This window comes from Cronobacter sp. HA18006 (assembly GCF_011605445.1).
Lineage (GTDB): Bacteria > Pseudomonadota > Gammaproteobacteria > Enterobacterales > Enterobacteriaceae > Cronobacter > Cronobacter sakazakii.
Genome location: NZ_JAANQB010000011.1, coordinates 801,813 through 1,257,113 on the forward strand (window position 1 = coordinate 801,813; position 455,301 = coordinate 1,257,113).

Annotated in this window: 437 protein-coding genes, 5 tRNA genes, 2 other RNA genes, 10 pseudogenes, 1 riboswitch and 1 other annotated feature (1 of these 456 cut by a window edge); of the genes and pseudogenes, 187 read left to right on the forward strand and 267 right to left on the reverse strand. The window is 57.1% G+C overall.

The genetic code is table 11. The features are described from left to right. Positions 1-262: 262 nt before the first annotated feature. From G9X48_RS05490 to G9X48_RS05500, 3 genes are all read right to left on the reverse strand, one after another. Positions 263-1,366 carry a cobalamin-independent methionine synthase II family protein gene (locus G9X48_RS05490; RefSeq protein WP_097565622.1) on the reverse strand — a complete coding sequence of 368 codons (1,104 nt, stop codon included), beginning with the start codon at positions 1,364-1,366 and terminating at the stop codon, positions 263-265. Positions 1,367-1,575: 209 nt separating this feature from the next. Continuing rightward, positions 1,576-2,349, reverse strand: a complete 774-nt coding sequence (locus G9X48_RS05495) for an OBAP family protein (RefSeq protein WP_004386225.1) — start codon at positions 2,347-2,349, stop codon at positions 1,576-1,578. A 113-nt stretch (positions 2,350-2,462) separates the two neighbouring features. After that, the gene (locus G9X48_RS05500; protein ID WP_004386224.1) at positions 2,463-2,633 is read right to left on the reverse strand and encodes a general stress protein; all 171 of its coding nucleotides are present in this window, start codon (positions 2,631-2,633) and stop codon (positions 2,463-2,465) included. Positions 2,634-2,946: 313 nt separating this feature from the next. Between G9X48_RS05500 and G9X48_RS05505 the strand changes: the two genes are divergently transcribed. The 5 genes from G9X48_RS05505 to G9X48_RS21590 all read left to right on the forward strand — a co-directional run bounded on the left by G9X48_RS05505 (position 2,947) and on the right by G9X48_RS21590 (position 5,385). Next, positions 2,947-3,111 (forward strand): hypothetical protein, encoded by a 165-nt coding sequence (locus tag G9X48_RS05505; RefSeq protein WP_165770541.1) that lies wholly within the window; start codon positions 2,947-2,949, stop codon positions 3,109-3,111. An 80-nt stretch (positions 3,112-3,191) separates the two neighbouring features. Continuing rightward, positions 3,192-4,103, forward strand: coding sequence for a bestrophin family ion channel (locus G9X48_RS05510; RefSeq protein WP_076726976.1), 912 nt, complete (start codon positions 3,192-3,194; stop codon positions 4,101-4,103). Between the two features lie 163 nt (positions 4,104-4,266). Beyond that, complete coding sequence (locus G9X48_RS05515; RefSeq protein ID WP_097640627.1) at positions 4,267-5,070, forward strand: MerR family transcriptional regulator; 804 nt, start codon at positions 4,267-4,269, stop codon at positions 5,068-5,070. A gap of 95 nt (positions 5,071-5,165) precedes the next feature. After that, positions 5,166-5,261 (forward strand): protein MgtS, encoded by a 96-nt coding sequence (gene mgtS / locus G9X48_RS05520; protein ID WP_004387782.1) that lies wholly within the window; start codon positions 5,166-5,168, stop codon positions 5,259-5,261. Next, positions 5,254-5,385: a hypothetical protein gene (locus tag G9X48_RS21590; protein ID WP_256130317.1), complete on the forward strand. Its 132-nt coding sequence runs from the start codon at positions 5,254-5,256 to the stop codon at positions 5,383-5,385. Before mgtS ends, G9X48_RS21590 begins: the two co-directional genes overlap by 8 nt. An 8-nt stretch (positions 5,386-5,393) precedes the next feature. Here the strand turns inward: G9X48_RS21590 and dcp are convergent, their stop codons facing one another. Further along, entirely contained in the window at positions 5,394-7,439 is a 2,046-nt protein-coding gene (gene dcp / locus G9X48_RS05525; RefSeq protein WP_097640628.1) for a peptidyl-dipeptidase Dcp, read from the reverse strand. Between the two features lie 159 nt (positions 7,440-7,598). Between dcp and ydfG the strand changes: the two genes are divergently transcribed. From ydfG to ydfZ, 4 genes are all read left to right on the forward strand, one after another. Further along, positions 7,599-8,345: a bifunctional NADP-dependent 3-hydroxy acid dehydrogenase/3-hydroxypropionate dehydrogenase YdfG gene (gene ydfG, locus G9X48_RS05530; RefSeq protein ID WP_004387781.1), complete on the forward strand. Its 747-nt coding sequence runs from the start codon at positions 7,599-7,601 to the stop codon at positions 8,343-8,345. Between the two features lie 88 nt (positions 8,346-8,433). Further along, positions 8,434-9,120: a GntR family transcriptional regulator gene (locus G9X48_RS05535; protein ID WP_097640629.1), complete on the forward strand. Its 687-nt coding sequence runs from the start codon at positions 8,434-8,436 to the stop codon at positions 9,118-9,120. A 39-nt stretch (positions 9,121-9,159) separates the two neighbouring features. Then, positions 9,160-10,053, forward strand: coding sequence for a hypothetical protein (locus tag G9X48_RS05540; protein WP_097640630.1), 894 nt, complete (start codon positions 9,160-9,162; stop codon positions 10,051-10,053). Positions 10,054-10,177: 124 nt separating this feature from the next. Next, on the forward strand, positions 10,178-10,381 hold the full coding sequence (gene ydfZ, locus G9X48_RS05545) for a putative selenium delivery protein YdfZ (protein WP_007867949.1): 204 nt from the start codon (positions 10,178-10,180) through the stop codon (positions 10,379-10,381). A 205-nt stretch (positions 10,382-10,586) separates the two neighbouring features. Here the strand turns inward: ydfZ and G9X48_RS05550 are convergent, their stop codons facing one another. From G9X48_RS05550 to G9X48_RS05565, 4 genes are all read right to left on the reverse strand, one after another. Then, positions 10,587-12,053: a fructuronate reductase gene (locus G9X48_RS05550; RefSeq protein WP_097640631.1), complete on the reverse strand. Its 1,467-nt coding sequence runs from the start codon at positions 12,051-12,053 to the stop codon at positions 10,587-10,589. 165 nt (positions 12,054-12,218) lie between these two features. Continuing rightward, positions 12,219-13,496, reverse strand: coding sequence for an MFS transporter (locus G9X48_RS05555; protein ID WP_032973132.1), 1,278 nt, complete (start codon positions 13,494-13,496; stop codon positions 12,219-12,221). A gap of 57 nt (positions 13,497-13,553) precedes the next feature. Beyond that, positions 13,554-14,768: a D-mannonate dehydratase ManD gene (gene manD / locus G9X48_RS05560; protein WP_004387246.1), complete on the reverse strand. Its 1,215-nt coding sequence runs from the start codon at positions 14,766-14,768 to the stop codon at positions 13,554-13,556. A gap of 155 nt (positions 14,769-14,923) precedes the next feature. After that, the gene (locus tag G9X48_RS05565) at positions 14,924-15,250 is read right to left on the reverse strand and encodes a YnfA family protein (protein ID WP_004387245.1); all 327 of its coding nucleotides are present in this window, start codon (positions 15,248-15,250) and stop codon (positions 14,924-14,926) included. Between the two features lie 115 nt (positions 15,251-15,365). Between G9X48_RS05565 and G9X48_RS05570 the strand changes: the two genes are divergently transcribed. Then, positions 15,366-15,695 (forward strand): DUF1283 family protein, encoded by a 330-nt coding sequence (locus G9X48_RS05570; protein WP_004387244.1) that lies wholly within the window; start codon positions 15,366-15,368, stop codon positions 15,693-15,695. Between the two features lie 66 nt (positions 15,696-15,761). Next, entirely contained in the window at positions 15,762-16,322 is a 561-nt protein-coding gene (gene speG, locus G9X48_RS05575) for a spermidine N1-acetyltransferase (protein ID WP_004387243.1), read from the forward strand. Positions 16,323-16,374: 52 nt separating this feature from the next. On the opposite strand, the gene G9X48_RS05580 is transcribed toward speG, so the two are convergent. Continuing rightward, positions 16,375-17,082 (reverse strand): YnfC family lipoprotein, encoded by a 708-nt coding sequence (locus G9X48_RS05580; protein ID WP_097640649.1) that lies wholly within the window; start codon positions 17,080-17,082, stop codon positions 16,375-16,377. Positions 17,083-17,198: 116 nt separating this feature from the next. Here G9X48_RS05580 and G9X48_RS05585 point away from each other — a divergent pair, with 116 nt between their 5' ends. From G9X48_RS05585 to dmsD, 5 genes are all read left to right on the forward strand, one after another. Next, entirely contained in the window at positions 17,199-17,495 is a 297-nt protein-coding gene (locus G9X48_RS05585; RefSeq protein ID WP_007867972.1) for a DUF1161 domain-containing protein, read from the forward strand. A 280-nt stretch (positions 17,496-17,775) separates the two neighbouring features. After that, positions 17,776-20,211: a dimethylsulfoxide reductase subunit A gene (gene dmsA, locus G9X48_RS05590; protein WP_097640632.1), complete on the forward strand. Its 2,436-nt coding sequence runs from the start codon at positions 17,776-17,778 to the stop codon at positions 20,209-20,211. Positions 20,212-20,220: 9 nt separating this feature from the next. Beyond that, positions 20,221-20,838, forward strand: coding sequence for a DMSO/selenate family reductase complex B subunit (locus tag G9X48_RS05595; protein WP_097640633.1), 618 nt, complete (start codon positions 20,221-20,223; stop codon positions 20,836-20,838). 1 nt (position 20,839) lies between these two features. Continuing rightward, positions 20,840-21,688: a DmsC/YnfH family molybdoenzyme membrane anchor subunit gene (locus tag G9X48_RS05600; protein ID WP_097640634.1), complete on the forward strand. Its 849-nt coding sequence runs from the start codon at positions 20,840-20,842 to the stop codon at positions 21,686-21,688. Positions 21,689-21,733: 45 nt separating this feature from the next. Continuing rightward, positions 21,734-22,342 (forward strand): Tat proofreading chaperone DmsD, encoded by a 609-nt coding sequence (gene dmsD, locus G9X48_RS05605; RefSeq protein ID WP_097640635.1) that lies wholly within the window; start codon positions 21,734-21,736, stop codon positions 22,340-22,342. Here dmsD and G9X48_RS05610 read toward each other — a convergent pair. Next, positions 22,339-22,674 (reverse strand): GlpM family protein, encoded by a 336-nt coding sequence (locus tag G9X48_RS05610; protein ID WP_004387237.1) that lies wholly within the window; start codon positions 22,672-22,674, stop codon positions 22,339-22,341. The two genes, dmsD and G9X48_RS05610, sit on opposite strands and share 4 nt — an antisense overlap. Before the next feature lie 328 nt (positions 22,675-23,002). Between G9X48_RS05610 and osmY the strand changes: the two genes are divergently transcribed. Genes osmY through osmV form a run of 4 tightly spaced genes read left to right on the forward strand, consistent with a single transcriptional unit; the run spans position 23,003 to position 26,440 of the window. After that, complete coding sequence (gene osmY, locus G9X48_RS05615) at positions 23,003-23,716, forward strand: osmoprotectant ABC transporter permease OsmY (protein ID WP_054624777.1); 714 nt, start codon at positions 23,003-23,005, stop codon at positions 23,714-23,716. Positions 23,717-23,732: 16 nt separating this feature from the next. Further along, complete coding sequence (gene osmX / locus G9X48_RS05620; RefSeq protein WP_007697231.1) at positions 23,733-24,638, forward strand: osmoprotectant ABC transporter substrate-binding protein OsmX; 906 nt, start codon at positions 23,733-23,735, stop codon at positions 24,636-24,638. Positions 24,639-24,647: 9 nt separating this feature from the next. Next, complete coding sequence (gene osmW / locus G9X48_RS05625; RefSeq protein ID WP_004387234.1) at positions 24,648-25,295, forward strand: osmoprotectant ABC transporter permease OsmW; 648 nt, start codon at positions 24,648-24,650, stop codon at positions 25,293-25,295. Then, positions 25,295-26,440, forward strand: a complete 1,146-nt coding sequence (gene osmV / locus G9X48_RS05630) for an osmoprotectant ABC transporter ATP-binding protein OsmV (RefSeq protein ID WP_004387233.1) — start codon at positions 25,295-25,297, stop codon at positions 26,438-26,440. The genes osmW and osmV overlap by 1 nt, the downstream gene beginning before the upstream one ends. Positions 26,441-26,570: 130 nt before the next feature. On the opposite strand, the gene bioD is transcribed toward osmV, so the two are convergent. The 3 genes from bioD to G9X48_RS05645 form a co-directional block, all read right to left on the reverse strand. Further along, a complete protein-coding gene (bioD, locus tag G9X48_RS05635) occupies positions 26,571-27,263 on the reverse strand; it encodes a dethiobiotin synthase (protein ID WP_029039123.1) in 693 nt (230 codons plus the stop codon). 115 nt (positions 27,264-27,378) lie between these two features. Then, entirely contained in the window at positions 27,379-28,596 is a 1,218-nt protein-coding gene (gene mlc / locus G9X48_RS05640) for a sugar metabolism global transcriptional regulator Mlc (RefSeq protein ID WP_007867994.1), read from the reverse strand. Positions 28,597-28,690: 94 nt separating this feature from the next. Next, entirely contained in the window at positions 28,691-29,623 is a 933-nt protein-coding gene (locus tag G9X48_RS05645) for a LysR family transcriptional regulator (RefSeq protein ID WP_014728823.1), read from the reverse strand. A 119-nt stretch (positions 29,624-29,742) separates the two neighbouring features. Here G9X48_RS05645 and G9X48_RS05650 point away from each other — a divergent pair, with 119 nt between their 5' ends. The 3 genes from G9X48_RS05650 (at position 29,743) to G9X48_RS05660 (ending at position 33,764) form a co-directional block, all read left to right on the forward strand. Then, positions 29,743-30,993, forward strand: a complete 1,251-nt coding sequence (locus G9X48_RS05650; protein WP_097640636.1) for an MFS transporter — start codon at positions 29,743-29,745, stop codon at positions 30,991-30,993. 73 nt (positions 30,994-31,066) lie between these two features. Next, on the forward strand, positions 31,067-32,551 hold the full coding sequence (locus G9X48_RS05655; RefSeq protein ID WP_097640637.1) for a carboxypeptidase M32: 1,485 nt from the start codon (positions 31,067-31,069) through the stop codon (positions 32,549-32,551). Between the two features lie 391 nt (positions 32,552-32,942). Continuing rightward, positions 32,943-33,764, forward strand: coding sequence for a serine protease (locus G9X48_RS05660; RefSeq protein ID WP_012124695.1), 822 nt, complete (start codon positions 32,943-32,945; stop codon positions 33,762-33,764). 40 nt (positions 33,765-33,804) lie between these two features. Here G9X48_RS05660 and mdtI read toward each other — a convergent pair whose 3' ends face one another. Next, on the reverse strand, positions 33,805-34,134 hold the full coding sequence (gene mdtI / locus G9X48_RS05665; protein WP_007775321.1) for a multidrug/spermidine efflux SMR transporter subunit MdtI: 330 nt from the start codon (positions 34,132-34,134) through the stop codon (positions 33,805-33,807). Continuing rightward, the gene (gene mdtJ / locus G9X48_RS05670) at positions 34,121-34,480 is read right to left on the reverse strand and encodes a multidrug/spermidine efflux SMR transporter subunit MdtJ (protein ID WP_007868015.1); all 360 of its coding nucleotides are present in this window, start codon (positions 34,478-34,480) and stop codon (positions 34,121-34,123) included. Before mdtJ ends, mdtI begins: the two co-directional genes overlap by 14 nt. A 507-nt stretch (positions 34,481-34,987) precedes the next feature. Between mdtJ and G9X48_RS05675 the strand changes: the two genes are divergently transcribed. After that, positions 34,988-35,395: an ASCH domain-containing protein gene (locus G9X48_RS05675; RefSeq protein ID WP_032989487.1), complete on the forward strand. Its 408-nt coding sequence runs from the start codon at positions 34,988-34,990 to the stop codon at positions 35,393-35,395. A gap of 113 nt (positions 35,396-35,508) precedes the next feature. Here G9X48_RS05675 and umuC read toward each other — a convergent pair whose 3' ends face one another. The 4 genes from umuC to G9X48_RS05695 all read right to left on the reverse strand — a co-directional run bounded on the left by umuC (position 35,509) and on the right by G9X48_RS05695 (position 40,130). Beyond that, entirely contained in the window at positions 35,509-36,777 is a 1,269-nt protein-coding gene (gene umuC / locus G9X48_RS05680; RefSeq protein WP_097640638.1) for a translesion error-prone DNA polymerase V subunit UmuC, read from the reverse strand. 1 nt (position 36,778) lies between these two features. Further along, positions 36,779-37,198, reverse strand: a complete 420-nt coding sequence (gene umuD, locus G9X48_RS05685) for a translesion error-prone DNA polymerase V autoproteolytic subunit (protein WP_007775328.1) — start codon at positions 37,196-37,198, stop codon at positions 36,779-36,781. A gap of 201 nt (positions 37,199-37,399) precedes the next feature. Continuing rightward, positions 37,400-39,364, reverse strand: coding sequence for a U32 family peptidase (locus tag G9X48_RS05690; protein ID WP_007849955.1), 1,965 nt, complete (start codon positions 39,362-39,364; stop codon positions 37,400-37,402). A gap of 235 nt (positions 39,365-39,599) precedes the next feature. Continuing rightward, positions 39,600-40,130, reverse strand: a complete 531-nt coding sequence (locus G9X48_RS05695) for an XRE family transcriptional regulator (protein ID WP_004388315.1) — start codon at positions 40,128-40,130, stop codon at positions 39,600-39,602. 93 nt (positions 40,131-40,223) lie between these two features. On the opposite strand from G9X48_RS05695, the gene G9X48_RS05700 reads away from it, so the two are divergent. Then, entirely contained in the window at positions 40,224-41,387 is a 1,164-nt protein-coding gene (locus G9X48_RS05700) for a benzoate/H(+) symporter BenE family transporter (protein WP_105536236.1), read from the forward strand. A 31-nt stretch (positions 41,388-41,418) separates the two neighbouring features. Here the strand turns inward: G9X48_RS05700 and G9X48_RS05705 are convergent. From G9X48_RS05705 to G9X48_RS05750, 10 genes and pseudogenes are all read right to left on the reverse strand, one after another. Further along, positions 41,419-41,898: pseudogene (locus tag G9X48_RS05705) on the reverse strand (DUF3313 domain-containing protein); the annotation flags it as partial. A 106-nt stretch (positions 41,899-42,004) separates the two neighbouring features. Continuing rightward, complete coding sequence (locus tag G9X48_RS05710) at positions 42,005-42,457, reverse strand: lysis protein (RefSeq protein ID WP_032975847.1); 453 nt, start codon at positions 42,455-42,457, stop codon at positions 42,005-42,007. A 2-nt stretch (positions 42,458-42,459) separates the two neighbouring features. Further along, complete coding sequence (locus G9X48_RS05715) at positions 42,460-43,083, reverse strand: glycoside hydrolase family 19 protein (RefSeq protein ID WP_080865850.1); 624 nt, start codon at positions 43,081-43,083, stop codon at positions 42,460-42,462. Beyond that, positions 43,073-43,366, reverse strand: coding sequence for a phage holin family protein (locus tag G9X48_RS05720; protein WP_007896068.1), 294 nt, complete (start codon positions 43,364-43,366; stop codon positions 43,073-43,075). Before G9X48_RS05720 ends, G9X48_RS05715 begins: the two co-directional genes overlap by 11 nt. After that, positions 43,353-43,757 (reverse strand): putative holin, encoded by a 405-nt coding sequence (locus tag G9X48_RS05725; RefSeq protein WP_080865851.1) that lies wholly within the window; start codon positions 43,755-43,757, stop codon positions 43,353-43,355. The genes G9X48_RS05720 and G9X48_RS05725 overlap by 14 nt, the downstream gene beginning before the upstream one ends. 153 nt (positions 43,758-43,910) lie before the next feature. Continuing rightward, positions 43,911-45,029: an acyltransferase gene (locus G9X48_RS05730; protein ID WP_105590372.1), complete on the reverse strand. Its 1,119-nt coding sequence runs from the start codon at positions 45,027-45,029 to the stop codon at positions 43,911-43,913. A 70-nt stretch (positions 45,030-45,099) separates the two neighbouring features. Continuing rightward, positions 45,100-47,193, reverse strand: a complete 2,094-nt coding sequence (locus G9X48_RS05735) for a phage tail protein (RefSeq protein WP_105590371.1) — start codon at positions 47,191-47,193, stop codon at positions 45,100-45,102. Positions 47,194-47,255: 62 nt separating this feature from the next. After that, positions 47,256-47,495 (reverse strand): annotated as a pseudogene (locus G9X48_RS05740) (major capsid protein); the annotation flags it as partial. A 63-nt stretch (positions 47,496-47,558) separates the two neighbouring features. Then, positions 47,559-47,762: a hypothetical protein gene (locus G9X48_RS05745; RefSeq protein WP_007901938.1), complete on the reverse strand. Its 204-nt coding sequence runs from the start codon at positions 47,760-47,762 to the stop codon at positions 47,559-47,561. Between the two features lie 148 nt (positions 47,763-47,910). After that, positions 47,911-48,141 carry a hypothetical protein gene (locus G9X48_RS05750; protein ID WP_007761568.1) on the reverse strand — a complete coding sequence of 77 codons (231 nt, stop codon included), beginning with the start codon at positions 48,139-48,141 and terminating at the stop codon, positions 47,911-47,913. 154 nt (positions 48,142-48,295) lie between these two features. Here G9X48_RS05750 and G9X48_RS05755 point away from each other — a divergent pair, with 154 nt between their 5' ends. The 10 genes from G9X48_RS05755 to G9X48_RS05800 all read left to right on the forward strand — a co-directional run bounded on the left by G9X48_RS05755 (position 48,296) and on the right by G9X48_RS05800 (position 53,375). Then, a complete protein-coding gene (locus tag G9X48_RS05755) occupies positions 48,296-48,886 on the forward strand; it encodes a helix-turn-helix transcriptional regulator (RefSeq protein WP_007901935.1) in 591 nt (196 codons plus the stop codon). A gap of 366 nt (positions 48,887-49,252) precedes the next feature. Next, entirely contained in the window at positions 49,253-49,441 is a 189-nt protein-coding gene (locus G9X48_RS05760) for a hypothetical protein (protein ID WP_032982559.1), read from the forward strand. A 20-nt stretch (positions 49,442-49,461) separates the two neighbouring features. Then, complete coding sequence (locus G9X48_RS05765; RefSeq protein WP_124753063.1) at positions 49,462-49,740, forward strand: hypothetical protein; 279 nt, start codon at positions 49,462-49,464, stop codon at positions 49,738-49,740. Further along, positions 49,737-50,558: a PD-(D/E)XK nuclease-like domain-containing protein gene (locus tag G9X48_RS05770; protein ID WP_080865605.1), complete on the forward strand. Its 822-nt coding sequence runs from the start codon at positions 49,737-49,739 to the stop codon at positions 50,556-50,558. Before G9X48_RS05765 ends, G9X48_RS05770 begins: the two co-directional genes overlap by 4 nt. After that, a complete protein-coding gene (locus G9X48_RS05775; protein ID WP_007901914.1) occupies positions 50,555-51,439 on the forward strand; it encodes a RecT family recombinase in 885 nt (294 codons plus the stop codon). The genes G9X48_RS05770 and G9X48_RS05775 overlap by 4 nt, the downstream gene beginning before the upstream one ends. A gap of 52 nt (positions 51,440-51,491) precedes the next feature. Next, a complete protein-coding gene (locus tag G9X48_RS05780) occupies positions 51,492-51,740 on the forward strand; it encodes an AlpA family phage regulatory protein (protein ID WP_007761581.1) in 249 nt (82 codons plus the stop codon). A 112-nt stretch (positions 51,741-51,852) separates the two neighbouring features. After that, positions 51,853-52,158 (forward strand): PerC family transcriptional regulator, encoded by a 306-nt coding sequence (locus tag G9X48_RS05785; protein WP_007901913.1) that lies wholly within the window; start codon positions 51,853-51,855, stop codon positions 52,156-52,158. Then, positions 52,155-52,319 carry a DUF1317 family protein gene (locus tag G9X48_RS05790; protein ID WP_007901910.1) on the forward strand — a complete coding sequence of 55 codons (165 nt, stop codon included), beginning with the start codon at positions 52,155-52,157 and terminating at the stop codon, positions 52,317-52,319. The genes G9X48_RS05785 and G9X48_RS05790 overlap by 4 nt, the downstream gene beginning before the upstream one ends. Then, the gene (locus G9X48_RS05795) at positions 52,316-52,912 is read left to right on the forward strand and encodes an MT-A70 family methyltransferase (RefSeq protein WP_080865604.1); all 597 of its coding nucleotides are present in this window, start codon (positions 52,316-52,318) and stop codon (positions 52,910-52,912) included. The genes G9X48_RS05790 and G9X48_RS05795 overlap by 4 nt, the downstream gene beginning before the upstream one ends. A 262-nt stretch (positions 52,913-53,174) precedes the next feature. After that, complete coding sequence (locus G9X48_RS05800) at positions 53,175-53,375, forward strand: hypothetical protein (protein ID WP_234010229.1); 201 nt, start codon at positions 53,175-53,177, stop codon at positions 53,373-53,375. 19 nt (positions 53,376-53,394) lie between these two features. Here G9X48_RS05800 and G9X48_RS05805 read toward each other — a convergent pair whose 3' ends face one another. The 3 genes and pseudogenes from G9X48_RS05805 to tehB form a co-directional block, all read right to left on the reverse strand. Further along, positions 53,395-54,645: a tyrosine-type recombinase/integrase gene (locus G9X48_RS05805; RefSeq protein ID WP_080865603.1), complete on the reverse strand. Its 1,251-nt coding sequence runs from the start codon at positions 54,643-54,645 to the stop codon at positions 53,395-53,397. 192 nt (positions 54,646-54,837) lie between these two features. Beyond that, positions 54,838-55,044 (reverse strand): annotated as a pseudogene (locus G9X48_RS05810) (DUF3313 family protein); the annotation flags it as partial. Positions 55,045-55,260: 216 nt separating this feature from the next. Continuing rightward, positions 55,261-55,854, reverse strand: coding sequence for a tellurite resistance methyltransferase TehB (gene tehB, locus G9X48_RS05815; protein WP_097640641.1), 594 nt, complete (start codon positions 55,852-55,854; stop codon positions 55,261-55,263). A gap of 147 nt (positions 55,855-56,001) precedes the next feature. Between tehB and ydcK the strand changes: the two genes are divergently transcribed. Further along, positions 56,002-56,982, forward strand: coding sequence for a YdcK family protein (gene ydcK / locus G9X48_RS05820; protein WP_097640642.1), 981 nt, complete (start codon positions 56,002-56,004; stop codon positions 56,980-56,982). On the opposite strand, the gene rimL is transcribed toward ydcK, so the two are convergent. From rimL to G9X48_RS05840, 4 genes are all read right to left on the reverse strand, one after another. Then, positions 56,979-57,539 (reverse strand): 50S ribosomal protein L7/L12-serine acetyltransferase, encoded by a 561-nt coding sequence (gene rimL / locus G9X48_RS05825; RefSeq protein WP_097640643.1) that lies wholly within the window; start codon positions 57,537-57,539, stop codon positions 56,979-56,981. The genes ydcK and rimL overlap by 4 nt on opposite strands. Before the next feature lie 153 nt (positions 57,540-57,692). Then, complete coding sequence (locus G9X48_RS05830) at positions 57,693-59,348, reverse strand: glucan biosynthesis protein (RefSeq protein ID WP_038880363.1); 1,656 nt, start codon at positions 59,346-59,348, stop codon at positions 57,693-57,695. A 562-nt stretch (positions 59,349-59,910) separates the two neighbouring features. Next, entirely contained in the window at positions 59,911-61,422 is a 1,512-nt protein-coding gene (locus G9X48_RS05835; RefSeq protein WP_097640644.1) for a carboxylesterase/lipase family protein, read from the reverse strand. A 44-nt stretch (positions 61,423-61,466) separates the two neighbouring features. Next, complete coding sequence (locus tag G9X48_RS05840) at positions 61,467-62,810, reverse strand: VOC family protein (protein ID WP_097640645.1); 1,344 nt, start codon at positions 62,808-62,810, stop codon at positions 61,467-61,469. Positions 62,811-62,825: 15 nt separating this feature from the next. On the opposite strand from G9X48_RS05840, the gene G9X48_RS05845 reads away from it, so the two are divergent. The 3 genes from G9X48_RS05845 to G9X48_RS05855 all read left to right on the forward strand — a co-directional run bounded on the left by G9X48_RS05845 (position 62,826) and on the right by G9X48_RS05855 (position 65,274). Beyond that, positions 62,826-63,155 (forward strand): hypothetical protein, encoded by a 330-nt coding sequence (locus G9X48_RS05845; protein ID WP_074459829.1) that lies wholly within the window; start codon positions 62,826-62,828, stop codon positions 63,153-63,155. Between the two features lie 8 nt (positions 63,156-63,163). Beyond that, positions 63,164-64,093: a LysR substrate-binding domain-containing protein gene (locus tag G9X48_RS05850; RefSeq protein WP_014728810.1), complete on the forward strand. Its 930-nt coding sequence runs from the start codon at positions 63,164-63,166 to the stop codon at positions 64,091-64,093. Between the two features lie 113 nt (positions 64,094-64,206). Beyond that, positions 64,207-65,274 carry an alkene reductase gene (locus tag G9X48_RS05855; protein ID WP_012124679.1) on the forward strand — a complete coding sequence of 356 codons (1,068 nt, stop codon included), beginning with the start codon at positions 64,207-64,209 and terminating at the stop codon, positions 65,272-65,274. Positions 65,275-65,396: 122 nt separating this feature from the next. Here the strand turns inward: G9X48_RS05855 and G9X48_RS05860 are convergent, their stop codons facing one another. The 4 genes from G9X48_RS05860 to G9X48_RS05875 all read right to left on the reverse strand — a co-directional run bounded on the left by G9X48_RS05860 (position 65,397) and on the right by G9X48_RS05875 (position 69,390). After that, the gene (locus G9X48_RS05860; RefSeq protein WP_004385277.1) at positions 65,397-65,897 is read right to left on the reverse strand and encodes a ferritin-like domain-containing protein; all 501 of its coding nucleotides are present in this window, start codon (positions 65,895-65,897) and stop codon (positions 65,397-65,399) included. 195 nt (positions 65,898-66,092) lie between these two features. Continuing rightward, entirely contained in the window at positions 66,093-67,790 is a 1,698-nt protein-coding gene (locus tag G9X48_RS05865; protein WP_080320724.1) for a methyl-accepting chemotaxis protein, read from the reverse strand. A gap of 174 nt (positions 67,791-67,964) precedes the next feature. Continuing rightward, the gene (locus G9X48_RS05870; RefSeq protein ID WP_007901873.1) at positions 67,965-69,083 is read right to left on the reverse strand and encodes an S-(hydroxymethyl)glutathione dehydrogenase/class III alcohol dehydrogenase; all 1,119 of its coding nucleotides are present in this window, start codon (positions 69,081-69,083) and stop codon (positions 67,965-67,967) included. Between the two features lie 31 nt (positions 69,084-69,114). Next, positions 69,115-69,390: a metal/formaldehyde-sensitive transcriptional repressor gene (locus G9X48_RS05875; protein ID WP_032989469.1), complete on the reverse strand. Its 276-nt coding sequence runs from the start codon at positions 69,388-69,390 to the stop codon at positions 69,115-69,117. A 380-nt stretch (positions 69,391-69,770) separates the two neighbouring features. Between G9X48_RS05875 and G9X48_RS05880 the strand changes: the two genes are divergently transcribed. Next, a complete protein-coding gene (locus G9X48_RS05880) occupies positions 69,771-70,253 on the forward strand; it encodes a DUF2778 domain-containing protein (RefSeq protein WP_097640646.1) in 483 nt (160 codons plus the stop codon). 356 nt (positions 70,254-70,609) lie between these two features. Here G9X48_RS05880 and G9X48_RS05885 read toward each other — a convergent pair whose 3' ends face one another. Beyond that, positions 70,610-70,834, reverse strand: coding sequence for a DUF2188 domain-containing protein (locus G9X48_RS05885; RefSeq protein WP_029039387.1), 225 nt, complete (start codon positions 70,832-70,834; stop codon positions 70,610-70,612). 351 nt (positions 70,835-71,185) lie between these two features. Between G9X48_RS05885 and G9X48_RS05890 the strand changes: the two genes are divergently transcribed. Next, positions 71,186-71,545, forward strand: coding sequence for a hypothetical protein (locus G9X48_RS05890; RefSeq protein WP_097570611.1), 360 nt, complete (start codon positions 71,186-71,188; stop codon positions 71,543-71,545). A 21-nt stretch (positions 71,546-71,566) separates the two neighbouring features. On the opposite strand, the gene G9X48_RS05895 is transcribed toward G9X48_RS05890, so the two are convergent. Together G9X48_RS05895 and cybB are read right to left on the reverse strand one after the other, a co-directional pair. Beyond that, the gene (locus G9X48_RS05895; RefSeq protein ID WP_097640647.1) at positions 71,567-72,892 is read right to left on the reverse strand and encodes an MFS transporter; all 1,326 of its coding nucleotides are present in this window, start codon (positions 72,890-72,892) and stop codon (positions 71,567-71,569) included. 163 nt (positions 72,893-73,055) lie between these two features. Continuing rightward, entirely contained in the window at positions 73,056-73,586 is a 531-nt protein-coding gene (gene cybB / locus G9X48_RS05900; RefSeq protein WP_097570636.1) for a cytochrome b561, read from the reverse strand. A gap of 100 nt (positions 73,587-73,686) precedes the next feature. On the opposite strand from cybB, the gene G9X48_RS05905 reads away from it, so the two are divergent. After that, positions 73,687-74,607: an alpha/beta hydrolase gene (locus G9X48_RS05905; protein ID WP_054624794.1), complete on the forward strand. Its 921-nt coding sequence runs from the start codon at positions 73,687-73,689 to the stop codon at positions 74,605-74,607. 34 nt (positions 74,608-74,641) lie between these two features. On the opposite strand, the gene aldA is transcribed toward G9X48_RS05905, so the two are convergent. The 4 genes from aldA to G9X48_RS05925 form a co-directional block, all read right to left on the reverse strand. Next, a complete protein-coding gene (aldA, locus tag G9X48_RS05910) occupies positions 74,642-76,081 on the reverse strand; it encodes an aldehyde dehydrogenase (protein WP_097570613.1) in 1,440 nt (479 codons plus the stop codon). 203 nt (positions 76,082-76,284) lie between these two features. After that, positions 76,285-77,088 carry a YdcF family protein gene (locus G9X48_RS05915; RefSeq protein WP_076729149.1) on the reverse strand — a complete coding sequence of 268 codons (804 nt, stop codon included), beginning with the start codon at positions 77,086-77,088 and terminating at the stop codon, positions 76,285-76,287. 136 nt (positions 77,089-77,224) lie between these two features. Next, positions 77,225-77,632 carry a FosA family fosfomycin resistance glutathione transferase gene (fos, locus tag G9X48_RS05920; protein WP_097641880.1) on the reverse strand — a complete coding sequence of 136 codons (408 nt, stop codon included), beginning with the start codon at positions 77,630-77,632 and terminating at the stop codon, positions 77,225-77,227. Continuing rightward, on the reverse strand, positions 77,616-78,104 hold the full coding sequence (locus tag G9X48_RS05925; RefSeq protein WP_012124669.1) for a GNAT family N-acetyltransferase: 489 nt from the start codon (positions 78,102-78,104) through the stop codon (positions 77,616-77,618). Before G9X48_RS05925 ends, fos begins: the two co-directional genes overlap by 17 nt. Positions 78,105-78,292: 188 nt before the next feature. On the opposite strand from G9X48_RS05925, the gene G9X48_RS05930 reads away from it, so the two are divergent. From G9X48_RS05930 to G9X48_RS05950, 5 genes are read left to right on the forward strand one after another with little or no spacing between them, the layout of a single operon-like run. Further along, positions 78,293-78,724 carry a MarR family transcriptional regulator gene (locus G9X48_RS05930; protein WP_004388354.1) on the forward strand — a complete coding sequence of 144 codons (432 nt, stop codon included), beginning with the start codon at positions 78,293-78,295 and terminating at the stop codon, positions 78,722-78,724. Beyond that, positions 78,724-80,379, forward strand: a complete 1,656-nt coding sequence (locus G9X48_RS05935) for an MFS transporter (RefSeq protein WP_038880344.1) — start codon at positions 78,724-78,726, stop codon at positions 80,377-80,379. The genes G9X48_RS05930 and G9X48_RS05935 overlap by 1 nt, the downstream gene beginning before the upstream one ends. A 37-nt stretch (positions 80,380-80,416) precedes the next feature. Then, positions 80,417-81,499: an HlyD family secretion protein gene (locus G9X48_RS05940; protein ID WP_012124667.1), complete on the forward strand. Its 1,083-nt coding sequence runs from the start codon at positions 80,417-80,419 to the stop codon at positions 81,497-81,499. Beyond that, on the forward strand, positions 81,499-82,923 hold the full coding sequence (locus G9X48_RS05945) for an efflux transporter outer membrane subunit (protein ID WP_097641879.1): 1,425 nt from the start codon (positions 81,499-81,501) through the stop codon (positions 82,921-82,923). The genes G9X48_RS05940 and G9X48_RS05945 overlap by 1 nt, the downstream gene beginning before the upstream one ends. A gap of 39 nt (positions 82,924-82,962) precedes the next feature. Then, positions 82,963-83,619: an O-methyltransferase gene (locus tag G9X48_RS05950; protein WP_097641878.1), complete on the forward strand. Its 657-nt coding sequence runs from the start codon at positions 82,963-82,965 to the stop codon at positions 83,617-83,619. A gap of 102 nt (positions 83,620-83,721) precedes the next feature. Here G9X48_RS05950 and hrpA read toward each other — a convergent pair whose 3' ends face one another. Continuing rightward, complete coding sequence (gene hrpA, locus G9X48_RS05955) at positions 83,722-87,627, reverse strand: ATP-dependent RNA helicase HrpA (RefSeq protein ID WP_097647671.1); 3,906 nt, start codon at positions 87,625-87,627, stop codon at positions 83,722-83,724. A 204-nt stretch (positions 87,628-87,831) separates the two neighbouring features. On the opposite strand from hrpA, the gene azoR reads away from it, so the two are divergent. Next, the gene (azoR, locus tag G9X48_RS05960; RefSeq protein WP_004386715.1) at positions 87,832-88,437 is read left to right on the forward strand and encodes an FMN-dependent NADH-azoreductase; all 606 of its coding nucleotides are present in this window, start codon (positions 87,832-87,834) and stop codon (positions 88,435-88,437) included. 60 nt (positions 88,438-88,497) lie between these two features. On the opposite strand, the gene G9X48_RS05965 is transcribed toward azoR, so the two are convergent. The 4 genes from G9X48_RS05965 to G9X48_RS05980 form a co-directional block, all read right to left on the reverse strand. Further along, entirely contained in the window at positions 88,498-88,824 is a 327-nt protein-coding gene (locus G9X48_RS05965) for a hypothetical protein (protein WP_097641290.1), read from the reverse strand. A 78-nt stretch (positions 88,825-88,902) separates the two neighbouring features. Then, entirely contained in the window at positions 88,903-89,223 is a 321-nt protein-coding gene (locus tag G9X48_RS05970; protein ID WP_097641291.1) for a YdbL family protein, read from the reverse strand. A gap of 11 nt (positions 89,224-89,234) precedes the next feature. Continuing rightward, complete coding sequence (locus G9X48_RS05975; RefSeq protein WP_004388543.1) at positions 89,235-89,426, reverse strand: YnbE family lipoprotein; 192 nt, start codon at positions 89,424-89,426, stop codon at positions 89,235-89,237. Further along, positions 89,423-92,065, reverse strand: a complete 2,643-nt coding sequence (locus G9X48_RS05980) for a YdbH family protein (protein WP_097641292.1) — start codon at positions 92,063-92,065, stop codon at positions 89,423-89,425. The genes G9X48_RS05975 and G9X48_RS05980 overlap by 4 nt, the downstream gene beginning before the upstream one ends. Before the next feature lie 211 nt (positions 92,066-92,276). Between G9X48_RS05980 and G9X48_RS05985 the strand changes: the two genes are divergently transcribed. Further along, positions 92,277-93,266: a 2-hydroxyacid dehydrogenase gene (locus G9X48_RS05985; protein WP_004388292.1), complete on the forward strand. Its 990-nt coding sequence runs from the start codon at positions 92,277-92,279 to the stop codon at positions 93,264-93,266. Positions 93,267-93,320: 54 nt separating this feature from the next. Next, the gene (gene hslJ / locus G9X48_RS05990; RefSeq protein WP_007896943.1) at positions 93,321-93,743 is read left to right on the forward strand and encodes a heat shock protein HslJ; all 423 of its coding nucleotides are present in this window, start codon (positions 93,321-93,323) and stop codon (positions 93,741-93,743) included. On the opposite strand, the gene G9X48_RS05995 is transcribed toward hslJ, so the two are convergent. Then, a complete protein-coding gene (locus tag G9X48_RS05995) occupies positions 93,744-94,010 on the reverse strand; it encodes a DUF333 domain-containing protein (RefSeq protein ID WP_015386690.1) in 267 nt (88 codons plus the stop codon). Between the two features lie 278 nt (positions 94,011-94,288). Between G9X48_RS05995 and nifJ the strand changes: the two genes are divergently transcribed. Beyond that, the gene (gene nifJ / locus G9X48_RS06000; RefSeq protein ID WP_097641293.1) at positions 94,289-97,810 is read left to right on the forward strand and encodes a pyruvate:ferredoxin (flavodoxin) oxidoreductase; all 3,522 of its coding nucleotides are present in this window, start codon (positions 94,289-94,291) and stop codon (positions 97,808-97,810) included. Position 97,811: 1 nt separating this feature from the next. Here nifJ and G9X48_RS06005 read toward each other — a convergent pair whose 3' ends face one another. The 3 genes from G9X48_RS06005 to G9X48_RS06015 all read right to left on the reverse strand — a co-directional run bounded on the left by G9X48_RS06005 (position 97,812) and on the right by G9X48_RS06015 (position 101,608). After that, on the reverse strand, positions 97,812-98,855 hold the full coding sequence (locus G9X48_RS06005; protein WP_007868097.1) for a hypothetical protein: 1,044 nt from the start codon (positions 98,853-98,855) through the stop codon (positions 97,812-97,814). 168 nt (positions 98,856-99,023) lie between these two features. Beyond that, complete coding sequence (gene adhP / locus G9X48_RS06010; protein WP_007868098.1) at positions 99,024-100,055, reverse strand: alcohol dehydrogenase AdhP; 1,032 nt, start codon at positions 100,053-100,055, stop codon at positions 99,024-99,026. Between the two features lie 32 nt (positions 100,056-100,087). Continuing rightward, entirely contained in the window at positions 100,088-101,608 is a 1,521-nt protein-coding gene (locus G9X48_RS06015) for an aldehyde dehydrogenase family protein (RefSeq protein ID WP_007850080.1), read from the reverse strand. A 270-nt stretch (positions 101,609-101,878) separates the two neighbouring features. On the opposite strand from G9X48_RS06015, the gene G9X48_RS06020 reads away from it, so the two are divergent. Continuing rightward, positions 101,879-103,684 carry a sigma-54-dependent Fis family transcriptional regulator gene (locus tag G9X48_RS06020; RefSeq protein ID WP_105629558.1) on the forward strand — a complete coding sequence of 602 codons (1,806 nt, stop codon included), beginning with the start codon at positions 101,879-101,881 and terminating at the stop codon, positions 103,682-103,684. Here G9X48_RS06020 and G9X48_RS06025 read toward each other — a convergent pair. From G9X48_RS06025 to G9X48_RS06035, 3 genes are all read right to left on the reverse strand, one after another. Next, the gene (locus G9X48_RS06025; protein WP_004387326.1) at positions 103,665-104,735 is read right to left on the reverse strand and encodes a class I mannose-6-phosphate isomerase; all 1,071 of its coding nucleotides are present in this window, start codon (positions 104,733-104,735) and stop codon (positions 103,665-103,667) included. The two genes, G9X48_RS06020 and G9X48_RS06025, sit on opposite strands and share 20 nt — an antisense overlap. A gap of 17 nt (positions 104,736-104,752) precedes the next feature. Then, positions 104,753-105,610, reverse strand: a complete 858-nt coding sequence (locus tag G9X48_RS06030) for an SDR family oxidoreductase (RefSeq protein ID WP_097641295.1) — start codon at positions 105,608-105,610, stop codon at positions 104,753-104,755. Positions 105,611-106,013: 403 nt separating this feature from the next. Then, positions 106,014-107,126 (reverse strand): endonuclease/exonuclease/phosphatase family protein, encoded by a 1,113-nt coding sequence (locus tag G9X48_RS06035; RefSeq protein ID WP_097641296.1) that lies wholly within the window; start codon positions 107,124-107,126, stop codon positions 106,014-106,016. Positions 107,127-107,411: 285 nt separating this feature from the next. Here G9X48_RS06035 and ttcA point away from each other — a divergent pair, with 285 nt between their 5' ends. After that, positions 107,412-108,344: a tRNA 2-thiocytidine(32) synthetase TtcA gene (ttcA, locus tag G9X48_RS06040; protein ID WP_007868124.1), complete on the forward strand. Its 933-nt coding sequence runs from the start codon at positions 107,412-107,414 to the stop codon at positions 108,342-108,344. Positions 108,345-108,383: 39 nt separating this feature from the next. Here ttcA and G9X48_RS06045 read toward each other — a convergent pair whose 3' ends face one another. From G9X48_RS06045 to G9X48_RS06060, 4 genes are all read right to left on the reverse strand, one after another. After that, positions 108,384-108,533 (reverse strand): hypothetical protein, encoded by a 150-nt coding sequence (locus G9X48_RS06045; RefSeq protein WP_004387322.1) that lies wholly within the window; start codon positions 108,531-108,533, stop codon positions 108,384-108,386. Between the two features lie 321 nt (positions 108,534-108,854). Next, complete coding sequence (gene zntB, locus G9X48_RS06050; RefSeq protein WP_004387321.1) at positions 108,855-109,838, reverse strand: zinc transporter ZntB; 984 nt, start codon at positions 109,836-109,838, stop codon at positions 108,855-108,857. 39 nt (positions 109,839-109,877) lie between these two features. Beyond that, positions 109,878-110,081 carry a hypothetical protein gene (locus tag G9X48_RS06055; protein WP_004387320.1) on the reverse strand — a complete coding sequence of 68 codons (204 nt, stop codon included), beginning with the start codon at positions 110,079-110,081 and terminating at the stop codon, positions 109,878-109,880. A gap of 78 nt (positions 110,082-110,159) precedes the next feature. Continuing rightward, positions 110,160-110,333 carry a GhoT/OrtT family toxin gene (locus G9X48_RS06060; RefSeq protein WP_004387319.1) on the reverse strand — a complete coding sequence of 58 codons (174 nt, stop codon included), beginning with the start codon at positions 110,331-110,333 and terminating at the stop codon, positions 110,160-110,162. Between the two features lie 201 nt (positions 110,334-110,534). Between G9X48_RS06060 and G9X48_RS06065 the strand changes: the two genes are divergently transcribed. From G9X48_RS06065 to G9X48_RS21415, 5 genes and pseudogenes are all read left to right on the forward strand, one after another. Continuing rightward, positions 110,535-110,858 carry a hypothetical protein gene (locus tag G9X48_RS06065; protein WP_004387318.1) on the forward strand — a complete coding sequence of 108 codons (324 nt, stop codon included), beginning with the start codon at positions 110,535-110,537 and terminating at the stop codon, positions 110,856-110,858. A gap of 73 nt (positions 110,859-110,931) precedes the next feature. Next, positions 110,932-111,123, forward strand: a complete 192-nt coding sequence (locus G9X48_RS06070; RefSeq protein WP_004387317.1) for a hypothetical protein — start codon at positions 110,932-110,934, stop codon at positions 111,121-111,123. A 201-nt stretch (positions 111,124-111,324) separates the two neighbouring features. Further along, positions 111,325-113,076, forward strand: a complete 1,752-nt coding sequence (locus tag G9X48_RS06075) for an EAL domain-containing protein (protein ID WP_004387316.1) — start codon at positions 111,325-111,327, stop codon at positions 113,074-113,076. Between the two features lie 721 nt (positions 113,077-113,797). After that, positions 113,798-113,959, forward strand: a pseudogene (locus G9X48_RS06080) (general stress protein); the annotation flags it as partial. A 26-nt stretch (positions 113,960-113,985) separates the two neighbouring features. After that, positions 113,986-114,037 (forward strand): annotated as a pseudogene (locus tag G9X48_RS21415) (stress-induced protein); the annotation flags it as partial. 146 nt (positions 114,038-114,183) lie between these two features. On the opposite strand, the gene G9X48_RS06085 reads toward G9X48_RS21415, so the two are convergent. After that, positions 114,184-114,438 (reverse strand): hypothetical protein, encoded by a 255-nt coding sequence (locus G9X48_RS06085; protein ID WP_004387314.1) that lies wholly within the window; start codon positions 114,436-114,438, stop codon positions 114,184-114,186. Between the two features lie 240 nt (positions 114,439-114,678). Between G9X48_RS06085 and G9X48_RS06090 the strand changes: the two genes are divergently transcribed. The 3 genes and pseudogenes from G9X48_RS06090 to G9X48_RS06095 all read left to right on the forward strand — a co-directional run bounded on the left by G9X48_RS06090 (position 114,679) and on the right by G9X48_RS06095 (position 116,640). Further along, positions 114,679-115,260: a hypothetical protein gene (locus tag G9X48_RS06090; protein WP_080818413.1), complete on the forward strand. Its 582-nt coding sequence runs from the start codon at positions 114,679-114,681 to the stop codon at positions 115,258-115,260. Positions 115,261-115,746: 486 nt separating this feature from the next. Then, positions 115,747-116,082, forward strand: a pseudogene (gene iraM, locus G9X48_RS21635) (anti-adapter protein IraM). Between the two features lie 117 nt (positions 116,083-116,199). Continuing rightward, a complete protein-coding gene (locus G9X48_RS06095; RefSeq protein ID WP_032989438.1) occupies positions 116,200-116,640 on the forward strand; it encodes a lysozyme inhibitor LprI family protein in 441 nt (146 codons plus the stop codon). Positions 116,641-116,700: 60 nt separating this feature from the next. Here G9X48_RS06095 and G9X48_RS06100 read toward each other — a convergent pair whose 3' ends face one another. Beyond that, on the reverse strand, positions 116,701-118,317 hold the full coding sequence (locus tag G9X48_RS06100; protein WP_012124640.1) for an ABC transporter substrate-binding protein: 1,617 nt from the start codon (positions 118,315-118,317) through the stop codon (positions 116,701-116,703). Positions 118,318-118,561: 244 nt separating this feature from the next. Between G9X48_RS06100 and mpaA the strand changes: the two genes are divergently transcribed. Further along, positions 118,562-119,284 (forward strand): murein tripeptide amidase MpaA, encoded by a 723-nt coding sequence (gene mpaA / locus G9X48_RS06105; RefSeq protein ID WP_015386685.1) that lies wholly within the window; start codon positions 118,562-118,564, stop codon positions 119,282-119,284. On the opposite strand, the gene ycjG is transcribed toward mpaA, so the two are convergent. Further along, positions 119,266-120,264, reverse strand: coding sequence for an L-Ala-D/L-Glu epimerase (ycjG, locus tag G9X48_RS06110; protein WP_085045975.1), 999 nt, complete (start codon positions 120,262-120,264; stop codon positions 119,266-119,268). The two genes, mpaA and ycjG, sit on opposite strands and share 19 nt — an antisense overlap. A gap of 136 nt (positions 120,265-120,400) precedes the next feature. On the opposite strand from ycjG, the gene tpx reads away from it, so the two are divergent. Further along, positions 120,401-120,907 carry a thiol peroxidase gene (gene tpx / locus G9X48_RS06115; protein WP_004387306.1) on the forward strand — a complete coding sequence of 169 codons (507 nt, stop codon included), beginning with the start codon at positions 120,401-120,403 and terminating at the stop codon, positions 120,905-120,907. Between the two features lie 51 nt (positions 120,908-120,958). On the opposite strand, the gene tyrR is transcribed toward tpx, so the two are convergent. From tyrR to G9X48_RS06130, 3 genes are all read right to left on the reverse strand, one after another. Further along, positions 120,959-122,521 (reverse strand): transcriptional regulator TyrR, encoded by a 1,563-nt coding sequence (gene tyrR, locus G9X48_RS06120; RefSeq protein ID WP_007868158.1) that lies wholly within the window; start codon positions 122,519-122,521, stop codon positions 120,959-120,961. 148 nt (positions 122,522-122,669) lie between these two features. Further along, entirely contained in the window at positions 122,670-123,713 is a 1,044-nt protein-coding gene (locus G9X48_RS06125) for a YcjF family protein (protein ID WP_007868161.1), read from the reverse strand. Then, positions 123,710-125,107, reverse strand: coding sequence for a YcjX family protein (locus G9X48_RS06130; protein WP_097647718.1), 1,398 nt, complete (start codon positions 125,105-125,107; stop codon positions 123,710-123,712). The genes G9X48_RS06125 and G9X48_RS06130 overlap by 4 nt, the downstream gene beginning before the upstream one ends. 165 nt (positions 125,108-125,272) lie before the next feature. Here G9X48_RS06130 and G9X48_RS06135 point away from each other — a divergent pair, with 165 nt between their 5' ends. After that, a complete protein-coding gene (locus G9X48_RS06135) occupies positions 125,273-126,265 on the forward strand; it encodes a LacI family DNA-binding transcriptional regulator (RefSeq protein ID WP_088274962.1) in 993 nt (330 codons plus the stop codon). A gap of 49 nt (positions 126,266-126,314) precedes the next feature. On the opposite strand, the gene G9X48_RS06140 is transcribed toward G9X48_RS06135, so the two are convergent. The 5 genes and pseudogenes from G9X48_RS06140 to G9X48_RS06160 form a co-directional block, all read right to left on the reverse strand. Then, a complete protein-coding gene (locus G9X48_RS06140) occupies positions 126,315-127,397 on the reverse strand; it encodes an ABC transporter ATP-binding protein (protein WP_097641299.1) in 1,083 nt (360 codons plus the stop codon). 15 nt (positions 127,398-127,412) lie between these two features. Then, the gene (gene pgmB, locus G9X48_RS06145) at positions 127,413-128,090 is read right to left on the reverse strand and encodes a beta-phosphoglucomutase (protein WP_097641300.1); all 678 of its coding nucleotides are present in this window, start codon (positions 128,088-128,090) and stop codon (positions 127,413-127,415) included. Beyond that, a complete protein-coding gene (locus tag G9X48_RS06150; RefSeq protein WP_097641301.1) occupies positions 128,087-130,330 on the reverse strand; it encodes a glycoside hydrolase family 65 protein in 2,244 nt (747 codons plus the stop codon). Before G9X48_RS06150 ends, pgmB begins: the two co-directional genes overlap by 4 nt. After that, positions 130,327-131,379, reverse strand: coding sequence for a Gfo/Idh/MocA family oxidoreductase (locus G9X48_RS06155; RefSeq protein ID WP_097641302.1), 1,053 nt, complete (start codon positions 131,377-131,379; stop codon positions 130,327-130,329). The genes G9X48_RS06150 and G9X48_RS06155 overlap by 4 nt, the downstream gene beginning before the upstream one ends. A 15-nt stretch (positions 131,380-131,394) precedes the next feature. Next, positions 131,395-131,568: pseudogene (locus tag G9X48_RS06160) on the reverse strand (TIM barrel protein); the annotation flags it as partial. Between the two features lie 349 nt (positions 131,569-131,917). Between G9X48_RS06160 and G9X48_RS06165 the strand changes: the two are divergent. Beyond that, the gene (locus G9X48_RS06165) at positions 131,918-132,244 is read left to right on the forward strand and encodes a four-helix bundle copper-binding protein (protein ID WP_015386679.1); all 327 of its coding nucleotides are present in this window, start codon (positions 131,918-131,920) and stop codon (positions 132,242-132,244) included. Between the two features lie 1,182 nt (positions 132,245-133,426). Here the strand turns inward: G9X48_RS06165 and G9X48_RS06170 are convergent. The 11 genes and pseudogenes from G9X48_RS06170 to pspA all read right to left on the reverse strand — a co-directional run bounded on the left by G9X48_RS06170 (position 133,427) and on the right by pspA (position 143,331). Then, entirely contained in the window at positions 133,427-134,563 is a 1,137-nt protein-coding gene (locus G9X48_RS06170; RefSeq protein ID WP_105596985.1) for a reverse transcriptase family protein, read from the reverse strand. Positions 134,564-134,767: 204 nt separating this feature from the next. Next, on the reverse strand, positions 134,768-135,964 hold the full coding sequence (locus G9X48_RS06175; RefSeq protein ID WP_105596986.1) for a hypothetical protein: 1,197 nt from the start codon (positions 135,962-135,964) through the stop codon (positions 134,768-134,770). A 617-nt stretch (positions 135,965-136,581) separates the two neighbouring features. Continuing rightward, the gene (locus tag G9X48_RS06180) at positions 136,582-137,319 is read right to left on the reverse strand and encodes a pyocin knob domain-containing protein (protein ID WP_243760749.1); all 738 of its coding nucleotides are present in this window, start codon (positions 137,317-137,319) and stop codon (positions 136,582-136,584) included. Beyond that, a pseudogene (locus G9X48_RS21420) lies at positions 137,296-137,640 on the reverse strand (sugar ABC transporter permease); the annotation flags it as partial. The pseudogene G9X48_RS21420 and the gene G9X48_RS06180, both read right to left, overlap by 24 nt. Further along, positions 137,627-138,508 (reverse strand): sugar ABC transporter permease, encoded by an 882-nt coding sequence (locus G9X48_RS06185; protein ID WP_007866710.1) that lies wholly within the window; start codon positions 138,506-138,508, stop codon positions 137,627-137,629. The pseudogene G9X48_RS21420 and the gene G9X48_RS06185, both read right to left, overlap by 14 nt. A gap of 23 nt (positions 138,509-138,531) precedes the next feature. Further along, positions 138,532-139,824 (reverse strand): ABC transporter substrate-binding protein, encoded by a 1,293-nt coding sequence (locus tag G9X48_RS06190; protein ID WP_097641305.1) that lies wholly within the window; start codon positions 139,822-139,824, stop codon positions 138,532-138,534. An 11-nt stretch (positions 139,825-139,835) separates the two neighbouring features. Further along, a complete protein-coding gene (locus G9X48_RS06195; protein ID WP_097641306.1) occupies positions 139,836-141,551 on the reverse strand; it encodes an alpha-amylase family glycosyl hydrolase in 1,716 nt (571 codons plus the stop codon). Between the two features lie 174 nt (positions 141,552-141,725). Continuing rightward, positions 141,726-141,968, reverse strand: coding sequence for a phage shock protein PspD (gene pspD / locus G9X48_RS06200; protein ID WP_004385366.1), 243 nt, complete (start codon positions 141,966-141,968; stop codon positions 141,726-141,728). Between the two features lie 45 nt (positions 141,969-142,013). Continuing rightward, entirely contained in the window at positions 142,014-142,370 is a 357-nt protein-coding gene (pspC, locus tag G9X48_RS06205; protein ID WP_004385365.1) for an envelope stress response membrane protein PspC, read from the reverse strand. Continuing rightward, positions 142,370-142,594: an envelope stress response membrane protein PspB gene (gene pspB / locus G9X48_RS06210; protein WP_004385364.1), complete on the reverse strand. Its 225-nt coding sequence runs from the start codon at positions 142,592-142,594 to the stop codon at positions 142,370-142,372. The genes pspC and pspB overlap by 1 nt, the downstream gene beginning before the upstream one ends. Before the next feature lie 65 nt (positions 142,595-142,659). After that, positions 142,660-143,331 (reverse strand): phage shock protein PspA, encoded by a 672-nt coding sequence (gene pspA / locus G9X48_RS06215; RefSeq protein WP_007782094.1) that lies wholly within the window; start codon positions 143,329-143,331, stop codon positions 142,660-142,662. A gap of 152 nt (positions 143,332-143,483) precedes the next feature. On the opposite strand from pspA, the gene pspF reads away from it, so the two are divergent. The 10 genes from pspF (at position 143,484) to pdeR (ending at position 156,428) form a co-directional block, all read left to right on the forward strand. After that, positions 143,484-144,485 (forward strand): phage shock protein operon transcriptional activator, encoded by a 1,002-nt coding sequence (gene pspF / locus G9X48_RS06220; RefSeq protein ID WP_161575516.1) that lies wholly within the window; start codon positions 143,484-143,486, stop codon positions 144,483-144,485. Positions 144,486-144,582: 97 nt separating this feature from the next. Next, positions 144,583-146,223, forward strand: coding sequence for an ABC transporter substrate-binding protein SapA (gene sapA, locus G9X48_RS06225; protein ID WP_007901564.1), 1,641 nt, complete (start codon positions 144,583-144,585; stop codon positions 146,221-146,223). Further along, positions 146,220-147,185, forward strand: coding sequence for a putrescine export ABC transporter permease SapB (sapB, locus tag G9X48_RS06230; RefSeq protein ID WP_004385361.1), 966 nt, complete (start codon positions 146,220-146,222; stop codon positions 147,183-147,185). The genes sapA and sapB overlap by 4 nt, the downstream gene beginning before the upstream one ends. Further along, positions 147,172-148,062, forward strand: a complete 891-nt coding sequence (gene sapC / locus G9X48_RS06235; protein ID WP_007868183.1) for a putrescine export ABC transporter permease SapC — start codon at positions 147,172-147,174, stop codon at positions 148,060-148,062. The genes sapB and sapC overlap by 14 nt, the downstream gene beginning before the upstream one ends. Further along, on the forward strand, positions 148,062-149,054 hold the full coding sequence (gene sapD / locus G9X48_RS06240) for a putrescine export ABC transporter ATP-binding protein SapD (protein ID WP_004385360.1): 993 nt from the start codon (positions 148,062-148,064) through the stop codon (positions 149,052-149,054). The genes sapC and sapD overlap by 1 nt, the downstream gene beginning before the upstream one ends. A 1-nt stretch (position 149,055) precedes the next feature. Then, positions 149,056-149,862: a putrescine export ABC transporter ATP-binding protein SapF gene (sapF, locus tag G9X48_RS06245; RefSeq protein WP_004385359.1), complete on the forward strand. Its 807-nt coding sequence runs from the start codon at positions 149,056-149,058 to the stop codon at positions 149,860-149,862. A gap of 120 nt (positions 149,863-149,982) precedes the next feature. Next, positions 149,983-150,771: an enoyl-ACP reductase FabI gene (gene fabI, locus G9X48_RS06250; RefSeq protein WP_004385358.1), complete on the forward strand. Its 789-nt coding sequence runs from the start codon at positions 149,983-149,985 to the stop codon at positions 150,769-150,771. Positions 150,772-150,960: 189 nt separating this feature from the next. After that, entirely contained in the window at positions 150,961-152,115 is a 1,155-nt protein-coding gene (locus G9X48_RS06255) for a carboxymuconolactone decarboxylase family protein (protein ID WP_085045882.1), read from the forward strand. An 87-nt stretch (positions 152,116-152,202) separates the two neighbouring features. Further along, complete coding sequence (locus tag G9X48_RS06260) at positions 152,203-154,137, forward strand: exoribonuclease II (RefSeq protein ID WP_029039446.1); 1,935 nt, start codon at positions 152,203-152,205, stop codon at positions 154,135-154,137. A 296-nt stretch (positions 154,138-154,433) separates the two neighbouring features. Further along, positions 154,434-156,428: a cyclic di-GMP phosphodiesterase gene (gene pdeR, locus G9X48_RS06265; protein WP_097641307.1), complete on the forward strand. Its 1,995-nt coding sequence runs from the start codon at positions 154,434-154,436 to the stop codon at positions 156,426-156,428. A 21-nt stretch (positions 156,429-156,449) separates the two neighbouring features. On the opposite strand, the gene G9X48_RS06270 is transcribed toward pdeR, so the two are convergent. After that, positions 156,450-157,319, reverse strand: coding sequence for a crotonase/enoyl-CoA hydratase family protein (locus tag G9X48_RS06270; RefSeq protein WP_004386707.1), 870 nt, complete (start codon positions 157,317-157,319; stop codon positions 156,450-156,452). Positions 157,320-157,530: 211 nt separating this feature from the next. Between G9X48_RS06270 and G9X48_RS06275 the strand changes: the two genes are divergently transcribed. After that, entirely contained in the window at positions 157,531-157,713 is a 183-nt protein-coding gene (locus G9X48_RS06275) for a hypothetical protein (protein WP_004386706.1), read from the forward strand. Between the two features lie 13 nt (positions 157,714-157,726). Here the strand turns inward: G9X48_RS06275 and fsa are convergent, their stop codons facing one another. Then, positions 157,727-158,389, reverse strand: coding sequence for a fructose-6-phosphate aldolase (gene fsa / locus G9X48_RS06280; protein WP_007901598.1), 663 nt, complete (start codon positions 158,387-158,389; stop codon positions 157,727-157,729). Positions 158,390-158,525: 136 nt separating this feature from the next. On the opposite strand from fsa, the gene G9X48_RS06285 reads away from it, so the two are divergent. The 4 genes from G9X48_RS06285 (at position 158,526) to osmB (ending at position 163,137) form a co-directional block, all read left to right on the forward strand. Further along, entirely contained in the window at positions 158,526-159,425 is a 900-nt protein-coding gene (locus G9X48_RS06285) for a glycyl-radical enzyme activating protein (protein WP_085046008.1), read from the forward strand. Between the two features lie 5 nt (positions 159,426-159,430). After that, on the forward strand, positions 159,431-161,863 hold the full coding sequence (locus tag G9X48_RS06290; RefSeq protein WP_105629570.1) for a formate C-acetyltransferase/glycerol dehydratase family glycyl radical enzyme: 2,433 nt from the start codon (positions 159,431-159,433) through the stop codon (positions 161,861-161,863). A 45-nt stretch (positions 161,864-161,908) separates the two neighbouring features. Beyond that, positions 161,909-162,664: a DNA-binding transcriptional regulator YciT gene (locus tag G9X48_RS06295; RefSeq protein WP_097641310.1), complete on the forward strand. Its 756-nt coding sequence runs from the start codon at positions 161,909-161,911 to the stop codon at positions 162,662-162,664. A 257-nt stretch (positions 162,665-162,921) separates the two neighbouring features. Continuing rightward, positions 162,922-163,137 carry an osmotically-inducible lipoprotein OsmB gene (osmB, locus tag G9X48_RS06300; RefSeq protein WP_004386703.1) on the forward strand — a complete coding sequence of 72 codons (216 nt, stop codon included), beginning with the start codon at positions 162,922-162,924 and terminating at the stop codon, positions 163,135-163,137. 121 nt (positions 163,138-163,258) lie between these two features. On the opposite strand, the gene yciH is transcribed toward osmB, so the two are convergent. From yciH to pgpB, 5 genes are all read right to left on the reverse strand, one after another. After that, positions 163,259-163,585 carry a stress response translation initiation inhibitor YciH gene (gene yciH, locus G9X48_RS06305; RefSeq protein ID WP_032989413.1) on the reverse strand — a complete coding sequence of 109 codons (327 nt, stop codon included), beginning with the start codon at positions 163,583-163,585 and terminating at the stop codon, positions 163,259-163,261. Next, entirely contained in the window at positions 163,585-164,319 is a 735-nt protein-coding gene (pyrF, locus tag G9X48_RS06310) for an orotidine-5'-phosphate decarboxylase (RefSeq protein ID WP_104675753.1), read from the reverse strand. The genes yciH and pyrF overlap by 1 nt, the downstream gene beginning before the upstream one ends. 225 nt (positions 164,320-164,544) lie before the next feature. Continuing rightward, positions 164,545-165,714: a lipopolysaccharide assembly protein LapB gene (lapB, locus tag G9X48_RS06315; protein ID WP_004387675.1), complete on the reverse strand. Its 1,170-nt coding sequence runs from the start codon at positions 165,712-165,714 to the stop codon at positions 164,545-164,547. 6 nt (positions 165,715-165,720) lie between these two features. Next, positions 165,721-166,029, reverse strand: a complete 309-nt coding sequence (locus G9X48_RS06320; RefSeq protein WP_004387674.1) for a LapA family protein — start codon at positions 166,027-166,029, stop codon at positions 165,721-165,723. Positions 166,030-166,176: 147 nt separating this feature from the next. Further along, positions 166,177-166,941 (reverse strand): phosphatidylglycerophosphatase B, encoded by a 765-nt coding sequence (pgpB, locus tag G9X48_RS06325; RefSeq protein ID WP_004387673.1) that lies wholly within the window; start codon positions 166,939-166,941, stop codon positions 166,177-166,179. Positions 166,942-167,139: 198 nt separating this feature from the next. Between pgpB and ribA the strand changes: the two genes are divergently transcribed. Next, entirely contained in the window at positions 167,140-167,733 is a 594-nt protein-coding gene (gene ribA / locus G9X48_RS06330; protein ID WP_023898609.1) for a GTP cyclohydrolase II, read from the forward strand. A 63-nt stretch (positions 167,734-167,796) separates the two neighbouring features. On the opposite strand, the gene acnA is transcribed toward ribA, so the two are convergent. The 5 genes from acnA to topA form a co-directional block, all read right to left on the reverse strand. Next, on the reverse strand, positions 167,797-170,472 hold the full coding sequence (acnA, locus tag G9X48_RS06335) for an aconitate hydratase AcnA (RefSeq protein WP_087599705.1): 2,676 nt from the start codon (positions 170,470-170,472) through the stop codon (positions 167,797-167,799). Positions 170,473-170,639: 167 nt separating this feature from the next. Next, entirely contained in the window at positions 170,640-170,738 is a 99-nt protein-coding gene (gene ymiC / locus G9X48_RS21425; protein WP_225318182.1) for a small membrane protein YmiC, read from the reverse strand. 329 nt (positions 170,739-171,067) lie between these two features. Further along, entirely contained in the window at positions 171,068-171,196 is a 129-nt protein-coding gene (locus G9X48_RS06340; RefSeq protein WP_007775505.1) for a YmiA family putative membrane protein, read from the reverse strand. A 356-nt stretch (positions 171,197-171,552) separates the two neighbouring features. Further along, the gene (gene cysB / locus G9X48_RS06345) at positions 171,553-172,527 is read right to left on the reverse strand and encodes an HTH-type transcriptional regulator CysB (protein WP_004387670.1); all 975 of its coding nucleotides are present in this window, start codon (positions 172,525-172,527) and stop codon (positions 171,553-171,555) included. A 186-nt stretch (positions 172,528-172,713) separates the two neighbouring features. After that, complete coding sequence (gene topA / locus G9X48_RS06350) at positions 172,714-175,311, reverse strand: type I DNA topoisomerase (protein ID WP_097641288.1); 2,598 nt, start codon at positions 175,309-175,311, stop codon at positions 172,714-172,716. A gap of 400 nt (positions 175,312-175,711) precedes the next feature. On the opposite strand from topA, the gene G9X48_RS06355 reads away from it, so the two are divergent. Next, positions 175,712-175,963: a YciN family protein gene (locus G9X48_RS06355; protein WP_007868251.1), complete on the forward strand. Its 252-nt coding sequence runs from the start codon at positions 175,712-175,714 to the stop codon at positions 175,961-175,963. A gap of 75 nt (positions 175,964-176,038) precedes the next feature. Here G9X48_RS06355 and sohB read toward each other — a convergent pair whose 3' ends face one another. After that, positions 176,039-177,088, reverse strand: a complete 1,050-nt coding sequence (sohB, locus tag G9X48_RS06360) for a protease SohB (RefSeq protein ID WP_085662394.1) — start codon at positions 177,086-177,088, stop codon at positions 176,039-176,041. A gap of 258 nt (positions 177,089-177,346) precedes the next feature. Here sohB and G9X48_RS06365 point away from each other — a divergent pair, with 258 nt between their 5' ends. Further along, positions 177,347-178,108: a YciK family oxidoreductase gene (locus G9X48_RS06365; RefSeq protein WP_097641287.1), complete on the forward strand. Its 762-nt coding sequence runs from the start codon at positions 177,347-177,349 to the stop codon at positions 178,106-178,108. Next, the gene (gene cobO / locus G9X48_RS06370; protein WP_097565679.1) at positions 178,105-178,695 is read left to right on the forward strand and encodes a cob(I)yrinic acid a,c-diamide adenosyltransferase; all 591 of its coding nucleotides are present in this window, start codon (positions 178,105-178,107) and stop codon (positions 178,693-178,695) included. The genes G9X48_RS06365 and cobO overlap by 4 nt, the downstream gene beginning before the upstream one ends. A 285-nt stretch (positions 178,696-178,980) precedes the next feature. On the opposite strand, the pseudogene rluB reads toward cobO, so the two are convergent. The 3 genes and pseudogenes from rluB to G9X48_RS06385 form a co-directional block, all read right to left on the reverse strand. After that, positions 178,981-179,835: pseudogene (gene rluB / locus G9X48_RS06375) on the reverse strand (23S rRNA pseudouridine(2605) synthase RluB); the annotation flags it as partial. Between the two features lie 126 nt (positions 179,836-179,961). Next, positions 179,962-180,582 carry an L-threonylcarbamoyladenylate synthase gene (locus G9X48_RS06380; protein ID WP_007775522.1) on the reverse strand — a complete coding sequence of 207 codons (621 nt, stop codon included), beginning with the start codon at positions 180,580-180,582 and terminating at the stop codon, positions 179,962-179,964. Further along, a complete protein-coding gene (locus G9X48_RS06385; protein ID WP_097641285.1) occupies positions 180,579-181,457 on the reverse strand; it encodes a PHP domain-containing protein in 879 nt (292 codons plus the stop codon). Before G9X48_RS06385 ends, G9X48_RS06380 begins: the two co-directional genes overlap by 4 nt. Before the next feature lie 160 nt (positions 181,458-181,617). Next, positions 181,618-181,710: a sequence feature (Trp leader region), on the forward strand. Positions 181,711-181,734: 24 nt separating this feature from the next. Between G9X48_RS06385 and G9X48_RS06395 the strand changes: the two genes are divergently transcribed. From G9X48_RS06395 to G9X48_RS06420, 6 genes are all read left to right on the forward strand, one after another. After that, positions 181,735-183,297, forward strand: coding sequence for an anthranilate synthase component 1 (locus G9X48_RS06395; RefSeq protein WP_166499917.1), 1,563 nt, complete (start codon positions 181,735-181,737; stop codon positions 183,295-183,297). Further along, the gene (gene trpD / locus G9X48_RS06400; RefSeq protein ID WP_097641283.1) at positions 183,297-184,892 is read left to right on the forward strand and encodes a bifunctional anthranilate synthase glutamate amidotransferase component TrpG/anthranilate phosphoribosyltransferase TrpD; all 1,596 of its coding nucleotides are present in this window, start codon (positions 183,297-183,299) and stop codon (positions 184,890-184,892) included. The genes G9X48_RS06395 and trpD overlap by 1 nt, the downstream gene beginning before the upstream one ends. Positions 184,893-184,895: 3 nt before the next feature. After that, positions 184,896-186,254, forward strand: coding sequence for a bifunctional indole-3-glycerol-phosphate synthase TrpC/phosphoribosylanthranilate isomerase TrpF (gene trpCF, locus G9X48_RS06405; protein WP_097570716.1), 1,359 nt, complete (start codon positions 184,896-184,898; stop codon positions 186,252-186,254). A gap of 12 nt (positions 186,255-186,266) precedes the next feature. After that, positions 186,267-187,460: a tryptophan synthase subunit beta gene (gene trpB / locus G9X48_RS06410; RefSeq protein WP_097641281.1), complete on the forward strand. Its 1,194-nt coding sequence runs from the start codon at positions 186,267-186,269 to the stop codon at positions 187,458-187,460. Then, positions 187,460-188,269, forward strand: a complete 810-nt coding sequence (gene trpA, locus G9X48_RS06415; RefSeq protein WP_004385016.1) for a tryptophan synthase subunit alpha — start codon at positions 187,460-187,462, stop codon at positions 188,267-188,269. The genes trpB and trpA overlap by 1 nt, the downstream gene beginning before the upstream one ends. 292 nt (positions 188,270-188,561) lie before the next feature. Then, the gene (locus G9X48_RS06420; protein ID WP_007698390.1) at positions 188,562-188,789 is read left to right on the forward strand and encodes a hypothetical protein; all 228 of its coding nucleotides are present in this window, start codon (positions 188,562-188,564) and stop codon (positions 188,787-188,789) included. A 130-nt stretch (positions 188,790-188,919) separates the two neighbouring features. On the opposite strand, the gene ompW is transcribed toward G9X48_RS06420, so the two are convergent. Beyond that, positions 188,920-189,552, reverse strand: coding sequence for an outer membrane protein OmpW (gene ompW, locus G9X48_RS06425; RefSeq protein ID WP_032989400.1), 633 nt, complete (start codon positions 189,550-189,552; stop codon positions 188,920-188,922). 282 nt (positions 189,553-189,834) lie between these two features. Between ompW and G9X48_RS06430 the strand changes: the two are divergent. The 5 genes and pseudogenes from G9X48_RS06430 to yciA all read left to right on the forward strand — a co-directional run. Beyond that, positions 189,835-190,161, forward strand: a pseudogene (locus G9X48_RS06430) (YkgJ family cysteine cluster protein); the annotation flags it as partial. 105 nt (positions 190,162-190,266) lie between these two features. Further along, positions 190,267-191,010 (forward strand): YciC family protein, encoded by a 744-nt coding sequence (locus tag G9X48_RS06435; protein WP_007868279.1) that lies wholly within the window; start codon positions 190,267-190,269, stop codon positions 191,008-191,010. A gap of 51 nt (positions 191,011-191,061) precedes the next feature. Then, on the forward strand, positions 191,062-191,598 hold the full coding sequence (locus G9X48_RS06440; protein ID WP_007775538.1) for a septation protein A: 537 nt from the start codon (positions 191,062-191,064) through the stop codon (positions 191,596-191,598). 229 nt (positions 191,599-191,827) lie between these two features. Next, positions 191,828-194,017 carry a TonB-dependent siderophore receptor gene (locus G9X48_RS06445; protein WP_097641280.1) on the forward strand — a complete coding sequence of 730 codons (2,190 nt, stop codon included), beginning with the start codon at positions 191,828-191,830 and terminating at the stop codon, positions 194,015-194,017. A 161-nt stretch (positions 194,018-194,178) separates the two neighbouring features. After that, positions 194,179-194,580: an acyl-CoA thioester hydrolase YciA gene (gene yciA / locus G9X48_RS06450; RefSeq protein WP_007850564.1), complete on the forward strand. Its 402-nt coding sequence runs from the start codon at positions 194,179-194,181 to the stop codon at positions 194,578-194,580. Between the two features lie 50 nt (positions 194,581-194,630). Here yciA and tonB read toward each other — a convergent pair whose 3' ends face one another. Next, positions 194,631-195,362 (reverse strand): TonB system transport protein TonB, encoded by a 732-nt coding sequence (gene tonB, locus G9X48_RS06455; protein ID WP_015386619.1) that lies wholly within the window; start codon positions 195,360-195,362, stop codon positions 194,631-194,633. Between the two features lie 223 nt (positions 195,363-195,585). On the opposite strand from tonB, the gene G9X48_RS06460 reads away from it, so the two are divergent. Then, entirely contained in the window at positions 195,586-195,882 is a 297-nt protein-coding gene (locus G9X48_RS06460) for a YciI family protein (protein ID WP_007868299.1), read from the forward strand. Between the two features lie 83 nt (positions 195,883-195,965). Here the strand turns inward: G9X48_RS06460 and G9X48_RS06465 are convergent, their stop codons facing one another. Together G9X48_RS06465 and G9X48_RS06470 are read right to left on the reverse strand one after the other, a co-directional pair. After that, positions 195,966-196,235 (reverse strand): hypothetical protein, encoded by a 270-nt coding sequence (locus tag G9X48_RS06465; RefSeq protein WP_097641279.1) that lies wholly within the window; start codon positions 196,233-196,235, stop codon positions 195,966-195,968. 499 nt (positions 196,236-196,734) lie between these two features. Beyond that, positions 196,735-196,908, reverse strand: a complete 174-nt coding sequence (locus G9X48_RS06470) for a YciY family protein (RefSeq protein ID WP_100207185.1) — start codon at positions 196,906-196,908, stop codon at positions 196,735-196,737. A gap of 144 nt (positions 196,909-197,052) precedes the next feature. Between G9X48_RS06470 and cls the strand changes: the two genes are divergently transcribed. After that, complete coding sequence (gene cls / locus G9X48_RS06475; RefSeq protein ID WP_007850578.1) at positions 197,053-198,513, forward strand: cardiolipin synthase; 1,461 nt, start codon at positions 197,053-197,055, stop codon at positions 198,511-198,513. Positions 198,514-198,547: 34 nt separating this feature from the next. Next, complete coding sequence (locus G9X48_RS06480; protein ID WP_004385008.1) at positions 198,548-198,877, forward strand: HI1450 family dsDNA-mimic protein; 330 nt, start codon at positions 198,548-198,550, stop codon at positions 198,875-198,877. Positions 198,878-198,906: 29 nt separating this feature from the next. Here the strand turns inward: G9X48_RS06480 and G9X48_RS06485 are convergent, their stop codons facing one another. The 7 genes from G9X48_RS06485 to G9X48_RS06515 all read right to left on the reverse strand — a co-directional run bounded on the left by G9X48_RS06485 (position 198,907) and on the right by G9X48_RS06515 (position 206,809). Next, entirely contained in the window at positions 198,907-199,743 is an 837-nt protein-coding gene (locus G9X48_RS06485) for an ion transporter (RefSeq protein WP_097641278.1), read from the reverse strand. Positions 199,744-199,789: 46 nt separating this feature from the next. Next, positions 199,790-200,794, reverse strand: coding sequence for a murein tripeptide/oligopeptide ABC transporter ATP binding protein OppF (oppF, locus tag G9X48_RS06490; protein WP_004385006.1), 1,005 nt, complete (start codon positions 200,792-200,794; stop codon positions 199,790-199,792). Continuing rightward, positions 200,791-201,804 (reverse strand): ABC transporter ATP-binding protein, encoded by a 1,014-nt coding sequence (locus G9X48_RS06495; RefSeq protein WP_007890028.1) that lies wholly within the window; start codon positions 201,802-201,804, stop codon positions 200,791-200,793. The genes oppF and G9X48_RS06495 overlap by 4 nt, the downstream gene beginning before the upstream one ends. An 11-nt stretch (positions 201,805-201,815) precedes the next feature. Next, positions 201,816-202,724, reverse strand: coding sequence for an oligopeptide ABC transporter permease OppC (oppC, locus tag G9X48_RS06500; protein WP_004385004.1), 909 nt, complete (start codon positions 202,722-202,724; stop codon positions 201,816-201,818). Positions 202,725-202,738: 14 nt separating this feature from the next. Continuing rightward, positions 202,739-203,659 (reverse strand): oligopeptide ABC transporter permease OppB, encoded by a 921-nt coding sequence (gene oppB, locus G9X48_RS06505; protein WP_004385003.1) that lies wholly within the window; start codon positions 203,657-203,659, stop codon positions 202,739-202,741. Between the two features lie 83 nt (positions 203,660-203,742). Further along, positions 203,743-205,371: an oligopeptide ABC transporter substrate-binding protein OppA gene (gene oppA / locus G9X48_RS06510; RefSeq protein ID WP_007850594.1), complete on the reverse strand. Its 1,629-nt coding sequence runs from the start codon at positions 205,369-205,371 to the stop codon at positions 203,743-203,745. A 790-nt stretch (positions 205,372-206,161) separates the two neighbouring features. Beyond that, positions 206,162-206,809 (reverse strand): YchE family NAAT transporter, encoded by a 648-nt coding sequence (locus tag G9X48_RS06515; protein ID WP_167553568.1) that lies wholly within the window; start codon positions 206,807-206,809, stop codon positions 206,162-206,164. A gap of 469 nt (positions 206,810-207,278) precedes the next feature. Here G9X48_RS06515 and adhE point away from each other — a divergent pair, with 469 nt between their 5' ends. Continuing rightward, positions 207,279-209,957 (forward strand): bifunctional acetaldehyde-CoA/alcohol dehydrogenase, encoded by a 2,679-nt coding sequence (gene adhE / locus G9X48_RS06520; protein WP_097641277.1) that lies wholly within the window; start codon positions 207,279-207,281, stop codon positions 209,955-209,957. Positions 209,958-210,316: 359 nt separating this feature from the next. Here adhE and tdk read toward each other — a convergent pair whose 3' ends face one another. Further along, positions 210,317-210,922 (reverse strand): thymidine kinase, encoded by a 606-nt coding sequence (gene tdk / locus G9X48_RS06525; RefSeq protein ID WP_012124558.1) that lies wholly within the window; start codon positions 210,920-210,922, stop codon positions 210,317-210,319. A 541-nt stretch (positions 210,923-211,463) separates the two neighbouring features. Here tdk and hns point away from each other — a divergent pair. Next, positions 211,464-211,877, forward strand: a complete 414-nt coding sequence (gene hns / locus G9X48_RS06530; RefSeq protein WP_007679581.1) for a histone-like nucleoid-structuring protein H-NS — start codon at positions 211,464-211,466, stop codon at positions 211,875-211,877. Positions 211,878-211,991: 114 nt separating this feature from the next. Here the strand turns inward: hns and G9X48_RS06535 are convergent, their stop codons facing one another. The 4 genes from G9X48_RS06535 to rssB form a co-directional block, all read right to left on the reverse strand. After that, a complete protein-coding gene (locus G9X48_RS06535) occupies positions 211,992-213,005 on the reverse strand; it encodes an NAD-dependent epimerase (RefSeq protein ID WP_004384997.1) in 1,014 nt (337 codons plus the stop codon). Positions 213,006-213,019: 14 nt separating this feature from the next. Beyond that, on the reverse strand, positions 213,020-214,360 hold the full coding sequence (locus G9X48_RS06540) for a UDP-glucose/GDP-mannose dehydrogenase family protein (RefSeq protein WP_004384996.1): 1,341 nt from the start codon (positions 214,358-214,360) through the stop codon (positions 213,020-213,022). A 21-nt stretch (positions 214,361-214,381) separates the two neighbouring features. Next, positions 214,382-215,290: a UTP--glucose-1-phosphate uridylyltransferase GalU gene (gene galU, locus G9X48_RS06545; RefSeq protein WP_007850600.1), complete on the reverse strand. Its 909-nt coding sequence runs from the start codon at positions 215,288-215,290 to the stop codon at positions 214,382-214,384. Positions 215,291-215,491: 201 nt separating this feature from the next. Beyond that, positions 215,492-216,505 (reverse strand): two-component system response regulator RssB, encoded by a 1,014-nt coding sequence (gene rssB / locus G9X48_RS06550; RefSeq protein WP_004384995.1) that lies wholly within the window; start codon positions 216,503-216,505, stop codon positions 215,492-215,494. 353 nt (positions 216,506-216,858) lie between these two features. On the opposite strand from rssB, the gene G9X48_RS06555 reads away from it, so the two are divergent. From G9X48_RS06555 to G9X48_RS06580, 6 genes are all read left to right on the forward strand, one after another. Next, positions 216,859-217,317, forward strand: coding sequence for a YchJ family protein (locus tag G9X48_RS06555; RefSeq protein ID WP_105629571.1), 459 nt, complete (start codon positions 216,859-216,861; stop codon positions 217,315-217,317). A gap of 50 nt (positions 217,318-217,367) precedes the next feature. After that, a complete protein-coding gene (gene purU, locus G9X48_RS06560; protein ID WP_004384993.1) occupies positions 217,368-218,210 on the forward strand; it encodes a formyltetrahydrofolate deformylase in 843 nt (280 codons plus the stop codon). A 168-nt stretch (positions 218,211-218,378) separates the two neighbouring features. After that, a non-coding RNA gene (locus tag G9X48_RS06565) (RtT sRNA) lies at positions 218,379-218,519 on the forward strand. Between the two features lie 28 nt (positions 218,520-218,547). Continuing rightward, a tRNA-Tyr gene (locus G9X48_RS06570) sits at positions 218,548-218,632 on the forward strand. A 44-nt stretch (positions 218,633-218,676) separates the two neighbouring features. Beyond that, a non-coding RNA gene (locus G9X48_RS06575) (RtT sRNA) lies at positions 218,677-218,807 on the forward strand. A gap of 36 nt (positions 218,808-218,843) precedes the next feature. After that, positions 218,844-218,928: transfer RNA gene (locus G9X48_RS06580), tRNA-Tyr, on the forward strand. 308 nt (positions 218,929-219,236) lie between these two features. Here the strand turns inward: G9X48_RS06580 and G9X48_RS06585 are convergent. Further along, positions 219,237-220,007 (reverse strand): SDR family oxidoreductase, encoded by a 771-nt coding sequence (locus tag G9X48_RS06585; protein ID WP_166499918.1) that lies wholly within the window; start codon positions 220,005-220,007, stop codon positions 219,237-219,239. A gap of 94 nt (positions 220,008-220,101) precedes the next feature. Here G9X48_RS06585 and G9X48_RS06590 point away from each other — a divergent pair, with 94 nt between their 5' ends. Next, the gene (locus G9X48_RS06590; RefSeq protein WP_097641274.1) at positions 220,102-221,043 is read left to right on the forward strand and encodes an AraC family transcriptional regulator; all 942 of its coding nucleotides are present in this window, start codon (positions 220,102-220,104) and stop codon (positions 221,041-221,043) included. Positions 221,044-221,185: 142 nt separating this feature from the next. Here the strand turns inward: G9X48_RS06590 and narI are convergent, their stop codons facing one another. The 5 genes from narI to G9X48_RS06615 form a co-directional block, all read right to left on the reverse strand. After that, positions 221,186-221,863, reverse strand: coding sequence for a respiratory nitrate reductase subunit gamma (gene narI, locus G9X48_RS06595; RefSeq protein ID WP_004386024.1), 678 nt, complete (start codon positions 221,861-221,863; stop codon positions 221,186-221,188). Further along, positions 221,863-222,573, reverse strand: coding sequence for a nitrate reductase molybdenum cofactor assembly chaperone (narJ, locus tag G9X48_RS06600; RefSeq protein ID WP_097641273.1), 711 nt, complete (start codon positions 222,571-222,573; stop codon positions 221,863-221,865). Before narJ ends, narI begins: the two co-directional genes overlap by 1 nt. After that, the gene (gene narH / locus G9X48_RS06605; RefSeq protein ID WP_007890044.1) at positions 222,570-224,105 is read right to left on the reverse strand and encodes a nitrate reductase subunit beta; all 1,536 of its coding nucleotides are present in this window, start codon (positions 224,103-224,105) and stop codon (positions 222,570-222,572) included. The genes narJ and narH overlap by 4 nt, the downstream gene beginning before the upstream one ends. Next, positions 224,102-227,848 carry a nitrate reductase subunit alpha gene (locus G9X48_RS06610; protein ID WP_097641272.1) on the reverse strand — a complete coding sequence of 1,249 codons (3,747 nt, stop codon included), beginning with the start codon at positions 227,846-227,848 and terminating at the stop codon, positions 224,102-224,104. The genes narH and G9X48_RS06610 overlap by 4 nt, the downstream gene beginning before the upstream one ends. A gap of 417 nt (positions 227,849-228,265) precedes the next feature. Further along, complete coding sequence (locus tag G9X48_RS06615; protein WP_087601209.1) at positions 228,266-229,657, reverse strand: NarK family nitrate/nitrite MFS transporter; 1,392 nt, start codon at positions 229,655-229,657, stop codon at positions 228,266-228,268. Positions 229,658-229,969: 312 nt separating this feature from the next. Here G9X48_RS06615 and narX point away from each other — a divergent pair, with 312 nt between their 5' ends. After that, positions 229,970-231,778 (forward strand): nitrate/nitrite two-component system sensor histidine kinase NarX, encoded by a 1,809-nt coding sequence (narX, locus tag G9X48_RS06620; RefSeq protein WP_004386019.1) that lies wholly within the window; start codon positions 229,970-229,972, stop codon positions 231,776-231,778. Next, positions 231,771-232,421, forward strand: coding sequence for a two-component system response regulator NarL (gene narL, locus G9X48_RS06625; protein WP_097641271.1), 651 nt, complete (start codon positions 231,771-231,773; stop codon positions 232,419-232,421). Before narX ends, narL begins: the two co-directional genes overlap by 8 nt. Here the strand turns inward: narL and G9X48_RS06630 are convergent. Next, entirely contained in the window at positions 232,418-233,833 is a 1,416-nt protein-coding gene (locus G9X48_RS06630; RefSeq protein WP_097641270.1) for a YchO/YchP family invasin, read from the reverse strand. The two genes, narL and G9X48_RS06630, sit on opposite strands and share 4 nt — an antisense overlap. Before the next feature lie 178 nt (positions 233,834-234,011). On the opposite strand from G9X48_RS06630, the gene G9X48_RS06635 reads away from it, so the two are divergent. Continuing rightward, positions 234,012-234,563, forward strand: a complete 552-nt coding sequence (locus G9X48_RS06635; RefSeq protein ID WP_097565691.1) for a YbhB/YbcL family Raf kinase inhibitor-like protein — start codon at positions 234,012-234,014, stop codon at positions 234,561-234,563. On the opposite strand, the gene G9X48_RS06640 is transcribed toward G9X48_RS06635, so the two are convergent. From G9X48_RS06640 to G9X48_RS06660, 5 genes are read right to left on the reverse strand one after another with little or no spacing between them, the layout of a single operon-like run. After that, the gene (locus G9X48_RS06640; RefSeq protein ID WP_097641269.1) at positions 234,459-237,161 is read right to left on the reverse strand and encodes a nitrate reductase; all 2,703 of its coding nucleotides are present in this window, start codon (positions 237,159-237,161) and stop codon (positions 234,459-234,461) included. The two genes, G9X48_RS06635 and G9X48_RS06640, sit on opposite strands and share 105 nt — an antisense overlap. Further along, a complete protein-coding gene (nirB, locus tag G9X48_RS06645) occupies positions 237,158-241,225 on the reverse strand; it encodes a nitrite reductase large subunit NirB (protein WP_097647685.1) in 4,068 nt (1,355 codons plus the stop codon). The genes G9X48_RS06640 and nirB overlap by 4 nt, the downstream gene beginning before the upstream one ends. Before the next feature lie 9 nt (positions 241,226-241,234). After that, complete coding sequence (locus G9X48_RS06650) at positions 241,235-242,023, reverse strand: ABC transporter ATP-binding protein (protein WP_004387007.1); 789 nt, start codon at positions 242,021-242,023, stop codon at positions 241,235-241,237. 9 nt (positions 242,024-242,032) lie between these two features. Continuing rightward, a complete protein-coding gene (gene ntrB / locus G9X48_RS06655) occupies positions 242,033-242,914 on the reverse strand; it encodes a nitrate ABC transporter permease (protein WP_097641832.1) in 882 nt (293 codons plus the stop codon). 9 nt (positions 242,915-242,923) lie between these two features. Further along, positions 242,924-244,174, reverse strand: a complete 1,251-nt coding sequence (locus G9X48_RS06660) for a CmpA/NrtA family ABC transporter substrate-binding protein (protein WP_097641833.1) — start codon at positions 244,172-244,174, stop codon at positions 242,924-242,926. Between G9X48_RS06660 and G9X48_RS21595 the strand changes: the two genes are divergently transcribed. Then, entirely contained in the window at positions 244,173-244,295 is a 123-nt protein-coding gene (locus tag G9X48_RS21595) for a hypothetical protein (RefSeq protein ID WP_007868408.1), read from the forward strand. The two genes, G9X48_RS06660 and G9X48_RS21595, sit on opposite strands and share 2 nt — an antisense overlap. 613 nt (positions 244,296-244,908) lie before the next feature. On the opposite strand, the gene G9X48_RS06665 is transcribed toward G9X48_RS21595, so the two are convergent. After that, the gene (locus G9X48_RS06665; protein WP_097641834.1) at positions 244,909-246,111 is read right to left on the reverse strand and encodes a nitrate regulatory protein; all 1,203 of its coding nucleotides are present in this window, start codon (positions 246,109-246,111) and stop codon (positions 244,909-244,911) included. Between the two features lie 71 nt (positions 246,112-246,182). On the opposite strand from G9X48_RS06665, the gene G9X48_RS06670 reads away from it, so the two are divergent. The 3 genes from G9X48_RS06670 to G9X48_RS06680 all read left to right on the forward strand — a co-directional run bounded on the left by G9X48_RS06670 (position 246,183) and on the right by G9X48_RS06680 (position 248,926). Then, positions 246,183-246,536 (forward strand): DsrE/DsrF/TusD sulfur relay family protein, encoded by a 354-nt coding sequence (locus G9X48_RS06670; RefSeq protein WP_007794149.1) that lies wholly within the window; start codon positions 246,183-246,185, stop codon positions 246,534-246,536. Positions 246,537-246,683: 147 nt separating this feature from the next. Then, positions 246,684-248,471: a methyl-accepting chemotaxis protein gene (locus tag G9X48_RS06675; protein ID WP_063264454.1), complete on the forward strand. Its 1,788-nt coding sequence runs from the start codon at positions 246,684-246,686 to the stop codon at positions 248,469-248,471. A 209-nt stretch (positions 248,472-248,680) separates the two neighbouring features. Further along, the gene (locus tag G9X48_RS06680; protein ID WP_004388056.1) at positions 248,681-248,926 is read left to right on the forward strand and encodes a DUF1883 domain-containing protein; all 246 of its coding nucleotides are present in this window, start codon (positions 248,681-248,683) and stop codon (positions 248,924-248,926) included. A gap of 30 nt (positions 248,927-248,956) precedes the next feature. Here G9X48_RS06680 and G9X48_RS06685 read toward each other — a convergent pair whose 3' ends face one another. Continuing rightward, positions 248,957-249,655: a gamma-glutamylcyclotransferase gene (locus tag G9X48_RS06685; protein WP_054624936.1), complete on the reverse strand. Its 699-nt coding sequence runs from the start codon at positions 249,653-249,655 to the stop codon at positions 248,957-248,959. A gap of 217 nt (positions 249,656-249,872) precedes the next feature. Continuing rightward, positions 249,873-250,103, reverse strand: a complete 231-nt coding sequence (gene chaB, locus G9X48_RS06690; protein ID WP_004388054.1) for a putative cation transport regulator ChaB — start codon at positions 250,101-250,103, stop codon at positions 249,873-249,875. A 274-nt stretch (positions 250,104-250,377) separates the two neighbouring features. On the opposite strand from chaB, the gene chaA reads away from it, so the two are divergent. Beyond that, on the forward strand, positions 250,378-251,481 hold the full coding sequence (chaA, locus tag G9X48_RS06695; RefSeq protein ID WP_004388053.1) for a sodium-potassium/proton antiporter ChaA: 1,104 nt from the start codon (positions 250,378-250,380) through the stop codon (positions 251,479-251,481). A gap of 264 nt (positions 251,482-251,745) precedes the next feature. On the opposite strand, the gene kdsA is transcribed toward chaA, so the two are convergent. The 6 genes from kdsA to hemA are packed head-to-tail and all read right to left on the reverse strand — an operon-like array spanning position 251,746 to position 257,082. Continuing rightward, entirely contained in the window at positions 251,746-252,600 is an 855-nt protein-coding gene (gene kdsA, locus G9X48_RS06700) for a 3-deoxy-8-phosphooctulonate synthase (RefSeq protein ID WP_004388052.1), read from the reverse strand. A 40-nt stretch (positions 252,601-252,640) separates the two neighbouring features. Continuing rightward, positions 252,641-253,450, reverse strand: coding sequence for an invasion regulator SirB1 (gene sirB1, locus G9X48_RS06705; protein ID WP_004388051.1), 810 nt, complete (start codon positions 253,448-253,450; stop codon positions 252,641-252,643). Then, positions 253,447-253,842: an invasion regulator SirB2 gene (gene sirB2, locus G9X48_RS06710; protein ID WP_004388050.1), complete on the reverse strand. Its 396-nt coding sequence runs from the start codon at positions 253,840-253,842 to the stop codon at positions 253,447-253,449. The genes sirB1 and sirB2 overlap by 4 nt, the downstream gene beginning before the upstream one ends. 6 nt (positions 253,843-253,848) lie before the next feature. Then, positions 253,849-254,706, reverse strand: coding sequence for a peptide chain release factor N(5)-glutamine methyltransferase (gene prmC, locus G9X48_RS06715; RefSeq protein WP_063264456.1), 858 nt, complete (start codon positions 254,704-254,706; stop codon positions 253,849-253,851). Then, positions 254,706-255,788, reverse strand: a complete 1,083-nt coding sequence (gene prfA, locus G9X48_RS06720) for a peptide chain release factor 1 (RefSeq protein WP_007868426.1) — start codon at positions 255,786-255,788, stop codon at positions 254,706-254,708. Before prfA ends, prmC begins: the two co-directional genes overlap by 1 nt. 37 nt (positions 255,789-255,825) lie before the next feature. After that, positions 255,826-257,082: a glutamyl-tRNA reductase gene (hemA, locus tag G9X48_RS06725; protein WP_004386063.1), complete on the reverse strand. Its 1,257-nt coding sequence runs from the start codon at positions 257,080-257,082 to the stop codon at positions 255,826-255,828. Positions 257,083-257,281: 199 nt separating this feature from the next. On the opposite strand from hemA, the gene lolB reads away from it, so the two are divergent. From lolB to dauA, 4 genes are all read left to right on the forward strand, one after another. After that, on the forward strand, positions 257,282-257,905 hold the full coding sequence (gene lolB, locus G9X48_RS06730; protein WP_097641344.1) for a lipoprotein insertase outer membrane protein LolB: 624 nt from the start codon (positions 257,282-257,284) through the stop codon (positions 257,903-257,905). Further along, entirely contained in the window at positions 257,905-258,771 is an 867-nt protein-coding gene (gene ispE, locus G9X48_RS06735) for a 4-(cytidine 5'-diphospho)-2-C-methyl-D-erythritol kinase (protein WP_012124533.1), read from the forward strand. Before lolB ends, ispE begins: the two co-directional genes overlap by 1 nt. Positions 258,772-258,898: 127 nt before the next feature. Continuing rightward, the gene (prs, locus tag G9X48_RS06740; RefSeq protein WP_004386060.1) at positions 258,899-259,846 is read left to right on the forward strand and encodes a ribose-phosphate diphosphokinase; all 948 of its coding nucleotides are present in this window, start codon (positions 258,899-258,901) and stop codon (positions 259,844-259,846) included. A gap of 121 nt (positions 259,847-259,967) precedes the next feature. Next, entirely contained in the window at positions 259,968-261,647 is a 1,680-nt protein-coding gene (dauA, locus tag G9X48_RS06745) for a C4-dicarboxylic acid transporter DauA (RefSeq protein WP_004386059.1), read from the forward strand. 1 nt (position 261,648) lies between these two features. On the opposite strand, the gene G9X48_RS06750 is transcribed toward dauA, so the two are convergent. Continuing rightward, positions 261,649-262,695: a MerR family transcriptional regulator gene (locus G9X48_RS06750; RefSeq protein WP_097641343.1), complete on the reverse strand. Its 1,047-nt coding sequence runs from the start codon at positions 262,693-262,695 to the stop codon at positions 261,649-261,651. A 131-nt stretch (positions 262,696-262,826) separates the two neighbouring features. Continuing rightward, positions 262,827-263,102 (reverse strand): stress-induced protein YchH, encoded by a 276-nt coding sequence (gene ychH, locus G9X48_RS06755; protein WP_007850694.1) that lies wholly within the window; start codon positions 263,100-263,102, stop codon positions 262,827-262,829. Positions 263,103-263,369: 267 nt separating this feature from the next. On the opposite strand from ychH, the gene pth reads away from it, so the two are divergent. The 3 genes from pth to G9X48_RS06770 all read left to right on the forward strand — a co-directional run bounded on the left by pth (position 263,370) and on the right by G9X48_RS06770 (position 266,074). Then, the gene (pth, locus tag G9X48_RS06760) at positions 263,370-263,954 is read left to right on the forward strand and encodes an aminoacyl-tRNA hydrolase (RefSeq protein ID WP_004387867.1); all 585 of its coding nucleotides are present in this window, start codon (positions 263,370-263,372) and stop codon (positions 263,952-263,954) included. Positions 263,955-264,093: 139 nt separating this feature from the next. Then, positions 264,094-265,185, forward strand: a complete 1,092-nt coding sequence (gene ychF, locus G9X48_RS06765; RefSeq protein WP_004387866.1) for a redox-regulated ATPase YchF — start codon at positions 264,094-264,096, stop codon at positions 265,183-265,185. Positions 265,186-265,405: 220 nt separating this feature from the next. Next, entirely contained in the window at positions 265,406-266,074 is a 669-nt protein-coding gene (locus G9X48_RS06770; RefSeq protein WP_097641348.1) for a YecA family protein, read from the forward strand. A 98-nt stretch (positions 266,075-266,172) separates the two neighbouring features. Here the strand turns inward: G9X48_RS06770 and G9X48_RS06775 are convergent, their stop codons facing one another. Together G9X48_RS06775 and G9X48_RS06780 are read right to left on the reverse strand one after the other, a co-directional pair. Then, positions 266,173-266,958, reverse strand: a complete 786-nt coding sequence (locus G9X48_RS06775; RefSeq protein WP_097641342.1) for a DUF3750 domain-containing protein — start codon at positions 266,956-266,958, stop codon at positions 266,173-266,175. 160 nt (positions 266,959-267,118) lie between these two features. Further along, a complete protein-coding gene (locus G9X48_RS06780; RefSeq protein ID WP_080320646.1) occupies positions 267,119-267,706 on the reverse strand; it encodes a TetR/AcrR family transcriptional regulator in 588 nt (195 codons plus the stop codon). 113 nt (positions 267,707-267,819) lie between these two features. On the opposite strand from G9X48_RS06780, the gene G9X48_RS06785 reads away from it, so the two are divergent. Then, positions 267,820-268,416 (forward strand): NAD(P)H-dependent oxidoreductase, encoded by a 597-nt coding sequence (locus G9X48_RS06785; RefSeq protein ID WP_097641341.1) that lies wholly within the window; start codon positions 267,820-267,822, stop codon positions 268,414-268,416. Positions 268,417-268,572: 156 nt separating this feature from the next. Here G9X48_RS06785 and G9X48_RS06790 read toward each other — a convergent pair whose 3' ends face one another. Both G9X48_RS06790 and G9X48_RS06795 read right to left on the reverse strand, forming a co-directional pair. Continuing rightward, positions 268,573-269,280 carry a phage antirepressor KilAC domain-containing protein gene (locus G9X48_RS06790; protein WP_004387862.1) on the reverse strand — a complete coding sequence of 236 codons (708 nt, stop codon included), beginning with the start codon at positions 269,278-269,280 and terminating at the stop codon, positions 268,573-268,575. 257 nt (positions 269,281-269,537) lie between these two features. Further along, the gene (locus tag G9X48_RS06795; RefSeq protein WP_105629572.1) at positions 269,538-270,017 is read right to left on the reverse strand and encodes a carboxymuconolactone decarboxylase family protein; all 480 of its coding nucleotides are present in this window, start codon (positions 270,015-270,017) and stop codon (positions 269,538-269,540) included. A gap of 124 nt (positions 270,018-270,141) precedes the next feature. Here G9X48_RS06795 and G9X48_RS06800 point away from each other — a divergent pair, with 124 nt between their 5' ends. The 3 genes from G9X48_RS06800 to G9X48_RS06810 all read left to right on the forward strand — a co-directional run bounded on the left by G9X48_RS06800 (position 270,142) and on the right by G9X48_RS06810 (position 275,964). Further along, a complete protein-coding gene (locus G9X48_RS06800) occupies positions 270,142-271,533 on the forward strand; it encodes a PLP-dependent aminotransferase family protein (RefSeq protein WP_097641340.1) in 1,392 nt (463 codons plus the stop codon). Between the two features lie 137 nt (positions 271,534-271,670). Then, entirely contained in the window at positions 271,671-273,599 is a 1,929-nt protein-coding gene (gene treA, locus G9X48_RS06805) for an alpha,alpha-trehalase (protein ID WP_097641339.1), read from the forward strand. Between the two features lie 187 nt (positions 273,600-273,786). Then, a complete protein-coding gene (locus G9X48_RS06810; RefSeq protein WP_105536265.1) occupies positions 273,787-275,964 on the forward strand; it encodes a TonB-dependent siderophore receptor in 2,178 nt (725 codons plus the stop codon). A gap of 71 nt (positions 275,965-276,035) precedes the next feature. On the opposite strand, the gene G9X48_RS06815 is transcribed toward G9X48_RS06810, so the two are convergent. Then, a complete protein-coding gene (locus G9X48_RS06815; protein ID WP_004386309.1) occupies positions 276,036-276,290 on the reverse strand; it encodes a GlsB/YeaQ/YmgE family stress response membrane protein in 255 nt (84 codons plus the stop codon). A gap of 217 nt (positions 276,291-276,507) precedes the next feature. Between G9X48_RS06815 and G9X48_RS06820 the strand changes: the two genes are divergently transcribed. Beyond that, the gene (locus G9X48_RS06820; RefSeq protein WP_004386308.1) at positions 276,508-277,239 is read left to right on the forward strand and encodes a flagellar brake protein; all 732 of its coding nucleotides are present in this window, start codon (positions 276,508-276,510) and stop codon (positions 277,237-277,239) included. Here G9X48_RS06820 and emtA read toward each other — a convergent pair whose 3' ends face one another. After that, positions 277,240-277,851, reverse strand: coding sequence for a membrane-bound lytic murein transglycosylase EmtA (gene emtA / locus G9X48_RS06825; protein ID WP_097641337.1), 612 nt, complete (start codon positions 277,849-277,851; stop codon positions 277,240-277,242). Positions 277,852-277,980: 129 nt separating this feature from the next. On the opposite strand from emtA, the gene ldcA reads away from it, so the two are divergent. Then, entirely contained in the window at positions 277,981-278,928 is a 948-nt protein-coding gene (ldcA, locus tag G9X48_RS06830) for a muramoyltetrapeptide carboxypeptidase (RefSeq protein ID WP_097641336.1), read from the forward strand. Between the two features lie 307 nt (positions 278,929-279,235). Here the strand turns inward: ldcA and G9X48_RS06835 are convergent, their stop codons facing one another. After that, entirely contained in the window at positions 279,236-279,529 is a 294-nt protein-coding gene (locus tag G9X48_RS06835; protein WP_007794217.1) for a DUF1330 domain-containing protein, read from the reverse strand. 548 nt (positions 279,530-280,077) lie between these two features. On the opposite strand from G9X48_RS06835, the gene G9X48_RS06840 reads away from it, so the two are divergent. Continuing rightward, on the forward strand, positions 280,078-281,808 hold the full coding sequence (locus G9X48_RS06840; protein ID WP_004384991.1) for a potassium/proton antiporter: 1,731 nt from the start codon (positions 280,078-280,080) through the stop codon (positions 281,806-281,808). 72 nt (positions 281,809-281,880) lie between these two features. Here the strand turns inward: G9X48_RS06840 and dadX are convergent, their stop codons facing one another. Both dadX and G9X48_RS06850 read right to left on the reverse strand, forming a co-directional pair. Next, entirely contained in the window at positions 281,881-282,951 is a 1,071-nt protein-coding gene (dadX, locus tag G9X48_RS06845; RefSeq protein ID WP_097641335.1) for a catabolic alanine racemase DadX, read from the reverse strand. 12 nt (positions 282,952-282,963) lie between these two features. Next, on the reverse strand, positions 282,964-284,262 hold the full coding sequence (locus G9X48_RS06850; RefSeq protein ID WP_032992900.1) for a D-amino acid dehydrogenase: 1,299 nt from the start codon (positions 284,260-284,262) through the stop codon (positions 282,964-282,966). Positions 284,263-284,585: 323 nt separating this feature from the next. Between G9X48_RS06850 and G9X48_RS06855 the strand changes: the two genes are divergently transcribed. Beyond that, positions 284,586-286,121 carry a SpoVR family protein gene (locus G9X48_RS06855; protein ID WP_004384988.1) on the forward strand — a complete coding sequence of 512 codons (1,536 nt, stop codon included), beginning with the start codon at positions 284,586-284,588 and terminating at the stop codon, positions 286,119-286,121. 60 nt (positions 286,122-286,181) lie between these two features. Here the strand turns inward: G9X48_RS06855 and fadR are convergent, their stop codons facing one another. After that, the gene (gene fadR, locus G9X48_RS06860) at positions 286,182-286,901 is read right to left on the reverse strand and encodes a fatty acid metabolism transcriptional regulator FadR (RefSeq protein ID WP_012124511.1); all 720 of its coding nucleotides are present in this window, start codon (positions 286,899-286,901) and stop codon (positions 286,182-286,184) included. A gap of 211 nt (positions 286,902-287,112) precedes the next feature. On the opposite strand from fadR, the gene nhaB reads away from it, so the two are divergent. From nhaB to yncL, 5 genes are all read left to right on the forward strand, one after another. Beyond that, the gene (nhaB, locus tag G9X48_RS06865; RefSeq protein WP_012124510.1) at positions 287,113-288,675 is read left to right on the forward strand and encodes a sodium/proton antiporter NhaB; all 1,563 of its coding nucleotides are present in this window, start codon (positions 287,113-287,115) and stop codon (positions 288,673-288,675) included. A 136-nt stretch (positions 288,676-288,811) separates the two neighbouring features. After that, a complete protein-coding gene (gene dsbB / locus G9X48_RS06870) occupies positions 288,812-289,345 on the forward strand; it encodes a disulfide bond formation protein DsbB (RefSeq protein ID WP_063264468.1) in 534 nt (177 codons plus the stop codon). 151 nt (positions 289,346-289,496) lie between these two features. Next, positions 289,497-289,586, forward strand: a complete 90-nt coding sequence (locus G9X48_RS21430) for a hypothetical protein (RefSeq protein WP_085959387.1) — start codon at positions 289,497-289,499, stop codon at positions 289,584-289,586. Positions 289,587-289,810: 224 nt separating this feature from the next. Next, entirely contained in the window at positions 289,811-290,041 is a 231-nt protein-coding gene (locus tag G9X48_RS06875; RefSeq protein WP_097641347.1) for a hypothetical protein, read from the forward strand. 164 nt (positions 290,042-290,205) lie between these two features. Then, positions 290,206-290,298: a stress response membrane protein YncL gene (yncL, locus tag G9X48_RS06880; protein WP_071601485.1), complete on the forward strand. Its 93-nt coding sequence runs from the start codon at positions 290,206-290,208 to the stop codon at positions 290,296-290,298. Between the two features lie 186 nt (positions 290,299-290,484). Here the strand turns inward: yncL and G9X48_RS06885 are convergent, their stop codons facing one another. The 3 genes from G9X48_RS06885 to G9X48_RS06895 form a co-directional block, all read right to left on the reverse strand. Beyond that, entirely contained in the window at positions 290,485-290,931 is a 447-nt protein-coding gene (locus G9X48_RS06885; RefSeq protein WP_007868487.1) for a YcgN family cysteine cluster protein, read from the reverse strand. An 88-nt stretch (positions 290,932-291,019) separates the two neighbouring features. After that, positions 291,020-291,679 carry a fumarylacetoacetate hydrolase family protein gene (locus G9X48_RS06890; protein ID WP_007888075.1) on the reverse strand — a complete coding sequence of 220 codons (660 nt, stop codon included), beginning with the start codon at positions 291,677-291,679 and terminating at the stop codon, positions 291,020-291,022. Positions 291,680-291,795: 116 nt separating this feature from the next. Further along, positions 291,796-292,071 carry a YcgL domain-containing protein gene (locus tag G9X48_RS06895; RefSeq protein WP_004384981.1) on the reverse strand — a complete coding sequence of 92 codons (276 nt, stop codon included), beginning with the start codon at positions 292,069-292,071 and terminating at the stop codon, positions 291,796-291,798. 125 nt (positions 292,072-292,196) lie between these two features. On the opposite strand from G9X48_RS06895, the gene minC reads away from it, so the two are divergent. Genes minC through minE form a run of 3 tightly spaced genes read left to right on the forward strand, consistent with a single transcriptional unit; the run spans position 292,197 to position 293,996 of the window. After that, entirely contained in the window at positions 292,197-292,889 is a 693-nt protein-coding gene (gene minC / locus G9X48_RS06900) for a septum site-determining protein MinC (RefSeq protein ID WP_004384980.1), read from the forward strand. A gap of 24 nt (positions 292,890-292,913) precedes the next feature. Then, a complete protein-coding gene (gene minD / locus G9X48_RS06905) occupies positions 292,914-293,726 on the forward strand; it encodes a septum site-determining protein MinD (protein ID WP_004384979.1) in 813 nt (270 codons plus the stop codon). Positions 293,727-293,729: 3 nt separating this feature from the next. Continuing rightward, positions 293,730-293,996: a cell division topological specificity factor MinE gene (gene minE, locus G9X48_RS06910; protein WP_004384978.1), complete on the forward strand. Its 267-nt coding sequence runs from the start codon at positions 293,730-293,732 to the stop codon at positions 293,994-293,996. Positions 293,997-294,099: 103 nt separating this feature from the next. On the opposite strand, the gene rnd is transcribed toward minE, so the two are convergent. The 5 genes from rnd to G9X48_RS06935 form a co-directional block, all read right to left on the reverse strand. Continuing rightward, on the reverse strand, positions 294,100-295,221 hold the full coding sequence (gene rnd / locus G9X48_RS06915) for a ribonuclease D (protein ID WP_166499919.1): 1,122 nt from the start codon (positions 295,219-295,221) through the stop codon (positions 294,100-294,102). A gap of 70 nt (positions 295,222-295,291) precedes the next feature. After that, positions 295,292-296,977, reverse strand: coding sequence for a long-chain-fatty-acid--CoA ligase FadD (fadD, locus tag G9X48_RS06920; RefSeq protein WP_014728668.1), 1,686 nt, complete (start codon positions 296,975-296,977; stop codon positions 295,292-295,294). 205 nt (positions 296,978-297,182) lie between these two features. Beyond that, positions 297,183-297,767 carry a Slp family lipoprotein gene (locus tag G9X48_RS06925; RefSeq protein ID WP_007888065.1) on the reverse strand — a complete coding sequence of 195 codons (585 nt, stop codon included), beginning with the start codon at positions 297,765-297,767 and terminating at the stop codon, positions 297,183-297,185. A gap of 40 nt (positions 297,768-297,807) precedes the next feature. After that, positions 297,808-298,503, reverse strand: coding sequence for a tRNA (adenosine(37)-N6)-threonylcarbamoyltransferase complex dimerization subunit type 1 TsaB (gene tsaB / locus G9X48_RS06930; protein ID WP_097641334.1), 696 nt, complete (start codon positions 298,501-298,503; stop codon positions 297,808-297,810). 69 nt (positions 298,504-298,572) lie between these two features. Next, a complete protein-coding gene (locus G9X48_RS06935; protein ID WP_069681968.1) occupies positions 298,573-300,483 on the reverse strand; it encodes an ATP-dependent DNA helicase in 1,911 nt (636 codons plus the stop codon). Between the two features lie 130 nt (positions 300,484-300,613). Here G9X48_RS06935 and G9X48_RS06940 point away from each other — a divergent pair, with 130 nt between their 5' ends. Continuing rightward, entirely contained in the window at positions 300,614-300,958 is a 345-nt protein-coding gene (locus tag G9X48_RS06940; RefSeq protein ID WP_004384975.1) for a RidA family protein, read from the forward strand. Between the two features lie 9 nt (positions 300,959-300,967). Here G9X48_RS06940 and G9X48_RS06945 read toward each other — a convergent pair whose 3' ends face one another. From G9X48_RS06945 to G9X48_RS06985, 9 genes are all read right to left on the reverse strand, one after another. After that, positions 300,968-302,077, reverse strand: coding sequence for an acyl-CoA desaturase (locus tag G9X48_RS06945; protein WP_097641333.1), 1,110 nt, complete (start codon positions 302,075-302,077; stop codon positions 300,968-300,970). Beyond that, the gene (locus tag G9X48_RS06950; protein WP_097641332.1) at positions 302,067-303,158 is read right to left on the reverse strand and encodes an acyl-CoA desaturase; all 1,092 of its coding nucleotides are present in this window, start codon (positions 303,156-303,158) and stop codon (positions 302,067-302,069) included. Before G9X48_RS06950 ends, G9X48_RS06945 begins: the two co-directional genes overlap by 11 nt. Beyond that, a complete protein-coding gene (locus G9X48_RS06955) occupies positions 303,151-304,272 on the reverse strand; it encodes a sterol desaturase family protein (protein WP_097641331.1) in 1,122 nt (373 codons plus the stop codon). Before G9X48_RS06955 ends, G9X48_RS06950 begins: the two co-directional genes overlap by 8 nt. Then, a complete protein-coding gene (locus tag G9X48_RS06960) occupies positions 304,265-304,882 on the reverse strand; it encodes a phosphatase PAP2 family protein (RefSeq protein ID WP_097641330.1) in 618 nt (205 codons plus the stop codon). The genes G9X48_RS06955 and G9X48_RS06960 overlap by 8 nt, the downstream gene beginning before the upstream one ends. After that, positions 304,879-306,165 (reverse strand): F390 synthetase-related protein, encoded by a 1,287-nt coding sequence (locus tag G9X48_RS06965; RefSeq protein WP_097641329.1) that lies wholly within the window; start codon positions 306,163-306,165, stop codon positions 304,879-304,881. The genes G9X48_RS06960 and G9X48_RS06965 overlap by 4 nt, the downstream gene beginning before the upstream one ends. After that, positions 306,162-306,968: an MBL fold metallo-hydrolase gene (locus G9X48_RS06970; RefSeq protein ID WP_097641328.1), complete on the reverse strand. Its 807-nt coding sequence runs from the start codon at positions 306,966-306,968 to the stop codon at positions 306,162-306,164. Before G9X48_RS06970 ends, G9X48_RS06965 begins: the two co-directional genes overlap by 4 nt. Continuing rightward, positions 306,969-307,970, reverse strand: coding sequence for an NAD(P)-dependent oxidoreductase (locus G9X48_RS06975; RefSeq protein ID WP_097641327.1), 1,002 nt, complete (start codon positions 307,968-307,970; stop codon positions 306,969-306,971). Then, the gene (locus tag G9X48_RS06980) at positions 307,967-308,974 is read right to left on the reverse strand and encodes a 3-oxoacyl-[acyl-carrier-protein] synthase III C-terminal domain-containing protein (RefSeq protein WP_097641326.1); all 1,008 of its coding nucleotides are present in this window, start codon (positions 308,972-308,974) and stop codon (positions 307,967-307,969) included. The genes G9X48_RS06975 and G9X48_RS06980 overlap by 4 nt, the downstream gene beginning before the upstream one ends. Positions 308,975-309,117: 143 nt before the next feature. Then, on the reverse strand, positions 309,118-309,300 hold the full coding sequence (locus tag G9X48_RS06985; protein ID WP_012124497.1) for a YoaH family protein: 183 nt from the start codon (positions 309,298-309,300) through the stop codon (positions 309,118-309,120). A gap of 90 nt (positions 309,301-309,390) precedes the next feature. Between G9X48_RS06985 and pabB the strand changes: the two genes are divergently transcribed. From pabB to G9X48_RS07005, 4 genes are all read left to right on the forward strand, one after another. Further along, positions 309,391-310,755, forward strand: a complete 1,365-nt coding sequence (gene pabB / locus G9X48_RS06990; RefSeq protein ID WP_097566143.1) for an aminodeoxychorismate synthase component 1 — start codon at positions 309,391-309,393, stop codon at positions 310,753-310,755. A 2-nt stretch (positions 310,756-310,757) separates the two neighbouring features. Further along, the gene (locus G9X48_RS06995) at positions 310,758-311,336 is read left to right on the forward strand and encodes a CoA pyrophosphatase (protein ID WP_004387271.1); all 579 of its coding nucleotides are present in this window, start codon (positions 310,758-310,760) and stop codon (positions 311,334-311,336) included. Positions 311,337-311,507: 171 nt separating this feature from the next. Beyond that, a complete protein-coding gene (sdaA, locus tag G9X48_RS07000) occupies positions 311,508-312,872 on the forward strand; it encodes an L-serine ammonia-lyase (RefSeq protein ID WP_004387270.1) in 1,365 nt (454 codons plus the stop codon). A 131-nt stretch (positions 312,873-313,003) separates the two neighbouring features. Beyond that, a complete protein-coding gene (locus tag G9X48_RS07005; RefSeq protein WP_097641325.1) occupies positions 313,004-314,602 on the forward strand; it encodes an EAL domain-containing protein in 1,599 nt (532 codons plus the stop codon). A 3-nt stretch (positions 314,603-314,605) separates the two neighbouring features. On the opposite strand, the gene yoaE is transcribed toward G9X48_RS07005, so the two are convergent. After that, entirely contained in the window at positions 314,606-316,165 is a 1,560-nt protein-coding gene (yoaE, locus tag G9X48_RS07010) for a CNNM family cation transport protein YoaE (RefSeq protein ID WP_097641324.1), read from the reverse strand. A 462-nt stretch (positions 316,166-316,627) separates the two neighbouring features. Here yoaE and manX point away from each other — a divergent pair, with 462 nt between their 5' ends. The 5 genes from manX to mntP all read left to right on the forward strand — a co-directional run bounded on the left by manX (position 316,628) and on the right by mntP (position 320,777). Then, positions 316,628-317,590 carry a PTS mannose transporter subunit IIAB gene (manX, locus tag G9X48_RS07015; RefSeq protein WP_097641323.1) on the forward strand — a complete coding sequence of 321 codons (963 nt, stop codon included), beginning with the start codon at positions 316,628-316,630 and terminating at the stop codon, positions 317,588-317,590. Between the two features lie 64 nt (positions 317,591-317,654). Further along, entirely contained in the window at positions 317,655-318,455 is an 801-nt protein-coding gene (locus G9X48_RS07020; RefSeq protein ID WP_004386694.1) for a PTS mannose/fructose/sorbose transporter subunit IIC, read from the forward strand. A 12-nt stretch (positions 318,456-318,467) separates the two neighbouring features. Beyond that, complete coding sequence (locus G9X48_RS07025; protein ID WP_097641322.1) at positions 318,468-319,319, forward strand: PTS mannose transporter subunit IID; 852 nt, start codon at positions 318,468-318,470, stop codon at positions 319,317-319,319. A gap of 60 nt (positions 319,320-319,379) precedes the next feature. Continuing rightward, complete coding sequence (locus G9X48_RS07030) at positions 319,380-319,838, forward strand: DUF986 family protein (protein WP_007888034.1); 459 nt, start codon at positions 319,380-319,382, stop codon at positions 319,836-319,838. A gap of 197 nt (positions 319,839-320,035) precedes the next feature. Further along, a riboswitch (yybP-ykoY riboswitch) is annotated at positions 320,036-320,208 on the forward strand. Positions 320,209-320,213: 5 nt separating this feature from the next. Continuing rightward, on the forward strand, positions 320,214-320,777 hold the full coding sequence (gene mntP / locus G9X48_RS07035) for a manganese efflux pump MntP (protein WP_007868564.1): 564 nt from the start codon (positions 320,214-320,216) through the stop codon (positions 320,775-320,777). Here mntP and rlmA read toward each other — a convergent pair. The 6 genes from rlmA to mgrB all read right to left on the reverse strand — a co-directional run bounded on the left by rlmA (position 320,774) and on the right by mgrB (position 324,157). After that, positions 320,774-321,589 carry a 23S rRNA (guanine(745)-N(1))-methyltransferase gene (rlmA, locus tag G9X48_RS07040; protein WP_097641321.1) on the reverse strand — a complete coding sequence of 272 codons (816 nt, stop codon included), beginning with the start codon at positions 321,587-321,589 and terminating at the stop codon, positions 320,774-320,776. The two genes, mntP and rlmA, sit on opposite strands and share 4 nt — an antisense overlap. A gap of 153 nt (positions 321,590-321,742) precedes the next feature. Beyond that, the gene (gene cspE, locus G9X48_RS07045; protein WP_004386688.1) at positions 321,743-321,952 is read right to left on the reverse strand and encodes a transcription antiterminator/RNA stability regulator CspE; all 210 of its coding nucleotides are present in this window, start codon (positions 321,950-321,952) and stop codon (positions 321,743-321,745) included. 13 nt (positions 321,953-321,965) lie between these two features. Then, entirely contained in the window at positions 321,966-322,109 is a 144-nt protein-coding gene (locus tag G9X48_RS07050) for a DUF2627 domain-containing protein (RefSeq protein WP_007698789.1), read from the reverse strand. 520 nt (positions 322,110-322,629) lie between these two features. Next, positions 322,630-323,637: an MBL fold metallo-hydrolase gene (locus G9X48_RS07055; RefSeq protein WP_097641345.1), complete on the reverse strand. Its 1,008-nt coding sequence runs from the start codon at positions 323,635-323,637 to the stop codon at positions 322,630-322,632. A gap of 19 nt (positions 323,638-323,656) precedes the next feature. Further along, positions 323,657-323,944 (reverse strand): YebO family protein, encoded by a 288-nt coding sequence (locus G9X48_RS07060; protein WP_004386686.1) that lies wholly within the window; start codon positions 323,942-323,944, stop codon positions 323,657-323,659. Positions 323,945-324,013: 69 nt separating this feature from the next. Continuing rightward, positions 324,014-324,157: a PhoP/PhoQ regulator MgrB gene (gene mgrB / locus G9X48_RS07065; RefSeq protein ID WP_004386685.1), complete on the reverse strand. Its 144-nt coding sequence runs from the start codon at positions 324,155-324,157 to the stop codon at positions 324,014-324,016. 158 nt (positions 324,158-324,315) lie between these two features. On the opposite strand from mgrB, the gene G9X48_RS07070 reads away from it, so the two are divergent. Further along, positions 324,316-324,555: a YobH family protein gene (locus G9X48_RS07070; RefSeq protein ID WP_004386684.1), complete on the forward strand. Its 240-nt coding sequence runs from the start codon at positions 324,316-324,318 to the stop codon at positions 324,553-324,555. A gap of 55 nt (positions 324,556-324,610) precedes the next feature. Here G9X48_RS07070 and kdgR read toward each other — a convergent pair whose 3' ends face one another. The 5 genes from kdgR to G9X48_RS07095 all read right to left on the reverse strand — a co-directional run bounded on the left by kdgR (position 324,611) and on the right by G9X48_RS07095 (position 330,086). Next, complete coding sequence (gene kdgR / locus G9X48_RS07075; RefSeq protein WP_014728651.1) at positions 324,611-325,402, reverse strand: DNA-binding transcriptional regulator KdgR; 792 nt, start codon at positions 325,400-325,402, stop codon at positions 324,611-324,613. Positions 325,403-325,654: 252 nt separating this feature from the next. Next, positions 325,655-326,536, reverse strand: a complete 882-nt coding sequence (gene htpX, locus G9X48_RS07080) for a protease HtpX (protein ID WP_004386682.1) — start codon at positions 326,534-326,536, stop codon at positions 325,655-325,657. Between the two features lie 194 nt (positions 326,537-326,730). Further along, entirely contained in the window at positions 326,731-328,779 is a 2,049-nt protein-coding gene (gene prc, locus G9X48_RS07085; RefSeq protein ID WP_007868584.1) for a carboxy terminal-processing peptidase, read from the reverse strand. 19 nt (positions 328,780-328,798) lie between these two features. After that, entirely contained in the window at positions 328,799-329,491 is a 693-nt protein-coding gene (gene proQ, locus G9X48_RS07090) for an RNA chaperone ProQ (protein ID WP_007868587.1), read from the reverse strand. Positions 329,492-329,591: 100 nt separating this feature from the next. Further along, a complete protein-coding gene (locus tag G9X48_RS07095) occupies positions 329,592-330,086 on the reverse strand; it encodes a GAF domain-containing protein (protein WP_004386680.1) in 495 nt (164 codons plus the stop codon). A 128-nt stretch (positions 330,087-330,214) separates the two neighbouring features. Here G9X48_RS07095 and yebS point away from each other — a divergent pair, with 128 nt between their 5' ends. From yebS to G9X48_RS07120, 5 genes are all read left to right on the forward strand, one after another. Beyond that, positions 330,215-331,498, forward strand: a complete 1,284-nt coding sequence (gene yebS / locus G9X48_RS07100; protein WP_004386679.1) for a membrane integrity lipid transport subunit YebS — start codon at positions 330,215-330,217, stop codon at positions 331,496-331,498. Further along, positions 331,467-334,100, forward strand: a complete 2,634-nt coding sequence (locus G9X48_RS07105; protein ID WP_007868599.1) for a PqiB family protein — start codon at positions 331,467-331,469, stop codon at positions 334,098-334,100. The genes yebS and G9X48_RS07105 overlap by 32 nt, the downstream gene beginning before the upstream one ends. A 78-nt stretch (positions 334,101-334,178) precedes the next feature. Then, entirely contained in the window at positions 334,179-335,621 is a 1,443-nt protein-coding gene (gene rsmF / locus G9X48_RS07110) for a 16S rRNA (cytosine(1407)-C(5))-methyltransferase RsmF (protein ID WP_097641404.1), read from the forward strand. 112 nt (positions 335,622-335,733) lie between these two features. Further along, on the forward strand, positions 335,734-335,973 hold the full coding sequence (locus G9X48_RS07115; RefSeq protein ID WP_004386676.1) for a YebV family protein: 240 nt from the start codon (positions 335,734-335,736) through the stop codon (positions 335,971-335,973). 124 nt (positions 335,974-336,097) lie between these two features. Then, positions 336,098-336,289, forward strand: a complete 192-nt coding sequence (locus tag G9X48_RS07120; protein ID WP_004386675.1) for a YebW family protein — start codon at positions 336,098-336,100, stop codon at positions 336,287-336,289. On the opposite strand, the gene G9X48_RS07125 is transcribed toward G9X48_RS07120, so the two are convergent. From G9X48_RS07125 to yobA, 7 genes are all read right to left on the reverse strand, one after another. Then, entirely contained in the window at positions 336,290-336,934 is a 645-nt protein-coding gene (locus tag G9X48_RS07125; RefSeq protein ID WP_097641403.1) for a metallophosphoesterase, read from the reverse strand. Positions 336,935-337,292: 358 nt separating this feature from the next. Further along, positions 337,293-337,385 (reverse strand): hypothetical protein, encoded by a 93-nt coding sequence (locus tag G9X48_RS21435; protein ID WP_012124476.1) that lies wholly within the window; start codon positions 337,383-337,385, stop codon positions 337,293-337,295. A 345-nt stretch (positions 337,386-337,730) separates the two neighbouring features. Beyond that, a complete protein-coding gene (locus tag G9X48_RS07130; RefSeq protein ID WP_097641402.1) occupies positions 337,731-338,066 on the reverse strand; it encodes a hypothetical protein in 336 nt (111 codons plus the stop codon). Beyond that, the gene (locus tag G9X48_RS07135; RefSeq protein WP_158686279.1) at positions 338,020-338,580 is read right to left on the reverse strand and encodes a peptidoglycan-binding domain-containing protein; all 561 of its coding nucleotides are present in this window, start codon (positions 338,578-338,580) and stop codon (positions 338,020-338,022) included. The genes G9X48_RS07130 and G9X48_RS07135 overlap by 47 nt, the downstream gene beginning before the upstream one ends. A gap of 469 nt (positions 338,581-339,049) precedes the next feature. Beyond that, on the reverse strand, positions 339,050-339,388 hold the full coding sequence (locus G9X48_RS07140) for a YebY family protein (protein ID WP_004386669.1): 339 nt from the start codon (positions 339,386-339,388) through the stop codon (positions 339,050-339,052). Positions 339,389-339,402: 14 nt separating this feature from the next. Further along, a complete protein-coding gene (copD, locus tag G9X48_RS07145) occupies positions 339,403-340,272 on the reverse strand; it encodes a copper homeostasis membrane protein CopD (RefSeq protein ID WP_097641401.1) in 870 nt (289 codons plus the stop codon). A gap of 4 nt (positions 340,273-340,276) precedes the next feature. Further along, the gene (gene yobA / locus G9X48_RS07150) at positions 340,277-340,651 is read right to left on the reverse strand and encodes a CopC domain-containing protein YobA (RefSeq protein ID WP_007900668.1); all 375 of its coding nucleotides are present in this window, start codon (positions 340,649-340,651) and stop codon (positions 340,277-340,279) included. 146 nt (positions 340,652-340,797) lie between these two features. Between yobA and G9X48_RS07155 the strand changes: the two genes are divergently transcribed. Together G9X48_RS07155 and exoX are read left to right on the forward strand one after the other, a co-directional pair. Beyond that, positions 340,798-341,028: a DNA polymerase III subunit theta gene (locus G9X48_RS07155; protein ID WP_007698883.1), complete on the forward strand. Its 231-nt coding sequence runs from the start codon at positions 340,798-340,800 to the stop codon at positions 341,026-341,028. A gap of 71 nt (positions 341,029-341,099) precedes the next feature. Next, entirely contained in the window at positions 341,100-341,762 is a 663-nt protein-coding gene (gene exoX, locus G9X48_RS07160) for an exodeoxyribonuclease X (RefSeq protein WP_007775901.1), read from the forward strand. Here the strand turns inward: exoX and ptrB are convergent. The 4 genes from ptrB to G9X48_RS07180 all read right to left on the reverse strand — a co-directional run bounded on the left by ptrB (position 341,759) and on the right by G9X48_RS07180 (position 345,722). Then, positions 341,759-343,822 (reverse strand): oligopeptidase B, encoded by a 2,064-nt coding sequence (ptrB, locus tag G9X48_RS07165; RefSeq protein WP_097641400.1) that lies wholly within the window; start codon positions 343,820-343,822, stop codon positions 341,759-341,761. The two genes, exoX and ptrB, sit on opposite strands and share 4 nt — an antisense overlap. An 89-nt stretch (positions 343,823-343,911) precedes the next feature. Next, positions 343,912-344,592, reverse strand: coding sequence for a tellurite resistance TerB family protein (locus G9X48_RS07170; RefSeq protein ID WP_012124466.1), 681 nt, complete (start codon positions 344,590-344,592; stop codon positions 343,912-343,914). Between the two features lie 114 nt (positions 344,593-344,706). Then, the gene (yebF, locus tag G9X48_RS07175) at positions 344,707-345,054 is read right to left on the reverse strand and encodes a protein YebF (RefSeq protein ID WP_032989329.1); all 348 of its coding nucleotides are present in this window, start codon (positions 345,052-345,054) and stop codon (positions 344,707-344,709) included. Between the two features lie 317 nt (positions 345,055-345,371). Continuing rightward, positions 345,372-345,722 (reverse strand): YebG family protein, encoded by a 351-nt coding sequence (locus G9X48_RS07180; protein WP_004386660.1) that lies wholly within the window; start codon positions 345,720-345,722, stop codon positions 345,372-345,374. A 132-nt stretch (positions 345,723-345,854) separates the two neighbouring features. On the opposite strand from G9X48_RS07180, the gene purT reads away from it, so the two are divergent. Then, positions 345,855-347,033 carry a formate-dependent phosphoribosylglycinamide formyltransferase gene (gene purT / locus G9X48_RS07185; protein ID WP_097641399.1) on the forward strand — a complete coding sequence of 393 codons (1,179 nt, stop codon included), beginning with the start codon at positions 345,855-345,857 and terminating at the stop codon, positions 347,031-347,033. A 53-nt stretch (positions 347,034-347,086) separates the two neighbouring features. Here the strand turns inward: purT and G9X48_RS07190 are convergent, their stop codons facing one another. The 3 genes from G9X48_RS07190 to zwf all read right to left on the reverse strand — a co-directional run bounded on the left by G9X48_RS07190 (position 347,087) and on the right by zwf (position 351,305). Further along, entirely contained in the window at positions 347,087-347,725 is a 639-nt protein-coding gene (locus G9X48_RS07190; RefSeq protein WP_007775914.1) for a bifunctional 4-hydroxy-2-oxoglutarate aldolase/2-dehydro-3-deoxy-phosphogluconate aldolase, read from the reverse strand. Between the two features lie 58 nt (positions 347,726-347,783). Next, a complete protein-coding gene (gene edd / locus G9X48_RS07195) occupies positions 347,784-349,595 on the reverse strand; it encodes a phosphogluconate dehydratase (protein WP_097641398.1) in 1,812 nt (603 codons plus the stop codon). A 234-nt stretch (positions 349,596-349,829) separates the two neighbouring features. Next, on the reverse strand, positions 349,830-351,305 hold the full coding sequence (gene zwf / locus G9X48_RS07200) for a glucose-6-phosphate dehydrogenase (protein WP_004384833.1): 1,476 nt from the start codon (positions 351,303-351,305) through the stop codon (positions 349,830-349,832). Positions 351,306-351,658: 353 nt separating this feature from the next. On the opposite strand from zwf, the gene G9X48_RS07205 reads away from it, so the two are divergent. Together G9X48_RS07205 and pyk are read left to right on the forward strand one after the other, a co-directional pair. Next, on the forward strand, positions 351,659-352,525 hold the full coding sequence (locus G9X48_RS07205) for a MurR/RpiR family transcriptional regulator (RefSeq protein ID WP_097641397.1): 867 nt from the start codon (positions 351,659-351,661) through the stop codon (positions 352,523-352,525). Between the two features lie 129 nt (positions 352,526-352,654). Beyond that, positions 352,655-354,097 (forward strand): pyruvate kinase, encoded by a 1,443-nt coding sequence (pyk, locus tag G9X48_RS07210; RefSeq protein ID WP_007868646.1) that lies wholly within the window; start codon positions 352,655-352,657, stop codon positions 354,095-354,097. 66 nt (positions 354,098-354,163) lie between these two features. Here the strand turns inward: pyk and lpxM are convergent, their stop codons facing one another. From lpxM to znuA, 3 genes are all read right to left on the reverse strand, one after another. Continuing rightward, entirely contained in the window at positions 354,164-355,132 is a 969-nt protein-coding gene (lpxM, locus tag G9X48_RS07215; protein WP_097641396.1) for a lauroyl-Kdo(2)-lipid IV(A) myristoyltransferase, read from the reverse strand. A 125-nt stretch (positions 355,133-355,257) separates the two neighbouring features. Next, complete coding sequence (gene mepM / locus G9X48_RS07220; protein WP_007850827.1) at positions 355,258-356,589, reverse strand: murein DD-endopeptidase MepM; 1,332 nt, start codon at positions 356,587-356,589, stop codon at positions 355,258-355,260. Between the two features lie 15 nt (positions 356,590-356,604). Continuing rightward, complete coding sequence (gene znuA, locus G9X48_RS07225; RefSeq protein ID WP_133115866.1) at positions 356,605-357,549, reverse strand: zinc ABC transporter substrate-binding protein ZnuA; 945 nt, start codon at positions 357,547-357,549, stop codon at positions 356,605-356,607. Positions 357,550-357,627: 78 nt separating this feature from the next. Between znuA and znuC the strand changes: the two genes are divergently transcribed. Together znuC and znuB are read left to right on the forward strand one after the other, a co-directional pair. After that, positions 357,628-358,383 carry a zinc ABC transporter ATP-binding protein ZnuC gene (gene znuC / locus G9X48_RS07230; protein WP_004384827.1) on the forward strand — a complete coding sequence of 252 codons (756 nt, stop codon included), beginning with the start codon at positions 357,628-357,630 and terminating at the stop codon, positions 358,381-358,383. Further along, positions 358,380-359,165 (forward strand): zinc ABC transporter permease subunit ZnuB, encoded by a 786-nt coding sequence (gene znuB / locus G9X48_RS07235; protein WP_007868656.1) that lies wholly within the window; start codon positions 358,380-358,382, stop codon positions 359,163-359,165. Before znuC ends, znuB begins: the two co-directional genes overlap by 4 nt. Before the next feature lie 84 nt (positions 359,166-359,249). Here the strand turns inward: znuB and ruvB are convergent, their stop codons facing one another. The 6 genes from ruvB to aspS form a co-directional block, all read right to left on the reverse strand. After that, entirely contained in the window at positions 359,250-360,260 is a 1,011-nt protein-coding gene (ruvB, locus tag G9X48_RS07240; protein WP_004384825.1) for a Holliday junction branch migration DNA helicase RuvB, read from the reverse strand. A gap of 8 nt (positions 360,261-360,268) precedes the next feature. Continuing rightward, on the reverse strand, positions 360,269-360,880 hold the full coding sequence (ruvA, locus tag G9X48_RS07245) for a Holliday junction branch migration protein RuvA (RefSeq protein ID WP_004384824.1): 612 nt from the start codon (positions 360,878-360,880) through the stop codon (positions 360,269-360,271). A 145-nt stretch (positions 360,881-361,025) separates the two neighbouring features. Next, positions 361,026-361,547 (reverse strand): crossover junction endodeoxyribonuclease RuvC, encoded by a 522-nt coding sequence (gene ruvC / locus G9X48_RS07250; RefSeq protein WP_007900724.1) that lies wholly within the window; start codon positions 361,545-361,547, stop codon positions 361,026-361,028. Between the two features lie 88 nt (positions 361,548-361,635). Further along, on the reverse strand, positions 361,636-362,376 hold the full coding sequence (locus G9X48_RS07255) for a YebC/PmpR family DNA-binding transcriptional regulator (protein ID WP_004384823.1): 741 nt from the start codon (positions 362,374-362,376) through the stop codon (positions 361,636-361,638). 27 nt (positions 362,377-362,403) lie between these two features. Further along, entirely contained in the window at positions 362,404-362,856 is a 453-nt protein-coding gene (nudB, locus tag G9X48_RS07260) for a dihydroneopterin triphosphate diphosphatase (RefSeq protein ID WP_124753091.1), read from the reverse strand. Further along, on the reverse strand, positions 362,849-364,627 hold the full coding sequence (gene aspS, locus G9X48_RS07265) for an aspartate--tRNA ligase (protein ID WP_097641393.1): 1,779 nt from the start codon (positions 364,625-364,627) through the stop codon (positions 362,849-362,851). Before aspS ends, nudB begins: the two co-directional genes overlap by 8 nt. Positions 364,628-364,893: 266 nt before the next feature. Here aspS and G9X48_RS07270 point away from each other — a divergent pair, with 266 nt between their 5' ends. The 5 genes from G9X48_RS07270 (at position 364,894) to cmoB (ending at position 368,490) form a co-directional block, all read left to right on the forward strand. After that, on the forward strand, positions 364,894-365,460 hold the full coding sequence (locus tag G9X48_RS07270) for a hydrolase (protein ID WP_004386303.1): 567 nt from the start codon (positions 364,894-364,896) through the stop codon (positions 365,458-365,460). Continuing rightward, a complete protein-coding gene (locus G9X48_RS07275) occupies positions 365,457-366,275 on the forward strand; it encodes a DUF72 domain-containing protein (protein WP_007868670.1) in 819 nt (272 codons plus the stop codon). Before G9X48_RS07270 ends, G9X48_RS07275 begins: the two co-directional genes overlap by 4 nt. A 67-nt stretch (positions 366,276-366,342) precedes the next feature. Then, the gene (locus G9X48_RS07280) at positions 366,343-366,738 is read left to right on the forward strand and encodes an MAPEG family protein (RefSeq protein ID WP_004386301.1); all 396 of its coding nucleotides are present in this window, start codon (positions 366,343-366,345) and stop codon (positions 366,736-366,738) included. A 40-nt stretch (positions 366,739-366,778) separates the two neighbouring features. Next, positions 366,779-367,522, forward strand: a complete 744-nt coding sequence (gene cmoA / locus G9X48_RS07285; protein ID WP_069681991.1) for a carboxy-S-adenosyl-L-methionine synthase CmoA — start codon at positions 366,779-366,781, stop codon at positions 367,520-367,522. Next, positions 367,519-368,490 (forward strand): tRNA 5-methoxyuridine(34)/uridine 5-oxyacetic acid(34) synthase CmoB, encoded by a 972-nt coding sequence (cmoB, locus tag G9X48_RS07290; RefSeq protein ID WP_054625163.1) that lies wholly within the window; start codon positions 367,519-367,521, stop codon positions 368,488-368,490. Before cmoA ends, cmoB begins: the two co-directional genes overlap by 4 nt. A 36-nt stretch (positions 368,491-368,526) precedes the next feature. Here cmoB and lysM read toward each other — a convergent pair whose 3' ends face one another. The 4 genes from lysM to cutC form a co-directional block, all read right to left on the reverse strand. Beyond that, positions 368,527-368,973 carry a peptidoglycan-binding protein LysM gene (gene lysM / locus G9X48_RS07295; protein ID WP_004386298.1) on the reverse strand — a complete coding sequence of 149 codons (447 nt, stop codon included), beginning with the start codon at positions 368,971-368,973 and terminating at the stop codon, positions 368,527-368,529. Between the two features lie 139 nt (positions 368,974-369,112). Beyond that, the gene (locus G9X48_RS07300; protein WP_097641392.1) at positions 369,113-370,762 is read right to left on the reverse strand and encodes a hypothetical protein; all 1,650 of its coding nucleotides are present in this window, start codon (positions 370,760-370,762) and stop codon (positions 369,113-369,115) included. After that, complete coding sequence (locus G9X48_RS07305) at positions 370,762-372,462, reverse strand: molecular chaperone HscC (protein ID WP_038880177.1); 1,701 nt, start codon at positions 372,460-372,462, stop codon at positions 370,762-370,764. Before G9X48_RS07305 ends, G9X48_RS07300 begins: the two co-directional genes overlap by 1 nt. A gap of 199 nt (positions 372,463-372,661) precedes the next feature. After that, entirely contained in the window at positions 372,662-373,402 is a 741-nt protein-coding gene (gene cutC, locus G9X48_RS07310; RefSeq protein ID WP_054625160.1) for a copper homeostasis protein CutC, read from the reverse strand. Positions 373,403-373,487: 85 nt separating this feature from the next. Here cutC and G9X48_RS07315 point away from each other — a divergent pair, with 85 nt between their 5' ends. Beyond that, entirely contained in the window at positions 373,488-374,639 is a 1,152-nt protein-coding gene (locus tag G9X48_RS07315; RefSeq protein ID WP_097641391.1) for a PatB family C-S lyase, read from the forward strand. Here G9X48_RS07315 and G9X48_RS07320 read toward each other — a convergent pair. From G9X48_RS07320 to G9X48_RS07330, 3 genes are all read right to left on the reverse strand, one after another. Continuing rightward, on the reverse strand, positions 374,629-375,795 hold the full coding sequence (locus G9X48_RS07320) for a zinc-dependent alcohol dehydrogenase (RefSeq protein ID WP_063264508.1): 1,167 nt from the start codon (positions 375,793-375,795) through the stop codon (positions 374,629-374,631). The two genes, G9X48_RS07315 and G9X48_RS07320, sit on opposite strands and share 11 nt — an antisense overlap. Before the next feature lie 3 nt (positions 375,796-375,798). Beyond that, positions 375,799-376,341, reverse strand: coding sequence for an SRPBCC family protein (locus G9X48_RS07325; RefSeq protein ID WP_004387404.1), 543 nt, complete (start codon positions 376,339-376,341; stop codon positions 375,799-375,801). Positions 376,342-376,488: 147 nt separating this feature from the next. Then, complete coding sequence (locus G9X48_RS07330; protein WP_097641390.1) at positions 376,489-377,052, reverse strand: VOC family protein; 564 nt, start codon at positions 377,050-377,052, stop codon at positions 376,489-376,491. Positions 377,053-377,237: 185 nt separating this feature from the next. Between G9X48_RS07330 and argS the strand changes: the two genes are divergently transcribed. Next, positions 377,238-378,971 carry an arginine--tRNA ligase gene (gene argS / locus G9X48_RS07335; protein WP_097641389.1) on the forward strand — a complete coding sequence of 578 codons (1,734 nt, stop codon included), beginning with the start codon at positions 377,238-377,240 and terminating at the stop codon, positions 378,969-378,971. A 66-nt stretch (positions 378,972-379,037) separates the two neighbouring features. Here argS and G9X48_RS07340 read toward each other — a convergent pair whose 3' ends face one another. The 20 genes from G9X48_RS07340 to flhD form a co-directional block, all read right to left on the reverse strand. Further along, positions 379,038-379,664 carry a helix-turn-helix domain-containing protein gene (locus G9X48_RS07340; RefSeq protein WP_007900760.1) on the reverse strand — a complete coding sequence of 209 codons (627 nt, stop codon included), beginning with the start codon at positions 379,662-379,664 and terminating at the stop codon, positions 379,038-379,040. 602 nt (positions 379,665-380,266) lie between these two features. Beyond that, positions 380,267-381,406, reverse strand: coding sequence for a glycoside hydrolase family 88 protein (locus G9X48_RS07345; protein ID WP_097641388.1), 1,140 nt, complete (start codon positions 381,404-381,406; stop codon positions 380,267-380,269). After that, positions 381,406-382,992, reverse strand: a complete 1,587-nt coding sequence (locus G9X48_RS07350) for an MFS transporter (protein WP_097641387.1) — start codon at positions 382,990-382,992, stop codon at positions 381,406-381,408. The genes G9X48_RS07345 and G9X48_RS07350 overlap by 1 nt, the downstream gene beginning before the upstream one ends. A 274-nt stretch (positions 382,993-383,266) precedes the next feature. After that, entirely contained in the window at positions 383,267-383,668 is a 402-nt protein-coding gene (locus G9X48_RS07355) for a flagellar protein FlhE (RefSeq protein ID WP_097641386.1), read from the reverse strand. Next, on the reverse strand, positions 383,668-385,746 hold the full coding sequence (gene flhA, locus G9X48_RS07360) for a flagellar biosynthesis protein FlhA (protein ID WP_004387398.1): 2,079 nt from the start codon (positions 385,744-385,746) through the stop codon (positions 383,668-383,670). Before flhA ends, G9X48_RS07355 begins: the two co-directional genes overlap by 1 nt. Further along, positions 385,739-386,887, reverse strand: coding sequence for a flagellar biosynthesis protein FlhB (flhB, locus tag G9X48_RS07365; protein WP_015386598.1), 1,149 nt, complete (start codon positions 386,885-386,887; stop codon positions 385,739-385,741). The genes flhA and flhB overlap by 8 nt, the downstream gene beginning before the upstream one ends. A 132-nt stretch (positions 386,888-387,019) precedes the next feature. Then, positions 387,020-387,661: a protein phosphatase CheZ gene (gene cheZ, locus G9X48_RS07370; RefSeq protein ID WP_004388327.1), complete on the reverse strand. Its 642-nt coding sequence runs from the start codon at positions 387,659-387,661 to the stop codon at positions 387,020-387,022. A 10-nt stretch (positions 387,662-387,671) separates the two neighbouring features. After that, positions 387,672-388,061, reverse strand: a complete 390-nt coding sequence (cheY, locus tag G9X48_RS07375) for a chemotaxis response regulator CheY (protein ID WP_004388326.1) — start codon at positions 388,059-388,061, stop codon at positions 387,672-387,674. A 17-nt stretch (positions 388,062-388,078) separates the two neighbouring features. Beyond that, positions 388,079-389,128: a chemotaxis response regulator protein-glutamate methylesterase gene (locus G9X48_RS07380; RefSeq protein WP_004388325.1), complete on the reverse strand. Its 1,050-nt coding sequence runs from the start codon at positions 389,126-389,128 to the stop codon at positions 388,079-388,081. After that, positions 389,125-389,991: a protein-glutamate O-methyltransferase CheR gene (cheR, locus tag G9X48_RS07385; RefSeq protein WP_004388324.1), complete on the reverse strand. Its 867-nt coding sequence runs from the start codon at positions 389,989-389,991 to the stop codon at positions 389,125-389,127. The genes G9X48_RS07380 and cheR overlap by 4 nt, the downstream gene beginning before the upstream one ends. A 280-nt stretch (positions 389,992-390,271) precedes the next feature. Next, positions 390,272-391,942, reverse strand: a complete 1,671-nt coding sequence (tar, locus tag G9X48_RS07390; RefSeq protein ID WP_097641384.1) for a methyl-accepting chemotaxis protein II — start codon at positions 391,940-391,942, stop codon at positions 390,272-390,274. A 96-nt stretch (positions 391,943-392,038) separates the two neighbouring features. After that, positions 392,039-392,992 carry a spore coat U domain-containing protein gene (locus G9X48_RS07395; RefSeq protein WP_004387881.1) on the reverse strand — a complete coding sequence of 318 codons (954 nt, stop codon included), beginning with the start codon at positions 392,990-392,992 and terminating at the stop codon, positions 392,039-392,041. Beyond that, positions 392,989-395,379: a fimbria/pilus outer membrane usher protein gene (locus G9X48_RS07400; RefSeq protein WP_063264512.1), complete on the reverse strand. Its 2,391-nt coding sequence runs from the start codon at positions 395,377-395,379 to the stop codon at positions 392,989-392,991. The genes G9X48_RS07395 and G9X48_RS07400 overlap by 4 nt, the downstream gene beginning before the upstream one ends. Continuing rightward, entirely contained in the window at positions 395,358-396,116 is a 759-nt protein-coding gene (locus G9X48_RS07405; protein WP_007850878.1) for a molecular chaperone, read from the reverse strand. The genes G9X48_RS07400 and G9X48_RS07405 overlap by 22 nt, the downstream gene beginning before the upstream one ends. Before the next feature lie 124 nt (positions 396,117-396,240). After that, positions 396,241-396,744, reverse strand: a complete 504-nt coding sequence (gene cheW / locus G9X48_RS07410; RefSeq protein WP_004384891.1) for a chemotaxis protein CheW — start codon at positions 396,742-396,744, stop codon at positions 396,241-396,243. Positions 396,745-396,772: 28 nt separating this feature from the next. Further along, on the reverse strand, positions 396,773-398,779 hold the full coding sequence (gene cheA, locus G9X48_RS07415) for a chemotaxis protein CheA (protein WP_032988423.1): 2,007 nt from the start codon (positions 398,777-398,779) through the stop codon (positions 396,773-396,775). Between the two features lie 10 nt (positions 398,780-398,789). After that, positions 398,790-399,722 (reverse strand): flagellar motor protein MotB, encoded by a 933-nt coding sequence (gene motB, locus G9X48_RS07420; protein ID WP_007776016.1) that lies wholly within the window; start codon positions 399,720-399,722, stop codon positions 398,790-398,792. Continuing rightward, positions 399,719-400,606, reverse strand: a complete 888-nt coding sequence (gene motA / locus G9X48_RS07425; protein ID WP_004384888.1) for a flagellar motor stator protein MotA — start codon at positions 400,604-400,606, stop codon at positions 399,719-399,721. The genes motB and motA overlap by 4 nt, the downstream gene beginning before the upstream one ends. Before the next feature lie 131 nt (positions 400,607-400,737). Further along, on the reverse strand, positions 400,738-401,319 hold the full coding sequence (gene flhC / locus G9X48_RS07430; RefSeq protein WP_004384887.1) for a flagellar transcriptional regulator FlhC: 582 nt from the start codon (positions 401,317-401,319) through the stop codon (positions 400,738-400,740). Between the two features lie 3 nt (positions 401,320-401,322). Then, positions 401,323-401,673, reverse strand: coding sequence for a flagellar transcriptional regulator FlhD (flhD, locus tag G9X48_RS07435; protein ID WP_004384886.1), 351 nt, complete (start codon positions 401,671-401,673; stop codon positions 401,323-401,325). 812 nt (positions 401,674-402,485) lie between these two features. Between flhD and uspC the strand changes: the two genes are divergently transcribed. Next, complete coding sequence (gene uspC / locus G9X48_RS07440; RefSeq protein WP_007868796.1) at positions 402,486-402,908, forward strand: universal stress protein UspC; 423 nt, start codon at positions 402,486-402,488, stop codon at positions 402,906-402,908. Positions 402,909-402,951: 43 nt separating this feature from the next. On the opposite strand, the gene otsA is transcribed toward uspC, so the two are convergent. The 6 genes from otsA to G9X48_RS07470 all read right to left on the reverse strand — a co-directional run bounded on the left by otsA (position 402,952) and on the right by G9X48_RS07470 (position 409,684). Next, entirely contained in the window at positions 402,952-404,376 is a 1,425-nt protein-coding gene (otsA, locus tag G9X48_RS07445) for an alpha,alpha-trehalose-phosphate synthase (protein ID WP_097641383.1), read from the reverse strand. Next, positions 404,351-405,151, reverse strand: a complete 801-nt coding sequence (gene otsB / locus G9X48_RS07450; protein ID WP_063264514.1) for a trehalose-phosphatase — start codon at positions 405,149-405,151, stop codon at positions 404,351-404,353. Before otsB ends, otsA begins: the two co-directional genes overlap by 26 nt. Positions 405,152-405,327: 176 nt before the next feature. Continuing rightward, positions 405,328-406,311 (reverse strand): arabinose ABC transporter permease AraH, encoded by a 984-nt coding sequence (araH, locus tag G9X48_RS07455; RefSeq protein WP_029039203.1) that lies wholly within the window; start codon positions 406,309-406,311, stop codon positions 405,328-405,330. 10 nt (positions 406,312-406,321) lie between these two features. Beyond that, positions 406,322-407,836: an L-arabinose ABC transporter ATP-binding protein AraG gene (gene araG / locus G9X48_RS07460; RefSeq protein ID WP_004384881.1), complete on the reverse strand. Its 1,515-nt coding sequence runs from the start codon at positions 407,834-407,836 to the stop codon at positions 406,322-406,324. A gap of 63 nt (positions 407,837-407,899) precedes the next feature. Next, the gene (araF, locus tag G9X48_RS07465; protein WP_004384880.1) at positions 407,900-408,889 is read right to left on the reverse strand and encodes an arabinose ABC transporter substrate-binding protein AraF; all 990 of its coding nucleotides are present in this window, start codon (positions 408,887-408,889) and stop codon (positions 407,900-407,902) included. Between the two features lie 288 nt (positions 408,890-409,177). After that, positions 409,178-409,684: a cupin gene (locus G9X48_RS07470; protein WP_097641382.1), complete on the reverse strand. Its 507-nt coding sequence runs from the start codon at positions 409,682-409,684 to the stop codon at positions 409,178-409,180. 466 nt (positions 409,685-410,150) lie between these two features. On the opposite strand from G9X48_RS07470, the gene G9X48_RS07475 reads away from it, so the two are divergent. The 4 genes from G9X48_RS07475 to G9X48_RS07490 all read left to right on the forward strand — a co-directional run bounded on the left by G9X48_RS07475 (position 410,151) and on the right by G9X48_RS07490 (position 413,776). After that, complete coding sequence (locus G9X48_RS07475) at positions 410,151-410,651, forward strand: non-heme ferritin-like protein (RefSeq protein WP_007868804.1); 501 nt, start codon at positions 410,151-410,153, stop codon at positions 410,649-410,651. A 200-nt stretch (positions 410,652-410,851) separates the two neighbouring features. After that, positions 410,852-412,195, forward strand: coding sequence for an anaerobic C4-dicarboxylate transporter (locus tag G9X48_RS07480; RefSeq protein ID WP_076736376.1), 1,344 nt, complete (start codon positions 410,852-410,854; stop codon positions 412,193-412,195). 98 nt (positions 412,196-412,293) lie between these two features. Continuing rightward, the gene (locus tag G9X48_RS07485; RefSeq protein WP_032988418.1) at positions 412,294-413,136 is read left to right on the forward strand and encodes an AraC family transcriptional regulator; all 843 of its coding nucleotides are present in this window, start codon (positions 412,294-412,296) and stop codon (positions 413,134-413,136) included. A gap of 37 nt (positions 413,137-413,173) precedes the next feature. Continuing rightward, positions 413,174-413,776: a LysE family translocator gene (locus tag G9X48_RS07490; RefSeq protein WP_004387992.1), complete on the forward strand. Its 603-nt coding sequence runs from the start codon at positions 413,174-413,176 to the stop codon at positions 413,774-413,776. Between the two features lie 25 nt (positions 413,777-413,801). On the opposite strand, the gene G9X48_RS07495 is transcribed toward G9X48_RS07490, so the two are convergent. Together G9X48_RS07495 and azuC are read right to left on the reverse strand one after the other, a co-directional pair. Then, complete coding sequence (locus tag G9X48_RS07495; protein ID WP_004387991.1) at positions 413,802-414,050, reverse strand: DUF2766 family protein; 249 nt, start codon at positions 414,048-414,050, stop codon at positions 413,802-413,804. 186 nt (positions 414,051-414,236) lie between these two features. Further along, a complete protein-coding gene (gene azuC / locus G9X48_RS07500) occupies positions 414,237-414,320 on the reverse strand; it encodes a stress response protein AzuC (protein WP_015386592.1) in 84 nt (27 codons plus the stop codon). Positions 414,321-414,527: 207 nt separating this feature from the next. Between azuC and G9X48_RS07505 the strand changes: the two genes are divergently transcribed. Beyond that, the gene (locus tag G9X48_RS07505) at positions 414,528-415,949 is read left to right on the forward strand and encodes an MFS transporter (RefSeq protein ID WP_097648001.1); all 1,422 of its coding nucleotides are present in this window, start codon (positions 414,528-414,530) and stop codon (positions 415,947-415,949) included. 39 nt (positions 415,950-415,988) lie between these two features. Here the strand turns inward: G9X48_RS07505 and G9X48_RS07510 are convergent, their stop codons facing one another. Then, positions 415,989-416,627 (reverse strand): RpiB/LacA/LacB family sugar-phosphate isomerase, encoded by a 639-nt coding sequence (locus G9X48_RS07510; RefSeq protein WP_004387990.1) that lies wholly within the window; start codon positions 416,625-416,627, stop codon positions 415,989-415,991. Positions 416,628-416,764: 137 nt separating this feature from the next. Further along, positions 416,765-418,021: a methyl-accepting chemotaxis protein gene (locus tag G9X48_RS07515; RefSeq protein WP_105607925.1), complete on the reverse strand. Its 1,257-nt coding sequence runs from the start codon at positions 418,019-418,021 to the stop codon at positions 416,765-416,767. A 279-nt stretch (positions 418,022-418,300) separates the two neighbouring features. Between G9X48_RS07515 and yecR the strand changes: the two genes are divergently transcribed. The 3 genes from yecR (at position 418,301) to tyrP (ending at position 420,854) form a co-directional block, all read left to right on the forward strand. Then, positions 418,301-418,648, forward strand: a complete 348-nt coding sequence (gene yecR / locus G9X48_RS07520; protein WP_007868822.1) for a YecR family lipoprotein — start codon at positions 418,301-418,303, stop codon at positions 418,646-418,648. A 262-nt stretch (positions 418,649-418,910) separates the two neighbouring features. Continuing rightward, entirely contained in the window at positions 418,911-419,408 is a 498-nt protein-coding gene (gene ftnA, locus G9X48_RS07525) for a non-heme ferritin (RefSeq protein ID WP_007868824.1), read from the forward strand. 237 nt (positions 419,409-419,645) lie between these two features. Beyond that, positions 419,646-420,854: a tyrosine transporter TyrP gene (gene tyrP / locus G9X48_RS07530; RefSeq protein WP_004387986.1), complete on the forward strand. Its 1,209-nt coding sequence runs from the start codon at positions 419,646-419,648 to the stop codon at positions 420,852-420,854. Positions 420,855-420,882: 28 nt separating this feature from the next. Here tyrP and G9X48_RS07535 read toward each other — a convergent pair whose 3' ends face one another. From G9X48_RS07535 to uvrY, 7 genes are all read right to left on the reverse strand, one after another. Then, entirely contained in the window at positions 420,883-421,302 is a 420-nt protein-coding gene (locus G9X48_RS07535; RefSeq protein WP_007868826.1) for a GNAT family N-acetyltransferase, read from the reverse strand. 553 nt (positions 421,303-421,855) lie between these two features. Next, positions 421,856-421,942: transfer RNA gene (locus tag G9X48_RS07540), tRNA-Leu, on the reverse strand. A 12-nt stretch (positions 421,943-421,954) separates the two neighbouring features. Beyond that, positions 421,955-422,028 (reverse strand) — tRNA-Cys (locus G9X48_RS07545). A 53-nt stretch (positions 422,029-422,081) separates the two neighbouring features. After that, positions 422,082-422,157 (reverse strand) — tRNA-Gly (locus G9X48_RS07550). A gap of 166 nt (positions 422,158-422,323) precedes the next feature. After that, positions 422,324-422,872, reverse strand: coding sequence for a CDP-diacylglycerol--glycerol-3-phosphate 3-phosphatidyltransferase (gene pgsA, locus G9X48_RS07555; RefSeq protein ID WP_004387984.1), 549 nt, complete (start codon positions 422,870-422,872; stop codon positions 422,324-422,326). A 56-nt stretch (positions 422,873-422,928) separates the two neighbouring features. Beyond that, complete coding sequence (uvrC, locus tag G9X48_RS07560) at positions 422,929-424,761, reverse strand: excinuclease ABC subunit UvrC (RefSeq protein WP_038880152.1); 1,833 nt, start codon at positions 424,759-424,761, stop codon at positions 422,929-422,931. Beyond that, complete coding sequence (uvrY, locus tag G9X48_RS07565) at positions 424,758-425,414, reverse strand: UvrY/SirA/GacA family response regulator transcription factor (protein WP_007868852.1); 657 nt, start codon at positions 425,412-425,414, stop codon at positions 424,758-424,760. Before uvrY ends, uvrC begins: the two co-directional genes overlap by 4 nt. 483 nt (positions 425,415-425,897) lie before the next feature. On the opposite strand from uvrY, the gene G9X48_RS07570 reads away from it, so the two are divergent. Further along, a complete protein-coding gene (locus G9X48_RS07570) occupies positions 425,898-426,122 on the forward strand; it encodes a DUF2594 family protein (RefSeq protein ID WP_004387981.1) in 225 nt (74 codons plus the stop codon). Between the two features lie 73 nt (positions 426,123-426,195). Here the strand turns inward: G9X48_RS07570 and sdiA are convergent, their stop codons facing one another. From sdiA to G9X48_RS07650, 16 genes are all read right to left on the reverse strand, one after another. After that, positions 426,196-426,921: a transcriptional regulator SdiA gene (sdiA, locus tag G9X48_RS07575; RefSeq protein WP_038880149.1), complete on the reverse strand. Its 726-nt coding sequence runs from the start codon at positions 426,919-426,921 to the stop codon at positions 426,196-426,198. 252 nt (positions 426,922-427,173) lie between these two features. Then, positions 427,174-427,926, reverse strand: a complete 753-nt coding sequence (gene tcyN, locus G9X48_RS07580) for an L-cystine ABC transporter ATP-binding protein TcyN (RefSeq protein WP_007868858.1) — start codon at positions 427,924-427,926, stop codon at positions 427,174-427,176. Further along, positions 427,923-428,591: a cystine ABC transporter permease gene (gene tcyL, locus G9X48_RS07585; RefSeq protein WP_007868867.1), complete on the reverse strand. Its 669-nt coding sequence runs from the start codon at positions 428,589-428,591 to the stop codon at positions 427,923-427,925. Before tcyL ends, tcyN begins: the two co-directional genes overlap by 4 nt. Before the next feature lie 23 nt (positions 428,592-428,614). After that, positions 428,615-429,607 (reverse strand): D-cysteine desulfhydrase, encoded by a 993-nt coding sequence (dcyD, locus tag G9X48_RS07590; protein ID WP_012124421.1) that lies wholly within the window; start codon positions 429,605-429,607, stop codon positions 428,615-428,617. 94 nt (positions 429,608-429,701) lie between these two features. Then, positions 429,702-430,502 carry a cystine ABC transporter substrate-binding protein gene (gene tcyJ, locus G9X48_RS07595; protein ID WP_007868869.1) on the reverse strand — a complete coding sequence of 267 codons (801 nt, stop codon included), beginning with the start codon at positions 430,500-430,502 and terminating at the stop codon, positions 429,702-429,704. A gap of 85 nt (positions 430,503-430,587) precedes the next feature. Beyond that, the gene (gene fliZ / locus G9X48_RS07600) at positions 430,588-431,136 is read right to left on the reverse strand and encodes a flagella biosynthesis regulatory protein FliZ (protein WP_004387974.1); all 549 of its coding nucleotides are present in this window, start codon (positions 431,134-431,136) and stop codon (positions 430,588-430,590) included. 60 nt (positions 431,137-431,196) lie between these two features. Next, on the reverse strand, positions 431,197-431,916 hold the full coding sequence (locus tag G9X48_RS07605; protein ID WP_004387973.1) for an RNA polymerase sigma factor FliA: 720 nt from the start codon (positions 431,914-431,916) through the stop codon (positions 431,197-431,199). Positions 431,917-432,074: 158 nt separating this feature from the next. Beyond that, a complete protein-coding gene (locus G9X48_RS07610; protein WP_007868871.1) occupies positions 432,075-432,812 on the reverse strand; it encodes a class I SAM-dependent methyltransferase in 738 nt (245 codons plus the stop codon). A 1-nt stretch (position 432,813) separates the two neighbouring features. Further along, the gene (locus G9X48_RS07615; protein WP_044593397.1) at positions 432,814-433,260 is read right to left on the reverse strand and encodes a GNAT family N-acetyltransferase; all 447 of its coding nucleotides are present in this window, start codon (positions 433,258-433,260) and stop codon (positions 432,814-432,816) included. Next, positions 433,257-434,216, reverse strand: a complete 960-nt coding sequence (locus G9X48_RS07620) for a hypothetical protein (RefSeq protein ID WP_038880143.1) — start codon at positions 434,214-434,216, stop codon at positions 433,257-433,259. The genes G9X48_RS07615 and G9X48_RS07620 overlap by 4 nt, the downstream gene beginning before the upstream one ends. Next, positions 434,216-435,178: a glycosylase gene (locus tag G9X48_RS07625; RefSeq protein WP_038880141.1), complete on the reverse strand. Its 963-nt coding sequence runs from the start codon at positions 435,176-435,178 to the stop codon at positions 434,216-434,218. Before G9X48_RS07625 ends, G9X48_RS07620 begins: the two co-directional genes overlap by 1 nt. Before the next feature lies 1 nt (position 435,179). Then, entirely contained in the window at positions 435,180-435,878 is a 699-nt protein-coding gene (locus G9X48_RS07630) for a WbqC family protein (RefSeq protein WP_038880137.1), read from the reverse strand. Positions 435,879-435,890: 12 nt separating this feature from the next. Further along, on the reverse strand, positions 435,891-437,048 hold the full coding sequence (locus G9X48_RS07635; RefSeq protein ID WP_007868879.1) for a DegT/DnrJ/EryC1/StrS family aminotransferase: 1,158 nt from the start codon (positions 437,046-437,048) through the stop codon (positions 435,891-435,893). Positions 437,049-437,113: 65 nt separating this feature from the next. Then, positions 437,114-440,416, reverse strand: a complete 3,303-nt coding sequence (locus G9X48_RS07640; RefSeq protein WP_234005233.1) for a bifunctional class I SAM-dependent methyltransferase/glycosyltransferase — start codon at positions 440,414-440,416, stop codon at positions 437,114-437,116. Between the two features lie 101 nt (positions 440,417-440,517). Further along, on the reverse strand, positions 440,518-441,939 hold the full coding sequence (locus tag G9X48_RS07645; protein ID WP_007868885.1) for a hypothetical protein: 1,422 nt from the start codon (positions 441,937-441,939) through the stop codon (positions 440,518-440,520). A 207-nt stretch (positions 441,940-442,146) separates the two neighbouring features. Further along, positions 442,147-442,983 (reverse strand): flagellin, encoded by an 837-nt coding sequence (locus G9X48_RS07650; protein ID WP_038880134.1) that lies wholly within the window; start codon positions 442,981-442,983, stop codon positions 442,147-442,149. A gap of 435 nt (positions 442,984-443,418) precedes the next feature. Here G9X48_RS07650 and fliD point away from each other — a divergent pair, with 435 nt between their 5' ends. Genes fliD through fliT form a run of 3 tightly spaced genes read left to right on the forward strand, consistent with a single transcriptional unit; the run spans position 443,419 to position 445,631 of the window. Next, positions 443,419-444,849, forward strand: coding sequence for a flagellar filament capping protein FliD (gene fliD / locus G9X48_RS07655; protein WP_038880131.1), 1,431 nt, complete (start codon positions 443,419-443,421; stop codon positions 444,847-444,849). A 9-nt stretch (positions 444,850-444,858) separates the two neighbouring features. Then, the gene (gene fliS, locus G9X48_RS07660; protein WP_007850993.1) at positions 444,859-445,269 is read left to right on the forward strand and encodes a flagellar export chaperone FliS; all 411 of its coding nucleotides are present in this window, start codon (positions 444,859-444,861) and stop codon (positions 445,267-445,269) included. Continuing rightward, entirely contained in the window at positions 445,269-445,631 is a 363-nt protein-coding gene (gene fliT / locus G9X48_RS07665; RefSeq protein ID WP_004386798.1) for a flagella biosynthesis regulatory protein FliT, read from the forward strand. The genes fliS and fliT overlap by 1 nt, the downstream gene beginning before the upstream one ends. Before the next feature lie 342 nt (positions 445,632-445,973). On the opposite strand, the gene yedD is transcribed toward fliT, so the two are convergent. Beyond that, positions 445,974-446,387 carry a lipoprotein YedD gene (yedD, locus tag G9X48_RS07670; protein WP_007868892.1) on the reverse strand — a complete coding sequence of 138 codons (414 nt, stop codon included), beginning with the start codon at positions 446,385-446,387 and terminating at the stop codon, positions 445,974-445,976. A gap of 203 nt (positions 446,388-446,590) precedes the next feature. Between yedD and yedE the strand changes: the two genes are divergently transcribed. The 3 genes from yedE to G9X48_RS07685 all read left to right on the forward strand — a co-directional run bounded on the left by yedE (position 446,591) and on the right by G9X48_RS07685 (position 448,801). Beyond that, entirely contained in the window at positions 446,591-447,808 is a 1,218-nt protein-coding gene (yedE, locus tag G9X48_RS07675) for a selenium metabolism membrane protein YedE/FdhT (RefSeq protein WP_007868894.1), read from the forward strand. Beyond that, positions 447,805-448,038 (forward strand): sulfurtransferase-like selenium metabolism protein YedF, encoded by a 234-nt coding sequence (yedF, locus tag G9X48_RS07680; RefSeq protein WP_004386794.1) that lies wholly within the window; start codon positions 447,805-447,807, stop codon positions 448,036-448,038. The genes yedE and yedF overlap by 4 nt, the downstream gene beginning before the upstream one ends. 79 nt (positions 448,039-448,117) lie before the next feature. Further along, complete coding sequence (locus G9X48_RS07685; RefSeq protein WP_007868896.1) at positions 448,118-448,801, forward strand: SOS response-associated peptidase; 684 nt, start codon at positions 448,118-448,120, stop codon at positions 448,799-448,801. Between the two features lie 192 nt (positions 448,802-448,993). On the opposite strand, the gene G9X48_RS07690 is transcribed toward G9X48_RS07685, so the two are convergent. Together G9X48_RS07690 and G9X48_RS07695 are read right to left on the reverse strand one after the other, a co-directional pair. Beyond that, the gene (locus G9X48_RS07690) at positions 448,994-449,599 is read right to left on the reverse strand and encodes a class I SAM-dependent methyltransferase (RefSeq protein WP_007868899.1); all 606 of its coding nucleotides are present in this window, start codon (positions 449,597-449,599) and stop codon (positions 448,994-448,996) included. Between the two features lie 354 nt (positions 449,600-449,953). After that, entirely contained in the window at positions 449,954-450,865 is a 912-nt protein-coding gene (locus tag G9X48_RS07695) for a LysR family transcriptional regulator (protein WP_004386791.1), read from the reverse strand. A gap of 271 nt (positions 450,866-451,136) precedes the next feature. On the opposite strand from G9X48_RS07695, the gene G9X48_RS07700 reads away from it, so the two are divergent. Then, positions 451,137-451,277 carry a hypothetical protein gene (locus G9X48_RS07700; RefSeq protein ID WP_007868912.1) on the forward strand — a complete coding sequence of 47 codons (141 nt, stop codon included), beginning with the start codon at positions 451,137-451,139 and terminating at the stop codon, positions 451,275-451,277. Continuing rightward, a complete protein-coding gene (locus G9X48_RS07705) occupies positions 451,274-452,491 on the forward strand; it encodes an MFS transporter (RefSeq protein WP_007868916.1) in 1,218 nt (405 codons plus the stop codon). Before G9X48_RS07700 ends, G9X48_RS07705 begins: the two co-directional genes overlap by 4 nt. A gap of 192 nt (positions 452,492-452,683) precedes the next feature. On the opposite strand, the gene G9X48_RS07710 is transcribed toward G9X48_RS07705, so the two are convergent. Next, on the reverse strand, positions 452,684-453,265 hold the full coding sequence (locus G9X48_RS07710) for a DUF4142 domain-containing protein (protein ID WP_007868919.1): 582 nt from the start codon (positions 453,263-453,265) through the stop codon (positions 452,684-452,686). 471 nt (positions 453,266-453,736) lie between these two features. Continuing rightward, positions 453,737-454,633, reverse strand: a complete 897-nt coding sequence (locus tag G9X48_RS07715; RefSeq protein WP_007868922.1) for an SDR family oxidoreductase — start codon at positions 454,631-454,633, stop codon at positions 453,737-453,739. A gap of 99 nt (positions 454,634-454,732) precedes the next feature. Between G9X48_RS07715 and G9X48_RS07720 the strand changes: the two genes are divergently transcribed. After that, on the forward strand, positions 454,733-455,301 hold the 5' portion of the coding sequence (locus tag G9X48_RS07720) for a helix-turn-helix transcriptional regulator (RefSeq protein ID WP_007868925.1). It continues 271 nt past the right edge of the window; the window shows 569 of its 840 coding nt (coding positions 1-569); its start codon is at positions 454,733-454,735; the stop codon falls past the right edge of the window.

Sequence of the window (455,301 nt, forward strand, 5' to 3'; positions counted from 1 at the left end):
CGCCGCCGCCCCCTTTGCAATCCCGGCTCCCGGCAGAAAATCGCCCCTGCGGGGAAGCCTCGCCTTATTCCCTCCGGCTGCGGGTCGGGCAAGACAATACCTCCCTGTATTGTCATGCCCTCGCACCGGGTCCCTCCGGTGCGCCCCGGCCTGCGGCGAAACAGCGAGGCCGATTTTTTTTAGCCGGAGCAAAACCATCAACATCAGCGTCATATTTCTGTAGGGCGGGTAAGCATCGCGCACCCGCCGTTTAAAACCCGCCTTACCACACTTCGCCGGCGACACTCGTCACCAGGCGCACTTTTTCCCACTGCTCGGCAGGCGTAATGCTGTTGCCCTCTTCGGTCGAGGCGAAACCGCACTGCGGGCTTAAACAGATCTGATTGATATCCACATATTTCGCCGCTTCTTCCAGACGCGCTTTAATCAGCTCCGGGTTCTCCAGCTCGCCGTTCTTGGTGGTAATCAGCCCCAGCACCACCTGCTGTTTACCCGGACGGATAAAGCGCAGCGGCGCGAAATCGCCGGAACGGTCGTTGTCATATTCCAGGAAAAACGCATCGACATTCACTGTGCCAAACAGCACTTCGGCCACCGGCTCATAGCCGCCTTCGGCAATCCAGCTTGAGCGGAAATTCCCGCGACAGACGTGCAGCCCGATGGTTAAATCCTCCGGTTTGCCTTCCAGCGCCTGGTTCAGCACGCGGGCATAAATGCGCGCCAGCTCGTCCGGGTCGTCGCCGCGCTCGCGGATTTGACGGCGCTGATCGTCCGAGCACAGGTACGCCCAGACGGTGTCATCCAGTTGCAGGTAACGGCAGCCCGCGTCGTAAAAGGCGCGGATGGCGTCACGCCAGGTGGTGGCGAGATCGTCGAAGTAGTCCTTCAGATCCGGGTAGACGTTGCGGTCGATGGCCGCCGCGCCGCCGCGAAAATGCAGCACGCTCGGGCTTGGAATGGTCATTTTCGGCTCGGCATTGCCGCTGACGCTTTTCAGGAAGCGGAAATCTTCCAGCATCGGGTGATCGCCAAACGCCACTTTACCGGTGACGCGCACGCTCTGCGCTTTGGTCTGGATACCGTTGAACTGGATGCCCTGATTCACTTCCACCAGCTCCACGCCCTGCAGCGCGCCGAAGAAATCGAGATGCCACCAGGCGCGGCGAAATTCGCCGTCGGTTACCACATGCAGGCCGCAGGCGCACTGCTGTTCAACGGCGTGACGAATCGCGTCGTCTTCGATTTTACGCAGGTGCGCGGCGTCTATCTCCCCTGCCGCAAACTGCTGGCGGGCCTGCTTAATGGCATCCGGACGTAAAAAGCTGCCGACGATATCGGCGCGAAACGGGGCGTGTTGACGCTGCATAGTGTTCTCCTCGTAGCCTGCCGCGATGGTCACGTCAGGTGATAGTTCAATAATTGAATATTTGGCCGTCTGGATGTCTATATGTCCAGAGAATGACATTACCCTGTGCATCAGGCAAACGAGGAAATTTCATGGGTGTTGAAAAATATTCATGTAGCAGATAAAAGAATCCCCACCGAAGTGGGGAAAACGAAAGGCACAAACAGGGGTTATTTTTTCTCAGACGAGGCGCTGCTGTCCACTACGCCAGGAATATCTTTGATATCGCCTTTAAACTGCCCTTTCAGGGCATCGACGCCGCTTTGCGGCTTCGCGAATTTTTCAAGATCGGCGCGCGAGCGGCGGATTTCGTCAGTGTTGACGCCAAGCTTTTTGTCGCGCTCGCTGACAAGCTCAGGCTTCGCCTCGCCGTCACGGTTAAATGACCAGGCAAGCATCGGCGGCCCAAGCGGCAACGCATCGCCTTTATCACCCGGCCCGCCGGTATGCCAGACATGCCAGGTTTTCCCGTAGCTGTTCATTTTATCCTGCATCAGGCGGTGCTCAGCTGGCTCCGGGATACCCGGCGCGATAAGCTGCCCGCTGAGGATTTCGCCATTGTGCGGATGCCAGTACTGTTTTTCCTGCGCCGGCAGTTGATTAAACAGTTTTTCGGAAATGATATATTCCAGGCCATTCATCCTGGCCTCTTTGGTATTACCGTCAAATAAGACGCACTGGGCAAAATCCTGATTGACCTGATGGCAATAGTGGTGCGCTTCCATCTGTTTTTCAGGGATCTCTTTCATCGGATGAAAGCCCACCAGATAAATATCAAATCCTTTTAACGGGGCGTTACTTTGTAATACGGCCGCACCGGTTTCCAGTAACCTGGTCGTCGTGCTTTTATCAGCACCCGGCGGTGTGGCGTTTTCCGCCTGCGCTAAAAAAGCGAGGGAAAGAAGCGGAAGCAACGTTATTTTTACTGCGCGTTGTAATTTCATAAGGTCATTAAACAAATAAAAGGTATTTACGTCATGCGCTAAACGACCTCCGGTATGAGCATTAACCCATACCGGAGGGACGTTATGCCGGGCGCATGCGGCCCGCCAGCCCGTCAGGAAGACGAACGGCTGCTGCTTTTACCGCCTTTACGGCCAGCTTCTGCGGCACGCTCGCGGTCATTTTTAAAATTTCCGCCGCTATTCTGGCCGCCTTTACGACCTGCTTCAGAAGCGCGTTCACGATCCTCAGCAAAATTACCTGAACCACCACGATGTTGAGCCATAATATTCTCCTCGGATAAGCAGAGATAATTTAAACCGCGTTCTCACCATGCGAACGCAGCAGTAACTATAGGCACGCTTCTCCGTTTCGCAAGTCACATTAGCCGCAATCAACTATTTTAACGCTGCGCTTGTACGAATATATTTTACAGGGTGTGTTTATCTGCTGAATACCAAAGGGTTTTATCGTCTTGCGCTCTCGCTTAATAAGAAAATTCTTAAAAGAAAGCGTTAATTATTTTCGGGTCGCAGTCAGGTCTATTATTTATCTGCGAAGTGTCGTTCGTTGATTTAATTTCCGCCGAGGAGTGATTAATGAAACAGAAATGGTACTGCTGCCCCTCCATGAAGTTAAAAGACCGTTTTATGGTGCTGATTATGGGACAAGACGTGTTTCTGCTGTTCCGCAAAGGCGGTTCGCTGAGAAAGTCCCGCGACTGGCTGGCGCGTTCAAAGGCGAAATTTATTCCTTTAGGGTAAGACACTGCGTTTTTCTGGTTGCAGACAAAAGCGCTATCTCGTTTAATAAGTAGCGCTTTTGTTAACCCCTTGTGAGTATCATGATTGTTCGTCCCCCTCAGCACTGGTTTGCCCGACTCTTTGTCTGGCATGGTTCCGTATTAGCCAAAATATCCACGCGTCTACTCCTTAATTTCCTGCTCTCCGTGACGGTTATTTTCTTTTTACCGTGGTATGAGGCGCTCGGAATAAAACTGACCACCGCCCCTTTTAGTATTCTGGGGGTGGCGATTGCGATTTTTCTTGGATTTCGAAATAGCACCTGTTTTGCCCGTTTTAATGAAGCGCGCCTGATTTGGGGGCAACTGGTTATCCACTGCCGTTCACTGCTCCGCACCGCCCGCACGCTGCTGCCGGATAACGCACAGGAGTTGCATCATCTGGTGAATCTGGAGGTAGCGTTCTGCCACTGCCTGCGCCTGACGCTGCGCCGCAGAAAGCTCGACAATGTGCTTGACCGCTATCTCACCCGCAGTGAAATGGCGCGCGTAATGAACAGCAATTCTCCCTGCAATACGATTTTACTTATTATGGGTGAGTGGCTCGCAGCACGGCGCAACGGGCTGTCCGATATTCTCTTTCAGACGCTCGATCAGCATATTAATCAGCTTGCGGCAGTACTGGCGGGCTGCGAGCGCATCGCCAATACGCCGCCGCCGTTCGCCTATTCGCTGATGCTGCACCGCACGGTTTATTGCTTCTGTATTATGCTGCCGTTCGCGCTGGTGACTGACCTGCATTTTATGACGCCCTTTGTGTCCGTGTTTATTTCGTACACGTTTATTGCGCTCGATACGCTGGCCGAAGAGCTGGAAGACCCTTTCGGCACCGAAGATAACGATCTGCCGCTGGACGCGCTTTGCAATAATATTGAAATAGACTTACGTGAAATGAACGACGAGCCGCAAAAACCGGCTAAATTATTGCCGAACCGGCATTATCAGCTTACCTAATGCATATTCATATTCAGAATGAATATGAATAATGCACCATTAATGATTAGCAGGGTGGGCGAAGTGTGTTAGCGTAAACCCTGTTCTCTTCTTCCTTTTCGTTTCCCATGAAAGGGCCATTCTTCTCCTGTTTTGTATTGCAGCCTGGCATTAAGGAATCGCCATGTCTCATTTCACGATCGAAATGCTCTCCGATCAGTGCGGAGTCAGCATGCCTAATTTACGCGCGTGGCAGCGGTCAGGATTACTGCAGCCCGTGCGCGACGACAGCGGCAGACGCTATTTTGACTACAGCCATCTGATGCGCATTCACGCCATCCTGAAATGGCTCGACCGCGGCCTGCCGCTGGATGAAGTCGCCCGCATTCTGAAGGGTGAACAGACGACCCAGATCAGCCAGTGGGAAGTATGGCAGGAGCAACTGCTCGCCACGCTTGAGAAACCCTGCCTCGAAAAGGGCCGTGCGTTCCTGCTTAAAATGGGCCGCGAACTGCCCGCCGCGATGCTGCTGGATAAGGTCGTGCTGCCACTCCGTCTGTGGCTGGGGCACGGGCACGCCAGCGCGCAACTGACGCGCCGCGCACGCTTCGACACGCTGATTATCGAATACGCCACCTTTCTGATGCAGACGCTGCGTAAGCGTCCGGCGTCCGGGCTGGTCGTGATAGCGATGAACAGTCACGATCCGCTGAGCGTCTGGCTGGAAGCGATTCGCTTTTCCGGTGAAGGCTTTCGCATTGATGTGCTGCAGCAGCCCGTGCCGCTGCCCGATCTCACGCAGTTCGCCGCCGATCACTATCTGATTTACAGCGATGTGCCGTTAACGCCCGCCCAGCTTGCGCTCTGGCAGCAGTGGCAGCTTGACGGCATGCCGCTATTCAGCGCTGGCGCTGGTTTCGCAATGCCGCCTGAGCTACCGGACGCCGCCAACCTCCCCGACGCGCCGCTCTGCGAAAACGCGCAGTAAGCGCCTGTGTCGCGAAACTATTATCCCGCTGTCGTCTTTACGTCACACGTTCAGGGCTTTGTTAAAGAAGGGTGTGACTAAAGGCGGGAGTCGTGATGCCGGGAGCCGCGGATCTGTTTATCTGTATGCCGGGAATTGTCTTGCTGGCGGGGTTTCTTGCCGCGTATTGCAGCAAGAAATGGGATGACTGAGCGTAAAACAAAAAAATACCGTCAGCGTGAGCTGACGGTAAGGCTTGCATGGATTGTTTTTGTCCTGCGCTCAACATCACGCTTATTTCTGCATCATGCCATGCGCAGGTTCAACGTCACCTAAACGTGGGTTTATTCCGTTAAGCCACGGTTTTCCAGCATCGGCTCAATACGCGGGGCATGGCCGCGCCAGGCGAGCCATAACGCTTCGAGATCGCAACTGTTGCCGCGCGAAAGAATGGCGTCGCGAAAGCGTGCGCCGTTTTGCGCGTTTAACCCGCCCTGCTCTACAAACCACTGATAGCCGTCGTCCGCCAGCATTTGTGTCCAGAGATAGGCGTAGTAGCCCGCCGCGTAGCCGCCGCCAAAGATGTGGGCGAAATAGCTGCTTCGGTAGCGCGGCGGGACGGCACGCAGCGCGATGTGCTCCTGTGAAAGCGCGGCTGCTTCAAACGCAGCCACATCCTCTGGCGACGATGACGGCGTCAGGCTGTGCCAGTGCTGATCGAGCAGCGCCGCGGCCAGCAGTTCGGTCATGTCGTAGCCTTTGTTAAAGCGCGCCGCGCGGAAGAGTTTCTCGCGAAGCGCGTCCGGCATCGGCTCGCCGGTCTGGTAATGGCGCGCAAAGTTCGCGAAAACGTCCGGGTGGCTCGCCCAGTGTTCGTTGATTTGCGACGGGAACTCCACGAAATCGCGCGGCGTGTTGGTGCCGGAGAGCGTCGCGTAACGCTGGCTGGCGAAAAGACCATGCAGCGTATGGCCAAATTCGTGGAACAGCGTGATAACGTCATCCCAGGAGATCAGCGCAGGCTGCCCGGCGGCGGGCTTCAGGTAGTTACAGACGTTGTAGATAACCGGCTTGTGGCCGGTGAGCGTGGACTGGTCGACGAAATTGCCCATCCAGGCACCGCCGCTCTTGCTGTCGCGCGCGAAGAAATCGCCGTAAAACAGCGCAAGCCCGCTGCCGTCTTTATCGAAGATTTCCCAGACGCGGACATCCGGGTGATAAACCGGAATGTCAGTACGTTCCTGGAAACGAAGCCCGAACAGCGTACTGGCGGCGTAAAAGACGCCGTGAATAAGCACATTATCCAGCTCGAAATACGGTTTGATCTGCGCGTCGTCGAGCGCGTATTTTTCGCGCCGCACCTGTTCGGCGTAAAACGCCCAGTCCCAGGCTTCGGCCTGAAAGCCGCCGTTCTCGCGGTCAATCACCTGCTGAATATCGGCAAGCTCCCGGTTGGCGCGCGCCGTCGCCGCCGGCACGATATCGCGCATAAAGCGCAGCGCCGCTTCCGGCGTTTTGGCCATCTGATCGGCAATGGTCCAGGAGGCGAAATCTTTAAAGCCGAGCAGCGCCGCCTGCTGCGCGCGCAGCTGCGCCAGGCGCAATACCAGCGCGCGCGTGTCGTTGGCGTCGCCTTTTTCGGTGCGGTGCCAGCCCGCTTTAAAAAGGGCCTCGCGCGTCTCGCGACGCTCCAGTGACTGTAACGCCGGCTGCTGCGTGGTGTTCAGCAGCGCGATAAGCCAGCGTCCTTCCTGCCCTTTTTCACGCGCGGCCTGCGCGGCGGCGGCGACCTCTGCTTCGCCAAGCCCTGCCAGCGCCTCGCGGGACGACACCAGCAGCCCGCCCGCTTTATCCGCCGCCAGCAGACGCTGGTTAAACTGGATGGTAAGCTGCGCGGCCTCGCGGTTTAGCGCTTTAAGCTGTGCTTTTTGCTCCGCGCCAAGCGTCGCGCCCGCGAGCATAAACTGCTGCCAGACGACCTCCACCAGACGGCGTGATTCCTCATCCAGCCCCAGCGCGTCGCGCTGCTCATAAACGGTATTGAGCCGCGCAAATAGGGTTTCATTAAAGTGAATATCATCGGACAGCGCCGCAAGCTCCGTGGAGAATTCTTCATCCAGCGTTTGCAGGTAATCGTTAGTGTGCGCTGAAGTCATCGCGAAAAAGACGCGGGTGACGCGCGCGAGCATCGCACCGCTGCGCTCAAGCGCCAGATACGTGTTTTCAAACGTCGGCGCGGCGGGGTCGGCGGCGATCGCCTCCACCTCGGCGCGCTTCTGGCGCACCGCCTCGTCAAAGGCCGGGCGGTAGTCGTTATCGGTTATCGCGTCGAACGGCGGCGCCTCGTAAGGCAGCGTACTGGCTGAGGAAAAAGGGGGCGTTACCGGCATGAGGATCTCCGCAAAAGCGTGATGGTAAAAACACAGCTTATGCAGCCTCGCCGCAAACGGCAATGGTTTCGAGCCGCAACCCATCAGTAAGTGATATTCCACAGGGCGCGCCGGGCGTGCTAAGGTAACTGCTCTGAAAAAGCCTTGAGGAACAGCGAGATGATTATTCTGGTTACCGGTGCGACGGCCGGGTTTGGCGAAGCCATTACCCGCCGGTTTGTGAAGAACGGTCATAAAGTCATCGCGACAGGCCGCCGCCAGGCGCGCCTCGACGCGCTGAAGGATGAGCTTGGCGAAAGCGTGCTGACACTGCAACTGGACGTGCGCAATCGCGCGGCGATCGAAGAGGCCATCAGCAGCCTGCCGCTGGAGTGGCGCGACATCGATGTGCTGGTCAACAACGCCGGGCTGGCGCTGGGGCTTGAGCCCGCGCACAAAGCGAGCGTCGAAGACTGGGAAAACATGATAGACACCAACAATAAAGGCCTGGTCTATATGACCCGCGCGGTGCTGCCCGGCATGGTTGAGCGTAACCGCGGTCACGTCATTAATATCGGCTCCACGGCAGGCAGCTGGCCTTACGCGGGCGGCAATGTCTACGGCGCGACCAAAGCGTTTGTGCGCCAGTTCAGCCTCAATCTGCGCACCGATCTGCACGGCACCGCCGTGCGCGTGACGGATATCGAGCCGGGTCTGGTGGGCGGCACTGAATTCTCGAACGTGCGTTTTAAAGGCGATGACGATAAAGCGGGCAAAACCTACGAAAATACCACCGCGCTGACGCCGGACGATGTGACCGAAGCGGTCTGGTGGGTGGCGACGCTCCCGGCGCATGTCAATATCAACACCGTCGAGATGATGCCGGTGAGCCAGAGCTTCGCCGGGCTAAGCGTACACCGCCAGTAACGCTCCTCTGCCCGTACCCCGTCCGCGCTGGGCGGGGTGGGCAATTAATGTTAAATTGCCGCAGTTACCCGCAAATTAAGACAAAAGAATGGCCGCTGAAACTCCGCTCAACCCGACCCAGCCGGTGAGCCAACAGATTTACCGTATCCTGCGCCGCGATATCGTGCACTGTTTGATCCCGCCAGGCACGCCGCTTTCTGAAAAGGAAGTTTCGGTGCGCTTTGATGTGTCGCGCCAGCCGGTTCGTGAAGCGTTTATCAAGCTTGCCGAAAACGGGTTGATTCAGATCCGCCCGCAGCGTGGCAGTTTTGTGAATAAAATTTCGCTGCGCCAGGTGCGTAACGGCTGCTTTGTGCGCCAGGCGATTGAGCGCGCCGTGGTGCAGCGGGCGGCGGGGATGGTGACTGACGCGGATCTCTATCAGCTTGAGCAAAACCTTAACCAGCAGCGCACGGCTATCGATCGCAAACAGCTGAGCGATTTTTTTCAGCTCGACGACGAATTTCACCACCGCCTGACGCAGGTCGCCGACTGCCAGCTCGCCTGGGACACCGTGGAAAACATTAAAGCGACCATTGACCGGGTGCGCTATATGAGCCTCGATCACGTCTCCCCGCCGGAAATGCTGCTGCGCCAGCATAATGATATTTTTCACGCGCTGGAGCGCCGCGACCCGCGGGCCGCCGACGACGCCATGCGCCTGCATTTGCAGGAAATCAGCGAATCCGTATTGCTGATCCGCCAGGAAAACCGCGACTGGTTTACCGAAGAGTAACCGCGCGGCGCGATGAACCAACACAGGGATGGACATGCGATGCGCGCATTACTGCTTATAGGCTGCGCCCTTTTCTCTTCACCGCTGCTGGCCGATTGTCTTCAGAGCGAGGCTATCGCCACGGCCGCCGCGGATTTTACGTGGTCGGCACGTACCGTCACCGCCACGCCGCGCGCGCATTTTTATTCCGCGCCGTCATCAGAATGCCGCCTTGACGCGTTTCTGGTGCCGGGCGACGCCGTGCAGGTGTTTCGTCTTTCTCAAGGTGACAGCCAGAGCGCGGATGATAAAACGCGCCCGTTCGCCTGGGTGAGCTATCGCGACAGCAAAGGGCGCGTGGCGACCGGCTGGATGGAAACCGCGGCGCTCAAAATGCAGCAAGACACGCTCCGGCCAGAAGGCATCTGCGCCGCCCGCCTGCGCGAACTGGACGGTGTACAGGAGTCACGGGAGACCGCCAACCGCTACGACGTAACCGGCAGTGGACGACATTTCTTTTACACTGCCCCCGACGCGCAGTGCCGCAGCCAGCAGGTGTTTCTGGTGGCGGGCGATACGGTGAGCGTGGGCCGCACGCTGCCGGGCTTTCGTGAGGCGACGTGGTACGGCAATGACGGGCGAATTGTCAGAGGCTGGCTGGAATCGGCGGCGCTGCACGCGACCGGCGCGGGCGACGCCTGGCGTGAGGATATCAGCAAAAGCCCGCTGGCCCGTGTAACCCGCACCGTCTCTTTGCAGCTCAACCCCAACGGCCAGTGTATTTTCTATGAGAACGCACAGGACGCCGGTATTTACCGTTTGCTGGTGCGTGAGGATCACACCCGCGCGGGATGTCGCGGCGCGGCCGACCCTGAAGTCGCACCGGAAGTGGCAAATATCGATATTGATACCGCAAGCGGGAAGATCGTGCGTAACGGGCCCGCAGGCGAGTAGTTGCGGGCCGTGACATCCATCACACAAATGCCCTGTTTTTGATCGAGATTAACGTTTTTCAGGTCGTGATTTTTAAAATGGGGCTCGTCTGGATCATTCCCAACTATTCAGAGGAGATATCACCATGATGACCTACGATCGCAACCGTAACGCGATTACCACCGGCAGCCGTGTCATGATCAGCACCACCGGGCAGACCGGCGTGATTAAAGCGATTCACGGCGACGGCATGACGCCGGAACAAATTCGCCGTGGCCGTACCGTCGAGGTGGAAGGTTGCGAAGGGAAATTCGAGCCGGTCGAGTTGATTCGTTTGGGTATGCATTAATAGTTGTCGGGCGGGTGTTGTTGAACGGCGGGTGCAAGGCTGGTGAACGGCGGGTGCGCTACGCTTACCCGCCCTGGGAGGCGTTAACGCTCACTGATGGCGGGTGCGCTCCGCTTACCCGCCCTACAAATAACAAACTCGATGGGTTTTCGTAGGGTGGGTAAGCGCAGCGCACCCACCAATACCCCCCACCTTTAATAACCCGTCAACACCCCGCTTTCACATACTGCGCCACGGTCGCTCTGGCACCGTTATCAAGAAGAAGCTGATACGCCTGCGTCACCTGCGCAACAAACTCTGTTCGCGCCGGAAGATCGTCGCCAAAGATCTCACGAATGCTAAGCAACGCTTTTACCCGCGCCTCGCCCTCTTCGCTGGTGCGAACGGCCTCCTGAATCACGTTTAACAGCGGATCGCACACCTCAATCACCTTCCCCTGCTCGTCCACGCCGCTCACGTAGCGCATCCAGCCCGCCACGCCGAGCGTCAGCAGCGGCGCTGCGCTGTCATGCGCCTGATGCCAGCGCAGTGAATCGAGCCAGCGCTGCGGCAGTTTCTGGCTGCCGTCCATTGCAATTTGCCAGGTGCGGTGACGCAGCGCCGGATTGCTGTAGCGCTCAATCAGCCGATCCGCGTAGCGCGCCAGGTCAACCCCCTGCACGCGGAGCGTCGGTGCCTGTTCTTTAAGCATCAGCGCCTGCGCGGCGCGGCGATAATTCGTATCTTCCATGCAGTCGTTGATGTGCTGATACCCCGCCAGATAACCGAGATACGCCAGAAACGAGTGGCTGCCGTTAAGCATACGCAGCTTCATCTCCTCAAACGGCACCACATCGCGTACCAGCTCTGCGCCCGCCTTTTCCCACGCCGGACGGCCTGCGACAAAATTATCCTCAATCACCCACTGGCGAAACGGCTCGCAGGCCACACCCGCCGGGTCACGCACGCCGGTCAGCTGCGCGATTTTATCGAGCGTTTCCGGCGTCACCGCTGGCACAATCCGGTCCACCATCGTGGAGGGGAACGTCACGTTCTCTTCAATCCACGCCGCCAGACTGGCGTCCACGGCGCGGGCGAACGCCATTACAACGTTGCGGGCCACATGCCCGTTTTCCGGCATATTGTCGCAGGACATCACGCTGAAACCCGCGAGCCCGGCGGCTTTGCGGCGCGCCAGCGCCTCCACAATCACCCCCACGGCGGATGACGGTGTTTCATGGTGTGCGAGATCGGCGGCGATAAGCGGATGATCCAGCATCAGCTCGCCCGTCGCGGGGGAATGGCAGTAGCCTTTTTCCGTAATGGTCAGCGAAACAATCGCCACCTGCGGCTCACACAGCGCGGCGAAGACGGCCTCCAGGCCATCCACCTGCGCATGCAGCGCCTGTTTCACCACGCCCACCACGCGTGCGCGCCAGGCGTCGGCGGACATCTCCGCCACGGTATAGAGATTATCCTGACGGCGGATATCGGCGATCTGCTGCTCGCCGCCAATCAGGTTAATTTCACAATAGCCCCAGTCACTGCCGTGCTCTGCGGCAAGAATATCGGCGTAAACGCCCTGGTGCGCGCGGTGAAACGCGCCAAAACCCAGATGCACAATACGGGCGACCAGCGCGTCGCGGTGATAGGTTGGAAGAATGGCGTGGGCGTGAAGCAGCGTATTTTCCATGGTCGTGACTCGTTTAATAAATAAAGAAATTTGTATAAAGCCTACGCTTCACACCGGTACGCTTTATGATTTACGACAGCTTTTGATAACTACATTAACTAGAATGGTAGTAAAGCGTGATTTTTATCACGCTTTACGTTTTGCCGGAGAAAATCAGGGGAACGATCAGACGGTAACAGGCTTCGCGGCCAGGTTATCCGCCACGCGCGCTTTGACGAACGTCCAGAGGATAATCGCGCCGACGATATCCATCAGGCTCAGAATAATAAAGAACGGGTTGTAGCCAACGGTATTGACCAGGCCGCCCATAATGAGCGTACAGATGAAAATCCCCGTCCAGCCCGCAGTACCCGCGAAACCGCTGACGGTAGAGGTTTCGTTGCGCCGGAAGAGATCGGTCGCCATCGTAATCACCTGGGTGGAGAGCATCTGGTGGGCGAAGGCGCAGACGGAAACCAGCGCTATCGCCACATAGGCGCTCTCCACAAACCCCACCAGCGAGAGCGGCAGCATCAGCACCGCGCCGGTACTGAACCCGATACGCCGCGCGTTAATGGTCGAGATATTCCAGCGCTTCATCATGAAGTTATTGAGAAAGCCGCCCGCCATGCCGCCGAAATCCGCCGCCAGAAACGGCAGCCAGGCAAACAGCGCGATATCTTTAAGCGGCATATGCCGCACCGTCATCAGATAGACCGGCAGCCAGAAGTTAATCGTGCCCCAGGCAGGATCAGCCAGAAAGCGCGGCAGCGCGATGCCCCAGAAGTTGCGCTGGCGCAGGATCTGCATCACCGACGGTTTGCTGCCGTCAGCCTCCAGATGCTTCTCCTGCCCCGCTTCGATGAGCCGCGCCTCTTCCGTGCTGAGCGCCCGATGGCGCGCGGGGGATTCATAGCCAAACCACCAGATAACGGCAAAGACAAGCCCGAGCGCGCCGGTGATCACAAACGCCATTTCCCAGTTGTAAGCCATGATGGCCCACACCACGAGCGGCGGCGCCAGCATCGCGCCAATCGACGTGCCGATATTCGCCACACCGCCTGCGATGCCGCGCTCTTTCGCCGGAAACCATTCGGAGTTGCACTTCACGCCCGCCGGGATCGCCGAGGCTTCGCTAAGCCCCATCAGCCCGCGCAGGAAGGCCAGCCCGCCCCACGAATTGCAGGCGGCATGGGCCATGTTGGTCACGGACCAGGCGATGATCATAATGAAAAAGCCGAGCTTTAAGCCCACCACGTCGATAAAGAATCCGCAGAGCGGCTGCGCAAGCGTATAGGCGAACTGAAAGGCGCTTAAAATCCAGGCGTATTGTTGCTCATTGATATGCAGTTCGGTGAACAGCGTCGGGGCCGAGACGCTGAGCGAGCTGCGCGCCAGCGCGTTGATAATCGTGCCCAGCGACACCAGGCCTATCATATACCAGCGTAAGTGTTTAATTTTCATAGGTAGGGTCCGGAGGTTTTTATTATTGTCACCGCGGCACGCCGCGGTGATGCAGGGTTACCAGTTCCACAGCGTGCCGTCTTCGAGGCGGGCTACCGGCAGATAGGCCGGGTCGTAGGGGTATTTCGCCGCCAGCTTTTCATCAAATTCAATGCCGAGCCCCGGCTTCTCGCCCGGATGCATATAGCCGTTGTCGAACGACCAGCTGTGCGGGAAAACCTCCAGCATCTGCTCTGAATAGCCCATATATTCCTGCACGCCGAAATTCGGCACCCAGAGATCGAAATGCAGCGCGGCGGCGTGGCAAATGGGCGAGAGATCCGACGGCCCGTGCGAACCGGTACGCACCTGATAAAGTGCTGCGAAATCGGCGATGCGGCGCATGCCGGTAATCCCGCCCGCGTGGGTCACCGTGGTGCGGATGTAGTCAATCAGTTGCTCTTCGATAAGCTGTTTACAGTCCCAGATGCTGTTAAAAACTTCACCGACCGCAACCGGCGTCACGGTATGCTGGCGGATAAGCCGGAAACAGGCCTGGTTTTCGGCGGGCGTCGGATCTTCCATCCAGAAGAGACGGTAATCCTCAATGCTTTTACCGAAACGCGCCGCCTCGATGGGCGTCAGACGGTGATGCATGTCGTGGAGCAGGTGTTCGTTAAAGCCAAATTTCTCGCGCACCGCCTCAAAGAGTTTTGGCGTGAAATCGAGATACTTTTCGGTGGACCAGAGCTGCTCTTCCGGCCACTGGCCTTTGGTGGCGGGCTCATACGCCAGCCCTTTGCCCTTCGCCATGCCATAAGTGGTTTTCATGCCCGGTACGCCGCACTGCACGCGGATCGCCTTAAACCCCTGCTCTTTATGGCGCGCGTAATCCTCAAGCACGTCATCAATGGTGTGGCCGGTGGTGTGGCAGTACACCATCACGCCGTCGCGCGACGCGCCGCCGAGCAACTGGTACAGCGGCATTCCGGCGGCTTTGGCTTTGATATCCCACAGCGCCGTGTCGATGGCGGAAATCGCCGACATCGTCACCGGGCCGCGCCGCCAGTACGCGCCTTTGTAGAAAAACTGCCAGATATCCTCGATGCGCTGCGCGTCGCGCCCTACCAGCTGTGGGCAGAGGTGATCGCGCAGATAACTGGCGACGGAAAGCTCGCGCCCGTTAAGCGTGGCGTCGCCAAGTCCCGTCAGTCCGTCGTCGGTGGTGATTTTAAGCGTCACGAAGTTGCGCCCCGGGCAGGTGACAAACACTTCCGCTTTACTGATCTTCATGCATCCTTCCTTTTGTGTAACAACGATGCGTAATTTGTACGCATTACGCTCAACTAACTTAACTACCATACAAGTTGATTTGACGGAAAAATGCGCGACGCTTCACAAAGCGTGAAGCGTGGTTGCCAGAAAAGTCAGGTGAAATCAGAAGCGCGTCAGGCGCGGCCCCAGCCTGCGACGATAATCAACATGCCGCAAAGCGCGACCGCCGCCCCTGCCCAGTCGTAGAGACTCAGGCGTACGCCGTCGACGACGCGCAGCCAGATAAGCGCGGTCATCACATAGACGCCGCCGTAAGCGGCATACACCCGCCCGCTCGCCGCCGGGTGCAGCGTGAGCAGCCAGACGAACAGCATCAGCGACAGCGCCGCCGGCAGCAGTAAAAGCACGCTCGCCCCTTTGCGCAGCCACAGCCACGGCAGAAAACAGCCAATAATTTCCGCAAGCGCGGTGGCAAAAAACAGCAAAGTGGTTTTAATCATATTGAGACTCATTGAGGTAATATCGGCAATCGCTGCCGCTGTGCGCAAATCGCGCACGATGATATAGTAAAGCGTGTCGGCTTCACGACAAGAACCGCTTCTTAAGGATATCGCTATGAACAAATTCCTTCGCCACTCACTGCTGCTGGCGTTGCTGACCGGCGCGCTGTCAGGCGTCGCTAACGCCCAAACCGATAAACTGATTATTGAGTCTGGCGATAACGCGCGGACCCGCCAGGATGCCGCGATGGATAAAGAGCAATGGAATGACACCCGTTCTTTACGCCAGAAAGTGAACAAGCGTACCGAAAAAGAGTGGGATAAAGCAGATGTCGCGTTCGACGCCAAAGACAACTGCGAGAAAAGCGCGAATCTGAACGCCTACTGGGAGCCCAACACCCTGCGTTGTCTTGACCGCCGCACCGGCCGCGTCATTAATCCGTAAACCCTCTTTGTATCACGGCTCCCGCACGTCGGGGGCCGGTATTTCCCGCGCATAAAAGGATGAACGATGTCAGACTACGTTGATGTCAAACTGCGCCCGCTGGAACGTGAAGATTTGCGTTTCGTCCACCAGCTCGACAATAACGCCAGCGTTATGCGCTACTGGTTCGAAGAGCCTTATGAAGCGTTCGTCGAACTCTCCGATCTCTACGATAAACATATCCACGACCAGAGCGAACGCCGCTTTGTGGTGGAGTGTGACGGCGATAAAGCAGGCCTGGTGGAGCTGGTGGAGATTAACCACGTCCACCGCCGCGCTGAATTTCAGATAATCATTTCACCCGAGCATCAGGGCAAAGGCCTCGCCAGCCGTGCGGCGAAACTGGCGATGGATTACGGCTTTACGGTGCTGAATCTCTATAAGCTCTATCTGATCGTCGATAAAGAGAATGCCAAAGCGATTCATATTTACCGCAAGCTCGGCTTTATGGTGGAAGGCGAACTTATCCATGAATTCTTTATTAATGGCGAGTACCGCAACACCATCCGCATGTGTATTTTCCAGCATCAGTACCTGACGAACCTCAAACCCGCCGGGACGACGCTGCTGAAACCCACCGCGCAGTAATATTTAAGCGCAGGATTGCCTGCGCTTTTCTCACCTTCGTGTTAACAGCCTGTCAGTAATAATTGATTTCGTTCTGAATGGTGAATTTATGCAGAACGGGCGGCGTCGCGCTGGCGTCGGTGATTTCCAGTACGCAGCTTGACGGGTTGAGATGGCGGTCATATTCGCAGCTCTGTTTCGCCGTATCGATAACTTTACTGTTAAGCGTCGTCACCGAGGTGTAGTCATGTTTTTTACGCGTATCGCTCGGCGTCGCGACGGTCGACAGTTCAGCGTCTTTCGTTTTGCTGGTTTTGCCGAGCGGATAGCCTTCATCATCGTAGCGGTAGGTGGTTGATACTTCCGGCGTGTGTCCTTTCACGACAAATTCACGATCGTTGGTTTCATAGACCATGCCCACCGCCGGCAGCTCGGCCAGCTGGCATTTGCCCTGTAAACGGATACGCTTTTCGCGGCTTATCGCGTCGAGATAGTAATTAGCGTCCAACACCAGCGCCAGATGGCTGTTACTCGGTTTGTCGGAATAATTCAGCGTCTCGAAGCACCCTTCTTGCGAGAGGGAGCCGTTAACTTCCGTCTCCACCTCGCCGCTGTCGTTAATCAGCTTCTGAGTGAAGTTTTTTACCGGGCCGCGTAGCGGATCGAAATTAAACTCGCTTGAGAAACTGGCCATCTCCGGGCTGAACGGCGCGAGCGCGTCCGGCTTATCGCAGCCGGTCAGCACAAGCGTTACCATCATTACCGTCACATAGTTTTTCACGTCTTTATTATCCTTCTGCGGCCTCGCCAAAAGCGGCATGATATCTGAAAAGTCAGTGATATATATAACAACTGCTATGCTTACTACATCTGTTTTACGTCAATAAGGAGCCGTTAATGAAAAAACGTTACTGGGCAGGCGCCCTCCTGCTGGCTGCGACATTACCGGTCAGCGCCGCGCAAAACTCCTGTGAACGGGTTAAAGCCGATATTGAACAGCGCATCATTAATAATGGCGTACCGGAAACCGGATTTACGTTAACTATCGTTCCTAACGACCAGGCTGACCAGCCGGATGCGCAGGTGGTCGGACATTGCGCGAACGATACGCAGAAAATTCTCTATACCCGTACTCAAAGCGGCAACGCCAGCGGCGGCGGAACGTCACAGGGCGCGGCCAGCGAACCGCAATAACAGCACACGGGGCTTCGGCCCCTTTTTTATTTCCCGCCTTCCATACGCCACATCTATTGACCCTCGTTAACGTTTTCTACTCCGTTATGAGTAAAACTCTTCCCTGCGCTAATCATTAGCCATCTACTTTTCTGCAATCCGGTTTCATCGTCGCACCTGTCGCCACCTGTCTCTTGCCTTTCTGGCGTCGCCAGAAACGCGGGAAAGCAGGCCGACCATAAAAACAAAACCACAATCAGAAAACACATTGCGTCTCTTTTGCGGAGACAAGGAGTGAGTAATGTCAAATACCGATAATCCGGTCGGGATCAGCCGCCGCACGCTGGTGAAATCCACCGCGCTTGGCGGTCTGGCGCTCGCGGCAGGCGGCATCTCCCTGCCCTTCGGGGTCAGACAGGTGGCCGCCGCCGTCGGGCAGGCCATCAGCGCGCCGGACGAGCGCGTCGTCTGGAGCGCCTGTACCGTCAACTGCGGTAGCCGCTGCCCATTGCGTATGCATGTGGTGAATGGCGAAATCCGCTATGTTGAAACCGATAACACGGGCAGTGATGACTACAACGGGCTGCACCAGGTGCGCGCCTGTCTGCGTGGCCGCTCCATGCGACGACGCGTCTACAACCCGGACCGCCTGAAATACCCGATGAAGCGTGTCGGTAAACGCGGCGAAGGCAAATTTGTGCGCATCAGTTGGGATGAAGCGCTGGACACCATCGCCCAGGGTATGAAGCGCATCATCAGCGAATACGGTAACGAGGCGATTTACCTCAACTACGGCACCGGCACGCTCGGTGGCACCCTGACCCGCTCCTGGCCGCCGGGGAAAACGCTGCTTGCCCGGCTGATGAACTGCTGCGGCGGCTATCTTAACCACTACGGTGACTACTCCAGCGCGCAGATCGCAGCCGGCCTTAGTTACACCTATGGCGGCTGGGCCGACGGCAACAGCCCGTCTGATATTGAAAACAGCAAGCTGGTGGTGCTGTTTGGCAATAACCCCGGCGAAACCCGTATGAGCGGCGGCGGCGTGACGTATTACCTTGAGCAGGCGCGCGCGAAATCGCAGGCGCGAATGATAGTCATCGATCCGCGCTATACCGACACGGCCGCCGGACGCGAGGATGAGTGGATCCCGATCCGCCCCGGCACCGACGCCGCGCTGGCGTCCGCGATCGCCTGGGTGTTGATCGCTGAAAACTATGTCGATCAGCCTTTCCTGGATAATTATTGCGTTGGCTATGACGAGAAAACCCTGCCGCCCGGCGCGCCCGCGAACGGCCACTATAAGGCGTATATTCTCGGCGACGGGCCAGATGGCACCGCCAAAACGCCCGCCTGGGCCGCGCCCATCACCGGCATTCCCGAAGCGCGCATTATCAAACTCGCCCGTGAAATCGGCGAGGCGAAACCAGCGTTTATCGCGCAGGGCTGGGGGCCGCAACGCCATTCCAATGGCGAGCTGGCCTGCCGCGCGATAGCGATGCTCCCCATCCTCACGGGGAACGTCGGCATTCACGGCGGCAACAGCGGCGCGCGCGAAGGCTCGTTTTCACTCCCTTTCGAACGGATGCCGACGCTTCAAAACCCGGTTGAGACCAGCATCTCGATGTTCACCTGGACCGACGCCATCGAGCGCGGCCCGTCGATGACCGCCACCGCCGACGGCGTACGCGGCAAAGAGAAACTCGACGTGCCGATTAAGATGATCTGGAACTACGCTGGTAACTGTCTTATCAACCAGCACTCGCAGATCAACCGTACCCATGAGATTTTGCAGGATGACAAAAAGTGCGAGCTGATCGTGGTGATCGACTGCCATATGACCGCCTCGGCGCGCTATGCCGATATCCTGCTGCCGGACTGCACCGCGTCGGAGCAGATGGATTTCGCGCTCGACGCCTCCTGCGGCAATATGGCCTACGTGATTTTCGCCGATCAGGCGATTGCGCCGCGCTTTGAGTGTCGCACTATCTATGACATCACCAGCGCGCTCGCCGTGCGCATGGGTGTTGGCGATACCTTCACCGAAGGCCGTACTCAGGAAGGCTGGCTGCGTCACCTTTACGCGCAGTCACAGCGCGCGATCCCGGAACTGCCGGATTTCGACACCTTCCGCAAGCAGGGGATCTTTAAGCTTCGTGATCCACAGGGCCATCACGTCGCCTATCAGGCTTTCCGGGAAAACCCGGCTGCGAACCCGCTCGACACGCCCTCCGGTAAAATCGAGATCTACTCTTCAGCGCTTGCCGATATCGCCGCGCACTGGCAGCTGCCGGAAGGCGATGTCATTCATCCGCTGCCGGTCTACAGCCCCGGTTTTGAACAGGTAAGCGACCCGCTGCGCGCGCAGTACCCGCTCCAGCTCACCGGTTTTCACTACAAATCCCGCACCCACTCGACTTACGGCAACGTGGACGTGTTACAGGCCGCGTGTCGCCAGCAGGTCTGGATAAACCCGCAGGATGCACGGGCGCGCGGCATTAACGACGGCGACCTGGTGCGGGTCTGGAACGCGCGCGGCGAAGCGCGCATCGAGGCGAAAGTGACGCCGCGCATTATGCCGGGCGTCGTGGCGCTGGGCGAAGGCGCGTGGTACCAGCCTGACGCCGAAGGCGTCGATCACGCCGGCTCTATCAATGTTCTGACCACGCAACGGCCCTCGCCGCTGGCGAAAGGCAATCCGTCGCACAGCAATCTCGTTCAGCTTGCCAGGGTGTAAGGAGTTCCGATGACCACACAATATGGCTTTTATATTGATTCCAGCCGCTGCACCGGGTGTAAAACCTGCGAGCTGGCGTGCAAGGATTACAAAGATCTCATCCCTGACGTCAGCTTTCGCCGCATCTATGAATACGCGGGCGGCGACTGGCAGGAGGATAACGGCGTCTGGCATCAGAACGTCTTCGCTTACTACCTCTCAATAGCCTGTAACCACTGTGAAGATCCGGCCTGTACCAAAGTGTGCCCCAGCGGCGCGATGCACAAGCGCGAGGACGGTTTTGTGGTGGTGAATGAAGAGGTCTGCATTGGTTGTCGCTACTGCCATATGGCCTGTCCGTACGGCGCGCCGCAGTACAACGCCGCCAAAGGGCATATGACTAAATGCGACGGTTGCTATGAACGCATCGCTGAGGGCAAAAAACCGATTTGCGTTGAGTCCTGCCCGCTGCGCGCGCTGGATATGGCGCCGATTGACGAACTGCGTAAAAAGTACGGTTCGCTGGCGCAGGTCGCGCCGCTGCCCGCCGCGCACTTTACCCGCCCGAATATTGTGATTAAACCCAACGCAAACAGCCGCCCGACCGGTGACACCACCGGCAAACTGGCGAATCCGAAGGAGGTCTGAAATGGGAAGCGGATGGCATGAATGGCCGCTGGTGCTATTCACCGTGCTCGGCCAGTGCGTGGTGGGCGGGCTTATCGTCACCGGGCTGGCGTGGTTTACAGGCCTTAAGGATGAACGCCCGCGCATGGTGCGCGCCATGTTTTTTCTCTGGGTGCTGATGGGCATCGCCTTTCTCGCCTCGGTGATGCATCTCGGCTCGCCGCTGCGCGCGTTCAATTCACTGAACCGCCTCGGGCACTCGCCGCTCAGTAATGAAATCGCCAGCGGATCGCTGTTTTTCGCGGTCGGTGGGCTGTGGTGGCTGGTGGCGGTGCTCGGGAAAATGCCCGACGCGCTCGGGAAAATCTGGCTTATCGTGGCGATGGCGCTCGGCGTGCTGTTTATCTTCGCGATGACCCGCGTGTATCAGATAAACACCGTGCCGACCTGGCATAACAGCTATACCACGCTCGGCTTTTTTCTGACGGCGTTTCTCGGCGGGCCGCTGCTCGGCGCGCTTCTGCTCGCCGTCGCGGGCGTCGCTGGCCCGCGGGAGTTCGCGATGGTGAGCGTATTCGCACTGGTGATAAGCGTCGCGGCGGCGCTGATGCAGAGCGCGGGCCTTGCGGGCATTCACAGCTCCGTACAACAGGCGAGCGCCCTGCTGCCGGATTACGGCTTCTGGCAGGCGTGGCGCATGGTATTGCTGGCGCTCGGCATCGGCTGTTGGCTCTGCCCGCTGGTGCGCCGCGTTCCGCCGCGCCCGTGGGGGCTGGCGGCAGGGTTTGCGCTGGTACTGGCAGGCGAACTTATCGGTCGCGGCCTCTTTTATGGGCTGCACATGACGGTCGGTATGGCCGTTGCGGGATAATCTCCGGGCGGCGACGCCGCCCGGCTTTTTCAGGACAGTGACGCAGTGAAAGAAAAATTAACGGATATCGCCTGTTGCGCCCGCATTCTGGGCGCGCTCTTTTATTACTCGCCCGAGGCGCCCGAAGCGCGCGCCATTGTGGACGCGCTGCGTATGCCGGGCTGGGAACGCGAATGGCCCTGCGGGTTTGATAGCGCGCGCGTGGCCGGGTTTTACACGCTGAACAGCGGCGATGAAACGCTGGCGCAGGCGTGGCAGCGGCTCTTTATCGGCCCGCACGCGCTGCCCGCGCCGCCGTGGGGATCGGTCTGGCTCGATCGCGAGTCGGTGCTGTTTGGCGACTCCACGCTTGCGCTGCAGGGGTGGCTGCGTGACAACGCCATCGCCTTTGAAACGCCGCTAAATGAGCCCGCGGATCATATCGGTCTGCTGTTGCTGCTGGCGGCCTGGCTTGCGGAACAGGGAAAAACCCGCGAGCTCGATGAGTTGCTGGCCTGGCATCTGCTGCCCTTCGCGCCGCGCTTTCTGGAGGTGTTCTGCACGCAGGCGCAACATCCGTTTTACGAGGCGCTGGGCGAGCTGGCCCGTGCGACGCTTACCCACTGGTGCAGCGGGCTGCTGATGCCGGTTTCGCAAAAAACGCTTTACCGTTAGTGAAAGCGGCTCCAGAGCGCAATCAGCAGCCAGGCGCTCAGGCACCAGCAGGCGACCGCGCCGCCGAGCGCCAGCGGCACTTTAACCATGCCGCTTAGCACCCACAACGAGGCCAGATAGACAAAATAAGGAATGATGGCCCACATACCGAAAATCACCGTGGTGCGCAGCGCCTCCACGCCGCGCCCGGTGACGACGATATAGTGGGCAATCAGCGCAAACGTCGGAAAGAGCGGGATAAGCCCCGCGATATAATAATTTTTGGTTTTCGACAGCATGCCTATCAGCACCACTACCGCCGCGCCGAGCAGCGCTTTAATCAACAGCCCCATCGTTTTACGTTCCACTTTCTGGTTTCAGTTTTTTCTGACGCTACCATAACTGCGCGCCCTGCCGGGATTTTTTCGCTATAGATGCCCGTTTTGTTACGGCGTCACTTCCTCCGCCTGCCTTTTAAGATAATTCTCTGTCGCGCCCGCGAAGCGAGGCGGGATAAGGGAAAATCGTTAATTGCCCGGGTAAATCATTTGCCAGATAAATGTCACGTAATGTGGAATCCTTCCCGCCCGGTTGCTATAGCTCAATACACCCTGCCGACACACGGCATAACAACAGGCGAGCCTCATCGCCATAAAACGTGCACCAGGGAGACAACGCCTCATGCAGAAAGCCTCACTGACTTTACGCGCCATCGGGGCGCTCGCCGGGCTCGCGGCCGTTATTGCCTTACTGGTCTGGGGCATCGGCCCCGACACCCTCGCCGCCCGCCGCGAAGATCTGCTTTATCTGGGTAAACAGCACCTGATTCTGGTGTTCAGTTCCATGGCGCTGGCGCTCGCCGTCGGTATCCCGAGCGGCATTCTGTTAAGCCGTCCGGCCGCGCGCCGCTTTGCGGAATACGCGATGCAGATTTTTAACGTCGGCAACACTCTGCCACCGCTGGCGGTGCTGGCACTGGCGATGGTCGTCGTCGGCATTGGCGATAAACCCGCTATCGTGGCGCTGTTTCTGGCTTCTCTGCTGCCGATTGTGCGTAACACCTACGCCGGGCTCTGCTCGGTGCCGGGCTCGCTGATTGAAGCCGCCAACGGCATTGGAATGACCAAAGGCCAGCGGCTGTGGCAGGTGGAGCTGCCGAACGCCTGGCCGGTGATGCTCTCCGGCATTCGCATCGCGACCGCCATTAACGTCGGCACCGCGCCGCTCGCCTTTCTTATCGGCGCGAGCAGCTTCGGCGAGCTGATTTTCCCTGGCATCTATCTGAACGATTTTCCGACGCTCATTCTTGGCGCCGCCGCCACGGCGTTGTTCGCGCTGATTCTGGATATGGCGCTTGCAGCACTGGGCCGCGTGCTCAGCCCGCATACCGCCTGATGATAAGGAGCTTCCGATGACCCTGCTGAATCGCTGGCTGACCATTGCAGCCGCAGGTCTGCTGCTGGCCACAACCGCCGCTCGCGCAGCACCGCTGGTGCTCACCACCAAGAGCTTTACCGAGCAACATATTCTCTCCGCCATGACGGTGCTGTACCTGCAAAAGAAAGGCTTTCAGGTGGAGCCGCGCACCAATATCGCGACGGTGATTTCGCGCAACGCCATGATCAACAAACAGGTGGATATGACCTGGGAGTACACCGGCACGTCGCTGATTATCTTCAACCATATCAACAAGCGAATGACGCCCGAGGAAACCTATAACACGGTGAAAAAGCTCGACGCGAAGCTCGGGCTGGTGTGGCTGAAACCCGCCAGCATGAACAACACCTATGCATTCGCGATGCAGCGCAAACGCGCCGAAGAGGAGCATATTTCGACGATGTCGCAGCTGGCGGAGAAAATCGAACAGGTGCGCAAAACCGACCCGGATAACAACTGGATGCTGGCGCTCGACCTGGAGTTTTACGGGCGCAGCGACGGCATGAAGCCGCTGCAACAGGCGTACAACATGCCGCTCGACCGCCCGCAGATCCGCCAGATGGACCCGGGGCTGGTCTATAACGCCATCCGCGACGGCTTTGTGGACGCAGGCCTGGTCTACGCCACCGACGGGCGCGTGAAAGGCTTCGATCTAAAAGTGCTGGAAGATGACAAGGGCTTTTTCCCGAGCTACGCCGTTACGCCGGTCGTACGTAAGGATACGCTGGCGGCGAATCCGGGGCTTGAGGAGGCGCTGAATACGATCTCCGGCCTGATGGACAACGAGACCATCACCACGCTTAACGCGAAGGTGGATATCGATCACCAGACGCCGCAGCAGGTCGCCCGCGACTTCCTGCGCGACAAAGGTCTGCTTTAAGGAGGGATGATGGATACCATTCACTATATGATCGATAACGCCGGTTTCCTGGCGAGCCTCACGTTCCAGCACCTGTGGCTGGTGCTGCTGGCGGTGGGCTTCGCGATTGTCATCGGCGTGCCGCTCGGCATTCTGATTGTGCGCCATAAATGGCTCGCCACGCCGGTGCTGGGGCTCGCGACGCTGGTGCTGACCATTCCGTCCATCGCCCTGTTCGGGCTGATGATCCCGCTCTTCTCGCTGATAGGCCAGGGCATTGGCGCTCTGCCCGCCATCACCGCCGTGTTTCTTTACTCGCTGCTGCCGATCGTGCGTAACACGCACACCGCGCTCGACAGCCTGCCGCCGGGGCTTCGCGAGGCCGGACGCGGTATCGGTATGACGTTCTGGCAGCGCCTGCGCTGGGTGGAAATTCCCATGGCGCTGCCGGTGATTTTCGGCGGCATTCGTACCGCGGTCGTGATGAATATCGGCGTGATGGCGATCGCCGCCGTTATCGGCGCGGGCGGTCTGGGGTTGTTGCTGCTTAACGGCATCGGCGGGAGCGACATTCGTATGCTTATCGCCGGTGCGCTGATGATCTGTTTACTGGCCATTATTCTGGACTGGTTACTGCACCGCCTGCAGGTTGTGCTGACGCCGAAGGGGATCCGCTAATGATTAAACTTGAAAACCTCACCAAACAGTTTGTGCAGAAGAACGGCCAGACGTTTAACGCCGTCGATAACGTCAACCTGAACGTGCCGGAAGGCGAAATGTGCGTGCTGCTCGGCCCGTCTGGCTGCGGCAAGACCACCACGCTGAAGATGATTAACCGGCTGATCGCGCCCTCCGGCGGCAAGATTTTTATTAACGGCGAAGACACAACCGATCTCGATACCGTCACGCTGCGCCGCAATATCGGCTACGTCATCCAGCAGATTGGCCTGTTCCCGAATATGACGATTGAAGAGAACATCACCGTGGTGCCGAGGATGCTGGGCTGGGATAAAGCGCGCTGCAAGGAACGCGCGACCGAGCTGATGGCGATGGTGGCGCTGGACCCAAAACGCTTTCTGAACCGCTACCCGAAAGAGATGTCCGGCGGCCAGCAGCAGCGTATCGGCGTTATCCGCGCGCTGGCGGCGGATCCACCGGTGCTGCTGATGGATGAACCGTTCGGCGCGGTCGACCCGATTAACCGCGAGGTTATCCAGAATCAGTTCCTGGAGATGCAGCGCCAGCTGAAGAAAACCGTGATGCTGGTGAGCCACGATATCGACGAAGCGCTGAAGCTTGGCGATCGCATCGCGGTGTTCCGCCAGGGGAAAATCATTCAGTGCGCCAGCCCCGACGAGCTGCTCGCGAAACCGGCCAACGAGTTTGTCGGCTCTTTTGTGGGCCAGGATCGTACGCTGAAACGCCTGCTGCTGATTCAGGCGGGCGATGTGACCGACAAACAGCCGACGATTACAGTGCGTAGCTCGACGCCGCTTGCAGAGGCGTTCGCGCTGATGGACGACAACGATATGCGTTCCGTGACGGTGGTGGATGAGAACGAGAAGCCGCTGGGATTTGTGAAGCGTCGCGAAGCGCGCGGCGCAACGGGCGTTTGCGCCGATATCACCCACCCGTTCCGCGTGACCGGTAAAGCGGAAGATAACCTGCGCGTGGTGTTATCACGTCTTTACGAGCACAACACGGTCTGGATGCCGATCGTGGATGAAGACGGCCGTTACAGCGGTGAGATTTCACAGGATTATATCGCCGATTATCTCAGCTCCGGACGTACGCGACGGGCGCTCAATATTCACGAAGGGTGAGTATAACGGCGGGTGCGTCTCCTGCCGTCTGTTCCACAAGGCGGGTGCGCTGCGCTTACCCGCCCTACATTATTGCTCCACCGTCTGTTCCGTAGGGCGGGTAAGCGCAGCGCACCCACCATAAAACCATTCACACCGCGGCGCGCAATGGGTCGGTTGCACCAAGACGCGTGACATCCACCCACTTCGCTAAATCGCGCTGCTCGGCGCGCGGCAGATACGGTAATTCGCCAACCAGCGGCGCGGGCAGCTTCTGGCTTAACACCTCGATAATTTCGGCGTAATGCGCAAGCCCCGGATTTATCCGGTTCGCCACCCAGCCCACCAGCGGCAGGCCGTCGCTCGCTATCGCCTGCGCGGTCAACAGCGCATGGTTCAGACACCCTTCCTGAATGCCGACCACCATCAACACCGGCAACTGCTCCTGCACCACCCAGTCGGAAAGCGGGCGTAAATCGTTCATCAGACTGCGCCAGCCGCCTGTGCCCTCCACCACCACGTGATCCGCCTGCTCACCCAGCTGCGCGAGGCCGTTTGACAGCAGCGAATAGTTAATGGCGCAGCTATGCGCCACGCTGCTCTCTTCTTCGCTGAACGCGATGGGGTTGATGGCCTCATACGGCAGCGTCAGGGAAGAGACGCTTTGCAGCACCAGGGCATCTTTGTTGCGCAGCCCCTCCGGCGTCATTTTGCTGCCTTTCGCCACCGGCTTATAGCCCACCACGCGTTTGCCGGTGGCGGCCAGCGCCTGTAACAGGGCGCGGGAAACCACCGTTTTCCCGACGGCGGTATCTGTACCGGTAATAAAGACGCGCTTAAGCATCGCTGACTCCATCTGCCATTGTGTTAAAAAGAATGATCCAGTGGCAAAAGTCTAAAAGAAGACTTTCAGGGTCAGCTTGAGTTAGCGCAATTTTTAGTGGATCAAGGGAAAGTCGTCAGCCTTGCAGCAGGCGAATCAACAACGAACCGTTATACATCGCGTCTTTCACCAGCGCTGCGCCCGCCATCGTGCCGCGGTTTGAGAACTGGGTGCTTTCCACGCTGATGTTCCGGCTGTAGGCGGGCAGCGACTGCTGGCGAACGGCGTCAGCAATCGCCGGAAAGAGAATATCGGACGCCCGGTTAAGCGGCGAACCAATCAGAATTTTTTGTGGATTAAACAGATTGACCATAATCGCGAGAATGCGCCCGACGTTAACGCCGACGCCGAGAATAATATCGCGCGCCAGCAGATCGCCCGCCAGCGCCGCGTCGCACAGCGACTCCACGCTCAGCGGCTGTCCGTGCAGCATCGAGCCCATCGACTGATTCATCCGCTGCTGGGCCAGCTCCAGCACGCTGTCGATGCTGGCGATAGTTTCAAGGCAGCCGTGGTTGCCGCAGTAGCAGCGCTTGCCATAAGGATCGACCTGCGTGTGGCCAATCTCCACCAGGCTGCTGCTGCCCGCGTGCAGCAGGCGGCCGTCGGTAATGACGCCCGCGCCGACGTTATGATCGATAACCACCTGAATCACGTCGCGCGCGCCGCGTGACGCGCCGAACAGCCCTTCGGCCATCGTCCAGGCGCTGATGTCATGCTGAACAAACACCGGTACGCCGGTGTGCGCCTCCAGCGCCGCGCCAAGCGGCATATCGACGACATCATAAAACGGCATCTGGCGCACCAGCCCGTGTTCGGTATCAATAACGCCAGGGAGCGTAATGGCGATGGCGGTGAGGCGCTCCAGCTGACGCTGATGGCGGATAAAAAAGCGATCGATATGGTCGATAATGCGATCGAGCAGCGGGCGGGCCTCCTGCAACGGCAGATCGAGCTGCTCTTCCACCACTAGTTTGCTGCTGAGATCGCGCAGCGCGAGGTTGATTTCACCGCGGTTGATGCGCACCGAAAGGTAGTGCCAGGCGTCGGTTTCCACCGCGAGCCCTACGGCGGGGCGACCACGGCTGCCTGGCTCCTGGATTTCCGTCTCCTGAACCAGATGCGCCTCCAGCATTTCGCGCACGATTTTGGTAATGCTGGCGGGGGCGAGTTGCGCCAGTCTGGAAAGATCGATACGTGATACCGGGCCAAGCTGATCAATCAGGCGATAGACAGCGCCCGCATTGGTCTGTTTTATCTGATCGATATGGCCCGGTTGACTGTCAGCAACCACGTCCTGCTCCCTTATTTTCGCGCTTCGAAATAAACATTCGGCTATGGTGAATCACTTCGCCAGGGCGCGTCAAATTTTTACTTAGCCTTGTGATTTACCGCACATTTTTATGCAGATCGGCGGCCGTTTCCGGCCATTGCGCGGCCCCGTTAAGCAGAGAAATAAAACGTTGTGCCGCGGCGCTTTGCTCCTGATGCCGCGCCCAGACCAGCCACATTTCTGAAATTGCATCCGGCTCGCGCAGTTTTACCCAGCGCATTTCCTCTAACCGCACGCGCTGAAACGACGCCGGAAGAATCGACACGCCAAGCCCCGCCGCCACCAGGCCGATGATTGTCATCGCCTCGCCCACCTCCTGCGTGATGCGCGGCTGCACGCCGTAGCGATGCAACAGCCCGAGAATATCGTCATACAGCCCGGTGCCGACGTGCGGGTCAAAAAAGACGAACGGCTCGCCCGCCAGCTCACTTATCGACACCGCCTCGCGCGCGGCGAGCGGATGATCGCAGGGGATGAGCGCCAGCAGCGGCTCGCGCAGCACCAGTTGCCAGGCGAGCGTCTCCGGCAGCGGGGTGTTACGCATCAGCCCGACATCGAGCCGCCCTTCGGTCAGCGGCGCTATCTGCGAGCGGGTGTTTATCTCAAGCGTCTGTAAATGCACATCCGGGTAGCGACGGCGAAACACGGAAAGCGTGTCGGAAATGGCGCGGATAAACGGCGCCGATGACGTAAAACCGATGCGCAGCTCGCCGGTCTCGCCGTTATGCAGGCGCGCGGCGCGCACCGCCGCGGCTTCCACCTCGCTTAAAATCTGGCGGCTGTCGGCGAGAAACTGCCTGCCTGCCGCCGTGAGCGTGACGCTGCGGTTGGTGCGGGCCAGCAGCCGTGCGCCGGTCTGGGCTTCCAGCGCCTGGATCTGCTGGCTTAACGGCGGCTGGGAGATATTCAGGCGGGCGGCGGCGCGGCCAAAATGCAGCTCTTCCGCCACCGCCACAAAATAGCGAAGATGACGCAGTTCGATATTCATATTTATTATGTATTATTTGAGATTATTAATATATTAGACAGATGATTAGCAGCTTTCTACTCTTCGTGTGTGCCTCACCCGCAGCCAGCAATCGCGGGGATATTACGTAAGGATATGCTGTGAGTCGTACCACTACCGTCAGCGCCCCGTCGGCGCAGGCTGCTGACGATACCGTAACTGCCGCGCCGGCAACGTATATCAAACGCGGCACGCCCGCCTTTATGCGCGTCACGCTCGCGCTCTTCTCCGCGGGTCTCGCCACCTTCGCCCTGCTCTACTGCGTACAGCCCATTCTGCCGGTGCTGTCGCAGGAATTTGGCGTCACGCCCGCCGCCAGCAGTATTTCGCTCTCGGTCGCCACGGGGATGCTGGCCGTGGGGCTGCTGTTCACCGGGCCGCTGTCCGACGCTATCGGACGCAAAAACGTGATGGTCACGGCTCTGCTGCTGGCCTCCATCTGCACCCTGCTCGCCACCATGATGCACAGCTGGCACGGCATTCTGCTGATGCGCGCGCTGATTGGGCTGTCGCTGAGCGGCGTGGCGGCCGTCGGCATGACCTATCTGTCCGAGGAGATCCACCCCAGCATGGTGGCGTTCTCGATGGGGCTTTACATCAGCGGCAACTCAATTGGCGGGATGAGCGGCCGTCTGCTCACCGGGGTTATCACCGATTTCTTCAGCTGGCGCGTGGCGATGGCGTTTATCGGCTGCTTTGCGCTCGCGGCAGCGCTGATGTTCTGGAAAATTCTTCCGGCCTCACGCCATTTTCGCGCCTCGTCGCTGCGCCCGCGCACGCTGCTGATTAACTTTCGCCTGCACTGGCGCGACGACGGCCTGCCGCTGCTCTTCGCCGAAGGCTTTCTGCTGATGGGCGCGTTTGTGACGCTGTTTAACTACATCGGCTACCGGCTGATGCTCTCGCCCTGGCACTTAAGCCAGGCGGCGGTGGGCCTGCTGTCGGTCGCGTATCTCACCGGCACCTGGAGCTCGCCGAAAGCGGGCGCGATGACCGCGCGCTTCGGCCGCGGCCCGGTGATGCTCGGCTTTACCGGCGTGATGCTGTGCGGCCTGCTGCTTACGCTGTTCTCGTCGCTGTGGCTGATTTTCGCGGGTATGCTGCTCTTCTCCGCCGGGTTCTTTGCGGCGCACTCCGTTGCGAGCAGCTGGATAGGCCCGCGGGCGCGGCGCGCCAAAGGCCAGGCCTCTTCGCTCTATCTGTTCAGCTATTACTTAGGCTCAAGCTTCGCGGGCACGCTCGGCGGGCTGTTCTGGCACCGCTACGGCTGGAACGGCGTCGGCGGATTTATCGCGCTGCTGCTGGCGCTGGCGCTGCTGGTGGGCGGTGGGCTGCACCGCCGCGTCCGCTAATCGCCCGTCAGGCCTCGTGTTTCGTCAGGGTTAATGCTACCTTTTCAGCTTGCCGACAACGTCACGAGGCCTTATGGAAAACAAAAACTATCAACAGCTTAGCCGCACGTTCCTGCGGCTTTCCCGCTTCTCTCATCTCTCCGCTATCGCCAGCTGGGATATGTTCGCCATGATGCCGCCGGGCGGCAGCCGTGCGCGCGGCGAAGCCCTGGCGGAGCTGAGCGTGCTGCAGCATCAGATCCTGACCGACAAAAAAATGGCCGAATGGCTGCGCGGCGCGGAACAGGAAGACTTAAACGATCTCGAACAGGCGAACCTGCGCGAAATGCAGCGCCACTACCAGCAGGCGGCGCTGCTGCCGGAAGCGCTGGTCGAGGCCAAATCGCTCGCGGGCAGCCGCTGCGAACACGCCTGGCGCAGCCAGCGTCCGGCCAACGACTGGGACGGCTTTTCGGAAAACCTCAAAGAGGTAGTCAAGCTGAGCCGTGAAGAGGCCGCTATTCGCGCCGAAGCCAAAGGCTGTTCGCGCTATGACGCCCTGCTCGATATTTTCGAGCCGGACATGACCAGCGCGCGTCTCGATACGCTGTTTGGCGATCTGCGCAGCTGGCTGCCGGATCTCCTCGCCCGCGCGGTGGAAAAGCAGGAACGCACCGTTCTCACCACACCGCAGGGGCCGTTCCCGGTGGCGCAACAGCGCGATCTGGGCCTTGAGGCGATGCGCCTGCTCGGCTTTGATTTCGACGGCGGCAGGCTGGATGTCAGCGCGCACCCGTTCTGCGGCGGCGTGCCGGAAGATGTGCGCATCACCACCCGCTATGACGAAAATGAACTCTTCAGCGCGCTGTTTGGCGTGATCCACGAAACCGGCCATGCCCGTTATGAGCAAAACCTGCCGCGCGAATGGCCGGGCCAGCCGGTGTCGCTTGCACGCTCTACCGCGATTCATGAATCCCAGAGCCTGTTCTTCGAAATGCAGCTCGGGCGCAGCCGTCCGTTCCTGAAGCTGCTGCTGCCGCAGGTCGTCTCGCGTTTCGGCAAGCAACCGGCGTTTGAGGAGGAGAACTATCTGGCCTGGAACCAGCGCGTCAAGCCAGGCTTTATCCGCGTCGATGCCGATGAAGTGAGCTACCCGGCTCACGTGGTGCTGCGCTACGAGATTGAGCGCGCACTGATCGACGGCGATATTGAAGTGGATGACATTCCGGCCCTGTGGGATGAGAAAATGCAGCAGTGGCTGGGGATCTCCACCACCGGCAACTACCGCGACGGCTGTATGCAGGATATTCACTGGACGGATGGCGGCTTTGGTTACTTCCCGTCGTACACGCTTGGCGCGATGTATGCCGCTCAGCTTTTCCACGCTGCACGCCAGGCGCTGCCGAACCTGGATGCCTCGATTGCCGCAGGCGATCTGCGCGCGCTGTTTGACTGGCTGCGTCAGTCGGTGTGGCAGCACGGCAGCCGCTTTACCACTTCGCAGCTGATGATTAACGCCACCGGCGACGATCTCAACCCGCGCTATTTCCGCGATCACCTGACAGCCCGCTACCTGTAGCGCCGTCGTATACGCCGGGCCGCGCGCCCGGTGTGTACATTCCGTTACACGCCGATACTAATCACCTACGGACGCCCGCCCCGCCGCGCCGTTATAGTCTCTTCACGCCCCGCCGTTTTTTTTCGCCGCTTTTGTCAGGCCTGCGCGCTCAGGCACGCGCGTCGCCGTTTGCGCCGGACGCGCGGGCTGCGTTTCCGGAGGCCCGACATGATCCGCCGCTATCAGTTTGAGATAATCCTGACGCTGCTGCTGTTATGCGGCGCGCTGTCGATCTTTTTTTACTGGTAAACGTCGCTAGCACGCTGATTTTATTCTCACTTTGCTCGCGTCACGTCTATAGTTACCTCACAGGGTTACTTTAATAATCATAATTGCCCCACCAGAGAGTGATATGCGCAAAACCGTTTTCTTGTTACTGGGATCGCTACTATTACCCGCTTTTATTACCCATGCCGACGAGGGCGATGACGCGTCTGAGACCGCAAGCGACGTTCAGACCCTCTTTTTTGGTCATGATGACCGCACGCCCGTACCGGACCCGGCCGCGTCCCCGTGGGATGCCATCGGCCAGCTTGAAACCGAAAGCGGTAACCTGTGTACCGCCACGCTTATCTCCCCGCACCTGGCGCTGACCGCCGGGCACTGTTTGCTCTCTCCGCCGGACGGCACCCCAGACCGTGCGGTGGCGCTGCGTTTTGTGTCGCATAAAGGGGCGTGGCGCTACGAAATTCACAGCATTGAAGGGCGCGTATCGCCGTCGCTCGGGCATAAACTGAAAGCCGACGGCGAAGGCTGGATTGTGCCCTCGTCCGCCGCGCCGGAAGATTTCGGGCTGATTATTCTGCGTAACCCACCTTCAGGCCTTACACCGCTACCGCTGTTCGAAGGCGATCGCGCGGCCCTGAACCGCGCGCTGAAAGCGACAGGGCGGCGCGTGACGCAGTCCGGCTACCCGGAAGATCATCTCGACGCGCTCTACAGCCATCAGGATTGCCTGATTACCGGCTGGGCGCAGCGTAACGTGCTGGCGCACCAGTGCGACACGCTGCCGGGCGACAGCGGCTCGCCGCTGATGCTGCGCACCGACACCGGCTGGCAACTGATTGGCGTGCAGAGCTCAGCGCCCGCCGCCAAAGACCGCTGGCGCGCCGATAACCGTGCGATTTCAGTGACCGGTTTTCGCGAGCGCCTGGAAGCGCTGGCGAGCGAATAAAAAAGGGGCGCTTAGCGCCCCTCTCTCTTTGCTTTACGGCTCACGCCAGCTTGATAATCACCATGCCCACCAGCAGCAGCCCAAGCCCGGCCCAGCCTTTGCGGTTAAGCCGCTGGCCGAACATAATCCAGCCTGCCGCCACCGTCGCGGCGATCCCAAAACCGCCCCACAGCGCGTACGCCACCGCCAGATCGATGCCTTCCACCGCCTGCCCCAGCGCGCTGAAGGCGGCGAGAACGGCGGCAAGCGACGCCACGCCATAGACCGGGCGGCGAAAGCCGTCGGAGAATTTCAGCCAGATATTGGCGATAATTTCGAGGCCTATCGCCAGCAGCAGCCAGAGAATATGCTGTAACTCAACCTGCGACATGACGCACCTCCGCCTTGCGGCTCACGGTACGGGTGCCGGTTTTGATCAGTAAAATCCCGGCAATTAATACCAGCAGGCCCAGCGCTTTTTGCACCGTCAGGGTTTCGTTAAACAGCAACACGCTAAAGAGCGTAATTAAGACGATCCCGACACCTTCCCACAGGGCGTAAGCCACACCCAGCGCAATACGCTTAACAGAAAAAGACAGTAAAATATAAGAAAGGGAAATCATCACCAGCATTAAAATAAATCCGGCGTGGCCACCGCCAACGCTTGCCCATTTTAATGCCAGCGTCCCGGTAATTTCCGACACAATCGCTAATGCTAATAAAATCCAGTAAATCATAATCTCTCTCCTGCCTGAAAAAATACACAGGCATATCAGATGGCGCGTAAATACGCGTCATTAAAAACGATTAAAACAGTAACAGGCGTACAGTGACGGCCTGAAAAAATTCAGAAGAGAGACGGACTAAAGCGCCGTGCGCCAGTGCTGTTCACCGCAAAGAAAGGTGGCAGGGAAAGGAGTGGAAGAAACGTAAAACAGGGAGATAAAACAATTGAACAGGTTGTCCATAATCTTTCAATTTATCCGCGGTCTTGCTTCTCGTCGTTGCGGATCAAAATTGGCCTCGGTAGTCAAACACGCCCGAATTAAACCATGCCGCCAGACTTTTCTCAACCCGTTTACACTACTTTACGGCAGTTTTTTATTTTTTATCGGGGCAAAAACAGTGGCTTATTTTAACGCCCCGATTAATTAATCATGCCAGGCGAGTAAATAATCATTAGCAGGCTCTCTTTTTTCACGATATGCTATTTCCTTACATTAATTTAACAAGGAAGTATCAGAATGACTGTAGACGAACTGCAACAGAAATACCCTGGCGCGCGGGCCTGGGGCTTTGGCGACTCACCGCACATGGCGGACGAGCTGGGCGCGCTGGTGGCGCATGGCACCAAACGCGCCAGCTGCAGCGATTATCACGCCTGGCGGCAAGACGCCGACCCGACCCTGCCGGGGGATTACCACATTATCCTCAACGGCGCGGGCGAGCCGCTGTGCGTTATTCGCACCCACACGCTGCGGCTGGTGAAATTCTGCGACGTTACTGAACAACTCGCCGCACTGGAAGGCGAAGGCGATTTAAGCCTCGCTTACTGGCGCAATGAGCACGAGGCGTTTTTCACCCGTGCCGGCTGTTTCTCACCCGACATGCCGCTGATGTTTGAAGAATTTGATCTGGTGGAGCGGTGCTGAGGGGTTATTAGAACCATCAGAAACACCTTACCTGGCGGACTTTTATTGTCGCCGCGCAGCGTTTTATGGCCACGTTTAGCCGGCAGCGCGGCGAAGGCGTAATTGTTAGCCCCTCACCACAAACTCGCGCGCGGTAATTCACTAAAACGGGTGGTGTAACCTGGCGAAAGGAATTCGCGCTTCATCGCCCAGGGCTTGACGATCCCCTGACCTGCGAACCAGAGCTTCCCCCTGCCTGAGCGATTATATTCATCCAGCAGATGCATCAGCGGCGCGCTGTTGGCCTGCGGCGGGTGTTCATCGAAGAGATTAAGCTGCGCCACGCCCTGGCTGAAAAAATCCCCCAGCATGACGCCCGCTTTGATGTAGCGATAGCCTTCGCGCCAGATGGCGTCCAGCGCGTTTACCGCCAGCCGCACGATTTCGCGGGTGTCGTTGGTGGGCGTCAGCGCCTGGCAGAGCGCCTGATTACTGTAGCGGTCGTCGGGTTCGTCATGCGGGCTGGTGCGGATAAACACCGCCACCTGGCGGCAGAACTGATGCTCCTGACGCAGCTTCTCCGCGGCGCGTTCCGCCCAGGCGCAGACCGCCTGACGCATATCCTGGTAAGCCGTGACGCGGTAGCCAAACGAACGGCTGCACACGATCTGCTGCTTCGGCGCAACAAACTCATCCATCGCCAGACACGGCTCGCCGCGCAGCTCGCGCACGGTGCGCTCCAGCACCACGTTGAAATTCTTGCGGATCACCCACGCCGGGCTGTTGGCCAGATCAAACGCGGTCTCAATGCCCATCGCCGCCAGCTTTTTGCTGAGTCTGCGCCCGACGCCCCACACTTCATCCACGTTAAAATGCGCCAGCGCCCTGCGCAGCCGGGCGGGATCGGAGAGATCGACCACCCCACCCGACTTCGGCCATTTTTTGGTGGCGAGATTAGCAAGCTTGGCGAGCGTTTTGGTGGGCGCGATACCCACGCCGACCGGCAGATGGGTTTCGCGCCAGAGGCGGTCGCGGATCTCATGAGCAAACGTGGTCAGCGACATGACGTTACTGACGCCGCGCAGATCGACAAACGCCTCGTCGATCGAGTAGATCTCCACCTGCGGCGCCATCTCTTCGAGAATATCCATCACGCGTTTGCTCATGTCGGCATAAAACGCGTAATTGGAGCTGAAGACCGCCACGCGGTGACGCTCAAAGAGCGCGCGCTGTTTGAAATAGGGTTCCGCCATGGTGATGCCAAGCGCCTTCGCCTGGCGGCTGCGGGCAATGACGCAGCCGTCGTTGTTGCTCAGCACCACGACCGGTTTATCCCGCAGATCCGGGCGAAACACCATCTCGCAGGAGGCGTAAAAGCTGTTCACATCCACCAGCGCGTACATCTCAGCGCCTCTTCTTCAGCACCCAGGTGACCACGCCGAAGATCACCACCTCGGCGTCGCCGCCAAGCGGGATCGGCGCGAAATCCGGGTTCATCGGCACCAGTTGCGCCACCGGGTGCAGCCGCAGGGTTTTGACGGTGAACTCCCCTTCCAGCGCGGCCACGACGATATCGCCTTCCTGGGGCTTCAGGGCGCTGTCCACCACCAGCAGATCGCCATCCTCGATCCCGGCGCCGTTCATCGACTCCCCGGCCGCCCGCAAAAAATAGGTGGCGTTCGGGTGCACAATGCAGTGCGCGTCAAGGCTTACACGCTTTTCGACGTAATCCTGAGCGGGCGACGGAAATCCGCAGGCCACTGTCTCAAGGAACAGCGGCAACCCCTCGGCATCAGGCTGTGGCAAGAGTCGCATCATTAACATGGCGTACTCCATCCATTCATTATGTTGTTATTTACTGTGTTTATATACAGTAGTTTGATTTGTACTATTCTGACAACCCTATTTTTAAGCGAAGCGGCGCAATCGCCTGGAGAACGGCCAGTTTGTGCGGGTTTGTTGAGCGGTATGGCATGCAGACAAAAAAAGCCAGAGCGTGGGCTCTGGCTTTTCAGGGAAGGAGTGTCAGGCGTTTTTGCGTTTTGGCAGGGTCTTCAGCAGATCTTCCGGGCTGATGGAGGCGACCACGCTGCCCGGCTGCGGCATTTTCAGGATATGGTTTTTGATCTTGCCGACCACGTGCATTTCGCAGGGTTTGCAGTCAAAGCGCAGCGTTAACACTTCGTCGCCATGCACCAGCTGCATCGGCGTCGCCTTCCAGCTCTTGATGTTGCCCTTCGCCTGTTTCGGGCAGAGGTTAAAGGCAAAGCGCAGGCAGTGCTTGGTGATCATCACCGGCACGTCGCCTTTTTCCTCGTGCGCCTCATACGCGGCGTCGATAAGCTGCACGCCATAACGCTGGTAAAATTCACGCGCCTTATGGTTGTAGACGTTCGCGAGGAAGCTCAGGTGCGTTTCCGGGTAGACCGGCGGCGGCACGGAGACCGGCTTACGCGCGCCGCGCTGATAGTTCGCCAGGCGCGCGGCGTCCAGCGCCTCGATAGCTTCACGGCGAAACGCGTTGAGCTGGCTGTTAGGCACAAACAGCGCGCCCGGCAGCGTCACCTGCACGTCGCGGGCGAAATAGATGGTCTGCCCCAGTTTCGCCAGGCCCTCTTTCAGGCTGGTCAGCGCTTTTTCCGGGTTGTTAGCTTCATCGAACTGCCCGTCGAGCGTATGCGTCACGCTGACGCCGTCTTCGCTGGTGATGGTCAGGATCAGCTGTTCCTGCCAGCCGCCAAGCTCGATATCCACCCCGATGCGGCGCTCGCTGGAGGTTTTCAGCAGCGCCTGCTGCCAGTTGTGATCGAGGTTGCGGTTAAGCTTGTGGTGCGGGCGCAGCGTTTTCAGCGCCGCTGGCATCTCGTTCGGGAAAACGCGGTAGCGGTTTTCGCCGGTTTTTTCCGCCACGTTAACGCGAAAGCCAACCACTTCACGCTTAATCATAACGTTCAGCCCGTCGCCGTTGGCGAGCGGCTCGGTGGCCTCAACGTCCAGATGCTCTTTGCCGACGCTCAGCACTTCACCGACCGGCAGGCCGACGAACGTCGGGGTGTCGAACGCGCCAATATCGATTTTACGGGCGTTAACGAAGTAGTCGGTGCTGCCGCGGTGGAAGGTTTTCTCGGTCGACGGCACGAAGTAGTGCGCCGTGTTACCGGCGGAGGAACGTGCGAGATCGCCGCGATCTTCAATAATCGCGTCGAGCATCTGGCGGTAGTGCGCCGTGATGTTTTTCACGTAGCTCATGTCTTTGTAGCGCCCTTCAATCTTGAAGGAGCGCACGCCTGCGTCAATCAGCGCCGCCAGGTTGGCGGTCTGATCGTTATCTTTCATCGACAGCAGGTGTTTCTCATACGCCACCACGCGGCCCTGATCGTCTTTCAGGGTATACGGCAGACGGCAGGCCTGCGAGCAGTCACCGCGGTTGGCGCTGCGCCCGGTCTGGGCGTGGGAGATATAGCACTGGCCCGAATAAGCCACGCACAGCGCGCCATGAATAAAGAATTCGATGGTGGCGTCAGTGTTCTCATGAATGGCGCGGATCTGGTTGAGGTTCAGCTCGCGCGCCAGCACGATTTGCGAGAAACCGGCGTCGGAGAGAAACTTCGCCTTTTCGACGCTGCGGATATCGCACTGGGTGCTGGCATGCAACTCGATGGGCGGAATATCCAGCTCCATGATGCCCATATCCTGCACGATCAGGGCGTCAACGCCCGCGTCATAGAACTGGCCGATAAGCTTGCGGGCCGGCTCGAGCTCGTCGTCATGCAAAATGGTGTTCAGCGTGACAAACACCTTCGCGCCGAAGCGATGGGCGAACGGCACCAGGTCTGCGATGTCCTGGAGACTGTTGCTGGCGTTGTGGCGGGCACCGAAACCGGGGCCGCCGATATAGACTGCATCTGCGCCGTGCAGAATGGCTTCGCGGGCGATAGCGGTATCGCGGGCGGGGCTGAGCAGTTCAAGGTGATGCGGTTGCAGGCGCATAATTCGTCGTTATCCGTTATTTGAAAGGCGGCTATTGTAGTCACATTCGGGGCGTTCGGAAACTGTTTCACGGTACCGCTGCGGGTTTGCCGTTCTGCGGGAAAGTATTGCAAAAAGGTTTATTTCACGCGGCGCGGCGCAAGGGATACGCTGAGGCGGTATTCCTGACTTATCACCTCAGTTTCATCGTGTCGTTGTAGATTGTCGTTGGCCGCAAGCTTGCTTGCGGTTTTTTTTATGGCGCCGGGTAGTGAATAAGCGAATGAAAGCGCACCGGCAGCGACGTCGCGTTGCGGTAGGCGTGCGGTCGGTCGCCAGCAAACTTCAGCCCTTCGCCAGGGCCGAGCCGCCGCCAGACGCCGTCCGTCTGAAGCTCCAGCTCACCCTCAATCACCACCACATGCTCCGTTACGCCGCGCTCATGCGGCGTGGAGTCGCTCTGCGCGCCTGGCGCGAGCGTAACGGCGAGCATATCGAAGCGCAGCTGTTCATCCCACGGAAACACCGGCTCTACCAGCATCGTCTGCTGGGCGTCAAACACGGTACGCGCCCCCGGCGCAGGCGGTGTGATAAACGCCGAAAACGGCACGTTAAAGCCGGTGGCGATTTTCCACAGCGTGGCAACCGTCGGGCTCGATTCGTTGCGCTCTATCTGGCCGAGCATCGCTTTCGACACGCCGGTTTCCTGCGCCGCCTGGGTCAGGCTCCAGTTTTTCTGCTGGCGCAGCGCTTTCAGCGTCTGCGCGAGATGGGCGGTAATGTCCATACGTTCTCCTTTGAGGGTGCCAGTATAGCGCCTTGTGCGTTATAGCGCACGATGATAGAGTCGCTGGACGTTATAACGCACAGCGGAGTATGTATGCGCTTTTCGCTTCCCCCGGCACCTGCCGTTATCGCAGGGTTTGTGGCGGTGCTGGTCGGCTACGCCAGCTCTGCCGCTATTATCTGGCAGGCCGCGGCGGCGGCAGGTGCCACGCCTGCCCAAACGGCGGGCTGGATGACGATGCTCGGCATCGGCATGGGCGTCAGCACGCTCGCGCTAAGCCTGTGGTATCGCGCGCCGGTGCTGACCGCCTGGTCAACGCCCGGCGCGGCGCTGCTGGCGACGGGCCTTGCGGGCAGCAATCTGCATGAAGCGGCCGGGATTTTTATTTTCGCCTCGGCGCTGATTGTGATTTGCGGCGCGACGGGCCTGTTCGCCCGCCTGATGAAAATCATTCCGCCGGGCCTTGCCGCTGCGATGCTGGCGGGCATTCTGCTGCGCTTCGGGCTACAGGCGTTCGGCACGCTGGAAGGGCATTTTATACTGTGCGCCGCCATGACGGGGGCGTGGCTGCTCTGTAAAGTCTTCGCGCCGCGCTACGCCGTGGTGGCCGCGCTGCTGGCAGGCGTCGCGGTCTGTCTGTTACAGGGCGAAGTGAACACGGCAGCGCTGCATTTTCGCCTCGCACCGCCGGAGTTTGTCTCGCCCGCGTTCAGCCTCTCCTCGCTGCTCGGCGTCGGCCTGCCCTTCTTTCTGGTGACAATGGCCTCGCAGAACGCGCCAGGCGTCGCCACATTGCAGGCTTCCGGCTACCGGGTGCCGGTTTCGCCGTTGATGGTCACAACCGGCCTGCTGGCGCTTATTCTTGCTCCCTTTGGCGTTTTTTCCATTTGCATTGCCGCTATTACCGCCGCCATCTGCCAGAGCCCGGAGGCGCACCCGGACCGCGACAGGCGCTGGATAGCGGCGGCGATGGCGGGCGTGTTTTATCTGCTGGCGGGCGTATGCGGTGGCTCCGTCGGCGCGCTGATGACTGCCCTGCCGCTGCCGTGGCTGCAAACGCTCGCCGGGCTGGCGCTGCTCGGCACCATTGGCGGCAGCCTGCATCAGGCGCTGGCGAATGAACGCACCCGCGACGCGGCGCTGATTACCTTTCTGGTGACGGCATCCGGCGTGACGCTGCTCGGCGTCGGGTCGGCCTTCTGGGGGTTAATGGCTGGCGGGATAAGCTACGCGCTGCTGGCGCGACGGGCGGGATAAAAAAGAGGGAGCCAGGCTCCCTCTGTACGGTTTATTTCGGCGCGGGATCGAACATGCGCGCGTCGGTCGCCATATCGTCGATCACCTGTTTGAGGTTGTCGACCGTGAGCGGCGTCTTTTCGTTGTTGAGATCTTTCCCCTCACCTTTACGCACCACTTTCACCACGGTTTTCTGCGTCGCCGCGTCAATCAGCTCACCTTCAAAAAACAGGCTGGTGTCCATCGTACGATGGCCTGTCGCGACTTCCGTTCCGGCCACCACCAGCGCAATCGGCAGCACTTCATAGAATTGCAGCCCTTCTTTGCTGCTGTCGACGGCAGTGATCGCGCCGCGGAAAATCACGCTGCGCGGGCCGGGCGTCGTCACCAGCGGCTTGCGGCTCGCGGCGGCGGTTTTCAGTTTATCGTTGGTGTAATTCAGCAGGCCATCAAGCACCTTCTGAGAGATCTGCGCAGTCGGTTTCGGCGTCGGATAATAGACCACCGGGTTGTAAACAATAGAGTCATAATTATAGGCACGATGGTTAACTGATTGAATTTGAATAAAGATAAAAAAAGAAAATAAAACCAATACCGACATCAATACCGTTACCAGGAGAAACTGCCCCGCTTCGCTGTCATTTCAGACATTGATCGCGGACGTATTGCTGAAGTCCATTGAGCTGGCTGGTGACGGTCTCTATTCGCTCCCTGAGGGTGAAATAATCCCGTTGAGCGGCGTCAGTAAGTCTGGGGCCGGTGCCATCATCCATGCCGGTGGTGCTGGCAGTTGCGTTCTTTCCGCAGGTTGCGTTGAGGCGCAGCCGCTGACGGCCAGCAGCAACATCACGTTCAAGCTGATCAATCTTACCCTGAGCATCTGCCAGTTCTCCAGAATATTTCTCATCGAGTGCCGCGACGTCGCGCTGGCGACGCTGCATGTCCGCTATATCATCTTTAGCCAGTTTTAATTCACGATTAACTTCGGTTAAAGATGCCTCAGTTTTTGTGAGCGCCGTCCGGTAATAAAATGCCGTCGCGAGCAGTGCTATAAACAGCAACGGTTTCCACCATGCCCGGATAAATGTCATCATCACAGCACCCTGCGGGCCGCTTCGAACCGTGCACGCCGGTCGTCGATACCGTTCTGCCCGCCGTTGATGATCTGTGTGACGCGCAGCAAATCGCCCGGATATTTCAGGCAGCCTTTGCTGGTATAGAACCATGCTGCAGATCGCGCTGCGGTGGCGTCTTTGGAAAGCAGTTCCGGCGAGCTCACAAGGTCAAGTTTCAGCGCGGCGCCGCAATCGCGGTAATTCTCGAGCCCGGTGATCTGGATGAGCCCGCGTCCGCGATATTTCCAGCCATCACCCGGGGCGTTATTACCGAGGCGCTTGCTGTAAACCAGATTGGCGATCGCGCGCTGGCGTTCAAGGGGCAGCACCTTTTCATACGTGCGGCGGCCCAGCGTGTTGGCCTGATCCTGAGTTAACCGGCCAGCCCGGACAAAATCATTAAGCGCTGCGATGCTGTAGTTGAAGCTCTCTTCCAGCCTGGTAAAGCCGGTGCTTTCATGGCCGACCTGCGCGATGAACATTGCCTGGTCGACCGGCGCAGTGATGCCGTAATCACGCATCGCCGCATCAATGTGCGGGAACCAGCGCGCGGCCAGCTCCGGGGAAATGCCAGCAGCTTTCTGGAACGTTTTAATGTCCATGTTGGGACCTCGATATTTTGAAAATCTGAACGACGTTGCCTTTCGTCTTTATCAGCGCAGCGAGAAATACCGCTTTGATAATTACGTCGGACCAGTCAGGGAGGATGTAATAGCCGTAGAAGGTCCGCACGGGGACGCTGGCGGCCACAACAATCACGACATAGGCAAGCCAGCCGCCCCACCAGCGGTGGCGGGCACCTTCCCGGCGAAAAAGCAGGACACGGATGGCGATACCCGCGCAGATTATGGCGTTAAGCAGGAGCAGTACTTCAGGGCTGGTCATCGTCTTTTCTCCCCGGGATCAGGTCGCGTGGATTTTCAGAACGGTGATAGAGCCAGATGCCAATGCGTACAGCCACAATGGACGAGACGAAAGCGCCAGCGGCGAACACTATCCCTTTTTCAAACGAGTCCTGCGTAATCGTCGGGATAAGGCTCGCCAGGCCAATGAGGATGGCCGCTGTTGCTTTGTAAAAGAGAAGGCCACAGAGAAAGCTGAGAACAGCCAGCAGTACCCGCCTTTTTATGGGGTACTCAACCGCCGATGTAACAAATATTACCGCGCCTGCCAGCGCGCCCAACGCCACCTCCGGAGGCACTCCGGCCAACACAGAAGCCAGCGCGCCAATGCTAAGAGACTGATTTAGCGTGTCTGCTGTCATCGTGGTTGACATTGGAACCACCGTTTAATGTGCATAAGAACCCCCTTAGTAGACAGGTTCATAATACACAATAAACCGTAAACGGATAATATTACCTAAGACGAGTCCGAACGAAGTTACCTTATGGGTAATTTCCACGACAAGTATTGAAACTTCAGTGAGGTTTTATGTTTTATTTAGTGTTTTATCATTAAAAGCTCGAACTTTAAATAGTCCCCATGCATTCCTTATGATTTTATTTGCAGGCATCTCAATAACCTTAAATGATATTATTGATACGGCAATGGAAAGTGCCAGACAACTTGCAGCATAAATTAGCACTGAGGCATAGTCGTTCTTATCTGGATTCATTACCTCTATTAACTTTGAGACAATCATCCAGTGGAACATGTAGAATGAGAATGACGCTTCACCAAGGAGTATTAAATATCTGTTAGCAAGAATGCGAGAGATGATCCCGCCATTAAACGCAAACGCGATAACGACAGAAGCCATGCAAGGGATATACAAAAGGTCATACTTAACATTCATATTAGCCACGTGGTTTGTTGCTACATAAATTGTTAATGCCAGAAACAGAAGAGACCCAATTTCCATTGCGCTACAAACCACGATTTTTGGAGTTACTGGCTTTGCAAGAAATGCTCTGCATATGATAATTCCAAGCATGAAGTCGCTAATTCGGAAAATTGGATTTATATAGAACAGCCAGTGGAGAGAAACTCCTGAGGGTGGATACACCAGAAAATAAATGTTGATTGCCTGAACAGCAGAAAATGCGAAGAACAGGTGTTTTGTTCTGCATTTAACAAGCAGACAAAAGCAAAGATAGAAGAACATCTCGCATGAAATGCTCCATGACACTGGATTAAACGAAAAATAATAGCCTGCATCAGGTATAAAAGATTGAAGAAGGAGCGTATTATAGAGTAAGGCTTCTTTGTTTGTAGCTTCCCAATTTTTTGTGTAACCGAATAAAAGAAGAACACATAACAGCGATACAATATGGACAGGAAATAGCCTGGCCAGGCGATAAACAATAAAATCTTTATTGCTAAACCGCCCTTCTGCCAGATGCCTGCTGAAGCTGTAATTTATAATAAATCCGGAAAGGATATAAAAGAACGTGACACCAACATACCCATTAAAGAAGTATCTTGATGCCTCGTTGAACTGAGGAATGGAAGATTGCGACATTATCCCCAGATGGCTCAGGAAAACCCCAAGGGCAGCAAACATTCGCAAAGATGTAAGACTATGAATTATATTGGTATTTTTTGACATAAGACTGCCAGAACGTAAAATATTTCTGGCAGGTTAGTTTTATAGCAAGGATATGTCAACGCAACATTAGTCAAAATTCCTGCACGTCTGCGCTTGCTGAAATGTTCCATATAGATTTCGGCGATCCGTTGACGCCTATCATTCTGACTTTAAGTCCACTGCCGCTTGCTTTTGGAGCAGTAAGGTTTGGGGCTGATGGATATGTGGCCCAATCTCCTCCGTTCAGTATCACGCTTGTTGGTATCAATCCTACATTATCAATAGAAATAATCGGCGTTGCTGCAACAGGGTTCTGCTGGCCGACAGGAAGGAACCCGTTAACTATAAGTGATGGCCGGAATGAAGGGTTGCCCTGGACTGTAACTCTTAGTTGCCCACCTTTAACTTCTTCAGTCGCGCACGTATTCATGACAATGCAGTACGGGTTGACAAAATCGAATGCATAGCATGTAGTTTCGCCATCCATTGGAGTGCAGTTTTCCGCCGTGCAGTTTGTCATAGTTGTGTACTGCATGCCGGACATCCTGAACCCAAGCTGATAGCCGTTAATCTGAACTAAACGCATGTCCATTGAGGTTCCGATCACTTTTATTTGACCGTCCCGGTAGTCTTCAAAAAGCACTCCAGCGTACCCTTTCCCTGCATATTGAGGGAAGCTAACCATCTCCATAACACCTGAAAAGGGCACGTATGAGAAGCAGCCAATATACGCACACTCGAAGCCGATTTGTCTCAGCACAGGAGATGCGGCCTTACCAAGAAAAAGGCCGTAATAATTTCGCAATGACGTGACGTTATCGGCAGTCAGACCTAACCTTCTGAACAAGCAATTTTCAAGACGACCATGAACACAAAATGAGTTCATAGAACTGTCCGTTAAATCCCACTGTTTAGGCACAAAGGCGCACAGGGCATCAACTTGTAAGACTACTTGGCCGTTTTTAGTTAAATCGATTTTGTCGTTTGTGGTTTTAATAAAGACTGTTGACTCAGCTTTTCCTTGTCCACGAATACCCATATTGTCATAAATAGGGACCGTTTTTGATGTGTTAATAGTGCCGGCAGGGGCTTCGAGAATGCATCTGTTTGAGCGAGCAAAGTTAGTGGCAAGAGTTATAGCCGCAGCGTTATCTGTCGTTCCGTCCGGTTTAACCCCCCAGAACTGCATATCGTATGCAGTAAAGTTAATACGGCGCCACACTAGCGTTCCTGTGGCTGGCTTGATAACTATACCGCCATCGTCGGGCCATGCCTGGACATTATCAACAGACTGAAAGAAGCCGCCGCCGAGGTGGGTTTCTGCATGGGATGAGCTCGCTGCAGATGCAACATATACAACGATATCTGCGGTCGCCGGGACGGATGAGCGCAGTTGAGCAATGTTAAGGAAGCGGCCAACCTTATCAAAACCAGCAGCTGAAGCGATCGCGTTACGGCTTGCTTCCAGATCATCAAGAGCATCTTCAACGGTTATGCCGTCATACCCAATTTTCCCCGCGCCTTCAGGCTTTGCCAGCTCAATAAGCACGTCAGCAGCAGAGCCGGACTCAGGCAGCACCATGATGGGATTGCCTGCATTATCCATCCCCACAATTTTGTTTGCTCGATCTTCTGCGGCAGGAAGTTGGGGGATTGGCTCTGGTGTGCGAAGCGCGTGGTTGAGGTTATCAGCGGCAAGGCTATCAACATATTCTTTTGTCGCAGCGTCCTGCGCCTGGGTTGGGTCTGCAAGATTTCGAATTTTATTGCCCTGGGCATCGTAGTAATTTGCGATGCTGTTAGGCTTACGCAGCGCCAGGCCGAACCAGCGACGAATCTGCTGCAAGAGCATGGTGAGCTTATCAAAAGCATCTTCATGGACCTCGGCAAAGAAGCTGCCCTGGTTGCGCAAATCAGTCTCCTGAGTAACAGGAAGCTCGCGGGTAATGGAAATCTTCCACCCATTTGCCAGCGGGCTTGTCAGGGTGACGTTTCCGCCCTGGTAACCGCCCGCGCCACTGACGGTATAGTCAGTATCCAGCGTCAACGTTTTGATGGTTTCGCTCAGGTCAACAACCTGAACCACCAGGTCGCTTTTTTTGTACACCCGAAACTGATAGGGGAATACGGTCGTCGTGCCGTTCCCGGTGTACGTGTTCTCGTTAACTTCGGTTGATACGGTCATCTGCTCCGCTCCATAGTTGCCGCGCACGCTGCGCGGGGCATATGAGCATTCTATAGCCTGTGCAGACCCATGAACTGCTGCGGGTTGACGCTGGTATCGCCGTAGAAAAGCGTCTGCGCCATTCGCTGATTCATGCCTTCCAGGAACGCGCGGTCTTCAGACAGGCGGAATTCAGCGGTGTTACCGTTCAGATCGGCAAGTGATTTGTCGATTTCGGCGTAGGTTTCGAGCATCCCCATGGTATCGGTGATCTGTACCGTGGTGGATTTACCCTTGGGCACGCCGGAGTTAATCATGCGCCAGTATCAGGTTGCGCAGCCACTGTGCTGCATACGGATCAATTTCGTTGTAATACGCGGCGGGAATCATGCTGCCTCCCGTGCCTTTCGGGCGGCTTTAAGCTTCTGTGAGCGCGCCTGAGCTGCGCGTTTAGCCCGCTCATTGTTGCACTGCACGCACTCGCCGCTGATGGTGTAGCGCTCGCTGTAATGGCCGTGGATGCATTTCCGGCCGGTGTAGAAGCGAGTAAGACCTTTATCCAGTGCTTCCGCCTGGGTGATACGCTCCATTTCGTCGCCCTCTTTGTTATTTATCTTTGGTAATTTTGCCTGAGCACACGAAAAGATCAACCGTAAACGGATAAATATTACCCTTGCGGTATGTGGCGCATAAAAAAGGCCGCCATAAGGCAGCCTCTTTGCGTCTGTGGTGTGGGCGTTAGCTGTAGAAGAACTGGACCAGGTCGTTTTTACTGGTCAGCCAACCGCGCTGCTTGCACGCCTTAAAAAGCTTTTCCATCCGTGCCTTAGTCGGCGTCTTACGGCGCCCGCAGTAATGCGCAGCGATATACCCGGCTGTCGTCCCGGCATCCAGAGCGAACGCCTCCCGGCCCGCCTGGTCCAGGCTCAGCCAGTGTTTCTTGAAATCAAATTTCTGCTCGATTGCCATAAATTTTTTTCTCACAGTATCTATTTACCTCAAGATTATTACCTTTTGGGTGTAAAAATCAAACATTATTACCTTTTTGGTGCATTTACCTTTTTGGTAATATCTCTTTTAATTTAATAAGTTAACAATCCAAAAAAGAGATAATTTAATAGAAATGAAAAGTATTCATGAGATACGGCGAGAAAATTTAAAGGAAATTCTGCGGCGTTATTTCGACGGCAAGCAGATCCGCCTGGCGGAGCGGCTGGAGATTCAGCAGAACCTGGTGTCCCGGTGGGAGAGCGGCGCGAAGAATATCGGCGATAAGGTCGCCAGGCGCATTGAAGAAGCCGCGCGCGTCGAATCGCACTGGCTGGACGTCGATCACCAGCTGGCTAATATGCTTGAAAACCAGGAAAGCGACACAGGCCCGACGAACACCAGCGAGCTGGCCGCGAGCATTCTCAAAAAGTGGATGGACGCCGACGGGCTTTCTCAGCAGAAAGTAGCGGCTGCCTCTGGCGTCAGCCAGGCAACGATTAACCGCCTGCTGCGAAACGAGAGCAGCATCTCCGTCAATAACCTCGCAGCGATTGCAGAGTCGTTCGGGCGCCAGGCATATGAGATGATCCTGCCGCCGGAAGCGCCGGGCCTTATCAGTTACGACCACAAACTGTACGCGGCGCTGCCGCAGCAAGAAAAAGACAAGATCCGCACGTTCATTGATTTCGTGATGTCTCAAAACCAGAACGATAAGCAGGCGTAAGACGCCGCGTTAGCACAACTACACACAGCCCAAATCCTCAAGAGCCGTTCAGGCCCAAAGAAGAATAGTTACCGTTTTGGTAATTTTTTCTCTCACTATCTATTGACTCTCTTTTAAAACCGGTTCAGTATTACCTTAAAGGTAAACATTGAGGCGGTAAAAACTCTCTGATTACCCATCGCCGGACGCGTTCCGGGTTACGTATAACCAAAAGTATTACCAATTTGGTAAACATTTGAGGTGCGGAAATGCAGTGGAGAATCATAAACGGTTGGCACTGCGTGACGATTTCCGGGCTGATGAGCTGGAAATTCAGAACGCTGCGCGAGGCGGTCGAGTGGGCATTCATAACCAGGGAGGCCCGCAGTGTTGAAAGAGAAATGCGCGCCTGAGGCGACGGTCGATGTGAACGGCAGGCCGTACCGGGTTTACCGCCAGGCAAATGGTTATGAATGGCGTTTCGTATCTGTCGATAAGCCGCGTGAAGGTTTCACGATGAACTTTGAGCAGATGGTGAAAGCCGGGTTTGAACGATTAACGGGGTACTCACAATGAACCTTCAACAGATTGGAAAGATGGAAAAAATCATCGAGCAAATGTCCGCCGATTACTGCATCTGCAAGCAGGTGGAAGCGCGGCAGGAAGAGCTGGACGCGGCGCTGAGCAATAGCGCGCTGAACAAAGTGATCCGCGAATCCTGGCAGGCTGCTGGCATGCGCAACGAGATCATCACTCATGTGCTTGAAGACGTTGAAGCCACGGAAATCATCGGCGCGCTGCTACGCGAGCTTTCCGGCGTCGCCGCCCGCTGGGATATGGCTGACCAGATCGACAGCGCGAGGGATGCAGCGTGAGGCCGGGCATCTACCGCGACATCTCAAACGAGGCCTACCACGCCGGTGACGGCGTTAGTAAGTCGCAGCTCGACCTGGTGGCAATCAACCCGGCGCTGCTGGCATGGCAGAGAAATGCGCCGGTCGATACCGAAAAGCTCCAGGCGCTGGATATGGGAACCGCCCTGCACTGCCTGCTGCTGGAGCCGGAAGAATTCGACAAGCGCTTCATTGTGGCGCCGCAGTTTAACCGCCGTAGCAATGCCGGAAAGGAGGAAGAGGCAGCATTCCTGAACAAGGTTGCCGGAATGGGCATGACAATCATGAGCGCCGAAGAAGGCCGGAAATTGGAGCTGATGCGCGACAGCGCTTTTGCTCACCCGGCGGCGCGCTGGCTGCTTGAACAGGAAGGCGATTGCGAGGCATCGCACTACTGGATTGACGAAGAGACAGGCGAGTTGTGCCGCATTCGTCCCGATAAGCGTCTCGCGCAGTTCCCCGTGATGGCTGACGTGAAAAAGGTCAGTGACATGTCACGATTCGCGCGACACATCGACGAGTTCCGATATCACGTGCAGGACGCGATGTATTGCGAGGGAGCAAAGCAGACGACCGGCGAGCCGCACAGCTTCTTTTTCATCGCCGTCAGCGAGTCGATCGACTGCGGCCGCTATCCGGTTCGTGTATTCGAACTGGATGCTTACGACAAAGACGAAGGTTTTCGTCTGTTCCGGCGCGACCTGACCGCTTATCACCAGTACCGCACCAGCGACGAAGTCGGCGGTATTGAAACCATTAAACGCCCGGAATGGGCACGTAAACAGGACATGTACGCATGAGCAACGATATCACTTTAACCGCGCAGCCTGGCGCCACCGTTGGCACCGCTGCGGCGATTTTCAGCCCGGAAGGACTCAACCAACTGGTGCGCTTCGCTGACCTGATGGCGCAGAGCAAGGCGACCGTGCCTGCGCATCTGGCTGGTAAACCTGCTGACTGCCTGGCAGTGACAATGCAGGCGGCGCAGTGGGGCATGAATCCGTTTGCTGTGGCGCAGAAAACACACGTCGTTAACGGCGCCCTGGGCTATGAGGCGCAGCTGGTCAACGCTGTTGTCTCGTCATCCAGCCTGCTGGCTACTCGTTTGAATTACCGCTGGGATGGCGACTGGTCGAAAGTGAGCGGTAAGACAGACAAATCCCCCAACCTCACCGTAACCGTGTGGGCAACGCTCAAGGGCGAAACCGAACCGCGCGAGCTGACTATCAGTATGGCGCAGGCTGGCGTGCGCAACTCGCCAAACTGGGAAGTCGATCCGCGCCAGCAGCTGGCCTACCTCTGCACGAAGCGCTGGGCTCGTCTGCATGCGCCCGATGTGTTGCTCGGTGTTTACACCCCTGACGAGCTGGAAGAGAGCCGCCCGCGCGTTGAGCGCGATATCACGCCGCCGGCCGTCGACGCCCGCAGCGTGAACAGCCTGATTGGCAAGACAGCGCCGCAACAGGACGCGCCAGCGGCTCAGCACCGCCCGCGCAATGAGCGCACCCCTGACGAGCTGCTGGCTGGATTCACAGAATACGCCGGTAACGCGAGTGACGTAGCCGATCTTGATTCCACCTATGCAGCTGTTGCAAAGCGCCTGGCGAGCCATCAGGAGCATCTCGATAAAGCCACCGACGTTTATTCCTTGCGCCGCGAAGAAATGACCGCAGCGCAGTAATTGAAATCAAACGCGGCGCCCGGCGCGCCGCCACCTGCTAAGAGAGAAAAAAATGAAACGAGCATACGGAAAGAAAGAGCTGTTAGAGGTTGTCCCGCTGTCGATCAGCACTATCGATGCGCTGGAGAAAAAAGGCGAGTTCCCGAAGCGCTGGTACATCACTGACAAACGCTGCGCCTGGGATGCTGACGAGATCAGCGAATGGCTTGAAGAGCGTAAGGCCAAAAGCCCGTCGGTGTTCGGGGGAAAAAAGCCTCCCGTTGAGCAGCGAGTTTTCCGCCCGGTGAGCAGCGCTGCATGACGGCCATCACCCGGCACTGGCAAAAATGGTCAGGTCTGTACTGGTACCTGGCCGGTATCGCCGCATGGATGTACCTCATCGCGGCAATTTTCACTCAGGATGGATGGCTCAAATGAAATCGAAAACCCGGCTTGAGCGTTACCACGAAAATTACGTTACCCGCCGCCTGGGCCCGCAGGTGGCAACCTCTCCAGCCGCGCAGGCCATTGAGCAGAGAGCGCTGGAGCTGGAGGCTAAAGGCCTGTTCCGTGTTGCAGCGGGGCTCTGGCTGAAATGCCTGGATGCCGCCGTAGGCGACGTTGAGCGCCAGCGGATCGCCATGCGCCGCGAGCGCTGCATTACGCGCGGTTGCGCGCGCCGGGAGCATTACTGCGGCGTTAATGCGGGCCAGATAACAGATATGTGGGGGCTGCTATGACCAATTCGCACGATGATATTCAGGTCGGTAGCGTCCTGATGATGTACTCACCGGTTCGCCGCGGCTGGATTACTCCCGACGGCAGCGTAATCACCAACCCATTAAAAGCGCAGCGGATCGCCGAAGCGCTTCACAACCAGATTAAAAAGGCGGCAGCATGACCGGTAAATACACCCTGATTTATGCAGATCCGCCATGGTCATACCGAGACAAAGCGGCCGACGGCGACCGCGGCGCCGGGTTCAAATATCCCGTCATGGACGTGCAGGATATCTGCCGCCTTCCGGTCTGGGAGTTGGCAGCTGAAAACTGCTTGCTGGCTATGTGGTGGGTGCCGACGCAGCCGGTCGAAGCATTGAAGGTTGTCGAGGCGTGGGGATTCCGCCTGATGACCATGAAGGGCTTCACATGGAACAAATGCGGCAGCCGGCAGGCTGACAAGCTCGTAATGGGAATGGGTCATATGACGCGCGCCAACAGCGAAGACTGCCTGTTTGCCGTGCGCGGCAAGTTACCTGAGCGCATGAATGCCGGGATCATCCAGTCATTCACGGCGCCGCGCCTGGCGCACTCGCAGAAGCCGGACTGCGTGCGCGAAAAGTTGGTGCAGTTGCTGGGCGATGTGCCGCGCATTGAGCTGTTCGCTCGCCAGTCTTCGCACGGTTTTGACGTGTGGGGAAATCAGTGCGAAGGCCCGGCGGTTCAGTTGCTGCCGGGCTGCGCAATCCCGGTCGTTAAATCGGTGGCAGCATGACGCGCGCTGATTGTGATCGCTATGAGCGAGAAAGCGTTATTCGCGCGCTGGGTGACTCCCGGCGCGGCCCTGGCGAGGACGCAGCGCAGCGTTTAATTCGGGGTATCGAGCGCCGCCGCGCGGTAGCAGATAAGGCAAAAAAGAAGGAAAAAGCATGAGCCAGAAGCACCATATCCAGCAGATGCAACAGCGTATTGACCCGGCCGTTTTGAAGAAAGCATAGGATGAATATTGCGACCTGCTCATCACTATGTGTCTGTGCATGAAACTGGCGGGCCCGACGCGCGCCAATGTCACGGCATGCGCAAAAGCTCTCAAAAAACGCCTGACAACGTGGCACAGCCAGAAAGAGCTGGACGCCATTATCAAAGCGTGGGACCCGGTAGGCTACTTCCTGGGATTGCGGCGCGAAGCAAACGAGGCCGCAGCCAGCTATGGGGAACCGGCGGACACATTCATCTAAAGTAACCCGCTACGGCGGGTTACTTTTCCTCCATCCATTTTTCGAACTTTGCCGGAGAAAAAGGCACCAGGTCGTAATGATCTCCGGCTTTCCAGTTATCCAGCATATCGGCCCACTGCTGCAACATATACTCTCGCTGGCGTGCATACTCCGCTTTGTTGTAAACCGCCCTCACCCCGCGCTGTTCATGCGCCAGTGCTTTCTCTATCCAGTCTGAGGGGTATCCAGCTTCGTGAAGCAACGTGCTGCCAGTACGGCGCAGATCGTGAATGGTGAAGTGAGATATCTTCTCGCCCGCTTTCGCAGCACGTTCGATGATATTTGGAAGCATGATGTTCAGCGCTGCGTTTGATAGCGGTCTGTCCAAGCGGTAACGGCCAGGCAGCAACAATTCGCTTCCGCAGCTATGGATCTTCATCTCTTTCATCAGTGAAATAGCCTGGCGGGAAAGATAAATCACGTGCGGTCGTGAACCCTTCATGCGCTGTGCCGGTATTGTCCATATCCTGCCATCAAGATTGACCTCATCCCAGTGCGCCAGCAATGCCTCACTTTTGCGCACCAGCGTTAAAGCAATTAGGCGAACAGCCTGCTTCATAGTTGCCATTGCCGTGGTGCCTTCAAGGGCGCGCAGAAAAATCCCCATTTCTTCCGGAGATAAACTGCGCTCACGGGGCCTGAATGTCGCCAGCGTTTTTGGTTTGATGCCCTGTGCCGGATTAACAAATTGGTGTCCACGATCGTTTGCAAATCGGTATACGCTGTTCACCATTTCCAGAGCTTGTATCGCTGTGGCGTTACCTCCGCGCTCCAGAATGCGGTCGCACATTGACCTAACCATTGACGGCGTTATTTCTGCCATTACCTTCCGACCAAGCGCTGGAAGAATATCGCGCCGGATGATTGCCTCCTTCATCGCCCTGGTGCTTTCTGCCAGCGTCACATGCTGCATATATTTTTCGATGAACGAGGAAAAGGTTTCAGCGTCTTTGACTAATCGCTTTCCTTCTCTCTTTTGCGAAGCCGGGGATATACCGGCATTAACCAGCTTCTTTGCCGCAATAAGCTCGTCTCGCGCCTGAGCCAGTGTAATTCCGTCGGCACCGTATTTACCAATCGTGAGTGTTTCACGGCGGCCATTAATCCGGTAATCGTAACGGAAGGAGATAACACCTGTTTTGGTAACGGCAACGTAGAGACCATCGCGATCAGCAACTTTGTAAAGAGTATCGCGAGGTTTGAGGTTTTTCAGTTTGGTATCTGTGAGCACGGTATCCCTGCCATGATGACGGTATCGGAAACACTCAGAGGGTATACCCTAAAGGTAATACCGGCAACAATACCGTCAGAAAAGGCTGGATAGCATAAATAGATATTGGGTCGTAATGAGAGCTTAATGCAGGTGGGACAAGGGGTTTAGGTGAAGGAGTTAATAGAGGTTGTTAGACTATGAAAGGCAGTTAACCATCGAGTCGTAATTATTCAGGTTAAAGCCCGGCGCGACCCAGCGCATCACCGGTTTGCCGGTGGCTGACGTGTTTTTTTCAAGGCCCGAATAGTCTTTCAGGAAGCCGGAGTATTGCTCAGGTTTGGTGGTGCTGGAGGAACAACCGGCAAGCAGCAATAGCGCCGCCACGCCGGAAGCTTTAAATACCGATGTGCTGTGCATAGAACGTTACCTGTGAGTGGATGAGCACTGAATTTATAGCAAACGGCTGTGCGAAAAGAGTAATAAAAACGGCAGGATAAGAGAAAAAAGCGATCCGGGACGTAAAATAGGATTAGAACAATAAATAAAATTGATACTAACAATAAAAATATATAAAAATCTTTATTTCATTAATACGGAACCGCGCTACCGGCGGTTCCGTAAAAAAACCTCACATTAACGTTTTTTCGCGAGCATCGTCGCAAAACGTAAGCGAATGCGGTTGCCGCTGGCGTCGGTTTTATGAAGCTGGCCGACATCTTCATTGTATTTAATTAACTCCCAGCCTTCGTAATAACGGCGCAGTTCCCCTTCGCGAAACGCGAACGGGAAACCGACGGTGCACGGATAATCGTCAGTATCCATCGCCGCAACAATCAGGTTATAACCGCCCGGCGCGGTACAGCGCTGCATATTATCGATAAGCCCGGGAATGGTGTCGCGCTCAAGAAACATCATCACCACGGTGGAGAGAATAAAGTCATACTCCCCGTCAAAACGCAGCGTATTTAAATCTTTCACCGCGATATGCAGATTATTAAGCCCTTCCGCCGCCGCGATGCACTCAAGGTTAGCGATACTCGCCGGGTTTTTATCCCACGCGGTGACGTCAAACCCACGGGCGGCGAGAAAGAGGCTGTTGCGCCCGTTGCCGCAGCCGAGATCCAGCGCGCGGCCCGGTTTGACATAATTCACGGCGTTTACGACGTCAGAGTGTGTGGCCGTCAGGCCATATTTTTCAGTGAAATAGTTTTCATCACGAACGATCATGGGGGTTCCTTAAACGCTTTCTGCCGGCGATGCGGCAAAGATATATTCTGCATGCATTTTATAAAACTTCCCCGGTAAACGCTATCGCCTTCCCGGCGCGTAAAAATTTGCTACGGTTAATGGGGAGTCTCTGGCAAGGAAATTCTGATGAATAAATATCAGCTCAGCGAAGCCACGCGCGTCTTTCGCTATACCCGCCACGGCGAGCCCTGCACCGTCACGCTGCGCCAGCTTATCGCGCTGTGCGATTTCGCCGATGTCAGCGCCGGAGCGCCCGGCGGCTGGGTGGAGAGCGAGGAGAACCTCAGCCAGCAGGGCTCTTGCTGGGTCTATGACCACAACAGCGTGGTGTTTGCGGGCGCGAAAATTCGCGGCAATGCGCGCTTAAGCCAGACCTGCGTTGTTCATCATGACGCGGTCATTGGCGACGATGCCTGGATTGACGCCGCCGAAATCAGCGACGGCGCGCACGTCAGCGGCCGCGCGATGGTGCAGTGCTCGGTGGTGCGCGGCGAGTGTCATATTTTCGGTGACGCGCGGGTGATGCAAAACAGTCTGGTGGTCGGTGCGAAAGGCTTAACGGCAGACAGCGACAGCGCGCTACATATTTACGGCAACGCCACCGTCAGCGCCTCGCGGGTGGTGCATCAGGCCCAGATTTACGGCCACGCGCTGGTGACGCACGCGTTTATCGAGCATCGCGCGCAGGTGTTTGAAAACGCGATCCTCGAAGGCAACGATGAGAACGACGTCTGGGTCTGCGACTGCGCGAAAATCCACGGCAACGCCCGGCTGGTGGCGGGCACGGAGGAGAACGCCTCGCCAACGGTGCGCTACAGCTCAGAAGTGTCAGGCCACGCGGTGATTGAAGGCAACTGCCTGCTGGGGCATCACGTGCGGGTCGATGAACACGCGGTCATCACGGGCGGCCCGGTGCGGCTCGATAATCACGTGACCATCACCGGACGCGCGCGTATCCGCGGCGACGTTATCGTCGAAGACAGCGTGACGGTAAACGATGATGTCACGATCGACGCGCCGCCCGGCGAAAGCATTCGGCTGTGCGGCTTTAAAACGCTTCACGGCAACGAACATATTCAGCGCACGCCGCTGCCGGGGCTCGTTTAAGCGTCCGCGTCAATAATACGCGCGTAGATATGCTGATCGTGAAACTGGCCGTTCAGGTACTCGGCCTCTTTTAAACGCCCTTCCAGCGTAAAGCCGTTACGCTGCGCCACGCGGCTGCTCGCCGCGTTGGTGACGATACATTTAATGACAAACCGTCGTACTTCGCCCGTTTGCGCGTAATGCGCCATCATCGTTTGCAGCGCGCCAGAAATAATCCCCCGCCCCTGATGCTGCTCATCCAGCCAGTAGCCGATATAGGCTGTTTTGTTGGTCGGCTCTATCTGGTTAAACGACAGCACGCCCACCATCTCGCCATCCAGCAAAATCATAAACATTTTCGCGTAGCCGCGCTGGTGCAGCATGGCGTTGCTCTGAATGGTCTGGCGCGTGTCTTCGATTTTAGTGACGTACTGCGGCCAGTTCATCGCTTTTTGCAGCCAGGCTTTATTGCGCTGTACCAGTGCGAACAGCGGCTCTGCGAACCGTTCATGAACGGCATGCAGCGCAAGATGTTCGTTAACGATAAGTATCTCGTCCTGAGAGGCGGCATTTGGCAAGGGAATCTCCTTCTGATGAGTAAACCTCTACAGTTATCATAGCGGGCGATGTAAAAACACTGCCTGAATCGGCGGCCTTAACCGATTTTCCGTGGTTTCCTGCGCCTGAGCGCAAAAAAAAGCCCCGTCGAAACGGGGCTTGTGGAGAGCAGCTTAGCGCATCTGCCGGTCATCGACATATTTGCGTTTATCCGGCGCGGGCGGGAAATATTGCCACAGCCAGGTCTCGCTGATGGCCTCGCCCTGGCAGCGCAGGAACATGCGCATTTCCACCGGATCGACGGAGTCCGACGTCGGGTACCAGTCGAACTGAATGCGGTAGCCGTCAAACGGCTCGACGTAGAGGATCTCCACCTGTTTCGCCTCGCCGCTGGAGAGCGTAATCACAGGCTCGATGCCGCGCGGCGCGGCGCCTTTGAGATCGCCGCCCACAAAATCCACGGCGACGCGGCGCGACCACTGCGTCGGGAAGTTTTCGCCCGGCGCCCAGCCTTCCGGGAAGCTGCCCATCCCGGTGCGGGTGGCGTAAACGCGCGCCAGCGGCGTGCGTACCGGCGCATCGCCGCTCCAGTAGAGGCGATACTGGAAGTTAAGCTTATCCCCGGCGCGGATCGGTTTTTCCGGCTGCCAGAAGCAAACAATGTTATCGAGCGTTTCGCCGGTGGTCGGGATTTCCATCAGCGCAACGGTGCCTTTGCCCCAGCGGTTGCGCGGCTCCACCCACAGGCTCGGGCGCTTGTTATACCAGCCCATCACATCCTGATAGCTCTCGAATTTATGATCGGTCTGCAACAGGCCAAACCCTTTCGGGTTTTCATCCGCGAAGGCGTTGAATTGCAGGCGTTGCGGGTTATTGAGCGGGCGGCACACCCACTCGCCGTTGCCGCGCCACATCGCCAGGCGGTCGGAGTCGTGGATTTGCGGGTGAATGGTGTCGCACATGCGGCGCTCATTGGTGCCGCAGCTGAACATACTTGTCATCGGCGCGATGCCGAGCTGTTTGATGTCTTTGCGCGCGAACAGGAAGTTTTCCACTTCCATAATCACCTGGCTTGATTCGCAGTGGATGATGAACTTATACGCGCCGGTCACGCTCGGGCTGTCCAGCAGCGCATAGGCGACAAACGTAGTGTCCTGCGCTTTCGGCGTTTCAAACCAGAAGGCGGTGAAATCCGGGAACTCTTCCGGCGTGTCGGTAAAGGTATCGACCGCCAGCCCACGCGCCGACAGCCCGTACTGGAAGGTGCTGTCTACCGCGCGGAAATAGCTCGCGCCGAGGAAGGAGACGATATCGCGACGCGCCAGCTCCGGCGCTTTAAACGCGCGAAAACCAGCGAAGCCGAGATCGGTCTGCCCTTCCAGCTGGCGGGTATCGACGCCCGCGTCGTGGTAGTTAAAGAGTTCTGGGCGGAAATGCACTTCGCGGGCCTGCCGGGTCGCCGGATCGAGCGAGAACATCCGCACCCGGCGGCGAAAGCCCATGCCGACGTGGAAGAACTGCACGTCAAGCTGGCGGCCCTCGATGTTATTCCACAGCGAATGCCCGGCGTCATACTGAATACTGTTATAGGCCTGTGGGGTGAGCTTTGCGAGCGTGTCGGGCAGCGGTCGCGGCGCGCCGCCCCACGGTTTTTGCGCAAGCTCAGAGGCCATAGCCTGTAACACGCTGAAATCAAAGGCGCGCGTCTGGCCGTCCGCGATATCGGACTCCTGCGCCCAGGCGTTGCGGGAGAAAAGCGTGGCGAGACCTGGAGTGCCGCATGCCGCGGCGAGGGCCAACGAGGCCTTGATAAAACGTCTGCGGTTCATGCCTGAAAACCGTCCTTTTTTGTCGAGGTATTTCGCGAGGCTGAAGCCTGGCGGCGGCAAATGTTACAAGCAATATGACCGCTCACTCTAGACAAAATTCAGGATGAAGCCAACAGGCCGCTGAAAAATTAAATAATTTCTTATTTTTCAGCTTAATAGATGCATAAAGCTGGGTAAATTTATGTCAGGCGCGACGGTACGGGCAGCCGTAAAATCAACGGGTTATTTTATGCGCACCCGCTAAAGCCATGCGGCGCGGCGGGTTTCGGAGGGATTCGCGGGAACCATCACAAAAAACGATGACCCGCCATCTTGCCAGCCGCACCGGGACAGGATAGTTTCTGCCACGCAGAGACTGGCGGCGTCGCGCCGTTCAGGCCCCTGTATATGCCTATAATATTCCTCCCTGTGGGAGGGGCCGACACCAGCACGATACAAAACCGTCGGCCAACACCATAATTTTAATGATGATAGCTCACGGTGGCCCGGCTTCGCCGGGTTCTCTTTCGGGAAACACCACTATGGCCCCACGCCCCCGCGCGGGGTTTTGCTTTTTAAGCCCTTAATCCAGCGTTACGTGGTAGCGCATCACCCGCTTAAAGAGCGCGAGACGCGCGCGCATAAAGCGGTTTTCCAGCCGCCACCCCGCCTTTTTATCAAGCCCGATACGCAGCAGGCGGTCGCGACCGCGCACGCAGGCGAGCCAGCGCACCGGGCCGTCAAGCGCCTGGCTTTGCGCGCTGGCGTGTTTTGCAAAGCTGACCCAGTAATCCGCCACTTGTCCTGCGAAAGCGCGATCCGCCGCCGTGGCGTAGTTTTTAAGCGGCTCTACCTGGTCCAGATTATCAAACACATACGGCACTTCATTGCCGTGCCACGCGCCGTTGGCGAACGTCTCGCGCTCGCCTTCGGCCACATAATCAAACCAGTAGCGCCAGCACGGCACGCCGCGTCGGCTCTGCGCCTGCATCACCACAAAGCCGAGCGTGGTAAACGCCATATCGCGACAGACCTGTCGCCCCAGCTCGCGGTCGCCGCGTACGCCCGGGTACAGCAGCCGGATAAGCCCGAGCCCGAAACGCCGCTCGCGGCGCAGCTTGCGGATCTGTTCTTCCAGATTGACGCCGAAATAGGCCAGCACGCTGGCTTCATCGCTGTTGCTGCCAACCATCACCGGCATCGGATGCTGGCGCGCCGCGAAGAAGGTCTCCAGCATCGGCTCCGGCAGTACGATATCGCCCGCAATCGGCGCAGGCCCGGTGACATACGGCGCGGTGAGCGGCCAGAAGGCATCGGCGGGCAGCGCGCGCAAATCGGCGGCTGTGGGGTTATCAAGCCCGAGATGGCGGCTGAGCGCCGCGCCATTAATGAGCGCTTTACGGCGCGGGATATCCGGCAGCGTATAGCCGCTCTGAATGATCGCTTTATGGAACAGCCCTTTCGCAAGCGGTGAGGCCATCAGTGACAGCACGCTGCGCGCACCCGCGGATTCCCCGAATAGCGTGACGTTGTCACGGTCTCCGCCAAAAGCAGCGATGTTATCCTGCACCCAGCGCAGCGCGGCGATTTGATCGAGCAGCGCAAAGTTATAAACCGGCCCGGCAGGATCGTCGCCTTCGAGCGCCGGATGGGCGAAAAACCCCAGATGCCCGAGTCGGTAATTAATCGTTACCAGCACCACGCCGCGACGCGCCAGCGCCTGGCCGTCATACGGCGGCAGACTGCCCGCGCCGAGCGTAAATCCGCCGCCGTGCAGCCAGACCATCACCGGCAGCGGCGTCTCGCGCGCCACCGGTGCCCAGACGTTGAGATAGAGACAATCTTCGCTGAACGCGCCCGGATCGCCTCCGGCAAGCTCGCGGCAAAACCCGGCGTTCTGCCAGCTGGCGGCGGAAAAGGCGGTCGCGTCGCGCACGTCCTGCCAGGCGGTTAGCGGCTGCGGCGCGCGCCAGCGGCGTTCACCCACCGGCGGCGCGGCATACGGAATGCCCCGCCACACGGCCATATCATTTTCAGTAAGCCCACGCACGTCGCCGTGCGTGGTGGTGACAATCGGCATATCCAGGTTGCGCATTACGGCTTCCTTTTTTTAACGGCAATCCTGGGAGCGTAGCCGTTTCAGAGCAGACCGCAACGTCGTTTGCTGCGATCTTCCGCCTCCTGATAGAGCGCAAACTCATCCAGCACCGGGCAGCCGAGCGCCGCTTCAAAGGTGTCGCGGCTGGCGTTACCGTGGCGGCGCGCCCGCGCATCCTCGCCGAGATTAGACTGGAAAATCCCCGCCGCGCTGACCGGCAGAAAATCTTCATAGATAATCGGCTGCGCCACCAGCCAGCCGCGCTCGATGAGCGTCTGCGGATCGTCGCCGGGGCGAATGGCGTGACGGTGCGTTTCGCCCACCGGCGTCAGGCGGTAGCGGAAATAGGCCAGCCCCTGGCGGCGCAGCAGCGTGTCGCTGTCCGGGAAGCGGCTGAACGCCTCCTGCAAATGTAACTGATGCGTGAGGTTATCCTTCCCGCTGCCCACCGCCGCCAGCAGTTCGTCATAAAGCGCGCGGCCTTTGGGCGTCAGCGCCATACCGCGCTGTTCGATCTCACCAAAGCGCGCGGTGTGCGTGCCGGGGCTGTCGCCGCCAAAGCGAATCGGCTCTTCCAGCGCTTTAAAGCTGGTCTGGCGCAGCAGAATAGGAAATTCGCGGCGCGGCGGGCCTTCAATCACGGCTTTCGGCGCAATGCCATACTCCGGCATCAGCGCCTGCACGCGGTCGATATCCAGCGTGCGTGGCGTCAGGTGGTTGATGTGGCAGCCACGAAAGCAGACCACATCGGCAATTAACCGGTGTTCATCATGAAGCGCCTGATAGGTGGCGGCGTCCACCGTTGCATGGCTGTGCCAGCGGAACGTTTCCAGCGCCTCGCGCACAAACTCCTGCGCCTGGTCGGCGTTAAACGCGCCCTGCTCGTCGTAAATGTTCAGCAGCTCATAGCAGCGGCGCGTAAAGATATCGCGCCGGGCGAGCACGGCGGCGGCGCGCTTACGCAGCTTTTCATCTTCGATAAGCTCAAGGCGCAGCAGCGAGGTGAAAATACGAAACGGATTTCGCGCCAGCGCCACGTCATCCACCGGGCGAAACGCCGTGGAGTGCACCGGCACGCCCGCCTGAGAGAGATCGTAATAGCTGACCGGGTACATCCCCATAATGGCGAAAATGCGTCGAAGCGTCGCCAGCTCCTCAGCGGTGCCGACGCGAATCGCGCCGTGGCGCTCGACGTTCAGCCGCGCCAGCTCATCAGCGTTGGCGAGCTGCTCATGCAGCTGCGGGTGGCTTTCCAGTACCGCCAGATTCACGTCGGCCACCAGTTCCAGCAGCGTGCCGTACTGCGGTACTTCTTGCTGATACATGGCCGACATGGCCTGCGAAAAATGTTCCCGAATCTCATCTGCCGTGATGCTGTTCGCCATGGTGTCGTGCCTCCAGTGAATATTGCTGAGATTGTAGAGAATCGCGGCAGTTTCAGCGGTGAAGAATTCACAATTTGTGATCCAAAACGTAACAAGGCATCCGCCGCTGCACGCCAGGCAAAACGCGCGACAAAACAAACGGGAACGGCGGTTTTAACCCGTCCGCCTTGCGCCGTCTGGTTTACCGACAGTCATATGAAAATCCTCTGGCGATCCGCACGTTACGGTTTGCGCTTTTCACCGGACGATGATGTTGCATATTTATCTGTTTTGTTAATATTATTTTGCTATCAAGTTATCAAAATTAAACAACTTACCTTGTCACGGCTCCCGCTCTGTTTTTAACATCAGCTATGGAAAAAAACGGTTTGTTCTCCCAGCGCATTCGCTTGCGCCACTTGCACACTTTCGTCGCCGTCGCTCAGCAGGGAACCCTCGGGCGTGCGGCTGAAACCCTTAATCTTAGCCAGCCAGCGCTATCAAAAACACTCAACGAGCTGGAGCAACTCACCGGCGCGCGGCTGTTTGAACGTGGACGCCTCGGCGCGCAGCTGACGCTGCCCGGCGAGCAGTTTCTGACGCATGCGCTGAAAATCCTCGATGCTCTCAATCACGCCGGCCAGGCGCTCAACCGCAAGCCGGACGAAGGCTGCGATGTGGTGCGCGTCGGCGCGCTGCCGACCGCCGCGCTCGGCGTACTGCCTGCAGTGATTGGCCCGTTTCACAAGCAGCAGAGCGATATCACGCTGCAGGTGGCCATTATGAATAACACCATGCTGCTGGCGGGCCTGAAATCGGGCGAGCTGGATATCGGCGTGGGCCGGATGTCCGATCCGGAACTGATGAACGGGCTGAATTACGAGCTGCTGTTTATGGAATCCCTGAAGCTGGTGGTGCGCCCCGGACACCCGCTGTTACAGGATACCGTCACCCTGAGCCGCGTGATGGAGTGGCCGGTGGTGGTCTCGCCGAAAGGTACCGTGCCGCGTGACAACGCGGAAACGCTGCTGGCAAGCCAGGGCTGCCAGCTTCCCTCCACCTGTATCGAAACGCTTTCGGCGTCGCTCTCGCGCCAGCTGACCGTCGATTACAACTACGTCTGGTTTGTGCCGTCGGGCGCGGTGAAAGAAGATTTACGCCAGGGGACGCTGACGGCGCTGCCCATTGCCATTCCCGGCCCCGGCGAGCCTATCGGCATTCTGACGCGCGTCGACGCCCCGCTCTCTCAGGGCGCGCGGGCGCTGCTGTCGTCGATTCGTAAATCGATGCTCAACGGCGGCTAAACGCGCGCCGGGGAATACGTTAGCGTGAAAAGTAATAAGCCCCGAGGCTTGCCATCCGGCGCGTGATATCGTTTAAATGACAGACACGCCTTTATCCTGACGGGAGTTCTGTTATGTCAACGCTGTTAGAACCGGTAAACATCGGCGCGCTGGAATTAAAAAACCGCGTCGTGATGGCACCGCTGACGCGCATGCGCGCAGTGAATGACCGCACGCCGGGCGAAATCGTCAAAACGTATTACACACAGCGCGCCAGCGCCGGGCTTATCTTCACCGAAGCCACTTCCGTGACGCCGCAGGGCGTCGGCTACCCGAATACGCCGGGGATCTGGTCGGAAAAACAGGTCAGCGCGTGGCGTGAAATCGTCGATGCGGTACACCAGGCGGGCGGCAAAATGGTGCTGCAACTCTGGCACGTGGGCCGCGTCTCCGACCCGGTCTTTCTCAACGGTGAGAAGCCCGTCGCCCCGAGCGCTATCGCCCCGGAAGGCCACGTGACGACGGTGCGCCCGAAACGCCCTTACGACACCCCGCGCGCGCTGGAAACCCATGAAATTCCGGGCATCGTGGAAGATTTTCGCCGGGCGGCGATCAACGCCAAACGCGCAGGCTTTGACGGCGTGGAAATTCATGCGGCGAACGGCTATCTGTTCGATCAGTTCCTGCATGACGGCTCCAACCAGCGTACCGATCAATACGGCGGCAGCATTGAAAACCGCGCCCGCTTCCTGCTGGAAACGGTGGACGCGCTGCTGACCGAATGGCCCGCCGACCGCGTCGGAGTGCACCTCAACCTGATGTCTAACTCCTATTCAATGCACGATTCCAACCCGGTGGCGATGTTCGGCTACGTGCTGGAGCAACTGAACGCGCGCCGCCTGGCGTTTATCTTCTCGCGCGAGGCGCTGGATACGCCCAACCGCGTCGGCCCGCAGATCCGCCATAAATTCACCGGCGCGTGGATTGCCAACGAAGGGTTAACCAAAGAGAGCGCCGAGGCGGTGATTGCGAGCGGCGAAGCGGATGCGGCGGCGTTCGGCAAGCTCTATATCGCAAACCCCGATCTGGTGGAGCGGTTTCGCAGAAACGGGCCTTATAACCCGCTTAACGACGCGACCATCTACGCCGAAGGCGCGACCGGCTACACCGACTATCCGTTCCTCGATGACAATACGCAGTAAAAATAAACCTCTCTTCCGGGCGCTGCGGCGCCCTTTTTCTTTTCGTACCGGCATAAAAAAACCCCCGGTAAGCCGGGGGTGGAGCGTGCGCGCTTTGAGGGTAAAGCGCAGGTAAGCGGGGGTTACGCCGCTTTGGAGGCTTTCGCGTTAATCGCCGTTTCCGCGATGGTGGTCAGCTTGCCGTCGGTGGATTTCTCCTCCTCAAGCGTGGCTGCCAGCAGTTTTTTCGCGTCTTTGTAGCCCAACTGTTCTGCCAGGGTGCAGAGCGTGCCGTAGGCGGCAATTTCATAGTGCTCCACTTTCTGCGCGGCAGCGATAAGGCCTGCGTCACGCACCGGGCCCTGCTCGATTTCGTCAATCACTTCCTGGCCTTCTTCAATCAGCCCTTCCATCGCCACGCATTTGATGCGGCGCAGTTTGAGCTCAGGCACGCTTTCTACCACCTGATCGATGCGTTCAATCTGGCCCCGGGTTTCCTCGAGGTGAGCGCGGAATGCCGCGGCCAGCTTTTCATCAGAAGCCGCGCGTGCAAGCTTCGGCAGAGCGCGGGTCAGCTGTTTCTCTGCGCTATAGGTGTCTGAAAGTAAATGTACAAAAAGATCCTGAGCGGTTTTGATCTGCATCTCTTGCCTCCATAGGGTTGTCAAAAGTAAAGCCCTTTAAGCATGGACAAGGAATGCGGAAATAAGCCAGGCGGCAAACGCGAAAAGTGATACAGCATAATCCGAAAACGGTGCGCAAAAAAAAAGCCGCTCACGGGAGCGGCAAAGGTCAGGCTAAGAGTATGGCGACGGGCAGACTGCGCTGCCCTTGATAGATCAGAAGGTTTCCCAGTGCTCGCTTTGGGCGAGCGCCGCGCGCGGTACAACCGGCGCCAGCGGCTGTGCGGCAGGCGGTTGCGGCTCGTTTTTACGCGCGGCTGAGGCGCCACTTAAGCGGAACGCGCCCACGGCCTGGGTGAGACGTCCGGCCTGCTCTTCGAGCGATACTGCCGCGGCCGACGCCTCTTCCACCAGCGAGGCGTTCTGCTGCGTCACGTTGTCCATTTCGGCGATGGCCTGCGCCACCTGCTCAATGCCCTGGCGCTGTTCATCCGACGCTGCCGCGATTTCCAGCATGATGTCGGTCAGACGTTTCACCGCCTCGACGATGCCCTTCATGGTATCGCCCGCGTTGACGACTTCGCTGGAGCCGCGATCGATGAGCGCCACCGATTCGCTGATAAGCCCTTCAATCTCTTTCGCCGCCTGAGCGCTGCGGCTCGCCAGCGTGCGCACTTCGCTGGCGACGACCGCGAAGCCACGGCCCTGCTCGCCCGCACGCGCCGCTTCCACCGCGGCGTTAAGCGCGAGAATGTTGGTCTGGAAGGCGATGCTGTTAATCACCGCCGTGATTTCAGAGATTTTCTTCGAGCTGCTGGAGATATTGCCCATCGTGGTGACGACACCGGAGACAATCTGCCCGCCGGTGGTGGCTTTACCGGAGGCGTCCTGCGCCAGTTTGCTGGCGTGGTGAGCGTTATCGGCGTTCTGTTTCACGGTGGCGGTCAGTTGTTCCATGCTGGCGGCGGTCTGCTCAAGCGCGGCGGCCTGCTGCTCGGTGCGTGAAGAGAGATCGGTATTACCCGCTGAGATTTCGCTGGTGCCCTGGTAAATCGCCTGCGCGCCTTCGCGCACGGCGCTGACGGTTTTCACCAGCGATCGCTGCATCATTTGCAGATGCTGGCTCAGGCGGCCGATTTCACTGCGCCCTGTCGCCTCTTCCGGCAGCGTCAGATCGCCGCTGGCGATGGTTTCAATGCGCGTCGCCGCATGTTGCAGCGGAACGATAACCACGCGACGCAGGACCACGAAGGTGAGCAGCGACATCACCAGCGCAACAATAAACGCGGCGACCATCACCATCAGGCTGAAATGCGTGCGGCTGCTGGCGTCGCTGCGCAGTTGCTCAACGCGATCGGTGCGGCTCGCCAGCGCTTTCGCCAGCACCTGGTTGTAGTCGTCGTCAAGCTTGCGGGCGGTTTCGTTTTCATGTTCGATAATCGCTTCGAACATGCCGTTTTTGGCATATTTCAGCATCGGCGCAAGGCCGCTGATGTAGGCGTCGTAACGGGCTTTCAGCTCGCTGTCGAGCGCCGCTTCTGAATCCGCGTGCGTCTCGCGATCCATATACTGTTTAAAGCCAACGTTGGCCTGCGCTATCGCCTTTTCTGCATCGGCAATGTTGCGCTTCATCGCGTCCATCTCCGCGACACGGCTGGCCGCACCGGCGTGGATCATATTGATACGCGCCGTGCGAAGCTGGTTGGCGCTGTCCGCAAGCCCACTGCGGATCTGTATTTCCTGCGTTACGTTGTTGAGCGCGCTGTCGCCCTGCATAAGGAAGTATCCAGCCAGCCCGCCGCAAAGCGCGAACAACACCAGAATCCCTCCCAGGATGACGGAGAACAGCGGGACAAGCCGAATGTGATGCCAGAAGCTGAGCGCCCCGGCATCACGGGTTGTTGTTTTATTCATGGCCACGATTTCCCTTTGGGTAAGATGCAATATAGAGTCTTGCCTTTAGGACATCGGCAGAATGGCGTAAACGCTTACCCTTAAAAGCGATACCTGGCTCACAGATTCGAAAAGAGGGGCTAAAGCCGGGGAAAGTGAAAAGGCCAGCAGTCGCTAAACCGCTGGCAGATAAGGTTATTTGTCGCCGAAGTGGATAACGGTACGAATCGATTTGCCTTCGTGCATCAGGTCAAACGCCTCGTTGATTTTCTCAAGCGGCAGGCGGTGGGTGATGAAAGGATCGAGGCGAATCTTGCCCGCCATCGCGTCTTCCACCATGCCCGGCAGCTGGGTGCGCCCTTTCACGCCGCCGAACGCCGAACCGCGCCAGACGCGGCCTGTCACCAGCTGGAACGGACGCGTTTTGATCTCCTGACCTGCGCCCGCCACGCCGATGATAACGCTTTCACCCCAGCCTTTATGGCAGCATTCCAGCGCCGCGCGCATCACGTTGACATTGCCGATGCACTCGAAGCTGAAATCGACGCCGCCATCGGTCATCTCAACGATAACGTCCTGAATCGGCTTGTCGTAATCCTTCGGGTTAACGAAATCGGTCGCGCCCATTTCACCCGCCAGCTTAAATTTCTCCGGGTTGGTGTCGATGGCCAGAATGCGCCCGGCCTTCGCCTGTACCGCGCCCTGGATTACCGCAAGGCCAATACCGCCGAGGCCGAACACGGCAACCGTATCGCCCTCTTTCACTTTAGCGGTGTTGTGCACCGCGCCGATACCAGTGGTGACGCCGCAGCCCAGCAGGCAGACTTTATCGAGCGGTGCCTGCGGGTTTACTTTCGCCAGTGAAATCTCAGCGCAAACGGTGTATTCGCTGAAGGTGCTGGTGCCCATGTAGTGATAAACCGGCTCGCCGTTGTAAGAGAAACGGGTGGTGCCATCCGGCATCAGGCCTTTGCCCTGGGTGGCGCGCACGGCCTGGCAGAGGTTGGTTTTACCGGATTTACAGAACTTGCACTCGCCGCACTCAGCGGTATAGAGCGGGATCACATGGTCGCCCGGCTTCAGGCTGGTGACGCCTTCGCCCACTTCCACGACCACGCCGCCGCCTTCATGACCGAGCACCGCCGGGAAGACGCCTTCCGGATCGTCGCCGGAGAGCGTGAACGCATCGGTGTGGCACACGCCGGTGTGGGTAATTTTGACCAGCACTTCGCCCTTTTTCGGCGGCGCGACGTCAATCTCAACGATTTCCAGCGGTTTGCCAGGGCCAAATGCGACTGCTGCACGTGATTTCATAATGTCCTTCCGTTGTAGTGAGTCGTCGTAGTTATTTTAGATAAGCGCGCAAAAGCTGGCCGATTTCCGCCATCCGCTGCGCGCGCTGCTCCGGTGTGGTCTCACCGCTGACCAGCTCATCTTTTAAGTGAATTTCCACCATTTCGCCCATCAGGCCGTTGGCGGCGCCGCGCACGGCGGCGATTTGCTGGAGGATATGGAGACAGGGTTCACCCGCTTCCAGTGCGCGCTCCAGCGCCTCCGCCTGCCCGCGAATGCGGCGCACGCGAGTCAGAATGCGTTTTTTATCTTCAGGAGAATGCGGCATGGTTTTCGCCTCGTAGATACTATAGGGGGGTATGGTATAGAAACGCTTCCGACTCTGCAAACGATCATTTTCAGGCGGTGCGTTTTTGCGGGAAGGGAAACGGCTTTAGATAAAATGCGTGAGCAAACAATTGAGCAAATGAATAAATACAAAAAAATACAATTCAACTTATTGATTATAAAAAACTTATAGCACAATAAATCAAAACAACACGCGCTAAAAGCGCCATTTTATTTTTTCTTCTACTTTCAGGATTTTTATGCCTTTTCAATCTTTATATGACTTAACAATCGCCGTTAATGCACCAAACATTTGTTAAAAACAACCTTACATTTAAGAGTTAAAAATTTTAGCGATAACATTCACATGGAGTGATGGTAATGGATCTACTACGGTGTACTTTCCATCTTAATGGGAAAAGTATTGGCACGCTTTCATGTCCGGGTGTCGGTTTTTTCTCAGCTTTTTCTGGTAATAGTTCTGCTACTAATAACCCAACTAAAACGGAGCTAAAAGATATTGGCCCCTTACCGTGTGGGCGTTACTACATTATTTTACGTGGTAGGGGCGGTACCTTTGCCCGATTCAGGGATGATGCAAATGCTTTTTTTACTGGCTCGGATCGCAGCACCTGGTTTGCTTTGTATCGCGACGATGGGAAAATTGATGACAGTACACTTATCAATGGTGTACTTAGGGGAATGTTCCGGCTCCATCCGATTGGTCCAAGTGGGTTAAGTAAAGGATGCATCACGCTTTATAGTCAGCAGGATTTTGATATACTTGCCAGAGCTATTCTCCGAACAAGCGGGAAATACGTAGGAAATTATTTAATAGCGCATGGCGTTATACAGGTTTACTAATGAAATATTTATTAATGATATTTACATGGTTCATTATCTTCATTGTCACGGTGAAGACCCTCTACTTTTTCATACCAGCAACACTTCAATATGCCTTTGCAGAGCATATGGGGTATTACGGCGATGAAAGCGTAATGGACTTTATCTTATATGTTTTTACCTGCACTGCTATAGTGATCAGTTCACTTATGCTTTATCTCCTGTTTCGCCTTATGAAACGCGAATAAGTTGATGATATTTTAAAACAGCAAGACCTGAGACACGCAATAGATAAATTTGCATATCAATAAAAAGCAAAATTTGGACGCATTCGTTTTTTAATGAATATAGCCGCGAGTAAAGCGGCTATTTTTACTCTATCCTTTCGATTTTTTTGGATCATCTTTCCTGTGATAAGTTCTTTCTTCCTGGATCCTGCCATCTGATGTGTGAATTTTGACTGACGCTTTTTTATCAGCCATAAAATCCTGGGTCTGTCTAATCAGATCAGCCTTAGTGCCTGCCGTCTTGCTCGGCTTCGTATTACCTTCTTTTTGTAATTTCCACTTATCACCCTCTTTTGTGATGTGATAGTTATCCATATAAAACCTCCTGCATTGTTTATAGACTTACATAGCCATAAGATTTTATTTAAAATGGAAAGTGCCGTTTGTGAAATAGATCTTGTATTTACGAGTCTAGTTTCTCTGCTGTATTTTACTTATCCTACACAGACACGATTCTTTAGCTGTGAATCTCTATGACTTGGTAAGACGAAATTAATGATAGCAAAGTTCTTTTTATCACCAGTAAATTCATCAACTATTTATCTGCCTAAAAATCATTCACCAGTTGTATATATAACCCTCAACCAAACTAACAGCATGATATATCTCAATACCAACACCTTTGCAGGATGACATAACTGCCGCCCTGTAGAGGACAGGAGTGGTATGAAAAAATTATTGTTAGTGGCTTTACTCTCGATCTTCCCCCCATCCGTTTACCCCTTCGCGTTTGACAACAGTGTGCTGATGCTGCGCTGCCCCGGCAGGGAGACCATTGAAGTGATACTGCATCGCTATGAACATACGCAGGAGGCGTGGGGCCGCGATCATTTTGAAACGGGCGGCGGACGCACGCAGCGGGGAAGTTTAGTGATTTTCCCGTTCGCGAATCTGGACAGCATGGTGTATGACCAGATGACGCAGTCTTTCGGCTTCTGGTATCAGCGTGAAGCGAGATTCGTCCACTGCCAGCTTTTGAGCCTGCGCAACGCCTGGCCGGTGGATCTCCCGGTGTTTCGGGAATAAACCCGGCCGAAGCATGGAGGTTTAGCGGCGCAGCGGCAGCCCGGCGGTTTCGCGAGCGCGCATCACGGTAATAAAGGTGATCAGCGCCGCGCCCATGACATAAAACGCGGGTGAGAAAAGATTACCGGTGGAAGCGATGAGAAACGCCGAGAACCACGGCGTGATGCCGCCGAAAAAGGCCACCGACAGGTTATAGGCGACCGACAGCCCGCCGTAGCGCACGCTGGTCGGGAACAGTTCAGCCATCGCTGCGCTGCACGCGCCGTCAAAGGCGGCGATAAACGCGCCCAGCAGCAGCATCGCGAGCACCGCGGAGAGCATATCGCCGTTCGCCATCACCATCAGCGCCGGATAGGTAAAGAGGATAAACCCGCCGCAGCCTGCAAGCATCAGGGGCCTGCGGCCATAGCGGTCGGAGAGCCAGCCCATAAACGGCACCAGGACCGCGATGCCGAACAGTCCGATGGTCGTAATGGCGTAAGCGTCGAGCTTGCTGAAGTGCATCTGCGTTATCAGGTAGCCCGGCATAAAGGTTTGCAGCATCCAGTGGCCGACCGCTTTGATAACCACAAACCCGACGCAAAAGAGCAGCGCGCCGCGGGCGCTTTTAAGCGTACTGCGCAGCGGCGTGGCCTTTGTGGTCCCTGCTTTGGCCGCCGCCTGGAATTCCGGCGTGTCTTCAAGGTGTGTTCGCAGATAAAGCCCTACCCAGCCGAGCGGCCCGGCGATCAAAAACGGAATGCGCCAGCCCCAGTCGTTCATCGCGGTTTCGCCAAGACTGGCGGTCAGTAAAAATACCAGCCCGGAGCCCGCCACAAACGCCATAAAACCGAAGTTATCGATCCAGCAGGTGAAGTACCCGCGTTTATCCACCGGGGCATATTCCGCGAGAAACGTGGTCGCGCCGGACGTCTCACCGCCCGCCGCAAAGCCCTGCACCAGGCGAGTCAGCACCAGCAGCGCGGGCGCCAGCAGGCCAATCTGATGGTACGTGGGGAGCAGCCCCATAATGAAAGTGGCACCGGAGGTGAGCAGAATGACCGTCGCCAGTACGCGCTTGCGGCCGATGCGGTCGCCAAGCGAGCCGAAATAAAGCCCGCCGAGCGGGCGCATAATAAAGCCTGCGCCAAATACCGCGAAAGACGAAAGCAGCGCCGCCGCCGGGTCGCCGGTCTGGAAAAACTGCATCCCGATAATGGCCGCCAGCGTGCCGTAAAGCCCAAAATCGAACCACTCGACAAAATGCCCCACGCCCGTCGCCAGCAGCACCTTTCGCAGTTTACGCGCCAGTTGCGCCTGTTCGTCCACTTCCACTCCTGTCGCTTCACGTTGCACTGACTGCGTCATGCTGACTCTCCCGGCTGGTGCGCTGATAGGGCGCGAGTGTTTCTATAATAGATATAGATCTATAAGCCGCCGTGACCAGACCGCCCACGTCGCACCGTTCAAAATGTGAGCTAAGCCACGCAGCCCGGCATAAAAAGCCACCCGGATCACACTTCGGCGCGCGCTAATCGCGCTTGCCCGGCATCATGCGCAGCAGCGTGTTGTCTTTCCAGAAGTAGTGATGCGCCAGCGCCGCCGCGGCATGAAGCCCTATGACAAAGTAGCTGAGATTCGCGATAAACGCGTGAATGGCGCGCAACTGCATTTCGAGATCTTCATCCGGCTCGGCGGCCACCGGCATGCTGATGCCAAACGCAAACCACGGGCTGCCGCCATAATATTTGGCAACGATCCCGAGCAGCGGCAGGCCGATAAACATCAGGTAGATGACCAGATGCACCAGATGGGAAAGCCCGATATACATCGCCCGCGGTTTCGGCACGATGGGCGGCGCGGGATATTTAATGCGCACCAGCAGGCGTGTGACCATCAACACCAGAATCGCGATGCCGCAGCTAAAGTGCGTCCAGATAAAGAGCCGCCCGACAGGAAGCGGCACCAGCCCGCGCAGCTCCATCGCCGCATAAGCCATAACCACCAGAACAAACACCAGCCAGTGAAGCGTGATTTGCAATGACGTGTATTTACTGCGCATAAGACTATCCTGATTAAACGCAACGAAAACACCAGGATAACGGCTGAAGATTAAATATTCATTAGTTTTCATGCCGCCACCGCATATTAAAGGAGAGCGTATGAATGCCCACGAGGTTCTGTTAACCCGTATGCGCGAAGCGGTCGCGCGCAGCCACGAAATATCCGTCTGGCCACAGGGCGACGCGCCGGGCGCGCGCCAGAGCCATGCCGAGTTCACCCTTGAGGAGCGCCTGACCGGCGACAGCGAGCTTGACCGTTCCGTCACCGGTGTGCGTGCGCCGCGTATTGTGGTTTATGCGCCGGAACATCCCAACGGCACCGGCATTCTGGTGACGCCCGGCGGTTCGTACCGTCGCGTGGTGCTCGACAAAGAAGGCAGCGCCCTGGCACCCGCGTTTAACGACCGCGGCTATACGCTGTTTGTGATGACCTATCGCCTGCCCGCCGACGGCCACGCCGAAGGTGCCGACGCCCCGCTCGCCGATCTCCAGCGCGCCATGCGGCTTATCCGCGCCCAGGCGTCACGCTGGCAACTCGACCCGGATAAACTCGGCGTGCTGGGCTTTTCCGCAGGCGGTCATGCTGCCGCAAGCCTCGGCACCCGCTGGAATGACGCGGTCTACGCGCCGCTGGATGAAACCGACGCGTTCAGCGCCCGCCCGGCCTTTATGGGGCTGGTCTATCCGGTGATGACGATGGAGGAACCGGTGGCGCACCCCGGCTCACGGGAGGCGCTTATCGGCACACAGCCCGATGACCGCGCCATCCACCGCTATTCGCCGGAAAAAGCGATCACCCGCGACACCCCGCCCGCGTTTTTACTGCACGCGGTGGATGACCCGGCGGTGAAAGTGGAAAACAGCCTGCTGATGTTTAACGCGCTGCACGCGCAGGGCGTGCCGGTGGAGATGCATCTTTTTGAACAGGGGCAACACGGGTTTGGCATTCGCGATGCCCTGGGGCTGCCCGCGCACCTCTGGCCAGCGCTGCTGATGAACTGGATTGAGAGCAAACTCTGACGCAGCGGGCCGCCCGCAGGCGGCCCTGAAACGGTTAGCTTTGCAGATAGACAACCTGGGTTTGCAGATATTCATGCAGCCCGTGTTTGCCATCCGCCCCGCCGATCCCGGATTTACGCCAGCCCGCGTGGAACCCCTGCATCGCTTCGAAGTTTTCACGGTTGATGTAAGTTTCGCCAAACTTCAGCCCGTTAATCGCTTTCATCGCGGTGGCGAGCGACTGCGTGTAAATCGACGACGTCAGGCCATATTCGCTGTCATTCGCCATCGCAATGGCCTCTTCCAGCGTATCGAACGTGACGACCGGCAGCACCGGGCCGAACGTCTCTTCATGCATGATGCTCATCTCCTGGCGCACATCTACCAGCAGCGTCGGCGGGTAAAAATAGCCTTTGCCCTCCACCGCCTTGCCGCCGAGCGCCACCGTCGCGCCCTCGCTGACCGCGCGCGCCACTTTTTCTTTCACGCGCGCCAGCGCAGCCGCGTTAATCAGCGGCCCCATCGCGATATCATCACGCGCTGCCGGATCGCCAAATTTCACCGCGCTCAGCGCCTCGCCAAGCGCGCTGACAAAATGGTCATAAATGCCCTTCTGCACATAAACGCGCTCGGCGCAGTTACAGACCTGACCGGAGTTAATCACGCGCGAATCAACAATCGCTTTTACCGCAAGCGACACATTAGCATCGTCCATCACGATAGCAGGCGCTTTGCCGCCAAGCTCAAGGCAGACTTTGGTGATGTTTTTCGCAGCCGCCATCATGATTTTCTCACCCGCGCCGACGCTGCCGGTCATGCTTACCAGCGCCACTTTCGGGTTACCGGCCAGCTCCTGTCCGACGGTTTCGCCGCGCCCCAGGACCAGGTTAAACACGCCCGCCGGCAGGCCCACGTTATGAACAATCTGCGCAAACGCGATGGCGTTATTCGGCGTGAATTCGCTCGGTTTAATCACAATGGTATTGCCGGTGATCAGCGCAGGCGCCATTTTGCGGGCGATCAGGAAGAACGGGAAATTCCACGGCAGAATGCCGGTGGTAACACCGAGCGCGCGCTTAAACACCAGAATATTTTCGCCCGGCCGGTCGCTTTGCAGGATTTCGCCTTCATAACGGCGCGCCCATTCGGCCATATAGTCGATGTAATCCGCCGTGAAGCTGACTTCAACGCTCGCGAGCTGCTGCGTTTTGCCGCCTTCCGCCACAATCAGCGCGCTGATTTCCGCCGCCTTTTCGCGGATGCCGGCGGCGATTTTACGCAGCCATCCGGCGCGCTCGATGGCGGGCAGCGCCTCCCAGCCCGCCTGCGCGCGGGCGGCGGCGTCAATGGCGCGGCGCGCGTCCTCTGCCGTTCCGTCCGGGATACGGGAAATCAGCGCCTCTGTGGCGGGATTCACGACATCGATCCACGCCTCGCCCTGCCACTGAACGAACTGACCGTCGATATACATCGGATGTTGTACGGGTGCTGTCATCGCATGCTCCTGCTGTCGCATTGGTTTTTAACAGGTGAATGAATTGTTAAAAAATTACGAGCAGCAAACGCGCATACGAAGCGTTTTGGCTGAAAATGTGAATCAGGTCGGGAAAAACGGCGGAGGTCCCGCCGGGAGATAACAATTATTCAACACGCCGCTGCCCGTTTGCGCCATAAATCGCGCAAACGGGCAGTCGGTCGTCAGGCGAGTGAGCGATGACGCAGAAAGCTGGTGAGCTGCGGTTCATCATGCAGCGCCTGCCAGGCGTTCAGCACGTCAGACGGGATCACCACTTCATCAATGAAATCACGGCCCGCCGGGCCGTAGCCGTCTGCGTCGTTACGCAGGCGCGGGATCTCCCCCAGCACCAGCGACAGATACCGCTCTACCGGCCAGAGCCCTTCCGACGGCTCGCGGAACTGCACCGCCCTGGCACCATTTTCCAGCACCGGCTGAACGCCGGGGTAACTCAGCCACTCCGTCGGAGTCGGCGCGTCGCGCCAGGCGCGGGTAAACGTGGCGTGGGTGCGGCGCTGCATGGTCGGGTCCTGAATCAGCACCGCGCGCGCAGGCAGTTCACCGCGCGCATCCAGCAGCTCGCGCGTAAAACGGGCGTTCTCGCCACAGTTGGTGGATTTTTCTTCAACAATAATCTGCTCCTCCGGCACCTCGTGAAACTCGCGGGCGATACGGGCGAGTATTCCCGCCTCCGTAAGGCCGGTGGTGCGCAGATGGTTGTAGCGTGGATGCTGCGCCACGGCGGCATAGAGGAACGTGGTCGAGTGACCCAGCCCGCCGGTTATCAGCAGCGGCAGCCCGCTCTCTTTAGCCAGACGCGCGGCGGCGTCCACGGTGGGCAGAACGGCGTTACCCGCCAGCACAATCAGCTCAGCGTCCCCGGCAGCAGGTGCGGCGGCAAAATCGTTCCGGGCGAGCCACGCGCCGATGAGGTTAACACGCTGCAGCGTGCCTTCCGAAAGCAGAGGAAAAGGCATCATGTTCATGGTCACCTCCATAGTCAAAGCCAGCATCCAGCGTACCGACTGGCGTTCGGATCCCCTACCGGAGAGCTCCTAATCTGCGATATGCCCGATAATCACCGCACCGCTTATCGTGCGCGTGATAGAAAACACGCGGTGATTAATCATAAAACCGCATCCCCTTATAAGGCGCGGCACGACAGGCGGCGAGCCGGGTGGCGAGGCTGCCGACGTGCAGTTCGAGCTGATGCCAGTCCGGGTCGAGGAAATACCAGGAGTCGCCCTCGCTGCGGTTGGTTTTCCAGGTTTTCACGCCCGCGGCGGCCAGTTTATCCACCATTAACGGGAAATCCGTCTCGCTTACGGTAAAGGCGTAATGCGTGTAGTCCGCCGCAGGCTGCCCGGCGCTGTCATCCTGCGACAGACAGAGCCAGAGATCGCCGCAGGAGAGATACGCCCCGCCGTCCCAGCGCGCATGCAGCCGCAGCCCCAGCAGCGAGTGGTAAAACGCGAGGCTCTGCGCCACATCGCGCACCGCGAGCGTCAGATGATTAAGCCCGCTGAGCATCATCTTCGCCTTCTTCCTGAAGTGGTTTTGCGAAGCAGACCGCATCCTCCTGCCCGACATAGCGCCCGTAGTTGTCGATAATCTCGTAACCGCGGCGCAGGTAAAACTCTACCGCGCGCGGATTGGTGCGCCGCGTCTCAAGCCACGCCTGATCGTAACCAGCGTCGCGCGCGAAGCGCTCCGCCGCGCTTAATAACTGGCTGCCCGCGCCGGGGTTATCCGGCAGCGCGAACAGGCGTTTGATTTCGGCGATGCCCGGCTTCAGAGGCCGACAGGCCACACAGCCGATGGCCGTGCCGCTGGCGTTGCGCGCCAGTAAAAAAGTGGCCCCCTCAGCGCGCACATCGTCATTATTAAACGACTGCCTGCCCGAGCTGCCAGTCAGCGCGGCCAGCGTTTCAGAGAGCGCCGCCAGCAAAACGATAGCGTCAGGGTGCGTCGGGTCGCTCGGTTCAATCAGATAATCAGGCATCTTTCCCTCTCATTCATGCGGCGTCAGGCCGCATCAGAGCATAGCGCAGCGGCAATGGGTGTGACTGCAATTCAGACAACGCGCCGCGATACATTCACAATATTTTTTAAAGATTAATTTACATTCACTTGAATTATCAAAATGGCGCGCTCTAGAATAGTTAGAGCACTAACGATTGGATAACCGCCGTGGATACGCGTGACCTGACTTTCTCACATTTGCTGTGGATGACCGCCCACCATTGGCGTCTCGCGATGGATCGGCGGCTGAAAGGGCTTGGCATGAGCCAGGCAAGCTGGGTGGCCGTCGCCGCGATTGCGCGCCATGAAACGCCGCTGTCGCAGGGCGAACTGGCGCAACAGCTCGGCGTGGAGAGCGCGACGCTGGTGCCATTGTTGAATCGCCTGGTGGAACAGCAACTCATTGAGCGCGTGACGCCGCCCGGCGATCGCCGCAAGCGGCTGCTGGTCGCCACACCACAAGGCCAGGCGCTGTTTGAAAAGGTGAAAGTCGAGGCAGATAGCCTCAGGGAGACTATCCTTTCCACCATTCCCCCGGAAGAACTGGCCGTCACGCGTCGCGTACTGGACCGTTTGTTGCAGGAAATTGAAAAACAGTAATGCGATCGGTGAAACACGACCCTTATGCGCCACGCGAGTGGGCGCCCCATGAAAAACCGATGCTGCTCGGCTCGCCGTCGACGCCGCACCATGCGCCCTGGAAGCGCATCGCCTATGGCATCGTCGGGCTGCTGGTGTGTCTGACCGGCGCGCTCGGTAACGCGATGGTCACGGCGAACCTGCAAAATTTACAGGGCACCTTCGCCGCCTGGTCGACGGAAATCGCCTGGCTGCCCGCGGTTTACGTTATGACCAACGTTTCTATCAACCTGCTGCTGGTGAAATTTCGCCAGCAGTACGGGCTGCGCGCTTTTACCGAAGGGTTTCTGGTGCTCTATGTGCTGGTGACGTTTTTCCATCTGTTCGTTAACGATCTCAACACCGCCCTCATGGTGCGTGCCGCGCACGGCATGGTAGGCGCGGCGCTGAGTTCGCTCGGCATTTATTACCAGATCCAGGCCTGGCCCGCGAAGCATCGCCTGAAGGCGCTCACCATCGGCATTACCGGCTCGCAGCTCGCGATCCCCATCGCTCGCCTCTTCTCCACCGAGCTGTTGCAACTTGAAGAGTGGCGCGGTCTGTATCTGTTCGAACTGGGGCTGGCGATGATTTCGCTCGCCTGTGTGATTGCGCTAAAACTGCCGCCGGGCGATCGGCGCAAAGTGTTTGAGAAAAAAGATTTTATTACGTTTCTGCTGATGGCGCCCGGCATGGCGCTGCTCTGCGGCGCGCTGTCGCTCGGGCGGCTCGACTGGTGGTTTGAAGCGCCGTGGATAGGCTGGGCGCTTGGCGTGTCGCTGGTGCTTATCGTCGCCGCTATCACGTTCGAGCATAACCGCACGAATCCGCTGCTGAACACCCGCTGGCTCTCCAGCGGCAGTATCGTGCGCCTCGGGCTGATTATGGTGCTGATCCGCATCGTGCTGGCGGAGCAGAACACTGGTGCCATCGGCTGGTTGCAGTATATCGGTTTGCAGAATGAGCAGATGACGCACCTGGCGCTGGCGATCCTCGCGGGCGTGATTTGCGGCATCGTGACCAGCGCGCTCACCATTAATCCGCAAAAAACCGTCTGGCCGATTATGGTCTCGCTGGCGCTGATGATCATCGCCTCGCTGATGGACAGCCAGGCCACCAGCCAGACCCGCGCCGACCAGATGCTGATAAGCCAGTTTATTCTGGGCTTTGCCAGCGCCTTTTTCCTGGCCCCGGCGATGCTCGCGGGCATTGGCGGGGTTATCGCCGATCCGCGCAACCTGGTGAGTTTTTCCGTTCTGTTCGGCATGAGTCAGAACCTGGGCGGGCTTATCGGCTCGGCGCTGCTCGGCACGTTCCAGACCTGGCGGGAGAAATATCACTCCAGCCTGCTCGCCGACCAGCTCACCTCGCTAAGCCCGCTGGTGAACGAACGACTCGCGCAGTACAGCCAGATCTGGAGCAATCTGCTTAACGACCCGACGCTGCTCAATGCGCAGGCGGTGCAACAGTTGCAGACCGTGACCAGCACCGAGGCGAATATTCTGGCCTATAACGATACCTGTCTGCTGACGGCGGCCATCGCCGCCTCGACGCTGTTGTGGATTTTCTGGCGGCTTATCCGCCTGCGGCTCGCCGCACGCCGTGCCCTGAAGCAGGCGATGCAGAGCGGCCAGTAACCTGACGATTTATTGACTGACATATTCTGGAGTAGTGATGAGCCAACAAGGCGCCCCCACCCCCGCGTCGCCGGAAAAAAACAACCTGCGCGTGGTCTCCTTCTTCGCCGCTGGTGCCATCGGGCTGGTTGGCCTGCTGGTGATCCTGTACGCCTGGCAGCTTCCGCCGTTTACCCGCCACGCGGCCTCGACCGATAACGCCTACGTGCGCGGCATGACGACGTTTATCAGCCCGCAGGTAAACGGCTATATCACCGCCGTCAACGTGCAGGATTTTGCGCATGTGAAACAGGGCGACGTGCTGATGACCATCGATGACCGCATCTACAAACAGCGGGTGCATCAGGCGCAGGCGACGCTCGCCATGCGCGAGGCGGCGCTGGCTAATAACCTGCAACAGCGCCGCAGCGCCGAGGCGACCATCGCCCAGAATAAAGCGGCGCTCGCCAGCGCCCGCGCCCAGAGCCTGCATAACCAGGCCGATTTACGCCGCGTGAAGGAACTGACACAGGACGGCTCGCTGTCGGTGCGCGAGCGCGACGCCGCCATCGCCAGCGCCGCGCAGGGCAGCGCCAGCGTAGAGCAGGCCGCCGCGCAGCTAGAGGTGTCGCGCCAGAATCTGCAAAGCGTGATTGTGAACCGCGCGTCGCTGGAGGCGGATGTGGAAAACGCCCGCGCGGCACTGGAGCTTGCGCAAATCGATCTGCAAAACACCCGCATCATTGCCCCGCGCGACGGCCAGCTCGGGCAGATTGCCGTGCGCCAGGGCGGCTACGTGACCGCCGGTACGCGACTCACCTCGCTGGTACCGCCGCAGAACTGGGTCATCGCCAACCTGAAAGAAACGCAGCTTGCCGACGTAAAAACCGGCCAGTCGGTCACATTCACCGTGGACGCACTCAACGATGAAAAATTCGAAGGCCGCGTGCAGAGTATCTCTCCGGCAACTGGCGTGGAATTCAGCGCCATCACGCCCGATAACGCGACCGGCAACTTTGTGAAAATCGCCCAGCGTATCCCGGTGCGCATCGAGGTACTGGGCGACGCCGAAAAGCGCGCGCGCCTGCGCCCCGGCATGTCGGTACAGGTGACCATTAACACCCGCAGCGAGGCGAAATGATGCGCCGCGCTCTGACTCTGCTGACAACCACCCTCCTGCTCGCGGGCTGTCATTCCGGCAACATGGAGCAGGCTCGCCCCTCGCTCATCATTCCGCCCGCCTGGCGCGCCGCTGTCGGCCCGTCCTCGCCCACAGAAGGTTTCTGGTGGCGCAATTTTCACGATTCGGCGCTGAACCGCTATGTGGATCAGGCGCTGCGCTACAACAGCGATGTGCTGCTCGCCCGCGAGCGTGTTAATCAGTATCAGGCGCAGGTACAGGCGGCCCTTGGCGATCGCTTCCCGACGCTTGACGCGGGCTTCAGCGCCGGTCGCAGCCGTTCGCAATCTGCCGCGACCGGCCTGCCGGTGTATGGCGATCTCTACAAAGGCAGCCTGAACGCCAGTTATAACGTCGATATCTGGGGCCAGTACGCCAGCGCCGCCGACGCCGCAAAGGCGAGCCTTGAGGCACAGAAAGCCGCCGCCGCGGCCGCCAGCCTGACGGTGGCCTCGCAGGTCGCGAGCGGCTATATCACCCTGCTGGCGCTGGATGAGCAGCTTCGGGTGACGCAGTCGACGCTTAGCGCGCGCGAAGACGCGCTGAAGCTGGCGAAACGCCAGTATGAAACCGGCTATAGCTCTCGGCTGGAGCTGATGCAGTCGGAATCTGAACTGCGCGCCACGCGTGCGCAAATCCCGCAGATTCAGCACCAGATAACCCAGCAGGAGAACGCGCTCAGCATTCTCATCGGCCAGAATCCTGGCCCGATCGCGCGCGGCGGTGAATTTGACGCTTTAAGCCCGCTCACGATTCCGTCGCAGCTGCCATCATCGTTGCTGAACCGCCGCCCGGATATCGTCCAGGCCGAGCAGACGCTGGTGGCGAGCGACGCCCAACTGAACGTGGCCCGCGCGCGCCTGCTGCCGGGCATTAATCTCACCGCCTCTGGGTCGCTGCAGGAGAACACGCTGCCGGAACTGCTCGCCAACCCGCTGCGGCTCTGGAGCGTGGGTGCCAGCGTTCTCGCGCCACTGCTCAACCGCGAGGCGCTGAGTGCGCAGGTTGACGTGACAACGTCACAGAAAAATCAGGCGCTTTACAGTTATGAGAGCACGGTGCGCAATGCCTTTAAGGAAGTGAACGACAGTCTGGACGCGGTGCAGCGTCTTGGGGAACAGCTCGTTGAGCTACAGGCGCAGGAGCAGGCGGCGCAGGAGACGCTGCGCATTGCTCACAACCGTTACCAGAACGGGTACGCCTCTTATCTTGACGAGCTGGACGCCCGCCGCACGCTGTTTTCTGCACAGCTCAATGTGGTGCAGGTGAAAAATAATCTGCTGCTGGCGCAGGTGGATCTCTACCGGTCGCTCGGCGGCGGGTGGCCGGGTGCCGCTGCGCAAAACGGGAAACACCGCTATGCTGCTAAGGTAGCCAGTCCGTAATTTTATGCGCCTGCACGGCGCTTTCAGGGGAGCGGTTTGATGCAGCAACAATGGCGTGAAGTCGATGAATATCTGACGCAGGCGTTGATTCCCGACGATCCGCTGATGGCGCAGGTGCTGGAGAACAATCGTCTGGCGGGCCTGCCGCCGCATGACGTCTCGCCCTTGCAGGGACAGTTTCTCGGGCTGTTAGTGATGATGACTGGCGCAAAACGCGTACTGGAAATCGGCACGCTTGGCGGTTACAGCACGCTGTGGCTGGCGCGGGCACTGCCGGAGGACGGGCTGGTGGTGACGCTTGAGGCGAGTGCCGAACACGCCGAAGTGGCGGCCGCCAACCTGGCGCTGGCGAGCGTGACGCCGAAAGTGCAGCTGCGCGTGGGGCCAGCGGCGGAGAGCCTGCCGCTGTACGCCGACGAGCCGCCTTTCGATTTGATTTTTATCGATGCCGATAAGCCGAATAACCCGCTGTACCTGGAGTGGGCGTTGACGCTTTCACGCACAGGAACGGTGATTGTAGGTGATAACGTGGTGCGCGACGGTGCCGTGACCGATCCACAGAGCGATGATTTGCGAGTGCAGGGCGTGCGAACGTTTATTGAGATGCTCGGCAATCACCCGCGCCTGCGCGCTACCGCGCTGCAAACCGTCGGCAGCAAGGGATGGGACGGTTTTACGCTCGCGGTGGTGAAGTAATATCGGCGCGGCGGGTGCGCTACGCACAGGTCAATGTGGGTATTGTAGGGTGGGTAAGCGCAGCGCACCCACCATAAAATATTCCGCGCCCACTGTGCGCAACTACGTCCCGCTCACCTGCTCCATCGCCTGCAACACGCGCTTGTCGGAGACCGGGTATGGCGTGCCGAGCTGCTGGGCGAAATAACTCACGCGCAGCTCCTCGATCATCCAGCGGATCTCCTGCACGTCATCGTCATCACGTCGCGCGGGCGGCAACTTGTTAAGCCACTGCTGCCACGCCTGCTGTACAGCCTCCACTTTGAGCATCTGCGCGCGGTCGCGGTGCGGGTCGACGGCCATCTTCTCAAGCCGTTTCTCAATGGCGTTAAGATAACGGAGCGTGTCGCCGAGGCGCTTATAACCGTTGCCGGTCACAAACCCGCGGTACACCAGCCCGCTCATCTGCGTTTTGATATCAGAGAGGCCGAGCGCCATCGTCATATCCACGCGCCCTTTCAGACGCTTGTTGATATTGAACACCGCCGTCAGGATCTGCTCGACCTGCTTTGCGATATCCACCACGGTGTCGTTCAGTTCCGCACGCACTTTATCGTGAAGCTGCGCAAAGCCCGCTTCGCTCCAGACCGGCCCGCCGTTTTCGGCGATAAGCTTATCGACGCCGCAGGAGATGCAGTCGTCAATCAGATCCAGCACCTTGCCGTACGGGTTGAAATAAAGCCCGAGCTTCGCTTTGTTCGGCAGTTTCTCATGCAGATACTTAATCGGCGACGGAATGTTAAGCAACAGCAGACGGCGCAGCCCGCGCCACATGGCGTGTTGCTGCTCCTGCGGGTTATCAAACAGCCGGATGCCGACGCTCTCTTTCTCATCCACCAGCGCCGGGAACGCTTTCACCTGATAGCCGCCGCGCTTCTGCTCATAGCGCTCGGGCAGCGTGCCGAAGCTCCAGATATGCAGCCCGCTCTGCTCGATGCCGTCATCCGCCACCGCTGAAAGGGTTTCCTGCACTTTCTCTTTCAGCCCCTCTTTCAGCGCGTGGAGATCTTTGCCCTCGCGCAGCTTGCGGCCTTTCTCATCCACCACCCGGAAAGTCATTTTAAGATGATCGGGCACCTGTTCGGCCTGCCACGCCTCGCGGTCAATCGTCACGCCGGTCATGCGGCGCAGTTCGCGCTCCAGCGCGTCCAGCAGCGGCAGCTCCAGCGGCGTAACGCGGCCTAAAAATGCCTCGGCGTAGTTAGGTGCCGGAACGAAATTGCGGCGTACGGGTTTTGGCAGCGATTTGATCAGCGCGATGATCAGTTCGCGGCGCATTCCCGGCACCTGCCACTCAAAGCCCGCGTCTTCCACCTGGTTTAACAGCGGCAGCGGAATATGCACCGTCACGCCGTCAGCGTCGCCGCCCGGCTCAAACTGGTACGACAGGCGCAGCTTCAGGTTGCCCTGATGCCAGAAGTTCGGGTAATCGAGCTTGCTGACTTTCTCCGCGCCCTCTTTGATCAACATGCTCTTTTCGAAGTTGAGCAGATCCGGCGTTTCACGGCTCGCCTTTTTCCACCAGCTGTCGAAGTGGCGCGCGGAAATCGCATCAACGCTGATGCGTTGATCGTAAAACTCAAACAGCGTGTCGTCGTCCACCAGGATGTCGCGGCGACGCGATTTATGCTCCAGCTCCTCCACTTCGGCACGCAGTTTCTGGTTCTCGCGGAAAAAGGCGTGGCGCGTCTGCCAGTCGCCTTCCACCAGCGCGTGGCGGATGAAAAGCTCACGCGAAAGCACCGGATCGATCTGGCTGTAGTTAACGCTGCGCGCGGCCACGATCGGCAGGCCATAGAGCGTGACTTTCTCGCTCGCCATCACGGCACCCTGCGCGCGCTCCCAGTGCGGCTCGCTGTATGAGCGTTTAATCAGGTGCTGCGCCACCGGCTCGATCCACTCAGGGTCGATACGCGCCGCGATGCGCCCCCACAGGCGGCTGGTTTCCACCAGCTCCGCCACCATCACCCACTTCGGCGGCTTTTTAAACAGCCCGGAGCCGGGGAAAATAGAGAAACGGGCGTTACGCGCGCCGGTGTATTCCTGTTTATCGGCGTCTTTCATGCCGATGTGCGACAACAGCCCGGTCAACAGCGCCGTGTGAACTTCGCGGTAGCCCGCCGGTTCGCTGTTCACCGGAATGCCAAGCTCTTTCACCACCTGGCGCAGCTGGGTGTAGATATCCTGCCATTCGCGCACCCGCAGATAATTAAGGTAATCGGTGCGGCACAGGCGGCGGAACTGATTGGACGACAGCGCTTTCTGCTGCTCGCCGAGGTAGTTCCACAGGTTCACGAAGGCCAGAAAATCGGACTCTTTATCGTGGAAGCGGCGGTGTTTCTCATCCGACGCCTGCTGTTTATCAAGCGGACGCTCGCGCGGATCCTGAATCGACAGCGCGGAGGTGATGATCATCGCCTCGCGCACGCAGCCATGCTTTTGCGCCTCCAGCACCATGCGCGCGAGACGCGGGTCCACCGGCAGTTGCGAAAGCTGACGGCCCAGCGGCGTCAGTTTATAGACCGACGCCTGCGCGTCGGTGGTGATAGCGCCCAGCTCCTCCAGCAGACGCACGCCATCCTGAATGTTGCGCTTATCCGGCGCTTCGACAAACGGGAACGCGGCGATATCGCCAAGCCCCAACGCCGTCATTTGCAGAATGACGGACGCCAGGTTGGTGCGCAGGATTTCCGGATCGGTAAATTCCGGGCGCGAGAGGAAATCGTCTTCCGAATAGAGACGAATACAGATCCCTTCCGAGACGCGCCCGCAGCGGCCTTTACGCTGGTTGGCGGACGCCTGCGACACCGGCTCAATCGGCAGCCGCTGTACTTTGGTGCGGTAGCTGTAACGGCTGATGCGCGCCGTACCGGGGTCTATCACATATTTAATGCCCGGCACGGTCAGCGACGTTTCGGCGACGTTGGTCGCCAGCACAATGCGTCGCCCGGCATGCGGCTGAAAGACGCGGTTCTGTTCGCTATTGGAGAGCCGCGCATAGAGCGGCAGCACCTCGGTGTGCGGCAGGTTGAGTTTCATCAGCCCGTCAGCGGTGTCGCGGATTTCACGCTCGCCGCTCATAAAGATCAGGATATCGCCCGGCCCTTCGCGGCCCAGCTCTTCCACGGCGTCGAAAATCGCCTGCAGCTGATCGCGCTCGGTATCGTCCGCCTCTTCGACGATCGGGCGATAGCGCACCTCAACCGGATACGTACGGCCAGAAACTTCGATAATCGGCGCGTTATTAAAGTGGCGCGAGAAACGCTCAGGATCGATGGTCGCCGACGTAATAATAACTTTCAGATCCGGGCGCTTTGGCAGTAGTTCGCGCAGGTAACCCAGCAGAAAATCGATGTTCAGGCTGCGCTCGTGCGCTTCATCGATGATGATAGTGTCGTACTGCATCAGCAGGCGATCCTGCTGGATTTCCGCCAGCAGGATACCGTCGGTCATCAGCTTGACCATAGTGTTGTCGCTGACGTGATCGCTAAAGCGGACTTTATAACCGACGCAGCCGCCCGGCTCGGTTTGCAGCTCTTCGGCGATGCGGTTCGCCACGGTACGCGCCGCGAGACGACGCGGCTGGGTGTGGCCGATTAGCCCTTTCACGCCGCGCCCGAGTTCCATACAGATTTTCGGCAACTGGGTGGTTTTACCGGAGCCGGTCTCCCCCGCCACGATCACCACCTGGTGGTCGCGCACGGCGTTGAGGATATCCTGTTTCTTCTGGCTGACCGGCAGGTTTTCCGGGTACGTAATGGCCGGGCGCGCCGCTTCGCGCAGCAGGACTCTCCCTGCCGCCTCGCTCATCTCCTGAGAGAGCTGTTCGAAAAGCGCCTGCTGAGATTCAGTATTTTTAATCTTTTTGGCCCCGTGGAGGCGACGGGCGAAGCGGCTTTTATCGCGCAGCATCAGCGAGTCGAGGCGTGCCATCAGGGCGGAGAGATTAATATTTTGTTTTTCCATCATTGTGTTATACGGCCTGTGCACGGCCCGTTAAATCTTAGGGTTTCGTTAAGCGTAGAGTACCACACCGCTTTCTGGCGCGCCTTGTTCAAAAATTTAGAACATAGGCTTCGATATATTGCGCTATCACTGTAATCGGTTTGTGAATAGAGTTGTCGTCAGGCAAGGGGCAACGGCCCTGACAACCAAATCAAAAAGGAACATCCCATGAGCAAAGTACTCGTTCTGAAGTCCAGTATTCTGGCAGGTTACTCCCAGTCCAACCAGCTTTCCGACTACTTCGTGGAGCAGTGGCGTGAAAAGCACAGCGCGGATGAAATCACCGTGCGCGACCTGGCGGCAAACCCGGTGCCGGTACTGGATGGCGAGCTGGTTGGTGCCCTGCGCCCGTCAGACGCGCCGCTGACCCCGCGTCAGCAGGACGCGCTCTCGCTCTCTGATGAACTGATTGCTGAGCTGCAGGCGCATGACGTGATTGTTATTGCGGCGCCGATGTACAATTTCAACATCCCGACCCAGCTGAAAAACTATTTTGACCTGGTGGCCCGCGCTGGCGTGACGTTCCGCTACACCGAGAAAGGCCCGGAAGGGCTGGTAACCGGCAAGCGCGCTATCGTCCTGACCAGCCGCGGCGGCATCCATAAAGATACCCCGACCGATCTGGTCACCCCATATCTCTCCCTGTTCCTGGGCTTTATCGGTATCACCGACGTGAACTTTGTGTTTGCCGAAGGCGTGGCTTATGGCCCGGAAATGGCGACCAAAGCGCAGAGCGACGCCAAAGCCGCTATCGACGCGCTGGTTTCTGCATAATCAGACGTTGAGACCAAAAAACCGCCCTCCGGGGCGGTTTTTTTATGGGCGCAACCCGCGTTACGCCACCACCCACGGCGTTTCATCGAGCGCGAACACCAGCATGTTATCGCGCACCTGATAAGGAATGGTGTAAGTGCGCGCATCATGCATATCGCGATCGCAGCACGGCTCGAAATAGTGCACCAGACAGCGGAACGTAAAGGTGCGGTCGGTAATGTCGGTTATCTCGAACGACTCCGGCTGATACGCGTAGCGGATATCGTCCGGGTGCTCAGACATCACCAGATGTTTAAACAACCCGGCGTTAGCGCGCAGGATCTCCGCAATCGCTGGCAGCGACGACGCCTGTGCGCCATCGAGCGGCAGAGTATATTCGGTTGTCATAAGGGTCTCCTGTAAAAACGTTTTCCGAGCCTGACACAGGCGCGCGGCGTCGTCTGTTACCCGTGGGAAGTAGCGGGGTTATTTTTTCATCCACCGGCCATTGATGCCGCGGACATATTCGCCGGGTTTAGTGCGCGCCACCAGCTTCTGCCCTGCCATTTTCGCCACTTCATCGACCGGCAATCCGTTCTGTTGGGCGACGTCGCGGTAGCTTTCAGCCCGCGCCTGATTAATGCGCGCCACCAGCGCCGCCGTTTCGGCATCCTGCGCCACCGGCGCAAGATAACCGGTGAACGTTTCGCCCACGCGCCCTTGCGCGCGGGCCTCGTCAAGCGTCAACGCATAGCTGACGGGGCTTGCCAGCAGCAGCGCCAGCATCACGACCAGCAGGCTTTTCATTGGTCGCCTCCTCAGAAGAGATCGCTGCGGCTTTGCAGCAACGCTTCGACGTCTTTATCCACTTTAATATGGATATCGTGTTCAATTTTGACGTTCATATTAATGGTAATCGGCTCTTTGGGCGCCGCCACCTCAATGCGCGGCGTACAGCCGCACAGCATCAGGGTGATGACGCCTGCCAGCAGCGTGATTGCGGTTTTCATGGTTGTTCCTCGCAGGTCTTCCCTGACGTTGCCTTGCAGCGCGCGGCGGGCAGCGTCGCGTGTTGCTCAAGCCAGGACTGTAAATTATCGCCGAAACGCAAGCTGCGCCACAGCGTGAAAAGATTTTCCTGATGCTGATAGTTAAGCCGCACGCCGCTGGTTTTGCCGTCCACATGGCTTTCGCCCTGGAACTCCGAGCGCATGCGCAGCACGCCGAGATTATCAACATCCAGCCGCGTCCAGGAGCGGGAGATTTCCATATAGCGCAGCCAGTTGACCGCCGCCGCGGCCGCCGCGTTATCCCGCGCCATCGCGTCCGCCATCTCTTTATCCATGCGCAGCGTCAACGGGCCGGGGCTGGTAAGCCAGCCGTCATGCACAATCCATTGCGGGTTATCGACCCACAGCGGCAGCGCGCCGTTAATGGCACCGGAGAGCGCCACCTGTTTGACGTTGGTCGCGGTGATCAGCTCGCTCGACGAGATATTTTCCAGGCGCAGCAGCGCCGCTGTGTGCTGCGGCAGGCGCAACTGCTGCATACGAATTTTGCCGCCGAGCAGCGACGCGCTGACGTCGCTTAACACCAGCGGGCTCGCCTCGCTCCACGGATAGCTGCCCTGGAGTGACGCCGTAATATCCCGCGCCGGCACCTGGCTTTGGATCTCCGCGATGTTCAGCCGCACCGGCCCGCGCGTGCCAAACTGCCAGGTCGAATCGCGAAAGCGGAACGGCAGCACGAAGTCCACGCCGTTAAACTGGTTGTCTTTGGTCCAGGCGCTGCCCTGTTTCACCACGCCGTGACCGCCCGCCTCGAATCCCTGGCCTGCCGCGGCGGAAAACGCCACCTGCGCGTAAAAGCCGCCGTCGCGCAGCAGCAGCTTCCAGTCTGGCGGTAGCAGCGGCTGGAAGACGGCGAGCGGCTGCGGCGACCACCAGGCCTGACCGCGCAGGCGCTCGCCGTCCCAGCGGCCATTGACGCGCACGGGGCCAATCTCACCCGCATGCAGATCGCCTTTAAACTGGAACGCGCTCGGGTCGCGCCCCTGGACGCTGAAATTAAGCGTTGACGGCGGCAGGCTGGCGCCGCTGGTAAAGCGCGTGGCGCCGGCATCCAGCTTCAGCGCGCCCTCCAGCGCCTGAGTCGCGGCTCCCCGCGCCCAGCGCACCGGTGTGCTCAGCGCCAGTTGCGGATGGTCGACCGTCAGGCTCCCGTACTGCCATTTGTCGAAACGCGTGTTGAGTTCGCTGAGCGTGATCACCTCGTCGCGCCACTCGCCGCGCCCGCCGACAGACCAGCGCGACCGCATCGGTTCAAAGGTGCCGTTACCCCAGTAGCGCCAGCGCCACAGGCCCGCATCGGGGAGAAAATCATCGGCGCGGCCATCAAGATGCAGCAGCATATCGCCCTGACCCGGCTCGCTGGCGCGCGCGATGGCCTGCAAACGCCCGTCAATACCCTTTTCCGTCACCGTCACGCCCGCGAGCGGCCAGCGGATCTCTTCAATATTGAGCGCATCAATGACTCGCCCGCGCGAGCGCAACAGCGCGCCCGGCAGAAAATGCAGCGCAGGCGAGAGCAGCGGGCCGCGCAGCATGGCGGGGAGGCTTGCGTAAAACGCCAGCGCGTCCTGTTTCGCCTCACCGGTGATGCGCAGCGGCATCGCGCTCTCGCGCAGGCTCAGGGTGCCAGGGCCGAAGGTCATCACCGCGTTGCCCTTCCCGGCATTCCCCTGCGTTACCACATTCACACGTCCGCTGATGCGCGCGGCATCCAGCCCGCCGCGCCAGTTCTCCACGCGAAGCGCGGCGCGGCCGCTTAGCGGAAAGCCCTCATACGGCCAGCGCCAGCGCCCGTCGCTGAAAGCAAACGAATCGTGACCGGCCTGCCACGGGAGATCGAGCAGCGGATCGGGATCATCCTGCGCAAAGAGTAATAGCTGCCCTTCGCCGCCGCGCCACGTGACCTCAGCGCGAGCGCCATGCGGCGCCTGGGGGAGTGAAAACCGCGCCTGCGCCTCGCCTTTGGTCGGAATGCCATCCGGCATCAGCGCGAGCGTGAAATCGCCGAGCAGCGACACCGGCGGCTGGCCGTCAAAGAGGTGCAGACGCAGGCGCTCCACCTTCAACGCCTGCCCTTCAAGCCTGGCGCTCACGTCCAGCTTGTCGCCGGTAAAGGCAATGCGCTGCGTCTGCGGGCTGAGGCTCGCCTGCAGTGTGCCGACATAGTCCGGCAGGTCGGCGAGTTTAAGGCGCGCTATCTCCACCTCGCTTTCCGGCAGCATCGTCTGCCACTGGGCGAGCGTGCGCGGCGCGCCGGGCGCGGGGTCGTCAGGTATGGCGCTGAAGCAGCTGGTGTTGAGCGTGAGAGCGTCCAGATGCAGCCGCCAGCGCGTCGGGTGGCTCAACACGACATGTTGCGCGTGGGCGAGTTCGCAATCGCCCGCGAAATAACGCAGATCCGGCAGCACAATAGCGGAGCGGGTCAGGCGCGGGCGCTGCTCCAGCGCGATGCGCGTTCCCTGCGGCAGCCAGACGCCCGCGAGCGTCGGCAGCCAGTAGCCCGCGGTTAACAGCAGCGCCAGAGGCAGCAGCACAACCAGAAGTAATAAAGCGATGACGGCTCTGTATTTACCCTTCATGGGCCGTTAATATCCTGATTCAGCGAAAAATTATGCCGAAGAAAGCCATTATTCTGACAGCTTTGCCAGGCGAGGTGAAGCCAGGGCGGCTCTGAAAGCATAGTTGACCTAGAATTAGAGGTAAGCACCTGTTCGACAATTAATTTTTAAACTTTGTACGATATTTTTAATTATGCTAACGTGATCACAGCAAATCACTGGAGAAAGTCTTATGAAACTGGCGGTTTATAGCACAAAGCAGTACGACAAAAAGTATTTGCAGCATGTTAACCAGGAATATGGCTTCGATCTTGAATTTTATGACTTCCTGTTAACCGAGCGCACGGCGAAAACCGCCATTCATTGCGACGGCGTCTGCATTTTCGTTAACGACGACGCCAGCCGCCCGGTGCTGGAAGAGCTGAAAAAGCATGGTGTGAAATTTATCGCGCTGCGCTGCGCGGGCTTTAACAACGTCGATCTCGACGCGGCAAAAGAGCTGGGGCTGAAAGTCGTTCGCGTGCCGGCTTACTCACCGGAAGCCGTGGCTGAACACGCGGTGGGCATGATGATGTGCCTCAACCGCCGCATTCACCGCGCGTATCAGCGCACCCGCGACGCTAACTTTAACCTCGAAGGGCTGACCGGCTTTACGATGTACGGCAAAACCGCAGGCGTTATCGGCACCGGTAAAATCGGCGTCGCGGCGCTGCGCATTCTGAAAGGCTTTGGCATGCGCCTGCTGGCGTTCGATCCGTACCCGAGCGCCGCCGCGCTGGAGATTGGCGTGGAATATGTCGACCTGCCGACCCTGCTCGCGGAATCGGATGTCATCAGCCTCCACTGTCCGCTGACGCCGGAAAACTACCACCTGCTGAACCAGAGCGCGTTCGAGCAGATGAAAGACGGCGTAATGATCATCAACACCAGCCGCGGTGCTTTGATCGATTCCCAGGCCGCGATTGAAGCGCTCAAACGCCAGAAAATCGGCGCGCTGGGTATGGACGTATATGAAAACGAGCGCGATCTGTTCTTTGAAGATAAATCCAACGATGTGATTCAGGATGACGTGTTCCGCCGTCTTTCCGCCTGCCACAACGTGCTGTTCACCGGCCACCAGGCGTTTCTGACGGAAGAGGCGCTGATCAGCATTTCTGAAACCACGCTTGGAAATCTGCGCCAGCTGGAACAGGGCCAGCCCTGCCCGAACGAGCTGGTGTAACACCGCCGACGCGCCGCCTGGCGCGTCGCGTTTTTTTACCTCAGGGAGACGACCATGAAAAAAATCCTTTTCACCTTGCTGGCGGGAATGACGCTCGCCGGTTGCCAGAACACGGCGACGTCAAACGTGACGCCTGAAACGCTGCAACACCACCGCTACGTGCTGCAAACCGTCAACGGCGCGCCGCTCGACTCAACGCACCGCGTGCCGGAGCTGAGCTTTGGCGAGCGTATGCATGTCTCCGGCAGCATGTGCAACCGCTTTATGGGTCAGGGTGAACTGCATGGCGATACGCTGAAGGTGCAGGGGCTCGCGTCAACGCGCATGCTGTGCGCCGAGCCGCAGCTCAACGAGCTGGATAAGCTGATGAATGAGATGTTAAGCCAGGGAGCGACGGTGAGCGTGGAGAAACAGCAGCTCACCCTGAAATACCGCCAGTACAGTCTGGTCTATAAACTGGCGGATCTGATGTCGTAATCAGTACGCGGCGCAGGCGCCAGAGGCGAGCGCCGCTTCGCTGCAACGTTTGCCGTTGGGCAGCGCGCACATACCGGTGGTCGTGCCGTCAAGCTGGCGCGCGACCGACAGCGAGCCCCCGACCATCGCGCAGTTCGCCTGCCCTGCACTCGACAACGCAGCCCGCATTCCCGGCGGCACATGGGCCGCGGTGGCCTGCTGAACGGGTTCGCTGCTGCATGCCGATAATAGTAACGCGGCACATCCTACCCAAAACGCTGCTCGCATGTTTCTCCCCTTTCGTTGACAAGCAAAACCTGAGCATCATAGGCCGCCCGACGCGGCGCGTCGAGATTCCTGCTGCTGCTTTTTTGGACGAAGACACATTTTTTTGCGCTTTTCGGCCTCTTTCTCTTGATCCTGCGCATGAAATGATTCACCTCGCGAATAGTCAGTACACAAAAACGAAAATCCCGGCTTCAGGGCTTTGCTAAAATTCCCTTATTACTACAGGGTCTGTTGCGTCCGCACAGATCTGACAATGTTGCGCAATGTAAGGGTCTTTTATGATTACTATCGACGGCAACGGCGCAGTCGCTTCAGTCGCTTTTCGCACCAGTGAAGTTATCGCTATTTATCCCATCACGCCGAGCTCCACGATGGCGGAACAGGCCGACGCCTGGGCCGGCAACGGGATGAAAAACGTCTGGGGCGACGTCCCGCGCGTGGTCGAGATGCAGTCCGAGGCGGGCGCTATCGCGACCGTCCACGGCGCGCTCCAGACCGGTGCCCTCTCCACCTCGTTTACGTCTTCCCAGGGCCTGCTGCTGATGATCCCGACGCTCTATAAGCTCGCGGGCCAGCTCACGCCTTTTGTGCTGCACGTGGCGGCGCGTACCGTCGCTACCCATGCGCTCTCTATTTTCGGCGATCATTCGGACGTGATGGCGGTACGCCAGACCGGCTGCGCGATGCTGTGCGCCGCAAGCGTTCAGGAGGCGCAGGATTTCGCGCTGATCTCCCATATCGCCACGCTGAAAAGCCGCGTGCCGTTTATTCATTTCTTCGATGGATTCCGCACGTCACATGAAATCAACAAAATCGCGCCGCTCGCCGATGACACGATCCGCGCCCTGCTGCCGCAGGCGGAAATCGACGCCCACCGCGCCCGCGCGCTCAACCCGGAACACCCGGTGATCCGCGGCACCTCCGCCAACCCGGATACTTATTTCCAGTCCCGCGAGGCGACCAACCCCTGGTATGACGCGGTCTATGACCATGTCGAACAGGCGATGAACGATTTCGCCGCCGCCACGGGCCGCCAGTACCGGCCGTTTGAGTATTACGGCCACCCGGAGGCCGAACGGGTGATTATCCTGATGGGTTCCGCCAGCGGTACCTGCGAAGAGGTGGTGGATGAACTGCTCACCCAGGGCGAGAAAGTGGGCGTGCTGAAAGTCCGCCTGTTCCGCCCGTTCAGCGCGCGTCACCTGCTGGCGGCGCTGCCGCAGAGCGTCCAGCGCATCGCGGTACTTGATCGCACCAAAGAGCCTGGCGCGCAGGCGGAGCCGCTTTATCTGGATGTGATGACCGCGCTGGCGGAAGCCTTTAACCGCGGCGAGCGCGACAGCCTGCCGCGCGTCATCGGCGGCCGTTATGGGCTTTCCTCCAAAGAGTTCGGCCCGGACTGCGTACTGGCGGTATTTAATGAACTGCGCGCCGAAAAACCGAAACCGCGCTTTACCGTCGGGATTTATGACGACGTGACGCATCTCTCCCTGCCGCTGCCGGAGAATACGCTGCCCTCTCACGCGCGCCTGGAGGCGCTGTTTTACGGGCTGGGCAGCGACGGCAGCGTCTCGGCCACCAAGAACAACATTAAAATTATCGGCAACGCGACGCCGTGGTACGCCCAGGGCTATTTCGTTTATGACTCTAAAAAAGCGGGCGGCCTGACCGTTTCCCACCTGCGCGTCAGCGAGCGGCCCATTAACTCCGCGTATCTGGTAAGCCAGGCGGATTTCGTCGGCTGCCATCAGTTGCAGTTTATCGATAAATATCAGATGGCCGAGCGCCTGAAACCCGGCGGTATTTTTCTGATTAACACGCCTTACGCGCCGGATGAGGTGTGGCATCAGCTGCCTCAGGAAGTCCAGGCGGTGCTGAATAACAAAAACGCGCGCGTCTTTGTCGTGAACGCCGCGAAAATCGCCCGCGAATGCCAGCTCGGCGCGCGCATCAACACCGTGATGCAGATGGCGTTTTTCCATCTCACGCAGATCCTGCCGGGCGACAGCGCGCTGGAGGCGCTCCAGGGTGCCATCGCCAAAAGCTACAGCAGCAAAGGCCAGGAGCTGGTGGAGCGCAACTGGCAGGCGCTGGCGCTGGCCCGCGAATCGCTCTTCGAGGTGGCGCGCCAGCCGGTGGATGAGACCAGCCATCTGCGCCCGCCGGTGGTTTCCGACGCCGCGCCCGATTTTGTCAAAACGGTGACCGCCGCGATGCTGGCAGGGCTTGGCGACGCGTTGCCGGTCTCGGCGCTGCCGCCGGACGGCACCTGGCCGCTCGGCACGACCCAGTGGGAGAAACGCAATATCGCGGAAGAGATCCCCATCTGGAAAGAGGCGCTTTGCACCCAGTGCAACCACTGCGTCGCCGCCTGCCCGCACTCGGCGATCCGCGCCAAAGTGGTAGCGCCGGAAGCACTTGCCGACGCGCCCGCCTCGCTCGCCGCGCTGGATGTGAAATCCCGCGATATGCGCGGCCAGAAATATGTGCTGCAGGTCGCGCCGGAAGACTGCACCGGCTGCAACCTGTGCGTCGAGGTCTGCCCGGCGAAAGACCGCCAGAACCCCGAGATCAAGGCGATTAATATGATGTCGCGTCTGGAGCACGTGGAGGAAGAGAAACGCAACTATGACTTCTTCCTGAACCTGCCGGAAATCGATCGCAGCTCGCTTGAGCGTATCGACATTCGCACCTCGCAGCTCATCACGCCGCTGTTTGAATATTCCGGCGCATGCTCCGGCTGTGGAGAAACGCCCTACATCAAGCTGCTGACCCAGCTTTACGGCGATCGACTGCTGATTGCCAACGCCACCGGCTGCTCGTCGATTTATGGCGGCAACCTGCCCTCGACGCCGTACACCACCGACGCCAATGGCCGCGGCCCGGCGTGGGCGAACTCGCTGTTTGAGGATAACGCGGAGTTCGGTCTGGGTTTTCGCTTAACGGTCGATCAGCATAAGGCACGCGTGCAGCGCCTGCTCACACAGTTTGCCGATAAACTCACGCCTGCGCTGTATGAGGCGCTGCAAACTGACGCCACGCCGGAGGTGCGTCGCGAACAGGTCGCAGAGCTGCGCCAGCAGTTACAGGGCGTGGAAGGCGCGCAGCAGTTGCTGACCGACGCCGACGCGCTGGTGGAAAAATCGATCTGGCTGATTGGCGGCGACGGCTGGGCATATGACATCGGTTTCGGCGGCCTCGATCATGTGCTGAGTCTCACCGAGAACGTCAATATCCTGGTGCTCGATACGCAGTGCTATTCCAACACCGGCGGACAGGCGTCGAAAGCCACGCCGCTTGGCGCGGTGACGAAATTCGGCGAACACGGCAAGCGCAAGGCGCGTAAAGATCTCGGCGTGAGCATGATGATGTACGGGCATGTTTACGTGGCGCAGATTTCGCTGGGCGCGCAGCTTAACCAGACGGTGAAAGCGATTCAGGAGGCGGAAGCCTACCCCGGCCCGTCGCTGATCATCGCCTACAGCCCTTGTGAGGAGCACGGCTACGATCTGGCGCTGAGCCACGATCAGATGCGCCAGCTTACCGCGACGGGGTTCTGGCCGCTTTACCGCTTCGACCCTCGCCGCGCCGACGAAGGCAAGCTGCCGCTGGCGCTCGATTCCCGCCCGCCGTCAGACGCGCTGGCGGAAACCCTGCTCGCCGAGCAGCGCTTCCGTCGCCTCAACGCGCAGCAGCCGGAGGTGGCCGAACAGCTCTGGAAAGATGCCGCCGCTGATTTGCAAAAACGCTACGACTTCCTGGCGCAGCTCGCCGGCAAAGCCGAGAAAGTCAGCGAGTAATTTAGCGCTTATCGTTATCGCCCCTGTTTTTGGCAGGGGCGTTTTCGCCAAGCTCCTCGCGGCTTAATACCCGATACCACGTAAATTTATCGCCGGTCGTGCATTTCACCGCCACGCCGTGTAAATCCCCGTCTTTCAGGAAAAACCCACGGTACTGATTTTCCCCCACCGCTAAATAACGCGCCTTTTCACCAAGTTCATAAATCGTCTGGTAGCGATCGCCGCAGCGAAACGTCGTGCGGGTATCAAACTGATAAAAGTAATTTAATAACGCGCCGCCCAGGGTGCGGACATTCGCTATCATTAATCCCGACAGAATGCAGGTAAATACCACGACAAATATATACTGACTGTCCAGAGAGAGTTTGGCGAGTTTCTTGCGTTTTTTCAGGTTCGCCTCCATTACGCCTGCAATCACAATCACAACGACATAGGCAATATTCACCACAATGAATGCCGCAAAAAATAATGTCAGAGACCAGGTGGTATACGGGAGTAGTGCTACAGAAATATCCCAGGATTCAAGCAACGTGCCGCTGGCGATCATTCTGGCAAAAAACAGCACCAGCGCCAGCAGCAGCGTCAGTGCTTTGCTCAGTAACGACGCGGCGCGCGGGGAGAGGACCGAAAGGCAAAACAGATAAGAGAGCGTCAGGCTGCCCGCGCCGAAAAAGCAAGAGGCAGCCACCAGAGACCAGACGATAATGCCAGGGGCATGCGCGACCGCCAGTAAAAAGCTTACGGAGATAGTAAGCATGGCGGTACGAGACAACGACACCGAGGCTTTCATTTTGCTGTACTGCTTACGCGGCAAGAAACCCTTCAGACGTTTGCGCTCCTGAGTATGAAACGCCGTGCGTCCGTAATAATCGATAATATACGCACACACCCACAGCATATTAAACCAGATGGCTGCGCCGGTAAGCGACGGGTGATGGGTTTTATTCGCAACGGCCAGAAGGAAAATCGTAATAAACCAGTTAATACACCAGAAAAGAATAAGCGCAGGCATCTGCCACGGTAGTTTATGTAATAAGCCGAACATGACCTTTCCTTGAGTCAGAAAAACCCACACCTTAATGAGAAATATTTATACCTGCAACCTGACCATATGGATGCAATGACGCAACGTGATTATTTATGAAAGTACAATGACAGATGATTCTCATCAGAATGAGATGTAATAAGCGCCGCCTCCCTGCGGCGCTTATTTTTACAGCGACATATCCACCACGATGCGACCGGTGATTTTCCCGTTACGCATACGGTCGAAAATATCGTTGATATTCTCCAGCGGCTCGACCGCAATTTCCGCCGCCACTTTATTATGGCCCGCGAAATCAAGCGCCTCCTGGAGATCTTTACGCGTACCGACAATCGAGCCACGCACCGTGGTGCCGTCCAGCACCATATCAAAGATAGAGAGATCGAATTTACCCGGCGGCAGGCCGTTCAGCACCATTGTACCGCCGCGGCGCATCATGGTGGTCGCCTGGGCGAACGCTTTTGGCGACACCGCCGTTACCAGCACGCCGTGCGCGCCGCCGAAAGTGTCATGGAAATAGCTGCCCGGATCGACCTCCAGCGCGTTGGCCGTCACCTGCGCGCCGAGGCGTTTCGCAAACTCCAGCTTATCGTTATCAATATCCACCGCCGCCACGTTCAGCCCCATCGCGTTGGCGTACTGAATCGCCAGATGCCCTAACCCGCCGATGCCGGAAACCACCACCCAGTCACCCGGTTTGGTGTCGGTCATTTTCAGCCCTTTATAAACCGTCACCCCCGCACAAAGGATCGGCGCGATATGGGTAAACTCGACGTTATCCGGCAGGATGCCCACATAATTGGCGTCTGCCAGACAATACTCGGCAAAGCTGCCGTTAACCGAATAGCCTGAGTTTTGCTGGCTGTGACAAAGCGTTTCCCAGCCCCCGAGACAGTGTTCGCAGTGCCCGCAGGCGGAATAGAGCCACGGCACGCCCACGCGATCCCCCTCTTTAATGTGCGTCACGCCCTGGCCGACCGCCACGACATGCCCCACGCCTTCATGGCCCGGAATAAATGGCGGATTCGGTTTCACCGGCCAGTCACCTTCCGCCGCGTGGAGATCGGTATGACACACGCCGGTCGCCGCGATTTTCACCAGCACTTTACCTGGTGTGACTTCCGGCACCAGCACTTCCTGAATCTCCAGCGGCTGCCCGAAGGCCTTAACCACGGCCGCTTTCATTTTCATCACTTTCATCAGTTACCTCGTTAACAGGTCGTTCGGATGGATCAGAAAAGGTTCAGAGGCTGAATGTCATAGCTGACCAGCACATTTTTCACCTGCTGGTAATGCTCCAGCGCTTTTTTATGGGTTTCGCGGCCAATGCCGGAATTCTTGTAGCCGCCGAACGCGGCATGCGCCGGATAGAGGTGGTAGCAGTTGGTCCAGACGCGGCCCGCTTTGATTTCGCGACCCATGCGCCACGCGAGATTGGTATCACGCGTCCAGACGCCCGCGCCGAGACCAAATTCCGTGGCGTTAGCCAGTTTCAGCGCCTCGTCAGCGTCTTTAAAGGTGGTGATGCCGATAACCGGCCCGAAGATCTCTTCCTGGAAGAAGCGCATCTCGTTTTCGCCTTTAATCAGCGTTGGCTCAATATAGAAGCCCTTCTCCAGCGCCGCGCCGTGGTTCACACGCGAGCCGCCCGCGAGGATCTGGCCGCCCTCGCCGCGCGCGATATCGATGTAAGAGAGAATTTTGTCGAACTGCTCCTGAGAGGCCTGCGCGCCAATCATGGTGTCAGTGTCATAGGGGTCGCCTTTACGAATGTTGGCCATACGCGCCAGCACACGTTCCATAAAGGGTTCGTAAATCGATTCCTGAATCAGGGCACGGGACGGACAGGTGCACACTTCCCCCTGGTTAAAGAAGCCCAGAATCAGCCCTTCGGCCGCTTTTTCGATAAATTCAGGCTCTGCCTGCATAATGTCGGCAAAGTAAATATTAGGCGACTTTCCGCCAAGCTCGACGGTGCTGGGGATAATATTTTCCGCCGCGCAGGCCAGAATATGCCGCCCGACCGGCGTCGAGCCGGTAAACGCGATTTTCTCGATGCGTTTGCTGCGCGCGAGCGCCTCGCCTGCCTCCTGCCCGAAGCCGTGCACCACGTTCACCACGCCCGGCGGCAGCAGATCGCCAATCAGCTCCATCAGCACGGAAATGCCAAGCGGCGTCTGTTCCGCAGGTTTGAGCACCACGCAGTTGCCCGCCGCCAGCGCGGGCGCGAGTTTCCACGCCGCCATCAGGATCGGGAAGTTCCACGGGATTATCTGCCCGACCACGCCGAGCGGTTCATAAATGTGATACGCGACGGTGTACTGATCGATTTCCGCGACGCTGCCCTCCTGGGCGCGCAGACAACCGGCGAAGTAGCGGAAGTGGTCGACCGCCAGCGGAATATCGGCGTTCAGCGTTTCGCGAATCGGTTTACCGTTATCCCAGCTCTCGGTGAGCGCTAATTGTTCGATATGGCCCGCCATGCGATCGGCGATGGCCAGCAGCAGGTTCGAGCGCTCCTGTACGCTGGTTTTGCCCCACGCGGGCGCTGCGGCATGGGCCGCGTCCAGCGCGCGCTCAATATCGGCTGCGCCCGAACGCGGGAACTCCGCCACCACCGCGCCCGTCACCGGCGTGGTGTTAGTGAAATATTGACCTTCGACAGGCTCGACAAACTGACCGCCAATAAAGTTTCCATAACGCTGTTTAAAGCTAACGAGTGCACCAGGCTGACCGGGGTGAGCATATTTCATGGCAGATTCCTCAGTGTAGCGACAATCGGTTAAGCACAGTTATCTGTGCGGCGCACAGAGATAAGCAGGTCTTATGCCAGAGTGACGGGCATGGTAAAAACCCCTATTAAACCTTAAGAAACAATCGGTTAAGAATGAGGTTTTTGAATCGTCGGCGCGCAGGGCAGACACGGGACACGGAAAATGTCGCGGAACTGTGTCATGTGTCGCAACACATGCGACACCAAAATGCTACATATTTGAAACATATATACCCACCCGGAGAATGCCATGCCGCACAGCGCCTCGTTGACCTCCGCAGGCTTAACGCCGTACTGCGACGACCTGTCTTTTCCGTGTCTGCTGAATGACTCCTGGCAGCGCAGCCAGCGCTACGGGCTGACACGCGACTATGACGCCACCTCCTTTGTCAGCCGCGCCCTGCTTGAAGAGGCGCGATCGCAACATGGCTGGCTGAAAACGCTCGCCCGCCCGCTGATGCAGCGGCTCGGTGAGAGCCTGAGCCGCGCGCCGTCTGTTGTGGTCGCCACGGACGATACCGGTCTCGTGCTGGATACCTTCGGCAATAACCAGTTTTTGCATAAGGCGCAGCGCGTGGCGCTCGCACCCGGTAATCTGTGGGGCGAACACGCGCGCGGCACGAACGCCATCGGCACGGCGCTGGCGCTGCACGCGCCGTGCGAGGTCCACGGCAGCCAGCATTTCCTCAATCAGAACGCCGGGCTGTACTGCTACGGCGTGCCGGTGTTTCGCCCGGACGGGCAAATCGCGGGCGTGCTGGATCTCTCCACGCCTGCACGGCAGCCCGTGGCCGAGGCAGGCCGCCTGATGCGCCAGGCCGTGCGCCAGCTGGAGCACGACTGGGTTATCGCGCAGCTCGACGCCCAGCAGTGGCTGCTGCGCCTGCACACCGACCCAACCGCGCTCGGCTCGGCACAGGAGTTGCTGCTGGCGTTCCGCGATAACCGGCTGGTGGCCGCCAATAAACTGGCGATGGACGAATTCAAGCTTTCCACCGCGCATATCGGCACGCTTTCGCTTGACGCGCTGTTCCCGCAGGCGTTGCCTGCAAGTGATGACACCGCCCTTACCGCCATTAACCAGCGCCGCTACCACACCCGCCGTCAGCTTCCGGCGCGGCGCGTCTGGGCCGCGTATCCCGCGATTTCTCAGGAAGAAGAGAGCGGCGTTGAAACCGCCAAAGCGCTGCGCCTGCTGAACGCAGGCATCGCGCTGTGCATTACCGGCGAAACCGGCTGCGGCAAAGAACACCTGAGCCGCCGCCTGCATCAACAGAGCCAGTGGCGCGACGGCCCATTCGTCGCCATTAACTGTGCTGCGCTGCCCGAGCAACTGATTGAGTCGGAACTTTTCGGCTATCAGCCCGGCGCGTTTACCGGTGCCAGCAGCCGCGGCTATATCGGTAAAATCCGCGAAGCCGACGGCGGCGTGCTGTTTCTGGATGAAATTGGCGATATGCCGCTTGCCATGCAGACCCGCCTGTTGCGGGTGTTGCAGGAGAAAAAAGTGGTGCCGCTCGGCGGCACCCGCGCCGTACCGGTGACCTTTACGCTTATCTGCGCGACCCACCGTCCGCTGGACGAGATGGTGGCGCGCGGGGCGTTTCGCGAAGATCTCTTTTACCGGATTGAAGAGTACCGGCTGCGCATTCCGCCGCTGCGCGAGTGGCCCGCGCTGCCGCGTTTTGTCCAGCGGCTGTGGCAGGAGCTGGGCGGGGCGCGCCGCGGCGTCACGCTGTCTGCCGATCTGGTTGAGCATATCGCGCGTCTGCCGTGGCCGGGAAACGTGCGCCAGCTTGCGAGCCTGCTGAAAGTATTGCTGGCGCTGGCGGACGATGGTGACGTTGTCACGTTAAACGACCTGCCGCCCCCCTATTGTTCTGTGGCCGGACATAAAGCACCGGCGCAGCCTTCAGAGAACGCTGCGCCGGATGTGGACGCCATCTTGCAGAGCGTGAACGGTAACATGAGCCTTGCGGCGCGTAAGCTTGGCGTCTCGCGCAGTACGCTCTACCGGCGGCTTGAGAAACAGCGCGCTAGCGCAGGCGTCCGCTGATATCACCAAGCGCGTCGATGGCCGTCTGCGGGTAGCCTGCCGCGCGCAGCGGCGCGACAATCTCCTGCGCCAGATCCGGCACGTAACTCACCAGCAACTCCCCTTTGCCGCAAAACTCCGCCTCGCCGAGCGCGGCGGGCAGAATCACGCTCTGCGCGCGCTCAAGCGTCATCACCGCGTTACCAGGCGTGTGAATCGTCACCGGCGCGCCGATATTGGTGACAATGCGCACCGAGGAGAAGTGGTAGTCGTAGCAGGTATCGAAGCGCCAGCGCTCCAGCGCGAAATAAGGACCTGCGCAGCACAGCAGACGCTGGACGGCCTCGCACTCCTCCAGCACCAGCCCGCGCTGCGGCTGGGTCAGCAATTCGGGGCGCAATTCTTCCAGCAGTTTATCGATGTTACGCGCCTGCTCGTCAGGCGGCACTGGCGAGCCATCTTCCATATTCCACGGCATCGCATGCTGCTGAATATCAGACGTCTGTTCGATCTCATAGATAAGCGTATCCGGCCCGAAGGAGTGCAACTGCCCGCCCGGCACATAGATCGTATCGCCGGTTTTGAGCGGCAGGCGGTACATGACGCGGTCATAATCGCCCGCCAGTAACGCTTCGCGGATCGCCTCTTTTTTGACGCCGGTTTTGATACCAACAAGGCAGGTCGCGCCGGGTGCGGCCCAGAGAATATGCCAGGCCTCGGTTTTTCCATTCGGCTGGTTTTCGAGACGCTGCGCGATGTCGTCGTTGGCGTGCAGATGCACCGGCAGCATGCCGCTGCCATCGATAAATTTGCTCAGAAGCGGAAAGTACGGGCCGCGCCAGCCTGGCGCGACCAGTTCATCGGGATAGCGCGTCGCCAGCTCACGCAACGACATGCCAGCGTATTCGCCATTGGTGACGGTCGCTATCATGCCGTCGACGTCGCTCACTTCCCAGGTTTCCGCGATGCGCGATTCCGGCAGTTCCGCCTTACCGAGCTGCGTTTTGATGCGCGTGCCGCCAAAAATGTGGGTCGCGAGCGGCGTCGTCAGCGTAAGCGGATAGTTGAGCATCCCTCTCTCCTTTTTTATCAGATAACCGCCTGGCCGCCCGTGACGGCGACGGTCGCGCCCGAGACGTAGCTTGCCTCGTCACTTGCCAGCATCACATAGACCGGTGCCAGTTCAGCAGGCTGACCGGCACGCGCCAGCGGCACCTGGCTGCCGAATTCCTTGACCTGTTCCGGCGGCATGGTGGACGGAATCAGCGGCGTCCAGATGGGGCCGGGTGCGACGGCGTTCGCGCGAATGCCTTTTTCGGCAAGCAATGCGGCCAGGCTGCCGGAGAAGTTCACGATAGCCGCTTTGGTAGCGGAATACGCGATGAGCTTTGGCTTCGGCTGGTCGGCGTTGACCGAGGCGGTATTGATGATTGAGCCGCCCGCGGGCATATGCGGCACGGCCGCTTTGCAGATCCAGAACATGCCGTAGAGGTTGGTTTTCATGGTGCGGTCGAACTCTTCATCGCTGATTTCATCCAGCGAATCGCGGGTCATCTGGAACGCCGCGTTATTGACCACGATGTCAATTTTGCCGAATTCATCAGCCGCTTTTTGCACCAGCGCGCGGCAGTGGGTGGCGTCGGTGATATCGCCGGGCACCAGCACCGCTTTGCGGCCCGCCTCTTCCACGAGACGCGCGGTGTCTTTGGCATCGTCATGCTCATCGAGATACGAAATAAGCACATCGGCCCCTTCGCGGGCATACGCGATGGCGACCGCGCGGCCAATGCCGGAATCACCGCCGGTGATGATGGCGGCTTTACCGGTGAGACGGCCTGAGCCCTTGTAGCTGGTTTCGCCGTGATCGGGCTGCGGCTGCATTTTGGTGGTGCTGCCAGGGACATTCTGCTGCTGTTCCGGGAATGGCGGTTGTGGACGTGTCGTCATGGTTTGTTCTCCTGTTTCTTTTCATTTCGCGCCTTTAAAACGCGAAAGACATCCGGGTTTCAGGAACCTGACGCTTATCAGCGCCAACGATGAAATCAGGTTTCAGTATAGTTGACGAGATATTTATGCAAGCGAAGCGGGAAACCAGACGGGTAATTTTTATCCGCTGCGGGGGGTTATTTTTGCGGATTGAAAGCACGCCAGGCGCGTTATTAGCGAGGCGGAGAGCTATGCGGATAACTTTTTATATAACTGTATCTTAGCGGTAAATAATTCGACTATAAAAAGAGGAAAATATAACGCGCGGCGTGCTGGCTTTTATTATTCTTTCACCCGATGAGAAAACGCGGATAAATCCGGGCCAGCGCTGATATCGCGTAGCCCGTTTTTTGTCGCCGCTGGTTTAAATATTTAGATCTACCCAAAGTGCCGCGTGATCGGAGCCAGCCTGCTGCGGCTTTTTCAGCTCCGGGTAAACCTCCCATTTTACTGGCCGCTCGCCGGGCCACATGCCTTTGCGGATAACGCCGCCTGCGATGACGCGCTCCCAGAGCGCGGGCGACAGCAAAATGTAATCGAGCTTGTTGTTTTTGGCGCTGTTGCCCCAGGTGCCGGGGTATCCGCCGTTATCGAACGCCGGGTGCGTGAAAGCGTCGCGCAAATCGGTCTCTTTGAGCAGCGGTGCCAGGGCGTCGCTCTCTGGCGTGTCGTTGAAATCGCCTGCAATCGCAATAAACTGCTCGCCGGCATCGCGGCGCGACTTGTAGATTTCCGCCACCCGCTGCGCCTGCGCTTTACGCCTGGCGTCGGACTCCGCTTTGCCGCCGTAGCCTTTACTTTTCAGGTGGTTCACCATCACCCACAGCGTGTCGCCGCTTTTCAGCGGCACCGAATATTCCGGGCAGTCGCGCGAAAAAATCAGCTGGCCGCGCGCGTCGCGATCGTCCACGTGGCTGCGCATCAGGCCGATGGGATAGTTCGCGCCGGTAAGCAGGCCAACGTCAATACCGCGGGTGTCGTTGCCGTCGATGACCATGACGTGACGAAACGGCTCGCCGCCGAGCGCCGCGATAATCTCCTGGTTAAACGCCGCCAGCGCCGGACGGCTCTCCGCCTCCACCACCGCCAGTACATCGGCGTTAAGATCGCTCATCACTTTCGCGGTGACGCGCATGGCGACTTCATCGACCGGCGATTCGATAAGCTCAAGCGAGCCGACCCAGTCGGCGCGGCCGCTGGCGATAATCTCGATACCGCCGTCGCGCGGGCGTTTCAGCAGGTTGCCACGGTTGCGACGCAAAATGACAAACGGCCCGGTGTCTGATTTCTCAAGCCCGAGCGCCACCATCAGCTTCACCATCTCTTTTTTACTGGCCTCGCTGTAGGTGATTTCGCCGAGCAGTTCATTCAGCCGTGCGAACTTTTCCAGCACCGGCCGCCCCTGCGACCAGCTACTCTGCGACATGACGCGCGCGCGATCGAACAGGTTTTCTACGTTATAAGACGCCAGACGCATAGCCCCTCCCGTGTTGGTTTTCCCCTGCCGCTGGCTCCACAGCCCGGCATGCGGTCTTTCTCAGTGTGGCAGCAAAATGTTACGGCTTCAAAACAGGGGTGTGTGGTGTAAAACGCGCTGGTATTCGTCGCGGTAATCCGTACCATACACGCCACGCACAGGAACAATATTCGGGCCTGCTGGCGCAAGCGGCGATATCCGCCGGGCGCGGGCAAGCCAACAGTGAATTCGCGCGCCGGGCAATCCGCCAGGGCGCGCCGCAACGCAGAACTGAGCCACTTTTAAATGTCTGAAATTCAAGAAATTAGCAAAAAAGAGCAGTACAACCTCAACAAGTTGCAGAAGCGCCTGCGCCGCAATGTCGGAGAGGCCATCGCCGATTACAACATGATTGAAGAAGGCGATCGCATTATGGTCTGCCTCTCCGGCGGTAAAGACAGCTACACAATGCTCGAAATTCTGCGCAACTTACAGCAGAGCGCGCCGGTCAATTTCTCGCTGGTGGCGGTGAATCTGGACCAGAAACAGCCGGGCTTCCCGGAGCATATCCTGCCGGAGTATCTGTCATCGCTTGGCGTGGAATATAAAATCGTTGAGGAAAACACCTACGGGATCGTCAAAGAGAAGATCCCGGAGGGGAAAACCACCTGCTCGCTCTGCTCACGCCTGCGCCGCGGCATTCTTTACCGCACCGCGACCGAGCTTGGCGCGACGAAAATCGCGCTCGGCCATCACCGTGACGACATTCTGCAAACGTTGTTCCTGAACATGTTCTACGGCGGCAAAATGAAAGGCATGCCGCCGAAGCTGATGAGCGATGACGGTAAGCACATTGTGATTCGCCCGCTCGCCTACTGCCGTGAAAAAGATATTGAGCGTTTCTCGCAGGCGAAAGGCTTCCCGATTATCCCGTGCAACCTGTGCGGCTCACAGCCCAACCTGCAGCGCCAGGTGATCGCCGATATGCTGCGCGACTGGGATAAACGCTATCCGGGCCGTATCGAAACCATGTTCAGCGCGATGCAGAACGTGGTGCCGTCGCACCTCTGCGACACCGAACTGTTCGATTTCAAAGGTATTCATCACGGCTCTGAGGTGGTGAACGGCGGCGATCTGGCGTTCGACCGCGAAGAGATCCCGATGATGCCTGCGGGCTGGGCACCGGAAGATGACGCGGCGCCACCGATGCAGCGCCTCGACGTGCTGGAAATCAAATAAGGCTGATGCCCTCCCCGCGGAGGGCTTTTTTTTGCGCGCTTAACGCATATGCGGCGGTGGGTCGTCGATAGGACGCGGGTCGGGTGATGGGGGATCGGGCACGGGCTGCGGCGTTGGGATCGGGTCCGGCACCGGTACGGGATCGATGGGCACCGGATCGCTCATGCGGGTCTGATACAGATGCTGCATAGTCGCTTCCTCTTTACATGGCAGATACCCTAAGCGTAGAAGATGCGTCACAGAAGGGAAAAGCGCGGCGCGGGTGTGCCAGAATGCAGAGAGTAAAACGCAGGCAAAAAAAAGCCGACTTAAACAAGTCGGCATCGTACGAATCAATTGTGCTATGCAGTAATTCAAAAAAGGAAGTAAGACAATATGGAGCGCAACGCCCATCGCTTGACGTTGCATTCACCTGCGACAAGAATGATGCCGTGAAACGACGTGCCATTTCTTGATATCGCTCAAAGTCGTGAGGATTTTTCGTTCAGTTCTCGCTCGAAATACGTTTTTTTACAACCATTTACTTCGATGTAACCACCATGTAACACCGCCGATCAGCAGCACCAGCGCCACGCAAAACACGCTAAACCCAAGATGCCAGCCGCCGCCGGGAATACCGCCGAGGTTGACGCCAAACAGGCCGGTGAGAAACGTGCTGGGCAAAAAGACCATTGCCATCAGAGACATCGTGTAACTGCGCCGCGACAGCGACTCCTGCATCGTCTGGGAAATCTCATCGGCCATGACTGCGGTACGCGCGATGCAGGCATCGATTTCATCCAGGCCGCGGCCAAGACGGTCGGCGATATCCTGCATCCGGCGGCGGTGATCGTCCGTCATCCAGCTAAAACGCTCGCTGGCGAGGCGGGAAAAAACATCGCGCTGCGGCGACATATAACGCCGCATCACAATCAGTTGCTTGCGCAGCAGCGCCAGCACACCGCGCGGCGGCACGATCTCTTCGAGCAGATTGTCTTCGAGATCGATGATTTTGTCGTGCAGCTCTTCGATAAATTCGCTGGCGTGGTCGGTCAGCGCATCGCAGGCGTCTACCAGCCAGCCGCCGACATCCGCGGGGCCGCTGCCCTCGTTGAGGTCGTGAATAATATCGTCGAGCGCCAGTACTTTACGCTGGCGCGTGGAGACGATAAGCCGCTCGTCGATGTAAAGCCGCATCGCCACCAGCTGGTCGGGCCGTTCATCGGTACTGCCGTTGATGCAGCGCAGCGTAATCAGCGTGCCGTCGCCCATGCGGGTGACGCGCGGGCGCAGGCTTTCGCCCGCCAGCGCGTCGCGCACCAGATTCGGCAGCAGCGGCGTCTCAGTGAGCCACTGCGCGCTTTCCGGGTTGGCATAATTCAGATGCAGCCAGCAGGGATGGTCTTTATCGATAACAGCGTCATCCTGCAATGGTTTCACGCCACCGTGGCCGTCCAGCAGCCAGGCGATGACCGCGTCCGGCACATTGACTTCAGAGCCTTTAATGGCCTCCATCGTATCTCCTGATGTTCAGTTCAACGTCGCCGCGTGCGCTCAACGGCTTTCCAGCGCGGCCTGAATGGCGTCCGCCAGTTCAGCCAGGTGGTGACGGGTATATTCGATATCTTTGGCAAGCTTATCGCGCCCTTCATAACCATTCGGGGCCGCCACAGAGGCTTTGATCAGTTCAAGGGCGGCGTTCACCGCCAGCAGGCGTTTTTCCGCATCGCTACGGGAGGGATAATTTTCAGGCAGCATAATTCACTCCGGTGATTCAACTGGCTTTATGGTGATACATTGCGCAGGAATTTCAAGCCGAAGCGATGCCGTTGAGGATTAAAACAGCGCCACCAGCAGGGCGACAGGGAAACTCATCGGCCAGGTCGCGCCGATAAGCGTCGCGCAAAGCAGCTTAATGCTGGTTTTGTCTTTCGCGATAAAAAAGGTAATGAGCGCCGCGATTGCCGCCATGACGGCGTAAAACACGAGCATATGTTGATAGAGCGTCATGATTGCGTATCCATACTGAGAAGGCGGTCGCAATATGCGATTTTTTATGACGCAGATCAAGTGTCCGTACGGGCCGCCGCGCAGAAAAACTTGATCTGCTTCACTGTATCCCTGCTGTAAACAAGGATGAATCAAATCTGCGCGCGATGTGTTAACGTCAGCCTACCCATAAATTTTACAACTCAGGGCCAGTCTGTCGCAATGAGAACCACGCGCGTTACGTTACGTCTTTCCCATGCCGTCAGCGACGTTATGCTCGATGACATCAAAGCCATTATTCCTGCCGATGCGCTACAGGTCTTTATTAATCAACTGGATGAATCACAGTACGCCACGCTTGAGTGTATTCAGACGGAACAGAACTGTTCGCTTATTGCCTCAGCGATAGTGGTGTGGCGTCAGCTCGGGCATATCAAAAATCTGGTCTACCGCAACGGCGATGTGCTGCGCGATGTCTCCGACGCCAGTCAGTTTCAGCTCTTTACCATGCTGCGCGCGCCGCTGACGGTGCTTGCCGTTCGCTGATAGCTTTCAGAAAATTCTCAACTTCTCCCCTCGCCTGCCGATAACCTTCTGAAAATGGACGGGGAAGAACGTTATGCTGCCTGGAATACCCACGCTGGCGCTGGCCTTTATGGTCTGGCTGCTGATTTTTATCCCTTCTTACAAAATCGCCACGCGCGCAGGCTTCGGCTGGTCGATGGCGCTGTTACTGACGCTGCCGGGCCTGAATATCATCGCCTGGTGGTGTTTTGCCTGTATGAAGTGGCCAGCGCGCCGCTATTTCTGAGCCTGACGGCCGCAGTCGTTGTCAGCGTCTGCTGGAGGTTCCGCGAGGCTGCGCCGGTTTAACGCGTGGAGAAAACGCGCACATAGCGTTAAAGCTCCGCGTCCCCTTGCCGATGATGCAGATAACCCAACGCCCGCGTTGACCGTCAGAGCCCCGAGGCGTTAGCGCCCTAAAAGAAGCCGTGCTTGAAGGTAGCACCCTATGTTTAGCCACATCGACAGAAAAGATGCCAGACGCATGGCAGCCCTGGATATGCTCCGGGGAAAGCACGGACATCAGGACCCGGTTCTGCTGCAATTTGCAAGGCTTGCCAGCCTCGCGCTCGGCATTCCGGGCTGTTTTATTGCCGTGGTGGATAAAGCGGGCCTGCCCGTACATCTGGCACATCCTGAGCCGCTCCAGGTCGATGCGGCAGTCTTAACGCAGCCGTTATGCCCCCAAAATGAGCCGGTGTGGTGCAGCGATACCACACTTGACGCGCAGGCGCATCAGCACCCGCTGGTCATCGCCTCGCCTGACGTACGGTTCTACGCGCTGGCACCGCTGCGCACGCGTGACGGCAGCCTGACCGGCATTATCGGCATGACGGATACCGTGGCGCAGCCGTTTAACGACGAGCGCGCCCGCACGCTCTCGCTGATTGCCGGGCTGACCGGCGCCTGGCTTGAAACCTTAAACGCGGTCGGATTTTTAGATCCCGTGACCCGCCTGCCGAACCGTCAGAAACTGCTGGCCGATATGGAGCGGCTGTGTGAGAGCGGCAGTACTGAGCGCTACACGCTAATGATTTTCGACTGCATCGACATGCCGACCGCCTATGAACTGGCGCGCTCGCTTGGCATGCCGGCGCTTGAGACGCTACTTAACGATCTCGGCCCGTTACTGCGCATGAAGCTACGGCTGAAAAGCGACACCGTGCTCTATAACGTGGCGACAGGCCGCTATGCGCTGCTTTTAAAAACGCGCAATCAAAAAGCCATTCGCCGCAACGCCGCAGTGCTGCCGCTGGTGAACGCGCGCATGCTGCAGGGCATCAATATCCGGCTCAATATCTTTGCAGGTGAAGTGGCCTGGCAGCCGGAGAAAACCACGCCCAATGAGGCGCTGCGTCGCGCCATCAGCGCCGTGCATGAAGCTATCTGGCTTAACAAGCGCCATATGGCCTTTGACGCAGAGCGCGATGAGAAGCGCAACGTTGATTTCCAGCTACTGCACGATCTCAGCGAGAGTATCGCCAAAAACCGCGGGCTCTATTTGATGTATCAGCCCAAAATTAAGCTCAGCACTAACCGGGCGGTCGGCGCGGAAGCGCTGCTCCGCTGGCGTCACCCGACCCGCGGCGATATCCCGCCGGGCGTGTTTATTCCGCTCGCGCAAAATACCAGCCTGATGGAAGAGATAACGCAATGGGTGATTGGCGCGGCGCTGCAACAGCTCCAGAAATGGCGCAAAGAGGGCGTGACCCTGCCGTTGTCAGTCAATATCAGCGTCAGCGATCTCTCCCGCCGCGGTTTTGCCGATGCGCTGGAAGAGCGCGTGCTGCGCGCCGGGCTTTCAACAAACGATATTCGTATTGAATGTCTGGAGACTGAAAAGGCGCTGGAGAGCGAAACCGCGCTCAGTGAAATGGATATGCTCAAACTGCGCGGCTTTAAGATCCTGCTGGACGACTTCGGTGCGGGTTACAGCAACATCAACTACCTGCGCCGCATCCCTATCGATATCATTAAGCTCGACCGCTCGCTCACCTCGAGCATCGCGCAGGAGCGCAGCAGTCAGATCATCGTGCGTAACGTTATCCAGATGCTTAAGGAGCTGGATTACGTGGTGCTCGCGGAAGGCGTGGAGGATGCCGAAACCGCCCGTCTGCTGCTGGAGTTTGGCTGTGATGAGGCGCAGGGCTATTTCTTCTCACGTCCGGTGGAGCCGGAATATATCGCTCAGTGGATATAATCGCCGTTGGAAATGGCGCGTAAAAGAGAAAATGACGGATACTGCAAGGTGTACAACGCCTTGCAAAATAACCACTGTAACTTCGTGGATTATTATTTTTACATGTTCAATTCATTAGAATGTGTATTAATAGACATTGTAAAAGCCGCATTACCGGTTATATGCATCAAAAAATGCCTGAACCGAAAAATAATTTTGTTGCTATAAATTTCCCGTCTACGCTTATTTCATACCTCAGTATCCGCTGAGACACGCTTTGCCATCACCAGGGAACCGGGTTCAGGGATGAACCCCCATTTCTGCCGCACTGCCCTTGCCGTCCGTTCCGTCCTGTCACTTCCGCCCTGCCGTGCGCGGCCTGCGCATCGGTCTCTGCTGGCCTTGAGTGGCACGTGAATCGTCTCCCTATAAATACGTCAAAATATGACAATCCCATTCATAATATTAATTATCTTACTTTCGAAACATTGTGATTATTATTTATACCGCCGCTTCGTATTTTAATGAAAAAATAAAATCAAGCGGACCGATGAAGCACCAAAAATATAAATACGAGAGTAGATAAAATTTCACTAAAATTCAGCCACTTTTCTGCATAACGTTATATTTTCGCCTTCAAAACTTGCGAAATAAAATACCCTGACCTACAGTTATCAATACCTTTTCGATAGCAGTCCCGCACTGCTGTAATAAGTATGACCAACAACATGAGGAGAATGATATGACTCAGCATCGTGGTGGTTCAGGTAATTTCGCAGAGGATCGTCAGCGCGCGTCTGAAGCAGGCCAGAAAGGCGGTCAGCACAGCAGCGGTAATTTTAAAAACGACCCGGAACGCGCATCTGAAGCAGGTCATAAAGGTGGCCAGCAGAGCGGGGGTAATTTTAAAAATGACCGTGAACGCGCCTCTGAAGCGGGGCGTAAAGGTGGCGAGCACAGCCACGGCGGCGGTCGCTCCTGATACAGCGGTTGACGCTAAACAGCGTGCACTGAGAGGTCTTACAGGGCACCTGTGATGCATGAAACATGAAGCATTAAAGAGAGAAAGGAGAGCGCAATGCTCTCCTTTTTTACGTTTCTCGCCCGGTATCCCTGCCCGCTCTAGCGTCAGCGTTCACTGCTAAACACCAGCGTTTCCGGCGTTTCAGCGGTTAAAAAGACCTCCTGCGCTTCTCCGCTTGGCAAAACAAAAAAGAGACGTTCTCCCTGACGCAACCCGGCGAATGCGCTTATCTGCTGGGATTTATCGATCTCAAACGTTTTTATCGTCTCCCCGTTTACCGCACTGGGTTCACTCACGCTGTAGGTGGCGGTAAAATCCACCTCCGGGCGGTCTTTCAGATGCAACTGAACAGAAGGCATATCGGCTCCCCAAGTGACTGTGATATGTCAAGTGTAGCCCACGCCCGCCTTCTGCGGCGGCGTCGCTGGCCTGGCCATTGTGACTTCATTAATAAAATTAAAGCGATACGAAACGCGGCCGATAACTGATATGCATGAAAGCAGTAACCTGCGGCTGGCACCAGCTACGTCACACCAGCCAACGATCACACCTGAAGCGAGGGTGCGTGCCATCGCGCTTACAGGCAAAGGGAGAGTGAGATGAAGCGGTCCGGCCTTCTGGCAGTCGTCGGGGCAGTGTTTTTGTTGCAAGGGTGTCATGCGGACAGCATTGACCAGGTGAAATCCCTCAGCGCGGGGGAGCAATCTCTCGGCCAGGCTTTTGAGTCACGTACCGACTGCGTGCAGGGCGCCTGGCGTAGCTTTGAAGATGCACGCGGACGTGATGTCGTGCTCTATTCCTGTAAACTCCCCGCGCCGGAACTCGCCAAACTGACCGACAAATTTCGCGCGCACAGTAATGAGATGGTCGAACAAAACACGACTTTACGCTGGCGCAAAGCGCATCGTGACGATGTGGCCCGCGTGATGAGTGAAATGAGCATTCGTGATGTAGAACTGCTGTATGTCTGGCGCATCAGCGACGGCGCTACGCCGCAACTTGCGGATGTGGAAGTTAAAACCGCTACCACCTTTTCGAGTTTCAGCTACAGCGTCAGCGAGCCTGAAAAATTTGTCGCGCTGGCTTACAGCGACACCCTTCCCGACCTCTGGCCGCAAAGTCTTTTTCCCGAACTGGATAAAAACGCGGGCCTGCTTTATCGCCAGTTAAGCGCACTTTGAATAACGGACAGTCCGGTAGCGCCTGAGCCGTCATCAGGCGCATGGATGACTTTATGCTGCACCTGAAGCGCCTCGGATGATCACTTTTTGATCAAACGAACACTTTCCTTAAGTTAAATTTTTTTCACAATAACGTTACACCAGCGAAAATGAATTTCTATGCAGAATTTGACCAGTTGGTATGCAATTAATAACTCACTTCGGTTTTTCAGAAAGGCTATCCGAAATTCGCTTCTAATTTTTATTATTGCCACACTGAAACTATTTGCATATCAATTTAAATGACGCGTGACAATTACGTCCTTAAATTATAAAGACGTGAAAAACAGCAATAATTGTTCAGCATATATGATGTTTCTTTACTCTCTCATTCACTCCCCGTCGTTTCCTCGCAAAAATTCACTTTTCACACGTTACAATTGAACTACCTGCATCATTAACCGATGCGCACGCCAATTAAGCACGTGAAATCATATGGAGAGTCGAATGAACTGGCGGGTGGTTGATTCAGTAGTAAGCACCGACACCAATTCTGTATTTACCTTAATTTCATCGCAACAATCTTTTAAACTTATTCTCTGATATAAGGCGACGTTTTATTTATCATCTGGCGACACATTGTCTATTAATGGCGCATCCATTACCGTTAATAATCACCCCGTCGAGCTTACTCTGTACCGCACCACCGTTTATAACGCACGGTTCTGGCAAACTATCGTGAACAGTAATACGCATTGCGCGGGTAATCACCGGCAAAGCGTGGGCCGGTGTGGTTATCGCCGTAAATGCAAACTGCTTTATTGCCCGTTTCAAAAGCACTGACCAGTAAGGCATTTCGCATAGTATTTTCCTGTCAGGCATGGGAAAATACTCAACAAACACGCCGCCTGGTGACGACGTGACGCGTCTATATCTTCCCTCAGACTGGAATTCACTCTTGTGAAAAACCTGATAAATAGTGCGCTGCTGGTGCTGGCGTTAAATCCGCTGTGCGCGCTGGCCGTTGAGATCACACGTAGCGCGGCGGCGGAGGCCTGCACTCAACAGGCGGGCGAAAACAGCGGTGAGTGTCTCGAAGCGGCGGGACTGGCCTCAGATAATGCCCTTAAGCAGGCGTTTAACGCCAAAGTCACTGAGCTGCAAAACTTCGACTATACCCGCTGGCCGCAGGGCGATGAGGCACGGCGCACCCAGATGGTCGAGGCGTTAAAGATAAGTCAGCAGCAGTGGACGGACGCCAGAGACGCGTTCTGTACGGCAGCGAGCGCCTCGGCCGCGGGTACGCCCTGGCTTGCCGCCCATGCGTTAAGCTGCGTCATCAATATGAACCAGCGCCGCGTGGAGGAGCTCGCGCTCATTCACCCTGAAGCGGAAAAATAACTGCGGACTGAGGCAGAAAACGTGTCCGGCGCCTGCCACAATGGAGACGCCGGACATGCGTTAATGCTTAAGGATATACATGGTGCGGCTGTAGGCCACATCTTCCGGGTTATTAATTGGATAACCTTTCAGCCACGGTTTAATTAACCGGCCATTGGTGTACTGATAAATCGGCGCAATCGGTGCCTGTGTTGAGATAATTCTCTCGGCGTTATTGTAATCGTCATTGCGCGCTTTGGCCGAATTCTCCTGTGCGGCCTGTTGCAGGACTTTGTCGTAATCCGGGTTTTTAAAGCGCGAAATATTCCCGCTGTGCGTGGAAGTCAGCAGCGAAAGAAACGTGGACGGCTCGTTATAATCCCCCACCCAGGACGCGCGGATCACATCGAAATTCCCGGTATTGCGGCTGTCGATATAGGTTTTCCACTCCTGATTTTTCAGCTTCACGTCCACGCCCAGATTCTTTTTCCACATCGAGGCCACGGCGATGGCGATTTTCTGGTGGTTTTCAGAGGTGTTATAGAGCAGCGTCAGGTTAAGCGGACGCGCCGGGCCGTAACCTGCGGCCTGAAGCAGCGTTTTCGCCTGCGCGTTTAACTCCTGCTGGCTCATCTGTTCCCACTCTGACGGCGCGGGCGTAAAGCCTGCGGTCACGTCCGGCGTAAAACGCCAGGCCGGTTTCTCGCCGGTGCCGAGCACTTTTTCAGCCATCAGTCGACGGTCGATGGTCATGCTGAGCGCCAGACGCACGCGCGGGTCCGCCGTCGGGCCTTTCTGCGTGTTAAACGCATAGTAATAGGTGCCAAGCTGCGGCGGTGTAAAGACCTGGTCCGGGATCTCTTTTTTCAGCTTCTGATAGAGGTTTTTCGGGAAGGATTCGGTGATGTCGATATCATTCGCGAGATAGCGCTTGGTAGCGGCGGATTCCTGATTGACCGGTAAAAAGGTCACCTGCGTCAGCACCGTTTTCGCGTTATCCCAGTAGTGGGTATTGGGCGTCAGCACCAGCTTTTCGTTGACTACGCGGTCTTTAAGTACGAACGCGCCGTTGCCGACCAGCTTACCGGGGCGCGTCCAGTCGCCGCCCTGCTCCACATTCGCTTTTTGCACCGGATAGAGCGCCGCGTTGGCGGCAAGCGACGGGAACCACGGCAGCGGTTTATCGAGCGTGACCTTCAGCGTATGCGCATCCGGCGCGCTCACGCCAAGCTGCGCGGGTGCCTGTTTACCGTCGATAATCGCCTGCGCGTTCTCAATACCCGCCAGCGCGAAGAACCAGGCGAACGGCGAGGTGGTTTTCGGGTCGACCATGCGCTGCCAGCTGTAGACGAAATCCTGGGCCGTCACTGGCGTACCGTCAGACCATTTCGCGTTGTCGCGAAGCGTAAACGTCCAGATGCGGTTGTCGTTGGTCTGCCACTGCGTGGCCACCCCCGGCACCAGCTCGCCGTTGTCGTTCTGGTTCACCAGCCCTTCAAAGAGATCGCGCAGCACCTGGATTTCCGGAAGCCCCACCGCTTTCGCCGGATCCAGCGAGGCGGGTTCGTCTTTCAGGTGGCGTACCAGCGTCTGGCGTTCGGCAAGCGCCGTGCCGGGCGGCACGTCGGCGGCAAACGCGCCGGTCAGCGCGCTCGCGACCCATAATGCGCTCAGGGTAAAGCTTACAGGAATTTTCATGAGGTCCTCGTTCTCGTGGTCCCGCGCCGAACCGCTCTCTCCGGGCGCTGTCGGGGAATTATTTGTTGGATGAATATAAATTGCAAACCACAGACCGCGATTTTGCGCGCTCACCCCGCGTCAGATCAAAGCGTTAAAGCCTGTACGCTTAAATAACGCGCAATGGGCAAACCACCGTCAGGCTGTTGAATTTCGGTCAAATGTCGTCAACACTCCTGTTATCACCTTTTGATGGCGACACACTATGAACACGCTGACTCCGCTTCGACCGCGCGCCCGGCGCGGCGCTTTACCTGACGATGCCAGGCGTTATGGCGAATCGGCGCTCGGCGCGCCGCTGCTCTGGTTCCCGGCACCCGAAGCGCAGCACGCGCCGGGCCTTATCATCGCCGGCACGCACGGTGATGAAAACGCGGCGCTGGTGACGCTCTCCTGCGCGCTGCGCACGCTGGAGCCCGCGCACCGGCGGCATCACGTGGTGCTGGCGGTGAATCCGGACGGCTGTCAGCTCGGCCTGCGCGCCAATGCCCGCGGGGTCGATCTCAACCGCAATTTTCCGGCGGCCAACTGGCAGCCGGGCGAAACCGTCTATCGCTGGAACAGTGCGGCCGAGGCGCGTGACGTGACGCTCTCCACCGGCGAAAAGCCGGGCTCGGAGCCGGAAACCGCCGCGCTGTGCCAGTTAATTCACCAGCTTAAACCCGCCTGGGTGGTGTCGTTTCACGATCCACTGGGCTGTATAGAAGATCCGCAGCAGACGCCGCTGGGCCGCTGGCTCGCCGACGCGTTTGGCCTGCCGCACGTCACCAGCGTCGGTTATGAAACGCCGGGCTCGTTTGGCAGCTGGTGCGCGGATCTGGGCTTAACCTGTATCACCGCCGAGTTTCCGGCCATCTCCGCCGACGACGCCACCGAGCGTTATCTGGCGGCGATGACCGCATTGCTGCACTACGACGATGAAAGCTGAGGTCCGACGTCAGAATGTAGATAGAGCTGACCGGGCGTAAAGCGTAAGGGAGGCTCGACATCCACCGCAAGCCAGGTCGGGCCGTCGAGATCGGTAAAGCGCATTTGCGGGATCAGCGGCAGCGCGGCACCGATGGCGCGCGAGGTGCAGAGCATACAGCCGAGCATCAGCCCGAATCCTTCCTCCGTCGCCTGACGCGCGAGCGCCAGCGCCTCCGTCAGACCGCCGGTTTTATCGAGCTTAATGTTGATCATCTCGTAGCGCCCGGCGAGCGTCTTCAGGCTGCCGCGCGTGTGGCAGCTTTCATCGGCACAGATGGGCAGCGGATGAATAAAGTTTTCCAGCGCGCGGTCATCGGACGCCGGTAGCGGCTGCTCCAGCATCTGCACGCCGAGATCCGCCAGCAGCTGACAGCGCGCCGCCAGCCCTTCCGCATGCCAGGATTCGTTGGCATCGACAATCAGCGTCGCCTCCGGCACCGCGCCGCGAATGGCGACCATCCGCTCGGTAATAAACGTGTCGTCGAGTTTGATTTTCAAAAGCCGCGCGCCCTTCTCCCACAGCAGCGCGGCGTTGCTCGCCATCTGTTCCGGCGCGCCCAGCACTACCGTCTGGGCGGTGGTGTGCTGCTCCGGCAGCGTGACCTGTAAATACGCTTCCAGCGTGTCGCCCGCGCGGCGCGCGTCGAGATCCCAGAGCGCGCAGTCGACAGCGTTGCGCGCGGCGCCCGCGGGCAGTAATTTCTGTAGCCCGGCCCGATCCAGCCCCGCTTCGAGCTGCGGCACCACAGTCATGATTTGCGCCATCACCGAGGCTGCGCTCTCGCCGTAGCGCGGATACGGCGTACATTCGCCCACCGCCCTCACGCCGTCCTCTTCCAGCTCCACCACAACCACCACCGCTTCGCTGCGGCTGCCGCGGGCAATCACAAACGGCGAATGGAGCGGCCAGGCTTCCTGATACACTTTTACGCTTCTCATTATTTTCCTCGCAACGGGCTTTGCCTCAGTATAGCGACTGGAAAGTTAGCCTGCCGGGACAGTTTTTTATATTCATCCCCCGCGGGATCACATACACTAGCGGCGACGTTAACTATATGTAAACAGGAAGATAACTATGTCACAAATCGTCTATTTCCAGGGCAATCCGGTTTCCGTAGTGGGTCAGATCCCGCAGGCAGGCAGCAAAGCGGCGCCGTTCAGCCTGGTGGCAAAAGATCTGTCTGACGTTTCACTGAGCCAGTTTGCCGGTAAGCGTAAAGTATTGAACATTTTCCCAAGCATCGACACCGGCGTTTGCGCCGCGTCCGTGCGCAAATTTAACCAGCTGGCAACCGGCATGGAAAACACCGTTGTACTGTGCGTTTCCGCTGACCTGCCGTTTGCGCAGTCCCGCTTCTGCGGCGCGGAAGGCCTGAGCAATGTCATCACGCTCTCTACGCTGCGTAACCCGGAATTCGCCAAAGAATATGGCGTGGGCATTGAAGAAGGCGCGCTGAAAGGCCTGACCGCTCGCGCGGTGCTGGTCCTGAATGAGAACGATGAAATCGTATTTAGCGAGCTGGTGAATGAAATCACCCACGAGCCGAACTACGACGCGGCGCTTAACGCACTGAAAGCGTAATTTGCCGATAAAAAAAAGCCTCCGCATGCGGAGGCTTTTTTGTTGGCGGCGTTACTCTTCGCCCTTGCGCTGGCTTAAGCCATATTCGCGAAGCTTATTGGCGATGGCCGTATGCGAGACGCCCAGTCGTTTGGCGAGCTTACGGGTACTCGGATAGCTGCGATAAAGCTGCGTCAGTACTGAGCGCTCAAAACGGCGTGTGATGTCGTCAAGCGAGCCTTCCATCGCCTCTTCGCCTACCGGCAGCGCGGCGGCGTCGAAATCCGGCAGCAGGATATCCTGCGGGCGCAGTTCATAGCCTTCAAGCTGCGTGAGCGCGCGGTAGATCGCGTTTTTCAACTGGCGCACGTTGCCCGGCCAGCCGTAGCGGGTCAGCACCTGCCCGAGATCGCCTGCCAGTTTCGGGCGCGGCACGCCCTGTTCATCGGCAAAGCGCGCCACGAACATCTCCGTCAGCGGCATGATGTCCTGCGGGCGGTCGCGCAGCGGCGGCAGATTCAGCGTCAGCACGTTGAGGCGATAGTAAAGATCTTCGCGAAACGCCCCTTTTTGCACCAGCTCCACGAGATTTTTCTGCGTCGCGCAGATCACGCGCACATCCACATGCACTTCGTGCTCTTCGCCCACCCGACGGAACGTGCCGTCATTGAGAAAGCGCAGCAGCTTGGCCTGCATACGCGGCGACATCTCGCCGATTTCATCGAGCAGCACCGAGCCGCCGTTGGCCTGTTCGAAGAAGCCTTTTTTCCCTTCATGGGCATTGGCGTAAGCGCCCGGCGCGTGACCGAACAGCTCGCTCTCCACCACATCTTCCGGTATAGACGCGCAGTTCAGCGCCAGATAAGGCTTATCGGCGCGCGGGCTTGCCAGATGGCAGGCATGCGCCAGCAAATCTTTACCGGTGCCGGTGTCGCCGGTGATAAGCAGAGGCGCGTTCAGCATCGCCAGTTTGCGCGCCTGATCCACCACCTGTTTCATGCGCGGACTGACCGCGATGATATGGCTGAACGCATGGAGATCGAGGCTGGTCAGATTCTGCAACTGGCGGCCCATACGCACGGTTGAGCGCAGCATCGCGACCGCGCCGGTCAGCACGCTGGTGCCACTCTCTTCTTCCAGATGTACCGGCGTGATTTCCAGTACAAAATCCTGGCCGTTAATCACCACGTGTTCGGTGTGCGATTCCACCGGGCTGCTCTCCAGCCAGCGCTGAAAGTTAAAACCGCTGATAAGGCTCGCAGCGTTATGGTTGCGCAAGCGCGCCTCGTTCTGGCCGAACAGCGCGCAGCTCGCCGGGTTCGCCAGCTCGATTTTGCATTTCATATCCACCGAAAACACCGGTTCCGGCAGTGCCTCCAGCAACGCGCTCAGCGAGCGGTGCTCACGCTCGGAGGGCATCCACGGCACGGTACGCACATCGGTAACGCCGGGAATACGACGGATCTCCGCCATCAGGCTGCTGAAGGCGTTAAATTCCAGCGTGGAAAAATTGAGATAAATTCGCCCGACAGGGTCAATTTCGATGCCGCGTAAATCGATACTGCGCAGCACCAGGAGATCGAGCAACTCACGGGTCAGACCGAGGCGGTCCTCACAAAACACTTCAAGACGCATGGCAGCACCTTCACGCATTGATCCAACGAATGGCGAGATAATACTTCAGTTGCCGCTACCGGGGGAGTGCTCTGTCAACAAAAATTGACAGAGTGCGGAAAAATGCGGCGTCATGCTGTAAACCTGAACAGGCAGGACGCCGTTGGGGTTACTCTTCGCGCTTTTGTTTCAGAAGCGTGACTTTAACTTCACTTAACAGCTGGCGGCGGAAATCGCCGAGGCGCGGCTTATCATCTTCCGTCCAGGGCAGCGGGCGGCACAGCTCCATCGCCTTCACGCCGAGACGCGCGGTGAGCAGCCCGGCTCCCAGCCCCTGCGCCACGCGGGCGGAGACGCGCGCGGCAAGATCCTGTGACATCCAGTCAAGCCCGACTTCGCGCACCATCTCGCTCGCGCCCGCGAAAGCCATATTCAGCAGCACCAGACGAAACAGACGAATGCGGCTGTAATAGCCAAGCTCGATGCCATAAATGGTCGCGATGCGGTTGACCAGACGCAGGTTGCGCCAGGCGATAAACGCCATATCCACCAGCGCCAGCGGGCTCACCGCAATCATCAGTGTCGATTCCGCCGCCGAGCGGCTGATGGCGCTGCGGGCCTGGCTGTCCAGCACCGGCTGAACGATATGCGCGTAAAGCGTCACCACTTCGCGATCGCTGTGGGTTTCATGAATTGCGGCATGCCAGCGCGCCAGCGCCGGATGCCCCTGCGTGAGCCCGGCTTGGCTCGCCAGCTTTTCGCAAAACGCGCGCGCCTTGCCGCTACCGTGGCTCGCCAGCAGCTCGCGCGCCTCATCGCGTTCTTCTGCCCGTTCGCGCAGGCGATACAGCCGCCGCCATTCGCTCGCGAGCGCGCCGACGCCTGCCGCCACAATCAGCCCGCCGGCGACGCAGCCGCCGAGCGCTATCCAGTCGCGCGTGTACCACGCATTTGCCGCCCACTGGACGCCCTGCGCCACGACGCTTACGCCAAACAGACCAAGCCCGGCCACGACCATGCGCCGCCACAGGCTGCGCCGGGGTTTCAGCGCGTTTTCTACAACGCGCTCGGGCGCGTCTGCGGCAAGCGTCTCATCCTCAACGGCCGGTACAAACGCCTGCGCCTCATCAAACGCCTGAGTGGCGCGAAGCGTCGGCCCTTCTTCCGGGCGCAGCGGCTCGTCAAACTCACGGCGCGGTTTAATCTCGCTCATCGCAGCTTATCTCCTGTTAAAAATTCCAGCACCGCGTCCAGGCGGATATGCGGCAGCGGCCGGTCAACGTCCATCACGCGCGGGCGATAGGCTTCGAACTGAAAACCCTGCTGCTGCCAGAACGCGCTGCCCGGCAGCCGCGCCGGCACATCGCCTGGGTAAATAGTCAGCGGCGCGCCGTCGCTTAAGCGATTGCCCCGCAGCGCCGGCACGCTTTCGCCGTGGCTCTCCACCATGCCGCTTTCCGTTGCCTGTATCGAGGCGATGCCCATGCAGTCCATTTCGATACCTTCAAACGCGGCGTTCTGCCACGCCTCCTGCACCAGTTGCGAGAGCAGCGATACCAGATTCGCATGCTGATCGTGCGTGACGTGATCCGCTTTGGTGGCGGCGAACAGCAGTTTGTCGATCACCGGCGAAAAGAGACGCCGGAACAGCGTGCGCTGGCCGTAATGAAAGCTTTGCATGAGTTGCGTCAGCGCCAGGCGCATATCATTAAATGCCTGCGGCCCGCTGTTGAGCGGCTGAAGACAATCCACCAGCACTATCTGGCGGTCGAAACGCACAAAGTGCTCCCGGTAAAAGCCCTTAACGACTTTTTCGCAGTAGTAGTGGTAGCGCTCGCGCAGCATGCCGATGTTGGTCTGTTTGCCCGCCTGCGCCAGTTTTGTCTCGCCAACTTCATCCACCCCTGGCCACGGGAAAAACTGCAACACCGGCGCGCCCGCCAGATCGCCCGGCAACACAAAACGCCCCGGCTGGATAAAGTGCAGCCCTTCGCGTTTGCACTGCATCAGGTACTCAGTCCAGGCTTCCGCTATCTCCGCCAGACGCTTTTCATCGCCCGGCGCCAGCGGATCGAGCCCTTCGCACAGGCTACGCCAGCGCTGCGCCCAGATGGCCCTCTCGCCCTGCAGCAGGCCCGTCATCTGGCGCGACCAGGTGAGATAGTCCTGCGCCAGCATGGGCAGGTCGAGCAACCATTCACCGGGGTAATCAACAATATCGAGATAGAGCGTGGAGGTATCTTTAAAATGGCGCAGCAGCGATTCACGCGAACGATAGCGCAGCGCGAGCCGTATTTCGCTCACGCCGCGCGTCGGCGTCGGCCACGCGGGCGGCGTACCGAAAAGTTGCGCCAGCCCTTCGTCATAGGTAAAGCGCGCGACGCCCATATCCTGCTGCGGCACCCGGCGCACGCCGAGCAGTCGCTCCTCGCGTACCGGCGAAAAGAGCGGCAGCCGCGCCCCGCTGTTGACAGACAACAACTGATTCACCAGCGCGGTGATAAAGGCCGTTTTCCCGCTGCGGCTAAGCCCCGTGACCGCCAGGCGTAAATGTCTGTCGACGCTGCGGTTCATCAGCGCCTGCATTTCACTCTGAAGTTGTTTAATCATATCCCTGCCCGATGCGTTTATTTCCTCTGATCATAACAGTAAGGCTAAGGCGCGGCGATTCAAGCCCCGCTGACGCCGATTTACAAAAACGTGGCGCATGGACACTGCTCTGTGGCTTCAGTAAGATAATTTTGTTTATGCGATGTGATGGAGCACGGACGAATGTCCCCGACCATTTACGATATTGCCCGCGTGGCGAACGTGTCTAAATCAACGGTGTCGCGCGTTCTGAATAATCAGACCAATATTTCCGACGCCGCGCGCGAGCGGGTATTAAAAGCGATTGAAGAATTACATTATCAGCCGAATAAAATGGCGCGCGCGCTCACCTCCTCCGGGTTTGATGCGATTATGGTGATTTCCGCGCGCTCCACTAAAACGACGGCCGGTAATCCTTTTTTCTCTGAAGTGCTGCACGCGATAATGGCTCGCGCGGAAGAAACCGGCTTTGACGTTATTCTGCAAACGTCCCGCAATAGCGACGATGACTTACAGAAATGCCTGACACGCATTCGCCAGAAAATGATTAAAGGGATTATTATGCTGAGCGCGCCAGCAGATGAGACCTTTTACGAAAAGCTCGATGAATGCGCCGTTCCGGTGGTGGTCATCGGTAAAGTCGCGGGGAATTATCAGCATATCGCCTCCGTCGATACCGATAATTATCACGACAGCATTGCGCTGACCGATACGCTTGTCGCGAGAGGTTGTCAGCGTATCGCCTGCCTGCACGCGCCGCTGGATTATCATGTCTCTGTTGACCGCCTGGCCGGGTTTCGCGCAAGCCTCGCCAGGCATCAGCGGCCTGATGACAGCACGCTTATCGTTGATGGCGGCTACACCCAGCAAAGCGCGCTGGATGCGGCGCACCGCCTGCTAACACTCCCTGAACCGCCTGACGCCATCTTCGCCACCGACAGCCTGAAACTGATGAGCGTCTACCGCGCCGCCGCCGAGCGCGGCATCTCCATCCCGGATGCGCTGACGGTGGTCGGTTACAGCAACGAAACGCTCTCTTTCCTGCTCGCCCCACCGCCCGGCGGAATTAATGTTCCCATCCGTCAGTTAGGCGACGTCAGCAGCGCGCTGCTTTTCGCCCGTATCGCCGGTGAGCCTGTTCCGGCCCGTACGTTAATTCCTACAACTCTAATCTGAAATAATAAGCTCCGCCTGAAGCGGAGCTTATTTTTCGTCGGCATGAGACTCAGGCTATTGCAATTTCCGTCTCGCTGTCGAAGACGTGGCATTTATTCATATCAAAGGCGATATTAATACGCTGGTCGGCCTGATAATCTTTATCCGCGTTTGCGCGCACCACCATTTCATGCCCGCCGACGGTCGCATAAAGCATAAATTCCGCGCCGGTTAATTCTGCAACGGTAATTTTCGCTTCAACTGCATCATCGCTGGTCGCGCCGGGGAAAATATCTTCCGGGCGAATCCCTAATATAACGGCTTTACGCTGATAACCGCTGTCATTGAGCCGCGCAAGTTTATTTATCGGCAGCGCCAGCTTCAGCGTTTCCGTCACGAAATAGTCGCCGTCGATCGCCCCGCGAATAAAATTCATGGCGGGCGAGCCGATAAAACCGGCCACAAACAGATTCGCCGGATGGTTATAAACTTCTTTCGGCGCACCGACCTGCTGCACGATACCGTCTTTCATGATGACAATTCTTGTGGCCATCGTCATCGCTTCGGTCTGATCGTGGGTCACATAGATCATGGTGGTATTAAGCTTCTGGTGCAGCCGGGTTATCTCTGCACGCATCTGGACGCGCAGTTTGGCGTCGAGATTCGAGAGCGGCTCATCCATCAGAAAGACGCCCGCCTCGCGAACAATCGCGCGCCCCAGCGCCACGCGCTGGCGCTGGCCGCCGGAAAGCGCACCCGGTTTGCGCTTCAGGTACTCTTTCAGCCCGAGAATTTGCGCAGCCCAGGCGACGCGCTCCTCAATAATCTCTGGCGCCACCTTCTGCATTTTCAGCCCGAAGGCCATGTTGTCATAGACCGTCATATGCGGGTACAGCGCGTAGTTCTGGAATACCATCGCGATATTACGCGCTTTGGCGGGCACGTCGTTCATCCGCACGCCATCAATCAGCAGATCGCCACCGCTGATGGCCTCAAGCCCTGCGATCATGCGCAGCGTGGTGGATTTCCCGCAGCCTGACGGCCCGACAAAAACGATAAACTCTTTATCGGCAATCTCCAGATTGAAGTCTTTAACGACGTGAACCTGGTTGTCATAAATCTTCTGAATATGTTGTAGAGAGAGTTGAGCCATAATCTGTCCTTGTTATCAGCGCGCCGTGGCGCACCGTTGTTGATTCCAGAGCGCGTGCAGTCGCGGCCAGGTGAGCTCTGCGGTGTTATCCAGCCGCAGCTGCGCGCCGCGCAGCTCTGCGCCGATGCCTACGGACGTCATGCCACAGGCGTTGATAGCATCAATGCCTGCCTGCGCATCCTCCACGCCGATACAACGCGCCGCCGCCACGCCAAGCCCGGCGCAGGCGGTGAGAAAAATCTCCGGGTCGGGCTTGGAGTGCATAAGCCTTGCGGCGTCGGCGCAGAAGTCGAACTGTGCGGCAAGGCCGAGCGCCTGCAAAATCGCGGGCGCGTTGAGCGACACCGAGGCGAGCCCGATCCCAATTCCTTCCTGGCGCAGCGCCGCCAGCAGTGACGCAATGCCGGGCAGCACCGCCTGCGGCGTCAGCGTGCGTAACGATTCAACGTAAAGCGCGTTTTTCCGGGTGGCGAGTGACGCTTTTTCCGCCTCGCTGAAGGCATCGGCTTTACCGCCCCAGGCGAGAATGCGCTCCAGCGAGCCCATCCGACTGATGCCCTTGAGCTGCTGATTAAACTGCTCGTCGATGGCGATCCCTACGTCTGCCGCCACCTGCCGCCAGGCGACAAAGTGCAGGTGGGCGGTGTCGGTAATCACGCCATCGAGATCGAAAATCACGGCGTCCGGTTTCATTTCGCCTCCCTGCGCGCGCTGTCCGGCAGAGGGAAAACACGCTCGCCGTGAATTTCCTGCTCCGTATCATTAATGAACATCCTGACGGCGTGAGCACTTCTGACCGTCAGAGACGCCTGCGTTATCTCAAAATGAAGCTGCTGCCCCTGCCAGCAGAAGGGAAACGCCAGACGACGCCACCGCCCCGGAAGTGACGGCGTCACGAAAAGTTCCCCCTCTTTGACGCTGACGCCTGCGAACCCCACGACTGCGCCAAGCCAGATGGCACCGGTGGCGGCCGCATGAATACCGTCATCGCTGCTGTGCGGCGCATCGCCGAGATCGATCTCACAGCCGGCGCGCCAGAAGCCATACGCCTCATTGCGCCGCCCGCAACGGGCCGCGACGATGCCGTGAATGGCTTTGCTGAGTGAAGAATCATGAATGGTACGCGGCTCGTAGTAGTCGAGATTCGCCGCCACCGTCGCGCTATCAAACCGCCACGGCAGCATATAGAGCAGCATCACCACATCCGCCTGCTTAAGGATCTGCATCTCGTTGACTTCCGCCCGCGAATAATCAAGCAGCACCGACTGGCTGCCCGCATTCGCACGGTAGCGCGTAAGATCGATAGTGGGTTTACCAAAGAACGTATCGTCCTGCGGAATAACGCCATCTTTGCGCGCCACAGGCAGATACAACCGCGCGAGAAAATCGTCGCACTGCGCCGTCAACGCGTCGTCCGGTATACCGAACCGGCGGCGGATATCCCGCGCCAGCGCGACATTGTGGTGTGCCAGATAGCTGGTGTAAGCGTTGTTGTCAATGTGCTCGGTGTATTCATCGGGGCCGATGACATCGTGCAGCTCCAGCCGCCCGTTCACCGTCTGTGCGCGACTCAGCCAGAAGCGCGCGGTCTCTTCAAGCAGTTCGCGGCCTTCCTTCGCCATAAACACATCGTCACCCGTCGCCTGCCAGTACGCCGCCACCGCCCAGGCGATATCGGCCACCAGATGATGCTCGGCAAGCGCAGAGGCCACCTTCTGGCGCAGGCCGGTGCGGATGTTAATCGCCGCGAATTCGGGCGTCTCTTCCTCGCCGGTGCGCGCGCTCTCCCACGGGAAGAGCGCTCCCTGCCAGCCGCCGCGTGCGGCCTTACGCTTCGCACCGGCCAGGTTCAGCCAGCGATAGCGCAGAAGCTGGCGCGCGACTGCGGGCGCGGTATGCAGATGAAACGGCAGCAGAAACACTTCCGTATCCCAGAAGACGTGCCCTTTATAGCCTTCGCCGGTCAGACCTTTGGCGGCGATGCTACTGCGCTCGTCGTGGCGCGGCGTCATAGCATGCAGGTGATAAAGCGCGAAATCGAGCGCCTGTTGATCCTGACGGCTATCGCTTTCGACCTCGACGCGCGCCTGTTGCCACCAGACGCGACGGGCCGCGGAGGATTCCGCCAGCAGTGCGTCATAACCCATTGTGGCGCATTCACGCAGCGCTGCCAGCGCCGCCGTTGCCGCGCTATCATCCGGCGCGTCAAGCGACGCGCTGACCCAGGCGCATTTCTCAAGCGTGAAGCTTTCGCCCGCAGCGAGCGTCTGCTGACTGTGCTGCAACAGCCGGCGGTTTTTCGCCGAAAAACTCACCTGCGCCTGGGCATTCACACGACAGACGCAGCCCAGCGTCACATCCGAGACGTTATCGAGCGTGCGGTAGCGCGCCTGAAGGTAGCTGTTTTCAAAAACGCGCAGTTCACGCTCTGCCAGGTGCTGACGCCCGCTATTGGTCTGCGTGGCGTCGATGCCCGTCGCCACGCGCACGGTGGCCGCGCTATCAACAGGCGTAATGACAAGCCGCAGGCAGAACAGCCCAAGCCGCGTGGCGGAGACAAAGCGCTCGCTTTTGAGCGTAAAACGCTGCCCGCGTGGCGAACGCCATTCGACGGTGCGTGTCAGTTCCCCGCTTGCAAAGCAGAGCTCGCGGCGATAGCTCAGTATTTCGCCGCTGAGCAGGCTAAAAATGTCGCCGTTAAGTTCAATCTCCATACCCACCAGATCCGGCAGATTGACCAGCTCTGTGGTTTCGCCCTCGCCTGCCCGGTGGTAAAGCCCGGCTAAAAACATACCGCGCGTCTGGGTGGTATAGGCTTCTTCATGGGTGGCGCGCACGCCCAGCGCGCCGTTGCCGGCGGCCATCAGCGTGGCGTATTTATTGTGATAATGCGGATCGAAGCGCGCCTCGACCAGCGTGGTTAATGGATTCATAGCTCGACACACTTCCCTGTTTCTGCCGCCTGATAGATAGCCGCCACCAGCCGCTGGATCTGCCAGCCCTGCTCGCCGTCTGCAACGGGTGTGGGTTTGCCCTGCACACGGTCAAGAAACGCTTCCATGCTGCGCTGGTGACGTCGATCGTCTGCCTTTTCGCGCTGCATTAACGTCAGCAGCTCGCCGTCGCAGTCCTGATAAATGTGCGCCGGAAAGAGCGTCGCCCCCGCTTTGTCGCCGCAAAACTCAACGTTCATCTGCGACTGCGGGGCGATATTGAGCGCAAACGAGGTTTCGAGCCGCAGGATATTGCCGCTGGCAAACTCCACTGTGGCGAACAGCGCGTCTTCTACCGTGTACTGTTGCGGATCCCAGCGGCCAAACTGACCGCTGCTTTTGGTCGTGCCAAGCTTCTGGAACGTATGCGCGGTCACGCGCGCTAACCGCGGAAAGCCGAGCACAAACAGCGCCGCATCCAGCATATGAATGCCGATGTCGATAAGCGGCCCGCCGCCCTGTAGCGCTTTGTTGGTAAACACGCCCCAGCCCGGCACGCCGCAGCGCCGCAGCGCCCGCGCATTGGTGACATACACGTCGCCAAGCGTGCCGCTCGCTACCTGTTCGCGCAGCAGTTGCGTATCGCGGGCGAAGCGATGGTGGAAATCGTAAGCCAGCACTTTACCGGACCGCCGGGCGGCCTGGCGCATCTCGTCCGCCTGCTCGGCCGTCATGGCGGGCGGCTTTTCACACATCACGTGACACCCCGCCGCCAGCGCCTGCATCACATGTTCATGATGAAAACGGTTCGGCGAGCAGACGCTGACCACATCCGGGCACACCTCTGCCAGCAGCGTGGCGACATCGGTGAAAACGTGCCTGATGGCGTGGCGTTCTGCGAACGCCTGCGCCTGTTCAGGGCGGCTGTCGCAGACAGCCACCAGTTGCACCTCTTCACGCGTGCGGTAAAACGAGGCATGAACGTTATCCGCCACCTGACCGGCACCAATAATGGCCACCTTCAGCGGCGAGGTTTGATGAGCACTCATTTCGCACGCCGCCTCTTAACACTGACGCAAGAAGTCAAGCGACTGCCGGTAGGCCTGCGCCGGGTCGTCGGCCCGGATGCGGCATTCATAGACGATATAGCCGTCATAGCCATCAGCGCGCAGTTGATCAAACGCGCTGTGAAAATCAATCGCCCCGCTGCCCGGCTGGTAGCGATGATTGTCGGCGATAAGGGAGGGATGGGGCGGAGTTTCGGAAATTTACCGTATTTTCTGTGCTGAATGGGCCTTGTTAAGCGCTTAACCGGTTCGTTTTATGTTCATATTTGGGACATTTATGATACTCATGTGTCCCATATATGCCCCACGGTTTGACCTATCATTCTCGGCTATAGCAAGTGGTACAAAGCTATTACATGTGCCTAATCCTGTTGTCAGCTTTGTGCCAGGAGCGGACATTGGAACTTTTGTATTTAAAATCATAGAGGTGAAATATTGAAAAGGTTATTAACTAATTCCAATATTGCATAATCAGTTATCTCTTCCATGCTTAATACGTAACTTTAACTGAGGAGAAATTATGTTAGACGAATACAAAAAATGCATCGAAGCCTGTTATCTATGCGCAACTGCATGTGATAACTGTGCTGCTTCGTGTCTCGAAGAAGAGAACCTGGAGATGATGCGCGAGTGCATAAAACTGGATATGCAGTGTGCAAATATCTGCCGTCTTGCAGCTCAGTTCATGGCGCTAAATAGCGATTCAGCTCAGGCGCTCTGCCGTCTTTGCGCTGATGTTTGTCAGAAGTGCGGCGATGAGTGTGGAAAGCATGAACATGACCATTGCCAGGAATGCTCCAGAGCTTGTCATCACTGCGCCGAACAATGCCGAAAGATGGCCGCCTGAGAAAAAATCCAAATTACTAAACCCGCTTCGGCGGGTTTTTATAATCCCGTAGGGAAAATTCAGCAGGATGAGATTAAGAGTACAGGCGGGAAATGGATCTATTCGTAAGTGTCATCCTCAACGACAAATGCTTGCACAGATTATTTAAATGGCTCAATGCCCATTTTTCGCTAAAAGCGGACATTAAATGATGCCATACAAGTGCTTAAAGCACGTTATCGTCATACGACCAGTAAGACTGCTACTTCGCGTAAACGTCCCATTGACGCTCCCCAACCCGCTTCAGACAGTAGTGATCGTAACGCTGTGTCCGGAGTTGCTGAATGCGCTCTTTCGCCTCTTCTCCATTTCCTTCAAAAATGAAATCGTGCTGATCACAGTTGAGTTTGACTGGTAAAGCCCTTCTGAAATGCTGTGTGCTGGAAGCCGATGGTGTAAGCATGTACGCGATCAATCCAATAAGCATAAATCCGCCGCCAAACAGCATAATTAAGAAAATTTTTGCGCCGGCAGTAAGCCTAGGAAGCATAAATATACCCATTTGGTTTTTGAGGGCACACTACCATCATGACGGCAAGTTTTGAAATTGGTACTGAAGATCAATAAGACGATATTGATCGCTTTTACCGATCAATGTGGTAGCTGGTCACCAGAAGAAGAAACCGCCCGAAGGCGGTTGGAAGTTCAGAGTAAGACCCGTCGGTTTAGTTAGGTTTTGCAAGCCAAATTATTGCGTTATTACATTCTTGAGTGGTCAGTGGAATATATCTGAATCTCATACTCTTATCTTATGGATCTAACGATTGCTGTTCACCCATTACTATTATCGGTAACCTGCAAACTAGCGGTCATACGCTATAAAGGAAGGATTGCATGGAGTTTTAGAAAGTACCGTATTTCCTTGGCTGAATGGGCTTTTAAAAGCAATGAATCGGCTAAATTTATGTATTTTTTTGGGGCATTTATGAAACCGTTGTGCCCCATATGTGCCCGCGGATTGACCTATCATTCTTCGCCCTTACAAGTGACACAAAGCTATTACACGATTCAAGTCATGCTGGCAGTTTTGAGCCAAAAGCGGATATTTTAGACATCAGTTTGTTCAGTTATTATTCGTATTAACTATTAATCTTAAATATAGGATCCGTTGTTCAGCAGTAGGAATGATTCAGAATTTGTAATTTATATATCAAAATCTATCCATGGTAATAAATTAAACTGCTGCCGGAATTTTGTGCCTAACTTAACATCTACAGATGAAACGTATGCAATCATCCCGGCCAAGTAATTTTTAAATCCAATAACTGAACGAAAACCCCGGGACATACAATGGGACGCTATACCAAGCTTTTTTGCATAATAAAGATGCATTCTGACTGCATCCCTAACTTCTTTGGGTATTTTAGGTGAAGATGAGTTAATACAAAGCCCGGTAACCATCTTCCTTGCGCCGGGTGGTATTATTCGAGTTTTCTTACTGTTATCGGAAAAACCATGCTCATTGAGTATTTTTGACACTTCTTTTTTTAGAGCTAATGAAATATGGCGATTGCCTTGTATCAGTGAAAAGCACAAATCATCAGCATAACGACTATATGTCGCGCCATGAGATAAAGCTAACGAAGATAGCTTTTTATCGACAATGCTGAAGACAAGATTAGACAAGGCAGGGCTTGTAGGTGCGCCTTGAGGCAACGATCCAACATACGGAGTGTTATAGCTTTCTATAGTGTGGTCGTTAGCATAATTAATCCACTTCTTTCCTTTTCTTTTAGGAGTTGCTCTTGTACATAACCTTGCCATTTCAAAAGAAAGTAATTTAGGATAACCTAATTCAACAAAAACACTATATACTTGTCTTTCGCTTATGTTCCCAAAAAAATCTTTTATATCAATCTTTATTATCCAATCAGAACCACAATGCCGTTGCGCATGCTGAATCAGGTTACGATTACAAACATATGCATAGGCAGAAGCGTGTGGTGTAATCTTGTTGAGGATGTTTGTATTTATCCAACTTTGAACAGCCATTAATGGTGGGACTGGAACTGAAATCCAACGTTTACCACCAGACCTTTTTTTTATAGGGAAGTTTCTATAAGGAAAATCTTTCTGCTCTAGGGCATTACGGCTTACGAAGCTATGCAAGTCGGAATATAAAGTGCCTGATAGGTTAGCTAAATGCGCCAACGAAAATACTACAGGAACATTATTTTCATTAATTTTTTCTGCCCGTTCGATCAGTGCTGCCAAGTAGTTAGGAGCATATCCCTTAGAGATACCCTCCTTACGGAAGAGATTGGGGTTCCATTGCGTCACTTACTTCACCTCACGTTAGTGAGGTCGTGATGCGCGTTTTTGCGCACAGTCTCGTTGCCCTCAAAGGCATAAGAACGCGCGCAAAAACGCGTATCATTACTCACTCCTGCGAGGGCAATTACAAAGAGCTCCGGAATCCGTGCTCGTAGACAATCTTTCAGAATGTCAATGGAAGTCGACCTATTAAAAAATGGCCTACTACGACTAAGTTTCACGACGGAACCCCAAAAAGGTTGAAGGATAAAAGTTAGTCACTTCTCTCTCTACTATACCCTTTTGGCTTCCCTTTGCAATACGGCTTAGCATCTCACAACCAAAATTGGTGATCTTGTGATGTTGATCAACCGCCCCTCCCTCGAACAATTCTTTTAAAAGATTCATACTTTCTTTTGGTGTAATTAGCATCACATTATTAATTTGACTTAAGTCATTGCTTTGCTCGAGTAAAGTCAACATCAAAAGCAGTTGGTATCGTTTTTTATCGTAATTTTTTATATTATCTAAAAATGTTAGTGCTAATTGATACCGTTTTTTATCCCAAAAGTTCTCTGCAACAGCGGATTTTACTAAGTTAATGTCAAATAATGAATAAAGTTCAGAAGGAATATGCCTGTTAGGAAATAAGGGTGCCCATCGTTTTTTTTCCTTTCCTTCGGGGCGTAACCAAAATATTAAAGGAACGTTATTAGGACAACCATACTGGAATACAATAGGACTTGCCAAGCCGCCATAGCCATATATTCTCTTGCCCGAACCCAGATTATCACCATATTTTCTCAATACATCTCGCATAGCTTGGATCTGTAGAAAAAAAGGCCTTTCAATTAACAAGTTCGTCCGTATGCTTGATTGTTTGAGTGCATGAATGTTATGTAATATTCTATTTATTCCTGATTTGTGAGCCGCATAAGAAACAAGCCAAATCTTGCACCATCCATTGGAACACCATGCTTTTATTGAGGGACTTACCGTTGTCCTCCATGATTTTATAAATCTATCACCAGTGCCAATAAAGTCATCTACAAAAATGATATGCTTAACTTTTCTTTTACGCATAGATTCTAAACGCGGAGTTAATTCAACATATGTAGGCAAATTCCTTTCAATGTTTTTAAGAGAATGCGCTATCCTTCCAGCACTGTCATTAGGAAGTTTAATATCTTTATCCTGATTAAACTTGTTAATGAATGGCTTACTTACAGGAAAAATAGCAATTGCAACCTTGCCTTCTTTTGATTTAATATCAGCCAGCAATGTGCTTATTGAATCCTGTAACCAGGACTCAACCTCTTCGAAAGAGACAAAACGCATATTACTTAACATTTGTTCTGCCACATACACGTCAGGTACGGAGAACTGACCAAGCCAGTTTTTTATTCCGGGCAACTCCTCTAATTTCATACTAATCCTTTGCTAATGCGCAATAAAAATTGAACCTCAACATTATCTCAATCATGACGCAGATATCAATCAACTTATATCACGAATTGTGAACAAAATCACTAAGCATAAGTGAAAAACCCCAGTCCTAAAGTCAACTATTTTTAAATAACTTGATGGAATTAGCTTAATCTACGGTTTATTTTTACCTGCTGCTAGAATCAGTGGTTAACAAATTAAAATCAGCCGAGCCATTAAAATCAGCTGCATGCTTATTAAATTCAATCACATATTTTTGATGGGCGTATCACAACCCTCACCAGAGAGTACAACCTCGCCCCATTAATCCTTAATCCTAATAAGAATCCCATTTCAAGCAATATCGTGCTTTGCTTGCTTTTTTAATAGCCAATAACGCATATCTTTTATTTTTATCCGCCAATAGAAATATTGGCAGTAATGAATCGGAACTCCGGTGACATCGGATTTAATTTGAATGTCATCCGTCTATCCGTCATTGATAAGTGATAAAAATCATCACTTATAGGGGGCATCATTGGACAGTGCTCCGGAAGCTCGATAATCAATCTCCAGCGATACCGAAAAAAGGATTGAACCCATAAAATATGCCCTAATGATTAATAACCCACTGAAAAAAAATAAGCCATTGTCTCGCCACTGCCTGCAATATAGTTAAAGGCAGTGCGGTCGATTAGCTGCGCGTATATATTCTGATCATGGAAACTTCCCGCCCATGCAAGAGTAAGCTGAACGTTAAGACACGCGTTAGGGAAAGCTATAGGAAAAGCAATCTTTGTAGAATCTCCAGAACGACGAGCAACTCCCCACTGAAAGATCAGCCCTGTCGAACCATCCTTAAACCAGCCACTAGAAGCCCTGTTTGCAGTGTTTTTAGCCTGATAACGGGCGTCAAAGTTACTCCAGTTAGAGGGGGTTATTGTTCCCGAGACAGCCACACCACCAGCAACAAGAGAAATAGAGGAATTGGTAAGATAGTTACCCCAAGTTACGTTGTTGGAATTATTGGAACCCTGCCCGAGATAGAAATGATTGGTGTTGTCTGACTTACGACCAAAGAAATAGTAACCGTTGTTAGCCGTTTTAGGCTTAATAGTCACTGATCGCGCATCTCCGGTAATTTCTACGAACCCGTTGATGACGCCGCCCGCGCTCGTAAGATCATATTCCCACGACGACCAAGCTTTGCTGTCTCCTCTGTAATACCGTCGATAACAGACATTCGAGGTGTAAGGACGGTATTCCTGTGTACACCCTTCGGAACTGCCAGCGCCATTCTGAATAACGTCAAGCGCTCCGGCAACGTTTGTCGGATAAAAGCTGGCATTGATGGTCATTCGCCCCTTGAAGCGCAGCTTTGACAGCGCATAGGCGCCGAGAATGCCGATAAACACCGCGACGCCAGATGACACCATCGACACCACCAGGCTGTTGCGAAAATAGGTGACGAACGGAAAGATCAGCGGATTGAAAATGTCGACATAGTGCTCCAGCGTCCAGTGCTGCGGGAACAGCGTCGGGTGCAGCGAAATCGCCTCTTTCGGGCTTTTGAACGAGGTCATCAGCATCACAAAGAAAGGCAGCAGCGTTGCAATCAGGAACAGCGCCAGCCCGAAGTAAAACCCCGCGCGCCGTGCAAAACGTTTATTTGTTGCCATGGAGATTCACCCGCTTTCTGGTAATCAGGATCACTGCGAAAATAATGATGAACAGCACGACGGAGATGGCTGCCGCTTTACCGAGGTCGTTGAACGCAAAGGCGGTTTTGTAGAGATATACGCCCAGGATATCGACTTTGGTCGTCAGCAGATAAACGTCCGCGAACATGTAGAACATCCAGATAGTGCGCAGCGTCACGACGGTCGCCAGTACCGGCATGATGGCGGGCAGCGTCACGATGCGAAACCGCTGCCAGGCGCTTGCGCCGTCCATCTCCGCCGCCTCGTAGAGCGATTTGTCGATGGTCTGCAAAATCGCCAGAAACGAGATGAAGGCGTAGGGGAAGTAGCGCCAGATGGCGAACAGCACCACCAGTGCGAAGCTGCTGGACGGGTTGTCGAACCACAGCGGTGCCTGGTCGTAGAGATGCAGCAGATCGCCCGCAATCCAGTTCACGACGCCATAGCCGTTGTTGAACATATATTTCCACGCAAATATCAGTGAAATGGACGGCGTGACGTAAGAGAGGATCACCAGCGAGCGCGCGGTTTTGCGAAAGCGAAACTCGCGGTTAAAGAAAATCGCGACGGACAACCCAAGCGCGGTACTGCCCGCCACCACCAGCGCCGTGTACCAGCAGGTCATCCACAGCGAGTGCCAGAAGCCCGGATCGCTGAGAATTTTGAGGTAGTTCTCAAGCCCGATGAACTGCGACGGCAGGCGCGGGTTGAGCGGCAGGCGTAAAAAACTGATTTCGATATTCGACAGCATCGGCCAGGCTACCAGGCCGCCCAGCAACAGCAGGCTGGGGGCCAGGAGCAGCATGGCGAATGGCATATCAGAACCACCTGAAGTTAACTTCTTCATGAGAGCCATTTCCTGCGTCGGGGTTACGGTCTGGCGACCAGTTCATCGAGACGTTTTTGCCCGTCAGCCAGCGCCGCTTCCGGCGACTTGCCGCCAACCGTGACGCTGTTGACCATTTCGTTAATGACGCCGGATCCCGTCACATCGCCCATACGGGTGAAGTTTTTGTCGCCAACCGAGCCGAAGACCTGCACGTTAGGGAATTGCGCGATGAGTTCGCGGGTGAGCCCGCCGAACGCTTTAATGACCGGGTTTTGCTGATAGGTGGGCGTCTCTACCACGGTTTTGTTGACCGGCAACGCCGCGCCCGGCGACATCAGCACCCAGTCGGCGGCGTTTTCCGCCTGCTCCATAAAGACCACGAATTTCTTCGCGGCTTCGGTTTCCTCTTCACGCTGCCCGGCGGTGATGGTGAGTGAAGTCAGCATTCCGTAGGCGGCGGCAGATTTTTTGGTCGGCACGACAAAGCCGAGATCCTGCGGGTCGCCCTCTTTAAACACCGCAGGCAGGATGTAGGTGGAGTAGATAGCCATAGGCGCGGTGCCGTTCATGAAGGCGTCTTTGATTTCCATGACGTCGTTCGAGCCGGGCATGGAGAGCGCCGCGAGCTCGCGGTAGAACTTCAGCGCCTCGCGCATTTCAGGCGTGTTAAGCGTAATGTTGCCGCTGGCGTCAAACGCGTTCGCGCCGTTGGAGAGCGCAAACTGCGAGAACGCCTGTTCGGTCATAACGCTCTCGGCGGTGGGCAGCGCGATGCCGTATTTTTTATCGGACGGTTTATTCAAAAGCGTTGCGGCGTTCAGCAGTGACTGCCAGTCCTGCGGTTCGCTGATGCCCACTTCCGCCAGACGCGATTTGTGATACCAGACGCCGCCAAGCCAGGCGCTGATGGGCACACCGGTCCAGGCCGTGCCGTCCTCAGTGCGCACAATGCGCAGCACGCCGTCAAAGAACTGATTTTCGCCAACCTGCGCCACCGCGGCTTTGATGGCCTCGCGATCGAGCAGTTGCTCTTTGTCCATCACTTTGGCGTAGTCATGGCTAATCTCAATGACTTCTGGCAGCGCGCCAGAGCGGGCAAGCGTGGTGACTTTGGTGTTGTACGCGTCTTCTTCGACCGGCACCTGTTTCACCGTGATCCCCGGGTTCGCCTTTTCGAAGCGCTCGATAAGGCGCGTAATTACCGCCTGGCGCTCCTGTTCCACCGACGAATGCATAAATTCGATGGCAACATTTTCCTTTTTCTTATCGTCACAGCCTGACATCAGGGCGCAGGCAACCAGTGCTGAAATCAGCACAATATTATTGTTTCGCATATTCAGTCCTTTCAGGCTTTGCTAAGCCACATTGCTTTCCATGGGGCAAGAATCAGCGAGTCACTATTTATCGTCGCGCCGGTGATTAATTCACGACAGCCGCGGGCGTCATAATCAATAACCTGCGCGGTATCGCTGAGATTAAAGAGAGCAATAACCGTCGCGCCATTATCTGCAACGCGCATAATTTCCAGCACTGCATCATTAATACAGCGCGCGGCAAAGGCGCTGTCGGGATGAAACGCCGCGTGCTGGCGGCGAAGCGAAATAAGCTCGCCGAGTTGCTTCCACGTTTCGTGGCGTAAATTCCCTTCGGCCTGTAGCGCCGCGTTCATTTCCGCCTCGGTATATTTTTGACGATTAATAGCGCGGTTATAGCCAAGCCGTTCAACGCCCTCTTCATCATTGCGCGAGCCGAGAATACTTTGAATATAAATCGCCGGAACGCCGGGGAAGGTTAATAACAGCGCGTGCGCCAGCAAAAAACGCGCAAGGCGCGTCGCGTCGCTGTCAGCCCGTAAACTAAGGGCATCCATATACGTGACGTTAATTTCATACGGGCTGCGCGTGCCGTCAGGGTTATTTTTCCAGTTGACCCGCGCGCCTTGCGCCTGAAGGTCTTCCACCAGGCGTAAAATCGCGTCTTCGGGAAGAATGCCGCGCAGCGGATTAAGCCCGATGCCGTCATGCGACGCCAGGAAATTAAACCAGGTGGTTTCTCCGATACGCGCGTCACTTAACCCCTGCGCCCACTCGCAGAGCGTGCGGGCATTTTGGGTATGAATAGCATGCAGCACCAGCGGCGGCAGCGGGAACTGGTACACCATCTGCGCCTCATCAAACCCGTTACCGAGATAGGCGATATTGTCTTTATGCGGTACGTTAGTTTCGGTGATGATCACAGTGCCCGGAGCCACCACATCGGCGATAGCGCGGAACAGCTTCACTAACAGATGTGTTTTTTCCAGATGGATACAGCTCGTTCCAGGTGTTTTCCACATAAAGCCGACGGCGTCGAGGCGGACATATTGCGCCCCTTCGCGCAGATAATGCAAAAGGACATCCACCATCGCCAGCAGAACAACCGGGCTGGTGAAATTGAGGTCAATCTGATCTTCGCTGAAGGTGGTCCACAGGTGACGTACCCGGCCGTTTTGCATCGTAAACGGCGTTAATAACGGCAACGCGCGCGGTCGGGTGACGGCGGATAAATCCGTCGCCGGATCAACGGCAATAAAGAAATCTTCATAGCCCGGTTTTTGCGCGAGATAATCTGCAAACCATTCACTCTGGGCGGAAATATGGTTGCAGACGAAGTCAAACATCAGCCGCGCCTGGGTATTAAGCCTCGCGATATCGTCCCAGTCGCCGCACTGTGGGTCGACGCGGTGGTAATCCACCACCGAAAATCCGTCGTCAGACGACCAGGGATAAAACGGCAAAAGATGAATATGAGAAAAATACGGTTTTAACCACTTTTCAAAAAAACGCTGAAAAGTCGCGAGGCGTTTTTCACCGGGCGCGCTGAACTGATCGGCATAGGTAATTAATACCACATCGGTTTGATCCCAGCCTTTTTTACGCGGCACTGTAATGGCTTTACGCGTTTCTGAAATATGTTTTTCGAGTGTTTCGTAATGCGAAGTAGTAAATCCATCGCCATAAATTCGCGCAATCAGATTTTTAATCGCGTCGAGATTTATCGTGGAAGGGGTTATATTTTCCATTATTGATATTTCCATGGTAGCGGTCCCACGAAGAAAGGCTACCCCTGGCAAATAGAGGTGTCAACGCGCGTAAATTTGGCTTTTAGGAATTAAACCCGGTTTCCGGAAATCAGTGTGAGTAATTGTGAAGTAGCGCAAAAAACGCCTGAAAAAGAAAAGCCCGAGAGGCTCGGGCTATTTGCGTGAAGGTTTATTGATATAACGCGCCGAGACGCGTTTCGCGAGCCGGTTTAATAAGGGCTCAAGCGCAAACGCCAGCGCGATTTTAAGCGGCTTACGGGCAACGGATTTCACCGCCCATCCGGCAAACCCTGCCGGGCCGTAACGCAGCGCGGTCATCAGCGCCAGTTTACCGGCGATTTTAAGCCCTGGCTTCGCACGGCGGGAGACACGTTGCCAACGGGTGGTGGAATTCATAACGGCTCCTTTATTAACCAAGGGCACAGCCCCCTGATAGCCTCATTATAGCTGGCGGAAACGGCTTCGCAGCGAGAAGGCATCCGATGTCACGTAACGCTCCATTGCCCGCAAACGCTGCTCGCCTGCGGCAAGTTCGGCATCCACCGCATTCAGCAAGTCGCTGCTGGTGGGCGCCGCCTCCCCTTCCTGCGTCTCATCGAGCGGGTCGAGCGCGAAGGTCAGCACGATATACGCAACAATAGTGATAAAAAACAGCCCGAAGAGCATCGACAGCACGGTTATCAGCCGCACCAGTTTGACCGGCACGTCCAGATAGTGCGCGATACCGGCACAAACGCCCTTCACCATACCTTCGCGGGGAAGGCGTCCCAGCTTTTTGCCGCTAAACGTACGCGTCATTATTGGTTTCTCCAGTTCGGGTGCTCGGCATCAAGAATTTGTTCCAGCGCGTGGATGCGTTCGCGCATGCGCTGCGCCTCTTCATTGAGCTGCGCCAGGCGCTGCTGCTCGCTCTGAGAGAGCGCATCGCGCCCGGAGCGGTTGCTGTAGTGAAGCCAGAGCCAGACCGGCAACACAAACAGCACAAACAGCGTTAACGGTATAGCCAGAAACAGTGCACTCATGGGTTCTCCTTACGGGTCAATATTGCGACGGCACGTGCCGCCGCGCTCCTTGTCAACGCGGGCGATTATTCGCCGTCGCGCTGCTGCACTTTCGCTTTCAGCGCTGCCAGCTGCACGCTGATGTCATCATCAGCTTTCAGTTCGGCAAACTGCTGATCCAGCGATTTCTGCTTACCAAAACCGTGGCTTTCCGCTTCGGCTTCCATTTGATCGATACGGCGCTCGAACGATTCGAAACGCGCCATCGCCTCATCGATTTTGCCGCTGTCGAGCTGACGGCGCACATCACGGGAGGAAGACGCCGCCTGGTGGCGCAGAGTCAATGCCTGCTGACGCGCGCGGGTTTCGCTGAGTTTATTCTCAAGCTCGCCGATTTCCTGTTTCATACGCGCCAGCGTTTCATCAAGCTGAGACGCTTCTTCTTCGAGCACACGAATAATGTCGGTCAGTTTCTGTTTTTCAATCAGCGCGGCGCGGGCCAGATCGTCTTTATCTTTACGCAGCGCCAGCTCGGCTTTCTCCTGCCATTCGGCCTGCTGCGCGTTAGCCTGCTCAATGCGGCGCGCGATCTGTTTCTTTTCCGCCAGCGCGCGGGCGGAAGTTGAACGCACTTCCACCAGCGTATCTTCCATTTCCTGAATCATCAGGCGGACCAGTTTTTGCGGATCTTCAGCCTTCTCCAGCAGGGCGTTGATGTTGGCGTTCACGATGTCGGCAAAACGAGAAAAAATACCCATAATTTCATCCTCTACATGGTAAGACGGGCTAAGCCCTTGCTGTAGAGCTTAATACAAACTCCGTGCCACTTTTTTAATGCATTGATTTTAAAGCATAGTTAAAATTTTACCGTTACGCCCTTCCAGGCTAGAGTAGTGATATACGCTACTAAGTGGTGAATTTCATCATGACTGAATACAAAGATAACCTGATTGGCGAAGCGAACCGGTTTCTTGAAGTGCTGGAACAGGTCTCAAGGCTCGCGCCGCTTGATAAACCGGTGCTGATTATTGGCGAGCGCGGTACCGGCAAAGAGCTTATCGCACATCGTCTTCACTACCTGTCGCGCCGCTGGCAGGGGCCATTTATCTCGCTGAACTGCGCGGCGCTGAATGAAAACCTGCTGGATTCCGAGCTTTTTGGCCACGAGGCCGGGGCGTTTACCGGCGCGCAGAAGCGCCACCCCGGCCGCTTTGAGCGCGCCGACGGCGGCACGCTGTTTCTGGATGAACTCGCCACCGCGCCGATGCTGGTGCAGGAAAAACTGTTAAGAGTCATCGAGTATGGTGAGCTGGAGCGCGTCGGCGGCAGCCAGCCATTGCAGGTGAACGTGCGGCTAATCTGTGCGACCAACGCCGATTTGCCGCGTCTGGTGGAAGAGGAGAAATTCCGCGCCGACCTGCTCGACCGTCTCGCCTTTGATGTCGTGTTGCTCCCTGCCCTTCGCGAGCGCGACAGCGATATTATGCTGCTGGCGGAGCAGTTCGCCATCCAGATGTGCCGCGAGCTGGGCCTGCCGCTCTTTCCGGGCTTTACCGAACGTGCGCGAGAAACCCTGCTCGGCTATCGCTGGCCGGGCAACATTCGCGAGCTGAAAAACGTGGTGGAGCGCTCCGTCTATCGTCACGCCAGCAGCGATGAGCCGGTGGATAACATTATTCTCGATCCGTTTCGCCGCGAACCGGCGGAGATAGCCCCAGTGACGACACCCAATGCATCGACCAGCGGCCCGTCGCTGCCGCTGAACCTGCGCAAATGGCAGCATGACGAAGAAAAACGGCTGCTGGAGGCGAGCCTGCAGGCGGCGAAATATAACCAGAAACAGGCCGCTGAATTGCTCGGTTTAACCTACCACCAGCTGCGGGCGCTGCTGAAAAAACATGAAATTCGCTAAACACGACTACTTTTAACCCAAACGCCCGCAGAGTTTTTTACGCAGGCCGCGTAAGTGCGATACACTTTGCCTGGTGACGAAAACAACTCAAAAACTTATGCGCGGAATTCTCTCCTCCTTTTTAGCGACGCTCGGGCTGCTGAGCGTACCGGCTTTTGCTGCGCCTCTCGCCGAATCGCCCGGCGATATTCGCCAGAGCGGCTTTGTCTATTGCGTTAATGGCCAGGTTAATACCTTTAACCCGCAAAAAGCGGGCAGCGGGCTGACGGTAGATACGCTCGCCGCACAGCTCTATGACAGGCTGTTGGATGTCGATCCTTATACTTACCGGCTGGTGCCGGAACTCGCCGAAAGCTGGGAGACGCCGGACGATGGCATTACCTGGCGTTTTCGCCTGCGCCCGAACGTGCAGTTTCAGCACACCCGCTGGTTTACGCCCACGCGCGCGCTGAATGCCGACGATGTAGTGTTCAGCTTTCAGCGCATTATCGACCCGAAACACCCGTGGCATAACGTCAACGGCGGCAGCTACCCCTATTTCGACAGTCTCCAGTTCGCCGATAACGTCCGCAGCGTGCGCAAGCTTGACAACCGCACCGTGGAGTTTCGCTTACGCCAGCCGGACGCCTCGTTTTTATGGCATCTCGCCACGCATTACGCGTCGGTGATGTCAGCGGAGTACGCCGCGGCGCTTGAGCGCAGCGGCAATCAGGAGGAGCTCGATCGCGAGCCGGTCGGCACCGGGCCGTTCCGTCTTGGCGAGTATCGCGCCGGGCAGTACATTCGCCTGCTGCGCCATGACGCCTACTGGCGCGGCAAACCGCAGATGCCGCAGGTGGTTATCGATCTCGGCTCCGGCGGCACGGGGCGTCTGTCGAAGCTCCTGACCGGCGAGTGCGACGTGCTGGCATGGCCAGCGGCAAGCCAGCTTACGAGTCTCAGAGACGATCCGCGCCTGCGCCTGACGCTGCGCCCCGGCATGAATATCGCTTATCTGGCGTTTAACACACATAAAGCGCCGCTGGATAACCCGAAAGTACGTCACGCGCTGGCGCTGGCCATCAATAACCAGCGCCTGATGCAGTCTATCTACTACGGTACGGCGGAGACCGCCGCGTCAATTCTGCCGCGCGCCTCCTGGGCCTATGACAACAACGCCAAAATCACCGAATACAACCCGGATAAAGCGCGTGCGCAGCTGAAAGCGCTGGGGCTTGAAAACCTGACGCTGAAGCTCTGGGTGCCGACAAGCTCGCAAGCCTGGAACCCAAGCCCGCTTAAAACCGCCGAACTGTTGCAGGCGGATCTGGCGCAGGTGGGCGTGACGGTGGATATCGTGCCGGTGGAGGGCCGTTTTCAGGAGGCCCGTCTGATGGATATGAACCACGATTTAACGCTCGCGGGCTGGGCGACGGACAGTAACGATCCGGATAGCTTTTTCCGTCCGCTGTTAAGCTGTGCGGCCATTCGCTCGCAAACCAACTACGCGCACTGGTGCGATCGTGATTTTGACGCCGTGCTGCAATCGGCCCTCTCCTCGCAGCAGCTGGCGTACCGGATTGAAGCCTACACCCGCGCGCAGACGATCCTCGCCGAACAGCTACCGGTGTTGCCGCTGGCGTCGTCGCTGCGGTTGCAGGCGTACCGTTACGATATGAAAGGCCTGGTGCTGAGCCCGTTCGGCAACGCCTCGTTCGCCGGCGTCTCGCGCGAGCCTTCTGAGGAGAAGCAGCCATGATTATTTTCACTCTCCGCCGTCTGGTGTTGCTGTTGATCACGCTGTTTTTCCTGACGATTGTCGGCTTCTGCCTGAGCTATTTCACCCCGCATGCGCCGCTCCAGGGCGCTTCGCTCTGGAACGCGTGGCTGTTCTGGTGCGACAGCGTGTTGCACTGGGATTTCGGGGTCTCCAGCATCAACGGCCAGCTTATCTCCACCCAATTGCGCGAAGTGTTCCCGGCCACGATGGAGCTGTGCGTGCTGGCCTTCGGGCTGGCACTGCTGGTGGGTATTCCGGTCGGCATGGTGGCGGGCATTCTTCGCCATAAATGGCAGGATAAAATCATCAGCGCGCTGGCGCTGCTCGGCTTTTCGATTCCGGTATTCTGGCTGGCGCTGCTTTTTACGCTGTTCTTTTCGCTGACGCTCGGCTGGTTCCCGGTCTCCGGGCGCTTCGACCTGCTTTATGAAGTGAAAACGGTGACGGGCTTCGCGCTGATTGACGCCTGGCTTTCCGACTCGCCGTGGCGTCACGAGATGATTTTAAGCGCGCTGCGCCATATGGTACTGCCGGTGCTGACGCTTGCCGTCGCGCCAACCACCGAAGTGATCCGCCTGGTGCGCGTCAGTACCGTTGAAATTCTCGAGCGCAACTACATCAAAGCGGCCGCCACGCGCGGGCTGTCGCGCCTGACCATTCTGCGCCGCCACGTGCTGCATAACGCCCTGCCGCCGGTCATTCCGCGTCTGGGGCTGCAATTCTCCACCATGCTGACGCTCGCGATGATCACTGAGATGGTCTTTAGCTGGCCGGGCCTTGGCCGCTGGCTGATTAACGCCATTCGTCAGCAGGATTACGCCGCGATTTCGGCGGGCGTGATGGTCGTCGGGTCGCTGGTGATTCTGGTGAACGTGATTTCGGATATTCTGGGCGCGCTGGCGAACCCGCTGAAACATAAGGAATGGTATGCCTTACGATAGCGTCTATCGCGAGAAACGCGCGCCGGGCGCGCTGCGCACCGTCTGGCGTAAATTTTATGGCGACACCGTCGCAATGGTGGGCCTGTACGGTTGTGCGGGTCTGGTGCTGTTATGCGTGTTCGGCAGGCTCTTTGCGCCCTACGGCATCGATCAACAATTTCTCGGCTATCAGCTGCTGCCGCCGTCGTGGTCGCGCTATGGCGAAGTCTCGTTTTTCCTCGGGACTGACGATTTAGGACGCGATCTGTTAAGCCGCCTGCTGAGCGGCGCGGCACCCACGATCGGCGGCGCGTTTGTGGTGACGCTGGCCGCGACTGCCTGCGGAATGGTGCTGGGCGTGCTGGCGGGCGCCACCCACGGCTTGCGCTCGGCGGTGCTTAATCACGTACTGGATACGCTGCTCTCGATCCCCTCGCTGCTGCTGGCGATTATCGTGGTCGCCTTCGCCGGACCGCAGCTCAGCCACGCGATGCTGGCCGTCTGGCTCGCGCTGGTGCCGCGTATGGTGCGCTCGGTGTACAGCATGGTGCATGACGAGCTGGAAAAAGACTATGTGATCGCCGCACGCCTGGATGGCGCGACCACCTTTAATATTTTGTGGTTCGCCGTTCTGCCTAACACCGCGTCGGTGCTGGTCGGCGAAATCACCCGTGCGCTGTCGATTGCGATTCTGGATATCGCGGCGCTCGGTTTTCTCGATCTCGGCGCGCAGCTCCCCTCGCCCGAATGGGGCGCGATGCTCGGCGACGCGCTGGAACTGATATATGTCGCCCCCTGGACGGTGATGCTGCCGGGGGCCGCCATTATGATTAGCGTACTGCTGGTCAATTTACTCGGCGACGGCATCCGTCGCGCCATCGACGCGGGGGTGGAATAATGCCGCTGCTGGATATTCGTAACCTGACGATTGAATTTAAAACCAGCGAAGGCTGGGTGAAAGCCGTGGACCGCGTGAGCCTGAGCCTGCCGGAAGGCGACATTCGCGGGCTGGTGGGCGAATCGGGCTCCGGTAAGAGTCTGATTGCGAAAGCGATCTGCGGGGTGACCAAAGATAACTGGCGCATCACCGCCGACCGTATGCGCTTTGACGATATCGATCTGCTGCGTCTCTCGCCGCGCGAGCGCCGCCGTCTGGTGGGCCATAACGTGTCGATGATTTTCCAGGAGCCGCAATCCTGTCTCGATCCGTCAGAGAAAATTGGCCGCCAGCTGATGCAAAACATCCCCGGCTGGACGTATAAAGGCCGCTGGTGGCAGCGTTTCGGCTGGCGCAAGCGCCGGGCCATCGAGCTGCTGCACCGTGTCGGGATTAAAGATCATAAAGACGCGATGCGCAGCTTTCCGTATGAGCTGACGGAAGGTGAATGTCAGAAGGTGATGATAGCCATCGCGCTCGCTAATCAGCCGCGTCTGCTGATTGCCGATGAGCCAACCAACGCGATGGAGCCAACCACCCAGGCGCAGATTTTCCGCCTGCTCTCGCGGCTGAATCAGAATAACAACACGACGATTCTGCTTATCAGCCACGACTTACAGATGCTGAGCCAGTGGGCCGACCGCATCGACGTGCTCTACTGCGGGCAGACGGTGGAAACCGCGCCAAGCGAGGAGCTTATCTCCACGCCGCACCATCCTTACACTCAGGCGCTGATCCGCGCGATCCCCGACTTCGGCAGCGCGATGCCGCATAAAAGCCGCCTCAATACGCTGCCGGGCGCGATCCCGCTGCTTGAGCACTTGCCGATTGGCTGCCGCCTCGGGCCGCGCTGCCCATATGCCCAGCGCAAATGTATCGAAACCCCGCGTCTCGACGGGCCGAAAAATCATCTTTTCGCCTGCCATTTCCCGCTGAACATGGAGAGAGAGTGAAATGGTGGAAACGCTGTTGCAGGTTCGCAACCTGAGTAAAACTTATCGCTATCGCACCGGCTGGTTCCGCCGCCAGACCGTCGAGGCGGTGAAACCGCTGAGCTTTACCCTGCGCGAGCGCCAGACGCTGGCTATCATCGGCGAGAACGGCTCGGGTAAATCCACGCTTGCCAAAATGCTGGCCGGTATGGTCGCCCCCACCACGGGCGAACTGGTGATTGACGATCATCCGCTGACGTTTGGCGATTATTCGTTTCGCAGTCAGCGCATTCGCATGATTTTTCAGGATCCGTCGACATCGCTTAACCCGCGCCAGCGGATTTCGCAAATTCTCGACTTCCCGCTGCGGCTCAACACCGATCTGGAGCCGGAGGCGCGCGCGAAGCGCATTAAAGAGACGCTGCGCATGGTCGGTCTGCTGCCCGATCACGTGAGTTACTATCCGCATATGCTGGCCCCGGGCCAGAAACAGCGTCTGGGCCTCGCGCGCGCGCTGATCCTGCGCCCGAAAGTCATTATCGCCGACGAAGCGCTGGCGTCGCTTGATATGTCGATGCGTTCGCAGTTAATCAACCTGATGCTGGAATTACAGGAAAAACAGGGTATCTCTTATATTTATGTCACCCAGCACATCGGCATGATGAAACACATCAGCGATCAGGTGATGGTGATGCATCAGGGCGAAGTGGTGGAGCGCGGCAGCACGGCCGACGTTCTCGCCTCGCCGCTGCACGATTTAACCAAACGGCTTATCGCCAGTCATTTCGGCGAAGCCTTAACCGCCGACGCCTGGCGAAAAGACCGCTAATCCACCATCTGTAGTGGTCGGATTAACTCCTCCGGCGAGTCATGTTAGAATCGCCGCGTTTTAACGACGGCTGGCGCTTTCGGCCAGCCGCCATAACAATGACGATAAGGATTAAAAGCTATGGGTTTTCTTACCGGTAAGCGCATTCTGGTGACTGGCGTAGCCAGCAAACTGTCCATCGCATACGGTATCGCACAGGCAATGCACCGTGAAGGGGCTGAACTGGCGTTCACCTACCAGAACGACAAGCTGAAAGGCCGCGTGGAAGAGTTTGCCGCTCAACTGGACTCCAGCATCGTGCTGCCGTGTGACGTTGCGGAAGATGAAAGCATCGACGCGCTGTTCACCGAGCTTGCCAAAGTCTGGCCGAAATTTGACGGTTTCGTACACTCCATCGGTTTCGCGCCGGCTGACCAGCTGGATGGCGACTACGTTAACGCCGTGACCCGTGAAGGCTTCAAAATCGCGCACGACATCAGCGCATACAGCTTTGTGGCAATGGCGAAAGCGTGCCGTTCTATGCTGAACCCGAACGCGGCGCTGCTGACGCTCTCCTACCTGGGCGCAGAGCGCGCTATCCCTAACTACAACGTGATGGGTCTGGCGAAAGCGTCTCTCGAAGCTAACGTGCGCTACATGGCGAACGCGATGGGTCCGGAAGGCGTGCGTGTTAACGCTATCTCCGCAGGCCCGATCCGCACGCTCGCGGCTTCCGGCATTAAAGATTTCCGTAAAATGCTGGCGCACTGCGAAGCGGTCACCCCGATCCGTCGCACCGTCACCATCGAAGACGTGGGTAATTCCGCGGCGTTCCTGTGCTCTGACCTTTCCGGCGGTATCACCGGTGAAGTGGTTCACGTTGACGGCGGCTTCAGCATCGCTGCGATGAACGAGCTGGAACTGAAATAATCCTCCGGTTTCTCGCCAAAGGGCAGGTTTTCAACCTGCCCTTTTTATTTATACCTTTCTGATATTTGTTATCACCGAACAATCTTTTATCGCCGTGAAGTGTTACGCCAGGATAGTCGTGCGTGACCTGCCCGGCGCCGCGTATTGTTTCCGCCGTTCCGGGCGCTCATTTTCAGACAAGGAACGACCATGGAACAACGCCGCCTTACCGGCAAAAGCCACTGGTATCATGAAACCCAGTCCAGCCTCTGTCCGGCAGATCCGCTGCCGTTAGTTCCCGAAGCCGCAAAGGTGGAGGACCGTTTTCTGCTCGACCTGCCGCTGGACGACGTGAACATCGCCGCCCACGCGCCGTGGTGCGACGCCGCACGCGCGCTTATCCCTTCTCTGTTGCCTGATAAACGCGACGTCACCCGTCTTCATACGCTGAGCGTCTATGACCGCCTCAGCGCCGCACTGACCGTCGCACAGGTCTGCGGCGTGCAGCGGCTGTGCAACCATTACGCCGCGCGTCTGGCGCCCGAGCCGGGGCCGGATTCCTCGCGGGAAAGCAACCGCCGCCTGACGCTGCTCACCCAGACCGCGCGTCAGCTCGCCAGTCAGCCCACCCTGATTGACAGCGCGGCGCGCGCGCAACTGGAAGACGCGGGGCTGTCGGTGCATGACATCGTCACGTTTACACAGATTATTGGTTTCGTGGGCTTTCAGGCCCGCGCGGTGGCGCTGTTACAGGCACAGCCCGGCCAGCCGGCGCGCTGGTTGCCGGGCATCGACATGCAACAGGACGCGCCCGCCTCACTCTTTACCGCCCATGAACCACGCTGGCAGCCCGATCTCCCGGCGCTCGAAATGGGCTGGGCAAGCGCCGACCAGCAGGCGGCTTATAACGCGGCGCTGGATGAGCCGCTGCTGCAACCGATGCTCTCTCTGCTGGCCCATGACGCGAACGCATTAGAGGGTCTCGCCGCCTTGCTCGCCACTCTGCAAAGGCCGGAGGATGCGGCTGACGCGGCGCTGGTGGCGCTGGTATCTGCGCGTATAAACGGCAGCGCCAGCTGTTTTGACGAGGCCGCGCTGCGCCTGCGCGACGAGCCAGGGCTTGCGGATGCGGCGCGCAACGGTGAACGGGCGCTGCAGGCCTGGAGCCATAATCACCCCAGAGCGCGCGCGATGATTCAGGCGATGCAGATGCTGACCCGCGCCCCGGCGCGGTTTGGCCACGCGCAGCTTGAGCCGCTGATTGAGGCCGGTTTCGACGCGCAGGACGCGCTACGTCTGCTCGCCTTCGGCAGCGTTTGCGGCTGGGTAAACCGTCTGCGGCTTGGTCTTGGCGTCGTCGCATAGCCCGCTGCGGCCTAAAGAGCGCTTGCCGGGAGGCGCGCAATCGCGTAAAACTGTCAGCCGCTCTTTTGGCCACGAAAATTCGACACTATGTTTCAGGATAACCCGCTGCTTGCGCAGCTTAAACAGCAACTGCATTCCCAGACGCCGCGCGCCGAAGGGGTAGTAAAAGCCACGGAAAAAGGTTTTGGTTTCCTTGAGGTTGACGCGCAGAAAAGCTACTTCATTCCGCCGCCGCAGATGAAGAAAGTGATGCACGGCGATCGCGTCATTGCCGTTATCCATACGGAAAAGGAAAAAGAATCCGCCGAGCCCGAAGAGCTTATCGAACCCTTCCTGACCCGCTTTGTAGGCCGGGTGCAAAAGAAAGACGATCGTCTCTCTATCGTTCCCGATCATCCGCTGCTGAAAGACGCCATCCCGTGCCGCGCTGAACGCGGCGTCAGCCACGATTTCCAGAATGGCGACTGGGCGGTGGCGGAAATGCGCCGCCATCCGCTGAAAGGCGATCGCGGTTTCTACGCGGAACTGACACAGTTTATTACCTTCGGCGACGACCATTTCGTACCGTGGTGGGTGACGCTGGCACGCCACAATCTTGAGCGCGAAGCGCCGGACGGCGTGGCGACCGAAATGCTGGATGAAAACCTGACGCGTGAAGATTTAACCGCGCTCGATTTCGTCACCATCGACAGCGCCAGCACCGAAGATATGGACGATGCGCTGTATGTGGAAGCGCTGGATGGCGACCGCCTGCAACTGACCGTCGCGATCGCCGACCCGACCGCGTGGATCGCCGAAGGCAGCAAGCTTGATAACATTGCTAAAGTGCGCGCGTTCACCAATTACCTGCCGGGCTTTAACATCCCGATGCTGCCGCGCGAGCTGTCTGACGACCTCTGCTCGCTGCGCGAAGGCGTGCAGCGCCCTGCGCTGGTCTGCCGCATGATTATCGAAGCCGATGGCGCCATCAGCGATGACATTCACTTCTTCGCCGCTATCATCGAATCGAAAGCCAAACTGGCCTATGACGACGTTTCCGACTGGCTGGAAGAAAAAGGCGACTGGCAGCCGGGCAGCGAGGCGATTGCCGCGCAGATCCGCCTGCTGCAACAGATTTGCCAGCGCCGCAGCGCCTGGCGTACTGAACACGCGCTGGTGTTTAAAGACCGCCCGGATTACCGCTTTGTGCTGGGCGAGAAAGGCGAAGTGCTGGATATCGTCGCCGAGCCGCGCCGCATCGCTAACCGTATCGTTGAAGAATCGATGATCGCCGCGAACATCTGCGCCGCGCGCGTGCTGCGCGACAAGCTCGGCTTCGGCGTTTATAACGTCCACGCGGGCTTTGACCCGGCGAGCACCGAACAGCTGGCGACGCTGCTGCAAAGCCACGGGATGCATGTGGATGCGAACGACGTACTGACGCTACCGGGCTTCTGCAAGCTTCGCCGCGAGCTGGACGCACAGCCGTCCGGTTTCCTCGACAGCCGCATCCGTCGCTTCCAGTCGTTTGCTGAAATCAGCACCGAGCCAGGCCCGCACTTCGGTCTCGGCCTTGAAGCCTACGCGACCTGGACTTCGCCGATTCGTAAATATGGCGATATGGTCAACCACCGCCTGCTGAAAGCCATCATCAAAGGCGAAAGCGCTACGCGTCCACAGGATGAAGCCACCGTGCAGATGGCCGAGCGTCGTCGTCTTAACCGCATGGCGGAGCGCGATGTGGGCGACTGGCTGTATGCCCGCTTCCTGAAAGACAAAGCCGGCACCGATACCCGCTTCGCGGCGGAAATTATCGATGTCAGCCGCGGCGGCATGCGCGTGCGTCTGGTGGATAACGGTGCGGTCGCCTTTATTCCCGCACCGTTCCTGCACGCGGTGCGCGATGAACTGGTCTGCAGCCAGGAAAACGGCACCGTACAGATCAAAGGCGAAACCGTTTATAAAGTCACCGACGTTATCGACGTGACCATCGCCGAAGTGCGTATGGAAACCCGCAGCGTCATCGCACGCCCGGTCGCCTGACCCTCCACTCCCCGGCCCCGCCGGGGAGTTTTTCTTCTCTCACGCCTCGCCTTTTCCTCTGTGTGAGCGCGCACATTTTTCCCGTCTCACTTGGGCATTTTTCCAAAAAACGATCACACTAACAGAGTGCGTCGTAATTTAACGCGTTGAGAATTAAGCGAAATGGCCGTAACCGACACCGGCTTGCCGCCTTCGCCAACAATATATTCCCGTAAAAACAAACGTTTTGCCTCTTATTGCCGGCAGAGTCCGGCTGTGCCGTTTGCGTAGCGCATGGTGTGGGTTCGGGAGAATGCATGAAAGACGACCTGGAGAATAATCTGCTGTACCGCTACTGCGGTGCCGCCAGTCCTTTCTGGCGGCTGCCGCTGGACAGCAACGCGCTACAGCTCGCCGCCAGCGAAGAGGCCGTCACCAGCCACGTGGTGCCGCTGACGCCGGATCAGGCCGCGCAAATCCGCGCCATGAGTGTGATCACCTCAAGCGTCACGCTCTCGTTGTCGCTGTTTGGCGAGCCGGTGCCGGTGCATCTGGTGGGCCGCAAAGTGTCGCGTAAAGAATGGGCGGGTACGGCGTCGGCGTGGCACGACACAACATCGGTGGCCCGCGATCTGGTACAAGGGCTTTCCTTCGCCGAACAGGTGGTTTCTGAAGCCAATTCGGTCATCGTTATTCTCGATCGCCACGGCAACATTCAGCGTTTCAACCGGCTGAGCGAAGAATATACAGGCCTGAAAGAACAGGAAGTGATCGGGCAGAATGTCTTTAAGCTCTTTATGACGCCCGCTGAAGCGTCCGCCTCGCGGCGCAATATCACCGGTTTTTTTCGCAACGGCAGCTCGTATGAAGTCGAGCGCTGGATCAAAACCCGCAAAGGCCAGCGGCTGTTTCTCTTTCGCAATAAATTTGTCCACAGCGGCAGCGGGCGAAACGAAATTTTCCTGATCTGCTCCGGCACCGATATTACCGAAGAGCGCCGCGCACAGGAGCGCCTGCGCGTCCTGGCCAATACCGACGCCATTACCGGCCTGCCCAACCGCAACGCTATTCTTGAGATGATAAGCGACGCCATCGCTAAACGCGGCGATACACAGGTGGGCGTGGTCTATCTCGATCTCGACAATTTCAAGAAAGTGAACGACGCCTACGGTCATATGTTCGGCGATCAGCTCCTTCAGGCGGTGTCGCTCGCGATTTTAAGCTGTCTTGAAAAAGATCAGGTGCTGGCGCGGCTCGGTGGCGACGAGTTTCTCGTGATGGCGACCGATACCTCGCAGGCGGCGCTGGAGGCGATGTCCTCACGAATCATCTCCCGGCTGAAGCACCCGTTTCGTATCGGGCTGATTGAAGTCTATACCGGTTGCTCGCTCGGCATTGCGCTCGCGCCTCAACATGGCGAAGACCGCGAGAGCGTTATCCGCAACGCCGATACGGCGATGTACACCGCCAAAGAGAACGGGCGCGGTAAATTCTGCGTCTTTTGCCCGGAGATGAACCAGCGGGTGTTCGAATATCTCTGGCTCGACACCAACCTGCGTAAGGCGCTTGAAAAAAATCAGCTGGTTATTCACTACCAGCCGAAAATGTTGGCCAACGGCGACGTTCACAGTCTGGAAGCGCTGGTGCGCTGGCAGTCGCCGGAGCGCGGGCTGATTTCGCCACTCGATTTTATCTCCTACGCCGAAGAGTCCGGGCTTATCGTACCGCTCGGGCGCTGGGTGATGCTCGATGTGGTACGCCAGGTGGCGAAGTGGCGCGATGCGGGCATTGAGCTGCGGGTTGCGGTGAACGTGTCAGCGCGCCAGCTCGCCGACCAGACGCTGATAAGCGATCTGCGTCAGGCGCTGACTGACATGCACTTCACCCAAAGTCCCATTGATGTCGAGATCACCGAAAGCTGCCTGATTGAAAACGCCGAGCTGGCGCTGTCGGTGATTAATGAATTTAGCGCGCTGGGGGCGCAGGTACATCTGGATGATTTCGGCACCGGCTATTCGTCCCTATCGCAGCTGGCGCGATTTCCGCTGGATGCCATTAAGCTCGATCAAAGCTTTGTGCGCGATGTCCATAAGCAGCCCGTGTCGCAATCGCTGGTTCACGCCATCGTCGCAGTGGCAAAAGCGCTGGATTTGCAGGTGATCGCCGAAGGCGTGGAAAGTGAAGAAGAAGATGCGTTTCTCATGCAAAACGGTGTCGATCAACGTCAGGGATTTCTGTTCGCCCGTCCGATGACGGCAACCGAGCTTGAACACTGGTATCAGCGCTATCATGCCGGGAAACAGACGCCGTAAACGGCGTCTGAGGAATGGCCGTTAGCCTGCCTTACGCAGGGCTGCGGCGGTGTGACGGTTTTGTAGCTGGATCAGGCGCTCCATGTAGCTGACGTCTTTAGGCTCAAGACTGAACGCCGCATCCACCCAGTCTTCGGTAATTTCCATCAGTTCATTGCGCGAGAGGCGCAGCACGCGCTGCCGCGCGCGAAGCATCGCCCTCACCCCATTCAGGCGCGGTTTAAGCGTATCGATGAAGGTACGTGTCGCCACAAATCCCTGCCCTGGTTCAAAGAGCAGATCCACCAGCCCCTGCGGCTGATACCACTCGGCGGTATGTGATTCGCCCTGCCAGATAAGCTCCTCGGCAAGCCGCATCCCGGCGCGGCGTGTCACCAGGGAATACCCCCCCATCCCGGGGAAGAGATTAAAGGCAATCTCCGGGAACCCCATGCGGACATCGCGCTGGGCCAGCACGAAATGGTGCGCCAGCGCCGCCTCGAAACCGCCGCCGAGCGCGCTGCCTTCCACCATCGCAAGGCTGATGGCGCCGCAATCAAAACCGCGCGAGGCGGCGTGTACGCAGTCCACGCAGGCGCGCGCATAGGCACGCAGCGCTTCTCGCCTGCCGTTGCGGATGCAGTCCACAAAAAACTGCAAATCGCCGCCGGTGTTATACATGCCGGGGACCAGCGATCCGGTCACCCAGAAATCCACCTCCAGTCTGGCCTCCTGCACCAGATAGCTGAGATTCATTATCTCTTCGATAAGAGCGTGGTTAAAACAAGGACGCGGCTGTGCCCGCAACATCATCCAGATAATGCGGCGTTCTTCCTCGTAAAAGCCGGAAAGTTGAGTAAAACGCGCTGTATCGGTAAAGAGTTTGCAGGTCGATTGGTTGAATACTGACATAGTCTTTCCTCATGTAAGTTAACGCGTTATGCGCAGGATCAGACTAATTCACAGCGTCGCTTTGCACGGGAAGCCGGCTTGTTTTATAACCATTATTTATCTGTTAAAGCGAAATGATTGATTCTGGTAGTGTATTAAGAGGGCGAACGGCTTCTCTTTGACGCCGCTTTTCTGCATCATGAAACGGTTCTGACCGTAAAAAGGAAGCATTATGCCGACAGTAAATCCGCAGCAGCTGGCTGATCGTATCGATACCGTTCTGGATATTCTGGTGGCGGGCGATTACCACTCCGCCATTCATAACCTGGAAATCCTGAAGGCGGAACTGCTGGCGCAGAGCCAGCAGAATGATGAACCGGGAGAGAAAAAACAGAAGGCGCCCTGGGAAATCTGACGCCTTAACGAGCTTACAAACTGAGCGTGCCGAACGCCTGCTGCCATTCGCGCCCGAAGCCATCAACCGCCGCCGCGACGGCAGGCGTATTCAGTAACTGCTCCGCGACATCCAGCGGCAGCGTAATGGACTGACACCCGGCGAGCAGACAGCCAAGCGCCTGCTGCGGCGTGCGAAAACTCGCCGCCAGCACTTTTGATTGCGGCGCATGCAGCGTCAGCAGCTCCTGCAATTCACTGACCGTCGCCACGCCGTCACCGCCCTGCGCATCCAGACGATTGACATAAGGCGCGACATATTCCGCACCCGCCAGCGCCGCCATTAAGCCTTGCAGCGCGCCATAAACCGCGGTGCCGAGCAGTGGAATGCCGGACGGTTTAAGAATTTTCATTGCCGCAAGCCCCGCCTGCGTGACCGGAATTTTCACTACCAGACCCGGTACGCGCTGCGCCAGCTGTTCCGCCTCTCGAACCATTTGCGCCGTGTCTGACGCCACGACCTGCGCAAAAAGTTTGCCCTCGCCGTTCAGCGCCTCCTGCAATGCGGGGAGCAGATCCCAGAGTTTGACACCCGCGCGCGCCACAATGGAAGGGTTCGTGGTGACGCCCTGTAGCGGCAGAATATTCGCCAGACGTTTGACGGCCGCGACATCCGCCGTGTCGAGATAGAGTTCCATAACGACTCCTGTTTTGAGCAAGTTAACATTGCCGCCATCTTAAATCAGCCGGTGCAGATAAAGCTGATCGTCGTCAATAAAACTTTCATTCGAAAGTAACATTATTTTCTAATGAAATTTAACAGGCATGACGACGATGATTTTTAATCTGCAACGCTATTCCACTCATGACGGGCCAGGTATACGGACAGTAGTTTTCCTCAAGGGCTGTTCGCTCGGCTGCCGCTGGTGCCAGAACCCCGAAAGCCGTCGCCGCCAGCGTGATGTGCTGTTTGATGAACGGCTGTGCCTGCAAGGCTGCGAGCTTTGTAAAGCGGCATGCCCGCAGGCGATTAGCCGCCGGGGTGACGCGCTGGTCATCAACCGGGAAGCCCTTGATGACGCCGCGCTCGATGCGCTGACCGACTGCTGCCCCACGCAGGCGCTGAGCGTCTGTGGCGAATCCCGAAGCGTTGAGGCAATCATGGACACTGTGCTGCGCGATCGTCCCTTCTACGCCCGCAGCGGCGGCGGCATCACGCTTTCCGGCGGCGAGCCCTTCATGCAGCCGGAGATGGCGAAAGCGCTGTTACAGCGCAGTCGTGAAGCGGGTATCCATACGGCGGTGGAATCCTGTCTGCATGTGCCGTGGAAACATATCGCCCCGTCGCTGCCGTTTCTTGATCTTCTTTTGGCTGACCTAAAGCATGTCGACCCGAAGCGCTTTCACGCCTGGACAGACGGCAGCGCCGAACGGGTGCTGGATAATTTCCGGCGGCTGGCCGCGGCGGGCGTGAAAATGACCATTCGCGTGCCGCTGATCCCCGGTTTTAACGCCGATGAAGCTTCCATTCGCGCCATCACGGATTTCGCGGCCGATGAAACCGGCGCCCGCGACATTCATTTTTTGCCCTACCACACCCTTGGCATCAACAAGTACCGCCTGCTGGACTGGCCCTATCTGGCACCCGCCACGCCGCTCGACGAACCGGCGCTGCTGGCATTTGCCGAAGATTACGCCCGCCAGAAAGGACTCACCGCATGGATAAGAGGATAACCATCATGACTGAGCTCAATCTCGATTTTCTTCCCGAGCGCATCAAAGCCCACAAAGCGGCGCTGGTGCAGATCGTGCGTCCACCGGTTTGTACCGAGCGCGCGCAGCACTATACCGCCATGTACCAGCAGCATCAGGATAAACCGCTGCCGGTACGCCGCGCGCTCGCGCTGGCGTACCACCTGGCGAACCGCACCCTCTGGATCAAGCATGACGAGCTGATTGTCGGCAATCAGGCAAGCCAGGTGCGCGCCGCCCCCTTCTTTCCGGAATATACTGTCAGCTGGATTGAGAAAGAGATAGACGATCTCGCCGACCGCCCCGGCGCCGGGTTCTCCGTCAGCCCGCAGGATAAAGCCGTGATGCATGAAATCTGCCCATGGTGGCGCGGCCAGACGGTGCAGGATCGCTGCTACGGCATGTTTACCGATGAGCAAAAAGAACTGCTGGCATCGGGCATTATCAAAGCGGAAGGCAATATGACTTCCGGCGACGCGCAACTGGCGGTGAATTTCCCGCTGCTGCTGGAAAAGGGTCTCGACGGCCTGCGCGCCAAAGTGGCGGAGCGCCGCGCACGCCTGCTGCTGACCGATCAGGGCGATCTGCACAAAGAACAGTTCCTGAAAGCGATCGATATTACTTTTAGCGCGCTCAGCGAGCATATCCTGCGTTACGCGGCGCTGGCCTCGCAAATGGCGCAAGAGGAGAGCCGTCCGGCGCGTCGTGATGAGTTGCTCGCTATCGCGGCGAATTGCGAGCATATCGCACACCAGCCGCCTGCGTCTTTCTGGCAGGCGTTACAGCTCTGCTATTTCGTGCAGCTGGTATTACAGATTGAGTCCAACGGGCATTCCGTGTCGTTTGGTCGTCTCGATCAATATCTCTATCCCTGGTATCGCCGCGATGTGGAACTTGAACAAACCCTGGAGCGCGAGCGCGCCATTGAGCTGTTGCAGAGCTGCTGGCTGAAGCTGCTGGAGGTCAACAAAATCCGCTCCGGCTCACACTCGAAAGCCTCGGCGGGCAGCCCGCTGTACCAGAACGTGACGATTGGCGGGCAACGCCTGCTTAACGGCGAGCCGGTGGATGCGGTCAACCCGCTCTCGTGGGCTGTGCTGGAATCGTGCGGTCGCCTGCGCTCCACCCAGCCAAACCTCAGCGTGCGCTACCACGCCGGGATGAGTAACGAATTCCTCGACGCCTGCGTCCAGGTGATCCGCTGCGGCTTCGGGATGCCCGCGTTTAATAATGATGAAATCGTTATCGACGAATTTATTAAGCTTGGCGTCAGCCGCGAAGACGCCTATGACTACGCGGCCATCGGCTGCATTGAAACGGCGGTTGGCGGCAAATGGGGTTATCGCTGCACCGGCATGAGCTTTATTAACTTCGCCCGCGTGATGCTGGCGGCGCTGGAAGGCGGTCGCGACGCGACGACCGGTAAAGTTTTCCTGCCGCAGGAAAAAGCGCTTTCCGCCGGTAATTTCAGCCATTTCAGTGAAGTGATGGACGCCTGGGATAACCAGATCCGCTACTACACCCGCAAATCGATTGAAATCGAGTGCGTGGTGGACACCGTTCTTGAAGAGAACGCGCACGATATTCTCTGCTCGGCGCTGGTCGATGACTGCATTGAGCGCGGCAAGAGCATTAAGCAGGGCGGCGCGAAATATGACTGGGTATCGGGGTTGCAGGTGGGGATCGCCAACCTCGGCAACAGTCTGGCAGCCGTGCGCAGACTGGTGTTTGAACAGGGCGTGGTGACGCAGCCGCAGCTGGCGCAGGCGCTGAATAACGATTTTGAAGGACTGACCGGCGAGCAACTGCGCCAGCGCCTGATAAACAGTGCGCCGAAATATGGCAATGACGACGACGATGTCGATTTACTGCTGGCGCGCGCGTACCAGACATACATCGACGAGCTGAAGCACTATCACAACACCCGCTTCGGGCGCGGCCCCATCGGCGGCACCTACTACGCGGGTACGTCGTCTATCTCCGCGAACGTGCCTTTTGGCGCGGCGACGATGGCAACGCCGGACGGGCGCAAAGCCAGAACGCCGCTCGCTGAAGGCGCAAGCCCGGCGTCAGGCACGGACCGTCTGGGGCCAACCGCGGTGATTAACTCGGTCGGGAAATTGCCGGTGGCGAAAATACTTGGCGGCGTGCTGTTGAATCAGAAGCTTAACCCGTCCACACTGGATAACTTACGCGATCGCCAAAAACTGATGCAGATGCTGCGCACTTTCTTTGAAGTGCATAAGGGATGGCACGTTCAGTACAACATTGTCTCGCGTGAAACCCTGCTGGACGCCAAAGCACATCCGGACAAGTACCGCGATCTGGTCGTGCGCGTGGCGGGTTACTCCGCGTTCTTTACGGCCTTATCCCCTGATGCGCAGGATGATATTATCGCCCGTACCGAACATACGCTTTAAATGAATCCGCGGTGGCGTCACGCCACCGCGCATAACGATGCAGATATGAACTCCCGACAACAAATCATTTTACAGATGGTGATAGACCGAGGCCGCATGAGCGTGGCGGAACTGGCAAAAATCACCGGCGTTTCAGAAGTTACCATTCGTCAGGATCTGAACCTTCTTGAAAAGCAGTGCTATCTGCGCCGCACTCACGGGTTTGCTGTACCGCTCGACAGCGACGACGTAGAAACCCGCATGATGAACAATTTCGCGCTCAAGCGCAGGCTCGCGGATTTCGCGTGCTCGCTGGTGAATGATGGCGAAACGGTGTTTATCGAAAACGGCAGTACCAACGCCCTGCTGGCGCGAGCGCTGGCTGAACAAAAGAAGATTACGCTTATCACCGTGAGCAGTTTTATCGCGCACCTGCTGAAAGAAACCTCATGCGAAATTATCCTGCTCGGCGGCATCTACCAGAAAAAAAGCGAAACCATGGTGGGCCCGTTGACGCGCCAGTACATCTCACAGGTGCACTTCAGCAAAGCCTTTATCGGGATTGACGGCTGGTCGCCAGAAACCGGCTTTACGGGCCGCGACATGATGCGCGCCGACGTGGTCAATGCGGTGCTGGAAAAAGGCAGCGAGGCGATTATCCTCACCGACAGCAGTAAATTCGGCGCGGTGCATCCCTATACGCTTGGCCCGGTTTCTCGCTTCAATCGCGTTATTACCGATGATGGCCTGAACGAGGCCAGTCGCGACGCGCTCAGCGCCTCCGGGCTGACGCTGGATATCATTTCGCCCTTTCCTGCCTGAATTCTTCTGGCGCGCCGTGTCTGGCGCGCCTCGCTTGAGACTATTCTCAGCATCAATTAAGACTTTTTACCTGTCTGAATTCGCTTAAGAAATTAAAATTAATCTCAGCGATATTACTGAGTGTTGATTGTCACCTGCGTGATTCTTTATTCCGTATCGCTGCACCGTTTCACGGACTGGCGCTTTAAGCTGTGATTTAGCCACTATACTTAAAGTGAGCAGCCTTTCCGTGAATCAATTATTCAGGAGAAAGTATTATGTCATTAAATTACAAAAAAGTAGCCGCGGCAGTGCTGGCCGTAACTCTGGTAGCCTCTCTGAGCGGATGCTCAAACTGGTCTAAACGTGACCGCAACACCGCTATCGGCGCGGGTGCAGGTGCAATCGGCGGCTCCGTGCTGACCAACGGCAGCGCGCTCGGCACCCTCGGCGGCGCAGCGGTAGGCGGTATTATCGGTCATCAGGTTCATTAATCTGCGGCCCGCAAAAGCATAACGCTTTGACGTATTACTCGCATCACCGAATAATTACAGGTCTGGCTATACCGCAGTAAACATAACAAAATAGCCACGGCGCTTTCGCCGTGGCTAACAATTAACCGCCCGCCAGTTTGACTTTCATTCCTTTTGCCTCAAGCAGGCTTTTAATTAATTCCCTTTTATCGCCCTGAATTTCAATCACGCCATCTTTGACAGCGCCGCCGCAGCCGCATTTTCTCTTCAGTTCGGCCGCGAGACTATTTAAGGTCGCATCGTCAGCATCAATACCCGTGATAAGGCATACGCCTTTTCCTTTTCGACCGCTGGTCTGACGCTGAATACGCACCACGCCGTCACCTTTCGGGCGCGCGGGTGCCGCTTTGGGTTCGTCAATGCGCCCGGTTTCCGTGGAATAGACCAGGCGGCTGTTATTATCGCTCATTATCCCTCCTGCTTCAGAGACGCCAGAATATCGCGCAGCGCCTGCGCCGGGTTAGCCGCGCGGGTGATGGGCCGTCCGATGACCATATAGTCCACGCCTGCCTGTTGCGCTTCAGCAGGCGTCATAATACGGCGCTGATCGCCAGCCTCGCTCCCCGCCGGACGAATGCCGGGCGTGACCAGTTTAAATTCGCGCCCGAACGCCGCTTTAAAACGCACCGCCTCCTGCGCAGAACAGACCACGCCATCCAGACCACACTGCTGAGTCAGACGCGCAAGACGTTCCGCCTGCTCTGCCGGGCTGAGAGTAATACCAAGCCCTTGCAGATCCTCGGCTTCCATACTGGTCAGAACCGTCACCGCAATCAGTAACGGCGCGTCCTTGCCAAAGGGCGCGAGCGCCTCTTTCGCCGCCGTCATCATGCGCGCACCGCCACCCGCGTGAACGTTCACCATCCAGACGCCAAGCTCCGCCGCGGCAGCAACGGCACGCGCGGTGGTGTTCGGAATATCGTGAAATTTAAGATCCAGAAAGACGTCAAAACCGCGCGTAATCAAATCACGCACCAGTTGCGGTCCAAACAGCGTGAACATCTCTTTGCCGACTTTCAGGCGGCAGTCGCGCGGATCGATGCCGTCCACAAAAGCCAGCGCGCTGTCGCGATTGTCGTAATCAAGCGCAACAACGACAGGAGAATGGGTTACAGAATGAGAGGATGAGGCAATTGATGTCATGACCAGACCTTCTGACAGGCGCACCGGCGTGGCGCGGGATTGATAAACGGCAAGCATTCTACCCGCCGTCCGTGAAAATTTACAGGCAAGATCGCCCTGCCTGACCTCTTGTTTGTTGCTATTGCGCTGAGGTCGCCGCACAAAAACAAACACTATAAGTATGTTGTAACTAAAAAGCATGCAAAATAAAGCCGCGACAAACTGTGCGGCAGCGATAACAATGATTTACTGGCCGTCGAGGCCACGGATAGGCTTGATGGTGGACCACGCACGACACGACGGGCAATGCCAGTAGAGCGTGAACGCGGTAAAGCCGCACTTCTGACAGCGGTAGCGCGGCTTGGTGCGTACCTGCTCACCCACCATATCGCGCAGCACCATCAGGCTCTCTTTCGCGCGCCCTTCTTCCGCCTCATGCAGGTGGTAATCCATCAGACGATGGAACACGCGCATCGTCGGGTGGCGTTGCAGCTGGCGCGTAATATAGATCTGCGCGCTGTCTGCGCCTTCGCGCTGCTCCAGCACCTGCGCGAGCATCAGCTCCGCTTCCGCGCCGGTGTTTTCTTCAACACAGCGTCTGAGGAATTCTGCCCACTCGTCAGGTTTACCAAGCTGCTGATAGCACACCTGGAGCATCTCCAGCGTTTCGCTCACCAGCTCGCGATCCTGACTGATGACCTTCTCCAGCATTTCCACGGCGTGGGCGTAATCGCCGCGCGCCATAAAAATGCGGCCCATCATAATCGAGACTCGCGCGCTGTTACGATCCGCCGCGGCGCCCTTTTTCAGGAGCGACATGGCGCGATCCATATCTTCATTGCTCATCGCCTGGAGCGCCAGCTCGCAGTAAAAATGGGCGATTTCGACGCGCTGGTGCTCTTTGCCAAGCTTAACCAGCCGTTCAGCGGCATCGATGGCTTTCTGCCAGTCGCTGGTGGCCTGATAGATTTGCAGCAATTGCTGGAGCGCACCGACGCGGAAATCGGTTTCATCCACCAGCTGATTAAACATGCCTTCGGCGCGGTCATAGAGGCCTGCGGCCATATAGTCGCGGCCCAGTTGCTGTACGGCGAGCAGCCGCTGATCGTAGGTGAGCGACGCGCTTTCCATCAGCGACTGGTGAATACGGATAGCCCGGTCGACCTCGCCGCGCGAGCGGAAAAGATTACCGAGCGTCAGGTGGGCTTCAACGGTGCCGGTATCTTCCTTGAGCATTTCAAGGAACAGATCCACCGCCTTATCCTGCTGATTGGACAGCAGAAAGTTTACCCCTGCGACGTAATCACGTGACAGGCGATTCGCTTCCTGCTCTTTATCCTGTTGCGCACTTCTGCGGCCCATATACCAGCCATACGCAGCGGCGACAGGCAACAGCAGAAACAACAACTCCAGCATAGAGGGTTAATCCTTAACAGCAGGCGCAGTGGCATTTGCCGGAACCGGCTCTGCGGGCGCGATCTGCTGCTCAAGGCGTTTAATTTTACGTTCGGCGCGCGCCAGTTGCAGACGAACGCGTAACCAGAACAATCCACAGATGATCCAGCCGATGATAAAACCCGCGCCGAATAAGGTCGCCAGTAGCGTAGAGATACGATAATCGCCCTGCGCGAGCAGGAAGTTAAAGGTGACCTGTTGATCGTTTTGCGCACCCAGCGTGACGGAAACGACGAAAATCGCTAATACCACTAAAAAAATAATCAGATATTTCACATGACATCCCGTATGTGTTTTGTGCGACCAATGTCCCGGCCTCGGCTCAACGCGCTATACGTTATCATTTCCACCCTTTGCGTGAAATGATAAAGCGCCAGGACATCCCTTATTAATAGGGGCGGAACGGCGAAACTCAAGCCGCCGTCACTCTTCTGTCTCGCGCCGGGCGATTTCGACTTTCTCTTCCACCGGCGGCGTGAGCGGGCCACAGAGGCGCTGCGCAAGCCAGGCGGCGATAGTCACCAGCAGCCAGGAGAGCAGTGTTGCCACCACCAGATCGCGTGGCCAGTGCATACCGAGCAGCATCCGGCTGCCCATCACGGCGATAGCCCAGGCGGTCAACACCACAAGCGTAATGGTTCGCCTGCGGGGCCAGAGGAGTCCAAAGCCCAGCATCGCCCAGCTTGCGGCAAACATGGTGTGCCCGGACGGAAACGCGAAACCGGTCTCTTTTTGCCAGTGTTTACGCAGCCAGACCGGGATATCGGTCTCGTTTTGCAACTGCGCTTTCACCAGCGCCCCTCTTTCCTTGCGCTTTAAATTGTAGAACTCGTCAACCGGGATGTTACGGTTTTTTTCAAGCCAGATGACGAACGGGCGCGGTTCCTGAACCCTTTCTTTAATCAGCGATTTAGACCATTGCCCCGCCATAATGACGATACCCAGAATCGCAAACAGCATTAGCGCCGGGCGCAACCGGAAGCGCAGACACCATAAGAACCAGCCGCACAGCAAAACGTGAGTCAGAATGCCCCAGGGCTGCGTGACCGTTTCTGTCACCCAGAACAGCATTTTAAGCCACAGCGAACCGCCGCCTGGCTGCCACTGCCAGCCTGATATCCAGACGGCCAGCGGCATAATGAGCAACAGCGCGGCGCCAACCGCGGTACGTTTTGCAATGGCCAGCATGTTCTCTCCTTTTTTATGAAGTCCTTCAAGAATAACCGAAAATCGCGCTACGCAGGATAGTTAACTATTGATGCGATTGATATTGAGAGCACGACTGAGTGAGGCGAACCCTGTCGGGATGTGGCAAAATAAAGGTAACGACAGAAAGCCAACAGACTGGCAGGCGCCTGCGGGCGTTCATAATATCCGGAGAATCACATGCAGCTTAAACGTGTGGCAGAAGCCAAACTGCCAACCCCCTGGGGCGATTTCCTGATGGTGGGTTTTGAAGAACTGGCAACCGGACAGGATCACGTAGCCCTGGTATTTGGAGACATTTCCGGCGCGGAGCCGGTGCTGGCCCGTGTGCACTCAGAATGCCTGACCGGCGACGCGCTGTTTAGCCTGCGCTGCGACTGCGGCTTCCAGCTGGAAGCGGCGCTGTCGCACATTGCGGAAGCCGGGCGCGGCGTGCTCCTCTATCATCGCCAGGAGGGGCGTAATATTGGTCTGCTGAATAAAATCCGCGCCTATGCGTTGCAGGATCAGGGCTACGATACCGTCGAAGCGAACCATCAGCTCGGCTTTGCCGCCGACGAACGCGATTTCACCCTGTGTGCGGATATGTTTAAGCTGCTGGGCGTGGATGAAGTGCGCCTGCTCACTAACAACCCGCGCAAGGTGGAGATCCTGACCGAAGCGGGAATTAATATCGTCGAGCGCGTGCCGCTGATTGTCGGACGTAACCCGAAAAACGAGCACTATCTCGATACCAAAGCCGCCAAAATGGGGCATCTGCTCTCCGGTAACTAACCGGCGCGCGAGATAAAAAAGGCCTGCAAACGCAGGCCTTTTTGTTGCACCGGATACCGCGCCTTAGCGCAGCATATTACGGATCACGTAGTGCAGAATGCCGTCGTTACGGTAATAGGTCATCTCATTACCGGTATCGATGCGGCAGCGGCATTCCAGCACCTCGGTTGCGCCATTGGCACGCGTGAGCGTAACCGGCACCGTAGCGCCTGGCGTAAGCGACTGTAAATCGCCGATGTCCAGCGTCTCGTCGCCTGTCAGCCCCAGCGTTTTACGCGTCACACCCTGCGGGAACTCCAGCGGCAGGATACCCATGCCGATAAGGTTAGAGCGGTGAATACGTTCGAACGACTCGGCAATCACCACGCGAATACCGAGCAGACGCGGGCCTTTGGCTGCCCAGTCGCGGCTGGAGCCGGAGCCGTACTCTTTCCCGGCGATCACCGCAAGCGGCGTGCCCTGCTCCTGATAACGCATGGCGGCGTCATAAATCGACATCACCTCGTTACCCGGAATAAGACGCGTCATACCCCCTTCCACGCCCGGTACCATTTCGTTACGGATGCGAATATTGGCAAACGTGCCGCGCATCATCACTTCATGGTTACCACGACGCGAGCCGTAAGAGTTAAAGTCTGCGCGCTCCACGCCGTGGCTTTGCAGATAGCGCCCGGCGGGGCTGTCCGCCTTGATGCTGCCCGCAGGCGAAATGTGGTCGGTGGTGACGGAATCGCCCAGCATCGCGAGAATGCGCGCACCGTGGATATCCTGTACAGGCGCAGGCTCCGAGAGCATCTCATCGAAAAACGGCGACAGGCGGATATAGGTGGAATCGTTCTGCCAGTCGTAGGTGTCTGACGCCTGAACCTGAATTGAACGCCATTCTTCGGTTCCTTCGAAAACTTCCGCGTACTCTTTACGGAACATATCGGTGGAGACTTCCTGCACCGCCTGCGCAATCTCCTGCCCGGTGGGCCAGATATCCTTGAGATAAACCGGATCGCCTTTACGGTCATGGCCGATGGGATCGGTTGCCAGGTTGATGTTCATATTCCCCGCCAGCGCATACGCGACCACCAGCGGCGGCGACGCCAGCCAGTTGGTTTTTACCAGCGGATGAATACGGCCTTCAAAGTTACGGTTGCCCGAAAGCACCGCGCCGACGGTCAGATCGCCTTTCTTGATCGCCTGTTCGATAGGCTCCGGCAGCGGCCCGGAGTTACCGATACAGGTGGTACAGCCATACCCGACCAGGTTAAAGCCCAGTTCATCCAGCCACGGCGTTAGCTTCGCGTGAGCCAGATAATCGGAAACGACCTTTGAGCCCGGTGCCAGCGACGCTTTTACCCACGGCTGACGTTTGAGCCCAAGTTTGACAGCTTTTTTGGCGAGCAGGCCCGCCGCCATCAGCACGCTTGGGTTGGACGTATTGGTACAGGAAGTAATAGCGGCAATAACCACCGCGCCGTCCGGCAGCTCATACTGATGCCCGTTCAGCGTATATTCGACCGAATGCAAATCCCTTTTCGGCGAGTTCACTTCAAGCTCTGTGCTGGCGGCGAACGCCTTCGGCACGTCGCCCAGGCTCACGCGGTCCTGAGGACGTTTCGGTCCGGCGATACTGGCTTCAACCGTACCCATGTCCAGCTCCAGCGTGCTGGTGAATACCGGCTCGTCACCAGGGTTGCGCCACAGGCCTTGCGCTTTGGCATAGGCTTCCACCAGCGCCACTTGCTCTTCACTGCGCCCGCTCAGGCGTAAATAGCCAAGCGTGACGTCATCAATCGGGAAAAAGCCGCAGGTCGCGCCATATTCGGGCGCCATATTAGCGATGGTCGCGCGGTCTGCCAGCGGCAGCGAATCCAGGCCGTCGCCGAAGAATTCGACAAATTTCCCGACCACGCCATGTTTGCGCAGCATCTGGGTAACGGTCAGCACCAGGTCAGTGGCGGTAATGCCTTCACTGAGTTTGCCGGTAAGACGAAAACCAACGACATCCGGGATCAGCATCGACACGGGCTGGCCAAGCATCGCCGCTTCCGCTTCGATACCGCCAACGCCCCAGCCGAGCACGCCGAGACCGTTGATCATCGTGGTGTGGGAGTCTGTACCGACAAGCGTATCCGGGTATGCCACCATCACACCGTCCTGGAGTTCGCTCCAGACGGCTTTACCCAGATACTCAAGGTTAACCTGGTGGCAGATACCGGTGCCTGGTGGCACCACGCTGAACCGGCTGAACGCCTGCTGGCCCCAGCGCAGGAACGCATAACGCTCATGGTTGCGCTCCATCTCCAGACGCACGTTCTCTTCAAACGCGTTATCGTCGCCGAAATGGTCCACGGTGACAGAGTGGTCAATCACCAGGTCGACCGGTGAGAGCGGGTTCACTTTCGAAACGTCGCCACCGAGACGTTTCACCGCTTCGCGCATGGCCGCAAGATCCACCACCGCCGGAACGCCGGTGAAATCCTGCATCAGCACACGCGCCGGACGATACGCGATTTCGCGATCGGCATGCGCATGTTCAAGCCAGCCCGCCAGCGCCTGAATATCTTCAAGCGTAACGGTCTCGCCATCCTGCCAGCGCAGCAGGTTCTCAAGCAAAACTTTCAGTGATTTGGGTAACCGCGCGATATCGCCCAGCTCCCGGGCGGCTTTCGGCAGGCTGTAGTAGTGATAGGTTTTATCCTGCGCCTGTAATGTGTCCTTACTGGCTTCGCGTAGGGTCGACGACATAGCTCCTCCTTCAGTCCTGAGATAGCGATGCCCCGATTGTTATCAGGGTCTGTATTAAAGATAACACAAACATGTCGTAACGATTTGATAACAACCCAAATCGCTAAAAGTGAGGAGACGTCAGGGGGAGAAACAAAACGCCTGGCGGGGAGCCAGGCGCAGAGGAATCAGTGAGCAAGCATCCAGACAAGCTGACACCAGAACAAGGAGGAAACGGTAAATGCGCCAATCCATGACCAGTATTTGAGCGTGAGCTGATTATTCATACCTGTTACACCAATAATTAAAACCATTGATCGCTCTGGCGCTTGCCAGAAATGTAAGGATTGCTGTGTGTAATTTTCCTCGCTGCGTTAACAACGAGAACAGATAAATTTAGCTTAAATTAAATTCTTGTTTTTTAATATCTACGCCAGTTAGCGTTTATTGTTTTTGTGATCTTCTTCCGAAAATAAAGCGATAAAATCTTGTTGCTCTTTTGTTAGCTTCCAGCCCGTCGGGAGGGTCGAAAAACCCCCTTTTGGGCTGCTTTCGTGCCTGTCATCTGGTTGACATATTGGCGAACGAGTGAAAGCGTGCTGTTGTAAAGCCATGCTTAACCCCAAAATGTCCACACCAGAAGCGCAATCCCAATCCAGAACAGGGTTGAGATGCCGAACACCGCCAGCCACGCTTTACGCTTAAGATCAGGATCTCTTTGCGAATCGTCGCTTTCTGATGGCATTGCTAACCTCGTACAATCGACATTGCTTATCATATGGACACCAAACAATTGGCAGAAGTAATCATCAGTTGAGATAAATCCTAAATAAAAACCAGCCAAAAATCCAGCGTCTTTACGATCATTTTTAGAGAAAATATTCAATCTTTTGACGTGAAATAAATTATTGAAGTTGTGAATTTGCGTAGCTAAGAATTATTTCCTACTTTTGTCGTGACGCGGCGACACCTTACCCATACCTTTAATAAGGGAATGCGCGATAATAATTTCACTTAGTACGAATGATTATGTTTTTAATTTGAATAAAAGGCGGGAAAAACGCGCGTACCTTTGCACCAGTGAAAAGGTACGCGCTGGCATTATTTGGCAGGTAATTTGATATCTTTAAACATCGCTTCAATATCTTCATTTGAGCGCAACGCAACGGCGGCATCTACGACATCGCGAGTTAAATGCGGCGCAAAACGCTGAATAAAATCATACATGTAACTGCGAAGGAACGTACTGCGGCGAAAACCGATTTTCGTTGTGCTGTGGCTAAAAATATCGTGCGCGTCAAGACGCACCAGATCCGGATCGGACACCGGATCGACGGCCATACTGGCAATCACGCCAACTCCTAATCCCAGCCTTACGTAGGTTTTAATCACATCGGCGTCAGTCGCGGTGAAAACAATTCGCGGCGTCAGTCCGGCGCGATTAAACGCGGTGTCGAGTTCTGAGCGTCCCGTAAAGCCGAAGGTGTAAGTGACCAGTGGATATTGCGCCAGCTCCTCAATATTCACGCTCTCTTTCGACGCCAGCGGGTGATCCGGCGTGACGACTATCGACCGGTTCCAGTGGTAGCACGGCAGCATCACCAGATCGTCATAGAGATGCAGCGCTTCGGTCGCAATCGCAAAATCGGCATTACCTTTAGAGACCGCTTCAGCAATTTGTGTGGGCGATCCCTGATGCATATGCAATGAAACGCGCGGGTAGCGCTCGATAAAGCCTTTAATCACGCCCGGCAGCGCGTAACGCGCCTGAGTATGCGTGGTAGCGACATACAGTGAGCCTTTGTCCGGCCATGTATGTTCGCCCGCCACCGATTTGATGGCGTCCACTTTGGAGAGCACTTCGCGTGCGATACGGATAATTTCCTGACCGGCGGGCGTCACCTGCGTCAGATGTTTGCCACTGCGGGCAAAAATCTGAATCCCGAGTTCATCTTCCAGCATACGCACCTGCTTACTGATGCCGGGCTGCGACGTATAAAGCCCTTCCGCTGTGGATGAGACATTCAGGTTATGGTTCACCACCTCAACGATATAGCGCAACTGCTGTAGTTTCATGACTGACCATCCAGAATCAGAGACGCCTGCAATCAGGCTTAAGACGATTTGATAATAAAAAAGGAAGATACTATAACCGCGCTGGCTTTTATAGCTTATGTGTATAGTTCAGTGAAAAAAATAATAAGGTCGTTATAAACGCAAAAGGCCAGCTTGCGCTGGCCTTCGTTTTTGCACGCGGCAGGCTTACTTTTTGCCTTCCGCCCACTTACCGTCAACGTAAAATGCAGACCAGCCAGTGGCTTTACCGTCTTTTTCCGATGCCACATACTGCTGTTTGGTTTTACGGCTGAAGCGAACCACGGCCGGATTGCCATCTGGATCCTTTGCAGGCGCATCCGCCAGATAACGCAGTTTTTCCGGCAGGCGGTCACGGAAGCGTTGCAGCTCTTCCACCAGCGGCGCGCGGGTTTCGCGCGATTTCGGGAACGTATTCGCGGCAAGGAACACGCCAGCGGCACCGTCACGCAGGACGAAGTAAGCGTCTGACTTCTCGCACGGCAGTTCAGGCAGCGGCACCGGATCTTCCTTCGGCGGCGCGACTTCACCGTTACGCAGGATCTTACGGGTGTTTTTACACTCGTCGTTGGTGCAGGCCATGTACTTGCCAAAACGCCCCATCTTCAGGTGCATTTCAGAACCGCACTTCTCGCACTCAACCACCGGACCGTCATAACCCTTAATGCGGAACTCGCCCTCTTCGACTTCATAGCCATCACAGGACGGGTTATTGCCGCACACGTGCAGTTTGCGCTTCGGATCGATAAGGTAACTGTCCATCGCCGTGCCGCACTTCTGGCAGCGACGTTTGGCGCGCAGCGCGTTGGTTTCCGCGTCATCGCCTTCCAGCACGTTCAGCACTTCGTTTTCCGGCACCAGGTTAATGGTGGTTTTGCAACGCTCTTTCGGCGACAGCGCGTAGCCGGAGCAGCCCAGGAATACGCCCGTGCTGGCAGTACGGATGCCCATCGGGCGACCACAGGTCGGGCAGTCAATGCTGGTAAGCACCATCTGGTTCGGGCGCATGCCGCCCTCTTCAGGATCTTTTTCCGCGGTGTCCAGCTGTCTTGAAAAATCGTCGAAGAAAGTGTCCAGCACCGCGCGCCATTCGGCTTCATGGTTGGCCACCTGATCAAGAGAGTCTTCCATCTGCGCGGTGAAATCGAAGTTCATCAGCTCAGGGAAGTTCTCTTCCAGGCGATCGGTGACGATTTCACCCATTTTTTCGGCATAGAAGCGACGGTTTTCAACGCGCACATAGCCGCGATCCTGAATGGTCGAGATGATAGACGCGTAGGTCGACGGGCGGCCGATACCGCGTTTTTCCAGCTCTTTCACCAGTGACGCCTCGCTAAAGCGCGCAGGCGGCTTGGTGAAGTGCTGTGCAGGGGTCAGCTCAACCAGGGAAAGCTTATCGCCCTGGTTAACCGCAGGCAGCGTGCGGTCTTCGTCGCCTTTGCGCAGCGCAGGCATCACTTTGGTCCAGCCGTCAAAGCGCAGAATGCGACCGCGCGCTTTCAGGCGGAAATCACCCGCAGCGACGGTCAGCGTCGTGGAGTCGTACTGCGCCGGCGTCATCTGACAGGCGACAAACTGACGCCAGATCAGCTGATACAGTTTCTGCGCGTCGTTTTCCATGTCCTTCAGTGATTCCGCCAGCACGCTGACATCTGAAGGACGAATTGCCTCATGCGCTTCCTGAGAGTTCTCTTTGCTGGCGTACTGGTTCGGGTTCTCCGGCAGATATTTCTTGCCGAACTCCTCGCCGATATAGTTACGCACCATGCTGACCGCGTCCTGACTCAGGTTGGTGGAGTCAGTACGCATATAAGTGATGTAACCCGCTTCGTAGAGACGCTGGGCCATCATCATGGTTTTCTTCACGCCAAAGCCCAGGCGCGTACTCGCCGCCTGCTGGAGCGTGGAGGTAATAAAAGGCGCGCCAGGTTTGCTGCTGGTCGGCTTATCTTCACGCTCGATAACCTGATAGCTTGCCGCTTTCAGTAGCGCGACCGCCGCTTCGGTATCCTGACGGTTTACCGGACGGAACGGTTTATCTTTATGATGCGTGACCTGAACGCTGAGCTGGTCGCTCTTCGGCGTTGAGAGCAGCGCGTCCACTTCCCAGAACTCTTCCGGCACAAACGCTTTGATTTCACGCTCGCGTTCGACCACCAGACGTACTGCGACGGACTGCACGCGACCGGCGGACAGCCCGCGGGCGATTTTTTTCCACAGCAGCGGGGAGACCATATACCCCACCACGCGGTCCATGAAACGGCGCGCCTGCTGGGCGTTAACGCGATCGATATTCAGCTCGCCCGGCTTTTCAAATGCCTGACGAATCGCATTTTTGGTAATTTCGTTAAACACGACGCGGCTATAGCGCGTGTCGTCACCACCGATCACTTCCCGCAGGTGCCAGGCAATGGCTTCCCCTTCGCGGTCAAGGTCGGTTGCGAGATAGATGTGGTCAGCTTTTTCAGCCAGCGATTTCAGTTCAGAAACCACTTTTTCTTTACCGGGCAGCACTTCATAGTGTGCTTCCCAGTTATGCCAGGGATCGACGCCCATGCGGTTGACTAACGCGCCGCGTTCATCTTTTTTGACTTTTTTAGCCGGTTTCGTCGGGGCGGATTCAGCGCTTTTTTTAGGGGCGGAGCCACTGGTCGGCAAATCCCGGATATGACCGACGCTGGATTTTACCACGTAGTCTTTACCGAGATATTTGTTGATCGTTTTGGCTTTTGCCGGGGACTCAACGATGACGAGAGCTTTACCCATATTCACCTTTACCTGATTTGATTCTTCCAGAATACGTCGCACGTTGATTCACCGTCACTGGCGACAAGCCTCGTATATTGTGGCCGCCCCAAAGGTTATCAACCCCTTAATCCATCACCAGGCGTGGTTCACGCTACTACGGTGGCTGAGTCGTCAGGTTTTATCGTGCAAATGCGCTACAGCACGACGGAAGTTCGGTCGAATGTCAAGCAATTCTGTTGCCAGATTTGCGAAAGCGTCACACTCTACCTGATAAAATTCGTTACGCAACTTTATTAGCATGCAAAAGTGATTAACGCCACCAGTGGACCTTTTTGAAAAGCCCTGTAAATCGCAGGGAAAATTTGCCCATCGCACCCGGTGAGACGTACACTATCCCCCTGTTTGTAAGGAGATGATTATGCAAGAGTTAACTCAGCCTATCGATCGCGCTACGCTGCTGGCGCAGGCCAATAAAATGATCCGCGAGCATGAAGACTATATTGCCGGCATGGTGGCCACCGACGTTGAGCAAAAAAATGGCGTACTCGTCTTTCGCGGCGAATATTTTATGGACGAACAGGGGCTGCCGACGGCAAAAACCACGGCGGTATTTAATATGTTTAAATACCTGGCCCATCAGCTTTCCGAAAAATATCATCTGCTGCCCTGAGCACTCCCACAGCGTGAACACACATTACTGGCTACCAGAAAAAAGCGAGGCCTGACGCCTCGCTTTTTATTTACCTTACAGCAGCGGTTTCTGCCCGCGCTGCCACCAGCGCAATAACAGGCGATCCAGGCTTTGCGCCGCGCTGCCGGTAAAGCGATCCATCAACCGTTTACGCTGCATATAGCGCAGACTGACGACCTCTCGCTCAGCCATGCGGGCAATAATGAGATCGTCGCTGGTGCTGATTTCATCCACCAGACCTTTCTCTTTGGCCTGTACGCCGTACCAGTGCTCGCCGGTTGCGACCGCGTCGATATCCAGCGAAGGACGCATACTGTGCACAAATTCTTTGAAGAGATGATGCGTTTCGTTGAGATCTTCGCGGAATTTCTCGCGCCCTTCTTCGGTATTCTCACCAAGCAGCGTCAGCGTGCGCTTGTACTGCCCCGCCGTGTGCAGCTCAATATCGATATCGTTGCGCTTGAGCAGACGGTTGAAGTTCGGGATCTGCGCGACTACGCCGATAGAACCGATAATAGCGAACGGGGCCGCCACGATGTTATTCGCCACACAGGCCATCATATACCCGCCGCTGGCGGCGACTTTATCCACGGCGATGGTCAGCGGGATCTGGCGCTCGCGCAGACGCTGCAGTTGCGACGCGGCAAGCCCGTAACCATGCACCACGCCGCCGGGGCTTTCCAGACGCACCAGGACTTCATCGGCGGGTTTTGCGACCGCCAGCACCGCCGTCACCTCTTCGCGTAGGGCGCTGACTTCATGGGCATCGATGCTGCCTTTGAAATCAAGCACGTAGAGGGTGGGCTTTCCGGCAGGTGCCGCGTCGCCACGTTTAGCGCGCACTTTAGCGGCTTTCGCCTCCTGCTTGTTTTTCTTTTTCTGATTCTTATGCCACTGCTTGTGCTGATGAGGATCGAGCAGCGCGGCGGCCACTTCTTCCTTCATCTCTTTATACTCTTCCCCGAGACGCGTGACGCGCAGCTCACCGCGCTGGGCTTTCTTGCGCTGCGTCAGGTTGGCGATAAGTGCGATGACAATCGCGATCGCCACAACTACCGTGACGATTTTGGCTAAAAACAGTCCATACTCTGCAAGTAAATTCACTTCTCCACCTTTTATTCAGGCATGACCCGGGCGTTAGTGTAACTGAGCCCCGGGCCCGCGTCTTGTAACAAAGCGAAACTGTGCGAGAGCTCTCGCTGAAGTTTTCTTTACCGATGAAACAGTTGCAAATGAGGTTGCGTCAGCGCAACCCTCCGGCCGCCTGATTGAAATACGCGAAGGATTAAGGCATAAAGCGTTTTTACCCGATGCGAAGCGCAGCCTGGCGGCACACCGTTTCGCCCCTGCAAGGAGTGACCCGTGCACTATCAACCCCAACGCGATTTGCTGCAAAACCGAATTATTCTTGTCACTGGCGCCAGCGACGGCATTGGCCGCGAAGCGGCGCTGACCTATGCACGCTACGGCGCGCAGGTGCTCTTGCTTGGCCGCAGCGAAGAAAAACTGCGCGGTGTCGCACATGAAATCGAACAGGAAGAGCTTGCGCAGGCGCACTGGTTTACCCTGGATTACGCCACCGCAACGCCCGAAGCGTGTCAGCAGTTAGCCCAGGCTATTGCCCAGCGCGTCCCTCGCCTCGATGGCGTACTGCATAATGCGGGCGTACTCGGCGACATCGTTCCAATGGACCAGCAAAACCCGGCGGTCTGGAGCGAAGTGATGCAGGTGAATGTCAATGTCACCTTCTTTTTAACCCAGGCGTTATTGCCGCTGCTGCTGAAATCTGAAGCCGGATCGCTGGTGTTTACCACCTCAAGCGTCGGCCGTCAGGGCCGGGCCAACTGGGGCGCTTACGCCGTCTCGAAATTCGCGACCGAAGGCATGATGCAGGTGCTCGCCGAAGAGTATCAAAGCCGCCACCTGCGCGTGAACTGCATCAATCCTGGCGGCACCCGCACCAAAATGCGCGCCAGCGCGTTCCCGACCGAAGATCCCGATAAGCTAAAAACGCCTGCGGATCTCATGCCGCTTTACCTGTGGCTGATGGGCGACGACAGCCGCCGTAAAACCGGTGTTAGTTTTGACGCCCAGCCAGGCCGCAAACCAGGAATAGCCGAATGAGCGATGAACGTTATCAGCAGCGCCAGCAGCGTGTGAAAGAAAAAGTGGAGGCGCGCGTCGCGGCAGCACAGGACGAGCGCGGCATCGTGATCGTTTTTACCGGCAATGGTAAAGGCAAGACCACAGCCGCCTTCGGCACCGTCACGCGCGCGGTGGGCCACGGTAAAAAAGCGGCGGTGATACAGTTTATCAAAGGCGAGTGGCCGAACGGCGAGCGCAACCTGCTGGAGCCGCATGGCGTTGAGTTTCAGGTAATGTCGACAGGTTTTACCTGGGATACGCAGAACCGTGAAAGCGATACCGCGGCCTGCCAGACCGTGTGGCAGCATGGTAAACGCATGCTGGCGGACGCCTCGCTTGATCTCGTGGTGCTCGATGAGCTGACTTATATGGTGGCTTACGATTATCTGGCCCTGGAGGAGGTACTGGCGGCACTGCGTGCGCGCCCGGCGCACCAGACGGTGATTATTACCGGTCGGGGCTGCCACCGCGATATTCTGGAGTATGCCGATACGGTGAGCGAACTGCGCCCGGTCAAGCATGCTTTCGACGCAGGTATCAAAGCGCAGATCGGTATCGATTATTAACGCGCGCGCTGATTCGCAGCCATAAAAAAACGCCCTCATCAGAGGGCGTTTTTCTTAGTTTCCGCGACCGCCGCCGGAGCGACGGTTACCGCCGTTGTTCGCACGACCACCGCTGCTGGCTGGACGGCCATTGCCGGTGGCGCGAGCGCCGCCTGAGCGTGCATTGCCGCCCGGACGCGCATTACCGCTGGCACGCGAGGTGCTGTTGCCTGAGCGGGTGTTTTCCGCCGCACGCGCGCTGCCTGCAGGGCGCGCAGCACCCGTCTGGCCCTGACGCGCCGGCGCGCCCTGACGTGAAGCGCCCGCCGTCTGGCTATGGCGTTTTACCGCACGACGAATCTGATTCGCCTTCATGCGGCGACGATCTTTTTCCACCGCCACTTTGCTTGAGGTTTCAGGCTCAAGACCCACCAGCTCGCGCAGGTAGTTGGTCTGCGCCAGGTCAAGCTCGGTCCAGCCGCCGCGCGGCAGGCCTTTCGGCAGCGGAATATCGCCATAACGCACGCGAATGAGGCGGCTTACCTGAACGCCAACCGCTTCCCAGAGACGGCGAACTTCACGATTGCGCCCTTCCGTCAGCGTTACGTTGTACCACTGGTTGATGCCTTCACCGCCGCTAAAACGAATGGTTTTAAACGCCGCCGGGCCGTCTTCAAGCTGAACGCCGCGCGCCAGCTCACGTACTTTCGCGTCATCCACCTGGCCGAAAACGCGCACAGCATATTCGCGTTCAACTTCCTGGCTCGGGTGCATCAGGCGGTTCGCCAGCTCACCGTCTGTCGTGAACAGCAGCAGGCCGCAGGTATTGACGTCAAGACGCCCTACCGCAATCCAGCGCGCGCCGCGCAGCTTCGGCAGGCGATCAAAGACGGTCGGACGGCCTTCCGGATCGCTGCGTGTACACAGCTCGCCTTCCGGTTTGTAATAGGCCAGCACGCGGCAGATCTGCTCTACGGACTCTTTTACCGAGATGAGATGGCCGTCGATACGGATTTTCAGCGCAGGCGTGACTTCAACGCGGTCGCCTAAGGTGGCGATTTTGCCATCGACACTGACGCGACCGGCTTCGATCATGGCTTCGATTTCACGGCGGGAGCCATGACCGGCTCGCGCCAGCACTTTTTGTAACTTTTCGCTCATGGAGCTTCCTTCAGGTGTCGCCTTCCCAGGCGTCGAACAGGATAACCGGGCGGGGGTGCCGCCGTCTGGCCACACCCCGGTTTCAGCCGCCCGATTTCAGGCCGCGTAGTATAGCGGTAAGCCCCCTTACAGGAAAGGCTTAACGTCGCCCACGCCCTCACGCAGCACGACGGGCGCATCGTCGGTTAAATCGATCACTGTAGTAGGCTGCTGGCCGAGATAACCGCCGTGAATAATCAAATCCACCTGCTTTTCCAGACGGTCTTTGATTTCATCCGGATCGGATTCGGTAAACTCGCTGCCCGGCAGCATCAGCGACGTCGAGAGCATCGGCTCATCAAGCGCCTCAAGCAGCGCGAGCGCAATCGGGTTAGACGGCACGCGCAGCCCGATGGTTTTACGCTTCTCCTGCAACAGACGGCGCGGCACCTCTTTCGTCCCTTTAAGAATAAAGGTGTAGTTGCCTGGCGTGTTGTTTTTGATAAGACGGAACGCGACGTTATCGACATAGGAATAGGTCGACAGCTCCGAGAGATCGCGGCACATCAGCGTAAAGTTATGGCCGTCCGGCAGGTCGCGGATGCGGCAGATGCGCTCCATCGCGCCTTTGTCTTCAAGCTTACAGCCGAGCGCGTAGCCGGAGTCGGTCGGATAAACGATAACGCCGCCTTTACGCACGATCTCTACCGCCTGTTTGATAAGACGCGGCTGCGGGTTGTCCGGATGGATATAGAAAAATTGACTCATACTGCCCTCTCTTTATTCAGTTCCGGCGGCCAGCGATGCCAGACGGGTGTCAGCCCAGCAGGCAACCGCAGCCTGCGCCCCAGTTCAATCCACGGGCATGGCTGATGAAAATCGGAGCCCTGCGACGCCAGCAGTCCAAACTGTCCGGCGTAGCTTGCCAGCTGGTTACGCTCATTGGGCGCCTGCTGGCACTGGGCCACTTCCATCGCGTCACCGCCCGCTGCAGCGAACTGGTTTAACAGGCGCTTAAGCCATTTGGCGCTGAGCTGATAGCGCCCGGGATGGGCTATCACCGCCTGGCCGCCAGAATGATGAATCACATCAATAGCTTGTTCTATTGTACACCACTGGGGAGGAACATAGCCGGTTTTCCCGCGCGCCAGGTAGTGTTTAAAAACGTTTGCCATATTGGTGGCGCGTCCGTCTTCGATAAGAAAACGCGCGAAGTGCCCGCGCGTGACGACGCCGCCGTCCGCGAGACGCTTCGCCGCTTCCAGCGCCCCCGGAATGCGCGCCTTCTCCAGACGCTCGGCGATCATTTCAGCGCGCCGCGTGCGGCGCTGCGCCTGTCCGTCAAGAAACGCGACCATTTCAGGGTGCGTGATATCAATCCCCAGTCCGACGATATGAATTTCGTGGTTTTCCCAGAGCGTGGAAATTTCGACGCCGTCAATCAGCCGCAGCGCAAGGCCTGCGCGGGCAATTTCTTCATGGGCGGCTGGCAGGCCTGCCGTGGTGTCGTGGTCGGTTATCGCGAGCGTATGAATACCCATCTCAACGGCGCGGTGTACCAGTTGCTCTGGCGTCAGCAGACCGTCGGAGGCCGTCGTATGGCTGTGTAGATCGTAAATAATGGCTAATTCAGGTTCGCTCAAAACGGCTCCCGTGGCTAAGGTCTTTTATATCGTCCTGCTCATCATAACGGTTTGTGGAAATTATCAGAAATCAGAGTTGACATTCTCGTCATGAACCAGTTTACTAGTACGCAAGTTCACACGAAGAAGGTATCTGAAAATGACTCACATTTTTTCTCTGCATGGCTGGTGGCGTACCTCCTGATCCCGGGCGGTGTCTTCACGTATGCGCAAGCATTCAGATACCAGGCCCGCTCACCGCGGGCTTTTTTTTGAACACAAAACAGAGATACAGACCATGCAAACAGACAAACCGGCACTCGAACTGCTTACCTGCGACGGCCTTTATCGCGAAAACCCGACCGCGGTATTTCATCAGCTCTGCGGTGACCGCCCGGCGACGTTACTGCTGGAATCCGCGGATATCGACAGTAAAGACGATCTGAAAAGCCTGCTTCTTGTCGACAGCGCGCTGCGCATAACCGCCAATGGTGACACTGTCACGATTGAAGCGCTGAGCGCTAACGGCGCGTCGCTGCTCTCACTACTGGATAACGCCCTGCCGGAAACCGTTACCGTTGAAGCCCGGCCGCAGGGGCGCACGCTGCGCTTTCCGCCGGTAAGTACGCTGCTGGATGAAGATGAGCGTCTGCGTTCGCTGTCGGTATTCGACGCTTTTCGTCTGTTGCAGGAGCTGGTGACGTTGCCTCAGGATGAGCGCGAAGCGATGTTCTTCGGCGGGCTGTTTGCCTATGACCTGGTCGCCGGATTTGAAGAACTGCCGCCGCTTGCGCAAACCAACAGCTGCCCGGATTACTGCTTTTATCTCGCCGAAACGCTGCTGATTATCGATCACCAGACGCGCACCACCCGCATTCAGGCGAGCCTGTTTACGCCGGATGATGGTGAAAAAGCCCGCCTGAACCAGCGTCTCGCGCAGATCCAGCTGCAACTCCAGGAGCCGCCCGCGCCGCTGACAGTTGAAACCGTGCCGCAGATGCAGTGCGAATGCAGCCAGAGCGATGAAGAGTACGGCGCGGTGGTGCGTGAAATGCAAAAAGCGATTCGCACCGGTGAGATTTTCCAGGTGGTGCCATCACGCCGCTTCAGCCTGCCCTGCCCGTCGCCGCTCGCGGCCTACGATACGCTGAAAAAGAGCAACCCGAGCCCGTATATGTTTTTCATGCAGGACAGCGATTTCGCGCTCTTCGGCGCATCGCCGGAAAGCTCGCTGAAATATGACGCGCCGTCCCGCCAGATTGAAATCTACCCGATAGCCGGCACCCGCCCGCGCGGCCGCCGTGCTGACGGCTCGCTGGATCGCGATCTCGATAGCCGCATTGAGCTTGAAATGCGCACCGACCATAAAGAACTCTCCGAGCATCTGATGCTGGTGGATCTGGCGCGTAACGATCTGGCGCGCATCTGTACGCCGGGCAGTCGCTATGTGGCGGATTTAACCAAAGTGGACCGCTACTCGTTCGTTATGCATCTGGTCTCACGTGTGGTCGGCGAACTGCGCCGCGATCTCGACGTGCTGCACGCCTATCGCGCCTGCATGAACATGGGCACGCTGAGCGGCGCGCCGAAAGTGCGCGCGATGCAGCTTATCGCCGGGGCGGAAGGCGAGCGTCGCGGCAGCTACGGCGGCGCGGTCGGCTATTTCACCGGTCATGGCGATCTCGACACCTGTATTGTTATCCGCTCGGCCTGGGTGGAGAACGGCATCGCCACGGTACAGGCGGGCGCGGGCGTCGTGCTTGATTCCGTCCCGCAATCCGAAGCTGACGAAACCCGTAATAAAGCCCGCGCGGTACTGCGCGCCATCGCCGCTGCCCATCACGCACAGGAGACTTTCTGATGGCCGACATTCTGCTGCTCGATAATATCGATTCCTTTACTTACAACCTGGCGGATCAGCTGCGCGCGAACGGACATAACGTAGTTATCTACCGTAACCATATTCCGGCCCAGACGCTGATTGAGCGCCTCGCCACCATGAACAACCCGGTGCTGATGCTTTCGCCAGGCCCCGGCGCGCCATCAGACGCGGGCTGTATGCCGGAGCTGTTAACCCGCCTGCGCGGCAAGCTGCCGATTATCGGCATCTGTCTTGGCCATCAGGCAATCGTCGAAGCCTACGGCGGCTATGTCGGCCAGGCGGGCGAAATTTTGCATGGCAAAGCGTCCAGCATTGAACATGACGGCCAGGCGATGTTCAGCGGCCTGATGAACCCGCTGCCGGTGGCGCGCTACCACTCGCTGGTGGGCAGCGACATCCCGGCCGGGCTGACGGTTAACGCGCACTTCAACGGTATGGTGATGGCCGTGCGTCACGACGCCGATCGCGTCTGCGGCTTCCAGTTTCACCCGGAGTCTATCCTGACGACGCAGGGTGCCCGCCTGCTGGAACAGACGCTCGCCTGGGCGCTGACCCGCGCTGAGCAGCAAAACAGCGTCCAGCCGATTCTGGAAAAACTCTACCAGGCCGAGGTGCTGAGCCGCGAAGAGAGCCATCAGCTTTTCAGCGCGGTGGTGCGCGGCGAGCTGAAACCCGAACAACTGGCCGCTGCGCTGGTGAGCATGAAAGTGCGTGGCGAACACCCGGTTGAGATTGCCGGGGCCGCCAGCGCCCTGCTGGAAAACGCCGCGCCGTTCCCGCGCCCGGATTACGCTTTCGCGGATATCGTCGGCACCGGCGGCGACGGCAGTAACAGCATTAATATCTCTACCGCCAGCGCCTTTGTGGCCGCCGCGGTGGGGCTGAAAGTCGCTAAACACGGCAACCGCAGCGTCTCCAGCCGATCGGGGTCGTCGGATCTGCTGGCCGCGTTCGGGATTAACCTTGAGATGAACGCCGACGCATCGCGCAAGGCGCTGGATGAACTGGGCGTTTGCTTTCTGTTCGCGCCGAAATACCACACCGGGTTTCGTCACGCGATGCCGGTGCGCCAGCAGCTGAAAACCCGCACGCTGTTTAACGTGCTGGGGCCGCTGATTAATCCGGCGCATCCGCCGCTGGCGTTAATTGGCGTCTACAGCCCGGAACTGGTGCTGCCGATCGCCGAAACCCTGCGGGTGTTGGGGTATCAGCGTGCGGCCGTGGTGCACAGCGGCGGTATGGATGAGGTGTCGCTGCACGCGCCGACGCAGGTCGCCGAACTGCGCGACGGCGAGATTCACAGCTATCAGCTTACGGCTGGGGATTTCGGCCTTGAGCCTTATGAACAGTCAGATCTGGCAGGCGGCACGCCGGAAGAAAACCGTGACATTCTGAGCCGCCTGTTACAAGGTAAAGGTGAGCGTGCTCACGAAGCCGCCGTGGCCGCCAATGTCGCCATGCTGATGCGTCTGCACGGCGAAGAGGATTTACAGGCCAACGCACGTAAAGTGCTGGCGGTGTTGCGCAGCGGCGCCGCTTATGACCGTGTTACCGCACTGGCAGCAAGAGGATAAGAGATGGAAACCGTTTTAGCGAAAATCGTCGCGGATAAAGCGCTGTGGGTGGAAGCCCGCAAGGCACAGCAGCCGCTGGCGAGCTTTCAGAATGATGTCGTGCCGAGCACGCGCCGCTTTTATGACGCGCTGCAGGGCGCCCGCACCGTTTTTATCCTGGAGTGCAAAAAGGCGTCGCCGTCCAAAGGCGTGATCCGCAGCGATTTTGACCCGGCGCGTATCGCAGGCGTGTACAAACATCACGCCTCGGCAATCTCGGTGCTGACCGATGAGAAATATTTCCAGGGCAGCTTTGATTTCCTGCCCATCGTCAGCGCGGTTGCCCACCAGCCGGTGCTGTGCAAAGACTTTATTATCGACCCGTATCAGATTTACCTGGCGCGCTTTTATCAGGCCGATGCCTGCCTGTTAATGCTCTCGGTGCTGGACGATGAACAGTACCGCCAGCTCGCGGCAGTGGCGCACAGCCTCGGTATGGGCGTGCTGACCGAAGTCAGCAATGAAGAAGAGCTTGAGCGCGCGCTGCGCCTCGAAGCCAAAGTGGTCGGCATTAATAACCGCGACCTGCGCGATCTCTCTATCGATTTGAACCGCACCCGCGAACTGGCCCCGCGTTTAGGCCACGGCGTAACGGTGATTAGCGAATCCGGCATTCATACTTACGGTCAGGTGCGTGAACTGAGCCGTTTCGCGAACGGTTTCCTGATTGGCTCCGCGCTGATGGAACATGAGGATCTGGAATCGGCGGTGCGCCAGGTATTGCTTGGCGAAAACAAAGTCTGCGGCCTGACTCGCCCGCAAGACGCCCAAAGCGCCTGGCAGGCGGGCGCGCTCTACGGCGGCCTCATTTTTGTCGGCTCATCGCCGCGTGCCGTCACCGATGAACAGGCCCGTGCGGTGATCGACGCCGCGCCGCTGCGCTATGTCGGTGTTTTCCGTAACGCGCCGGTGGAGGACGTGGTTGCGAAAGCCAACGCATTTTCGCTTGCCGCTGTACAGCTGCACGGCGACGAAGACCAGACTTACATCAGCGCCCTGCGCGCCAGCCTGCCGGAAACGACCGCTATCTGGAAAGCGCAGAGCGTCAGCCACGCCCTGCCGCCGCGTAACCTCCAGTATGTTGACCGTTACGTGCTGGATAATGGCCAGGGCGGTACCGGACAGCGTTTCGACTGGTCACTGCTTGAAGGGCAGACGCTGGATAACGTGATGCTGGCGGGCGGCCTCGGCGCGGATAACTGCGTGCAGGCCGCACAGCTCGGCTGCGCGGGACTCGATTTTAACTCCGGGGTGGAGAGCGCGCCGGGTATTAAAGACAGCGACAAGCTGGCAGCGGTATTCAGAACCCTGCGGGCTTACTAAAGGAAGGCAACAATGAGCACACTGTTAAACCCCTATTTTGGCGAATTTGGCGGCATGTACGTGCCGCAGATCCTGATGCCCGCCCTGCGTCAGCTGGAAGAGGCGTTCGTCAGCGCCCAGAGCGACGCGGAATTTCAGGCGCAGTTTACCGACCTGCTTAAAAACTACGCCGGGCGTCCGACGGCGCTGACCAAATGTCAGAACCTCACCGAAGGCACCCGCACCACGCTGTATCTCAAGCGTGAAGATCTGCTGCACGGCGGTGCGCATAAAACTAACCAGGTGTTAGGACAGGCACTGCTCGCCAAACGCATGGGCAAAACGGAAATTATCGCCGAAACCGGCGCGGGGCAGCATGGCGTGGCTTCCGCGCTGGCGAGTGCCCTGCTCGGCCTCAAGTGTCGCATCTATATGGGTGCCAAAGATGTCGAGCGTCAGTCGCCAAACGTCTTTCGCATGAAGCTGATGGGCGCGGAAGTCATTCCGGTCAACAGCGGCTCCGCGACGCTGAAAGACGCCTGTAACGAGGCGCTGCGCGACTGGTCCGGCAGCTATGACCGCGCGCACTATATGCTCGGCACCGCCGCAGGCCCGCACCCGTTCCCGACTATCGTGCGTGAATTCCAGCGCATGATTGGCGAAGAGACACGCGCGCAGATCATGGAAAAAGAAGGCCGTCTGCCGGATGCCGTGATCGCCTGTGTTGGCGGCGGCTCCAACGCCATCGGCATGTTTGCAGATTTCATTAACGAAACGAGTGTCGGCCTGATTGGCGTCGAGCCTGCCGGCCACGGTATCGAAACCGGCGAACACGGCGCGCCGCTCAAGCACGGACGCGTCGGCATCTATTTCGGCATGAAAGCGCCGATGATGCAGACCGACGACGGCCAGATTGAAGAGTCTTACTCGATTTCCGCCGGTCTCGATTTCCCGTCCGTTGGGCCGCAGCATGCGTACCTGAACAGCACCGGGCGCGCGGAGTATGTCTCAATTACCGATGACGAAGCGCTGGAAGCCTTTAAAACGCTCTGCCGTCAGGAAGGGATCATCCCGGCGCTGGAGTCGTCGCACGCCCTCGCCCATGCGCTGAAAATGATGCGCGCCGCCCCGGAGAAAGAGCAGTTGCTGGTCGTCAACCTGTCCGGGCGCGGCGATAAAGATATCTTCACCGTTCACGATATTTTCAAAGCACGAGGGGAAATGTAATGGAGCGTTATCAGCAGCTGTTTGACCGCCTGGCAGCCCGTAAGGAAGGCGCGTTTGTTCCCTTTGTGACGCTCGGCGACCCGTCGCCCGAGCAGTCGTTACAGATTATCGACGCGCTGGTGGAAGGCGGCGCTGACGCGCTGGAGCTCGGCATTCCGTTCTCCGATCCGCTGGCGGATGGCCCGACGATCCAGAGCGCGACGCTGCGTGCGTTTGCTTCTGGCACCACGCCGGATCAGTGCTTTGAAATGCTGGCCGCGGTGCGTCAGAAATACCCGGACTTACCCATCGGACTGTTAATGTATGCCAACCTGGTGTTCAGCCGCGGCGTGGACGAGTTCTACGCCCGCTGCGCCGCGGTGGGCGTCGATTCCGTACTGGTGGCCGATGTGCCGGTGGAAGAATCCGCGCCTTTCCGCCAGGCGGCGATGCGCCACAATGTTGCGCCAATTTTCATCTGCCCGCCAAATGCCGATGACGATCTGCTGCGCCAGATTGCCTCTTATGGCCGCGGTTACACCTATTTGCTGTCACGTGCCGGGGTGACGGGCGCGGAAAACCGCGCCGCGCTGCCGCTAAACCACCTGATTAATAAGCTCACCGAATACCACGCCGCGCCGCCGTTGCAGGGCTTCGGGATTTCGGAGCCTGCGCAGGTGAAAGCCGCTATTGAGGCCGGTGCCGCAGGCGCGATTTCCGGCTCGGCGATCGTCAAGATCATCGAGAACAACCTTAACGATCGCGCGGCGATGCTGGAGTCGCTGAAAACGTTCGTGCGCCAGTTAAAAGCGGCCAGTTTGCCTGCCTGAGCATTTCCTTTTTAAAAAAAGCGCGAGCCGTCGCGCTTTTTATTTCCCCTGAATATCAGGGACATCCGGCTTTACATTCATAATTTCCCCTGCGAGTCCAGCGATACGATCGTGTTTTGAGCAAAATCTTAAGGCACACGTCGCATTTCTGACCAAAACTTATTCTCATGACAACGAAGCCCGGCCGCACTTGCAGGCCCGCCACAAAGGATTCCGCAGGTTTCGATGACATCAAGCGTTGGAGCCACATCTCGCGGCAGTGATGCCGCCCCGGCAGGAGAGCCGGTGAAAGGTGTGGCAACTGACTTCAGACCATAAACCGCGTGAAAACGTAACGCGCAATCGCAGCCAGAACGGTCTGGCTGGATTACGGGAAAGGGTGGAGGTGAAGATGATTAACCAGCATATGATGAATAAAGCTCGCCGTGCAGCACGTGAAGCACTGACCAAACGAAACGCCCGCAAATGGGATGAAGCCAACCGCATTATGCGCCAGGCGGCCGCCAGCGCATTTAACTGAGATGTGGAGTCTCAGGATGTACATTGCAGCACCTTACAGGACGCCGGCTTTACGCCTGACCCGGCGGCAATAAAAAAACCAACCCGTTGAGGTTGGTTTTTTTATTGCTGAGAAACGCGAGTACGCAAACTCAGAAGCGGTAGCCCGCCGAGAACATAAAGACCCACGGATCGATGCGGGTATCGATATTCTGCTGTTGACCACCCGCCTTGAATTTCACGGTGGTGTCGATATCCATGTACCAGACGGACATATTAATCAGCCAGTCTTTATTCACCATATAATCCAGGCCCACCTGACCCGCCGCGCCCCAGGAATCGTCAACGCTCAGATCGCTCAGGCCACTCTTTTTACCGGTATCGTTGAAGTCTTCGTCAAAGAAGGTGGTGTAGTTAATGCCCGCGCCGATATACGGGCGCAGTTTGCTTTGAGAATCGCCGAAATACCACTGAGCCATTAAGGTCGGCGGCAGTTGATGCACGGTTGCGAGATCGCCCGTCGGCCCAAGACCGACTTTATGGCGGAACGGCGTCGCGGCCAGCAGTTCAACGCCGATGTTGTCGGTTGCCATATAAGTAAAGGTCAGGCCGAGCTGCGTGTTGTTGTTAACCTTAAAGCCGCCCATGTGCAGCACATCGTCTGAGCCTTCTGTCGGACGCACCGTCGCCGTACCGGCGCGCATAAAGAATTCGCCCGCTTCATGTGCAGAGGCCATACCCGAAAAACAACTCGCTAATGCCAGCGCCACGATAAGTTTTTTCATTCCCGTTTCCCTTTTGTGGTTTTATTTGCCGGGTGAATATACTCACTACGAGTTAATAAGTGATCCAACAGAGATCACATTCGGGCCGCTAATTTAACATTCATTGATCTGAGTTAATTTTTGCAACCCTTACGGCTTCGATGAATTTGATTTCAGGTCAATTTTTCCCTTTTCACCGAGCGAAAATATATCTCTCGCCCCCTCTTGAAAGTCGTCCCGGCCGGGAATAATTTAGCTTCTTCACAATTTTGAAACGATGCGTTGTTTAGTTGCAGGTGAATGATGAGCGATCTGAACCCGTGCATGACGTGCGGAGCCTGTTGTGCTTATTTTCGTGTCTCTTTCTACTGGGCCGAAGCGGATGACGCGGGCGGTCTTGTCCCGGCGGCGCTTACCGAGCCGCTCACCCCTTTTCTGCGCTGCATGAGCGGCACTAACCAAAAACAGAGCCGCTGCGTGGCGTTGCAGGGCACGCCTGGCGAGGCGGTGCGCTGTACTATCTATGAAAACCGACCGTCGCCGTGTCGCGAGTTTGCGATGTCCGGCGAAGGCGGCGTGGAGAACGAGGCGTGCAATCGCGCCCGCGCCCGTTACGGTCTGCCGCCGCTTCCTGACAATTCCTTACCTGCTGCCGCCCTTTACAGCCCTGCCACTGCGCCATCATCCAGGGTACAATCGTCGGCGGAATAATATCTGCCAACCCAAGGAGTGTGCATGTCAATCACGGCAAAATCCGTTTACCGTGACACGGGTAATTTTTTCCGCAATCAGCTCGTCACCATCCTGCTGATTGCGCTGCTTTGCGCCTTTATTTCTATGATCCTCGGTCACGCCTTTACGCCGAACGCGGATCAGCTGGCGATTCTGAGCGAGGGCGACGCCATGACCAACAGCGCCAGCCTGTTCGAACTGGTGCAAAATATGACGCCGGAGCAGCAGCAGGTTCTGCTGAAAGCCTCGGCGGCGTCGACATTTTCTGGCATGTTCGGCAATACACTGCTGGTGGGCGGCGTGCTGGTGCTCATTCAGGCGGTTTCCGCCGGGCAAAACGTCAGCGCGCTGCGCGCCATCGGGGCCTCCGCGCCGCTGCTGCCACGCCTGTTTATCCTGATCTTCCTGACCACTTTTCTGGTGCAGATGGGGATCCTGCTGGTGGTCGTGCCGGGCGTGATCCTCGCGATTGTATTGTCGCTGGCACCGGTAATGATGGCGCAGGATAAAGCCGGGATTTTCGGGGCGATGCGAAACAGCATGCGTCTGGCGTGGCGCAATATGCGTCTCGTCGCGCCAGCGGTGCTGCTGTGGCTGCTGGCCCGCGCCGCCCTGCTGCTGTTCGCGCCCGCGTTTGCCGCGCTGACGCCGCAAATCGGCGCGGTGGTTGCCGGAACGCTGAGCAATCTGCTGACCGCGCTGCTCCTCATTTATCTTTTCCGGTTGTATATGCTTATCCGGGAATAACCCTTCTGCCCGCGGCGGTGGTCGCTCGCGGGCCTTTTACGGAACCGATGTATGAAGCAGTTACTCGATTTTTTGCCGCTGATCGTCTTTTTTGTCGTCTATAAATTGCATGACATATTCTGGGCGACGGCGGCGCTGATCGTCGCCACCGCGCTGGCAGTGATCTATAGCTGGTACAAATACCGCAAGGTCGAAAAAATGACCCTGGTGACGTTTGTGCTGGTCGCGGTGTTCGGCGGGCTGACTATCTATTTCCACAACGCGGAATTTATTAAGTGGAAAGTAACCATCATTTACGCCCTGTTCGCAGGCGCGCTGCTGATTGGCCAGTGGGTGATGAAAAAGCCGCTGATCCAGAGCATGCTCGGCAAAGAAATTACCCTGCCCGCGCATGCGTGGTCGCGTCTTAACATCGCCTGGGCGCTCTTTTTCATCTTCTGCGGTCTGCTGAATATTTACGTCGCGTTCTGGCTCCCGGAAGCAGTGTGGATGAATTTTAAAGTGTTTGGCATTCCTGGCCTGACGCTGGTTTTCACTCTGCTGAGCGGTGTTTATATCTACCGTCATATGCCGCAGGAAGAGAAATAACACCCTTCCGCTCCACTGAAAAAACGCCCTGTGGCTTATGCCCGGGGCGTTTTTTTACGCCAGCGTTCCTTAATTCCTCATATTTTTTAAGTCATTAAAATCACCTGCACAACGATAAACCAATTGTGGAGAAATCATGGAGAATCCCGATTTCATGTTGTAATGATAATTATTATCATTATCATGCGGGCGAATGATTACATTTCTACACATAATGGAATAATTGATAATGTTTGAAAAAAAGCGTGGCATTCGCACACCGCTGGCGCTGGCGGTAGCTTCACTGCTTGGTGGCGGCACAGGTTTTTCACAGGCGGCGGAGATGAACGACGGCGATGTAATGGTGGTTCAGGCAACCGCTGAGCAGGCGCTGAAACAGCAGCCCGGCGTCTCCATTATTACCGCAGAGGATATTGAGAAAGACCCGCCCGTGAACGACCTTTCAGACATTATTCGCAAAATGCCCGGCGTCAACCTGACCGGTAACAGCGCGAGCGGCAGCCGCGGCAACAACCGCCAGATCGACATTCGCGGCATGGGCCCGGAAAACACTTTAATTCTGGTTGATGGCGTCCCGGTCAGTTCGCGTAATGCCGTGCGCTATAGCTGGCGCGGCGAGCGCGACACGCGCGGCGATACCAACTGGGTGCCGGCGGAAATGGTCGAGCGCATTGAAGTGCTGCGCGGCCCGGCGGCGGCGCGTTACGGCAGCGGGGCCGCGGGCGGCGTAGTGAATATCATTACCAAACGCCCGACCAATGACTGGCACGGCTCGTTGTCGCTTTTCACTAACCAACCGGAAAACGATAAAGAAGGCGCGACGCGTCGCGCAAACGTTAGCCTTAGCGGCCCGCTGGCGGGCGATGCCCTGACGATGCGCCTCTACGGCAATATCAATAAAACAGACGCCGACGATTACGATATCAATACCGCGCAGAACGGCTCTTACGCCGCCGGGCGCGAAGGCGTGCGCAACAAAGACATTAACAGCGTTATTTCCTGGAAAATCACGCCGGAACAGATGCTGGATTTCGAATATGGCTACAGCCGCCAGGGCAATATCTACGCGGGCGATACGCAAAACAGCAACAGCAACGCCAGCCCGAACGGCCTTGTTCCGTCGCTTTATGGTCATGAGACGAACCGGATGTATCGCCAGAGTTACGGCATTACCCATAACGGCCTCTGGGACTGGGGCCAGTCGAAAACCGGTTTTTATTACGAAAAAACCAATAATACCCGTCTTCAGGAAGGCACCACGGGCCGCGTTGAAGGCATGATAACGGACGATAAATACACCACCAGCCGTCTCGAAAACTATCGCGCCAGCAGCGAAATCAACGTGCCGCTGCAGTTAATGGTGGATCAGACCGTCACGCTCGGGGCCGAGTGGGATCGCGAGGAGCTTAACGATCCGGCTTCCATGCAGGCCACCAATGCCAGCGGCACGACCATTGGCGACATCTCGGGCGATGCCGCTTCGCGCAGCAGCAAAAACAGCGCCACGACGGGCGCGGTCTGGTTCGAAGATAATATCGACGTGCTGCCCGGCACGGCGGTAATTCCGGGGCTGCGTTACGATCATCACAGCCAGTTTGGCGGTAACTGGAGCCCGAGCCTGAACGTGTCACAGGAACTTGGCGATAACGTTAAGCTGAAGGCGGGCATCGCGCGCGCCTTTAAAGCGCCAAATCTGTATCAGTCGAGCAAAGGTTATCTTCTCTCCACGCGCGGCAACGGCTGCCCGATTGGCGTGAGCGGCAGTTGCTATCTGCTCGGCAATGAAAATCTGAAACCAGAAATCAGCATCAATAAAGAGATTGGGCTGGAATACACCAAAGAGGGTTTTGACGCTGGCCTGACCTGGTTTCGCAACGATTACCGCAACAAAATCGTCTCCGGCGATCGCGTGGTGGGCTTCGCCTCCAACGGCAACAATATTTTGCGCTGGGAGAACGGCGGCAAAGCCGTGGTCGAAGGGCTGGAAGGCAACCTGACGATTCCGGTCATGAAAGACGTGCTGAGCTGGCGCACCAATGCGACGTATATGATTAAGTCGGAAATGAAAAAGAACGGCAACCCGCTGTCGGTTATCCCGAAATATACCGTTAATACGATGCTCGACTGGCAGGTGAATGACAAACTTTCCACCAACCTGAACTGGACTTTCTATGGCCGGCAGAAACCGCGTCAGGCGGCGGAAATTCGTCTTGAAGACGGTGGGAACCTTTCGCGTAAAGAAGTCGGCGCGTATTCCATCGTCGGCGTGGGCGTAAACTATGCGCTGACTAAAGATTTGCGCCTGAACGGCGGCGTCAGCAATCTGTTCGACAAAACGCTGTATCGAGAAAACGAAGGCGCTTCCACGTATAACGAACCGGGCCGTGCGTACTACGCGGGTGTGACGATGTCGTTCTGATGCCTCACGGGGGAGGCGCGCCTCCCCTTTTACCACAGCAAGATAACCCCGCTTTTCCCGTTTTTTCCTGCCTTTAGCGCCCAGAACCGATGTTATTATACGGTCGCGCCACGCCCTTCAGGCTGCGCACGATGAACGAATAACACTAGCTGAGAAGCCCCATGACGACAGAGCAAGCCACTCCACAAGGTGAACTGGTTTTACGTACCCTGGCGATGCCCGCCGATACCAACGCCAACGGCGATATTTTTGGCGGCTGGCTGATGTCCCAGATGGACATTGGCGGCGCGATCCTTGCCAAAGAAATTGCCCACGGGCGCGTGGTAACCGTGCGTGTCGACGGCATGACGTTTCTGCGCCCGGTCGCGGTAGGCGATGTGGTGTGCTGTTACGCCCGCTGCGTCAAGCGCGGCAACACGTCGGTGACGATCAATATCGAAGTGTGGGTCAAAAAGGTCTCTTCCGAGCCGATTGGCCAGCGCTATCGCGCGACCGAAGCGCTGTTTATTTATGTCGCGGTCGATGACGACGGCAAACCACGTCCGTTGCCGCCCGTGGCGTAATGGCAAAAAAAAGCCAGAGGCTGAGCTCTGGCTTTTTTTCACATGCAGCATTACTGCATGGTTGCGCCGCCATTGATACGGAACACGATATTCACAATCAACCCTGTGCCAGGCTTACCCGCTTCGTAACGCCATTTGCGCATCGCCTGTTTTACTTCTCGCTCAAACATGTTGGCGGGTTTCGCCGACAGGATTTGCACATTCTCCACGCTGCCATCGGGTGCGACGTCAAATTTCACGCGCACCTGCCCTTCCATCCGCAGCGCATAAGCGCGCGCCGGATATTGCGGCTGATTACGGCTTAGCGCGCGCGGGCCCGCGGGCGCGACATTCGCGGGCGCTGACGGCGCGGGCCGCGACGCAGGGGCCGTGGTACGCGCCGGGGAATTATTCTCAAACGGCGACGCCGGGCGCGGCTCAGCGGGTTTGACTTCCCGCTTCGGTGCCTCTTCCACCTTTTTCACCGGTTTGGGTTTCGGCTTAGGTTTCGGTTTCGGCTTCGGTTTTTCAATAACGACCGGTGCTTCTTTCGGCGGCTCCGGTACAACTTCGGGTTCCGGTTCTGGCTCGGCGACAGGCTCGGGCGGCGGCGCCACTACAGGCTTTGGCGGCTCCAGCGATTCAGGCGCGACCATCGTCACAGAGATCGGCTGCGACGGTGCGGGCATCTCAACCACCTGATTTGCCGAGGTATATAGCACAGCCGCCGCCACAATGGCACCGTGGATCGCGACGGAAAGCAGCGTCGGCCACGGAAAACGGCGAGGCATATCAAGGGTCATTGAAGTCATAGTCGTTTCACTGAATGAATGAGAGCTCAATTTTAAATGCAAATAGCAATCATATTCAACAACTCAGCCCGCTTCTGCGTCGTTTCTCAGGCGGAGTGCTGAAAATTCCCGCGTTGATGTTAAGGATTTAACAGGTCATTTAACTTTGCGTTGCACACCTGACGGCTTTCACCTACCGTTATTCACCTTGCCGTTTCATAAAAAGGAGTGCGACATGCTGTATGTCATTTACGCGGAAGATGTGGCTGATTCTCTGGACAAGCGTCAGTCGGTGCGCCCGGCGCACCTGGCGCGTTTACAACTGTTACGTGATGAAGGGCGTCTGCTGACGGCAGGGCCAATGCCTGCGGTGGACAGCAACGATCCGGGTGTAGCGGGTTTTACCGGCTCAACGGTGATCGCAGAGTTTGCCTCGCTTGAAGAAGCGCAGGCCTGGGCTGAGGCCGACCCGTATATTGCCGCAGGCGTTTACAAGACAGTCGCGGTAAAGCCTTACAAAAAAGTATTCTGACCGCGGCCGACAGGCTGCGTAGTGCAAAGGGCATTAACCGTTGGTGTGCCCTTTTTTTGCGCGGTCATTTTAGCAGGCGGACGTTATTTCCCGCCCGGAACCAGCTGTAGCACCGTTGCCGAGGCATGGTGACGTGCGTTATGGCATCGATGAGACGTCACAAACTGACGCGCCGCTTCGCAGGCCGAAACACTTTCTGGCAGACGCTGACTGACGGTAACCGCCTCTTTTGCAAAACCAAAAATTCCGCTGGTTAATGTTCTGTCATCAACAGTTTTTGGCCTCGCTCCACAGGTGCCTTTGTGTAACAAAAATTTATGGATTTCTGTCAGAAATTCCTCTTGCTTAGTCATAAATGCTCCAGCAGTCACGAATGAAAGTTGCACCTGTAGGAATACAAGCTGTCGATGAAGATAATCTAACCTGGACTGACCAGAAACAATCGCCGGAAATAACATTAAAAAGGCTTCATTTTACATAAGAGCAATTATCACCGGCGGAAATACACGATATATGACAATTTGTGAATTTACGTTAAGTTTCGAAAAGTATTTTAAAGCATTGTTTTTTAATGGATTACTTTGATTCGATCAGCATAATCCCAAATCGAAAATATTCAAAAGCAACGAATTTTAGATGGTGGTTTTTTATACCAGAATATTCCTAATTTTATTCCAACCCATTAGCGCGACGCGAGAAGACAAGATCTAAAATTTACCTTAATGCACGCACGATTAAAGAGACGATAAAAAGAGGAATTTGGCGTAATTCAGACGACAGCGATAGAAGGTTTACGAAGGGGCGGTTTTGGCGATATTTCGGGGCACCGCAGGCGGTGCCCTTTCACTACGTTTAGCGATCGTGGATGGCGAACAGCAACGAATTGCGCTGACGATTCACAAGACATTTTCTGATAGCGTGAATTCGCATATTGCGTCGGGATTGTGCTTCCAGCCAGCGCGCTTTACGTCGTTGAGACTGCCGCTGCATGCGCCAGCGCCCAACTTCGGTTCTACTACGCCTCATTTCTGATACTCTTGACTGAAACAGAACCGTCATTATAGCCCCTTCCCGCCTGCAAACCAGCGCTTTTCTGACAGGTTCTTATTGGAGTGCGAAAGGGTTGTGCGTAAACTCTTAACGATACGCTTTTTAAAGGATTTTTAATCTATGACAACCTTCTACACGGTAGTGAGTTGGCTGATCATTTTGGGATACTGGCTACTCATCGCGGGCGTGACGCTGCGCATTCTGATGAAACGTCGCGCGGTTCCTTCTGCCATGGCCTGGCTGCTTGTCATTTATATTCTGCCGCTGGTCGGGATAGTCGCGTATCTGTCGGTCGGTGAGCTTCACTTGGGCAAACGACGCGCCGAACGCGCCCGCGCCATGTGGCCATCGACCGCGAAATGGCTGAACGATCTTAAAGCCTGTAAACATATTTTCGCCGAAGAAAACAGCGCCGTGGCGAGCGCCCTCTTTCAGCTTTGCGAGCGCCGCCAGGGCATTGCGGGCGTTAAAGGCAACCAGTTGCAGTTGCTCACCTCCTCTGACGACGTGATGCAGGCGCTGATCCGCGATATTCAGCTCGCCCGCCATAATATCGAGATGGTTTTTTATATCTGGCAGCCCGGCGGAATGGCCGATCAGGTCGCCGAATCGCTGATGGCCGCAGCGCGTCGCGGCGTGCATTGCCGCCTGATGCTCGACTCCGCAGGCAGTGTCGCCTTCTTTCGCAGCCCCTGGGCGGGCATGATGCGCAATGCAGGCATCGAAGTCGTCGAAGCGCTGAAGGTCAACCTGATGCGTGTGTTCCTGCGCCGTATGGACCTGCGCCAGCACCGCAAAATGATCATGATCGACAACTATATTGCCTACACCGGCAGTATGAATATGGTTGACCCGCGTTATTTCAAACAGGACGCGGGCGTCGGTCAGTGGGTGGATTTAATGGCGCGCATGGAAGGCCCGGTCGCCACCGCAATGGGCATCGTCTACTCCTGCGACTGGGAGATTGAAACCGGCAAACGCCTGCTTCCTCCGCCGCCAGACGCCAACATCATGCCTTTTGAGCAGGCGAGCGGACATACGATCCATACTATCGCGTCCGGGCCTGGCTTCCCGGAAGATCTCATCCATCAGGCGCTGCTGACTTCGGTGTATGCGGCGCGTGAATATCTCATAATGACCACGCCCTACTTTGTGCCGAGCGACGACCTGCTGCACGCCATCTGTACGGCGGCGCAGCGCGGCGTGGATGTGAGCATTATTCTGCCGCGTAAAAATGACTCCCTGCTGGTGGGCTGGGCGAGCCGCGCTTTCTTTAGCGAGCTGCTGGCGGCGGGCGTGAAAATTTATCAGTTTGAAGGCGGGCTGCTGCACACCAAAAGCGTACTGGTCGATGGCGAACTGAGCCTGGTCGGTACCGTTAATCTGGATATGCGCAGCCTGTGGCTTAATTTTGAAATTACGCTGGTCATCGATGACGCCGGATTCGGTGCCGATCTCGCCGAAGTGCAGGATGATTATATTTCTCGCTCGCGCCTGCTGGATGCGCGCCTGTGGGTAAAACGGCCCTTCTGGCAACGTGTGGTAGAGCGACTGTTTTACTTCTTCAGTCCGTTGCTGTAAAACGTGCCCAACATCATTTACTGGGGTAGTCACGATGGAAATGGATCTGAATAACCGCCTGACGGAAGACGAAACGCTTGAACAGGCTTACGATATTTTTCTGGAGCTGGCGGCGGACAATCTCGATCCGGCGGATATCATTCTGTTTAATTTACAGTTTGAAGAGCGTGGCGGCGCGGAGCTGTTCGATCCGTCTGAAGAGTGGCTTTCGCATGTCGATTACGATCTGAACCCGGATTTCTTCTCTGAGGTCGTCATTGGCCTTGCGGAGAAAGACGGCGATGAAATCACCGACGTCTTCGCCCGCGTGCTGCTGTGCCGCGAAAAAGATCACAAGCTGTGCCACATTCTGTGGCGTGAGTAATTACAATTCGCGCGGCATTCGCCGCGCAATTATTTCTCGTCCCTGATTTTTACTCCGCACGCCTGACAATAATTCGCCTGTTTTTGATATTTCGCGCCACATGCCGGGCAGCGCTGCGCCTCTTTTTTATCCGCCAGCGCGCTGGTCATTTGCGAAGTAATAATGCCGGTCGGAATAGCAATCACAGAATAGCCAATCAGAATGAGCAGCGAGGCCACCGCGCGGCCACCCGCGGTATGCGGCGTAATGTCGCCATAACCGACCGTCGTTACCGTCACCACCGCCCAGTAGACCGAGGTGCCAAGCGTGTTAAAACCGCTTGATGCCCCCTCAATGCCGTACATCAACGCGCCGGCAATCACCATAACGATAGAAATAAACGCATAAAACGCGATGAGCTGATGGCGGGCGTTCACAATGGCCTGCCAGAGCAGGCTGGAGGAGGACATGATGCGCAGCAGTTTCAGAATACGCAGCACGCGCACCGCGCGCAGCGTACGCCAGATAAAAAGGTAGTTCATGCCAAGCTCAGGCCAGAGCCAGAGCACATAGAGCGGCAGCACGGTCGCCAGATCGATAAGCCCCCAGAAGCTCAACGCATAGCGCGCCGGATTCGGCCAGACCAGCAGGCGCAGCAGATACTCCAGCGTAAAGACAAAGGTAATGCCCATCTCAATCAATACGAAGACATGCCATTCGCTGTAAGTGAGATGATATTGCGTGCCGAGGCCGGACTCGATGAACACAACAATGACGCTGAAGAGCGCAAACAGCCCACAAAGCGCCTCAAAGCGGCGACCGCTGCGCTGATACTGGTCGAAAAGAAAATGGTAGGCGCGCTGACGATATTCGGTTATCCGTGACACGTTGTCCTCGCAAAAGAAAAGGGCTGGCACCTGCCAGCCCTTGCGATTATAACGGGTCCACCTTCAGGCAGGAAACCGCATGCCGGAAACTGCCTTCCAGCACCGGCCGCGTCTGAGCGCATTCCGGTCCGGCCATCGGGCATCGCGTGCGGAATACGCAGCCAGACGGCGGATTGATGGGCGACGGCAGCTCGCCTTCCAGCAACTGAATGGTTTTGTTCTTTTCGAGATCCGGGTCCGGGATCGGCACTGCCGACATCAGCGCGCGCGTGTAAGGGTGCAGCGGATGATGATAAACCTCATCGTAAGTGCCAAGCTCCACAGCATGCCCCAGATACATCACCAGCACACGATCGGAAATATGCTTCACCACCGCCAGATCGTGCGCGATAAAAATCAGCGACAGGCCCATCTCACGCTGCAGTTTTTGCAGCAGGTTCACCACCTGCGCCTGAATCGACACGTCGAGCGCGGAGACCGGTTCGTCGCAGATAATCAATTTCGGCTCAAGGATCAGCGCACGAGCGATGCCGATACGCTGGCACTGGCCGCCGGAGAATTCATGCGGGTAGCGGTTGACGAGGTTTGGCAGCAGACCCACTTTCATCATCATCGCTTTTACGCGGTCACGGACTTCCTGACGCGGCATTTTCGGATGATAGGTGCGCAGCGGCTCGGCGATGATATCACCTATGGTCATACGCGGGTTCAGCGAGGCGAGCGGATCCTGGAAAATCATCTGGATATCGCTGCGCACATCGCGCCACTCTTCCTGTTGCATGCCCAGCAGATCTTTACCGAGCCACGCCACGCGGCCGCTGGTGGCTTTGACCAGACCAATAATCGCGCGCGCGAAGGTGGATTTTCCGCAGCCGGATTCTCCCACCACGCCCAGCGTTTCGCCTTCATACAGCCGCAGCGTCACGCCATCGACCGCTTTTAACGTTTTGGCCGGCTGCCAGAACCACTGCTTGCCGTCTTTAATATCGAAATGCACCTTGAGATCGGCCACTTCGAGCAGAACTTTTCTCTCTTCAGCTACGGTGCTCATTTCAGCTCCTCCACCGGTTTAAAGCAGGCGCGCAGGCGGCCAGGGGCGAATTCTTCCAGCGGCGGCGTCGTGCTGCAGATTTCCATTGCGTGCGGACAGCGCGGCTGGAACGGACAGCCTTTTGGCAGGCGCAGCAGGTTCGGCGGGTTGCCCGGAATGGTGAGCAGGGATTCGCCTTCCGCGTCGAGACGCGGCACGGCATTAAGCAGACCGATAGAATACGGGTGCGCCGGATCGTAAAAGACCTCACGCGCTTTGCCATATTCCATGGTGCGGCCTGCGTACATCACCAGCACTTTGTCGCAGATGCCCGCGACCACGCCGAGGTCGTGGGTGATCATAATGATGGCGGTGTTGAATTCGCGCTTAAGTTCGTTCAGGAGCGTCATGATTTGCGCCTGAACGGTCACGTCGAGCGCGGTGGTCGGTTCATCGGCGATCAGCAATTTCGGACGGCACAGCAGCGCCATCGCGATCATCACGCGCTGGCGCATACCACCGGAGAATTCGTGCGGGTACATGCGCATGCGCTTGCGTGCTTCCGGCATTTTCACCGCGTCCAGCATCCGTACCGACTCTTCAAATGCCTCGGCTTTGCTCATGCTTTTATGCAGCATCAGCACTTCCATTAGCTGCTCACCAACGCGCATATATGGGTTCAGTGAGGTCATCGGATCCTGGAAAATCATCGAAATCTGCTCGGCGCGCAGGCGATTGAGCTCGCGCTCCGGCAGGTTGAGGATTTCACGGCCGTTAAACGTCGCCGAACCGCCGATGCGACCGTTGGCGGCCAGCAGACCCATCAGCGCGAACGCCGTCTGGGATTTGCCGGAGCCGGATTCGCCGACGATGCCGAGCGTTTCGCCGGCGCGCAGGCTGAAGTTGAGATCGTTGACAGCGGTAACGTCGCCGTCGGGCGTCGCGAAGGTGACGCGCAAATCTTTGACGTCAAGCAGCGTCGCTTGAGACGCCGCGCTCTGTTGCGGCGCAGAGAGTTCAATGGTGCTCATGGCGGCACTCCTTAACGATCTTTCGGGTCGAGGGCATCACGCAAGCCATCGCCGATAAAGTTAAAACAAAACAGGGTGACCACCAGGAAACCCGCCGGGAAGAGCAGCAGCCAGGGCGACACTTCCATGGAGTTAGCGCCATCGCTCAGCAGCGCGCCCCAGGAGCTGAGCGGCTCCTGCGTACCGAGGCCGAGGAAGCTTAAGAAGGACTCAAACAGGATCATGCTGGGCACCAGCAGCGAGGCGTAAACCACCACCACGCCCAGCACGTTAGGCACGATATGACGCACGACAATGTTCGCCGTCGACACGCCGCCCACCTGCGCTGCTTCGATGAACTCTTTACGCTTCAGGCTGAGCGTCTGGCCGCGCACGATACGCGCCATATCAAGCCAGGAGACCATCCCGATAGCGACGAAAATCAGCAGGATGTTCTGACCGAAAAAGGTCACCAGCAGAATAACGAAGAACATGAACGGGAAGGAGTTAAGGATCTCCAGCAGACGCATCATCACCGAGTCCACTTTGCCGCCGAGATAGCCGGAAAGCGAGCCGTAGAGCGTACCCACGATCACCGCCACCAGCGCCGCCGCGACGCCCACCATCAGCGAGATACGCCCGCCGATAGCAACACGCACCAGCAGGTCGCGGCCTGAAGAGTCGGTGCCGAACCAGTGGCCCGATTCGGTATCAGGTGGCGCGGACATCATGCCCCAGTCGGTATCGAAATAGCTGAACTGCGACAGCATCGGCGCGAGGGTGACGAACAGCGCAATCAGCGCCAGCACAATCAGGCTCGCCACCGCCGCGCGGTTATGCATAAAGCGACGGCGGGCATCCTGCCACAGGCTACGTCCTTCTACTTCCAGTTTTTCACTGAAGTTTTCCAGCGCCTCGCTGTTTTTCTTACTCAACATCATGGCGTACTCCAGTGTCAGTAACGAATTTTCGGATCGATAACGGCATACAGCACATCGACGATCGCGTTAAACAGAATGGTCAGCGCGCCGACAAGAATCGTCAGGCTCAGTACCAGCGAGTAGTCGCGGTTGAGCGCGCCGTTCACGAACAGCTGGCCGATGCCCGGCAGGCCGTAAATAGTTTCAATAACCATCGAACCGGTGATGATGCCGACAAACGCAGGGCCCATATAGGAGAGCACCGGCAGCAGCGCGGGTTTCAACGCGTGGCGCAGAATAATGCGGCGCATCGGCAGCCCTTTGGCGCGAGCGGTACGAATGAAGTTGGAGTGCAGCACTTCAATCATCGAGCCACGGGTAATACGCGCGATACTGGCGATATAAGCCAGCGACAACGCGACCATCGGCAGGATCATGAATTTCAGCGCCCCGCCATTCCAGCCGCCGCCCGGCAGCCAGTGCAGCGTTATCGCGAAGATCATGACCAGCAGTGGTGCCACCACGAAGCTTGGAATGACCACGCCGGTCATCGCCACCCCCATGACGGCGAAATCCCACTTCGTGTTTTGTTTGAGCGCGGCCATCACGCCTGCCGCCACGCCTAAAATCACCGCCAGTAAAAACGCCGCAGCGCCTAATTTCGCGGAAACCGGGAAGCTTGAGGCCACCAGATCGTTTACCGAATAATCCTTGTATTTAAAGGACGGACCGAAATCACCTTTCGCCAGTTGCTTCAGATAATTGAAGTACTGGGTCATGATGGGGTCGTTAAGATGATATTTCGCCTCGATATTCGCCATCACTTCCGGCGGAAGATTACGTTCGCCGGTAAAAGGACTCCCCGGCGCGAGACGCATCATAAAGAAGGAGATAGTAATTAGAATAAACAGCGTCGGAATCGCTTCCAGACAGCGACGTAAAATAAATTTCAACATTGCCCGTACCTTCTGGCGTGTGCCTTTGACTCACGGAAAAATAAGACACAGTGGGGCAGGACGCCCTGCCCCACGCATTGCCATTAATGTTTGATAATATACAGGTTTTTAACGTATACATTATCCAGCGGGTCTTTACCGGTGTAGCCACCGACCCACGGTTTCACCAGGCGGGCGTTCACGTAGTAATAAACCGGAACGATAACGGAATCTTTATCCAGTTGTTGCTCCGCTTTGTTGTAAAGCTCGCTACGCTGACCTTCGTCACTCACCTGCAGCGTCTCCTGCATCACCTTATCAAACGCGTCGCTCTTATAGTGCGAGGTGTTGTTCGAGCTGTTGGAGAGCATGGTGTTCAGGAAGGACGTCGGTTCGTTGTAATCCGCACACCAGCCCGCACGCGCCACGTCAAAGTTGCCCTGATGACGGGTATCCAGGAAGGTTTTCCACTCCTGGTTTTCCAGCTTCACGTTCACGCCCAGGTTTTTCTTCCAGATGGACGCGGCCGCGATCGCCAGTTTTTTGTGCAGATCGGAGGTGTTGTACAGCAGATCGAACGTCAGCGGCTTGTCAGCGGTATAGCCCGCTTCGGCGAGCAGTTTTTTGGCTTCGGCGTTACGCTGTTCCTGGGTCATTTTAAACCAGGCCGGTTCGGTGAATTTCGCGCCGTCGGTGTACGGCGGGGTGTAACCATAGGCTGGCAGATCGCCCTGGTTTTTCACTTTATTCACGATGATATCGCGATCCAGACCCAGCTTCAGCGCGGTACGGACGCGCGGATCGTTAAACGGCGCTTTCTGATTGTTGATTTCGTAGTAGTAGGTGCACAGGTACGGGTCGACGTGCACTTCTTTCGGGATCTCTTTTTTGAGCTTCTGGAACAGTTCAATCGGCATGTTGTTATAGGTCATGTCGATTTCGCCGCTGCGGTAGCGGTTAACGTCAGTGACTTCAGAAGAAATAGGCAGGTAGGTCACTTCGTTGATAACGGTTTTCGCGTTATCCCAGTAGTTGGTGTTGCGCTCAAGCACGATGCGCTCGTTCACCACCCAGGATTTCAGTTTGTACGCGCCGTTAGACACGATGTTGGCCGGCTGGGTCCATTTCTCGCCAAATTTCTCAACGACGGCTTTAGGCACCGGAGACATGGAGGAGTGAACCAGCAGCTTATAGAAATACGGGACCGGCTCGCTCAGGGTGACTTCAAGCGTATGGTCGTCGATCGCTTTTACGCCAAGATCGGTGGCAGGTTTTTTACCGGCGATGATGTCGTCGATATTCGTAATGTGGCCGTATTGCAGGTAGCTTTCATACGGAGAGGCGGTTTTCGGGTCAGCCAGGCGCTGCCAGCTGTAAACGAAATCTTGTGCCGTGACCGGCTCGCCATTGGACCATTTTGCGTCTTTACGCAGATGGAAGGTCCAGACTTTAAAATCTTTGTTTTCCCACTTTTCGGCAACACCCGCGCTCGGGTGGCCTTCAACATCAGTAACCAGCAGACCTTCGAAGAGGTCGCGGTTGATGTTGGACTCCGGCACGCCTTCAATTTTATGCGGGTCGAGAGACTGCACTTCCGAACCGTTGTTGCGCACCAGCGTCTGCTTTTCCGCCAGTTGCACACCCGCAGGAACATTCGCAGCCATTGCGTTACCCGCGATTAGCGCAGAAAGGATCCCCGCAGCTACCAGACTTTTTTTTGTGATGATGGACATTGTGTTGGTACTCCACTCATTATTATTACTGACGAAAGTCAGCCCGTTCTCCCCTGACGGGGACCTGTGCAGCGCAGGAGCTTTCGCGTCTGCCAGGTGGTTTTCTTTTTTACAGCTTGCTATCACCGACTTTATTTATCACGGCTGCTCTCTGGCTGCCTGTCGTCGATTCTTTACTGCCCTTCCCTGTTTTAAGGACAGTCTCTTTGCGCGCTACCTGTTGGAGGAAAGCGCTTTCATACGAAAATCGTTCTCACCTGTTGATAATTCGCAGGCAAATGTTTTGCCGGAAAGTATCAAATGCGTGAATTGTGCGCCAATACAATTTACAAATTTGTTAACCGCTTCTCTTTTGTCATGAAGGACAATGTGGAGCCAGGCAGGCTGCAAAGTACAGATTTCTAATTATTATCCTGTTCATTCAACAGGTTACACAAAATCAGTCGTATGCGCGCGTCATGTCACTCTGCTCACAGCGCATCGCAACATAAAGTTAACAATTGAACAAAAATTAGCACATTTATCTACGCTGGCGTTGAAATTACTAATATCATTTCGTTAAACCCGCATCAATACTCAAACTATCATGTGACAAAAATAACAGACTGATTGCTTTATTTATGAACGCAACGAATGTAACCGACACTGTAATTGATTGTTTTAATAATCAATTACCAGATATCAGATAAAGTTATGAGTAAAAAATCGAAACGCAGAGGGTTATAGGAAATGCTAATAATAAAAGAAAAAAGCGAAGCATCCGCTTCGCTTTTATGAGGAAAGAAAATGACTAACTTACCAGGCCCGGAAAGAGCGCTTTAATCCCTGTCACGATAAATTCAATGCCCAGCGCCATCAATAATAGCCCCATGATACGGGTAATGACGTTAATGCCCGTCTGCCCCAGAAGGCGAACCAGCCACGGCGCGAGGCGAAACACCCCCCAGCAACACGCCGCGAAAAGCGCGATGGCGACCGTAAAGCCCAGCATATATTGCCAGCTGTGATAGCGCGTACCCCAGACGATAGTTGAACTGATTGCCCCCGGGCCCGCCATCAGTGGCAATGCCAGCGGCACGACGCCGATGCTCTCACGGATCGCCGTTTCTGACTTCTCCTGTTTGTTTTGCTTATCCTCACCCAGTTTCCCGCTAATCATCGACATCGCGATGGTGACAACCAGAATACCGCCAGCAATGCGGAAGGAGTCAATCGAGATGCCGAAAATCTGCAGTATGGCATCGCCGAGAAACAGCGATGTCCAGAGAATAATGGCCACGGAGAGGTTTGCCGTCAGATTGGTTTTATTGCGCGCCGCCGCGGTCTGATAGCTCGTCATACTAATGAAGACGGGAATGATGCCCACCGGGTTTACCAGTGCGAACAGCCCAATAAAGAACTTAAAAAAGGTTGGCAAATCAAACAGCATAGAATTCAAGGGAAGCTCCGCAGATTGGTGAGGCAACGGCGTGCGTAATGTAATGCAAAACCCCTGCTTACGCTACGCCCTTACGCCTTTATACATTCCTGATCTCGCGCCCATTTGACCGCGTCGACCTGTGTTATTCTTTTGTTGATTTATGGTGATTTAATTATTCAAAAGTGTAGTAAATATATTAACTAACGCTGAAATACCGCTATAAGGGCTGCTGAAAGGAGTCAGCATGGGGTTAAATTGATTTAGATCACGCTTTTGGTAACCAGAAGTGAGTATCTTGATGATGCCGCCAGGGAGTAAGACATTTCCCAGAGAAATGTTTTAAGGCAAGGCTCTTTTAGTAAATCAGCGGGGTTTGTGGTCGTTGTGCTGGTAAACCTGTCTGTAACGCACGCTGTTTGGGGCTGACTATACTGTCGTTTCGAGCAGATGATTTACTAAAAGAGTTTAACATTATCAGGAGAGCATTATGGCTGTTACTAATGTCGCTGAACTAAACGCCCTCGTCGAGCGCGTCAAAAAAGCCCAGCGTGAATATGCCAACTTCACCCAAGAACAGGTTGACAAAATCTTCCGCGCCGCCGCTCTGGCCGCTGCAGATGCTCGAATCCCCCTCGCTAAAATGGCCGTTGCCGAATCCGGAATGGGTATCGTCGAAGATAAAGTGATCAAAAACCACTTTGCTTCTGAATATATCTACAACGCCTATAAAGACGAGAAAACCTGCGGCATTCTCGACGAAGATGACACCTTTGGTACGATTACCATCGCTGAACCTATTGGCATCATCTGCGGTATCGTTCCGACCACTAACCCAACGTCTACCGCCATTTTCAAATCGCTTATCAGCCTGAAAACCCGTAACGCGATCATTTTCTCTCCGCATCCGCGTGCGAAAGATGCAACTAATAAGGCTGCGGATATCGTGCTGCAAGCCGCTATCGCTGCAGGCGCGCCGAAAGATCTGATCGGCTGGATTGATCAGCCTTCCGTTGAGCTGTCTAACGCGCTGATGCATCACCCGGATGTCAACCTGATTCTGGCCACCGGTGGCCCGGGCATGGTGAAAGCAGCGTACAGCTCCGGTAAGCCTGCGATCGGCGTAGGTGCTGGTAACACGCCGGTTGTTATCGACGAAACAGCCGATATCAAACGCGCTGTCGCTTCTATCCTGATGTCTAAGACGTTTGATAACGGCGTTATCTGTGCCTCTGAACAGTCTGTCATCGTTGTTGATTCTGTTTATGATGCGGTGCGCGAACGTTTCGCGAGCCACGGCGGCTACCTGCTGCAGGGCGCGGAACTGAAAGCCGTGCAGAATATCATTCTGAAGAATGGCGCGCTGAACGCAGCTATCGTAGGTCAGCCGGCGGTAAAAATCGCCGAGATGGCAGGCATCACTGTGCCGTCCAGCACTAAGATCCTGATTGGCGAAGTCTCTCTGGTGGATGAAAGCGAACCGTTCGCTCATGAGAAACTCTCTCCGACCCTCGCCATGTATCGCGCAAAAGATTTCGAAGATGCTGTTGAAAAAGCGGAAAAACTGGTTGCGATGGGCGGTATCGGTCACACATCTTGCCTTTACACCGACCAGGATAACCAACCGGCTCGCGTCACTTTCTTCGGCGATAAAATGAAAACCGCGCGTATCCTTATCAACACGCCGGCTTCTCAGGGTGGTATCGGGGATCTCTACAACTTCAAGCTGGCACCGTCTCTGACGCTGGGTTGCGGCTCCTGGGGTGGTAACTCCATCTCTGAAAACGTTGGTCCGAAACACCTGATCAACAAGAAAACCGTTGCTAAGCGAGCTGAAAACATGTTGTGGCATAAACTTCCGAAATCTATCTACTTCCGTCGCGGCTCACTGCCGATTGCGCTGGATGAAGTGATTACTGATGGTCACAAACGCGCCATGATCGTGACTGACCGCTTCCTGTTCAACAACGGTTATGCCGACCAGATCACTTCCGTACTGAAAGCGGCTGGTGTTGAAACTGAAGTGTTCTTTGAAGTAGAAGCTGACCCGACCCTGAGCGTGGTTCGCAAAGGCGCTGAGCTGATGAACTCCTTTAAACCGGACGTTATCATCGCGCTCGGTGGTGGCTCCCCGATGGATGCCGCGAAAATCATGTGGGTCATGTACGAACACCCGGAAACCCACTTCGAAGAACTGGCGCTGCGCTTTATGGATATCCGTAAACGTATCTACAAGTTCCCGAAAATGGGCGTGAAAGCGAAAATGATCGCCGTCACTACCACTTCCGGTACCGGTTCTGAAGTCACGCCGTTTGCGGTGGTTACCGACGACGAAACCGGTCAGAAATATCCGCTGGCGGACTACGCCCTGACCCCGGATATGGCGATTGTCGATGCCAACCTGGTGATGGATATGCCGAAGTCACTCTGCGCCTTCGGTGGTCTGGATGCGGTCACTCACGCGCTGGAAGCTTACGTTTCTGTACTGGCCTCTGAATTCTCCGATGGTCAGGCGCTGCAGGCACTGAAACTGCTGAAAGAAAACCTGCCGGCGTCTTACCATGAAGGTTCGAAAAACCCGGTTGCGCGTGAACGTGTTCACAGTGCCGCGACTATCGCCGGTATCGCATTTGCGAACGCCTTCCTCGGCGTGTGTCACTCCATGGCTCACAAACTGGGTTCACAGTTCCACATTCCGCATGGTCTGGCGAACGCCCTGCTGATTTCTAACGTTATCCGCTATAACGCGAACGATAACCCGACCAAGCAGACCGCTTTCAGCCAGTATGACCGTCCGCAGGCGCGTCGCCGTTATGCTGAAGTCGCTGACCATTTGGGTCTCACTGCACCGAGCGACCGTACCGCAGCGAAAATTGAGAAACTGCTGGCATGGCTGGAAAGCATCAAAGCTGAGCTGGGTATTCCGAAATCTATCCGTGAAGCAGGCGTTCAGGAAGCCGACTTCCTGGCCCATGTTGATAAACTGTCTGAAGATGCCTTCGATGACCAGTGTACTGGCGCTAACCCGCGCTACCCGCTGATTGCCGAGCTGAAACAGATCCTGCTGGATAGCTTCTACGGCCGTGAATACAAGGAAGGTGCTGAAGCTGTAAAAGCTGAAGCCGCTCCTGTCGCGAAAGCTGATAAAAAAGCCAAGAAAACGGTTTAAGATCGTTTAAAGTTAAAAACCCGCCGCCCGGCGGGTTTTTTTTGCTCTGTGCAAACCGGTGTACCTAAGAAAAGCAGACAGCGCGTTGCCATCCATTGTCTGACTAAAACCCCACATCAGACTTAAACCTCACTGATGCACTAATGAATGTTGCGCTTCATCGGTTTTTACCAGGCAGTGTGGCGAGGCATATAGAAGACGCATATGAAGTGGAAAACCCCGTATCCTTCTCTCAGTACCCTCCTGTGCCCCAGTTTCTTTTGACTTTGACGGTCAGATGACCGTATTCATAAAAAAGCCTCAGCGCAATCGTGAGGCTTGTTCAGTTGGACCCATAGGGGGGCGCAGGCTAAAGTCTTTTAGCGGCCCTGAATCGCTTTTAGGGAGCCCTTTTCCAGGGCTTCTTTATAATGCTTACGACACACCGACACATAACGCTCGTTGCCACCAATGACGACCTGTTCGCCTTCATTATAAGGTCGGCCCTCATGGTCGAGACGAAGCACCATGCTCGCTTTACGACCACAAAAGCAGACGGTTTTCAGCTCTACCAGTTTGTCAGACCATGCCAGCAAATACTGGCTTCCTCCAAAGAGTTCACCACGAAAATCCGTACGCAGGCCATAACAGAGCACAGGAATATCCAGCTTATCGACGACTTCAGAAAGGGCGTAAACCTGATCGCGGGTCAGAAACTGACTTTCATCCACCAGCACGCAATGAACGGGGGCTTCCTGATGCGCATCGCGAATATCTTCAAATAAAGACGTATGCGCATTATAAAGTCTTGCTGGCGAGGATAATCCTATACGGGAACTCACCTTTCCTGCGCCAAAACGATCATCAATTTCCGCGGTATAAACAAGGGTACGCATTCCCCTTTCCTGGTAGTTATATGAAGACTGGAGTAATGCTGTAGATTTACCGGCATTCATCGCCGAATAGTAAAAATAAAGTTGCGCCATCTGCTCGATAACCCTGGCTTAAGTGTTGGTTAGTCGCAGCCAGTGTATCATATTCTCTGTAAGGGGCATGCAACTCTCGGCTCGTCGCAAGCCATCCTTATATAGCGAGTGGCGAAAAGCCGCCCGCTCAACACTTTGAAACACATTTATGGCTCTTATTGTGGATAAACTGTGGAGACCGCGGCCATTTTAGCCTGTTAATCAAATAGGCATAACGTGCTGGCTATTCTAATAAGCAGCGGTCAGCGATTGATGAGTGATCCACTAATACAGAGGCGAGATATTAACTGATGCGGATAATAATCCCTTAAAAAATGGTGTTTCTCTGGTGAATTCGTACCTGGCGGCCCCGCTATCAGGGCAGTTTTTACATGGGTAACTTTGTGCGTCACTTCAAGAAAAATTTAAGTATCGCTTTATTAAACGCGCACAAATAATCCGATATTTTGACTTCCTTACATTTCGGCCTATTGCAGAACTGAATTTAAGGCTCTATTATTAGCTCAACACACCACCCCATTATAAGTTTGAGATTACTACAATGAGCGAAGCACTTAAAATTCTGAACAACATCCGTACTCTTCGTGCACAGGCGAGAGAATGTACTCTGGAAACTCTGGAAGAGATGCTGGAGAAATTAGAAGTGGTTGTAAATGAGCGCCGTGAAGAAGAAAGCGCTGCCGCTGCGGAAATCGAAGAACGTACTCGCAAATTACAGCAGTACCGTGAAATGCTGATCGCTGACGGTATTGATCCGAATGAATTACTGAACAGCATGTCTGCCGCTAAAACCGGTACTAAAGCTAAACGTGCTGCACGTCCGGCCAAATATCGTTATACCGACGAAAACGGCGAAAGCAAAACCTGGACCGGCCAGGGCCGCACGCCTGCCGTGATCAAAAAAGCAATCGACGAGCAAGGCAAACAGCTGGACGATTTCCTGATCAAGGATTAATTTCGTTCAGACAGTGCTTTTGGTGCTGTATTAAAAAACCCGCCTCGGCGGGTTTTTTGTTTTAAGGCCTCTCATAAAAAGCGAGAGGCGATTTGAGACAATAACAGTGGAGGACTACGCCTCTACGTTATAAAACGCTTTATACCACGTCACAAAGCGTTTAACGCCCTCTTCCACGCTGGTCTGCGGCTTAAACCCGATCACCTCATAGAGTGCGGAGGTGTCGGCACTCGTCTCAAGCACATCACCCGGTTGCATCGGCAGCATATTTTTCTGCGCTTCTTTGCCCAGCGCTTTTTCCAGGGCGGAAATATAATCCATTAACGCAACGGGAGAACTGTTGCCGATATTATAAACACGGTACGGCGCGGAACTGGTGGCCGGAGAACCGTTTTCCACGGTCCACTGCGGGTCTGCCTGCGGAATAACATCCTGCAACCGGACAATCGCCTCAGCAATATCGTCGATATAAGTAAAATCGCGTCGCATCTGGCCGTGATTATAAACATCAATGCTGCTGCCTTTGACAATTGCCTGCGTAAATTTAAAGAGCGCCATATCCGGACGCCCCCAGGGGCCATATACGGTGAAAAAGCGCAGCCCTGTGGTCGGCAAGCCATACAGATGCGAATAAGTATGCGACATCAGCTCATTGGCTTTTTTGGTCGCCGCATATAAAGAAACCGGATGATCGACAGAGTCGTCAGTAGAAAATGGCATTTTACGGTTAAGACCGTAAACGGAGCTGGAAGATGCGTATAATAAATGCTCAACCTTATGGTGGCGGCAACCTTCCAGCACGTTTAAATGCCCGGTCAGGTTGGCATCCGCATAGGCATGTGGATTTTCCAGTGAATAACGCACGCCAGCCTGTGCGGCAAGATGAATGACGCGTTGCGGCTGATGCTGTGCAAATAACGTTTCCATTGCCTGACGGTCTGCCAGATCAATTTTTTCGAAATAAAAAGCAGTGTGTTGTTTAAGAAGATTGAGGCGGGCAAGTTTGAGGTTGACGTCATAATAGTCATTCAGGTTATCGATACCGATAACCTGGTGACCGGCTGCCAGCAGACGTTCGCTAACATGAAAACCAATAAAGCCCGCTGCGCCGGTAACCAGAAATTTCATACGATCCTCATTAATTATGCAATGTTAATGGATGCTCCACGGCCGATTGCATAATAAACAAAGCCGCGTTTGCTGAGCCTTGCCGGATCATACAGGTTACGGCCATCAAAGATAACCGGTTCTTTCAGGGAATTTTTGATGAAATCAAAATCCGGCGCGCGGAATGCCTGCCACTCGGTGCAGATAATCAACGCGTCCGCGCCCTGCAGCGCCGCTTCTTTGGTGCCCATCAAACGCAAGTCTGCACGATGACCGTAAATACGCTGGGTTTCATCCATCGCTTCCGGATCGTAAGCCTGAACGGTGGCGCCGTGTTTCCACAGCTCTTCCATCAGCACGCGGCTTGAGGCTTCGCGCATATCGTCAGTATTTGGTTTGAAAGAAAGCCCCCAGACCGCGAAGGTTTTACCTTCCAGATTCTCGCCGAAATGACGACGAATAAATTCTGGCAGCTTCATCTTCTGATCGTTGTTGACGTCTTCCACCGCTTTCAGCAGGCGCGGCACATAACCGATATGCTCAGCAGTGCGGATCAGCGCCTGAACGTCTTTCGGGAAGCAGGAGCCGCCGTAGCCGCAGCCAGGATAGATAAAGTGGTAGCCGATACGGGAATCGGAGCCGATGCCCTGACGCACTTTCTCGACATCCGCGCCCAGGCGCTCAGCCAGGTTTGAGATCTCGTTCATGAAGCTGATTTTGGTTGCCAGCATGCAGTTGGCGGCATATTTCGTCAGCTCGGCGCTGCGGATATCCATCAGGATCATGCGATCGTGATTGCGGTTGAACGGCTCATACAGCTCACGCAGCAGTTCGACCACGTCGTCGTTGTCCGTCCCAACCACGATACGCTCAGGACGCATGCAGTCGGCAACCGCGGCGCCCTCTTTGAGGAATTCCGGGTTGGAAACCACATCGAACGGGAAATCCACACCGCGCGCTTTCAGCGTTTCGCTCATTACCTGACGCACTTTATCCGCCGTACCAACCGGAACGGTAGATTTATCCAGCACGACTTTATGGCTGGTCATATGCTGGGCGATAGTGCGCGCCACAGCAGTAACATATTTCAGGTCGGCAGAGCCGTCCTCATCAGGCGGCGTGCCTACGGCGATAAACTGCATCACGCCGTGGTTTACGCCTTCTGCGGCGTCGGTGCTGAAATGCAGACGCCCTTCTTCGTAGTTTTTCTTCACCAGCGGCGTGAGGCCTGGTTCATAGATAGGGATAACCCCTTTCTTCAGGTTTTCAACCTTGTTGGCGTCGACGTCAATACACATAACGTCATGACCAACTTCCGCCAGTACAGCGGCCTGTACCAGCCCCACATAGCCAATACCAAATACGGTTACTTTCATTACGTTGTCCCGGGTGATTAATTACTTCTTGTCGCCGACGGTGTCGTTAAGCCAGGCTTTGAACTCTTCACCCAGCGTATTGTGGCGAATTCCGTATTCCACAAAGGCCTGCATGTAACCCAGTTTGTTACCGCAATCGTGGCTTTTGCCTTTCATGTGGTACGCCTCAACGGTTTCTTTATCCATCAGCATCGCGATGGAGTCGGTCAGCTGGATCTCATCACCTGCTCCCGGAGGCGTTTTCGCCAGCAGAGGCCAGATATCCGCGCCGAGCACGTAACGACCAACAACCGCGAGGTTGGACGGCGCCACGTCGGCTTTCGGTTTCTCAACGATGCCCACCATCGGTACGCTGTCGCCCGGCTGCAGTTGCGCGCCCTGGCAGTCCACCACACCGTAGGCGGTCACGTCTTCTACCGGCTCAACCATGATCTGGCTGCGGCCAGTCTCATCGAAACGTTTGATCATTTCTGCCAGGTTGTCCTGAGAGAGGTCGGATTCAAACTCATCGAGAATAACGTCTGGCAGAATGACCGCTACCGGCTCGTTGCCGACAACCGGATGCGCGCACATCACCGCATGGCCCAGACCTTTTGCGAGGCCCTGACGCACCTGCATGATGGTCACGTGCGGCGGGCAGATAGACTGCACTTCTTCCAGCAGCTGGCGCTTCACGCGTTTTTCCAGCATCGCTTCGAGTTCAAAACTGGTATCGAAGTGGTTTTCGATGGAATTTTTTGAGGAGTGAGTGACCAGAACAATCTCAGTAATGCCAGCGGCAATACACTCATTAACCACATACTGAATTAACGGTTTATCCACCAGCGGCAGCATCTCTTTTGGAATCGCCTTCGTGGCCGGCAACATCCTGGTTCCTAATCCCGCAACAGGGATTACTGCTTTTTTCACTTTCGAATTAATGGCAGCCATTGAATATTCTCCTGGACTGTTCAAGTTTCACACTTGTTCGTCAATTAAAAACGCGTTCGAGTATATCAGTTAAAAAATGAGGAAAGAGTCTGAATACCCTTACGTCATGGCAATTTAGGACAAATACGAAGAAAACTGACGCGATATTACCACCCGTGCAGACAGCCTGGAAAAGCTATCTGCATCAGATAAATCAAATGCTCATTCTGCAGACAACATGAGTCTTAAGCGACCACCTGCACCCCAGACCTGACACTGCCAGGCTTCGCAGCGCTGGCTGATTTGATTTAAGTAAGTATTACCCAGAGTGCCCAAAGGGACACCATTACTGAGCTGAATTTGGTTATCTCCGGTATTTAACGTCGCGTTAAGACCGGCTGAGACTAATATGAGGTTTTTTAATTCGCTGTGGTAATAACCGACCAGCAAAGGAAATTGCCCGTACAAATTTGCCTGGCGCAACAATTGATTTACCTGCTTAAGTAAAGCCCCAAGCTCGGGTAAACGCTGCCGCTGTTGCGAGAGTTGTTCCTGAAGCAAACCATTAAATAATGCGCGTAATAACAGCGCGGCCAGCACGCCGTTGTCGCCAGCGCGCGTCACATCCAGGCAATAAAACGCCAGGTCGTTGTCGGAAATTGGCGCAATATCCAGCACCAGTCCCAGTTCATCCGCGGCGACTAACTGGCGATAATTCACCCGACAGTGCGACATCACCTGCTGCACCGGCGGCTGCAACTCTTTCAGCAGCTTCGCGGCGGCGTGAGGATTATTGACCAGCGCGTCCCAGTCCTGAAACAACCGCTCTTCTTCCTCAACACGCGAATTAAACATGTTGGGATAGAGACAGGCATAAACGGTTTCACGCAGCCGGTTAAAATCTTTGACGGGTTTTAGCAGCACGTCCTGCACGCCAAGGCGCAGCGCTTTGGCGATATCCGCCATATTGTCCGTCGCGGAGATGACCAGAATCGGGGTTTGATTGCCGTCGTTGCGCAGACGCTCGATCAGCTTCAGGCCATTCATGCGCGGCATTTCCAGATCGCAAATCAGCAGATCGGGCGCGGCGTCGTGCATTTGCTCCAGCGCGTCAACACCATCTTCAGCAAGATGGGTCTGCGCGCCCAGCGATGACAGCCATGCATCAAGCATTGAACGAAAAACGGCTTCATCTTCAACGATGAGGATCTGTTTGCCGGCTAATGGTTGCGTCATCTCTCCCCCCTGAATGACTTGTTGCCAAGTTTGGCATGCTCAGGCGGGCTGTGCCTGTCAGAATTGCCCGAAGAATGTCAGCGCAACAGGAAGAAACATAACGCTTTTGCGCCTGGCGCAATATAGCGGGAGTGATAGTGCCCTGTGACCAAAAGATAAACTGCAGCATGTGAATACTTTATTTTATACCTTTGTGTAAGGCTAAGCCTTGCTGTGTGTGTTCGCCCAGGCATCAGGCGCCACGGGCGTAAAAGTCTGCATCTCTGGCGGCGGCGTGGCATCAAGGCCGTCGCTCGGTTAACATAGTGCCGCTGTGGCGTTTAACGCCTTAATTTTGTCCTCAAGGAGAAATCGTGTCGCAACTTTGTCCTTGCGGTAGCGCTCTGGAGTATAGCCTATGTTGCCAGCCTTATCTTTCTGATAACAAGAGCGCAGCCCTGGCATCACAGCTTATGCGCTCTCGCTACTGCGCTTTCGTGATGAAAAATGCGGAGTATTTGATAAAGGCTTGGCATCCCGCCTGCCAGGCAGACCGTTTTCGCGCCGATATTGAAGCGGGTTTTGCCCATACACAGTGGCTTGGCCTGACGATTTTTGAAGAAGCGCCTGGTCATACCGAAAACGAAGCGTACGTCAGTTTTGTGGCGCGTTTCCAGGAAAATGGCAAATCGGGCGCAATTATCGAGCGGTCGCGTTTTCTCAGTGAACAGGGCCGCTGGTACTATATCGACGGCACCCGTCCGGTTTTCGGGCGCAACGATCCGTGCCCGTGCGGTTCCGGGAAAAAATTTAAAAAGTGTTGCGGGCAATAAACCGCTGACTGACAACACACTGGCAAACCTTCAACAGGATCACCCCTGCAATGCAAGCATTACAACGTAAAGTACTGCGTACCATCTGCCCGGATCAGAAAGGGCTCATCGCGCGCATCACCAACATTTGCTACAAGCACGAGCTGAACATTGTGCAGAACAATGAGTTCGTCGATCACCGCACCGGTCGCTTCTTCATGCGTACCGAGCTGGAAGGGATTTTTAACGACGCCACACTGCTTGCCGATCTCGACAGCGCGCTGCCTGCAGGTTCCGTTCGCGAGCTGAACCCGGCCGGACGCCGCCGCATCGTCATTCTGGTGACCAAAGAGGCGCACTGCCTTGGCGATTTGCTGATGAAAGCCAACTACGGCGGTCTGGATGTCGACATCGCTGCGGTCATCGGCAACCATGAAACGCTGCGCCCGCTGGTTGAGCGTTTCGATATTCCGTTTGAACTAGTAAGCCATGAAGGGCTGACCCGCGAAGCGCACGATAAACAGATGGCAGACGCCATCGCGGCGCACGAGCCGGATTACGTGGTTCTCGCGAAATACATGCGCGTCCTGACGCCAGATTTCGTCGCCCGCTTCCCGAACAAGATAATTAATATTCATCACTCGTTCCTCCCGGCGTTTATTGGCGCGCGCCCTTATCACCAGGCCTACGAGCGCGGCGTGAAAATTATTGGCGCGACCGCGCACTATGTGAATGACAATCTGGATGAAGGTCCGATCATCATGCAGGACGTGATTCATGTGGATCACACGTATACCGCCGAAGATATGATGCGCGCGGGCCGTGACGTTGAGAAAAACGTGCTCAGCCGCGCCCTGTATCAGGTGCTGGCTCAGCGCGTGTTTGTTTACGGTAACCGCACGATTATTCTGTAAGGCATTGCCCGTTTCTGTTTAGGTTTAAAACGTTACGGGCAAAAAGTACGCAAACAATCGTTATTCGCTAACGGAAGGCTTTACAGGGGCGCGACATTTGGTATGATGCGCCCCGCTTCCCGCAGCGGAGGCAGGCCAGTAAAGAGCATTACCCCGTGGTGGGGTTCCCGAGCGTACATCAGGGAGCTGACTGCAAATCTGCCGTCATCGACTTCGAAGGTTCGACTCGAGCGTAGTGAGAGAACGTTGCCGCAGGCAACGGCCCGAAGGGTGAGTCGCGAAGCGACGAATAATCCTTCCTTGCTACGATAATGCGGAATAAAGCGTTTTACCCCGTGGTGGGGTTCCCGAGCGGCCAAAGGGAGCAGACTGTAAATCTGCCGTCATCGACTTCGAAGGTTCGAATCCTTCCCCCACCACCATTTTCAACCACTGCACCGTGGTTACCTTGTAAAGTTTACTTCATAGGAAAACTTACAGGGGAAGGGTGAGAACCTTTGATAAGGTTCGAGTCGAGCGATAGCGAGACAACGTTGCCGCAGGCAACGGCCCGAAGGGTGAGGAGCGAAGCGACGAATAATCCTTCCCCCACCACCATCTCACGCAGCACCTCTACAATATGAATTACCCCGTGGTGGGGTTCCCGAGCGGCCAAAGGGAGCAGACTGTAAATCTGCCGTCACAGACTTCGAAGGTTCGAATCCTTCCCCCACCACCATCTCTTTCAAATATCTCCCCAGATTCATACACTCTCCCATCTTGCATATGCTATGGACCGGGGAAGGATGAGAAGCTTCGACGAAAGTTCGCGTCGAGCGACAGCGAGACAATATGTCGCGTTTTGGTGGATGCGCTTCGCTTATCCACCCTACCTTTTTTTCCCCTACGCTATTGTCCGGGGAAGGATGAGAAGCGTCGATAAGGTTCGCGTCGAGCGACAGAGAAATAGCATGTCGCATCATCTGCTTTCGATGGATGCGCTTCGCTTATCCACCCTACAGTGCCTTCATACCTTCGCCCGGCTAATTAGCAAGCAAACGGGGAATGTTGCTGCGCTTCGGTAAGAAATTGCAGGGCATCTTCGCCCGCCGCGGTGTAGAGCGGCGCGTTTTTATCGCGAGCCACGGCAAAAATAGCGTTCGCTACATCGGCTGCGTGCGTCACGGGCGAGCCGGCATCGCCCGCCATGCGGATAAATTCATCCACCATATTTCCATACGCCAGATCGTCCCGCCCGCCAAAATACGCCCTGGCGTTTTCGCCAAACTTCGTTTCAGGCGAGCGCCCCGGTAACACCACATGAACGCGAATACCAAAGGGGCGAACCTCAAGGGCTAATGACTCGCTCCAGGCATTCAGCGCCGCTTTACTGGCGCGATAAAGCCCAATCAGCGGCATCGCTTTGGTGGTGACAGAAGACGACACATTGATGATTACCCCTGATTTTTGTTCTCTCATTTGCGGGAGAAAGGCCTGAGTCAATAACAGCGTGCCCAGAACATTGGTGTTCATTAACTGCTGCGCGGTGGCAAGCGGCGTCAGTTCAACCGGGACCGGCGCGCCGACGCCTGCATTATTCACCAGCAGATTGATCGCGCCCGCCCTTTTCACCACGGCACGAATACTCTCCTCAGACGTAATATCCAGCGGCAAAATTGTCAGCCTGTCACTTTCAGGAAAAAACGACGGATCGGGTGTTCTCATGGTGGCAATCACATTCCAGCCTTTGTCTAAAAAAAGTTGAGCTGTGGCCAGCCCAAAACCTGAAGAGCATCCGGTAATCAGTGCAGTTGACATGGTTAATCCTCTCTGTTGGCAAGAGCAGCAATCATAGCCGCCGCCTGCTGGACAATATATAATCAGAAGTCCGCTTAACTTTAGAGAGCGTCCAGTGACCGATCCCTTAACTGATATTGTTGCTTTGCTTAACCCCAGGCCAACGCGCGCAAAACTCGTTGAAGGCGCAGGTCAGTGGCGTATTCTCCGCGAGTCTGCCGGCGAGGCGTTTTACTGCGCCGTGTTGCAGGGCGAATGCCTGATGCACATTAACGGTAAAGCGCCCGAGCGGCTGGTGGCCGGCGATTTTATGCTGATCCCTGCCACTTACACCTTTGAAAATACCAGCACGGGCACTCCTCCTGTCGATATCTCCGTGCCAACGCTCCTCAGCGACGGGCACGTGAGAATTGGTGCAACGACGGGCCCGGCTGAGCTTCTGATGAATGTGGGGCATTGTGAATTCGACACGCCGGACAGAGCGCTTATCGTCGCGTTACTACCGAATGAAATTCTGATCAAAGGACAGCGTCGTTTCGTCACGCTCTTTGAACTCCTGCTGGATGAAAGCAGGAACCGGCGGCCCGGACGTGACGTGGTGATGACGCATCTTTTGCAACTGTTGCTGGTGGAATCGTTGCGAAGCGATCCGCAGCTCGCGAAAACGGCGGGTATTCTGCGCGGGTTACAGCACGAAAAAATCGCCACCGCCCTGCATCTCATCCATCAAAAACCTGGTGCTGACTGGCAAATCGCGCATCTCGCCCGAGAGTGCGCGATGTCACGCTCCGCTTTTTTCGCCACCTTCAGCGAGACCGTCGGCATGTCGCCCATGCAATACCTGCTCTTCTGGCGGATGTCGCTTGCCAGAAAAGCCCTGACGAGTGGCCAGGATAACATCGAACAGATTGCGTTGCGCACAGGCTACCAGTCGGCGAGCGCGTTCAGCGTCGCCTTCACGAAACACGCGGGTATGCCGCCTGGCGAGTTTCGCCGCCAGAGCAGAACGGCGCGGTCGATTCAGCCAGCCCAGCACGAAGAGGAGCCACTGGCCTGATGATGGGCATCACCGGCAACAGTGTTTTTGCCCGGTGAACACCGGGAGGGAAAGAGAAGCGGGCAACGCCATTCCCCGCCTGTAAAGCCGTAAAAAAACGCCAGGCCCGACGGGACTGGCGTTTGGCGTTGCGGAAAAAAGCTTAGCGACGCGCGCGTACTACCTGGTATTTGCGGGTCAGATACTCGACCGGCGCGCTCCAGACATGCACCAGACGCGTGAACGGGAACACCAGGAACAGCGTCATGCCAAGCACCAGATGCACACGGTAGATAAACGCCACGCCGTCCAGATGTTCAGCCGCGCCGCTGCGGAACGTCACCACGCTCTGCGCCCAGCCCACCAGTTTCATCATCTCGCTACCGTCCATATGCTGGGCGGAGAACGGAATGGTGATAAGACCAAGCGTACACTGCGTCAGCAGCAGCGCCAGGATCAGGATATCGGCACCGGTCGAGGTGGCGCGCACGCGCGGGCTGAACAGACGACGCTTCAGCAGCAGCAGGCCGCCAACGAGCGTCATCGCGCCAAAGATCCCGCCTGCGATCATCGCCAGTTGCTGTTTCACGGCAATTGGCAGGAACGATTCGTACATCCAGTGCGGCGTCAGCATCCCGAACAGGTGGCCGAAGAAAATACCGAGGATCCCGAAATGAAACAGGTTTGAAGCCATGTTCATCCCTTTGCGATCCAGCATCTGGCTGGAGGCGGCGCGCCAGGTGTACTGCCCGTAGTCGTAACGCAGCCAGCTGCCCACCAGAAATACCGTACCGGCAATGTACGGGTAGATACTAAAGAAGAACATATTCAGGAAGTGCATTATTGCTGTCCTCCGGCAGAGATATTCAGATATTGCGGAGCGACCGCTCCGGCGAAGCGGCGCTGGTGCGCGGCGATGTCAGCTTCGCCGCAGCCCTGGTCGGCGAAGAATTTCACCTGCTCTTCTTCCCAGACGGCGTCCAGCGCCTGCGGCGTGTCGTCGCGCGCCTCATCGGCGATTTTCTCGCTCACTTTGTGGGTATCCACCTGCGTGTCAGAAAGCGCAATCAGCAGATCAAACAGCACCGCGTAACGGCTTTCGCGCTGTTTAAGACGCGCGCCGAGCAGCGCCAGAATCGGCGCGATATCCCGCAGGCCGTCAATCGCCTCGTGCGCCGGACGCTGCGCCAGATACTCCAGGTAAAGCGGCAGATGATCCGGCAGCTCGCGGCTGTCGAGCATCAGCCCCGCGCGCTCATACTGCGCCAGCAGATCCACCATCGCCTGGCCGCGATCGCGCGATTCGCCATGCACATGTTCGAACAGCAGCAGCGAGGTGGCGCGGCCGCGGTCGAACAGTTCGCCGTAAGCCGCCTGCGCATCCAGCAGATCGTCCTGCAACAGATCGCGGATAAAGACGCCCAGGTGATGGGCGTTTTGCAGCGACAGATGCTGCGTCTCTGTCAGCGCGTCAAACAGCTCCTGCTGATGCTGCCACAGGGCAGCATCCGGGTACTCCAGCAGGCGGGAGATAATCAGCAGTTCGGTCATTGGCGCGGCTCCGTTTTCACCGTCACGTCGATGGCATCAATGCGGCGGCTGTTGAACAGGTTGAATTTGCTGTCCGAACCGTGGCAACCATCGCCAAAGCTGAAGCCGCAGCCGTTACGTTCCGGGAATGCGTCGTGCGCCAGTTCACGGTGGCTCGACGGCACTACGAAGCGGTCTTCGTAGTTCGCGATCGCCAGGTAACGGTACATCTCCTGCGCCTGCGCTTCGGTCAGGCCCACCTCTTCCAGCGCGCGGGTATCGTTCACGCCGTCAACGGTTTCCGCACGTTTGTAGTGACGCATCGCGAGCATGCGTTTCAGCGCCAGCAGCACCGGCGCGGTATCGCCTGCGGTCAGCAGGTTCGCCAGGTACTGCACCGGAATGCGCAGGCTGTCGACATCCGGCAGAATGCCGTTGCGGCCAAGCTCGCCCGCGTCGGCGGCAGACTGAATCGGCGACAGCGGCGGCACGTACCAGACCATCGGCAGCGTGCGGTATTCCGGGTGCAGCGGTAGCGCCAGCTTCCAGTCCATCGCCAGTTTCCACACCGGCGACTGTTGCGCCGCGTCAATCACGCTCTGCGGCACGCCATCTTTCAGCGCCTGTTCAATAACCGCCGGATCGTTCGGGTCGAGGAAGACATCCAGCTGACGCTGATAGAGATCGGTTTCATGCTCGGTACTCGCCGCCTGTTCGATGGCGTCCGCGTCATACAGCAGCACGCCGAGGTAGCGAATGCGGCCTACGCAGGTTTCGGAGCAGACCGTCGGCATCCCCGCTTCGATACGCGGATAACAGAAGATGCACTTCTCGGACTTTCCGCTCTTCCAGTTGAAGTAGATTTTTTTGTACGGGCAGCCGGTGATGCACATACGCCAGCCGCGGCATTTGTCCTGGTCAATCAGCACGATGCCGTCTTCTTCACGCTTGTAAATCGCGCCGCTCGGGCAGGTCGCCACGCACGCCGGGTTCAGGCAGTGCTCGCACAGGCGCGGGAGATACATCATGAAGGTGTTTTCGAACTGGCCGTACATCGCCTTCTGCATGTTCTCGAAGTTTTTGTCCTGCGAACGTTTTTCGAACTCGCCGCCCAGGATCTCTTCCCAGTTCGGGCCCGCTTCGATTTTGTTCATCCGCTGGCCGGTAATCAGCGAGCGCGGGCGGGCAATCGGCTGGTGTTTGCCTTCCGGCGCGTTATGCAGATGCTGATAGTCGTAGTCGAACGGCTCGTAGTAATCGTCGATGCCCGGCAGATGCGGGTTGGCGAAAATTTTGCCGAGCAGCATCCCGCGGCCGCCCATGCGCGGCTGCAGTTTGCCGTTGATTTTGCGCACCCAGCCGCCCTTCCACTTCTCCTGGTTTTCCCAGTCGTTCGGGAAGCCGACGCCCGGCTTGCTTTCGACGTTGTTGAACCAGGCGTATTCCATCCCTTCGCGGCTGGTCCAGACGTTTTTACAGGTCACCGAACAGGTGTGGCAGCCGATGCACTTATCAAGGTTCAGCACCATGCCGACTTGTGAACGAATTTTCATTTTACGCTCTCCTGTTTCTGGTCGTTGCCTTCGCCGTCCAACCAGTCAATGTTCTTCATCTTACGTACCACCACGAACTCATCGCGGTTAGAGCCGACGGTGCCGTAGTAGTTAAAGCCGTAGGCCAGTTGCGCATAGCCGCCAATCATATGGGTCGGTTTCGGGCTGATGCGGGTCACCGAGTTATGAATACCGCCGCGCTGACCGGTGATTTCCGATCCCGGAATATTCACGATGCGTTCCTGCGCGTGGTACATCATTGTCATCCCGGCAGGCACACGCTGGCTCACCACCGCACGGGCGGTCAGCGCGCCGTTGGCGTTGAACACTTCAATCCAGTCGTTATCCGCAATGCCGAGATCTTTCGCGTCGTCTTCGCTCATCCAGACAATCGGGCCGCCGCGCGACAGCGTCAGCATCAGCAGGTTGTCGCTGTAGGTGGAGTGAATGCCCCATTTCTGGTGCGGCGTCAGGAAGTTCAGCGCCTTCTCCGGGTTGCCGTTGGATTTCTGCCCCATTACGGCTTTCACCGAACGGGTGTCGATCGGCGGACGATACACCAGCAGGCTTTCGCCGAAGTCGCGCATCCACGGGTGATCCTGGTAGAGCTGCTGACGGCCAGAGAGCGTACGCCACGGGATCAGCTCATGAACGTTGGTATAACCGGCGTTGTACGAGACATGCTCATCTTCAAGCCCGGACCAGGTGGGGCTGGAGATGATTTTGCGCGGCTGCGCCTGGATATCGCGGAAGCGTATCTTCTCTTCTTCTTTGTTCAGCGCGAGATGCGTATGGTCGCGACCGGTGAATTCACTGAGCGCCGCCCAGGCTTTTACCGCCACCTGACCGTTGGTTTCCGGCGCGAGCGTTAAGATCATCTCGGCGGCGTCAATCGCGGTGTTCAGCATCGGCTGGCCTTTGGCCGGGCCGTCCTGCTTGGTGTAGTTAAGCTTGCGCAGCAGATCCATTTCGCTCTGGGTATTCCAGGCGATGCCCTTGCCGCCGTTGCCGATGGTTTCCAGCAGCGGGCCGATGGAGGTAAAGCGCTCATACGTCGCCGGGTAGTCGCGCTGTACCGCAATGATGTGCGGCGCGGTTTTGCCAGGGATCAGATCGCACTCGCCTTTTTTCCAGTCTTTCACATCCAGCGGCTGCGCCAGTTCGGCGGCGGAGTCGTGCTGAATAGGCAGCGTGACGACGTCGGTTTCCACGCCGAGATGGCCGACGCACAGCTCGGAGAATTTCTTCGCGATGCCTTTGTAAATCTCCCAGTCGCTTTTGGATTCCCAGGCCGGGTCCACCGCGGCGGAAAGCGGATGAATAAACGGATGCATATCCGAGGTATTCATATCGTCTTTCTCATACCAGGTGGCGGTCGGCAGCACGATATCGGAATAGAGACAGGTGCTGGAGAGACGGAAATCGAGCGTCACCACCAGATCCAGTTTGCCGTCAAGGCCATTGTCCTGCCATTCGATCTCTTCCGGCTTCACGCCGCCCTGCTGGCCCAGATCTTTGCCCTGAATGCCGTTTTCGGTGCCGAGCAGGTATTTGAGCATGTACTCATGCCCTTTACCGGAAGAACCCAGCAGGTTGGAGCGCCAGACGAACAGGTTGCGCGGGTGGTTTTTGCCGTTTTCCGGCTCTTCGGCCGCAAAGCGAATGTCGCCCGATTTCAGCGCGTTCACGGTGTAATCCACCGGGCTCATGCCGGCGGCGTCCGCCGCGGCTTTGATGCGCAGCGGGTTGGTGCCAAGCTGCGGCGCGGACGGCAGCCAGCCCATACGCTCGGCACGCACGTTAAAGTCAATCAGATGGCCACTGTAGCGCGATTTATCCGCAAGCGGCGACAGCAGATCGTCGGTCGTCAGGGATTCGTAGCGCCACTGACTGGAGTGGTTGTAGAAGAACGACGTGCTGTTCATATGGCGCGGCGGACGGTTCCAGTCCAGCGCGAACGCCAGCGGCGTCCAGCCGGTTTGCGGACGCAGTTTCTCCTGGCCCACATAGTGCGCCCAGCCGCCGCCGCTCTGACCGACGCAGCCGCAGAACACCAGCATATTGATGAGCCCACGGTAGTTCATGTCCATGTGATACCAGTGGTTCATACCGGCACCGACGATGATCATCGAACGGCCATGGGTCTTATCGGCGTTATCGGCAAATTCACGTGCGGTACGAATAATCTGCGCGCGCGGCACGCCGGTCACCTGTTCGGCCCAGGCCGGGGTATAGGCTTTCACGTCGTCGTAGCTCGCCGCGCAGTTACCATCGCCAAGACCGCGATCCAAACCGTAGTTGGCAAGCGTTAAGTCGTAGACCGTCGCCACCAGCGCGCTGGTGCCGTCGGCAAGCTGCAGGCGTTTCACCGGCAGTTTATGCAGCAGAATGTTTTCAAGCTTCACGCTGTTGAAATGTTCGCTGGTTTCGCCGCCAAAGTACGGGAAGCCAACCTCTGCCACCTCGTCGTGGTGGCCCAGCAGCGAGAGACGCAGTTCGGTCTCTTCACCGGTGGTGCCATCGCGCTGTTCCAGGTTCCATTTGCCTTTTTCGCCCCAGCGGAAGCCGATAGAGCCGTTCGGCGCGACCATATCGCCATCGCGGTTATCGAACGCGACGGTTTTCCACTCCGGGTTATTTTCCTGGCCCAGATTATCGACCAGATCCGAGGCGCGCAGCATGCGGCCCGCGGCGTAGAAGCCGTCGCGCGCTTCGAGCATCACCAGCATCGGCATGTCGGTGTAGCGGCGCACGTAATCGGTGAAATACTGGCTCGGTTTGTCGAGGTGGAATTCACGCAGCATCACATGGCCCATCGCCAGCGCCATCGCGCTGTCGGTACCCTGTTTGGGCGCGAGCCACAGGTCGCACAGTTTGGCGATTTCGGCGTAATCCGGCGTAACCGCGACGGTTTTGGTGCCTTTGTAGCGCACTTCGGTAAAGAAGTGGGCGTCCGGGGTACGGGTCTGCGGAACGTTAGAGCCCCAGGCGATGATGTAACTGGAGTTATACCAGTCGGCGGATTCCGGCACGTCGGTTTGTTCGCCCCAGGTCATCGGCGAGGCGGGCGGCAGGTCGCAATACCAGTCGTAGAAGCTCAGGCAGGTACCGCCAATAAGCGACAGGTAACGCGCGCCGGAGGCGTAAGAAACCATCGACATGGCCGGGATCGGCGAGAAGCCCGCGATGCGGTCCGGGCCAAAGGTTTTGGCGGTCCAGACGTTGGCGGCGGCAATAAGCTCATTCACCTCCTGCCAGGAGGAGCGAACAAAACCGCCGCGTCCGCGCGCCTGTTTGTAGCTTTTCGCTTTTTCGCTGTCTTCCATGATGGACGCCCAGGCATTCACCGGATCGCTGTGCTGCGCTTTCGCTTCGCGCCACAGTTTAATCAGGCGTTTGCGCATCAGCGGATATTTCAGACGGTTGGCGCTGTAGAGATACCAGGAGTAGCTGGCCCCACGCGGGCAGCCGCGCGGCTCGTGGTTCGGCATATCGGGGCGGGTACGCGGGTAGTCGGTCTGCTGGGTTTCCCAGGTGACCAGACCGTTTTTGACGTAAATCTTCCAGCTGCAGGAACCGGTACAGTTAACGCCGTGGGTGGAGCGGACAATTTTGTCATGCTGCCAGCGCTGACGGTAACCCTCTTCCCAGTCCCGGTTCGTATCCAGAAGTTGTCCATGCCCATCGGCAAAGGTTTCGCCTTTCTGTTTGAAATAGCGGAACCTGTCCAGGAATTTACTCATTCGGGGTGTTCTCCTGTGTGGAGCCTGTTGGCTCTCTGGTCAAATCGACATTGGCTCAATGGACGGGACGGTAACGCGTGGATTAGCCAGCAGAATTGACAACGATCAACGCGGTCTGGCTTAGAAAATGCACCGCAAAATGTCATTACCCCCAAAGGGGGATACAGAACAATCAATTAACTGTTTGTATATAATATATTTTTTATGAAAATGACGCCTTTTTAACCGCTTTCGGTTAACCGTCGGGTATTAAGGGGTAGTCTGAAAGTGAAAGTGATCTCCGCCACGCTTATTTGCCGTTTTATCGCTCCCCGCCCGCACTGAAACGCTAAAGCCATCAATAAGTATGTTGTAACTAACTCAGGTATAAAAAAAGCGCGGCCAGGCCGCGCAAAGGATAACCAAAAGGTTAAGGAGTCATCGTGCTGATTTGCGGCCATACACGGCCCAGGTCAGCACTACGCAAGCAATATAAAACACTAAGAAAACTTTCATCGCGCCTGCCGGTGAGCCGGTGAGCGCCAGCGAGGTACCAAACGCTTTCGGGATAAAGAACCCGCCAATGGCGCCAATCGCGGAGATAAACCCGAGCGCCGCCGCGGTGTCAGTCGCGGCTTCACGCATCGCCTGCTCATCGCTGCCGCCTGCCGCTTTCACGCGATCCATGGTCAGCTTGCGGAAAATCACCGAAATCATCTGGAACGTCGAACCACTGCCGAGCCCGGCGGTCAGGAACAGCGCCAGGAACACGCCGAAGAAGGCCGCGAAATTCCCGCCCACACCGCCTGACGGCAGCGTTACAAACAGCAGCGCGCTGAACACCGCCATCAGAACGAAGTTCACCAGCGTTACGCGCGTACCGCCCAGACGGTCAGAAATCGCCCCGCCTGCCGAGCGCGCCAGCGCGCCGAGCAGCGGCCCGAAGAAGGCAAAGTGCATCACATTCACCTGCGGGAACTGGGTTTTTGAAAGCATCGCAAAACCCGCCGAGAAGCCGATGAACGAGCCGAAGGTCGCGAGATACAGCAGGCTCATCATCCACAGATGACCGCGTTTAAGCACCGGAAGCTGCGCGCGGAAAGACGCTTTCGAGGTCGCCAGATCGTTCATGCCAAACCACGCCGCCAGCGTAAAGACCGCGAGGAACGGCACCCACACCCACGCGGCGTTTTCCAGATAAAGGCGCGTGCCGTCATCCTGCATAACGCCTTCGCTGCCGAACGCGGCGAAGATGGAGAGCGAAATCGCAAGCGGTGCGACCAGCTGCATCACGCTAACGCCCAGGTTGCCAAGACCGCCGTTAATACCGAGCGCCCCGCCCTGTTTCTGTTTCGGGAAGAAAAAGCTGATGTTCGCCATGCTGGAGGCGAAGTTCGCTCCGGCAAAACCGCACAGCAGAGAAATAATGATAAACGTGCCAAAGGACGTGGAAGGATCCTGCACCGCAAAACCCAGCCACACGCACGGAATAATCAAAATGCCGGTGCTGAACGCCGTCCAGCGACGACCGCCGAAAATCGGCACCATAAAGGAGTACGGCACGCGCAACAGCGCGCCGGAGACCGACGGCAGCGCGGTCAGCATAAACAGCTGATCGGTGGTAAAACGAAAGCCCACCTTATTCAGATTGACCGCCACTGCGCTGAACAACATCCAGACGCAGAAAGCGAGCAGCAGACAAGGCACGGAGATCCACAGATTACGACGGGCGGTGTGCTGGCCGGTACGCTGCCAGAACTGAACATCCTCAGGTCGCCAGTCGGTAATCAACCCGCTTGTGGAACGTGCCGCAGCGGAAGAGTCACTCATAAACACCTCAAACATGAAGGGGATAATGCCGCCACGGTAGCGTCTCGCCGCGCGCTTAAGTTGATGTAAATCAATGGATATACGCTCTCTGATTTGCGCAAAAAAACGCCTTACCCCCCAGGGAGTAGAGCTTAGCGCTAAAAAAAGTGTGGTTTTTCAGACGCAGCGCTTGTGCGCATGCCGCCGGTGTACAATGGGTGACATGAATGGCAATTAAGGAGTAATCCACAATGGGTATGGGTATACTCCAGGGGATACCTGAGAATAGATCCTACGCCTGTCCCGACGCCGCGTTAAGGAGCGCGCATCGCCATGCTGAAACGACGCTTTTCCCCGCTGACTCTCGCTAATCAACTGGCGATCATCGTGCTACTGCTCGCCGGCCTCGGCATGGGGGGCATGGCGCTGGCGGGCTGGCTGGCGCAGGGCGTTCAGGGCAGCGCGCATGCTATCAACAAAGCCGGGTCGCTGCGCATGCAGAGCTATCGTCTGCTCGCCGCCGTCCCGGTCGGCACTACCCGCACCGACATGTTTAACGAGATGGAGCGCACCGCCTGGAGCGATGAGCTGCAACAGGCCGCGGTGCGCGATGGTCAGCAGGCAGCGCTGCTGGCTATCCAGCGCTACTGGCGACAGCATCTTGCGCCCGCGCTGCGCGACGCCCATTCGCCGCAGGAGGTGAGCGGGCAAGTCACGCAGTTTGTCGGCCAGATAGACGCGCTGGTCAGCGCCTTTGACAGCTCCACTGAACACCGCATCGCGCAGATAGTCATGCTGCAGCGCGGCATGGCGCTGCTGATGGGGCTTTTACTGCTCTTTACCCTGCTCTGGCTGCGCCGCCGCCTGCTGCGCCCGTGGCGTCAGTTGCTTGAAATAGCCCACGCCGTGGGCCACCGCGATTTCAGCCAGCGCGCCAGCGTCTCCGGGCGCGATGAGATGGCAACGCTTGGCCATGCGCTTAACAGCATGTCGGCGGAGCTTGCCGAAAGCTACGCGAGCCTTGAGCAACGCGTGCAGGAGAAAACCGCCGGGCTTGAGCAGAAAAACCAGATCCTGTCGTTTCTCTGGGAGGCGAACCGTCGCCTGCATTCCGACGTGCCGCTATGCGAGCGGCTGGCACCGGTGCTGACGCGCCTGCAAAATCTCACGCTGCTGCGCGATATTGCGCTGCGGGTTTATGAAGTGGACGACGAAGAGCACTATCAGGAGTTTGTCTGGCAACCGGACGAGCGCTGCGACGAAATCGGCTGTCATCTCTGCCCGCGGCACCTGCGCACGGAGAGCGAAACCGGCACGACGCTTAAATGGCGGCTTGGCGATCTTCACACCCAGTATGGCCTCCTGCTGGCGACGTTGCCCGCGGGTTGTCATCTGAGCCGCGACCAGCAGCAGATGATCGACACGCTCATGGAGCAGCTCACTGCAACGCTGGCGCTGGAGCGTCAGCAGGAGCGCAAACAGCAGCTGCTGGTGATGGAGGAGCGCGCCGCCATTGCCCGCGAGCTGCATGACTCTATCGCGCAGTCGCTCTCCTGTATGAAAATGCAAATCAGCTGCCTGCAGATGCAGGGCGACGCGCTGCCGCAAGAGAGCCGCGAACTGCTGGGCCAGATCCGCCATGAACTGAACGCCTCCTGGCGGCAACTGCGCGAGCTGCTCACGACGTTCCGTTTACAGCTCAACGAGCCAGGGCTTAAGGCGGCGCTGGTGGCAAGCTGTCAGGAGTTCAGCGCGCGGCTCGGTTTCCCGGTGGTGCTTGATTATCAGCTCCCGCCGCGGCTGGTGCCGTCGCATCAGGCGATTCATCTGGTGCAGATTGCGCGCGAGGCGTTAAACAATGCGTTTAAGCATGCCGATGCCAGCGAAATTCGCGTCAGCGTCACGCTGCAGGAGGGCCAGGTACGGCTGTGCGTAGCCGACAATGGCCGTGGCCTGCCGGATAACGCCGGGCGCACTAACCACTACGGCTTAATTATTATGCGCGACCGCGCGCAGAGTTTGCGCGGCGACTGTCAGGTACGGCGACGAGCAGAAGGCGGCACCGAAGTGGTGGTGACCTTTATCCCCGATGCGCCGTTTTCATCCGTCCCCGCTCTTCCAGAAGGAGAAGTTCATGAATAACCCGGAACCGGCAACCATTCTGCTGATTGACGATCACCCTATGCTTCGCAGCGGCGTAAAACAGTTGGTCAGCATGGCACCCGCTATCACGGTGGTCGGCGAAGCCGGAAACGGCGAGCAAGGTATCGAAATGGCCGAAGCGCTCGACCCGGATCTGATCCTGCTTGACCTCAATATGCCCGGTATGAACGGCCTGGATACCCTCGATAAACTGCGTGAAAAAGCGCTGTCGGGCCGTGTGGTGGTGTTCAGCGTCTCGAACCACGAAGAGGATGTAGTGACGGCGCTTAAGCGCGGCGCGGATGGGTACTTGCTTAAAGATATGGAGCCGGAAGATCTGCTCAAGGCGCTGCAACAGGCGGCAGCGGGCGAAATGGTCTTAAGCGAAGCGTTAACGCCGGTGCTGGCGGCGAGCCTGCGTGCGAGCCGCGCGACGTCAGGCCGCGATGTCTCCCAGCTCACGCCGCGCGAGCGCGATATTCTCAAGCTCATCGCCCAGGGCCTGCCGAACAAAATGATCGCCCGCAAGCTCGATATCACCGAAAGCACCGTCAAAGTGCATGTGAAGCATCTGCTGAAAAAGATGAAGCTCAAATCGCGCGTCGAAGCGGCGGTCTGGGTACATCAGGAACGCATTTTTTAAGGCACCGGTGCCAGCAGTTCATAGCGCGGATCGTCCTGCGGCAGCGTCTGTACCGGCGCGGACAGCTTCAGGGTTATCCAGTTTGATGTCACGCGCTGGCCCTGTTCATCCTCGACCGTCACCGACAGCCGCCAGCTGTTGCTGGCTCCCGGCGTGTTATCCCAGGCGGGCATAATGACCGTCCAGCCGTCGGCGCTCGCGCTGTCGAGCGGCGGCGTCAGGCTCAGCGCCTGGGTGTCGCCCTGCCAGGAGAGCTGGCGGATCCCGTGGCGGCTGCGCACCTGTAACTTCAGCGCCACCGTCTCACCTGCGCTGAGATCCCACGGCGGCGTCGCAAGGAACACCGACAGCGTCTTGCGCTGGCGAAACTCCATCACCGGCACGTTAGTGCGCTCCACGCGGTCATAGCGGCTGCCGCGCAGCGAACGCGAGGCCGCCACTTCGTCCGGCGAGAGTTGCTTAGTGAGCGGCACGCCAAATCGGTAGTTCAGCTTCAGCCCTAAATCATTCTGGCTCACGCCGCTTTCCCCCTGACGGTGATGCGCGCTCACAGTGACGAGTGGCACCGGCGTATAACTTAGCCCCACTTTCACCGCGACCGGGTTGTGATAGCCCGTGCCGCTGTCGAACAGCTCTACCTGATCGCCGAAATATTGCTCAAAGCTGACGCTGGTATTGATGTGCTGATAAAACGGCAGATACGCCTGCGCGGTCACGTCATAACCGCGCGCCATGCGCTGTTCCAGCAAACCCGCGCGGTGCTGCCAGCCGCCAAGCGGTTGATAATAGTTAGCGGAAAGGCGCAGATAGTCGCCCCACGCTTCTGCGCCAAACCCGGCGCGTGAGGTATCGTCGTCAAACAGGCGATCGTAAAAGGTGTTATAGCCGAGCAGCCAGTGCCCGGCCGCCCAGCGCTGGCCGATGCCTGCGTTACCCACCAGCCCCTGATTTTGCTGGCTGACGCCGACCTGGCTCCAGGTGAGATAGCGGTTATTGTCCTGCCAGGGCGTAAACAGCGATCCGCTGCTGCCGTTGAAATTTCCCTCTTCATCCACCAGCAGATCCACCGTGGCGTTGCCCCACGGCGACAGCAGGCTTTCGGCCTCGCTGGTAATGCTGCTGCTCACCGCGTCACGCAAACGGTCAAACGCGAAGTGGCGCGCCTGCTGACCGGGCGAGAGTTCGCTGTCGGTCTGGCTCGCTTCGCCAAAGGCTTTCAGTACGCGGGCAAAATGTTTTTCCGCCGCGTTGTTCTCCGGCGCGAGGCCGAGATCGGGCAGGTTATCGCCATTTTCATCGAAGGGATTTTGCGCCTGGCGCACGTAGTCGTCGCTCTGGCTGGCCGCATCTGCACGGGCCGGCAGCAGCGCGGCGGTAACAACTGAGGGAAGGACAACCAATAACCACCGCATCACGTATGAATTTTTCTCTCCTGGGCCGGTTTTGCCGGAAAATGGATACATTTACACAGTATACCATATCGCGTTTGCCGCTCCCGACAAGCCCTGACGCGGCTTTTAAGGATAATCCTCATCCCGTTTACGCGCGGTGCGCTACGCTTAACATTCCCACCCTGCGTGAGACACGTCGATGAAAAAAACGCTGCTCGCTTGTCTGCTGGCGGTTGCCGCTGTGAACGCCGCCGCCGCGTCCGATGACGGTATTTTTATGTTGCAGTCCCCCTCGTTTGCCGATAACGGCATGATGGAGAAAAAATTCGCCGGTAACGCGAAGCAAAACCCCAACTGTACCGGTGAGAATCAGTCGCCTGCGCTGGTCTGGAGCCATGCGCCGCAGGGCACGACGCGTTTCGCGCTGATCGTCCATGACCCGGAGGGCGCGAAGGGGCTTGGCGTGACGCACCTGGTGGCCTATAACATTCCCGCCAGCACCACCGGCCTTGCCGCCAATGCGCTGACAGAGGGCAAAGGATTTACCGGCGGGAAAAACACGCCGGGGACCCGCGTCTGGCACGGCCCCTGCCCGCCGCCGGGCAGCGGCGCGCACCATTACACCTTTACGCTTATCGCAACCGACCTACCGGCCGATCTCCCGCCCGGCCTGACGCGTGAGGAACTCTTCACGAAACTCAAAGGCCACGCGCTCGCCGCCACCGGTCTGATTGGCCGCTTCGGGCAGTGACGCCGTCTGCGCCAGCAGCGCTTTAAGCTCCGGGATGCAGGAGCCGCAGTTGGTGCCACAGCGCAGGGTGTCACCCAGTTTCCTGGCGCTGTCGCACCCGGCGCGAATGGCGGCGCGGATGGCGTTCTCACCCACGCCGAAACAGCTACAGATAGTGCGCCCCTTTGCGGGCGCGCTCTGCGCACCTTTACCGGCCAGCAGCGCATGACGCGCGGCCGCGTTCGCAGGCGGTTCCAGGAACGCCGCCGCAATCGCCTCGCGCTGAACCACCGGGCGACGCGCCGCGCTGTAAAACGCCAGCATCAGCGCGCCGTCGCGCCACGCCAGCAGATGAAAGAACCCCTCGCCCTGCGCATACTGCAGTTGCCAGCTTTCGCGGGCGGCCATTTCACGCAGCCAGCGTTGCGGCGACGCATTGCCCGCCAAAGTGACATGCAGGCAGCCGTGCAGCGCCTGACGCCACCACAGCAGATCGGGCGCAAGCGGCGGCATATCGCGACAAAACAGCTCGCCCTGCCACGCGGTGCGGCGTTTTTGCAGACGCACGGCGGTCTGTTTGCTTTCCGGCTGGCCGGAGTGCGGGCAGCAGACCGGGGCCACCAGCGTATTGACGCGCCCGTCGCTCGCGAACTGCGCGTTCCAGTGCATCGGGGCGAACAGCGCGCCGGGTGCCTGGGCGTCATTGAGCGCTGCCCAGCCCACCATAAACCCTTGCGCTGAAGCCACTTCTACCAGGTCGCCCTCGCGCACACCGTAGCGCGCCGCGTCGTCAGGATGCATCACCACCTGCGGCAGCGGCTGGTGCTGCATCAGCCGCGCCACGCGGCCGGTACGGGTCATCGTGTGCCACTGATCGCGGATGCGCCCGGTATTGAGCCACAGCGGGTAGCGCGCGTCGGGCCGCGCCTGCGGCAGCGCCGGAGAAACCGCCACCATATTCAGCCTGCCGCCACGCCAGCCTGTCCCGGTTTCCAGCAGACGCGGCGTACCCTGCGGCTGTTTGTTCGTCACCGGCCACTGCACCGGCGCGAGCGCGTCATACGCCTCGCGGGTTAACGCGGCCAGCCCACTGATATCAAACGCCCGCGCGCCGTCATTCTCATAACCCGACAGCGCCGCGTGCTCGCAGAAAATCTCATGCGGATGCTGCCAGCCGAACGCCTCGCCAAAACCCAGGCGATGCGCCATCTGCGCGACTATCCACCAGTCAGGACGCGCCTCGCCGGGCGCGGGCAGAAAGGCGCGCTGGCGCGAGATCCGCCGCTCTGAATTGGTCACCGTGCCGTTTTTCTCCCCCCACCCCAGCGCCGGAAAACGAATATGCGCAAAAGCAGCCGTATCGGTCTGCGCGGTAATGTCAGACACCATCACCAGTTCGCAGCGCGCCAGCGCCTGGCGCACCGCGTCGCTGTCCGGCAGCGATACCGCCGGGTTGGTGCCCATTATCCAGACGGCTTTTACCTCACCGCGCCCGATGGCGTCGAAGAGTTCTATCGCCATCAGGCCGGGCGTCTGCGCGATGCGCTCGCTGCCCCAGAATCGCCCGAGGCGGGCGATATCCGCCGGTTCAAAGCCCATATGACAGGCGAGCTGATTAGCCAGCCCGCCCACCTCGCGTCCGCCCATCGCGTTCGGCTGACCGGTCAGCGAAAACGGCCCGCAGCCGGGCCGCCCGATATGTCCGCTCGCCAGGTGCACGTTAATGATGGCGTTGCACTTGTCGCTGCCGCTGGAGGACTGGTTAATGCCCATGGTGTAGAGCGTCATCGCCGTGGGCGCACTCAAAAACCAGTCGTAAAAGCGCGCCACCTCGGCTTCTGGCAGCCCACAGAACTGCGCCACGCGCGCCACGCTCCACGCCCGCGCGGCCGCGAGCGCCTGCGCCTGGCCGTCGAACGTCTCAGGCGCGAGCAGTGCTGAAAGCGCGTTCAGCAGCCCGACAAACAGCCCGGCGTCACTGCCGGGTGCCAGCGCCAGGTGGAGATCGGCGATATCACAGGTCGCGGTACGCCGCGGATCGATGACGACGATTTTCATCGCCGGGCGCGCCTGCTTCGCGGCCGCGATGCGCTGATACAGCACCGGGTGCGCCCAGGCGGCGTTCGATCCAACAAACACCAGTAGATCGGTCTGCTCCAGATCCGCATAGCTACACGGCACCGCATCGGCCCCGAACGCCCGTTTGTAGCCCACCACGGCGGAAGACATGCAGAGCCGCGAGTTGGTGTCGATATTCGCCGCGCCGATAAACCCTTTCATGAGCTTGTTGGCGGCGTAGTAATCCTCGGTAAGCAGCTGCCCGGAGGCGTAAAATGCCACCGACTGCGGGCCGTGCTTATCGATAATATCGCCAAGCCGCGAGGCCGCCGCGTCGAGCGCTGTCTCCCAGCTTGCCCGTTCGCCGTTGACTTCCGGGTACAGCAGCCGCCCGTCATGGCCGGTCGTCTCGCCGAGCGCCGCGCCTTTGACGCACAGCCGCCCGAAGTTCGCCGGATGGTTTTCATCGCCCCGCACGCTCACCGCGCCGCTGTCGTCGCGCTGCGCCACCACGCCGCAGCCGACCCCGCAATAGGGGCAGGTGGTCTTAACGCCGTTCATGACGCCTGCGCCTGTAACAGCAGCGCCTGACCGGCCACCCACACCTTTCCGCCCTCCACTTTCACGGGCCAGGCGCGCACCGCCTCGGTGAGCGCTTCCGCAAGCCGCCCGTCACGCAGCCGGATACGCTGCTTATAGAGCGGCGAAATTACCACCGGTTCGCCGCCGACATCCCCCAGCAGCCCGCGCGACAACACATTGGCGTCGCTGCCCGGCTCCAGGTTATCGAGCGCGTAAACGCGATCGCCAAAACGGAACAGCGCAATCTGCATGTCGCCAAGCCGCGCGCCGATGCCCGCCTGCGGTGGAATGTCTTTCAGCTCACATACCGCCTGCCACGGGCGCTCCGGCGCGCGCGGCGTCACCGGCTGCACGACCTCCACCGGCTGCGGCTGGCCTCTGAGCTCGCGGCGCTGCACGGCTTCATCCGGTTTATCGCTGTTGACATACGAGCGGAACAGCGCCAGCCGGTCGGGGCTTGCCAGCGTGGTCTGCCATTCGCACTGGTAGCTTTCGACCACCTGCGCCATTTCGCGCTCCAGCTCCTCGCCAATCCCGAGCGAATCCTCAAGGATGACCTCGCGCAGATACTCAATGCCGCCTTCCAGGTTATCCATCCAGGTGCTGGTGCGTTGCAGACGGTCGGCGGTGCGGATGTAAAACATCAGAAAGCGGTCGATGGTGCGCAGCAGCGTCTCCCGGTCGAGATCGCTTGCGAAGAGATCCGCGTGGCGCGGCTTCATGCCGCCGTTGCCGCAGACGTAGAGATTCCAGCCTTTGTCGGTGGCGATCACGCCGACATCCTTGCCCTGCGCCTCGGCGCATTCGCGGGTGCAGCCGGAGACCGCCATTTTAATTTTGTGCGGCGCGCGCAGCCCCTTGTAGCGGTTCTCAAGCGTTACCGCCAGCCCCGTCGAATCCTGCACGCCGTAGCGACACCAGGTGGAGCCGACGCACGATTTCACGGTACGCAGCGATTTCCCGTAGGCGTGGCCGGTCTCAAAGCCCGCCGCCACCAGTTCTGCCCAAATCGCCGGGAGTTGTTCAAGCCGCGCGCCGAAAAGATCGATGCGCTGGCCACCGGTGATTTTGCTGTAGAGCTGATAGCGTTTGGCTATCTGCCCGATGGCGATAAGCCCGTCCGGCGTCACTTCGCCCGCTGCCATCCGCGGTACGATCGAGTAGGTGCCGTCTTTCTGGATATTCGCAAAGTAGCGATCGTTGGTGTCCTGGAGCGGCAGATGCGCCGGTTTCAGCAGGTATTCGTTCCAGCACGACGCCAGCACCGAGCCCACCAGCGGTTTACAGATTTCGCAGCCGTGGCCCTGGCCGTAGCGGCTGATGAGCTGGTCAAACGTGCGGATATGATTAACGCGCACGAGGTGGTAAATCTCCTGGCGCGAATACGCAAAGTGCTCGCAGATATCTTTTTTGACCGTGACGCCCTGCTGTTCGAGCTGATACTCCATGACCTGTTTGACCAGCGCGCTACAGCCGCCGCAGCCGGTCGCCGCTCTGGTGCAGCTTTTCACCGCGCCCATATCGCCTGCGCCGGCGACAACCGCCGCGCAGATATCCGCCTTGCTGACGTTATGGCACGAACAGATCTGCGCGCTTTCCGGCAGCGCCGCCACGCCGAGCCCTTTCGCGGGCGCGCCGCTGCTGGCGGGCAGGATCAGCGTCTCCGGCTCGGCGGGGAGCGCCATGCCGTTCAGCATCATCTGTAACAGCGTGGCATATTCGCTGCTGTCGCCCACCAGCACGCCGCCAAGCAGCGTTTTGCCGTCTGCGGAGACGACAATTTTCTTGTAGATCTGCTTCGGCCCGTGCGTCCACTGATAGCTCTGACTGCCCGGCGTGCGCCCGTGCGCGTCGCCAAACGACGCGACCTCGACGCCAAGCAGCTTCAGTTTGGTGCTCATGTCCGCGCCGCGGAATGCCGCCGTCTCGCCCGCGAGCGTCGCCGCAACGACCCGCGCCATCTGATAGCCTGGTGCCACCAGCCCGAAAATTTTGTTCTCCCACAGCGCGCATTCGCCGATGGCGAAAATATGCGCGTCGCTGGTGCGGCACTGGTCGTCAATCACGATGCCGCCGCGCTCGCCGGTCATAAGCCCCGCCGATGTCGCAAGGCTGTCCTGCGGGCGGATGCCCGCCGAAAAGACAATCAGATCGGTATGCAGGCTGTCGCCATCGGCAAACTGCATCGTCAGTCCGCCATTTTCTTCGACAATCGCGGTGGTGGATTTGCTGGTATGCACGCTGACCTCCAGCGCCTCGATTTTCTCGCGCAGCATCGCAGCGCCAGGCGCATCGAGCTGCACCGCCATCAGCCCCGGCGCAAACTCCACGACGTGCGTTTTCAGCCCCAGTTGTTTAAGGGCATTCGCCGCCTCAAGCCCCAGCAGACCACCGCCCACCACCACGCCGCGCGTGGCGTGCTGCGCGCGTTCGCGGATGGCGTCGAGATCGTCAAGCGTGCGGTAGACGAAACAGCCCGGCAGGTCACGACCCGGCACCGGCGGCACAAACGGCCAGGAGCCGGTAGCAAGCACCAGTTTGTCAAAATGCGTTTCGTGACCCTGTGCGTCGCGCACGATCTGCCGCGCGCGATCCAGCGCCACAATCTGACAGCCGGTGCGTAGTTCAATGCCCGTCTGCGCGAAGAAATCGCCCTGCACCATCGAGAGCGACTGCGCGCTGCGTCCGGCGAAATACTCCGAGAGATGCACGCGATCGTAGGCCGCGTGGCGCTCTTCGCCAAAGACGATGATATGAAAGCGCTCATGCAGCCCGGCGCTGACGCACTGCTCCAGAAAATGGTGCCCAACCATGCCGTGGCCCACGACCACCAGAGTTTGTTTTGTCATCGTGTCATATCCTGCAGCCGCGGGCTGCGTTTCATCGGTTTCATCAAACAGCAGCCCGGCGCTGGCGCGCAGCGGCTGCCCGAAGTGATTCATCAGCTCGCCGGCGCTGTCGGTATCGCCATACAGCAGCACGCCGGTGAGCCTGCCGTGCTCAATAATCAGGCGACGGTAATGGCGGGCTAGTGGGTCGAGGCTTGTCAGCGTCTGCGCCTGCGGGCCCGGCGTCACCTCGCCCGCGCTAAAAACCGCGATACCGGTGACCTTGAGCCGCGTGCCTTTTTCCTCATAACCAAAGCGCGCCGTCTCGCCGCTGAGCCTCGCCGCCAGCACGTCCGCCTGTTGCAGACAGGGCGCCACCAGCCCCCAGGTTTGCGCGTTGATTTCGCAGCACTCGCCGATAGCGCTCACCGCCGGGTGCGAGGCGCGAAGCGTGTCATCAACGACAATGCCGCGCTGGCAAGCGAGCCCGGCGGACTGCGCCAGCGCGATAGCCGGACGCACGCCGGTGGCGATCACCACCCGCTGCGCCGCGACGGTTTCGCCGCAGGCGAGCGTGACGTCATCTGGCGTGATGCGCGTGATGCCACTGCCGGTCACCACGCGAATGTGGCGCTCGCGCAGGCTTTCGGCGAGCCACTCGCCCGCCTGCGCATCCAGCTGCTGCTCCATCAGCCACGGGTGACGATGCACCAGCGTCACCGCTGCGCCCTGACGGGCGAGCGCCGCGGCCGCTTCCACCCCAAGCAGACCGCCGCCAAGCACCACGGCGGGGCCAGGCGTGGCGAGAAGCGCCCCAACATCCGCCAGCGTGCGAAAGGCGCGCACGTGCGGCAGCCCGCTGCCTTCAATGGGCGGAATAAACGGCGTCGAGCCGGTGGCGAACACCAGCTCATCCCAGGGCAGCGTGCGCGCGGCGGTGGTGACGGTGCGCGCGGTCAGATCCACCGCCAGCGCCCGCTCACCGGTTACCAACGTGACACCGTAACGAGAATACCAGGACGCGTCGTGAAGCTGCGTCTGCGCGGCGGACATTTCGCCCCCCAGCACCGGCGAAAGCAGGATGCGGTTATAGGCGGGCAGCGGCTCATCGCCGATAAGCGTGATGGCGAAGCGTTCCGGCGCGCGCGCCAGCAGTTGCTCCACCAGACGCACCGCCGCCATGCCGTTGCCGATAATCACCAGTCGTTGCGCCATCGCCGCTCCTTACGCCGCTTTCGGCTGCTTTTCGTAGAGGAAATGCAGGATCTGCTGACGCAGCTGGTGATAGCGGCTGTCGTCGGCGAGCTGCACCCGGTTGCGCGGACGCGGCAGATTGACCTCCAGCGCCTCGCCGACCGTCGCCGCCGGGCCATTGGTCATCATCAACACGCGATCGGAGAGCAGCACCGCCTCGTCCACGTCATGCGTAATCAGCACGATGGTGGTGTTGAGCTCCTGCTGGATGTGCATCACGGCATCCTGCAAATGCGCGCGGGTCAGCGCGTCGAGCGCGCCGAACGGTTCGTCCATCAGCAGCACTTTCGGTTTCATCGCCAGCGCGCGGGCAATGCCGACACGCTGCTTCATGCCGCCGGAGATCTCGCCAGGGCGTTTGTTGAGCGCGTGCCCCATCTGCACCCGCTCCAGGTTGTGAATAATCCACTCCCGGCGCTGCGCTTTATCCATGGTTTTGCGAAACACCTGATCCACCGCCAGCGCCACATTGTCAAAGCAGGTGAGCCAGGGCAGCAGCGAATGGTTCTGAAACACCACGGCGCGCTCCGGGCCGGGCCCGGCGATTTCACGGTTATCGCACAGCAGCCCGCCCTCGCTCGGCAGCGTGATGCCCGCGATAAGATTGAGCAGCGTCGATTTGCCGCAGCCGGAGTGGCCGATAAGGCTCACGGTTTCGCCCGCGTTGATGTCGAAACTGACGTTTTGCAACGCCAGGAACTCGCCGCTCGCCGTGTTGAAGCGCTGACTGACGTTCTGTACCTGAATAATCGGTTTCATGTTCGCTCCTTATTTGTCCTGCCAGCTGAAGCGGCGGGCGATAAGCATCAGCCCCTGCTCCAGCAAGAGCCCCACCACGCCGATGATGACGATGGCGATGAGAATGTTTTCCACGTTGAGGTTGTTCCACTCGTTCCAGATCCAGAAGCCGATGCCGAGGCCGCCGGTGAGCATTTCGGCGGCGACGATCACAAGCCAGGCGATGCCGATGGAGAGCCGCACGCCGGTGAGCACCGCGGGCAGCACCGCCGGAAAGAGAATGCGGCGCATCACGGTCCACTCGGAGAGCTGTAATACGCGCGCCACGTTGAGGTAGTCCTCCGGGATACGCTTCACCCCTTCGGCGGTGTTGATGACCATCGGCCAGATAGAGCAGATAAAAATGGTCCAGCTGGAGGCGGGCTCGGCCTTCTGAAACAGCAGCAGGCCGATGGGCAGCCAGGCGAGCGGGCTGACCGGGCGCAGGAGCGCGATGAGCGGATTAAACATGCGCCCGAGAAAGGTAAAGCGGCCAATCAGAAAACCCAGCGGGATCCCCACCAGCGCCGCCAGCCCGAAGCCCACCGCCACGCGACTAAGCGAGGCCAGCACATTCCAGCCGATGCCCTGATCGTTTGGCCCGTCGTTGTAGAACGGATCGGCGAACAGCGTCAGCGCCGAGTCGAGCGTGCTGAGCGGCGTCGGAAAGCCTTTGCTGCTGACGGCCGCGATTTGCCAGGCAATCACCAGCAGCGCCAGGCCCAGAATGGCCGGCACCACGCGGGCCAGCAGCGCGTTTACCGTGGCCGCGAGCGGCGCGCGGCGTTTACGCACCGCCACGCGGGGCATCACTATCACTTCACCGGCGGGCTGTTCAGGCACCGCGCTGACGGTCTGTTTACGCTTTTTCATGGTTTCCCCTTAACGTTTCATGGCAAAACGGGCGGCATACGCGGCGGGATCGCGCCCGTCCCAGACGCTGCCGTCCATCAGACGACTGGTACGCCGCGTTGACGCGGGCAGCGCGACGCCGCCCACCGCCTCTGCGGCCTGCTGATAGATGTCGGTGCGGTTGATGCGGGCGGCGATGGCCGCGTAGTCCGGATCGGTTTTCAGCAGGCCCCAGCGACGGAACTGGGTTAAGAACCACATGCCATCGGAGTGCCACGGGTAGCTCACTTCGCCGTCGCGGAAGAAGCGCATGCCGTGATCGTCTTGCCAGCGCTTTCCGGCACCGTCGTCGTACTCGCCGAGCATACGCGGCGTGAGGTATTGCACTTTGGTGTTGAGATACGCGCGTTTCGCCAGCACCTGCGCGGTTTCGCGCCGGTTGTCGTCCGAGGCGTCTATCCAGCGGGCGGCCTCCAGCACGGCGGCGGTGAGCGCGCGGGCGGTGTGCGGATTCTGCTCCACCCACTGGCGGCGGGTGCCGAGCACTTTTTCGGGGTGATCCGGGAAGATGGACTGCGAGGTGGCGGCAGTAAAGCCGATGCGGTCGTTGATGGCGCGGGCGTTCCACGGCTCGCCGACGCAGAAGCCGACCATATTGCCGATGCGCATGTTCATCACCATTTGCGGCGGCGGCACCACCACGGTGCGTACATCGTTAAAAGGATGAATGTCCGCGGCCGCCAGCCAGTAGTAGAGCCACATGGCGTGGGTGCCGGTCGGAAAGGTGTGGGCGAAGGTGTAAGCGCCAGGCTCGCTTGCGGCTACCCGCTTTTGCAGCGCGTCGGGCGTGGTGATGCCTTTTTTCAGCAGATCGGCGCTGAGCGAAATCGCCTGGCCGTTCTGGTTGAGCGTCATCAGGGTCGCCATCGGCTGTGCTTTACCGGCAATACCGAGTTCCAGCCCGTAGATGAGCCCATAGAGCGCATGGGCGGCGTCGAGCTCGCCGGAGACCAGTTTGTCGCGCACCGCCGCCCAGCTCGCCTCTTTGCTGGGCAGAATGCGGATGCCATATTTTTTATCGAAGCCTTTCAGCGCGGCCATCACCACCGGCGCGCAGTCGGTGAGCGGAATAAAGCCGACGCGCACGGTGTCGAGCTCGGGTTTGTCAGACCCCGCGGCCCACACGCTGCCCATAAGCCCCGGTAACAGCATCGCGCCGCTAAGCGCGGCCCCGGCCTGCAATAAGCGGCGGCGGGAAAGAGAAAAGGATGAATCGCTCATGGCTGCTCCTGAAAATAAAAAAGGCGTCCGCCAATGCCCGAAGACATTGCAGGACGCCTTTATCCTTTCCGGTTTGCCCGCCGCCGTTGGCGAGCTGCCGGGAAATGGTTGTCAGGATTAATTAAGCAAGGGGTGTGCCAGGTTTCAGGGTGAGTTCCGTGGCGGGTGCGCTGCGCTTACCCGCCCTACGCATCACATCTCCCCTTCGTAGGGCGGGTAAGTGCAACGCACCCGCCGTCCGGTTTACACGGCCAGGCTGAAGGGAAATATACAAGGTCGGTGAACACGTTCCGTTCGCCATAACGCCTTTTTTATATGGACGCTTCCCTCACGCGAACGTGCAAAGGGGGCTCGCCGCCGCCCCCTTTGCAATCCCGGCTCCCGGCGGAAAATCGGCCTTATGGGCCGATTTTTTTTTAGCCGGAGCAAAACCCTCTCCTCCGGCCTTTTTTCCTGGTTATCGGGAGATGGTGGGTGCGCTACGCTTACCCACCCTACAAAAACGTGATTGGTTATCCCCGTGGTGGGTGCGCTACGCTTACCCATCCTACAAAAACGTGATTGGTTATCCCCGTGGTGGGTGTGCTGCGCTTACCCACCCTACGTAAAACGTGAGGATCGATATTGTAGGGCGGGTAAGCGCAGCACACCCGCCAGTAACACGCGAAAAAACGCCCCGCACACTCCCCCGCTCTGCCCCATTTCCATGCATAAAATGCCCGCTGGCTGTGCAGCTACTCCTTTGGGGTTACCGGCCAGAGCCTGGCGACGGCAAGCATCGCCTCGGCAATCTCCACCATCCGTTTATTCTGATCCATCGCGAGCTTGCGCAACTGATGCCACGCCTGCTCCTCGCTGAGCTGCTGGTGACTCATCAACAAGCTTTTGGCGCGATCGATAAGCTTGCGCTCTTCAAGGTTCGCCTGCAGCGAGGCGAGCTGGCGCGTCAGCGATTCCACCTCGCGAGCCTGCTGGCGCACCAGCGGCAGAAGATGCCGCTCAAGCGCTGGCGTCTCCTGCTCGTCATGCAAAGGCGCACGGCGTGCCAGCGCCGCCTCCGGTGTTTCACTGTGCGCCTCTTGCGCCAGAAGCCTGCGGGCCTCCGCCAGCAATGCAGCAATCAACGCCTCCTCGATATCGCGCAGCGCGTCGAGCCGCGTGGTCTGCAACCCAAACCAGCGCACCGCCCGCGCGCGGTGGTCATCGGCGGGCAGCCGCGTACAGGCGAGACGACGCAACTGCTCAAGCTCGCGCGTGGCTTCACCGTGGCGGTAAAAACGCTCGCGAATATCAGCGCAGGCGAGCGATAAAAACGTATCGAAACAGTGCTGCTGCCCGTCAATGCGGTCAGCGAGCCGCTGTCGCAGGGGCTCGCTGAACGCGCCCTGCGTAAAACCGATAGCGCCGATGGCGCGCTCCTGGCCCGCCAGCTCTTTACCCTGCATAAAGCTGTAGAGCGCCGTCAGCGCACGGGCGAGCGAGGCTTCATCGACGCTTTCGCTCGCCTCCGGCACCAGATCCAGCAGATGCCGGATCGCCAGATTAAAACTCTCCATCGCCTCGCCGGGCTCAATATCGCGGGCGAGAATTCGCGCGCGCAGCCCAGGCAACTGCTCAAGCTGCCAGAGCGCGCAGGCCATGTGCCAGGAAAGCAGGCTGCCTGCGGTGGCAACCGGCACGGGCACCGCGCGAAATTGCGCCGCGCGCTGGTCGGTTTCTGTCACGCAAAAGGCGCGCTCGCGCGCGAAAAGCTGCCCGCCGGAACAGAGCCAGATGTTGGACGCGCCGCGCTCGCGCTGTAGCATATGCACCAGATGGCTTATCTGACTGACCCAGTCGCCGACGCCCGACCACGCTTCCAGCTGGCTGCGTTTTCTCTCACGGGCGAAACGAAACCACGCCTGCGCGTTCTGCAAGGATGTCGCGGGAATTGCCATCGCTCTTTCTCCTGTGATCGCCTTTACAGGAATCAAGCAATAACTATGCCGTCATGGCAAAGGAGTTCCGGATGCAAAAAATCGTGATTATCGCCAACGGCGCGGCTTACGGCAGCGAATCGCTGTTTAATAGCCTGCGTCTTGCCATCGCGCTGCGCGACCAGCCGCAGGCCCCTGAGCTGAAACTGTTTTTGATGTCGGATGCCGTCACCGCTGGGCTGCGCGGTCAGAAACCCGCTGAAGGCTATAACGTGCAGCAGATGCTGGAGATTCTCACCGCCCAGAATGTGCCGGTGAAGCTGTGCAAGACCTGCGCCGACGGGCGCGGCGTGAGCGCGCTGCCGCTGATTGACGGCGTGGAGATTGGCACGCTGGTTGAGCTTGCCGGGTGGACGCTGGAGGCTGATAAAGTCCTGACCTTCTGATAATCACGCAGGTGTAATAATATTTACTTATTCGCCTGCGCTGCCCATCAAGTCCCCGCCCTGTGTGCCGATATTTTACTTAAAACCTACAACAACACGCTCGTCTGAAACATAACGCTCACACAACACACAGCAGGGTATACGCCTATGTTAACGTCCATTCGCGCGCGCATCATCGCAGCCACCGCAGGCTGCCTGGTCGGTGCGCTGTTACTGAATACCATCATGAACTATCAGGTCACCCGGCTGGATAATCAGCAGGCGAGCCTGAATACGCTGCGCAGTACCAGCGCCAGCCATAATCTCGCCATCAGCGACTGGGTGAACAGCAAAACGGCAATGATCCAGTCGCTGGATACCGTCGCGCTGGGCGCCGATCCGGTGCCGGTCTTTACGCAGATGGCGAAAGCGGGCGGCTTTATGAATGTCTACGCCGGTTATGCCACTAAAACCGCGAAATTCTCTAACCCGGAAGGCGTCCCGGCGGATTACGATCCGACCATTCGCCCCTGGTATCAGCAGGCGGTAAAGGCTGACGCGCCGGTCGTGACCGCGCCTTACGTGGACGCCGGCACCGGCAAGCTGGTGGTGACGTTCGCGGTGCCGGTGAAGCAAAACGGCGTCATTGCGGCGGTGGTCGCAGGCGATCTCTCCATGGAGAGCGTAATTGCCAACGTGCGCAGCATTCACCCGACCGAAAACAGCAGCGGGCTGCTGGTGAACGAGGACGGCACGCTGATTGCCGCAAAAGACCCGGCGCTGACGTCAAAACCTTTTGATAAGGCGGTATCAGGCGTCGCGTTCAGCGAGCTGAAAACGAGCGATACGGCGCTGGAAGGCGATATCGGCGGCGCGCAAAAAGCACTGCTGGCCACGCGCGTACCGGGCACCCAGTGGTATCTGGTGGTCGCTCTTGATGAAAACGACGCCACGTCAGGCATGCGCGCACTGCTCAATACCTCGGCTATTTCCGTGCTGGTGCTGCTGTTGATTACCGGCGCGCTGATGCATTTCCTGGTCACCCGACTGTTAAAACGCCTGCTGATGATCCGCGACGCGCTGGTGGCTATCAGCAGCGGCACTAACGATCTTTCTCAGCGCCTGCCGGAAGATGGCCGGGACGAAGTGGCGCAAATCGCCCATGCCTTTAACGCCTTCTGCGATAAGCTCGCGGGCGTAATGGGCCAGTTGCGCGACGCCAGCGCATCAGTGAAAGTGGCGGCGAATGAAATCGCGGCCGGGAACCAGGATCTCTCCGGGCGCACCGAACAGGCGGCCTCCAGCCTGCGTGAAACGGCGAGCGCGGTAGAACAGATAACCGCGTCGGTCGCTAACTCTACCGATGCGGCGGCGCAGGCTAATACCCAGGCGCAGAGCGCGACGGATGCCGCCTCGCGCGGCGGTGAAGTGGTGTCTAAAGCCATCTCCACGATGCAGTTGATTGAAAGCGCCTCGGCGAAAATCGGCGATATCACCAGCGTTATCGACGGTATCGCGTTTCAGACCAACATTCTGGCGCTGAACGCCTCGGTGGAAGCCGCGCGCGCCGGCGAACAGGGCCGCGGCTTCGCGGTGGTGGCGGGTGAAGTGCGTAACCTCGCCAGCCGCAGCGCTCAGGCCGCGAAAGAGATTAAATCGCTTATCGACTCCACAACGGAAAGCGTCGCGACCGGCTCGCGCTACGTGCGCCTCGCGGGCGAATCGATGGAGGAGATAGTCAGCAGCATCGGCAACGTTTCCGGCATTATGCGTGAAATCACCGTCGCCACCAGCGAGCAGATGAAAGGCATTCAGGAAATTAACCACGCGGTGCTGCAGCTCGATCAGATGGTGCAGCAGAACGCCGAGCTGGTGGTACAGTCGGCCGCCGCAGCGGGCGCGTTGCAGGGCCAGGCGGGAGAACTAGCCCAGACGGCCAGCCATTTCCGCATTTAATCAGGCGCAGGCGCGCATTGAGACATTTTCCGCGCGCCTGCCCGCCGCTTTAACGAACAATGTGATGAATATCGTGTTGTGGCCGCATTTTTTGATCAAAATCAGCGTTCGCGGCCTCCCTCTTTGGTGTTATTTCCGACAGGTTTTGTGAACAGCCTCACGTTCGAAAGGCTGTCCTGACGGATTTATCATTGACAGAGGGGTTAAAGATGGCGCGGGTAAAAGCAAGCCTGAAGTTGTTTGGCGGAGACACGGTGGTGGTGCGCTGCTCAGCGAATTGCCATATCCATTTAATGAGCGCGGGTGAACGCGCCAGGCGTGCGGGAGCAGATATTTTAAGCGTCCAGAACCGCAACAGCGCGTATATCAGCGTGCCTTACAGCGGCGTCTGGGATGTGCTTATCGACAGTCACAGCCAGACGCTGGAACACTCCATCAGCTACGTTCCGGCCTGACCATTCTCCCCGGCACTCGCCGGGGTTTTTTCAGGCGAAATGCGGTTGCAGATCGCCACTCTCGTCATCATCTTGCGCCTGACACGCGCGTACTTCAGACGCCAGTTCATCCAGCGATGCTTCACACATGCCGAGCTTTTTCAGCTCCTGCTCAAGCGAAAAGAGGTACTGCGCATTGGTGCCAAGCGGGCCGCTCGCGCGGGCAATCAGCGGCGCGATGGTGGCCGGACGGGTGTCGGCTTCATACAGCGGGTGGCTCGGATCCATGATAAACACCAGCGCATGAACGGTGCGCCCATCGTCAAGCGTGAGCCTGCACCAGCCGGGCAGATAACAGCCGGTGATCATTTCGCGCTTCCACAGCAGCGTCAGTTCGGTTTCAAGCTCTGCCTCCGGCAGACGATACGCCACGCCGGTGGTGGCTCCGCCCTCTTTCAGCGCCAGCATGCGCCCGGGTTTGCAGGCACTGCCGCGCCCGGCGGTGAGCCGCAGGCAGAACGCGCGGTGCCAGCCGTTTAGCGTCGCGGCGCAGCGCTCTTCAAAGACCATTGCCGGGTTCCACATCAGGGAGCCGTAACCAAAAATCCAGACCGGTTCGTTCTCAGGTCGACAGGCGAGCGTGGCGGCCAGTGACGCCGCCCGCTGCTCTGGCGTCCACAGTAACGATTCCTCAATGGCTCCGAAAGCCGTCTTACAGTCTGCTGTCATTAAGAAATCACGTGTTAACACCTTCTACCTCCACCACGGCTGCTTCCCTGCGATTTTAAGCGCTTTCAGAATCTTTTTATCGCTCAATCAGAAAGCAATTACGGGGTGACGATAGGGGATTAACGCGCCGCTGACAAGACCGCAGCGGCGTTTTCAACCGACAAAAAACTTATCTGTTCCCGCGCGCTTTACGGGAACAGAGGTAAAGATGGAGAGGAATCAGGCGATTAACAAAGCATTATTTTTTCTTATGCCATTTATCGTCATCGCCTTTTTCATACTCATGTTTAACGGCGGCCCACGCGACGCGATGCGCCGTTTCTTCCCGGCTGGCGTCGCCGCGCCGGTCATCTTCGTCTTTATATTGATCCCAGGCGCTGTTGAACGCCTCTTTATAAATATCCTGCGCATGCGCCGGGAGGACGTTGCGGACATTATCGGGCAAATCGGTTCTTGAAGAGTAAGGCATCGCTACGCTCCTTTATTTCATAAAAAGATAAGTGTGGAACACAATCAGAAAGCGCGCCAGCCGCAAGCGAAGCATGTTGTGATGCCTTCACAATGCCTTGTTTGATAAATGGTTCCTCAATGAAATTCGGATTTTTGACGCATTTACTGCAAAGTTACGGTTTAGCCGTAAAAAATCGTAAATAAAGCCTCCTGACCGCGCATTTTTTGGTAGTTTTACGCTCTGTCTTCCTCATCACTATAATGATTATCACCTGCTTCTCTGGAGAATTAACGTGACAAAAACAAACCATGAGGCGGTGAAGACCCGCCATAAGGAGTCTTCTCTCATTTTCCCGGTATTAGCGCTGGCGGTGCTGGCGTTCTGGGGTTCCAGCCAGTCGCTGCCAGTGATTATCGGCATCAACGCGCTGGCGCTGGTCGCGATTCTGAGCAGCGCGTTTAGCGTGGTGCGCCACGCGGATGTGCTGGCGCATCGCCTCGGCGAGCCGTATGGATCGCTGATTCTGAGTCTTTCGGTCGTTATCCTTGAAGTAAGCCTGATCTCCGCGCTCATGGCGACGGGCGATGCCGCGCCGACGCTGATGCGCGATACGCTTTATTCGATCATTATGATTGTCAGCGGCGGCCTGGTGGGCGTGGCGCTGCTGCTCGGCGGGCGTAAATTCGCCACGCAATATGTAAATCTTTTCGGGATTAAACAGTATCTGATCGCCCTTTTCCCACTGGCGGTGATTGTGCTGGTGTTTCCGATGGCGCTGCCGGGCGGTAACTTTTCTACCGGCCAGTCGCTTTTGGTGGCGATGATTTCCGCCGCGATGTATGGCGTGTTTTTGCTGATCCAAACCAAAACGCACCAGAGCCTGTTTGTTTATGAGCATGAAGACGAGAGCGATGACGACGATCCGCACCACGGTAAGCCGTCGGCGCACAGCAGCCTGTGGCACGCGGTGTGGCTGATTGTGCATCTGGTCGCGGTGATCGCAGTGACCAAAATGAACGCGAACCCGCTTGAAGCGCTGTTAAGCCACCTTAACGCGCCGGTGTCATTTACCGGTTTCCTGGTGGCGCTGCTGATCCTCTCGCCGGAAGGCCTGGGCGCGCTGAAAGCGGTGCTGAATAATCAGGTGCAGCGCGCGATGAATCTCTTTTTCGGCTCGGTGCTGGCGACTATTTCACTGACCGTGCCGACCGTGACGATTATCGCGATTCTGACCGGCAACGATTTGCAGTTTGCGCTCGGCGCGCCGGAAATGGTGGTGATGCTCGCGGCGTTGATGCTGTGCCAGATTTCGTTTTCCACCGGGCGCACGAATGTGTTGAACGGCAGCGCGCATCTGGCGTTGTTCGCGGCGTATTTGATGACGATTTTTGCGTAGAGTTTTTGGTGGGCGCGCTGCGCTGGAATGGTGAGTACGCGTTGCTTACCCACCCTACGTGTGGTTTCTGCTCCTGGCGGTGGGTGCGCTTCGCTTACCCACCCTACGTGTGGTGCCTGCTCCTGGCGGTGGGTGCGCTGCGCTTACCCACCCTACAATAAGAGGCTAAATATGTTTCGTAGGGCGGGTAAGCCTGCGCACCCGCCTTATTACCCCAATAAAAAACCCCGCATCGCGGGGTTTTTCTTTTTACGGCCGGCTCGATTAATGCTCGGTATCGAGTTCCGGGAAGCTTTTCACCAGATCGTCGATCGCTTTGATCTGCGTGAGGAACGCTTCGAGCTTCGCCAGCGGCAGCGCGGACGGGCCGTCGCATTTCGCGTTTTCCGGGTCCGGGTGCGCTTCGATAAAGAGCCCTGCAAGGCCCGTTGCCATACCGGCGCGGGCAAGTTCCGTCACCTGGGCGCGACGACCGCTGGACGCGGCACCGAACGGGTCGCGGCACTGCAGCGCGTGGGTCACGTCAAAAATCACCGGCGCGTTGCCAGAGACCTTCTTCATCACACCAAAGCCCAGCATGTCGACTACCAGGTTGTCATAACCAAAGTTGGTGCCGCGATCGCACAGGATAACCTGCTCGTTGCCGCCCTCTTTGAATTTATCGACGATATTGCCGATCTGCCCCGGGCTGATGAACTGCGGTTTTTTCACGTTGATGACCGCGCCGGTTTTCGCCATCGCTTCAACCAGATCGGTCTGGCGCGCCAGGAAGGCCGGCAGCTGGATAACGTCCACGACATCCGCAACCGGCTGTGCCTGCTCGGCGGTGTGTACATCGGTGATAATTTTCACGCCAAAGGTCTGCTTCAGCTCCTGAAAGATTTTCATCCCTTCTTCAAGGCCCGGGCCGCGGTAAGAGTGAATAGAGGAGCGGTTGGCTTTATCAAAAGACGCTTTGAAAACGTAAGGAATGCCGAGCTTCTGGGTCACGGTGACGTAGTGCTCGCAGATGCGCATCGCCAGATCGCGCGATTCCAGCACGTTCATGCCGCCAAACAGTACGAACGGCAGATCGTTCGCGACGTTGATGTCGCCAATGCTAACCACTTTTTGTTTCATATTGTCGCCTTTATCCTGTGTAAATCGGTACACGCCGCGCTTAGTGCAGGGTAATCTGCTTGTGCGAAATCGAGTTAATCTGCGCCCGAATCATCTCGCTAATCGGATCTTCCGGGCACTGCTCCACAAAATAGCTTAAATCATTGAGCGCCACGTGCTCGCAGTCGAGCTGGGCGTAAATCAGTCCGCGGTCGCGGATCTCATACGGATCTTCCGGGTTAAACTCCAGCAGCGCTTCGCTGGCGCGCAGCGCGAGCTCCATCTGCCGCTCTTCCATCAGCGCCGATTTCAGCGTGTCGAGCAGTTTGCGGATGACGAGACTGTGTTCAGACTCTTCCAGGTCATCCATATAAAGCTCAGCCACCGGGCTGATGTTGCCTTTAAGCCAGACTTCAAGCGTATGTTCATCAAGCGTTTCACCGTTAAACGGGTTGATGAGCCACATTTCGCCATCCATCCAGTCGGCGCGCAGAATCAGCTGCGTCGGGAAAATGACCGGCATCAGCGGAATATCAAGACGCCCGGCTATCCACAGCAGAATAGCCCCGAGCGACACCGCGCTGCCCTGGCGTTTCTTCAGCACTTTGTCCAGCCACAGCGCGTCAGACAGGCGGTAAACGCCGCGCGCGTCGCTAAAGCCCCACTCGCCGTAAAACAGCTCCAGCAGGCGCTCAAGTTGTGTATCCTGATGTGAACCTTCGCAGATCTCTTCACGGGCCAGACGCACCAGGCTTTCGAGCTGGTCGTAGACGTCCTGCACCGGAAAATCGTCGCGGATATGCTGTGAAACCAAAATCATGCCGTCACAGAGCGGCGCGTTGTTAAACTGGAAATCGGCCAACGACTTCATATCAACCCCAATAGCGGTACTTTAGTGGTGGCGAGTTTCACGATGATGTAAAGCACCACCAGCCCAAGCAGGAAGGCAATCCAGCGGACCTGCTGGCTGCGCGGGCGACGCCCGAGCGCGATAAAGCCTAAAACGATGTAGATGATAACGCCAAAGAGCTTTTCAGTCAGCCATGCGCCCTGTGGGGTAAAAGGATAAAAATGCGTGATGAGTACCAGCGCCACGCCGCTGCCGAGCAATACGGTGTCGTTGACATGCGGCACGATGCGCACCCAGCGCTTTGAGGACATCGGCGAGCTGCGGTACTGCCACCAGTAGCGCAAAATAAACAGACTGATGGAAATCACCACCGTCAGAATATGTAGGTGTTTTACTGCAAAATAAGCGGCCATGCTGCCTTACTCCTGTGTGTTGCGATCCTGTGTGTCGCGATAGTGTCCCAGCGTCAGACGTTCATTACCGCCATAATCGCGGCAGGTTTCAACAGCCTGATAGCCCGCGCGCGTAAAAAGTTCGCGCACCGCCTCGCCCTGCTGCCAGCCATGTTCCAGCATGAGCCAGCCGTTATCCTCAAGAAAGCGCCGTGCCTCAGTCACCAGCGTTTCAAGATCGGCCAGGCCCGCGTTATCCGCCACCAACGCGCTTTTCGGCTCAAAACGCACGTCGCCCTGCGAGAGATGCGGATCGTCGCCATCGATATACGGCGGATTGCTGACGATAAGCGAAAAACGCGCGTCCGTCAGTGCGGAAAACCAGTGGCTTTGCAAAATCGTGACATTATCGATGCCGAGCCGCTGTGCGTTGCGTTTCGCAAGCGCCACAGCCTCCGGGATGACATCCAGCGCGGTGACGTGGCAGTCAGGCCGCTCGGAGGCAAGCGCCAGCGCAATCGCGCCGGTGCCGGTGCCGAGATCGAGAATGCGGCACGGCGTGGCCGGCAGACGCGCCAGCGCCTGCTCCACCAGACATTCGGTATCGGGACGGGGGATAAGCGTTGCCGGGGAAACCTCCAGCGGCAACGACCAGAATTCACGCTGGCCGATGAGATACGCCACCGGCTCGCCCGCGGCGCGGCGCGCCAGCAGGGCATCGAGCCGCGCGTGTTCATCGTCAGTCAGCGCGGTTTCGCCAAAGGCGAGGATAAACGTGCGCGTCCTGCCGGTCACAAACGCCAGCAGGATCTCCGCGTCGCGGCGCGGAGATTCACTTGCAGTGAGACGCTCGATGGCCTGTTTCAGCCACTGCTGATATTCCATTACTCCTGCTCAGCCAGCGCCGCCAGCTGATCGGCCTGATGCTCTTGGATAATCGGCTCAATGAGCGCGTCCAGTTTGCCTTCCATCACTTCGTCAAGACGGTAAAGCGTCAGGTTGATGCGGTGATCGGTCACGCGGCCCTGCGGGAAGTTGTAGGTGCGGTTGCGGTCCGAACGATCGCCGCTGCCGAGCAGATTGCGGCGCGTGGAGGCCTCCGCCTGCTGGCGTTTGGCCACTTCGGCGGCGTGAATGCGCGCGCCCAGCACCGCCAGCGCTTTGGCTTTGTTCTTGTGCTGTGAGCGCTCGTCCTGGCACTCCACCACAATGCCGGTCGGCAGGTGGGTGATACGAATGGCGGAGTCGGTGGTGTTAACGTGCTGACCGCCCGCGCCGGAGGAGCGGAAGGTGTCGATACGCAGATCCGCCGGGTTGATGTCCGGCAGTTCGGCTTCCGGCAGCTCCGGCATCACCGCCACAGTGCAGGCGGAGGTATGGATACGCCCCTGAGATTCGGTCGCAGGAACGCGCTGTACGCGATGCCCGCCGGACTCAAACTTGAGACGCCCGTAGACGCCCTCGCCGCTGATTTTGGCGATGACTTCTTTATAACCGCCATGCTCGCCTTCGCTGGCGCTCATGATCTCCACACGCCAGCGGCGCGATTCGGCGTAACGGCTGTACATACGGAAGAGATCGCCTGCGAACAGCGCGGCTTCATCGCCGCCAGTGCCCGCACGCACTTCCACGAACGCGTTACGTTCATCGTCAGGATCTTTCGGCAGCAGCAAAAGCTGAAGCTCCTGCTCCAGCGCTTCGCTTTTAGCCTTCGCTTCCAGCAGCTCGTCCTGCGCCATATCGCGCATTTCCGGGTCGCTTAGCATCAGGCGCGCGGTTTCCATATCTTCCTGGACCTGGCGCCATTCAAGGAAACAGCGCGAAACGTCGCTCAGCTGGGCATACTCGCGCGACAGCGCGCGAAAACGCTCCTGATCGGCAAGCGTACCCGCATCGCCCAGCAGAGCCTGAACTTCTTCATGACGCTCCTGCAAGGCTTCCAGTTTGGCAACGATAGAAGGCTTCATAGGCGGTAGATCACCCTGTAATTAGAATTGTGTTGTGCTACTCCAGCCCGAGGCTGTTGCGCAGAATATGCAGGCGTTCATCATCCCCGTCACGGGCAGCCTGCTGAAGAGATTTGGTTGGGGTGTGGATCAGGCGGTTGGTCAGCTTGCGCGCCAGATCCTGCATGATGGCTTCGGCATCGCCGCCGGTGCGCAGCGCCGCCAGGGCTTTGCTGGTGAGCTCTTCGCGCACCTGATCGGCCTGGGCGCGATACTCGCGGATGGTCTCGCTGACGCTCTGGGCGCGCAGCCAGGCCATAAATTCGCAGGCTTCCTGCTCGACGATAGACTCCGCCTGCACCGCTGCGGCTTTACGCTGCGCGAGGTTGTGCTGGATGATGCTCTGCAGATCGTCAACGCTGTAGAGATAGGCATTGGCAAGCTTGCCTACTTCCGGCTCGACATCACGCGGCACGGCGATATCCACCAGCAGCATCGGCTGGTTGCGGCGGGCCTTCAGCGCGCGTTCCATCATGCCTTTGCCGATAATCGGCAGCGGGCTTGCGGTGGAGCTGATAATGATATCGGCGTCTTTTAAGCGCTCGTCGATATCGCCAAGCCCGATAACCTCCGCGCCGACTTCATCCGCCAGGCGCTGGGCGCGCTCGCGGGTACGGTTGGCGATGATCATTTTCTGCACGTTATGTTCGCGCAGGTGACGGGCCGCAAGCTCGATGGTTTCACCCGCGCCGACCAGCATCACAGTGACCGTCGAGAGCGATTCGAAAATCTGCCGCGCCAGCGTACAGGCGGCAAACGCTACCGACACGGCGCTGGCGCCGATATCGGTTTCAGTACGCACGCGTTTGGCGACGGAGAAAGATTTCTGGAACATGCGTTCCAGCTCGCTGGCGTTCGCGTGGCCGCGACCAGAATCGGCGAAGGCTTTTTTCACCTGGCCTAAGATTTGCGGCTCGCCCAGCACCAGCGAATCGAGACCACTGGCGACGCGCATCAGATGGCTGACGGCGTCGTTATCGTGGTGCCAGTAGAGGCTGTTGCGCACTTCCTCTTCGTCGAGATTGTGATAATCGCACAGCCAGCGCACGAGCTTGTCGTGCAGATTGTCCTGTTCCTCAACGCTCAGGTAAAGCTCGGTGCGGTTACACGTCGAGAGCACCACACCGCCCTGCACCATCGGCTGCGACAGCAGGCTTTCCAGCGCCTGGTCGAGCGTATCCGGCGAAAACGTCACGCGTTCTCGCAGCGAAACAGGAGCCGTCTTGTGGTTGATGCCGAGAGCTAACAGGGTCATGGAGCGGGAATAGTACCAGCGTTGATAAGGTTTGCTGTGCGCATCATACAGGATGCGTAAGGTCAATAAAAGAGAACCGCCTCTTTTGGAGTAATAGACAGATTCATGATTTAAGACAACTTGACCATAGACGCCCTCAGCCCCTGACGCTAGCATGAAGGGTTATAACCTCAATCAACATCAAGGATTTGTTCCTGTTATGGCGATTTCTTCTGTGCGTTTTTGGTCTCTCGCCCCGCTGGCGAGCCTGGTGCTGACCGCCTGTGTCAGCCATGCCCCGCAAGGCCCTGGCAAAAGCCCTGACTCTCCCCAGTGGCGACAGCATCAACAGCAGGTGCAAAACCTCGCGCAGTTCCAGACCCGCGGCGCTTTCGCCTATCTTTCCGACCAGCAGAAAGTCTACGCGCGTTTCTTCTGGCAGCAGACCGGCAAAGAAAACTATCGCCTGCTGCTCACTAATCCGCTTGGCAGCACCGAGCTTGAACTGAACGCGAAGCCGGGTGCCGTGGAACTGGTGGATAACAAAGGCAAACGCTACCAGGCCACGGACGCCGAGGAGATGATCGGCAAACTGACCGGCATGCCGATTCCGCTCAATAGTCTGCGCCAGTGGATTGTCGGCCTGCCGGGCGATGCGACCGACTACTCGCTTGACGATCAATACCGTTTACGCGAAGTGAATTACACCCAGAACGGCAAAACCTGGAAAGTGGTATACGGCGGTTACGACACTAAAACCCAGCCTGCGATGCCCTCTAACCTGGAGCTGCGCGAAGGCGACCAGCGCATCAAGCTCAAAATGGATAACTGGATTGTTAAATAATGACCCGTTGGCCCTCCCCGGCGAAGCTTAATCTTTTCTTATATATCACGGGCCGTCGTAACGACGGCTATCACAATTTACAGACGCTGTTTCAGTTTCTCGACTATGGCGACACGGTGCTGATAACGCCGCGCATGGACGGCGAGCTTCGGCTGGTGACACCCGTTGAGGGCGTGGCGCAAGAGGACAATCTCATCATGCGCGCCGCAAGGCTTCTGATGGCGCGCGCTCGTGAAACCGGACGGCTGCCTGAGGGCGCGGGGGCGGATCTGGGCGTGGAGAAGCGTTTACCGATGGGCGGCGGGCTCGGCGGCGGTTCGTCCAACGCCGCGACGGTTCTGGTAGCGCTCAATCACCTCTGGCAAACCGGCTTTAGCGAAGATGAACTGGCGCGCCTTGGCGTGCAACTTGGTGCCGACGTGCCGGTGTTCGTGCGTGGCCGCGCGGCCTTCGCCGAAGGGGTCGGCGAATTGCTGACGCCTGCAAGCCCTGCGGAGAAATGGTATCTGGTGGCGCACCCGGGCGTGAGCATTCCCACACCCGTGATTTTCGGCGATCCGGAGCTCACGCGCGATACGCCTGTCCGGTCAATGGAAACGTTGCTGAAATGTGAATTTCACAACGATTGCGAGCATATCGCAAGAAAACGTTTTCGTGAGGTTGATGCCGCGCTTTCCTGGCTGTTAGAATACGCGCCGTCGCGCCTGACCGGCACCGGAGCTTGTGTGTTTGCTGAATTTAACACCGAATCCGAGGCCCGCCGGGTGCTTGAGAAAGCCCCGGAATGGCTGAAGGGTTTTGTTGCGCGAGGCGTCAACCACTCCCCGTTACAGCAAGCCATCGCCGGGCAAACTGAGTCGTGGTGACAACGTCACCTATGTTCCAGACGTTGCGCCATGCTCTTTAAATACACCGCCTGGATGGCGAACCTGCTTCCTGTCGCGTTTTGCGGCGCCGCCATCCACCACTGGACGCATGCCTGAGGTTCTTCTCGTGCCTGATATGAAGCTTTTTGCTGGTAACGCCACCCCGGAACTAGCACAACGTATTGCCAACCGCCTGTACACTTCCCTCGGCGACGCTGCTGTCGGTCGCTTTAGCGACGGCGAAGTCAGCGTACAAATTAATGAAAATGTACGCGGTGGTGATATTTTCATCATCCAGTCCACTTGTGCCCCCACCAACGACAACCTGATGGAACTGGTTGTCATGGTCGACGCCCTGCGCCGCGCTTCCGCAGGTCGTATTACCGCCGTTATCCCTTATTTTGGTTATGCCCGTCAGGACCGTCGCGTGCGTTCCGCGCGTGTGCCTATCACCGCGAAAGTGGTGGCGGATTTCCTGTCCAGCGTAGGGGTTGACCGCGTTCTCACTGTGGACCTGCACGCAGAACAGATTCAGGGCTTCTTCGATGTGCCGGTAGATAACGTCTTCGGCAGCCCGATTCTGCTGGAAGATATGCTGCAGCAGAACCTGGATAACCCGATTGTGGTTTCTCCGGACATCGGCGGCGTGGTGCGCGCTCGCGCCATCGCAAAACTGCTCAACGATACCGACATGGCTATCATCGACAAACGTCGTCCGCGTGCGAACGTCTCTCAGGTGATGCACATCATCGGTGACGTGGCAGGCCGCGACTGCGTACTGGTAGATGACATGATCGACACCGGCGGCACCCTGTGCAAAGCGGCTGAAGCGCTGAAAGAGCGCGGCGCTAAACGCGTTTTCGCCTACGCCACCCACCCGATTTTCTCCGGCAACGCGCTGAATAATCTGCGCAACTCCGTGATTGATGAAGTGGTGGTCTGCGACACTATCCCGCTGTCTGAAGAGATCAAAGCGCTGCCGAATGTGCGCACGCTGACCCTCTCCGGTATGCTGGCCGAAGCGATTCGTCGTATCAGCAACGAAGAATCTATCTCCGCCATGTTCGAGCATTAATCGGACTGAGCGTAAAAACCCGCCCCGGCGGGTTTTTTTATTCTTTTGTTTTATTTGTATGATTTATGTATTCATCATCGTATATTTTTTTACATGGTGGTGAACGCATGGATGAAATATCGTGAACACCCAATATCTCTCGCAAATCCTTCCTTTCCGTGCGCTGGTGGAAGCCTGCTGGCGTGAAAAATATACCGTCTCCCGGCTGAGCCGCGATCTGATTGCTGGCATCACCGTCGGCATTATCGCCATTCCGCTCGCCATGGCGCTGGCTATTGGTAGCGGCGTGCCGCCACAATACGGCCTCTATACTTCCGCCATCGCGGGCATTGTTATCGCGCTGAGCGGCGGTTCGCGCTACAGCGTCTCGGGGCCGACCGCCGCGTTTGTGGTCATTCTCTACCCTGTCGCGCAGCAATTTGGGCTTTCCGGACTGCTGGTGGCGACGCTGCTCTCGGGTATCTTTTTAATTCTGTTCGGGCTGGCGCGCTTCGGGCGACTGATTGAGTATATTCCGCTGCCGGTCACGCTGGGCTTTACCTCCGGCATCGGCATTACCATCGCGACCATGCAGATCAAAGACTTTTTCGGCCTCGACATCGCGCATATGCCGGAACATTACCTGCCGAAAGTGGCCGCGCTGGCGGTGGCGCTGCCTGGTCTGAATCCTGGCGATGCGGCGATTGGTATCGTCACGCTGGGCGTGCTGGTGTTCTGGCCGCGTCTCGGCATCCGTCTGCCGGGGCATTTACCGGCGCTGCTGGCGGGCTGCGCGGTGATGGGCGTCGTTCATCTGCTGGGCGGGAATGTCGCGACCATCGGTTCACGTTTTCATTATCTGCTGGCAGACGGCACACAGGGCAACGGTATCCCGCCACTCCTGCCACAACTGGTGCTGCCGTGGGATCTGCCGGGGTCGTCATTTACGTTAAGCCTGGATTCGCTGCGCGCGCTGCTGCCCGCCGCGTTTTCTATGGCGGTGCTGGGCGCTATCGAATCCCTGCTGTGTGCGGTCGTGCTGGACGGCATGACCGGTACGCGCCATAACGCCAACAGTGAGCTAATCGGCCAGGGGCTTGGTAATCTGGTCGCGCCGTTCTTTGGCGGCATCACCGCCACCGCCGCGATAGCCCGTTCGGCGGCCAACGTCCGCGCGGGTGCTACTTCGCCTGTCGCCGCGGTGTTCCATGCGCTACTGGTACTGTTAGCGCTGCTGGCGCTCGCCCCGCTGCTCTCCTGGCTTCCGCTCTCAGCGATGGCCGCCCTGCTGCTGATGGTGGCGTGGAACATGAGCGAAGCGCATAAGGTGATTGGCCTGCTGCGCCGCGCGCCGAAGGATGACATCGTCGTGATGCTTATCTGCATGTCGCTGACGGTGCTGTTTGATATGGTGATAGCCATCAGCGTCGGCGTGGTGCTGGCCTCGCTACTGTTTATGCGCCGGGTGGCGCGCATGACGCGGCTCGCGCCGCTGAATGTTTCCGTACCAGAGGATGTCCTGGCCGTGCGGGTGACCGGGCCGCTGTTCTTCGCCGCGGCAGAAGGCGTCTTTACGCCGCTGCTGGCGCAGGCGGCGGGCAAACGCGTTATCGTGATGCAATGGGACGCAGTGCCGGTGCTGGACGCGGGTGGCCTGGATGCCCTGCAACGCTTTATTGAACGCCTGCCGGATGGCTGCGAGCTGCGCATCTGTCATCTCGAATTCCAGCCGCTGCGCACGCTGGCGCGCGCAGGCGTTCAGCCCATCCCTGGGCGTCTTGCTTTCTTCCCGGGGAGCGACGCAGCCTTAGCCGCGCCGTGAATCAACGTGCAGGCGCAGCCCCCTGCGCCTGCATCAACGCGCCGAATGCCTGTTGCAGCCAGGCGAGCGTTTCCGGCGTCATCCAGGTGCCTTTAGAAAGATGCGGTTCGCGCATCATCGCCTCCCGAAATTTCTGCTGCGTCTGCGGGTTATCGCCAGCGAACGAAGAAAACAGCGTCAGCCAGTGCGCCGCAATTTCGCGAGCTTCTTCGCTTTGCGGGGAGAGGTGCGCGTCCACCGCCGCATGAAGTTTCGCCACCAGCGGCGGCCACTCCATCATGCGATCGAAATAGTGCTCACGGGTGAACGCGTACTCTTCGGGCGTCAGATAACGCTCGTAGATTGCAAGCTTGCTTTCGGCAAAGGCATGCGTGATCCAGTCGACTATCTCCGGCGTAATACCAGTTTTATCGCGCATCGCAGGCTCGGTGGCATGCATGTCGTTGAGGCGAGTCAGGAACGCAGGGTTGCCCGCGGTATCCCGCTCCAGCGTTTCCATCCAGCGCGTGGCGAGCGCCTGCGCAGCCGGACTGCTGACCGGTACGCCCTGAGAAACCGCTGCCTTAACCTCATTCACCAGCGCCGCCCACTGCGCTTCGCGCTCGGCGTTTTCCTGCGCAAACGGCAACTGTTTCAGTTCGTCGTGCGAAAACCATTTCTCATACATCGTCATTAACTCCAGTGTTTTCAGCCATTCCTGAAGATCCGGCTCACAACCGGCCAGAAGCCCGTCACGCAGCACCACCAGCCGGTCGCGCAGTATCGCGGTACGCGTAAGCTGTGCATTCAGCTGGGTGATTTGCGTGTCAATGACTTCCGGCAGCGTCATGCTGCCGCTCTCCAGACACTCCCGCACCTGCGCCAGACTCAACCCCATTCGCGTCAGTGCCTGAATATGATGCAGGCGCTGAATATCATCGCGGTTATAGAGGCGGTAACCGGCGGCCGTGCGGCCGGAGGGAATGAGCAGACCGAGGCTTTCGTAGTGATGCAGCGTGCGGACCGTCAGCCCGGCGCGCTTTGCGAGTTCACCAACCTGTAGCAACATAACGCCTCTCCTCTTCCCTTTCGAAGCCCACTGTGAGCCCTGACGTAACGTAAGGGTCAAGAGCGTATCATAAAAAAAGCTCCCGACCGGCGGGAGCTTTTACAGCGTTTACGTATTAACGAGAGTAATCATTATGAACTGGAGTGATGGTTGCGCTTGCAGCGTTTGTCATAATGGCGCACCCACCAGTAACGATCGCACACTTGTTCATGACCACCAACGCGGGCGCCTGCCAGCCATAACACGGCCCCGACGAAGATACTTAATACCGCGCCATGCGCGAAAAACTGCGGCAGGTTTAGCTGCGGCAGCTGGTTGAGAATGGAGTAACCGACCCCGCCAACCATGACCACTAACCCCAGCCCCATCAAGAAATTGCCGAGCAACGACGCGTTTTTGCGTTTCATAGTCACCTCCGGAAGAATGGGCGGGAAAGTATCCCTGTTATTTATGTGTAAAGTATAGGCAACGCTTATAAATGCGGGTTGCGCCGGGGATCACAATTATGAACTTTCTCTGGACGAAACTTTACAAATAAGCCAATGAATTACATGAAAATCTAATTATTCATGATTGTGATTATTGATTTCCATTCATCGGTGCGACGCGGTTTTGTGATCTGCGCGACAGCACAGTAAACTACGCCGCAAACAGAGGTTTTCAGGAACAGTAACGTGACGATTAAACTGATAGTCGGGCTTGCGAACCCCGGCGCGGAATATGCCGCCACCCGTCATAACGCGGGCGCATGGTATGTGGATCTGCTGGCGGATCGCTTTCGCGCCCCGCTGAAAGAAGAGGCTAAATTTTTCGGCTATACCTCACGCATCAACGTGAACGGCAACGATGTGCGCCTGCTGGTGCCGACCACTTTTATGAACCTGAGCGGCAAAGCCGTGGCGGCGATGGCCACGTTTTACCGTATCGCGCCGGATGAAATTCTGGTGGCGCACGATGAACTCGATCTGCCGCCAGGCGTGGCGAAGTTCAAATTAGGCGGCGGTCATGGCGGTCATAACGGCCTGAAAGACATCATCAGCAAGCTGGGGAATAACCCTAATTTTCACCGCTTACGGCTGGGCATTGGTCATCCGGGCGATAAAAACAAAGTTGTCGGCTTTGTGCTTGGCAAACCGCCAGTGAGCGAGCAAAAGCTGATTGACGAGGCCGTGGACGAAGCGGCACGCTGCACCGAAATCTGGCTGCAGGACGGCTTAACCAAAGCCACTAACCGTCTGCACAGTTTTAAAGCGCAATAAACCGCGTGGCGGCGCGGCATAAGGGCGATTTCTCCCCCGTTGCGCGCCCGTTACGTGTATAATAGCCAAATAACACCATTTCTCATCATCGGGTTAATTTTAACCCTCTGATAAACAAGCAATTAAGGTAATGTAAACCATGGGATTCAAATGCGGTATCGTCGGCTTGCCGAACGTCGGTAAATCCACTCTGTTCAATGCGCTGACCAAAGCAGGTATTGAGGCGGCGAACTTCCCGTTCTGTACCATTGAGCCGAACACCGGCGTCGTGCCTATGCCCGATCCGCGTCTGGATAAAATCGCCGAGATCGTGAAGCCGCAGCGTATTCTGCCGACCACGATGGAATTTGTGGATATCGCCGGTCTGGTGAAGGGCGCGTCCAAAGGTGAAGGCCTGGGCAACCAGTTCCTGACCAACATCCGCGAAACCGAAGCTATCGGCCACGTGGTGCGCTGCTTTGAAAACGACAACATCATCCACGTCGCGGGCAAAGTAAACCCGGCGGAAGATATTGATACCATTAATACCGAGCTGGCGCTTTCTGACCTCGATACCTGCGAGCGTGCGATTCATCGTATCTCCAAGAAAGCCAAAGGCGGCGATAAAGACGCCAAAGCCGAGCTGGCCGTACTGGAAAAATGCCTGCCGCAGCTTGAGAACGCCGGTATGCTGCGCGCGCTGGATCTGAGCAAAGAAGAGAAAGATCTCATTAAATACCTGAGCTTCCTGACGCTCAAGCCGACCATGTACATCGCGAACGTCAACGAAGACGGTTTCGAGAACAACCCGTTCCTGGATCAGGTGCGTGAAATCGCCGCGAAAGAAGGCTCTGTGGTTGTGCCGGTGTGCGCCGCCGTGGAAGCGGATATCGCTGAGCTTGACGATGAAGAGCGCGATGAGTTTATGCAGGAGCTGGGCCTCGAAGAGCCGGGCCTGAACCGCGTGATCCGCGCCGGCTACGCGCTGCTGAACCTGCAGACGTATTTCACCGCTGGCGTGAAAGAAGTGCGCGCCTGGACCATTCCTGTCGGTGCCACCGCCCCGCAGGCGGCGGGTAAAATCCACACCGATTTCGAAAAAGGCTTTATCCGCGCGCAAACCATCGCTTATGACGATTTCATCGCTTACAAAGGCGAACAGGGCGCGAAAGAAGCCGGTAAAATGCGTGCCGAAGGAAAAGATTACATCGTCAAAGATGGCGATATCATGAACTTCCTGTTCAACGTCTGACCATTTCTTTTCGCGTGTGGGGTGGTGTTCCATCTCATAAAGCTGACTGAGAATGTAAAATCCACGCTCTGGCGTGGATTTTTCTTTTCGTCCTGAATACCCGTTTTAAGCGCGTCGTATCTTTAGCAGATAACGCCGCGGTTAACAGATTGATGACTAAAGTGACAAGGTAAGTGTTTACACTGCCAGTCCTGGACCTAAGCGCCGAGGAGGCAACATGATGAAAGAAGGCCCGCTGACCGAGAAAGAGCTGGAATGGCTTGACGAGATGCTGGAAAAGTATGGCAGCAAGGATTCGATTGTCGATGTCGCCGAGCTCGATGGCCTGCTGACCGCCGTGCTTTCCGGCCCAAAAACGATTGAGCCGAGCGAATGGCTGGTCGCGCTGTGGGGCGGTCAAAACCGCATTCCCCGCTGGAGCAACGAGCGTGAGATGAACCGCTTTATGGATCTGTGCTTCCAGCATATGAACGATATCGCCGATCGTCTCGCGGAATTCCCCGATCAGTTCGATCCGCTGTTTGGCGTGCGCGAGACCGAAGGCCAGGAATTTACCGTGGTGGAAGAGTGGTGCTTTGGCTATCTGCGCGGCGTGGCACTCGGCGACTGGTCATCACTGCCGGAATCGCTGCAGCCCGCGCTGGACGCCATCGCCCTACACGGCAAGGAAGAGAACTTCCCACAGCTGGAATCGCTCTCCCAGGAAGCACTCGAAGCGAGTTTCGCTGCTATCCGCCCCGCCGCGCTGGCGCTGCATGATTACTGGATAGCCCAGCCGGAAGCGGTGCCTGAGCCGCAGCAGCCGGTGGTGGCCGAACAAAAGCCTGGGCGAAACGATCCCTGCTTTTGCGGCAGCGGTAAAAAGTATAAGCACTGCTGCCTGCACTAAACACGATGCGCCTGCGGGCGCATTTTTTCGGCGGCGGCAGGACAGAAAGCCGGGACAAAACATCACCGGAACGTGTTCGCCAATGCGTAAACGACAGTTTATCCCTCGCCGCCTTCCCTGTTTTTCTGCAAATTATCGCTTCCCACTCCGCCAATAAAGGGCAGCCTGAGTTTAAGCGGCGAGAGATCCAGTCCCATATTCAGCCCCAGAATGTTAATTTCAAGCCCCTCTTCCGCGCCCAGCGTAAATCCCGCCACGCCCAAAACAGAGACCTGAACGCCACGTCCTGACGGCGGCAAGCCGACAACATGGCGCAGCGGACGGAAATCTTTGCCGATAGCATTGGCGGGCATATCCAGCTTCAGCGCAGGAACTTCCCGCCCGATATGGGCGATGAACGTGTTGCTGTTTGGGCCAGGCCAGACGCGATAAGTCTCTGGCCACGGCCAGGAGGCGATAGCCGCTTCAATTTGAGGGATCATGGCTTCGGCTTCCTTGCCACGATGCTCAACCAACAGGCGGGGTTTCGAGCCATACCAGTAACCGTCCGGCACGTTTTGGCTGCGCCGCACTTTCTTACCTGCGCCCCAGCTAATCACTTCATAGCGGGTGTAATGGGTTTCTCCGGCGCGCTTATAGATTATCCAGGGATGGACCGCGACCACGCCTTTCCAGCCCCATGTCGGCGCGGCGTAAACCTGCACCAATGCCAGCCGGGCGTTTTTTCTCGGATCCGGTGCGAGCCCCGCGGAGTCGCTGCGGGCAGCCCACCAGCCACGCTGCGAAAGTGGCTCATGGTGATACATCTTCTGGCCGACGCTCGCGGCAAGTGACAGCAGAGTGATACAAAGAAAACTCAGTAACAGCGTTTTAATCAGGAACATGCGGGGCCGGGTGTGGTTAAAAATAGATCACAATGACACCATCCTAACGCTGTATTTATATCCAGCAAAGTTCGTTTTGTGCTACGAATATCGCGACATGCCTCGAACAGGCATGTCATGCGCCTTTGAGAAAGCCAGCGTTATGCTCACCGCTTGCGGCTTATCTCTTCTCTACCATGCCGACAATCGCATCGCGCAGTTCCGCTTTTGCCTGTGCGGCATCAATCGCGCCCATCGTGACGGCCCAGGAAAGCCCTTCGGCAGCGCCAAACATCGCCCACAGCGCGGCGTCACGCAGGGCGTTATCCGAATGCAGCGGCGCAAACAGCGTGCGGCATTTACTGATGAATTCCATCGCGTAATCCTGACGCAGCTTTTCAAGCTCCGGCGTGCCGGTGAGCGCCGCCATCACATTTGGCATTTCACGCCCCTGCAACAGCACGCATTCGATATACGCATCGGCGATCACCGCTGCCAGCGGCAACAGTTCAGGTTGAGTGCGTGCGATTGCCTCATCCATTTTGCGGTTCTGGCGCACTTCATATTCGTGGTAAAGCGCCGCCAGCAGGCCGGAGCGGCTGGTGAAATGATCGTAGACCACCGGCTTTGTGACGCCCGCCCGTTCCGCAAGCCTGCCGAGCGTCAGCGCCTCGGTGCCCTCTTCACGAATAATCTGCCAGGCCATTTCAATAAGCTGGGTGTGGCGCGCATCGCGGCTTAGCCGCTGGCGCGTGCGAATTTCAGACACGGCGTTTCTCCTTGACAGAATTACCTACTAAAAGTAACTTACCAATGGTAGGTTACTTTTAGTATATCAGATTACGTCTGTCGCCACCCGATGGCAACGCAGGAGGAGTGAATATGCACGCATTAATCGTCGTTTCCCATCCGTTAGCGTCATCTCTGACCCACCGCGTCGCACACGCGCTGGCCGAAGGCATTACCCGTGCCGGTAGCGGTCATACCGCCGACATTGCCGATCTCACACGCGAAGGCTTCGACCCGGTCTTTAACGAGCACGATTACGCCGCGTTTATGAAAACTGCACCGGTGCCGCCAGACGTCGCCCGCGAGCAGGCGCGTATCAATCACACCGACGCGCTGGTACTGGTGTTTCCGGTGTACTGGTGGTCGATGCCGGGGCTGTTGAAAGGCTGGATCGATCGCGTTTTTTCAAACGGCTGGGCGTATGAAGAAAGCCCGGAAGGGAAAGTAGTCAAAAAACTGGGCCATCTGCCGGTGCATCTGGTGAGTATCGGCGGCGCGGACAGAAAAACGTTCGATAAACACGGTTATCACCAGGCCTGGGACACGCAAATCGCCCACGGGATTTTCGATTACTGCGGTGCGCCGGTTATCACCAACGAAACGCTGTTTCTGCCGGATCTCAGTACGCCTGACAACGCCCTGGAATGCGCACGCGTGCTGGGCGCGAAAATATTTACCGCGTCAGCATAAGCGCGTCCGCCAGAGAAGGGTTTACGGAGAGATAACGGGAATAAACGCGGAGGAAACAGCCATCCGGCGCGTCTCTCTTATCCGCTAAACCCCGCAAATAACCGCAGGCGAAAAGCGAATCAAGACGCAGCCGGACGCTCACGGTGCGCCGGGCCGTCAGGCCGCGGCACCGTTGGTCTGTGCGGCGAGATGAGCGGCCCACAGGCTTGCCACCCATTTCACGCCGCGCGCGGTAAAACGCGGTTGGGCGAAGGTGTGCAGGTTTTCACCCACGCCTGAGCGCAGCGTAAAGTAACCCGCCTGCAGGTGGTGGTGCTGCGGTACCAGCGTACCGTTGGCGCGCTGCATAATGTTGCGCTCAAGCAGAAACTGGCGGAACTCCGGCTCCTTCACCTTCAGCATTTTGCACAGCTGGCGAAAGCCAAGCGACTCGTCGACCTGCACGAAACGATCGAAGAACTCGGCTTTAGGGGCGAAGAGAGCCAGCTGCTGCTCCGCCCGCTGACGCTTTTCATACTGCTCGGCCCAGGCGCGCGCGGCGGCGGCCGGGTTGGTAAAATCCGGCAGGCTGGCGTTACGTTCGCGTTCCTGCCAGCGATCGAGCATTTCGGCGGTAAAGGCGGGCGAAATGCGCGCCACCGTCAGCAGCGAGTCGCGTTTATTCAGTAAGAACTCCTGACGCATCTCCCCTTCCCGTTCGTACAGATTAATGCCGATAGGCTGGGACAGGCGCTGCGCCGTTTCCAGGCTTTTAATCATGCGCTTCACTTCACTGTGGGCAATCCCTGTTAACGTCGCGATTTCACGGCTGCTCATTGTGACCGATTGATCCTGAGCATTAAGATTTTCCAGCGGAATCATCATAGGTTTCACCACTCATTCACTAACTCAATTACAACAACACCTGGTGCTTTGTAGAAATAGTATACAGGTACCTGTTTAAATATCCAGTAGATTTTTTAATCGGTTTTACTTAAGTTGCAGGCGAGACGCGGCCTGCGATGAGTGGTCCGCTATGTGATTAAAAATCAATCCCTTTTCGCTGCCTCCTGCGCTACCTGCCCACCGCGCCCATAAAAAAAGCCCGCGCAGGCGGGCTTTTCAGAAGGTTAAAAACAGCGTTATTCAAGACCGGCGCGATCCAGACCAAACGCCGCGTCCTGGCTACCGGGTGCCATTTGCGACACCAGTTGCAGACGGTTCCAGCTATTGATGATGGCAACGGCAAACGCGATCTCTGCAATTTCCGTTTCAGAGAAATGCTCACGCGCCTGTTGATAGATCGCATCGCTGATCCCTTCTTCTCTGATATGCGTTATCGCTTCCGTTAAGGTCAGCGCCGCTTTCTCCTTCGCGCTGAACAGCGGCGATTTTCGCCATACCGGCAGATGGTACAGGCGCAGTTCACGCTCGCCCGCCATCTTCGCCTCTTTCGCGTGCATATCGACGCAAAACGCGCAGCCGTTGAGCTGCGAAGCGCGCATGTCGATCAGCTGTTTAAGCGTTGGCGTCAGGCTGCTTTTTTTCAGCGCCGCGCTGGCGTTCATCAGGGTGTTAACCAGCGCCGGAATGGTCTGATAATGGTTCACGCGCGTACTCATGGAAACTCCTTACATCACAAGAGAAATCACCCCGCGCGGTGCGGAGCGTGTCAAATTCTTCTCGTCTATCATACGGCGCCATGACATAGTCAAAAGGGTCATAAAACGTGAAATAAGGCAGGACATGAAACCGGGTTATCGTGAAATTTATCAGCGCTATCGCCAGAATATCCACGACGGGCTTCTGAAGCCCGGCGACCGGGTACCGTCCATCCGCGTGCTGGCGCAGGAACTCCAGGTGGCGAAGAAAACGGTGGAGGCGGCCTACGCGGTGCTGGTGGGTGAAGGGTATCTGGTGAGCCGCGGCCCGCAGGGTACGCTGGTGAATCCGGCGCTCACGGTGCCGCCGCGCGTGGCAGAGCCAGCGCCTGTCCGCCCGGGCGATAACACCGATCTGCTGGCGCTTAACGAGCACGAAGGGTTTCTGCGCCCTGGTCTGCCGTCGCTGGATCAGTTTCCTTATAAAAAGTGGCTGCTCCTGAGCGCAAGAGCGACGCGCGCCATGCGCCCCGAAGAGATGGTGAATCCGCCAGTTGCAGGCTACGCGCCGCTGCGCGCGGCGATCGCAAGCTATCTGACGCTGTCACGCGGCGTGACGTGTACCGCTGACGATATTTTTATCACCAATGGCTATCGCGGCAATCTGCTGCTCACGGTCCAGGCGTTGCTCGGCGCGGGTGAGAGCGTGGCAATGGAAGATCCTGCCTATTTTCTCGGTCAGCGGCTGCTGAAAACGCTTACGCCGAATCTGCACGCCATACCGGTGGATAACGAAGGCTTGCAAGTGGACTATCTGCAACATCACCACCCGGACGCCCGGCTCGCGTTTGTCACGCCGACACACCACAGTCCGCTTGGCGTGTCGCTGTCGCTGCCGCGAAAACAGCAGCTACTGGCATGGGCGTCGCGCCATAACGCATGGATTGTGGAAGATGATTATGATGGCGAGTTTCACTTCACCCGCAACGTACTGCCATCGCTGAAAAGCCTCGACACCGATGACCGGGTCGTTTACTTCGGCACCTTCAGTAAAACGATTATGCCGTCGGTGCGTATCGGTTATCTGGTGATGCCGCGCGCGGCGCGCCACGCCTTTCTTGAACACGGCGCGCTGCTGACGGGCGGGCAGCCGCTGCTGATACAAAAAATCCTCGCCGCGTTTCTGACTGGCGGGGAGTTTTACACTCATCTGCGGAAAATGCGCGCGCTCTACCAGCAGCGGCGCACGATGGCTATCGCGGCGCTGCACGCGGTTTACCCTGGCGTATTCGAAACGCCGCTGGAAGATGGCGGGATGCACGTGGTGGCGTATCTGAAAACCGCAACCTGCGATGAGGCGCTTGCCCGCCTCTGGCACCAGCACCAGTTGCAGGTCAGCGCGCTGTCGCCCTGGTACCGGCGGCCCGATAAACGCTACGGGCTGATTATCGGCTACGCCAATCTTCGCTCGGCGGACGAAGCCGTCGCCCTGCTGGCCCGCGCGCAACCGGCAACGCTGGCGCTGCTTAACGGATGATGTAAACGGCAGCTTAACCGAACGCGAAAAACAGAAATTTCCCGTTTACGTGCGCTCGAAACGGGAATATTCGTCTAAGGTTTTCATATGGTTGATTCGCAGTGGTGTGCGCTGCGCCCCTTAAGGAGAATTCATTGATGTCACAACCCGTCACGCGCCGTCCCCGGACGCTGTTTTTCGCCATTCAGGTCGCCCTTAGTGGCGCGCTGCTGGCGTTCTCCACCCTGCCCGCCAGCGCAGAAGAGCCGTCTGGCGCAGAGCGCCCCGCGCCGCAATCACCGGACCAGCTTCTCGGCCCGCTGTTTACGGATGTACAGAGCGCCAAACTGTTCCCCGATCAGAAAACGTTCGCCGACGCGGTGCCGAACAGCGATCCTTTGATGATCCTGGCCGATTACCGCATGCAGCGTAACCAGTCGGGCTTTGACCTGCGCCATTTCGTTGAGCTGAACTTTACCCTGCCGCAAAAAGGCGAAGCCTATGTTCCGCCAGCAGGGCAGAGTTTGCGCGAGCATATCGACGGCCTGTGGCCGGTGCTGACGCGCTCGACCGATTCCGCCAGCAAATGGGATTCCCTGCTGCCGCTGCCGAAGCCTTACGTGGTACCGGGTGGGCGTTTCCGCGAGGTCTATTACTGGGACACCTACTTCACCATGCTGGGGCTCGCCGAGAGCAATCACTGGGATAAAGTGCAGGATATGGTCGATAACTTCGCCCATGAAATCGACGCCTGGGGCCATATTCCGAACGGCAACCGCAGCTACTATTTAAGCCGCTCCCAGCCGCCGTTCTTCGCGTTTATGGTCGAACTGCTGGCGACCCATGAAGGCGGCGACGAGACGCTGAAAAAATATCTGCCGCAGTTGCAGAAAGAGTACGCCTACTGGATGGAAGGCAGCGAAAACCTGGCACCGGGCGATGCCCACGAACGCGTGGTGAAACTGAAAGATGGCGCGGTGCTGAACCGCTACTGGGACGATCGCGACGCGCCGCGTACCGAATCCTGGCTTGATGACGTAACCACCGCCAAAAATAACCCGGATCGCCCGGCAACTGACATCTACCGCGATCTGCGCGCGGGCGCGGCGTCCGGCTGGGATTTCAGCTCGCGCTGGATGGATAATCCGCAGCAGCTTGGCTCTATCCGCACCACCAGTATCATGCCTGTCGATCTCAACGCCCTGCTGTTCCAGATGGAAAAAACCCTCGCGCGCGCCAGCAAAGCCGCAGGGGACAGCGCGGGTGCCGCCCGCTATGAATCGCTCGCCAGCCAGCGTCAGCAGGCGATTGAAACCCATCTGTGGAATGCGAAACATGGCTGGTACGCGGATTACGATCTGAAAACCAACAAGGTACGCGATCAGCTGACCGCCGCCGCGCTGTTCCCGCTGTATGTCAAAGCGGCCGCGCAGGATCGCGCCGAGAAAGTGGCGGCGGCAACGCGTGCGCAACTGCTGAAACCGGGCGGTATTGTGACCACGACGGTCAAAACCGGCCAGCAGTGGGACGCGCCGAACGGCTGGGCACCGCTGCAGTGGGTGGCGACCGAAGGTCTGATGAATTACGGGCAGAAAGATCTGGCGATGGACGTCACCTGGCGATTCCTGACCAACGTTCAGCACACCTACAACCGCGAGCAGAAACTGGTGGAGAAATATGACGTTTCTTCGACCGGTACGGGCGGCGGCGGCGGTGAATACCCGCTCCAGGACGGCTTTGGCTGGACCAACGGCGTGACGCTGAAAATGCTCGACCTGCTGTGCGGCACCGAAAAACCGTGTGACGATGTGCCGCAGACCCGTCCGGGCAGCGACCACGCGCCGCAGCCGAAGCAGGAAGGCAAAATGCTGAGCAAACCGGCGCAGTCCTCTGCGCCCGCAAAAGCGGAAACCTCAGCGCCAGCGAAAACAGAAACGTCTGCGCCGGCAACAACGCAAACGCCAGCCCCGGCGAAAACCGACGCCGCTGCGCCCGCGAGCAATAGCGCGCCTGCTGAAAACGCACCGGCCGCGCCGAACAGCAACGCGCAGGATAACGCCGCTGCGCAACCCGCGCCGGCACAGTAATTCACACGCGCTACATCACTGCCCTCTGCGGAGGGCAGTTTTTTTTGCTTTTCTGCGCACGATATATTTTCCCTGCCAATTCTGTTAGTTGCCCCGCGCGTTGATAACGATAATAATTCGCATTCTTTATTAGATATCGTTACGTCCCTGTCACGCAGGGAGCAGATGGCAACCAGAGAAGACAACAATGACAATCGCTTTAACCCTGAAACGCTCCGCCGTGCTGTGCGCGCTGGCGCTGGCGGCACCGCACCTCTCGCTCGCCGAAGAGACCATCACCGTTAGCGCTGCCCCCGCGCAAACGGCCGCCTCGCCTACCGAAGGCTACACGGTGAAAACCAGCACAGGTGCGACCAAAACCGATCAGCCGCTTATCACCACCGCGCAGTCGGTTTCCGTCGTCACGCGTCAGCAGATGGAGGATCAGGGGGCGCTGTCGGTTAACAGCGCGCTGAATTACACCGCAGGCGCATTTACCGGGTTCTCCGGCGGGGCAACCCGTTACGACACCATTTCATTGCGCGGCTTCCACGGCGGCGACGTCAATAACACGTTTTTAGACGGTCTGCGTCTGATGAGCGACGGCGGCAGCTATAACGTTTTACAGGTCGACCCGTGGTTCCTTGAACGTATCGATGTGATTAAAGGCCCCTCTTCCGCGCTTTACGGCCAGACCATTCCCGGCGGCGTGGTGATGGAAAGCTCGAAGCGCCCGCTCTTCAGCCCGGAAGGCCATCTGCGCGCCTCGGTCGGCAATCACAACACCCGCAACACCGCGTTTGATTACACCGACGCCATTAACGACGAGTGGGCTTACCGCATTACCGGCCTGACGAAATACACCGACACGCAGTATGAAAAAACGCGTGACGAACGCTACGCGATTTCTCCGCAGTTGCTGTGGCAGCCGGGCGAATCCACGTCGCTGCTGCTGCGCGCGTATCTTGAAAAAGATCCGTCCGGTGGTTATCACGGCTCGGTACCGGCAAGCGGCAGCCTCGATGCCACCTCGCACGGCAAGCTCGACACGAGCTTCTCGGACGTGGAGCCGGGCAACGACGAATTCAAACGCTACCAGCAGCTCTACAGCTACGCGTTTTCGCATGACTTCAATGACACTTGGTCGTTCCGCTCGAACGGCAGCTACACGCACTCGAATCTGGATCTCAAGCAGGCTTACCAGATTGGCTGGGCCGATGCATCGAAGAACGAGCTGACCCGCTACTACAGTGGCGAACACTCTTCGCTGAACGCCTGGGCTATGGACAATCAGTTAGAGGCGCGCTTTAACACGGGCGACCTCGCGCATACCGTAGTGTTAGGCGGCGAATACCATAAATTCACCAACAATCTTTCCGACGACGCGGGCTACACCACCAATCTCAACCCGTGGACCGGCGTCTCCGGCGGCGCGGGCGGCTTCTGGTATTACGACCCGCTCGACCCGACCTACGCCACCCGTCTGCAGGGTCTGCAACGCAAGGACATGAAGCGCGTCTATGAGCAAACCGGCGTTTATCTGCAGGATGAGATGGTCTGGAACCGCTGGCATATGGATCTTTCCGGGCGTTTCGACCACCTGGAAACCAAAAACCGCGTGATCACGCCGTCGGCGGGCACCGATACCACCGATCACCGCAAGGATGATCATTTCAGCGGTCGCGCCTCGCTGCTTTACGCGTTTGAAAACGGCCTGTCGCCGTACCTGAGTTACAGCACGGCGGTGACGCCGCAGGTGCTGACCGACGCCCGCGGCAAGCTGCTCAAGCCCACCACCAGCGAGCAGTATGAAGGCGGCCTGAAATATCAGCCGCCGGGTACGTCCGATCTCTACAGCATCGCCGTTTACGATCTGATGCAGAAAGATGTCGGTAACCGCGTCGTGGTCGGCAGCTATTTCGAACCGGCAGGCAAAGTGCATTCGCAGGGCGTAGAGCTGGAAGCGCACACGCAGCTGACGTCGCGTTTCTCGGCTATCGCCAACTACACCTGGAACCATGTGCGCTTTGAAGACGCCATTGACGGCAACAACAAGAACACGCCATACGTAACGCCGGATCAGATGGCGAACCTGTGGGGCCATTATCAGTTTGATTACGGCTTAAGCGCGGGCGCGGGCGTGCGCTACATCGGCAAACAGTGGGCGGATAACGAAAACACGCGCCGCGTGCCTTCCGTCACGCTGGTGGATGCGATGGTGAAAGCCGATCTGGGCGCGTGGAACAGCGCGCTGAAAGGGGCGTTTGTTCAGGTTAATGCGAATAACCTGACCGGACGTGACTACGTGGCGGGCTGCTACGGCACCGGCTACTGTTACTGGGGCGCGGAGCGCAGCGTGACCGCAACGGTCGGCTACGATTTCTGATCCTGACGAAAAAAAACGGCCCCGAGGGGCCGTTTTTACTGACCATTCAGACGCTCCTTACGGACCGTTTTTTAATCCCTGCGCAGCATACGGAAGATCAGCAGCACCACAATGGCACCGACGACCGCCACCAGGAAGCTCGGCAGGTTAAAGCCCGTCACGCTACCGCCCACGCCAAAGAATGTCGCCAGCCAGCCGCCGACCACCGCACCCACGATCCCGAGCACACAGGTCAGAATAAAGCCGCCGCCGTCACGGCCCGGCATAATCAGTTTGGCAATAATACCCGCGATAAGGCCAAATACGATCCAGGACAAAATACCCATAGTCTCCACCCTCTTGGTTAAGTCTCATTGAATGGTTCGCCACAAGGCGCGACAAACCGAAGTGGTTCAAGTATAGGTAATAAAAAAAGATTCTTCCGGTAAGCTCGGATTATCCTTATACAGAAAATGATTTATTTTAGGATAAATCTTAAGTTTCTGGCGGACGGGCCGATAACCGTTCACATCTCTCTGTCAGTCATTTGAGGAATCACGCGACGTGAGCAATTACAGTGAGCAGTTTCTGAAGCAAAATCCGCTGGCCGTACTGGGGATTTTACGCGACTTGCAAAAAAGCCAGGCGCCGATCCGCCTCTCCTGGGGCGGCTGGCAGTTTATCAGCCGTATTCTTGACGCCTCGCCGGAACAACTGGTGCTGGATTTCGGCAGTCAGGCGAGCGAAAACCAGGCCGTGCAAAAAGCGAAAAATATCCAGTTCAGCGCTGAAGCCCAGGGCGCAAAGGTGGAATTTAACCTGCCTGCGCTGAACGTCGGGGAGTTTCAGAACCTGCCTGCCTTTGTCGCCCCGCTGCCGGAAGCCGTGTGGTTTGTGCAGCGCCGCGAGCATTTTCGCATTACCGCGCCGGTGCAGCCGCAGTTCTACAGCCTGGCGCGTATGCCAGATGGCAAGCTGTTTCGCGGTCGCCTGCAGGATTTGTCGCTTGGCGGCATGGGTACGCTGCTGGAAGGCGCGATGCCGGAAGGGCTGGAAGCAGGAATGCAGTTCTCGCCGCTGGAGCTTGACCTGCTGGAGTGGGGAAAATTTCGTGTCGACGCGCAGCTTTTAACCATCAGCGAGCGCAAAGTCGTGGACAGTAAAAACGAGACTATCGCCACGCCGCGCCTGAGCTTTCGCTTTATGAACGTAAGCCCTGGCACCGAGCGCGAACTCCAGCGCATTATCTTCGCGCTGGAGCGTATCGCCCGGGAAAAAGCCAGCCGGGTGCGCTAATCACATGGCGTTCATCGCCTGCTGCACTTTCCAGATATAACGCGGGGCCTGCGGTGCCGGATGATTTTTCGCGACATGTTCGACAAACTCATCCGGACTGAGATCGTTTATCTTTTCAATCGCCGCTTTGCGGTCTGAAGAGAACGTGCGCAGCAGCGCGCCCGCGCCATTCACATAAGAGACCACCAGCGCGTACTGCATCGTTTCCGGCGCTTCAATGCCCTTCAGGACGCCATGCTCAAGAATGCTTAAATACGCCGTGCCAATCGAAATATTGCGCTCCGGTTTTTTCAGCTCGCTGGACGACGGCTGGCCGCTCCAGCCCATATAGCGGTAGACTTCGCGCCCGGCGGTGGACGCTTTAATCTGCATCAGCCCGACCGCGTTGGATTTACTGACGAGCGTCGGATTACCGCCCGATTCCACTGCGATAATCGCCGTGACCAGACGCGGGCTGACGCCCCAGGCATTGCCGGCTTTTTCGGTAATCGGCATCCACTGCATTGCGCGTTTCACCGGCACCTCAGGGTTCCAGGGCGGGTTTTTATAATCCGGCGTGGAAGAACACCCGGCGAGGAACACCACTAACCACATCAACCATCTTAATTTCACGCAACTTTCCTTTCCATATCAGTGCCAAACGACGCATCACCCCGGATGGCCGCGCGGGCATCCGGATGACAACCGCTAAGGTTAGCGGCATGATAGCGGTTTCGCCTGGTATGTCAGCAAGGATTTGTCATGGTCTCTGTTCATCTCATCGCCCCGTCGGGCTACTGCATTAATCAGGACGCTGCCTGGCGCGGCGTACGCCGTCTCGTAGAGACCGGAATAACCGTAAAAAATCAGCATGTTATCACGCGGCGGATGCAGCGTTTCGCCGGGCGCGACGATGAGCGTCTCGGCGATTTACAGGCGTTAAGCGCATTGTCTGAAAATGGCGCGATCGTGATGCCGGTACGCGGCGGCTACGGGATGACGCGCCTGCTAGAGCGCTTTGATCCGAAGCCCTTGATTGCCCGCCAGCGGGAGAACCCGCTGCTAATTTGCGGCCACAGCGATTTCACGGCGCTGCAGATGCTGCTGCTGGCGCGTGGCAACACGATAACGTTCAGCGGCCCGATGCTGGCCGGGAATTTCGGCGCGCCGGAGATGAACGATTTTACCTGGCGATACTTCTGGCAGGCGCTGACCGAACCGCAATTCACGCTTGCGTGGCGCAGCGACGGCGCGCCCTGCGAAACCGCAGGCACCGTCTGGGGCGGGAACCTGGCCATGCTGGCGTCCATCACCGGCACGCCGTGGATGCCGGTCATCGACGGCGGCATTCTGGTGGTCGAAGACATCAACGAACACCCGTTCCGCGTTGAGCGTATGCTGCTGCAACTGCATGCGGCCGGGATTCTGGCTCGTCAGAAGGCGCTTATCCTCGGGAGCTTCACCGCCGCCGCCGTGAACGATTACGACGACGGCTATAACCTTGAAAGCGTCGCCGCCCTGCTGCGCGAGCGGCTCGGGATCCCGGTGCTGACCGGCCTTGCCTTCGGCCATGAGCAGGAGACCGTTACGCTACCGCTCGGCGCGCACGGCGAACTGCGCCATGACGGCGAACGTGCGCAGCTTCGCCTGAGCGGTCATCCGGTGCTGCCTGCTGCGGCAGCGACGGGGTTTAAGCAAGGAAGTGAGTGAAAGATGTGTCTGAGCAGCGTGGCTGCTTAGTCACAGAGGACTTTATTCAGAATACGTACGGTCGGAAATTATATTCTTTTAAATACCGCTTTCTGGCGTGGCTTAATCATACAACCATTTACCTGCTTACGCTGATGCTGCAAACATTCAGCCAGAGATAATTTGATTATGCTGATCAACGTTATTTGATCAAGGCCAGAATATGAGTATCTGTTTCATAAGAATGGTGTGTTGAGACATCAATCTACCATCGTAAATTATTCGCAACGTCCGCTCCCTCACGAGCGGACGTTCCGGCTTTAACGCATCACACTTCCGGCCCTTCCACTAACACCAGCGTGCCGGTCGCGGCTTTTAAACGCATGGCTTTGGCGGCCTGATACGCCGGGCTTTCATAAAAGCGCTTCGCGTCGTCGAACGAATCAAATTCCAGAACGAGGTGCTTTCCGTGGGCCTCGCCTTCAAGATTTTCATACTGCCCTGACCATGCCACGATTTTCGGATTAAAAGGCTGCATGGCCTGTGCGGCGGCCTCAGCATATTCCGCGTAAGCAGCCGGATCGGTGATGGTCACGTGAGCCACCAGATAGCCTTTCTTCATTTTCTCTTCCTTTAATAACAGTGGGATTTATGCTCGCGCTGGCGAGAGACTGAACGGGCGCGAGACGGGTAAATTATTTTCTGTATCAATGCAAGCAGGTGTCCGGCGCGCGGCAGCGTCATGCGGTTACGCGATTTGAGGCAGTCTATTAGGTACAGAGAGGGTTATAAATACGCAAAAACAGAACACACTGTTACCTGAAAGAGGAATAATCGACACAGGAATATCGCAGCGCGTCAGCTGCTTCACGGGCTGGGCGCAGATCCTGCAACCGTCCTTTGCCTGATACGAGCATTAGCGACAGCGAGACACGCATTTGGCTGCCAGTGAGACGTAAGATAAATCCCGAACCGCCTGCGAAACAGCGCCCTGAGGGCAAAGATGTTGCGAATGGGTAACCGGCTGGCCCTTGTGATCTGCTACCCTGATTGACAGTTACGCTACGCAAACATCGGGAAAATGTCATTCACCATGCTAATTAAACCGATTGATTCATAATTAGTATGTTAAGTTTTTAGAAAACCCATCAGCAGAGGAGATCGCGCACGTTGGACGCCGGGACGATAATTAGTCTTTTTATTCTGGGTTCGGTACTGGTCACCTGCAGTATCCTGTTAAGTTCATTCTCGTCACGTCTTGGTATCCCCATCCTGGTGATTTTCCTGGCTATCGGCATGCTTGCGGGCGTGGATGGCGTGGGCGGAATTCCGTTTGACAACTACCCTTTCGCGTATCTGATAAGTAACCTGGCGCTGGCCGTCATCCTGCTGGATGGCGGGATGCGCACTCAGGCCAGCTCCTTTAAAGTCGCCCTCGGCCCTGCGCTGTCGCTCGCGACGGTCGGGGTGCTGATTACCTCCGGGCTGACCGGCATGGCCGCCGCGTGGCTGTTCCATCTCGACATCATGGAAGGGTTACTGATTGGCGCGATAGTCGGCTCCACCGACGCCGCAGCGGTTTTCTCGCTGCTCGGCGGCAAAGGCCTGAACGAGCGTGTCAGCTCAACGCTTGAGATTGAGTCCGGCAGTAACGATCCGATGGCGGTGTTTCTCACCATCACGCTGATTTCGATGATACAGGAGCATCAGACCGCGCTGAGCTGGCTGTTCCTGGTGCATATCATTCAGCAGTTCGGGCTCGGGATACTTATTGGACTTGGCGGCGGCTGGCTGCTTTTAAAAACCATTAACCGTATTCCGCTGCCCTCAGGGCTCTACCCGCTACTGGCGTTAAGCGGCGGCATCATGGTGTTCTCCGTAACCACGGCGCTGGATGGCAGCGGCATTCTGGCGGTCTATCTGTGCGGTTTTGTGCTGGGTAATAAGCCGATTCGCAACCGCTACGGCATTCAGCAAACGTTCGACGGCCTCGCCTGGCTTGCGCAGATTGGCATGTTCCTGGTGCTCGGCCTGCTGGTGACACCGTCACATCTGCTGCCCATCGCCATTCCGGCGCTGCTGCTGTCGCTGTGGATGATTTTCGTCGCCCGCCCGCTCTCCATTTTTACCGGCCTGCTGCCGTTTCGCGGGTTTACGCTGCGTGAGCGCGTGTTTATCAGCTGGGTGGGCCTGCGCGGCGCGGTGCCGATTATCCTTGCGGTCTTCCCGATGATGGCCGGGCTGCCGCGCGCGAATCTGTTTTTCGATGTGGCATTTTTCGTGGTGCTGGTGTCGCTGCTCTTCCAGGGAACGACGCTCGGCTGGGCCGCGAAAAAGGCCAAAGTGGTGGTGCCGGAAGTGGGCCGTCCGCAGTCGCGCGTGGGGCTGGATATTCACCCGGAAAACCCGTGGGAGCAGTTTGTTTACCAGCTGAGCGCTGATAAATGGTGCGTCGGCGCGGCGCTGCGCGACCTGCATATGCCAAAAGAGACGCGCATCGCGGCGCTGTTTCGTGAAAACCAGCTGATGCACCCGACCGGCAGCACCCGGCTGCGTGAAGGCGACGTGCTGTGCGTGATTGGCCGCGAGCGCGACCTGCCTGCGCTCGGCAAGCTGTTCAGCCAGTCGCCGCCGGTGGCACTCGACCAGCGCTTCTTCGGTGATTTTATCCTCGAAGCCGACGCGAAATTCTCCGACGTGGCGTTTATCTACGGGCTGGATGACCAGTCGGCGGTGGATCAAAACCGCACCATCGGTGAAGTGGTGCTGGCGCTGATTGGCGCCGCGCCTGTCGTGGGCGACCAGGTGGATTTTGCAGGCATGACGTGGACGGTGGCGGAGAAAGAGAATAACCAGATCCGCCGCATCGGTCTGAAAGTCGCCGAGGACAGCGACGAGTAAGACGTTATAGCGTGGTAGAAAAGAAAAAGGGAAACCCGCGGGTTTCCCTTTTTTATCGCCGGTATGACGCGTTTAGCGCGTGCTGACCGGCACGCGCGGCGCCAGCGCGCACATCAGCTCATAGCCGATAGTGCCGCAGGCCGCGGCGATATCGTCAATTTTAATCTCGTTGCCCCACAGCTCCACCGGGCTGCCGATGCCTGCCTGCGGGCAAGGCGTGAGATCGACTGCCAGCATATCCATCGAGACAGTGCCGACAATGCCGGTACGCACGCCATCCACCAGCACTGGCGTGCCGTCCGGCGCATGACGCGGATACCCGTCAGCGTAACCGCCCGCTACAATGCCGATACGCTGTTCGCCAGCGGCGCGGTAACGGCTGCCGTAACCCACGGTATCGCCCGGCTTTAGCGTCTGCACGCCGATAATCTCGCTTTTCAGCGTCATCACCGGCTGCAGGCCGCTGGTGGCGATATCGCGCCACTGCCCGCTCGGCGACGCGCCGTAAAGCACAATGCCAGGACGAACCCAGTCAAAGTGCGCCTGCGGGTGCCAGAGCGCGGCGGCGGAGTTCGCGAGCGAGCGCGGCGCGTCGATGCCTTCCGCCGCCTGCTCAATGCGCACCATCGCCGCATCGATACCATCCGGGCGGTCGGCATCGGCGAAGTGCGCCATCAGCGTTATCTGCCCCACGTTGGCAATGGTTTTCAGCTGCTGCCAGATGGTGTGCACCCGCTCCGGTACAAAACCGAGACGGTTCATGCCGCTGTTGATTTTGAGATAGACATCCAGCGGCGCGTTCAGCTTCGCCTCCGCCAGCGCCTTTAACTGCCAGTTGCTGTGCACGCTGGTGGTGAGCCGGTATTTATCAAACAGCGGCAGCTCATCGGCGTGGAAAAAACCTTCCAGCATCAGGATCGGGCCTTTCCAGCCGCGCTCGCGCAGCAGAATGGCCTCTTCCAGATTGAGCATGGCAAAACCGTCGGTGGCACCGAGCGCCGACCAGACGCGATCAAGCCCGTGGCCGTAGGCGTTCGCCTTGACCACTGACCAGACGCGCGACCGGGGTGCCGCGCGGCGCACTACCTCCAGGTTGTGACGCAGAGCCTGCAAATCCAGGCTCGCCTGTATCGGACGAGACATGCGGGTTCCTTATCAGGGGTGCGCGCCGTGCAGGCGGTGAGAGGACGACGGCGTAAAGCCTGGTGCGTAACGGGCGACCGACAGATCCTCAAACGGAATCGCGGGCGTGCGGCCGGAGATAATATCGCTCAGAAGCTGGCCGGAGCCGCAGGCCATCGTCCAGCCGAGCGTACCGTGGCCGGTATTGAGCCACAGGTTTTTAAATTCGGTGCGCCCGACCACCGGCGTGCCGTCCGGCGTCATCGGGCGCAGGCCGGTCCAGAATTTCGCCTGTTCGATATGGCCGCCGCGCGGGTAGAGATCGCGCACGACCATTTCCAGCGTCTCCTGACGCGGTTTCAAAAGCTCGGTATTAAAGCCGACAATTTCGGCCATACCGCCAACGCGGATGCGGTTATCAAAGCGCGTAATGGCGATTTTATAGGTTTCATCGAGCACGGTAGAGACCGGCGCGCCGGTTTCGTCGGCAATCGGGATAGTGAGCGAGTAGCCCTTAAGCGGATAGACCGGGATATCCACGATGCCTTTGAGCATAGCGGTGGAATAGGAGCCGAACGCCATCACATAACCATCCGCTTTGATGACTTCATCGCCGCACTTCACGCCGTAAATGCGCTGGCCTTCCGAGAGCAGTCTGTCTACCGGCGTGTTGTAGCGGAACACCACGCCCGCCGCTTCCGCCATCTGCGCGAGGCGCGTGGTGAAAAGCTGGCAGTCGCCGGTTTCGTCGTTCGGCAGCTGCAGCCCGCCGGTGAGTTTATGCGCTACTTCAGCCAGTGCCGGTTCAACCTGCGCAAGTTCAGCGGCTTTCAGCAGACGGAACGGCACGCCTTCGCTTTCCAGCACCGCGATATCGCGCGAGGCGTTTTCATACTGCTGCTCGGTGCGGAACAGTTGCAGCGTTCCGCCCTGACGGCCTTCATACTGAATGCCGGTGGATTCGCGCAGCGCTTTTAAGCAGTCGCGGCTGTACTCCGCGAGCCGCACCATCCGGCCTTTATTCTGCATGTAGTGGCGGGTGTCGCAGTTACGCAGCATCTGCCACATCCACTTGAGCTGAAAGTGCGTGCCGTCAAGGCTGATAGCCAGCGGCGCGTGACGCTGGAACATCCACTTGATGGCTTTCAGCGGCACGCCGGGCGCAGCCCAGGGCGCTGCATAACCGGGCGAGATCTGGCCGGCGTTGGCGGCGCTGGTTTCCAGCGCCGGGCCCGGCTCGCGATCGATCACCGTCACTTCGTGCCCCGCCTGGCGTAAATACCAGGCGCTGGCGACGCCGACTACTCCACTCCCCAGCACGACTACATGCATGTCCTCTTCCTTCTCAGGCTAAAGAATAATTAACTGATTACAAATTGATAACCCAGAAGAAAATATTATTCAACATATGGCTTTTTTATGGTGAACCGACTCACAACTTTCCCCGCCACAGCGGGGATAGCGCTTTCAGGATCTCCTGCTTCCCTTCCCATTCCGGCAAAATAAAATGCTGCCAGGCCTGTCATTTACCGACAGGTGGGCTCAGGAAATCGCGCAGAAAAAATTTTTGCCGTGGCGCTGATAAGTCGGGGGTGATCTATGCTTGAAATTAAGGCTCTCCCCGGATGAGAGCCGCTAACAATGAGGGCGCGCTGATGGCTACCGTAACTGATTCCCTGAAAAAGGATACCCAACGTCTGAGCGACGGACCGGACTGGACATTTGAGCTGCTGGATGTCTATCTCGCTGAAATCGATCGCGTGGCGAAACTCTACCGGCTGGACACATACCCGCATCAGATTGAGATAATCACTTCAGAACAGATGATGGATGCATACTCCAGCGTCGGGATGCCGATTAACTACCCGCACTGGTCGTTTGGGAAGAAATTCATCGAGACCGAGCGGCTCTATAAGCATGGTCAGCAAGGGCTGGCTTATGAAATCGTGATTAACTCCAATCCGTGTATCGCGTATCTGATGGAAGAGAACACCATTACCATGCAGGCGCTGGTGATGGCGCACGCCTGTTACGGCCACAACTCGTTTTTCAAAAATAATTATCTGTTCCGCAGCTGGACCGACGCCAGCTCGATTGTCGATTACCTGATTTTCGCCCGACATTACATTACCGAGTGCGAAGAGCGCTACGGCGTTGATGAAGTCGAGAAGCTGCTGGATTCGTGCCACGCGCTGATGAATTACGGCGTGGATCGTTATAAACGCCCGCAGAAGATCTCGCTCCAGGAAGAGAAAGCGCGCCAGAAAAGCCGCGAAGAGTATCTGCAAAGCCAGGTCAATATGCTGTGGCGCACGCTCCCAAGACGTGAAGAGGAGAAAGCCGTCGAGGCGCACCACCGCTTCCCGGCCGAGCCGCAGGAAAACCTGCTCTACTTTATGGAGAAGAATGCCCCGCTGCTGGAGCCGTGGCAGCGCGAGATCCTGCGCATCGTGCGGAAGGTGAGCCAGTATTTTTACCCGCAGAAACAGACGCAGGTGATGAACGAAGGCTGGGCGACGTTCTGGCACTACACCATCCTGAACCATCTCTATGATGAAGGAAAAGTGACCGAGCGCTTTATGCTGGAATTTTTACACAGCCACACCAACGTGGTATTCCAGCCGCCCTATAACAGCCAGTGGTACAGCGGTATTAACCCGTATGCGCTCGGCTTCGCTATGTTCCAGGACATCAAGCGTATCTGCCAGAACCCGACCGACGAAGACCGCCACTGGTTCCCGGATATCGCCGGCTCAGACTGGCTGGAAACCCTGCATTTCGCGATGCGCGACTTCAAAGACGAGAGCTTTATCAGCCAGTTCCTGTCGCCGAAAGTGATGCGCGATTTCCGCTTTTTTACGGTGCTGGATGACGATCGCAACAACTATCTGGAAATTGAGGCGATCCACAACGAAGAGGGCTATCGGTCGATTCGTAATGAGCTGTCGGCCCAGTACAATCTCAGTAACCTGGAGCCGAATATTCAGGTGTGGAACGTTAACCTGCGCGGCGACCGCGCGCTGACGCTGCGCTACATTCCCCAGCATCGCGCGCCGCTCGACAAAGGCCGCCGCGAAGTGCTGAAACATGTGCATCGTCTGTGGGGCTTCGACGTGCTGCTGGAGCAGCAGAACGAAGACGGCAGCGTGGAACTGCTGGAGCGCTGCCCGCCGCGCATCAATACGCTCTGACACCTGCGTCCAACAAAAAAGGCTTCCCGAAGGAAGCCTTTTTTATGTTTGCGCCATGCCTTAACGGCTGTGCATTGCCAGATCGCCCGGCAGGTTTTTCTGCATCCGGTGCCAGATCTCGCCACTTTCACGGCCATAGGTACGCACTACGTCGTAAACCTGATCGTGCAGCCCTTCGCGCGAGAGCGTGCCGAGCTTATGGTAAAAGCCCAGCGCCAGGCTGCGCGCTTCCGGGTTGGAGAAATAGTGGCGGCCAATGCGGGTGTAAAGCCCTTTCATGCCGTTGAGAATCAGCCCGTAGATAGGGTTGCCGGAGGCGAACGCCAGACCGCGGAAAATGTTGTAATCGAGCTCCGCGAAAGCGTCTGCGTGATCTTCCACTTCATCCGCCGTCGCGAGCACTTCACGCGCGCGCTCCGGGTGCATACGCAACGCGGTACGAATAAAAATCGTCGCGATGTTGGTGCGCACGGAAAGCAGGTTGTCGATAAGTTGCGGGACGCTTTCGTGGTCGAGACGCGCCAGCGTTTCGAGAATATTGAGGCCTGAGGTTTCCCAGAAGTTGTTTACTTTCGTAGGCTTACCGTGCTGGATAGTCAGCCAGCCGTCGCGCGCCAGGCGCTGTAACACTTCGCGCAGGGTGGTGCGCGTCACGCCAATCAGTTCAGAGAGTTCGCGTTCAGCAGGCAGAATAGATCCCGGAGGGAAGCGGTTATTCCAGATGCTTTCAATAATGTACTCTTCCGCGAAACCCGCCGGGCTCTGCGCCTTAATCACCATAATGAGCTTTCCAATACACCTGAGATGCAAAATTCACTCATCATACCAGACGCGCCGGGGCGCAGATAGCATGACGAAATGTAAAAAAAGGGATCGTGGTTCGGTTTTTAACAATCCCCACCGGCCCGCCATACGCGCCTGCGGCTTGATTGCCGCACCACTGCCGGGTACCCTGACATGTTAACGAAAAATAACCGTAAAGGATCATGGCATGGAAATTTCATATGGCCGGGCGTTGTATCGTAACTTTTTAGGACAATCTCCGGACTGGTACAAGCTTTGTTTACTTGGCTTTTTGATTCTTAATCCTCTGGTTTTCTGGGTAAGCCCCTTCACCGCCGGCTGGCTGCTGGTGATTGAGTTTATCTTCACGCTGGCGATGGCGCTGAAGTGTTACCCTCTGCTGCCGGGCGGGTTGCTGGCCGTCGAGGCGCTGTTTATCGGGATGACCAGCGCCGAGCACGTGCGCGAAGAAGTGGCGAATAACCTCGCCGTGGTACTGCTGCTGATTTTCATGGTGGCGGGCATTTACTTTATGAAGCAGTTGCTGCTGCTGATTTTCACCCGCCTGCTGCTGGGCATTCGCTCCAAGACCCTGCTCTCACTGGCATTCTGCTTTGCGGCGGCGTTTCTTTCCGCGTTCCTCGACGCGCTGACGGTCGTTGCTGTGGTTATCAGCGTGGCGGTGGGCTTTTACGGTATCTACCATCGCGTCGCGTCGAATCGTGATGAGGGGCAAGAGTTGGTGGATGATGCCCAGCTGGACGACGAGCGCCGCGCCACGCTTGAGCGCTTTCGCGCGTTTCTGCGCAGCCTGATGATGCACGCGGGCGTTGGCACCGCGCTTGGCGGCGTGATGACGATGGTCGGCGAACCGCAAAACCTGATTATCGCGCACGCGGCGGGCTGGAGCTTCGGCGACTTCCTGCTGCGCGTCGCGCCCGTGAGCGTGCCGGTCTTTATCTGCGGCATCGTCACCTGCATTCTCGTGGAGAAAACCAAATCGTTCGGCTATGGCGAACCGCTGCCGGAGCCGGTGCGTAAGATCCTGCGCGAATACGATGACAAGAGCCGCCAGAAGCGTACCCGTCAGGACACCATGAAACTGATAATCCAGGGGCTTATCGGCGTGTGGCTGATTACGGCGCTGGCGCTGCATCTGGCGGAAGTGGGCCTGATTGGTCTTTCGGTCATTATTCTCGCCTCGTCGCTGTGCGGCGTCACCGACGAGCACGCTATCGGCAAAGCGTTTACCGAAGCGCTGCCCTTTACCGCCCTGCTGACAGTGTTCTTCGCCGTGGTGGCCGTTATCATCGACCAGCATCTCTTCGCGCCGATTATCGCCTATGTGCTCGAAGCCTCGCCGCATAACCAACTGTCGCTGTTCTATCTCTTCAACGGCCTGCTGTCGTCTATCTCCGATAACGTGTTTGTCGGCACGGTCTATATCAACGAAGCGAAAAGCGCGCTGCAACAGGGCGTTATCGACGCGAAACAGTTTGAGATGCTGGCGGTGGCGATCAATACCGGCACCAACCTCCCGTCCGTCGCCACGCCAAACGGCCAGGCGGCGTTTCTGTTCCTGCTGACCTCAGCCCTGGCGCCGCTAATCCGTCTCTCCTATGGCCGCATGGTCTGGATGGCGCTGCCGTATACAATCGTACTGACGCTGGTGGGACTCGCCTGTGTACAGTTCACGCTGGTGCCGTTCACCGACTGGCTACTGCAAAGCGGCTGGGTGAGTACGCCTGCCACGACGGCGCTGCTGCATTAATCGCAAATCGGGCTCTCGCAGCCCGATTTTCTTTTTATGGGCAGAGGTTTAATGCGTTATTTTTGATGTGGCTAGTGGCGTCAAACCCGTTTTCGTTTACACTGCCGGTTCAACGCAGATTGCAGAGATAATCATTATGTTGCGATATTTAAACCAGTGTTCGCGTGGCCGCGGCGCATGGCTTTTGCTGGCGCTTACCGCTTTCGCGCTGGAAATGGTGGCGCTGTGGTTCCAGCATGTCATGATGCTGAAGCCGTGCGTGTTGTGTATTTATGAACGTTGCGCGCTGTTTGGCGTAATGGGCGCAGGGCTGGTGGGAGCCATTGCACCGAAAACCCCGTTACGTTTTGTGGCGATGGGTATCTGGATTTACAGCGCCTGGAAAGGCCTGATGCTCGCCATTGAGCACACAAACATCCAGTTGCACCCTTCACCGTTTGTGACCTGCGATTTCGCAGCGCGTTTCCCGACCTGGCTGCCGCTCGATAAATGGCTCCCGCAGGTGTTTGTCGCCAGCGGCGACTGCGCCGAGCGCCAGTGGTCCTTCCTGACGCTTGAGATGCCGCAGTGGTTAATCGGCATTTTCGCCGCTTATCTGGTGGTTGCCCTGCTGGTGCTGCTGGCGCAGGCGTTCAAACCGAAAAAACGCGATCTTTTCGGCCGCTACTGAGTGCTTCTCAGTCGCGCTGCACCACGCCCACCGCGCTCCGGCCGGTGGGCGTTTTTATTGGCTTAACATACGCATTGCCTTTACCGCCTGGCTTGTTCTGCGTTCACCTGCCTATACTTAAGTGTGTGTTAATTAACGACAGGAGGACGTGATGAATAAGTATTTACTTAACGTCGAAAAAGACGATCCGAACGAAGCACCGGAATCTGGCGATAAAAGGCCGAGCCCGAATCAGAAGTAAGTATAAGGTCGCTGAGGCGGCCTTTTTTATCGTATTTTTTTACAATCGCTGGTTTATTAGACAATAAGGGCCTTTACTTAACTTTACGATTAAAAACAGAGCCTTAATTATCACTACAATAGATATAGACTATCAGTTCAATCACTATAAAAAGGTGAATTGTATCAAGGCAAGAGATGTGCTATTTGTGTGGTCAGATGATTTTGCTAAGCCTTCTCAGCCTTATGAACCCACTGATTTTTCGTGACGATATTTGCATTAAAGCCGTGCTCACGGCGTCCGGTACGCTGCGCGGCGTATCGATTATCCGACTTTCGGATAATGAAAATCTGATAACCATCATCGCGCAACCCTGCAGCCATCTTGAAGAACAGGTTGCTCGTTTTTTATCCCTCACTACTGATGAGCACGCTACGCTGCATCAGTTCCTTACGCAATTCTGCGAACCAGAATAAGCCGTCATTACGCTTTAATTAATGAAAATGCAATTATTCAGACTTGCTTAAGAAATATCTCAGACCGCACTAAGCGAAAAGTCTGATTTTTTAAAATTACAGATGCACCGGAATAAACAGTAGCTATACTCCCTGTGTCGTAAACAAGAAGCCCGGAGTATTGTATGGAGATTTCAAGCAGAACTGCGGTTTTACTTAACCTGTTCGCCTTTGCTGGTCTACTCCTTTCCTTATCCGTCAGGTTTGGCTGGATCTGAGCCGCCCTGCGTCTCGTCGCCGACAGCAAACCCTCTTGCCACGCGATGTTCTTCCCGCTATGACGGGTGAGAAAAACCGCAACGCTTACCTTCCGGATAAAAAAAAGCCGCTCTTCGTTAGCGGCTTTTTATATTTCTTTAATTAGCAGATGCACGGTTCATAGTCTTCGAAAAAAGAATATGCGTTTATTCTGCCCAGTCCGGTTTGTTTAAAATATGGTCTTGCCAGTCGCGCACTTCGGATTCTTTAACGGCAATATGACGCACCGAAATACGCTCGGCGTGCATCGCGGCTTTTGAGCCGGTGCGCAGCGGATGCCACAGCGGCAGGTTTTTTCCTTCGGCCAGCAGCCGATACGCGCAGGTCGGCGGTAGCCATTCGAAGGTTGGCAGGTTTTCACGCGTCAGCTTGATGCAGTCCGGCTCATACTCGAAGCGCCGTTCATAGTTACGGCACTGACAGGTTTTGATATTCAGCTGACGGCAGGCGACGTTGGTGAAATAGATTTCGTCGGTGTCTTCATCCATCAGCTTATGCAGGCAGCACTGACCACACCCATCGCAGAGCGATTCCCACTCGGCGTCGCTCATCTCATCCAGGGTTTTACGCTGCCAGAAAGGCGTTTCGGTCATAACGGTGTCCGCACATCAAAAATTAAGCTGCACCTTATAAACACTCTGACGCCAGGATGCAAGTTTTGCCGCCCTGTGGGCGGCATCTTTACAGAACGCGCGTCGAGAGCGAGTGGTTGTCGAAGGTGATGTCAAGCGCGTCGCCGCTGTTAAGCGGGCCGACGCCCTCCGGCGTGCCGGTCAGAATCACATCGCCTGCGCGCAGCGTGAAGAAACGGCTCATGTAGGCGATAAGCGGCACGATCTTATGGATCATATCGGCGGTATTGCCGCTCTGGCGCACCTCGCCGTTCACGCGCAGGCTGAGCGGCGTGTTTTGCGGATCGCCGGTAAACTCCCCTGCCGGGATAAACCCGGAGATTGGGCATGAATTATCAAACGCTTTCGCTTTCTCCCACGGCTGTCCGGCCTTTTTCATTTTGCCCTGGATATCGCGAAGCGTCAGATCGAGCGCGACGCCATAACCGGCGATCGCTTTGGCGACGTGCTCTTCGCTCGCCTGACGCAGCGTTGCGCCAATCAGCACCGCCAACTCCACTTCATGATGCACCGAGCCGAGCCCCTGCGGCAGCACAAGCGGCTGGCGCAGATCGCACAACGCAGTTTCCGGCTTAATAAAAAGCACTGGCTCTTCCGGCGTGGCGCTGCCCATTTCCTGAATATGCTTTGCGTAGTTACTGCCCACACAAACCACTTTGCTGACCGGATAATCAAGCAGCGCGCCCTGCCAGTGATGATGTTGGTACATAGCGTCCCTCTGTGTTCGATGATAAGACAGTACGTAACTATTTGCCCCGCCAGTGCGAAAAGTCAAACCGCGTGCATCGGCGCAAAAAAAGCGCCGTATAAAAACGGCGCGCAGGACTATTTTTTACCGATCGATTCGAGATGCTGTTTAAGCAAATTTTCCGGCGGCGGGGGGAGCTGTAAATAATAGCCCTGGTCTTTAAGCGCCTGTTTCACTTTTTCGAGATCGGCGTTGGCTAATTTTTTACGACCATCCAGCGGCAGCATCATGGTCATAATTGGCTGCCCGAAACCGGCCAGCAATTCTTCCGGCACTCGCGAAAAATCGTCTTTTTTTTCAACATAAAGATAAGTTTGTTCGCGACGCGCGCTTCGATAGATCACACAAAACATGTTTTTACTCTAATTTAGCCAGATGGTTACTTGCCTGAATATAAGGCTGACTATAACATGCCTGATGTGCTTCGGAATATCATCCCACTGCGGTGGGGATTTAAACTGAATTGAGTAAGGCCAGGATGTCAAACACGCCCATCGAGCTAAAAGGCAGTAGTTTCACTTTATCAGTGGTTCATTTGCATGATGCTCACCCTGAGGTTATTCGCAAGGCGCTTGAAGAAAAAATTGCTCAGGCGCCGGCCTTTCTCAAAAATGCGCCAGTGGTTGTGAATGTTGCGGGGCTTGATGGGTCGATAAACTGGCAGCAACTGCACCAGACGTTTATCGACAGCGGACTGCATCTGGTCGGCATCAGCGGCTGTCAGGATGACGCGCTGAAAGCGGAAATTTCGCGTGCGGGACTGGCGCTGCTCACTGAGGGAAAAGCCAGCGCACCACGCGCTGCAAAGCCTGCTGAAACGCCCGCGCCGCCAGCGGCGGCGCTGCGTACCCGGTTAATCGATCTGCCGGTGCGTTCCGGCCAGCGGATCTACGCGCCGGGTGCCGATCTGGTGGTCACAAGCCACGTCAGCGCGGGCGCGGAGCTTATCGCCGATGGCAATATTCACGTCTACGGCACCATGCGCGGGCGCGCCCTCGCCGGTGCCGGCGGCGATAAAGAAGCACAAATATTTTCAACGAATCTCGCGGCGGAGCTGGTTTCCATCGCCGGGGTTTACTGGCTGAGCGATCAAATCCCGGCCGAGTTTTACAACAAAGCGGCACGCCTGCGACTGGCCGACGGCGCGCTGACGGTTCAACCATTAAATTAAGCCCTTTTAACAAGGAATTCCTTTATGGCACGCATTATTGTAGTTACATCAGGTAAAGGGGGCGTTGGCAAAACCACCTCCAGCGCGGCCATCGCTACGGGTCTGGCCCAGAAGGGAAAGAAGACCGTAGTTATCGATTTCGATATCGGCCTGCGTAACCTTGATCTCATCATGGGTTGTGAACGCCGTGTCGTATACGATTTTGTGAACGTGATTCAGGGCGATGCCACGCTGAATCAGGCGCTTATCCGCGATAAACGCACCGAAAGCCTCTATATCCTGCCCGCGTCGCAGACCCGCGACAAAGACGCGCTGACCCGCGAAGGCGTGGAAAAGGTGCTGGATGAGCTGAAAAAGATGGAGTTCGACTTCATTGTCTGTGACTCCCCTGCCGGTATCGAAACCGGTGCGCTTATGGCACTCTATTTTGCTGACGAAGCCATCATTACCACTAACCCGGAAGTCTCCTCCGTGCGCGACTCCGACCGTATCCTGGGCATCCTCTCTTCCAAATCGCGCCGCGCCGAAAATGGCGAAGAGCCGATTAAAGAGCACCTGCTGCTGACCCGCTACAACCCGGGCCGCGTCAGCAAAGGCGATATGCTCAGCATGGAAGATGTGCTGGAGATCCTGCGTATTCCTCTGGTGGGCGTCATCCCGGAAGATCAGTCTGTGCTTCGCGCCTCTAACCAGGGCGAGCCGGTCATTCTTGACGCCACATCCGACGCAGGCAAAGCCTACGCCGATACCGTTGATCGCCTGATGGGAGAAGAACGTCCTTTCCGCTTCATTGAAGAAGAGAAGAAAGGTTTCCTCAAACGCCTGTTCGGAGGATAAGTTATGGCATTACTCGACTTTTTTCTCTCCAGAAAAAAGAACACCGCCAGTATCGCCAAAGAGCGCTTACAAATTATTGTTGCTGAGCGTCGTCGTAGCGATGCTGAACCGCATTATTTACCGCAGCTGAAGCGGGATATTCTGGAAGTGATTTGCAAATACGTTCAGATTGATCCGGAAATGGTCACCGTTCAGCTGGAACAAAAAGGCGACGATATTTCGATTCTCGAACTTAATGTCACCTTACCGGAAGCGGAAGAGACAAAATAACACTAAAAAATACCCCGGCATGCCGGGGTATTTTTTTAGTCAATTCACTGTATATATTTTCAGTAAACTTCACATTTCCTGTAAATAATTACAGGTCACGCCGTTAATAATTTTCCAGCAGCGTTCTTAATGATTCATTTAATAACTCGCCGCGCCAGCCGCTGATTAATTCCGGCAGCTGATTCTGCGGTTTCAGCTTCCAGTGCCAGTTCAGTAGCTGGTTAATCTGGCGGCGTGAGGCCATCAGCTCGGCGCTGATCTTGTGCGCCTCGCTCGTCTCCTGCACCAGCGCTTTGATCTCTTTAAATACCTTGCGATAGCCCGGCATGTCGACCAGATTCGCGAGCGGCTCCGGCAGCGCCTCTTCCGGCAGCGCCTGCGCCTGCGCGACCAGCGCCAGCAGCGTCTTGCCGTGGAAGCGGATTTCACTGCCGGAAAGCCCCATGCCGTCAAGCTCGCCAAGCGAGCCTGGCATATGGCGCGACACTTTCCAGAGGTTTTCTTCACGCACCACGAAATTCACCGCCATATCGCGCTCGCGCGCTTTGCGCAGGCGCCAGCCCGCCAGCAGCTTCAGGCACGCAAGCTGACGCGGACGCAGTTGCCAGGCGTTGGTGATTTCACGCCAGGCTTCATCAGGATCGAGCACCTCGCCACGGCGCTGGGTCATCAGGCGGCATTCGTTGATGGCGGCGGTCAGCCAGCCGGCTTCGCGTACCTGTTCCATCAGTTTGTGGGCGATCGGCAGCAGATACCAGACATCCGCCGCCGCGTAATCGCACTGGCGCTCGGTCAGCGGACGCGCCAGCCAGTCGGTGCGCGACTCGCTTTTATCCAGCACCACGCCGGTGTGATGTTCCACAAGCGTCGCAAAACCGCAGGAGAGCGGATGGCCAACGAACGAAGCCAGCACCTGAGTGTCGATAAACGGATCGGGCATCATGCCGAACGCGTTCTGGAACACTTCCAGATCTTCGCTGCCCGCGTGGAGAAACTTGGTGACGTTTTGATCCTGCAACAGCGCCTGAAACGGCGCCCAGTCGGTGATGGTCAGCGGATCGATAAGCGCGACGTTTTCGCCGTCATACAGCTGGATAAGTCCCAGCTGCGGGTAGTAAGTACGGGTACGGACAAATTCGGTGTCCAGCGCCAGGGCGCGCTGCGTGCGTGCGGTCTCGCACAGCGTCGCCAGCGCGTCATTGGTGGTAATCATCTGGTAATTCAAATCGCTCTCTCTTTGTCTGCGCCCATAAAAAACGCCGGTAGAACCGGCGTCAGGGCGACGTGATTGCAGCTCAGGCGGTATTGTCGCCCGCCCGGCGCGCTTCGTCACGTAGTTCTCGTCGTAAAATTTTCCCGACGTTGGATTTTGGCAGCTCGGTGCGAAATTCCACCTGCTTCGGCACTTTATAGCCCGTCAGGTGACGGCGACAGAAGGTAATCAGCGCTTCTTCCGTAAGCGATGCTTCTTTCTTCACCACGAAGATTTTCACCAGCTCGCCGCTGGCTTCCGACGGGATGCCTACCGCCGCGACTTCCTGCACGCCACTGTGCTGCATTACCACATCTTCAATTTCATTCGGATAGACGTTAAATCCGGAGACCAGAATCATATCTTTTTTGCGATCGACGATACGCAGGAAACCCTCTTCGTCCATCACCGCGATATCACCGGTGCGCAGCCAGCCGTCCTGAAGGATCTCATCGGTGGCGTCCGGGCGCTGCCAGTAGCCCAGCATCACCTGCGGGCCTTTAATGCACAGCTCGCCAGGCTCACCGGGTGCCACTTCATTGCCTTCGTCGTCAATCAGTTTGACTTCGGTGGACGGCACCGGCAGGCCAATGCTGCCGCTGTGGTAGTCGATATCGTGCGGGTTAACGCTCACCAGCGGCGAGCATTCGGTAAGCCCGTAGCCTTCCAGCAGGAACTGACCGGTGAGTTTTTCCCAGCGCTCCGCGACCGCCTGATGCACCGGCATCCCGCCGCCCGCCGAAAGGTGCAGCGAGGAGAAATCGAGCTTATGGAAATCTTTGTTATTCAGCAGCGCGTTAAACAGCGTGTTCACGCCGGTCATCGCGGTAAACGGATATTTGCCAAGCTCTTTGACCAGCCCCGGAATATCGCGCGGGTTGGTAATCAGCACGTTCTGCCCGCCGAGTTCAATAAACAGCAGACAGTTCATGGTGAGCGCGAAAATGTGGTACAGCGGCAACGCGGTGATGACCAGCTCTTTGCCGCGATGCAGCAGCGGGCCGTACGTGCCGAGCACTTGTTCGAGGTTAGCGAGCATGTTGCGATGGGTCAGCATCGCGCCTTTCGCCACGCCCGTAGTACCGCCGGTATATTGCAGGAAAGCGAGATCGTCTGGCGTCACTTCCGGCTTGATGTACTGCATCCGGTAGCCGTTATGCAGCGCGCTGCGAAACGAAATAGCGTCCGGCAGGTGATACTTCGGCACCAGGCGTTTCACGTACTTCACCACAAAATTCACCAGCGTGCCTTTGGCGGTGGAGAGCTGATCGCCCATGCGCGTCAGAATGACGTGTTTCACCTGGGTCTTATCGACCACTTTTTCCAGCGTGTGGGCAAAGTTAGAAACGATGACGATGGCGCTGGCACCGCTGTCGTTCAGCTGATGCTCCAGCTCGCGCGGCGTGTAGAGCGGGTTGACGTTCACGACGATCATTCCGGCGCGCAGAATGCCGAACAGCGCCACCGGATATTGCAGGAGATTTGGCATCATCAGCGCCACGCGATCGCCTTTTTGCAGGCCCAGGCCCTGTTGCAGCCAGGCGGCGAAGGCGCGGCTGCGCTCTTCCAGCTTGCGGAAGGTCATCACCTCGCCCATGTTGGTGAAGGCGGGCTGATCGGCGTAGCGTGTGCAGGATTGCTCAAACAGATCCACCAGGGAGTGATAACGGTCCGGGTTTATCTCCGCCGGAACATCCGCCGGATAACGGTTAAGCCAAACCTTCTTCAATGCGTCACCTCTGAATGTATTATTCGTCGTCATCACAACCCCAAAACAATAAACACGGCGTTAACATAATATTAACTCATTGTACCAGTTTATTAATTCGCCTGATTTAAGGTTGCGAAGCGCGTCACTAATTATTTTTGTTATACCGATAAAACAAATAAACAGCGGACGGGCCGCTGTTTATTTTATTCACTAAATCAATGAATTACTCGGTTACTACGGTCTGAACCTGAGCCGGGCCGGGATTATACCAGCCCCACGGGCCATAGCCATATCCCCAGCCGGGGCGCGGCCCCCACATCCACGGATCGATAGGCTGTGGTGGCATCACCACCTGCTGCGTCACGCGCCAGCGCTTGAAGCCGTTCACCTGCATTACCATGAATTTGTACGGGCTGGCGCCGATTTTCCCTTCTGCCGTACCGGTGATGGGGCCAACCACCGTCACGAGCTGATTACGGAAGTCCACCGGGTCGAGAAAGCCGCCAACGTCGGCAAAGATGCGTCCGCGCGACGGCTGGCCGAGCAGCGGCCGCGCCGCGCTGTCGAGCGGCAGCGTGGCTATCTCAAGGCGGGTTTTGCCCTTCTCGTTATCGACATTGACCACTCGCCCGCCGAAGCGCGCCTCCTGGCCGATGTAGAGCTCCGGCGCGTTCATCACGCGTACCAGATCCTGCTGCGGCGTCGGGCTGGTGCCTTTAATCGCGTCGGGAACGCTGACACACCCACTGACGAGCAAAACGCTCAGCGCCAGAAGCCCACTGCGCACCATTGATTGTTGACCCACCATAAGCGACTCCTTAAACCCGCCCGCGGTTTGCGTCGGGATGTTATTCCCGGCCTGGCAGTTTTTTCCACGCCACTTCGTTGCGCAGATAGACCGGTTCTGCATGTTCGACCGCAACAACGCGCTGTTGTTCGAACAACCGGCACGCCAGCGGCAACATATCTTCCGCCGCCGGCAGCGTTACCTGGCCGTCGGTAAGCGTAAGTCCGCTGCCGTTCGCCATATCCGGCCACGCCTGCCAGCCGGTGCCGACCGTCGCCCACTCGCCGTCAAGCGCCTTCAGGCGCTCCGTGACGGCGTCGGGCTTGAGTACCGCTTCGGTCTCTTCGCCGTGCCATACGCCCTGCTCATCGCGCTGGTACTCGGCCCAGTAGACTTCGCCCATGCGGGCGTCGATCGCCGCCAGCACGCGGGTCGCGCCGCTGACGCGCCATGCGCCCTGCGCCATCGTCATTAGCGTCGACACGCCGACCATCGGCAGTTCTGCGCCAAGCGCCAGCCCCTGCGCGATGCCGATGCCGATTCGCACGCCGGTAAAGCTTCCCGGCCCGCGGCCAAAGGCCAGCGCGTCCATCGCCGACAGCGCAACGCCGTTTTCGGTGAGGATCTCATTGACCATCGGCAGAATACGCTGGGTGTGCTCGCGCGGGCAGAGTTCAAAAAGGGCGGACGTTTTACCGTTGTCCCACAAGGCGACGGAACAGGCCTCAGTGGCGGTATCAATAGCCAGAATTCGCATGGATCTATAACACTCTTACGCGTCGTGGTGGTTCAAAAAGGGGCGCATCTTATCACAGTCTGGCACAAATTACTGCCGCGCCGCGTCGGTGAGAAAGCGCGCCGCCTCGCCGATATCGCGGGTGCGCGGCGTCGGCGGCAGGCTTTTCAGAAAGACCGCGCCGTAGGGGCGCATTACCAGGCGGTTGTCGCAAATCACCAGCACGCCGCGGTCGTCGACGTCGCGGATAAGACGCCCGACGCCCTGCTTGAGCGTGATGACCGCCTCCGGCAGCTGAACTTCATCAAACGGATCGCCGCCGCGCAGGCGACAATCTTCCATCCGCGCTTTCAGCAGCGGATCGTCCGGCGAGGTGAACGGCAGTTTGTCGATAATCACCAGCGACAGCGCGTCGCCGCGAACGTCCACCCCTTCCCAGAAGCTGCTTGTCGCCACCAGCAACGCATTGCCCGCGCTGATAAACTGCTCCAGCAACTGGCTTTTACTGGTTTCACCCTGCAAAAGCACCGGCAGCGTCATGGTGGCGCGAAATTGCTCGGCCAGGTCACGCATCATCGCGTGCGACGTGCAGAGCATAAAGCAGCGGCCCTGGTTAGCCTCAATCAGCGGTTGTAACATCCGCGCCAGCGCTTTCCCGGCCTGCGGCTGGTTAGTCTGCGGCAGACCGCGCGGCACGCAGAGCAGCGCCTGGCGGGCATAGTCGAACGGACTGGGCAGCAGAAGAGTTTTTGCCTCGTGAATGCCGAGCCGCTCCGTGAAGTGATGAAGATCGTCATTCACCGAGAGCGTGGCGGAGGTGAAAATCCAGCTGCCGCCCTTTTCCGCGATCACGTCCTGGAATTTATCCGCGACGGTCAGCGGCGTGAGCGCCAGCGTAAAGTGGCGCGAGTTGCACTCATACCAGTAGCTGTAGCCTGGCTGGTTAATCTCTTTTAAGCGTTTGAGACGCGCGCGATAGAGCGTGGCGCGCTCAAAAGCGGCGTCCAGCAGCGCCGAGCGGCCAAGCGACAGCTTCGCCACGTCGTAGCAAAGCTCCAGCGCATCATCGAGCAGCAGCAACGCGCGGCTGATGGAGGCGTCCGCCAACAGTTCGCGCAGGTTGCCGCGAAAGCCAGGGTCGCCCAACTGCAGCCTGAAATCCTGGGTGCTTTGCGCCAGCCGGTCGGCGCACTTTTGTAGCTGCTGGGTATCTTTCACCTCGGTGCGATAGGCGATGATAATGTCTCTTGCGAGGTCAAGCAGCTGGCGGCTGGAGAGCGACTGGCCGAAATACTGGCTGGCGATATCGGGAAGCTGATGGGCTTCGTCGAAAATAATCACCTCAGCCTCCGGGATAAGCTCCGCAAAGCCGCTCTCTTTGACCACCATATCGGCGAGAAACAGGTGATGGTTCACCACGACGACGTCGGCCTCCATCGCCTTTTTGCGCGCTTTCACCACAAAGCAGTCTTTGTAGAGCGGGCAATCGGTGCCAAGGCAGTTATCGTTGGTGCTGGTGACAAGCGGCCAGACGGGGGCGTCTTCCGCCACGCGCCCGCAGGTGCTGATATCGCCATCGACGGTTTCGTTGGCCCAGCCGCGCAGCTGGATAACGTCGCTTAAGGTTTGAACCGGCAGATCGCCGCCCGCCAGCGCCTGTTGCTCAAGGCGCTCCAGGCATAAATAGTTCGAGCGCCCTTTTAAGAGCGCCAGACGGCCTTTGAATTCCAGCGCTTTGGCGACGGTCGGCAGATCGCGGCTGTAGAGCTGATCCTGCAGCGCTTTCGAACCGGTGGAAATAATCACTTTCTTACCGGCACGCAGCGCGGGCGCCAGATAAGCATAAGTTTTCCCGGTCCCGGTACCCGCCTCGACCACCAGCGGCGTCGCGGCCTCAATGGCGGCGCTGACCGCCTGCGCCATCTGACGCTGCGGCTCGCGCGGTTTAAAGCCGGGAATCGCGTTGGCCAGTTGGCCATCTGCTGCAAAATCGTCTGTCACACTGCCCCCTGGTTAAATTGCCAGTGATTATGTCAGGGCGGCCACGCTTACGCCAGCCGAACAGATGACGGCGCTCGCGCTTTATGGCAGGCTTGCACCCTGCTAAACAGAACAGGAAAAGGAAAAAGCGATGACAATCGTGCGTATCGATCCCGCAGATCGTTGGTCTGACGCGGTGATTCACAACCAGACGATTTACTACACCGGCGTGCCGGAAAACCTCGACGGCGACGCTTACGAACAAACCGCCAATACGCTGGCGCAAATCGACACGCTGTTAACCGCGCAGGGCAGCGATAAATCCCGTATTCTCGACGCCACCATCTTCCTGGCCGACGGCGACGACTTCGCGCTGATGAATAAAGCCTGGGATGAGTGGGTCGTGGCAGGCTCCGCACCGGTACGCTGCACCGTGCAGGCCCGCCTGATGAACCCGCGCTATAAAGTAGAAATCAAAATTATCGCCGCAGTTTGAGCCCCGCCGTCACCGTTCGCCGGTGGCGGTTTCTTCGGGTTTTCTTCCCATTCTGAGTAAATGCCGCCGTTGCAGCCGCAGCAGATCTTTCACCGTGAGTATCTGGTATGACAACCCGTGTGTTTTCGCGACCTCGGCGATGATAGCGCTCAGCGCCGGAAAGTGGCGGTGGCTCCAGTCAGGAAAGAGATGATGCGTCAGGTGGAGATTTAAACCGCCGAGCCAGTATCCCATCAGGCGTGGCTGCATGTGCCAGTCAAACGTTGTCGCAAACGCATGGTGATAGACGCTCTGCGGCATCACGTTATCGGCCGGCGCAGGATAGAAATGGCCCTTCGCCCAGTGCGTTCCGATAAGCAGCGACACAAACAGCGCCGAAACCAGCATCTGGCTGATGAGGTAAACGGCAAGGACAGCTGGAAACGTGATGGCTTCGTCCGAAAGCAGCATCGGAAGCCCCAGCGCCAGCCAAAAATGCGCGGCTTTCAGCAGTAAAAACAGGAGTACGCCACCTGCGCCCGGGTGAGGTAAATGGCGCGTAAAAGGCGTTTCGCCCAACCGGTCGCGCCAGTCCATCCACCACGCATACCAGGGAAAGGTCAGCGCGGCCACCAGCGGCCAGTAAAGATGCTGTGCGCGCATAAAAGGCTTGTGCCGCTGGAACGGCGTCTGGCACAGGACGCCGTTTTCATCGATATCGGGGTCGTACCCCTGAATATTGGTATAGGGGTGATGAAACTGCACATGCCGTACCTGCCAGTTGTCAGCATCAAGCCCCAGAGGAACGCTCACCAGACGGCCAAGCCAGGCGTTCGCCGCACCGGAACGGCAGTATGCATTGTGACTGGCGTCATGCAACACATTGACCACCAGCATCATGGCGAAAAAGATAAAACCGAAATACCAGAGCGCAAAACCGGTGAGATGCGATGACGTCAGGCTCAGCAGGTAACAGGCCGCGCAGCAGAGCGCGAGAAAAACGAGTTTCGCCCACATGCCCTTATCGGCGAAGCGATGCTCCTGCTGCGTCGTCAGATAGTGCTGACAGGCCGTGCGGAACGCTTTATGCAGCGCGGGATCGTGGCGTTCCACACGCAGCGGTGGCAAATTACGCGTCATGCGGGTTGCCCATCTGAACCAGAAATACCCGCTGCGCGGCGCGAAGTTCACGATAGCTGATGCAGCGATACGGCAACCCATGTTCCAGTGCCAGCCGCGCCACTATCCGCGCGAGCGCCGGATAGTGGCGATGGTGCCAGCCTGGGAACAGATGGTGCGTCAGGTGATAATTCAGCCCGCCGGTAAATGTCTCCAGCCAGCGCCGTGGCGTGTGCCAGTCGCAGGCGGTGGTGAAGTTGTGGTGATACCAGCCATGCGCCATTCGCTTCTCCCCGTCCTGAGGAGCCTGATAAAACGTGGCTCCGGCCCAGTGGGTGCCGAGAAGCAAAAAGACCACCAGCAGCGACGTACACATCTGGGTCAGCAGATAAATGCCCGCCACCATCCAGACGTTATGCCCCGCGATGATCGGTACACCCAGCATCAGCGTGATATGCGCTATTTTACTAAAGATAAAAGCGCTCCATCCTTTCACGCCAGGCAGCAGCCGGTCCGCATGCAGCGGCGTGCGGCCCAGCCTGTCGGCCCAGTCAAACACAAGGCCTATCCAGCTCAGGGATAAGGCTGCCACCAGCGGCCAGTAGAGATGCTGAAAGTGCATCCACCTGCGCCAGCGCTGAAACGGCGTCTGGCGAAAAATCCCGTTCTCTTCGGTATCCAGATCGTAGTGTTCAATATTCGCGTAGCGATGGTGATAACTGACGTGTCGCGTGCGCCAGTAAACAGGCTCAATACCGGTTGAAAGCGTCACCGCGCGGCTGATGAACGCGTTCCAGAAACGTCGGCGAGTAAAGGTCAGGTGTGAGGCGTCATGATTAACATCAATATTCAACCACATCATCAAAACGGCGAATGACGCATAGCAGGCGATGAACCACACCGCGTCAGAGGCCTGCAGAGCCAGCGCATAGCATGCAATGCTTGCCAGCAGGATCAGAAGCGCTTTGATGCGCGCCGGACGGTCAGCAAAACGGTGGTCGTTGCGATCGTGAAGATAAGCATATGCCTCTTGCTGGAGCGCACGATGAAACGCCCCTTCGGCTGCCGGGCTGAAGCGTAACGGGATAAGCGCTTTAGTCATGGCGTAGCGCCCTCTTTTGCATCACAGGCATGGTCAGAACTATCAGACCGTGCAGCGCCAGTGCAGGCAGGCTTAGCTGCCAGATAAGCCCCTGCCAGCCCAAAAGATGCAGACAACACAGCGGCATCAAGCCGGTCACGACGGCCCAGCCGATGCGGCTTGCACGATGCCCGTCATTCATCAGTCCCATCATCACTGACGCGGCCACCAGCAGCAAAAACAGCGTCATTTGTTCCCGGCCGATATCGTCATAACCATAGCCATAACGCTGGATATAACCGATAACCGGAATAAACAGCAGCAGCGTACCGCTAACGATAATGTATGGCGCAGGACAGACGCTGCCTTTCGTGTGCGGCGCAGGGCGAAAGCCAAGCAGGCGGGCAAAAGGCGCGTTACTTTCCCGCAGCGGATTGGCAGAGGCGCGATAGCCTTTTACACCATACTGATGTTCATCCCGCGCCGGTGGCGTATGACAAAACGATCCGAAAAGTTTATCCCAGAGGATCAACGTACCGCCGTAGTTGGTGTCAGCAAAACGGCGCTCGCACAGGTGGTGAACCCGATGATGCGACGGCGTGACCAGCAACCGCTCCAGAAAGCCGAGTCGCCCGGTGAACGCGTTGTGGTTAAAAAACTGGATACTGTAGTGAATCACAGAGACCGCAAGAAACACTGACAGCGGCACACCCGCCACGGCCAGCAGCATAAAAAAGGGGATTGAGGTCAGCGATGAGTACCAGGAATTGCGCACGCCGAGCGAGAGATTATAGTGTTCACCGTGATGGTGTACGCTGTGAACGGCCCAGAGTAAGGGCCATTCATGATGCAACCGGTGCAGCCAGTAAAACCCAAAATCCCAGGCGATAAAGGCAAAGCCCCACACCACAACCGCAGGTGCTCCCTGAAAAAGCTCAAGGTTTACGTTGCGGGAAATGACGCTGTAGCACAGCACCTCCAGCCCCCGGAACAGCCACAGCATCATCTGCCCGGAGTTGACATTAAACACTATGTCACGCCAGTTCACCGGCGCACGTGCGCGCCATTTCAACAAAAACGCCTCGCCAAAGACCAGCCCCAGCATCACTACGATGGGTAACGTTAATTCATTCATGATTCAATTCCTTTTGTATCATCCAGTAAGACAACATTTTTCGCGCCAGCATGCCTGCCAGCAGCGTAAGCGCGACGCCGCCGACCAAATCGACAAACAGATGGCGTCGCAGCTGCAAAATCGACACGCTAATCGCCGCGCCCCAGAGCACCGCGGCAAGGGTATAGCCCCACTGCCCGCGTTTGCTGATGCCCCAGACCATCAGCAGGGTCAGCGCCATATGCAGTGACGGGAAACAGTTCTGCGGCGAATCCACCGCCAGCAGAATACGCAGCGCGTCAGCGCTGATGCCCTCGCCGGTGACGACGGGATAGGCCATCGTCGTCGGCCACGCCAGATAGACTGCCCCGGCAAACAGCGCCGCCAGTTGCGTGGCGCGCATCAGCCATTTCACTTCTGCCCTCGGGGTTAACCAGTAGCCCGCGGGAACGAGCAGGAAAAACGACATATAGAGCCAGATGGCCGAGGGCGTGAAATCCAGCAGCGTGTCGAACCACAAGGGCGGTAGTTTGTGCCCGGCGCGCTGAAGCAGATCGGTCGTGGAATAGACTATGCCGACGCTTCCCCACCCCAGCAGCAGAGATTTCAGGCGATAAGCCGTTTCGTTCATGCGCGCTCCCTTACACGCACGATACGCCGCCGCTTGGCCCCGGCGGCCGCTTGCGGGATCTGCGCTAAAAGCGTCCAGCGAAGAACATCGCACGCCACGCCCTGTTGTCCAAAAAGCGCCATTAGCGCGGCCTGCGCCTGCGCGCGCTGTGCGTCGTCGGCCTCGACGATAAGCGTCAGGCGCTCCGCGCCGTGCTGAATTAGCCGGTAATCCGCCGTGAAGGGCAGAACGCGCGCCAGCGCGCGGTTGCAGAGATCGCCAAAGATGACCCGCTCGCCGCCCTGCCCGTCCGGCAACAGGAGTTGATCGTCCTGTCGCCCTTCAATATGCGCCAGCGCCAGCGACGGATCGCCGCAGGCGCACGGCGTATCGCGCACCGCCAGCACATCGTCCAGCCGGTAACGCACGATGGGCTGCGTGGTACGGGTAAAATCGGTGATGACCGGAACAAAACGACGCGCATCCAGCCACTCCTTTTCAACATGGATAAACGCTTCGTTCAGGTGCAGCACGCCATGCGAACAGGTGGCGGCGAGAAAGCCTTCGGTCGCCTGATACACTTCGCCGACGTCAGGAAAAATACTTTTCAGCAGCGCGCTGTCCTGCGCGTCGAGCACTTCCGCCACGGAAATGACTTTCTTTGGCGCAATCTTCAGAGCGCCTGCCTGGACTGCCAGCGCGAGCGCGCGCAGTACCTGCGCAGGTGCGACGATAATCGATGGCGATTCGGCTTCAACCCGTGTAAGCAGCGCGTCGAAGGGCTCAAAGAGATCGTAAAAACCGAGGCTCAGCCAGCGGCTGTTCACGCTCTGGTAGAGGTTATTGTCGGTGCGCAAAAAGAGTGCCACCCGCTCGCCTGCAAAGAGGCCGTCTGGCAGCATTTTTGCGAGCATCGCGCCTGCCCACAGCGCCTGTTCTTCCGGGCTGACCGCGAAAATCCCGCGCCGCCCGGATGTGCCACTCGACAGCCCCACGCTGTAGCGCCCGACCGTCGGCGTAAAATTGCGGTCGTTTTCACTCTTAAGCGCGCACGCCATCACGTCCGCCGCTGTCAGACCACCTGTGTTCATCTCATCGAAATGCGCCATCATCAGCGCTTTGTCCATTATCGGCCATTCGCCAAACGGCAGCGTACGGTAGCGCCTGAACCACGGGCTTTTCGCCAGCACGCGCGCGGCAAACCGCCCAAGCTGTTTTTGCTGGTAGCGCTCAAGCGCCGCGCGATTTTGAAAACGCAGACGCTTCACACGGAAATAGTGCCAGAGCATGGCGAGCTTATTCACAAATCGCCCTCGTGCGCGAGACGGATCTCCGCGCCGCCATCGCGCCAGAGCCGATGCAGTAAACCGAGCGTGCGCGTGGCGGCCGCCGGATCGGCAATCACCAGATTCGCGAGCCGCGACGGGCCGCGCTGTTCACGGTAGCTGACCGGCGACCAGGCGGCGTCGGCGGCGAGCAGCACCCAGCCGTTATCCGTCAGCACAAACGCGCCGATATGCCCGGCGGCGTGGCCCGGCAGCGGCACCAGCAACACCTCGCCGTTGCTGCCTGGCAGCAGGAAGCCGGTATCAAACGGCGCGAGTGTGGCGGGCAGCGCTACGCGTACAAAGCTCTCGATAAAGCTGACCGCGCTTTCAAACTTTTCCGGGATGAGCCCTGGCACGAACGCCTGACGCAGCGCGGCAAACCCACGCAGCGTGCGGGTCTGCGCCCAGCCTTCGCCGGAGCAGATAAAGCGGTTATCCGCGAAGTCACGCAGCCCGGCGATATGGTCGGCGTGAAAGTGCGAGAGGATCAGCGCGTCGATGTCATCGGGGCCATAACCATTCGCCGCAAGCTGGCGCACCAGCGACTGTTCCGGGGAAAAGTAAACCGGCGTCACGCGGCGATAAAGTTGATAGATCCCGCGTCGGGTGTAATCGTCAAACCACGAGGCGTAGCCGGTATCCCATAGCCAGCGTTTGCCGGCTGCTTCGATAAGGCTCGCGCGGGCCGGAAATTTACAGGTTTTCCATGCCGCGCCCTTCAGCGCGATGCAGCCTAAATGGGTGCAGTAGCCGGTTTCAAACGTCGTAATCGTGGCCATTCAGCCTCTCCTTTCGCGCAGCCAGGCGCCGGTAAGCCGCACGCCTTGCGCAAGCGACACCGGCGGGCGATAGCCGAGTCGGGTTATCGCCTTCTGCTGGCTTAACGTCATATCGAAACTGACGGTGCCCGCGCTGTAGCGCGTCAGGCGCGGTTCCGTGCCGGTGAGATGCCCGTGGATTTCCATGCCCTGCGCCACGAGCGAGAGCAGCGGCCAGGGCACCGACGCCACCCGATACCGGAGCCGCAGCTCATCGCCGAGCAGGCTGCCCAGCATCTCCACCAGCCGCTGCGGTTCATGATTGGTAATATTGAATGCTTCACCGGAGATGAGCCCCGGCGTGTCGGTGGCAAGATGCATGGCATGCACCACATTGCCAACCCAGGTTAAATCGAGCAGCGCCTCGCCGCCGCGCGGCAGACGCAGCACGCCGCGGTCGGCCTCAAGCTGGCGCAGCAGGCGCGGGATAATCACGCGATCGTGCGCGCCGAACAGCCCGCGCGGGCGCAGAATAATAAACGTGACGTGCGTAAAACGCCTCGCCGCCTGAATCACCTGCTCCGCCGCATATTTACTGCTGGCGTAATGGCAGGCGAAACGGGCGGCCCGGTACGCTTCATCCACATTGTGATGATGGCGGAAATCGAAATAGATAGCGGGCGTGGAGATATGAATAAAACGCGTGACGCCTGCCCGCGCGGCAGCGTGGGCAAGCCGTTCGGTGGCGGCGACATTCACCGCGTGAAACGCCTGCGCGCTGCCCCACGGCGACGATTTGGCCGCGCAGTGCCAGACCACATCACAGCCCTGCATCAATGCATCGCAGCGGGCGTCGTCGGCCTGCGCAAGCTCCAGCGGCACGAATTGCGCGCCGAGCGCGGTAAGCTCAGCGCCCACGTTTTCGTCACGCCCGGTCGCGCGCACGTCACAGCCCTGCGCGAGCAGCGCCTCGACCGCGTTGCGACCAAGCCCGCTGGTGGCCCCCGTCACCAGGTACTTCATGGCAGCACCACCATACCGGCGAGCGTTAATCCCGCGGCCGTGCCGACCAGCATTATCGGCTCGCCCGTTTTTACGCGCCCGGTGGTAAACGCCTCGTGGAGCGCGGTGGGAATCGACGCTGCCACCTGATTACCGTGCTGGCGATAGATATCCACCAGCACTTCCGGCTTCACTTTCAGGCGTTTGCGCATATGCTCAAGCGACAAATGGCTCGCCTGGTGCGGCACCACGGTGGCGATGTCATCAAGCGTTAGCCCGGCGGCGTCAAGCAGACGCTGCCAGAAGCCATCGATCAGCAGCGAAGCCTGGCGGAACAGCGCTTTGCCCTGCATATGGAACAGAAAGTCGCTCTCTGCCATCCCGGCGCGGGGGTTTTTACGCGTGCCGCCGGCGCGGATCTCGCACAGCTCACTGCCCTGCGGGTAAGTTTCCGCTTTCATCGCCAGAATGCCAGAGCGACCATCACCCGCCTCGACAATGGCGCAGGCGGCCCCGTCGCCGAAAATAAGCGACGACTCCTCATGCTGCCAGTCGATCCCGCGCGAGGCGATATCCGCCGACACAATGGCGATACGGCGATAAGCGCCGTTCGTTAACAGCGCCGACGCCACCTGCATGGCGCTGATAAAACTCACGCAACTGCTGTTGATGTCAAACCCCGCCATGCCTGCCGGTAAGCCTGCGGCTTTCATCACGTGCACCGCTGAACAGGGCAGCGCCTGAACGGCAATGGCCGAGGCGGAGATCAGCAGATCGATAGAGTCGGAGTTAATCGCGTGACGCTGGCAGGCGTCATGCAGCGCGGCGGCGGCGAGCGCAGCCTGGCTGTCATCATTTGCGGCATGGTAGCGGTGCAGAATGCCTGAACGGCGCTCCACATACCCCTCGGGCTTGCCGAGGCGGCTATCAAGTTCGGCGGACGTAATAAGGTGTTCCGGCAGCGCCTTGCCGGTCGCGATGAGTTTCAGCCGTGAAGCGGGCGGGGTGTGAGGTGTAAAGGCCATGAAGCTCTGTCCCTAAGCTCAGCGTCCCTGCCGGACAGGGACGCAAAGTATGATGGTATCTGACGTTATTATGCGTGCTGCGCACGATAACACGTCAGCAGGGACAAAAAAATTGTCGCTTTTTTATTTCAGGAAAAGTGCGTTTATTCCTCTTCGTCGTCTTCAAAACGCGCGACGATGCGATCGCCCTGATGGGTGGCGCGGATCTCCTGCGCCACCTGTGCGATGGCTTCGCCGCTGCTCATGCCCTGCGACATCAGCTCCTGAATACGTTCAACCGCTTGCTGCTGCTGTTCATGGGTGAGAGAAGGTAAACCTGCAAACATCGCTGACTCCTGTTACATTGATGCGTTCAATTATTCCACGCCGTGCGTGCGGGCGCCAGACGCCCTGCGCCGTTGTTAATTGTCGTCCTGATGAATACGAACCTGACTCCTGAACTGATCTCCCTGCCCTGGCGCGCCGATGCGCTGCAACAGACCTTTTCTGCGCTACAACATCAGCCGTGGGCGATGCTGCTGCACTCGGGTTTTGCCGAGCACGCCCACAACCGTTTCGACATTCTGGTGGCCGACCCGCGCGTCACGCTGACCACGCGGGGGGCGCTCACTATGACGCAAGACGCAGAGGGTTGCCAGCAGAGCGACGACGATCCGCTGCGTCTGCTGCATGCGGCGCTGGCGCGTTTTGCGTTTTCACCCGCACCAGATGAGGATTTTCCCTTTCAGGGCGGCGCGCTCGGGCTGTTTGGCTACGATCTCGGGCGGCGCTTCGAGCGGCTGCCCTCACAGGCCAGCGCCGATCTCAACACGCCGGATATGGCGGTCGGCATCTATGACTGGGCGCTGATAGCCGATCACCATCGCGAGCGCCTGACGCTGCTCTGCTACGGTGATGCCAGCGCGCGTCTCGCCTGGCTTAACGCACAACTGCCGGTTGAGACCGCACCGTTTCGCTTAACCACGCCGTGGCGCTCAAACATGACGCGCGAAGAATATGGCGAGAAATTCCGCCAGGTGCAGGCGTATCTGCGAAGCGGCGACTGCTATCAGGTCAATCTCGCGCAGCGGTTTTGCGCGCGCTATGAAGGCAGCGAATGGCAGGCATTTTTAACGCTGAATGCCGCTAACCGCGCGCCGTTCAGCGCTTTTCTGCGCCTGCCGGAACAGGCGATTTTAAGCCTGTCGCCGGAGCGGTTTATCCGTCTGCATAACGGTGCTATTGAAACGCGCCCCATTAAAGGCACGCTGCCGCGTTTGTCCGATCCTGAGGAAGATGCACGCCAGGCTTTACGGCTCGCGCAATCACCCAAAGATCGCGCCGAAAACCTGATGATTGTCGATCTGCTGCGTAACGACATTGGCCGCGTGGCGACACCCGGCAGCGTGAAAGTGCCGGAGCTGTTTGTCGTTGAGCCGTTTCCGGCGGTGCATCATCTCGTCAGCACCATTACCGCGACGCTGCCGCCATCGCTTCACGCCACCGATCTGCTGCGCGCGAGTTTCCCTGGCGGCTCTATCACCGGTGCGCCCAAAGTGCGCGCGATGGAAATTATCGAAGAGCTGGAGCCGCAGCGGCGCAACGCCTGGTGCGGGAGCATCGGTTATCTCAGCTTCTGCGGCGCGATGGACACCAGCATTACCATCCGCACGCTGACGGCCGAAAACGGCGCGCTTTACTGCTCAGCGGGCGGCGGCATCGTGGCTGACAGCGAAGAAGCGGCGGAATATCAGGAAACTTTTGATAAAGTTAACCGTATCCTGCACGCATTAGAGAGGTGACGATGGAGAATAGCCCGCTGACGCTCGACCGGTTTTTATCGCGTTTCCAGCTTCTGCGCCCGCAGATGAGCCGTTCCAGTCTGAATCAGCGCCAGGCCGCCGTGCTGGTGCCGGTGGTGCGCCGCCCGGAGCCGGGCCTGCTGTTGACGAAGCGCGCCGCCACCCTTCGCAAACACGCGGGCCAGGTGGCCTTCCCCGGCGGTGCGGTGGATGATACGGACGCCTCGCTAATCGCGGCGGCGCTGCGTGAAGCGCAGGAAGAAGTGGCTATCCCGCCCGAGGCGGTGGATGTTATCGGCGTGCTCCCGCCGGTCGACAGCGTGACCGGTTTTCAGGTGACGCCCGTGGTGGGCATTATCCCGCCAGATCTGCCGTATCACGCCAGTGAAGATGAAGTGGCGGCAGTCTTTGAGATGCCGCTTGCCGAAGCGCTACGGCTCGGACGCTATCACCCACTCGACATCCACCGGCGCGGCAATCATCACCGCGTCTGGCTCTCCTGGTATCAGCACTATTTTGTCTGGGGCATGACCGCAGGCATTATTCGTGAGCTGGCGCTACAAATCGGCGAGAAACCCTGACTATTATTGTGGGTGAAAAGTGCGATCCGCAGCACTTTATTAGGCGGCCTCGCCTTATTCATTAGTTTAATTCATGTGAATAGTTAACTGCGCAGCACAATTACCTTTTACACTATGCGCTGTTTTCACACCGTCATTTGCAGAGCAGATGACTCTGTCAGGAGTTACCACGTGATTAGTATATTCGACATGTTTAAGGTGGGCATTGGCCCCTCCTCTTCCCATACCGTAGGTCCGATGAAGGCCGGGAAGCAGTTCGTCGATGACCTGGTCGAAAAAGGATTATTGCAGGACGTGACCCGCGTCGCGGTGGACGTCTACGGATCGCTCTCATTGACCGGCAAAGGCCACCATACCGATATCGCCATTATTATGGGTCTGGCAGGTAATGAGCCCGCCACGGTGGATATCGACGCCATACCTGCATTTATCCGTGATGTTGAAACCCGCGGTCGCCTGCTGCTCGCGCAGGGCGCTCACGAAGTGGATTTCCCGAAAGATAACGGGATGCGTTTTCAGAGCGACAACCTGCCGCTGCATGAAAACGGCATGACCATCCACGCTTACAGCGGCGAAAAAGAGATCTACAGCAAAACCTATTACTCCATCGGCGGCGGCTTTATCGTCGATGAAGAGCATTTCGGCAAAACCGCCAGCAACGAAGTGAGCGTGCCGTATCCGTTCCACTCTGCTAAAGATCTGCTGGCGCATTGCAAAGAAACCGGCCTGTCGCTCTCCGGCCTGGTAATGAAAAACGAACTGGCGCTGCACAGCAAAAAAGAGATTGAAGACTATTTTGCAGACGTCTGGCAGACCATGCGCGCCTGTATCGATCGCGGTATGAATACCGAAGGCGTGCTCCCTGGCCCGCTGCGCGTACCGCGTCGCGCCTCTGCGCTGCGCCGTATGCTGGTTTCCAGCGATAAACTCTCCAACGATCCGATGATCGTGGTCGACTGGGTGAATATGTTTGCGCTCGCCGTCAACGAAGAGAACGCGGCGGGCGGCCGTGTTGTCACCGCGCCGACTAACGGCGCATGCGGCATCGTACCGGCAGTTCTGGCCTACTATGATCACTTTATTGAATCGGTCAGTCCGGATATCTACATCCGCTACTTCCTTGCCGCGGGCGCTATCGGCGCGCTGTATAAAATGAACGCGTCTATCTCCGGTGCCGAAGTGGGTTGCCAGGGTGAAGTGGGCGTTGCCTGCTCCATGGCGGCGGCAGGGCTTGCAGAGCTGCTGGGCGCGAGCCCGGAACAGGTTTGCGTGGCAGCCGAAATCGGTATGGAACATAACCTCGGCCTGACCTGTGACCCGGTCGCGGGCCAGGTGCAGGTACCGTGCATCGAGCGTAACGCGATTGCCTCCGTGAAGGCGATTAACGCCGCGCGTATGGCGATGCGCCGCACCAGCGAGCCGCGCGTCTCGCTCGATAAAGTCATCGAGACGATGTATGAAACCGGCAAAGATATGAACGCCAAATACCGTGAAACGTCACGTGGCGGCCTGGCCATCAAGGTTCAGTGCGATTAATGCCCTAAAGCGCCGCATCCGCGGCGCTTTTTTTATCCCCGCTCGCCTTTTATTCCTCCCGTCGCGTCAACGCCCACTACACTCTTAACATTCCGTCTTAATAACTCAGATGAGTCTGAGAGATAGAGCCTATGCAAAAAGCGCAGCGTATTATTCGGGCTTACCGCCGTCGGCGGCTGATTCTCTGTATTGCCCTCGCCCTGCTGGCGTTAATCGTCACGCTGGGAATACGCTATCTGTCCGACCGCAAACAGTACCAGCACGAAACCACGCGCTACGCCGCCCATGCGGTGGAAACCCTGGAAGAGTTGCTGGTGCCGCTGGATGCCGCACGCACTGCGCTGCTGCCGCTTATCGGTATGCCGTGTCAGCAGGTGCATCGCCAGTTGCGCGAAATGGCCGCCAGCCTCCAGACGGTGCGGACCATTGCGCTGGTGAGCGACGGTACGCTTTATTGCTCAAGTATTTTTGGCGAACGCAACGTGCCGGTGCATCAGTTGCAACCCCATTTACCTGCGGCAAAACCCCTGATGCGGCTCTCTCGTGACAGCTCGTTGATTAAGGGAAGCCCAATACTTTTGCTTTGGACACCGTCCATCGACAACGGCCAGTCTGGCGTCTTGCAGTCGGTTAACATTGAATTTATCGCCAGCCTTCTGCTGGCCCCGGACCCACCCGTCATTGAACATGTGCTGTTTGATGTCGCAGGCATGCATCTGGAGTACGGGCGCGGTCTGACGGCAATGCCGCCTGCCCTCGACGGGCTGACGCAATATCAGCAAACGTCCAGTCAGTACCCGTTCTCAGTGACACTGCTTGGCCCTTCGGCAAACGCACTGGCGCTGAAAAATATCCCCGTGCAGTTACCGCTCGCGGTGCTACTGAGCCTGCTGATTGGCTATATCGCCTGGCTTGCGACCGCCAGACGTATGAGCTTCTCGTGGGAAATTAATCTCGGCATCGCCAACAATGAGTTTGAAGTATATTGCCAGCCGCTGGTGAGCGGTAAAACCGGCGAATGCACGGGCGTGGAGTTGCTGCTGCGCTGGAATAATCCACGCCTCGGGCCGATTGCACCGGACGTGTTTATACCGCTTGCCGAACAGCTCAGGATGATTAACGCGCTGACGCGCTATGTGCTGACGAAAACCGCGGCGCAGCGCCACTATTTTCCGGCATCTGCGGATTTTCATATCGGGGTGAATATCGCGGCGAGCCACTTTCACGACGGCGTGATTATTGACGATCTGAAGCGCTACTGGTATCCGCACTGCCCCGTACAGACGCTCTTTCTGGAGCTCACGGAGCGCGATGCGCTGCCGGAGGTGGATTACCGCGTGGCGCATGATTTGCGCAAACTCGGCGTCAGGCTGGCGATTGATGATTTTGGCACGGGCCAGAGCTCGCTCTCTTATCTCGAAACACTCAGCCCGGACGTGCTGAAAATGGACAAACGCTTCACCGCCGCTATCGGCACCGACGCGGTTAATTCGACCGTAACGGACATTATTATCGCGATGGCGAGAAGGCTGAAAATTGAACTGGTGGCGGAAGGCGTGGAAACCGAAGAACAGGCCGCGTATTTATGCCGCCTCGGCGTGCCGGTGTTGCAGGGATATCTGTTCGCACATCCGATGCCGCTCAGCGCGTTGCCGCAGTGGCTGGAACAACGGCGCACCCATCCGGGTACGCCGTTCTGGCGCCGACAACATCCGGCGCCGATGGTCTGACCGTTACTCTTCTTCGTCGTGCGCTGGCGTGTCTTTCACCACGCGCACAAGATCGACACGGTAGGCGTTCGCCTCAACAATCGTGATACGCAGCGGCGGCATCGCCAGCTCGTCGCCCACGCGCGGGATCTGCCCGTTAATGGCGATGACCAGCCCGGCGACCGTCGCGATATCCTCTTCGTCATTGACCAGTGACGGAAGGTCCAGCGTCTGTTGCAGCGCGTGGAGATCGGTCGAGCCTTTCACCAGCCAGCCGTCGCCGTCGTGAACGATTTCCGGCGTTTCGTCGGCATCCGGGAATTCTCCGGCAATCGCCTCCAGCACGTCCAGCGGCGTGACGAGCCCCTGCACCACGCCAAACTCGTTATTGACGATAACAAAGCTGCCGCGAGCACGGCGCAGCACGCCGAGCAGGTTGATCGGGTCCAGCGTTTCCGGCACCACAATCACCGGGGTCGCCGAGGCAATAGCCGCGACGTCAACGCCCTCTTCCAGCGCCATCAGCAGTTCTTTCGCGCGCACCACGCCGATGATTTCATCAAGCTCACCGCGACACACCGGAAACAGGCTGTGCGGCGACGATAATAACTGCTCGCGAATTTCATCCACGCTGCGGTTGGCGTCCACCCAGCTTATCTCGCCACGCGGCGTCATGATGCTGCGAAGCGAGCGGGACGCCAGCGTCAGCACGCCGTTAATCATGTACCGCTCTTCTTCGGCAAACGCCTCGTCATGCACCGGCACCACGGTGTGATGCTCGGTTTCGCTGACCGGGGCCGGGCGACGACGGTTGCCCATCAGACGCAGAATCGCCTCCGCCGTGCGTGCGCGCAGCGGCAGGTTCGACTGGTGCTTCAGGAAGTTGCGGCGCGCAATCTGGTTGAAGAACTCAATGATGATAGAGAAGCCAATCGCCGCGTAGAGGTAGCCTTTCGGAATATGGAAACCGAAACCTTCCGCCACCAGACTCAGGCCGATCATGAGCAGGAAGCTCAGACAGAGCACCACGACCGTCGGATGCGCGTTAACGAAGTTGGTCAACGGCTTCGAGGCGAGGAGCATCACGCCCATTGCAATCACCACCGCGGCCATCATCACCGGCAGATGGTTCACCATACCCACCGCCGTGATCACGGCATCCAGCGAGAAGACGGCGTCCAGCACCACAATCTGCGCCACCACGACCCAGAAGCTGGCGTAGCCTTTACCGTGACTGTCATTATGCTGGCGGTTTTCCAGCCGCTCATGGAGTTCTGTCGTCGCCTTAAACAAGAGGAACAGACCCCCAAAAAGCATGATCAGATCGCGGCCGGAGAAACTTAACTCCCACACGCTGAAAAGCGGACGGGTGAGCGTCACCATCCACGAGATCAACGACAACAGCCCCAGACGCATTACCAGCGCCAGGGATAAACCTATCAGACGTGCTTTATCGCGCTGCTTTGGCGGCAGTTTGTCCGCGAGAATGGCGATAAACACCAGGTTGTCGATGCCAAGAACAATCTCCAGCACCACAAGCGTTGCTAAGCCCACCCAAATCGAGGGGTCCATTAAGAATTCCATAACAGGCTCCTGCGCAAGGAATGACTAAACGGCACCCCAACGATGTCGGGCGCTTTGACATGGTTTATCAGAGAGTTAAGGCGAAAGCCTTGTGAGATGACGGCTGATGAAAGCCTGGTAAAGAAAAGACGTCGGTGACGGTCCATACGGTGGGCTGCTGCCCGCTACTCCTGTTAGTTAATCGGAAATCTACATTAACAAAGCGTAATAGCCTTTGGCAAAGATTTACCAGAATTTGCAATCGGTCTGACATAAAAAACGCGCATATTTTGCGCATACGCCGAATGCCTTGTTTTGATGGCAAAATTACTGACGCTCATCACATACATTATTTTTTCGCCTTCTAAAATAAATCGTGCTTAGGTTCTGAAAGCTTACAAATCCTTATCTGAATCGATTCGATAAGCGAATCACTGTTAGCGGTGCCTGTAAGGGCATTGACAATAACCACGGAGGTAGCAAGTGACCATTGCTATTGTCATAGGCACGCATGGCTGGGCGGCCGAACAACTGCTCAAAACAGCGGAAATGCTGTTGGGTGAGCAGGAGAATGTCGGTTGGATCGATTTCGTTCCCGGCGAAAATGCGGAAACCTTGATCGAAAAATATAACGCACAGCTCGAAAAACTGGACACCAGCAAAGGCGTTGTCTTTCTGGTCGATACCTGGGGCGGCAGTCCGTTCAACGCGGCGAGCCGCATTGTCGTGGATAAGCCCCACTATGAAGTCGTCGCCGGGGTGAACATCCCGATGCTTGTAGAAACCTTAATGGCGCGCGATGACGATCCGGCTTTCGATGAGCTGGTCGCGATTGCCGTTGAAACGGGCCGCGAAGGCGTAAAAGCCCTGAAAGCCAAACCCGCCGAAAAAGCGGCACCCGCTGCACCTGCCGCGAAAGCGGCGGCGCCTGTTAAACCCATGGGCCCGAACGACTATATGGTCATCGGCCTTGCCCGTATCGACGACCGTCTGATCCACGGCCAGGTCGCCACCCGCTGGACCAAAGAGACCAACGTTTCGCGCATTATCGTGGTGAGCGATGAAGTCGCCGCCGACAACGTGCGCAAAACGCTGCTCACTCAGGTGGCTCCGCCTGGCGTCACCGCGCATGTGGTGGATGTCGCCAAAATGATCCGCGTTTACAACAACCCGAAATATGCGGGCGAACGCGTGATGCTGCTGTTTACCAACCCAACCGATGTTGAGCGCATCGTGGAAGGCGGCGTCAAAATCACCTCTGTCAATATCGGTGGAATGGCCTATCGCCAGGGCAAAACCCAGGTGAACAACGCGGTGTCTGTCGATGAGAAAGATATCGAGGCCTTTAAGAAACTCAACGCGCGCGGCATTGAACTGGAAGTGCGTAAAGTCTCAAACGATCCCCGTTTAAAAATGATGGATTTACTCAGCAAAGCTGCGAAATAGCGGTATTGCGGATCCACGATTACTCAGTGTTTACACGTAAGTTTGATATCACAGGAGAAGTACAATGGAGATTACCACTCTTCAGATTGTGCTGGTGTTCATCGTCGCCTGTATCGCGGGTATGGAATCGGTGCTCGATGAATTTCAGTTCCACCGCCCGCTGGTGGCCTGTACCCTGGTCGGGGCCGTACTGGGGGATATGAAAACCGGTATTATCATCGGCGGTACGCTGGAAATGATAGCGCTCGGCTGGATGAACATCGGTGCCGCCGTGGCGCCTGACGCCGCGCTGGCGTCGATTATCTCAACCATTCTGGTTATCGCCGGGCACCAGAGCATTGGCGCCGGTATCGCGCTGGCTATCCCGCTGGCCGCGGCAGGCCAGGTACTGACCATCATCGTGCGTACTATTACCGTCGGTTTCCAGCATGCGGCGGATAAGGCGGCGCAAAACGGCAACCTCACCGCGCTATCCTGGATCCACGTCTCATCCCTCTTCTTACAGGCAATGCGTATCGCTATTCCGGCCGTCATCGTGGCGATTTCCGTCGGCACCAGCGAAGTGCAGAGTATGCTTAGCGCTATCCCGGAAGTCGTGACCGGCGGCCTTAACATCGCGGGCGGCATGATTGTGGTGGTCGGTTATGCGATGGTCATCAACATGATGCGCGCGGGCTACCTGATGCCGTTCTTCTACCTCGGTTTCGTTACCGCCGCGTTCACCAACTTCAACCTCGTGGCGCTGGGCGTTATCGGGGCTGTTATGGCGGTGCTCTATATCCAACTGAGCCCGAAATATAACCGCTCCGCAGCGGCACCCGCGCAAACTGCTGGCGCGAACGATCTTGATAACGAACTGGATTAACAGGTGAGCGACATGGTTGATATGACGAAAACAACTGGTGAGAAAAAACTGACCCCGGGCGATGTTCGCGGCGTGTTTATCCGCTCTAACCTCTTCCAGGGATCGTGGAACTTTGAACGTATGCAGGCGCTTGGCTTCTGCTTCTCAATGGTGCCGGCGATCCGTCGCCTTTATCCGGAGAATAACGAAGCGCGTCGCCAGGCGATTAAACGCCATCTGGAGTTTTTTAACACGCATCCGTATGTGGCAGCGCCAGTGCTCGGCGTGACGCTGGCGATGGAAGAGCAACGCGCGAACGGCGCGGAGATCGACGACGGCGCGATTAACGGTATCAAAGTGGGCCTGATGGGTCCGCTCGCGGGCGTCGGCGACCCGATTTTCTGGGGCACCGTGCGGCCGGTATTCGCGGCACTTGGCGCGGGCATCGCCATGAGCGGCAGCCTGCTCGGCCCGCTGCTGTTCTTTGTGCTGTTTAACCTGGTGCGTCTTGCCACACGTTACTACGGCGTGGCGTATGGCTACCGCAAAGGCGTCGATATCGTGAAAGATATGGGCGGCGGCTTCCTGCAAAAACTGACCGAGGGGGCGTCTATTCTCGGCCTGTTTGTGATGGGGGCGCTGGTTAACAAATGGACGCACGTAAACATTCCGTTGGTGGTATCGCGTGTTACCGACCAGAACGGCGCGGAAAAAGTCACGACGGTGCAGACGATCCTTGATCAGTTAATGCCGGGCCTGGTGCCGCTGCTGCTGACCTTCGCCTGCATGTGGTTGCTGCGTAAAAAAGTGAACCCGTTGTGGATTATCGTGGGGTTCTTTGTGATTGGTATCGCCGGTTACGCGGTCGGCCTGCTCGGCCAGTAACGGTTAATATCATACGCCGGGGGCCAGCGGCTCCCGGCTTTTTTATTTAAGGGAGACGGCATGACGTTGACTGATGGAGTTCTGGTCATTTTTATTATCGCGCTGCTGGGATGGGCCATTTATGACCAGTGGGGCACTGAACGTCGACACGGGAAAACGCTGCTGCGTGTGCCCTTGCTCAAACGCGGACGTGCTGACAGCCTGATTTTCACCGGTCTGGTCGCCATCCTTATCTGGCAGAATGTGGCATCGCACGGTGCCCTGCTCACGACCTGGCTGTTGGGCGCGCTGGGATTACTCGCCATTTATCTTTTCTGGATCAGAGAGCCGCAAATACGCTTCAAGCGTGAAGGCTTTTTCTTTGCTGGCGGCTGGGTGAAATATAACCACATTAAAGCGATGAATTTATCGGAAGACGGCGTGCTGGTGATGCAATTAGATAAACGTCGCTTGCTTATCCGGGTAAAGAATATCGACGATCTTGAGAGAATTTATCATTTTATGGTTAATAATCAATAAATTAAAAATATAGCACAGGCTATTTTTGCGAATAAAAAATAACCATGCTTATAGCCCGTGCTATATTTTTGCCCGGTTCCTTGCCTTAATTCTTAACAAGATGTTCACGTCCTGTCATTAAGCGAAAACCATTCTCATTTATAACCAAAAGGTTATTCTCCAGTTATTGTCTTTGCCGTCTGGAATATGGTAAGGTTGCGCCCGTCATTGGGGAGTAGCCAATTTCCTTAAGGAAATGTACGCATCAACATACTCGTTGCAAAACGTGGTGCGTACGGACTGAAGCCCTTTCAGTCAGGCGAGACCATAGGCACGCGGCCGCTTTTTACTGGGGGCGGACGGCGTGTATATGGTGATCCCGGTCAGGACTGTGCAATGAATCTTTCCGCAACTCTGCTTCTCGCCTTCGGCATGTCCATGGACGCATTCGCGGCCTCCATCGGCAAAGGCGCCACACTCCATAAACCCAAATTTTCTGAAGCGCTGCGCACGGGGCTGATCTTTGGCGTTATCGAAGCGATTACGCCACTGGTTGGCTGGTTGCTCGGCCTTCTCGCTACACAGTTTGTGCTGACCTGGAACCACTGGATAGCGTTTGTGCTGCTGGTGTTTCTTGGGGGCAGAATGATTATTGAAGGCGTGCGCGGCTGTGAGGAAGCACCCGAGAAAATTCGCCGTCACAGCTTCTGGTTGCTGGTGACTACCGCATTTGCCACCAGCCTTGACGCGATGGCAGTTGGCGTCGGACTCGCCTTCCTGCAGGTAGATATTATTAAAACCGCGCTCGCCATCGGCTGCGCCACGCTGATCATGTCAACGCTCGGTATGATGGTAGGCCGCTTTATCGGCCCGCTGCTTGGCAAGCGGGCGGAAATTCTGGGCGGTGTCGTGCTTATCGGTATCGGCTGCCAGATCCTCTGGAGCCATTTCGCGGGTTAAGCCTCGCGCTGCCAGACGCGCAGGCAAAAATCGGTTTCACAGTCAAACGCCGTTTGTTCTTTTAGCGCCGCCCATACTTCCGGGCGGGCGCGCCAGGCGAAAGGCGTCATCTGTAAAAGCGTCGTCGCCTCTTCGCCATTCAGGCACATCTCATAGCGTAACGCCTGTTCTTCGGCGAGCGCAAAGCCGGGCAGCGATTCTTCATTCGGCGCATGCAGCCGCACTTCATCATAAATAAGCCCTTTGAGCTGGATAAGATGACGCGGGCCAGGCGTGACGGTCACCACCACGCCACCGGGTTTGACCACACGCGCCAGCTCTTCGGCCTTGCAGGGCGCGTAAATGCGCACCACCGCATCGAAAAAGGCATTCGGGAACGGCAACCGGTGGCTGGAGGCGACGCAAAACGAGATATCCGTATAACGCTTCGCGGCAAAACGGATGGCGCTTTTTGATACATCAAGCCCAAAACTCTGCCCGCCGTGGGTGGTCGTGAGCGCGGCAAACGCGCTGGTGTAATACCCTTCTCCGCAGCCAATATCCAGCAGCGTGGCACCGCTTTGCGGCAGGCGCTCATTCAACAATTGTGCGGTGCGCTCGCGAAGCGGCGCGTAGTGACCGGCATCGAGAAACGCGCGGCGCGCCTGCATCATTTCGGTACTGTCGCCCGGATCCCGCGAGCGCTTATGCTGCACCGGAAGAAGATTCACGTACCCTTCCTTTGCAATATCAAACTGATGATGACTGGCACAGCGAAAGCTTTTGGCCTGCGGCTCCAGCGGCAAATGGCAAAGGGGGCAAATAAAAGACATGCGGACTCCGAAACAGCGCAAAACGCGAAGTTTAACGTGATTCGGCAGTCGGGGAAACGCTGATGCGCCTCAGACATGAAAAAGCCCCGCCAGTGGGCGGGACTTTAAAATAGCTGGCCGGTGAAACAAGGCACCGGGTCAGTTTAAGTGCGATTAGATAGCAACTACGTTAACAGCTGCCGGACCTTTCTGGCCGTCCTGAATCTCGAACTCAACGTTCTGGCCTTCGGCCAGAGTTTTGAAACCATTACCCTGGATTGCAGAGAAGTGTACGAACACATCTTTGCTGCCGTCAGCAGGAGTAATGAAACCAAAACCTTTAGATTCGTTGAACCACTTAACTTGACCTTTAATCTTTGCCATTTCGCAAATTCCTTCAATTGTTTTGTTCGCCCGCGGGCGCTGACTTAGATAAAACTGAGACATTACTGCTTGAGGCACTAAAATAAGGTTCGGCAGAGAAGCGGTATTCAACGACAACGTGTTTACTCAGGACTTCTTTACTGAAAATGCCACACATAAACAGAACTGTACCTCGTTTAACCCAAAACTTGTTATCACACACAACGTAAACAATGGCAAGCCATTTTTATACGCTGCACGATCTGTCGCACAGATTCCTCAACAGAACGCTATGTCCCTGACAATAAAGCACAGAATGGGCCCGCGAAGCCCTGTAAGGGTCACTTCACCGCCCGGTATCTGGTATAAAGCCAGAATGCACTTTTTAACAGTAGCTCAATAACTTCGGTTCGTCCAGGCGACGCGGGAAAGCACAGGCATTATTTTTCGCGCTGTTATTATTTCTGCAAAAGCTTATTCATAAATGTGGTTAAACTTCATTTTAACGAGGCTTTATTACAGCCTGAAGGCAGTAAATAATGTACAAATCAAAAGAAATTGTACAAGCCAATTTTCTCCTGCACCAAAATAATGACATTTTAATGAAAGTTGCCTCAAAAAGAGGCAGCGGGAATAAGCAAAGCGTTTAATAAATCATCCTGACAGAAGCAAATATAACCAATCAGATATATTCTTAATCAGCGTTTATTTGCAGCCAGCAATAAATATTGCCCGATACGGCGCGGCGCAAACATTTCCGCTTTTTCGCCACGTTCAGCAAGCGCGTTTATCAGCTCGGCAGGCGGCGTATCCAGCGATTCATCAGCCAGTTCAAACACGCCCCAATGTATAGGAATGGCAAGCGGGCGACCTGTATCCTGCCAGAGTCCGACCGCCTGTTGCGGATCCATATGATGCGGCGCCATAAACCAGCGCGGCGCGTAGGCACCAATGGGAATGGCCGCGCCCGTGAGCGGCCCGAGGCGGCGCGGGATTTCAAGCAGTTCAGGCGTATAACCGCTGTCACCGCTAAACCAGAAACGCTGCGTAGCGCTTTCAATCACCCAGCCGCACCATAGCGAGCGGTTTCGGTCCCACGGTGTGCGCATGCTCCAGTGCTGTGCCGGAACGGCAGTGATGTTCAGCCCTTCCAGAGACTGAGTGCCCCACCAGTCAAGTTCTGTGACGTTGCGGATGCCGCGTTTCACAAACCATGCCTTCAGCCCCAGCGGCACAAAAAACGCCGCATCAGGAAAACGTTTCGCAAGGCGGCGGACCGTGCTGTTGTCCAGATGATCGTAATGATTATGGGAAATCAGCACCGCGTCGATGCGCGGCAGGCGGGCAAGCTCCAGCGGTAGCGGCGTTTTACGAACGGGGCCATAGAAATTCACGGGCGAAGCCCGGCGGGAGAAAAGCGGATCGGTGAGCAAATAGCGACCGTTAAGACGCAGCAGCAGCGTGGCATGGCCGAGCCACCAGACGCCGTCTTCGTCGCCGTCAATAACTGCAGGCTGCCACCACTGGCGGATAAACGCGTCGTACCCGCCAGCAGGCGGATGCGGCAGCCCCTCGGCTTTACGTTCGTTCTGCCAGCGGCGCAAATCGCCGGGCTGATGCCCGACTTCACGCGTGTTGCAAAACCCGTCCGGGCGGTGATGCGCTTTTGTAGGGTCGTACCAGGGGTTCTTCCAGACCATGCCCATCACCTCCGGGCGTTGATGGTTAACGTTCAGCCACAAGGCGGACGAAACCGTCATCGTCATCCTGTGTTGCGTCAGCAGATGCCGCAGGCGTCTGCGCCTCCGGCTCGTTCGCCTCACACAGACGACGCAACAGTGCGGTCTGACGCTTTTCCTGTTCAAGCAGCGCTTCCAACAGTTCGACCTGCTGGTTTGCGCGCACGCTTGCACGATTGATAAAGAACCAGGCCACCAGCGCCACGATGGCACCAAAGAGAGAAATCGCCAGGGCGGCGAAATTTAAAGCACCAGAATTGATAATGTCGTTCATGCTAACCACCTCAGGGAAACGCGCTATCTTACCACCGCGGCGGCGCAAGGGCATCGCCTGAGTGACGCGTTACCAGGGAATGAACTTATTGATAGTACAAATGCCGCTGAAAAACTGAACGTCCTGATCGCACATCACATTGAGCGTCTGCATCCACAACAATAAACAGGCCACCAGCACGGCCAGCAAAATAGCCCATCTGAATTTTTTCACTACCTTCTCCGTTACGGCATCTACGGGGCCAAATTATCACGGAAACCTTAAACCAAATATCACTGTAACGTTAACTCACGGAATACGGAATCCTCTCCTTGTAACGCAGCGGCAGCCACGGCAGGCTGTACGCCTGAACGTTAACAAACGGAGCCGTAATGCGCTATTTGATTCGTATTGCCGCACTTTTAGTGGTGGCCTGGGTTGCGCTGCTTTTCAGCGGTTATGGGATATTAATTGGTAGCCATGAGAACGCTGCAGGACTGGGATTACAGTGTCGCTACCTGACGGCAAGACAGGTAGTGAGCACACAGTTCATTCATTCTGACAGCGGACTTATCGGCATTACCGCCTGTCCGGTACTGCGCAAAAGCGAAACCGTCGTGGACAACGGTTAATCAGACGCAGTAAAAAGCCGCAGGCTCGCTGCGGCTTTTCATCAGAACGGGTCTGTCAGAACGGATAATTGTTATACCCCATCTGTGCGGAAATTTTCCGCGCGGCGGTATGCAGGATCTCAACATACTCGTGCAGGCGTTCTTCGGAGAAACGCAGGGTCGGGAAAGAGATACTCAGCCCCGCGATCACCACGCCAAAGCGGTCGAATACCGGCACCGCGATGCAGCGCAGCCCTTCTTCCTGCTCTTCGTTATCTTCGCCGTATCCCTGCTCGCGAACCTGATCCAGTACCGGCAGCAGCGCGTCGGTAGAGACAATAGTGCGATCGGTACTGCGCTTATACTCGACGCCTTCGAGGATCTGTCGAACTTCATCGCGGTCGCGCCAGGCCAGCAGCACTTTACCGATAGCGGTACTGTAGAGCGGGTTACGACGACCGATGCGCGAATACATGCGCAGGTTATACATCGAGTCGATTTTATGGATGTAGACAATGCTGTCTTCATCCAGCGCGCCCAGGTGAATGGTCTCTTTTGTCAGGCGCGACAGTTCACGCATCTGGATATCTGCGCTACGGATGAGATCGACATTCTGCAATGCGCGCGCGCCAAGCTCAAAGAGCTTGAGTGTCAGAGAATATTTTTCCGACTCGCCTTCCTGAGCCACATAACCCAGTGATTTCATCGTCTGCAAAAAGCGGTAAACGGTGCTTTTTGACATCATGACGCGCTGCGACAATTCGGTGATACCAATTTCGCGCTCTTCACCCAACGCCTGCAAGATACCAAAGACCTTGAGCACCGAAGAGACGGAGTCAGGCTGTTTATCTAATTCTGCGATTGCCATTGATCACCTCGATCGCATTTGTTTTATAAAAATCAGAACCGGTTTTTATTATAAATTCCGCGCGCCGGTGCCGCAATGAATCTGTGCGCGCACATGATAAATCTGCGACATCCAACCGCATTGGGTCGCAGGATATATCTTTCGCACCAGATCAAACGCTTAAGATGAACGTACCACTCGAAAGCGCCCTGCCCGCACCGCCAAAAAAAAGCGCGCCACGAGGCGCGCTTTCGTCTTCTATCGCTTACGCGATTATTTCAGGTATTCGCCGCTACGCAGCGCTTCGATACGTTTATCGAGTGGCGGGTGCGTCATGAACAGTTCACTCAGCGATTTTGATTTACCATTGATGCAGAACGCCATCATGCTGCTCGCTTCCTGCGGCTCATAGCTGGTTTTCAGACGCTGGAGTGCGGCGATCATTTTCTCGCGTCCCACCAGTTTAGCGGAGCCTGCGTCAGCGTGGAATTCGCGGTAGCGCGAGAACCACATGGTGATAATGCTCGCGAGGATACCGAATACCAGTTCCAGCACGGTCGCGACCGCGAAGTAAATCAGCGGGTTGCCGTTGCTCTCTTCGCCTTCATCGCGGTTGCCGCCGAGGAAACCAGCCGCCACCTGCGCAATGATGCGCGAAATGAAAATCACAAAGGTGTTCACCACACCCTGAATCAAGGTCATAGTGACCATGTCGCCGTTGGCGATGTGGCTGATTTCATGCGCGATAACCGCTTCCGCTTCATCACGGCTCATGTTCTGCAACAGGCCGGTACTTACCGCTACCAGCGAGGCATCGCGGCGAGCGCCTGTTGCGAAGGCGTTGATATCCGGCGCGTGATAGATAGCCACCTGCGGCATCGCGATACCCGCCTGGCGCGACTGCTGCGCCACGGTATCCATCAGCCAGCGTTCTGTTTCATTACGCGGCGCTTCGATAACTTCACCACCCACCGATTTCAGCGCCATCCATTTGGACATCAGCAGCGAAACGATCGAGCCGCCAAAACCAAACAGCAGCGCCATGATCAGAAGGCCCGTCACGCTGCTTGACTGGATCCCTGTCAGGCTGAGCACCAGACCGAACACCACCATAACGGCCAGGTTAGTCAACAGGAAAAGCGCAATTCGCATCATAATTTTCTTTTTACCTCGGTTTCACAATACGCATTATGCGATTACACACATCGTAGGGGCGCGCGCGCCGTTTTCAAGCATCAACGGCTGGCAAGTCCCTAAAAATACGAAACTTTACATTTTGTAGCATTTCACTGACGGGGGATTAACACGACATAAAAAACCGGCGCCTCAGAGGACGCCGGTTGGGGATTTTACTTCTGAGAGTCAGCGGGCTGAGCCGTTTTCTCTTTGGTCATCTTCGCCAGGTCAAGAGCGATATGCACCGTTTCATCGAGATACGGATCGGGCTCCTGATAATCCTTCGGCAGATCCTCGAGCTTCGCCAGCGGCGGTTTGCCGGCACGCTTCAGACGGTCGTTAATACGCGCCAGTCGGGTTGCGTCATCCTCATGGTTCTCTTTTTCACGCTGAGCAAGGTTAAGCGACACAATGTTGCGCTTATCTTTCATCGCGTTGTAACGAGCAATATCCTTGATGATGTACTGGAACTCCGGATCTTTCGCGATACGGTCGTTGTGATCTTTCAAAAGCTCAGGGCCGAACGGCTTCAGGTCGCCAGATTTTTCATACGTGGCGGCGTTGATGCTATCCCACGGCAGCGCGTTATCCTCGAATTTCTCGCCGGTTTCCGTCTCTTCATTGCCGGTTGGCATGATGATATCTGGCGTGACCCCTTTACGCTGGGTACTGCCGCCATTGACGCGGTAGAATTTCTGGATGGTGTACTGCACGGAACCCAGCGCTGGCCATTCCGGGCGCAGCATCTGATCGTAAATACGGTTCAGTGAACGGTACTGCTGCACGGTGCCTTTCCCGAAGGTTGGCTCGCCGACAATCAGCGCACGGCCGTAATCCTGCATGGCGGCGGCGAAAATCTCAGACGCCGAGGCGCTGAAACGGTCGACCATCACCACCAGCGGGCCTTTGTAATAGACCACACCGTCGGTATCGCGATCTTCACGGACCTTGCCGTTGTTATCACGCACCTGCACGACCGGGCCGGACGGAATAAACAGACCGGAGAGCGATACCGCTTCCGTCAACGCACCGCCGCCGTTGGAACGCAGATCGATGATGACACCCGCGACGTTCTGCTTCTCAAGCTTCTGGAGCTGCACTTTCACGTCATCGGTCAGGCCAACATAGAAGCCAGGAATATCCAGCACGCCGATTTTTTCTTTACCGACATTTTTCACCGACATCTTCACGGCGCGATCTTCAAGACGAATGCGCTCGCGCGTCAGCGTCACAATGCGGGTTTTGGTGCCTTTACCGGCAGGCAAAATTTCAAGACGCACTTTGCTGCCCTTCGGCCCTTTGATGAGCGCGACGACGTCATCAAGACGCCAGCCGATGACATCCTGCATCTGCTGGCCCACCTGGCCTACGCCGACGATGCGATCGCCAACGCTAATCGCCTTGCTTTTGGCCGCCGGGCCGCCCGCCACCATAGAATTAATGACGGTATAGTCATCATCCATTTGCAGAACGGCACCGATGCCCTCAAGCGAGAGGCTCATTTCGGTGTTGAACTGCTCGGTGCTGCGCGGTGAGAGATAGTTGGTATGCGGGTCGATTTCGTGCGCGAAGGCGGTCATCGCCAGCGAGAACACATCTTCGCTGTTGGTTTGCGCCAGGCGGCGAATCGCGAACTTATAACGCTTGGTCAGCGTTTCGCGGATTTCCGCATCGGTTTTACCGGTCAGCTTCAGGCTCAGCTCGTCATATTTGACTTTGCCGTCCCAGAGCTTATTCAGCTCCGCCTCGCTGGAAGGCCAGGGTGCCTTGCTGCGATCGATATCAAACGTATCGTTACCGGTGAAATCCATCGGTCTTTCCAGCACTTTCAGCGCGTACTGATAACGCTCGAAACGGCGCTGCTGTGCCAGATTATAGAGATCGTAAAACACATCGAGCTTGCCGCTACGCAGCTCATCGCCGATCTCCCCTTTTTTTTTCGCGAATTTCTCGATGTCGCTCGCCAGCAGCACGTTATGGCTGTAATCGAGCAGATTGAGGTAGCGATCGAAGATTTTGGCGGAGAAGGCTTCGTTAAGATCGAACTGACGATAGTGAGAACGGGTGAACCGTGAGGTCACCCGCTCGCTAACGGTGGCATGCTGCGGTTCTTCTTTGAGAACCGGGATCTGGTCAGGACGGGTAATGTCATCCACGGCCAACGCCTGACCCGCCATCAGCAGCAGGCCGGCGACGGCGGTAAGCTTAAAAAAAGTGTTCATGCCCTGGTTGACCTCCGTTTCAGAACACTAAATGTTCTGCGCGTACAATCATCGACATACCAGAAGTCAGCTGTACACGGACGCCATCTTTGGTAATTTCCTGCACGGTGGCGTCCATCGCGTTATTGCCTGCTTTGACCTTGATGGCCTGGCCGACGCTGAGCGCCGTAATGTCAGACACCGGAGTATGGCGCTCTTCGCGCGCAGGGCGCGATGGTTTGGCGGCAGCGGCAGGTTTCGCAGCGCGCGGTTTACGCTCGGCGTTGTCCTTGCGGCGCGGAGCCGGACGCGGCTTACGTTCGCGACGCTCTGCACCGCTCTCTTCGCCTTCAGCGCCTGCTGCTTCGCGTTTTTTCGCCTGCTGTTCGGCGCGCTGCGCCTGAACGCGGGCTTTCGCTTCTTCAAGCTGCTTGCGGGCGTGTTCTACGTGCTGTTCTTCCAGAACACCGCACGGGTTGCCGTCGAGATCGACACGCGTGGCACCGGGTTTGATGCCGTAAAGATAGCGCCAGCTCGACGTATAAAGACGTAATGCGGAACGAAGTTGCGTTTTGCTGAGGTTCATTTCGCCCTCAACACGCTCTACCAGATCCTGAAAAATGCCGATCTTCAGAGGACGCGCTTCGCCTTCAGCACTGAAACACTGCGGAAAACGTTCGGCCAGAAAGGCGATAACTTCTTTACTGCTATTCAACTTAGGTTGATTTTCCATGAAATTTCCTGATTACAACGGATGTTGCCAACAAGCCGCAGGCATGAACAGGCGTCATTATAATGACGCCATCGGTAAATGCCACGTTATCCGTTGCTTATCATGCGACTGGCGCAAAGAATTTTTTAAAGTCGGTGGCGGCGATAACGGCTTCAAGCTGTTCCACGAGGGTACGCAGCCCCTGCTCGTCGTCAGCGTCGAAGCGGTTAAAGACGGTACTGTCGATATCCAGCACGCCGATAATTTCGCCGTCCGCGCGCAGCGGCAGTACGATTTCGGCGTTGCTGGACGCATCGCAGGCGATGTGGCCGTCGAACGCATGCACATCATCCACGCGCTGCACTTCGCCAGTCGCGACCGCCGTACCGCAGACGCCACGGCCGTAAGGAATACGCACGCAGGCGATTTTGCCCTGGAACGGCCCCAGCACCAGCGTCTTGTCTTCCAGCAGGTAGAAACCTGCCCAGTTCACGCCTTCAAGGCGCTCGAACAGCAGCGCGCTGGTATTCGCGAGCGTCGCGAGAAAACTGGTTTCCCCTGCCATAAGGGAGTGAAAATCGCGATTGAGTTCCGCGTAAAATTGTGTTTTGTTCATTAATCCGATCGCTTTGTTGTCTTACTTACTCTGCCAGCCTACTAAAATAAGCATTAAATGCGCTCATGCTCAAGATTAATCATTTCATGAGTTACGATAACAGAATCATATAAAAACATGCTTCGCACATGGCACTCAAAACTCAACAGATTTCTCCTGGCAAAAAACTGAACATTCACGCCATCGGCGAGCCGTTGCCGATGGCACATTATCAGCGTTGCCCGCAATGCGATATCCTTTTTATGCTGCCTGTGGTGAAGTCTAACCAGACCGCGCACTGCCCGCGCTGCGACGCGAAAATTCGCGACGGTCGCGACTGGTCGCTCACCCGGCTGGCGGCGATGGCTATCACCATGCTGCTGCTGATGCCATTCGCCTATAGCGAACCGCTGCTGCGCCTGTACCTGCTTGGCACACGCATCGACGCCAATCTTTTTCAGGGCATCTGGCAGATGACGCGCCAGGGCGACACGATCACCGCCGCTATGGTGCTCTTTTGCTCGGTAGGTGCGCCCGCAACGCTGGTCGCCGCCATCGCCTATCTCTGGTTTGGCAATATTCTGGGTATGAACCTGCGTCCGGTGCTGCTGATGCTGGAGCGGCTGCGCGAATGGGTGATGTTGGATATCTATTTGGTGGGCATCGGCGTCGCGTCCATCAAAGTACGCGAATACGCCTGGCTTGAGCCGGGCATTGGGCTTCTGGCATTTGTGGCGCTGGTGGTGTTAAGCGTACTGACGCTGATACATCTTAATGTTGAAGAGCTGTGGGAGCGCTTTTATCCCCAACGCCCTGCCACGCGCTATCACGAGGATCTCCGCGTCTGTCTCGGCTGCCACTACACCGGCGTGCCGGATAACCGCGGGCGCTGTTCGCGCTGCCATATTCCGCTACGCCGCCGCCGTCGGCAGAGCTTGCAAAAATGCTGGGCGGCGCTCATCGCCTCAATGGTGTTTCTGCTGCCCGCCAACCTGCTGCCTATCTCGATTATCTATATCAACGGTTCGCGCCAGGAAGATACGATCATGTCAGGGATAATCTCGCTGGCGCAGAGCAATATCCTGGTGGCGGGCGTCGTGTTCGTTGCAAGTATTCTGGTGCCGTTCACCAAAGTGCTGGTGCTGCTGACGCTGCTGGTCAGTATTCATTTTAAATGTCAGCAGGGGCTGCGTGCGCGCATTCTGATGTTACGTCTGGTGGCCTGGATTGGCCGCTGGTCAATGCTCGATCTGTTTGTGATTTCTCTTACGATGTCGCTGGTCAACCGTGACCAGCTGTTGTCGTTTGTCATGGGGCCGGCGGCGTTTTATTTCGGCGCGTCGGTGATTTTGACTATTCTTGCTGTTGAATGGCTGGACAGCCGCTTACTTTGGGACGCACATGAGTCAGGAAACGCCCGCTTCACAGACTGAAGCGCGAATTAAAACAAAACGTCGCATCTCTCCGTTCTGGATCCTGCCCGTTATCGCATTGCTGATAGCGGGCTGGCTTATCTGGACCACGTATGAAGAGCGAGGCACCACCGTCACTATCGACTTTATGTCCGCCGACGGGATCGTCGCCGGGCGCACGCCGGTGCGCTATCAGGGCGTCGAAGTCGGCACCGTACAGGATATTCGCCTGAGCGAAGATCTGAATAAAATCGAGGTAACGGTCAGTATCAAGAATGACATGAAAGACGCCCTGCGCGACCAGACGCAATTCTGGCTCGTCACGCCGAAAGCCTCGCTGGCGGGCGTTTCCGGGCTGGACGCGCTGGTGGGCGGTAACTATATCGGCATGATGCCGGGCGAAGGCGAACCGCGCGACCACTTCCGGGCGCTTGATACCCAGCCGAAATACCGCCTCAATACCGGCGAGCTGATGATCCATCTGCACGCCCCGGATCTCGGTTCGCTGAACAGCGGGTCGCTGGTCTATTACCGCAAAATCCCGGTTGGCCGGGTGTATGACTACTCGATTAACACCGATAAACAGGGCGTCACCATCGACGTTATCATCGAGCGGCGTTTCACCAATCTGGTGAAAAAAGGCAGCCGCTTCTGGAACGTCTCCGGCGTGAAAACCAACATTGGGCTGAGCGGTGCCAAAGTGGAGCTGGAGAGCCTGGCGGCGCTGGTCAACGGGGCTATCGCCTTTGACTCGCCCGCGGATTCCGCACATGCCGACCAGAACGACACCTTCGGCCTGTATGAAGATCTCGCCCACAGCCAGCGCGGCGTGCTGGTGAAGCTCGATCTCCCCGGCGGTCAGGGGCTCAAAGAGAACTCCACGCCGCTCATGTATCAGGGGCTTGAGGTGGGTACGCTCACCAAACTTAATCTCAATCCTGGCGGCGCCGTCACCGGCGAGCTGACGGTCGACCCGAGCGTCGTGAATCTGCTGCGTGACGGCACACGCATTGAGATGCACAGCCCGAAACTCTCGCTCAATAACCCCGAAATCAGCACGCTGCTGACCGGCAGTACGCTTGAGCTGGTGCCGGGCGAAGGCCAGCCGCGCAACCATTTCGTTGTCCTGCCGGATGACAAAACGCCGCTGCAAAAACCGGGCGTGCTGACGCTGACGCTGAACGCGCCGGAGAGCTACGGCATCGACGCCGGCCAGCCGGTCATTTTGCACGGCATTCAGATAGGCCAGGTGCTGGAGCGCTCGCTTAACGCCAAGGGCGTCAGTTTCGCCGTGGCGATTGACCCGCAGTACCGCGAGCTGCTCAAAGGCGACAGCAAATTCGTCGTCAACAGCCGCGTGGATGTGAAAGTGGGCCTCGACGGCGTTGAGTTTCTCGGTGCCAGCGCCAGCGAATGGCTGAGCGGCGGCATCCGCGTGCTGCCGGGCGATAAAGGCGAGATGAAAAACGAATACCCGCTCTACGCCAACCTGGAAAAAGCGGTGGAAAACAGCTTAAGCGACATGCCGACCACGACGCTGACGCTCACCGCCGAAAGCCTGCCCGACGTTCAGGCAGGTTCCGTGGTGCTGTACCGCAAATTCGAAGTGGGTGAAGTCATTACCGTGCGGCCACGTGCCAACGCGTTTGATATCGAAGTGCATATCAAACCGGAGTATCGCAAGCTGCTTACGCCAAACAGCGTCTTTTGGGCCGAAGGCGGCGCGAAAGTGCAGCTCAACGGTAGCGGGCTGACGGTGCAGGCCTCCCCGCTCTCCCGCGCGCTGAAAGGTGCCATCAGTTTCGATAATCTCAACGGTGCGGGTGCCGGTCTTGGCGAAAAAGATAAGCGCACGCTCTATCCGTCAGAAACCGCCGCCCGCGCGGTGGGCAGCCAGATCACGCTGCACGCGTTTGATGCCGGCAAGCTGGCGCCGGACATGCCGATCCGCTACCTCGGCATCAATATCGGCCAGATCGAATCGCTCAAGCTCATCACCGATCGCAACGAAGTGCAGGCGACGGCGGTGCTCTATCCGGAATATGTGAATACCTTTGCGCGCGCGGGTTCGCGGTTCTCCGTGGTAACGCCGCAAATTTCGGCGGCAGGCGTTGAGAATCTCGACACCATCCTGCAACCCTATATCAACGTGGAGCCGGGGCGCGGACCGGGGCGTCGCAGCTTTGAGCTACAGGAAGCGACCATTACCGATTCCCGCTATCTCGATGGCCTGAGCATTATTGTTGAAGCGCCGGAGGCCGGGTCGCTGAATATTGGCACGCCGGTACTTTTCCGCGGCATCGAAGTGGGCACAGTGACGGGGATGTCGCTTGGCAGCATGTCCGATCGCGTGATGGTCGCGATGCGCATCAGCAAGCGCTATCAGCATCTGGTGCGCGAGAACTCGGTCTTCTGGCTCGCCTCGGGCTACAGCCTGAACTTCGGCCTGGTGGGCGGCGTGGTGAAAACCGGTACGTTTAACCAGTTCATCCGCGGCGGTATTGCGTTCGCCACGCCACCGGAAACGCCGCTCGCGCCGAAAGCGCAGCCCGGCAAGCACTTCCTGTTGCAGGACAGTGAGCCGAAAGAGTGGCGTCAGTGGGGCACTGCCCTTCCCCGTTAACGCCTGCGCCCCGGTGTCACGCCGGGGCGTTTGTGTTACACTTCGCGCCCTCTTTTTTCTGCCCGCTGAGGTGTCGCCGTGGCGCAATTCGGTTCTGTCTGCCTTCCTGAAGCTTTTCTTGATGTTATGCGTGAAGCGATGCCCGCCGGGCTTGCGATGGACGATTTCATCGCCGCCTGCCAGCGCCCTCTGCGTCGCAGCATTCGCGTCAACACGCTGAAAATCAGCGTTGACGCGTTTCTGGCGCAGGTCGCGCCCTACGGCTGGCAGTTAACGCCCGTGCCGTGGTGCCCGGAAGGCTTCTGGATCGAGCGCGATGACGAAGACGCGTTGCCGCTTGGCAGCACCGCCGAGCACTTAAGCGGCCAGTTTTATATTCAGGAAGCGAGCTCCATGCTGCCGGTAGCGGCGCTGTTCGCCGATGGCAACACGCCTGCGCGCGTGATGGATGTTGCGGCGGCGCCCGGCTCGAAAACGACCCAGATAGCCGCGCTGATGCAAAACCAGGGCTTTATTCTCGCCAACGAATATTCCGCCAGCCGCGTCAAGGTATTGCACGCGAATATCAGCCGCTGCGGCATTCACAACGTCGGCCTGACCCATTTTGACGGTCGCGTTTTTGGTGCCGCGCTGCCGGAGCAGTTCGACGCCATTTTGCTGGATGCGCCCTGCTCCGGCGAAGGCGTGGTGAGAAAAGATCCGGACGCGCTGCGCAACTGGTCGCCGCAGAGCAACCAGGAGATCGCCGCCACCCAGCGCGAGCTTATCGACAGCGCTTTTCATGCGCTCGCCCCTGGCGGCACGCTGGTGTACTCCACGTGCACGCTGAACCGCGAAGAAAACCAGGAGACGGTACGCTGGCTGCTGGCGCGCTACCCGCAGGCGGTAGAAGTGCTCTCGCTTAAAGCCCTCTTCCCCGGTGCCGATGCGGCGCTGACCGAAGAAGGCTTTCTGCATGTCTTTCCGCAGATTTACGACTGCGAAGGCTTTTTTGTCGCGCGTCTGCGTAAAACCGCGAGCGTCGAGCCGCTGCCCGCGCCGACCTACAAAGTGGGCGCATTCCCGTTTACGCCGCTGAAAACTCGCGAAGCGCAGGCCGTCATCGCCGCCGCCAGAAAAGTCGGCCTCGAATGGGACGAGACGCTTGAGCTGTGGCAACGCGATAAAGAGATCTGGCTTTTCCCACAAGCTTTTACGCCGTTCATCGGCAAAGTGCGGTTCTCCCGCACTGGCATTCGTCTGGCTGAGATCCATAATAAAGGGTACCGCTGGCAGCACGAAGCCGTCGTCGCGCTGGCCGGAAGCGATAATCCGCTCGGCTTTGAGTTGTCTGCCGAAGAGGCTCAGGAGTGGTATCGCGGACGCGATGTCTGGCCGCAGACGGTGCCGGATGTCGATGACGTGATTGTCACTTTCCAGCATCAGCCGCTGGGTCTGGCGAAAAAAGTAGGCAGCCGACTGAAGAACAGTTATCCGCGCGAGCTGGTGCGCGACGGGGTTCTGTTCAGCGCGCCGGTTTAAGGCGCGCAAAAAAACACCAACGCATTTTTTGGCATTTCTTGCGCTTTTGACTACGCTTAACGGTGGGGCCTGACTGGTCATACCACCTGTGTACTGTCTGAGGGAGAACGTTATGTCAAAAACCAGCGTAAAAATCGGCACTTTCGAGATAGACGATGCAGAGCTGCACGGCGACTCGCCAGGCGAGCGCAAGCTGAGCATTCCCTGCAAATCAGATCCGGATCTCTGCATGCAGCTTGATGCCTGGGACGCCGAAACCAGCATTCCTGCCGTGCTCAACGGCGAACACTCCGTGCTATACCGCGAACATTACGACCAACAAGCTGATGCCTGGATCATGCGCCTTGCCTGATTCAAAAAGAACCCGTCGCTGAAGGCGGGTTATTTATTTACACGTCCCGATTCAGAACCTTCGGTTTTCCCTTCCCCCTCGCTTCTCCTACACTTATGACAAACGTTGTCACACAGAGGACGCCATGTTCGCTCTGGTTTTATTTGTTTGTTATCTGGATGGCGGTTGCGATGACATCGTCGTGGATGTGTTTAATACGGAACAGCAATGTCTGAAAGTGATGGATGAACAGCGGATGCGCCACGGGGGCTGCTACCCCGTTGAAGACTTTATCGATGGCTTCTGGCGCCCGGCGCGGGAGTACAGCGATTTCTGATCACTGCACGCGTACCAGCGTAAGCGTATTACCAAAGACCGCGCCGGTATCGATGTAATGCAGGTTCCCGAACGTGAGCGGCTCGCGCAGCGGCGTGTGGCCAAAATAGCACGCGTCCGCGCCCTCAATGCGCTCTTCTTTACCTGCCGATACCCGGTTTACTCTCGCCCGGCTCCACACCACCGCCTGTTCATCGAGCGGCTGACCCCAAATATAGCGCGACGCCGGATAATCGGCGTGCGCCACCACGATGAGCCTGTAGTGACTTTGTAGCTCGATCACCAGCGGCAGTTCGCGCACTCTGACAAATTGCGCCTGCGCCTCGTGCTTCTCCTTTTCAGAAAGCCCGAAATACCAGCTGCCGCCGTTTATTGCCCACAGCGCGTTGTCGCCGGAATCCAGCGCCTCGACTGCCATCGCCTCATGATTGCCGCGCACCGCGAAAAACCAGCGTTTGCCGATAAGCCGCAGGCAGCCCAGGCTATCCGGACCGCGATCGATTAAATCACCGACAGAAATAAGCGCGTCAACGCGCGGGTCGAAACGCTCGCGCTTCAGCGCGCTGACCAGCGCCTCCAGACAACCGTGCAGATCGCCCACAATAAAGATATGCCGCCACACTGCGCCGTCGATTCGCTGATACATCGCCTGCCCCTCTGGTTATCTGGCAAGTATAGCGCTGCATGACATAGCGTGATGCGCAGTGCGCCTTGCCAGTCGATGCGTTCGCGTGGGTGTTTGTCAGCAACCGTTGTGTCACCCATGAGTATGTTGTAACTAAAAAAGAGATGAATGGCAGCGTTTATCTCGTTAATGCGTAAAGAGACGCTTACCCGGCTAAGGATGTTCTATGCTTAAAGCAAGCAACGTCGGGAGGTGTCCTGTGACCATTTTTACTCACGAAGCTATCGTCAGTTTTATTGGCTGTGTGGTGGCGGCTATTTTTATGCTCTGGCTGTTTGGCCGCAAACACGATAAATAGCCCGCACAGGCGCAGGCCGGTTTACCACAGCCCTATAACGGAAGAGGCGCCGGCCAGTTCACGCAGCGCGTCGAGCGTCAGCAGGAGACCAAAAACATAGATAAACGGATTCATCGGGATTAACTCCTTGTTTTCCTGCTTTTACTATACTTCATCCCTTAGCCTGCTACCGGTTCGCCTTCACAAATCCACCAGATTTAGTGGGCGGAATTTCTGTTCACATAAGGATGGGATGGTTGGTTCCTTTGCGAAAGAACGGTATGACCTTAATCATCATGAATTCATGATCCAGAGATAATCCTGACTGATATTGAGAAGGGAGCAGAAAGTAACAAGCATAACCAGAGCGTGAATAAACGTTATGCTGAAGGCTTGACGCGAAGTCATTAACTGGCGGCACCCGGTTATAGGATGTCGCCTCAGAAACCCCGTCGAATAATACGATGCGAGTACGCTCATTCAGAGATCGTACTCAGCAATTATTTGTTCTACCTCATGATTTCCCTTATATTTTTTCTTTAGTTGCTCTTGTTGCTGACGCGCCGCTGTACAATATTTATCTACGCCTGCCTCAATTTCCTTTTGGCGGCTTTTAGGTAACGTGCTGTCCCACTCACCAGCAAAGTGCTGGCATTCATCAGCGTTATCCTGAAAAGCTTTCACATCAGGCTGTACGGGTTCAGCCTGTACTGCGGTACATCCTTCTATCAGCAAAAAAGCGACGACCATCATCATTATTTTTTTCATGTTATCTCCCATCAGATGACCAGTGAGGCTTGTCCCGAGCACCACCATGATATTTTATCACGTTATAATTTCTGCCTACCTGATGGAGTTCTGTATTCATTCCATCTCGCGGCGGTGTTCTGATAATGACAGCGTTATTATATTTATCGATGATATGCAGATCGCCTGACCACGAAATGTTCATATCAATCGCATTCCCCTCAGTATGACGGCTTTGTAACGCTGGAGCCACATGCAACCCACTCATACCATAGGCCGCGACCATCGCATTCGCTTCACGCAAACTCTTAGCGTCATTGCCATGATCCCATTCAATATCAACGCCAGCCATTGGGGGTACATCGGAAGCTTTGACCAGTTCCCGGCTAATTTTCCAGCACCAGTGCATCAGATAAGCTCTTTCTGGTGGGCGAAGCGTAGCGGCTATAGTTACTACTGCTCCAGCTTGCCGTAAGGCGGCCAAAAATTGTTCAACATTGGTTCTGAATGGATAGCTTAACGTTTCAGTGGAAGCACTACCCTGAAATTTATTAACCCAAGCTGTTCCGCTTAACTCCTTCATTTTATTCTCCTTTTTTGGCATCCCTCTGATAAAAGAAGGCAGTATATGCTAATTAAATCCCCCAGAAATGAATAGCGTCTCACCCCCCCCTAAAAATAGTACAACCTATTGGTTCAAAAAGACTTGAAAACCACTTTCGCTCCCTTCAGACCTGTCTGAATCAATAATATTTAAATAAAAGGGTATTTATTAAGGATGATTTAGTTTATTACTTATAAACGAAGGATAAAAAAAGACCGAATACGATTCCTGTATTCGGTCCAGGGAAATGGCTCTTGGGAGAGAGCCGTGCGCTAAAAGTTGGCATTAATGCAGGCTCAGTCGCCTTGCCTTTTAAGAATAGATGACGACACCAGCTTTTCCAGTTTGCGGCTAAAGTCGCAGCAAAAAGCGGTCAGAACGTCATAAAAAAGAAAAACCGCAACGCGCCCTGGCGGGCTGTTGCGGTTTTTTTATGCGTGACGGGAAATTAGCAGAGTTTTTGTGCGCGCTCGATAAACGGTGCCAGGCTCATCTTCTGCCCCGGATGCGCCGGGTCATCAATCTGGATGACCGAGATCGGCTGGCCGGTGACTTTGCCCTGCGCCAGCTGTTTTTCAGCCACATCATTGAGCGGATACTGCATCAGCGTGCTGGGGTTAATCGCAAACAGCGCATCGCCAGGACGGCACGCGAGCATCACTTCTTCACGGTTGAACGCCCATTTGTCTTTGCCGATTTCATAGCGGCTGACCGTAATAATCTGCGGCGCGGCGAGAGCCATGCCGGAACAGGAGAGCATCAGCAGCGCAAGCAGCGATTTCTTCATTATTTTCTCACCAGTTAGAAAGGTTCCCAGGTGGCGAACAGGCTGACGCTTAACAGCACCAGCGCACCGAGCGCCACTTCCAGTTTTGTCATCAGGATAAACCGGCGCTGCGCCGTCGCCTGACGTGAAAATTTCGGCACCAGAACATAACGGTTAATCAGCGCGATGACCACCATCACCGCCACCAGCGCGATTTTCAGCGCCAGCAGACGCACATACCCGCTATGTAACGGCCATGCTATGCCGAGGATCAGTACGCTGTTAACGATGCCTGTCGCGATGACACCGGCTACCGCGATGTGTCCGTAGCGCGAAAAGCGCATCATGGCGGTAATGGCGTCGGCGCGCCATGTGACCTCTTTCGCCAGGCGCATCAGCATCAAGAGCGGCACGAGACCACCAAACCACCAGGCCGCACACAGCACATGTAGCGCATAGCCAATCCGCTGGAGCGCGCCGGTCAGCCCTTCGTGCATCGCGCCATGCCCGACGCCCGCGAGCAACACGAGCTGCGCGCAAAAGAGTAACAGTAACAGGCCGCCGCGCCGTGATGCCAGGCAGAGACACGGCAGCGTCACCAGCGCCAGCAGGATTTGCCACAGCCATACCGCGCCGAAGCGCGTCGATAACATCGCCTGCCAGATAGCCGGGCGCAGGCTGTCCGCCGCGCCGTCGCCCATCAGTCCCGCCTGCACCGCGTAAATCGCCACGGCGCTAATAGCCGTCGTCAGCGCAGCACCGCGCCAGAGCGTACGCAGGCGCTGCGCCAGCGGTTCTGCGAGCGCGGGAGGTGCCAGCCACGTGCAGAACAGCGCGCCGCCCGCGCCGGACATCAGCGCGGCGACATGGACAAAACGCAGCGCGACATAAACGCTTTCCAGCACGACGTTACTTCACGCTAAACCGGTAGCTGCCTTTGGTTTTATGGCCATCCACCGACACCACGTGCCACTGTACCTGGTACTCACCGCTCGCAAGGGGTGCAGCAAGCGGTGCCACCAGCTGTTTGTCATCATTCGGCGCGCGTTTGACCGCGCCGGTAGCCATTTTTTTGCCATTCGGGCCAGTCAGCGTCACGCCGCTGAACGCAGGCTCGATGCCTTCGGAAAAGGTTAAAGTCAGCGCTTCGGGCGAGGCGTCAACCGTCGCGTTCGCGGCAGGCTGCTGGGCTTTCAGATGCGCATGCGCCCACACGGCAGGCGTGGTCATGACGGCGGCGACCAGCGCCAGCGCACGGCAAAAACGTGCGGTAAACAGTGCCATATCAGTCATTCCTTTTTATTATAAATCAGGCGCAAGAATACCTTCGCGCTGATGGCAAGTCGAGCCGGGAAGGCACATCCCGCCACATAAGGCTTGTCATCCGGCGCGCGGCGCAGTACCTTCACGGCGATTAACAGGAGCACACCATGAACCAGAACCTTGCCCTTCTTCCGCAGGAAGAGATGGATAAAGTGAATGTCGATCTGGCGGCGTCCGGCGTAGCGTTTAAAGAGCGCTACAACATGCCGGTTATCGCCGAAGCCGTTGAGCGCGAACAGCCTGAGCATCTGCGCGACTGGTTTCGCGAGCGTCTTATCGCGCATCGCCTGGCGTCGGTGAATCTCTCCCGCCTGCCTTACGAGCCTAAAATGAAATAATGGCTTTCTGCCTTGCCCGCCGGTCCATCTGACAACGGCGGGCGTCTGTTTTTCCTTCCGGCGGAGCGCATATGCTACGGATTATTGATACCGAAACCTGCGGACTGCAGGGCGGCGTTGTCGAAGTGGCGTCGGTGGACATCATCGACGGCGCGATAGTCAACCCGATGAGCGATCTGGTGCGCCCGGACCGCCCTATCAGCCACCAGGCGATGGCGATACATAAAATTACCGAGGCGATGGTCGCGGATAAACCCTATATCGAAGAGGTGATCCCGCGCTATCACGGCAGCCAATGGTATGTGGCGCATAACGCCAGCTTTGACCGCAAAGTGCTGCCTGAAATGCCGGGCGAGTGGATCTGCACCGTCAAGCTGGCGCGCCGCCTGTGGCCAGGCATTCGCTACAGCAATATGGGGCTGTATAAATCGCTTAAGCTACAGGTCGAAACGCCGGAGGGGTTGCACCATCACCGCGCGCTGTTCGACTGCTACATCACCGCGGCGCTGCTGCTGGAGATAATGAAAGTCTCCGGCTGGACGCCAGAAGAGATGGTGAATATCACCGGCCGCCCGCAGCTTATCGCCACGCTGCCGTTTGGCAAATATCGCGGCGAGCCGGTGGCCGATATCGCCGGGCGCGATCCGGGGTATCTGCGCTGGATGCTCAATAACGTCAAACAGCTCAACCCTGATTTACGTCTGACGTTAAAGCACTACCTCGATAACGATTAATCCGCGAGCTGGTCCGGCGGCAGCGTGCCCTGGGCCAGTCCAATCAGAAACGCGTATTCCATCGCCACGCCCTCGTACGATTTAAAACGCCCCGATTTCCCGCCGTGACCGGAATCCATATCGGTACAAAGCAGCAGCAAATTGTCATCGGTTTTAAGCTCACGCAGTTTCGCCACCCATTTCGCCGGTTCCCAGTATTGCACCTGCGAGTCGTGCAGGCCGGTGGTCACCAGCAGGTGCGGATAGCGCTGCGCGCTCACGCAGTCATAAGGGCTGTAGCTTTTCATGTAGAAATAGTATTCCCGATCCGCCGGATTGCCCCACTCCTCAAATTCACCGGTGGTCAGCGGAATGGATTCATCGAGCATGGTGGTGACGACATCGACAAACGGCACCTGCGCAATCACGCCGCGAAAGAGCTCCGGACGCTCGTTAATCGCCGTGCCCATCAGCATCCCGCCCGCACTGCCGCCCATGCCGAACAGGTACGCCGGATCGCCATAGCCCTGCGCCAGCAGCGCGTCGCACACGTCGAGATAATCGTTGAAGGTATTTTTCTTCTTCAGAAATTTGCCTTCTTCATACCACTGCTGGCCAAGTTCACCGCCGCCGCGCACATGGGCAATGGCATAGACGAAGCCGCGATCCAGCAGGCTCAAACGGCTGGCGCTGAAATCGGCATCGATACAGGTGCCATAAGAGCCGTAACCGTACACCAGTAGCGGGTTTTTCCCTTCGCGGAAATGGTCTTTGTGATAAACAAGCGACACCGGCACTTCGACGCCGTCGCGCGCGGTGATCCACAGGTGTTCGCTCCGGTAGTTGGCTGCGTCAAACCCCGCCACTTCCGTTTGCTTCAGCACACGGCGCTCGCCGGTTTCCATGTTCAGTTCAAAGAGCGTGTCCGGCATCGTCATTGACGAGTAGCCGTAACGCAGCTTGCAGGTTTCCGGCTCCGGGTTGTAGGCAACCCAGGTGACATACGCCGGATCGTCAAAAGCGATGCCCGTAGATTCATGCGTTTTGCGGTTGATTTGCCGCAGACTGGTGAGGCCGCGCTGGCGTTCTTCCACCACCAGCCAGTCGGCAAACAGCGTAAAGCCCTCCAGCATTACGTTCTCGCGTGCCGGGATTATCTCTTCCCAGCGCGCTTCATCGCGCACGCGGCTGCGGTACAGGCCGAAGTTTTTCCCGTCGCGGTTGGAGCGGATATAAAACATATGCTGGAAGTGATCGACGCTGTATTCGTGATCTTTACGGCGCGGCAGAAAGCTTAGCGGCGGCGCGTCCGGGAGATCGGCGTTCACTAACAGCACTTCTGTCGTGGTGGCGCTGCCGAGGAAAATCAGAATGAAATTCTGCGAGGTGGTTTTGTAGAGGCTGACGTAAAACGTCTCGTCTTTTTCTTCATAAACCAGTTCATCCTGATCGGGAGCGGTGTCGAGGGTGTGCCGCCAGATCTGGTACGGCAGCAGCGTCACCGGATGTTTACGCACGTAATAGAGCGTGCGGGAGTCGTTGGCCCAGACGAAACTCGCCGAGACATTCTCCAGTACTTCCGGGTACCACTGCCCGGTTTCGAGATTGCGAAAGCGCAGCCCGTACTGGCGGCGTGAGAGAAAATCCTCCGCCACCGCCATCACGGTGTTATCTGGCGCAATATCCATCCCACCAAGCGTATAGAATTCGCTGCGGGCGGCGCGTTTATTGCCATCCAGCAGTTCTTCCCAGGCTTCCCACTCGCTAAGGACAACCGACTGGCGCTGGTAGATGGCGTATTCGCAGCCGGTGTCGTAAATCTGCCGGTAGCGATAGCCATTTTTGACGTACGGTGCCGAGACGTCACGTGGCGGAATACGGCTGACCATTTCAGAGAGCAGCCGCTCTTCCAGCGCGCTTTGCGTGGACATCACGCGTCGCCCGTAGTCATTCTCCTGGCGTAAATAATCCAGCACGTCCGGCTGCGAGCGCGTGTCGTCCCGCAGCCAGTAATAGTTGTCGATGCGGGTGTCGCCATGCTGTGTGATGGCGTAGGGGATCTGTTTCGCTTTCGGTGGCATGTCGCTGTTCTTTTTGTTTAACACCCTGTAAGGGTGGCAAAACCCGCGCGCGTTGCAAGCGAAACATGCCTGTTTATGACATTATCTGCTTATCCCGGCAGCGCTTTTTTCTCCTGCTGGATGTCGCGCTCAATCTCTTCACGTACCTCCTGCGGGATTTTAAGAGCGTCGCCAAGCGCCTGCAGATAGCTGCGTTCCATAAAGTGATCGATATCGATCGCGGCACAGCTCAGGAAATAGAGCTCCAGCGCCTCTTCTTCGTTTTTCACGTCGGCGGCAAGGCGCATCGGGTCGAGCGGCTGATTAATCGCCTGCTCCACCAGCACGCGCCCCTGCTCTTCAATGCCCGCTTCGCGTAGCTGACGCTCAATGGCCGCACGCTCACTGTCATCGATATGCCCGTCGCTTTTGGCGGCGAAGACCAGCGCCAGCACAAGACGCTCGGCGCGGCGATCCAGCGGCGTCTGCTGTTGCCCGTATTGCGGCTCATCCTGGTGCGCCGCGCGGATTTTATCTTTGTACTTGTTCCACAGCACCGTGCCCGCCACGGCTCCGCCGCCCACCAGCAGCGCGCCGCCGCCATATTTCGCGAGCAGCTTGCGCGACGATTTGCTGGCCACCAGTAAGCCCGCGAGACCGCCGAGCGCGCCAGGGGTTATCAGGCTGCTCAACCCTTTAGAGCGCAACGCGTCCTGAATACCCGGTTTACCGGATGACATGCCGCCGCTCTGCCCCAGCATCGACTGAAGCTGTGTTAACCAGTTGCTCATTATGTTCCTCTGCGCTGATGAGTAATAACCCAAGCGTAAGCGAGCGGACGTCAAGATGTGTCGGGGAACCGCAAGGAAGGGAAAAGACGCGGCCCCGGAAAGGGCCGCAGAGGATCAGTGCTGGTAATGCGCCTCGCCTGCCGCGCAGTCGACCATGACTTTGTAGTGAATGTCGGTATTTTTACCGCGCACGGTCAGCGGAACAGTCCATTTATCGTCTTTGCCGACAATCTCTTTGCTGTTGATCCAGGCGACCGGATCGGCCTGCCCTAACGTTTTCTGGTCGTCCGCCCATTTCACGATACGGTTTTGCAGATAATCGCGCTTCACGCTCGCGGCAATGCCTTCCGCCATCATGCCTTCGCATTTAGGGAAATGCACCTTACGCGGATCGTCAGCGTGTACGGCGCTTGCCGCGCTGAGTAACAGAAAAGAAATCAGGACTCCTGCTGTTTTTTTCATCGTACTTCTCCGAAGACGGGTGATGAAAAAAGCCTGGTACAAAACCAGCGAAGCGCAAGCGAACCACACAAAAGGAAGGGATTAAAAGAAGGAGAACATCAGCAGAAGAGTGAAAAGCGTTGCGTTATATATCCTGGACCGCAGACCGCAGACCGCAGACCGCAGACCGCAGGAAAATATAACAGAGAGGAATTCGCCTGTAGCCACCGCGCCCGCATTTTGCGAACGCAGCACGCGCCGCTGGTGCGCCAAAGCAGCACCGCAGGAAACCGCACCGCTGGCGAGGTAAACCCGCCAGCGACACAGAGAGAAAGCTATCAGGCCGCTTTGGTGCGTTTACGCGCGCTGTGCAGCGCGACGGTGCCCTCTTCGCTTTCAGCTGATTCTTCAGTCGAAGCCTCGGCTGTGCCGTCAGTCTGCTCGCTGGTTTCCTGCGGCAGACGACCGGTGCGCACGATGGTGCTAAGGTTGTCTTTCTGCTCCGCCATCCACAACGCCAGTTGCTCAACCTGACCTTCCGCAAAACCGACAGGCGCCTGACCCAGCCAGCCTTCCAGCGCTTCGGCTAAATCCAGCATTTTGTCCCAGGCGTCGGCTTCCTTCTTACTGGCAAATGACATTTTTTCCACACCCTCACGGATTACGACGTATTTAATTTCTACCGCCATGTTGCAACTCCCGTTACTGTATTTATATACAGTATAACGCTGTGAAACGGGAAATGCAAACGGCGCGCGCTGCGCAAGGCAAACGTTTTCGTATATACTGCCGCCAGAATTTCACACAGCAGGAATACCGCTATGGCTATGTTAGGAACCGCACTACGCCCGTCAGCAACCCGCGTGATGCTGCTTGGCTCAGGAGAACTTGGAAAAGAAGTGGCGATCGAATGCCAGCGCCTGGGCATTGAGGTGATTGCCGTCGACCGCTACGCCGATGCGCCCGCCATGCAGGTGGCGCACCGCAGCCACGTTATCAATATGCTCGACGGCGCGGCGCTGAAAAAACTGGTGGCGCAGGAGATGCCGGATTTCATCGTGCCGGAGATTGAAGCCATCGCGACCGACGCGCTTGTGGAGCTTGAACAACAAGGCCAGCGCGTGGTGCCCACCGCCCGCGCCGCGCGTCTTACCATGAACCGTGAAGGCATTCGCCGCCTCGCCGCTGAAGAGCTTGGACTGCCGACCTCCGCCTATCGCTTCGCCGAAAACGAGGCGGAATTTCGTGAGGCGGTGGCGGAAATCGGCCTGCCGTGTATCGTCAAACCGGTTATGAGTTCCTCCGGCAAGGGCCAGAGCTTTATTCGCAGCAGCGATGCGCTCGACGATGCCTGGCAGTACGCGCAACAGGGCGGACGCGCCGGCGCGGGAAAAGTCATTGTTGAAGGCGTGGTGAAATTTGATTTTGAAATCACCCTACTGACCATCAGCGCCGTGGACGGCGTGCATTTTTGCGCGCCCATCGGCCACCGCCAGGAAGATGGTGATTACCGCGAATCCTGGCAGCCGCAGCAGATGAGCGATGTGGCGCTTGCCCGCGCGCAGGAGATTGCGCAGAAGGTGGTAGAGTCGCTCGGCGGTTACGGCCTGTTCGGCGTGGAGCTGTTTGTCTGCGGCGATGAAGTGATATTCAGTGAAGTGTCGCCGCGCCCGCACGACACCGGAATGGTGACGCTTATCTCTCAGGATCTCTCAGAGTTCGCGTTGCACGTGCGCGCGTTTCTCGGCTTGCCGGTCGGGGGCATTCGCCAGTACGGCCCGGCCGCTTCGGCGGTGATCCTGCCAACGCTGAAAAGTGATGATGTGAAGTTTGGCGAGCTTGCCGGGGCGCTGGGCGCGGGTTTGCAACTGCGGCTGTTCGGCAAGCCGGAAATCGACGGTTCGCGCCGCCTCGGCGTGGCGCTCGCGACAGGCGAGACGGTCGATGACGCCATCGCGCGCGCGAAAGCATCCGCCGCGGCCGTGAGCGTTAAGGGCTAAAAAAAACGCGCCGCCCGTGAAGGCGGCGCGCTGCGTTTTATCTCGCGCGAAAGTTACTGCGCGCCTTCCACCGCTTCGCGGGCAAGTTCGGTAATGCGATCCCAGTCGCCCGCTTCCATCGCGTCCGCCGGTACCAGCCAGGAGCCGCCGATGCACAGCACGCTTTTCAGCGCCAGGTAGTCACGATAGTTGGCAGGCGAAATGCCGCCGGTCGGGCAGAAACGCACCTGGGAGAACGGCCCTGCGATGGCCTGCAACGCTTTGGTGCCGCCATTGGCTTCCGCCGGGAAGAATTTGAACTCTTTCAGGCCATAATCCATGCCCAGCATCAGCTCAGAAACGGTGCTGATGCCCGGGATGAGCGGGATAGTGCCTTCGGTCGCGGCCTTCAGCAGCGGCTCGGTGAGGCCCGGACTGATGGCAAACTGCGCGCCAGCCTCGGTAACGTCTTTGAGCTGCTGCGCGTTCAGTACGGTGCCCGCGCCGATGATGGCGTCCGGCACTTCTTTAGCGATAGCGCGGATAGCATCCAGCGCGCACGGCGTGCGCAGGGTCACTTCCAGCACGCGCACACCGCCCGCCAGCAGCGCCTTCGCCATCGGGACCGCGTGCTCCAGCTTGTTAATCACAATCACCGGCACAACCGGACCGCTTTTCAGGATCTGTTCGGCACTCGTTTTCCAGTTTTTCATCTGTGGATCTCTCCCGCCATTTTTAAAAAGGTGTGGTGCGACTGTGCGCACCTGACAGTTAAAATTCGATGCAGGTCGCGCCCTGCTCGGCCCCGGACAAGTTTTCACGCAGCGCGCCGAACAGCTCGCGCCCCGTTCCCACGCGCTGGGCGCTGAGATCCGGATGGTGCGGCTCACGCTGCGCCAGTTCGGCGTCATCTACCAGCAGCGTCAGTTCGCCGGTCTGGCCGTTGACGCGAATGAGGTCGCCGTCGCGCACTTTCGCGAGCAGCCCGCCGTCGTATGCTTCGGGCGTCACGTGGATGGCCGAAGGCACTTTCCCCGAGGCACCGGAAAGGCGACCGTCCGTGACCAATGCAATTTTGAAACAGCGGTCCAATAATACACCAAGCGGCGGCATAAGTTTATGTAATTCTGGCATACCGTTCGCTTTTGGCCCCTGGTGGCGCACGACTATCACGCAGTCACGATCCAGCAGACCGGCTTCAAAGGCAGGCAGTACGTCGTGCTGGCTTTCGAACACCACGGCAGGCGCTTCCACCACCTGGTTTTCCACCGGCACCGCAGAGGTTTTCATCACCGCGCGGCCCAGATTGCCGCTCAGCACTTTGGTGCCGCCATGCTTCGAGAACGGTTTATCGATAGTGGCGATGATAGCGTCATCCAGCGAAGCCTGTGCCCCGTCGCGCCACGCGAGTTCGCCGTTATCAAGCCACGGCTCCTGGGTGTAGCGCGTAAGGCCAAAGCCCGCTACGGTGTTGACATCTTCATGCAACAGACCGCCTTTCAGCAGCTCGCGCATCAGTACCGGTACGCCGCCCGCGGCCTGGAAATGGTTGATATCCGCCGGGCCGTTCGGATAGAGACGCGCCAGCAGCGGCACGACGTCTGAGATCTCGGAGAAGTCGTCCCAGTTGATGATGATGCCCGCCGCGCGCGCCATCGCCACCAGATGCATCGTATGGTTGGTGGACCCGCCGGTGGCGAGTAGCGCCACGATACCGTTGACCACCACTTTTTCATCCACCAGTTTGCCAAGCGGCATCCACTCGTTACCGTTGCCGGTAAGGCGCGTCACCTGGCGCGCGGCCGCGGCGGTCAGCGCGTGGCGCAGCGGCGCGTCCGGGTGAACAAACGAGGAGCCCGGCAGCTGCATCCCCATAAATTCAATGACCATCTGGTTGGTGTTGGCGGTGCCGTAAAATGTGCAGGTGCCCGGCTCATGATAGGACGCGGCTTCGGATTCCAGCAGCGCCGCGCGATCCACTTTGCCTTCGGCATAAAGCTGGCGAATGCGCACTTTCTCTTTGTTCGGCAGGCCGCTCGACATCGGCCCCGACGGGATAAACACGGCAGGCAGATGCCCGAAAGAAAGTGCCGCCATTACCAGCCCCGGCACGATTTTGTCGCACACGCCGAGATAGAGCGCGCCATCGAACATATTGTGCGACAGCCCCACCGCCGCCGACATGGCGATCACTTCGCGGCTCAGCAGCGACAGCTCCATACCGTCCTGCCCCTGCGTCACGCCATCGCACATGGCAGGCACGCCGCCCGCTACCTGTGCCACCGCGCCGACGCTGTGTAGCGCCTCGCGGATCTGCTGTGGGTAGGTTTCGTAAGGCTGATGCGCGGAGAGCATGTCGTTATAGGAGGTAATGATGCCGATATTGTTACGCAGCATGCTTTTCAGCGCCGCTTTGTCATCCGGCTGGCAGGCGGCAAAGCCGTGCGCCAGATTACCGCAGGCGAGGCTGGCGCGATGGACCGTCTGGCTCTTCGCCTGCTCAATGCGGGCAAGATAAGCTTCTCGCGTGGCACGAGAGCGTTCGGCAATACGTTTTGTTACCCGTAACAATTCAGGATGCATAAAAAGTCCTCTCTGTTATGTCTGCCTGAGGCCGCCTTTTCAGGCGTTGCGCAACGCCGCGGGGTTATCACGTATACGTGCCAGCCGCGCCTCATAAGAGCAAAATCGCTTCAGCCAGTGTAATGAAAAAAGCCCCGCTGGTGAATCCAGACGGGGCTTTAAAAAAGAATTTTTTACACAACACCTGTTTCGGATCATGTTACCGGTAAAGTAACACTCCTCCGTACCGGTCGATTACTCGAACTCGTTCCAGGAACGACCGTCGCGGGTAATCATCGCGACCGAGGCGACAGGGCCCCAGGTGCCGGCCTGATACGGTTTCGGCGCGTCGTTGTCCGCCGCCCAGGCTTCGGTGATGGAGTCGACCCATTTCCAGGCCTCTTCCACTTCATCGCGACGCACGAACAGCGCCTGAATACCGCGCATGGTTTCGAGCAGCAGACGCTCGTAGGCATCGGCCAGGTGGCTTTCGTTAAAGGTCTCTGAGTAGCTCAGATCCAGCTTGGTGGTTTGCAGGTTGTGCTTGTGATCAAGCCCCGGCACTTTGTTCAGCACCTGGATATCCACGCCTTCGTCTGGCTGCAGACGGATAGTGAGCTTGTTCTGCGGCAGATCCTGCCAGGAGTCTTTAAACAGGTTCAGCTCCGGCGTTTTGAAATAGACCACGACTTCAGAGCATTTGGTCGGAAGACGTTTACCGGTACGCAGGTAGAACGGCACGCCCGCCCAGCGCCAGTTGTCGATATCCACGCGGATAGCCACAAACGTTTCCGTATGGCTGGTTTTGTTAGCGCCCTCTTCTTCCAGATAACCCGGCACTTTTTTGCCCTGCGCGAAACCCGCGGTGTACTGGCCACGCACGGTTTTCTCACGCACGTTGGAGCGGTCGATACGGCGCAGCGAGCGCAGCACTTTCACTTTTTCGTCGCGAATGCTGTCGGCAGTCAGGTCAGACGGCGGCGACATCGCAATCATGCAGAGGATTTGCAGCAGGTGGTTCTGGATCATGTCGCGCATCTGGCCCGCCTGATCGAAATAGCCCCAGCGGCCTTCGATGCCCACTTCTTCGGCCACGGTGATTTCCACGTGATCGATAGTGCGGTTGTCCCAGTTGTTGACGAACAGCGAGTTGGCGAAGCGCAGCGCCAGCAGGTTCAGCACCGTCTCTTTACCGAGGTAGTGGTCGATACGGTAGACCTGGCACTCTTCGAAGAATTTACCGACCTGGTCGTTAATCTCGCGGGAGGTTTCAAGCGAGGTGCCAAGCGGTTTTTCCATTACCACGCGCGCCGGTTTGGCGTTAAGTTTCGCCGCCCCCAGGCCTTCGCAAATCGCGCCAAAAGTGCTTGGCGGCATGGCGAAGTAGTTAATGGTGACGCGGTTTTTCTGATCCAGCATTTTGCCGAGACGAGTAAACGCGGCGGTGTCGTTGACATCCAGATTACAAAAATCGAGACGGCCGCTTAAGGTGTCCCACAGGGCTTCGTCGATTTTTTCTTTCATGAAGGTTTCAAGCGCTTCACGGACGACTTTGGTATAGGCTGCTTTATCCCAGTCCGCGCGGCCTACCCCCAGAATGCGGGTATCCGGATGGATTTGGCCCGCTTTTTCCAGCTGATACAGGGAAGGCAACAGTTTTCGGCGCGCCAGATCGCCTTTGGCGCCGAAAATCACTAAGTCGCACGCCTGCGCTGTTTGCGTTACCGCCATGTCTTTCTCCTCGTTTCGGAATCCCTGTCGGGACAGGTCATCATTGTAATTTTCTTACACTGCACTCTACTGCTTTTAGGTCTTTCAGGATACTCCTAAGCGTCTGGCGTTGATGACTAAAGCATCATGCAACCCGGCGATCGCTCTGAAAGTGGCCCACTGCGCCCGGCTGGCGCTTTTTCCGCCACCGATGCCATAACAAAATCAGACCGCGATCATGTTATGAAAAAAAACAACAACATTGTCTTTTTCAGCCAGCCTGCACCTGTACTATCAGGAGTATATTCTCGATAAAACTCATCGTCGTTTCCCAATCGTGTGAAATGACGCTCTCTGCGGGTCTCATGTTAGCAATGAACATGCTGGAAAAGATCCAGTCGCAACTGGAACATCTGAGTAAATCTGAACGCAAAGTCGCTGAAGTGATTCTGGAATCGCCTGCACAGGCGATGCATTCGAGTATCGCGACGCTTGCAAGCGAAGCGGGCGTCAGCGAGCCGACCGTCAACCGCTTCTGCCGGAGCCTTGAGACCAAAGGCTTTCCTGATTTTAAACTGCATCTGGCCCAGAGTCTCGCCAACGGCACGCCGTATGTGAATCGCAACGTCGATGAAGATGACAGTGTCGAAGCCTATACCACGAAAATTTTTGAATCCGCGATGGCAAGCCTCGATCACGTGCGCCAGTCGCTCGATATGGCGACGGTGAACCGGGCCGTGGATATGCTCACCCAGGCGAAGAAAATCGCGTTTTTTGGTCTGGGATCGTCGGCGGCCGTGGCGCATGACGCGATGAATAAGTTCTTCCGTTTTAATGTGCCTGTCGTCTATTCCGACGATATTGTCGTGCAGCGTATGAGCTGCATGAATGGCGGCGCCGATGACGTGGTGGTGCTGATTTCTCACACGGGGCGCACGAAAAGTCTGGTGGAGCTGGCGCGTCTTGCCCGCGACAACGACGCGCTGGTGCTGGCCATCACTTCTCGTGGGTCGCCGCTTGCCCGGGAAGCGAGTCTCGCTCTGCTGCTGGACGTGCCGGAAGATACCGACATCTATATGCCGATGGTTTCACGGCTTGCGCAGCTGACCGTCATCGATGTGCTGGCGACGGGGTTTACGCTGCGTCGCGGGGCAAAATTCCGGGATAACTTGAAGCGAGTCAAAGAAGCGCTCAAGGAATCGCGTTTTGATAAGGGCTTACTGGTTTCTGACGACCAGTAATCATTTTTATAACAAAGTTGTAACTTACAAAGCCATTCGGTTATGGTTTGTGTCTCTATTCGAAACAGGCCACCGCGCCGAATTTATGTTCACGCAACACCAAAGTTGTTTCAGTCAACGGAGTAATACATGTCCAGACGGCTTCGCAGAACCAAAATCGTGACCACGTTAGGCCCGGCTACTGACCGCGATAATAACCTCGAAAAAATTATCGCCGCTGGCGCGAACGTAGTGCGTATGAACTTCTCGCACGGGACGCCGGAAGATCATCAGCTTCGCGCTGATAAAGTCCGCGAGATCGCGGCCAAACTGGGACGTCACGTCGCTATTCTCGGCGACTTACAGGGACCGAAAATTCGCGTCTCTACCTTTAAAGAAGGCAAAGTTTTCCTCAACATTGGCGATAAATTCCTGCTCGACGCCAACCTCGGCAAAGGCGAAGGCGATAAAGAAAAAGTCGGTATCGACTATAAAGGCCTGCCGGCGGACGTGGTGCCAGGCGATATCCTCCTGCTGGACGACGGCCGCGTACAGCTGAAAGTCCTTGAAGTCCAGGGCATGAAAGTCTTCACCGAAGTCACCGTCGGCGGCCCGTTGTCGAATAACAAAGGTATCAACAAGCTGGGTGGCGGGCTTTCCGCTGAAGCGCTGACCGAAAAAGATAAAGCCGACATCATCACCGCGGCGAAAATCGGCGTGGATTATCTGGCCGTCTCCTTCCCGCGCTGCGGCGAAGATCTGAACTACGCTCGCCGTCTCGCACGCGACGCGGGCTGTGACGCGAAAATTTGCGCCAAAGTCGAGCGCGCCGAAGCGGTATGCAGCAACGAAGCGATGGATGACATTATTCTGGCGTCTGATGTCGTGATGGTTGCGCGTGGCGACCTGGGCGTTGAAATCGGCGATCCGGAGCTGGTCGGCATCCAGAAAACCCTTATTCGTCGTGCCCGTAAGCTGAATCGTGCCGTCATCACCGCGACCCAGATGATGGAGTCGATGATTACCAACCCGATGCCAACCCGTGCTGAAGTCATGGACGTGGCGAACGCTGTGCTGGACGGCACCGACGCCGTGATGCTGTCGGCGGAAACCGCCGCAGGCCAGTACCCGGCAGAAACCGTTTCAGCGATGGCGCGCGTCTGCCTCGGGGCGGAGAAAATCCCGAGCATCAACGTTTCTAAACACCGCCTGGATGTGGAGTTTGATAACGTTGAAGAAGCGATTGCGATGTCGGCCATGTACGCGGCCAACCACCTGAAAGGCGTAAGCGCGATTATCACCATGACTGAATCAGGTCGCACCGCGCTGATGACCTCGCGTATCAGCTCCGGCCTGCCGATTTTCGCCATGTCCCGCCATGAACGCACCCTGAACCTGACCGCGCTTTATCGCGGCGTGACGCCGGTTTATTTCGACAGCGCCAACGACGGCGTGGCGGCGGCGCAGGATGCCGTTAACCTGCTGCGTGACAAAGGTTATCTGGTGACTGGCGATCTGGTTATCGTTACCCAGGGTGACATGATGGGCACCACCGGCAGCACCAACACCACACGCGTGCTGACCGTCGACTAAACGCCATAAAAAAAGGGCCTGTGCCCCTTTTCTCACTATTTAAGCCGCTCGCTCTGAGCGGCTTTTTTATTTCGGATAGAGATCCTTGCGGCGATACGGCTCAGTCTCGCCTGCTTTACGCGTTTTCAGAAGTTTAAGGATCCAGGTGTATTGCTCAGGGTGCGGGCCGACGAAATGTTCCACCTCTTCGTTCATACGGCGCGCCAGCGTCACGTCATCGGCGTTTGCGAGATCATCCATTGGCGGACGTATCAGCACATCAAGACGGTGCGTTTTAGCGTTATAAACCGGGAAGAGCGGGATCACTCGCGCGTTACAGACTTTCATCAGGCGGCCCACTGCCGGGAGCGTTGCTTTATAGGTTGCGAAAAAATCAACAAATTCGCTCTGCTCTGGTCCGTGATCCTCATCCGGCAGATAGTAACCCCAGTAGCCTTCGCGCACCGATTTAATAAACGGTTTGATGCCGTCCTGGCGGGGATGTAAACGCCCGCCAAAACGCCTGCGCACGGTGTTCCAGACATAATCTAACAGCCGGTTACCCTGATGATGGAACATCGCCGCCATGCGCACGCCGCGCGAGGCCAGCAGCATCGCCGGAATATCGACGCCCCAGCCGTGAGGGACGAGCAAAATGACATTTTCTTTGTTCGCCAGCAGCTCGTTAAGAAATGCTTCACCGTGCCAGTCAACGCGGTTTAAGACTTTTTCCGGGCCACGCAGCGCCAGTTCGGCCATAAACACCATCGCCTGCGGCGCGGTGGCGAACATATTATCGATAATCGCTTCGCGCTGCGCCTCGGAGAGCTCAGGGAAGCAGTAAAACAGGTTGATGCGGGCACGACGACGGGCACTTTGACCGAATTTTCCCGCCAGCCGGCCGAGTTTACCGAGCAGCGGATCGCGAAAAGACGGCGGCGTCAGGGCGAGTGCCGCACAGGCGCCAATTCCGAGCCAGGCGCCCCAGTAGCGCGGGTGCAGGAACGCGCGCTCGAATTCGGGAATGTATTCACTTTTTGTTTTTTTTGTGTCCATGACGGTTCTCAGGCCAGAGCCAGGTAATCAAAAGAGAAAATAATGAAGGAGTTTAGCGGCGGCAGGACCGCCAGACAAAATAAAAAGCCGGCGCGCGAAGGCACCGGCTGTGAATTGCCGCGCTTTTAATCAAGCGTCAGTTGCGGCACCACTTCTTTGACCTTCGCCAGGAAGTCGCTGCGATCGGAGCCGGTCAGGCCTTCAGAGCGCGGCAGCTTGGCGGTCAGCGGGTTAACGGCCTGCTGGTTGATCCAGATTTCATAATGGAGATGCGGGCCGGTGGAACGCCCGGTGTTACCGGAAAGCGCGATGCGATCGCCGCGTTTCACTTTCTGGCCCGGTTTCACCAGCAGCTTTTTCAGGTGCATATAGCGGGTGGTATAGGTGCGGCCGTGACGGATAGCGACATAATAGCCCGCCGCCCCGCTACGCTTGGCCATCACCACCTCGCCATCGCCCACCGCCAGTACCGGCGTACCCTGCGGCATCGCGAAATCGACACCTTTATGCGGTGCCACGCGCCCCGTTACCGGGTTCAGACGACGCGGGTTGAAGTTCGATGAAACGCGGAACTGACGCGACGTCGGGAAGCGCATAAAGCCTTTGGCAAGCCCCGAGCCGTTGCGGTCGTAGAATTTGCCGTCTTCGGCGCGGATCGCATAATAATCTTTGCCGGAGGAACGCAGACGAACGCCGAGCAACTGGCTCTGTTCACGCTTGCCGTCGAGCATTTCGCGCGACATCAGCACCGAGAACTCATCGCCTTTTTTCAGCTTACGGAAGTCCATCTGCCACTGCATCGCTTTGATGACGGCGCTGATTTCCGCGCTGGTGAGGCCCGCCTCTTTGGCGCTGGCAACAAAGCTGCCGCCCACGGTGCCTTTCAGCACGTTGTTCACCCAGTCGCCCTGCTGCACTTCGCTACTCATTTTGAAGCCGCCTGCAGGCGTGCGGTCATAGGTGCGGGTTTCGCGGCGCGACATCTCCCAGGTCAGGCGCTGTAATTCGCCGCTGTCGGTGAGCGTCCAGGAGATCTGCTGGCCGATTTTAAGGTTACGCAGGTCTTTATCGACCGACGCGAGCTGGCTGATATCCCCCATATCGATACCGTACTGGTTCAGTACGCTGCTTAAGGTATCGCCAGTGGAAACCACATATTCATGCACCCCGGCTTCACCGGCGGTTTTATCGTCAAGCTCATCCTGCGGGATAGCTTCGTCATCTTCTGGTGCGGCCTGATCGATAGGTTCGCTCGCCTCCGGCAGCAGAGAGCGGATCTCGCTCTTGCGCAGCTCAATGGTTTTTACGACGGGCGCTGATTCCGATTCGGGGTGGTAAATGTACGGCCGCCAGACGGCGACCGCGAGTGTGAGAACTGTAAGAGACCCCAGCATAACGCGATGGGGTCGTGGCAGGTTGTTAAATGCCAGGGCGACAGAGCGGGCTATCTGTTGCACGTATCCACTTCCTCGTTAATCTCCTTTCAGGCAGCTGGCATATTGGTTAGATAACTGAGTCAGAAACTGCATGTAGCTGTCCTTACCCAGGCTGACAGACGTTCCCAGCGGGTCGAGCGTTCCCATTCGAACTTTCGTACCCTTGGCAACGGCTTCAATCACCGCCGGCCTGAACTGTGGCTCAGCAAAAACGCACTCGGCTTTTTGCTCAACCAACTCTGTTCTTATTTCATGTAAACGCTGCGCACCGGGCTGGATTTCGGGATTCACGGTAAAATGGCCGAGCGATGTCAGGCCGTAATGTTTTTCGTAATAGCCGTAAGCGTCATGAAAAACGAAGTATCCTTTCCCTTTCAGCGGTGCCAGCTCGTTCGCCACCTGTTTGTCTGTCCGGGCCAGTTCGGCCTCGAAGCGCTGGAGGTTGGCGTCCAGTTTGGCTTTGCTTTGCGGCATAAGTTCCACTAATTTTTCGTGGATTGCAACCGCCGACGCCCGGGCGATTTCCGGCGACAGCCAGATGTGCATGTTATAATCGCCATGATGGTGATGTTCGTCACTTTCTGCACCCTGATGCGCATGTTCGTCATGATCATCATCGTCATCATCAGCGCCTTTCATCAGAAGCGGTTTCACAGACGCAAGCTCGCTTAGCGCCAGATTTTTTTGCGCCGGTAACGCCTTCACGGATTTATCCATAAAGGCTTCCATATCGGGCCCGATCCAGACCACTAAATCCGCTTTCTGTAAGCGTTTAACATCGGAAGGGCGCAGCGCGTAATCATGCTCTGAAGCGCCGTCTGGCAGCAGAACTTCGGTGGGCGTAACGCCATCTGCGATGGCGGAAGCGATAAAGCCTACCGGCTTAAGCGAAGCGACTACGGCGGCCTGAGCGCTGCTGGCTGCACCACCCAGGATTGCTGCACTGAGTGCAGCGCAAAGAAGCGTATTTTTATGTAACATAATGCGACTTATCATCGTTATGAATGTTGGAAGTGTGATATTATAACATTCGAAAACTTCTGCAATCACTAAATTGCCATGACTAATCTTGTATCGCTTCAGAATGTTAGCGTCTCCTTCGGGCAACGCCGCGTTTTATCTGACATTTCTTTAACCCTCACTGGCGGACGCATCCTGACGCTGCTTGGCCCGAATGGTGCCGGAAAATCGACGCTGGTCAGAGTGGTTCTCGGGCTGGTAGCACCCGATGAAGGGGTTATCAAGCGCGAGCGCCAGCTGCGCATCGGTTATGTGCCGCAAAAGCTGCATCTCGACGCCACGCTGCCGCTCACGGTCAGTCGTTTCATGCGTCTGCGCCCCGGCACACGTAAAGCGGATATCCTGCCTGCGCTCAGGCGCGTCCAGGCCGGGCATCTTATCGACGCGCCGATGCAAAAACTCTCCGGCGGTGAAACCCAGCGCGTGCTGCTGGCGCGCGCGCTGCTGAATGCGCCGCAATTGCTGGTGCTTGATGAACCCACCCAGGGCGTGGACGTCAACGGCCAGGTGGCGCTGTATGATTTAATCAACCAGTTGCGTAATGAACTCAATTGCGGCGTGCTGATGGTGTCGCACGATTTGCATCTGGTGATGGCCAAAACAGATGAAGTGTTGTGTCTGAATCATCACATCTGCTGCTCCGGCACGCCGGAAGTGGTTTCCATGCACCCCGAATTTATCTCGATGTTTGGCCCGCGCGGCGCAGAACAGCTGGGAATTTACCGTCATCACCATAACCACCGTCACGATTTGCAGGGACGGATTATTCTGCGCAAGGGAAATGGCTCGTTATGATTGAACTTCTGCTTCCCGGCTGGATGGCCGGAATGCTGCTGGCCTGCGCCGCAGGCCCGCTGGGCTCGTTCGTGGTCTGGCGTCGGATGTCTTATTTTGGCGATACGCTGGCGCATGCCTCGCTCCTCGGCGTCGCTTTCGGGCTTCTGCTGGATGTCAACCCGTTCTACGCGGTGATTGTGGTCACGCTGCTGCTGGCGGGCGGGCTGGTCTGGCTTGAGAAGCGCCCGCATCTGGCGATAGACACGCTGCTTGGCATTATGGCGCACAGCGCGCTGTCGCTCGGTCTTGTTGTGGTGAGCCTGATGGGCAATATCCGCGTCGATTTAATGGCCTACCTGTTCGGCGATCTGCTGGCGGTGACGCCTGCCGATCTGCTCTCCGTCGGGCTGGGTGTCGCCGTCGTGCTCGGCGTGCTGTGCTGGCAGTGGCGGAATTTACTCTCCATGACCATCAGCCCCGATCTCGCCTTTGTGGACGGCGTGCCGTTACAGCGCGTCAAAATCCTGCTGATGATGGTGACGGCGCTGACGATTGGCGTGGCGATGAAGTTTGTCGGGGCGCTGATTATCACGTCACTGTTGATTATCCCGGCGGCAACCGCGCGCCGTTTTGCCCGTACGCCTGAGCAGATGGCGGGCATTGCGGTCGGACTTGGCATGGTGGCGGTCACGGGTGGCCTGACGTTCTCCGCCTTTTACGACACGCCTGCCGGCCCTTCGGTGGTGCTGTGCGCCGCGCTGCTGTTTATTTTCAGCATGGCGAAGCGTCCGCCAGCCTGACGCGGGCTGCGCGGTGAAATGGTTAACAAAAAAGCGCCCTGAGGGCGCTTTTTTTGTACGTAGCCTTCACTCAAATCCGAGATGTCACGGCATCTGCGGCGGCGTGATGCCGAAATGGTTCCACGCGCGGGTGGTTGCCATTCTTCCGCGCGGCGTGCGCTGCAAAAAGCCCTGCTGAATGAGGAAGGGCTCCAGCACATCTTCGATGGTTTCGCGCTCTTCGCCGATAGCGGCCGCCAGGTTGTCGAGCCCCACCGGGCCGCCAAAGAATTTGTCGATTACCGCCAGCAGCAGCTTGCGGTCCATATAGTCAAAGCCTTCGGCATCGACATTAAGCATATCCAGCGCCTGAGACGCTACGTGCTGATTGATAACGCCGTCGTGGCGCACCTCGGCGAAATCGCGCACGCGACGCAGCAGGCGGTTAGCGATACGCGGCGTGCCGCGCGAACGTTTCGCCACTTCCAGCGAGGCTTCGTCATTCATCTCAAGCCCCATATGGCGCGCGCTGCGGCTGACAATATGCTGTAAATCGGCGACCTGGTAGAACTCCAGGCGCTGCACGATACCGAAGCGGTCGCGCAGCGGCGAAGTAAGCGAGCCGGCGCGTGTCGTCGCGCCAATCAGCGTAAACGGCGGTAAATCGATTTTGATCGAGCGCGCCGCCGGGCCTTCGCCAATCATGATATCGAGCTGGTAATCTTCCATCGCCGGATAGAGCACCTCTTCGACCACGGGCGAGAGACGATGGATTTCATCGATAAACAGAACGTCGTGCGGCTCAAGATTGGTGAGCATCGCCGCCAGATCGCCCGCCTTTTCCAGCACCGGCCCGGAGGTGGTGCGCAGGTTGACGCCCATTTCGTTGGCGACGATATTGGCGAGCGTGGTTTTCCCAAGCCCCGGCGGGCCGAAAATCAGCAGATGATCGAGCGCATCGCCGCGCAGCTTCGCCGCCTGGATAAAAATCTCCATCTGGGAACGCACCTGCGGCTGGCCGATGTACTCTTCGAGTAATTTGGGGCGAATGGCGCGATCGGCCACCTCTTCTGCCACAACGCTGCCCGGCGCCACCAGGCGGTCTGCTTCAATCATCCTCTACCTCACAATGCCGCGCGCAGCGCTTCGCGAATCAGCGTTTCGCTGCTCGCATCCGCCTGTGCGACTTTACTGACCATACGGCTGGCTTCCTGAGGTTTATAACCCAGCGACACCAGCGCGGCAACGGCTTCCGCCTCGGCGTCATCCACCGCTGGGCTTGCAGGCGACGTCAGCACCAGATCGGCCGCTGGCGTGAAGAGATCGCCATGCAGGCCTTTGAAGCGGTCTTTCATCTCCACCACCAGACGTTCGGCGGTTTTCTTGCCGATGCCCGGCAGTTTGACCAGCGCGGCAGGCTCTTCGCGCTCAACCGCGTTCACGAACTGCTGGGCCGACATACCGGAGAGGATCGCCAGCGCCAGTTTCGGGCCGACGCCGTTGACCTTGATCAGCTCGCGAAAAAGCGTGCGCTCTTGTTTGTTATTAAAGCCGAACAGTAACTGCGCGTCTTCACGCACGACAAAATGGGTGAAGACCACCGCCTCTTTGCCGGTTTCCGGCAATTCATAAAAGCAGGTCATCGGCATATGGACTTCATAACCGACGCCGCCCGCCTCCAGTAACACCAGCGGGGGCTGTTTTTCCAGTACGATGCCTCTGAGTCTGCCTATCACGTTGCGCTCCTGCGTGGGGCTTAAGAAAGTTGCTGGCTATAATATAAAAAAAGCTGGACAGATATCCAGTCGAGAAATCGCCGTGGCGATGAGAGAACTGACCGTTGCGAGGCGTCTCGCAAAGGAACGGTAACGTCAGTTTCCGTTAACGAAGCCGCCCGCGCGCCAGGTTCAGGCGCGATTCGCTGACCTGCGTCGCGTTCTGGCTGACGTGACAATGGGTAATAGCGATAGCGAGCGCATCCGCCGCATCCGCCTGCGGGTTGGCGGAGAGTTTCAGCAGCGTGCGCACCATATGCTGCACCTGGCTTTTTTCAGCGCTGCCGATGCCCACCACCGTTTGCTTCACCTGTCGCGCCGCGTATTCAAACACCGGCAGATCGTGATTCACCGCCGCGACAATCGCCGCGCCGCGGGCCTGCCCGAGTTTTAACGCCGAATCGGCGTTTTTCGCCATAAAGACCTGCTCGATGGCGAAATAGTCAGGACGAAACTGCGTGATGATTTCGCTGACGCCCGCGTAGATAAGCTTCAGGCGTGAAGGCAAATCCGTGACGCTGGTGCGGATACAGCCGCTGCCAAGATAGGTCAGCTGACGTCCGGTCTGGCGAATCACGCCGTAACCGGTGACGCGCGACCCCGGGTCGATGCCCAGAATAATACTCATGGCGCGTCTCCTGAGAAAAAGCCTGCGGGAATACAAGAAGATATCAGACTGCGGACGTGGCCGCCCGCAGTCTGAAACATGGCGGGTATCACAGGGTCGCCGCAACCTCGTCGGAGATCTCACCGTTGTGGTAAACCTCCTGCACGTCGTCGCAGTCTTCCAGCATGTCGATAAGACGCAGCAGTTTCGGCGCGGTTTCCGCGTCCATATCCGCTTTGGTGGACGGGATCATAGAGACTTCCGCGTTGTCGGCTTTAAGCCCTGCCGCTTCCAGCGCGTCACGTACCGCGCCCATCTCTTCCCAGGCGGTGTAGACGTCGATAGCGCCGTCGTCATAGGTCACGACATCTTCAGCGCCCGCTTCCAGCGCGGCTTCCATAATGGTGTCTTCGTCGCCCGCTTCGAAGGAGATAACGCCTTTTTTGCTGAACAGGTACGCCACGGAACCATCGGTGCCGAGGTTGCCGCCGCATTTGCTGAAGGCGTGACGCACTTCTGCAACGGTACGGTTACGGTTATCAGAGAGACATTCCACCATCACCGCGGTGCCGCCAGGGCCGTAACCTTCATAAATGATGGTTTCCATGTTCGCGTCTTCGTCACCGCCAACGCCGCGCGCGATAGCGCGGTTCAGGGTGTCGCGCGTCATGTTATTGGACAGCGCTTTATCGATAGCCGCGCGCAGACGCGGGTTAGAGCCCGGATCGCCGCCGCCCAGACGCGCCGCGGTCACCAGCTCGCGGATAATTTTAGTGAAGATTTTACCGCGCTTGGCATCCTGTGCCGCTTTGCGGTGTTTGGTGTTGGCCCATTTACTATGACCTGCCATAAAAATATCTCCAGAAAGCGCGCCTTTTCAGGCGGCGTTAATAACAAATTCTTCAATCGCCTGCCGGTTGCTCCAGGACTTGGTGAGCGCGGCCGCCTCGGGGGCGTCCACCCAGCGGTAGGTCAGGTGTTCGGTGAACACGATCTCCCGCTCCGTCGGCAGCGCCAGACAGAACCATGACTCCGTATTACGCATAATCCCCGGCGCATAGCGATGACGTAAATGACTGAAAATTTCAAACTCCACCGTGCGCTGACAGTCCATCAAGGTCAGTTGCTCTGAAGCAACGTCAATAGAGACCTCTTCCTTTACTTCGCGCGCGGCGGCCTGCGGCGCGGTTTCCCCCTCTTCCAGGCTGCCGGTGACCGACTGCCAGAAATCAGGATCGTCGCGCCGCTGCAACATGAGCACCCGTTTCGTGTCCTCGGCGTAAATCACCACTAGCACAGAAACAGGGCGCTTATAATGCATATTACTTATTCTCCGGCGACGCTTTTTTCACAACTTCGATGCCCAGCTCAGCCAGCGCTGTCGGGTTTGCGAAGCTCGGCGCTTCGGTCATCAGACAGGCAGCCGCCGTGGTTTTCGGGAAGGCGATGACATCGCGGATGTTATCCGTGCCGGTCAGCAGCATGGTCAGACGGTCAAGACCAAACGCCAGGCCCGCGTGCGGCGGCGTACCGAATTTCAGCGCGTCCAGGAGGAAGCCGAATTTCTCGCGCTGCTCATGCTCGTTAATGCCCAGAATGCCAAACACAGTCTGCTGCATTTCGCCACGGTGGATACGCACCGAGCCGCCGCCCACTTCATAACCGTTGATAACCATATCGTAGGCGTTCGCCACCGCGTCTTCCGGTGCCGCTTTAAGCTCTTCCGCGGTCATGTCTTTCGGCGCGGTAAACGGATGGTGCATCGCGCTCAGGCCGCCTTCGCCGTCGTCTTCAAACATCGGGAAGTCGATAACCCACAGCGGCGCCCATTTGGCTTCGTCGGTCAGGCTCAGGTCTTTACCAAGCTTCAGGCGCAGCGCGCCCAGCGCGTCGGCGACCACTTTTTTGTTGTCGGCGCCGAAGAAAATCATGTCGCCGTCCTGCGCGCCGGTGCGCTCAAGAATGGCTTCAACGATCTCCGCGTTCAGGAATTTAGCGACCGGGCTGTTAATGCCGTCGAGGCCCTTCGCGCGCTCGTTGATTTTGATATACGCAAGCCCTTTAGCCCCGTAAATTTTGACGAAGTTGCCGTAGTCGTCAATCTGCTTGCGGCTGAGCTGGGCACCGCCCGGTACGCGCAGCGCGGCGACGCGGCCTTTCGGATCGTTAGCCGGGCCTGCGAAAACCGCGAACTCTACGGTTTTCAGCAGATCGGCCACGTCCACCAGCTCCATCGGGTTACGCAGATCCGGTTTATCGGAGCCGTAGCGGCGCTCGGCTTCGGCGAAGGTCATGACCGGGAACTCGCCCAGATCCACGCCTTTGACTTCCAGCCACAGTTGACGGATCAGTTTTTCCATCACTTCACGCACCTGCGGCGCGGTCATGAAGGAGGTTTCGACGTCGATCTGGGTGAATTCAGGCTGACGGTCAGCGCGCAGGTCTTCGTCGCGGAAGCATTTAACGATCTGATAGTAGCGATCGAAGCCGGACATCATCAGCAGCTGTTTGAAAAGCTGCGGAGACTGCGGCAGCGCGTAGAACTTGCCTTTATGCACGCGAGACGGCACGAGATAGTCGCGCGCGCCTTCCGGCGTGGCTTTGGTCAGCATCGGGGTTTCGATGTCGAGGAAGCCGTGGTCATCCATAAAGCGGCGCACGAAACTGGTGATTTTCGCGCGGGTTTTCAGGCGCTGGGCCATTTCCGGGCGACGCAGGTCGAGATAGCGGTATTTCAGACGCGCTTCTTCGCTGTTGACCTGATTGGAGTCAAGCGGCAGCGGCTCGGCGCGGTTGATGATGGTCAGTTCGGTGGCGAACACTTCCACTTCGCCGGTCGCCATATCGCGGTTGACGTTTTTCTCGTCGCGCGCGCGCACGGTCCCGGTGATTTGAATGCAGAACTCATTACGCAGTTCAGAGGCGAGGCTGAAGGCGTCGGCGCGATCCGGGTCGAAAAACACCTGAACGATGCCTTCACGATCGCGCATGTCGATAAAAATCAGACTGCCGAGATCGCGACGACGGTTGACCCAACCACACAGAGTCACTTGCTGTCCGACGTGGGACAGATTGAGCTGCCCGCAATATTCTGTACGCATGAGATATCCCTTAATTTAGCCGCAGGCCGTTTGTCGCCTGCCCTGCAGGCACCACTGTCGCAGCTTTGGCTGAATGTCACTACTGGATGAAAAAAGGGGGCTATTATACTGGAAATTCCGCGCCGCGATAAGCCCGAAGCCGCGCGCCCGCGCGATTGCTGTGCGTAAACTGGCGCTTCTCACAAAATTTAACAAAAATAGACAACCGTCCGGCTCACGACGCCAGTAAGGTACTCATCCAAAACCAACAATCAAGGGGAGTCTCTATGTTAACGCTTAATCCCGCGACGACCGCGCTGGTGGTCATTGATTTACAGGAAGGGATCCTGCCCTTTGCCGGCGGCCCGCACAGCGCCGACGACGTTGTGGCCCGCGCCGCAAGGCTTGCGGAGAAATGCCGCGCGGTCGGCGCGCCGGTCGTGATGGTGCGTGTCGGCTGGTCGAAAGATTTCAGCGAAGCGTTGAAGCAGCCCGTCGACGCGCCGATTGCCGGGCATACGTTGCCGGACGAGTGGTGGCACTATCCGGTGGCGCTTGGCAAACGCGACACCGACATCGAAGTGACCAAACGCCAGTGGGGCGCCTTCTACGGCACCGATCTGGAGCTACAATTACGTCGTCGCGGCATCACGACGATTATTCTGTGCGGCATCTCCACCAACATTGGCGTGGAATCCACCGCGCGCAACGCCTGGGAGATGGGCTTTGAGTTGGTCGTCGCCGAAGACGCCTGCTCCGCCGCCGACGCCGACCAGCACAACGGCAGCATGACGCATATTTTCCCGCGCCTCGGACGGGTGCGTTCCACTGAGGAGATCCTCGCAGCCCTATGATTTATCTTGGTCTGCCGCAATGGTCGCACCCGAAATGGGTGCGGCTTGGCATTACATCGCTTGAGGATTACGCCCGCCACTTTAACTGTGTCGAAGGCAACACCACGCTGTACGCGCTGCCGAAAGCGGAGATCGTCGAGCGCTGGCACGCGCAGACCCACGATGATTTCCGCTTCTGTTTTAAATTCCCGGCCACCATTTCGCATAACGCCGCGCTGCGCCACTGCGACGATTTAACCGCCGAGTTTTTCGCGCGCATGGCGCCGCTGGAAGGCCGTATCGGTCAGTACTGGCTGCAACTGCCTGCGGCGTTCGGCCCGCGCGATCTGCCTGCGTTATGGGCGTTTCTCGATACCCTGCCGGGTAACTTTACGTATGGCGTAGAAGTACGCCACCCCGATTTCTTCGCCAAAGGCGAGGCGGAGCTTTCGCTCAACCGCGGGCTTATCGCGCGCGGCGTTAACCGCGTGATGCTCGACAGCCGCCCGGTACACGCCGCCCTTCCGCACAGCCCGGCGGTCATCGACGCGCAGCGGAAAAAGCCCAAAGTGCCGGTGCATGCGCTCGTCACGGCGCAGCATCCAATGGTGCGGTTTATCGGCAGCGACGATATGGCGCAAAACGCGGAATTTTTTACGGTCTGGCTTGCCAAACTCGCGCAGTGGCAGCAGACCACGACGCCTTACCTCTTTCTTCATACGCCGGATATCGAGCATGCGCCGGAGCTGGTACACACGCTCTGGCCCGCGCTTCGCGAGGCGCTGCCGACGCTTGGCGACGAACCCGCCATCCCGCATCAGGACACCCTCTTTTAGGGCAGCGACAACCGGGCCGCGCCACGCTATCATAAAGGCGCCATTAACAGCGTTAAACGGAGTTTCTATGGTAAGCGCGCTTTATGCGGTTCTGGGTGCGTTGTTGTTGATGAAGTTCTCTTTCGATGTAGTTCGTCTGCGCATGCAGTACCGCGTCGCCTATGGCGATGGCGGTTTCAGCGAGCTGCAAAGCGCTATCCGCATTCACGGCAACGCGGTGGAGTATCTGCCCATCGGCCTGTTACTGCTGCTGTTTATGGAGATGAACGGCGCGCAGAACTGGATGCTGCACGTCTGCGGCCTGTTGCTGCTGGTTGGTCGTCTGATGCATTACTACGGCTATCATCATCGCCTGTTGCGCTGGCGGCGTAGCGGCATGAGCGCGACCTATATCGCCCTGCTGATGATGGTGCTGGCCAACATCTGGTATATGCCCTGGGAGTTGGTTTTCTCGTTTCATTAGCGCAAAATACGCCCCTTTCGTTTTCCCCAGGATTTACGCTATGTCAAATCGCGACACGCTGTTCTCCGCGCCCATCGCCCGTCTGGGCGACTGGACTTTCGATGAGCGGGTGGCTGAAGTCTTCCCCGATATGATCCAGCGTTCCGTGCCGGGCTACTCCAATATCATCTCTATGATTGGCATGCTGGCGGAGCGCTTTGTCCAGCCCGCAAGCCAGGTTTACGACCTCGGCTGTTCGCTCGGTGCCGCCACGCTCTCGGTGCGCCGCAACGTGCATCACGACGGCTGCAAAATCATCGCGGTGGATAATTCGCCCGCCATGGTGGAGCGCTGCCGCCGCCATATTGACGCGTTCAAAGCGCAGACGCCGGTCGAGGTGATTGAGGACGATATCCGCAATATCACCATTGAGAACGCCTCTATGGTGGTGCTGAACTTTACGCTCCAGTTCCTGAACCCGGACGACCGCCAGCTGCTGCTCAATAACATCTGTCAGGGCCTGAACCCTGGCGGCGCGCTGGTGCTGTCGGAGAAGTTCAGCTTTGAAGACAGCGTGGTGGGCGAACTGCTGTTCAACATGCATCACGATTTCAAACGCGCGAACGGCTATAGCGAGCTGGAGATCAGCCAGAAGCGCAGCATGCTGGAAAACGTGATGCTTACCGATTCCGTGGAAACCCACAAAGCGCGCCTGCGTAAGGCCGGGTTTGAACACAGCGAACTCTGGTTCCAGTGCTTTAACTTCGGCTCGCTGGTGGCGGTGAAAGGCGGGAGCGCGACATGATCGATTTCGGCAAATTTTATCAGCAGATCGCCTGCGGGCCGCTTGCCCACTGGCTGGAAACCCTGCCCGCCCAGGTCGCGGCCTGGCAGCGCGACGCCCTGCACGGCCAGTTTAAGCAGTGGAAAAATTCCCTCGATAATCTGCCTGCGCTGGTGCCGGACCAGCTTGATCTGCTGCACAGCGTCAGCGCGCAGAGCGCCGAGCCGCTCAGCGACGGCCAGCGCAAGCGCATCGAACAGCTGCTGCGCACGCTGATGCCGTGGCGTAAAGGGCCGTTCTCGCTCTACGGTATCGACATCGACACCGAGTGGCGCTCCGATCTCAAATGGGACCGCGTGCTGCCGCATATCACGCCGCTTGCCGGGCGCACCATTCTGGATGTCGGCTGCGGTAGCGGTTATCACCTGTGGCGTATGGTCGGCGCGGGCGCGCAGCTCGCGGTCGGCATCGACCCGACGCAGCTTTTCCTGTGCCAGTTTGAGGCGGTGCGTAAGCTTTTAGGCGGTGACAATCGCGCCCACGTGCTGCCGCTTGGCATTGAGCAGATGCCCGCGCTGAACGCGTTCGACACCGTCTTTTCGATGGGCGTGCTTTACCACCGCCGCTCACCGCTGGATCACCTCTGGCAGCTTAAAGATCAGCTGGTGAAAGACGGCGAACTGGTGCTGGAAACGCTGGTGGTGGAAGGCGATGAAAACACCGTGCTGGTGCCGGGCGAGCGCTACGCGCAGATGCGCAACGTCTACTTTATTCCCTCCGCGCCCGCGCTGAAAAACTGGCTGGAGAAGTGCGGTTTTGTGGATGTGAAAATCGCCGATTTCTCGGTCACGACCGTGGAAGAGCAGCGCCGCACCGCCTGGATGGAAACGGAGTCGCTGGCGGATTTCCTCGATCCCCATGACGCCACCAAAACCCGCGAAGGCTACCCTGCCCCGCTGCGCGCCGTGCTTATCGCACGCAAACCCTGATGTGTTCTCCCGCACCTGACGTGCGGGAGACGTTTTTTACTTCGGAATACGCAACACCTGGCCCGGATAGATTTTTTCCGGGCTGGTCAGCATCGGTTTATTGGCTTCAAAGATTTTTGGGTATTGATTCGCATCGCCATAAACTTCTTTCGAGATAGCGCTGAGGGTGTCGCCTTTTTTCACCGTGTAGAACTGGCTTTCCGGTGCCGGGGTCGCCACCGCGACATTGTCATCGACATGCCCGATGCCCGCGATATTGCCGACAGCCACCAGGATTTTCTCTTTCGCTTCCTGGCTTAAGCCTTGCCCGGTCACGGTCGCTTTGCCGTCATCCACCTGCACCTGAACTTTATCGGCATCCGGGATACCGGTTTTCTTGAGGTGTTCCTGCACTTTGGCGTTCTGTGCCGCCGCGTCGTTATGCCCGGAAACGCTGTCCCAGATTTTTTCGCCCGCTTCTTTTACAAAATTCAGTAAGCCCATAGTTCCTCCTCAACATAAACAATTACCTGAGAAGTCTGGCAAATAAATCGCAAAATAAGCCAGGCGGCAGCGCGCCGGTTGCCTGAAAAGCGAACAGCCCGGCGAGGCCGGGCTATCGCAGCGCAGGTCGTTTTGAGTATCACGCTTGCAACAACGCGCGCACGCCGGTGACGATGGCGAAAAACAGCAGCGCCAGCAGGACAAGCTTCAGACGTCCGCCGCGCAGAGGCGCACGTTTCTGGCGAAACCGCCGCAGCGCGCCGGGATAACGCCAGAGATCTGTCCAGGCCAGCAGCAGCGTCACGACCACGAAAATCCACATCGCCAGCCTGCCGCAGACCAGCGCGATAACGACGCTGACGACGCAGAACGGGATCACATGCGCGAACAGCCGCCAGCGCTTGCGCCGCCGGGAGTAGATAAACCGCGGCAGCAGCCGCTCGCTCAGCGCTGCATCTCTGTCCGAGAAGGGCCGGGCCAGTCCCCGCCATAAAACCAGCGGGAAAATACCCACCACCATCGCCACCACGGGCGCCACCAGCACACGGAGCACCACGCCCAACGGAGTGATAGTGCCGTCATACACTGCGGGCAGCATCCAGCCAAACGTCGCCATCATCATGCCGACCAGCCAGAGACTACGCATCATCGGTCCGTGCGCTTCATTAAGTTTGTGGTACGTCTGTTGCCACGCGTGGATATCCGCGCCCGCAAAGCGCGGGATGAGCGCCGGATGGCCAATTTCCAGCTGGTCGGTCAGCCTGCCGCAGGCCTGCCAGTCTTCATCGGTGTAGTCGAGCCCGGCCAGCATACGAGCGTCTTCATCCTGCACGCGCAATACCATTTGCGCCGCCCGGTGCGCCGGGCTGTCCTCTGCCGCGTCGTGCTTTGCCGTAAGCTCAACAAAAAGCGCTTCTTCTTCGTCGCGGGCGATAACCTGCGCCCACAAGTCCGGCAGATCTGGCCGCTCGCCGCGCGTTTCATCCCAGTGAAACAGCCTGCAAAGTGCGGCAAAGCGCTCTGGCGACCACTCAGGCTGCGCGTCCAGCAGCGACAGTGCAAGGCGCTGCAACTGGCGCTGTCCGTCATAGCTTTGCAGCCACGGGGAATTCGCCAGCGCGCGCAGGCAGGCCAGATAGCGGGCATCCTTCCCCTCTTCCAGCGCCGCCCGCATCTCTTCGGCGTAAGGGGTGAGCAGCACATGGCGTAACCGGTTCTGCTGCGATTCGTCAGTCGCCACGCGCTGGCCCGGCGTCAGCCACTCAAAGCGCGCCTGCGCCTGTGCGACGAAGGCGTATTCGTCAGGCGCGAGATGCCACAGGCAGCGCGTCAGTACCGCCTCTTCAAACTCGCGCGACTCCCCCATCGCGCGCGCCTCCAGCCAGCGGGCGTTGAGATTTTCCTCGTTTAACCCGTCGAGCAACGCCGTCGTGCGTGGCGGCGTGTACAACGGTGCGGGAGGCGCTGGCGCGCTTTCCGCCGGGGCAGGTTCGGGCTCGTTTACAGGCTGCGCCAGTAGCGGGTCATCAATTTGCCTGCACGCGTCTGGCGCGACTGCCGCCATGTCGGTGTCGTCATCGTGCTCATCGTCATCGCCGAATGCGTCGTCATCGCCGTCCGCCACGCCGCGACGCGCCTGCTCCAGCGCCGTTTCGTAGGCATCTCGCAGTTGCTGAAAGCCTTGCGGATCGTCATCCGGGCGACACACCTTCAGAAGCCTGGCGTAGGCACGTTTGATGGCGCGCTCGTCCGCGCCGGGCTCAAGCCCGAGGATCTCCAGTGCGCGCATCAGAAAAGCCACATCCCGGCTTCGATTGCGTCCGCCTGCTGCGTTATTTCCTGACGGGCTTTATCGATGCGCGCGTCGTCCTGGCTCTCCAGCGCCTGCTGGAAGCGTGCCCCGAGATAGCTAATCTCCTCGCGCATCTCGCCAGTAGTCTCCTGATACAGTCGGTCGAGACGCGCCATCAGATGCGTGTTGGGCTGGCGTTCGCGCGGGTGAATTTTCAGCGCGCTCAGTTGCGCCAGCCGTTCGGCAATCTCTTGTGGCGTTAGCATGCCAGGGTTGTTTTCAATAATGAGCTGATGGCGCTCGCCGGTGAGCGGCACCGTGACTTCGGCTTCCAGAATACCGTTGATGTCATAGGTGAACCGCACATCCAGCGACACCTCGCCCGCCGGTCTCGGCGGCACCGGCACGCGCATTTTGCCAAGCGCAATGTTGTCTTTCACCAGACGGCTTTCGCCCTGGTAAAGCGTAAACTCTACCATCGTCTGATTATCGGCAAGCGTACAGACTGTTTTTACCCGGCTCACCGGCACCACCACGTTACGCTCAATCACCGGCAGATAGTGACCGTCGTCAAGATGGCGGCCAAAGGCTTTGACGGTTTCAATGCCAAGCGTATAAGGGCAGACATCCGTCAGCACCACTTCTTCCAGCGCCGCGTCGCGTTTTTTCAGCGCCGCCTGCACGGCCGCACCAAGCGCGACCGCCTCGTCAGGATTTATCGACACCGACGGGAAGCGGCCAAACAGCCCGGCGGCCAGGCGGCGAACCAGAGGCATACGGCTCGCACCGCCGACCAGCAGGATCTCGTCGAGATCCGCAACGCGAATGCGGGCATCGCGCAGCGCGCGCTCAATGGGCAGGCGCAGGCGGGTAAGGAGCGGCGCGAAAATATCGTTCAGCTCGCCCTGATGAAAATCCTGGCTCCAGGTCTGGTTTTCGGCACGCAGCGTAAAGGTAGCGACAGGGCGATCGCCAAGCGCATGGCGCACCCGCTCGGCCTCGCGGCGCAGGGCATGCGTGTGCGCCGCCGGGTCGGGCAGGCCGCCTGCCGCCATCTGGCGCGCCACGAAGGCGTCAATCAGCGCCTGATCGAAATCTTCGCCGCCGAGAAAGTTATCGCCAGCGCTGGCGCGTACTTCCATCACGCCTTCGAACAGCTCCAGCACCGAGACATCAAACGTGCCGCCGCCGAGATCGAACACCAGAAAGGTGCCCTCTTCTGCGCCGCGATGCAGGCCGTAAGCCAGCGCCGCCGCGGTCGGTTCGTTAATCAGTTTTTCAACGTGAAGCCCGGCCAGTTCGCCCGCGACACGCGTGGCTTTACGCTGGGCATCGCTGAAATACGCCGGCACGCTTATCACCGCTTCGGTGACCGTCTCGCCGCAGGCGCGCTCGATATCTTCTTTCAGGCTTTTTAAAACCAGCGCCGAGAGTTCTTCAGCGCGGAACAGTTTGCCCCCGAGCCGGACGGTCCAGGCGGTGCCCATATGCCGTTTGAAAAGTGCGGTGGTGAGATGCGGATGCGTGTGCAGACGCTCGCGGGCGGCTTTGCCGACCAGCACGCGCCCTTCGTCATCCAGGCCGACGACGCTCGGCGTGAGACATTCGCCCAGCGCGTTAGCGATAAGCCGCGGATTGCCCTCCTGCCAGACGGCGGCGAGGCTATTGGTGGTACCGAGATCGATGCCGACGATCATCCTGCTCTCCCTTTACAGGTCTGCGAAAGACGCTGACGATGCGTGGCATCTTCTCTGAGCGGCCCGGTAAAGACAAGACAGTGACCAGATTTGGTAGGAGCGCGTGGGCATAAAAAAAGCCCCGGCAAAAGACCGGGGCCTGGTACGAGCAAGCATCATATTGGGCGACATGATGCGCGGTAAAAACTGAGGGCAAAAATCATTGCACTGACGTAAGAGCCGCCTTCATGGCGGCTACCGCGTCGCCATCCACCTGGTAACGGGAATATTCGTCAACGCTTGCGTCCGAGGACATCGAGACGCCGGTATTGCGATAACGCATGGGAGAGGCTACATGGATGCCCGCCGAGCTGTGTAGCTCGTCTATCCCCTGCGCCAGGAACAGGTTGAGGTTGCTAAGCCGTACCCCTGCACCGGCCATAATGATTGGAGCACGGGATTTCTGTTTTAGTTCCGTAATTAATGAAATTCCTTTTGCCGCGCTCGCCTGCTGGCCGGAAGTGAGAATGCGCGCCACGCCGAGATCGGTTAATTCTTCCAGCGCTTTCAATGGGCTGGCGCACATGTCGAAGGCGCGATGAAATGTCACCGCCATGCCGTCGGCAGCGCGCATTATTTTATGCATTCGGGCCAGATCCACCCCGCCGTCCTCATTCAGCACGCCGGTCACAAGCCCCGGAAAGCCCAGTTCACGGATAAACGCGATATCGTCCAGCATTGCCGCAAACTCGCTCTCGTTGTAGCAAAAATCGCCGCCGCGCGGACGCACGATAGGATGAACGGGGATCGTTATCTGCGCACGCACGCCTTTGAGCACGCCCGCTGACGGCGTCAGGCCGCCCTCGTTAACCGCCGAACACAGCTCAATGCGGTCAGCGCCCGCCGCCTGTGCGGTCATTGCGCAGGCCTGGCTGTAACAGCAGATTTCCAGTAACGCCATGGGTAACTCCCTGTAAATGAAAGTAGTGGTCAGCTGTGGGCAAACGTCTTAGTCTGAAAACCCCTTAGCCGCAGGACAACGTATCATGGCATTCAATTTCGACGAAGAGATCAACCGCCGTCACAGCGACAGCATTAAGTGGAACGCCCATGACGAATCGGTATTGCCGATGTGGGTGGCCGACACCGATTTTCGCTCGCCCGCCTGTATTACGGATGCGCTGATAGCGCGCGTGCAGCACGGCGTGTTTGGCTACGGCGCGCATCCGCAGGGGCTGGCTGAAGCCTTTATTGAATGGTGCCAGCGTCGCTACCAGTGGCGCGTTGAACCGGAGTGGCTGGTCTTTTTGCCAGGGATTGTGGCGGGGCTGAATCTCTCGGTGCGCGCGTTTACCTCGCCGGAAGAAACCACGCTTGCGCCCACGCCGATTTACCCTCCGTTTCGCAAATCCGCCGCCCTTGCCGGACGCGCGCAACTTAACGCGCCGTTGCAGCCGCGCGGCGAACGACTGGTGCTGGATCTGGAAAGCCTGCGCCCGCAGCTTACCGGGCGCGAAAAGCTCCTGATGCTCTGTAACCCGCAAAATCCTGGCGGCACCGCATACCGCCGTGACGAACTCGAAGCGCAGCTCGCGTTTGCGCAGGAGCATGACCTTATCGTCTGTTCTGATGAAATCCACTGCGATCTGATCCTCACGCCCGGCGTGCAGCATATCCCGTTCGCCTCGCTCAGCGAGGACGCCGCGCGGCGCTCCATCACGCTGATGTCGCCGTCGAAAACGTTTAATATCGCCGGGCTTGGCGCGTCGGTGGCGGTGATCCCGGATGCCGCGCTGCGCCAGCGTTTTTGCGCCGCGCGTGAAGGCATTGTGCCGCATGTGGACGTACTGGCGCTGACGGCCGCCGAAGCGGCATGGCGCGGCGGTGAGCCGTGGCTTACTGACCAAATTGCGTATCTGCGCCGCAACCGCGACCGGCTATACGCCGCCATTAGCGGGCTGCCGGGGCTTGAGATGGTAGTGCCGGAGGCGACGTATCTGGCGTGGGTGGATGCGTCCGGGCTTGGCGTTGAGAACCCGACGCGCTTCTTTAAGCGCCAGGGGCTCGGTTTCTCCCCCGGCGCGGATTTCGGCGCGCCGCAACACGTGCGGATTAACTTCGGCTGTACCGCCGCCACGCTGGAGACGGCCATTGCGCGTCTGACACAGGCGATCAGTGCGGCGAACGTCAGGGCTTAAACACCGCCCGCACGCAGCCGTCCTCTTTGTTTTTAAACATTTCATAGCCACGCGGCGCGTCTTCCAGCGAGAAGCGGTGCGTGGCGAGGAAATCGGTGCGCAGTTCGCCGCGGGAGGCGTGATCCAGCAGGCGTTTCATATAGGCCTGGCCGTGCTGCTGGGCGGTGCGAATGGTTAAGCCTTTATTCATCGCCACGCCGAGCGGGAATTTATCCATCATGCCGTAAACGCCGAGAATGGCGAGCGTGCCGCCTTTACGGCAGGCGCGGATCGCCTGACGCAGCGCGGCACCAATATCAGTGTGCATCTTGAGCGCCTGTTTGGTGCGGTCATAGGCATATTCCAGCCCTTCGCCGTGCGCCTCCATCCCGACCGCGTCAATGCAGCTGTCCGGGCCACGCCCGCCGGTTATCTCAAGCAACGCTTCGTAAATATCCACGTTCGTGTAATCCAGCGGAATAGCGCCCACAACGTCGCGCGCCATCGCCAGCCGCTCCGGGAAACGGTCAATGGCAATGACTCTTTCAGCGCCCAGCAGGTACGCGCTTTGGGCCGCCATCAGCCCGACACCGCCGCAGCCCCATACCGCCACCGTGTCGCCGGGGTGAATATTGCAAAAATCCGCGCCCATATAGCCTGTCGGCGCGGCGTCCGAGAGAAACAGCGCCTGCTCGTCAGAGACATTTTCCGGCACGATAAAGCAGTCGTTATCGGCGAACGGCACACGCACATATTCGGCGTGCGACCCGGCATAGCCGCCGAACGCATGGCTGTAGGCGTAAATTCCTGCCGTCGGGTAGCCGAGGATTTTTTCCTGCAGATGCGCGTTCGGGTTGGTGTTATCGCAACACGAAGTCAGGCCGTGATTGCAGTACCAGCAGGAGCCGCACGAGATAAACGACGGCACCACGACGCGGTCGCCGCGGCGGATGTTTTTGACCTCCGGGCCCACTTCCACCACTTCGCCCATAAATTCATGGCCGAGGATATCGCCCTCTTCCATGCTCGGAATAAGTCCGTCGATGACGTGTAAATCGGAGCCGCAGGTCGTGGTCAGGCCCACTTTAAGGATGACATCATGCGGATTAACGATAGTCGGATCGCCCACGGTCTCCACGCGTAGATCGTTGACGCCGTTCCAGCAGAGTGCTCGCATCGGTTATTCCTCCACCTTGTCCATACCGTCGTGACGGCCCGCCGGTTGCGGTTTATTGGTCGCAATTTCGCCCGTCTCGGCGAGGCTTTTAAAACGCCGCAGCGCCTGGCTCAGCATCGCCTCCGGCACCAGATCGATTTTTTTCGACAACCACTCGCCAAAAAAGCCGCCGGGCGGATCGAAGTGCAGCGAAAGCGTCACTTCCGTGCCGCGCTCCTCGGAGATATGACGAAACGTCAGCCTGCCGGCGTTAGGCACGGTGGCCTTTTTCTCAGATGCCCAGCTGATGTAGTGGCCGCGCTCTTCATCGGTGATATAGGCATCCCACTCAACGGTTTTGCCAAGCGGCATTCGCACGGCCCAGTGGGACGCGGTGTTGCTGAGAATGGTGATGTGGGCGAAATGTCCCATGATGCGTGGCAGGGTGGACGGCGCGCGCCATAAATCAAACAGCTCCTCGGCGGAGCGATGGATAAGCAGGGAGCGGCGCAGCCCCGGCTCATCACGGTTAATCCAGAGATCGGTACGTTTTACGGTTTGTTGCATGAGTCTCTCCCATCGGGTCGAAAACAGGCGTCGGGTCTCTCCTTACTCTTCATGCGGGGGCGTGCGGGAAATGGTCCCCTGAATACTATAGACAAAAAAAGGGGCCAGACTTTGCGCCAGTCTGGCCCCGTGTGTGACAGCGAACCGTTACTGCTGCTCGCTTGCGACGATCTCTTCGATGGAATACGGATGGAATTTGATGGTGACGATGCGGTCGGTGACGGCGAGCGTCGGGTTCGGCAACCGCTCATGCTCACCTGCAGGTGAACTGGTCTTCACCGAAATATCCGGTGCCATCAGCCCTTCGTCGCCCAGCATCGCCAGCGCGCGCTGGTTGAGCGATTCCGGCGCGCCGGGCAGCACGATTTCAATATGTTCCCAGCCTTCATGCGGGTAGCGTTTTTCGCCAGGCCACGGCAGTTCGACAATCGTAAAGCGCCACGGCCCAACGCAGACCGGCTCATCAAGGCGAAAAAGGCAGATGGGGCGACCATTAATGATATTTTCGCTAAGCAGCGTGCCGCACTGCTCAAACCCTTTACGCCAGCGCTCGGCGGTGGCGTTCTGGTGGCAGCGCAGCGAAATATGATCGGCGTGCAGGCCGTTTATATCGAGCGCGAGACGCCCGGCGAGCGTCTGTAACGCCGCTTCAAAACGCGGCAGATCGGCGCGGATATCCTGGAGTTCTTCTGGTGTGTGCCAGTGGGTCATTGGCTTTTCCCGTACGGTGACAAAGGCGCTAATCTACCCTGTTTGAAGCCCGCGCTCCAGCACGTACCACCCTGCCCGCCGGTGCTGACGCCGCCGCCTAAATGCAGTATACTTTTGCCCTCTTTTTTCTTAAGACCGCACGCTGCCGCCTTCGACTGGCAGCGTTATTAACGTAAGGTATCCCGGTGAATATTCAGGCTCTTCTCTCAGAAAAAGTCAGTCAGGCGCTGATTGCCGCAGGTGCGCCTGCGGATTGCGAACCGCAGGTTCGTCAGTCAGCCAAAGCGCAGTTCGGCGACTATCAGGCTAACGGCGTGATGGCTATCGCGAAAAAACTGGGCATGCCGCCGCGACAATTCGCCGAGCAGGCACTGGCCCATCTGGATCTCACCGGGATCGCCGCGAAGACCGAAATCGCAGGCCCTGGCTTTATCAATATTTTCCTCGACCCGGCATTCCTTGCGAAAAACATCGAGGCGGCTGTCGCCTCCGATCGCGCGGGCGTGGAAAAAGTCAGCGCGCCGCAGACCATCGTGGTGGATTACTCTGCACCAAACGTTGCTAAAGAGATGCACGTGGGCCACGTTCGCTCCACCATTATCGGCGATGCGTCCGTTCGTACCCTTGAGTTTCTCGGCCACAAAGTTATTCGCGCCAACCACGTCGGCGACTGGGGCACCCAGTTCGGTATGCTGATTGCTTATCTTGAGAAACAGCAGCAGGAAAATGCCGGCGAGATGGCGCTCTCGGATCTCGAAGGGTTCTATCGCGAAGCCAAAAAGCATTACGACGAAGATGAAGCGTTCGCCGAGCGCGCGCGCAGCTACGTGGTGAAACTGCAGGGCGGCGATGAATATTGCCGCGAGATGTGGCGCAAGCTCGTTGACATCACCATGACGCAGAATCAGATAACCTATCAGCGTCTTAATGTCACCCTGACGCGCGACGACGTGATGGGTGAGAGCCTTTACAACCCGATGCTGCCTGGCATTGTCGCCGATCTGAAAGCCAAAGGTCTGGCGGTGGAGAGCGAAGGCGCTACCGTGGTCTTCCTGGACGAGTTCAAAAATAAAGAAGGCGAGCCGATGGGCGTCATCATCCAGAAAAAGGATGGCGGCTACCTCTACACCACAACCGATATCGCCTGCGCGAAGTACCGCTACGAAACGCTGCATGCCGACCGCGTGCTCTACTACATCGACTCCCGTCAGCACCAGCATCTGATGCAGGCGTGGACCATCGTGCGTAAAGCGGGCTACGTGCCGGAATCCGTCCCGCTGGAACACCACATGTTCGGCATGATGCTTGGTAAAGATGGCAAACCGTTTAAAACCCGCGCGGGCGGCACCATTAAGCTTTCCGAACTGCTGGACGAAGCGCTGGATCGCGCGCGTCGCCTGGTTGCCGGCAAAAACCCGGATATGCCGGCCGACGAGCTGGAAAAACTGGCGAACGCCGTCGGCATCGGCGCGGTGAAATATGCGGATCTCTCAAAGAGCCGCACCACCGATTACATTTTCGACTGGGATAACATGCTGGCCTTTGAGGGCAACACTGCGCCGTATATGCAGTACGCCTATACCCGCGTGCTGTCGGTGTTCCGCAAAGCGGGCGTTAAAGAGAGCGAACTGACGGCACCGGTGGTGATTCAGGACGCCCGCGAAGCGCAGCTCGCCGCGCGCCTGTTGCAGTTCGAAGAGACGCTGGGCGTGGTGGCTCGTGACGGTACGCCGCACGTTATGTGCGCGTATCTCTACGATCTGGCGGGTCTGTTCTCCGGCTTCTACGAGCACTGCCCTATTCTCACCGCTGAAACCGACGCGCTGCGCCAGAGCCGCCTGAAGCTGGCGCTGCTGACCGCGAAAACGCTGAAGCTCGGTCTGGATACGCTTGGCATCGAAACCGTCGAACGTATGTAAACGCTGCGCTCAGGCATAAAAAAGGCCCGTCACTGACGGGCCTTTTTATTGGCATTCTCTGGCGGCTTAATATTTTTGCGGGAGCTTGCCGATGGTGATCAAACGGCCACGCTGGATTTCGATATACCCGCCTTTGCGTAACTCCTGAATGACTTTCATCACATAGCTTTTTGATAAATTGGTGGTACTGGTAATGTACTGGCTTGCGTTTATATTGATGCGCGACTCCAGCGGCATTTCGCCAAGCGTAATGAGTGATTTCCGCACCAGCATATACGAATCGGCGGCGTAGAAATGGTAATTTTTCCAGAGCAGAACATGATAATAAAAAGAGATAACGTGGCTCAGTTCCTTCCAGAGTTTTTGCTCTTCAATAACAGCAAGAAAATCAGCACGACTGATCCTTTTTACAAGACTGTCTTCTTTTATTATTAACCGAAAATGTTCAAACCGGGCATTATTAGGTTGCAATGAAATACCAAAAATATTCGGTCGATTCGTTTCAAAGAAAATGAGATTATCCCAATCCCGCGTCAGAGCAAGGCTGCCTGACAACAGAATATTTACAGACTCTTCATTTTGCGCCAGGCACGAGCCGCGCGGATATTCTTTAATCGTACCGTGACAATGAAAGGCGTTAATCAGCGCATTAATCTGAGCGTCCGGCCGTGGGGGTAAAGGATAGTGGTTCATTTATATGATCCATCAGAATTAACGGCTTCGCAGATCGGTGATCCCTGCCGGCAGCACTCCGGAATTCAGGCAGATATGCGAATGCATTATCAATTGTGCAACCGCGTAGCCAGACGAAACCGTACCTTCATGTCTGATTAATACCTTAGAGACATTAAGGCGACAGAACGACATGTCGCGTAATGCATTTATAAAATACATCCGAAATAATACTCTTTGCGCATAGCAAAGAATCACGGCGTCATAGCAGCGACATTGCTGGATTTACCTGGTTATTGTTACTGTAAAAAATAAACCAACAATAATGGCAGTGCGGCTGGCATTTTAAAGACTGACAACAAAGAAACAAGATACAATGAATTACTTTTTTGGAGGAATTTAATATTGAAAATATAATATTAGCTGGATAAGCGCGGTATTAATATTATCAGAGCCATAACAAGAGGCATACTGTATAAATAAGCTAATACTAATAGCTTAAATGCTTTCCGGCTAATACGATAAGCGTGATGAGCGGGACGGTGCGGAATTAAACATTTTAAGCAGTGTAAGAACAATCAAATGTACGCCGCGTGACGGGATTTGGCACGCGGCGCATATCGTTACAGATAAGTGCGCAGGTATTCCGTCAGACACAGAATAGCCATTGCCTGGCCATAAGGCATCGACGTAAGCGGAATCTGCCGGTAAAAGTCGAGATCGCTTCCCATGCCGGTGCCGAACGATACCTGCAACAGCTCGCCCTGCGGCGAAACGTTCGCCACCACGCCTTTAATAGCCTTCTCCGCCACCAGGCCGTACTCCTTGCCGATATAGCGCTTGCGCACCGCCTTCAGCAGGCCGCAGGCGAACCCGGCCGTGGCGGACGCCTCCAGGTAGGAACGGGGATCGTCAAGAAGGGTGTGCCACAAGCCGCTCTCATCCTGACACTCTGCCAGCGCCGCCGCCTGGCGCGCCAGCACCTGCGTCAGATAGCGGCGCACCGGATGCTGCTCCGGCCAGTCCATCAGCTCAAGAAAATCGGGGATAACAATCGTCACCCAACTATTGCCGCGCGCCCAGCGGGCGTTCGCAAAATTATGGCAACCTTCGTAGTTCCAGCCGTGGAACCACAGTCCGGTTTTCCGGTCCATCAGGTTCTGCACATGCAGCAGGAACTGATAGATCGCCTCATCGACATACTCTTGACGCCCGAGCAGCTTGCCGATTTTAGCGAGCGGCAGAACCGTCATCATCAGCGTGTCGTCCCACATCTGCTGATGATTCTCTTCGGCGAGCGTGATGTGCTGCATCCCGCCCTGGTCGGTGCGCGGCATCTCATACATCGCCCACTCGGCCCAGGTTTCAAGCCAGGGTAACAGCGCGGGGTCGCGCGTCTCTTCATAGCGGTACGCCAGCGTCAGGAACGGGGCCATCGTGTTGACGTTTTTGGTAGTGGCGCCTTCGGCAAAGCGCGCCACGAACCAGTCGTCAATCACCGCGCGCATCCGCTCATCACCGGTCTGGCGGTAATATTGATAGATGCCGTACAGCCCTACTCCGTGCGTCCACTCCCAGCCTGCCCAGCCTTTGGTGTCAATCACGCGCCCGTCATCGAGGCGCAGGAGGAACTGCCCGGTTTCATCTTTAATGTTGATCAGGTTGTCGGTAATTTTGTGGATCATCGCCTTGAGTTCATCACGGGCAATGAAGCGCTCCGGCTGACGCAGCAGCGGGCTGTGTTTTACGGGCCAGACAATCATTAACTTAACCTCTGTGTCGTATCAAATTCGGGAGTCACCGTTTTCAGCGGGGGTGCCGCTGGCTTATTGCGGTTCAGATAGCCAATGTTGTTATTCCCCCACAGGCTTTCATAAGGCATGCCCGCCAGCATCTCGACCGTCGCGCGGTTCGCGGGGCTGATGCTCTCCGGCATCACACGGCCGCTGGCGCGCATCTTCGCGGTCTCTTCACGCAGGATGCTGTGGGTTTTCAGGTTGAGCTTAAAGCGCAGGGAAATCAGGAAACCGCAGGCCAGCACGGCTATCGTGCCGACGCTTAAAATGGTCAGAATGGTATGGCTCACCGCGGGTGCCTGGGTGCTCTGGCCGGAGACAAACCCGGACATCTGCATCACAATTCCCACCAGCATCACCGCGCCCGCCTGCGAGGCTTTACGGGTGAGCGTCATAATGCCCGCGAAAATGCCCTCGCGGCGCTGCCCGGTGACCACTTCATCGACATCGGCGATATAGGTATAAGTATTCCACGGCACATAGTTAATGCCGCCGCGCCCGAGGCCCGCCAGCGCGGAAACCAGCAATAACAACGAATAGATATCGCTCATGCCGGTGTAATAGAGCAGCGCGTAAGAGAGCGAGCTCAGGCCAAACAGCACCACCACCATGCGGTAAGACGGCGCAGGCCCGAAGCGGATGCAAAGCGGGATCATCGCGATAACGGCGATAAACTGGAAAACCGCCATCGTGCCGAGCAGATTAGAGGCGACAGACGCTTCCTGCATCAGCACAAACACCACGTAGTAAGTAAACACCGCGTTGAAGACGTCCTGGGCGATATAGCCGCCGAGATACATGCCAAGATGCTGGCGGAAAATACGGATACGCAGCGTGGAGGAGAGTTCAACCACCAGACGGCGCAGGCTCTGGCCGAGCGTCAGGTGTTTCTTCTCTTCTTCGGCGCGCAGCGCGGCCTGTGACCACTCTTCGCGCGGGCGCTCCCAGGTGAAGATCCACACCAGCGTCAGCATGATCGCGCAGAGCACCGAGAAGACCAGGCTTGCATAGAAGAAGGAGACTGCATTGTCTTTACCGAAGTGCGTCAGCAGCACGCCCGGCAGGAACGACGCCAGAATGGCGGACATCTGGGCCATCGAAATACGCGCGCCGGAGAATTTGGTTTTCTGTTTGAAATCGTCGGTCATTTCCGGCACCAGCGTCTCGTAAGGCACCAGAATCATGGTGTAGACGATATCAAACAGCAGGTAGGTGAGCAGGTAGTACCAGAATCCCATATCGCCCACCCACATCAGCGAATAGCTAAAGACGCAGGGAATGCCGAGCAGAATAAAGAATTTCCGGCGGCCAAACCGGCGGCCGAGCCAGGTGGTGCCGAAGTTGTCAGTAAGAAAGCCCATCAGCGGGCTGACCACGGCATCGGCGACCCTCGCCGCCGCGAAAATGAAGGTCGCCTCAATCGGGCTTAAGCCACAGAAGGTCGTGTAGAAATAGAGAAGCCACGCTGCCGTGAGGGCGGTCGTTCCTGCGCCGAGGAAGTCTCCTGACCCGTAGGCAAGGTAATTTGCCAGTCCTAGTTTACGCGTTTTCATCGCCGTCACCCTGTGTGTTTTTATGTGGAGTCCTGCGGCCAGGCGCAGAGCTATCAGGGCTAAAGTAAAAGTATGGCGGGTGGGAAACCTTTCCTTTTCTGCCACCTGAAACGCAATACTGGCAAAAATACAAAGAGCGCCGCCACCGGCTTCACTGATTTATAAAACAGCGTTTCGAAGTGTTCAAAGCGGGAGTTCAGAACTGCGAGCCAGCTGCCAAAAATCGGGCGGCCGGAGAAAGAAAACGCGCGGCGGCGCGTGTTACAGAAGATGGTTAACGATAATTGACGATGACCTGGCTGCTGCGCACTTCCAGCGCCGGCCACAGCCTGCCGCCGCCCGGCACTTCAAAGATAAAGCGCAGCGGCTCGGCGGCGGAAACGTTGGTAAAGGCGCGCGTGGTGCCGGTCTGGTCGTCCACGTCCACACAGCGGGTCTGCGAGCAGAGCCGCGCCACCATGCCTGCGGGCGTCGGCCCTGCCAGCTCATAGCGCCAGACGACGACCGTCATCACGCCCTGCGGCGGTGGGGAATCCGGTGCCAGCAGCGGTGACGAGGCCGCCATGCCGCGCTGGCTCACTACCGGCCCCATCGCGCTCGCCTGCCAGGCGCCCTCTCCTGCGGCGTTCGCCAGCACAGGCAGCGTCAGTAACGCCATTAACAAGCGCGTGCGCATTATTTACCTCCGATGCTGGACGTCATGCGGATATTGCGGTTATCGGACAACTCAAGGTTCGAGAGCACCACCAGCTGCGGCAGATTACGGCGCAGGAAACGCGCGAGCAACGGACGCAACGCGTGGTTCACCAGCAGTACCGGCGGCGCGCCGAGCATCTCCTGGCGCGACAGCGCCTCTTGCGCCTGCTCAAGCAGACGGTCCGCAAGGCCAGGCTCCAGGCCACCGCCGCCCTGCAACGCCTGCAGCAGCAGACGCTCAAGCGACGTATCAAGCCCAATCACCTGCACTTCGTCGTTGCCAGGGAACCACTGCTGGGTAATCGCGCGGCCCAGCGCCACACGCACCACGGCGGTCAGTTCGTTTGGATCGTTCTGAACCGGCGCGTGCTCGGCAAGCGTTTCCAGAATGGTGCGCATATCGCGGATTGGCACTTTCTCGGCAAGCAGGTTTTGCAGCACTTTATGCAGCGTGGTGAGCGTCACGACGCCCGGCACCAGATCTTCGGTCAGTTTCGGCAGCTCTTTGCTCACGCGATCGAGAAGCTGCTGCGCTTCCTGACGGCCAAACAGCTCAGCGGAGTATTGCGCGATCAGATGGTTCAGGTGCGTTGCCACCACGGTGCTGGCCTCAACCACCGTAAAGCCCTGGATTTGCGCCTGCTCTTTCAGCGCGCTTTCAATCCAGATAGCGGCCAGACCAAACGCCGGATCGACCGTCGGCTCGCCCGGCAGAGAGCCTGCGGCGGTGCCGGGGTTAATCGCCAGCCAGCGGCCCGGATAGGCTTCGCCGCTGCCGATTTCCACGCCTTTCATCAGAATGCGATAGCGGGCCGGCGGCAGATCCATGTTGTCGCGGATATGCACCACCGGCGGCAGGAAGCCGAGATCCTGCGCGAATTTCTTACGGATACTGCGGATGCGGCCCAGCAGTTCGCCGTCCTGCTGCATATCCACCATCGGGATCAGGCGGTAGCCCACTTCCATCCCGAGCGAATCTTCCAGCTGCACGTCGTTCCAGGTCGCTTCCACGGCCTGCGGATTATCCTGCTGGATAACCGGCGCGGGCGCGGCAGGCGCCTGCTGTTCGCGGCCGCGCATCCACCAGGCGAGCCCCAGCAGCGCGGCGGTAAACAGCAGGAACACAAAGTTAGGCATCCCCGGCACCATACCGAGCAGGCCGAGGACGGCGGCGCTCAGCACCATCACGCGCGGGTTATTGAACAGCTGGCCGACCATCTGCTCGCCAACGTCCTGATCGGTGGCGACGCGGGTCACGATAACGCCCGCCGCGGTCGAAATCACCAGCGCCGGGATCTGGGCCACCAGGCCGTCACCGATGGTCAAAAGCGTATAGCTCTCCGCCGCCTGGCCGACCGGCATACCGTGCTGCACCACACCCACCAGCAGGCCGCCGATAATGTTGATAGCCATAATCAGCAGGCCCGCGACGGCGTCACCGCGCACGAACTTACTCGCACCGTCCATCGAGCCGTAAAAGTCGGCTTCCTGGGTCACTTCAGTACGGCGTTTTTTCGCTTCCTCTTCACCGATAAGCCCGGCGTTAAGGTCGGCGTCGATAGCCATCTGTTTGCCTGGCATCCCGTCAAGGACAAAGCGCGCGCCCACTTCCGCGATACGCCCCGCACCCTTGGTGATAACCATGAAGTTAATGATGACGAGAATGATGAACACCACGATACCGATGGCGAAGTTGCCGCCGACCAGGAAGTGGCCGAACGCCTCCACCACTTTCCCCGCCGCCGCCGCCCCCGTGTGGCCGTCCATCAGAATGATACGCGTGGACGCAATGTTCAGCGCCAGACGCAGCAACGTGGTAAACAGCAGAATGGTCGGGAACGCCGCGAACTCCAGCGTGCGCTGGGTGAACATCGCCACCAGCAGCACCATGATGGAAAGCGCGATGTTAAAGGTGAACAGCAAATCCAGGATGAAGGCCGGTAATGGCAGCACCATCATCGACAGGATCATCAGGATGATAACCGGCCCGGCGAGTATCTGCCATTGGGTCGATTTCAAATTGCCAGGCAGGCGCAGCATTGCCACCAGATTAGCCATCAGTGTCCTTCTCGTTCAAAAAATCCAGCGCCTCAGGCACCGGAAGGTTTTCAGGTTTCTTCGGAATCAAACCGCCAGCCAGACGCCAGCGCTTGAGTTGCCATACCCATGCCAGCACTTCCGCGACAGCAGCGTAAAGCTGTCCTGGGATCTGCTGACCGATTTCCGCGTGCCGGTATAACGCGCGCGCCAGCGGCGGCGCTTCCAGCATCGGAATGCGGTGTTCATTACCAATTTCGCGAATACGCAGCGCCACCAGCCCTGCGCCTTTGGCCACCACTTTCGGGGCGCTCATCTTGTTCTCGTCATACTGCAACGCTACCGAGTAGTGCGTCGGGTTGTTGACGATAACGTCGGCTTTCGGTATGTCCGCCATCATGCGGCGACGGGCGGCTTCGCGCTGCTGCTGGCGAATGCGCCCTTTCACGTGCGGATCGCCTTCCTGGTTCTTGAATTCATCGCGGATATCCTGGCGCGACATGCGTAATTTTTTGGTGTGGCTGACTATCTGCCAGAACACGTCAAAGCCCACCATCGGCACCAGGCCCATCACGATAAGAATGCAGCACAGCGCGACCAGATTCAGGGCGTTGCGCATGGCGGCTATCGGCGATTCGCTGATAAGACGCATAATGTCTGGCCAGTTGTACCAGAGGAAACAGCCCGTCACGATGCCCACCAGGACCGACTTCAGAATGGCTTTCAGCAACTCCGCCAGCGACTGCGATGAAAAAATGCGTTTGATGCCCGGCAGCGGGTTCAGTTTTTCTGGCTTAAACGCCACCGCTTTCGGGTTAAACAGCAGGCCACCTAACAGCATGGGGGCAAACAGCGCCACAATCACCACGCCCATAATCAGCGGAACCAGCGCCATCAGCGCCTGCTTTATCAAAAAACTGATCTGCCCGACCACAAGTTTAGGGTCGTTAATAATGCTGTGATCGAAATGGAGGCCGTGAGAGAGCATGGCCGCCAGCTGACGCGCCAGCAGCGAACCACCTACCCAAATCACCGCGACGCCGACCAGCAGCATCAGCATGGAGGTCAGTTCACGGGAACGGGGGATCTGCCCTTCTTCTCGCGCCTTTTCTCGTCGGTGGGGTGTGGGGGCTTCTGTTTTGTCGTCGCTATCGTCTGACACGATTCGATTCTCGCAGCTACTATTACGCAGCTAGCATGCCAGAGGCGGGAAAAGCTAATGGGAAGAGAAAAGCGCAAAACCGGTGGTTGTTTCGCGCTTTACTGCCCTCCCCGAAGGGAGGGTTAGCGGGGATCAGAACCCCAGGCTGTCGAGCAGGTCGTCGACCTGATCCTGGCTTGCCACGACGCCTGCGGCGGTGGCGTCCAGCTGCGGGCCGTTGAGCAGGCTGTCGTTCGGGCGCTTGGCGCGCGCGTTCGGCTCCGGCATGTTCTCCAGCAGCACCATCAGAAGCTGGCGCTCAATCTCCTGGATAACATCCATCATGCGCTTGATCACCTGACCGGTCAGATCCTGGAAATCCTGTGCCATCATGATTTCCAGAAGCTGGGCGTTGGTGAAGCTCGTATGGTCCGGAACCTCGGCCAGATACTGGCGGGTGTCGGTCACGAGTTCGCGCGCGTCGCTCAGTTCGATCGGGTTCTCAAACCACTCGTCCCAGCGGCCGCTCAACGCTTTCGCGTCGCTTTCCAGTTTGTTCTGGTGAGGCTGCGAAGCCTCGACGCAGTTCAGGGCGCGTTCGGCGGCCTGCGCTGTCATCTGCACCACGTAATCCAGACGGTCGCGCGCGTCCGGGATAGCTTCCGCCGCTTCCGCAATCGCCTGATCAAGCCCCAGCTCGCGCAGACTGTCACGCAGCATGCGGGTAAGACTGCCGATACGGACAATAATGTCGCCAGTCGAATGCTCGTCAGTCGGTTTTATCGATGCCGTCATCTGCCTGTCCTCACATGCCGAGTTTTTCGAAAATCTTGCTCAGTTTTTCTTCAAGCGTCGCCGCCGTGAACGGTTTCACCACGTAGCCGCTGGCGCCTGCCTGCGCTGCCGCGATGATGTTCTCTTTCTTGGCTTCCGCCGTCACCATCAGTACCGGCATGGACGCCATAGCACCGTCGGCGCGAATGGTTTTGAGCAGCTCAAGACCATCCATGTTGGGCATGTTCCAGTCGGAAATCACGAAACCGAAACCGCCGGTCTGCAGTTTGTTGAGGGCATCCACACCATCTTCCGCTTCTTCTACGTTGTTAAAACCCAGCTCTTTGAGCAGGTTACGTACAATGCGGCGCATGGTGGAGAAATCATCCACAACCAGAAACTTGAGATCTTTATCCGCCATAAAAACTGTACTCCTCGTTAAATACGTATTGCCTGTCCGGCACTGATTTTCGCCAGCATCTGCTGGCTGACCTGGCTTAGATCGACGACTTCGCTGACGCCACCCATATTGATGGCCTCACGCGGCATGCCGAACACCACACAACTCGCTTCGTTTTGGGCGATGGTCCAGGCGCCCGCCTGGTGCATCGCCAGCATTCCCGCCGCGCCATCGTTGCCCATCCCGGTGAGGATCACGCCCACCGCGTTGCGCCCCGCATGTTTGGCTACGGAGTGAAACAACACATCCACGGCCGGACGGTGCCGGTTAACCGGCGGCCCGTCGTGGATTTTTATCTGGTAGTTAGCGCCGCTGCGCGCGAGCTCCATATGCTTATCGCCTGGCGCGATATAGGCATGGCCCGGCAGCACGCGCTCGCCGTCTTCGGCTTCTTTCACGCTAATCTGGCACAGCTTGTTCAGTCGCTCGGCGAAAGAACGGGTAAATCCAGGCGGCATGTGCTGGGTAATCAGTACTGCCGGGCTTGAGAGCGGCAGCGGCTGGAGCACATGGCGAATCGCTTCGGTGCCGCCCGTGGAGGCACCAATGGCAATCAGTTTTTCCGAACTCAACAGCGGGCCTGCTTTCAGCGTTTTCGGCACCGCGTCCGGCAGGCGGGCGGAAATTCGCGCGCGCGAGGCGGTACGCACTTTATCGGCAATCAGTTCGCTGTAGGCCAGCATCCCTTCGCGAATGCCAAGCTGCGGCTTGGTCACGAAATCCACCGCGCCCAGCTCCAGCGCGCGCAGCGTCACTTCAGAGCCTTTTCCCGTCAGCGAAGAGACCATGACCACCGGCATCGGACGCAGACGCATCAGTTTTTCCAGGAAATCGAGGCCATCCATGCGCGGCATTTCAACATCCAGCGTTAAGACATCCGGGTTGAACTGCTTAATCAGATCGCGCGCCACCAGCGGGTCCGGCGCCGTCGCCACCATCTCCATATCGCTGTGGCTGTTGATAATTTCGGTCATGATTTGACGCATCAGCGCCGAATCATCTACTGACAACACTCTGATTTTACTCATTCTTTTTCCTTACTCAGGGCATACACCGTCTGACCGCGCAGCGAGAACTCCCGACTGAGGTTACTGAAGTTTTCCGAGTGGCCTGCAAACAGCAGACCGCCTGGCTTCAGCAGCGGAACAAAGCGTTTGAGGATCTCCTGCTGTGTTTCTTTATCGAAATAAATCATCACGTTGCGGCAGAAAATCGCGTCAAATGGCCCTGGTACGTTGTACTGCTTATCAAGCAGGTTCAGCGAGGCGAACTCAATCTGGTTCGCCAGTTCGTTACGCACGCGCACCAGCCCCTGGTGAGGCCCGGTGCCGCGCATAAAATAGCGTTGCATCTGCTGCGGCGAGAGGGTTTTCAGCTCCTCCTGCCGGTAAATTCCGCTTTGTGCTTTTTGCAGCACTTCGGTATCGATATCCGTGCCGTAGACTTTCCAGCGGCCAGGCGCGGTGCCGAGCGTATCGGCAAGCGTAATGGCGATGGAGTAGGGCTCCTCGCCCGTCGACGCCGCGGCGCTCCAGACACGGTACTCGCCCGAACGCTTACGCGCGTGTTCCGCCAGCACCGGGAAGTGATGCGCCTCCCGGAAAAACGCCGTCAGGTTGGTGGTCAGCGAGTTGATAAACGCCTGCCACTCGGCGCTGTTGGCATTGGCCTCCAGCATGCTGAGATAGCGTCCGAAATCATCCAGCCCGAGCGTGCGCAGACGACGAACCAGACGGTTGTAAACCATGTCCCGCTTATGTTCGGCCAGCACGATCCCGGCGCGCTGGTATATCAATTGACATATCCGACGGAAGTGGGTGTCGGACAGCGCAAGGCGCTGTGTCATCTGTACTAATAATGACGTTTGCCCAGCAGGCATGGATGATGTCATGTTGCCTTCTTCTTCACAGTCAGAGTGTTACTGGCACCCCTTACGGGGGTGCGGCCATCTTGTTACGCTTACAAAAGCCGTGTTCAAGGTTTAAGACTGAAACTTTTTTCTTCTCGGACGCGCCATGCTGCACGCGGCCGATACGGTTCGGTTGTGCCGATGCACTGTGCGGTGCATCCCACGCTGTAGCGCCATGCGCCCTTGCCCCAAAAACGGCCGACAGCGTTGCCCTTCGGTACCCCATCCTTGTTTCCTTAGCCGGTCAAAGACCGGAGCCTGTTCAGAACGTTTCCCAGTTGTCCTGGCTTGCAACGGCCGGTTGACTTGCCGTTACGGGCGTCAGGCTGGCGCTCACCGGCGCGGCCGTCTGGACGCTGCGCGGGACGCTGGCACGCGATGCCGCGAGACGGAAGGCGGCGACCGCCTGCGACAGGCGGCTTGCCTGGTCTTCCAGCGCGCTCGCGGCAGCGGCGGACTGCTGCACCAGCGAGGCGTTTTGCTGCGTCACGCGATCCATTTCGGAAACCGCCAGCGCCACCTGATCGATGCCGCGGCTCTGTTCATCGGACGCAGAGGCTATCTCGCCCATAATGTCGGTGACGCGCGTGACTGCCCCGACAATCTCCTGCATCGTTTCGCCCGCGCTTTCTACCAGCACGGAGCCGGAATCGACGCGCGAAACGGAATCTTCAATCAGCGCCTTAATCTCTTTGGCCGCCTGAGCGCTGCGGCTCGCGAGGTTGCGCACTTCGCCTGCCACCACCGCGAACCCGCGGCCCTGCTCCCCTGCCCGCGCCGCTTCCACGGCGGCGTTCAGCGCCAGAATGTTGGTCTGGAAGGCGATGCCATCAATGACGCTGGTAATGTCTGAAATCTTTTTCGAGCTGGCGGCGATGTCATGCATGGTGTTAACCACGCCATCCACCACTTTGCCGCCGCGCTGCGCGGTTTCCGACGCGCTCAGCGCCAGCTGCGATGCCTGACGGGCGTTTTCGGCGTTCTGTTTCACCGTCGCGGTCAGCTCTTCCATACTGGCGGCGGTCTGCTCCAGCGCGGACGCCTGCTCTTCGGTACGTGAAGAGAGATCGGTATTGCCCGCGGCGATTTCACTGGTGCCGCTGTAAATCGCATCGGTGCCTTCACGCACGGTGCTTACCGTCTGGATCAGCGCCTGTTGCATATGCTGAACGCTCGCGGAAAGCTCCGTCATCTCGTTACGCCCGGTAACCGTAATGGTTTCGGTCAGGTTGCCGCCCGCAATCTCGCGAATATGGTGGATAACCCCTGCCAGCGGTTTGAGCAGAACGTGACGGATGCCGTACCACACCAGCGCGATAACCAGCACCACCAGAACCGCCAGAATGCCGGTCTGCCACTGGGCCACACGGAAATCGCTGCGGCTCTCGTCCCAGGCCTGCTGTGCCAGACGCACGTTGACGTCGTCATAGCGCATAACGGCTTTTTCCAGCGCGTTCTGTTTGCCCTGCGTCGCCTGCGCGAAGTAGGCGTCCATGTTGCCGGTTTCCAGGTACTGCACCAGTTCGCTCAGCGCCTGGTAGTAATCGCGATAGCTCTGCTCGACGTCGCCCGCGGCGGCGTTAATCTCCGGTACATCCACCGTCACGGCTTTAAAGGCGTTAAAGTGGGTATCCGCTTCAGCCAGCACTTTTTTCGCCGTGTTGAGCAGATCGGTTTTCGCGCTGCTCTGCTGGTTATTCGCATTCATCATCATCCGCGCCGCTGAGCGGCTTAAGTTGATGCGGGTCTGCAGCAGCAGGTTCCACGACTGGTTGAGCTGCGCCTGTTGCAGTCGCAGCTGGTGCGACGCGGCGAAACTTTGCTGGTTTTCATTCAGCGACGAAAAAAACATCCCACCGGAAATGAATTGCAGCAGTGCGAAGACCACCAGCACCATCATCAACAGTGAGACAACGCGGATACGATTCAACATGCGACACCTTCCTTCTGGTTCCTGAAGGGGTTATCGGCATGGCCTGGGGGAACTTTATCGTTGTGTAAAGGAAATTTGCGTTAGTCGGCGGCGGACTCAGAACGCCACGTCCACCACCAGCGTATCGGTGTAACTGCCTGCGGGCGGCGTGTTCTGGGTCGCAAGGATACGCGCCGTGTATTGATAGGATTTCAGCAGGCCATCGCTGCTGACCTGCGTGGGCGTGTCGCTGGCCCAGCGTTCGGTGCCGCTGACGCCCCAGCGGTTCGCGGTGCTGCCTTTATAAATCTCATAGCTGAGACGGTTAGTGCCGCTCGCCATATTGCGCACGCTGCCTACGGCATAGTTGCCGTTATTGATGCCAACGGTATAGGTGCTGCCTTTGGTGCAGGTGATGGCGATGGTTTGCGACACCGGCGCGAAGTCTTTCACCAGCGGCGCGCTGGCGAAATTCAGATTCGGCGCGGTGATCGTACTGCAATCGTTGGTGACGGTGAGCGTCACCAGGCTTGTGAAGGTTGACGTGCCGTTCTGCGGCGTCAGGCAGACCGCAATGCCGACCGCGCAGATGCTGTAGTTCACGCTGAAATTGAGCGTCACCTGATAGGCACCCGCCGCGACGTTCTGCCCTTGTAATGTGCGGATATAGATCGGGAAGGTGTAACGTTTACTGGTTAAGAGATTCAGAAGCGACTGCCCGGTCCAGCGGTAGCTGCCGTTAATGGCAAGCTCACTGCCGGACGGGCAGCCGCTCTGGGCGCAAACCTGAACGGGAATGCGGTCGGTGGTATCACCGCTACGCCCGAGCGTGGCGCGGGTGCCGGCGGTTGTGGTGGCACCGGTCAGCGTCAGGGTCACGAAGTCATTATTGAGCACGTTCAACACTGAGTCGCAATCCAGCGTCAGCGTCGCCGTCGTGGTCTGGACGGTGCTGTTAATCACAAATGACGTCTGGCTGCCGTAGGCCGCGCCGGTGCCGCTGACGCGACAATCCGCCAGCGCAGGCAGGCTTGCCACAACAAGGAGAATCATCAGCAGCAGACGAATCATGGCGTACCCTCGCGACAAATGAGCGGACCATAGGTTTCCAGACGATGCGAGCGTGACGAGCTCACCGTCAGCGTGACGCGGCAAGTGCTGCCATCGGGTTTCGTGACGCGCAGCGGATTCACCCCGCCAATATCCTCAAGCCAGGCGATACCGTCGTACCCCACCACCGCTGTGGGGCGATCATCACGAAACACCTGGCTTGATACCGGCAGCGGCTGGTCGTTTTCGTCATGCAAAATCACGCTCGCCACCCGCTCCTGCTCCATCGGGAAGGTCACCAGATAACCGCTGTTACGCCGCAGCGCGATGCGCCGTTCGGTATCACGGATGCGGGTATCGGCAGGCAGATTCAGCGCGTCGATGCTGTAGGTGGCCGGGTAATAGGACGTTACGCCGCTGACCAGCAGATAGCCTTCCTCGTCGGTCTCCCCGACCGGCTGGTTTTCAAAGTTCACCGTTACACCCGGCTGGCCGTCAGTGCTGACCACCGCGAAGGCGTCGTTGATCTGGTTTGCCGCAAACAGTTCACCGTCCATCGTCACCACAGACCCGGTGGCCTCGGCCCAGCGCGTGAGGTTTTTCGTCTGGCCGTAGATCCCGCCCTGCGTCTCAATGTGGTTGTTGCGCCAGCCGAGCGTCGCCTGCTGATAGTTGTCATCGCGCGACTGCCTGGCGTAAGCGAGGTTCCAGCTGAATCCGCCGTCGCTTGGCATCGCCTGGTTGAAGTTAACGCGCTGGGTTGAGCCGCTCTCCGGCGTGGTCTCGGCACTGAGCGCCACCGAGCTCTGCTCGCCGAGCGGGATTTGCAGCGAGAGCGCGAACGTCCAGTCGCGCCCTTCATAATCGTGGCTCGCGGCCAGATAAAGGCTGCTGTTCCACAGCGTTTTATTCCACGAGAGGTTCAGCAACCGGGTGTGGTCGCGGTTAAAGGATTGCACGTCAATCCAGGCCGCGCCGACGCTGCCCGCCGCGCCCATATTAAGCGTCAGCGCATACTGGGCGCTGGAGCGGCTTAAGGTGATGATAGGCTCCTGATACTGATCGTAGCGCACGGGCTGATCGTAGAGCGCCAGGTTGCCGAACCCGCGCGTGCGGCGGGTCTGCTGGGTAGAGATGCTGAAACCCGCCGTGTTGTACTGATAGCCCCAGTTCCACTGCTGGCCGCTGTTATCGCGCATCTTGCTCCAGCTTCCCGCGCCGTTGACCACACCGAAGCGGCCGAGCTTCACCAGCGACCCGACGCCACCGAGCTTAAGCTTTTCCGCCGCTTCGCCGTGGGTTTCCAGCGTCCAGAAATCCGTCATCCCGTAGCGCCAGGAGCCGCTCGCCGCCGCCGGACCGTAATCGAAATTTTTCACGCCGTAGTTGCGGCGAAGCGCGCCCGCGCTGAACGAGCCATCGCTTAAGCCTGGTTTCAGCAGCTCGCTTGCCACGTAAAACGGCAGCGTAGTGGAGACCTGGCGGCCCAGGGCGTCGGTGGTGACCAGCACCGCATCACCCGAGCCGTTAATATAAGGCAGATTGGTGAGCGTAAAGGGGCCAGGGGCGAGATCGGTCGAGCCGGAGCGGTAGCCGTTGATAAACACGTCTACCGTGGTGGGCACCGCCGCCTCGCCGGAGAACGCGGGCAGCGGATAGGTGATGAGATCGGGACGCAGCGAGAAATCGCGACCGACCGAAATGCCGCCCATGCGCACGCTGTTGCTCCAGCTCAGGCTGTCGCTGATAACATCGCCCAGCGACCAGCTCCAGGCGCTGTCATCGTTGGTGCTGTTAAACACGGTGTCGTAGCGCATATAGCCTTCATCCTGCCCCGGATAACCGCGGAACACTTCCCGTAACGCCCCGGTCGTGGAAAACGAGGCCGCATTGCCAAACAGACGCATCTCGTGCCAGAGCGACGCCTGACGCAGACCGTGATTGGTGTCGCTGGCGTAAAAATCATAATTGAGCACCGCCCCGTTGCTGGCGCGCGGGCGCACCCGTCGCTCCTGCTCGCCGAGCGCCACGGTGCGCGCGGGCACCCAGTCGGTCGGTACCGTCAGCAACAAACGCTGACCCGTGCTGTCGTAGCGGCTTTTCACCTGCGGAAGCGCATCAACGTTAACCTCGCCCTGCGGGAGTTTATCGCCCGGCAGCCCGGCGCGCTGCAAATCGGCCGACGAGACCCACATCGCGCCGCCGCGCCGCGTTACCGGCACCACCAGCCCGGTATCGTAATAGTTCACCACCAGCGACAGATGAAACACCGCCTGGCGGTCGATAGCCTGCGCGTCCGGCGGCGGCGGCAGCGCGTCGTCGCCTTCCAGCGCATAAACGGCGGGAGAGACGACACACAGCAGGCTGATTATCACCCCCCGACGACTCACCGGGCGGCGGCCTGCCATGTCCCCTCGCGGGCATTGACGGAGGCGCTAAGCTGCGTGGGCTGCGACACGCCCGCTGGCAGCGGAAAGATGCGCGTCTGGCCTGGCAACACATAACCCAGCAATCCTTCCGCCAGCACGCGAGATTTGCCGCCCTGCTGTACCGTCACTTTGCTGATGCGCGCGTGGATCTGATCCCGGTTGGCAATTTCAATCGCGGGCTGGCCGTTATCTCTGACGACCCGCCAGGAGAGATTTTCCGGCTGTAAATAAGCGTGATGCGTGCCCGCACGCTCGGTGGCGACGCCCTGGCCGTACGCGAAAAGCGGAATCGAATAGCGCATTTGCAGTTTCAGGCCGAGCTGCGGTTTGCCAGGCTCGGTGGGCTGCGGGATCTCATCCACCACGATACGGTACGCCTGCTCGACGCCCGTCGGGATCTGCGCCTGGCTTATCAGGCGGATGAGCTGCTTTTTACCGCCGTCGATACGTACAATCGGTGGGCTTGCCACCACATCCTGCTGCTGCTGGTAGCGCTCGTTGCCGCCCTCCTGCCGCCAGCGCACAATGCGCACCTGCATGGTCATCGGCGTGGCGCCCTGATTCTGAATCCACAACTCCGCCGCGTTGTCGCCGGGCGCGAGGTAAGGATCGATGGGCCAGATAAGCATATTGCCGGCCGACCAGGCGCTGCCTGTGGTCAGCCAAAACGCGGCGGCCAGTCCGAGCCGCCTGAGAGACGTTGCGCACTGCATCATGTCTGCTCTCCCTGTAGTGCGGCTCTTTTCTCTGTCGGTGCGATGTCGTCAGGCTCCTCCTTCGCCTGTGAACAGGCGAAAAAAAGGGGCGCTTTCGCGCCCCGTGCCACTGCTTTTCTTGTTGTCACGCCACGCGGGCGGTTGCGCTGTCAATCAGCTCCATCTCTTCGCTGTTGAGCAGCTTCTCAATGTGTACCAGAATCAGCATGCGTTCGCCAATAGCGCCGAGGCCTGTCAGGTATTCTGTGGAGAGCGTCACAGCGAATTCCGGCGCCGGGCGGATCTGCTCGGCCGTGAGAGACAGCACGTCAGAGACGCCATCCACCACGATACCGACCACGCGCTGGCCGAAGTTCAGTACGATAACCACGGTGTTTTCATTATATTCCACATCGCCCTGCTCAAACTTCACGCGCAGGTCAACGATAGGCACGATAACACCGCGCAGGTTGGTGACGCCTTTAATGAAAGACGGCGTGTTGGCGATACGGGTTACCTGATCGTAACCGCGGATCTCCTGCACTTTCAGAATATCGATACCATATTCTTCGTCGCCCAGAGTGAATACCAGGAACTCCTGGCCAGACGGCTCGCCGGCCAGTTTAGTGACGTTGCTCATACCGGTCATATTACTTACCTTTTCTACGATAGTGGCTTCAGGCGGCGGTCGGCGCCAGACGTTGCTCACGGTTTAAACTTTGCAGCGCGGATACATCAACAATCAGCGCCACGCTACCATCGCCCAGGATCGTGGCGGCCGAAATACCCGGCACCTTGCGATAGTTACTCTCAAGGTTTTTCACGACGACCTGGTGCTGACCAATCAGCTGATCGACCAGCAGTGCATAACGGCGACCGGCGCTTTGCAGGATAACGACAATGCCCTGCGTCGCTTCGGTTTTCGCCCCTTGCACATCAAAGACTTTCCACAACTCCACCAGCGGCAGATATTCGCCACGCACTTCCAGTACGCGCTCGCCGCCTGCCAGCGGATGCAGATCTTCTTCACGCGGCTGCAGCGACTCCATGACCGCGTTCAACGGCAGAATAAAGACTTCTTCGTTTACCTTAACCGACATGCCATCGAGGATAGCCAGCGTCAGCGGCAGCAGGATACGAATCGTCGTGCCCTGGCCCTGACGGGAGGCGATTTCAACATGGCCGCCCATCTCCTGAATGTTACGTTTCACCACGTCCATGCCGACGCCGCGACCGGAAACATCGGTCACTTGCTCTGCCGTGGAGAAGCCTGGCGCGAAGATGAGCATGCCCACTTCGTCATCGGTCATGCTTTCACTGACGGCCATGCCCTGAGACATCGCTTTCGCAAGGATACGCTCGCGGTTGAGGCCAGCGCCGTCGTCGGTCACTTCAATGCAAATGTTGCCGCCCTGATGTTCTGCGGAGAGGATCAGGTTGCCCACCGGGGATTTACCCGCAGCGGCGCGTTTTTCCGGCGATTCGATACCGTGGTCGAGGCTGTTACGCACCAGGTGCGTTAACGGGTCGATAATGCGTTCAATCAGGCTCTTGTCGAGTTCGGTGGAGCTGCCCTGCAGGGTCAGTTCAACCTGCTTGCCAAGTTTGCTCGCCAGATCGCGCACCAGACGCGGGAAGCGGCTGAAGACGTATTCCATCGGCATCATACGGATGGACATCACCGATTCCTGCAGATCGCGGGCGTTACGTTGTAACTGACTCATGCTGGTGATCAGGTCGCCGTGGGTGACCGGGTCAAGCTCATTGGAGCGCTGCTGGAGCATCGACTGGGTAATAACCAGCTCGCCCACCAGGTTTATCAGCTGGTCAACTTTCTCCACCGCTACACGAATACTGGTGTTTTCTTTTTCGCGGGCCGGTTTGTTCTGCTCGGCGCGTGGGGCGCTGGCGGCAGGCGCTTTCGCGACCGGTGCGGCGACCACAGGCGCAGGCGCGGCTTCAACCACCGGCGCGGCCGCGACAGCAGGCGCTTCATCAGCGGCAGGCAGCGGCAGGAACTCGATCTGATCGCCTTCGATGACAAAGCAGAGCACCGCGGTGATGTCATCTGCGCTGGCGCTGGTTTCAAGAGTAGCGATCAGGTGATCGGCGCCCTTTTCAATCTGGCTTAAGGCGCCGAGATTACCGAGCTCTTCCTGCAGGAGTTCGATTTCATTGCCTTTGAGTTTGCCAAGCTTTATGCGCAGCTTGCCGCCATCCGTGGGTGCACTGGCCGCAGGTGCCGCGGTTTCTGTTTCAACAACAGAGAGTTTCGCCGCCGCCGCAGGCGCTTCGCCTTTGGCTTCGAGCGCCAGTTGGCGCAGTGCCTGACAGATGTATTCAAAGCTGGCTGCGTCCGGCTCCGAAGAGCTTTTATAAGCGTCAAGCTGTTCCTGCATAATATCTTTGGTTTCCAAAAACAGGTTGATAATGTCGGTGTTGAGTTGCATTTCACCCCGACGTGCTTCATCCAGCAGGTTTTCCATCAGATGGGTGGTTTCCTGCAGGATGGTGAAGCCAAAGGTTCCCGCGCCACCCTTGATGGAATGCGCGGCGCGGAATATGGCATTTAGCTGTTCGGCATCGGGCGCTTCGGGCACCAGATCGAGCAAATGCTGCTCCATGTCAGCCAACAGTTCGTCGGCCTCATCGAAAAATGTCTGATAAAAATCGCTAATATCCATACTCACGCTATCACCTCGTAACCGGTTGGGACGGTGTTGGGTTTGAGGCCGGGGGGACGGCGCCCGGTTGTTGTAATACGCTCAGTGACTCATTTTCGCTTTCGGCGTTTTCATGCACGATGGCATCTTCCGACTGCTTGTTGAGTACCAGCAAACTTATGCGGCGGTTCAGGGCTTCATTCGCGCCTTTCTCCGCCAGGCGCATCGTGGCGGCCATGCCCACCACGCGCAGAACTTTGCCATCATCAAGCCCGCCGATAACCAGCTCGCGACGCGATGCGTTGGCGCGGTCTGCCGAGAGTTCCCAGTTGCTGTAGCCGCGTTCGCCGTTGGCGTACGGGAAATCATCGGTGTGGCCTGACAGGCTCACTTTATTCGGTATCCCGTTCAGCACCGGCGCGATGGCGCGCAGAATGTCGCGCATATACGGCTCGACTTCGGCACTGCCGGTTTTAAACATCGGGCGGTTCTGGCTGTCGATAATCTGAATACGCAGCCCTTCCTGCACGAGATCGATGCGCAGATGCGGGCGCAGCGCACGCAGTTTCGGGTCCGCTTCGATAAGCTGATCCAGATCGCCACGCAGTTTTTGCAGGCGGTTACGCTCCATGCGTTTTTTCAGCTCGTCGATATTCGGCTCTTGTTTTTTCACTTCGCCCTGCGACTGCGTGACATCATCTCCACCCCCCGGAATCGGGCTTTCGCTATCGGCGATGCGATGCCCGCCGGTGATGGCGGCTGACAGCGGCGTGCGGAAATATTCCGCAATCTGCGTCAGCTCCTTCGGGCTGGAGATGGAGATAAGCCACATCACCAGGAAGAAGGCCATCATGGCTGTCATAAAGTCGGCGTAAGCGATTTTCCACGAGCCGTGCGAACCGCCGCCGTGGCCTTTATGCTTGCGCTTTTTTACGATAACGACGGGGTGGTTGCTGTTTTTCATGCGTCTTCTGTCACCTGCTGCTGGTTAGGCGATTTCACCGCGCGAACGTGTTCATCCAGCTCAGTGAAGGACGGACGCTCGCTGGAGTAGAGCGTCTTACGACCAAACTCTACGGCGATAGGCGGCGCGTAACCGTTAAGGCTCGACAGCAGCGTCACTTTCACGCACTGCATCATTTTGGTGGTTTCGGCGCTCTTCTGGCGCAGCACGGTCGCAAGCGGCGACACAAAGCCGTAAGCCAGCAGGATGCCGAGGAATGTCCCCACCATCGCGTGCGCGATAAGCGCGCCGAGCTCTGCCGCCGGGCGGTCAGCCGACGCCAGCGCGTGCACCACGCCCATTACCGCCGCCACGATCCCGAACGCCGGGAGCGAGTCGCCCATCAGCGCCAGGCTGTTGGCCGGAACTTCCGCCTCGCTTTCGTGCGTTTCGATCTCTTCGTCCATCAGCGCTTCAATCTCAAAAGTGTTCATGTTGCCGCTGATGATGAGACGCAGATAATCGGTGATGAACTCCAGCATGGTGTTGTCCGCCAGGATGCGCGGGTAGCTGGTGAAGATTTCGCTCTCTTTCGGGTTCTCGATATCACGCTCCAGCGAGAACATGCCCTGCTGGCGCGATTTGGTCATCAGGCGATACAGCAGCGCCATCAGATCCATGTACATACTTTTGGTGTATTTCGAACGGCGAAACAGCAGCGGCAGCGCCTTCAGCGTGCCTTTGATGGCTTTCCCGTTGTTACCGACGATAAACGCACCCACACCCGCCCCGCCGATAATGATTAATTCAGCAGGTTGATAGAGTGCACCAAGCTCTCCTCCGGTAATCATGTAACCACCGAAGACCGTTCCCAGAATGACCAGGTAACCTATTAAAATCAGCACGACATCATCCTTCCGCTGTTGGCTATGGCGAGGATGTTCAGGTGAGCAGAAAACGTTGCCGGTTTCAGTTAGGAAAAAAAAAGCAGCGGCCTTTTGGGCCGCTGCTGGAGTGGTTTTCCACACCTATCCGGTTAAACGGCCTGTTCGACCTGTTCATCCAGCAGTTGTGGAATAATATCGGCAGCATCTCGCGAAAGTTTACGTCTTTTTACGGCGCGAGACGGTGGCTGGCACAGGCTGCATGCGAAGCTGCCAACCGGCTGGTGTGCATGAGTAACAAAATTACCGCCGCAGCTGTTGCAGCGCGATAATTCAAGCATTCCGCTGTCCACGAAACGGACCAGCGTCCAGGCGCGGGTCAGCGCCAGCAGCGGGCCTTCTTCGTTTTCTTGCGGGCATTGCTCCAGGTACAGACGGTACGCTTTGATAACCGCGTCAACGCCTGAACACAACCCGGTGCGTAGCAGATACTGCCAGGCGTTACAGAACATCGAAGCGTGGATGTTCTGCTCCCAGGTCATGAACCAGTCCGTGGAAAAGGGCAACATACCTTTTGGCGGCGGGCTGCCCCGCAGCTCTTTATAAAGTTTGATGAGTCTACCGCGGCTAAGTTGCGTTTCACTTTCCAGCATCTGTAAACGTGCGCCAAGGGTAATGAGTTCCATGGCGAGCTGGATATCACGGGCTTCCTGAACAATGCTCTTGTCGGTCATACGTTATGCCCTTTTCTTCCTGGCGACGTCTTCGGTGCCGCTGGCTTCGTTGAGCAGACGCGTAGAGAGCAGAATACCGGTGTGGATCTGTTGCAGATCGTCAACGCGTGATTCTTGTGTTAAACGCGTGATCGACTGATGATCCTGAAAACGGAACTGACAGACAAGCTGGTTCGTTTCAGCCAGTTTCACCATTTGCGGCAGAGTCAGGTCGCCCAGTGTGGACGCCATCTCTTCGCTAATTCCCAGGCGAAACATCGCAGACGCTTTATCCTGACTGATCAGACGCTGTGCAAGTAACAGATATGACAGGTTGATGTCGTAGATATGTTTCAGCAACTCGGATGTATGCATTTTTCCCATCCAATAACAAACTATTATTTTAACGCGGCGAAGCCGCACCCCGTGATGTCGCCGGGCAAATCCCGGTAAAAAAATAAATCGTTACGGCCAAAATGCATCGGTGAAACCAGACTTGTCGGTGAACAGTGTTCCCGTCAAATTCGATTGTCCCTGGCAGGCTCCGTGCACGCCTTTCATCATTTCCTTACACTTGCTTAAGATTTTTCCTAAATCGAGCAAATCGTACTCGGCGGACACCGTTCACACAACGTGCTTGTGAAAAGATTTTGGAAAAAGTGTGACGAGTATCACATATTTTCAGAAAAAGTCACTAAAAAACCATCAGGATTGCTTTTCTTTTGTATAAAAATTAACCAAACAGACGCCTGGCAATGCGTAAAATTCCGAATATTCATTCACCCTTAACTACGGTGTAGCAGTCGGCCATACTTTACATTTGCAACTATTTAACATCACGTGATCACGGGTGGTCACTATAAAAGAAACAGTACTATCCGGGGAGTACTTAAATCAACTTACCTATTTAAAACAGTGAGTTACGTCAAATAATAAGAAGCATGCTAATGATGCATTTTTGAACGAAAAGGGGATAAAGCGGTGTCAGGATGCATCCTGCGCTTATGTTACAAGATGTTACAGAACGGAAATAATGGTTAAATTATTCCTTTGATAAGAATAGCTAATGTATTCAAAAGCCGTGTTTCACCGTTATTAAAGCGGCTTCACATTCTTTCGGGGCGTGTACGTCGTACTATTTCATTATGGCTGCTTCCTGCAGTTCTCTCTGGCGAAAGGACATCACTATGAGCTATTCCCATGTACTCGTTGCCGTGGCGGTGACACCAGAAAGCTACCGGCTTATCACCCGCGCGGTCTCTATCGTTAAACCCGTCAACGGCAAAATCTCTCTTATTACTATCGCCACGGATCCGGAACTCTTTAATCAAATGTCAGCGCCAATGCTCGAAAATTTGCGCGACATCATGTTTGAAGAGACGAAAACGTTTCTGGAAGACCTGAAAAGCAAGGCCGGATATCCGATTAATAAAACCATAATCGCTACCGGAGAGCCTGGAGAATATATTCGCGATATATGTGAAAAAGATGACATCGATCTCGTGATCTGCGGCAATCACAATCACAACCTGTTCAGTAAAGCGGTCTGTTTGTCGAAAAAAATTGTCGCCACCAGCAAAACCGATCTTCTGCTGGTGGCGCTCGATTAGGATGACGTTCCCGGGCGAGCGCCCGGGAAGCGCAGACGGCGTATTACGCCAGTTTCGGGAAGGTCGCCACCTTGCTTTGCAGCTCGCGTTCAGGGCTACGTGGCGTTACCTGCTTTAGATCTTTAATAAAGGCCTCCTGCCAGTGATTGATGTCGTTTTTACGGACAATCTCCAGCATCTCGCTGTGGCGCGCGATACGCTCCGCGAGCGGCATTTTCAGCGCCCGGTCAAGGGCGGCCGCCACATCGTCGCGATCGTAGGGGTTAACCAGCAGCGCGGCGGTCAGCTCATTGGCAGCGCCCGCAAACTGTGAAAGCACCAGCACGCCCGGGTTTTTCGGGTCCTGCGCGGCGACATACTCTTTCGCCACCAGGTTCATCCCGTCACGCAGCGGCGTCACCAGGCCCACGTCAGAGTAGCGGAAGACCTTCATCAGCAGCTTACGGTCGAAGTGCTGGTTGAGGTAATAGAGCGGCGTCCAGCCGAGCTGGCCATATTTCCCGTTAATACGCCCTGCCTCCGTTTCCAGCTGATGACGAATATCCTGATAAGCCTGCACATCGCCACGCGACGTCGGCGCTATCTGGGTATAACGAATTTTGCCATGGTGCTCCGGGTATTTCTCCAGCAGCGTCTCGAACGCCTGGAAACGCTCCGGCAGCCCTTTGGAGTAGTCGAGGCGCTCCACAGAGAAGATATTCTTCACGCTGGCAAGCTCAGCCTTAAGCTGCGCCAGTTTCGGCGGCAGCGGGCCTGCGGAGGCCTGCGCAATCTCTTCAGGCTCAATACCAATCGGGTAGACTTCCGTGCGGAAGGTTTTACCGTAGGCGGTGTGCTCGCCGTCGCTACTGGTAGAGAGATGCGTCTGCATCGCAAGGCAGTCCAGGAACGCGGTGCGGTCGTTTTCCGTCTGGAAGCCCAGCAGATCGTAATCGCACAGCTGCTCCAGCAGCTCGGTGTTGGTCGGCAGGGCGTTAAAGATTTCCGGGGTCGGGAACGGAATATGCAGGAAGAAACCGATGCGGTTATTCACGCCGCGCTTACGCAGTTCGCTGGCAAACGGCAGCAGGTGGTAATCGTGGATCCACAGATTATCGTCTGGCTCAATGAGCGGTTTGAGTTTATCCGCCAGCAGGCTGTTAACGCGCAGATAGCCTTCCCACGCTTCGCGCTGGAAGTTCACCAGATCCAGACGGTAGTGGAACGCAGGCCACAATACGCCGTTGGAGAACTGGTTGTAATACTGGTCGTGATCCTGCTCGCTTAAGTTGAATGACGCCCAGGTAATGTTGTCACGGGTGACTTTTTTTAGCGGGGCATCCTCATTGCCAATTTCACCGCTCCAGCCAAACCACAGGCCGCCTGCTGCTTTCAGCGCTCCCAGTATCCCTACCGCGAGGCCCCCGGCGCTGCTTTTTTTATCATCCGGCGGGGCGATACGATTAGATACTACGACTAAGCGACTCATAGCCTTCTCTCCTTTTATTTGACGTTTTTTTTTCTTGTTCTTGAACTAATTGCTCCAGCCACGCGTGGACGGCCGGGACATCGGCGAGTTGCCACTTCGCCTGGGTATCCCCCTGCCCGACCTTGACGCTAATGCCATTGAGCTGGTTTACAGCGTAAAATCCGGCTTCGTCGGTGAGATCGTCACCCACAAAAACCGGTACGCGGCCTGCGAACGGCGCTTCTTTCATGAATGCCTCGATAGCCGCGCCTTTATTAATGCCCAGCGGTTTTAACTCCACTACGCATTTGCCCGGTTGCAGCCCCAGCTGCTTATGCTCGCTGGCGATGCCTTCCGCCAGCGCCAAAATCTGGTCTTCATACTCCGGCGCGCCGCGATAGTGCAGCGCGAATGCCATGCCTTTCGCCTCAAGCTCCGTGCCAGGCATCTGTGCAAGCGCCGATTCCAGTTGCTGATGCAGATGTGCGACCAGCGATTCCGGCAGCGACACGACATGGTTCTGACCACGGATATCACGACGCTCGGCCCCGTGGACCCCGGCCAGCGGAAAGCGATGCGGCGCGGCAAGCTGGTCCAGCTCCGTCATAGAACGTCCTGAAATCAATGCCAGAGCTCCGTCATTCATGTCGGCGAGTTTTTGCAGCAGGCGACGAACATCGGAGGGAATGAACACTTGATCGGGGTGCGGCTTGATGTCGGCAAGCGTGCCGTCAAGGTCGAAAAAAAAGGCCAGATTTTCGCGGGTTACGGGCGGTACAGCTAACACTTCGGCCACCAGTGTTTCCTCCTTCCTTACGGGTTAAACAGCTAACCCTGAGGTTATCTGATAGTTTTAATGACCGTGTAAGTATAGACAGTGTGACGAGTGTCGCCATTCGGCAACGCCTTCCGCCTGTCTGAAAAAACAGGTCGGAAGGCGTTTTTAGAGGGAATTACGCGGGAGAAAATGCGTTACGCAACGCGTTTCGCTTTCTGTTTGTAACGGTCGAAAATCACCGCCGCAAGCAGGATCAGGCCACGCACCACGTACTGTGCGAACGGGGAGATATTCAATAAATTCATCGCGTTTTCAACGGTGCCGAGGATGAGGATACCCGCCACCACATACGAGATTTTTCCTATGCCGCCTTTCAGAGAAACGCCACCCAGCACGCACGCGGAAATCACGATAAGCTCATAACCGATGGAGGTCATCGGCTGGCCGCTGGTCATGCGCGAGGCGAGGATGATACCCGCTGCGGCGGAGACCAGGCCTGAGAGCACAAAGATAATAATTTTGGTGCGCACCACCGGCACACCCGCCAGACGCGCGGCCTCCTCGTTACCGCCAATCGCCAGTGTGTTACGCCCGAAGGTGGTTTTATTGAGCAGGAAGCCGAACACGATAAGGCAGGCGACCGTCAGCCAGATAGGCGCCGGCAGGCCGAGCCAGTTGGCATAACCGAGGGTGAAAAAGCTTTCGTCTTCGATGCCCACCGCTTTACCGTCGGAGATAATGTACGCGAGGCCGCGCACAATCTGCATGGTGGCAAGCGTGGTGATCAGCGCGTTAATTTTAAGCTTCGCGATAACAAAGCCGTTGACCAGCCCGCTGACAATGCCGAGCAGCAGGCCCGCCGCGACGCCGAGCCACAGGCTTTCGGTCATGTTAATGACCACCGCCGTGGTAACGCCCGCGCAGGCGATGACAGACGCCACCGAGAGGTCGAAATCCCCGGAGGCGAGGCAGAACAACATGCCGCAGGCCACCATCCCGGACATCGAGATAGCCAGCCCCAGGCCTTTCATATTGATAAAGGTGGCGAAGTTCGGCACGAAGATAGCGCAGGCGAGGAACAGCACAGCGAAGACCACCAGCATGCCGTACTGATCCCAGATGCGACCCACGGAGAATGAGGACTTCGGCGCACCGGATGTGGTTAGTGATGACATAATTTCTCCTTACTTAAGCGACAGCCTGGCTGGTTTTGGGCATAGCGAGGCTGAGCGCCGTTGATTCGCTGGCCTCCTCGTGCAGTAATTCACCGGCGATTTCGCCTTCACGCATGACAACAATGCGGTCGGCCACGCCGAGGACTTCCGGCAGATCGCTGGAGGCGAAAAGCACCGCCACCCCCTGCGCCGCCAGCGCGTAAATCACGTTGTAGATTTCATGTTTCGCCCCAACGTCAATCCCGCGGGTTGGCTCATCAAGCAAAATCACTTTCATCTCTTCCGACAGCCAGCGGCCGAGTATCGCCTTCTGCTGGTTGCCGCCGGAGAGATTCATAATTAACTGCTCAGCGCCGGGGGTTTTGATATTCAGCGAGCGAATATGATGGCGGGCGTTCTCCTGCTCCCAGCCGTTATTGATAAGACAGCCCGCGCTGATGTGCTTGCGCCGCGCGCTGATGTTGATGTTGTCCTGCACGGAATGTACCGGAATGATGCCGTCGGCTTTGCGGTCTTCCGGGCAGAGCATCATGCCCGCGCGAATGGCGTCGCCCGGCGCGCGGATAGCGACCGGCTCGCCGTCAATCAGCACCTGGCCGCTGGTAATGCGCGTGCCGCCGAACAGGCCTTTCATTAATTCGCTGCGCCCGGCGCCCACCAGCCCAAACAGGCCGACGATTTCGCCGCTCTTCACGCTCAGGCTCACCGGCGCGCGCACGCCCGGCGCTTTCACCGCTTCAAGACGCAGCCGCTCCGGGCCATAGCTGCGCGGCTGCCAGCCGTAAATATCACCGAGATCGCGCCCGACCATCGCCTGCACCAGGCTGTCGTGGTTCACCTGCTGCATGTCGCTAAAGGTGCGCACGTAGCGGCCATCTTTAAACACCGTAATGGCGTCACTTAACGCGAAGATCTCTTCCATACGGTGCGACACATAAAGAATGACGCGCCCTTCTTTGCGCAGCTCGCGGATCACGCGGAACAGGTGTTCAATCTCACGCGCCGAGAGCGAGCTGGTCGGCTCGTCGAAGGCGATGATTTTGGCGTTGCGCGCCAGCGCTTTGGCGATTTCCACCATCTGCCACTGGCCGATGGAGAGATATTTCAGCGGGGTCTGCGGGTCGATATCGAGCCCCAGATGCTCCAGTTGCAGCTTCGCCTCGTAGTTGAGCAGCGAGCGGTTGACTATCCCGGCCTTGTGAGGGATCTGGCCCAGATAGATGTTTTCCGCCACGCTCATCTCCGGCACCAGATGCAGCTCCTGGTAGATGATAGCGACGCCCGCGTTGAGCGCCGCCGTGGTGTCGCTAAACGTAACGTCTTCGCCTTTGATGGCAATAGTGCCGGTGGTCGGCGCGTAGTTGCCGCTGAGAATTTTTAACAGTGTCGATTTACCGGCGCCGTTTTCGCCCATCAGCGCATGAACCTGGCCTGCGTGGCAGTCAAAGCTGATATCCGAAAGCGCCTTCACACCGGGAAAGGTTTTCCCGATGCCGCGAAACGAAAGATAAGGTGACGATGTCTGCATGTTACCTCCGGGCCACTCAAAAAGCGGGCGCGCAGGCGCGCCCGAACCGCGATAAATCGCCCATTACTTGCCGCCAAGTCCTTTCTTCGCCAGCTCTTCTTTGAAGTTGTCGCGAGTAATCAGCACCACGTCGGTCACTTCGGTGAATTTCGGCGGCTCTGCCCCTTTGGTCACCCAGTTGTAGAGCATTTCGCTGGATTTATAGCCGTGTACGTCCGGGCTTGGCAGCAGCGAACCGTAGAAACCGGTAGCCTGCGCTTTGGACAGCTCGCTCACCGCATCCACGCCGTTGATGCCGATGCCGATAACGTCAGCCGCTTTAAAGCCCTGCCCTTCGGTGGCGCGCACGCCGCCCAGCACGGTGTTATCGTTCATGCCGACCACCAGCCAGTGTTTCACTTCAGGATGCTGAACCAGCATGGAGTTGGCGGCGTCAAACGCGCCGGGGATGTCGTTGGATTTGGTCGGGACTTTATAGATCTGTTTTTCCGGGAAGCCTGCGGCTTTCAGCGCGTCCATGGAGCCGGTGGTGCGGCGACGCGCGGTGTCGAGCTCGTCGGCGGTAATCGCCATCACAGCCGTTTCTTTCACGTCCCAGCCGCGTTTCTGCATCTCTTTATAGAGTTCCTGGCCCTGGCGCTCGCCGATTTTGGTCGCGGCCATCATCACCAGCGGCACAGTTTCCATCGGTTTGCCTTTGGCGGTCACGAACTGGTCATCCACGGCGATGACTTTCATATCGTAGCCGCGCGCTTTCGCGACAATCGCCGAGCCGAGTTTCGGGTCTGGCGTACAGATAACAAAGCCTTTCGCCCCGCTCGCCGCCAGGCTGTCGATGGCGTTGAGGGTTTTCTCGCCATCCGGCACCGCAATTTTGATGACTTCAAAACCCAGGTCTTTGCCCGCTTTATCAGCGAATTTCCATTCGGTCTGGAACCACGGCTCTTCAGGCTGTTTCACCAGAAAACCGAGCTTCATGGTTTCTGCGATAGCGGATTGTGACATAACGGCGGCGAGCCCGATGGCCGCCAGCGCTTTAGTAAATTTGTGCATGGGTATCTCCAGCTTTAGCTTTCTTTTATGCAGGGTAAAAACCTGAAAGGTTCTTTTAATCGGACAGAAAACAACGTATTAGCCGTTCCCTCCCGGAAGCGGCGAACGCTGGAGATAGTTTTAGCGGGAAATTAATTCTCCATAGGAGAGCGAAATCACATCATGGAATTACAGTGATTGCGTACATAAATACAGCAATATCGGGCATAAATCTGGCCCGATATGTATGATGATTCAACGAGGATTTAGCAGATATATCCATAAGCCCAGCCAGAGAATCCCTGACCGTTACCAGAGGGTGACAAGACCGCCTTCTGTGCCATAGAGCGGATCGCGCCCGGGCGTTGCCACTTGCGCCACATTTTTACGCGTTTGCGCCAGTTGCGCGGGTTCATCCAGGAATTTATCGGGCGACAGCCCTTCCGGGTACGCGCCCACCGCCATGAAATCGGCGCTGGCGTCGATTTGCTTATGCCCGACACCTGCCGGGATCAGCACCGCGTCGCCGGTGCGAAGCGTGACAACGGGCCCCGCTTCACCGCCTAACTGGATCTGCGCCTCGCCCGCATAGATACCGAGCACTTCATGCGTGATGGTATGAAAATGGGTGTAAGTGAAAACCGGGTAGCGCCAGCGTGCCGGCCACTGATGCTGCCCGAAGCGCTGTTCAAACCAGACCGCCGCGTCGTCAGCGTCTTCGGGCAACACATGGCGATAAAGCAGCACTGGCAGCACGTTATTCGGCACGCCGCCGCAAGGCTCGCGCAGATAAAGCGTTTCACAGGCGTTAGTCATACTCTCCTCCTTGTCGCGAACAAAGCGTAAGTGTAGCCCGCCGCGCCATGCCGCTTTACCAGGGGAATCGATGTGAGGGGCGTGTTCGCGCGCCGCGGTTCATCGTAATGTTTAGCCACCATAATATATCGACAGGCATAATGCGCTTCCCTCACCCCCTGTCGTCAGCAACAACGCGCTTTTTCATTTCTTTTTGCTTAAACGAGAATAAAACGTATCCGCTGCGTCGGGCGTACCGGCAACGAAGGTCGCCCCGGAAGCATTCCAGCGCTGCGTCACGTTTTAAGAAAGAATCGGTTGGACTGGCAAATAGCCACAGTTATACCAGGCTTAATACATCAGGGAGCGATGATGCTTACGTTTTATAACGGCTGACACGTGGCCACCCGCCAGGACCTGACGGGCAAGCGTACACGCGTCGCGGTCAACGACCGTTTCCCTTAACCCTGTCAATAAGGATATTTATATGGCTCCCCTCGGCGTGGTGCAGAAACTCAATGCACAAATGAATCAGGAATTTTACGCATCCAACCTGTGCCTCTATTACAGCGACTGGTGTGCGCAGCAGAGCCTGAACGGCAGCGCGACGGTACTGCGCCAGCAGGCGCAGCACAACGTCACTCAGATGATGCGGCTGTTCGATTACCTTAAACAGACTGGCGCGAACCCGGTGGTCGGCGCGCTAAAATCGGTGAAACCCGACTGCTCAAGCCTGGAAGCGATTTTTCATCAGATGAAAGATGAGCTTGGCGGACGCCATGCGGCGCTGGCGCGTCTGATGAGCGAAGCGCAGGCGGCGCGTGATGACGCGATGCTCGCCATGCTTGGCGAGTTTGAACAGGAGCTGCGCCAGGACGAAGCGCTGCTCGCGACCATTCTTAACGAACTCACTCAGGCCCGTCAGGCTGGCTTGTGTGCCGAAGAAGCGGACCAGCGTCTGCTTGTCATGATGGAACAGACCCCCTGATTTTGATCCCCGCGCCCTCACCTGAGGGCGCTTACGTTTTCCTTCGCTTTTCCTTCCCTTTCTTTTCGCTCAACGTTATCGATACGTTAACAATGTATTGTTTTTGTTAGGTTTTTATAAATACGATCTGGCTCCCGTTGATTAACCCTGCATTCTGTAATGCTTCTGCGATTCAACGCATGTTACGTGGCAGGAGCCTTATGATTACTCTCGAATTTATCGTCATTATTTTGTGTTTGCTGGCAGGCACCCGCTTCGGCGGGATGGGGCTTGGCCTCATCAGCGGCATCGGGCTGTTTCTTTTAACCTTTATCTTTGGGCTGGAGCCGGGCAAGCCGCCGGTGGACGTGATGCTGACCATCCTTGCGGTGATAGGCTGCGCCGCCACGCTGCAAACCGCGGGCGGCCTGAACGTGATGATGCAGTTCGCAGAACGCCTGCTGCGCCGTCACCCACAGCACATCACGCTGCTGGCACCGCTCACCACCTGGACGCTGACGTTTCTGTGCGGCACAGGGCATGTGGTCTACACCATGTTCCCGATTATTGCCGACATCGCGCTGAAGAAAGACATACGCCCGGAACGCCCGATGGCCGTGGCGTCCGTCGCCTCACAAATGGCGATTACCGCCTCGCCGGTGTCGGTCGCCGTGGTATCACTGGTGTCGATTCTCGGCGCGCAGCATGGCGTTGGCGAGGCATGGAGCATTCTGGAAATTCTCGCGGTTTCCGTACCGGCGTCGCTCTTCGGCGTGCTGGTCGCCGCGCTCTGGAGCCTGCGGCGCGGTAAAGATTTAAAAGACGACGAGGCGTTCCAGGCGCGTCTGCGCGACCCGAAACAGCGTGAATACCTCTATGGCGGCAGCGAAACGCTGATGAATCAGCGCTTTGACAAACACGCCTGGTGGTCCACGTGGATTTTCTTCGCCGCCATTGCGCTGGTGGTGCTGCTCGGCGCGATCCCCGCGCTGCGTCCGGCATTTGAGGTGAAAGGCAACATCGCCCCGCTCTCCATGAATCTGGTTATCCAGATGATGATGCTGATTGCAGGCGCGGTGATGCTCGTCGTCTGCAAAGTGAACGCGGCGTCCATTTCCAGCGGTGCGGTGTTTAAAGCCGGGATGGTGGCGATTTTCTCGGTGTTTGGCGTGGCGTGGATGAGCGACACCTTTTTCCAGGCGCATTTAAACGAGCTGAAACTGGCGCTGGAAGGCGTGGTGAAAAGCCACCCCTGGACCTACGCGATCGTGCTGTTTCTGGTCTCGAAACTGGTGAACAGCCAGGCGGCGGCGCTGACCGCGGTCGCTCCGATGGGGCTGATGCTGGGCGTCGAGCCGAAAATGCTGGTGGCGTTTTTCCCGGCCTCTTACGGCTATTTCGTGCTGCCGACCTACCCAAGCGACCTCGCGTGCATCGGTTTTGACCGCTCCGGCACCACGCGCATCGGCAAATTTATTTTAAACCACAGCTTTATCCTGCCGGGGCTGATTGGCGTCAGCTGCGCCTGCGCTGCCAGCTATCTGCTGGTGCAACTCTTCTTCTGATGCATCTCAAACAGGGCGGTCTGCGGGCCGCCTGCACAAATCTTCCAGACTTTTGTTAAAGACTCGTTATGCTAGAGTTTCCTTTCACAGGAGACGCTATGGCTAAAGACTGGATTGAATTACGTCAGCACGCTGACACCGGCATCGAAACCATCCGCGCCCATTTTGAAGGCCACGCTTACGATCCGCACTGGCACGACAGCTATCTGGTGGGCATGACGCTCGCCGGTACCCAGCAGTTTCACTGTCGCCGTGAGCGTCACCAGAGCACGCCGGGTGCGGCGTTTCTGCTGGAGCCCGGCGAAACCCATGACGGCGACGCGCCGCTGGCGGGCGGCTTTACCTATCTCACTTTTTATCTCGATGAACGCTGGCTGCGGGAAACGCTCGGCGGGCTCTACGCCACCGTGCCGGACAGCTACGAGCTACACTTCGCCCGCACCATCGCCCGTGAGCCCGCGCTGGTACAGGCGATTGCCTCGACATTCACCGCGCTGCATCACGATGAAATGCGCATTGTGCAGCAGGGCGTGATGGATAACCTGTTAAGCCAGCTCACGCACCAGTGCCAGTGGCGCAAACGGCTGCCAGGTGAAATTCGCGACGCGCAGATGGCGCAGCGCGCCCGTGATTATCTGTATGCGCATCTCGGTGAGAATATCGGGCTGGCGGAACTGGCACAGGCGCTCGGCACCGATCGCTTTACGCTGTCGCGCACGTTTAAACACGCCTTTGGTATGGCGCCCCACGCCTGGCTGGTGCAACTGCGCCTCGCCCGCGCCAGAGCGATGCTTGCGCGCGGCATGACGCCTGTGGACGTGGCGGCGGCGCTCGGTTTCGCCGATCAAAGCCATCTGGGGCGCTGGTTCCAGCGCGCCTATCGGCTCTCGCCCGCCCACTACCGCAAACTCTGCACGAATCTTCCAGACGCCAGCGCCTGAGTCACGCAGGATAAAGGCTCAGACAACGGGAGATGCTATGAGCCTGCTTACACAACAACTGCCCTTTTTATTCTTCGCTTTTGTGGCCTCGATTACGCCGGGGCCGACCAACATTTTGATTCTCTCCAACAGCCAGCGTTACGGCACCCGCGCGACGCTGCCCGCGGTTGTCGGCGCGTGCCTGGCCTCCAGCGCTATTGTGCTGATGTGCGGCGTCGGGCCGGGTGAAGCGCTGCGCCACGCCCCCTGGCTTGCGCGTCTGATGGCGCTCGCTGGCGCGCTGTGGCTGACGTGGATGAGCTGGCAGCTGTTCCGTTCACCCGCGGTCTCGCTCTCGGGCGAGGCGAGCAAACCGTTTGGCGCTGGCGCGGCGGCGGCATTACAGCTGATTAACCCGAAAACCTGGATGATGGCGATGGCGGTGGTGACGGTCTTCGCGCCGCACAGCGGCCGCGCGCTCACCACACTTTCGTTTCAGGCGCTGGGCTTTCTTGTGATTTCGCTGCTGTGCCTCGCCGCCTGGGCCTGGCTTGGCAGCGGCGTGCAGCGGGTATTTCGCAGCGACAAAGCGCTGGTGCGCTTTCAGCGGCTGATGGCGCTGTGGCTGTTCGCCTGCGCCTGGATGGGATTTTTTAACTGAAAACGGCCCCGCGGGGCCGTTTTGCTTAGTGCGCTTCGTTCTGCGGGGTGAAGCGCAGCTCAATCAGCGCCACCGCTTTCTGAATGGCGCGCAGCGTCACCGGATCGGCGGAAGGATGGCCGGAGAAATCGATGCTTTTCAGCTGGCTCGCCATTTTGTCGCGCACTTCTACCGGCGCGATGACGTCGATAACGTCCAGGATCTGTTTAATCACCAACTGGCAGGCGACGACGTCGGAAACCAGTTCATCTTCGGCAGTGAGGGATTGGGACATTGCATTCTCCTTAGCGTGAAGGCGCACATAGTAGCGGCAAAGCCCGGCAATTGCGAACCTGGCACGCTGAAGGTTTCAAAATGAACCATCATTTCATAAATCAGCACTAAGGGTTTCAGAACGAGGCAATGGCGGGTATAACAAGAAATGCGGACATAAAAAAACCTGCCAGCGGCAGGTTTTTTATCAGAACATCCCGGCTGGCGGAACGTCTTTGAAGGTTTTGCAGTAATTTTCAAACATGCTTTTAAGGATTTTACGCAGTTTCATGGCGTGCTCCGGTTTTATTCATTCTGGTTAGCGTGTTGCTACCCGCCAATAATATGACCCGCATCACAAAAATCAATCATTTTGTGATTAAAATCACACCACGCTGTTAATGAAAATGAACTGAATGTTAACAAATTGCTTTCATTTCCGGCACTTAACGCTTGTGCAATTTGATTAATTTTTATAAAAAAATTTTAGAGGGCGGGTATGGGGCAGAAAATGGCGAAAGCCAGCGCAGGCGGCGTCTCTCCCGCCGCGCTGCTGGTGGCGGGCGCGTTTTTTATGGAGTTCCTCGACGGTACGGTGATAGCGACTGCCCTGCCGACGATGGCGCACACCTTCGGTGTCGAAGCGGTCGCGCTGAATATTGGCATCAGCGCTTATCTGCTGACGCTCGCGGTCTTGATCCCGGCAAGTGGCTGGATTGCCGACCGTTTCGGTGCGCGTAAGGTGTTTACGCTGGCGCTGGGGATTTTTACCGGCGCGTCGGTGCTGTGCGGGCTCGCTAACTCGCTTGAAATGTTTGTACTGATGCGCGTATTGCAGGGCGCGGGCGGCGCGCTGATGGTGCCGGTCGGCCGTCTCGCGGTGCTGCGCGTCACGCCCAAACACCAGCTGATTACGGCTATCGCCACGCTGACCTGGCCCGCGCTGGTGGCGCCCATTATCGGGCCGCCGCTCGGCGGGTTTATCACCAGTTATGCAAACTGGCGCTGGATTTTCTTTATTAACCTGCCCGCCGGGCTTGTCGTGATGGCGCTCGCCTGGCGTCTTATTCCTGATAATCACGATGACGTTCGCCGCCCGTTTGATACGCCCGGTTTTCTCGCCACCGCGCTGGCGATGGTGGCGCTGGTCTGCGCGATGGAAATGCTGGCCGCGCGCGAATCAAACGGCCTGCTCGCAGGCGCGCTGCTGCTGGCGGGATGCGGGGCGCTGGTCTTCGCGCTGCGCCATTTTCGCCGCGCGCCGTTCCCGATGATCCGCCTTGATGCGATGGCCGTACCGACATTTCGCGTCACGATGTACGGCGGTTCGCTGTTTCGTGCGTCGATCAGCGCCGTGCCGTTTCTGTTGCCGCTGCTGTTTCAGGTGGGCTTCGGCATGGACGCGTTTCACTCCGGGCTGCTGGTGCTGGCGGTTTTCGCGGGCAACCTGACGATAAAACCTGCCACAACACCGCTTATCCGCTGGCTCGGATTTAAAAAGCTGCTGCTGATTAACGGCCTGCTGAACGTGCTGGCGCTGCTTGCCTGCGCGCTGCTGACGCCGCAGACCCCGGTGTGGCTTATTCTGCTGATACTTTTCCTGGGCGGCGTGTTTCGCTCGATTCAGTTTACCGGCATCAGCACGCTGGCTTTTGCAGATGTGCCTTCGGGCGAAATGAGTTACGCCAATACGCTGTTCAGCACCGCCACGCAGCTCGCCGTGGGGCTTGGCGTGACGCTGGGCGCTATCGGCATCCGGCTTGGCGAGGTAATAAGTACGTCTTTTTTGAGCGCCAATATTCCGGGCGCGAGTTTCCGGCTGGCGTTTGTGGTGATTGCGCTGATAAGCCTGGCGGGGATGTTTGATACGCTGCGCCTCACCGCGCATGCGGGCCACAGCGTCTCCGGCAAACGGGCGTAAAAAAGCCAGCCCGCGGGCTGGCTTTTTCACCAGGCATTATCAGCCAAGGATTTCACGCACGAAACCTTCGATCGATTTATCCTGGCAGTTATCAAAGAAGCACTGCTGGAAGCGCTCGCCGGAAACAGCGGTTTTCACCAGTTCAGGATCGATGGCGCGCAGGGTATCGAGATAGTTCTCTTTCACCACGGCGGCTTTCACCTGGTTCAGAATGCCCGCGTTGCGCACCTGCGGCTCTTTACGCTCCGGCGGATAGCCCTCGCCTTTGCGCCCGGTAAACGCTTTTTCAAAGATAAAGCGCACGTTGAGTTCCGCGCCCCAGCCAAAACCTTTCGCGAACGGCAGCGCCAGCGCGTTACCGTTGTTGATTTGCGCGAACAGGAACGCGTCCGCCGGATCGATGCAGTAGCCGCACACTACGCCCGGATGAATATTCAGGGACATCAGCGCGCCCTGCCCGGTGCCGCAACCAGTCACCACAAAATCCACCGCTCTGGAATTCAGCAGGATGCTCGCCATAATCCCGAGGTGAATGTAGGTGAGATGATGATCGTTCTCATCACTCATGCCGACGTTATACACCGGGAACGCTTTTTCATCCGCCACCGCTTTCAGCTCTTTATAGATGATCGCGTTTTTGGCCGCCTGACTGTTTTCCATCATCAGTGCAATTTTCATTGGGTTCTCTCCTGAAAAGGCTATGAATAGCAAACTGTGAGTCAACCATACTATTCACCAAACAAACTTTCAAATTAAATGAAATATTGTTTTAAAAAATAGAGTGGTGCTCACAGTTTTCTTTCATGCCCGTTTTGTCAGAAGGTTTCCCAGTTGGTTTCTGTGGCTGTTGCCTTTGGCGCGGCGCTGCCGGCCAGCGCGGGCCGCACGAGCGGCGCTGCAGCGGCAGGCGTCGCGCGTGCCGTCTGTCCGCGCAGGCGGAACAGGCCAACCACTTCAGTCAGGTGCGTGGCCTGGCGCTCCAGATCGTTTGACGCCAGCACGGACTGCTGCACCAGTTGTACGTTCTGCTGGGTGACAGCGTCCATCTCTTTTACTGCGATGCCCACCTGACTGATACCATCGCTCTGCTCGCCGGACGCGCTGGCGATTTCACCCATAATATCGTTCACCTGGCGCACGGCAGTCAGAATTTCATCCATCGCCTCGCCCGCTTTCTTCACCTGGCCGGAGCCGGTCTGAATATTGCTGACCGATTCGTTAAGCAGCGTTTCTATCTCTTTCGCCGCCTGCGCGCTGCGGCTCGCGAGATTGCGCACTTCACCGGCTACCACGGCAAAACCACGCCCCTGCTCGCCCGCGCGCGCCGCTTCCACGGCGGCGTTGAGCGCCAGAATATTAGTCTGGAATGCGATGCTGTTGATCACCGTGGTGATATCGACAATTTTGCTGGAGCTGCTGGAGATGCGCGACATGGTTTCCATCACCTGTTTCACGGAGTCTCCACCGGCTTGCGCCGTGCGCGTGGCGTTACCGGAAAGCTTGCTGGCATGGCTCGCGTTTTCAGCGTTGAGTTTTACCGTGCTGCTGAGTTGCTGCATGCTGGAGCTGGTTTGCTCCAGCGCCGCCGCCTGCTCTTCCGAACGCGTGGAAAGCTCGGTATTCACGCCCGAGACTTCACCCGAATGGCTGCGAATGGTTTCCGCACTGGTGCGAATGGCGCTGACGGTTTTCTCCCAGTTATCCTGCATGCGCTGGATATACGGCACCATCAGCCCGACACAGTTGCGGCCGAGATCCTGAAGTTCGACCTCGAGATTGCCGTCTGCCAGCACGTGCAGGTGCCCGCGAATGATCTCAACGGGGCGCACCAGACAGAAGTAGAGGTAGCGCTCCATCAGAATGGTGAGGGTAATACTGCCCACGACGGAGAGACTCAACAGCCATTGCGCGGTGTTGACCCAGCCCGCCTGTTCAGCATTCAGCGTAAGACTATTTTCCAGGTGATGAAGAAACCAGAGCGTCGCTCCGGAAACCCCCACCCAGGCGATGGTGGATAAGAGCAAGACCCATACCACCATCGCACGGATTTTAACATTGCGAATAAAATTCATATGTTGATTCCTGGTGTAAAGAAGCCATCCCTGCGCAGACATGACGGTACCCATCCCTGCCTTTTCTGCATTTCTTTACGTCACAGATAAAGACTGACCGTATCGTAGTTGTCGGCCTGCGCGCGCAGAACTTAAGCATTGCAACAATAAACTTAAGTGATTATTTAAAGTCACGGTGCGTGAGCGTTTTGCTAAAGCGCGGGATACGGGGTGATCCGGGGGCTTTTCAGGCGATTGCGACAGGCTATGGCGTGGCATGATGTTATGAAGGCAAACTTTGTGAGAACACCGATGCGCAAGGTCATTTTCATTACCGCGCTGCTCGCGCTGAGCGGTTGCACCATTACTAAAACGCCGGAAGTGGTTGGCGGCAGTAAAGTTACCGGCACCGTGAGACTCGGTATCAGCGAACAACCGCTGCAACATGCGAAAGTCGATAACTACGTCGCGCAGTCTATGGCGAACCGCCAGTGTCAGGACTGGGGCTATGCCGTGGCGGAAGCCTACGGTGCGCCAGTCAAAACCTGTTCAGTTATCACCGGCACGCAATGCATGACGGAATCTATCGTGCTGGAGTATCAGTGCCGGGGTTTTACCATTAATAACCGCGCGGTCAGCGGCTGGTAAACCGGCGTTACAGCTGCCGCCGCCTGGCGGTGGCTGTGTGTACGCTTCTTTTTTCTTCCCCCTGTTATTTTCCTTCTTACGTTTATTCTTACCGTCTTATTTATTTCTTTTTTTCGCAATAATAATTCTCATTTAATTAATGAATGACTTTAATTCCTATTTGCATTATTAACGCCACGGTTTTTTAATTTTATCTTTTGCAAACAGTTTAATAACAAATTATAGTGCGGCGATAATTACCCCTGTTATCGCGGAGAATAATATGCTGAAGCCAGATATGATTGAAAAACTTAATGAGCAGATGAATCTTGAACTCTATTCTTCTCTGCTTTACCAGCAGATGAGCGCCTGGTGCAGCTATCACAGCTTTGAAGGGGCGGCGGCGTTTTTAAGCCGCCACGCGCAGGAAGAAATGACGCATATGCAGCGTCTCTTTAACTATCTGACAGATACCGGCAGTTTCCCGCGCATTAACGCCGTGCCGTCACCGTATGCTGAATATGCGTCTCTCGATGCGCTCTTTCAGGCGACGTACGAACATGAGCAGCTGATCACCCGCCAGATTAATGCACTGGCGCACGTGGCGATGACCACGCAGGATTATCCCACTTTTAATTTCCTGCAATGGTATGTGGCCGAACAGCATGAAGAAGAAAAACTGTTTAAATCCGTGCTGGATAAACTGAGCCTCGCAGGTAAAAGCGGCGAAGGGCTTTATTTCATCGATAAAGAGCTGGCAACGCTCGACGCTCAGCCCTGATATTTTTCCGGTAATGGCGCTGTCATTACCGGTTTTTATTCCCGCCTTTTAATTCTCTCCGCCTTTCATTTCCTCAATTTTTTGACGCTGCTAACAGCGGCTGAAGCAGGTCTTCCTGCACACCCTGCCGTAAACAAAAAATTACACCCTACGTAACGTCAGTTTGACGACGTGAACAGAATTCTTTACCCTGCGCAGCATAAATTTCCAGTTGATGATTGCAGGACAGTACACCGCGTGAAGAACCGCACTTTGGGCAGTATTTTTATCGTCGCCGGTACGACTATCGGCGCAGGGATGCTGGCGATGCCGCTGGCTGCGGCGGGCGTTGGCTTTGGCGTGACCGCACTGCTGCTTTTCTTACTCTGGGGGCTGATGTGCTACACCGCGCTGTTGTTGGTAGAGGTCTATCAGCACCAGCCTGCATCGACCGGGCTCGGTACGCTTGCGTTGCATTATCTTGGTAAACCTGGCCAGTGGTTGGCCGGGTTTAGCATGCTGTTTTTGATGTATGCGCTGACGGCGGCCTATATCAGCGGCGCGGGCGAACTGCTGGCCTCAAGCCTGAGCCAGTGGACGGGCGTAGCCATTACGCCTGCTGCCGGCGTGCTGGCGTTTACGCTTGTGGGCGGGCTTATCGTCAGCATCGGCACGCACAGCGTGGATCTGGTCAATCGTCTGCTGTTTACAGCCAAAACGGTTTTTCTGGTCGTGATGCTGGCGATGATGATGCCGCATATTCATCAGGTGAATCTGCTAACGCTGCCGGTGGAAAAAGGCCTGGCGCTCTCCGCGCTGCCGGTCATTTTTACATCATTTGGCTTTCACGGCAGCGTGCCGAGTATCGTCAGCTATATGAAGGGCGATGTCCGCAAACTTAAGCTGATTTTTATCACCGGCAGCGCTATCCCGCTGGTGGCATATCTGTTCTGGCAGCTTGCCACGCTGGGGGCGATCCCGTCAGACACCTTTATGGGCCTGCTCGCTACCCATGCTGGCCTAAATGGTCTGTTGCAGGCGGTGCGCGATGTCGTCGCCTCGCCGCATGTGGAGCTGGCGGTGCATCTTTTCGCCGATCTGGCGCTCGCCACCTCGTTTCTTGGCGTGTCGCTCGGGCTCTTTGATTATCTGGCGGATATGTTTAAACGCTCCCGCACCGTAGCGGGCCGCGCCCAGAGCGGACTGATGACTTTTGTGCCGCCGCTCGCTTTCTCGCTTTTCTACCCGCAGGGGTTTGTCATGGCGCTCGGCTATGCGGGCGTGGCGCTGGCGGTGCTGGCGCTGCTGCTCCCTTCCCTGCTCGCCTGGCAGAGCCGTAAACGTCACCCGGCAGGCTGGCAGGTCGCGGGGGGCAGTCTCACGCTGGCACTGGTTTTTGCCTGCGGCATCGCCATTGTGGCTATACAGTTTTTGATTAGCGCGGGCGTATTGCGCGAGGTTGGCTGAACAGGTTAAAGCCCCATTGTCGGGGCTTTTACTTTTCGCTCAGGTCTTTGCTGAAGTAAAAACGGGAGTGACCATCGCGATAATCGGGTGCCACGCCGTAGAGGTCATACCCCTGTTTGCGGTAAAAATCCGGTGCCTGAAAGCTAAAGGTATCCACAAATACCCGTTTACAACCGCGCTTACGCCCTTCTGCTTCGGCCATCGCCATGAGCGACGCGCCGGTGCCCTGCCCGCGCAGGCTTTCATCGACCCACAGAAATTCGATATGCAGGCAGCCCCAGTAGCTACGCCCGGTCAGACCGGCGGTCAGATTGCCCTGCGCGTCGGTGACGCTGATGATCAGCTCCTGCGGATCAGACGTCATATGCTTTGCGTTATAAAGCCCGACCTGTTTTTTTATGCGTGCTTTGAGTTCTTCATCCGCGGTACCCTTTAACTGATATTCCATCGTCTTTTCCTCATTATCTTTTACTGACCTTAAGCGTTTTCGGCAGACGACATAACCCCCGAAATCCGGCAGGCGGTATTTCTGGAAAGAGTTTGGTGTGCGGGGAGGGAGGAAAAAGAAGCCAGTCCTCATGGACTGGCTCAGTCTGTTATGGTTTGCGCCGTCCTGGCCCTTATTCTGCAAGGTACGATTTTCCCCCGTGTGAGTCAGCGTCAGAATGGCTCAACCGTGGGGCTGAACGCTGACCTGGAAAACTCATTGCAGCGAGTAGAGAGCACCATGATGGGGTGCTATTAAAACGTAGCAGCAGAATGGAAAAACAGATACATGATATATCGAGATTGATGAATTTATTAGCGAAGTGTGATGGTGTTCAGAATGTGCGCTTAAGCTAAATACATTAAGAATCAGCGTGATGACGCCGTGGCCGCTCAGGAAAAAACGAGAAATGATGTCAGGAAAAATGTCAGGAAACGGCGCGGAAAAATAAAAAACCACCCGAAGGTGGTTTGCACGGCACTGCTTATTGCTTTGATTATTCTTGTCTTTCCCATGGTGCCCGGGGCGGGACTTGAACCCGCACAGCGCGAACGCCGAGGGATTTTAAATCCCTTGTGTCTACCGATTTCACCACCCGGGCTCGGGAAGAAAGTGGAGGCGCGTTCCGGAGTCGAACCGGACTAGGCGGATTTGCAATCCGCTACATAACCGCTTTGTTAACGCGCCAGAATTGCTTGCCTTTTCAGGCTGACACCAGCAAAGGGGCTGATATCAAAATTTGGAGCGGGAAACGAGACTCGAACTCGCGACCCCGACCTTGGCAAGGTCGTGCTCTACCAACTGAGCTATTCCCGCTTATCGAAGTAACTGAAAGCGAATCGCTTAATCTAATTACTTGATTTATTTACCGTCCAGCGAACCGTGCCGCCGTTCGATGCGTTGCATTCTACTTACCTGACGCAATGAGTCAACGAAATTTTCAGGCAACGCGATTCGTTTGCTGAATTTTGCGCCGTATAGATCAACGTTCGAGCAAATCACCGCGCGCGGCGTTCAGATACTGGAACATTGACCAGAACGTCAGCACTGCAGCGACGAAAAAGAGTGCAATCGCGGCGTACTCAACCCACTGATTCGGACGCCACAGCAAACCGACCAGCGCCATCATCTGCGCGGTGGTTTTCACTTTCCCAATCCAGGAGACGGCCACGCTGCTGCGTTTGCCCAGCTCCGCCATCCATTCACGCAGCGCGGAGATAATAATTTCACGCGCGATCATAGTGGCCGCCGGCAGGGTAATCCACCAGCTGTGATAGTGCTCGGCGACAAGCACCATCGCGATAGCGACCATCACTTTATCCGCAACCGGGTCGAGGAACGCACCAAAGCGCGTGCTTTGATTCCAGCGGCGGGCGAGAAAACCGTCAAACCAGTCGGTCACTGCGGCAAAGCAGAAGATCAACGCGCAAACGAAAGGCGCCCAGTGAAAAGGCAGATAGAACGCGAGCACGAAAAACGGGATCAGAATGACTCGAAACAGCGTCAGCAATGTAGGGATATTAAATCGCATAGTGCAGGTAACTATCTGTCATAATTTGAGATTACCGCTATGTTGCTACATAGCCCTTAATGTTTCAACGAGTAGTAGATCTTTTCTGCAAGGGCCTGAGAGATGCCCGGCACTTTCGCAATTTCTTCGACCGACGCGTTCAACAGCGGCTGCAATCCGCCCATGTATTTGAGCAACATCTGACGACGTTTTGGCCCGATGCCTTCAATCGTCTCAAGCGTACTGGTGTTCTTCACTTTGGCGCGTTTTTTACGGTGGCCGGTAATCGCATGGTTATGCGATTCATCGCGAATATGTTGAATAACATGCAGCGCCGGAGAATCTGGCGGTAAGGCGAAGCCCTCCCCTTCCGGCTCCAGGAACAGCGTTTCCAGCCCGGCTTTACGATCGCTGCCTTTGGCCACGCCAAGCAGCAGCGGATGGTGTTTATCCCACGGCACGTCCAGCTCGGCAAAAACGGATTTCGCCTGACCAAGCTGCCCTTTGCCGCCGTCGATAAGAATAATATCCGGCACTTTGCTCTCTTCGATGGCCTTGCCGTAGCGACGGCGCAACACCTGATTCATCGCCGCATAATCATCGCCCGGTGTGATGCCGGTAATATTATAGCGGCGATACTCCGCGCGCAGCGGGCCGTTCGCGTCAAATACCACGCAGGACGCCACGGTCTGCTCGCCCATCGTATGGCTGATGTCGAAACACTCCATGCGCTTTATTTCCGGCAGATGCAGCGCCTGCGCCAGCGCGGTAAGACGCTGGCTGATGGTGGACTGCTGAGAAAGCCGCGTGGTCAGCGCCGTCGCCGCGTTGGTGCGCGCAAGCTTCAGGTAGCGGGCGCGATCGCCACGCGGGCGCGTCTGCACATTCACACGACGCCCGGCGATTTCTGTCAGCGTCTCGGCCAGCAGTTCCGGCGTGGTGAGCGGGAAATCGAGCAAAATCTCGCCCGGTAACGTGCGCATCTGGCTGCCCTGCAGATAGAACTGCCCGACAAACGTTTCCACCACTTCCGCAAGCTCGGTGCCGCTCGGCACTTTCGGGTAGTAGCTGCGGCTGCCGAGTACTTTCCCCTGGCGGATAAACAGCACATGCACACACGCCATGCCGGATTCAAAGGCCACGCCGATCACATCCAGATCGTCGCCGTTATTGGAGACAAACTGTTTTTCCGTTACGCGGCGCACCGCCTGAATCTGGTCACGCAGGCGCGCGGCCTCTTCAAACGCCAGATTCTGGCTCGCCTGCTCCATGCGTGAGACCAGTTGATTAATCACCTGGTCATCTTTACCGGCGAGGAACAGCCGCACATATTCCACCTGTTGCGCGTAATCTTCTTCACTTACCAGCCCCTCGACGCATGGCCCGAGGCAGCGGCCAATCTGATATTGCAGACACGGGCGCGAGCGGTTGCGATAGACGCTGTTCTCACACTGGCGAATCGGGAAAATCTTTTGCAGCAGCGCGAGCGTTTCCCGCACCGCGTAGCCGTTCGGGAACGGGCCGAAATACTCGCCTTTGGCGTGTTTCGCGCCGCGGTGGATAGCCAGCCGGGGATGCGTATCGCCGCTCAGGAAGATATACGGATAAGATTTGTCATCGCGCAGCAGCACGTTATAGCGCGGCTGGTAGAGCTTGATGTAGTTGTGCTCCAGCAGTAGCGCTTCGGTCTCGGTGTGAGTCACCGTCACGTCGATATTCTGGATTTGCGCCACCAGCGCTTCGGTTTTACGGCTGGCGAGGTTGCTTCGGAAATAGCTGGAAAGGCGCTTTTTGAGATCTTTGGCCTTGCCGACGTAGATAACCGTGCCGCTGGCGTCATACATACGGTAGACGCCAGGCTGGCTGGTGACGGTTTTCAGGAACGATTTGGAATCAAAAACTTCACTCACTGACTTGATAAGGTCTCCGCGTTACACAGGCCATGGCGGATGGCCAGATGCGTCAACTCGACATCGCCATGAATGTTTAGCTTACTAAACATACGATAGCGGTAGCTGTTGACGGTTTTAGGGCTGAGATTAAGCTGCTCAGAGATTTCATTGACCTTCTGGCCTTTGGTAATCATCAGCATAATCTGCAATTCCCTTTCCGACAAACTCGCGAAGGGGGATTCGCTGCGGTCGGGCTCTATCTGGCTGAGCGCCATTTGCTGTGCGATGTCGGAAGCAATATAGCGCCGTCCGGCGTGAACCGAGCGGATAGCGCTCACCACTTCGGCGGGTGCGGCACCTTTACTCAGATACCCTGCGGCTCCGGCCTGCATCACTTTAGCCGGAAGCGGGTTTGCCGTATGTACGGTAAGCATGATCACTTTAATGTCTGAAGAATAACGGGCGATTTTGCGAGTCGCATCCAGGCCGCCAATGCCCGGCATATTCATATCCATCAGCACCACATCCACCGGGTGAATGCGACACCATTTGATGGCGTCCTCGCCGCAGCAGGCTTCGCCTGCCACCTTAATGCCCTTCATATCTTCAAGTATGCGTCGTATCCCTGCGCGCACCAGTTCGTGGTCATCAACAAGAAGAACGTTGATCAAAGGAAAACACTCCTCAAAAAGGGATAACGCTGCTGGTAACTTATTCGCCCCATATTAGCGTTTTTTAAGTCAACTTTGAAACGCAAAAAATGCACTTCTGTAAGCAACGGGCGGGTTAAATCCAGTTAAAACGCGTTTTTGAGCCTGCGATAGCGGCACCGATACTTAAAAAACGTCCAGAAATCAAGGTTCAGCATTTCTGGATATATCATATTACTTTTTGACAATTTAAAAGCGCTGATGGGCAACTTTTAAATTTACAACGGAGAAACTTATTGGAAACATATATTTTCACCGCTACGTCAGCGAACCCTGAGAAATCCCGTTTATCGGTGAAAAGCTTATTATAATAAGCCAGACGCCTCACAAAACGCTCAAAAAAACGGCGCTAATTACTTTTTAGGACCTTGTGGTATACTCCGCCGCCTTAAAACATCAACAGGCGTGCCCGCTGCACGTCGTTACACTGACAGAGGATAAACCATGAGCACTCCCGATATTTCCACCGCAGAGAACAACCAGGAACTGGCTACCGAGGTGTCATGCCTGAAATCCCTGTTGACGCTGATGCTGCAGGCAATGGGTCAGGCTGATGCGGGCCGGGTTATCATTAAAATGGAAAAACAGATAGCTGAAATGGAAGATGCGGAGCAAGCGGCGGTTTACACCAATACCGTTAAGCAAATTAAACAGGCTTACCGCCGTTAATAAAAAAACCGGCTGGAGAACGTTTATTCTTCCAGCCGGTTCGAGTGTCTGGCACGCAGAACAAATGACCCGCTCAAATCAGTCCAATTGCAGCAGCATAACAGGCAATTTGCGTTTTGTTTGGAGCATTAAACTTCTTCTGCATATTTTTCTGGTGAAAATTAACGGTATTTTCCGAGATAGATAATATTATCGCAATTTCCGCCGACGTTTTACCTTCCGCCGTCCACTGCAATATCTCTTTTTCTCGTTTACTCAGTTTCATTTCCAGCACCGTTGCCGCCGGATCTTCCAGGCGCATCATGGTAACCAGGCTTTGTTCCACCAAATGCTGAAGTCGCAACGCCAGTTCGTCATCCGCCATGGAGTGTCCACGCGGGCTGGTTCCAGAGACGGATAAAAATCCCTGGGCGCGGTTAGGCGCAATGACGCACTGCGTTACGCCCTTGACCAGACCGTGGTCGCGCGCGGCATTCCAGAGCTCTTCTGCGGCGCCGGCGAACAGCGCGTCGTTCCAGGAGAGCGGACCCACCAGATAATTTGCAGGCTTCAGCACCGGATCTTTCACGTAATAATTTTCCGCCTGGTAATGCTCAAGCCAGGCTTCAGGATAGGTGGTGTGCAGCGTCAGTTTTGGGCGCGTGAAAGGCACAGGATGGCGAACGCACAGCGCGAAATAATCATATTCCATGTTCTGCGTTTCGGTTTTCAGGAGCGAATAAATGTCGCTTGAATCCTGAATTTCCTGAAAGCGGGTCGTCATTTCCCGACGCCAGTTAAAAAAGTCACTTTCCTTCATGCTGTGGGGCGAAACTCCTGTCGTGCTGTAAGCATTATTTTTTTGTGATATGACAAAATAACACATTCTTCATAATTATTAATATCAATAATCCGCATTCCGCACGCGACATTGCGCCAGACACAGGCTTTAAGCCAAATTAAAACGCTAACGAACTGTATATGCTGATTAATTAGTCAGACACTTTTTAAGGCTTATTTTTTGCAGGGAGTTTGCGAAGGCACCCGGTGCTAAAACGCACCGGGTAAGGGGTCAGGCATTGAGAAGTTTGTCTAAAAACTGGCGGGTGCGCGGCTGTGTCGGGTTAGCGAACAGCGCTTTCGCCTCGCCCTGCTCGACGATTTTGCCCTGATCCATAAAGATCGCGCGATCGGCCACATCGCGCGCGAAACTCATCTCATGGGTGACGATAACCATCGTGCGCTTCTCCTGGGCGAGCTGACGGATAGTGTTCAGCACTTCGCCCACCAGTTCAGGATCCAGCGCGGAGGTCGGCTCATCAAAGAGAATCACCTCCGGGCGCATCGCCAGCGCACGGGCAATCGCCACACGCTGCTGCTGACCGCCGGAAAGCCGCTTCGGATAGCTGTTTTCCTTGCCAGAAAGGCCGACTTTCGCCAGCAGTTCACGGGCGCGCGCCGTCGCCTCCGCTTTCGGCTCGCCCTTCACGATAACGGGCCCTTCAATGATGTTTTCCAGCACGGTACGGTGCGGGAACAGGTTAAAGCTCTGAAACACAAAGCCGACCTGCTGTCGCAACTCGCGCACCAGGCCGCGCTGTTCGCGGGCCGATCTGGCAGTATCAATGGTGATATCACCCACGCGCACGGTGCCGCTCTCGGGCTGTTCCAGCAGGTTAATACTACGCAAAAGCGTGGTTTTACCGGAGCCGCTCGGGCCGATAATCGCCACCACTTCTCCGGTCTGCACTTCCAGATCGATGCCATGCAGCACCGTCTGCCCGTGAAATTTCTTCACCAAGTTTTTGACCTCAATGGCACTCATTTCGGATCGCGCTCCTGTCGGTTTAGCTGGTTTTCAAAATGGTTTTGCAGGGCAGAAAGCACCGTCGCCATTATCCAGTAGATGAGCGACGCGGCCAGATACATCGTAAATACCTCCAGCGTGCGCGAGGTAATAAGCTGCGCCTGGCGGAAAAGCTCCGGCACCTGGATAGTGGCGGCGAGCGACGTATCTTTCACGAGGCTGATAAAACTGTTGCCGAGCGGCGGCAGCGCCACGCGGGCGGCCTGCGGCAGAATGGCGCGGCGCAGCGTCTGCCACGGCGTCATGCCGATACTCGCCGCCGCTTCCCACTGCCCTTTATCAATCGACGAAATCGCCGCGCGCAGCGTCTCAGAGGTATACGCCGCGGTATTGAGCGAAAGGCCAATCATCGCCGCCGGGATCGGGTCCAGCTCGATGCCAAACTGCGGCAGACCGTAGTAGATCATAAAGAGCTGGGCGATAAGGGGCGTACCGCGAAAAATCGAGATATAAAACCGCGCCAGCCACGAGACAGGCCAGAAAGGCGACAGCCGCATCATGGCCAGCAAAAAGCCTAACACCAGGCCGAAAAACATGCCGCCGATGCTGAGCTGTAGCGTAAAAACGGCCCCTTTCAGGAGAAAGGGTGCCGAATCGATAACCAGTTGGATACTTTCCTGCATTATAGTGGTTTCACCCTGCGTTTTCAGACATGCGGATGGTACGCGAACAGCGCCGGAGCGCCGCCGGTGTGAATAAAGAGAATCGGGCCGTTATCTTTAAAACGGTTCTGTGCGATGCCGTCAATGAGCCCCGCCATCGCTTTGCCGGTATAAACCGGGTCAAGCAAAATGCCTTCGAGACGCGCCAGCAGCTTCACCGCTTCCATGCCCTCGTCGTTCGGCACGCCGTAACCCGGCGCGAAATAGTCATCCCACAGTAAAATATCGGCGCGCGCTTCCAGCTCCAGCGCTTTTGCAACGCCCTGCTGCAGCGCGACGACTTTCGGCTTCTGCGCGGCGACGCTTCGCGAGACCGTCACGCCGATAAGTTCAGCCTCCGGCATCCCCTGCTCCAGCCCGACGGCGAGCCCCGCGTGCGTTCCGGCGCTGCCGGAGGCGACCACTACGGATGACGGGCGCACAACGCCTTCGCACTGCTGCACGATCTCAAGCGTGCTTTCGACATAGCCGAGCGCGCCCAGCACGTTCGAGCCGCCAACCGGAATGACATAAGGCCGGAAGCCCTGCGCTTCAAGGCGCACCGCCAGCTCGTCAAGCTGCTGGTCTGGCGCGTCCAGCGCGTCGCACATCTCGACCTGCACATTAAAGAGATCCAGCAGCAGCCGGTTGCCGTTAGTGAGGTAATTCTCTTCGCGCGTGGCGATCGGGTTTTCCAGCAGCGCCACGCAGTGCAGGCCGAGGCGCGCGGCCACCGCCGCCGTCTGGCGCACATGGTTCGACTGGATAGCACCCGCCGTCACCAGCGTATCGGCCCCTTCGCGCAGCGCCTGGGCTGCGAGAAACTCCAGCTTGCGCAGCTTATTACCGCCCATCGCCACCGGCATCGCGTCATCGCGCTTGATGAAAATTTCGCGGCCCAGGTAGTCAGACAGGCGCGGCAGAAACTCCAGCGGCGTGGGCGCGCCGATAAGCTCAAGGCGCGCATAGCGGGTAAGATTTTGCATGGTAAACCTCATGCCAGTTCAGCGGTTAAACCGTCATTATGCAGCAATTTTTCGCAGGCATAAAAAAAGGCGCTGATATCAGCACCTTTTTTGCGCAGCAAAGCCGTTATTTAGTCACGTCCGCGCCAAACCACTTCTCAGAGATTTTCTTGAGCGTACCATCTTTCTGCATCTCGGCGATGGCGTTATCAACGGCCTTGACGAAATCGTCGTTGCCTTTGCGGATAGCCACGCCCGCTTCCTGACGAGAGAACGGTTCACCGGCCGCGGCCAGCGTGTTGTTGGTCTTCTTCACCAGATCCAGCGCCGCCAGGCGGTCCACCAGAATGGCGTCGATACGGCCTACGCGCAGATCCTGATATTTGGTCGGGTCGTCGTCATAGGTGCGGATATCCACGCCCTGCACGTTCTGGCGCAGCCACTCTTCGTAGTTGGTGCCAAGACCAACGCCCACTTTTTTACCCTTGAGGTCGGCCGCGGTTTTAATGCTGTCCGCCTTCTCTTTCTTCACCAGCGCCTGAATACCGGAAACGGTATACGGCGTTGAGAAATCATATTTTTTCTTGCGCTCATCGGAGATGGTGACCTGGTTAATCACCACGTCGATACGCTTAGAGTCCAGCGACGCCAGCATCCCGTCCCATTTGGTCGGTTTAAGCGAGGCTTTCACGCCCAGGTGCTTCGCGAGCGCCTCGGCGAACTCCACTTCAAAGCCGGTCAGCTTACCGTCATCGCCCTGGAAGCTAAACGGCGGATAAGTGCCTTCAAGCCCCACCAGCAGCGTGCCGCGTTCTTTAACTTTATTCAGCAAATTTTCCGCAGCATAGGTTTTCACGCTCATGCCCGCGACCAGCGCGACCGCCATAACGCCCATCAGCGCCTGACGACCCAAAAGTGCAAGTTTCATAAGTACCCCGAATTAACGAAATTAAGTGCTAGTGTAAGTAGTTACGCAAAGAAATCAAAACCACTGTGCTACAACTTATGCTTTTTTAATATATATCAGAAGTTGCCGTTGAGTCGGTTTTCTCTGTCGGCAGTGACGAGAGCTGCTGATACTGAGCATACTTACGAAGCGCAATACGATAATTGTTGGTACTGGTGAGCGGCAGCCACGCCTCAAGATGCTCGTCAAGATTATCCTGACGGGCAAGCGAGAGCGGCACCTGGCGTTGGGTGAGATGCGCGCCGAGACGGCGCAGGCGCACCACATATTCGCGGATCGTGCCGTGGCTCATATCGGTTTGCTCGAAGAGATATTGCTTAAAGCCGATGATATCGAAGTAGTTGCTCTGCTCTTTACAATGCAGATCGCCACAGAAGCGGCAAAGCGCCACCCAGTCCTGCTTTTCCTGCTCCCAGGTGGCCTCGTCAAGCAGCGTGTCGAGCGCAGCGATCGCTATCTTGTTCACAATTTCGCCGCGATGAACCAGCGTAATGCGGTCCAGCAGCTTGTGACAATGCGCACAATGCGTCTGTGAGTGCTTGAAATCTTTAAGGTAGCGGCTCAGGGGCCGCCTTTTAGGTTGCTGCGCCGTCATGATAACTCCTGGTTGTCGTTCCTGTGTGCGGCATTACCAGGATGATGACGAATCAACAACCTATAGCTTACCCAGCTTGGTACGCAGACGTTTGATGGCCTGGCTATGCAACTGGCTCACCCTTGACTCGCCCACTTCCAGTACCGCGCCAATCTCTTTGAGATTCAGCTCTTCCTGGTAGTACAGCGTCAGCACCATCTGCTCGCGCTCCGGCAGCGATTCAATCGCTTCCATAACACGCTCGCGCAAATTGCTTTCCAGCAGTTGATGCAGCGGGTTTTCGTTCTGGTTATCTTCCGTCACCAGTTCGATGCTATCGCCATGCTCTTCACGCCATTCGTCATACGAGAACAGCTGACTGTTGTTCGTGTCGAGCAACATCTGACGATATTCTTCAAGCGGGATACTCAGTCGCTCTGCGACCTCCAGTTCCGTCGCGTTACGTCCCAGTTCCTGCTCCAGTTGGCCTATTGCCTGCGCCACCTCGCGCGCGTTGCGTCGGACACTGCGTGGCACCCAGTCACGGCTGCGCAGCTCGTCCAGCATCGCGCCACGTATACGCTGCACTGCGTAAGTGGTAAATGCCGTTCCTTGCAGGGCGTCGTAGCGTTCTACAGCATTCAGCAAGCCGATGCCGCCCGCCTGTAACAAATCGTCCAGTTCGACGCTCGCCGGCAAACGCACCTGCAGGCGCAACGCTTCGTGACGCACCAGCGGGACATAACGCTGCCAGAGCGAGTGTTTATCCATTACACCATCAGCGGTATAGAGAGAATTCACGATAAACAGCCCTGCGTTAGTTGAGTTATCGGCATGATTATCCGTTTCTGGAGAGGTTTTTAATCGGGAGAATAGTGAGGAAAATGAGGGGTTATTTAAGGGTTACTGACACATGAGATGAAAACATGCATCAGTAACTTTGATTAGTACTTGTAAATTCAACCTTTTTTACAAAGCAGGAAAATGCTTGAGCATAAATCTGGGTATTGATGACCAAGCTCATAACACCCTTCAAGATATTCTTTTGATATGATATCTGTCTGCAAAAGCCTATCCCACTGGAAGTTAGCCATGGCTTTGAAAAATATGCCCGTACGGTAAACCACATCCAGTCCAGCCCGTCGGGCATCCCTCTCAAGAGTATCTAGTGAATAGGTGCATCTGTGTCCGTGAAGAAATTCCGCTTCAGTTACCGCATCATTGTGAGAGATAAGTCCCATCTTTACTGCAATCTGACGAGAAGCCGCATTAGCGTTTGGACAAACCAGAAAGAAATGCCCATCTTCAGTTAGCCACTCATCGTTAATACGCTTGAGTAGTGCGACCGGTTCGTCAATATGCTCAAGAACATGAGTTAAAACGATATTTTCATAGCGACAAGGTAGCTTAACGTCTTCAAAGCGAGATCGCACCAGTGAAACCGCATCACCAACTCTTTCATGCGCCACTTTCAGTGCCTCTTCCGAGGCCTCCACACACGTGATATCGGAGAATTTTTCTGCAAGGCGCAGAGTAAAATCGCCCCTGAAACACCCTAGTTCAAGCAGTTTACCAGGCTTAAAAAAAGGCGTAAAGGCACGGATCATAAAAGGATGCATAACGTCGAAATCGAAGTTATAGGCATACTGGTGGTCCGCAGCATCTTTGATTTCCTGATTGTAATCTCGAATCATCATTTTATTTTCTCACCGTAAAGATCATCGATATTGTCGAATTGGCAACCGCTCCACGCCTGAATCCTTTATGCATATATAAGCGCTGAGCCGGAATATTGCTTTCATCCACTTCAAGGCCAATTTCAGTCGCGCCTTTTGTCTGGAGTAAACTCAAGCATTGTGTTAATAATTGGCTACCAATGCCGCGCTTCTGAACTTGTGGTAAAACTGACACGTTAGTAATAAATCCCTGTTGCGTATCGTCATTAAAATAAGCAGCCACAAGACCAACCAATTTGTTGTCAAGCCAAGCTTCAGTACGCCAAGCATGATCGGTAATTTTTTTTGCATAATCAGGAATTGCTATTTTTGCGGCAAGCGAGGTAACAAACGTTTCTTCACACTGACTGAGGTGTTCCGCTACCTCTTGTGAAGTTGCACAATTTTGCAAAAAATGATAAGCCGTCATAAAATCATTTCCGCCAGACCAAATCCCCCTTTGCCGAATGCATTACCGTTATAAAGTAAATAAACCTTGCCGTCACAACGGAAAAGGTGCGGGTAGCATTGCATTTCGCTGTCCCACTCATCTTTAGAGCAAAGCGACGCAACCTGACTGTCGTCGCGATGCCAAACCTGTAAATCCTGAGACCAGGCATAACCCAGACGATAACCTCGTCCTCCGCCGCGGCGAAAATCAAAACATTCGCGAAAACAAAAAACCATATGGTATCGATCGCCTGTCTGAATCACTGTCGGTAGCGCCTGGCACTCATCGTCACCGAGAACAGGTTCGATAATGGTTTTGCTATCGCGCCTCCAGTCAATGCCGTTATCAGATATCGCATGTGCTATTTTATAAATACGTTCCGGCACTGCAACGGCGGACGGCTTCTTCCAGCCGGTGCCGAAGATGTACCACATATGAAAAGATCCATTGAGATGAAGCACAAATGCGTCTCCCACAAGGTGGGGTTCATGCAGCGATGCTGCCATAACGGGACCAGTTGCGATGCGGGTAAAGCTTTCGCCTTCGTCTTCGCTGATTGCAAGGCCAATAGCGGTATCCACCGAAACGGAAACTCGCCGGTTCCATCCCGTGGTCCAAGCCATAATTTTTCCTTCATGACGCAACACGTTAAACGGGAAAATACCATGTTCGTCAAAGGCGCCGAGTTCAGCCGGTCCGATGACGGGCGAAGGGCTGACACGAATAACTTCCTGCAGTGATTTATCCATATCCACGTAACAAACCCGGCTAACAAATTTGCCATCTTGAGCATCTCGCTCTCGGGTTGAGAAAAAGATCCGCACATAGTCTTCAAAAACTAGCGTCTGTGGTGACTGAGCAAACCCTACGCCGTTCGCCAGCGGTGGATAAAGCGTTGGAGAATAAATTAAGCCGCGTTTTTTCCAGTTCAGCATCAGCGTAACTCTCCTTCTAGTTTTGCCAGACCAAAACCGTAGCGACCAACCTGGTCACCGAGATAAGCCATATAGGTCGTGCCATCAAGCTCAAATACGTGCGGGTAGCTGATCATTTCCGCATCCCATCCAGATTCAGAGACATCAATGCCAACTTTGCTATCATCACGATGCCAATCGATAAGGTTTTCGCTCCATGCATATCCGATGCGATACCCGTTCTGCTTACCACGATAATGAGCACTATAGCGGTAACAAAAGAACATATGGTATTTGCCGTTGGCGAAAAACACGTCAGGGCTTGCCTGCGCTTCATCTTCTTCAATGCGGCTGGGGATCAAATCTTTATCGCATTTTTTCCAATGGACGCCATCTTCTGAAGTGGCCATGCGAATTTTATAGACGGGTTCCGGACGGCCTTCCACCAGCTTCCACTTTTGCCCGGCAATGTAGAAAAGTTGCCACTGGTCGTTGAATCGACGAATCTTAGGGCCACTTATCACAAAGGGTTCGCCAGGGCTATAACTAATAATCGGACCTGGTCCCGCTTTTATAAAGGTTTCTCCATCATCATGGCTTACTGCCATGCCTATGGCGACGTTAAATGGGACAGATTCACAGCGTGTCCATCCGGCATACCATGCTTTGACTATTCCATTCTCGCGGATAACGCTGACAGGATAGGTACCAAATTCATCAAACTCACCATGCCCACCCAGTTCAAGGATTGGTCGGCTAGAAAAACGCAACACTCGAAAAAGATCGTCGCGAGCCAAGTCTACCCATGCAGAATAACTGACGTACATGCCATTCTCATCGGCAGGAGGACGACACGAAAAATAGACGCGCACGAAGTCGTCAAAAACCAGCGTGGCGGGTGCCTGAGCAAATTCCTTGAGCCACGGAAGATGGGTGATTTCTTGGGGGGTAAACACTTTACCCAATTTTTTCCATGTAAACATATCAATTTAACTCGTAGCCAGTTTTAAGATGATGAATAATCTCATCACGTGCGTTAAACATCATTACGTCAACAATTGAAAGCCAAGGAATAAAGTCCGCACCTGATTGTTTATAAAGCCACGAACGCGGCTGAATAAATTTCAGCACTATTCCATTAACATTAAAATCGCGCTGGGAATAAAGTGCAACGCCTCCCGGTGGATTAATATACGTTTCGGCCTTAAGGACACGACAGAGTTCTAATACTCGATCTTGCGCTTTTAGCGTATGTTCGGCATCAATAGCTGAGGACACTAGTAATTCGCAGTCTAAAGAGAAATAATCTCGAAGCGTAACCAGCCCCTGGAAAAGATAGTCAAATAAATTGCACGATTCTTGTTTAACAATCCGCTCAATTAGCGGCATCACATCTCGGTAAAAGGGAGCTTGCCGGTAAGCACCAGCAATTTGATTGCACAACTTTTCGCGGTCGAAGGTATCAGAGAGCTCTCGCTGACGAACATCTAGATAATCTGATCCTTTTTTCAAGGGCAACGAAATTAAACCTTCCACCCCACGATTCTGAATGCGATTGCGATTTATCCACCCTTTTTTTGTGTATTTGATATTATCATATACAACAAAGGTATCCACTGATGCCATCAGCTGAAAATAGCCGATATATGGAAAAAAATAGGGTTGCATAATCGCAAGTTTCATACTAAATACTTCCTAACCGTTAACCACAAGTGCAGGTTCCAATATCTTTTCAGCTTCGGTAAATAAGCTCTTAATAACTTCAACAATTCGGTGCTGCTCTTCTTCGGCCAACCCTGGGAAAATAGGCAAACAAAGCACCGCTTGAGAAATACCATCGGCCACGGGCAAATGACTAACATTTGCAGTCGGGAAATGGCGATACATTGGAAAAGCGCTGATTAGTGGATAAAAATAGCGTCGAGCGTAAATATTATGTTGACGTAAAGCAGTGTATACATCATCGCGACTTACCCTGCAAAAATCATCAAAAAGCACAGGAAAATAAGAGTAATTCCATGACACATTGTCAGCCGGAGTAATATATTTCACTTCTGGCAGAGATTCACGCAACAGATTAACGTAACGTTGATAAACTATCGCTCGTTCCTCAAGAGCACCATCGATATATTTTAGCTGTAAAAGACCCATGGCGGCCTGAACTTCGTTCATTTTTGCATTAATACCCGGGGCCATAACAACGGTTTCATCAGCAAAGCCAAAATTCTTGAGATAATCGATACGCTGTTTGGTTTTAGCGTCGTGACAGATAATTGCGCCGCCTTCGAAAGTATTGAATACTTTTGTTGCGTGGAAACTAAGAACAGATAAATCACCGTAGTTAAGGATGCTGCTATCATTCTCTTTTACGCCAAAGCAGTGGGCAGCATCATAAATCACTTTCAGACCATAAGTATCTGCGATGCGCTGAATACGCTCCATATCGCAAGGAATGCCGTAGCAGTGTACAGGCAGTATAGCCGTTGTCTTCGGAGTGATCAGCTCTTCAATTTTGTCTGGGTCAATATTGAAAGTCACTGGATCGATATCAGCAAATACTGGCGTCAGGTCGTTCCATAACAGGCTGTGTGAGGTAGCCACAAACGAATATGGAGTCGTGATAACCTCTCCCGAGATACGTAATGTTTGTAGCGCTGTCAGCAGCGCAAGCGTTCCATTAGAAAAGAGGCAGACGTGCTTAACCCCAAGGTAATCGGCGAGCGCCTGTTCCAGTTGCTGATGAAACTGGCCGCCATTGGTCAGTATTTTGCTTTCCCAAAGCGTCTCAAGATAAGGAATGAATTCTTCAAGCGGCGGAAGCAGCGGGCTCGTAACATAGACTTTGTTTTGCATTAGCACACCTCAATATAAACCTGTGGGTATCATTCATGAGCAGCAAATTTCCGCTGCTCAATCCCCTATTCTTCAACCGTGAAACTTTGCGCAGGAAGTCCAGCGCAATAGAGATGCCAAGCCTGACGCAGTGCTTTTTCCAGCGGAGCCGCAGCATTAAAGCCAGGCTGTTGCATAGGTATGTTGTCACGCATGTTCTGGCGTAAGGCATTCAATTCGTCCAGATTGCTTTGCCACCACACTGCTTTCTCCAGGTATTCATCCTGACTCCCCACAATAAAAGATTGCAGTCCGTAGATGTGCATTGTTTCCACACTTTGCCGTGACGCTGGGGTAGCGCCTGCAATACTCAATGTCGGTACGCCCATCCAGACGGCATGGCTGGTAGTTGTACCGCCGGTATAAGGAAATGAATCCAGCAACAAATCAACTTCATGGTGCATATGAAGATAGTTTTCAAGATTGGTGGTTCGCCGGAAGATAAGTTGCTCTTCCTGAACTCCAAGCGCATAGAGCTTCTTGCGATAACGGGCTATCATCTCGTCGTCGTCCATAAAGCCGATAAGTAACCTTGCCGTGGCATTACGCGACAAGATTTTCGCCCAGAGAGAAAAAACTTCTTTATTAAGCTTTTTCGGACGATTAAAACTGCCGTAGGTAAAGTACCCGTTGCTGAGTGCAGGCAGCGGATTGATCTCCGGGCTTAACGGACTTGGCGCGAAAAAGTTTTGAAGTGGTATATAAAGCAACTTTTCGCTGTGCTGGGCGTCCATTTCGCCAGGCTTGCCGAAACCTGGCGTAACAATACGGTAATCCATTTGCGCCAAGCCCGAAGTTCCCGGGTAACCAAGCCAGGTAATCTGAATGGGCGCGGGCTTGAAACCGAACATCGGTAAGCGCGTGCCAGTGGTATGCCCCGACAAATCAAAAAGAATATCTATTTTGTCTTCTACGATTTGCTGCGCAAGCTCCGCGTTACTAAATCCTGTTATGGTGCGCCACAGCGCAGCGCTTTTCGCAAAATGTTCACTCACTTCGTCATATTTTTCGCTATTGCTGTAAGCAATTAACTCGAAATCATTGCGATTCAAATTATCCCAGAAGGGCAAGAAAAAGTTACTAACCGGATGCTGGCGAAGATCGGCAGACACAAAGCCTACACGCAATTTACGGTTCGGCTCATTGTTAACGTTATGACGCACCGTCACTTGTTGCGATGCCACCCATTCGTTAACCTGACGCCCATACTCCTTATGTGCTGTGATAAGCTCCACAGGAGATACGCTTGCATCGTGGCTCATCACAAACAAAAGGCTAGTGAATGTGTCAAAATCTGGACTTTTCAGAGCCAGAGACTTTTCGAGGAAATACCGCGCATCGGCCATCTTCTGGTTATCACTGAAAATGATCCCCATGATGCTCAAAAAATAAGGTACATCCGCTCGCAGCCGTATAGCCTGACGGGCGCACTTTTCAGCAATGGTCATCTCACGGCGCTCATGATAGAGGCATGCAAGCAGGTTCCAGCAATTAGCGTTCTTATCGTCGATTCGGAGCAAGGCTAGCAGCAATTTGCGCGCCTCAAGGAAATCGTCGGTTTTGAACAGAGCAGTGGCCAGATCAAAATAGCTATCCCAGTGCAGAGCATAGTGGCTCAACAGGCGACTTGTTAACAGAAATGAGGTTTGCCAGGCTCCCATCAGCAGGTTAGTTCGTGCCTGGCAGCGCAGCAAATGCACATTATCAGGATCGTCTTTAAGCCGGTCAGCCACTATCTCGCAAGCTTTTTTGTTCCTGCCCTGCCTGATAAGCGCGTTAACCTCATCATAGAGACTATCGTATTTATCATCGCCGCCTGCTGTATGTTGCGTGCCTTTGAGAGTATCTGAAAACCCACCGTATTTAGGCTCACAGCCGAAGATAAGAATGGCGAGATATACATGCTTTATTACCGCAACGTCATCCGATTTCATAAAGCTTTGCAGCGCAAAACGCCAGGCATCTACCGAGCCCGTCAGCAATCCTTTTTCTCGTAGCGACTTAAACAGCGACCAGCTCGATTCGTCATAAAACTGAACGCCGCATTCTGCGAAACGCCACTCTTCACGGCTTAATGTTACAGCTTGTCCCCAGTAATTATGGAGAACAAGCGTATCTTGAATTGCAAAATTCGCTTCGCACACCGGCGCAATCAGGCGCAGCGCCTCGTCCCGCGCCTGATTATAGGCACAGGGCATGGCGCTCACCATCAGTCCATTAATGGTATTAGCGAGAAGATCCTGCAGAGATCCAATCAGCTCCGCACGTGTGTCGCGGCTAGGTTCCTGTGGAAAGCGGCAGTGGAACAGTAACTGCTCAAAGCTCAGACTTAACGGCCAGACATCAGCCAGCACGTCGAGAACCTGCAACGTTGTTTTGTTTTCAGTTTTAACAGGCGTACCGTCTTGCCCAACATGGCAGTTAATCATCGCGCCATTGTTATTAAACTGTCGCTTGAAACAGCCCGCCCAGTGCAAATGCTCAACCGATTTAAGATTAGGAGCTATAGCGGCACCTGACGTACCTGTATGTGTAAGCAGGCTAAAACGCTCGGTTCGATCAATAGCAAAGTCGAGGTATTGTTGGCTGGTTGCACGTACGCTAGCACTGCCAATCAAACCGTGCATCTGAGCAATATGCGCTCCAAAATAAGTTGCCAACTCGCATTGTGGAACCGCATCTCCAATATAGCTAAAACCTGCATTTGAAATTTGCTGGTAGAAATCAACGAAGTAATCAGCCTGGTTAACATTACCGAGATAGCGGAAAGCGAGCGAAAGGTCGCTGCTTTGTTCCGCTTCGTTTACCCGATTTTTCAGACCACCTTCCGGCAGAGTCATTGCAAGATAACTGAGCATGCCCCGAGCCGATGCCAGTTGCATATCAATATCGCGGGCACCACTCGCATGAAAACTTAACGAATCCTGAAGGATTTTTGCATCGCGCGCACCGGGTAATACTTGCCAGTGAATGGCGAGAATACCTGACGAGGAAAGCTGCGTCTGGCACCACCGGAGTAGCTCGGCGCGTTCATCGCCGCCCATCAGCGCAAAAAGCCCTCGTAGGACAATATAGTCAAATTTACCTAAGTCAGAAGCGAGCAAATCGGCAAGCCCAGCGTGATGAAGCTCAATATTAGACAGCGCATATTGTTCAATACGCTGCTGACCGCGCGCAATGTCTTCTTCATTGATATCAACACCCAGCGAAACGCTTTCCGGCCACGCTAGCGCGTTTGCGATAAGCGCCTCGCCTTGACCGCATCCCAGCTCAAGGATACGCGACTGCGTGGGCATGACGGCCTCGGCGTGATAAAGCGAAGCCGCCATATGAAGCGTAACGGGCATCCGAGATGAGACAGAGTAGAAACTTTTCAAAGCTATATACCCACTGAAAAATCAGAGTTGTGTAAAAACCTTTATACAAGCCTTCACAGCGCTAGATATTTTTCGCGCAGGGCTTTCTTGTAATAATGGTAATCACCATTGCCATCTTTACAGGTCGTCACTATCCAGCTAAAAGCATTATCAGAGTGTTTGATATCAATAATTTTCGAAATTTCTTCTCGCGCAATTGCCATTTTTTCTATGGCACTAAGCTCATCCATGGCACAAGAGAGTGCAATCTGGTCGAGAAACCATACAGCGTTATCTTTATTGAGATTAGTTTCTATAAACCTTGCCACAGTGTCGAAATATTTATTAGCTAATTCTCCGCCTTCGGTATAGACAAAACAAGCTGCAATATCCTCCCAGAAAGGTGCTCCCTCATGCAAAGTGAAAATTAATTTTTGCTGATTCAGACCACGCTTCACTTCAGCCCAAGACTTCCGCACCAGACAATCGGCATCTAACATCATGATAGGGCTATTCATCTTTTTCATGGCATGCCGCAAAAAAACGTACCGGCGGCAAGCATAGTGTACATTAACACTCGTTTGAGCATTAAAATACTCAGTACTAAGCGAAATTGATAAGTCACTCAACCCTGCTGCTAATGCACGGACGTCGCGCTCAATTTCCTCATCACAATTATAAATGTGCAAATGAACATTTAATTCATTATGATTCGTTTCATATATAGAAAGCACAAGAGGAATGGCATGCTCAAAAAAATACTTTTTATCACAGCCCACGAGAACATTTGTTTTTCCATTATTTTCAGGCTCAATCAGCCAATTATAGCGAGAATCTTGCTTTTCATAGCCGCATTCAAGCAACGGACGAAAATCAATAAATGAATCAGGATAACCGCCCAGCTTATAAATCCCACAGACCACCATAACCAGCGTCATAGCATCCTCGCCTACCAGGTCAGGATTTGAGGTCAGCTGCTCGATAATCACCTGTGCCTGGTTATAATCCTCTTCCATTAGGCAAATAAGAAGCAGAATTTTAAGAACGCACGGTGTTTCACTGAGTATTGCAAGATTATTAGAAATAAGGAATAAAGCCGAATCAATTTCGTTAATACGAAACAGAATTTGAATAGAACTTACCAGGTAATTGATATTATCTGAAAGCTGAAGCGCTTCGACCACCCGGCTTGTAATCAGCTCGATTTTCTCGGGTGCCATCGCGACTTGCTTGCCGCCAGAATGCGCATCAAACGCTTCGTTGGAAAGTGCTATTGCGCTCATCATCAGCTTTAGCGCACGGTCTTGCTCAGGTGCCAGCTCTGTTTCAGCAGCAAACAGCTTTTCTTCGAGCGTGCCGACATCTGCACTGGCGTAGTTTAGGATCTCTATTGCGATATGCGCAGGCAGGGCATCCGATTCAGGTAAATAAATAGTGTGAGTAAAGACATCACGATAATACTGATGCATAGCTCGCGTGCGCGCGAAAGTATTCATTTTATTTTGACCTATTAATTACTCTTTAGCCTGTAGAGCAGAGGATTAGAGCTTATCACTCTACGGCCAACCGTAATGGCTAGAACAAAACCTAAATTTCCCTCTTATTTTCCATATTAGCAATAGGCTCGCTGACAACGCTGACAAACAATAGATGAAAAAAAAGGTTGCTGTTTCCAGCAACCTTTTTGAAAGCTTGAGCGTCTATTAACGCAGCAGGGACAGCATGGACTGCGGAACCTGGTTTGCCTGAGACAGTACAGAAGTACCAGCCTGTTGCAGGATCTGAGCGCGAGACATGTTAGAAACTTCGGTCGCGTAGTCAGCGTCCTGAATACGGGACTGTGCCGCAGTCAGGTTGTTGATAGAGTTGTTCAGGTTGTTGATAGTAGATTCAAAACGGTTCTGAATCGCACCCATGTTAGAACGCGCGGTATCGATTCTCGCGATAGCGGCGTCTGCTGCAGAGATTACCGTCTGTGCAGTAGAGTTATTTGTGATAGTAGTGTTCAGCGTAGTGCTGAGTGAACCGGAAGTCGCGTTGATCAGGGCGTTAGTGCCGATAGAGATGGTATCGTTATCAGAAGTACCAGCGCCAACCTGAATTTTCAGAGCGGTGTTTACAGTACCGTTCAGCAGGGATTTGCCGTTGAAGTTAGCGCCACCAGCGATACGGTCGATTTCAAGCAGACGCTGAGTGATTTCCGTGTTGATGGAAGTCAGGTCGGTAGAACCGTTGGTGTCGTTCGCAGCCTGAACAGCCAGCTCACGGATACGCTGTAAGTTGGTGTTGATTTCGTTCAGGTTACCTTCAGCGGTCTGAACCAGGGAGATGCCGTCGTTTGCGTTACGAGCAGCCTGGGTCATACCTTTAACCTGAGAGGTCATACGGTTAGCAATCGCCTGGCCAGCAGCGTCGTCTTTCGCGCTGTTGATACGCAGACCAGAGGACAGACGCTCGATAGCAGTGCCCAGAGCAGACTGAGATTTGTTCAGGTTGGTCTGAGTGGTCAGGGACAAAAGGTTAGTATTGATAACTGACATAATTTAATTCCTTCAAAAATTGGGTTTAGGTTCGGTGCCTAACACTCACGGCGTCTCTCACCGTCAACAAGGTTATCGACGCTTCTTAAAAAGACTTTAGAAACAAACTCAAAAAATTTATATGTTATTGTTCTTTAAAGAATTGTTTTATTTAATGTCTTTTTATAAGTCTCAGAACTAAGATTTTTCTTATGTATTGTATAAATAAATTCTGGCTGCCATTTCCTTATTATTAATGCGGGTTGGTCATTTTTTTCTGACTTTTTTGCAGACATATAAAGAAGGGAAATATTTCACTTAAGGCAGGCTATCGGCTCAATAGCCTGCGTCTGCATCATCTATTCCAGGGATTATTTTTTTGCCGCCAGGAGTAAACTTTTGCTTTGCGTCGCCGATAAGAGACTGAAACGACCATCGACTTCAAGGAAATCACGCATGGCTACAATCAGTAATCTCGGGGTAGGCTCGAATCTTGGGCTTGCCGATCTGTATGACAAGCTGGAAGCGGCAGAACAAACCAAACTGACGGTTATTACCAAACAGCAGACGACGTATAACACGCAGTTAAGCGCCTACAGCAAGCTGCAAAGCTCGCTGCAGAGCCTGCAAACCGCGACGGCCACGCTCGGTAAAGCCGCAACATGGAACTCAACCTCGGTCAGCAGCACCAATACCGCGTTTGCGGCGACCACCACCAGCGATGCGATGACCGGTGATTACACCGTCAACGTAAAACAGATGGCGAAAGCGCAGGTGCTGACCTCTGGCTCTATCGCCAGCAACACCACGCAGCTGGGTGCCACCACGGGCACCACCCGTACCGTCACCATCAGCCAGCCGGGCACGTCCAAACCGCTGACCGTTTCTCTGGCTGATGGCGATACCTCGCTGAACGGCATCGCAAAAGCGATTAACAAAGCAGGCGGCAATGTTTCCGCGAGCGTGATTAAAGCGTCTGACGGTGACTACCGCCTGATGCTGACCTCCAAAACCACCGGCACCAGCAATGACATGACCGTCACGGTCACCGGCGACGATACCCTGCAGGGGATTATCGGCTTCGATTCCAGCACCAAAACCGGCGCGCTCTCCATCCAGACGGCCTCTCAGAACGCCAAAGTGGTGGTGAACGATATCGAAATCGAACGCTCCACTAACGTGATTTCTGACGCGCTGCCGGGCACCACGCTGACGCTGAAAGCACAGAGCACCGCTAACGAAACGCTCTCTGTGACCCGCGCGACCGACGCTAACAAAAAGGCCGTGACCGACTGGGTGACCGCGTATAACGCGCTGCAGTCCACCATTGCTTCTGTGACCAAGTACGTCAAAGTGGATGCGGGCGATACGCAATCCTCCAACAACGGCGCGCTGATCGGCGACAGTAACGTACGTTCCATCCAGTCTCAGCTGCGCAGCACGCTGACGCAGGTGCAGAGCGGCAGTATCGCTATCATGGCACAGCTCGGCATCACACAGGACCCGGTTCTGGCTGCCGACGGCGCCGCTGGCGTACTGAAAGTTGACGATGCGAAACTGACTAAAGCGTTGACCGAAAACCCGGACGCCGTTCAGGCCTACTTCGTGGGCGACGGTAAAGCGACCGGTATGGCCACGCAGATGAATAACACCCTGACCTCTATGCTGAGCACCACCACCGGCAAAGAAGGCGTTATTCAGAATGCGAAAGACAGTATTAACGACACGCTGAAATCGCTGGATAAGCGCTATACCGCGATGGAAGCTTCCATTGAAGCCACCATGGCGCGTTATAAGTCACAGTTTAGCAACCTGGATTCCCTGGTAAACAAACTGAACAGCACCTCAACGTACCTGACTAAACAGTTCTCCTCTTCAAGCAGTTAAGGAACGGATATGTACAATAGCTCTGGTGTTCAGGCCTATCAGCAGGTAGGCCTGGAAAGTGCGGTAATGAGCGCAAGCCCACACCAGCTGGTCGTAATGTTATTTGACGGGGCACTCAGTGCCCTTGTCCGCGCGCGCCTGTTTATTGAACAGGGCGACACGGTGGCAAAAGGTCAGGCGCTGACTAAAGCCATTAACATTATCGATAACGGACTCAAAGCTGGCCTGAATATGGATATTGGCGGCGATTTACCGCGTAACCTGGCCTCGCTTTATGAATACATGGTGCGACGTTTACTGCATGCGAACCTGCGTAACGATGTTGATGCCATCAATGAAGTTGAAACCCTGATGACCAATATTGCTGACGCCTGGAAGCAGATTGGTCCCGGCACCACTCTCGCGCAGGAAACGTTCTGATGAATGATTTCATCTCATCCCTAAACAACTGGCAGGCGCTGTACGCGCTTAGTAATACCATGCTCAGCCTGGCGAACTCAGGACAGTGGGATGAGCTGATTGAACAGGAAGTAAAGTACGTTACCCTGGTAGAAGCGATTGCCCGCAACCCAATCGAGCCGGATAACAGCGTGTTTCAGGAAAAAGCGCGTGAGCTGCTGACGAAGGTGCTGGCCAACGAAGCAGCGCTGAAAATCAAGCTTCAGGCGCGGATGGAAGAATTACGCGTACTGATTGAGCAGAACGGCAATCAGAAATCGCTGGTATCCGCCTACGGTAAGCTTTCTGGCAATGTGTTAATGCCAAACGATTTCAATCAATGATTTCCTGTCATTCAGGGCCGCGGTATTACGCCGCGGCCCTGCGCTTTTCTCCTGTCCGGGAATGTAAATATTTCAGTGTGATGTGTGAAGCGGGTGTGCGGCCTGGTGGTGGGGGTTTGGCCTTTGGCGGGGTTTGGCGTGGTGGTGGGTGCGCTACGCTTACCCACCCTACAAAAGACATTCCGGCCCATAGGGCAGGTAAGCGTCGCGCACCCGCCATTTATAAATCCAGACCCGACCCTGACGTAGGGCGGGTAAGCGCAGCGCACCCGCCGCCAGCCGCCCATAAAAAAGCCCGGCTCGCAGATACGCGCCAGGCTCACTTTCACTGCCAACGCACGGTTACGGCAGCGGCGTATCCAGCGGATTTTTGGTAAGGAAATCCGCGCACTCGGTCGTCGGACGGTTCACACGCTCAAGCGTCATCCCGGCATACTCCAGCGTATCGCCCTCGCGCGACAACTTATAAACCTCAAGCTTATTGGTCACGTTATAAAGGGTATCATCGCGACGCATCAGCTTCCCTGGCAGCGCAATCACCCGCTGCCACTGACGGCAGTCAAGCGTATCGCCTGCAGGCGTCACCACCAGGCTCGCGATCGCCTCCGGGCTTACCAGCTCACTTTGCGGCCCTTTCGACTGCCAGTACCCCGCTATTCCCGCAGGCGGCGGCGTTTTCACCACCTCGTTATAGTTCTCCACCTGAACGCATCCGCTCAGCCCCAGCATCATCAATCCCAGCGCGATTTTTTTCATCGTTTGTCCTGCCCGTGAAGAAAAAAAGATTGTGGCATTAAAGCGTTAACGCTTCCACCCCAACGCGGCGGCGCGGGAATTGATCCAGATTCACTTTTGCCGAATTTTTGCTGTGCGAAAACCGCCAGCGGCGTAAGATGCGGGCTTCTTTTGGCGCGCTCGCAGCGCCTTTTAGTTCCGTCTGAGTTCAGAGGCTAAAATTCATGTCATGGCACGACTTTAAACAGCAATATCTTGTTCGTTTCTGGGCCCCGCTGCCCGCCGTAATCGCCGCAGGCATCCTCTCCACTTACTATTTCGGCATCACCGGCACCTTCTGGGCCGTTACCGGCGAATTCACCCGCTGGGGCGGACAACTCTTACAGCTCTTCGGCGTTCACGCTGAAAACTGGGGCTACTACAAGCTGATTCATCTCGAAGGCACCCCGCTGACCCGCATCGACGGGATGATGATTATCGGGATGTTCGGCGGCTGCTTCGCGGCGGCGCTGTGGGCCAACAATGTGAAGTTGCGTATGCCACAGCATCGCATCCGCATTATTCAGGCGGTCGCGGGCGGCATCATCGCGGGCTTCGGCGCGCGTCTGGCGATGGGCTGCAACCTGGCGGCGTTTTTTACCGGCATTCCGCAGTTCTCGTTGCACGCCTGGTTTTTCGCGCTGGCGACAGCCATCGGCTCGTGGTTCGGCGCGCGTTTTACCCTGCTGCCGCTGTTTCGTATTCCGGTAAAAATGCAGAAAGTGAGCGCCGCCGCGCCGCTGACGCAAAAGCCTGACCAGGCGAAGCGCCGTTTTCGCATCGGGATGCTGGTGTTTGCGGGCATGATTGGCTGGGCACTGCTCACGGCCATGAACGCGCCGAAACTGGGCCTCGCGATGCTGTTCGGCGTCGGTTTCGGCCTGCTTATCGAACGCGCGCAGATCTGCTTTACCTCCGCGTTTCGCGATATGTGGATAACCGGCCGCACCCATATGGCTAAAGCGATTATTTTTGGGATGGCGGTGAGCGCCATCGGCATCTTCAGCTATGTCCAGTTGGGTGCCGAGCCGAAAATCATGTGGGCTGGCCCGAACGCGGTGCTCGGCGGGCTGCTGTTCGGCTTCGGTATTGTGCTGGCCGGCGGCTGTGAAACCGGCTGGATGTATCGCGCCGTGGAAGGCCAGGTGCACTACTGGTGGGTGGGGCTTGGCAACGTGATTGGCTCCACCGTGCTGGCGTATTTCTGGGATGACCTTGCGCCGTCGCTTGCGACCAGCTGGGACAAAATCAATCTGCTGAATACATTCGGGCCACTCGGCGGACTGCTGGTGACGTATCTGCTGCTTTTCGCCGCGCTGATGCTGGTCATCGCGCAGGAGAAACGCTTTTTCCGCCGTCAGAAACCTGCCGCCACCGCTGCGGCTATTAAGGAGGGCGCATGAACGCCATTACCCCTGATTATCGCCTGGATATGTCCGGCGAGCCCTGCCCTTACCCGGCGGTCGCCACGCTCGAAGCGCTGCCGCAGCTGAAAAAGGGCGAGATCCTGGAAGTCATCAGCGACTGCCCGCAGTCGATTAATAACATTCCGCTGGATGCCCGCAACCACGGCTATACAGTGCTGGATATCCAGCAGGATGGCCCCACCATCCGTTATCTCATTCAGAAATAACCCTCAGCGCCCTCCCCGCCGGGAGGGCGCGCGGTTCCTGCCCTATACTTCGGTAAAAGCCTGTTAACCGGAGCCTGCTATGTGCGGCAGATTTGTCCAGACCTTAAGCCGTGAAGCGTACCTCGCGGCGCTTGATGAAACGACGGAGCGCGATATCGCTTTCGACCCGGAGCCGCTGGCGCGCTATAACGTCGCGCCCGGCACCCGCGTGCTGTTACTGAGCCAGCGCGATGATGTGTTGCATCTCGACCCTGTTCACTGGGGCTATGCGCCAGCGTGGTGGCATAAAACGCCGCTGATTAACGCGCGCGTGGAAACCGCCGCCACCAGCCGGATGTTTAAGCCGCTGTGGCAACACGGGCGCGCGATTGTCTTTGCCGACGGCTGGTATGAATGGAAACGCGAAGGCGATAAAAAGCAGCCTTATTTCATTCACCGCGCTGATGGCGAGCCGCTGTTTTTCGCCGCCATCGGCAAAGCGCCGTTTGAGCATGGCGACGACCGGGAAGGGTTTGTGATTGTCACCGCGGCGGCGGACAAAGGGCTTGTCGACATCCACGACCGCCGTCCGGTGGCGCTGACGGCGGAGGCCGCGCTTGCCTGGCTTAGCCCGGAGACCTCAGACAAGCGCGCAGAAACGCTCGCGCACGACGGCGCGCTCGGGCCTGACGCGTTTATCTGGCACCCGGTGGATCGCGCGGTAGGGAATATCAGAAACCAGAGCCCGGACCTGCTCGCCCCTGTTGATAACCCTGTCGTGTGACGCTGTTATTAGATAATCTTTCGTATTACGGGCATGATGTTAAGAAAGAACTTAATCAGAGAACGTATACGATGCGCAAAACAACGATGATTTTAGTGATAGTGGCAGTTGTCGTCTGGTGCGCCGATTATATGGGCTGGCTGTAATGCCGGATAATATGGCCCGTCGAGACGGGCCGCGGCGTCAATAAGCTCAGCGCGCTTGCGCCAGCCAGACGGTGCGTCCCCCGCTCGCCGCGTCATTCGGGCGAAACGTGAGAACGTCAAAGCCATGCGCATTCAGCAATTGCGTGTATTCCTCCGGCGACAGGCTCGCGTGATATAACGCCTCACCCAGAAATTCTCCCACCGCTTCGCCATTTTCCGGCCCGCTGTTGAAAAGTAATTTTGCGCTCGGCTTCGCGTGCTGCTGAAAAATAGCAAACATGGCGCGCTGATCTTCACGCGTGAGATGAAAAAAGCTGTCCCAGGCAATCAGAGCATCAAAACGCGCGCTAAGCGACAGCGTTCTCATATCACCGGTTAACCAGCGGTGGCGCGGCAGCCGTTCCCGACAAAGGGCAACCAGCGCAGGCGTTACGTCAATGCCGGTGATATCAAACCCTTTGCTGTCGATATACGTACCTACCGGGCTTCCTGACCCGCAGCCGATATCGAGCACGGTACCGCCCTCCTGCAGCCCCTCCAGTACGGCATCGAGCCACGGCTGCTCAACAAATCGCGTCTGTCTTATCTCGTCCCACTGCAGGGCATGGTGGCGGTAAAAATGCGCGACGGTCTTTGAGGAAGGATGAGTCATAAGGCGTATCCTGGATGAAATTGAAAGACTGAGTATACGCACACGGGCGAGCGCCTGGAGCCGCCGATTCCAGGTGGGTGGCGTTAAGTTTTTTACGTGACCGCGTAAATAAGCAGCCCGCTCCCCGCTTTCTGCGGGAGCCGTGAACGTCGGGCAGGCAAACCTTGCTGGCCATCAGTTACTCTTTACCGAAAAATACTCGTCCGTTTTTCGGTTGTGAACGTGTTGCCAGGTGCAATAGATTCACCGGACACCTCATCACCGGAGAGCCACATGAATTTCACCGATCTTGACAGCCTGAACGCCCCTTTACTGATCGCTAACGTCTGAGGCAGCAAAGAGGCATAAAACCTGTCAGGGCGCATCCCACGGCGCATCCCGCCAGCGTTCCAGCAGAAAATCACTGAACACCGTCAACCGGCGAGCAATGGGTTCTCGCCGCGCCCGCACGATGCTGATCCTGGAAGGGGTCGCTTCCCACTCCGGCAAAACGCGTACTAACCGCCCGTCACGCAGTTCTTCATGTATATCCCAGGTCTCTCGCAGCGAGATGCCCATCCCGGCAAGGCACCAGGCGTGAAGCACGTCGCCGCTGTCGCTGCACAGCGTGCCGCCCACCGCGACAGCTTTTTCCATGCGGCCTTTGCGCAGCGGCCAGATGCTTTGCTGCAGGCCCGGATAGGCGAACACCAGGCAGTTATGCTGCGCCAGATCTTGCGGATGAGCAGGCTGCCCGTGCGCTTTCAGATAATCAGGAGATGCCGCCAGGATACGGCGGTTGTCGGCCACACGCAGCGCGACCAGCCGCGAATCGGCCAGCTCACCCATACGGATAGCCAGGTCCAGATCGTCGCTATACAGATCCTGCATCTGGTCGGAGAGCCGCAGGTCGAAAGTGACACCAGGATGCAGGCGGCAGAAATCCTGGATGGCCGGTGCCACGTACTTACGCCCAAACGGCATGGGCGCGGTCAGGCGGATAATGCCGCGCAGATCGCGGCTGGCACCCGTCGCCACTTCCTGCATTTCTTCCAGTACGCCCAGCGCGACCTTCGCCCGCTCGGCAATAGCGCGCCCTTCATGGGTGATGCGCAGGTTGCGCGTGTTTCGCTCAAACAGAGTCGCGCCCAGCGCCTGCTCCAGCCGGGCTATCTGCTTGCTCACGGTCTTGGGTGCCAGGTGCAGGGCGCGCGCCGCCGCAGAAAAGCTCCGGCACTCAACGACGTGCACAAATACCGCCAGGTCATCAAGATTGCGTAAAGTCATTTGGTACGATTCAGGGAAAGTGTTTGTCGATTATGGTCATTTATATGGTAGATCGGCATCACTAGAATGGCGATCAAAACCTGGCGTGTCGCAGTAAGTATTGGTCTTTGGCGACGCGCCGCTTTCCCCCGAAGATCGTCATCTCCAGCCCCTGCTTCACCCTTTTCATGGGGGTGCTGGCTGATGAGAATCGCCCGTGGCCCGGCGCGTCATCGTGTCCGTCACATCGGCGAAGGCGGTCTTCGGTTTTGCAATACAGGAGCCCCAAACCATGCCACACCCTTTGTTCGTCCTGATCCACCATAAACGTAAAAAAACGGCTGAGGAAGCCGACAGCGCGCCCGGCGGTCCCGCGACCGTGACGAAATTCCCGCTGGAGCTAAACCACCGGCAGCAGGAGGTTACGGTATGAGTGAACGTATGCCTTTCGTCATCTATGTCTTCGCGCTTTGCGCCTTTGCGCTGGGCTTTACTGAGTTCGTTACTATCGGGCTGGTGTCAACCATCTCTGCCGATTTGCATACCACTGTCAGCCAGGTTGGCATGGCGGTCACAGCCTACGCTCTGGGCGCGGTGATCGGCGCGCCTGTTTTGACCGCGCTGGCAACCCGCTGGCCGCGCAAGCGGCTACTGCTGGTGGCGATGGCAATGTTCACGCTGGGCAACGCGGTGGTAAGTATGTCCGATGCGTTGACGTCCATGCTGGTCGCTCGTTTTGCTTCAGGCCTGGGGCATGGTGTTTTTCTCGCTGTGGCGTCCAGCGTGGCAACGCAGCTTGCCGGGCAGCATCGCGCTGGTGCGGCCGTCGCGGTAGTTTTCGGCGGGCTGACGCTGGCACTGGCGATTGGCGTGCCAGTCGGCACCTATTTGGGCAGTTTGTTAAGCTGGCAGGTTATCTTTATGGGAGTGGCAGGCAGTGGCGCCATTGGCTTTCTGGGCTTACTGACGCTGATGCCAGCGGAACGTGACGATACCTTAACGCAGGCTAATGCGATGAACGGACTTCGGGCCATATTCAATCCGCGTTTACTGGCAGGCGCCAGTATCACCGTACTGGCCTATGCAGGATCGTTCGCGCTATATACCTATATTTCACCCGTTTTACAGCAAGTGACGAAGGTTAGCTCAGGCACTGCCAGCCTGTTGATGCTGGGTTATGGCATCATGGCAGCCATTGGCAACGTATGGGGTGGGCGACTCACCGATCGTAAGGGGTCCGATGCGGCCGTGATGACGGTGCTTGTCGGCCTCGCCGTCGTGTTGTTGGCTATCTGGCTATCAGCGTCGTCATTGCCACTGATGGTGCTGCTCACAGGCTTGCTGGGAGCACTGACTTACGCGGCTGTACCGGCCTTGCAGGCACGTGTTATCAGATTGTCCCATAGCCATGCGCCGCACGCTCCCGCCGTTGCCGCTGGATTAAACATTGCTGGCTTCAACGGTGGCATTGCACTGGGTTCACTGTTCGGAGGGGCGAGTCTGGAAGTTATGGGACTGACCAGCACCGCCTGGGTTGGTGCTATCGTTGTGGGCCTGGGAGTTATCTGGATGCTGTGGCAAATGCGGCGCCCCGCTTTTCTTATCACAACGCTTCACGGCCAGATGAACGACACGAACACAATGTGAATGGGTGTCCGTACCGATTAAAAAAACCAACCTGTTGCGGTTGGTTTTTTTTGCCTGCGATATGGTGAAAATAACGTCCCTGTTATTCATCTATTGATCGCAACAATAACGCCACTTCTGGCGTGGCGCGATTTTTTGTCCTGAGCACAAGTATTCCGGTTTACCGAACCCCGTGCTCACACATTGACCCGATTATTTACCTGAATGTTTCGACATCTGCTCGGCAGACTTCAGGTGTTCCTCAACAACCGGCGTATGCGCGTCGGCCAGCGCCTTCACATCTGCATCCTTAATTTTTTTGGCGTCGCTCTGCAGTTTTGAGAGCACCATTTTGTGGTCTTTAGTACCGGCGTTCTCCATATACTGCTTGTCAAAGGCGTCGCCACTCTCTTTTTCAAGCTTAGCGGCCATGGCCTTGTGCTTCGCGTCGGGCTCGGTCGGCAGCGTCACGCCTTTCTGCTGGGCAACCGCCTGCACTTTGCTGAGGGCAGCGCTATGGTCATCGACCATCTTCTGTGCAAAGGCTTTGACGTCGCTGTTCTGTGCTTTCTCCAGCGCAATCTTCGCGGCAGCGACTTCATTGATGTCGGCCTGCGCCATGTCCTTCAGCGCTTTTTCATCGCCCGCGCTGAGTTTCGCACCCGATGTGGTCTGGCCTGCGGCCTCATTTTGCGTGGTGCTTTTCGGCGTCTCGGCCTGCACGCCTGCGGTGCTGAACATCGCGGCGACTGCTGAGGCAACCAGCAGCCCTTTCAGGGTTTTCGTCTTTTGCATGTTGTTCTCCTGATGACCATAGGTAAGGCGGGTATCGGTTCATTTACCGTACGCCGCCTCAGAGGAAAGTTACGACTACACTGGTCAGTATAGGCTTAACATTCCGGGAGGGTTGCTTAAGTCAGACAAATCAGCAAGAAAACACCGGCGCTTGCGCGTCATAAAACTGCGGTCAGCGGATCGCTGGCCTGCGGTGATAAAAACAAAAAAGCAGGCAGAGAATTTCTGACAGCCTGTCGCTACTTGCCCATATAACTGTGCCTGATCCGGCATAACGCCCGTCTTCTGGTACCGGTGGTCGTCACGCCATACGGCATCCAGACGTCGCGTCGTCCCTGACAGTACGAAAATCAGAGACACGTGTATGGTGTTAATAACATCTGCTCTGTGCCAGGAGCGGACGTATCGGCGGCGCCGTAATAACAGGCTTTGCCTATAGATGTAAGTTTTAACCGCTACCCGGCGCTGGGTCTAAGGCTTGCCTGAGAAACTCATGCTGCGCAAATCATCAATAAGCCCCGGTCCTTTGGGCTGCCAGTCGAGCTGCTGGCGTGTCCATGCACCGCTGGCACGCATATCCATCATTGTGAAAGCGGCGAACCAGCCAAAATGCTCTGCGGCCTGTTCTGATTTCAGCGAAACAGCAGGGATATCCAGGCCTGTCGCCACGGTTTGCGCAATCAGCCATGAGGCAATGCTTTCCTCCGCTACCGCATGATAACGTTTGCCGCGTTCGCCTTGCTCAAGCACTTTTACATACAGCCTGGCCACGTCATCAACGTGTGCCGCACACCAGGCGTTTTTACCTTCGCCAATGTAAGCTGCTGCGCCTTTTTCTCTGGCAAGAGAGATGTAATAGCTGATTAACCCCTGGCGTTCGGTGTTGTGAACCTGAGGCAAACGCACCACGCGCACATCAATCCCTGATTCCAGTAGCTGAGAGCCTTCCAGCTCAGAGGCTACACGTGGGTTAGGATGTGCCGGATTGAAATTCTGCTCCAGAGCGGGCTGGCCGCTGCCGTCATCACCCATCCCGGTGCCGGAGGTGATAAGCAGCGGGCGCTGGCTGCCCTGCAACACAGAGCCAATAGCGCCAATAACCCGGCGATCTTTTTCGCAATTTTCCACAAAACGGGTGAAATCATGATCGAAGGCGGTGTGGATCACTGCATCGCACTGGTCGATGCCTGCAACCCACGACAGGGGATCTTCCAGCGTTCCGCGCTGGGCAGTAACGCCCTTATCGACTAACTGCCGGGCTGCTTCTTCTGAACGCACAAGCCCGGTCACCTGATGGCCGCGTGCAAGAAGGGCTGATACTACACGTGAGCCAATAAAACCCGTCGCACCCGTTACAAAAATACGCATGGTCTTTCTCCTGAGTAATTTACTGCAACAGCGTAAGCACGGATCTTTTACTATTAAAGTAGTGACGTTATCAGTGTATAAACATTAACAGGCTAATTTATGACGCTGCTTTCTGAAAATCCTCTGGGTGATTTTTTAAGAGCCCGCCGTCTGGGACTTGACCCGGCTTCGTTTGGTTTTTTGCCCGGCCGCCGCCGTACGCCGGGCCTGCGCCGCGAAGAGGTGGCTCAGCTCGCGAATATCAGCCCGACCTGGTATACCTGGCTTGAGCAGGGCCGAGGGGGAGCCCCCTCACGCGAGGTGCTGAACCGGATTGCTGCCGGGCTGCGGCTTACATCTCCCGAACGCGATCATCTGTTTATACTTGCCTTTGGCCATCCGCCGGAAAGCCGGGTAAGTCCGTCCGGCAGCATAACTCCACGGTTGCAACGCGTGCTGGAAAGCCTGACGATTCCGGCGATTATCAAAACCGTCATCTGGGATGTAGTGGCATGGAATTACCCGGCGACGGTTGTGCTGAAGGACTACGCGCTGCTGCCGCCCGCGCGGCGAAATATTCTGCGCCTGCTGTTTACCGACCCGGAGGCGCTGGAGATGCAGCACGACCGGGAGGGCGTGGCCCGGCTCATCGTCAATGCCTTTCGGGCGGATGCTGCGCGCCTTGGTGC

Coding starts and splice junctions, on each gene's coding strand:
- minC (WP_004384980.1), top strand. CDS start 292,197: ATGTCAAACACGCCCATCGAGCTAAAAGGCAGTAGTTTCACTTTATCA.
- dcp (WP_097640628.1), bottom strand. CDS start 7,439: ATGCCGGTAACGCCCCCTTTTTCCTCAGCCAGTACGCTGCCTTACGAG.
- pabB (WP_097566143.1), top strand. CDS start 309,391: ATGAATACGAACCTGACTCCTGAACTGATCTCCCTGCCCTGGCGCGCC.
- G9X48_RS05830 (WP_038880363.1), bottom strand. CDS start 59,348: ATGAACCGCAGACGTTTTATCAAGGCCTCGTTGGCCCTCGCCGCGGCA.
- G9X48_RS05660 (WP_012124695.1), top strand. CDS start 32,943: ATGCGCAAAACCGTTTTCTTGTTACTGGGATCGCTACTATTACCCGCT.
- G9X48_RS05850 (WP_014728810.1), top strand. CDS start 63,164: ATGGAAAAAAACGGTTTGTTCTCCCAGCGCATTCGCTTGCGCCACTTG.
- tcyJ (WP_007868869.1), bottom strand. CDS start 430,502: ATGAAACTTGCACTTTTGGGTCGTCAGGCGCTGATGGGCGTTATGGCG.
- G9X48_RS07710 (WP_007868919.1), bottom strand. CDS start 453,265: ATGCAAAAGACGAAAACCCTGAAAGGGCTGCTGGTTGCCTCAGCAGTC.
- narI (WP_004386024.1), bottom strand. CDS start 221,863: ATGCACTTCCTGAATATGTTCTTCTTTAGTATCTACCCGTACATTGCC.
- umuC (WP_097640638.1), bottom strand. CDS start 36,777: ATGTACGCGCTGGTGGATGTGAACAGCTTTTACGCCTCCTGCGAGATG.
- G9X48_RS06185 (WP_007866710.1), bottom strand. CDS start 138,508: ATGAAGAAGTTAACTTCAGGTGGTTCTGATATGCCATTCGCCATGCTG.
- G9X48_RS06495 (WP_007890028.1), bottom strand. CDS start 201,804: ATGAGCACCATTGAACTCTCTGCGCCGCAACAGAGCGCGGCGTCTCAA.
- pyrF (WP_104675753.1), bottom strand. CDS start 164,319: ATGACATCAATTGCCTCATCCTCTCATTCTGTAACCCATTCTCCTGTC.
- G9X48_RS05715 (WP_080865850.1), bottom strand. CDS start 43,083: ATGGACATTAAAACGTTCCAGAAAGCTGCTGGCATTTCCCCGGAGCTG.
- G9X48_RS06275 (WP_004386706.1), top strand. CDS start 157,531: ATGCCGACAGTAAATCCGCAGCAGCTGGCTGATCGTATCGATACCGTT.
- flhD (WP_004384886.1), bottom strand. CDS start 401,673: ATGCATACATCCGAGTTGCTGAAACATATCTACGACATCAACCTGTCA.
- G9X48_RS06090 (WP_080818413.1), top strand. CDS start 114,679: ATGAAGCGGTCCGGCCTTCTGGCAGTCGTCGGGGCAGTGTTTTTGTTG.
- ruvC (WP_007900724.1), bottom strand. CDS start 361,547: ATGAGTATTATTCTGGGCATCGACCCGGGGTCGCGCGTCACCGGTTAC.
- cheA (WP_032988423.1), bottom strand. CDS start 398,779: ATGGATATTAGCGATTTTTATCAGACATTTTTCGATGAGGCCGACGAA.
- G9X48_RS05870 (WP_007901873.1), bottom strand. CDS start 69,083: ATGAAATCACGTGCAGCAGTCGCATTTGGCCCTGGCAAACCGCTGGAA.
- G9X48_RS07510 (WP_004387990.1), bottom strand. CDS start 416,627: ATGAAAATTGCACTGATGATGGAAAACAGTCAGGCGGCCAAAAACGCG.
- G9X48_RS06810 (WP_105536265.1), top strand. CDS start 273,787: ATGACAATCGCTTTAACCCTGAAACGCTCCGCCGTGCTGTGCGCGCTG.
- fliT (WP_004386798.1), top strand. CDS start 445,269: ATGAATGATTTCATCTCATCCCTAAACAACTGGCAGGCGCTGTACGCG.
- G9X48_RS06950 (WP_097641332.1), bottom strand. CDS start 303,158: ATGACTAAAGCGCTTATCCCGTTACGCTTCAGCCCGGCAGCCGAAGGG.
- narH (WP_007890044.1), bottom strand. CDS start 224,105: ATGAAAATTCGTTCACAAGTCGGCATGGTGCTGAACCTTGATAAGTGC.
- G9X48_RS07635 (WP_007868879.1), bottom strand. CDS start 437,048: ATGCAAAACAAAGTCTATGTTACGAGCCCGCTGCTTCCGCCGCTTGAA.
- G9X48_RS05695 (WP_004388315.1), bottom strand. CDS start 40,130: ATGGACATTACCGCCCATCTCGCGCAGACGCTGAAAGCGCTGCGCCAG.
- G9X48_RS05755 (WP_007901935.1), top strand. CDS start 48,296: ATGAAAAGTATTCATGAGATACGGCGAGAAAATTTAAAGGAAATTCTG.
- G9X48_RS06035 (WP_097641296.1), bottom strand. CDS start 107,126: ATGCGTCTGGCGTCTTATAACGTAGAAAACCTGTTCGATCGCGCGCGC.
- G9X48_RS06960 (WP_097641330.1), bottom strand. CDS start 304,882: ATGAACGAAACGGCTTATCGCCTGAAATCTCTGCTGCTGGGGTGGGGA.
- lpxM (WP_097641396.1), bottom strand. CDS start 355,132: ATGGACACAAAAAAAACAAAAAGTGAATACATTCCCGAATTCGAGCGC.
- G9X48_RS07705 (WP_007868916.1), top strand. CDS start 451,274: ATGAGTGAACGTATGCCTTTCGTCATCTATGTCTTCGCGCTTTGCGCC.
- minD (WP_004384979.1), top strand. CDS start 292,914: ATGGCACGCATTATTGTAGTTACATCAGGTAAAGGGGGCGTTGGCAAA.
- G9X48_RS07515 (WP_105607925.1), bottom strand. CDS start 418,021: ATGAATTTTATTCGCAATGTTAAAATCCGTGCGATGGTGGTATGGGTC.
- dmsA (WP_097640632.1), top strand. CDS start 17,776: ATGTCAAATACCGATAATCCGGTCGGGATCAGCCGCCGCACGCTGGTG.
- G9X48_RS06540 (WP_004384996.1), bottom strand. CDS start 214,360: ATGAAAGTAACCGTATTTGGTATTGGCTATGTGGGGCTGGTACAGGCC.
- G9X48_RS07315 (WP_097641391.1), top strand. CDS start 373,488: ATGGCATTCAATTTCGACGAAGAGATCAACCGCCGTCACAGCGACAGC.
- G9X48_RS06635 (WP_097565691.1), top strand. CDS start 234,012: ATGAAAAAAACGCTGCTCGCTTGTCTGCTGGCGGTTGCCGCTGTGAAC.
- pspB (WP_004385364.1), bottom strand. CDS start 142,594: ATGAGTGCACTGTTTCTGGCTATACCGTTAACGCTGTTTGTGCTGTTT.
- G9X48_RS05935 (WP_038880344.1), top strand. CDS start 78,724: ATGCGATCGGTGAAACACGACCCTTATGCGCCACGCGAGTGGGCGCCC.
- G9X48_RS06925 (WP_007888065.1), bottom strand. CDS start 297,767: ATGGTGGGTCAACAATCAATGGTGCGCAGTGGGCTTCTGGCGCTGAGC.
- G9X48_RS07190 (WP_007775914.1), bottom strand. CDS start 347,725: ATGAAAAACTGGAAAACGAGTGCCGAACAGATCCTGAAAAGCGGTCCG.
- G9X48_RS07120 (WP_004386675.1), top strand. CDS start 336,098: ATGTTCGCTCTGGTTTTATTTGTTTGTTATCTGGATGGCGGTTGCGAT.
- G9X48_RS07270 (WP_004386303.1), top strand. CDS start 364,894: ATGTTAACGCTTAATCCCGCGACGACCGCGCTGGTGGTCATTGATTTA.
- G9X48_RS07535 (WP_007868826.1), bottom strand. CDS start 421,302: ATGGAATATCAGTTAAAGGGTACCGCGGATGAAGAACTCAAAGCACGC.
- rssB (WP_004384995.1), bottom strand. CDS start 216,505: ATGACGCAACCATTAGCCGGCAAACAGATCCTCATCGTTGAAGATGAA.
- hrpA (WP_097647671.1), bottom strand. CDS start 87,627: ATGATGGAAAAACAAAATATTAATCTCTCCGCCCTGATGGCACGCCTC.
- purU (WP_004384993.1), top strand. CDS start 217,368: ATGCAAGCATTACAACGTAAAGTACTGCGTACCATCTGCCCGGATCAG.
- pspA (WP_007782094.1), bottom strand. CDS start 143,331: ATGGGTATTTTTTCTCGTTTTGCCGACATCGTGAACGCCAACATCAAC.
- cysB (WP_004387670.1), bottom strand. CDS start 172,527: ATGAAACTACAGCAGTTGCGCTATATCGTTGAGGTGGTGAACCATAAC.
- G9X48_RS06675 (WP_063264454.1), top strand. CDS start 246,684: ATGTTAACGTCCATTCGCGCGCGCATCATCGCAGCCACCGCAGGCTGC.
- G9X48_RS06085 (WP_004387314.1), bottom strand. CDS start 114,438: ATGCCTTCTGTTCAGTTGCATCTGAAAGACCGCCCGGAGGTGGATTTT.
- G9X48_RS05765 (WP_124753063.1), top strand. CDS start 49,462: ATGGAAAAAATCATCGAGCAAATGTCCGCCGATTACTGCATCTGCAAG.
- osmY (WP_054624777.1), top strand. CDS start 23,003: ATGCAGAAAGCCTCACTGACTTTACGCGCCATCGGGGCGCTCGCCGGG.
- G9X48_RS06020 (WP_105629558.1), top strand. CDS start 101,879: ATGCCGCACAGCGCCTCGTTGACCTCCGCAGGCTTAACGCCGTACTGC.
- manD (WP_004387246.1), bottom strand. CDS start 14,768: ATGAAGATCAGTAAAGCGGAAGTGTTTGTCACCTGCCCGGGGCGCAAC.
- treA (WP_097641339.1), top strand. CDS start 271,671: ATGTCACAACCCGTCACGCGCCGTCCCCGGACGCTGTTTTTCGCCATT.
- ispE (WP_012124533.1), top strand. CDS start 257,905: ATGACCCGTTGGCCCTCCCCGGCGAAGCTTAATCTTTTCTTATATATC.
- G9X48_RS05655 (WP_097640637.1), top strand. CDS start 31,067: ATGGAAAACAAAAACTATCAACAGCTTAGCCGCACGTTCCTGCGGCTT.
- G9X48_RS06440 (WP_007775538.1), top strand. CDS start 191,062: ATGAAGCAGTTACTCGATTTTTTGCCGCTGATCGTCTTTTTTGTCGTC.
- tehB (WP_097640641.1), bottom strand. CDS start 55,854: ATGATCGTTCGTGATGAAAACTATTTCACTGAAAAATATGGCCTGACG.
- G9X48_RS05980 (WP_097641292.1), bottom strand. CDS start 92,065: ATGAAGGGTAAATACAGAGCCGTCATCGCTTTATTACTTCTGGTTGTG.
- motB (WP_007776016.1), bottom strand. CDS start 399,722: ATGAAAAACAGCAACCACCCCGTCGTTATCGTAAAAAAGCGCAAGCAT.
- yebS (WP_004386679.1), top strand. CDS start 330,215: ATGGCACTCAAAACTCAACAGATTTCTCCTGGCAAAAAACTGAACATT.
- G9X48_RS05750 (WP_007761568.1), bottom strand. CDS start 48,141: ATGGCAATCGAGCAGAAATTTGATTTCAAGAAACACTGGCTGAGCCTG.
- hemA (WP_004386063.1), bottom strand. CDS start 257,082: ATGACCCTGTTAGCTCTCGGCATCAACCACAAGACGGCTCCTGTTTCG.
- chaB (WP_004388054.1), bottom strand. CDS start 250,103: ATGCCTTACTCTTCAAGAACCGATTTGCCCGATAATGTCCGCAACGTC.
- G9X48_RS05780 (WP_007761581.1), top strand. CDS start 51,492: ATGAAACGAGCATACGGAAAGAAAGAGCTGTTAGAGGTTGTCCCGCTG.
- G9X48_RS07380 (WP_004388325.1), bottom strand. CDS start 389,128: ATGAGTAAAATCAGAGTGTTGTCAGTAGATGATTCGGCGCTGATGCGT.
- acnA (WP_087599705.1), bottom strand. CDS start 170,472: ATGTCGTCGACCCTACGCGAAGCCAGTAAGGACACATTACAGGCGCAG.
- G9X48_RS05600 (WP_097640634.1), top strand. CDS start 20,840: ATGGGAAGCGGATGGCATGAATGGCCGCTGGTGCTATTCACCGTGCTC.
- G9X48_RS06180 (WP_243760749.1), bottom strand. CDS start 137,319: ATGACCATCAATGCCAGCTTTTATCCGACAAACGTTGCCGGAGCGCTT.
- G9X48_RS07205 (WP_097641397.1), top strand. CDS start 351,659: ATGAACATGCTGGAAAAGATCCAGTCGCAACTGGAACATCTGAGTAAA.
- fos (WP_097641880.1), bottom strand. CDS start 77,632: ATGCTCAGCGGGCTTAATCATCTGACGCTCGCGGTGCGCGATGTGGCG.
- mpaA (WP_015386685.1), top strand. CDS start 118,562: ATGAACACGCTGACTCCGCTTCGACCGCGCGCCCGGCGCGGCGCTTTA.
- pgmB (WP_097641300.1), bottom strand. CDS start 128,090: ATGAAACCGGACGCCGTGATTTTCGATCTCGATGGCGTGATTACCGAC.
- G9X48_RS07030 (WP_007888034.1), top strand. CDS start 319,380: ATGACGTTGACTGATGGAGTTCTGGTCATTTTTATTATCGCGCTGCTG.
- ompW (WP_032989400.1), bottom strand. CDS start 189,552: ATGAAAAAACTTATCGTGGCGCTGGCATTAGCGAGTTGTTTTTCGGGT.
- G9X48_RS06355 (WP_007868251.1), top strand. CDS start 175,712: ATGCAAGAGTTAACTCAGCCTATCGATCGCGCTACGCTGCTGGCGCAG.
- G9X48_RS06025 (WP_004387326.1), bottom strand. CDS start 104,735: ATGCTCAACTATCCGCTTACGCTGACGACGCCGCTCGCGACCCACATT.
- G9X48_RS06975 (WP_097641327.1), bottom strand. CDS start 307,970: ATGAAGTACCTGGTGACGGGGGCCACCAGCGGGCTTGGTCGCAACGCG.
- G9X48_RS05730 (WP_105590372.1), bottom strand. CDS start 45,029: ATGTCAAAAAATACCAATATAATTCATAGTCTTACATCTTTGCGAATG.
- G9X48_RS06055 (WP_004387320.1), bottom strand. CDS start 110,081: ATGCTGCCTGAAAATTATCCCTCCCGTAGCGATGCGGAAAAACGCCTG.
- G9X48_RS07470 (WP_097641382.1), bottom strand. CDS start 409,684: ATGACTAACGCCTGTGAAACGCTTTATCTGCGCGAGCCTTGCGGCGGC.
- G9X48_RS07155 (WP_007698883.1), top strand. CDS start 340,798: ATGAACCAGAACCTTGCCCTTCTTCCGCAGGAAGAGATGGATAAAGTG.
- sapB (WP_004385361.1), top strand. CDS start 146,220: ATGATTATTTTCACTCTCCGCCGTCTGGTGTTGCTGTTGATCACGCTG.
- G9X48_RS06670 (WP_007794149.1), top strand. CDS start 246,183: ATGCAAAAAATCGTGATTATCGCCAACGGCGCGGCTTACGGCAGCGAA.
- G9X48_RS06290 (WP_105629570.1), top strand. CDS start 159,431: ATGACTGAGCTCAATCTCGATTTTCTTCCCGAGCGCATCAAAGCCCAC.
- G9X48_RS06195 (WP_097641306.1), bottom strand. CDS start 141,551: ATGGAAAATATAACCCCTTCCACGATAAATCTCGACGCGATTAAAAAT.
- htpX (WP_004386682.1), bottom strand. CDS start 326,536: ATGATGCGAATTGCGCTTTTCCTGTTGACTAACCTGGCCGTTATGGTG.
- G9X48_RS05885 (WP_029039387.1), bottom strand. CDS start 70,834: ATGGATAACTATCACATCACAAAAGAGGGTGATAAGTGGAAATTACAA.
- cheY (WP_004388326.1), bottom strand. CDS start 388,061: ATGGCGGATAAAGATCTCAAGTTTCTGGTTGTGGATGATTTCTCCACC.
- sirB1 (WP_004388051.1), bottom strand. CDS start 253,450: ATGAAGTCGTTGGCCGATTTCCAGTTTAACAACGCGCCGCTCTGTGAC.
- fliD (WP_038880131.1), top strand. CDS start 443,419: ATGGCTACAATCAGTAATCTCGGGGTAGGCTCGAATCTTGGGCTTGCC.
- tsaB (WP_097641334.1), bottom strand. CDS start 298,503: ATGCGAATTCTGGCTATTGATACCGCCACTGAGGCCTGTTCCGTCGCC.
- G9X48_RS05585 (WP_007867972.1), top strand. CDS start 17,199: ATGAAAAAACGTTACTGGGCAGGCGCCCTCCTGCTGGCTGCGACATTA.
- G9X48_RS06150 (WP_097641301.1), bottom strand. CDS start 130,330: ATGAATCCATTAACCACGCTGGTCGAGGCGCGCTTCGATCCGCATTAT.
- yoaE (WP_097641324.1), bottom strand. CDS start 316,165: ATGGAATTCTTAATGGACCCCTCGATTTGGGTGGGCTTAGCAACGCTT.
- G9X48_RS05855 (WP_012124679.1), top strand. CDS start 64,207: ATGTCAACGCTGTTAGAACCGGTAAACATCGGCGCGCTGGAATTAAAA.
- G9X48_RS05500 (WP_004386224.1), bottom strand. CDS start 2,633: ATGGCTCAACATCGTGGTGGTTCAGGTAATTTTGCTGAGGATCGTGAA.
- G9X48_RS05710 (WP_032975847.1), bottom strand. CDS start 42,457: ATGACATTTATCCGGGCATGGTGGAAACCGTTGCTGTTTATAGCACTG.
- osmX (WP_007697231.1), top strand. CDS start 23,733: ATGACCCTGCTGAATCGCTGGCTGACCATTGCAGCCGCAGGTCTGCTG.
- G9X48_RS06890 (WP_007888075.1), bottom strand. CDS start 291,679: ATGTACCAACATCATCACTGGCAGGGCGCGCTGCTTGATTATCCGGTC.
- G9X48_RS06800 (WP_097641340.1), top strand. CDS start 270,142: ATGAAACCGGGTTATCGTGAAATTTATCAGCGCTATCGCCAGAATATC.
- G9X48_RS06795 (WP_105629572.1), bottom strand. CDS start 270,017: ATGAGTACGCGCGTGAACCATTATCAGACCATTCCGGCGCTGGTTAAC.
- prc (WP_007868584.1), bottom strand. CDS start 328,779: ATGAACACTTTTTTTAAGCTTACCGCCGTCGCCGGCCTGCTGCTGATG.
- G9X48_RS07170 (WP_012124466.1), bottom strand. CDS start 344,592: ATGAGCAACTGGTTAACACAGCTTCAGTCGATGCTGGGGCAGAGCGGC.
- G9X48_RS07700 (WP_007868912.1), top strand. CDS start 451,137: ATGCCACACCCTTTGTTCGTCCTGATCCACCATAAACGTAAAAAAACG.
- G9X48_RS06270 (WP_004386707.1), bottom strand. CDS start 157,319: ATGTCAGTATTCAACCAATCGACCTGCAAACTCTTTACCGATACAGCG.
- oppF (WP_004385006.1), bottom strand. CDS start 200,794: ATGAGCACCGTAGCTGAAGAGAGAAAAGTTCTGCTCGAAGTGGCCGAT.
- bioD (WP_029039123.1), bottom strand. CDS start 27,263: ATGCTTAAGCGCGTCTTTATTACCGGTACAGATACCGCCGTCGGGAAA.
- G9X48_RS06985 (WP_012124497.1), bottom strand. CDS start 309,300: ATGTTTGCAGGTTTACCTTCTCTCACCCATGAACAGCAGCAGCAAGCG.
- yedE (WP_007868894.1), top strand. CDS start 446,591: ATGTCATGGCACGACTTTAAACAGCAATATCTTGTTCGTTTCTGGGCC.
- oppA (WP_007850594.1), bottom strand. CDS start 205,371: ATGTCCATCATCACAAAAAAAAGTCTGGTAGCTGCGGGGATCCTTTCT.
- G9X48_RS06785 (WP_097641341.1), top strand. CDS start 267,820: ATGCACGCATTAATCGTCGTTTCCCATCCGTTAGCGTCATCTCTGACC.
- G9X48_RS06855 (WP_004384988.1), top strand. CDS start 284,586: ATGGCTACCGTAACTGATTCCCTGAAAAAGGATACCCAACGTCTGAGC.
- G9X48_RS07480 (WP_076736376.1), top strand. CDS start 410,852: ATGATTACTCTCGAATTTATCGTCATTATTTTGTGTTTGCTGGCAGGC.
- tcyL (WP_007868867.1), bottom strand. CDS start 428,591: ATGCAGGAAAGTATCCAACTGGTTATCGATTCGGCACCCTTTCTCCTG.
- narL (WP_097641271.1), top strand. CDS start 231,771: ATGAATAACCCGGAACCGGCAACCATTCTGCTGATTGACGATCACCCT.
- sapC (WP_007868183.1), top strand. CDS start 147,172: ATGCCTTACGATAGCGTCTATCGCGAGAAACGCGCGCCGGGCGCGCTG.
- G9X48_RS05880 (WP_097640646.1), top strand. CDS start 69,771: ATGGATCTACTACGGTGTACTTTCCATCTTAATGGGAAAAGTATTGGC.
- dcyD (WP_012124421.1), bottom strand. CDS start 429,607: ATGAGGTTTACCATGCAAAATCTTACCCGCTATGCGCGCCTTGAGCTT.
- narX (WP_004386019.1), top strand. CDS start 229,970: ATGCTGAAACGACGCTTTTCCCCGCTGACTCTCGCTAATCAACTGGCG.
- G9X48_RS07180 (WP_004386660.1), bottom strand. CDS start 345,722: ATGGCGGTAGAAATTAAATACGTCGTAATCCGTGAGGGTGTGGAAAAA.
- prmC (WP_063264456.1), bottom strand. CDS start 254,706: ATGGAATATCAGCAGTGGCTGAAACAGGCCATCGAGCGTCTCACTGCA.
- G9X48_RS05835 (WP_097640644.1), bottom strand. CDS start 61,422: ATGCGCAACCTGGATATGCCGATTGTCACCACCACGCACGGCGACGTG.
- G9X48_RS07620 (WP_038880143.1), bottom strand. CDS start 434,216: ATGCTGAACTGGAAAAAACGCGGCTTAATTTATTCTCCAACGCTTTAT.
- G9X48_RS07490 (WP_004387992.1), top strand. CDS start 413,174: ATGAGCCTGCTTACACAACAACTGCCCTTTTTATTCTTCGCTTTTGTG.
- G9X48_RS06835 (WP_007794217.1), bottom strand. CDS start 279,529: ATGAAGAAAGGCTATCTGGTGGCTCACGTGACCATCACCGATCCGGCT.
- tar (WP_097641384.1), bottom strand. CDS start 391,942: ATGTTGAATCGTATCCGCGTTGTCTCACTGTTGATGATGGTGCTGGTG.
- G9X48_RS06175 (WP_105596986.1), bottom strand. CDS start 135,964: ATGAAATTAGAGGAGTTGCCCGGAATAAAAAACTGGCTTGGTCAGTTC.
- adhP (WP_007868098.1), bottom strand. CDS start 100,055: ATGAAAGTGATGAAAATGAAAGCGGCCGTGGTTAAGGCCTTCGGGCAG.
- tpx (WP_004387306.1), top strand. CDS start 120,401: ATGTCACAAATCGTCTATTTCCAGGGCAATCCGGTTTCCGTAGTGGGT.
- hns (WP_007679581.1), top strand. CDS start 211,464: ATGAGCGAAGCACTTAAAATTCTGAACAACATCCGTACTCTTCGTGCA.
- G9X48_RS07055 (WP_097641345.1), bottom strand. CDS start 323,637: ATGGGCATGGTCTGGAAGAACCCCTGGTACGACCCTACAAAAGCGCAT.
- cls (WP_007850578.1), top strand. CDS start 197,053: ATGACAACCTTCTACACGGTAGTGAGTTGGCTGATCATTTTGGGATAC.
- G9X48_RS06940 (WP_004384975.1), top strand. CDS start 300,614: ATGACAATCGTGCGTATCGATCCCGCAGATCGTTGGTCTGACGCGGTG.
- osmW (WP_004387234.1), top strand. CDS start 24,648: ATGGATACCATTCACTATATGATCGATAACGCCGGTTTCCTGGCGAGC.
- nhaB (WP_012124510.1), top strand. CDS start 287,113: ATGGAAATTTCATATGGCCGGGCGTTGTATCGTAACTTTTTAGGACAA.
- pyk (WP_007868646.1), top strand. CDS start 352,655: ATGTCCAGACGGCTTCGCAGAACCAAAATCGTGACCACGTTAGGCCCG.
- osmB (WP_004386703.1), top strand. CDS start 162,922: ATGTCATTAAATTACAAAAAAGTAGCCGCGGCAGTGCTGGCCGTAACT.
- dsbB (WP_063264468.1), top strand. CDS start 288,812: ATGTTGCGATATTTAAACCAGTGTTCGCGTGGCCGCGGCGCATGGCTT.
- edd (WP_097641398.1), bottom strand. CDS start 349,595: ATGCATCCTGAATTGTTACGGGTAACAAAACGTATTGCCGAACGCTCT.
- dadX (WP_097641335.1), bottom strand. CDS start 282,951: ATGTCTCGTCCGATACAGGCGAGCCTGGATTTGCAGGCTCTGCGTCAC.
- G9X48_RS06125 (WP_007868161.1), bottom strand. CDS start 123,713: ATGAGCGAGATTAAACCGCGCCGTGAGTTTGACGAGCCGCTGCGCCCG.
- ptrB (WP_097641400.1), bottom strand. CDS start 343,822: ATGCCACCGAAAGCGAAACAGATCCCCTACGCCATCACACAGCATGGC.
- G9X48_RS05495 (WP_004386225.1), bottom strand. CDS start 2,349: ATGAAATTACAACGCGCAGTAAAAATAACGTTGCTTCCGCTTCTTTCC.
- G9X48_RS05540 (WP_097640630.1), top strand. CDS start 9,160: ATGCGCGCATTACTGCTTATAGGCTGCGCCCTTTTCTCTTCACCGCTG.
- G9X48_RS06070 (WP_004387317.1), top strand. CDS start 110,932: ATGCTGCCTGGAATACCCACGCTGGCGCTGGCCTTTATGGTCTGGCTG.
- G9X48_RS05505 (WP_165770541.1), top strand. CDS start 2,947: ATGAAACAGAAATGGTACTGCTGCCCCTCCATGAAGTTAAAAGACCGT.
- cutC (WP_054625160.1), bottom strand. CDS start 373,402: ATGGCGTTACTGGAAATCTGCTGTTACAGCCAGGCCTGCGCAATGACC.
- mntP (WP_007868564.1), top strand. CDS start 320,214: ATGAATCTTTCCGCAACTCTGCTTCTCGCCTTCGGCATGTCCATGGAC.
- cheZ (WP_004388327.1), bottom strand. CDS start 387,661: ATGACGGCATCGATAAAACCGACTGACGAGCATTCGACTGGCGACATT.
- trpD (WP_097641283.1), top strand. CDS start 183,297: ATGGCCGACATTCTGCTGCTCGATAATATCGATTCCTTTACTTACAAC.
- G9X48_RS05985 (WP_004388292.1), top strand. CDS start 92,277: ATGAAACTGGCGGTTTATAGCACAAAGCAGTACGACAAAAAGTATTTG.
- cobO (WP_097565679.1), top strand. CDS start 178,105: ATGAGCGATGAACGTTATCAGCAGCGCCAGCAGCGTGTGAAAGAAAAA.
- G9X48_RS06790 (WP_004387862.1), bottom strand. CDS start 269,280: ATGATGATTCCGCTGGAAAATCTTAATGCTCAGGATCAATCGGTCACA.
- G9X48_RS07135 (WP_158686279.1), bottom strand. CDS start 338,580: ATGAAGGAGTTAAGCGGAACAGCTTGGGTTAATAAATTTCAGGGTAGT.
- G9X48_RS06165 (WP_015386679.1), top strand. CDS start 131,918: ATGTTAGACGAATACAAAAAATGCATCGAAGCCTGTTATCTATGCGCA.
- G9X48_RS06610 (WP_097641272.1), bottom strand. CDS start 227,848: ATGAGTAAATTCCTGGACAGGTTCCGCTATTTCAAACAGAAAGGCGAA.
- G9X48_RS07400 (WP_063264512.1), bottom strand. CDS start 395,379: ATGGCAGGCCGCCGCCCGGTGAGTCGTCGGGGGGTGATAATCAGCCTG.
- araG (WP_004384881.1), bottom strand. CDS start 407,836: ATGCAGACATCGTCACCTTATCTTTCGTTTCGCGGCATCGGGAAAACC.
- G9X48_RS07325 (WP_004387404.1), bottom strand. CDS start 376,341: ATGCAACAAACCGTAAAACGTACCGATCTCTGGATTAACCGTGATGAG.
- oppC (WP_004385004.1), bottom strand. CDS start 202,724: ATGATGTTGAGTAAGAAAAACAGCGAGGCGCTGGAAAACTTCAGTGAA.
- ydfG (WP_004387781.1), top strand. CDS start 7,599: ATGATTATTCTGGTTACCGGTGCGACGGCCGGGTTTGGCGAAGCCATT.
- G9X48_RS06665 (WP_097641834.1), bottom strand. CDS start 246,111: ATGGCAATTCCCGCGACATCCTTGCAGAACGCGCAGGCGTGGTTTCGT.
- ychH (WP_007850694.1), bottom strand. CDS start 263,102: ATGAAACGCAAAAACGCGTCGTTGCTCGGCAATTTCTTGATGGGGCTG.
- G9X48_RS05725 (WP_080865851.1), bottom strand. CDS start 43,757: ATGTCAACCACGATGACAGCAGACACGCTAAATCAGTCTCTTAGCATT.
- G9X48_RS07630 (WP_038880137.1), bottom strand. CDS start 435,878: ATGAAACTTGCGATTATGCAACCCTATTTTTTTCCATATATCGGCTAT.
- G9X48_RS07570 (WP_004387981.1), top strand. CDS start 425,898: ATGAGCACTCCCGATATTTCCACCGCAGAGAACAACCAGGAACTGGCT.
- ydcK (WP_097640642.1), top strand. CDS start 56,002: ATGAATAAATATCAGCTCAGCGAAGCCACGCGCGTCTTTCGCTATACC.
- G9X48_RS05875 (WP_032989469.1), bottom strand. CDS start 69,390: ATGCCGCATTCTCCTGAAGATAAAAAACGCATTCTGACTCGCGTGCGC.
- narJ (WP_097641273.1), bottom strand. CDS start 222,573: ATGACCGAACTGCTGATTATCTCCCGCCTGCTGGAGTACCCGGATGCT.
- G9X48_RS06065 (WP_004387318.1), top strand. CDS start 110,535: ATGAGAACCACGCGCGTTACGTTACGTCTTTCCCATGCCGTCAGCGAC.
- G9X48_RS07715 (WP_007868922.1), bottom strand. CDS start 454,633: ATGCGTATTTTTGTAACGGGTGCGACGGGTTTTATTGGCTCACGTGTA.
- lysM (WP_004386298.1), bottom strand. CDS start 368,973: ATGGGCTTACTGAATTTTGTAAAAGAAGCGGGCGAAAAAATCTGGGAC.
- tonB (WP_015386619.1), bottom strand. CDS start 195,362: ATGACCCTTGATATGCCTCGCCGTTTTCCGTGGCCGACGCTGCTTTCC.
- tdk (WP_012124558.1), bottom strand. CDS start 210,922: ATGGCGCAACTTTATTTTTACTATTCGGCGATGAATGCCGGTAAATCT.
- G9X48_RS07350 (WP_097641387.1), bottom strand. CDS start 382,992: ATGAAAACGCGTAAACTAGGACTGGCAAATTACCTTGCCTACGGGTCA.
- cheR (WP_004388324.1), bottom strand. CDS start 389,991: ATGACATCATCCATGCCTGCTGGGCAAACGTCATTATTAGTACAGATG.
- rlmA (WP_097641321.1), bottom strand. CDS start 321,589: ATGTCTTTTATTTGCCCCCTTTGCCATTTGCCGCTGGAGCCGCAGGCC.
- G9X48_RS07305 (WP_038880177.1), bottom strand. CDS start 372,462: ATGATCGTCGGCATCGATCTCGGTACCACCAATAGCCTCGCCGCCGTC.
- pdeR (WP_097641307.1), top strand. CDS start 154,434: ATGAAAGACGACCTGGAGAATAATCTGCTGTACCGCTACTGCGGTGCC.
- trpA (WP_004385016.1), top strand. CDS start 187,460: ATGGAGCGTTATCAGCAGCTGTTTGACCGCCTGGCAGCCCGTAAGGAA.
- G9X48_RS07495 (WP_004387991.1), bottom strand. CDS start 414,050: ATGTCCCAATCCCTCACTGCCGAAGATGAACTGGTTTCCGACGTCGTC.
- pgsA (WP_004387984.1), bottom strand. CDS start 422,872: ATGCGATTTAATATCCCTACATTGCTGACGCTGTTTCGAGTCATTCTG.
- pgpB (WP_004387673.1), bottom strand. CDS start 166,941: ATGCTGGCCATTGCAAAACGTACCGCGGTTGGCGCCGCGCTGTTGCTC.
- znuB (WP_007868656.1), top strand. CDS start 358,380: ATGATTGAACTTCTGCTTCCCGGCTGGATGGCCGGAATGCTGCTGGCC.
- G9X48_RS05610 (WP_004387237.1), bottom strand. CDS start 22,674: ATGGGGCTGTTGATTAAAGCGCTGCTCGGCGCGGCGGTAGTGGTGCTG.
- yobA (WP_007900668.1), bottom strand. CDS start 340,651: ATGGCACTGTTTACCGCACGTTTTTGCCGTGCGCTGGCGCTGGTCGCC.
- G9X48_RS07095 (WP_004386680.1), bottom strand. CDS start 330,086: ATGAACAAAACACAATTTTACGCGGAACTCAATCGCGATTTTCACTCC.
- kdsA (WP_004388052.1), bottom strand. CDS start 252,600: ATGAAACAAAAAGTGGTTAGCATTGGCGACATCAACGTCGCGAACGAT.
- G9X48_RS06380 (WP_007775522.1), bottom strand. CDS start 180,582: ATGAGTCAATTTTTCTATATCCATCCGGACAACCCGCAGCCGCGTCTT.
- kdgR (WP_014728651.1), bottom strand. CDS start 325,402: ATGGCAATCGCAGAATTAGATAAACAGCCTGACTCCGTCTCTTCGGTG.
- araF (WP_004384880.1), bottom strand. CDS start 408,889: ATGCACAAATTTACTAAAGCGCTGGCGGCCATCGGGCTCGCCGCCGTT.
- G9X48_RS06445 (WP_097641280.1), top strand. CDS start 191,828: ATGTTTGAAAAAAAGCGTGGCATTCGCACACCGCTGGCGCTGGCGGTA.
- ntrB (WP_097641832.1), bottom strand. CDS start 242,914: ATGAAAAAGCGTAAACAGACCGTCAGCGCGGTGCCTGAACAGCCCGCC.
- G9X48_RS06875 (WP_097641347.1), top strand. CDS start 289,811: ATGAACCCACTGATTTTTCGTGACGATATTTGCATTAAAGCCGTGCTC.
- G9X48_RS05865 (WP_080320724.1), bottom strand. CDS start 67,790: ATGAATAAAACAACAACCCGTGATGCCGGGGCGCTCAGCTTCTGGCAT.
- G9X48_RS07130 (WP_097641402.1), bottom strand. CDS start 338,066: ATGGTGGTGCTCGGGACAAGCCTCACTGGTCATCTGATGGGAGATAAC.
- cmoA (WP_069681991.1), top strand. CDS start 366,779: ATGTCAAATCGCGACACGCTGTTCTCCGCGCCCATCGCCCGTCTGGGC.
- cspE (WP_004386688.1), bottom strand. CDS start 321,952: ATGGCAAAGATTAAAGGTCAAGTTAAGTGGTTCAACGAATCTAAAGGT.
- G9X48_RS05905 (WP_054624794.1), top strand. CDS start 73,687: ATGAATGCCCACGAGGTTCTGTTAACCCGTATGCGCGAAGCGGTCGCG.
- G9X48_RS05800 (WP_234010229.1), top strand. CDS start 53,175: ATGAAACTGGCGGGCCCGACGCGCGCCAATGTCACGGCATGCGCAAAA.
- G9X48_RS05720 (WP_007896068.1), bottom strand. CDS start 43,366: ATGACCAGCCCTGAAGTACTGCTCCTGCTTAACGCCATAATCTGCGCG.
- lapB (WP_004387675.1), bottom strand. CDS start 165,714: ATGCTGGAGTTGTTGTTTCTGCTGTTGCCTGTCGCCGCTGCGTATGGC.
- G9X48_RS07695 (WP_004386791.1), bottom strand. CDS start 450,865: ATGACTTTACGCAATCTTGATGACCTGGCGGTATTTGTGCACGTCGTT.
- ychF (WP_004387866.1), top strand. CDS start 264,094: ATGGGATTCAAATGCGGTATCGTCGGCTTGCCGAACGTCGGTAAATCC.
- sirB2 (WP_004388050.1), bottom strand. CDS start 253,842: ATGGCCGCTTATTTTGCAGTAAAACACCTACATATTCTGACGGTGGTG.
- pspC (WP_004385365.1), bottom strand. CDS start 142,370: ATGACGCGTACGTTTAGCGGCAAAAAGCTGGGACGCCTTCCCCGCGAA.
- G9X48_RS06015 (WP_007850080.1), bottom strand. CDS start 101,608: ATGAAATATGCTCACCCCGGTCAGCCTGGTGCACTCGTTAGCTTTAAA.
- G9X48_RS05790 (WP_007901910.1), top strand. CDS start 52,155: ATGACCAATTCGCACGATGATATTCAGGTCGGTAGCGTCCTGATGATG.
- G9X48_RS05890 (WP_097570611.1), top strand. CDS start 71,186: ATGAAAAAATTATTGTTAGTGGCTTTACTCTCGATCTTCCCCCCATCC.
- G9X48_RS06775 (WP_097641342.1), bottom strand. CDS start 266,958: ATGTTCCTGATTAAAACGCTGTTACTGAGTTTTCTTTGTATCACTCTG.
- purT (WP_097641399.1), top strand. CDS start 345,855: ATGGCTATGTTAGGAACCGCACTACGCCCGTCAGCAACCCGCGTGATG.
- proQ (WP_007868587.1), bottom strand. CDS start 329,491: ATGGAAAATCAACCTAAGTTGAATAGCAGTAAAGAAGTTATCGCCTTT.
- G9X48_RS07685 (WP_007868896.1), top strand. CDS start 448,118: ATGTGCGGCAGATTTGTCCAGACCTTAAGCCGTGAAGCGTACCTCGCG.
- ruvB (WP_004384825.1), bottom strand. CDS start 360,260: ATGATTGAAGCAGACCGCCTGGTGGCGCCGGGCAGCGTTGTGGCAGAA.
- G9X48_RS06640 (WP_097641269.1), bottom strand. CDS start 237,161: ATGAACGGCGTTAAGACCACCTGCCCCTATTGCGGGGTCGGCTGCGGC.
- mgtS (WP_004387782.1), top strand. CDS start 5,166: ATGCCGGGAGCCGCGGATCTGTTTATCTGTATGCCGGGAATTGTCTTG.
- fadR (WP_012124511.1), bottom strand. CDS start 286,901: ATGGTGATTAAGGCGCAGAGCCCGGCGGGTTTCGCGGAAGAGTACATT.
- uspC (WP_007868796.1), top strand. CDS start 402,486: ATGAGCTATTCCCATGTACTCGTTGCCGTGGCGGTGACACCAGAAAGC.
- G9X48_RS05915 (WP_076729149.1), bottom strand. CDS start 77,088: ATGAACATGATGCCTTTTCCTCTGCTTTCGGAAGGCACGCTGCAGCGT.
- G9X48_RS07615 (WP_044593397.1), bottom strand. CDS start 433,260: ATGACGGCTTATCATTTTTTGCAAAATTGTGCAACTTCACAAGAGGTA.
- G9X48_RS06140 (WP_097641299.1), bottom strand. CDS start 127,397: ATGGCTCAACTCTCTCTACAACATATTCAGAAGATTTATGACAACCAG.
- G9X48_RS06585 (WP_166499918.1), bottom strand. CDS start 220,007: ATGTCAACTGCACTGATTACCGGATGCTCTTCAGGTTTTGGGCTGGCC.
- G9X48_RS07690 (WP_007868899.1), bottom strand. CDS start 449,599: ATGACTCATCCTTCCTCAAAGACCGTCGCGCATTTTTACCGCCACCAT.
- G9X48_RS05700 (WP_105536236.1), top strand. CDS start 40,224: ATGCGCTTTTCGCTTCCCCCGGCACCTGCCGTTATCGCAGGGTTTGTG.
- galU (WP_007850600.1), bottom strand. CDS start 215,290: ATGGCTGCCATTAATTCGAAAGTGAAAAAAGCAGTAATCCCTGTTGCG.
- ftnA (WP_007868824.1), top strand. CDS start 418,911: ATGCTGAAGCCAGATATGATTGAAAAACTTAATGAGCAGATGAATCTT.
- G9X48_RS07320 (WP_063264508.1), bottom strand. CDS start 375,795: ATGCGAGCACTCTGCTGGAACGGCGTCAACGATCTACGCGTGGAGACC.
- G9X48_RS06295 (WP_097641310.1), top strand. CDS start 161,909: ATGAACTCCCGACAACAAATCATTTTACAGATGGTGATAGACCGAGGC.
- G9X48_RS06955 (WP_097641331.1), bottom strand. CDS start 304,272: ATGAATGAATTAACGTTACCCATCGTAGTGATGCTGGGGCTGGTCTTT.
- yedD (WP_007868892.1), bottom strand. CDS start 446,387: ATGAAAAAAATCGCGCTGGGATTGATGATGCTGGGGCTGAGCGGATGC.
- fliS (WP_007850993.1), top strand. CDS start 444,859: ATGTACAATAGCTCTGGTGTTCAGGCCTATCAGCAGGTAGGCCTGGAA.
- pspD (WP_004385366.1), bottom strand. CDS start 141,968: ATGAATTCCACCACCCGTTGGCAACGTGTCTCCCGCCGTGCGAAGCCA.
- G9X48_RS06435 (WP_007868279.1), top strand. CDS start 190,267: ATGTCAATCACGGCAAAATCCGTTTACCGTGACACGGGTAATTTTTTC.
- G9X48_RS05570 (WP_004387244.1), top strand. CDS start 15,366: ATGAACAAATTCCTTCGCCACTCACTGCTGCTGGCGTTGCTGACCGGC.
- G9X48_RS05675 (WP_032989487.1), top strand. CDS start 34,988: ATGACTGTAGACGAACTGCAACAGAAATACCCTGGCGCGCGGGCCTGG.
- G9X48_RS06995 (WP_004387271.1), top strand. CDS start 310,758: ATGGAGAATAGCCCGCTGACGCTCGACCGGTTTTTATCGCGTTTCCAG.
- G9X48_RS05995 (WP_015386690.1), bottom strand. CDS start 94,010: ATGCGAGCAGCGTTTTGGGTAGGATGTGCCGCGTTACTATTATCGGCA.
- G9X48_RS06100 (WP_012124640.1), bottom strand. CDS start 118,317: ATGAAAATTCCTGTAAGCTTTACCCTGAGCGCATTATGGGTCGCGAGC.
- mdtI (WP_007775321.1), bottom strand. CDS start 34,134: ATGTCGCAGGTTGAGTTACAGCATATTCTCTGGCTGCTGCTGGCGATA.
- yncL (WP_071601485.1), top strand. CDS start 290,206: ATGGAGATTTCAAGCAGAACTGCGGTTTTACTTAACCTGTTCGCCTTT.
- G9X48_RS07050 (WP_007698789.1), bottom strand. CDS start 322,109: ATGTGTGGCATTTTCAGTAAAGAAGTCCTGAGTAAACACGTTGTCGTT.
- nifJ (WP_097641293.1), top strand. CDS start 94,289: ATGATTACTATCGACGGCAACGGCGCAGTCGCTTCAGTCGCTTTTCGC.
- G9X48_RS07645 (WP_007868885.1), bottom strand. CDS start 441,939: ATGAATACTTTCGCGCGCACGCGAGCTATGCATCAGTATTATCGTGAT.
- G9X48_RS06970 (WP_097641328.1), bottom strand. CDS start 306,968: ATGGCCACGATTACGACGTTTGAAACCGGCTACTGCACCCATTTAGGC.
- flhC (WP_004384887.1), bottom strand. CDS start 401,319: ATGACCGACAAGAGCATTGTTCAGGAAGCCCGTGATATCCAGCTCGCC.
- G9X48_RS07070 (WP_004386684.1), top strand. CDS start 324,316: ATGCGCTATTTGATTCGTATTGCCGCACTTTTAGTGGTGGCCTGGGTT.
- G9X48_RS05950 (WP_097641878.1), top strand. CDS start 82,963: ATGCAGCAACAATGGCGTGAAGTCGATGAATATCTGACGCAGGCGTTG.
- G9X48_RS06895 (WP_004384981.1), bottom strand. CDS start 292,071: ATGTTTTGTGTGATCTATCGAAGCGCGCGTCGCGAACAAACTTATCTT.
- G9X48_RS07340 (WP_007900760.1), bottom strand. CDS start 379,664: ATGAACCACTATCCTTTACCCCCACGGCCGGACGCTCAGATTAATGCG.
- G9X48_RS07485 (WP_032988418.1), top strand. CDS start 412,294: ATGGCTAAAGACTGGATTGAATTACGTCAGCACGCTGACACCGGCATC.
- speG (WP_004387243.1), top strand. CDS start 15,762: ATGTCAGACTACGTTGATGTCAAACTGCGCCCGCTGGAACGTGAAGAT.
- nirB (WP_097647685.1), bottom strand. CDS start 241,225: ATGGCGCAACGACTGGTGATTATCGGCAACGGCATGGCGGCGGTGCGT.
- G9X48_RS05745 (WP_007901938.1), bottom strand. CDS start 47,762: ATGGAGCGTATCACCCAGGCGGAAGCACTGGATAAAGGTCTTACTCGC.
- G9X48_RS06770 (WP_097641348.1), top strand. CDS start 265,406: ATGAAAGAAGGCCCGCTGACCGAGAAAGAGCTGGAATGGCTTGACGAG.
- G9X48_RS07115 (WP_004386676.1), top strand. CDS start 335,734: ATGTCAAAAACCAGCGTAAAAATCGGCACTTTCGAGATAGACGATGCA.
- G9X48_RS06460 (WP_007868299.1), top strand. CDS start 195,586: ATGCTGTATGTCATTTACGCGGAAGATGTGGCTGATTCTCTGGACAAG.
- G9X48_RS05645 (WP_014728823.1), bottom strand. CDS start 29,623: ATGAATATCGAACTGCGTCATCTTCGCTATTTTGTGGCGGTGGCGGAA.
- G9X48_RS05515 (WP_097640627.1), top strand. CDS start 4,267: ATGTCTCATTTCACGATCGAAATGCTCTCCGATCAGTGCGGAGTCAGC.
- G9X48_RS07140 (WP_004386669.1), bottom strand. CDS start 339,388: ATGAAGAAATCGCTGCTTGCGCTGCTGATGCTCTCCTGTTCCGGCATG.
- aspS (WP_097641393.1), bottom strand. CDS start 364,627: ATGCGTACAGAATATTGCGGGCAGCTCAATCTGTCCCACGTCGGACAG.
- osmV (WP_004387233.1), top strand. CDS start 25,295: ATGATTAAACTTGAAAACCTCACCAAACAGTTTGTGCAGAAGAACGGC.
- G9X48_RS05535 (WP_097640629.1), top strand. CDS start 8,434: ATGGCCGCTGAAACTCCGCTCAACCCGACCCAGCCGGTGAGCCAACAG.
- G9X48_RS07125 (WP_097641403.1), bottom strand. CDS start 336,934: ATGTATCAGCGAATCGACGGCGCAGTGTGGCGGCATATCTTTATTGTG.
- znuC (WP_004384827.1), top strand. CDS start 357,628: ATGACTAATCTTGTATCGCTTCAGAATGTTAGCGTCTCCTTCGGGCAA.
- G9X48_RS05690 (WP_007849955.1), bottom strand. CDS start 39,364: ATGCGCCTGCAACCGCATCACCTTGAACTGCTCAGCCCCGCCCGCGAT.
- sapF (WP_004385359.1), top strand. CDS start 149,056: ATGGTGGAAACGCTGTTGCAGGTTCGCAACCTGAGTAAAACTTATCGC.
- G9X48_RS06255 (WP_085045882.1), top strand. CDS start 150,961: ATGGAACAACGCCGCCTTACCGGCAAAAGCCACTGGTATCATGAAACC.
- G9X48_RS07280 (WP_004386301.1), top strand. CDS start 366,343: ATGGTAAGCGCGCTTTATGCGGTTCTGGGTGCGTTGTTGTTGATGAAG.
- yciH (WP_032989413.1), bottom strand. CDS start 163,585: ATGAGCGATAATAACAGCCGCCTGGTCTATTCCACGGAAACCGGGCGC.
- lolB (WP_097641344.1), top strand. CDS start 257,282: ATGGCGATTTCTTCTGTGCGTTTTTGGTCTCTCGCCCCGCTGGCGAGC.
- zntB (WP_004387321.1), bottom strand. CDS start 109,838: ATGGAGGCCATTAAAGGCTCTGAAGTCAATGTGCCGGACGCGGTCATC.
- umuD (WP_007775328.1), bottom strand. CDS start 37,198: ATGTTAATGATGCGACTCTTGCCACAGCCTGATGCCGAGGGGTTGCCG.
- G9X48_RS07105 (WP_007868599.1), top strand. CDS start 331,467: ATGAGTCAGGAAACGCCCGCTTCACAGACTGAAGCGCGAATTAAAACA.
- G9X48_RS06285 (WP_085046008.1), top strand. CDS start 158,526: ATGATTTTTAATCTGCAACGCTATTCCACTCATGACGGGCCAGGTATA.
- G9X48_RS06660 (WP_097641833.1), bottom strand. CDS start 244,174: ATGAGCGATTCATCCTTTTCTCTTTCCCGCCGCCGCTTATTGCAGGCC.
- fabI (WP_004385358.1), top strand. CDS start 149,983: ATGGGTTTTCTTACCGGTAAGCGCATTCTGGTGACTGGCGTAGCCAGC.
- G9X48_RS05970 (WP_097641291.1), bottom strand. CDS start 89,223: ATGAAAAGCCTGCTGGTCGTGATGCTGGCGCTGCTGCTGGCAAGCCCC.
- G9X48_RS05735 (WP_105590371.1), bottom strand. CDS start 47,193: ATGACCGTATCAACCGAAGTTAACGAGAACACGTACACCGGGAACGGC.
- oppB (WP_004385003.1), bottom strand. CDS start 203,659: ATGTTGAAATTTATTTTACGTCGCTGTCTGGAAGCGATTCCGACGCTG.
- G9X48_RS05940 (WP_012124667.1), top strand. CDS start 80,417: ATGAGCCAACAAGGCGCCCCCACCCCCGCGTCGCCGGAAAAAAACAAC.
- G9X48_RS07355 (WP_097641386.1), bottom strand. CDS start 383,668: ATGCGCACGCGCTTGTTAATGGCGTTACTGACGCTGCCTGTGCTGGCG.
- cmoB (WP_054625163.1), top strand. CDS start 367,519: ATGATCGATTTCGGCAAATTTTATCAGCAGATCGCCTGCGGGCCGCTT.
- adhE (WP_097641277.1), top strand. CDS start 207,279: ATGGCTGTTACTAATGTCGCTGAACTAAACGCCCTCGTCGAGCGCGTC.
- G9X48_RS06465 (WP_097641279.1), bottom strand. CDS start 196,235: ATGACTAAGCAAGAGGAATTTCTGACAGAAATCCATAAATTTTTGTTA.
- G9X48_RS05840 (WP_097640645.1), bottom strand. CDS start 62,810: ATGGCGAACAGCATCACGGCAGATGAGATTCGGGAACATTTTTCGCAG.
- G9X48_RS06850 (WP_032992900.1), bottom strand. CDS start 284,262: ATGCATGTAGTCGTGCTGGGGAGTGGAGTAGTCGGCGTCGCCAGCGCC.
- G9X48_RS05490 (WP_097565622.1), bottom strand. CDS start 1,366: ATGCAGCGTCAACACGCCCCGTTTCGCGCCGATATCGTCGGCAGCTTT.
- G9X48_RS05775 (WP_007901914.1), top strand. CDS start 50,555: ATGAGCAACGATATCACTTTAACCGCGCAGCCTGGCGCCACCGTTGGC.
- G9X48_RS06615 (WP_087601209.1), bottom strand. CDS start 229,657: ATGAGTGACTCTTCCGCTGCGGCACGTTCCACAAGCGGGTTGATTACC.
- ydfZ (WP_007867949.1), top strand. CDS start 10,178: ATGATGACCTACGATCGCAACCGTAACGCGATTACCACCGGCAGCCGT.
- G9X48_RS05510 (WP_076726976.1), top strand. CDS start 3,192: ATGATTGTTCGTCCCCCTCAGCACTGGTTTGCCCGACTCTTTGTCTGG.
- yciA (WP_007850564.1), top strand. CDS start 194,179: ATGACGACAGAGCAAGCCACTCCACAAGGTGAACTGGTTTTACGTACC.
- aldA (WP_097570613.1), bottom strand. CDS start 76,081: ATGACAGCACCCGTACAACATCCGATGTATATCGACGGTCAGTTCGTT.
- yebF (WP_032989329.1), bottom strand. CDS start 345,054: ATGAAAAAAACAGCAGGAGTCCTGATTTCTTTTCTGTTACTCAGCGCG.
- znuA (WP_133115866.1), bottom strand. CDS start 357,549: ATGTTACATAAAAATACGCTTCTTTGCGCTGCACTCAGTGCAGCAATC.
- G9X48_RS07475 (WP_007868804.1), top strand. CDS start 410,151: ATGGCTCCCCTCGGCGTGGTGCAGAAACTCAATGCACAAATGAATCAG.
- G9X48_RS05565 (WP_004387245.1), bottom strand. CDS start 15,250: ATGATTAAAACCACTTTGCTGTTTTTTGCCACCGCGCTTGCGGAAATT.
- zwf (WP_004384833.1), bottom strand. CDS start 351,305: ATGGCGGTAACGCAAACAGCGCAGGCGTGCGACTTAGTGATTTTCGGC.
- G9X48_RS05555 (WP_032973132.1), bottom strand. CDS start 13,496: ATGAAAATTAAACACTTACGCTGGTATATGATAGGCCTGGTGTCGCTG.
- G9X48_RS07005 (WP_097641325.1), top strand. CDS start 313,004: ATGCAAAAAGCGCAGCGTATTATTCGGGCTTACCGCCGTCGGCGGCTG.
- G9X48_RS06945 (WP_097641333.1), bottom strand. CDS start 302,077: ATGACGCGTAATTTGCCACCGCTGCGTGTGGAACGCCACGATCCCGCG.
- G9X48_RS06340 (WP_007775505.1), bottom strand. CDS start 171,196: ATGCCATCAGAAAGCGACGATTCGCAAAGAGATCCTGATCTTAAGCGT.
- cybB (WP_097570636.1), bottom strand. CDS start 73,586: ATGCGCAGTAAATACACGTCATTGCAAATCACGCTTCACTGGCTGGTG.
- G9X48_RS06190 (WP_097641305.1), bottom strand. CDS start 139,824: ATGCGAAACAATAATATTGTGCTGATTTCAGCACTGGTTGCCTGCGCC.
- mdtJ (WP_007868015.1), bottom strand. CDS start 34,480: ATGATTTACTGGATTTTATTAGCATTAGCGATTGTGTCGGAAATTACC.
- G9X48_RS06630 (WP_097641270.1), bottom strand. CDS start 233,833: ATGCGGTGGTTATTGGTTGTCCTTCCCTCAGTTGTTACCGCCGCGCTG.
- G9X48_RS07405 (WP_007850878.1), bottom strand. CDS start 396,116: ATGATGCAGTGCGCAACGTCTCTCAGGCGGCTCGGACTGGCCGCCGCG.
- G9X48_RS06260 (WP_029039446.1), top strand. CDS start 152,203: ATGTTTCAGGATAACCCGCTGCTTGCGCAGCTTAAACAGCAACTGCAT.
- ttcA (WP_007868124.1), top strand. CDS start 107,412: ATGTCTGAAATTCAAGAAATTAGCAAAAAAGAGCAGTACAACCTCAAC.
- fliZ (WP_004387974.1), bottom strand. CDS start 431,136: ATGACGGCGCAGCAACCTAAAAGGCGGCCCCTGAGCCGCTACCTTAAA.
- G9X48_RS05785 (WP_007901913.1), top strand. CDS start 51,853: ATGAAATCGAAAACCCGGCTTGAGCGTTACCACGAAAATTACGTTACC.
- sapD (WP_004385360.1), top strand. CDS start 148,062: ATGCCGCTGCTGGATATTCGTAACCTGACGATTGAATTTAAAACCAGC.
- G9X48_RS06470 (WP_100207185.1), bottom strand. CDS start 196,908: ATGAGGCGTAGTAGAACCGAAGTTGGGCGCTGGCGCATGCAGCGGCAG.
- G9X48_RS21595 (WP_007868408.1), top strand. CDS start 244,173: ATGGCTGCTCCTGAAAATAAAAAAGGCGTCCGCCAATGCCCGAAGACA.
- G9X48_RS05860 (WP_004385277.1), bottom strand. CDS start 65,897: ATGCAGATCAAAACCGCTCAGGATCTTTTTGTACATTTACTTTCAGAC.
- azuC (WP_015386592.1), bottom strand. CDS start 414,320: ATGAAACTGCGTAAAATCCTTAAAAGCATGTTTGAAAATTACTGCAAA.
- G9X48_RS07060 (WP_004386686.1), bottom strand. CDS start 323,944: ATGAACGACATTATCAATTCTGGTGCTTTAAATTTCGCCGCCCTGGCG.
- ymiC (WP_225318182.1), bottom strand. CDS start 170,738: ATGAATAATCAGCTCACGCTCAAATACTGGTCATGGATTGGCGCATTT.
- G9X48_RS07625 (WP_038880141.1), bottom strand. CDS start 435,178: ATGTTTACATGGAAAAAATTGGGTAAAGTGTTTACCCCCCAAGAAATC.
- G9X48_RS06395 (WP_166499917.1), top strand. CDS start 181,735: ATGCAAACAGACAAACCGGCACTCGAACTGCTTACCTGCGACGGCCTT.
- G9X48_RS05595 (WP_097640633.1), top strand. CDS start 20,221: ATGACCACACAATATGGCTTTTATATTGATTCCAGCCGCTGCACCGGG.
- G9X48_RS06005 (WP_007868097.1), bottom strand. CDS start 98,855: ATGTTCGGCTTATTACATAAACTACCGTGGCAGATGCCTGCGCTTATT.
- G9X48_RS07275 (WP_007868670.1), top strand. CDS start 365,457: ATGATTTATCTTGGTCTGCCGCAATGGTCGCACCCGAAATGGGTGCGG.
- fsa (WP_007901598.1), bottom strand. CDS start 158,389: ATGGAACTCTATCTCGACACGGCGGATGTCGCGGCCGTCAAACGTCTG.
- G9X48_RS21590 (WP_256130317.1), top strand. CDS start 5,254: ATGACTGAGCGTAAAACAAAAAAATACCGTCAGCGTGAGCTGACGGTA.
- G9X48_RS06680 (WP_004388056.1), top strand. CDS start 248,681: ATGGCGCGGGTAAAAGCAAGCCTGAAGTTGTTTGGCGGAGACACGGTG.
- trpB (WP_097641281.1), top strand. CDS start 186,267: ATGAGCACACTGTTAAACCCCTATTTTGGCGAATTTGGCGGCATGTAC.
- sapA (WP_007901564.1), top strand. CDS start 144,583: ATGCGCGGAATTCTCTCCTCCTTTTTAGCGACGCTCGGGCTGCTGAGC.
- G9X48_RS05975 (WP_004388543.1), bottom strand. CDS start 89,426: ATGAAAACCGCAATCACGCTGCTGGCAGGCGTCATCACCCTGATGCTG.
- G9X48_RS05965 (WP_097641290.1), bottom strand. CDS start 88,824: ATGACAACCGAATATACTCTGCCGCTCGATGGCGCACAGGCGTCGTCG.
- G9X48_RS07025 (WP_097641322.1), top strand. CDS start 318,468: ATGGTTGATATGACGAAAACAACTGGTGAGAAAAAACTGACCCCGGGC.
- G9X48_RS06045 (WP_004387322.1), bottom strand. CDS start 108,533: ATGCAGCATCTGTATCAGACCCGCATGAGCGATCCGGTGCCCATCGAT.
- G9X48_RS06075 (WP_004387316.1), top strand. CDS start 111,325: ATGTTTAGCCACATCGACAGAAAAGATGCCAGACGCATGGCAGCCCTG.
- G9X48_RS06885 (WP_007868487.1), bottom strand. CDS start 290,931: ATGACCGAAACGCCTTTCTGGCAGCGTAAAACCCTGGATGAGATGAGC.
- G9X48_RS07255 (WP_004384823.1), bottom strand. CDS start 362,376: ATGGCAGGTCATAGTAAATGGGCCAACACCAAACACCGCAAAGCGGCA.
- minE (WP_004384978.1), top strand. CDS start 293,730: ATGGCATTACTCGACTTTTTTCTCTCCAGAAAAAAGAACACCGCCAGT.
- exoX (WP_007775901.1), top strand. CDS start 341,100: ATGCTACGGATTATTGATACCGAAACCTGCGGACTGCAGGGCGGCGTT.
- sdiA (WP_038880149.1), bottom strand. CDS start 426,921: ATGAAGGAAAGTGACTTTTTTAACTGGCGTCGGGAAATGACGACCCGC.
- ldcA (WP_097641336.1), top strand. CDS start 277,981: ATGGTCTCTGTTCATCTCATCGCCCCGTCGGGCTACTGCATTAATCAG.
- prfA (WP_007868426.1), bottom strand. CDS start 255,788: ATGAAGCCTTCTATCGTTGCCAAACTGGAAGCCTTGCAGGAGCGTCAT.
- G9X48_RS06480 (WP_004385008.1), top strand. CDS start 198,548: ATGGAAATGGATCTGAATAACCGCCTGACGGAAGACGAAACGCTTGAA.
- cheW (WP_004384891.1), bottom strand. CDS start 396,744: ATGACCGGTATGAGCAACGTCACTAAACTGGCCGGCGAGCCGTCTGGC.
- G9X48_RS05925 (WP_012124669.1), bottom strand. CDS start 78,104: ATGCCTGATTATCTGATTGAACCGAGCGACCCGACGCACCCTGACGCT.
- G9X48_RS07300 (WP_097641392.1), bottom strand. CDS start 370,762: ATGCGCGCACTGGAGATCCTCGGGCTTGAGCCCGGCGCGGACGAGCGC.
- otsA (WP_097641383.1), bottom strand. CDS start 404,376: ATGAGTCGCTTAGTCGTAGTATCTAATCGTATCGCCCCGCCGGATGAT.
- hslJ (WP_007896943.1), top strand. CDS start 93,321: ATGAAAAAAATCCTTTTCACCTTGCTGGCGGGAATGACGCTCGCCGGT.
- tyrR (WP_007868158.1), bottom strand. CDS start 122,521: ATGCGTCTTGAAGTGTTTTGTGAGGACCGCCTCGGTCTGACCCGTGAG.
- azoR (WP_004386715.1), top strand. CDS start 87,832: ATGAGCAAAGTACTCGTTCTGAAGTCCAGTATTCTGGCAGGTTACTCC.
- G9X48_RS07020 (WP_004386694.1), top strand. CDS start 317,655: ATGGAGATTACCACTCTTCAGATTGTGCTGGTGTTCATCGTCGCCTGT.
- yedF (WP_004386794.1), top strand. CDS start 447,805: ATGAACGCCATTACCCCTGATTATCGCCTGGATATGTCCGGCGAGCCC.
- G9X48_RS07395 (WP_004387881.1), bottom strand. CDS start 392,992: ATGATTCGTCTGCTGCTGATGATTCTCCTTGTTGTGGCAAGCCTGCCT.
- G9X48_RS07640 (WP_234005233.1), bottom strand. CDS start 440,416: ATGGCGGCTTCGCTTTATCACGCCGAGGCCGTCATGCCCACGCAGTCG.
- G9X48_RS06155 (WP_097641302.1), bottom strand. CDS start 131,379: ATGAGTGCTCATCAAACCTCGCCGCTGAAGGTGGCCATTATTGGTGCC.
- G9X48_RS07345 (WP_097641388.1), bottom strand. CDS start 381,406: ATGATTGTCTGGCCCGTAAAACACAGCCCGCTGCTGCGTCAGCCGGAG.
- G9X48_RS21435 (WP_012124476.1), bottom strand. CDS start 337,385: ATGAATCCGTTTATCTATGTTTTTGGTCTCCTGCTGACGCTCGACGCG.
- G9X48_RS06030 (WP_097641295.1), bottom strand. CDS start 105,610: ATGACGACACGTCCACAACCGCCATTCCCGGAACAGCAGCAGAATGTC.
- G9X48_RS06650 (WP_004387007.1), bottom strand. CDS start 242,023: ATGAAACCGATTATTCAGGTACAGAACGTCAGTCAGCGCTTCAACACG.
- G9X48_RS06750 (WP_097641343.1), bottom strand. CDS start 262,695: ATGTTGCTACAGGTTGGTGAACTCGCAAAGCGCGCCGGGCTGACGGTC.
- ribA (WP_023898609.1), top strand. CDS start 167,140: ATGCAGCTTAAACGTGTGGCAGAAGCCAAACTGCCAACCCCCTGGGGC.
- tcyN (WP_007868858.1), bottom strand. CDS start 427,926: ATGAGTGCCATTGAGGTCAAAAACTTGGTGAAGAAATTTCACGGGCAG.
- topA (WP_097641288.1), bottom strand. CDS start 175,311: ATGGGTAAAGCTCTCGTCATCGTTGAGTCCCCGGCAAAAGCCAAAACG.
- G9X48_RS06060 (WP_004387319.1), bottom strand. CDS start 110,333: ATGACGCTCTATCAACATATGCTCGTGTTTTACGCCGTCATGGCGGCA.
- G9X48_RS05945 (WP_097641879.1), top strand. CDS start 81,499: ATGCGCCGCGCTCTGACTCTGCTGACAACCACCCTCCTGCTCGCGGGC.
- G9X48_RS06535 (WP_004384997.1), bottom strand. CDS start 213,005: ATGAAATTTCTGGTTACCGGCGCAGCGGGCTTTATTGGTTTTCATGTT.
- G9X48_RS05895 (WP_097640647.1), bottom strand. CDS start 72,892: ATGACGCAGTCAGTGCAACGTGAAGCGACAGGAGTGGAAGTGGACGAA.
- G9X48_RS05550 (WP_097640631.1), bottom strand. CDS start 12,053: ATGGAAAATACGCTGCTTCACGCCCACGCCATTCTTCCAACCTATCAC.
- G9X48_RS07330 (WP_097641390.1), bottom strand. CDS start 377,052: ATGACCCACTGGCACACACCAGAAGAACTCCAGGATATCCGCGCCGAT.
- G9X48_RS05795 (WP_080865604.1), top strand. CDS start 52,316: ATGACCGGTAAATACACCCTGATTTATGCAGATCCGCCATGGTCATAC.
- trpCF (WP_097570716.1), top strand. CDS start 184,896: ATGGAAACCGTTTTAGCGAAAATCGTCGCGGATAAAGCGCTGTGGGTG.
- flhA (WP_004387398.1), bottom strand. CDS start 385,746: ATGGCTAATCTGGTGGCAATGCTGCGCCTGCCTGGCAATTTGAAATCG.
- G9X48_RS07650 (WP_038880134.1), bottom strand. CDS start 442,983: ATGTCAGTTATCAATACTAACCTTTTGTCCCTGACCACTCAGACCAAC.
- G9X48_RS21430 (WP_085959387.1), top strand. CDS start 289,497: ATGAATAAGTATTTACTTAACGTCGAAAAAGACGATCCGAACGAAGCA.
- G9X48_RS07505 (WP_097648001.1), top strand. CDS start 414,528: ATGGGGCAGAAAATGGCGAAAGCCAGCGCAGGCGGCGTCTCTCCCGCC.
- G9X48_RS06815 (WP_004386309.1), bottom strand. CDS start 276,290: ATGGGTATTTTGTCCTGGATCGTATTTGGCCTTATCGCGGGTATTATT.
- G9X48_RS06135 (WP_088274962.1), top strand. CDS start 125,273: ATGTCCCCGACCATTTACGATATTGCCCGCGTGGCGAACGTGTCTAAA.
- G9X48_RS07610 (WP_007868871.1), bottom strand. CDS start 432,812: ATGATGATTCGAGATTACAATCAGGAAATCAAAGATGCTGCGGACCAC.
- ycjG (WP_085045975.1), bottom strand. CDS start 120,264: ATGAGAAGCGTAAAAGTGTATCAGGAAGCCTGGCCGCTCCATTCGCCG.
- G9X48_RS06980 (WP_097641326.1), bottom strand. CDS start 308,974: ATGGCCTTTACACCTCACACCCCGCCCGCTTCACGGCTGAAACTCATC.